We start from the raw sequence: 461373 nt of genomic DNA, 5'->3' as shown, positions 1-461373 counted from the left end.
GTACGACGGCGATGAACATCGACGTCTCCCAGAAGCTGAACGACGCGCTGATCCCGTATCTGATCCTGGTGGTGGGCCTGGCCTTCCTGCTCCTGATCGTGGTCTTCCGCTCGGTCCTGGTCCCCCTGAAGGCGGCCCTCGGCTTCCTGCTGTCGGTCATGGCGGCGCTGGGCGCGGTCGTGGCGGTCTTCCAGTGGGGCTGGCTGTCCGGCCTGATGGGCGTCGAGGAGACCGGTCCCGTCATGTCGATGATGCCGATCTTCATGGTCGGCGTGGTCTTCGGACTGGCCATGGACTACGAGGTGTTCCTCGTGACCCGCATCCGCGAGGCCCACGTCCACGGCGAGAAGCCGAGCCAGTCGATCGTCACCGGCTTCCGGCACAGCGCCCGCGTGGTGACCGCGGCGGCCGTCATCATGATCGCGGTGTTCTCCGGCTTCATCAGCTCCAGCGAATCCATGATCAAGATGATCGGCTTCGGCCTCGCGATCGCCGTCTTCTTCGACGCGTTCGTGGTCCGCATGGCGATCGTCCCGGCGGTGCTCGCGCTGCTCGGCAAGCGGGCGTGGTGGCTGCCGAAGTGGCTGAACCGGATCCTCCCCAACGTGGACGTCGAGGGCGAGGGCCTGCGCGAACTCGACTCCAAGGACTCCGACCCGGACGAGGACCGCGAACTGGTCCGCGCCTGACCTTCCGAGTCCTGACCGTCCAGGTACGGCACAGGTGGACCCCGGCCCGTCGTCACGGTGCCGGGGTCTTTCCCTGCCCGCGGCCGGTCCGGTCGATAACCTCCTGAGGCATGACCACTCTGTCCGAACGTCCGCACACCGCTCTGCTGTTGATCGACGTCCAGGTCGGCGTCGTCGCCGAGGCCCACGCCCGTGACGCGGTCGTCGCCACCATCGCCGGGCTCGTCGACCGGGCCCGCGCGGCCTCCGTGCCGGTCGTCTGGATCCAGCACTCCGACGACAACATGCCCCAGGGCAGCGAGGCCTGGCAGTACGTCCCCGAACTCACCCGCCGCGACCCCGAACCCCTCGTCCCCAAGAGCTACCCCGACTCCTTCGAGGACACGACGCTGGAGCAGGTCCTCGCCGAGGCCCGGGTCGGACACCTGGTCGTGGCCGGCGCCTCCACCGACGCGTGCATCCGCTCCACGATCCACGGCGCCTTCGTACGCGGCTACGACGTGACGCTCGTCGCGGACGCGCACACCACGTCGGACCTGAGCGGGTGGGGGGCGCCCGTGCCGGAGCAGGTCATCGCCCACACGAACCTGTACTGGAAGTACCACGAGGCGCCTGGGCGCACGGCAGCGGTGGTCCAGGCGAAGGAGGTGACGTGGGCGTAGGGCCACGCGCTTCCCGGCCGGTCCGGCGGTCGGAACTCGGTCGCAGGTCCGGTGGACCCACGGCTACCGTGCCCCCATGAGCATGAACGACACCGAAGACGGCAACACCGGCGCGAACCCCCGATTCGCCGACGCGCTGAGGGAGTTGGGGCTCGCGGAGCTGCTCGGTCGTATCCGGCGCTTTCCGGATGCCACCCGTACCGCGGCCGAGGCAGCCGCCGCGATCGGGTGTGAACTGAGCGAGATCTGCAAGTCCCTGATCTTCGCGGCGGACGGGGTCCCCGTGCTGGTGCTGATGGACGGGGCGTCCCGGGTGGACGTGGAGCTGGTGCGGCGGGAGCTCGGCGTGGAGAAGGTCACGCGGGCCAAGGTGGATGTCGTACGGGAGACGACCGGGTACGCCATCGGGGGTGTGCCGCCGTTCGGGCACCGTACGAAGACCCGGGTGCTCGCCGATCGGTCGCTGCTCGCGCATGACGTGGTGTGGGCCGCAGCCGGGAATCCGCATGCCGTGTTTCCCATGGAGCCCAAGGAACTTGTCGCCCACGCCGGTGCGACTCTGGTGGATGTGCGCGAGCAGGACGCGTGACGCCGCTGGTCGCTGCCGCTGTTCTGCTCGCCGCCGTGACCCACGCCTGCTGGAACGCGCTCGCGCACCGGATCACCGACAAGCTGGTCGGATTTACGCTCATCGCGGGCGGCGGGACGGTGATCGGCCTCGCGATGGTGCCGTTCACGGACGTCCCGGCGGCGGGAGCGTGGCCGTATCTCGGTGCTTCGGCGCTGATCCACGTGGCGTACTACCTGCTGTTGATGAAGTCGTTCCGGCTCGGTGACTTCGGGCAGGCCTATCCGATCGCCCGGGGTACCGCGCCGCTCGTGGTGACCGTGCTCGCCGCCGTCTTCGCGCACGAGGTGCCCGACGGGTGGGCCGCCGCCGGAATCGCCCTGTCCTGCACGGGACTTACCGGTGTCGCCCTGTGGGGGATGCGCGGGCGGCGCCCCAACTGGGCAGCGATCGGGGCCGCGTTGGCGACCGGTCTGTCCATCGCCGCGTACACCGTGGTCGATGGGCTCGGCGTGCGTGCCTCGGGGTCCTCGCTGGGGTACATCGCCTGGCTGATGGCGATCCAGGGGTGGATGATCCCCGCGTATGCCCTGCATCTGCGGGGCGGCCGTCAACTGGCGTCCGGGGTACGGCCGTTCGTCGGGGTCGGGTTCCTCGGCGCCGCCCTGTCGGTCACCGCGTACGGCCTCGTGCTGTGGGCCCAGACCCGCGCCGACCTCGCTCCTGTCGCCGCCCTGCGGGAATCGTCCATCATCGTCGGCGCGGCGATCGGCGCCGTCTTCTTCAAGGAGCGGTTCGGCGCGCCGCGTATCGCCGCCGCGGCTCTCCTCGTCCTCGGCATCGGGCTGATGCTGCGGGCGGGTTGACGGGGGCCGCGCAGACCGTTCGTTTACCCGGCTTGCCGTTGGTTTGACGATCCGTTCCCCGGGCGTTCAGTCAACTGCCTGTGTGCGGGATGTGTGGTGTCCCTAGGGTCCCTGAGGATTCAGGAAGAGAAGGGGCCTCATGGACACACTCCACGCGGTCCGGGCCGGCGGGATCACCCGGTGCTTCGGCGAGGTCGTGGCACTCGACGGCGTCGATCTGGATGTGACACAGGGTCAGATCCACGGTCTGGTGGGGCCGAACGGCGCGGGGAAGACGACCCTGCTCGGCCTGCTGCTGGGGCTGGCCGTCCCCGACCGCGGCCGGCTGGAGATCCTGGGCACGCCGGTGGAGCGCGCGCTCGCCGTGCCGGACGGTGTCGCGGGGTTCGTGGACGCCCCCGGTCTCTATCCGTCGCTCACCGCCCGGCAGAACCTCGTCGCGCTGGCCGGCCTGCGGGGCGAGGACGCGCGGACGGCGGGGGTCGACGACGTGCTCGACCAGGTCGGGCTCACCGATGTCGCCGACGACAAGACCCGCGGCTTCTCCCTCGGCATGCGGCAGCGGCTCGGACTCGCCGCCGCCCTCCTCACCCGACCCCGGCTGCTCGTGCTCGACGAACCCGCCAACGGCCTTGATCCGGCCGGGAAGAGACATGTGCACCGGGTTCTCAGCCGGCTCGCCGCCGAGGGCACGAGCGTGGTGCTCTCCAGCCACCACATGGACGACCTGGAGGCGTTGTGCGCCGAGGTCACCATCCTCGACACCGGACGCGTGGTGTTCTCCGGGCCGCTGAACAAGCTCGCCGCCGAGAACCGTGAACTCGACTACCGGCTGCGGACCTCCGACCCGGAAGCCGCACGCCGGCAGGCCGACGGCACGGCCGGGATACGCGTCCTGGACGGCGTCCAGCAGGACAACGAGGTGCTCGTCGTAAGGGCGTTGGTGTCCGCCCTCGACGAACTCGTCGCCGGGCTCGTGCGGTCGGGGGTCGCGGTGCGTGAACTCGCCCCCGTCGTATCGCCGCTTGAGGCCGCGTTCCTCGCCCTCACCGAGCGCCGGGAGCATGACGGATGACCGCCACCGCCATACGGCCCGCCGCCGCCACCCGGCGTGTTCCGGTCGCCCGCGCCTACCGCTTCGAACTGGTCAAGCTCGTCTCGCAGTGGCGGATCCGGCTGCTGGTGCTGGCCTGTTGGGTCGCGCCCGCGCTCTTCGTCGCGGGAGTGAGCCGGCAGAGCACGCTGCCCTCCGACACGCTCTTCGGGCGCTGGATGCTCGCCACGGGGTGGGCCGGGCCGCTGGTGGTGCTGGGGTTCGCCGGCACCTGGGCGCTGCCGGTGCTGACCTCGGTGGTCGCCGGTGACGTGTTCGCCGCCGAGGACCGGCTCGGTACCTGGCGTCATCTGCTGGTGGCGGTCCGCTCGCCCCGGCGGATCTTCGCGGCGAAGGCCCTCGCCAGTCTCACCGTCATCCTGATGCTGGTGGCGGGGCTGGTCGGTTCCAGCGTGATCGGCGGGCTACTGGCGGTCGGGAACCGGCAGTTGGTCGGTCTCGACGGTCAGCTGCTGACGCCGGGGGACGCCGCGGGCCGGGTGCTGCTCGCCTGGCTCTGCGCGCTCGCCCCCACCCTGGCCCTGGCCGCGATCGGACTCCTCGGGTCGGTCGCGCTGGGGCGGTCCCCGATGGGGCTGCTGCTGCCTCCGCTGGTCGCGCTCGCCCTGCAGGTCGCCCAGATGCTGCCGCTGCCGGTGGCCGTCCGCCTCGCCCTGCCCGGCTACGCCTTCATCTCCTGGAACGGCCTGTTCACCAGTCCCGCCCAGCTCGCCCCGCTCCTCATCGGCGTCGCGGTCGGCCTGGTGTGGGCCGCCCTCGCCACCGCACTGGCGTATCTCCTGTTCGTACGGCGGGACTTCACCAACCCGGCCTACGACGGGTCCGGGCGCCGCGCGCTCACCGTGGGCCTGCTGCCGCTCGCCGCGCTGACCGCCCTCACCGTCGGAGCGGTCGCCGTGGCCACCCCCTCGACGGGTTCCGGGATCGGGCAGGAGAAGGTCGAGCGGTCCCTCGCCACCGCGTTCGCGCACCTCTACCGCATGCAGACCGGCCAGCTGCACCGCCCCGCCGTCACCGAGGCGCAGCTGCGGACCTCGGCGGCCTGCACCAAGAGCGACGGGCAGGCCGCCCAGGAGGGACCCGGCAACGACTGGCGGTGCGTGGTGAGTTGGCACCTCCCCGGTGTCGCGGTCACCGGGACGGCGATCTACCAGCTCGACATCGGCCCGGACGGACGGTACGTGGCCGACGGCGACGGGCCGAAGGAAGTCAACGGCTACTTCCTGGTGCGGACGCCGGCCGGGGACACCCCGAACCCGCTCTGGCAGTTCGACGGCAACGTCGACCTGCTCGACACCACCTCGAAGGGATAGGCCCATGCAGGTAACGCGGCAACGCCGGGTCCATGAGAAGGAGCAGGTCAACCTCTTCGGCAGACGCGTCGGCCGCCGGGCCGTGCTGGTGACGGCCGGTATCGCCGTCGCCCTCGGTGTCACGGGCACCGCGGTCGCCTCGACGTACCGGTTCGGCACCCAGCAGGTCGGCCAGACCACCGCGAACGGCCAGGTCATCTCCAGCGACCAGTACATCAAGCCGTACGGCAGCCGTACCGTCGTCAACGACGGAAAGATCATGTCGTCGACGGTCAGCCCGGACGGCACCCGCCTCGCGGCCTCGGTCACCGACGGGGACGCCTCCCTGATCGTCATGGACCTCGCGACCGGGCAGGTCAAGCAGAGGATCGGCACCAACGCGGCGGACGACCTGCGCATCGGCAGCGCGGCCGTCGGCCAGGAGGGCCCCACCTACTCGCCCGACGGCAAGCAGCTGTGGCTCGGACAGGCGAACGGCTACACGAGGTTCACGGTCGCCGCCGACGGCACCCTCTCCGCTCCGACCGCCGTGCCGATAGCGGCCGACGGCACCAAGCAGGCCCTCGTGGGCGCGGCCGTGTTCTCGGCGGACGGCACCACCGTGTACTCCGCGGTCAACGGCCAGAACAAGGTGGTCGCCATCGACACGGCGACCGGAACCGTCAAGCAGAGCTGGGCTGTTGGCAACGCCCCGCGTGGAATCGCCCTGGTCGGCGGCACGTTGTACGTCAGCAACGAGGGCGGCCGCCCGGCGAGGCCCGGCGACACCACCATCAACTCCTACGGCACCGACGTCGTCGCCGACCCGAAGACCGGCGCCAGCACCACCGGCACGGTCAGCGTCATCGACACGGCGAAGCCGGCAGCCGCCGTGGGCACCATCGACGTAGGACTGCACCCGACCGCCGTGTACGCGAAGAACGGCGCGGTGTTCGTCACCAACACCGCCGACAACAGCGTCTCGGTCATCGACACCCGCAAGGGCAAGGTCGTCCAGACCATCGGCACCCAGCCGTGGCCCGAGGCGTCGGTCGGCTACGAGCCCAACGCGGTGACCCTCACCGGCGACGGCCGCCTGCTGGTGACGCTCGGCCGGGCCAACGCGGTCGCCGTCTACCGCTACACCTCCCCGCAGCAGCCCGCCCGCTATGTCGGCCTGCTCCCCACGGACTACTTCCCCTCGGAGATCACCACCGTCGGCAAGAGGGTCGTCGTCTCCAACACCCGCGGCGTCGACGCGCTCCGCCCCGACGCCGCCGGGCACAACACCCACGACACGACGTCGAGCCTCACGCAGTTCACGCTGCCGAGCGACCTCACCATCAGGTCGCAGACCGCCAAGGTCTTCCGGCAGAACGGCTGGACACCCGGCTCCGTCACCACCGCCAGGAACAAGAGCCACGCGAAGGCCGTCCCGGTCCCGACCCGCATCGGCGACCCCTCGACGATCAAACACGTCTTCCTGCTGGTCAAGGAGAACCGCACCTACGACCAGGTCTACGGCGACCTCCCGCAGGGCGACGGCGACGCCTCGCTCACCCAGTTCGGCGAGAACGTCACGCCCAACCAGCACGCCCTGGCCGAGCAGTTCGGGCTCTACGACAACTTCTACGACATCGGCACCAACTCCGCCGAGGGCCACAACTGGCTGATGCAGTCGGACAACCCGGAGTACACGGAGTCCTCGGCCGGCGAGTACACGCGCAGCTACGACACCGAGAACGACGTGCTGGGCCACCAGAAGTCCGGGTTCATCTGGACCGGCGCGCAGGCGGCCGGGAAGAGCGTCAAGGACTTCGGCGAGTTCCAGTCCCTGGAGACCAAGCCCGCCGGCGCGAACTGGCAGAACCTGTACTGCGACAGCAAGAACATGGCCGCGACGGGGGCGCAGACCGCCTACCCGATCAAGACGGGGTCGGCGATCCCCTCCCTCAACGACGTGTCGGTGCAGGGCTTCCCGCTGTTCGACCTCGACGTGCCGGACATCTACAAAGAGCAGATCTGGAAGCAGGACTTCGAGAAGAACGGCCCGGCGAACCTGAACATGTTCTGGTTCTCCAACGACCACACCGGCGGCCCGGCCAACGCCGCCGCCGAGGTCGCCGACAACGACCTCGCCGTCGGCCGGATGGTCGACGAGATCACCCACAGCACGTACTGGAAGGACTCGGCGATCTTCGTCGTCGAGGACGACTCGCAGGCGGGTCTCGACCACGTCGACGGGCACCGCGCCCCGGTCCAGGTCATCAGCCCGTACGCCGAGCACGGCACGGTCGACAACCACTACTACTCGCAGATCACCATGGTCCGCACGGTCGAGCAGATCCTCGGCATCCACCCGATGAACCAGCTCGACAGCGCGGCCACCCCGATGTACGGGGCGTTCACGAAGAAGGCGGACGACACCCCGTTCACCGCGGTGCCCAACCGCACCTCGCTGACCCTCGGCGTGAACCCCCAGCCGTCCTGCGGCTCGGACACCCCGGCGGCCCAGGACACCAGGGCCGCGGCAGCGCCGACCTCCGTCGCGGTGCCGCAGGCCGAGCAGCAGCTCGCCGCCCAGTGGAGGACCTGGGCCTCGCACCAGCGGCTGACCGGCCCGAACGCCGTGCCCGACTACGCCAACCCCACCCAGATGAACCGCTACACCTGGTACCAGACCCACAACTGGACCAAGCCGTATCCCGGCGACAAGAAGGTCTACGCGCCGAACGACGTGCCCGGCGCCTACCTTCCGTCGTCGGAGTCCGACGGCTGACGGGGCACGACCCCGGACAGGTCGTGGGCGCGGACGCTGTTGCGGTCCGTGGCCGAGCGGCCCAGCGCGTGGTGCGGCCACATCCCGCCCGCCACGCGCCGGGCGCGCTCGCCCCACTCGCGCGCCTCGGCGGCACCGGCCTTGTAGTGGTTGAGGGCGTAGCCGCCGGAGTGGATCCGCAGCAGGGAGAAACCGCCGGGGTAGTCCTTGGCGGCGGTGACCTCCTGCTGGACGACGTGCGGCGCCCGGTTCAGGACGGTCCGCTTGTTCCGGTGGGTGTGGCCCGCGTGGTGCAGGAAGACACCCGGCGCCGAGACGTACGCGTCGACGATCGCGCGGGCCTGCTTCCGGTCGAGGCTCTGGCCCCGCGTCACCGGGAACACGGAGTCCCGTACCGTCAGCGGATGGTGGCCGAAGACGAGCGTCGGCCGGTCCGGGTCTTCCCTCAACTGCGCCTGGAACCAGGACAGTTGCTCGGCGCCCAGCCCGCCCGCGTCGCCGCCGTTGCCCGCCTTGTGGTAGGTGTCGAGGCCGAGGACGCGCAGCCCGCCGAGGTCGTGGGCGAAGTAGCCGGGGGTGCCGCTGGTGGTGAACGTGTCGCCGAAGGGGTCGGCCCAGTGGACCGGCGGGCGGTCGTGGTTGCCGCGTACGACGAGGTAGTCCCGGCCGAGCGTCCCGAAGCCGTCCAGGATGCGCCGCGCCGTGGCCACGTCCCGCGGCCCGCCGCCCGCCGAGAGGTCCCCGGCCGCCAGCAGCACGTCCGCACCGCGCAGCCGGGCCTCCTCGACCAGGGCCCGGCTCATGATCTCCGGGTAGGCCCCGAGACCCGCCGCCTGCGATATCCCGCGCATGCCGGGGACCCCGGAGACCAGCCCCGCGGTGGTCTCGCCGAGGTGCAGGTCGTTGCAGAGCGCGATCGACAACAGGTGTCTGCCGGGCGGGGGTTGGGGCGTGGTGAAGGAGTACGTGCCGGTCCGCGAGCCCCCGAAACCGTGCCGGGAGGTGCCGACCGCGTTGCCCCGCACATGGTGCAGCGGAGTCGGTACGGCGGCCACGCCCCGCGAACGGGCCCGGTAGTAGTACGTCTGCCCCGGTTCCAGACCGGTCAGCTCCACCTGGTGGTGCGCGGTGGGCCGGTCCTCGGCGGCGGTGCGGTTGAGGTGGCCCGGGTGGGTGCCGTAGACGACCTCGCCCTCCGTGACCGCGGGGAGCATATGGCCGAGGCCGTCGTCGGTGCCCGGGATCCCGGTGTGCCAGGTGACGATGGCGCGGTCCTCGGTGAGCGTGACCAGTTCCAGGTGGACGGCGGCCAGGGAGCGGCCCCGGCCGCGCGGGGGAGCGGCACGCAGCAGCGCGGGGACGAGGAGGGCGCCGGAGCGCAGGACGTCGTAGGGCGTGGGGAGGGCGGCGAGGGTCGCGAGGGGAGCGGAGAGGCAGCAGCGCATGTCTCTCCTCCTGCCCGTCGGCCGTGAACGGCAGCCGTGGTGGCGGCTGCCGTGGTCGTACCAGTGTGCTACATGAGGGAGGCGCGCACGGCGCGCACCAGAGCCTGCGCCCTGGGGTCCGCCGTGACGCTCTTGCGGAAGCCGTTCGTGACGTAGCCGAACGCGATGCCCGACTCGGGGTCCGCGAAGCCCAGCGCGCCGCCCCGGCCCGGGTGGCCGAAGGACGTCTCCGAGAGGAGCGGGGACGCGCTGCCGTGCAGCATGTAGCCCAGGCCGAACCGGGTGCTGATGACGAGGACGCGGTCCGGGCCCGACGAGCGCTCCGTGCGCGCCCGTCGCATCGTCTCCGGGGTGAACAGCCTTGTCCCGCCGTCGACTTCGCCGATCAGCGACGCGTAGACACGGGCCAGTCCGTCCGCCGTCGCGATGCCGTTCGACGCGGGCAGTACGGCCGCCCGGTACGCGGGATCGTTCTCGTCCGGCATCGGCGTGATCGCCCCGAACGCCCGCCGGGTCAGGGAGCCGGGGTCCGCGTACGCCTCGGAGACCGAGCGCTTGGGGCGGGTGCGGAGGACGCCGGGGTCGGTCGCCGGGGTGTCCAGCTGCGCGACCCGGCCCACCCGGTCCGCCTGAGCCGCCGGCAGGCCCACCCACAGGTCCGCCCCGACCGGCCCCGCGATCTCGTCCGCGATCCACGCCCCGATCGACCGGCCCGTCACCCGGCGGACCAGCTCACCGGTCAGCCAGCTGTACGTCTGCGCGTGGTACCCGTGGTCCGCGCCCGGCTCCCACACCGGCGCCTGCGCCGCCACCGCCGCCGCGCCGAACGCCGGGTCGGCGGCCTCGTCCGGGGTCAGCGGGCGGTCCAGCACCGGCACGCCCGCGCGGTGCGCCAGCAGATGCCAGACGAGGGTGTGCTCCTTGCCCGCCGCCTTGTACTCCGGCCAGTACTCGCCGACCGGAGCGTCCAGGTCCACCTGCCCGCGCTGGGCGAGCAGCAGGAGGGCGGCCGCCGCCACGCCCTTCGTCGCCGAGCGCACGATCTGGGCCGTGCCCTGCTCCCAGGGCGCGGTGCCGTCGACGTCCTTCGTGCCCGCCCAGAGGTCCACGACCCGGTGCCCGTGCCGGTACACGGACACGGCCGCGCCACGGTCGCCGCGCATCTCGAAGTTGGCCGCGAACGCCTCCCTGACCGGCTCGAAGCCCTCGGCCACCAACCCGTTCACGTCCACGCCCGCGCTCCCCGTCCCGAATGTTCCGCCGTACCGCTCTCCTCTTTCACCCAAGCAGGATCGTCACGTCGATGTTCCCGCGGGTCGCGTTCGAGTACGGGCAGACCTCGTGCGCCGCGTCCACCAGCTTCGCGGCGATGCCCTGGTCGAGGACCGGCAGGGACACGCTCAGGGCGACCGCGAGGCCGTAGCCGCGCTGCTTGTTGGGGCCGATGCCGACCTTCGCGGCGACCGTGGAGCCGGTCAGGTCGAAGCCCGCCCTGCGGCCGACCAGGACCAGCGCGTTGTGGAAGCAGGAGCTGTAGCCGGCCGCGAAGAGCTGCTCGGGGTTGGTGCCGTTGCCGTCGCCGCCCAGCGCCGGGGGCATCGCGACCTGGAGGGCGAGCTGGCCGTCCTGGCTGCTGACGAAGCCCTCACGGCCGCCGTGGGCGGTGGCCTCAGCGACGTACATGATCTTCGTCGGGCGGGTGTCGACAGCGGTGTCAGCGGTGTCGTCGGTCAAGGCGGGACCTCCCCCAGGGACGGAAACACGAGAGCGCGCAACTACATCGTGCACAAGATACTGACCGGTAGGGCGCCTCTGCCCGCCAGGGGGTACGAACCAGCGGTAACCCGAGGTCGGCCGGTCAGCGAGCCCTTTCCGCCGCCGCCTCCGCGCGCTCCGCCAGCCGCCACAGCTCCGCCCGCAGCCGCGTGACCTCGGGCATCTCCAGTTCCGTCGCCGCGAGCAGCGCGCCGGGGACGCTCGCCGCGCGCCTCCTGAGCGCCGTACCGCGCTCCGTGCAGGCGACCAGCACCGAGCGCTCGTCGTGCGCCGCCCGCTCGCGCTGGACGAGACCCGCCGACTCCAGGCGCTTCAGCAGCGGGGACAGCGTGCCGTAGTCGAGGTGCAGGGCGGTCGCCAGGTCCTTGATCGGGGTCTCGCCGCGCTCCCAGAGGACGAGGAGGACGAGGTACTGCGGATAGGTCAGCCCCAGCTCGTCGAGGAGCGGGCGGTACGCGGCCGTCAGCGCCCGCTGGGCCGCGTACAGCGCGAAGCACAGCTGCTCGTCGAGGAGCGGCGACCCGGCCTCGGTGTGGTCCTCGTTCGTCACGCGCCCATTGTCACGGACCGCGGGTCGAACCCGAAGGGCAACTCCAGGCGATGCGCCCGCATCAGCTCGTCGTCGGCGAGGACGTCGCCGGTCCTCCCGTCCGCCGCGATGACGCCCTCGCTGAGGATCAGCGCACGCGGGCACAGCTCCAGGGCGTACGGCAGGTCGTGCGTGACCATGAGGACCGTCACGTCCAACGACCGCAGGATGTCGGCCAGTTCACGGCGCGAGGCCGGGTCGAGGTTGGAGGAGGGCTCGTCGAGGACGAGGATCTCCGGCTCCATCGCCAGCACGGTCGCCACGGCCACGCGCCGCCGCTGCCCGAACGAGAGGTGGTGCGGAGGACGGTCCGCGAAGTCCGCCATCCCCACCGACTCCAGTGCCGTGCGCACCCGTTGCTCCAGCTCGGCGCCCTTCATCCCGGCCGCCGCCGGGCCGAACGCCACGTCCTCGCGGACCGTCGGCATGAAGAGCTGGTCGTCCGGGTCCTGGAAGACGATCCCGACCCGGCGCCTGATCTCCGCCATGTGCCGCTTGCCGACCGGGAGTCCGGCCACCGTCACCGTCCCGGCACCGGCCGTGAGGATGCCGTTGAGGTGCAGGACGAGGGTGGTCTTGCCGGCACCGTTCGGACCGAGCAGCGCGACGCGTTCACCACGCCCGACGGTGAAGTCGACGCCGAACAGGGCCTGTTGGCCGTCGGGGTAGGCGAAGGCCAGTCCGGCCACTTCGAGCGAGGGGGTCACAGCGTCCATCCCAGTAGGCATACGACGAGGGCGGCACAGGGGAGAGCGAGGGCGTACGACCACTGCGCCCGGGACGCGGTCACCTCGTCGATCACCGGCATTGAACCGGCGTAGCCCCGACTCACCATGGCGAGATGGACCCGCTCCCCGCGTTCGTAGGAGCGGATGAACAGCGCGCCCGCCGACTTCGCGAGGACGCCCCAGTGGCGGACGCCCCGGGCCTCGAAACCCCGTGACTCGCGGGCGATCCGCATCTGGCGCATCTCGTCGGTGATGACATCGCCGTAGCGGATCATGAACGACGCGATCTGGACGAGGAGGGGCGGGAGCCTCAACCGCTGGAGACCCAGGAGGAGTTCGCGGAGTTCGGTGGTCGAGGCGAGGAGGACCGAGGCTGCCACGCCCAGCGTGCCCTTGGCCAGGACGTTCCACGCGCCCCACAGGCCGTTCACGCTCAACTGCACGCCCAGGACGGTGACTTGGTCGCCCTCCGCCACGAACGGCATCAGCACCGCGAACGCCACGAACGGGACCTCGATCAGCAGGCGACGCAGCAGGAAGCCCGCGGGGACGCGGGCCGTGTACGCGACGCACGCGAGCAGCACGGCGTACAGCCCGAACGCCCACATCGCCTCGCGCGGGGTCGACACCACGACCACCACGAAGGCGAACACGGCGGCCAGTTTGGTGTGCGGCGGCAGCGCGTGCACGGGGGAGTGGCCGTGCCGGTAGAGGCGGTGGGCGTGGCCCGCGCCCATGTCAGGCCACCTGCGAGGTACTGCGGCGCCTGCGGACCGCCCAGAAGACGCCGGTGCCCGCGACGACCGTCACGCCCACGCCGATCACACCCGCGAGGCCCCCGGACAGCCGGGCGTCTTCGACGTCGCGCACGCCGTAGTCCGCGAGCGGGGAGTCCGCCGAGGCGTGCTCCTTCGTCTGCCGGTCGATGCCCTGGTCGGCGGCGACCTTCTCCAGTCCGTCGGGGTTCGAGGACGCGTAGAAACTGACGAAACCGGCGAGGACGAGGGAGGCGACCAGCCCGCCGATCCACAGCTTCCGGCGCGAGGTGTCACGAGCGGCGACCGGCTCCGACGGCCTTGGCGCGTCCACGAGTTCGCCGTCCACGCGCAGCTTGAGGCGCTGCTCCAGGCCGCGCGCGCCGTGCACGAGATCCGGGCGTACGGCGATCACGGCGCCGACCGTCAGCGCGGTGATCGCGGCCTCGCCGACGCCGATGAGGACGTGGACGCCGATCATCGCGGTGGCGACCTTGCCGAGGGAGACGTCGGTGGTGCCGCCGAGGGCGTAGAGGAGGGTGAAGACGAGGGCGGCGGCCGGGACCGAGAGCAGGGCGGCCACGAAGGACGCGGCGGTGATCGAGCGGCGGCTGCGCGGGAGGATCGTGACCAGGCCGCGGAAGACGGCGTAGGCCACGACCGTCGTCGTGATCGCCATGTCGGTGATGTTCACGCCGAGCGCGGTCAGGCCGCCGTCCGCGAAGAGGATGCCCTGCATGAGCAGGACGACCGAGACGCAGAGGATGCCGGTGTAGGGGCCGACCAGGATCGCGGCCAGCGCCCCGCCGAGGAGGTGGCCGCTGGTGCCGGCCGCGACCGGGAAGTTCAGCATCTGCACGGCGAAGATGAACGCGGCGACCAGGCCCGCGAGTGGTGCCGTGCGTTCGTCGAGCTCGCGGCGGGCACCGCGCAGGCTCACGGCGATGGCGCCGGCGGCGACCACGCCGGTCGCGGCGGACATGGGGGCGTCGATGAATCCGTCAGGCACATGCACGGGATGATTTTAGATGGTTATTGCGAGTGCTTTGCAAGAGCCAGGCACTTGTGGAATGGGGCCGCTCCGAAGTGAAACGTGGTCGCTCCGGAATGTGAGATCTGTCGCCCCGACGGGCGCTCCCGGGAAAATGTGCGACATTTGGGTAGTGGAAGCGGATGCATAGCTCTCACACAGGTCACTCAGCGTAAGGGGCCGCCCGATGTCCGTAGTCGAACAGTACGCGCGAGCCCATATCGTCACCGACGAGGACGTGGACCGGCTGGATGCTGACGCGGTCCCTGTAGTCCTGCGGTACGACCCCGAATCCGACCCCCGAGCCGTCCGCATCGGTCTCCCGGGACCGCATGAATGGACCTTCGACCGGGCCCTGCTGGAGCAGGGGCTGCGATCCCCGGCGGGCAGCGGCGAGGTGCGGGTGTGGCCGTGCGGCCGCGTGCAGGCCGTGGTCGAGTTCCACTCCGAACAGGGCGTCTCCGTCGTCCAGTTCGAGACGAAGACGATCATGCGCTTCCTGCGCCGCACCTACATGGCCACCACTCCGGTCGCCAGCTGAGCCTCGCGGCCGCAGCGGACCGAGGGCTCAGCCGGCTGAACGGGCCGGGCAGGCTCAGCCGCCGAGGCCGGCGCCCAGCTTGAGCAGGGCCGCCACGATCGGGCCCGCCGTGTCGCCGCCGTGGCCGCCCGCCTGGACGACGCCCGCGGCGACGAGGTCGCCCTTGTACGCGGTGAACCAGCCGTTGGGCTTCTTCTGGCCGTCGACCTCCGCGGAGCCGGTTTTCGCGCCGTAGTCGGGACCGAGCCCGGACATCGCCTGGGCCGCCGTGCCGTAGTCCGCCGTGTACTTCATGACCTCCTTCAGCTTGGCCTGGGTCGCCGACGACATCGAGCGCGACGCCTTCGCGATCGTGCGGTTGTCGACCGTCGGCGAGACCAGGTACGGCTGGTGGAAGGTGCCCGTGTCGACCGTCGCCGCGACCGACGCCATGTTCAGCGGGTTCATGCGGACCCCGCCCTGGCCGATCAGCGAGGCGCCCATCTGCGCGCCGCTCTGCACCGGGACCGAGCCGTCGAAGGTGGGGACGCCGATGGCCCAGTTGTTCATGCCGAGGCCGTAGACCTGCTGGGCCTCCGTGGTCAGGTCGCTGTTGGACAGCTTGGGCGCGAAGTTGATGAAGGCGTTGTTGCAGGACGCCCCGAAGGCCATCTTGAACGTGCCCTTCTTGATCTCCGAGTCGTCGTCGTTGTGGAAGGTCCAGCCCGCCAGCTTGTACGTCTTGGGGCAGGGGTGGGACGCGTCCGGGGTGATCAGGTTCTTCTCGAAGAGCATCGTCGACGTCACGATCTTCATCGTGGACCCGGGGGCGAGGGAGCCCTGGAACGCCACGTTGAAGCCGTGCGAGGCGTTCGCCACGGCCAGGATCTCGCCGGTCGAGGGGCGCATCATGACGACCGAGGAGTTCTTCTGCTTGGCGACCTGCGTCTCGGCCGCCGCCTGGAGGGTCGGGCTGAGCGTCGTCTTCACCTTGCCCGGCGTGCCCTTGCTCAGCTCCAGCAGCGTCTTGTCGGACTCCTTGGACTTCTTGCCCCGGATCACCCGCAGCTCGATGCCCGCCTTGCCGCCCGCCTTCTTGCCGAACTTCTCCCGCAGCCCGTCCAACACCGTGCCCAGGGACGGGTACTTGGCCGCCGTCAGCTCGCCGCCGTCCCGGTCGTAGGCCTTGATCGGCGGGGTGCCGGACTCGCCGGTGACCAGGGTGTCGCCGTCCGCGAGGTCCGGGTGGACGACGGAGGCGTGCCAGGAGACATAGGGCTTGCCGTCCTTCGTGCTGCGCACGACGGTGAGTGAACTCGCGTACGACATGGGCTTGTTGATGCCCTTGTACGACACCGTGCACTTCACGGAGAAGGGGACCTTCGCGCCGGCGCGGGCGCCCTCGGTGACGGTGATGCCCTTCATATGGGCGTTCTTCGTGTACCCGGTGAGCAGGGCGCCGGCCGCCGTCGATCTGTCCGTCGTCGCGGCGGCCTGGGCGACCTTGCCCTGCTGCCAGTCGGCGAGGAACCGCTGCGCGGTCGTCTGCACCTCGGTCGCCGACAGCGGGCCCGTCTTGATCGCCTTGTGGTCGGCGGAGCTCGACGGGCGCGCCTCGGCGGACGCGCCGCCGTCGTACAGCGCGTAGGCGCCGACTCCCGCGCCGACGACCGCCACGGCGATCACGCCGCCGACCACGGCCGGTCTGGCCTTGCGCTTCTCGGGTGCGCGCCTTCTCTTGCCCCTCGTGCCCACAGTTTCCGATCCTCCGCGAATCCCATTGGGCCCCGCCGTCCCGGCCCTCAGCCCTCACACACCCCAACGACGGGGCACACCCTAGAGTCCCGTCCTGTGCGGGTGAGTTCCCGTCTCACGGGGGTGAGTTCAGCCACCCGCCGCCAGGACGGCCCGGACGATCGGGCCCGCGGCGTCGATGCCGTGGCCGCCGTCCTGTGTCATCGCGGCCGCGGCGACGTCGTCGCGGTAGCCGGTGAACCAGCTGTTGGACTTCGACTGCCCGTCCACCTCGGCCGACCCCGTCTTCGCGCCGATGCTGCCGCGCAGACCCGACATGATGCCGGCGGCGGTGCCGGTGGTCGCGGTGCGGTTCATCATCGCCCGCAGCTGGGCCGACGTACTCGCCGACAGGCCCCGGGCGGTGGCCAGTTGGCGGTCGTCGAGGCTCTGCGCGACGAGCACCGGCTGGCGGAACGTGCCCGTCTTCGCGGTCGCCGTCACCGACGCCATGTTCAGCGGGCTCATCTGCACCTGGCCCTGGCCGATCATGTTGGCCGCGGTGTCCGGGCCGCCGGACGCGGGGACCGAGCCGTCGAAGGACGGGATGCCGGTCTTCCAGTTGTCCCGGCCGAGGCCGAAGCGGTCCTCGGCCTCCTTGGTCAGCGAGTCCACCTTGACCGAGTCGGCGAACTTCACGAACGCCGTGTTGCAGGAACGGGCGAAACTGTCGGCGAGGGTCGCGCCCTCGTCCGGCGACAGGCCCTCCAGGTTGTGGAAGGTCTGGCTCTGCCAGGTCGCGGTGGGCGGGCAGGGTGCCGCGCCGGTCATGCTGGTGATGTCGTTGTCGATGAGCGTGGCGGCGCTGATGATCTTCATCGTGGAGCCGGGCGCCAACTGGCCGAGGAACGCGGCGTTGAAGCCGTCGTTGCGGTTGTTGGCGACCGCCAGGATCTGGCCGGTGCTCGGCTGCACGGCCACGACCGACGACTCCGTGTACTTCATCACGGCCTGCTCGGCGGCGGCCTGCGCGCTCGCGCTGAGCGTCGTGCGCACCTTGCCGGCCTTGCCCTTCTCCAGGGTCAGCAGCGCGGTGTCGGCGGAGTCCGCGACGGGGTGCTTGATCGCCAGCTCGATGCCGGGGGTACCGCCCGCCTTGTCGCCGTACTTGGACCGCAGCTCGTCGAGTATCGGCCCGAGGGACGGATACTTCTCCTTGGTCAGCACGGCTCCGTTCCGGTCCACGGCCTCGATCGCCGGGCTCTCGGACTCGCCGGTGACGAAGGTGTCGCCGGTCTTCAACTCCGGGTACACGACGGAGGGTTGCCAGTCGACGAGGGCCCGCCCGGTGGTCTCCCCGCGGACGACCGTCAACCGACTCCGGTAGCTCAGCGGCTTGCTGATGCCCTTGTACGACACCGTCGCCTTCACCGTGAACGGCACGGTGGCGCCCGTCGTCGTACCGGGCGTGATCTTCACCTTCGTGATGTGACCCGCTCCGCCGTACGACTCCAGGACGGGGTCGGCGGCGGCGTCGTTGTTCGTGAACGACGCGGCGGACACGGCCTCGCCGCTCTCCCAGGCCGCGAAGAACTTCTTGGTCGTCTCCTTGACCTCGTCGCCGCTGGGCGGCCCGGTCTTCTTGGCCGCGGCCCCGCCGACGCCACCCACGCCGTCCGAACCCCCCACCGCGGACACGAGGTTGAACGCCCCGTACCCCGCTCCACCCACCATCACGGCGAACACACTGCCGATGACGGCGGCCTTCACCCCCTTGCGCATGCCCCTGTCCCTCCCCGTTATCAGTCCTTCGACTGTAAGTGGCGTGGGAGAAAGGTGTGAGGGGTGTTGCCTTTTGTTGTCCTAACAGAGATCAGGTGACTGAATCACGCCGCAGCTAGACCCAGGTGTCCAACCACATCCGCGACCGCCACTGGTCGATCGGGATCGCCGTGCCCGTGTACAGGGGCCAGAAGTAGATGAAGTCTGCGTGGTGGGGCCCGATGGGGCCCCGACCAGCATGTTTGCCTTGAGGCGGGGTCGGTTCAGGCGGCTTGGGCCGTCTCTGGGCCGTGATCTTGAGGAATCGATGCCAGATAGAGGCTGTCGACTGCCTTCCTGGTGCGTCCCTCGCTGCTCGGCATGAGATGCGTGTAGGTCCGCAGCGTGAACCCAGGGTCGGCATGACCGAGGTAGGAACTCAGGGCCCGGATGCTCTCGCCGGCGTCCAGCAGGACAGACGCGTAGAAGTGCCTGAGCGCGTGCATGCCGTCCTCGGCGGCTGACGCGTACCGCTCACCTGCCTTCCGTTCCGGAATGATGCCTGCGGTGGCCAGAGCGGGCTTCCAGTGGTGATCGTTGAAGTTGCTCACCCGGACGTGCCTTCCCTCGACTCCGCTGAAGATGAGTCGCTTCGTCACCAGAGGGCCGTCAGGTGTGCGCCACGGAAGCGTCACGTCGATGGGCTCGAACTCCTTCGAGTGGTCCCGGAGCGCGGCAGCAACGGCCTTGGGCAACGGCACGTTTCGAGTTTTGCCACCCTTCGGCAGTGCGAAGACGTACTTGCCCCGGATGCGCTTGAGTTGTTGACCCACGGTCAGCCAACCGCCCGTGTAGTCGAGTTCATCGACTGAGATGCCGAAGATTTCACCCTGTCGAAGTCCGCAACCTGCCCCGGTATCCACGGTGGCCCGGTAGCGCTGGGGGAGCCCGGAGCGTACGGCGAAGACCTGTGCTGACGTCCACGGGTCGACGCGCGGCTTGCCGGGTTTCGGGAGCGTTACCGAGCGAGCGCGGCAGGGGTTCTTGCTCAGTAGACCGTCCTCGACTGCCGCGCTTAGCGCTGCGGACACCGTGCCGACGATGATGCGGCGATGTGACTCCGCCGGCACGGTGTCCTCCAGCTCGGCGATCCAGGCCCGGATGTGCTCGGGCTTGAACGAGCCGAGCGGGCGGGTGCCGATGTGGGGGTACGCGTGCAGTCGCAGTCGACGCTCCGCGGCCTCACGGCTGTTGATCTCGCCCGTATGCGTCTTCACCCATCGTTCCGCGTACTGCCGGAACGTCGTTCGCGCGGTGCGCGGGTCGATGTACTGGCCGCGCGACATGTCCGCCTCGATCTGCGCGAGCCACTGCTTGGCCAGCCTCAATTCCTTGTCGCGGAACGACTTGCTCTTCTCGGTACCGTCAGGGCCGACGTAGCGGGCGCGGTAGCGCAGGCCGGTTCCGTAGCGGTCGGTCTTGGTGCGGACGGCTTTGCCTGCTGTGGTCGTTTCGGTCTTGTACCAGCGGTCTTGAATGTGGCCTGCCACGCGGGGGTGTTCCCTTCTGAACATGGGAAGGGAGGGCCACGGTGTGGCCCTCCCTGGGGCGTTGAGCTGTGCGGCTGCGTTAGGCGGCGGCCTGGTCGGCGCTCTTGCGTTCGGCGACGTAGGCGCGGATGTCGGTGGGGTCGTAGCGCAGGTGCTTGCCGATGCGGAAACCGGGCGGTCCGGTGCGCTTCTTGCGCCACTGGTAGACGGTTTCGATGGGCACCTTGAAGATCACGGCGACGTCGTCGGGGGTGAGGTACCGGTCCGGAAGACCGCCCCGGAGGGTGGCGCGGGGGTCGGCCCGGACGGGGGTGGGTGCGCTCACTGCGTCCTCCGCAGGTTCGAATCACATTGCTCTGAGTCGTGACTCATCGCGACTCAGAGCGGGTTGGCGTGGTTCTGAGTCGCGATGAGTCACGACTCAGGCAGATGTGGTTCGCGCTGGTTGAGCGTGATCCCGCTGTAGGTGGCCACCTGTTGGCCGTAGGCGTCGCGGGGGCGGATGCGGTTGAGTTGGGGTACGACGGAGAGCAGGTTGCGGCCGAACACCTGCTTCGTGCCGGCGCGGACGCCGTTGTCCTCGGCCCACTCGCGCCAGACCGTCCACAGGGCGTCCACGGGGACGCTGCATGTGGGTCCGGTCGTGCAGCGCTCACGCACGAATGCGCTGGTAGGGGAGGCGGTGTCCTGCATGGTGGTGACCGCTTCGCGACTGGACTGCGGTTGCGTGATCCGTCCGGTGCGCTGGAGTCGGGCGAGTCCGTCCAAGGCCCAGTTGAGGATGCCGGGCATCTCTGCGGTGAGGCGGTCGACGAGGGTGGGATCTTCCTTGCCCAGCCACGACAGCCGCATGCTGAGCAGCACGAACCGCTTGGCGATGACGCCGGAGGAGTCGCCGAAGTGCGGCAGTTCGTTGGACAGGAGCATCAGCCGGGTGGGCAGTTTCCCGGTCCACACTTCGCGGTACTTGCGGTCGACGTCGATGGTGTCCTCGCCGGAGATGGTCAACAACCGTTCCACGACTTGGCTGTTGTCGTTGCCGGAGAGGCGGGCGTCGGAGATGACGGCGAGGGGCTTGCCGACGAGGGTGGACAGTCCGAAGTTCGTGCCGAGTCCGGCGAGGGTGGGGCCGGCGAGGTTCTCCTTTCCGACGAGTGTCTTCAGGACGCGGGCGATGGTGCCTTTGCCGGAGCGGGAGGGGCCGACGATGAGCAGGATCTTCTGTTGGTCGGTGCGGCCGGAGAGGACGTAGCCGAACCATTCCTGGAGTGCTGCGATGGCGTCGGCATCGTCGGGCCAGACCTGAGCCAGGAAGCGTTCCCAGGTCGGCGCGGTGGCGGTGGGGTCGTAGGCGAAGGGCACGGAGCCGAGGTTGAAGAATCCCGGTCCGTGCGGCATCAGGGCGCGGTCGCGGATGCGCAGCAGGCCGTTCTCGCAGGCCACGATCAGGCCCTGGTCCTGCTCCGGGGCGCCCTGTTCGTCGATCCACGAGGGGGCGTCCGTGTCGGTCGGGACCAGGGTGATGGAGCCGAGCGCATCGAGCAGGTTGCTGATCTTCTGCTTCGTGGGTGCCCAGTCGCGTTCCTCGGTCTCCCCGTCCTTCGTGGGGGCGAGGAAGACGACGTGTTCGAGGCGCTCGTACATGGCCTTGCGGATCTGTGCCTCGTCGATCTCGCGCCAGCAGGTACCGGTCCAGCGCATCCATGAGGCACGCCAGCGCCGGAACACGAGCTTGCCGTTCTCGCTCTGCCAGTCGGGCAGCAGGCGGCGCGCGACTGCCAACGGGTTGGAGGGCGGGGGCAGTTCCTCGGTCTGGGTGTCAGGGCGATTCATCATGCGGCCGTCCTCCCTTCCTGCGGGGCCCGAAGCGGGCATGCGTTGCGGTGGTCGGCGTGGTCGGTGATCAGGGCGAGCACCTTGCGGGCGCCGAACGCGCGGCGGTCCCAGCCGCACAGGCACGACGACCGGGCGGTCGGGGTCGCGCCGTACGGGGTGCAGATGGTCAGCCACGCGATGGGGTAACGCCCGTCGCCTGTCTGCGAGTTGGGGCGAAGGGCTGAAGGGACGCCCTTGCGGGCGGCGACCTCTGATTCGCCTACGGAGGCCCGCGGTGGGCCCTGTGTGGCGCCCTGAGGGTTGTTTGTGGGGTTAAGGGCTGCTTTGTTCATGCCGCGCCCCTCACGGTCGTCTGGAGGCCGTTGGTGACCGCGCGGCGGGCGTAGGGCTCGGGGACGCCCACGGAGACGGCGGCGGCGACGATTTCGTCCCCGGCGATGTCGAGGGCGCAGGGGCCGGGGCAGTGGGTGTGCTGGATGGCGAGGAAGCGTGCCGTGCCGAACGCCTGTGATCCGGCCCCGGATTCGGTGCGCGCGCGGACCAGGGCGAGGCCGCGATCCAGGCCGGTGCGGACGTACCGCTCCGTGTGCCGGCATCCGGTGGCGACGCTCCGGTTCCACGGGGCGCGCTCCGGGAGGGAAGACACCACCTCCCCGGGGGCGGGGGTGGTGTCTTCCTTCATCGCGAGGGCGCGCACGGTATCCGGCAGCGCGGTGACGGCTCCGGTGCCGGGTCCGAGCCAACGGGCGTAGGACATGAGCGACTTGATGTCCACGCCGGGCCGTACGGCGTTGTGGGAGGGCATGACGCCCCGGTAGATCCAGTGCTGCCCCCGGGTCGTTGGCACGATCCGTGTGGCGGGCAGGGTCTCGCGGGCCCATGCGACCGCTGCCGCGTTGTCGAGGTCGACCACGGTCAGGCGAGATCCGCCGGGGTGGTAGCCGACACAGACGGCCCGCTCCCATGCCGCCGTCCACAGGGGCGAGGTCACGATGGCTCGGTCGGTGGTGGCGGCGGCCCACGCGTGGCACGGCGCGGTGCAGTGACAGGCGCCGGCGCGCTTCATGTTCGGTCGGCCGCCGCACGCGTTTTTCGCGCACGCGCGGCAGTTGCCGAACGGTCCCTTGCCGTCCCGCAGCGGCAGCACGGGCACGCCGAACGTGGCCAGGTAGAGCGCGGTCCGCAGGTGGGCGATCGTGGTGGTCATGCGGCGGTCCTCCCTTCGAGGGCGAGGAACTGTGCGGCGATCCACTGGGTGTAGGCGGGGGGTACGGCTTTTCGGGCTTCGAGGTTGGTCATCCAGGTGCAGCCCATGGCGTCGGCATAGGCGCGCTCGCCCTTGTGCTCGAAGGCGAGCAGGTCTTTGCGGTGCCAGCAGGGTGCGACCAGGTCACCGCCGCCGCCCCATGAGGTCTCGAACACGCGGTGGCGGCGGACGTTCAGGCCGAACTGGGTGCCGCACAACAGGTAGTCGGGCCTGAGCGGGGCTTCGGGGACGTTCTCGATGACCCAGGGCCGCCCGGTCGCCTGCATCACGTCGCGGCCGGGGCCGATCAGGTCGGGGTGGCTGTCGGGGTTGCCGCGCCACCTGGTGACCCTGGCGTAGCGCTCGCAGGGCCAGGAGCCGTGGACTAGGTCGAAGGTGTGGCCGTGTTCGGCGGTGTAGTCCAGGCCGTCGGCCTGGATGAACGGGAAGGGGTAGTTGGGCTGGGGGTTGATGTCGACGCCGGTGACGTCGAATCCGGCGAGGTAGTAGCCCATGGACAGGCCCCCGGCGCCGCAGCAGACGTCCAGCAGGCGCAGGCCGTTGGGCCTGCGCAGGGGCAGCACGCGCGCGGTCATGCCGCCACCGCCAGGGCGCGCAGGCTGTAGCGGGCGTGGGTGCCTGTCCAGCGGGCGTAGGCGGGCGGGATGCACTCGCGGATGCCGTCGCGGTTCATCCACGGCACACCCATCACGCGGCGGGCGTGGTCGACGCCGGAGAAGTTGCCGACGAACTGGCCGTAGTGGCCGGGCGGGATCGGACGGCCCATCTTGGCCTGAGGCACGGTGTGTTCGGGGTGGTGGGGCTGGGGGAGGGTGAAGCCGCCGCCGGACTCGAAGAACCGGTGCCGGTAGGTGGCCAGGTGGAACATGGGCCCGCACAGCATCACCGGAGCGTTCAGCTTGGGTACGGCGCCGCCGACGTTCTCGATCACCCACGGGCGCCCGGTCGCTTCCAGGGCGGCGCGGGTGGGGGCGATCAGGTCGGGGTGGGTGTTGCCCTGGATGCGCTGGCAGTCGCTGTCGAACTGGCACGGGCACGAGGCGTGGATGAAGTCGAACTCGGTGCCGTGTTCGAGGACGAACGCGATCGCGTCGGCCTGGACGAACCGGAAGGGGTAGCGGGGCTGGGGGTCCTTGTCGACGCCGGTGACGTCGAAGCCGGCGTCGTCGTAGCCCTTGGCGGCGCCGCCCTGGCAGCAGTACAGGTCGAGCAGGCGCAGGCGCGGGCCGCGTACTCGCCGGATACGGGTGGGCTGGGTCATGCCGTCGTGCCTCCGTCTGTCCACAGGCTGAGGACGCGGTCGTTGAAGGCGTTCCCGGCGGCGGCGATCGCTGTCTTGTCGTCGGCGCGGACGGCGGCGAGCAGGGCGGCGGCTTCCGGAGTGGGTCCCGGGACGGGCACGTCGTGCAGGTCGCGGGTCAGGGTGCAGAGCAGGGAGCGGGTCAGGTTCTTGTCGAGGAACATGCGGTGTTCGATCAGAACGAGCGGCGGACCGACGACGAGCAGGGTGAGGACGGTGCTTCCGTCGGGACGGGTCTCGGTTCGCGCGGTGACGACCCGTTCGGTGCCGTCGGGCAGTCGCGGGTGAGTGCTGGGCTCGGGCATGCTGGATGTCTCCAGTTCCTTGATGGGTGACTGGCTGGCAAGGGCGGCCCCGGACTTTGGCGAGACGGGGGCCGCCCTTGGCGTAGCTAGCTGTGGAAGTGGTTGCGCTTGAAGATCGCTTTGCGGATGTTGACCGTGGTCCCGCCCTGGTGGCCGCGCGTGCTGAACACCTGCACGGCGACCCAGCCCCCGAAGATGACGGCCGCGAGGGTGATGAGCTGGGTGATGAGCGCGGTCAGCGCGGCGATGAACGATGTGAGCAGGATCAGGCCGCCGCACACCGCGAGGAAGCCGACGCCCCCGAGCGCGATGTTCACGGCCGCGCGGGAGACGGGCGGCTTGGCGACGAGGGGTTCGGGCTGGGCGGGGTTGATGGCGTAGCCGGTGACGACGCGTCCGTCCGGAAGGACGATGCTCGCCACGGACGGGATACTGCCCGGCTGGACGGGAACGAGCGGCGCCGGCACCACTGCGGCGGGTGCGAGCGGGGTGGGTTGGTGGACGGTCACGGCCCGTTCGGCGGGGGCGTGGCCGGGTGTCTCGGGGTGCATGCGGAATCCCTTCCGGGCATGGGTCAGGGAGGCAGACACACCCCCTTCGGGGGGCGCTGCGGAGGGGGTTTCAGAGGGCCGACCTGGGATGCCTCCCTGCCTCCCTGAACGATCATCAGTGCAGGTCAAGGCCAGGGAGGCGGGTCAGGGAGGCAGTCAGGGAGTTCTCCCTGCCTCCCTGACCCGGGCGGGGTTGGCTCCCTGTCATCCGGAGAAGGAAGCGGAACCCTCGTCGTCGCGGTTGGCGAGAGCGGTAGCGAGGCGGTCGCGGCTGACGACCATGCGGCCGTCGGACTTGTGCGGCTCGGCTCCGGTGCCGTCCAGGACGCGCTTGAGGTCGATGAACGACCACTTGCCGTAGGCGTCCGTGTTCAGCGCGGCGAGCCGCTTGAGGACGGTCTGGGTGAGGACCCGGGAGGCGTCGCCGACCACGGAGGCGATGTCGGCGAGCGGGTCGCGGTCCTCGCCCCGCTCGATCACGGTCAGCGTGGTGACTCCGTCACGCAGGGCCTTGGCCCGCTCGATGATGGCGACGGCCGCGTCGTCGTCGATGTAGTGCGTGCGGACCGTGATGGACGCCTGGCCGGCCGGGATGTCGATGCCGTCGGAGGCGACGACGAGCGTGCCCTTGTCCAGCCCCGGGCGCAGCATGTTCGGCGCGGCGCCGCCGTCGACTGCCTTGTCCCCCAGTGCCATCCGTGCCTGGGACTCCGTGCCCAGCGCGAGCGAGGCCCTGGTATGGGCGCCCTCCCGGACCAGCTTGGGGAGGTTCTCGTTGGTGGGGTCTTGCGTGCCCTGCCACATCAGGACGTTGACCGCACGCCCCTGATTGTGGATCTTGCGTACGGCCGTGTAGTAGCGGGAGTTGGCCTTCGAGCCGCCGTAGGGGACCTTGGCGTCGTCCTTGGCCGGGCACATGAACGCCACCTGCGCCTCATCGACCAGGACGATGAGCGCGGGGAAGACGGTGCCGGGAGGGGCCATCAGGCGGCGGTTCATCTCGTCGACGGCGCCTTCGACCATCTCGGTCACCTGGATGACGTGCTCGTCGGTCGGCCCCTGGATGAGCGTGGTGGCCACGCCGTGGAACATGGCCCAGTCACCGACGCCCTTGAGGTCGCCCATGAGGAACTGCACGGAGCGGTCCAGCGCGACCCACAACGCGAGGGAGCGCAGGGCCACGGTCTTGCCCTGGTTCGACAACCCGGTGATCAGCAGGTGGCGCTGATACAGCGACAGGGCCGCCGCGTCACCGCGCAGATCCTGCCCCCAGGGGGCGCGGCCCTTGGCGTAGTTGGCGGTCATCGTCTCGTCGGTGACCAGCGGAGAGGGGCCGATCGGCTCGTCGAGGGCGCCGGAGTCGGCGACCCACAGGCGGACCGTGCGGGCGGCGGTCGGGATCGTGATGAACACCTCGTGCTCATGACGGGCCAGGTTCTCAGCGAGCTTGCGGCGGCGCTGCTGGATCTCGTTCGTCGACACCCCCGAAGGGAGGGTGACGTCGACCTCGACTCCGCACCCGGCGATCGTGATCGGGCCCAGCATTGAGGCGCCCGCGTCGCCCATCTCCTTGATGGCGTTGCGCAGGGCGGGTACTCCGAGGTCGCGCAGGGCCTTGACCACGATGGACGGAGTGATCGGCTCACCCTCCCCGGACCGGACGTTCGCCGGGAGTGCCCACTGGGGTGCGGCCTGCTGCTTGCTGCCGACCGCCCACAGACCGAGCAGCGCGAACAGCGGACCGAGGACCATAGCGGTCGGCCACACCATTTGAACGATCCGGATCAGGGTCGCGATGAACTCGATCGTGGCCTTCAACGGCGTGATGACGTCGCGGATGTCGTGGTTGTTGATGGCCATCACGACCCCGAGCGCGACCAGCACTCCGACGCTCATGGCGGCGCCGACCCCGACCCCCTTGGCGGCCTCTACGGGGGAGTGGAGGAGGTCCATGCGGCGGTGGTGGCGGGCCTGGCGGAAGCGCGTGAGCCGCTCCTCCCACTCCTCCGCCAGCTCAAGGTTCCCCGCGGCTTCCGCCGCGCGGATCATGCGCTCGTAGCGGGCCCCGGTCTTGCCGTCCCAGGTGCGGCGGGCCACGATCCGGCCGCCGTTGAACGTGTAGAGGCTGTGCCGGGCGACCGCACGGGCAGCGGAGCGGGTGTTCTCGTGGGTGACGGCCGTCTTCACGGCCCTCCCCGAGCGCACCCACAACGGCACCAGGCGCGCGGGCGGGGCGTCGGGGACCACGGTCAGCACCGTGGGAGTGACCTCCGGCTCAGCACCGGTGGGCGAGCTTTTGACGAGGCGTACGACACTCTCGGACATGCGGGAACTGCTCCTGACTGCCCTTGTGGGGGCGGGAGTTCGAGGAAAGACGTGGGGGTCAGTGCTGGTGCCGGGTGCGGTTCTCGGCGTGGCTGAGCTGGGACGGCTTACTGCGGGGGCCGTCGAACCAGCAGAAGGGGCGGGTCGTGTCGGCGGTCTTGAACACGCGGATCGCGGCGCCGGCCGGGGCGTCGGGCAGGGGGTAGACGCGGCCCCCGTCCAGGGAGGCCAACAGCCGGGCGCCATGGTGCTCGCACCCGTCCGCGCCGGCGCCCACCGCGTCCAGCACGCTCACGGCGGGCGGGCCCACGCAGGGGGTGGGGTCCTGCGGGTGGGCAGCGGGGCAACGCTGCCGGTCCACGCTCACCACCACCCCGACGCCTTCCTCGCGGCCTTGGCACGGGCCGCTTCCGTGATGAGTTGCTGCTTCGCGGTGTGCAGCGCGATCAACTCCGCGTTCAGCCGGCCGGTGATCGAGGAGTCGATCGACTCCATCCGGCTCTCGGCTCCGCTCGTGGACCGGCCGCGGTGGATGCTGCCGGCACCACTGGCCAGCGCGCGCGTCATCGCGAGGCGTTCGCGGGCGGTCAACGGCCACCACTCGCCCCGCTGCACCGCTTCCAGCTTCTTCTGTGTCTTTCCGATCTCGCGGTCCAGGCGGCGGATCTCGGACTTCGACACGCTCAACTCCCTTCCGGAGCAGGGGTGTTGGTGGGGTAGGCGCACAGCACGCAACAGCCGAGCGAGCGCGGCAGGCAGTAGCTGGTCTGGCGGGCGAGCATGGCCAGCGCGAGGGCGCCCCACTTCCGCGAGGTCATCGGCCGTACCGGCAGCGCCAGGTCGATGCGGTAGAGGTAGGCGACCCGGACCGTGCCGGAGCGGCGGTTGATGCGCATGACCTGCGCCGCTACCGGCTGACCCCCCGGACGCAGGCCACGCGCCCTCAACTGGCGGCGCGTGGCGTACTGCTCGTCACTGGGGGCGTACTTCCAGGGGAAGGTAGGCACGCCGTAGCGGGCCCCGGACGGGTCGTAGCACTTGCCGAACGCGGCGGACATCACGGCGTCCCGACAGCCGTACCGGCGCGCTCGGCAAGGATCGTGTCCCGCAGCATCCGGGCGTTGGCCGGGGACGTGCGGATCTCGCGGCGGATGCCCTCAGCGGTCACCTTCGCGTCCGGCAGGCTGGCAGTCGCCTTGCGGGCCTCATCGAGCAACTGCGCCTGCGTGCGCCTGGGTTGGGGCGATCGGGCCGCACTGGGAACCCGACCGGTCGCCGCACGCGGACGGGTCGACGTCGCCGCAACCGTTGTCCGCTTCGGAGTCGACCCGATCGAGTTGACCAGGGCCGACCCGATCGCGGGTACGGGCTTGAGCGGGAGAGCCGACTTCAGGAACCCGAGCGGCACCGGATCGGGTGTCCGAACCGGGTTCGCCACGGCGGGCGCGGTGATCGGTGCGGGGGGCGATTCGGGCAGGTCAGCCGTAGACCGTTTCAATGCTGTCTCGGTAGATTCCTCCGCATTCACGATCGAGGCGGGCATGGGGATGGGGGCGGTGGCGAACATCGAGGCGAGCGCGGCGTCCGCGCCGTCCGTGATCCGGTCGCGCTGGACGTCCAGCAGCCTCGATCCGAGCGCCACATCCCCGACCCCGATCTTGCGGGCCAGACGCCATGACGTGCGCTCCGACGACTTCCGCACCCGGTCGCTGGGGTGGTGAGCGGCGCGGGCCCGGTGGTAGGCGAGCGCCTGGACCAGGTCGGCGGTGTGCCGCTCGTTCTCCGCGTCGCGGCCGTCGGTGTGGACCACGATCCGCCGGGCGAGGAAGGCCATGCCTTCCGCCGACACCGACATGCCCATCGGGGTCAGGGCGTAGATCACGGTGCGGCCCGGGTCGGGTGCGGCCATCGCGCCCATCGCGGACGCGGCGGCGGGCAGCGCCCACAGTCCCATCCGTACGACGCGCGGGGAGGACTGTCCCAGCATGGTCAGCCCGAGCAGGACCAGGGCGAGCACGGCCGTGGCGCCCTCTCCGGCCCCGAGCGCTCCGAGTGCGGTGCCCTTGCCGTAGGCGTGCCCGATGTTGCTGTAGGTGCCGATCCCGCCGACCACGCCCGTGGCCAGCATCGGCACGAACGCGGCCGTCAGCACACCGATCTGAATGTGCGTCAGCTTCGTGCGGTTCACCGGAACCACCCCCGCTTCCTCGGCTTCGCCTCGATCGCCGCGTCCGCAGCGGCCGCCTGCGTGCCCATCCGCTCCCACTCACGGGCCTCGCTCTCCCGCCCGTCGAGCCGGGCGAGGTGCGCGGCCTGCTGGTGCGGGGTCATCTGACGCCACTCGGAGCTGCCGGCCGGACGGACCGACGCCCCGGACTGCGAGGCGGGACGCTGTGCCTGACGGGCCGCGTACTGCTGCTCGGGGGTCTGCATGTCCTTGAAGCGGCGGCCCATCACGCACCCCCTACCGCGATCAGCAGGGCGGTGACGAGCAACGCCCCGCCGGCCTGGGTCAGGTCGACGGCGCGGCGCAGGCAGGTGAACTTGGCGACCGCCAGGCGGGACAGGCCCGCGATATCGGCAGCAAGGTCACCGGACACCGCGTCGGCGATCTCCTCGGGGGTGAGGGTGGCCCACAGCGGGAAGCCGTGCCGGCCCCGCAGGTTAGGGCGTACCGAACGCAGCAACAGCCCCGCCGCCGCGATCAGCAGCCCCATACCGAGCGCACCGACCACCACGGTGGGCGCGTTGAGGGGGAGGCTGCGGGCGATGGTCCAGGCGCCGGCGAGGACCGCGCCGACGAACGCCAGCAACAGGGCGGTTTTGTTGTCGGTCCGCGCGATCTCCGCCTTCACCTCGGCGTGCGCGGCGGTCAGGTTCTGCTCGGTGGCGGTCATGCCCCAACCTCCGGCAGCATCCCGTCGGCGGTGCGGTTGGCCTGCTCGCGCTGCGCGGTGAGCAGGCGGCGCCAGGCGCGGCGCATGCGCTGGGAGTCCAGCTCACTGGGGGTGCGGTCCAGGGTGATGATCTGCGCTTCGAGCAGGTCGACGTCCGCCAGGATGACGGGCATCTCCTGCTCGATCGCGTCCAGTTCCGCGTCGGTGGGCTCAAGCCATTCGGCGAACGCGGTAACAGCCTCTTGAACAGTGACGATGTTGCTCATTGGGTCGTGGTTCCTCTCGAAGGCGAACGGCCCGAACAGCGGCTCCCGGGGTGCATCCCGGGAGCCGCGCGCCGTTGGGGTAAGAGCCGCGCGAGACGCGCGGCATGACCGCTGAGCAGCGGTCGGAGTGCCCCGGGCGGGATTCGGTCCCGCGCCCTCACGGCATGGATGCCGGGGCTGTGCATCGTGCGCGGACCAGGCCGCGCGGCCGTCTTTTCGACTCGGGGAGACGGGGCCCACCTGTTGAGTTGTCAACCAATGCGCGCTTCCTTCGTACTCACCCCTGCGGGCTTTCCTCCGAGCACATCCATAGACTGGACCGGTGGACCGGTCCAGTCAAGCCTCAACTCCCCTCCGTGTGCAGCGAACTGACTATCTGTGCAGTTCAAGGGCGCGAAAAAGAAAGAAAAAAGCTGGACCGGCGGACCGGTCCAGCTCTCTTACGGCTCACTCTGGCCTACATCGCATAGGTCTCCACCTGTTCGAAGTGAGGGGAGGGCGTGACCCCCTCCTCGCACACGAGCGGACGGCCTTCTTGGTCGTACGCGGTGTGCAGAACCACGGCGACCGCCGTTGCTCCGGACAGTCCGAGGTGAAGGACTTCCGACTCGGTTGCCAGGCGGACCGTAGTCACGTCCACGCCCTCGGCGGGGAAGCGGCCGGTCTGCCGACGTACGTAGCGAGTGGTCCCCTCCGGGATGGGCGCGGTCTGCGCCAGCCGGGGGGAGGCTTCTGCGATCTCGGGCGGGAACCACGCTTCCGCGTAGCTGTGCGGACTCCCGTCCGGGAGCTGGAGAATGCGGATGCGCCGCAGCGTGGTGACGCCTGAGTCCATGCCCAAGACTGCAGCCACCCGAGCGGGAGGCTCTGCCCAATCCGGCTCACCGACGCGCAGGAAGGGCATGCCGCCGGTGACGCGGGCGGAACCTGCTCGCCGTGCGCCCGCCGGCCGTGCGACGGGGGTCTCCGTCACCACGAAGCCTGTCCCCTGCTTAGCCACGACAACTCCATCGTTGCGTAGCACGTCCATCGCTTTGATGGCGGTCGCGCGGGAGACCGACCATTGTTCTGCCAGGTCACGCCCGGATGGCACGGTCTCGCCTGGCGCGAACTCGCCGGCGGCGATGCGGGCGCGTAGCGACTCCGCGATCTCCTCGTACTTCAGTAGCGCCATGACTGCCTCTCTTGCTGTCTCCTTGCTGGACTGGTCCACCGGTACACAGCATACTGCCACTATGTCGAATCTCGGATTGGCTCCTTCCGTTCTGCGCTTCTACGGCGAGACCGTGGACGAGAGCAGGCGCCTGCATCGCTCAGCGGACGGCCGTCTTGAGCTGGCCCGAACCAAGGAGCTTCTACGTCGCTTCCTTCCGCCAACGCCCGCGAGCGTGCTAGACGTTGGAGGTGGGACCGGCGTGCATGCAGAGTGGTTGGTGAAGGATGGGTATGCGGTCTCTTTGGTCGATCCCATTCCCCGCCACGTTGAACAGGCATCTACGATCTGTGCCGCGTCGCTGGGGGATGCGCGAGTACTGGAAGCGGCTGACGACAGTTACGACGTGGTCCAGCTACTCGGCCCGCTTTACCACCTGCCCGACGCTGACGACCGCCGGCGAGCGCTCGCTGAAGCGCGGCGTGTGGTCAAGCCCGGTGGGCTGGTAGCCGCGGCAGCGATCAACCGCTACGCGTCCCTTTTCGAGCACGTCACGTACGCGCACCTCCATACCGAGCGCATGTATGAGCCGGTGTCCAAGATTCTCCGCACCGGGGTGCACGATGGCGCCCACTTCACCCTGGCGTACTTCCATCGGGCAGAGGAGCTTGCCGACGAGCTTCACGAGGCGGGGCTGACCGAGGTGGAAGTCTTCGGGATCGAGGGCCCGGCATGGTCACTCGTCAAGGCCGTCGAACAACAGCCTGGCGATGGCCCCACCGATGACCTGATTGCCTCCGCCATGGCAGCCGCCCGGATGGCTGAGCCGTATCCAGAACTGCTCGCCGCTAGCTCCCACTTGCTCGCGGTGGGGCGTGCCCCGACAGTCGGTTCCTGAGTGCTTGTGGGCCATGTGTGGGCCAGAGCTTCGAAATTGACGCCCCGGTGGCGCTGCGGTGCAGCTCAGAGCGGGTTTAGCAACTGACACCGTGACCCTCTTGAAAACCGTCGCTGCGCGAGCCCTGTAAAGCTTTCCCTACTCGATCAAGGCGGCTCGCCCCGCTCCCCGCGCGCGGCCTGACCCCCGGCCGGGTTTGTGCTCCTGTCTCCGCCCCGCTCCAGCCCAAAGCCGCTCCGCCGACCTGTGAAGCACTCTGATCCAGACCATGCCTTCTTGTGGTTTGAATACAGATGAGAGGAGCAAAACAGCCATCATCCGCCCCCGTCCGAAGGCAGGATCGGCTTCATGGCAACCTCCACCCCTCCGGCAGAGCAGCAGACAGACCTCTACAAGATCTTTTACCAGTGTCGACTAGGTAAGGGGGATCTTGAGCGGCTGTTCACCATGGCATGCGAGGGAATCCCCCTGCCGGAGGTCAAAATATCAACGAACACAGGAAATACCCTATTCTGGAAGAAAACATTGCCCGATCTAGTCGAGGCAGTCCATAGCGGAGCACCCGAGATCAACACCGATTGGAAGAATTTGACACTTGAAGCCAGTACACCCTCGCAGGAGAGAGGGATTAAAATAACCATAACCAGTCAGCGAACCGAGGCTTGCACGTACGGGTCTGACGCAACTTGGGCGTTTGGTCAGATTGCTCGGATTGAAAAATTCCTAGTCTCGCGCGGAGCTGTATTTAGCTCACCCAGGTACGAGAATACAATGATGTATTTTGCCGCTCTCATCTTTCTCTGCTTTGGGACATTCCTGCTCGTGCATGGCATAGATAATGAAAGCGCCGCAGAATGCATTAAGCGAGCCACGGACATCAGCAAAAACGCAGCCATCGATAACTCCCTAATTGCTATCACTTACACCTTCGGTACACTCTTTCCGTTTTACCACATCATGAAGCGTAGAACTTTGCGCGCCAGGCTGGACGTGAAAGAAAACCTACCGACGGGATCTTGGTGGTCGCGACTTTCTGTCGCTGAGAGAGTGGCAACTATCGGCCTTCCCGTGGCAGTTCTTGCCATGCTCGGTACGCTGGTGACGGCTAGTAACAACGTGTGGGGTAAATGATCGTCAGGATCACCCCGGCTTAGGCCTCGCGAAACGATTCAAGATCACTTGTCCCCGCCGCGACATCTTTGCAGCAGGGGGCCGGACCGAGTAATTCGCCGCACGCTGTGAGTCCCGGATATCAGCCAAGGGGACCCACTCGATATGCTAGGCCTCTTCGAGATCTGTTGGCAAGCCGACTTTTTCCGCGCCGTGCGCTCTCATGGGCTTTGGTCGCCTTCGGTCCCATCGCGGCACACTCTCGTCTGGCGTAGTGTGTACGGTGCAGCGGTGGCAGGTGGCGAAGGGAATCAGAACCTCAAACAGTGTACCTATTCGTCCTCCGCTATAACACTGAAGTATCCGAGATCCCGTGCTGCCCGAAACAGCTCTTCCATAAGGTCATCTCTTTTGGAGCGAACCGAATAATAGGACGCGTCAGTTACTTGAGCGAGATCTTGGCGCGATGATGACCCAATGGAATCGACAGCCGTTTCATACTCGTGGAGATATGAGCGATATGCTACCAAAGCGTCCGGATATGACTCGCCGATAAATCTTGCAATGTCGTTATATGTAGACCCGTATGTGTAGCGGAGTGAGGTGAACGCCTCCTGTGGAGGTCGTGGCGGTGGGCCCATGGCAGATCCTACGCCGTTCGCCCAATCGTCAAGATATTTCAACTCGGTAAGTTGGAATCTAGTTGATTCGCGAATCGCAATCATCCGGCCGAGGAGAAGCCTCCGCTTCGCCTCCGTTTCATCCGTTTCTCTTTGCTGTTCCGCTTTTAGCGCTGCCGCTTTCCTGTCGGTTTCATTTACCTTACGTTGTGCGTACGGAACGAAAAGTGTCGCACCCGCACCGATTGCGGCACTCGATAGGGCGATGATCAGCTCTATCATTCATCACCCCACTTGCTGTTGTATTTCAATTGGATTGCCGAATTGCACCAGGTTCCGGCCTGGCGCCCCAGTAGGGCCATGCTCCCGTAGGCGGTCAACGGAGCCTGCAGTGAGTCTGCCGAAAGGCGCCGGGGATAGCTCGAGATGGTGAATGGATATGAGGCTGCCGGGCGTATGCCGGTGCCGATGACGTCGAAGCTGGCCATGCCTTGCCTGCGTCTAGGCTCGGCAGAGATGCCTTCACAGCGGCGTTTTGACGTTATCCGTCGTGCGCTGGACCAACGAGGCGCCTGCTGAGTGCGCTCTCGCTAGATCTATCTTCAGGCGGTCCCCGAAAAGGTCGGCACCGATGATCGGAACCTCTCGCGGCGTCCTGACTCGCATTCTGAGGTCCTTCATGTCGGCCAATGGCGTCAGGTCGAGTGGATCGCCAATGGGGTTGCGCGTGCTCAGGTTGAGTCGCAGATTCTGGAGGGCGGGAAAAATTCCTACGATCTGCCCGAGACCGGAGGGATCATCCACTCTGGCTAGGGTCAGCGTGGAGACTCGGGGAAGGGATGGTACGAGAACCAGATCCGAAATCCGACGTAGTTCGATGTGCAACTCTGTGAGGTCCGGCAGCTCTTGTGCGAGATGCAAAGCGGCGAAGATGTTGACGGGCCCGGCGAGACGCAAACTCTGCAAACTGTGCCACTCGGGCAAAGATTCGAGTGGCACGGGATGAGCAACAATTAGTGAGAGTTGCTTGATGCCGGGATGTGCGCGGGGCAATGTATCCCGGTAAGAAGAGGGGAGTGGTTCCAGGTCGAGCCGCTCCAAAGTCTCAATGCTGCGGATAGCGTCCAGCGCATCTGGGGGGATGTGCTCGACGCTCAACTTAAGGGAGCGCAACGGCAGTGCAGCAAGAGCCGACAGATCCGTGACACCGGGGCAATTCGTGACCTGGAGGTCACGGAGGCCATGCTGTCCAGCCAGGAAATCGAAGTCCTCAACTGACGGATTACGCATCAGGGTCAGATCGTGGACTTTACCTTCGGGCAAGTCCTTGGCCATCGCTGCGGGCGGCAAAAGGCCACGCAATGTCACCTCTCCGAGTGTGCCGAGCTCGCGGAGCTGCGCCAGCTTCTCGAGACTGTCGATGGTCAACTGCACACCCGTGAGCGATACCTGAGAAAGTACCTCTTGAGCGTATTGCCGAATAGGGAAATGCGTCCAACTCATGGTCAGGCGGCGCCGCACGATGTATTCCATGCGCGTCGTGAAGCATTGCAGGATCTCCATGGCTTCACGGCCCGCTACACCAGCCGCGGTTTGCACCACCCAAACGGCCTCAAGCGGACTGAGGCCGTCCGGCCTCGGCAGTAGTGGCAGGACATCCGGTCCCAGCGACGCGAGCCGGTTGGCTTCTTCGGGACTCGTGGGCGGCATGATGCGCCCCAGGCGTTCCTCGACCTCGTCCATGTCTTCAAAGTAGGCCGATTCGAAGGCGCAATGCGCCGCCAGCACGTACAGATCGACCTGATTCTCGCGGTCATTCGCAGAGTCGCCCTGACCGATCAGGTCCTCCACGATCCTTTGTGACTGCCTACGGTCACAGTGCCCGGCCACGAGCCGGATCACGTCCTGCCATTCTTCCTCGCCCGCATGGCGCAGCATTTCGTTCAGAGAGCCGCTCTCAAGGAATTCCTTGGCCGCCAGATAGTCCTGGAACGTGCGGTGGATGAACTGGATCGCATCCTGGCTGCGTTCCTGGAGCAGACCGCTGCGATTAAGAAGGTGGATCAGCAGCTGCTTCGGCGTGGCGCTCTTGCGAACCCGGGCCATGCCTTTAAGTGCGAGGCTGATCTGTTCGAACGCTTCCTCGTGTGATAACTGGGTCTGGCCGCCGCGCACTAGCCAGACCGCTATGCGCTGCAGCAATTGCTGCTGATTCTCGACGCTGAGTGTGATGCCTTCGGCGGCACCTATCTGCCGCTGCTTGTCCCGGCTGCCCAAAAGCATGGCCAGCGCGGAGCGGTAGAGAGCCCAACGGTTGTCCGGCAGCAGTCCCCGATTGCGGTGATGCAGGGCACAGATCACGGCGCAGAGCAGAGGCGTCCGAGCAAGGTCTCGCAGCGCGGGATTCCTGGCGAGCTGCCGGTTCAGATCCAGCTCCAGCCCAGCCAGTTCGTCACGATCGCCCACGGCTGCGCGGTGCCACGCAGCCACGAATGTCTGGATGTCAGGGTCACGCATTGGCAGTAACCGCAGCTCGTCGAAGCCTTCTTCGGTGAGCCAGCTCTCCTCGACGGCGAGGGGGCGAACCGTTGCCATGCAGCGCGTCTCCGGAAACCGGTGCAGGAACTCGGAGAGCCAACTGGCCGCGGCCTTGCGGTCCTCACGCGGTACTTCGTCCAGCCCGTCGATCAACAGCAGCCCGCGGCCGGATTCCAGAACCCGACGTGCCCAGCCCTCCGGCGGGTTGTCGACCTGGAGTTCGGCGGCGAGGGGAAGTTCGGCCGGTTTTGGGAAGGCGCGGCCCTGGGCGCGGAGGTTACGCAGGGGAACGACGAACGGCACCAGGTGGTTGAGGTCGGCGAGTTCGGGGCCCAACGTGCCCACGCTCGAGTGCGCCGCAAGCCACCAGACCAGCGTGGTCTTGCCCGCGCCAGCCTCGCCGCGGAGCAGGATGCGGGGCCGGTCCGCGAGCAGGTCGTTGACGCGTTGAGGGCCAGGCCCTGGCTGACGCTGTTTCACCCGGACGGAGGTTTCGGCCTCCAACGTCAGATATGCGGTCTCCAGGTCCCAGGTGGATTCATTGCGCCCGAGCTCCTCCAGACCGAAGATCTCCGTCTTCCGGTAGCGAGCGCTCACAGCGTTCGCGTAGTCCGGCTCGTAGCGCAGGTCTTGGCGTTGGAAATCAGTGACGCGTTCGCAGCGGAATGAGGCACACATGCGGCGGAACTGGTCGGAGAACCGCTGATCCGCCATCAGGCGTGCCATAGCGACCGCCATGACGCGCTGGTGGTTGCGTTCTTTCGGTATCTCTGTGACCAGGCCCAGTAGCACGGGCCCGGCGAAAAGCGGGGACCCAGACAAGCCAGCCAGGGGCGAGGTGCCGTCACCACGCTCGGTGGCGGCAGGTAGATCCAGCGCGCAGGTCAGATCACCACGGACCCGCCCTGCCATCGGCAGCACAGTGCCAGTGTAATGATCCAAGTCGAGCCGACGCTCGGCACCGTATCGCTGCACGTCCGGAAAACCGACGATCTCACAGTGAGGCAGGGGCGAGTCGGTGGCTAGTTCACCGAGCCGGATGCTGCCGAGGACTGCCATCTGGTCGGCGCTCAAGACGTACTGCTCAGCGCGCAAGAGCGCCGCGTCGAGCTCGGTGCTGTACCAGACCACCTCGCAAAGAACGAGATCGGCGCTGCGCGGGTGGGCCACTGATGGAGCCTGGCTTTGGGGCTGGCCAGCAAGCAGCTGACCACTGCTCAATAGGTGTGCACTGGTCAGGACCAGGTCTGGGGCGAGTAGAACGCCGGTGCCCTGGCTTTGGCCGAGCACGGCTACCACACGCTCGGCGGGGTGGGTAGCCGTGGCTGTGTGGGCCCCAGCTCTCAGGGCGGATGCCGTCACCGAGACCCGAATCCGGCGACGCTGCCCTGGTTCTCATTGCCCACCTTCCAGCGTTCTCCGGTGCGGTTGTCCTTGGGTTTGAGCGTGAACGCCACCTTGTGGGTTCTGGCTGTTGTCCGCGTCGCGTCGGCTCCGGCCTCCAGGACCCAGGCCTTGACCTTGCCGCCACCTTTGAGTTCTTTGCGCAGCTCTACGGTGAATTCCATCTGAATGTCACCCAGTTCAAAGGTCAGATCCTGCCCCTCGGCCTGCTCGGCCGCGGCGATCAACCCGTCCCGTATAGCCTGCACGGCCTTGTCTAGTTCGACGGCATGTTCCGTGCCTTCATGAATCTCGTCGTTCATGCGGTCCCCCGGTTGCTTGTCATGCCTGCTGTCTGATGTGGGATCAGCAGCGTAGCGGCGTAGAGCCGGCTCTGCCGGGGCTTCGCGTCTCCTCTCCACCAGCATCGACAGCCGGCCCTCGGTACCTACCGCATCAACAAGCGTCTTGAATCTCTGAACTAGTGTTACGAGGCTGACCGCTTGAAGGACGACGTGGGTGCAAGGCGTCGCCGTGGGCTTGCGCACTCGGACTACGTATGGCTGCTTTGAGTTCGACGTGGAGGAGCACGCAAGTCCTGATTCCTCAGATGTCCCCCGAAGGGTTTGCGACTGACCGTGTTACCAGGCCAGGCGGCAAGGGGACGTTCCACTGTAAATCTGCCGGGGCCCAGGGCCGGGCCGTCCTCGGGCCGCCCGAGGGTGGCCCACGACAACCGCCAACGACCAACAACGACCACGGGGGCGCGGCTGATAGCCGCGCCCCCGTGGTGTGTCTGCCCAGCTAGACCCAGGTGTCCAGCCACATCCGCGACCGCCACTGGTCGATGGGAATCGCCGTCCCCGTGTACAGCGGCCAGAAGTAGATGAAGTTCCAGGTGACCAAGAGGACGAGGACGCCCGCGCCGACCGCGCCCGTCACTCGGCGGGTGTCGCTGGAGCCCGGTGGGCCGATGACCGCGCCGATCAGCATCGCTACCGCCAGGCAGAGGAACGGGAGGAAGACGATGGAGTAGAAGAAGAAGATCGTGCGGTCCTGGTACATGAACCAGGGGAGGTAGCCGGCCGCCACGCCGCAGGCGATCGCGCCGGCGCGCCAGTCGCGGCGGAAGGCCCAGCGCCAGAGGACGTAGAGGAGGGCGAAGCAGGCGGCCCACCAGAGGAGGGGGGTGCCGATGGCGAGGACCTCGCGGGCGCACTTCTCGCCCGCGCCGGCCGGGCAGCCGGCCGAGCCGGGGGACGGGGACTCGTAGAAGTAGGAGACCGGGCGGCCGTCGACCAGCCAGCTCCAGGGGTTGGACATGTACGTGTGCGGCGAGTGCAGGCCGACGTTGAACTCGTAGACCTCGTGCTCGTAGTGCCACAGGCTGCGGACCCAGTCCGGCATGAAGTGGCTCCAGAAGCCGCCCTTGCCGTCGGTGGCGGCCCAGTTGCGGAAGTAGCCGCCGGTGCCGTTCGCGGGGGAGAGGATCCAGCCGAGCCAGGAGAGGACGTAGACCGAGATCGCCACGGGGGCGGTCGAGAGGAAGGCCAGGCCCACGTCGTGCTTGAGGACCGCCGCGTACGGCTTGCTCGCGCCCGCCACCTTGCGGGAGCCGACGTCCCAGAGGACGGCCATCACCACGAAGGCGGCGGCGTAGAACATGCCGTTCCACTTGGTGGCCATCGCGAGGCCGAGCGTCAGGCCCGCCATCCACCGCCAGGGGCGCCAGCCGAGGGAGAGGGTGTCGGCGATGTGGGCGTCCGGGCGGACCCGGCCGTCGGAATCGACCGGCAGCGCCGCCGCGAGTCTCGCGCGGGCCCGGTCCCGGTCCAGCAGCAGGCAGCCGAACGCGGCCACCACGAAGAACATCAGGACGCCGTCGAGCAGCGAGGTGCGGGCCATCACGAAGGCCAGGCCGTCGAGCGACATCATGACGCCGGCCACGCAGCCCAGGAACGTCGAGCGGAACAGGCGGCGGCCGATGCGGCACAGCAACAGGATCGCGAGGGTGCCCAGCAGCGCCGTCATGAAGCGCCAGCCGAAGGGGTTGAAGCCGAAGATCAGCTCGCCGAGGCCGATGACGTACTTGCCGACCGGCGGGTGCACGACGTAGGCCGCGTCGGTCGGGATCGGGACATGGCCGTTGTGCTGGAGGATCAGGTCGTTGGCGTTCTTGTCCCAGTTGACCTCGAAGCCGCGGTGGACCAGCGCCCACGCGTCCTTCGCGTAGTACGTCTCGTCGAATATCACCGCCTTGGGGCTGCCCAGGTGGTAGAAGCGCATCGCGCCCGCCAGCAGCGTGACCAGCAGCGGGCCGCCCCAGCCGGACCAGCGGTTGATGCGGTCGACGAGGGCGGGCGAGAAGCCGAGCGCCGCCCACAGCCGCGGACTGGGCTCGGCGTACGGCGGCACCAGCCGGTCCCGTACGTCGCTTCTGGGCCCCGCCGAATATCCGAATCGGCGCAGCCGCTGCTGCCACGACGGCCGCTGCTCGTGCGGGGCCTGCCCTTGCCGGGTGTCCGTGGAGGACGCGGTACTGGTCACCGCGCCATCGTAGGGAACAGGTCTGTGTGAGTCCCGCCTCTCTCCCCTGAGAGGATGGAAACGTGACAGTTGCTCCCGGAACTCTGGTCCTTGCCGGCACCCCCATCGGCGACATCGCGGACGCCCCGCCGCGCCTCGCCGAGGAGCTGGCCGGGGCCGACGTGGTCGCCGCCGAGGACACCCGGCGGCTGCGGCGGCTGACCCAGGCGCTCGGCGTGCAGCCCAAGGGGCGGGTCGTGTCGTACTTCGAGGGCAACGAGGCCGCCCGGACACCGGAGTTGGTCGAGGCGCTCCTCGACGGCTCGCGCGTGCTCCTGGTGACCGACGCGGGGATGCCGTCGGTGTCCGACCCCGGGTACCGGCTCGTCGCCGCCGCCGTGGAGCGGGACATCAAGGTGACCGCGGTACCGGGGCCGTCCGCCGTGCTCACCGCGCTCGCGCTGTCGGGGCTGCCGGTGGACCGGTTCTGCTTCGAGGGGTTCCTGCCGCGCAAGGCGGGCGAGCGGCTGTCGCGGCTGCGGGAGGTCGCCGGTGAGCGGCGCACCCTCGTCTACTTCGAGGCACCGCACCGGCTCGACGACACCCTCGCCGCGATGGCCGAGGTCTTCGGCGCCGAGCGGCGGGCCGCCGTCTGCCGCGAGCTGACGAAGACGTACGAGGAGATCAAGCGCGGCCCGGTCGGCGAGCTGGCCGAGTGGGCGGCGGAAGGGGTCCGCGGGGAGATCACGGTCGTCGTCGAGGGCGCTCCCGAGAAGACCGAGGAACTCGACGCGGACGAGCTGGTCCGGCGGGTCCGGGTGCGTGAGGAGGCGGGGGAGCGGCGCAAAGAAGCGATCGCTGCCGTGGCCGTCGAGGCTGGCCTTCCCAAGCGGGCGGTGTTCGATGCCGTGGTGGCGGCGAAGAGTGCGCAAAAACCCGTCTGACCTGCGGGAAAGGTTCCTCTGAGCGGGGCGCTGTTCCTATGAGCGCGCGCCCCATGGCGGGGCAAAGCACCGTCCGCGAATGCAAAAGCCGGGCCGCCTTGCCGGGGTGATTCGACAAGGAAAGTCCAAATCGCCTCCAACAGTCGACAGGACTGATGCGTTCGCCCTGCCGGAGGCGTCCACTGGATGAAGGGACACACCCGTCCCTCGCCTCCAACGGGATTCCGGGGGGAATCCCCTCGCCGGAGGTATTTGTCCAGCGGAAAGCAAGCAGGAGCTGGCATGAGTGAGATCGCAGGGCAGACCGGCCTTCGTGGCGGTGCCACCGCCGTGGTCAACGAGTCGTACTCCTTCGCCTGCATGCGGTGCGGGCACGGCTGGGAGCAGTCGTACGAGATAGAGCACCACGTCGACACCGACGGCCACCAGTTCGTGATGTACGTGGCGGAGGGCCAGGTCGTGCCGTCGCCCCTGAGCCGCCCCGCGTGCGTCAACTGCGACGGGCACGTCGTGCGCATCATGCGCGCGGGCCAGGTCTCGTCGGTGCGCGAGGCCGCGCAGCGGCAGTACGCGCCGCCGCGGCCCCGCCCGGCGGTGGCAGCCGCGGACGCGGACGCGGACACCACGGCCCCGGAGGACGGCGACGCCGCCGTGACCCCGCTGCCGGAGCCCAAGGACCACCACTGGCACCTGTCCGACCTGCTGCACCCCTTCCACCGCAAGGCGAGCTGACCGGCTCCGGCGACCGGGCGGGCATGCCCCTTTCGTAGGATCGGGGCATGCCTTCCTCCAGCGACAGCGACAGCGCCGGCGACCGCGCACGCGGCAGCGAGAAGAACGCGGCGCCGCCGCTCCCGGAGCCCCTCCGGGTGCCCGTCGCCGACTCCCACACCCACCTCGACATGCAGTCCGGCACGGTGGACGCGGCGCTCGCCAAGGCCGCCTCGGTCGGCGTGACGACGGTCGTCCAGGTCGGCTGCGACCTCAAGGGCTCCCGCTGGGCCGCCGACACGGCCGCCCGCCACGACTCCGTCCACGCGACGGTCGCCCTGCACCCGAACGAAGCCCCGCGCATCGTCCATGGCGACCCCGACGGCTGGTCCCGGCAGGGCGCGCGCGTCCCCGGCGGCGACGGCGCCCTCGAAGAGGCCCTCGCCGAGATCGACCGCCTCGCGGGACTCCCGCAGGTCAAGGGCGTCGGCGAGACCGGCCTCGACTACTTCCGCACGGGCCCCGAGGGCAAGGCGGCCCAGGAGAAGTCCTTCCGCGCCCACATCGAGATCGCCAAGCGGCACGGCAAGGCCCTGGTCATCCACGACCGCGACGCCCACGCCGACGTCCTGCGCGTCCTCAAGGAGGAAGGCGCCCCCGAGCGCACGGTCTTCCACTGCTACTCCGGCGACGCCGAGATGGCCGAACTCTGCGCCCGCGCCGGGTACTTCATGTCCTTCGCCGGCACGGTCACCTTCAAGAACGCCCAGAACCTGCGGGACGCGCTCGCGGTCGCCCCGCTCGAACTGGTCCTGGTCGAGACGGACGCCCCCTTCCTCACCCCGGCCCCGTACCGCGGACGGCCCAACGCCCCCTACCTCGTTCCGGTCACGGTCCGCGCGATGGCCGCCGTACGGGGCATCGACGAGGACGCGCTGGCGACGGCACTCGCCGCCAACACGGCCCGGGCGTTCGCCTATTGAGCCCTCGCGGCCCCACCGAACGCATCCCGGGGATGTCATCGAACACAACTCTGGGTAGCCGTGCCGCTTTGGAGAGTGACGGTCGCTCCGCTAGGTTCTGTTGGCCCGATCCGGACCCCCGTGGCCTTCTGGAGCGTGTCGGCGTGAGCAACTACGAGACCTACGAGACGTACGACCGCGGTGTGCGCGCGGACACGTACACCGACGGCCCGACCGCGGTGTACGAGGACACGTACCGGCCCGCCTACGAGGCGTACGAGCCCGTGTTCCCCCGCCAGGCGGGCACCGCGGAGCCGGAGAGCGAACCGGCGGCGCGGCACGGGCGGCGCCGAAGAGCCGACCGCCCGGACACCGGTTCCGCGATGCGCAGGCTGGTCCCGCAGGCCCTGGTCGTCGCCTTCCTCGCCGGCGGCACCACCGCGTTCGTCGCCAAGGACAAGGCGATCGAGCTGAACGTCGACGGCAAGCCGCGCACCCTGCACACCTTCGCCGACGACGTCACCGAACTCCTCGCCCAGGAGGGCGTCGACGTGGGCGCCCACGACGTGGTCGCCCCCGGCCGCGGCGCGCCCCTCACCAGTGGCGACGAGGTCGCGGTCCGCTACGGCCGCCCCGTGCGGCTCACCGTCGACGGCCAACGCCGCGAGGTGTGGACCACGGCCCGCACGGTCGACGCGGCCCTCGAAGAACTCGGTGTCCGGGCCGAGGGCGCCTACGTCTCCACCTCGCGCTCCCAGCCCATCGGCCGCGCCGGACTCGCCCTCGACGTCCGCACCGAACGCACCGTCACGATCATGGCCGACGGCCGCGCCCGCACGATCCGCACCAACGCGGCGACGGTGGGCCGCGCGGTCCAGGAGGCCGGCATCGGCCTGCACGGCGAGGACACCACCTCCGTCCCGGCCGACAGCTTCCCCCGCGACGGCCAGACCGTCACCGTCCTCCGGGTCACCGGCACCAAGGAGATCCGCGAGGAGGCCATCCCCTTCAAGGTCGAGCGCAAGGACGACCCCACCCTGTTCAAGGGCACGGAGGTCGTGGAACGCGCCGGCCGCCCGGGCCTCCGCCGCGTCACCTACGCCCTCCGCACGGTCAACGGCGTCAAAGAGAAACCCCGCCGCATCGACGACCAACTGGTCCGCGAGCCCCATCCCCAACTGGTCAAGGTCGGCACCAAGCCGATGCCCACCTCCGTCCAGGGCGCCGACCAACTCAACTGGCACGGCCTCGCCACCTGTGAGTCCGGCGGCCGCCCCGGCGCGGTCGATCCCTCAGGCACCTACGGCGGCCTCTACCAGTTCGACACCCACACCTGGCACAGCCTGGGCGGCAGCGGCCGCCCGCAGGACGCGAGCGCGGAGGAACAGACCCTCAGGGCAAAGAGGCTCTACGTACGCCGAGGCTCAAGCCCCTGGCCACACTGCGGAACGAGACTCCACGGCTGATCAGGGGGTATGGGGGGCTCGCCCCCCCATAGGGGCGCGGGGCTGTTTCCCTGTGCGGCTCCGCCGCGTGGGTGCGCCAAGCCACGGCGGCGCGGCAGACAAAATCGGCCCCGTAACCTAGGAGACGTGAGCACCGACCCCCTCCCCGACGCACTCCTCGGCCCCGCCGAAATTCGCGAACTCGCCGCCGCCCTGAACGTCCGCCCCACAAAGCAGCGCGGCCAGAACTTCGTGATCGACGCGAACACGGTCCGCCGCATCGTCCGCACCGCGGACGTCCGCCCCGACGACGTGGTCGTAGAGGTAGGCCCCGGCCTGGGCTCACTCACCCTCGCCCTGCTGGAGGTGGCCGACCGCGTCACCGCCGTGGAGATCGACGACACCCTCGCGAGCGCCCTCCCGGCGACGGTGGCCGCGCGGATGCCGACCCGGGCGGACCGTTTCGCGCTGGTGCACTCGGACGCCATGCAGGTCACGGAGCTGCCGGGCCCCGCCCCGACCGCCCTGGTCGCGAACCTGCCGTACAACGTGGCCGTACCGGTCCTGCTGCACATGCTGGAGCACTTCCCGAGCATCGAGCGCACGCTGGTGATGGTCCAGGCGGAGGTGGCCGACCGGCTCGCCGCGGCGCCCGGTTCGAAGGTGTACGGCGTCCCGTCCGTGAAGGCGAACTGGTACGCGGAGGTCAAGCGGGCCGGTTCCATCGGCCGCACCGTCTTCTGGCCCGCGCCGAACGTCGACAGCGGCCTCGTCGCGCTCACCCGCAGGACGGAGCCGCTGAAGACCACCGCCGACCGCCGCGAGGTGTTCGCCGTGGTCGACGCGGCCTTCGCGCAGCGCCGCAAGACCCTGCGGGCGGCGCTCGCGGGCTGGGCGGGATCGGCGGCGGCGGCCGAGGCGGCGCTCGTGGCGGCCGGGGTCTCGCCGCAGGCGCGGGGCGAGTCGCTGACGGTGGAGGAGTTCGCGCGCATCGCGGAGAACAAGGTGGCTGCCGAGGGCGCAGGACAGGGCACGCAGGCACCGAAGGCACCAGCCGTACGGTCCTACGACACCCCGCACGAGGAGCCCGGCCGCTGAGCGCGACCGCCCCCGCCACCCCAACTGCCCCCGCCGCGTCGAGGATCAAGGTCCCGCACGAGGAACCCGGTAAGTGACCGTCCCCGTCCCGGTCCGCGCGCAGCCCACCGTCCACCACAAGGAGCCCGGTAAGTGAGCGTCACCGTCCGCGTCCCCGCCAAGGTCAACGTCCAGCTCGCGGTGGGTGCCGCGCGCCCCGACGGGTTCCACGACCTGGCCAACGTCTTCCTCGCCGTCGGTCTTCACGACGAGGTCACCGTGACCCCCGCCGAGGAACTCCGCATCACCTGCACGGGCCCGGACGCCGCCCAAGTCCCCCTGGACGGCACGAACTTGGCGGCGCGGGCGGCTGTGGCACTCGCCGAGCGGTACGGACACGACCCCGCCGTGCACATCCACATCGCCAAGGACATCCCCGTCGCCGGGGGCATGGCGGGCGGCAGCGCGGACGGGGCGGGCGCGCTGGTGGCGTGCGACGCGCTGTGGGGCACCGGTGCCTCGCGGGCCGAACTGCTCGACATCTGCGCGGAGTTGGGCAGCGACGTGCCGTTCAGTCTGGTGGGCGGGGCGGCGCTCGGCATCGGGCGGGGCGAGAAGCTGACCGTCCTGGAGACCGGCGGCACCTTCCACTGGGTGTTCGCGATGGCCGCGCGGGGGCTGTCGACCCCGGCGGTGTTCCGGGAGTTCGACCGGCTGGGCGAGGGCACCGACATCCCCGAGCCCGTCGCCTCGCAGCCCCTCCTCGACGCCCTCGCGAAGGGCGACCCGGACGCGCTCGCCGCCGCCGTCTCCAACGACCTTCAGCCCGCCGCCCTTTCGCTCTTCCCGGAACTGGCCGACACCCTCGCCGCGGGCCGCTCCGCGGGCGCCCTCGCCGCGCTGGTCTCCGGCTCGGGCCCGACGACGGCGTTCCTCGTCCGCGACCCCGGTTCGGCGACGAAGGTCGCGGAGGCGCTGACGGCCTCCGGAACCTGCCGGACGGTCCGCACGGCGACTGCTCCGGCGGCGGGGGCGACCGTACTCGACCGCCCTTCGGCCTGACGCCGGCGCTGCGGCGGGGTCCCGTCAGGGGCGCGGGGCTGTGTCGATGCGCGGCTCCGCCGCGGGGGCGCGACCAGCCGCGAAGCAGCCGCGGACGACCGACAGCACCCGCCTGACCTGCACGGACAGTCAGCCCCTCGCCGCGCATTACCCTGGGAGGCTGACCGTCCCCCCTGTCAGGAGAGAAATGGCCGTCAACCTGGTCAATGTCGAGAACGTCAGCAAGGTGTACGGCACCCGTGCCCTGCTCGACGGCGTCTCGCTCGGTGTCTCCGAAGGGGACCGGATCGGGGTCGTGGGCCGCAACGGAGACGGCAAGACCACCCTGATCCGGATGCTCGCCAAGCTGGAGGAGTCCGACACCGGCCGCGTCACCCACTCCGGAGGACTCCGCCTGGGCGTCCTCACCCAGCACGACTCCCTGGACCCCGAGGCGACCGTCCGCCACGAGGTCATCCGGGACATGGCCGACCACGAGTGGGCGGGCAACGCCAAGATCCGCGACGTACTGACCGGACTCTTCGGCGGGCTCGACATGCCGGGCTTCCCGCAGGGACTCGACACCGTCATCGGCCCGCTCTCCGGTGGCGAGCGCCGCCGTATCGCGCTCGCGAAGCTGCTCATCGAGGACCAGGACCTGGTCGTCCTGGACGAGCCCACGAACCACCTGGACGTCGAGGGCATCTCCTGGCTCGCCCGGCATCTGCGCGAGCGGCGTTCCGCGCTCGTCTGCGTGACCCACGACCGCTGGTTCCTCGACCAGGTCTGCACCCGCATGTGGGACGTGCAGAAGGGCGACGTCTACGAGTACGAGGGCGGCTACTCGGACTACGTCTTCGCCCGCGCCGAGCGCGAGCGGATCGCCGCCACCGAGGAGACCAAGCGGCAGAACCTGGTCCGCAAGGAGCTGGCCTGGCTGCGCCGGGGCGCCCCGGCCCGTACGTCCAAGCCGCGCTTCCGCGTCGAGGCCGCCAACGAGCTGATCGCGGACGTGCCGCCGCCGCGCGACACCAGCGAGCTGATGAAGTTCGCCTCGTCGCGCCTGGGCCGTACGGTCTTCGACCTGGAGGACGTGACCGTCCAGGCCGGGCCCAAAGTCCTGCTGAAGCACATCACCTGGCACCTCGGCCCCGGCGACCGCGTCGGCCTGGTCGGGGTCAACGGCGCCGGCAAGACCTCCCTGCTGCGTGCCCTCGCCGAGGCCGCCCGCAGCGACGGAGAGACGCAGCCCGCGGCCGGCAGGGTCGTCGTGGGAAAGACGGTGAAGCTCGCCTACCTCTCGCAGGAGGTGGCCGAACTCAAGCCCACGCTGCGGGTGTTGGAGGCTGTGCAGCAGGTGCGGGAGCGGGTCGATCTCGGCAAGGGGCGGGAGATGACCGCCGGGCAGCTGTGCGAGACGTTCGGCTTCAACAAGGAGAAGCAGTGGACGCCGGTCGGGGACCTGTCCGGCGGTGAGCGGCGCAGGCTCCAGCTGCTGCGGCTGCTGATGGACGAGCCCAACGTCCTCTTCCTCGACGAGCCCACGAACGACCTCGACATCGAGACCCTGACCCAGCTGGAGGACGTCCTCGACGGCTGGCCGGGCTCGATGATCGTGATCTCGCACGACCGGTTCTTCGTCGAGCGCACCACCGACAAGGTGTTCGCGCTGCTGGGTGACGCGACCCTGCGGATGCTGCCGCGCGGGATCGACGAGTACCTGGAGCGCCGCCACCGCATGGAGGAGGCCGCCGCCGCTGCCGCCCCCGTGGTGGAGAAGGCCGCGCCCGCGGTGAGCGCCGCCGACCAGCGGGCCGCGAAGAAGGAACTCCAGAAGATCGAGCGGCAGTTGGACAAGGTCTCCGAGAAGGAGGCCAAGCTGCACGCCCAGATCGCCGACAACGCCACGGACTTCGCGAAGGTGGCCGAACTGGACGCGCAGCTGCGGGACTTGAGCGGTGAGCGGGACGAGCTGGAGCTGCGGTGGCTGGAACTCGCCGAGGACGCGTGAAGGGTGCGTGAAGGCGCATAACGGGGGCGTCACGGGCCGGTCCTCCCTTGGGAACAGGGGGGAACCGGCCCGTTCCTCATGGACAGCTCAGTGATAGAAAGAGCCGACTGAGAACTGTCGAACACCGTCTGAATACGACTCCGGGCCCTCGCAAGCCTCGGGGCGTGGCTAAAAATCAGTGAACGAGGGGGAACCGCTGATGACTCAGCCGCCCGAACAGCCGCCGTCCGGCGGTTACGGAGCGCCGCCGAACCAGCCGCCACAGCCACCGTCCGGCGGCTTCGGCGCCCCGGTCCCGCCCCAGCCCGGCTACGGCTATCCGCAACAGCAACAACCCGGTCCCTACGGCTATCCGCAACAGCCGCAGCAGCAGCCGGGGCCGTACGGCCAGCCGCAGCCGCAGCCCGGTCCGTACGGTCAGCCGCAGCAGCCGGGGCCGTACGGTCAGCAGCCCGGTTACGGCTACCCGCCGCCGCAGTTCACCCCGCCGCCACCTCCGGGCGGCGGCTCCCGCAACCCCTTCAAGGGGCGCCCGGCGCTGGTGATCGCGGCCGCGGTGGCGGGGCTGCTGGTGGTCGGCGGCACGGTGTGGGCGGCCACCAGCGGTGGCGGCGACGACAAGAAGCCGGTCGCCCAGAAGAGCGACAGCCCGACGCCCTCCGGCGACAGCGCCAGCGACGACCCGGTCAACCCCGGTGACGGCAGCGGCGACGGCGGCAGCGACTCCGAGGACCTCAACGCGGGCCGCAAGTCCGGCGAGGCGAAGGTGCTCTGGTACAAGGAGGCGCCGGACGCGCCCGGTTCCGGCGCCGACGCCCCCGGCATGTGGATCACCGGCAGGACCGCGGTGAAGGCGGCGTACAAGGAACTCGTCGCCTACGACGTGAGCAACGGCAAGCCGACCTGGCCCACGGTCACCTTCCCGCAGAAGATCTGCGCGGTCACCCCGGCGAAGTCGGCCGACGGCAAGATCGTCGTGGCGTACGAGAGCGGTGTCAGCGACAACGCCAAGTGCAACCAGCTCCAGCAGATCGACCTCGGCACCGGCGCGAAGGGCTGGTCGGGGACCGTCCCGGACGGCGGTCTCTTCGACAGCGCGATCAGCGTCGGGCTGTCCATCTCCGGCAGGACGCTGATGGTGGGCCGCTCGGAGTCGGGGATCGCCTACGACGTGGACACCGGCAAGAAGCTCTTCGAGAAGAAGAAGTACGGCGCGGCCTGCTTCCCGTCCGCGTTCGCGGGCGGCACGAAGCTGATCTCGGTGGCGTCCTGCGGCGCGAGCACCTCGAACGAGCACGACGAGGTGCAGGAGCTGGACCCGGCGACCGGCAAGGCCAAGTGGACCAAGTCGATCCCCAAGGGGTGGTCGGTCTCCCGCACGTACTCGGTGGACCCGGTCGTCCTCTACATGACCGACTCGGACCACAAGCACTGGAACATCTCGACGCTGAAGGCCGACGGTTCGGTCCGCTCGCAGGTCGACTCCAAGGCCGCGTTCGCGCCGACGTGCAGTTCGTCGTTCCTCGACAGCGACCTCCAGGGCTGCCAGGGCGTCGCGGTCGCCGCGGACACCCTGTACCTGCCGACGGAAGCGACGACCGGCGCCAACCAGATCGTGGCGATCAACCTGGCCACCGGCAAGGAGAAGTGGCGCGTCAAGTCGCCCGCGGCCGTGTCGATGGTCCCGGTCAAGGTCCAGGGCGGCAAGCTCATCGCCTACGTCGAGGCGTCGTACGACGGGGGCGGCCAGATCGTGTCCCTCCCCACGGCGGGCTCCTCGCACCCGACGACGAAGCTGCTGCAGATGCCCGCGGGCACCGCGCGGATCGAGTCGAGCTTCTTCTCCCGGGACATCGACTACGTCGACGGACGCTTCTACATCTCGTCGACCCGGCTGAACGGCAATGACGACACGAAGGAGAAGTTGATGCTCGCGTACGGCAAGTGAGACCCCGACTTCTCCCCGTCCCGCCGTCCTCCCCGAGGTACTCGTCATGACCACGCCCCCGCCGCCCCCGCCGAACGAACCCCCCAAGGGCGGCTTCGGCCCACCCCAGGACCAGCCCCCGCAGCAGCCGCCCCAGACCCCGCCGGGCTACGGCTACCCGCAGGCTCCCCCGCCCCAGCAGCCGCCGGTCTACGGCTATCCCCAGCAGCCCCAGCAGCAGCCTCCGCAGCCGCCCCAGGGACCCCCGCAGGCCCCGCCGCCGGGCTACGGCTACCCGGGCCAGCAGCCGAACCCGTACGCGCAGCAGCCGCAGCCGCCGTACGGTCAGCAGCCCAACCCCTACGGCCAGCAGCCGGGTTACGGCTATCCCGGGCAGCCGGCGACCATGCCGCTGCACCCGCAGCCGGGCCAACCGGGCGGCGGCGGGCGGAAGTTCGGGGCGCCCGCGGTGATCATCACCGCCGCGGTCGTCGCGATCGCGCTCATCGTCGGCGGCGGGATCTGGTACGCGTCCTCGTCCGGCAAGAAGGACGACGACACGAAGAAGACCGCCAGCTCCAGCGGCACCACCGGCGGCACGAACGACAAGGGCGGCACCACGTCCGGCGGCAAGGAGAAGGTGCCCGCCGACGCCGCGTCCAAGGTCCTCTTCGAGGTCCCCATGCCCAAGGTCGCCGACACCATGGTGACCTCCGGCTCCTGGCTCACCGACAAGGTGTACGCCAAGACCGGCAGCGCCGAGGTCGTCGGCTACAACCGCGACACCGGCGCCAAGCAGTGGACGATCAAACTGCCCGGCCCGGTCTGCCAGGCCACGAAGCACACCACCACCGACGGCAAGACGGCGATCCTCTACGAGCCCGCCATGCCGACCAAGGACAAGCCCTCGCACGGCTGCAGCCAGATCGCCGCGATCGACCTCAACGCGGGCACCAAGCTGTGGACGAAGACCGCCAACTCCGGTGACCAGCCGATCAGTTTCGAGAACGTCACCGTCAGCGCGAACACCGTCGCCGTGGGCAGCACCGACGGCGGCGCCGCCTTCGACATCTCCACCGGCAAGGTCCTGTGGAGCCCGAAGGTCGCCGACTGCTACGACGCCGGATACGGCGGCGGCGCGAAGCTGGTCGCGGTGCGCCGGTGCGGGACGTACGACTCGCCGATCCTGCACATCCAGACCATCGACCCGGTCTCCGGGAAGGTGATCTCCGACTACAAGATGGCCCAGGGCATCGAGTACGCGAGCATCGTGTCGACCGACCCGCTGGTCGTCGCGGCCGACGTCGGCGACAGCGCGGGCGACGGCAGCGGCATTTCGGACTTCTTCTCCATCGACAACAAGACCGGCGCGCTGCGCTCGCACATCTCGGCGCCGGGCAAGCAGTACGCGGCCCGCTGCGACGGCATCACCCGGGTCGAGTACTGCACCGAACTGGCCGTGGGCAACGACCGGTTGTACATCCCCACCGAGGACCACGACGGGTCCGGCGACTCCTACAGCCAGACCAACGAGATCGTCGCCTTCGACCTCGCCAGCGGCAAGCAGACCGGCCAGCGCGCCGACGCGGGCGACGGCTACACCATCACCCCGCTGCGCATGGACGGCACCAACGTCATCGCGTACAAGTCCCCGCCCTACAACAAGGGCGGCCAGATCGTCAGCATCGACGGCACCTCCTTCAAGGAGACCAAGCTGCTGGAGAACCCCAGCGCGGAGAAGACACGGGAGGCGGAGACCACCTTCCTGCCGGACTACGCGGAGATCCTCTACGCGGAGGGCCACCTCTACATGTCGGCGGTCTACGCGGACAAGGCCTCGACGTCCTCGACGGGCGACAAGGACCTGGCGATCGCGTTCGGCACCACCGGCTGACCCGACCGCGTCCACGACCCCGGCCCCGCCCCTGCTCAGGGACGGGGCCGGGGTCGTACCGCTCAACAGCCCCGAATGCGAGGAATGCGAAAAAGTCAGTCGATCCGGGGCACTTCTCTCCAGTAGGGGCAGCGCAACGTCGAACAAGCGTGTAGCTTCCGGGGGCATGAAGGACGGGGGTGCTGGGGGCCCTCTGTTCGTGGGGACCGGTGGGCATCCATAGTGGGCATCCATTGGGGGGACTGGGGGGTTGCTCGATGGGAGTGCGGCTGATGGTGGTCGACGACCACCGATTGCTCGCCGAGGCACTGGCCTCGGCACTGAAGCTGCGGGGACACCGGGTGCTGGCGGCGGCCGCACCGGCGGCTGGGGCGGCGGAGTTGGTGATCACCCGCGCCCCCGAGGTGTGCCTGCTCGGCACGGCGACACCGGCCGAACCGGGCATCTTCGACCCGGTGCTGAAAATCAAACGGGAACGCCCGCAGGTGGCCGTCCTGGTCCTGGGCCCGGTCCCGAGCCCCCGGGGAATCGCGGCGGCCTTCGCGGCCGGCGCCTCGGGCTACGTCCGCCACGACGAACGCATCGAGGGCGTGGAACGGGCCATCATGAAAGCCAGGGCGGGCGAGGCGGCGGTAGCCCCCCAACTGCTCCAGGGCGCCTTCAGCGAACTCCTCAACCCAGCCGCCCAACCAGACGACGAGGGCCAACGCCTCCTCCAAATGCTCACCCCAAGGGAGGTGGAAGTCCTGGTCAGAGTCGCAGACGGCGAGGACACCCGCCTCATCGCAGCGGGCATGGGCATCGCCCCATCGACAGCCCGGACCCACGTCCAGAGGGTGCTGATGAAACTGGGGGTGGGTTCGAGGCTGGAGGCGGCAGCACTGGCAGCGAGGACAGGACTGCTGGACAGGGCGGGCCCACTGAGCAACTCGGCGGGGTCGGACGCCTAGGGGCAGGGGACGTGAGCCACTGGCGGACCGATCCGACGTTCGCGATGTGCCGGGAGCTGGCGGACGGGGCCGAGTTGTCCTCGTTCGCGGGCGGGCCGTTCGACGTGCGGGCGGTGGTGGCCGGCATCCGGCCGGAGGCCAAGGACGGATTCCTGCTCGGTGAGATTCCCTGGGAACGCTTCCCGCAGGGGGACCAGGTCAGGGAGGCAGTCCACCTGCTGCACACCGGCGACTCGTCCGGTCGCACCGGAACGGGTGTGGTGGTCGGTATGTGCGCCAACGACATGCGGGCCGCCGCCGTGCTCGCCGTACCGTTCCTGATCCGGATCGCCGCCGACACCCGTCACGCCCGCCGTGCCGACGCGCTGGCCGAGGTCCCCTGCCCGGCGCGCGCCCGCCATTTCGGCGTCGCCTCCCGTGACCAACTGCTGCTGCATCGCGGTGACATCCGGCACGATGCGCTCTCCGACGACTACGACGACTACGGCATTGAGGTGACCGGCTACCCGGCGGGCTGGTCGGTCGCCGCGGCTCGGTCCGCGATCAGCGCCGGCACCGCCCTTCTGCAACCCCTGCTCGACGACCCGGACCCCGTGATCCGAGTCCGCACCGCCTACGCCTTGGCGGTCGCCGACGACACAGACGGCAAGATCCGCGCCGCCTTCGGCATTCGGCTCGCCACTGAGCAGGACCCGCTGGTCCGGGCCGCCCTGATCCTCGCCACCGCCGAAGCCACCCGCGCCCACCCCAACGCGCAGACCACCACGTGGATGAGAGAGCGCTGGCGGGACCGGACGGAGATGCCCGAGGCCCGACTGGCCGCAGCGATCGGCTGGCTCTGCCTCACCGACGAACCCGCCCCCACCGACCTGCGCACCCTCACCGACACCCTCACCACCGACGCCCGCGCCCACACCATGGACACCCTGCCCTGGCTGTCGGCAGCCGCCGGCTCCAACGAAACAGGCCTACAACGCTGCGTCCGAGAATCCCTCCACCCCGAACAACCGGGCCCAGGGACCTGTGACGACCCCTGGACCCCAGGCAACTGACCAACACGGCCAGCCCAATTACCCCAAGGGGCGCGGGGCTGTGACATGTGCGGCTCCGTCGCGCGGGCGCGATCAGCCACAGTTCACCCGCGCCCGGCGCGCGGCCTAAACCCCCTCTTTCTCCTCCGTGGGCTCGATCTCCACCGGAGGTACGGGGCGGAGCTTCAGCCAGCCCAGGAAGAAGATGCCGAGGAGCAGCATCGCGATGCCGGTCCAGAGGTTGATGTTGACGCCCTCGGCCTTGTCCAGCGTGGACTGGGACGGGCTGATGCCGGCGATCGTGACGATGATGCCGTAGACGACGAACAGGCCGCCGATGATCAGCCGGAGGTCGAAGAGGCGGGACGCCGTCGTGGACTTGGTCTCCAGGTCGGTGACTTCGCGGTGGACGTCGTGTTCGGAGCGCCCGGAGTGGTCGGGGGTTCCGGGGTTTCCGGGGTGTCCGGAGTTTTCAGACATGGGGTTTCTCTATCCTTCCGCGGCTAGAACGAGAACGGGATGTAGCAGACGGCGGCCAGGATGACCGCGCCCCAGCCGAGGAGGGCGGGCCGGCGGTACCACGCGTCGTCGCCCGCGGCCGGTGCCTCGGTCATGCCGGGGCTGGTCGTGCCGTAGACCAGGCCCTGGAGCTGTTCGGCCGGCTTGGGCTGGGTGAAGAGGGAGACGGCGAACATGACCACCGCGCCGGCGACGAAGCCGGCGATCGCGGAGACGAAGTTGGCGCCCTGGTCGGAGGGGATGGAGATGATCCCCTGCTTGTAGATCCAGAAGTAGTTCACCATCGCGGTGACCGTGCCCGCGAGCAGGCCCCAGAAGCCGGACTTCGGGGTGGCCTTCTTCCAGAACATGCCGACGATGAAGACGACGAACATCGGCACGTTGAAGAAGGAGAACAGCGTCTGGAGGTAGCTCATGATGTTGGAGAAGGACGAGGCCAGGAAGGCCGTGCCCACCGACGCCGCCACGCCGATCACCGTGATCAGGCGGCCGAAGCGGACGTAGTACTCGTCCTCGCGGTCCTTCACCACGTACTTGGCCCAGATGTCGTTGGTGAACACGGTGTTGAAGGACGACACGTTGGCCGCCATGCCCGCCATGAAGGCCGCGAGGAGTCCGGTCACCGCGATACCGAGGACGCCGTTGGGCAGCAACTCCTGCATCAGGTACGGAATCGCGTCGTTGTACTGGAGGTCCGAGCCGCTGGTGCCGATCTTCGGGACGAGCGCCGCGGCGACCAGGCCCGGGATCATCACGAGGAACACGATGAAGACCTTCGGGTACGCGGCGATCAGCGGGGTGCGCTGGGCCGCGGACAGGTTCTTCGCGGACAGCGCGCGCTGGACCTCGGCGAAGTTGGTCGTCCAGTAGCCGAAGGACAGCACGAAGCCGAGGCCGAGCACGATGGTCAGCCAGTTCGCGCCCAGCGGGTTCACGCTGCCGATGCCCGTGCCGCCCCACGCGGTGGTGAAGTTGTGGCCGTGGGCCGCGTCGAGCTTGTGGGTCAGCCCGTCCCAGCCGCCGACCTTCTTCAGGCCGAGGAAGGAGATCGGGATCAGCGCCGCGAGGATGACGAAGAACTGGAGCACTTCGTTGTAGATCGCCGACGACAGTCCGCCGAGGGTGATGTACGCGAGGACGAAGGCGCCGGCGACCACGATCGCCACCCACTGAGGCCACCCCAGCAGCGCCTCGACGACGATCGCGAGGGCGTAGAGGTTCACGCCCGCGATCAGGATGGCGGCGAAGGCGAACAGGATCGAACTCAGCAGGTGTGCCGCCTTGTCGAAGCGCAGCAGCAGGAACTCGGGGACCGAGCGCACTTTCGAGCCGTAGTAGAAGGGCATCATCACCAGGCCGAGGAAGACCATGGCGGGGATGGCGCCGATCCAGTACCAGTGGACGGTGTAGGCGCCGTACTGGGCGCTGTTGGCGGCCATGCCGAGGATCTCGGTCGCGGCCAGGTTGGCCGAGATGAAGGCGAGACCGGTGATCCAGGCGGGCAGGGAGCGCCCGGAGAGGAAGAAGTCGAGGCTCGTCTTCACCGATCTGCGGGCGGCCAGGCCGATGCCGAGGACGACCACGAAGTAGATCGCCAGGATCGCGTAGTCCAGCCCGTTGGTGGGGAGTCGCAGCTCGGCGGCGAGAGAGGTGGGGTTCTGCATCAAGCGCTCACCTTGGTAGGGGTTGGCAGGTGGTCTTACGGGTTTCCTTGATCGGTGCGGTTGATGTACTCAGTCTGGTGTTCTTTGTTTGATTGTGATGGTGACGGCTGGGGGGATTTGTGGTTTGATGTGTTTGGTTCTGTGTTGGGTTATGTGTGAAGCGTGGATGTACGTACGGATGGAGAGCCCGGCGTGAAGAAGACCTCGACCCGGTTGGCCGACGGTCGTGAGCTCATCTACTACGACCTGCGGGACGACACCGTGCGCGACGCGGTGGACCGACGCCCGCTGGAGCGCACGGTCACCACTTCGGAGGTACGGCGGGACGTGCTGCTCGGCGACGCGGTGGCCATCGCCTCGCACCGCCAGGGCCGCACCTACCACCCGCCGGCCGACCAGTGCCCGCTCTGCCCGACGACCGGCGACCGGCTCAGCGAGATCCCGGACTCGTCGTACGACGTCGCGGTCTTCGAGAACCGTTTCCCCTCGCTGGCCGGCGACTCCGGGCGCTGCGAGGTGGTCTGCTTCACCTCCGACCACGACGCGTCCTTCGCCTCGCTGACGGAGGAGCAGGCGCGCCTCGTCCTCGACGCGTGGACCGACCGGACGTCGGAACTGTCGCATCTACCCTCCGTCGAGCAGGTCTTCTGTTTCGAGAACCGGGGCGAGGAGATCGGTGTGACGCTCGGTCATCCTCACGGCCAGATCTACGCCTACCCCTTCACCACCCCCCGCACGTCTCTGATGCTGCGTTCACTTGCGGCACACAAGGAGGCGACCGGCGGGGAGAACCTCTTCGACTCGGTCCTGGAGAGCGAACTCGCCGGTGAGCGGGTCGTCCTTGAGGGTGAACACTGGGCGGCCTTCGTGCCGTACGCCGCGCACTGGCCCTACGAGGTCCACCTGTACCCGAAGCGCCGGGTGCCGGACCTGCTCGGGCTCGACGAGGCGGCGCGCACAGAGTTCCCCAAGGTCTATCTGGAACTCTTGAGGCGCTTCGACCGGATCTTCGGTGAGGGCGAGCCTCCGACGCCGTACATCTCCGCCTGGCACCAGGCGCCGTTCGGCACGCTGGAGGAGTTCGACGGGGTGAGCCGCGACGACTTCGCGCTCCACCTCGAGCTTTTCACCATTCGCCGTACGTCCGGCAAGCTGAAGTTCCTCGCGGGTTCCGAGTCCGGCATGAGCGTGTTCATCAACGACGTGCCGCCGGAGCGCGCGGCCGAGCGACTGCGAGAGGTAGCGAGTTGATGAGCGGTAAGTACCTGGTCACGGGCGGAGCGGGTTACGTGGGCAGCGTGGTCGCCCAGCACCTGCTGGAGGCGGGCCACGAGGTCACCGTCCTGGACAACCTCTCGACGGGGTTCCGTGAGGGCGTGCCGGCGGGTGCTTCCTTCATCGAGGGCGACATCAGGGACGCGGCCAAGTGGCTCGACTCCTCCTACGACGCCGTCCTCCACTTCGCCGCGTTCTCCCAGGTCGGCGAGTCCGTCGTGAAGCCCGAGAAGTACTGGGACAACAACGTCGGCGGCTCGATGGCCCTCCTCGCCGCGATGCGCGAGGCCGGCGTCCGCAAGCTCGTCTTCTCCTCCACGGCCGCCACCTACGGCGAGCCCGACGAGGTCCCGATCGTCGAGACCGCCCGCACCTCCCCGACGAACCCCTACGGCGCGTCGAAGCTGTCGGTCGACTTCATGATCACCAGCGAGGCGCAGGCCCACGGCCTCGGCGCGGTCTCGCTGCGCTACTTCAACGTGGCCGGGGCGTACGGCAGTTGCGGCGAGCGCCACCAGCCCGAGTCGCACCTCATCCCGCTCGTCCTCCAGGTCGCCCAGGGCAAGCGCGACGCGATCTCCGTCTACGGCGACGACTACCCGACGCCGGACGGCACCTGCGTCCGCGACTACATCCACGTCGCGGACCTGGCCGACGCGCACCTGCTCGCGCTGAAGGCCGCCACCCCGGGCGAGCACCTGATCTGCAACCTGGGCAACGGCGAGGGCTTCTCCGTCCGCCAGGTCATCGAGACGGTGCGTCAGGTCACCGGGCACCCGATCCCCGAGGTCGTGGCCCCGCGCCGCGGCGGCGACCCGGCGACCCTGGTGGCGTCGGCGACCCGGGCCAAGGAGCGCCTCGGCTGGAACCCGTCCCGCGCGGATCTCGCGGGCATCGTCGCGGACGCGTGGGCGTTCGCGCAGAACGTATCGAACTGATCGAAGGGCTAGGGGATCGCACGTGGGTGTACGCGAGGGCTTCGGGGAGCTGTACGGGACGGCTCCCGAGGGCGTCTGGGCCGCGCCGGGCCGGGTCAACCTGATCGGCGAGTACACCGACTTCAACGAGGGCTTCGTGATGCCGCTCGCCCTGCCGCACACGGCGGTGGCGGCGGTGTCCCGCCGTACGGACGGTGTCCTGCGCCTGCACTCGGCGGACATCGAGGGTCCCGTCGTGGAGCTGCATGTCGAGACACTCGCCCCGCGCACGAACACCAGCTGGGCCGCGTACCCGGCGGGCGTGGTGTGGGTGCTGCGCGAGGCGGGGCACGAAGTGACCGGTGCGGACATCCACTTGTCGTCCACGGTCCCGACGGGCGCGGGCCTCTCGTCGTCGGCGGCGCTTGAGGTCGTCACGGCGCTCGCGCTCAACGACCTCTTCGAACTCGGCCTGTCCGGGCAGGAGTTGGCCCGTTTCTCGCAGCGCGCGGAGAACGACTTCGTCGGCGTGCCCTGCGGCATCATGGACCAGACGGCCTCGGCCTGCTGCGAGGACGGCCACGCGCTGCACCTCGACTGCCGGGACCTGTCGATCCGTCAGATCCCCTTCGACCTCGCGTCGGAGGGCCTCTCGCTGCTGGTCGTCGACTCCCGCGTGAAGCACGCGCTGGGCGACGGCGAGTACGCGGAGCGCCGCGAGGGCTGCGAGGAGGGCGCGCGGCAGCTGGGCGTGCCGTTCCTGCGGGACGTGGCGTACGAGGACCTGGAGTCGTCGCTGGCCCGTCTGTCGGACGAACGGATCCAGCGCTACGTCCGCCACGTCGTCTCCGACGACCACCGCGTCGACCAGGTCATCGGCCTGCTCGACGCGGGCGAGGTACGCGCGATCGGCCCGGTCCTCACCGAGGGCCACATCTCCCTCCGCGACGATCTGCGCATCTCCTGCCCGGAGTTGGACCTCGTCGTCGACACCGCGGTCGGCGCGGGTGCCCTGGGCGCCCGTATGACCGGCGGCGGCTTCGGCGGCTCGGCGATCGTCCTCGTCGAGGCCGACGACACGGACACGGTCACGAAGGCGATCGAGGAGGCCTTCGCGACCGCGGGCTACACCGCGCCGCGCGTGTTCCCGGCGGTGCCTTCGGCGGGCGCGCGACGCCTGAGCTGACGGATCGCTCGAGAAGACGCCCCGGGCAGCCGGGGCGTCTTCGTTCACCGGCCGGATCCGGGTGCAACCGCCGCTTCCCGTACCGCCGTTGCCGGTTGTGACGGTCGTCGGCTGCCCACCGCCCCGCCCCCTGGTCAGTGCGTCGCGCGCAGCTCCCGTACCCCCGGAGCCAGCAGCGCTCCGAGCGTGGCGAGGACGATCAGGGACGCGCAGCCCGCGAGGGTGTGGCCCAGGCCGACGGTCGCCGCGAGCGGGCCCGCGACGAGCAGGCCCAGCGGGGCGAGGGCGAGGGAGCCGAAGCCGTCGTAGGAGCTGACGCGGGAGAGGGACTCCTCGGGGATCTCGCGGTGGATGGTGGTGGCCCACAGGACGCCGAAGACGTCGTTGGAGATCCCGGCGGTGAACATCGCGGCGGCGATCAGCCAGACCGGGGCGCGGACCGCGAGGAGGGCGATCGGGACGGCCGCGGGGAAGGTGGCGAGGACGGCCACCAGGATCGGGCGACGGACCCGGACCCGGGCGGCCAGGCCCGCGCCCGCGATCGTGCCCAGGGCCTGCGCGGCGACGATGACCGACCAGGCGCGGGCACCGCCGAGGTAGTGCTCGGCGGTCAGCGGGCCGAGGACTCCCACGTTCGCGTTGAGCGCGGCGATCACGATCGACCACTGGGCCACCACGGCCCACAGCCACTGGCGGGACGCGAACTCCCGCCAGCCCTCCCGGAGATCGGCCCAGCCGGTGGATTTCCTGGGCGGGCGTGCGGCGACCGGGAGGCGGACGGTGAGGGCCGCGCTGACGACGAAGGACGCGGCGTTCAGCGCGAGCGCCCAGCCCGCTCCCACCAGGGCCACCGTCACACCCGACAGCGCGAGGCCCAGCAGCCGGGCGCTGTTGGTGCCCACCCGCAGCAGACCGTTGGCCTGCTGGAGGCGTTCGCCGGAGACGATCAGCGGGACGATGCCGTCCATCGCCGGGAGGAACAGGGCCGAGGCCGTGCCGGCCGCCACCGCCAGCACGCACATCGCGGGCAGCGGCGCGTGCCCGGACAGCACCAGCGCGGCCAGGCCCGTGTACGCCACCGCGCCCATCAGCTCCGCGAGCGCCATCAGCCGGGCGCGTGACATGCGGTCCGCGATGACCCCGCCCGCCAGGATGAACATCAGCTGCGGCAGCGCCTGGCAGGCCAGCACGAGCGAGAGCCGGCCGGGGCTCGCTCCGGGGAGGGCGAGGACCGCGAAGGCGAGGGCGACGGCGGCGAAGCCGTTGCCCAGCACGGACACGGTCCGGGCGCTCGCGAGCAGCACGAACGCGGGCTCACGCCACAGTGATGTCGGTCCCGGACGCTCGGCGGTGGTGGCTGAAGTGGATGTCACGGCCAGGGACTTTAGAGGACCCGCGTCGGCCCGCGGCGCCCGATTCCGACGCGCGGCGGGAACCGGCCAATTCGCCGACCGGGGTCACCGGTTCACAGAGATCCCACAGCCGTCCTCACCTCAGGTTCTTGGTGAGGGTGTACTCGGTGATCCCCGGCGGATAGTCCGGGATCACGCTCACCACCTCGTATCCCCGCTTCTGGTAGAACCCCGGCGCCTGGAAGTCCCAGGTCTCCAGGCGGGACGCCCCGCAGCCGCGCTCCTCGCGGGCGATCCGCTCCGCCTCGTCGAGCAGCCGTGAGCCGAGCCCGGTGCCGCGGTGCTGGCCGTCGATCCACAGGTACGTCACATGCAGCCAGTCCGCCCAGCTGTGCCCGACCAGGCCGCCCGCGAGATCACCGACGGCGTCCAACGCCCAGACGTGGAGCGGTACTTCACGTTCGCGAGGGGTGCCGCGCAGCGCGCGGAGCACCGGCGACGCGGCCGTGTTGGTTTCGAGCAGCCGGGCGCGGAGCAGATCGCGTCGCTCTCTGTCGACTTCCGTCTCAATACGAAACATGCGGCTCACCATAAACGCGCCGGACAGTCAGTTCTGCAAATTGGGTTCCGCTATCGCGCCCCGGCCGTACGCTGTGAGCAGCACCGGTGGGGGCCGGTGCCGATCAGGGGGCGAGACAAGTCGGGTACGACGCCCGATGTGGGGGTAACAGTGTCTGCACGGCGGCGGCCGTGCGACGCGGACCGCTCCCGGGCGTCGTACCCGCAATCATCGCTTCGTCTCCCGACGACGAGGTATCCCCTGCTCCACCAGGAGCCTGGGGAAGGGGGTTTCGTGGTTCGCATCCGAGTCCTGGTCGTCGACGACCATCGCATCTTCGCCGAATCGCTCGCCGCGGCACTGGCGGCCGAGCCCGATGTCGACGTCTCCGCGGCCGGCAGCGGTCCGGCCGCGCTGCGCTGCATGGAGCGCGCGAACGCGGAGGGCCGCAAGTTCGACGTCCTGCTCGTGGACGCCGATCTGGGCGGCAATGTCCCGGGCGTCCGGCCCGCCGTCCCTGTTCAGGCGGGCAACGAGGACGGGCTGGTGGACGGGATCTCCCTGGTCGCCGGGGTCCGTTCGGCCCAGCCGAGCGTGCGGATGGTCGTGCTGGCCGAGAAGGACGATCCGCGCCGGGCCGCGCTTGCGCTGCAGGCGGGGGCTTCCGGCTGGGTCGCCAAGGACTGCTCGCTGTCCAGGCTTTTAACCGTCATACGAGGTGTCCTGCGCGACGAGACACATCTGCCGCCGGCTCTGCTGACCGGCGTCCTGCGGGAGTTGACGGCCGCGCGCAAGCACCGCACCGAGAGCGAGCGCCTGGTGGAGTCGCTGACCCCGCGTGAGCGCGAGGTGCTGCGCTGCATGGTGGCCGGCTTGGGGCGCAAGGCGGTCGCCGAGCGACTGTTCCTCTCGCCGCACACGGTCCGGACGCATATGCAAAACGTGCTCGGCAAGCTGGGCGTCCACTCCACCCTCGCGGCGGTCGCGCTGGCGCGGCGTGCGGGGGTCGGTCCCGTCGACCTAACCGGGGATGTTGTCGAACGGGGCGGTCAACTGGCGTAGCAGGCCCGCCAGTTCGCCCCGCTGGGCGCGGGAGAGTTCCGCGAGGATCGCGCGCTCCTGCGCCAGCAGTCCGGCCAGGGCCTGGTCCGCGCGGTCCTGGCCCTCCTCGGTGAGCCGGACCAGTACGCCCCGGCGGTCGCTGGGGTCGGGGAGCCGCTCGACGAGACCCTTCTGCGCGAGCCGGTCGATACGGTTCGTCATCGTGCCGGACGTCACCAGGGTCTGCGTCAGCAGCTGGCCGGGGGAGAGCTGGTAGGGGCTGCCCGCGCGCCTGAGCGCCGTCAGCACGTCGAACTCCCAGGGCTCCAGGCTGTGCTCGGCGAACGCCAGCCGCCTGGCCCGGTCCAGATGCCGGGCCAGCCTGCTCACCCGGCTGAGCACTTCGAGTGGCTCCACGTCGAGGTCGGGGCGCTCCCGGCGCCACGCTGCGACAAGCCGATCGACCTCGTCCTCCATGACGATCAGTGTAGTGGTTGTGTCGACATGAAGTCTCTTGATATCAAGCCTCTCGGTGAGGAGTCTCTTGACATCAAGATATGTGGGCGGGGAAGGTGGAGGCATGACGACTTGGGACCCCGCTCAGTACCTGCGCCACGCCGGCCACCGCGCCCGTCCGTTCGCGGACCTGCTCGCCCGCGTCGGCGACCTCCCCGCCGCCGCGCCCCGCATCGCCGACCTCGGCTGCGGCCCGGGCAACGTGACCACCGTCCTCGCCGACCGCTGGCCCACCGCGCACATCACCGGCTACGACAACTCGCCCGAGATGCTCGCCAGGACCGAGGCCCACGCCGGTCCCACCCCCGGCGGCGGCCGCCTCGACTTCGCCCACGCGGACGCGACGGAGTGGACACCGGCCCAGACGTACGACCTGATCGTGTCGAACGCGGCGCTGCAGTGGGTGCCGGGTCACCTGGACCGGTTCGGCGACTGGGTCACCGCGCTGGCCCCCGGCGGCACCTTCGCCTTCCAGGTCCCGGACAACATCGACGCCCCCCTGCACGCCCTGATGCGCGAACTGGCCGGCACCGCCCGCTGGAAGCCCCGCCTGGGCGAGGTCCTGCGCCGCGAGGACTCGGTCCACGGCCCCGGCGTCTACCTCGACCACCTGGCCCGGCTGGGCTGCGCCCCCGACGTCTGGCAGACGACGTACCAGCACATCCTCCCCGGCGAGGACCCGGTCCTCGACTGGGTCAAGGGCACGGGCCTGCGCCCGGTCCTGACGGCCCTGGCCGACGACCCCGAGGCACGGGACGCCTTCGTCGCCGAGTACCGCGACCTGCTCCGCGAGGCGTACCCGACGAAGGCCTACGGCACGGTCCTCCCGTTCCGCCGGCTGTTCGCGGTGGCCCGCAAGGAGGCGTGAGGGATGCTCGAGGCCGTGGACCACGTGCAGCTGGCGGCCCCGCCGGGCTCCGAGGACGCGCTGCGGCGGTACTACGTCGACGTCCTCGGGATGACCGAGCTCCCGAAGCCGCCCGTGCTGGCCGCGCGGGGCGGGTGCTGGTTCGCGGCCGGGACGGTGCGGCTGCACCTGGGGATCGAGGACGCCCCCGCCGAAGGCGGAAAATGTCACTTTCGCCCGGCCAGGAAGGCGCATCCCGGGCTTCGGGTGACCGGCATCGAGGCGTACGCGGCGCGGCTGAAGTCCCTTGGGGCGTCCGTCACTTGGGACCACGATCTGCCGGGGCACCGGCGTTTCTACTCCGAGGATCCGGTGGGGAACCGGCTGGAGTTCCTGGAGCCGACGGGCTGAGCCGTGTTTGCCCTCCGGTATCGCGGCTACCCGGTCGGTGGCGCCGAGTTCCTAGTTCCGAACCGACCGGGAGTGATGAACCGTGGCAAAGGACGAGAAGGCCAAGGCCAAGAAGGAACAGGCCAAGGGCAAGGCCAAGGAGACCGTGGGCCGTGCGGTGGGAAACGAGACCATGAAGGCCAAGGGCCAGGCCGAGAAGTCCAAGGGAGACGCTCGCCAGGCCAAGGAGAAGGCGAAGGACGCGTTCAAGCGCTGACGCCGGAAGCGGTGAGGGGCCCCTGCCGGACGGCAGCGGCCCCTCTTGCGTGCGCTACGGCTTCAGCTCTTGCGGTGCCCTATCAGCCGGGGCTTCGCCTCCAGGCCGTCCAGCCCGTGCCAGGCCAGGTTCACCAGATGCGCGGCGACCTCGGCCTTCTTCGGGCGGCGGACGTCCAGCCACCACTGGCCGGTCAGGGCGACCATGCCGACGAGGGCCTGGGCGTAGAGCGGGGCCAGCTTCGCGTCGAAGCCCCGGCTCTTGAACTCGCGGCCCAGGATGTCCTCGACCTGCGTCGCGATGTCCGAGATCAGGGACGCGAAGGACCCGGTGGACTGGGGGATGGGGGAGTCGCGGACCAGGATGCGGAAGCCGTCCGTGTACTCCTCGATGTAGTCGAGGAGGGCGAAGGCCGCCTGTTCGCACAGCTCGCGGGGGTGGCCGGCGGTCAGCGAGCTGGTCACCATGTCCAGCAGGCGGCGCATCTCGCGGTCCACCACCACCGCGTACAGGCCCTCCTTGCCGCCGAAGTGCTCGTAGACCACCGGCTTGGAGACCCCGGCCTTCGCCGCGATCTCCTCCACCGACGTGGCCTCGAAGCCCTTCGTCGCGAAGAGCGTGCGACCGACCTCGAGCAACTGCGCCCGGCGTTCCGCTCCCGTCATCCGGGTGCGGCGCGCGCGTCGGGGCTTCTCGTTGCTCGGGGTACTGCTGGGATCGGTCGCCACGGCGTCAATCATGCCGCCTCCGCCGACTCCTTCCGGGGCTGAGAGCCGTCCGTACCGGAGATACGGCGCGAATCGATACGCGAGCGTGACGGCCAGCGCACGTCATAGGCCCAGCCGAGCTGCTCGCACCAGCGGATGATCCGGGCCGAGGAATCCAGCTGGCCGCGCATCACACCGTGCCGCGCGGAGGTCGGGTCGGCGTGGTGCAGGTTGTGCCAGGACTCGCCGCAGGACAGGATCGCCAGCCACCACACGTTGCCCGAGCGGTCCCGGGACTTGAAGGGGCGCTTGCCGACCGCGTGGCAGATCGAGTTGATCGACCAGGTCACGTGGTGCAGCAGCGCGACCCGCACCAGCGAGCCCCAGAAGAAGCCGGTGAACGCGCCCCACCAGGACATCGTCGCCAGTCCGCCGATCAGCGCCGGCAGCGCGAGCGACAGCATCGTCCAGTAGATGAAGTGGCGGGAGATCGTCCGGATCGCCTTGTCCTTGATCAGGTCGGGCGCGTACTTGTCCTGCGGGGTGCGCTCCTCGTCGAACATCCACGCGATGTGCGCCCACCACAGGCCCTTGATCAGGGCCGGCACCGTCTCGCCGTAGCGCCACGGCGAATGCGGGTCGCCCTCGGCGTCGGAGAACTTGTGGTGCTTGCGGTGGTCGGCGACCCAGCGCACCAGCGGACCCTCGACGGCCATCGACCCGGCGATGGCGATGGCGATCCGCAGCGGGCGCTTCGCCTTGAACGAGCCGTGCGTGAAGTACCGGTGGTAGCCGATCGTCACGCCGTGGCAGCCGAGGTAGTAGAAGAACACGAGCAGGCCGAGGTCCAGCCAGCTCACCCCGCCCCAGCTCCAGGCCAGCGGCACCGCCGCGACCAGGGCGAGGAACGGGACGGTGATGAAGAGGAGCAGTGTGAGCTGTTCCAGCGACCCCTTCTTCTCGCCGCCCAGCGTGGCGGCGGGCAGCGGAGTGCCGTCGTCGTTCGCCCGCGGGGCGTCGTCGATCACATCGGAGCTCGTGGTCATGGGCGTCCCCTGTGGGGTTCGGAGGTGGAGGCGGAGCGTCGGACGGCGGGAGCCGGGCAGTGGCAGTTCAGCATGGACATCCCTACGGTTCCGTAACCTACGGCGACGTAAGTATGGCAGTGCGTCGACCGGTGGACGAAGCCCGTGAGACCGCGCGTCAGAGTGGACACCTATCCTTGGTGTCGGTCGGACAGCGCGGTCCGCTCTGTTTTCTTCCCGGATGTCCGTCCCGTATGCGGCAGCCGCCGTGGGACCGCCGTCCGGGTTCCCTCCAGACGAGCTTCAAACACTGCAAGGAGCCGCACCTGTGAGCAGTGCCGACGACCAGGCCACCACGACCAACAACGAGTTGCGCGCCGACATCCGGCGCCTCGGCGACCTCCTCGGCGAGACCCTCGTCCGCCAGGAGGGCCCCGAGCTGCTCGAACTGGTCGAGAAGGTCCGCCGCCTCACCCGGGAGGACGGCGAGGCCGCCGCCGAGCTGCTGCGCGGCACCGAACTGGAGACCGCCGCCAAGCTGGTCCGCGCCTTCTCCACCTACTTCCACCTGGCCAACGTCACCGAGCAGGTGCACCGCGGCCGCGAGCTGCGCGCCCGCCGCGCCGCCGAGGGCGGTCTCCTCGCCCGGACGGCCGACCGCCTCAAGGACGCCGACCCCGACCACCTGCGCGAGACGGTCAAGAACCTGAACGTGCGGCCGGTCTTCACCGCGCACCCCACCGAGGCCGCGCGCCGGTCCGTCCTGAACAAGCTCCGGCGCATCGCCACGCTGCTGGAGACCCCGGTCATCGAGTCCGACCGCCGTCGCTACGACACCCGACTGGCCGAGAACATCGACCTGGTGTGGCAGACCGACGAGCTGCGCGTCGTACGCCCGGAGCCCGCCGACGAAGCGCGCAACGCCATCTACTACCTCGACGAGCTGCACGCGGGCGCCGTCGGAGACGTCCTGGAGGACCTCACGGCCGAGCTGGAGCGCGTCGGCGTCAAGCTGCCCGACGACACCCGCCCGCTCACCTTCGGCACCTGGATCGGCGGCGACCGGGACGGCAACCCGAACGTCACGCCCCAGGTCACCTGGGACGTCCTGATCCTCCAGCACGAGCACGGCATCAACGACGCGCTGGAGACGATCGACGAGCTGCGCGGCTTCCTCTCCAACTCCATCCGCTACACGGGCGCGACGGAGGAACTGCTGGAGTCCCTCCAGGCGGACCTGGAGCGGCTGCCCGAGATCAGCCCCCGCTACAAGCGCCTCAACGCCGAGGAGCCGTACCGCCTCAAGGCCACCTGCATCCGGCAGAAGCTGGAGAACACCAAGAGCCGGCTGGCCAAGGGCACCCCGCACGAGGACGGCCGCGACTACCTCGGCACCGCCGAGCTGCTGCACGACCTCACCCTGATCCAGGCCTCCCTGCGCGCCCACCGCGGCGGCCTCTTCGCCGACGGCCGCATGGACCGTACGATCCGCACGCTCGGCGCGTTCGGCCTCCAGCTCGCCACCATGGACGTGCGCGAGCACGCGGACGCCCACCACCACGCGCTCGGCCAGCTCTTCGACCGGCTCGGCGAGGAGTCCTGGCGGTACTCCGACATGCCCCGCGAGTACCGCGCGAAGCTGCTCGCCAAGGAGCTGCGCTCGCGCCGTCCGCTCGCTCCCACCCCGGCGCCCGTCGACGCGGCCGGCGAGAAGACCCTCGGTGTCTTCGAGACCGTCAAGAAGGCGCTCGCGGTGTTCGGGCCCGAGGTCATCGAGTCGTACATCATCTCGATGTGCCAGGGCGCCGACGACGTGTTCGCCGCCGCCGTGCTCGCCCGCGAGGCCGGGCTCATCGATCTGCACGCCGGGTGGGCGAAGGTCGGCATCGTCCCGCTGCTGGAGACCACGGACGAGCTGAAGGCCGCCGACACCATCCTCGAGGACATGCTCTCCGACCCGTCCTACCGGCGCCTCGTCGCGCTGCGCGGGGACGTCCAGGAGGTCATGCTCGGCTACTCCGACTCGTCGAAGTTCGGCGGCATCACCACCTCGCAGTGGGAGATCCACCGGGCGCAGCGCCGCCTGCGCGACGTGGCCCACCGCTACGGCGTCCGGCTCCGCCTGTTCCACGGCCGCGGCGGAACCGTCGGCCGCGGTGGCGGTCCCTCGCACGACGCGATCCTCGCCCAGCCCTGGGGCACCCTGGAGGGCGAGATCAAGGTGACCGAGCAGGGCGAGGTCATCTCCGACAAGTACCTCGTGCCGTCACTGGCCCGCGAGAACCTCGAACTGACCGTCGCGGCGACGCTCCAGGCGTCCGCCCTGCACACCTCGCCCCGCCAGTCCGACGAGGCGCTGGCCCGCTGGGACGCGGCCATGGACGTGGTGAGCGACGCGGCCCACTCCGCCTACCGCAGGCTGGTCGAGGACCCGGACCTCCCGACGTACTTCCTCGCCTCCACGCCGGTCGACCAGCTCGCCGAACTGCACCTGGGCTCGCGGCCCTCCCGCCGCCCCGGCTCGGGCGTCTCGCTCGACGGACTGCGCGCCATCCCGTGGGTGTTCGGCTGGACCCAGTCCCGGCAGATCGTGCCCGGCTGGTTCGGCGTGGGCTCCGGCCTGAAGGCGCTGCGCGAGGCGGGCCTGGACACCGTGCTCGAAGAGATGCACGAGCAGTGGCACTTCTTCCGCAACTTCCTCTCGAACGTCGAGATGACCCTCGCGAAGACGGACCTGCGGATCGCCCAGCACTACGTCGACACCCTCGTCCCCGACGAGTTGAAGCACGTGTTCGACACCATCCGGGCCGAGCACGACCTGACCGTGGCCGAGGTGCTCCGCATCACCGGTGAGACCGAACTCCTCGACGCCACCCCGGTGTTGAAGCAGACGTTCACCATCCGCGACGCCTACCTCGACCCGATCTCCTACCTCCAGGTCGCCCTGCTGAAGCGCCAGCGCGACGAGGCGGCGGCGGGCGCGGACCCCGACCCGCTGCTCAGCCGCGCCCTGCTCCTCACGGTGAACGGCGTGGCGGCGGGCCTGCGCAACACCGGCTGACCGGCGAAACCACGGGTGCCCCCGAGCTGTCGTAGAAGCTCGGGGGCACTTTTCTGTCCTACGGCCGTTCAGAGGGCCAGGAACGCCGCCGTCAGCAGGGCGATCCCCGACCCGGCCAGCACCCACGCGGCCCGGGTCAGCCGGAGGCCGCCCGCGACCACCACCGAGGCCAGCAGGAGGGCGCCGCCGAGGGGGATCCAGGCGTAGAGGATGCCGGCGGGACCGGAGCGCAGGACCTCGTCGGTGCCGGGCTTCACGACGACGGTGTACGTCTTGCCCTTCTTCACCGCGACCGTGTGCTCGATGACCACCTTGGCGCGGGCCTTCGACCCCGTGGAGACCGGTGTGTACGGCCCGGTGCAGGTGTCGTCGCCGCACGCGGTGACCTCGACCGTGCCGCTCTCGCGGCCCTTGGTCAGCATCACGTTGTGCGCGGTCGGCCACGAGCCCCACACCCCGGCGATCAGGAGCAGCACGGTGACCGTGCCCATCGCCGCGAGCCGTCCGAAGGTCAGGGCGGCGAAGGCGCCGGGCGAGGCGGAGGCTGCGGGTGACATGGCGGGGATCATTGGCCATACCTGCACGCGCGGTCAACTCCCGCATGGGATAAACCGGTTGATGCCGGGTGATCGAGGTAAACAGGGCAAGTCGGACAGGTCAGGAGTTGTACGCGCTCTGCGCCCGCTCCAGGCCCTCGCTCACCAGGCACTCCACGGAGTCCGTCGCCCGGTCCACCAGGAAGTCCAGCTCCTTGCGCTCCGTGGAGGAGAAGTCCTTCAACACGAAGTCGGCGACCTGCATCCGGCCCGGCGGACGCCCGATGCCGAACCGCACCCGGTGGTAGTCCGGGCCCATCGCCTTGGTCATCGACTTGAGACCGTTGTGGCCGTTGTCGCCGCCGCCGAGTTTGAGGCGGAGGGTGCCGTAGTCGATGTCGAGTTCGTCGTGCACGGCGACGACGTTCGCGAGCGGCACCTTGTAGAAGTCGCGCAGCGCGTTGACCGGGCCGCCCGACAGGTTCATGAACGACGTCGGCTTCACCAGCACGACCCGGCGGCTCGCCGGACCCGGGGCGCCGATCCGGCCCTCCAGGACCTGCGCCTGTGCCTTGCCGGCCCGCTTGAACTTGCCGCCGATCCGCTCGGCCAGCAGGTCGGCCACCATGAAGCCCACGTTGTGCCGGTTGTTCGCGTACTCGGGGCCAGGGTTCCCGAGCCCCACGATCAGCCAGGGGGCGTTGGCGTCGGTCGTCACGTCCATGTCTCCATTGCTGTGATGCGCGGGGACACCCCCCGGACTACCGGCAGCCGGCCGCTGCCCCCGGTGGGAACAGCGGCCGGCGAAACGGTGAGCGGTGAGGATCAGGCCTCGGCGGACTCGCCCTCGGCGTCCTCCGTGGAGGCCTCCTCGGCCTGCGCGGCCAGGACCTGGAGGACGACCGCGTCCTCGTCGATCGCCAGCGTGGTGCCCTTGGGCAGCGGGATGTCCTTGGCGGCGATGGAGGCACCGGCCTCCAGGCCCGCGATGGACACGGTGACCGACTCGGGGATGTGCGTGGCCTCGGCCTCGACGGTGATCGTGCTCAGCACGTGCTCCAGCAGGAAGGAGCCCGGGGCCAGCTCGCCCTCGGTGTGGACGTAGACCTCGACGGTGACCTTCTCGCCGCTCTTCACGGTGAGCAGGTCGACGTGCTCGAGGAAGCCCTTGATGGCGTCACGCTGGACGGCCTTCGGGATGGCGAGCTGGGTCTTGCCCTCGATGTCCAGGGTCAGCAGGACGTTCGGGGTACGCAGGGCGAGCTGGAGCTCGTGGCCCGGCAGGGTGACGTGCAGCGGGTCGACACCGTGGCCGTAGACCACGGCGGGAACCTTCTTGTCCCGGCGGATACGGCGGGCGGCACCCTTGCCGAACTCGGTACGGGTCTCGGCGGTGAGCTTGACGTCGGCCATGGCTACTCCTCGTAGAACAGGTGGGGTGGGGGTCCCCCCGCTCGAGCGAAGTCGAGAGTGGGGGCGGTCACCCGGCCGAACATCGGCCTGCTACGAAGAGCGCGTCGATAACGGACCGCCGTACCCCAACAGGTACGGCCTCCCTCGCCGAGCAACTGTGGCAGCTTACTCGGCGGGGAGGCCGTAACAGAAATCGATCTTTCAGAAGCGCCGGTCAGTCAGCGCCCCCGAAGGGGCCCCTCCAGCGGAGCGTTCAGTGCTCGTCGAAGAGGCTTGTGACCGAGCCGTCCTCGAAGACCTCGCGGACCGCGCTGGCGATGGTCGGGGCGATCGACAGGACGGTGATCTTGTCCAGGTCGGCGCCCAGTTCGCCCGGCGTCGGGAGGGTGTCCGTGAGGACGAACTCGCTGACGCGGGAGTTCTTCAGACGGTCGGCGGCGGGGCCGGACAGCACGCCGTGGGTGGCCGTCACGATGACGTCCTCCGCGCCGTGCGCGAACAGGGCGTCCGCCGCGGCGCAGATCGTGCCGCCGGTGTCGATCATGTCGTCGACCAGGACGCAGACGCGGCCCTTGACCTCACCGACGACCTCGTGGACGGTCACCTGGTTCGCCACGTCCTTGTCGCGCCGCTTGTGCACGATCGCGAGGGGCGCGCCGAGGCGGTCGCACCAGCGGTCGGCGACGCGCACGCGGCCGGCGTCCGGGGAGACGACGGTCAGCTTGCTGCGGTCGACCTTGCTGCCCACGTAGTCCGCCAGCAGCGGGAGGGCGAACAGATGATCCACGGGGCCGTCGAAGAAGCCCTGGATCTGGTCGGTGTGCAGGTCGACGGTGAGGATGCGGTGCGCACCCGCCGTCTTCATCAGGTCCGCGACCAGCCGGGCCGAGATCGGCTCACGGCCGCGGTGCTTCTTGTCCTGGCGGGCGTAGCCGTAGAACGGCACGATCACCGTGATGGAGCGGGCCGACGCGCGCTTGAGGGCGTCGATCATGATGAGCTGTTCCATGATCCACTGGTTGATCGGAGCCGTGTGGCTCTGGATCACGAAACAGTCCGCACCGCGCACCGACTCCTCGAAGCGGACGTAGATCTCGCCGTTCGCGAAGTCGAAGGCCTTCGTCGGGACGACCCCGACACCCAGCTGCTGGGCGACCTCCTTGGCAAGCTCGGGGTGGGCGCGGCCGGAGAAGAACATCATCTTCTTCTCGCCGGTCGTCTTGATCCCGGTCACAGCACTGTCTCCTCAGAGGGTTATCAACTGGGTGTGCGTTTATCACGGTACGCCGTGTTCGACGCACCCGTTTCCGGTCAGTCTTCGCTCTCGCCCTGGCGGGAAGCCGTTTCGGCGGCCTTCGCCGCCGCGCTGCCCGGACGCTTGCGGGCGACCCAGCCCTCGATATTCCGCTGCTGGCCCCGGGCCACGGCCAGCGAACCGGGCGGTACGTCCTTCGTGATCACGGAGCCGGCGGCGGTGTACGAGCCGTCCCCGATCGTGACGGGTGCCACAAACATATTGTCCGAACCCGTCCGGCAATGCGATCCCACGGTGGTGTGGTGTTTGTCCTGTCCGTCGTAGTTGACGAACACGCTTGCCGCTCCGATGTTCGTGTACTCGCCGATCGTCGCGTCCCCGACATAGGAGAGGTGCGGGATCTTCGTCCCCTCGCCGATCGTCGCGTTCTTCGTCTCGACGTACGTCCCGATCTTGCCCTTCGCGCCCAGCCGGGTGCCGGGACGGAGGTAGGCGAACGGGCCGACGGACGCCTGCGGGCCGATGTGCGAGCTGAAGGCGACGGTGTTGTCGACGCGGGCGCCGGCCTCGACGGTGGTGTCCGTCAGGCGGGTGTTGGGGCCGACCTCGGCGCCCTCGCCGATGTGGGTGGCGCCGTGCAGCTGGGTGCCGGGGTGGACGACCGCGTCCTGGGCGAAGGTGACGTCGACGTCGATCCAGGTGGTCGCCGGGTCGATGACGGTGACGCCGGCGAGCATGGCCTCGGTCAGCAGGCGGTCGTTCAGGATGCGGCGGGCTTCCGAGAGCTGCACGCGGTTGTTGATGCCGGCGATCTCGCGGTGGTCGCCCGCGACGGAGGCGCCGACCCGGTGCCCGGCCTCGCGCAGGATGCCGAGGACGTCGGTGAGGTACTCCTCGCCCTGGCTGTTGTCGGTGCGCACCTTGCCGAGGGCGTCGGCGAGCAGCTGGCCGTCGAAGGCGAAGACCCCGGAGTTGATCTCGCGGATCGCGCGCTGCGAGTCGGAGGCGTCCTTGTGCTCGACGATCGCGGTCACCGCGCCGGAGGCGCCGTCGCGGACGATACGGCCGTAACCGGTGGCGTCCGGGACCTCGGCGGTCAGGACCGTCACCGCGTTGCCGTCGGCGGAGTGGTTCGCGGCGAGGGCGCGGAGGGTCTCGCCTTGGAGGAGGGGGGTGTCTCCGCAGACGACGACCACCGTGCCGTCGACGGTGCCGAGTTCTTCGAGCGCCATGCGTACGGCGTGACCGGTGCCGTTCTGCTCCGCCTGGACCGCGGTCCGTACGCCGGGGTCGGTCTCACCGAGGTGGGCGGTCACCTGCTCGCGGGCGTGGCCCACGACGACGACCAGGTTCTCCGGCTCCAACTCGCGGGCGGCGGCCAGCACATGACCGACGAGGGTCCGGCCGCAGAGCTCGTGCAGGACCTTCGGTGTGGCCGACTTCATACGGGTGCCCTCACCCGCTGCGAGGACGACGACGGCTGCCGGGCGAATGGCGCTCACGGGTTTGCCCTTCGGCTTCGGAATGCTGGGGGGTGGACATTCGCAGGATACCGGGGCGTTTCATGGGGGACATGAGAGTGGGCCCTGACGGTGCTGTCAGGGCCCTAACAGGTGTGTGAGGGGAGGGAGTTGCTCAAGTGCCGATCAGTTGCGATCGGGTTGGGCTCCCCCGCCAGGACTCGAACCCGGACAAATGGCACCAAAAGCCACGGTGCTGCCAATTACACCACGGGGGATCAAACTCGTGAGAACCGGACATTTAGCCTGGTCGCCGAGTGGGCACCCAACACTATGCCGTACCGGATGGCCTCCGTGCGACGGTACTTCTCCACGGTGATCGAATTCGTCACCGTCCGACTACGCGTCGTGGTCTGGGCCACGCGGCGAAACTCACCGGAAAACCGGGCCCCGGCGCCCTTAGGCTGGAGGCATGACCACGACGGGGGAAGACCATGCCGCGGCCCGGGGAGGGCCGTGGTGGTGGACCAGGTGGCGCAGTGCGGTGCTCGACGCGGGGCTCGCGGCGGGGTCCGCCGCGGAGTGCGGGGCGGAGGGCGTCCGGTTCGCCCGGGACGCCGGGGTCCCGGTGGCCGTCGGTGTCGTCTTCGGGGTGCTGGCCGGCTCGACGCTGATCGTCCGCCGGAAGTGGCCCATCGCCGTCGTCCTCGTCTCCATCGCCATCACTCCGGCCCAGATGGGCTATGTGATGGGCATCGTCGGCCTGTACACGCTGGCCGCGTCCGAGCTGCCGCGCCGGATCATCGGGGCGCTCGCGGGGATGTCGTTCCTCGGGATGCTCATCGTCATGTTCGTGCGGGTACGGCAGGACATGCAGCACGGCACGTGGGAACTCGGCGACTGGTTCCTTCCGTTCGCCTCCATCACCACGGCGGTCGGGATGACCGCGCCGCCTGTGCTGCTCGGTATGTACGTGGGGGCCCGGCGGCGGCTGATGGAGAGTCTTCGGGAGCGGGCGGACAGTCTGGAGCGGGAGCTTCAGCTTCTTGCCGAGCGGGCGGAGGAGCGGGCCGAGTGGGCCCGGGGGGAGGAGCGGACTCGGATCGCCCGTGAGATGCACGATGTCGTCGCGCATCGGGTGAGTCTGATGGTCGTGCATGCGGCGGCGTTGCAGGCGGTGGCTCGGAAGGATCCTGAGAAGGCCGTGAAGAACGCTGCCCTTGTGGGGGACATGGGGCGGCAGGCGCTCACCGAACTCCGGGAGATGCTCGGGGTGTTGAGGAGTGGCGACGGGCGGGGTGAGCGGGAGCGGGCGGCCGTGCCGTTGGTCGCGGTGGCCGCGGCTGCTGCCGCTGCGGCTTCTCGGGCCGTCGATGACGAGGGTGTTGGTGAGGGGCCCTGTCTGTCCGACGTGGACGAGTTGCTCGGGCAGTCCGCCGCGGCCGGGATGGCTGTGGATCTGTCGGTGGAGGGTGAGACCCGCTCTTATGCGGCCGAGATCGAGCAGACCGCGTATCGGGTGGTGCAGGAGGCGTTGACCAACGTCCACAAGCATGCGGCGGGGGCGAAGACGCATGTGCGGCTTGCGCACCGGGTGTCCGAGATCGCCATGCAGGTCGAGAACGAACCTCCGCCGGAGTTGGCGTCGGCGTCTGCTGCGCGGTTGCCCTCTGGGGGGAACGGGCTGGTGGGGATGCGGGAGCGGGTGCTCGCGCTGGGCGGGGTTTTTGTTTCCGGGCCTACGGATGCCGGGGGGTTCCGGGTGTCTGCGGTGATTCCGGCGGTTTGAGTTTCGGGTGCGGTCTCGTGGGTGGGTGCCCGTGCGTTGTGGTTCGCCTGTGGTGCGTTGGGGGGCGGCGCCGCGCCGGGGGGTGTCCGTCCTCGGATCGGCGCGGCGGCGTTTCTTGAGAGTGCAGCGGTGTTGAGCGCCGACCGCTGCGGGCGGACACCCCCCGACACGTCGCCTTCTCGCCGTACGCGGCTTGCCGTCCTCTTTGCTTGGTGTCAGCCCGCAGTGAGGCGTACCGGCTCTATGCCCGCGACCAGGGTCGCCAGGGCCTGGTCGATGTCGTGGCCCAGGTACCAGTCGCCGGTGTGATCCAGGGCGTAGACGCGGCCCTCGGCGTCGATGGCCAGGAGGGACTGGGTGTCGGGTTCCTCGCCCAGGGGGCTGACGTCGGTGTCCAGGGCGCGGCCCAGGTCGCCGAGGGTGCGGGCCATGTGGAGGCCGTGCAGGGGGTCCAGGTGGAGTGATACGGGGGAGATCTGGCGGCCGGGGCCGGAGGGTGTGATGTGCAGGCCGCCGAACTCGGCCCAGACCTCCACCGCTGCCGGGAAGACGGCGTGCTGGTGGCCCGCGGGCGAGGTGTGGTCGCGCAGGGTGTCCGCCCAGATCTCGGCCTGCTTTATGTCCCAGCGGCCCGGCTGCCAGCCGGCGGCGCGCAGGGCGGCGTCCACGGGTACGGAGAAGCGCGTGGTGGAGTGGCGGTCGGCTTGCATCTGCCTTCGATCGTCGGCGTCAGGGACGGTGGAGCCTGTGGTGCCAGTGGTGCGGTGGAGTTTTGGTGCCGGTGGTGCCGGTGGTGTCGGTGGTGTCTGTGGCGCGGTGGAGCTGTGGTGCCTGTGGTGCCTGTGGCGCGGTGGCGCGGTGGTGCCTGGTGCGGTGGTGCCTGGTGCTGTGGAGCTGTGGAGCTGTCGTGCCGGTGGTGCCTGTGGCGGGGTGGTGCGGTTGTGTTGGTCGTGCGGTGGAGATGTGGTGCTACGGGGGTGGGGTCAGCCTGATTCCGTCGTGGGGTCGACGATTCGGACGCCGAAGTGGGCGCTGAGGGCTGTGCAGGCCTGGCAGGGGGGCGCGAAGCTGCCGTGCAGGGGGTCGCCGTCCTCGCGGATGCGGCGGGCGGTGAGCTTGGCCTGCTTGAGGGTTTTGCGGGCCTCGCCGTTGGTCATCGGCTTGCGGGCGGCGCGTTTGCTGCGGGTGGCGTCGGCGGCGGCGATATGGCGGGAGATGAGGATCGCCTCGGCGCAGCGGCCGGTGAACCGGTCCCGCTGTGCGCTGCTGAGGGTGTCGAGGAAGTCCTGCACGAGCGGGTGCAGCGCGGGCGGCTGGTCGCCGCGGGCCGCGGTGCCGGTGAGGGTGGTGGCGCCGCGCACGGACAGGGCGGCGGCGACGGTCGGGAGTATGCCGTCACGGCGGTGGTTGAGGGCCGGTGCGTGCGGCGCCTCGGTGGCGCTCCAGCCGACTCTGGGGTCGCCGGAGGGCCCGGTGTGCGCCCCGGTGTGCGGTCCCGTCTGCGTCGCGTTCATGATCGTCATCCCCTCCCGAGCATCCCCCGGCGGGTCACAGAGTGCCAAATGCCGTGGCTGGTGCGGTAGCTGGGGCGGTGCGACACGCCAGGGCTTCGGCGGGCTGTCACGGCGGGGTGACGTCAGGTCACGGAAGTGAGGGTTCGGTGACGGGTGCGGTGCGTTCGGTGAGGGGTGCGGGGAGCGGGTGCTGCCGACCGCTGCCGGTGACCGGTGTCGCCGTACCGCATAGGCTGTCCGCACCGCGATCCACGCGGTCGACGCGTGGAGACAGTCGAACGAAGACGTCAAAAAGACGAGACAGTCGATACGGGGCACAGCAGGGCGAGTTGGACATTCGGCCGCTGTGAATCGTACTGAATGCCGCAGGGGGCAACCGCCATGACGACAGGTCGGCTCGGGCAGCGAGCCGCGCCACCGAACGCGGCCTACGCCGGGCAGGTCGTGCACTTCCCGGACCCGGTCCGGGCGGCCCGTCACCCCCGAGGGGTGCGGATGGACGAGCACGGCTACCCCGACTTCTCGCCGTACGCCCGCGCGGCGGCCGAGATCGCCGAGCCCCCCGAGGGGTTCGGGGTCGATGAGCTGCGGCTGACGGACTACGTGTCGGCGAACGCGGCCCTCGCCGCGACCGGCCACGAGCTGTGGGACACCGTGCCCGCGGTGGCCACCCCGCACGGCTGGACCTGGCACCACGTGGTCGGCACCCGGCGCCTCGAACTCGTCCCCGTCGACGTGAAGGCGCTGCTGCGCCACCACGGCGGGATCGCCACGGCCGCCGTCGACCACGAGAAGCGCGGCACCCGCCCGCTCCAGGAGACCCGCCCCGCGCACTTCGGCCTGCCGAAGTCGGCGGTCGCGGTCACCGAGGCGCAGGTACAGGGCGTCGAGGAGGACCTCGGCTACCGGCTCCCGGGCGCCTACCGCGCGTTCCTCAAGGCGGCCGGCGGCTGCGCGCCCGTCGGCACCGCGCTGGACGCCGAGTTGGGCCTGCTGATCGACCAGCCGTTCTTCACGGTCCGCGACGAGGCGGCCGTCAACGATCTCGTGTACGTCAACAAATGCCTCCGCGACCATCTCACCAAGGACTACCTGGGCGTCGGCTTCGTCCAGGGCGGCCTGCTCGCGGTGAAGGTCAAGGGCCAGGCGCTCGGTTCGGTCTGGTTCTGCGCCTACGACGACGCCCGCGACGTCGACCCGTCGCAGGCGCCGGCCGACCGCGTGGAGCGGCTGCTGCTGCCCGCCGGGGACGACTTCGACCAGTTCCTCGCCCGACTCGCGGGAAATCCCCCGGAGTTGGAGACGGTGGCGAATCTGATGGTGGACGGCGGGTTCGCGACGGTGGTTCCGGCGACGGCGTCCTCGGTGGGGGAGTGAACTGAACGATGGTGACCTTCGCACAGGCGCAGGAGCGCGCCGAGGAGTGGATCAACGGCGATGTGCCGTCGTACCAGCATCGCGAGGTGCGGGTGCGGGAGTTCGACCTCGGCTTCGTGATCTGGGCCGAGGACCGCGCCGACGGCCCGCGCTCGGACGGCGGCGCGCAACGCATGGTGCTCGCCCGCGACACCGGCGAGGCCACGCTGTGGCCCGCCCTGCCGGTGGGTGAGGTCGTGCGCCGCTACGAGGAGGAGTACGGCCGCGCCGACGAGATCGCCGACGCGGTGCCGGCCGCTCCCGCGCGGGTCGACCTGAATCAGACGTCGTTCCTGCTGAGTCCGCCGGAGTGGTTGCAGGAAGCGGCGGACAAGCTGGGGATTCCGGATCGGCGGGAGCCCTCCTCTTCGACTCCGGCCGGTGGTACGGGGGTTGGGGCTCAGGGTTCGAGTTCGGGTTCGGGTCATGGTTCCGCGGGGCGGGCGCTTCCCGAGACTCAGGCCGGGGTGCCTGCCGCTTCGGCCTGGCCGGATGCCGGGGGGTCCGGGGTGCAGGACGCGCCCGCGGTGCCTGCCGGGGCCACGCCCTGGGCCGGGACCGACACCAACGCGGATGCCGGCGACGACCGTTCGGTACCGCTGCCCGCGACCGTCTTCGCGCCGCCGCTGAGCGAGCCGGAGGACACGACCCCGGCCGAGGCCAAGACCGCGCTGATCTCCGGCGGCAGCCAGCTTCCGCGCACGACGATCTCTCCGGCCGTGGATGAGGCCAACGGTGGGGCCGGGGACGGAAGTTCGCAGGGGAGCACGCCTCCGTCGTATGGGTATCCGCAGGGTGCTCCGCAGGCTCCGGGTGGGCCGGGTGCGGGTGCGTCCGGTTCGTCGTACGGGTATCCCCAGGGGCCGGGTGGCAACGCGCCTCAGCCTCCCGGCGGTCCCGGTGCGCCGGGGCGGGCGCTCGCGCCCAACGCCGGGGACATCGCCGACGCCGCCACCAGCAAGGCGGCGCCTCCGCCGCGCCGGGGCGGGGGTTCGACGACCCCGCCTCCGCCGGGTGCGCCGGGGACGCCGGGTGCGCGGGCGGGCGGTTCGGCCGGTTCGCCTCCGCCTCCGCCGGCTTCTCCGCCGCCGCCCGGTGGGTATGTGGCGACGCAGATGGTTCCGGGGCTCGGTCCGGAAGGGCCGGGCGGGCCCGGTGGGCCTGGTGGGCCTGGTGGGCCTGGTAATGCGGGTGGTCCGGGGGCTCCGGGTAGGCCCGGGGGTCCCGTGGGCTCGGGTGGGCCTGGTGGTCCGGGTGGGCCCGGTGCGCCGCAGCCGCCCGGCGCGCCCGGTGCTCCGAACACCCCCGGGGGTCCGCCCTCCGGTGGAGTGCACTACGCCGCGACGATGTTCGCCGACCCGGGTCAGGGTGGGCCCGCAGGGCCGGGGGCGCCGCAGCCGCCTGGTGCCCCTGGGGTGCCGCACGCGCCCGGTGCTCCCGGTGTTCCGGGTGCGCCCAAGTCACCCGGTGGGCCTGGTGGTTCAGGTTCTTCCGGCGCGTCCGGTGGCCCCGGCCGACCTGGCGCTCCGGGTGCGCCCGGTGCGCCCGGTGCCCCCGGTGGCGCTGGTGGTCCCGGCGCCCCCCAGCCGCCGAGTGCCCCCGGCATGCCCGGCGCCCCTGGTGCGCCCGGTGCACCCGGTGCGCCCGGCAACCCTGGTTCCCAGGGCGGAGCCCGCGGTGCTGTGCATCATGCGGAGACCATGCTTGCCGGGCCTCCGCCGGGTGGTCCCGGTGTGCCGCCTCCGCCGCCGCCTCAATTCCCGGGTGCGCCCGGTGCGTTGGGTGGCCCCGGTGTGCCGCCGGGCGCTCCGCCGCAGCCGATGCCGCCGGGTGCGGTACCTCCTGGTGCCGTGCCTCCCGGCGCGATGCCGCCGCCGGGGCAGCCCTTCCCGGGGCAGCAGCAGCCCGCGTACGGCTATCCCCAGCAGGGGCAGCCGACCGTAGGACCGGGGTATCAGGCCGTGTTGCGGTACCGCGCGCCGGACGGGTCCGAGCAGCAGTTGATCCGGCGGTCCGCGCCGGGGACGCCGCACCCGGAGTGGCAGATCTTCCACGAGCTGCGCGGCATGAACATCCCGCCGGACCAAGTCCTCGAACTGCACACGGAGTTGGAGTCCTGCGAACTGCCGGGCGCCTACTGCGCGCGGATGATCCGCGAACAGTGGCCGCAGGCCCGCATCGCGAGCATCGCGCCGTACGGCACGGATCACGCGAGCCGGCAGCAGGGCATGCGTGAACTCCTCGCCCACCAGGGCGAGTTGCACCAGGTCGCCGACGGCCCGGCCCGACTCGCCCCGGTGCGGGCGCCGTTGCCGCCGGTGCAGCCGACGCCGCCGATCCCGCCGGAGGCCATCGCGCAGGAACTCGCGGGTGCCTTCGGGCCGGGCGTGTTCCGGTTCGAGCAGGCGGCGGTGTCCCGGCAGGGCGTACCGCCGGTCGTCGCGCACACGCTGGTCGCGGCGGGGCTGCCGATGGACATGGGCCCGTTCTTCTGGGCGCAGGCCCAACCCGGGCGCCCCGTACCGACGTTGGCCGAACTCGCGCAGGAGCGCGGGGTGCGGCCGTCCGCCGACGCGGGCTCGTACCTCGTCATGGGCAGCGACTTCGGCCGCGCGATCTGCGTCCAGTACGGCACGGCCAACATCGTCGCCGTGCCCGTCGAGGCGGGGCCGGGCGGTGCGCCCGTACCGCCGCAGTTCGTGAACACGGGGCTGCCCGAGTTCGCGCGCTGTCTGGCGCTGCTCGGCCGGATGTGGCGGCTGCGGTACGGGCTCAACCAGGAGCAGGCGGGGCGCTGGACCGTCGACTTCCAGGCGCAGCTCGCCTCGCTGGACCCGGCGGCGCTCGGTTCGCCCGAGAGCTGGTGGTCCGTGTTGCTGGAGCAGATGTGGGACGGGCTGCTGTGACGCCTTTGTTCAGCTGAACAGGTTGTAGGGAGTTGTGAGGAAGGGCCGGACCCGGTCGTGCGATCGGGTCCGGCCCCTCTGCGTGCCCGTGTGCCCGTGTGCGCCGGTGATCGTTCACGTTCGCGTGATGCCCGTGACCTGTCTGCGGAGTGTCGCGTTATGAACACTTACGCCCGATCCATCAAGATATGCGGCAAATCATCATGTCGTGTCCGTCGGATGGAGAGGGGTTCCAGGATGAGCAGCGCAACGGTGTCACCACGTGGCTTCGTGGCCGTACGGGGGCGCGGCTACCGACCCGACCAGGTCGACGCGTACGCGGCGGCGATCTCGCAGTACCGGGACGTGGCCTGGGAACGGGCCGCGCGGCTGACCGTGCTGGCCAAGGACATGGAGGCGGAGGCCGAGCGGATGCGGGAGGCCGTCTCCCGGCTGGCGCCGCAGACGTACGAGGCGCTCGGCGAGCGCGCGCACCAGTTGTTCCGGCTGGGTGAGGAAGAGGCGGCCGCGCTACGGGAGTCCGCGCGGCGTGCGGCGCAGGAAGAGGTCGCGCAGGCCGAGGCGCACGCCGCGAGTGTGCTCCAGGCGGCGCGCGACGAGGCGGACGCGCTGCGTACGGAGGCGGAGGAGCGGGCCCGGCATCGGCTTCTCGCCGCCCGTGCCGAGGCCGACGACATCCGGATCGGGGCTCGGCGCGAGGTGAAGGAAGGGCGCACCGAGGCGTTGTCCGCGTTGCGCGAGGTGCGGCAGCGGACGGCGGCGATGCTGGGGGAGCAGGCCAAGGAGCAGGACGAGCGGTGGGCCCTCGCTGAGCGGGAGGCGGCTGAGCGGGTGGCTGCCTTTGACGCGGAGTATGCCGAGCGGGTGGCTTGCGCGGAGGCGGCCTTGAGCGAGGCCGAACAGGCCCTCGCCGAGGCCGAGTTGTCGGATCGGCGGTGGCAGGAGGACGCGGCCGAGCGGGCGGCGGAGGTGGTGGCGGAGGCTCGGGTGCGGGAGGAGCGGGTCGCGCGGGACACGGAGCGGGTACTGCGGGAGCACGGGGAGACCTGGGATGACGTGCGGGCGCATATGGATCACGTGCGGAACAGTCTGACCACGCTCACTGGGCGGGCGCCGGCTGAGTGACGTGCGGGGCGCGGTTGTGGGGACGCGGCGGCCGGTGGGGGCCGGTCGCGCCCACGCTGCGGAGCCGCATCTCGATACCGCCCCGCGCCCCTGGGTCAGTTGGGGTGATCGGCGCAGCAAGGTGTCGGGTTGGGGACCTCGAAGGGGGCCAGGGTGTTGCCCACCGCCGGCACCAGGGCCAGAACCAGTTGGCCCTCGTGCCATTCGGGGCGTACGTGGTCCTGGGTGAGGATCGGGGTGGTGGGGTCCGGGGTCGTCAACGGGGCTCCTACCACCCTCAGTTGGTCGATCGCCGTTGAGTTCAGCAGGTCGGCCACCGTGACCGTGCCGGTGAGGCGGTCCACGCCCGCGTAGAGCACCGCTCGGCCCGACCGGCGTGCCGCGTGCTCGGCCGCCGCGAAGGCCGCCGCCTCGGCCGGGCCGTGGCTGCGGTCGTCCCAAGTCGCGGCCAGGTCCATCTCCGTGAGGTGGCGCCAGATGTCCTCCAGCCGTTCCCCGTCCTCCGGCAGCGCGAGGGAAACCGCTGTTCCCCTGCGGGTCTCCGTGCGGATCAGGTGGGTGCAGGCGACCGTGTCCGGGGGAAGCGCGAGGGTGGCGGAGAGGTCGCGGATCAGGTGGTCCGCCTCGCGGAGGGTGGTCGTGCCGGCGTCCACCCCTATGACGGAGTGGACGCCGGACGGGTCGTAGGGACCGCTCATGCGGGGAGGACCCACATCGGGTTGGAGTAGAACCAGAGGTCCTTCCACGGGTCGGCGTCGCCGAGGACGTCCATCGCCGGGCCCGCGGGGTCCACGGACGCGCCGTTGATGCCTACGGCGGAGCGGTTGCCGTCGGTGCCGCGGAGGCGGACGTAGACCGGCTTGTCGAGGCGGCCGAGGGAGTACGTGAGGCGGACGGTGCCGTTGGCCTTGTCGACCTCGAAGGACTTGACGACCTTCGTCTTCGGGGTGGCGAACACGTCCCGGTCCTTCACCGGGCCGGTGACGTCGCCCTGGATGACGTCGACTCGGGCCAACTTGGGCTGGAACTGGGCCCAGTTGGGGCCGTTCGCCAGGCTGATCCTGATGGTCAGGTCTACCTGTGCGCCTCGGCGTACGTGCAGTGCGCCGCCGAGGGTGACCTCGCGGCCGCCGTAGGACAGGCGGGCGTCGAGGCCGCTGATCAGGCCGCCGTGGTCGACCCAGACGCGGCCCGCGCGGATGCCGTCCATGACCGCCTTGTACGAGAAGGAGGCCGCGCCGACGTGCGTGCGGGAGTACTGGCCGGGCCAGAAGTCGGTGTCGGTGAGGCTGATGCCGCCGCTGTACACCGGGTCGTTGTAGCGGCCGTTGGCCTCGAAGTCGCTGTTCGGGCCGCGCACCGCCGTGTCCGCGTACACGTTGTGGGAGTCGGAGTTGGCGGTGATCCACCACGGCTTGCCCTCGGCGAGGAGGCTGTCCCACAGGCCGCCGACCGTCGACGTCATCCAGTCGAAGCCGCCCCAGGTGCGGTAACTCTCCAGCGGATAACCGGGGAACGAGTCCGCGCTCGGGCTGCCGTCGTAGATGCCGCGACCGCCGCCGGGGCCGTTCGGCTTGGGGATGCCGCCCGCTTGGTGGCCGGGCGCGCCCTCCATGCCGACCGCGATCGACGGCTGCGCGTCGCGCCAGCCCCGGATCTCGTGCGGGGAGTCGATGCCCTTGCGCGCCGGGTGGTTGGCGAGGAACAGCGCGTCCTTGACCTTGCGGCGGCGGACCTGGTCGGCGAGGAAGTTGACGCCCGCGATGGCGAGGGCCTCGTTGGCGGGCGAGTTGCCGCTCGCGTTCTTCACGCTGCCGTCGAAGGAGTTCTCGAACTCCTTGAGTACGGCGACCTCGTTGGAGCCGGGGTGCACGAACACCGTGCCGTGCTCGGCGCCCGGGATGTTCCACTCCAGGCCCTGGAAGACGAGGGTGTCATCGGTCTGGTCACGGGCCTCGACGATGTCCGGATTGACCTTCTCCACACCGATCTTGGCGTGCGCGACGCTGCCGTGGTCGGTGATGACCATCCAGTCCAGGCCGTGCGCGTTCGCCTGGCGTACGTGGTCGATGACCCGGTACTTGGCGTCGCTGCTGTACTGGGTGTGGATGTGGTGGTCGCCCGCCAGCCACAGGTATCGGCCGTTGCCCTGCGACGACTTGGCCGCCTGCTGCGGCGCCGACTGCTGCACCGACGCGGCTGCCTCCCCCGCGCCGGCGAGCACGCTGCCCGCGGCGAGTCCCGCGCCCAGCAAGCCGGTTCGGCGCAGCATGCCTCTTCGTGACAGCTGACTGGGCGTCAACTCGGTGTCCGGTATCGACGTGTCGAGGGCCGGAGGCAGCGACGAGGTGTCGCCGTCCCCGTGGTGGTGATGGTGGTGGTGACCGTGGTCGCCGTGACTGTGGCCGTGGCTCATGCTCAACTCCCGCTGAATGCAGGGACCTTCACGCTCGGACGTGCAGAGTCTGAGAAGGAGCGGTGAACAGCGGGAGTCGCGGTGGTGGTGTGGCAAAGAACGAGTCATGCACGGCTATAACCCCGGTCATGCGGTGCTTTTGCGCCGGTCATCCAGCGTGTCTCCCTGTGTGCCTGCGGTGTCTCTCCGTACCGGGCCGGCCAGGATCGACCCCTCCAACGCGTCGTACCGCCGCCGCTGTTCCTCCTCCGCGCGGCGGCCCGAGGCGACCGTGCCGAGCCAGCCGAAGGCGAAGCCGAGCGGGATCGTGACGAGGCCCGTCGTGGTGAACGGGAACCAGTTGAAGTCGGCGTGCGGGAAGGCGGCGGCGGGTGAGCCGGAGACCAGGTTCGTGCCCGGCATCAGCACCAGGACCGCGAGGGTGCCGCCGATCAGCGTGCTGAGCAGGCCTGTTCGGGTGTAGCGGCGCCAGAAGAGGCTGTAGACGAGGGCGGGCGCTATGGCCGAGGCGCCCAGGCAGAAGGACAGGGTCACCAGGGGTTGCAGGCCCCGGTGCTGGATCAGTGTCGCGAGCGCGATCGCCGGGACGCCCACCGCCAGCGCCGAGTAGCGGGCCAGCGTCATCTCGCGGCGGACCGGCATCTCCCGGACCCGGGTCGCGAAGACGTCGTGGGCAAGGGAGTTGGCGCAGGCGAGGATCATCCCGGCGACCGAGGCGAGCAGGGTGAGGAAGACGGCCGTGGTGACGGCGGTCAGGAGCAGGGTCTCCGCCGTCGACACGTCGGCCCCGAACACCGCCCGCGAGCCCAGCAGATAGGCCGTGTTGCCCTGCGGGTCGGCCTGCGCGACCGCCGCCCGGCCGACCAGCGCGGTGGCGCCGAACCCGACGACCGTCACGATCACCACGAACAGCGCCACGCTCGACACCGCCCACGACATCGACCGCCGCACCTGCCGGGCGCTCGACGCGGTGTACATGCGCATCGTTATGTGCGGGAGGCAGGCGCCGCCGATCACGACCGTCAGCTGTGAACTGATCATGTCCAGGCGGGGAGTCGGTCCCTCCGAGAACTGAAGTCCCGAGTGCAGGAAGGCCGGTCCTACGCCGCTCCTCCGCGCCGCCGTGTCGAAGAAGGCGCCCAGGTCCCAGTGGAAACGGTTCAGTACGAGTACGGCGATCACGGCGCCCGAGCCGAGCAGCATCACGATCTTCAGGATCTGGATGAGGGCGGTGCCCTTCATGCCGCCGATCGCCGCGTAGCTGATCATCAGCGCGCCGAGGCCGATGATGCAGCCGGTCTGGAGCGCGTCACCGGAGAAGCCGAGGATGAACGCCAACAGCTGGCCCGCGCCCGCGAGTTGGACCAGCATCAGCGGCAGCAGCGCGAGGATCGTCACCGTGCACGCGACGATCCGTACCGAACGGCCCGGCATACGGCGGGCGAACGCGTCGCCCATCGTGAACCGGCCCGCGTTGCGCAGCGGTTCGGCCAGCAGGAACATCAGCAGGAGCAGCGACAGGGCCGTGCTCAGCGCGAGCACCACGCCGTCGTAGCCGTACAGCGCGATCACTCCGCCGGTGCCCAGCACGCTCGCCGCGGAGATGTAGTCACCGGCTATGGCAAGGCCGTTGCGGAGCGGGGAGAGGGAGCCGTAGCCGGTGTAGAACTCGTCGAGGTCGTCGCGGTCCGGGCCCGTCATCACGCACAGCAGCAGGGTGATCGTGGCGACGCTGGTGAAGGCCACCAGCGACATGGTCTGCGAGGAGTCCCTGAGACCGGCCGCCGCGGTCACGGTGATCGTCCCGGTCATCGCGCGGCCTCCCGTCTGGCGTCCAGCTCGGCCCGCTTGCGGAAGCGGTCCGCGAGCGGGTCGACGTGCTGCCGGGCGGTGTGCTCGTAGAGCCCTATCGCCAGCCAGGTGACCGGCAGTTGGACCAGGGCGAGCAGCAGCCCGGTCGGCACCCCGCCCGTGACGGTGCTCGTCATCAGGCCGGGCGCGAACGCGGAGAGCCCGAGGAACAGGCAGAAGTAGCCGAGCGCGGCGGTGGTCGCCACCCGCCGCTGACGGCGGTACGCGCCGCGCAGGATGCGCAGGTCGCTGTGGTTGCCGAGGGCGGGGCGACGGGGGAGTCGGCGGCGCTCGGGCGGGGGCGGGGGTGGCTGCCAGGGGTAGGTGACGGTGGGCGGGGGTGAGGGGACGTACGGGGTGTACGGGTCGGGTGATGAACGCACATCATCCGGACGGTACGAATCATGCGGAGGGTACGGGTCGTAGGACATCCCGTGCTCCTTGCGTGGCTCGGGTCCGTGGCGGCGGACCGCAGGGAGTGGGCGAGCGAGCCACGCACGTTACTCGCCGGTTGGGGTATGTGGGTGCTTTTCGCCGAACTGGGCGGTCGGTACGGGGCGGGTGGGCGCCGGGCCCGTCAACCCCGCGCTGACCTCGGGTGTTACGCGAGTTGACGGTGTTTCCCGGGAACGGTGGAGGTGGGCACGGCGGTGGCGTCCGTACGGTCGAGCGAAGTGATCACCCGATCGTGAGTTTCCCCTCGGGGGTGCCCGGGCTGTCGCGATCCTGACAGAAGGGCGGGTGATCGGTGCCGTCCGGAAGTACTACGGGCGGGAGTGGCATGACACGGGCGGCGGAGCGGCACGAGGGCCTGGACGAACGGGCGTTGTTGCTGGCGGCGGGGCTGGCCGAGCTGGCGGTGAGCACGGTGGGGTCGGCCGTGGGATCGGCACTGGGGGCGGTGCGGGGGCTGCTGCTGCGGTCGGACGCGGGGGAGCTGGCGGGGGAGGCCGAGCGGGATCTCGCGGCGCGCGGGCGGCTTGTGCTGGACCGGTACACGGGGCTGCCCCCGGCGCATCTGGAGACCCTGGCCCGGCTCGCGCTCGCCCGGCAGGCCGCCGCCGATGACGTCTGACCGGTGGGAGTCGGCCGCGTTCAAGACGCGCGTCGACCAGGTGCTCCGGCGGTTCGTGGCGGAGGAGGCCGAGCGGTTCGCGGAGATCGACCCGGCGCTGGAGCCGGTCGCCGGGCAGCTGGAGGCCGCGGTCGCGGACGGCAAACGGCTGCGGGCGGCGTTCTGTTACTGGGGCTGGCGCGCGGTGGGCCAGCCCGACAGCGACGCGCTGGTGCGGGCGGCGGCCTCGATGGAGCTGGTGCACGCCGCCGCGGTCGTGCACGACGACCTCATCGACGAGAGCCCGCTGCGGCACGGCCGCCCCACCGCGCACATCGCGCTGCGCGGTGCCGTACGCCGCAGGCCGCGGGCCGTCGCGGCGGCCAGGTCGCTCGCCATGCTGGTGGGGGATCTGCTGATGGGCATGGCCGGGGAACTCTTCACCACCAGCGGTCTGCCGGCCGCGTATCTTGCCCGTGCCCGGCCGCTGTGGGCGGTGCTGGCACGGGAGTTGATCGCGGGCGAGTGCCTGGAGATCCTGCGGACCGGCGCCGAGCCGGACACCGGCGCGTCCTTGAAGGTGATCCGCTACAAGACCGCCAAGTACACCGTCGAACAGCCCCTGTTGATCGGCGGCGCGCTCGCCGGTGCCGGTGGCCGGCTGCGTGCGGGCTACTCGGCGTACGGGCTGCCGCTGGGCGAGGCCTTCCAACTGCGGGACGACGTCCTCGGCCTGTTCGGCGACCCGGAGGCCACCGGCAAGGCCAACGCCGACGACGTGCGCGGCCACCGGCCCACCGCCCTCCTCGCGGAGACCTGGCGCAGCGCCGGGACCGAGGACCGGGAGCGGCTGCGTGCGCTCATGGGTCAACGCTCGCTGAACGGCGAGGAGTTGGACTCGGTGCGCGCGACGATGCGGCGGCTGAAGGCGCCCGACCGCGTCGAGGGCATGATCGCCGCCCGAGTCGAGGAGGCGCTCGACGCCCTCCAGGAACTGAACCTCCCCGCCCCCGCCGAGGCCGCGCTGACCGCGCTGGCCCACTCGGCGTCGGCCCGCCTGTCCTGATCCGTGACCCGCGAACTCCCAGGAGATCCCCGTGACGTACACCGAGACCTCGATGGACGGCCTGCGCCGGGCCGGTGACGAACTCGCCGACGCCACCGTCGCCGCCCTGTTCGACCGCGGGGAGGTGGGCAAGTTCAACACCCTCATGCGCTACGTCTCCGTGGCGGGCGCCCCGTTGCCGGACGGCCTGCCGTCCGTGGCCCTGGAGTACCTCAACGCGACCAGCACACCGCCGAGTTGGGTCGACTGGGCCGAGATGGAGCGGGCCCGGCTGTTCTTCATCGACAACAACGTGCACATCTCCACCGCCCTGTCCTTCGCCTCCATGCCCGCCTGCTACGTCGTCCCGCCGGTGGCGAAGCTCCTGTCGGCCAGCCACGGGCTGCGGTACCCGTCCAAACGCATGGCGGAGACAGGGCAGTTCACCGTCTACCTGATGCGGCCCGACGCCTTCGAGGCAGGCAGCCGCTTCATCCCGGCCGCGCAGAAGGTCCGGCTCCTGCACGCCTCGATCCGCCACCACCTCCTGCGCGAGAACCAGTGGGACACGGGCGAGTTGGGGACGCCGATCTGCCAGGAGGACATGATCGGCGGGCAGATGTTCTTCTCCATGCTCGTCCTGGACAGCCTGCACCGGCTCGGTATCCACATGTCGACGGAGGGCGCCGAGGCCTACTACTACGCGTGGCGCGTGGTCGGCGCGATGCTCGGCGTCGACCAGGACGCCGTACCCAAGTCCCTTGAGGAAGCACGGCAGTTCCTCGACCTCTACATGCTGCGGCACATGGGCCCGTCCGAGGAGGGCGCCGTCCTGACCCGCCAGCTCATCGACCTCTACGAGGAGGTCGTCCCCGGCACCTTCTTCGACCCGGTCGTCTCCGCCCTCATCCGCCACCTCGTCGGTGACACCTGCGCCGACTGGCTCCAGGTGCCCCGCACCCGGTGGGACACGCTCGTCAAGGCCGTGCCCCACCTCCTCGGCGTCCTGGAGACCATCGAGGACCGTTCCCCGCTCGGCGCCTGGGCGTTGGATCGCCTCGGCCACCTCACCACCGTCCTGGAACTGTCCTCCCTGACCCGGGGCCGCGTCATGCACTACGCCATCCCGGAACAGCTCAAGAAGGACTACGGCGTCCCCAACTCGGTGCCGCGCACGCGCCGTTGGACACCGCCCGCCGCCACCGTCTCCTGAACTCCCCTCCCTTTACTGCTCCGTGAGGACCGGGAAGCGCCGCGGTGCCAGGAACAGCAGCACCAGGAAGGCGACCGCCGCCGCGCACCCGGCGCCGATGTACACCGCGTGCACCGCGTCCGCGATCGCCCGCCGGGTCGCCTCGGGGACCGCGCCGCCGTCGAGGCCCCGTGTCACCGAGTCCAGGTCGCTCGCGCCGCCGAGCCGGGAGGCCAGCACGCCGTTGGCGACGGCGCCGAAGACGGAGGCGCCGATCGTCTGGCCGGTCTGGCGGCAGAACAGCACGGACGCGGTCGTCACACCCCGCTCCTCCCACCCGACCGTCGACTGCACCCCGACGATCAGCGGGAGTTGGAAGAGTCCGAGGGCCGCGCCGAGCAGCAGCATCAGCACCATCGGCTGCCAGGCCGCGCCCGGGTACGGCAGGAACGGGAACGCGAACAGGATCAGCGTCGCCGCCCCGATCCCGAGCATCGCCGTGTTGCGGAAACCGATCCGCCGGTACACGTGCTGGCTCAGCGCGGCCGACACCGGCCAGCTCAACGTCCATACGGACAGCACGAATCCGGCCGCCACGGGCGCGAGCCCGAGCACCGACTGCGCGTACGTCGGCAGGAACACGCTCGGCGCCACCATCAGAAACCCCAGTGCGCCCAGGGCCAGGTTGACGGCCGCGATCGTACGGCGGCGCCACACCCACCCCGGGATGATCGGCTCGGCCGCCCGGCGCTCGATCGCCACGACGAGCCCGGCCAGCCCAAGTCCCAGGGCGAACAGGGCGATCGAGGGCGCGGACAGCCAGTCCCACGCGACCCCGCCCTGCACCAACGCCGTGATGAGGACGCCTCCGCAGGCGAACACCGCCAGTGCGCCGGCCCAGTCGATGCGGGGGCGGGCGGTGCGGGCGCGTGCCGGTTCGTGGAGGTAGCGGACGATCAGCCACAACGCCACCGCCCCGACAGGGAGGTTGACGAGGAAGATCCAGCGCCAGCCCGCGTACGCGGCGAGCAGCCCGCCCACCCCGGGGCCCGCGACCGCCGACACCGCCCACACCGTGGACAGCTTCGACTGGATCTTCGGGCGTTCCTTCAGCGGGTACAGATCGGCGGCGAGCGTCTGCACGGTGCCCTGCAGCGCACCGCCGCCCAGGCCCTGCACGATGCGGAACGCGATCAGCGCGCCCATGTTCCAGGCCACCGCGCACAGCAGCGAACCGGCGAGGAAGACCGCCGCCCCGACGATCAGCACCGGCTTGCGGCCGAAGGTGTCGGAGAGCTTGCCGTAGACGGGCAGCGTGACCGTCACGGCCAGCAGGTAGCCGGAGAACAGCCAGGAGAAGACGGAGAAGCCGCCGAGGTCGCCGACGATCTGCGGTACGGCGGTGGAGACGATGGTGGAGTCGAGGGCGGCCAGGGCCATCGCGAGCATCAGGGCCGCGACCACGGGGCCCCGGCGCCGGTCGGGAGGGGCCGGCGTGGGCTGCTCGGCCGCCTCGGGTCGTATCTCGGTGTCACTGTCCCCCTGGTCCACAGGAATCCTTTCCCCTTGCATCTATCTGCCGCGCACCAGCTTCCCACCTGACCCTCACGTCGCGGCAGGGCGGAAGCTCACAGGGTCACCGGGTGGACCGAACCCCTAGAGCGGCTCCACCCGACGGTGGAGAGCCCCTAGGGGTCCCTCCGTACTACGACCTGGGGACGGTTCGTACCGGCGGAGGAGGAGAAGGGGGAGGGGCCGTCCTTAACCTGGCTTTATGCCGCTGGGGGGCGGCATACCGAACCCAGGAGGGTGGGGTTTTCCCCCGGGAAAGACTGCGCTGAGCACCAGCGCGCCGGACCCCCTCCCGCCGACAGAATCATCGTCGTAACCAGTTGGAACACCTCGACCGGACACCGGCACGCACCTCTGCCGACCGACTTAGGAGACATACCGTGACATCGGCTGTGACCATTCCCAGGCACGGGGGTACTGGAGGGCGTACGGCCGTTGCCGCGCGAGCGCGGCAGGTCGTCAAGGCGTACGGAGCCGGGGAGACCCGCGTCGTCGCCCTCGACCATGTCGACGTGGACATCGCCCGCGGTCAGTTCACCGCGATCATGGGCCCCTCGGGGTCCGGCAAGTCCACGCTCATGCACTGCCTCGCCGGGCTCGACACCGTGACGTCCGGGCAGATCTACCTGGACGAGACCGAGATCACCGGCCTCAAGGACAAGAAGCTCACCCAACTCCGCCGCGACCGGATCGGGTTCATCTTCCAGGCCTACAACCTGCTGCCGACGCTGAACGCGCTGGAGAACATCACCCTCCCGATGGACATAGCCGGCCGCAAGCCCGACAAGGGCTGGCTCGCGCAGGTCGTGGAGACCGTCGGCCTCTCCAGCCGGCTCAAGCACCGGCCCAACCAGCTCTCCGGCGGTCAGCAGCAACGCGTCGCCGTGGCACGGGCGTTGGCGGCCCGGCCCGAGATCATCTTCGGAGACGAGCCGACCGGGAACCTCGACTCCCGTGCGGGAGCAGAGGTGTTGGGCTTCCTGCGCCGCTCCGTCGACGACCTGGGCCAGACCATCGTGATGGTCACGCACGACCCCGTGGCCGCCTCGTACGCGGACCGTGTCCTGTACCTCGCGGACGGCCGGATCGTCGACGAGATGTTCAAGCCCACCGCGGAGACCGTCCTCGACCGCATGAAGGACTTCGACGCGCGGGGGCGTACGTCATGACCGTCCTCAAGACCTCGATGCGCAACTTCTTCGCGCACAAAGGGCGGATGGCACTCTCGGCGATAGCCGTCCTGCTGTCGGTCGCCTTCGTCTGCGGCACGCTGGTGTTCACCGACACCATGAACACGACGTTCGACAAGCTCTTCGCGGCCACCGCGTCCGACGTGACGGTCATGCCGAAGGCGGCCAAGTCCGACGGCAGCACCCCGCAGAACGGACTGCCCGAGTCCCTGCCGGCCTCGACGGTCGCACAGGTGGCCAAGGCCCAGGGCGTCAAGTCCGCCGAGGGCGGCGTCAGTTCGATGAACGTGACGGTCGTCGACAGCGCCAACAAGAACATGGGCTCCTCGACCGGAGCGCCCACCATCGCGGGCAACTGGACGAAGAACGACCTGCGTTCGATGGAGATCACCTCCGGCCACGCCCCGCGCGGCCCGACCGAGACCATGGTCGACGCCGACACCGCCGACAAGCACCACCTCAAGATGGGCGACTCGCTGCGCACCATCTCCCAGACCGGTGACTTCACCGCGAAGATCGTCGGCATCGCCACCTTCAAGGTGACCAACCCCGGTGCGGCCGTCGTCTACTTCGACACCGCCACCGCGCAGCGCCAACTCCTGGGCGCCACCGGCCGGTTCACCCAGATCGGCGTCACCGCCGCGAGCGGTGTGACGGACACCCAGCTCAAGCAGAACGTGGCACAGACCCTCGCCTCGTCCGGGACGTACAAGATCCAGACGGCCAAGGAGAACGCCGACGAGAACCGCAAGGGCGTCGGCCAGTTCATGAACGTCATCAAGTACGCCATGCTCGGCTTCGCCGGGATCGCGTTCCTGGTCGGCATCTTCCTGATCATCAACACCTTCTCGATGCTGGTCGCCCAACGGACCCGCGAAATAGGCCTGATGAGGGCGATCGGGTCCTCCCGCAAGCAGGTCAACCGCTCGGTCCTGGTCGAGGCGACCCTGCTCGGGATCGTCGGCTCCGTCCTCGGCGTCGGCGCCGGGGTCGGGATCGCCGTAGGCCTGATGAAACTGATGAGCGCGGCGGGCATGGACCTGTCGACCCGGGACCTGACGGTCAAGTGGACCACCCCGGTGCTCGGCCTGCTCCTCGGCGTGATCGTCACCATCCTCGCCGCCTACCTCCCGGCCCGCCGGGCCGGCAAGGTCTCCCCGATGGCCGCGCTGCGCGACGCCGGTACACCGGCCGACGGCAAGGCCGGCTGGGTGCGCGGGCTGATCGGCCTGGTCCTGACCGGCGCCGGAATCGCCTCGCTGGTCGCGGCGGCCACCGCCAAGAAGGCGACGGACGGTTCGCTGGTCCTGGGCGCGGGCGTCGTGCTCTCCCTGATCGGCTTCGTGATCATCGGCCCGGTGCTCGCCAACGGAGTCGTCCGGGTCATCAGCCTGGTCCTCCTGCGGGCCTTCGGCCCTGTGGGGCGTCTGGCCGAACGCAACGCGCTCCGCAACCCCAGGCGTACGGGTGCCACGGGTGCGGCCCTGATGATCGGCCTCGCGCTGGTCGCCTGCCTCTCGGTGGTCGGCTCCTCGATGGTCGCCTCGGCCACGAGCGAACTCGACAAGTCCGTCGGCGCCGACTTCATCGTCCAGGGCAACCAGCGGATCGTGCCGCAGGCCGAGAAGGCGATGGAACACGCGCCCGACCTCGTCCACGTCACCCGCTACAAATTCCTCGACGTCACCCTCACCTCGCCCGACGGCCAGAAGGACACCGACGGCCTCACCGCCGCCGACCCGTCCTACGCCCAGGACCTGCGCCGCGCCACCACGGCCGGCGACCTGTCCGCCGCCTACGGCACCAACGCGATGTCGGTCGGCTCCAAGTACGCCAAGAAGCACGGCGTGCACCTCGGGGACACGATCAGCGTCGCCTTCAAGGGAGGCGACACGGCGAAGCTCAAGGTCGCCGCGATCACGGACGACGACGTGGCCATCGACCAGGGCGCGCGGTACACCAGCATCGCCACGATGCAGAAGTACCTCCCGGCGAACAAGATCCCGCCGAACGAGATCATGTTCGCCAAGGCCAAGGACGGCCAGGAGAAGCAGGCCTACGCGGCCCTGAAGAAGGCCATGGCCCCGTACCCGCAGTACCAGGTGCGCGACCAGACCGACTACAAGCAGGAACTGAAGGACCAGATCGGCCAGCTCCTGAACATGGTCTACGGCCTTCTCGCCCTCGCGATCATCGTCGCGGTCCTGGGTGTCGTGAACACCCTGGCCCTCTCGGTCGTCGAGCGGACCCGCGAGATCGGCCTCATGCGAGCGATCGGCATGTCCCGCCGCCAGCTCCGCCGGATGATCCGCATGGAGTCGGTCGTGATCGCCCTCTTCGGAGCGCTGCTCGGCCTGGGCCTGGGGATGGGCTGGGGCGCCACCGCCCAGCGGCTCCTCGCCCTGGAAGGCCTGAAGGTCCTGGAGATCCCCTGGGGCACGATCATCGCGGTCTTCATCGGCTCCGCCTTCGTGGGCCTGTTCGCCGCGCTGATCCCGGCGTTCCGGGCGGGCCGGATGAACGTCCTGAACGCGATCGCCACGGAGTAGCCACCAGAGCCACCGCCCAACGGGGGCAGGCCCGGCGCCGAGAAGTCACGGGGGACTTCTTGGCGCCGGGTCTGTTTGTCGTCGTGGGATTTGTTTTTTCTTTGCGGGTGACTTTGTGGCGGACCGAGTCGGGCGGTGGGTGGGCACAGGCCGGGGGTCCAGGGGGCGGAGCCCCCTGGTGCGTCAACAGCAGCGCGGGGTGCCGGAAAAGCGCGGTTATCCACAGCCCCGGCACACGGCAGCGCACCGACGTACGCTGGATACCCCCCGGCCCACCACTCGCGTCGGGCCCTTCGTGTTGCCCACCCCCCAGACGGAAAGCCCTCCATGAGCCTGCACGGTCTGCTCGACGCCGTAGTCAAGGACCCCGCCCTCGCGGAAGCGACCAAGGCGGCGGCCGACGGCAACCGCATGCACATCGACCTGGTCGGCCCCCCGGCGACCCGCCCCTTCGCCGTGGCGGCACTGGCCCGCGAGACCGGCCGCACGGTCCTCGCGGTGACCGCGACCGGCAGGGAGGCCGAGGACCTCGCCGCGGCCCTGCGCTCACTGCTCCCGCCGGACGGAGTCGTGGAGTACCCGTCCTGGGAGACCCTCCCGCACGAGCGGCTGAGCCCGCGCAGCGACACCGTGGGCCGCCGCCTCGCCGTCCTGCGCCGCCTCGCCCACCCCAGGGAGGACGACCCGGAGACGGGCCCGGTCTCCGTCGTGGTGGCGCCCGTGCGGTCCGTGCTGCAACCGCAGGTCAAGGGTCTCGGAGACCTGGAGCCGGTCGCCCTGAGGACGGGCCAGACCGCCGACCTGAACGCGATCGTGGACGCTCTCGGAGCCGCCGCGTACGCGCGCGTGGAGCTCGTCGAGAAGCGCGGCGAGTTCGCCGTACGAGGCGGCATCCTGGACGTGTTCCCGCCCACCGAGGAACACCCCCTGCGCATCGAGTTCTGGGGCGACGACGTAGAGGAGATCCGCTACTTCAAGGTCGCCGACCAGCGCTCCCTGGAGGTCGCCGAACACGGCCTGTGGGCACCCCCCTGCCGTGAACTCCTGTTGACGGAAGACGTCCGCACGCGTGCCCGTGCCCTCGCCGAACAGCACCCCGAACTGGGCGAACTGCTCGGCAAGATCGCCGAGGGCATCGCAGTGGAAGGCATGGAGTCGCTGGCCCCGGTGCTCGTCGACGACATGGAACTGCTGCTGGACGTGCTCCCCAAGGGCGCGATGGCCGTCGTATGCGATCCGGAGCGGGTCCGCACGCGTGCGGCCGATCTCGTCGCCACCTCGCAGGAGTTCCTCCAGGCCTCCTGGGCGGCCACCGCGGGCGGCGGCGAGGCACCGATCGACGTGGACGCGGCCTCCCTGTGGGCCATCGCGGACGTACGGGACCGGGCGCGCGAGCTCGACATGATGTGGTGGTCGGTGTCGCCGTTCGCCGCCGACGAAGAGCTCGACGCGGACACCCTGAAGCTCGGGATGCACGCCCCCGAGACGTACCGCGGCGACACCGCGAAGGCCCTCGCCGACACCAAGGGCTGGCTCGCCGACGGCTGGCGCACGGTCTTCGTCACCGAGGCCCACGGCCCCGCCGCCCGCACGGTCGAGGTCCTCGGTACCGAAGGCGTCGCCGCCCGCCTGGAGACGGAGCTGGGGGAGATCGAACCCTCCGTCGTCCACGTGGCGACCGGTTCGATCGACTACGGCTTCGTCGACACGGCGCTCAAGCTCGCCGTCCTCACCGAGACCGACCTCTCCGGCCAGAAGGCCGCAGGCAAGGACGGCGCCCGGATGCCGGCCCGCCGCCGCAAGACCATCGACCCGCTCACCCTGGAGGCGGGCGACTACATCGTCCACGAGCAGCACGGTGTGGGCCGCTACATCGAGATGGTGCAGCGCACGGTGCAGGGCGCCACGCGCGAGTACCTGGTCGTCGAGTACGCCCCCGCCAAGCGCGGCCAGCCCGGCGACCGGCTGTACATCCCGACCGACCAGCTGGAGCAGATCACCAAGTACGTCGGCGGCGAGTCCCCCACCCTGCACCGCCTGGGCGGCGCCGACTGGACGAAGACCAAGGCGCGCGCCAAGAAGGCCGTCAAGGAGATCGCGGCCGACCTGATCAAGCTGTACAGCGCCCGCATGGCCGCCCCGGGCCACACCTTCGGGCCGGACACGCCCTGGCAGCGCGAGCTGGAGGACGCCTTCCCGTACGTGGAGACGCCCGACCAGCTGACGACCATCGCCGAGGTCAAGGACGACATGGAGAAGTCGGTCCCGATGGACCGCCTGATCTGCGGCGACGTCGGCTACGGCAAGACCGAGATCGCGGTCCGCGCCGCCTTCAAGGCCGTCCAGGACGGCAAGCAGGTCGCCGTCCTCGTCCCGACCACCCTCCTCGTGCAGCAGCACTTCGGGACGTTCAGCGAGCGGTACTCGCAATTCCCGGTCAACGTAAGGGCGTTGAGCCGCTTCCAGACCGACACCGAGGCGAAGGCCACCCTGGAGGGCCTGCGCGAAGGCTCCGTGGACGTCGTCATCGGCACCCACCGCCTGTTCTCCTCCGAGACCAAGTTCAAGGACCTCGGCCTGGTCATCGTCGACGAGGAGCAGCGCTTCGGCGTCGAGCACAAGGAGCAGCTGAAGAAGCTGCGCGCCAACGTCGACGTCCTGACGATGTCCGCCACCCCGATTCCCAGAACCCTGGAGATGGCGGTCACCGGCATCCGCGAGATGTCGACGATCACGACGCCCCCGGAGGAGCGTCACCCTGTGCTGACGTTCGTCGGCCCCTACGAGGAGCGGCAGATCGGCGCGGCCATCCGCCGTGAACTCCTGCGCGAGGGCCAGGTCTTCTACATCCACAACCGCGTCGAGTCGATCGACCGCGCGGCGGCCCGGCTGCGCGAGATCGTCCCGGAGGCGCGCATCGCGACCGCCCACGGACAGATGTCGGAGCAGGCACTGGAGCAGGTCGTCGTCGACTTCTGGGAGAAGAAGTTCGACGTCCTGGTGTCGACGACGATCGTCGAGTCGGGCATCGACATCTCCAACGCGAACACGCTGATCGTGGAACGCGGCGACAACTTCGGTCTCTCGCAGCTCCACCAGCTCAGGGGCCGTGTCGGCCGAGGCAGGGAGCGCGGTTACGCGTACTTCCTGTACCCCCCGGAGAAGCCGCTGACGGAGACCGCCCACGAGCGCCTCGCCACCATCGCCCAGCACACGGAGATGGGCGCGGGCATGTACGTGGCGATGAAGGACCTCGAAATCCGGGGCGCGGGCAACCTGTTGGGCGGCGAACAGTCCGGCCACATCGCGGGCGTCGGCTTCGACCTGTACGTCCGCATGGTCGGCGAGGCCGTCGCGGACTACCGCGCCTCCCTGGAGGGCGGGGTCGAGGAGGAGCCGCCGCTGGAGGTCAAGATCGAGCTCCCGGTCGACGCGCACGTTCCCCACGACTACGCCCCCGGCGAGCGCCTGCGCCTCCAGGCCTACCGGTCCATCGCCTCCGCCAACACGGAGGAGGACATCAAGGCCGTACGCGAGGAACTCGTCGACCGCTACGGCAAGTTGCCCGAGCCGGTGGAGAACCTGTTGCTGGTGGCGGGCCTGCGCATGCTCGCCCGCGCGTGCGGCGTCGGCGACATCGTCCTCCAGGGCACCAACATCCGCTTCGCGCCGGTGGAGTTGAGGGAGTCCCAGGAGCTGCGCCTCAAGCGGCTCTACCCCGGGACCGTCATCAAGCAGGCCGCCCACCAGGTGCTCGTGCCGCGCCCGAAGACGGCGAAGGTGGGCGGGAAGCCGTTGGTCGGGCGGGAGTTGCTCGGGTGGGTGGGGGAGTTCTTGGCTTCGATTCTGGGGTCGTGAGGGTGGGGAGGGGTTCCCGGGGTTCGGGGGGCTCGGGGGATTCCGGTGATCCGGGGTTTCCGGGGTGTGGTCCTGGAGTTGTAGGGCGTCGGGGGCGTCGGGGGCGTCGGGGGCGTCGGGGGCGTCGGGGGCGCGGGTGGCGCTGAGGGTGCTGAGCGCACCGAGGGCGTCGCGGGAGGCACTGAGGGTGCTGAGCGCACCGAGGGCGTCGTAGGAGGGGCCGGTCGGTCGGGGTCGTAGAGGCGCCCGGCGGCCGGTCGCTTCGGGTTCGGCCGTGATCCGCTGGCTCCGGTCGCTCCGGTCGCTCCGGTCGCTCCGGTCGTGCCAGTCGCCCCGGTCGGTTTGGTCGATTCAGTCGCCTCAGCGGTCACGGAGCCCGGCTGCCGGCGGGAAGACCCCCGTCACGTCACTCGGCAGGTGCCTGGGACAGCATCGACGCCAGCGCCCGGAACACCTCCTCCGGGTCCCGCTCGCTCACCGCCCCGTCGAGGTTGTGGCCGAGCAGCAGCGTCGCGAAGCCGTGGGCCAGAGACCAGGCGGCGACACCGGCGAGGCGGGCGTCGGGGCCGCGGCCCTCGGGGGGTACGGCGGACACGGCGTGGCTCAGCGTGTCGGCGGCGAGGGCGCGGGCCGTGGTGAGTTCGAGGTCGCCGTCGCGGAGCAGTTCGGGCGCGAACATCACCTGGAAGTGCGCGGGGTGTTCGCGCGCGAAGCGTACGTAGCGGACGCCCGCGTCCTTCAGGTCCGCCGCCTCCCCGATCGCGCCCGCGAGCAGGCCGAAGCCCTCCGCCGCGATCGCCGTCAACAGCCCTGTGCGGTCCTTGAAGTGATGCGCCGGCGCCGCGTGCGAGACACCGGCACGGCGGGCGAGATCGCGCAGGCTCAGCGCGGACGGGCCGTCGACGGCGATGACGTCGAGCGCGGCGGTGAGGATGGCGCGGCGCAGATCGCCGTGGTGGTACGAGCGGCGGCTGCTCGCGGAGGCCTTGGCGTTCTTGGCGCTCTCGCTGGCGGTCTCGCCGCTCTCGGCGGTGCTCTCGGCGGTCCCGGCCGGCTTCGCGGGCTTGGCTGTGCTCATGGTCAGCAGCGTACGCCGAATCTAGGCATTGACAAGTTTGGGCGGGTGGGGCAATCTTGTCAGTGTCAAGTTGTGGAAGGACCGGGACGCGACGAGGAGTTACGTCATGTCGGAGAGCGTGCGGGGAGTGGAGACCACGAAAAGCCCCGTCACCGTGGAGCTGAGCCGCGTGCGCCAGCTCTGGCATCTGCTCGAACCTCTGCACGCTGTGCTGTATTACGCGCCGGAGGTCTTCGAGGAGGCCGCCGCCCTCGGGTACGGCACGGAGGAGCGCTGGCCGAGCTACTTCCCTTTGCGCGCCGCCCCGTTGGGCCCGGTCGGCAGTGAGCGCGTGACCTCCGCCTTCTATAGCTTCAGCCCCCGCATGGTCGCCGAGCACATGGGCTCGGCGTGGAGCGTCGCGAGCCCGGACGCCGTACTGCGGGCGAGGCTGCGCGGAATGGACCGGGCCTACCGCGCGATATTCGGCGACCGCGTCGACAGCCCCGAGCTGGCGGAGGCCGCCGCCTTGGCTCGCCGCGCCGCCGAGGCCGTCAACCTGGAGGGCCGCCCTCTCGCCGCGGCCAACGCCGAGCTGCCCTGGCCGGAGGAGCCCCACCTCCAGCTCTGGCAGGCGGCGACGATCCTCCGCGAACACCGCGGCGACGGCCACCTCGCCGCGCTCCTCGTCGCCGGCCTCGACCCGGTCGAGTCCCTGGTCTCCTTCGCCGCGATCGGTGCGGCCTCCGTCCAGCGCTTCGAGAGCCGAGGCTGGAGCCGGGACGAATGGACGGCGGCACGCGGACGGCTGGTGGTCCGAGGCGTCATAGACGACATGGGTACGGCGACGCGGGCGGGGCGCGAGCTGCGCCAGGAGGTCGAGCACCGCACCGACCGACTGGCCGCCGCGCCCTGGGAGTTGCTCGGCCGGACCGACACCGGCCGACTCACCGATCTGCTGGGGGAGTTCTGGGTCGCCGTCCTGGGGTCCGGGCTGCTGCCCTCGGAGTCGACGCTGGGCATCGGCAAGGTCTGAGTCGGCAAGGTCTGAGGATGAGGGGGCGTCACATCCGCTGCGGAGCAAGGGGAATAAGGAGAGGGGGTGAGGGAAGCCGGTACTTCGGCCTGTTCCACCGCTGCGGCACAGGCGAGTTGCGAGCCATGCGGGCTTAGGTCCTGTATGCCCGTGACGCGTCCGCCGCTACCGTGGGGACCAGGCAATATCCGCCCCTGCAGGGGCGGGGCCGGGTGAGCAAGGGGAGGGGCGCACGTGATGCGTCTGAGGGGTGGGGCGGCAATCGCCGCTCTGGTCATGTTGTCGGTCGCCGGATGCAAGACGGACACCACGGGGACGGGCGACTCCGGACCCGAGGCGACGGCCGGCGGAGGCGGTGGCGGGGGAGCGGCCCTGACCGCCGCCCAGGCTCTGCCCGTGAAGGGGCGTGCGCCGAAGACCGGTTACTCCCGTGAGCGGTTCGGCGCCGCCTGGGCCGACACGGACTCCAACAGCTGCGACACCAGGGACGACATCCTCAAGCGGGACCTGAAGCAGGTGAAGTTCACCGACGGCGACTGCAAGGTGTCGTACGGCGTCCTCGAATCCGATCCGTACTCCGGCAAGGAAGTCGTCTACAAGCGCGGCGCCAGCCTCGTCGACATCGACCACCTGGTCGCCCTCTCCGACGCCTGGCAGAAGGGCGCCAAGTACTGGGACGCCAGCAAGCGCATAGCTCTCGCCAACGACCCGCTCAACCTGCTCACCGTCGGTGCCAGCCCCAACCGCAGCAAGGGCGACGGCGACACGGCCACCTGGGTGCCGCCCAAGGCGTACCGCTGCACGTATGTCGCCGCGCAGGTCGCCGTGAAGAAGAAGTACGGCCTGTGGGTCACGTCGGCGGAGAAGGCCGCGATGGTCAAGGTCCTCTCCACCTGCTCGAAGCAGGCCCTCCCGACCGGGGGCAACCCGACGAACGCACCGGCGAGGTTCCACGCGAACTGAGGTGGCGTGAGCGGCGGTCTCGCTGGAGGGGTGGCGCGGTTGGACCGGAGCATGGTCGCGCCGTCCAGGTCGAGCCCACCGTGCGGCTACGGCACGCCCCGTGAACGTGCCGTAGCCACAGGCCTGTTGGGGCGAATCAGCCGTTCAGCGCGTCCAGGTCCAGGATCTTGCCCGCGGGCTTTTTCGCGGGGACGGGCTTCTCGTACTCGCCGAACGTGAGCGTGCCCGGGTCCTTGGCGGAGTGGCTGTCGATGCGCAGCACGTACGGCTTGCCCTGGGTCGCCACGTACAGCGTGTAGGAGTCCTTGCCGTCCTTCTCGTGCAGGATGATCGCCGGGGTGCCGTCGACGGTGGTCGTCCTGCCGCGCGTGGCATCGGAGTTGGCGTCCTTGGCGCTGCCGAGTACCGAGTTCAGATCGCAGAAGCTCGCGATGTCCTTGGCGTCCTTGCCCTTCGCGGACATCTTGGTCCACTTCCCGGCCATCATGGCGACGACCGCGTCGGTGTCCGCCTTGGACTCACCGTCGCTCTGCGCCCGCAGGAACGCCTCGTCGTACTTCATGTAGACGGTGTCGCCGGTCTTGATCAGGTCGGCCTTGCCCTTGCCGCCCATGCCCATCGTGCCGGCGCACTCGCCCTTCTTGTTCAGAGCCATGTCGATCATGATCGTGCCGCCGCTCTCGTCGTCGGGCACATCGCCCTTCATCCGCAGCGACGAGGCGCCGGTGGTGGCGGTCAGGGACCGGTCGGCGATCTGCCCACCGGTCAGCCCGGCGAACGGGCCCTTCGGCTTGCTGTCCGCCTTGTCCTCCCCGGGCAGACACCCGGAGAGTCCCGCGGCGGCCACGGTGGTGAGACAGAGAGCGGCAAGTGCGGTACGACGCATGGCAGTTCCTTGGGTGACGAGGTGTGAGGTGAGAGACGTGAAGTGAGAGACGTGCGGTGCGAAGTCGTGGGCGCGAGGTGCCGTCGGGCAGGCGAACGGAGCGCCGGTCCTGCCGATGTGGCGGTCGCGCGGGGTGTGTCGGAGAGAGGGGGCGGCGATGGCCGCTGAGGGAGCGGCGAGTGTGGCGGGCCCGGTCGGGTCGGGGCGACTCGAAGGTCAGGCCGTCTTCGTCCAGTCGTTGCAGCCGGCCGTCGTGAAGTAGGCGTCCTGGGTGCTGATCGTGACAACGGCCGTGCCGGTCACAGTGTCTTTCGCGAGGATCGAGTTCGGCCCGTGTTCGGCGTCCTTCGTGCGCTCCCAGTGGCAGCCGCCGTCCGTGTTGCCCGTGGACGTGTAGGGGCCGGGGGCGATGTCGACGCCGACCCGGAACATGCCGCCGTCGCCGGTCATCCGTGTCGCGGGGGAACCCTGCGCCTTCGCGCCGACGGCCGCCCAGGCCTTGCAGCCGCTGGACTTGAAGACCTTGTCGGTGGCCTTGACGGTGACGTAACCGGTGCCGCGCACATGGGCGTCGGCCAGCACCGAGTCCGTGTCCCCTGAGGTGTCCTCGGCCCGCTTCCAGTGGCACAGACCGTCGGTGTTGCCGCGGGAGCGGTACGTACCGGGCTCGATGTCCCTGCCGACCCGGAAGTCGCCGTCCCCATCGATCGAGACCTTTTTCCGCGTGGCGGCCTGCGGTGTGCCGGGGTCTTTCGTGCCGGTGGTGTCGTGCTCGGCGGACGCCGAGGAGCCCTCGGTGCCATGTCCCGAACTGCCGCCGCCGGCACTGGTGTTGGCGTTCGCCGACACGACCCCGATGACGACGACCCCCACGACGGCGCTCAGCGTGAGCCTGCCTGCCATCCCCATGGTTGTCCCCCCTCCCCGATGCGGCGACCGCCTCCCTCCGACGGTCGTTTGTTCGCTGGGTCAATAAGAGCAGAGACTGTGAACCGAGTCAACACGGTTCACGGGAAGTAGTGTGTACACGGCTGTGAAGGGGTAGATCTTGTTCGCGTCGGTATGCTCGGCGCCACAGACGAACGGCAGACGTAATCGAGGCGAGCGGGCGCGACGGCCGACGCGATGAGGTCGGTGTGGCGAGGGGAGTGGGGCGAGTGCAGGACAACGCGACAGAGGTGACCGCCGCCGGTATCGCACGGCTCGCCGGCGTCGGCCGTGCCGCCGTCAGCAACTGGCGCCGCCGTCACGCCGACTTCCCCAAGCCGGTCGGCGGCACCGAGACCAGCCCCTCCTTCGCCCTCGCGGACGTCGAGTCGTGGCTGCGTGAGCAGGGGAAACTCGCCGAAGTCCCGCTGCGTGAACGGGTCTGGCAGCAGCTCGTCGGCCACCCCGAGGGCCCGGTCACCGCGCTGGTGTACGCCGGCTGCGCCCTGCTGCTCATCCAGGAACGGCCCACCGTCTGGCTGGCCGCGAGCGCCGGTTCCGACGAGCGGTTGGCCGCGATGCTGCCGGGTGCGCTGGAGGGGGTGATCGTGCCGCGCTTCGGTGCGGCGCGTGGGCGTGGGCGCGGTGTTCACAGGGGGCGGGAGGTCGGCGGGACTGCGGCTGTGAACTCACCGGGTTCGGCGTCCGGCTCTGTGAACACTCCGGCGGAGGGGTCGGCTGCGGCGGCCGCGTCAGGCATGTCGGCCGTGAACTCCGCGAGCGCTGTGAACTCCGTGAGCGCCGTGAATGCCGTGAACACCGCGAACACGCAGACCGCCCCGAACACCCCGAGTGCCGTGAACACCCCGGCCGACCCGACAACACCCCCGGCCCCTGTGAACACCGCCCCCGCTGTGAACACACCCCCGGCCGCGAACAACACCCCCGCCGTCCCCACCCCCGCTGTCCCCACCCCCACCGGCCCCCAACTCCTCCCCACCGCCCCCCTCCTCCGCGGCGTCGCCGACCTCGCCGCCGAGCTGGGCACGCGGGAGACGTTCGAGTTCCTGCTCGGGCGGCATCTCGACGCGAACCCGCGGCAGTACACGCTCACCCCGCCCGAACTCGCCCGCCTCATGGCCGAGTTGGCGGGCCCTGCCGGTACCGTGCTCGACCCGGCGTGCGGCACCGGCACCCTGTTGGGCGCCGTCACCCCCCGCCCCGAGCAGCAGCTGTACGCCCAGGACAACGCCCCCGACCTCGCCGCGCTCACCGCGCTCAGGCTCGCCCTGCACGCGCAGGCCACCGTGCGCGCCACGGCCGGGGACACGCTGCGCGCCGACGCCTACCCGGAGCTGCGAGCCGACGTAGTCCTGTGCCATCCGCCGTTCAACGAGCGGAACTGGGGGCACGACGAACTCGCCTACGACCCCCGCTGGGAGTACGGCTTCCCGGCCCGCAACGAGTCCGAACTCGCCTGGGTGCAGCACGCGTTGGCCCGGCTGGCGGACGCCGGCACCGCCGTGCTGCTGATGCCGCCGGCCGCGGCGTCCCGGCGTTCCGGTCGCCGGATCCGCGCCGACCTGTTGCGGCGCGGGGCGCTGAAGGCGGTCGTGGCACTGCCGATCGGGGCCGCGCCGCCGTACAACATTCCGCTCCACCTGTGGGTGCTGCGGCGGCCGGAGCGGGTGCTGGGGCAGCCGGAGGTGCTGTTGGTGGACACCGGGCGGTTCGCCACCGAGGGGCGCGGCGGGCCGGACTGGCAGGCGGTGCGGGGCGCGGTGCTGGACGCCTGGCGGGCGTTCGACCGGGCGGGGCGGCTGGACGACGAGCCGGGGCTGGCGCGTTCCGTGCCGGTCATCGAACTCCTCGACGACGACGTCGACCTGGCCCCCGCCCGGCACCTCCCGCCCGCCACCGCGGCCGAGGGCGCCGACGAGCTGACGGCCGTGCGCGAGAGGCTCGGTGAGACGCTCCGGCTGACCGCCGACCTCACCCCGCCGCCCGTCGACCACACCAGCGACCCCGACCGGCCCACGCGCTGGCCGCTCACCACGATCGGTGAACTCGCGCGCGGGGGCGCCCTGGTGATGCGTACCGGCGGAAACGGTGGCCACGCGCGTGTGCCCGTTCTCACCGACCACGACGTCCTCGCCGGAACGACCCCTTCCGGCCTCCTCCCCGAGAGCGACGAGGAGGCCGTCCTCACGGAGGCGGGCGATGTCGTCGTCCCGGTGCTCGGCGGCGGCTCCATGGCGCGCGTGATCGACGACAGCACCGTGGGTGCCGTTCTGGGGCGCAGCCTGGTGCTGCTGCGGCCCGATCCGGCGGCGCTGGACCCGTGGTTCCTCGCCGGGTTCCTGCGGGGCACGGCCAACAACCGCCAGGCCAGCAGCTACGCCTCCACGGCGACCCGCCTCGACGTCCGCAGGCTCCAGCTGCCGCGCCTCCCCCTGGACGAACAGCGGCGCTACGGCGCCCGGTTCCGCGCCCTGGAGGACTTCGAGCGGGCGCTGCGCCAGGCGGGCCGGCTCGGCGAGCAGCTCGTGCGCGGGATGTACGACGGCCTGACGGACGGCACGGTCATGCCTGAGTAGGAGTTCCTGTGCGCCTCAGTAGAAGTGTGTACAGGTCTGAGTAGGAGTGCGCACCCGCCGGCACCTGCGGCGTAGTACGGAAGCGATCACTGTGTGGTCGGCACGACAACGGTTCGGTACAACCCGGGACCGCTTGTCGGTGTCGGCCTATACGCTCGAAGCGACAATCGGACGACCGGTGTTGCCCGTATCGCGGAGCGCACCGGCCGCGAACCCGTACGCCCTCCGAAGGCACCAGGAGCAGCCATGCAAGGCCACGGCTACCCGCAGCCGGCGAAGCCGCCGCCGCCCACCGGGGCGCTGGTCGTCGTGCGTGTGCTGCTCGTGGGGGTCTCGGTGTTCTCCATCGGGTTCCTGGCCTGGACGATGCTCCTGCGGCTGGCGATCGTGACCCGCAAATCGCTGGACTGGGGCCTGCTCGTGGCCGCGCTCGCGGCGGACGTGCTCAGCATCGTGCTGCTCGGCTCCGAGCCCGGCGAGGACGTCCACACCGCGGGCGGCTATCTGGGCCTCGCCCTGCTCCTGGGCACCCTGGTGGCGTCGATCGTGTACTACCTGGCGGCGGACATACGCCACTTCCAGCAGCTCAGGCAGGGCGCCTACGGCGGGCGTCCGTCGGCGGCGTACGGCTATCCGCAGCCCCCGTCGCCGTACATGGGGACGACGGTTCCGCAGCACACCCCGCCGCCGATGCCCCACATGCCCGTGCCGCAGCCGCACACCCCGCCCCCGATGCCGCACACGCCCGTGCCGCAGCCGCCGATGTCCACCCCGCCGCCGGGACAGCGCCCCACGCCCGCCCGGATCGACCAGGTGCGGGCCGAGCTCGACGAGCTGAGTGACTATCTCCGCAAGCACGACGAGGGCGGCAGGTGACCGTGACGGCAGGGCGTGTCGTCGCCGACCGGTACGAACTGTCCACGCTCATAGGGCAGGGCGGCATGGGCCAGGTCTGGACGGCCTACGACCGGCGGCTCGACCGGCGCGTGGCGGTGAAGCTGCTGCGCCCCGACAAGGTGGCGGGCCACGAGGCCGACGAGCTGCGCCGCCGCTTCGTGCGCGAGTGCCGGGTGACGGCCCAGGTCGACCACCCCGGCCTGGTCACGGTGCACGACGCGGGCAGCGAGGGCGAGGAGCTGTTCCTCGTCATGCAGTACATCGACGGCGCGGACCTCTCCGACCACCTCGCCGAGCAGGACCCGTACCCCTGGCAGTGGGCGGTCGCGGTCGCGGCCCAGCTGTGCGCCGTGCTGAGCGCCGTGCACGCCGTGCCGATCGTCCACCGCGACCTCAAGCCGCGCAACGTGATGGTGAAGCAGGACGGCACGGTCACCGTCCTCGACCTGGGCGTCGCCTCCGTCATGGACGCCGACACCACCCGCCTCACGCACACCGGCACCCCCATCGGATCGCCCGCCTACATGGCGCCCGAGCAGGCGATGGGCGGCGCGGTCGGCCCGTACACCGACCTGTACGCGCTCGGTGTGGTGCTGCACGAACTCCTCAGCGGGGACGTGCCGTTCGCGGGTTCCACGGCGCTCGGCGTGCTGCACCGCCACCTGTACGAGCCGCCGGTCCCCGTCCGCCGCATCCGCCCCGAGGTCCCCGAGCCGCTCGAGGCGCTCGTCCTGCGTCTGCTCGCCAAGGACCCGCAGCACCGGCCCGCCTCCGCGCAGGAGGTCTACGAGGACCTCGCGCTGCTGCTGCCCGCGCGCGGGATGCCCAGCGGGGCGCCGCTCGACCCCACCCGCCCGTTCCTGCGCCCGCACGCCCCCTGGCCGGACCGCGCCCGCACCCCCGCGCCGCAGCCCGCCCCGCTGGCCCCGCCCGCCGCCGAGAAGCGCGATGTCGCCGCCGCCGTCGACGAGGTCAAGCGGCTGCTCGGGGAGGGCCGGATCACGCAGGCCGTCGACATCCTGGGCGCGATCCTGCCCACGGCCGCCGAGCAGCACGGAGCGCACTCCCCGGTCGTCCGCACCCTGCGCAAGCAGTACGCGGCGACGCTCATGGACGACGGCCAGTACCGGCGCGCGCTGCCCGAACTGCGCCGCCTCGCCGACGAACGCGCCGCCGAGGCGGGCCCCTCCGACCCGCAGTCCCTGCGCTACCGCTACGAGGCCGCCCAGTGCCTGGAGTCGCTCGGCGACCCGGCGGCGGCCCTCACGGAGTACCGCGCGCTGCTGCCGTACTACGAGAACCAGTACGTCGCGGGCGACCCCGAACTCGCCCACGAGGTCCGCCGCCGGGTGGGTCATCTGCTGCTCGCCCTCGGCGACCGCGGCGCGGCCCACGAGACGCTCGCCCGCCTCCTGGTCGACGTCGAACGCAGGCAGGGCCCCGGGCACCCGCTCGCGGCGGACATCCGGCGGACGCTGCAGTGGCTGGGGCAGGTGCGGGGCTAGCGCGGACGACGGCTAGATTTGGCCGGCACGCGCGCGTAGCGGGCGATTTCGAGCACATACACACCAGGGGTGGGGTTTTCCATGTCCAACCATCGGCAGTCCAGGAAGCGCAGATACATCACCTGGGGCGTCGCCGGTGCCGCCGTCGTCGCCGGAGGCGGTATCGCCGCCCAGACCTCGATGGCCGCCACCGTCTGGCCCGCCCAGAAGACCTACACCGGCCGCGCCTTCGACACCTGCGCCGCACCCTCCCTCGCCGCGATGAAGGCCTGGCACGGCGGCCTCTACGGCGCCGCCGCCGTCTACATCGGCGGCAAGAACCGCGGCTGCAGCCAGCCCAACCTCACCGCCTCCTGGGTCAAGTCCCTCACCACGGTCGGCTGGAAGTTCATCCCCCTCTACGTCGGCTCGCAGCCGTCCTGCGGCTCGGGCGGCTCGGTGAAGATCAGCGCCTCCACGGCCTCGGCCGTCGGCAAGTCCGAGGCGGACGACGCGGTGACCAAGGCGAAGGCCCTCGGGATCAAGGCCGGCAGCCCGATCTACCTGGACATGGAGTCGTACGACATCACGAACACGGCCTGCAACAACGCCGTGTTGACGTACGTGCGCGCCTTCGACAAGGAGCTGCACGCCAAGATCTACCGCTCCGGCTACTACGGCTTCAGCAGCTCCAGCGCCAAGGCGATCGCGACCGCGACCAACAAGACGGACCTGCCGGGCAACCTCTGGTACGCGCTGTGGGACAAGACGAACACCACCACCTCGGACTGGCCGTGGGGCTCCACCCAGTTCACCAACCACAGCCGCGCGCACCAGTACATGGTCAACAGCAAGGAGACGCGCGGCGGTTACACGATCACCGTGGACCGCGACGCCTGGGACGCCCCGGTCGCCATCACCGGCTGACCGCGGGGGAGCCCGTGGAGCCCGCGAGGGCGCGGCGGTGCCCGAAGTCCTGGTGAATCGTTGGTCGAATGGGTTGGCCACAGCCGACCCACTGCCTAACATCGATCACCGCAAGACTTTGTGCACCGTCGCACAATCTCCAACGGGAGGTTCCCTTGCACCGCCGCCGTCGCACCGCGCTCGTCCTCACCGCCGTGATCGCCGCCGCGGCCCCCGCACTGACCGCCTGCGGAAGCGATGCGCACCCAGGCGCCGCGGCCGTCGTGGGCGGCCAGCGCATCACCGTCGCGCAGCTGCAGAACCGGGTCAACGAGGTGCGCACGGCCCAGCGGGCGGCCGTCCAGAACCAGGCGCAGTACGAGCGGGCCGTCGCCACCACCGGCGGCCTCACCCGCGAGACGCTCTACGGCATGGTCTTCGACCAGGTCGTCCACCGTGCCGCGCAGGACGCCGGGGTCACCGTCACCCGCAAGGACATCCAGGACATGCGGGCCGGCCTCGCCCAGCAGGCGGGCGGCTCCAAGGCCCTGGAGGCGACGTGGCTCGCCCAGTACGGCGTCCCGCCGCAGCGCCTCGACGAGAACCTCCGCCTCCAGGTGGAGGGCCGCAAGCTCGCCGCGAAACTCGGCACCGACACCAACCAGCCCGCCTTCTGGAAGGCGCTCTCCACGGCCTCCAAGGAACTCCACGTCGACGTCAACCCGCGCTACGGCACGTGGGACGTGGAGAAGAGCAGCCGGGTGGACGCGAAGACGCCGTGGGTACGCGAGGTCACGGCGAAGCAGACGCAGCAGTCGGCGTAAGGGCCGTAAGGGGCGTAACGGTACGGCGGCCCGGCGGGCCGGGGCTCACGGGCCGGCCCGTGAGCAACACCGGGAGCCGATGCGTGGCGACCTGTGGACAACACCCGGGGCCGGTGCACGGCGGCCTGTGGATAACTCCGGGGCTGTCGGCGACGTGGGTTACGTTCGGTGGGTGAACGCAACCAGCCCCGCCTTCGACGGCACCCCGGTCCCCGCCCCCGGCCGCATCGTCCTGCTCACCACCAGCCACCGCGTCGCCCCCGGCCTGCTGTCCTGGCCCGCGTGGCAGGCGCTGCGCGACGCGGACCAGGTGCTGTGCGCGGACGGTGCGCACCCACAGCTGCCGTATCTGAGCGAGGCCGGGATAGCCGTCGTCGAGGCGTCCCCGACCGCCGAGGAACTGGTCGACGCCTGCGCGGGCGGCGCCACGGTGGTGGTCGTCGCCACGGGTGAGGGCGAGCCCGCCCTCACCGACGGCCTGGCCCGCCTCGCCGGCTCCGGCCGCATCCAGATGCCGGACCTGGAACTGCTCCCCGCCTCCTACGACCTTCCCGGCGCCCGCCTCCTCGACCTCGTCCAGGTCATGGACCGCATCCGCCTCGAGTGCCCCTGGTCGTCGCAGCAGACACACAAGGGCCTGGCGAAGTACGGCATCGAGGAGGCGTACGAACTCGTCGAGGCGATCGAGGAGGGCGACCGCGACGAACTGCGCGAGGAGCTCGGCGACGTCCTCCTCCAGGTCGTCTTCCACGCCCGCATCGCCGAGGAGGACCCCGAGACCCCCTTCTCCATCGACGACGTGGCCGCCGGCATCGTCACCAAGCTGATCCACCGCCACCCCCACGTCTTCGGCGACGAGACGGCCTCGACTCCCGAGGAGGTGAAGGCCCATTGGCTCCGGACCAAGGCGGAGGAGAAGCAGCGCACCTCCATCACCGAGGGCATCCCCATGGGCCAGCCCGGCCTCGCCCTCGCATCGAAGCTCGCATCACGCGTACGGACGGCGGGACTTGAGGTGCCGTTGCCTGTCGCGGACGGCGGCATCGGCTACGAACTGCTGGCACTGGCCGTACGAGCGGAGGCGGCCGGGGTCGACCCGGAGGCGGCGCTGCGGGCGGCGGGACGGGCTTATCGGGATGCGATCAGGGCAGTGGAGGGGAGCGCGGCCGGGCGGTGAAGCGGCGGCGTGTGAAGTAGGCCGGGGGAGGCTGGTTCGGTGCGGCGGCCAAGCGCTGGTAGCGCAGAGCCGCTGACATGAGGCACCCCATCGCCCTGGCCGTCGCGGAGCGTCCCGGCACCCCGGATACCGTCAAGGAGTGACAGACCAGCCGCACCCCCACCACCCCGCCCCCGAACTCTTCACCTGGGAGTTCGCCACCAACCCCTACCCCGCCTACGCCTGGCTCCGTGAGCACGAGCCTGTGCACAGGACGCGGTTGCCCAGTGGTGTGGAGGCGTGGCTGGTCACTCGTTACGCCGATGCCAAGCAGGCGCTCGCCGACCCGCGGCTCTCGAAGAACCCCGCGCACCATGACGAACCGGCGCACGCGAAGGGCAAGACCGGTATCCCCGGTGAGCGCAAGGCCGAGTTGATGACGCATCTGCTGAACATCGACCCGCCGGACCACACGCGGTTGCGACGGCTGGTCAGCAAGGCGTTCACACCCCGGCGGGTGGCCGAATTCGCGCCCCGGGTGCAGGAGTTGACGAACGATCTCATCGACCGGTTCGCCGCGGAGGGCTCCGCCGATCTCATCCACGACTTCGCGTTCCCGCTCCCCATCTACGCCATCTGCGATCTCCTCGGCGTACCCCGCGAGGACCAGGACGACTTCCGCGACTGGGCGGGCATGATGATCCGGCACGGCGGCGGCCCGCGCGGCGGAGTCGCCCGGTCGGTCAAGAAGATGCGCGCCTACCTCGCCGACCTCATCCACCGCAAGCGCGAGGCCCTCTCCGACGCCCCCGACCCGCTCCCCGGCGCGAACCTCTCCGACACCCCCGTCTCCACCCCCACCGAAGACCTCCTCTCCGGCCTCATCCGCGCCTCCGACCAGGGCGAGCACCTCACCGAGAACGAGGCCGCGGCGATGGCCTTCATCCTGCTGTTCGCCGGGTTCGAGACGACCGTCAATCTCATCGGCAACGGCACGTACGCCCTCCTCACCCACCCCGAGCAGCGCGCCCGCCTGGAGAAGTCCCTGGCCGCGGGGGAGCACGGCCTTCTCGAGACCGGCGTGGAGGAACTCCTGCGCTACGACGGCCCGGTGGAGCTGGCCACCTGGCGGTTCGCCACGCAGCCCCTCACCCTCGGCGGGAAGGACATCGCGGCCGGCGACCCCGTGCTGGTCGTGCTCGCCGCCGCGGACCGTGATCCGGAGCGGTTCGCCGACCCGGACGTCCTCGACCTCGGACGGCGTGACAATCAACACCTCGGTTACGGCCACGGGATCCATTACTGCCTCGGCGCCCCGCTCGCCCGCCTGGAGGGCCAGACCGCGCTGGCCACCCTCCTCACCCGCCTCCCCGACCTCCAACTCGCCGGAAACCCGGCCGACTTGCGCTGGCGCGGCGGGCTCATCATGCGCGGACTGCGCACCCTGCCAGTGGAGTTCACCCCGGAACGCCGCTGAACGGACGGACGGTCGTCAGACCCCGCGACCCGCCCCCGAACCCAGCCCACCCGTGAACCCGACCCACCAACCGGCCCACCCCCGAACCCGGCCCACCAACAAGTCGTCCCGCCCCCTCAACCCGCCCCCCCACCCAGCGACCCCGCCCCGCCAACTCGCCCTCCCCACCCAGTCATCCGGCCCCTCCAACTCGCCCTCCCAGCCAGCCACCCCGCCCCACCAACCCCACCTCCCCACCCACACACCCCACCCCGCGAATCCACCCCCCTGAACCCGTCACCCCGCCCCCTAAACCCGAAAGTGACACTTCTTCAACTCTGTGATCTTCACGTGATCTCCGTGGCATTAACTTGTGACAAGTGATCGACTGTGGATACGTTCACCTACCAGCGCGGCGACCCGTACGACCTCAACCCCCCTCCGCCGCGCGGTCCCCCGCTGTCACGCGAAAGGCCTCCGCATGCTCTCCGGGAACGGTCGTCACCGTCGCCCCCGTCAGGCTCCGGCTCTGCTCGTCGCGGCCGGGGTGACCGGCTCCGCCATCGCGATCCCGCTGCTCGGCGCCGCTTCAGCGAACGCCGCCGACGGCACCACCTGGGACAAGGTGGCCAACTGCGAGAGCGGCGGCTCCTGGAGCGAGAACAGCGGCAACGCCTACTACGGCGGGCTGCAGATGTCCCTGGACGACTGGGACAAGTACGGCGGCCTCGACTACGCCCCGAGCCCCGACCTGGCCAGCCGCTCGCAGCAGATAGCCGTCGCCGAGAAGATCCTCGACGCCGAGGGCACCACCCCGTGGCTCACCTGCGCGCTGCTCTCCGGCCTCACCACGAACTCGGGTTCGACGGACGTCGACACCGGCGTCGCGAGTGACTCCCCGTCGGCCGGTGCGACGGACTCCACCGGTTCCTCCGGCTCTTCGGACTCCTCCGGCTCCTCGGACACGTCCGCCTCGTCCGGCCTGTCCGATTCCGGCACCACGGATTCATCGTCGTCCGGTTCGTCCGACTCCTCGGTGAGCCCCTCGCCCACCGCGACGGACAACTCGACCAACTCCACCAAGTCCGACAAGTCCACCACTCCTTCGAAGCGTGGCACCCCGGTCGAGGCCTCTCCGAAACTCGACGAATCGGACAACTCGGCCCAGGCGGCGGGTAAATCGAGCCTCGTCGACACCGGAGCGCTCGATGACACGAGCGGCGCGGGTGAGAGCGGCGGTGTGAGCGGTGGGACCGAGCAGCAGAGTGTCGGGAAGCATCGCGGGGCGAGTGCCGAGGAGAGCGTGACACCGCAGACGTACACCGTCCGCGCCGGCGACTCCCTCGCGTCCATCGCCGACTCCCTTGGCTTCGACGGCGGATGGCGTGCGCTCTACGCCGAGAACAAAAAGGTGATAGGCGCCGATCCGACCCGGATCGCCGCCGGTCAGACGCTGGACGTCGGGACGGAAACGGGCGGAAAGTAGCAGGAAAACAGCGGGAGTTCACGTCACGCTTCGCGCTGAATGTCCGGTTTGGTGAAAGTGTGGGATGAGTCTCAGAAGCCCTGATCGTCTTTGAATTCCCACGGATTCTCTGTCTACGGTCAAGGCCGCTCGTCACCACGAGCATCCGGTTGCCGCAACGCCGAGTCCTGCCAGCGGCCTCCGGGAACAGTCGTCGCGTAAAGCGCCGTAGGCAGGAGCGGGGGACCCAAGGTAAGTGCCGGGCCCGGCAGTTGATGCCGGGTGCGGCTCGGGGTGAAGTCGTGCGCCGAGAGGTGCGCGGCCGGGCAACTCACACGGCCCGAACCCGACAGCTCACCTCGCAGGCGTCGGTGAGGGGATCTTCCATGCTGCTTTCCGGCAAGGGCAAGCACCGCCGCCCGTCCAAGGCCACCCGCGTCGCCACGCTCGCCGGCGTCACCGGTGTCGCCATCGCCGCCCCGCTCATGGCGACGGGCAATGCCTCCGCCGCGACCGCCTCCGAGTGGGACGCCGTCGCCAGCTGCGAGTCCGGCGGCAACTGGTCCATCAACACCGGCAACGGTTACTACGGCGGTCTCCAGTTCTCCGCCTCCACCTGGGCCGCGTACGGCGGCACCGCCTACGCCTCCACCGCGAACCAGGCCTCCAAGTCCCAGCAGATAGCCATCGGCGAGAAGGTCCTCGCCGCCCAGGGCAAGGGCGCCTGGCCCACCTGCGGCACCGGCCTGTCGGGCGCCGCCTACTCCGGCGGCAGCTCCTCCAGCTCCAGCGGCTCCAACAGCGGCAGCTCCTCGAGCAGCAGCTCCACCAGCGAGCGCTCCAGCAGCGACACCACCGCCTCCCGCTCCGCCGAGCGTCCGGCCGCGAAGAAGACCGTCACCACCCCGACCGGCAAGAAGGTCAAGAAGGGTGACGGCGAGTACAAGGTCGTCAAGGGCGACAGCCTCAGCTCCATCGCCGAGAAGCACAAGGTGAAGGGCGGCTGGCAGCAGCTGTTCAAGCTGAACAAGGACATCATCGACGACGCCGACTTCATCTTCCCGGGCCAGCAGCTCCACCTGAAGTGACCTACGCGGCTCGTAGCTGAACCACAGCCCCCTCATATCCGCGGTGTCCATCATGAAGACCCCGTGAGGGTCACCCCCGTCCCCCACGGGCTCCCCGCTCCGGTGCGTGTTCCCCCGTACGCACCGGGGCGGGGCTTTTTGCGTCCCGGGCCCGCCGCCCCCGTCGGCATGCCCGCCGCTTGCCGGGACTTTTTGTTCCGTTCGGAAACAATTTACTCTCGGTTCTGTCCATCAGGCGGCCGACCGGATGGCCAATCGCCCTGAGCCGGTTAGGCTCGTCTCGCAGAGCCGCTGCGGTGCTGCCGTAGCCGCGTCAGATCCCAAGAAGGAGATGCTCGTGCCGTCCATCGACGTCGTCGTAGCCCGGGAAATCCTGGACTCCCGAGGCAACCCCACGGTCGAGGTCGAGGTCGGCCTCGACGACGGCAGCACGGGTCGTGCCGCCGTTCCGTCCGGCGCCTCCACGGGTGCCTTCGAAGCCATCGAGCTGCGTGACGGTGACCCCAACCGCTACGGCGGCAAGGGTGTCGAGAAGGCCGTCCTCGCCGTCATCGAGCAGATCGGCCCGGAGCTCGTCGGCTACGACGCCACCGAGCAGCGCCTGATCGACCAGGCCATGTTCGACCTGGACGCCACCGACAACAAGGGCTCGCTCGGCGCCAACGCCATCCTCGGCGTCTCCCTCGCCGTCGCGCACGCCGCGTCCGAGGCCAGCGACCTCCCCCTCTTCCGCTACCTCGGCGGTCCGAACGCGCACCTGCTGCCCGTTCCGATGATGAACATCCTGAACGGCGGCTCGCACGCCGACTCCAACGTGGACATCCAGGAGTTCATGATCGCCCCGATCGGCGCGGAGTCCTTCTCCGAGGCGCTGCGCTGGGGCGCCGAGGTCTACCACACCCTCAAGAAGGTGCTGAAGACCAAGGGCCTGTCCACCGGCCTCGGCGACGAGGGCGGCTTCGCCCCGAACCTGGAGTCCAACCGCGCCGCCCTCGACCTCATCATCGAGGCCATCAAGCAGGCCGGTTACATCCCCGGCGAGCAGATCGGGCTCGCGCTCGACGTCGCCGCGTCCGAGTTCTACAAGGACGGCAAGTACGAGTTCGAGGGCAAGTCCCGCTCGGCCGCCGAGATGACCGAGTACTACGAGGAGCTCGTCTCCGCGTACCCGCTCGTCTCCATCGAGGACCCGCTGTACGAGGACGACTGGGCCGGCTGGAAGGTCATCACCGACCGCCTCGGCGAGAAGGTCCAGATCGTCGGCGACGACCTCTTCGTCACCAACCCCGAGCGCCTCGCGCGCGGCATCGAGGAGGGCACCGCCAACGCCCTGCTCGTCAAGGTGAACCAGATCGGCTCGCTGACCGAGACCCTGGACGCCGTCGAGATGGCCCAGCGCAACGGCTTCAAGTGCATGATGTCCCACCGCTCCGGCGAGACCGAGGACGTCACCATCGCCGACCTCGCCGTCGCGGTGAACTGCGGCCAGATCAAGACCGGCGCCCCGGCCCGCTCGGACCGCGTCGCCAAGTACAACCAGCTGCTCCGCATCGAGGAGATCCTCGACGACGCCGCCGAGTACGCGGGCCGCAGCGCGTTCCCCCGCTTCAAGGGCTGAGCCGTAAAGGGCCAAGCCTTAGCCAGTCGTACGTACGTCCCCGCACCCGGTCCCGTACCGTGTGCGGGGACGTACGCACGTGTGAAGGGGAGGCGGGACATGGCCGCGACGGACCGGGACCGGTTCTCCACCGCGACCAGGCTCAAGCTGCTCGGCGAGCAGACGGCGGCCCGTGTCTACCGTTCCCAGACCAAGCGGCAGGCCCGCCGCTCCCGGCTCACCGGCCGGGCGGCCCTCCTCGCCCTGGTCCTGTGCTCCCTGATCGTGGCGCTGGCGTACCCGATAAGGCAGTACGTCTCCCAGCGCGCCGAGATCTCCGATCTGCAGCGGCAGCAGGACCAGGCCCGGCAGCGCGTCGAGCAGCTGCGCGACCTCAAGGCGCGCTGGCAGGACGACTCGTACGCGGAACAGCAGATCCGGCAGCGGCTGCACTACGTGATGCCCGGGGAGACCGGTTACATCGTGATCGACCCGGACGCGGCGAAGCAGTCGCGCGCCGAACTGGGGGCGGCCGACCGTCCCTGGTACGCGAACGTGTGGGACGGCGTCGACAAGTCCGACGCGTCCGACCAGTGAGCACCACCAGCGAGAACTGACCCATAGAAAGACGTCCTGAAGACAGTCATGGAAACGCCCCCGCCGCCCACCCCGCGCACCGAGCCCACCGACGCCGACGTCGAGGCCTTCAAGCAGCAGCTCGGGCGTCCGCCGCGCGGGCTGCGCGCGATCGCGCACCGTTGCCCGTGCGGTCAGCCGGACGTGGTGGAGACGGCCCCCCGCCTCCCCGACGGCACCCCCTTCCCGACGACGTACTACCTCACGTGCCCGCGCGCCGCCTCGGCGATCGGCACCCTGGAGGCGAACGGCGTGATGAAGGAGATGACGGCCCGTCTGGAGACGGACCCCGAACTCGCCGCCGCGTACCGCGCCGCGCACGAGGACTACATCGCGCGCCGCGACGCCATCGAGGTCCTGGAGGGCTTCCCGAGCGCGGGCGGCATGCCGGACCGCGTGAAGTGCCTGCACGTCCTGGTGGGCCACTCCCTGGCCGCGGGGCCGGGCGTCAACCCGCTGGGCGACGAGGCGATCGCGATGCTGCCGGAGTGGTGGGCGAAGGGCCCGTGCGTGAGCGTGCCCGGGGTGCCTTCCGCCGGCGAGGGCCGGCAGACGGACACGACCGAGGACGGCACGGGCCACTTCGCGTTCGAGCCCGTCGAGAAGCCCGCCGAGGCGAAGGAGGACGACCAGTGACCCGTGTCGCCGCCGTCGACTGCGGTACGAACTCGATCCGCCTCCTCGTCGCCGACGTCGACCCGGCGACGGGTCAACTGGTCGACCTGGACCGGCGGATGACGATCGTCCGGCTCGGCCAGGGCGTGGACAAGACCGGCCGGCTGGCCCCCGAGGCGCTGGAGCGCACGTTCGCGGCCTGCCGTGACTACGCGGCGATCATCAAGGAACTCGGCGCCGAACGCCTCCGCTTCGTCGCCACGTCCGCCTCCCGCGACGCCTCGAACCGCGACGACTTCGTCCGCGGGGTGCTGGACATCCTCGGCGTCGAACCCGAGGTCGTCACCGGCGACGAGGAGGCGGAGCTCTCCTTCACCGGCGCGACCAGGGAACTGACGGGCCGTGACGACCTCGCCACGCCCTACCTGGTGGTGGACATCGGCGGCGGCTCGACGGAGTTCGTGGTCGGCGACGACGCCGTCCGCGCGGGCCGTTCCGTGAACATCGGCTGCGTCCGCATGACCGAGCGCCACCTGGTCCGCGACGGCAAGGTCACCGACCCGCCCACCCCGGACCAGATCACGGCGATGCGCGCGGACATCGAGGCCGCCCTCGAGCTCGCCGAGGAGACGGTCCCGCTCCGCGAGGCCCGCACTCTGGTCGGCCTGGCCGGTTCGGTCACCACGGTCTCGGCCATCGCGCAGGACCTCCCCGCGTACGACACGGAGGCCATTCACCACTCCCGCGTCTCCTACGACCGCGTCCGCGAGATCACGGAGTCCCTGCTCCGCTCCACCCACGCCGAACGCGCCGCCATCCCCTCCATGCACCCCGGCCGCGTCGATGTCATCGGCGCGGGCGCCCTCGTCCTCCTCTCGATCATGGAGCGGGTCGGGGCGAGCGAGGTCGTGGTGAGCGAGCACGACATCCTGGACGGGATCGCCTTCAAGGCGGCCGAAGAGGCAGAGGCGGGCAAGTAGCGCGGCAGGGCGAGGCAGGGGGTCAGCGCCGGACGCGGACCACCAACTTGCCGGTGGCGCGGTCGTGTTCCATGTCGTCGTGGGCCCGCGCCACCTCCTCCAGGCCGTCGTAGACCCGGTCCACGGGGAAGGCGAGCCGACCGGCGGCGACGGCGTCCAGGATCTCCTGGAAGACGGCCGGCGGCAGGTCGCTCGCATCGCCGAAGTAGCCCGCGAGCCGCACGCCCCTCGGCAGGTACTCGTTCGGGGCGAAGTCCCGCACCGTCCACTGGTTGGAGAGGCTGCCGCCGAAGCAGCCCGTGCCGTGGACGCGGACCGCGCGCAGGGTGTCGGGGAGCGTCGGGGTGCCGACGAGGTCGAGGGCCGCGTCGACACCGTCCGGGTACAACTCCCGTACGGCGGGCGCCACTTCGCCGGTGTCGAGCAGCGAGTGGTCGACACCGTGCTCCTTGAGCGCGGCGAGGCGGTCGGGGCGGCGGGTGGTGGCCAGCACCGTGGCACCGCGCCAGCGGGCGAGCGCGGCGGCGGCGAGGCCCACGGAGGAGGTGCCGCCGCGGATCAGTACGGACTGCCCCGGCTGCAGATCAAGGCCGACGGTGAGCGAGCCGTACGCGGTCTGCACCATCTCCGGCAGCGCGCCCAGCACCTCCCAGGGCAGCTCGGTCTCCACGGGGATCACCTGCGCCAGCGGCACCGACGTGTACTCCGCGTACCCGCCGTCGTAGGTCCGCCCCATGTCTCCCATCATCGCGACGACCTTCTGCCCCCGCGCCAGCCCGCTCCCGTCCGGCGCCGCGTCGACGGTCCCGGCGGCCTCGATCCCCGGCACCCGGGGAAAGCTGACGCCCTCACTCACCCCCAGCCGCAGCTTCAACTCCGACCGGTTGACCCCGAACGCCTCGACCCGGATCCGCACCCACCCCTCCCGCTCGGCGGGCAACGGAAGCGTGATCAGCCGCAGGTTCTCCACGGGCCCGGGTGCGGACAGCCGGACGGCGCGCATGGTGATCGGCGAGGAGGTCATGGGCGTGCCTTCTTCCCAGGGGGAGGGGACCCGGTCGGCCCTGCACAACGTGCGAGGCCCGCGGCTTCATTCCCGACTCGGCCTGGAATCACGGCTGTTGACGTAGGGGTGGGACAGGAGCCGCCCTCAGGAGCCGGTTGCCGACACCGAGGGCGTCGAGCGCGAGCAGGTCGGCATGACGTTCGGGTGGCGGCCGGTTGCGGGGGTGTGCTGGGGCTTCGCCGGGCCGGGGGCGAGGCAGGCGTGCGGGCGGCGCCAGTACGTCGGCCCGAAAACCGTCCGCGCAGTCACGCGGGACGGGGACGGTCTCCTCGCCGAGCAGCACGGGCCGGCCGTCCGACCGGGACGGCGAGGGTGTCGTCGTAGGCGACCGCCGGGAGGAGGCAGCCGGTCGTCGTGGGCGACCGCTTGGAGGAGGCAGCCGCGCATGAGCCGGGACCGCTCGCGCGGAAGACCGGCCGGTCCTAGGGCGGCACGAAGGCGTGGCGGCGCGCGATCCGGCGGAGTTCCGCGCAGCCGGGCCGCTCCAGCGGTGGACCGTCGGCAATGCAAGGCGGCGTCGGCGGTCGATGGCACACCGCCGCCCGCTCGCCGTCCGCGCACCCGGGGGCGCGCGGGCGCCGGGGCGGCCCGATTCGGCCGGGTCTCAGGGCGAGACCCGCGCGCGGTGGTTCGTAGAAGCCCGTGTCAGGCCGCCCCTACGCCGATCTCCCCGCCCGCGCCGACAACTCCGCACTGCCCCCGGGCCCTCCGTAACCCCGAATTATTACTGACCAGTAGTAAACTCCTGAGCGGCCCATATAACGTATGAGCGGAAGCAGGGGCGCTCACGGACCCCCTTCAGAACGTGTCCGTAAGAAAGTTCGTGAAGTTCTTCACAAGGAATTCTGTCCAGTTGAGGGACCGGACTGCCCCGGTTGGCCCTTCCGGGGTGTGGATGGGTCTGGGAACGTGCTCGACGGGGTGGTGCGGGAGTGATTCGCGGGTGTTTCGGGAGGGTGTCGCTGAGGTGTGGTCCAGGGGGTCCCGGGGGGTAGAGCGGCAGCTCACGCGGCCTTGACAACGGGGCGAACCGACCCGTGGTTCAGCACCCGCGAGGTGCCCTGGATCATGCGAGTCGCGGAGGATAACACAGCCCCTGTGCAAGCTTGTGAAGGGGCGCACGAGCGACCCCCCAGGGGCAGGTGGATACTCGATGGCATGAGCACCACGGAGCGTCCCAGGATCCTCGTAGTAGGCGGTGGGTACGTAGGCCTGTACGCAGCTCGGCGCATTCTCAAGAAGATGCGCTACGGCGAGGCGACCGTCACGGTCGTCGACCCCCGGTCGTACATGACCTACCAGCCCTTCCTCCCCGAAGCCGCCGCCGGCAGCATCTCCCCTCGGCACGTCGTCGTCCCGCTGCGACGCGTCCTGCCCAAGGCGGAGGTCCTCACCGGCCGGGTCACCACCATCGACCAGGACCGCAAGGTCGCCACGATCGCCCCCCTCGTGGGCGAGGCGTACGAGCTGCCTTTCGACTACCTCGTCATCGCGATGGGCGCGGTCTCCCGCACCTTCCCGATCCCCGGCCTCGCCGAACAGGGCATCGGCATGAAGGGCATCGAGGAGTCCATCGGCCTGCGCAACCACGTCCTCGAGCAGCTCGACAAGGCCGACTCCACCACCGACGAGGAGATCCGCCGCAAGGCGCTCACCTTCGTCTTCATCGGCGGCGGTTTCGCCGGTGCGGAGACCATCGGTGAGGTCGAGGACATGGCCCGGGACGCGGCCAAGTACTACACCAACGTCTCCCGCGAGGACATGCGCTTCGTCCTCGTCGACGCCGCCGACAAGATCCTCCCGGAGGTCGGCCCCAAGCTCGGCCTCTACGGCAAGGAGCACCTGGAGAGCCGCGGGATCGAGATCTACCTCTCGACCTCGATGGACTCCTGCGTCGACGGCCACGTCGTGCTGAAGAACGGCCTCGAGGTCGACTCCAACACGATCGTGTGGACGGCCGGCGTCAAGCCGAACCCCGTTCTCTCCCGCTTCGGCCTCCCGCTCGGCCCGCGCGGTCACGTCGACGCCCAGCCGACCCTCCAGGTCACCGGCACCGACTACGTCTGGGCCGCCGGCGACAACGCCCAGGTGCCCGACATCGCCAGCCGCAAGGCCGGCGTCGAGAACGCCTGGTGCCCGCCGAACGCCCAGCACGCGCTGCGCCAGGCGAAGGTCCTCGGCGACAACGTGATCTCCGGTATGCGGGGCTTCCCGCAGAAGGAGTACTCGCACGCCAACAAGGGTGCGGTGGCGGGCCTCGGCCTCCACAAGGGCGTCGCGATGATCGTCATGGGCAAGATGAAGATCAAGGTCAAGGGCCGCCTCGCGTGGTACATGCACCGCGGCTACCACGGTCTGGCCATGCCGACCTGGAACCGCAAGATCCGCGTCTTCGCCGACTGGACGCTCGCGATGTTCCTCAAGCGCGAGGTCGTCTCGCTCGGCGCCATGGAGAACCCCCGCGAGGAGTTCTACGAGGCCGCCAAGCCGGCGCCGGCTCCGGCCGCCGCCGCGGCGAAGACCGAGGAGAAGGCCAAGGCCTCCTGACCACCTCCGGTCACCGCTGACCCGTAGTACCCGCAGTACCCGCAGTACCCGCAGTACCTGCAAGCCCTAAGGGGCCGTCCGCCATCCGTGGTGCGGGCGGCCCCTTCGGCGTGCTGCACGTGTCACCTCCATGGCCGCTACATCTATTTTGCCTACTCGTAATGCTCAAGCAGGACTGCGATCGGGCCTGGCCGGTGTTTACGTAGTGATGGACAATTCCGGGATCCGCGTCACGGAGGTGTGCGCCATGGCTGATGCCGCGCTGCGGCTCAAATCCCTCTTCGAACAGCTGCTGGGAACCCCGATCCCGGTGCGCATCCGCGCCTGGGACGGTTCCGAGGCAGGGCCGCCCGATGCGCCGACGTTGGTCGTACGCAATCGCCGTGCCCTGCGCCGACTCCTGTGGAAACCCGGCGAACTGGGCATGGCCCGCGCCTGGGTCTCCGGCGACCTGGGCATCGAGGGCGACCTGTACGCGGCGCTCGACGCGATGTCCGAGCTGGTGTGGGAGCGCGGCGAGGACGCCCGTACCCTCGCCCAGGCCCTGCGCGACCCCGAGGTGCGCTCCGCCGTCCGCGGACTGGTCAAGCTCGCCGGACTCCCGCTGCCGCCCGCCCCGCCCCCGGAAGAGGTCCGCCGCAGCCGCGCCCATCTCCACACCAAGCGCACCGACAAGCGCGCCATCAGCCACCACTACGACGTCGGCAACGACTTCTACGAGATCGTCCTCGGCCCCTCGATGGTCTACTCGTGCGCCTACTGGGAGTCCCCGGACGGCACCCTGGAGGACGCCCAGCGCGACAAGCTCGAACTCATCTGCCGCAAGCTGGAGTTGACGCCGGGTCAGCGCCTCCTCGACGTCGGCTGCGGCTGGGGTTCGATGGCGATCCACGCGGCCCGCGAGTACGGCGTGAGCGTGGTCGGCGTGACCCTCTCCCAGGAGCAGGCGGCCTACGCCCGTAAGCGCGTCGCGGGCGAGGGGCTCACCGACAAGGTGGAGATCCGGGTGCAGGACTACCGGGACGTCGCCGACGGGCCCTACGACGCCATCTCCTCCATCGGCATGGCCGAACACGTGGGCTCCGAGCGGTACTTGGAGTACGCCAGGGACCTCTTCGCCTTGCTCAGACCGGGCGGGCGGCTGCTGAACCACCAGATCGCCCGCCGCCCCTGGCAGGACGAATCGGCGTACGACATCGACGAGTTCATCGACGCGTACGTCTTCCCCGACGGTGAACTCGCCCCGATCGGCACCACCGTGACGCAGTTGGAGCGCGCCGGCCTCGAAGTGCGGGACGTCGAGGTCATCCGCGAGCACTACGCGCTCACCCTGCGCCGCTGGGTCGCCAACCTGGAGGCCGACTGGGCACGTGCCGCCAAGCTCGCCGGGGTGGGCCGGGCGCGCGTGTGGCGGCTGTACATGGCGGCCTCCGCGCTCGCCTTCGAGCGCAACCGCATCGGCGTCAACCAGGTCCTGGCGGTCCGGACCCCGGACGGCGGGAACTCCGGGATGCCGTTGCGCGCCCGCAGTTGGAACTGACGCGGCTTTCCGAACAACAGAAGGGGCCCCGTTCCGGATCGGAACGGGGCCCCGACTCGTTTGCTGCTACTCGGACTTGATGGCCGACAGCATGTTGAGCCTGGCCGCGCGCCGGGCCGGCCACAGGGCCGCGAGGACGCCGACCGTGCCCGCGAGGAGCAGGAAGAGCGCCATCCGCGCCCACGGGATGACCAGCGCGTACGTCGACATCTTCGCGCCGATCAGCTCACCGGCCGCCCAGCCGAAGAACACGCCGAGGCCGATGCCGAGCACCCCGCCGAAGAGCGAGATGACCAGGGACTCCAGGCGGACCATCCGCTTGATGCCCTTGCGGTCGAGGCCGATCGCGCGCAGCATCCCGATCTCCTGCGAGCGCTCGAAGACCGACATGGCCAGGGTGTTGATGACCCCGAGGACCGCGACGATCACCGCCATCGCGAGGAGGCCGTAGACCATGTTGAGGATCAGGGTGAAGACCTGCGCGATGCTGTCGGAGAGGTCCTTCTTGTCCTGGACCTTCACGGCCGGGTTGGAGCCGAGGGCCTTCTCCAGCTTGTCCTTCGTCGCACTCGACGCGCCGTCCGCCGTCTTGACCAGGATCTGCATGTCGGCCGGGTCGGTCTGGTGCGGGGCGAGCGTCGCGTTGTCGAGCATGATGCCGCGGATGAGCGCGTTGCCCTCGTAGACCGCGGAGACGGTCAGCTGCTGCGCCTTGCCGTCCTCGTAGTGCGCGGTGAAGGTCGAACCGGCCTTCCAGTGACGGGACTTGGCCGTGTCGTCGTCTACGACCACCTGGGTACCGGCGACCTTGAAGGTGCCGCTGTCGACCTTGAGGTCGGTGAGCTTGGTGATCGCCGAGCCGTTGACGCCGGTGAGGAACTCGGAGGTGCCGTCGATGCGCGAGGGGGCGTTGCGCAGCGGGCTGGTGGCGGTGATGCCGGAGGTGGTGGTGAGGGTCTTGTCGACGTCCGGGGAGAGCGAGTTGCCGTTCGCCATCGAGACGACGTAGTCGGCGCTGATCGCGGACGAGGCCATCTTGTCGATCGCCTGCTGGAGGCTGCCCGCCATCACCGTCATACCGGTGATGAGGGTGAGGCCGATCATCAGCGCGGACGCGGTGGCGGCCGTACGGCGCGGGTTGCGCACCGAGTTCTGGCGGGCCAGCTTGCCGGAGATCCCGAAGATCCGCAGGACCGGAGCCGAGGCCGCGATCAGCGGGCGGGACAGCAGCGGGGTCAGGATGAACACACCGATGATGAGGAGGACGGCGCCGAGCCCCATGGGGGCCTGGCCGTCGGAGCCGCTCATCGACGTGGCCGCGATGACGACCGCGATGCCCGCGCCGGAGAACAGCGCGCCGAGCGTGTTGCGCAGGACGAGCGACTTGGTGGTGGCCGTCGCGTGCAGGCTGCTCATCGCGGCGACCGGCGGGATCTTCGCGGCGCGACGGCCGGGCAGCCAGGCGGCGAGCATCGTGATGAGGATGCCGACCGCGAGGGCGCTCAGGACCGTGTTCGAGGTGATGACCAGCGGGCCGTCCGGGACGGTCGCGCCGATCGTGCCCATCAGGGCCCGCAGCCCGGCGCCGATGCCGATACCGGCGACCAGACCGGCCACCGCGGCGACCGCGCCGACCACGAACGCCTCGAGCAGCACCGACCGTGTGACCTGCCTGCGGGAGGCGCCGACGGCGCGCAACAGGGCCAGTTCCTTGGTGCGTTGGGCGACCAGCATGGTGAAGGTGTTGGCGATGATGAACGTGCCGACGAAGAGCGCGATGCCCGCGAAGACCAGCAGACCCTGCTTGAGCCCGCTCATCGAGGAGGCGATCGTCTCGGCCTGGTCGTCGGCGAGCTTCTTGGCGGTGGTGGTCTCGGTGAGCCCCTTCGGCAGGGCACTGTCCAGCTGCGCCTTCAGCGCGGCCTGACTGGTCCCGGCCGCGGCCTTCACGTCGATCTCGTCGTACGTCCCGGCCTTGCCGAACAGCTTCTGCGCGGTCGCGGTGTCGAAGAGGGCGAGGCTGCCGCCGGCGGTGACATTGCCGTCGTCGGTGGTGAAGATGCCGGTGACCTTCGGGGTCAGGACGGGGCCGTCGACCGAGATGCGCACGGTGTCGCCGACCTTGTACCCGGCGCGCTTGGCGGTCTCGGAGTCGATGGCCACCTCGCCCGAACCGTGGGGCGCCGTACCGGACGTGAGGGGGTAGCGGGCGTCCTTGTCCCCCCAGTAGTTGCCGCCCTCCGACTGGAAGCCGCCGCCGATGAGCTTGCCCTTCTTGTCGGCGATGGCGGTGAAGCCGTTGACGACACCGGTCGCGGACGCGGCGCCCGGCACCTTGGCGCTGGTGTCCAGCATGGCCTGGGTCAGCTCGGGGGTCTTGCCGACGGTGTCGCCCTCGCCGTCCTGGTGCTTCGCCTGGACGGCGACGTCGACCTGGTCGAAGCCCTTGGCCGAGCTGTTCTGGAAGGCGTTCGAGATGGTGTTGGTGAAGACCAGGGTCCCCGACACGAACGCGACGCCGAGCATCACGGCGAGCACGGTCATGAGGAGCCGGGCCTTGTGCGCGAGTACGTTGCGCAAGGCGGTACGGAACATGGGTCTACTCAGTCCAGGTCTACGAGGGGTGAGCCGGGCGGCGGAGCCGGGCCGGGGCGGTGAAGTCGGGCCCTGGGCGGCGGAGTCGGGCGCCGCCGGGCAGCGAAGTCGGGGGCCCTGGCGGTGAAGCCGGCTGCCGGGGCTGCGATGTCGGGGGCGGAGACGGTGAACGCCGCGCCCCGTACGGCGGGTTGAGGTGCCGTCAGGTGACGCGGCCGGAGCCGGTCAGCTGGTGCGGCCCTTGGCGTCGAACTCGGGGGTCTGGGGGTTTCCCCCAGAAAGGCGCAGCATGCGGTCGAGCACCGAGTCCGCCGTCGGCTCGTGGACCTCGTCGACGATGCGGCCGTCCGCGAGGAACACCACCCGGTCCGCGTACGCCGCGGCCACCGGGTCGTGGGTGACCATGACCACCGTCTGCCCCAGCTCCCGTACGGAGTTGCGGAGGAAGCCCAGCACCTCGGCGCCGGAGCGCGAGTCCAGGTTTCCGGTCGGCTCGTCGCCGAAGATGATGTCGGGGCGGGAGGCCAACGCCCGTGCCACGGCGACGCGTTGCTGCTGGCCGCCGGAGAGCTGGGAGGGGCGGTGCTTTAGCCGGTCGGCGAGGCCGATCATCGTGATCACCGAGTCCAGCCACTGCTTGTCCGGCTTGCGGCCCGCGATGTCCATCGGGAGGGTGATGTTCTCCAGGGCCGTCAGCGTCGGCAGCAGGTTGAACGCCTGGAAGATGAAGCCGATCTTGTCCCGGCGCAACTTCGTGAGCTGCTTGTCCTTCAGGGAGCCCAGCTCGGTGTCACCGATCCGCACGGAACCGGACGAGAAGGTGTCGAGGCCGGCCACGCAGTGCATCAGCGTGGACTTGCCGGACCCGGAGGGGCCCATGATCGCGGTGAACTCGGCCTGCCGGAAGTCGATGGAGACCCGGTCGAGGGCGACCACCTGGGTCTCGCCCTGTCCGTAGATCTTGGAAAGATCCGTGGCACGCGCGGCCACGGCGGTGGTCCGGTCGGCGATGGGGGTGGTGGTCACGGAAGGCGCTCCTGTCGGGACGACGGTACTGCTGGGGACGTGTCCCATCCTCTCCGCCCGATCGCGCCGTGTAGTCAGCCGCTGTTCCGGTTCCTGGGACAGCCTCCAGTCGGACTGCGCTCAGCGCTGTCATACCTGGGGATGAGGACCGACCCGGAGACGGCCCCTGAGTCGGCTTCGCGTCAAGAACCGGTGGAGCACCCTCGTTCGGGCGGTGAAATTCCGTCATTCCGCATGCGAGCCCCCAGACCGCGCGCAAGGCTATTGGCAAGTGCTGATGGCTCTTTCCACGGTCTGATGCACCCTCAGACATCAATAAAATAAGACAACATCGGTCCGCCCGCCCGCTGTTGGGGAGGCGCGTCCCGATAGGCTCGTGACCTCGATGCGGAGCCCACGGCCTGCCCGGATGGTGGAATGCAGACACGGCGAGCTTAAACCTCGCTGCCCCTTCGCGGGCGTGCCGGTTCAAGTCCGGCTCCGGGCACCTCCGACGTTTTTTCGCACACTTCCCCAACCGTTGACAGGCGACCCACGCGGTCGGAGACTTGGGGCGTACCAGCAAGGTGAAGGAAATTTCACCATGCGAACACGCGTCGAGGGCGCGCCCTGCGGCTACGCACCGCGAGCGTGCACGGGGGCCGCGCGTGACCGTCGCCCGCTCGAAAGGGAACGTCCGATGCGTACCACCGTCGGCATCATCGGAGCCGGCCCCGCCGGGCTCCTGCTCGCTCGGCTGTTGCACAACGCCGGGATCGACTCGGTCGTGCTGGAGAGCCGGGACCGGGAGTACGTGGAGCACCGGCAGCGGGCCGGGATTCTGGAGCAGGGCACGGTCGACGTGCTGCGGGCGGCCGGTGCGGGGGAGCGGCTGGACCGGGAGGGGCTGCGGCACGACGGGATCGAGCTGCGGTTCGACCGGAAGCGGCACCGGGTGGACTTCCCGGCCCTCACCGGCGGTCGTAGCGTCACCGTCTACGCGCAGACCGAGGTGTGCAAGGACCTGATCGCCCTTCAACTCGCCGACGGGGCACCGCTGTTGTTCGGGGCGGAGGCGTTGGAGGTGGAGAGGGCGGCGAGTGACAGGCCGCGCGTCCGCTTCCGGTACCAGGGGCGTGAGGACGTCCTCGACTGCGACTACGTCGTCGGGTGCGACGGGTTCTGGGGCGTCGCGCGCAACGCGATCCCCGCGGAGCTGACCCGCGTCTTCGAGCGGTCGTACCCCTACGCCTGGCTCGGCATCCTCGCCGACGTCGCGCCCTCCCACGACGAGCTGGTCTACGCCCGCCACGACCGCGGCTTCGCCCTCCTCTCCATGCGCTCGCCGTCCGTCTCCCGGCTCTACCTCCAGGTGGCGGAGGGCACGGACGCGGAGAGCTGGAGCGACGACGACATCTGGGACGAGCTGGAGCGGCGGTTCGAGACGGAGGACGGATGGCGGCTGGAGCGCGGGCCCGTCACCCAGAAGTCCGTCACCCCGATGCGGTCGTACGTCCACGAGCCCATGCGACACGGACGGCTCTTCCTCGCGGGGGACGCGGCGCACATCGTCCCGCCGACCGGAGCCAAGGGCCTCAACCTCGCCGTCGGCGACGTCGTCACCTTCGCGCGGGCACTGACGTACAAGAAGGAGACGGGCGGCGACGAACGGCTCGACGCGTACTCCGCCACCTGTCTCCGACGGGTCTGGCAGGCCGAGCGGTTCTCCTACGACATGACGAGCCTCCTGCACCGCGCGCCCGGCGCGACGCCCTTCGAGGGGCGGCTCCAGCTGGCCCGCCTTGAGCGGATCGCGGCGTCCAGGGCGGCCGAGACGGATCTTGCCGAGGCGTACACCGGGTTCCCCTTCGACGAGCAGGGATAAGGGGTCTTCAAGGGCGGCGTCACGGCTTGGTACCAGTGTGCGCGGGGCGTGCGCTCCACCGCGTACCTTGGCAGGACGAGGGGAAGATCCTCCCCAAGAGGTAGGGTCAATCCTTTGCCTACCTATTACTCTTGAGCCCAAGGCCGCGCGAGGCGGCCATGGAGGAGTGAAATGAGGAGCAGAAACCCGGTCTTCTCGCGACGGGGGTTCAGCCGCGACAACGGCTACGCGGGCTTCAACACCGCGCCGCAGGCCGGGAGCCCCGCCGTGGGCACGCAGGGGAACCCCTACGCGGGCGGCAACCCGTACGCGCAGAACCCGTACGCCCAGCAGGACCTGCAGCAGGGCGCCCCGCCGCAGGCCCCGGCCACCACCGGCCGGATGACCATGGACGACGTCGTCCTGCGCACCGGCACCACCCTCGGCACGCTGATCGTGACGGCCGCCCTCGCCTGGGCGCTGCTTCCGGTCGACGACGCCAACATCAACCGCTCGTACGGCATCGGCATCGGTGCCGCGCTGGTCGCGATGGTCCTGGCGTTCGTCCAGTCCTTCAAGCGCAAGCCCGTCCCGGCGCTGATCCTGTCGTACGCCGCACTGGAAGGCGTCTTCCTCGGCGTCGTCTCCAGCGTCGTCGACAACCGCATCGCGAGCGGCGCGGCCATGCAGGCCGTGATCGGCACGATGGCGGTCTTCGCCGGCGTCCTCATCGCGTACCGCGCGGGCTGGATCCGCGTGAACCGCCGGTTCTACGGCTTCGTGATGGCGGCCGCGCTCGGCTTCGTGCTGCTGATGGTCGTGAACATGCTGTTCGCGGTGTTCGGCGGCGGTGACGGCCTCGGCTTCCGCAGCGGCCCGCTCGGCATCTTCTTCGGCGTCGTCGGGATCATCCTCGGCGCGTGCTTCCTCGCCCTGGACTTCAAGCAGGTCGAGGACGGGATCGCCTACGGCGCGCCCAAGGAAGAGGCCTGGCTCGCGGCCTTCGGGCTCACGCTGACGCTGGTGTGGATCTACATGGAGTTCCTGCGACTCATCTCGATCCTCAACAGCAACAACTAGCGGTACGCCGGCGCCGGCCGCGTCGGCTTGCGCGAAAGGGCCCCGGGTTCGTTCCCGGGGCCCTTCGTCATGTCCGTGATGGGTTCGTCCGTGGTGCGCGCCTAGAGCAGTTTGCGCGCGGCCCTCCTCAGGTCGTACTCGTGAATGATCGCCTTGGCGTGGCCGTACGCGAGGTCGTGCTCGGCTCGGAGCCAGCTGACCTTCTCCTCGAAGCGGAAGAGGGCGGGGCCTTCGTCGACGGTGCGCAACCAGTCGGACACTTCACGACCGGTGCAGTGGGGAATGCGGGCGAGCAGATTCTGGTGGGTCTCCTGGGAGAACACTTGGGACATCGGCGCCTCCGGACGCATGGGGTGTAAGCCGGTCCTTCAGGTCACCGTGCCTGAGCGTTCGCCCGTTGGCAACAGTCCCGGTACGGCGCGTAGTCTCGCGGCGTGGTGGATACGACGCGGTTGACTCAAGCGGTGGATCACTTTGCGGACCGGCTCAGGGCCGCGCCGCAGAGTCGGTTGCAACGGGGCGCTGCCGCTGAGGCTTTGGGGCTGGCCAGGGAGTTTGCCCTGTGGGCGCAGCGGGTTGAGGATCCCTCGGGGGAGGCTCGGGAGATGCCGGATGCGGGGATGTTCGCCGCGGCGGATCAGATCACCGTTGCTGTCCATGACTTGGCGGTTGTGCTGGTGAGTGACGCCGAGGTTGAGCGGGCGGTGGAGTTGGTCGCGGAGGCGCAGAAGAGGGCGGGGGTCTGAGCTTCGTCGGCGGGTGCGGGTGCGTCGTGGCTGGTCGCGCAGTTCCCCGCGCCCCTGAAAGACGTAGGTCTGCCGGGACTTTCAGGTGGCCGCCGGGCGACTCTGAACGCAGTTCCGCCCGGGCTCCCTCAGGGGCGCGGGGAACTGCGCGACCAGCCCCCACTCGCCCCCACTCGACGACGTACCCGGACGTCCCCGGAATCAAAGGGACGCTATGACCCGGTCCGCCAGGATGTAGACGTTCTCCTCGCCGCACGCGAACGTCAACGTGTACGCGCCGGAGACTCCCGAGCCGCCGAGGAGGAACGGGGTTTCGCCCGCGTGGAGGGCCGCGGCGAGGCGTTCGGCGGTTTCGCGGTGGCCGGGGGTCATGCAGAGGGTCGTGCCGTCGACGAAGACGTAGACGTCGAGGGTGCCCAGAGGGCCGGGGCGGACGTCGGCCAGTTCCACGGCGGACTCGGCCAGCTCCTCCAGCGTCGCCACCGTGCGTTCGTGGTCGTTGGCCACGGGTGACTGGGCCGGGACGAAGTCCGGGTGGGACGGGTGGCGGCGACGGGCCGCGGCCAGTTCCGGGGACTCGCCGGCGAACTCGTCGGCGTCCGCGGACAGCTCGGTGACCGGCTCCAGCGGTTCGAGGCCCGCGAAGTCGCTCTGACGGGGCAGGAACAGCTCACTGTCGGGCAGACCCAGCAGGGTCGGCACCTCGGTGTCGCGGGCTTCCTGGGCGGCCCAGAAGGCGCGCGCCTCGGCCAGCTCCCGCTCCCGCTCCTCGGCCAGCGCCTCGGCCACGGCGGCGCGTATCTCATCCGCGTCGGTGTGGCTGCGTGCGGCGGGGACGAGCGCGCGTACGGCGGCGGCTCTGCCCTCGGCGAGTTCGGTGTGCAGGGCTGCCACCTGGCGACGGAGCACCAAGAGGGTGCGCAGGACGGCGACGCCCACGGCGCCAACGGCGGCCGTGGTGAGCAGCAAAGCGATCGGCATGGCGCTCACTGACGTACTCCCGGTTCAAAGTCGACCCCCGACTTCCTACATCAGCTTGAAGGGCGGACTAACCAGCTGTCAGTGCGTAACGTCACGAAACGGGCAGGACTTTGGGCCCGATGTTTGGTGGTGAAACGGTCCTGACCTGGGGAAATCCCTCTTCGAAGGGAGATAGGTCACATCCTGGGGGAGATTGGATCACAAATCGGCCCAGAACCCAGGCGGTTGCTGGGTTCCGGGCCGGAAGGTGACGCAAAGTTCCCGTGCGGCTACGGGCAGTTGACTAGCTGAGGCGCTCGATGACCATCGCCATGCCCTGGCCGCCGCCGACGCACATCGTCTCCAGACCGAACTGCTTGTCGTGGAACTGGAGGGAGTTGATCAGCGTGCCGGTGATGCGGGCGCCGGTCATGCCGAAGGGGTGGCCGACGGCGATGGCGCCGCCGTTCACGTTCAGCTTCTCCAGCGGGATGTTCAGGTCGCGGTAGGACGGGATCACCTGGGCGGCGAACGCCTCGTTGATCTCGAACAGGTCGATGTCGTCGACGGTGAGACCGGCGCGGCCCAGCGCCTGCTTCGACGCCTCGACCGGGCCGAGGCCCATGATCTCGGGGGAGAGGCCGGAGACGCCGGTCGACACGATCCGGGCCAGCGGGGTCAGGCCCAGCTCGCGGGCCTTGGTGTCGCTCATGATGACGACCGCGGCCGCGCCGTCGTTCAGCGGGCAGCAGTTGCCGGCCGTGACCATGCCGTCGGGGCGGAACACCGGCTTCAGGCCGGAGACGCCCTCCAGGGTGACGCCGGCGCGCGGGCCGTCGTCCTTCGACACGACCGTGCCGTCGGGCAGCGTGACCGGGGTGATCTCGCGCTGCCAGAAGCCGTTCTTCAGGGCTTCCTCGGCGAGGTTCTGCGAGCGGACGCCGAACTCGTCCATGTCCTGGCGGGTGACGCCCTTGATCCGGGCGAGGTTCTCCGCGGTCTGGCCCATCGCGATGTACGGGTCGGGGAGCAGGCCGTCCTCGCGCGGGTCGTGCCAGGTCGAACCCTCGGACGCGGCGGTGGCGGCGGTGCGGGCCTGCGCCTCGGCGAAGACCGGGTTGGTGGTGTCCGGGAGGCCGTCCGAGCTGCCCTTGGCGTAACGGGAGACCATCTCGACACCGGCCGAGATGAAGACGTCGCCCTCGCCGGCCTTGATGGCGTGCAGGGCCATGCGGCTGGTCTGCAGCGACGAGGAACAGTAGCGGGTGATCGTGCAGCCCGGCAGGTGGTCCATGCCCAGCTGTACGGCGACGATCCGGCCGAGGTTGTAGCCCTGCTCACCGCCGGGGAGGCCGCAGCCGAGCATCAGGTCCTCGATGAGCTTCGGGTCCAGCTCGGGGATCTTCGCGAGGGCGGCCTGGATGATCGTGGCGGTGAGGTCGTCCGGGCGCAGGTCCTTGAGGGAGCCCTTGACGGCGCGGCCGATGGGGGAGCGGGCGGTCGAGACGATGACGGCTTCGGGCATCACGGCTCCATTGGCGTACGTACGGTGATGTGCAGGGCTTCTTGGGAAGTTACCCGCACGTATGGCCAAGGTCACGGCATGGGCGGTGTGACCCTGGCCGCAATTGTCTAAGCGCTTGCTTGGGCCTTCGGCGGACGGGTGGACGCGTCGGCAGGGATGGGCGTGCCCGGGGGCCGCGCCCCCAGACCCCCATCGGCCTGAACGGCCTCGCCCTCAGACCCCGGACGGGCTGGAGGGTGCCGTGTCCGGCTCGGGTACCCGCCGCCGCTTCCGGCGCTTCAGCAGGGCCCATGGACCCCGGGGACCCGTCGGCATCGCCGCCGTGACCTCCGTGCCCGGCTCCGAGGCGGCCTCCGCGGCCGCTCGTGCCACCGGCAGGAAGCCCTCGCGGCGGGACGCGTCCGGGCGGTCCTCGTCGGCCGGCCAGAGGCCCAGCGCGGCGCAGACGGTCGGGAGGACCGCCATGGCCGCCGTGGCGTAGCCCTCCGCGGAGGGGTGGAAGTTGTCCGGGCCGAACAGCTCACGCGGGTTCGCCGCGAACTCGGGGCCCAGCAGGTCGCCCAGCGACACCGTGCGGCCGCCCTGCTCGACCGTGCCGATCGTCTGGGCCGCCGCCAGCTGTCTGGACGCCCGGCGGGCCAGCCAGCGCAGGGGCTGCTGGACCTGCTCCACCGTCCCGAGGTCGGGACAGGTGCCGACGACGACCTCGGCGCCGGCCGTGCGCAGCCGTCGTACCGTCGCCGACAGATGGCGTACCGAGCGGGTCGGGTGCATGCGGTGGGTGACGTCGTTCGCGCCGATCATGATCACGCAGATGTCCGGCACCCGGGTGGTGTCCGCGAGGGCCAGCGCCACCTGGCGGTCCAGGTCGTCGGACTGGGCGCCGGGGAGCGCCACGTTGTGCAGCTCGACCGGGCGTTCCGCGACCGCCGCGAGGCCCGAGGCGAGCAGTGCGCCCGGGGTCTGCGCCGCCCGGTGCACGCCCTGCCCCGCGGCCGTGGAGTCGCCGAGCATGGTCAGGCGGAGCGGAGGTTCACCCGGGGTGTCGTAGGAATGGCCGTACCGGCCGTCGGCGCTGGGCACATGGTTGCTTCCCGGGCCGTGGCCGTTGCCCACATGCCGCTTCACGAACCGGACCTCGGCCAGCACCAGCCCGACGGCCGCCGCGCCCACCAGCCCGACCCCGCCACCGCCGTACGCCGCACCGGCCGCGATCCGCCGGGCCACCCGTGCCCTCGACATCCTCGTCATACGTCGCCGCCACCTCCTCTGAGCCGTCATCCACTCCTTGCCCCGAACAGCACGTCGCCCAATCTCAACAGTCGGTGAACGTGGATTTCGGGTGGCCCGGAGTGCGCCCGGCGGATGGTGCCGCGGGCGGGGATTCCCTGCGTACCGACCCCCCGAACGGGCCTTACGCTGACAGGACCATTCACGACACTTCTTTGCAGCAACCGGAGACAACGGTGCAATTCCACGACTCGATGATCAGCCTCGTCGGCAACACCCCGCTACTGAGGCTCAACAGCGTGACCGCGGGCATCCAGGCGACCGTTCTGGCCAAGGTGGAGTACTTCAACCCCGGCGGATCCGTGAAGGACCGCATCGCGCTGCGCATGATCGAGGCGGCCGAGAAGAGCGGGGAGCTTCAGCCCGGCGGCACCATCGTCGAGCCGACCAGCGGCAACACCGGCGTCGGCCTCGCCATCGTCGCCCAGCAGAAGGGGTACCACTGCATCTTCGTGTGCCCCGACAAGGTGTCCACGGACAAGATCAACGTGCTGCGCGCGTACGGCGCCGAGGTGGTCGTGTGCCCCACCGCCGTGGACCCCGAGCACCCGGATTCGTACTACAACGTCTCCGACCGCCTGGTCCGTGAGACGCCGGGTGCCTGGAAGCCGGACCAGTACTCGAACCCGAACAACCCCCTCTCCCACTACCACTCGACCGGCCCCGAGCTGTGGGAGCAGACGGAGGGGAAGATCACCCATTTCGTCGCGGGTGTGGGCACCGGCGGGACCATCTCCGGCACCGGGCGTTACCTCAAGGACGCCAGCGAGGGCCGGGTGCAGGTCATCGGCGCCGACCCCGAGGGGTCCGTCTACTCCGGCGGCTCCGGGCGGCCGTATCTCGTCGAGGGTGTCGGTGAGGACTTCTGGCCGACCGCCTACGACCGGACCGTCGCGGACGAGATCGTCCCCGTGTCCGACAAGGACTCCTTCCAGATGACCCGCCGGCTGGCCAAGGAGGAGGGGCTGCTGGTCGGCGGCTCCTGCGGCATGGCCGTCGTGGCCGCGCTGCGGGTCGCCGAGCGGCTCGGGCCTGACGATGTCGTCGTCGTGCTGCTGCCCGACAGCGGGCGCGGTTACTTGTCGAAGATCTTCAACGACGAGTGGATGGCCGACTACGGCTTCCTCGAGGACGAGGGTCCCAGCGCCCGCGTCGCCGACGTCCTGAACGACAAGGTGCACGGCGCCATCCCGTCGCTCGTGCACATGCACCCGGAGGAGTCGGTCGGCGAGGCCATCGAGGTGCTGCGCGAGTACGGCGTCTCGCAGATGCCGATCGTGAAGCCGGGCGCCGGTCACCCCGACGTCATGGCGGCGGAGGTCGTCGGCTCGGTCGTCGAACGGGAGCTGCTGGACGCCCTGTTCACCCAGCGCGCCTCCCTGACCGACCCGCTGGAGAAGCACATGTCGGCCCCGCTGCCGCAGGTCGGCTCCGGTGAACCGGTGGGCGACCTGATGTCCGTGCTGGGCGCCGCCGACGCGGCCATCGTCCTGGTCGAGGGCAAGCCCACCGGTGTCATCAGCCGGCAGGACCTGCTGTCCTTCCTCGCCAAGGGCGGGAAGCAGTAGCGAACGTCCGGTGAACGGGCCGTGTCGACGGCGACTTTGCGGTTGCCCACCGAAACGGTGGACTTCGCGGAAGTGGTACGAGGGCGTCACGTCCACGCAGCACACGCTTAACAAGCGTCGTGCAGATTAGTGGGTGTCGGCAGGGCGGGAGCGGCTCCCCGCCTCGCCGACACAAAAACGGCGTCACGGACCTCCGGAGCGGCTCCCGGACCTCCACCGACGCCTAGGACGCGCACGCCCGGTCCTGACCCGGCACGCGTCCCTCGCGGGGACCGCCGTCGTCCCGCCCTCCCGGCAACGGGGGGTGCGGCGGTCCCCGCGCATAGCTTTTCTACGGCCCGTACTTCTCCGCGGCCCAACTGCCCAGGCGCGTAAGGCCGTTCAGCCTTCGCGACCTTCCCGGCCCGCTCAGTCCTCCCAGTCGCTGTCCTGGGACGACGTGCGCCGCCGTCCGCCGAAGAGCCCCGGGTTGGACCGCGCGGCCTGGACGACGTTCACGCCGACGATGCCGGCCCAGGCCACCAGCAGGCCGGGGAGGTGGGCGATGCCGCCGCCGATCGCGGAGAGCGGGATCGCCAGGACCATGGAGACGATGCCGAAGCCGAAGCGTTCGCCCCAGGAGTCGGCGCCCTGGGGTGAACGGGAGCCGCGGGCGACCACCATCTGCTGCTCGGCCATCTGCCGTCGCACCCGGCGCTCCACCGCGCCGTCGATGCGCTGGTCGACCTTCTCCAGGAAGGAGTCGACCAGCGCCGACTCGTACTCGTCGCCCAGTTCCCTGCGCGCCTGCAGGGTGGCGTTGAGTTCCTTCTTGAGTTCGACGTCGTGCGCGTCCATTCCCGTCATGCGACTCAGGTTAGGGAGCCGTCGCCCCCGCTGCACTGGGGATAGCCCCCCTGTTGGGCGTGGGGTTCACCGCGAGTACCCCGAGCGGGTCGCGCTACGGCAGCAGGGTCACGAGGCCCGTGTCGAGGTCGAAGCGGGCCGCGACGACGTGCGCGGAGGTGAAGGCGGGGTCGGCGCGGATCGCGTCCCGGACCCAGGCCGTGTGCGCGGTCATCGTGTGCTCGGCCCAGTCGCCGGGCAGGGCGCGGGTGCGGCGCGCGGCCGGGGTGATCTCGTCGACCAGGAGCGCGAGATGGCCGGGGACGGGCGCGCCGGTCTCCAGGTGCGCGAGGGTCGCCGCGACCGCGCCGCAGCGCTCGTGGCCGAGCACCATCACCAGGGGGATGCGCAGTTCCTCGACGCCGTACTGGATGGAGGCGAGGACCGCCTCGTCCAGGACCTCGCCCGCTGTCCTTATGCACAACAGGTCGCCGAGGCCCTGGTCGAAGACCAGCTCGGGCGGCACCCGGGAGTCGATGCAGCCGACGATCACCGCGAACGGGTGCTGAGCGGCGGCCAGTCGGCGGCGCAGCCGGCGGCTCTCGTCAGGGTGGCGGGAGTGGTCGGTGGCGTAGCGGCGGTTGCCGTCCAGGAGTTCGGCGAGCGCGGCGGAGGCGGTGGTCGGGCGGGTGAGCGGATCGGCGGCGGCGGTCGCGGGGGCGGTGGCCAGCGCGCCGACGGCGGTGGCCGTCAGGAAGGCCCTGCGGTTGGAGGCCATACGGTTCCTCAGGTGGTGAGCGTTTCATCACCCTACGCATGTGATCCGTCACCCTGAGTGTTCGTTTAACGACACTTGGCTGATTCCGCGTCAGATCATCGACCGGTCATTACTTCGTGATGCCGTGCTGTTCGGCATACGTGTTCGCCACGTCCTCCGGATCCTTCTTGTCCTTGTCCACCTGCCGGTTCAGCTCGGTGAGTTGGGCGGTGGTGAGGATGTTGCCCAGGCGTGCGAGGGCCTTGCGGACGGTGGGGTCGGCCACGCGGTCGGCGACGAGCGGGACGATGTGCTGACTGGGGATCAGCGTCTTGGGGTCGGTGAGGACGACCCAGTCGTTGGCCTTGATGTCGGTGTCGGTGGTGAACAGGTTCGCCACGTCCACATCGCCCTTCTTCAGCGCGCCCTTCACCAACGGCCCGTCGGAATCAAGGGACTTGAACTCCCTGAGCTCCACGCCGTAGACCGACTTCAGTCCTACGACGCCCACCTGACGGGTCTTCACCTCCGCGGAGGCGCCCAGGGTCAACTTGCCGTTGTGCTTCGCGAGATCGGCCAGCGAGGTGAGGCCGTACTTCCGGGCGGTCGCGCGGGTGACGACGAAGCAGTCCGCGTCCTCGGCGACGCCGTAGGGGAGGACCTGGAGGCCGGAGGGGAGGGCGAGGGTGAGGGCGTTCTGCATCTCGCCCGCCTCCGCGACCTTGGACTTGGGCTGGAGGTAGGTGAGCAGGGAGCCCTGGTACTCGGGGAGGAGGTCGATGTCGCCGCTCTGGAGGGCGGGGAAGACGATCTCGCGGGTGCCGAGGTTGGGGCGGACCTTGACCTTCACGCCGGCCGCTTCGAGGGCGGCGGCGTAGAGGTAGCCGAGGACCTGGTTCTCGGTGAAGTTGGCGGTGCCGATGGTCACGCCGTTCTTGCTGGAGGCGCTGCCACCGCCGGACGAGCCACCGCCGTCGAGCGAGGTGACACCGCTGGAGCAGGCGGACAGGACGGGGATCGCGACGGCCGTTCCGGCGAGGGCGCCGAGGAGGGTGCGACGGTTCATTTTCGGGTTCCTTCAGGTTCGGCGGGCGCCAAAGGGGGCGGGACTGTAGCGATGTGCGGCTACCGCAGCGCGAGCGCGACCAGCCACGACGGAGCCGCAGACGATCGACGGCATATCGAGCGAAGGGCTCACGCCGTGCGATGACGGAAGAGGAAGCGCTGAAGCCCGGAGAGACCGAGGTCCAGCACGATGGCGACAACGGCAACAAGCACCGCCCCGCCCAGCACCTGCACAAGATCCCGCTGGGCGAGTCCGTCGAAGACGTAGCGGCCCAGGCCGCCGAACGAGACGTAGGCGGCGATCGTGGCGGTGGCCACCACCTGGATGAGGGCGAGGCGCAGGCCGGTCATGATCAGGGGGAGCGCGAGCGGCAACTCGACCTGGAACAGCACCTGGTGGCCGCGCATGCCCTGGCCGCGTGCCGCGTCCTTCACGTCCGGGTCCACGGCGGTCATGCCGGCGTAGGTGTTCGTGACGATGGACGGGACCGCGAGGGCGACCAGCGCGATGTACACCGGCCACATCGACAGGCCGCTGGCGAGAAAGACGAGGACGACCAGGCCGACGGTCGGCAGGGCGCGGCCGAAGGACGCGAGGTTGATCGCGAGGAACGCGCCCTTGCCGGTGTGGCCGATCAGCAGGCCGAGGGGGAGGCCGATCGCGGCCGCGATGAGGGTCGCGAGCAGCGAGTACTGGAGGTGCTCGGCGAGGCGGTGCGCGATGCCGTCCGAACCGGCCCACTGGGAGCCGCTGGTCAGCCACTTGGCGAGGTTCTTGAAGAGTTCGTACATCAGGCTCGCCGCCTCTTCCACGGGGTCAGCACGTACTGGAGGGCGACCAGCAGGGCGTCCGCCACCACGGCCAGGAGCAGGGTCAGGACGACGCCGACGATGACCGGCGTCGGGAAGTCGCGCTGGAAGCCGTCGGTGAAGAGCTGGCCGAGGCCGCCGTCGCCGATGTAGGTCGCGACCGAGACGAGCGAGATCGACATGACCGTGGCGATACGGACACCGGCCATGATCACCGGGAGTGCGAGGGGGAGTTCGACGGTGAGGAGAGTGCGCAGGGGGCGGGTGCCCATCGCCTTCGCGGCCTCCTTCGTCTTCGCGGGCACCGAGTCGAGGCCCTCGACCGTGTTCCGCAGCAGCACGACCAGCGTGTAGACCGTCAGGCCGATGACCGTGGTCGTACGGGTGAGACCGCTGATCGGGAGCAGCAGCACGAAGATCGCGATCGACGGGATCGTGAAGAGGACGTTCGACAGGCCGAGCAGGAAGCCCCTGAGCGGGCGGACCCGATGCGCCACGACGGCCAGCGGGAGCGAGATCAGCAGGCCGAGGAGGACGGCGGTCATCGCGGCCTGGAGGTGCGAGAAGGTGAGGCTGGTCAGGTCGTCGGTGTGGTCGCCTATCCACGACCAGTCGATCGTCATGCCGCGACCCTCGCGTCGGCGTGCGCCCGGCCCGCGTGGGTGTGGATGTCGTCGCGGGACGAGACGCCGGTGAGGACACCGGCCGCGTCGACACGCGCGATCAGGCCGTTCGGGGAGGCGACGGACTCGTTGAGCGCGGCGAGCAGGGAGTCGTCGTCCGTCAGCGGTCGTACGGGTATGACGGCGTCCTTCGCGGCCCAGTGCAGGGGCCTGCGCGCCGCGTCGAGGACGAGGGTCCAGGTGCCGCCCTCGGGGGCCGGGCCCTGCGGGACCTCGGCGAGGGTCGTCAACGAGAGCAGCTTCAGGCCGCGTTCGGCGCCGAGGAAGTCGGCCACGAAGTCGTCGGCCGGGCGGGCGAGGAGTTCGGCGGGGGCCGCGCACTGGACGAGGTGACCGCCGGTGCGGAAGATCGCGATGCGGTCGCCGAGCCGTACGGCCTCGTCGATGTCGTGCGTGACGAAGACGATGGTCTTGTTCAACTCCTTCTGCAGGCGCAGCAGTTCGTCCTGGAGTTGGGTGCGGACCACCGGGTCGACCGCGCCGAACGGCTCGTCCATCAGCAGCACGGGCGGGTCGGCGGCGAGTGCGCGGGCCACGCCGACGCGCTGCTGCTGGCCGCCGGAGAGCTGGTGCGGGTAGCGCTTCCCGGCGTCGGCGGCGAGGCCGACGGTCTCCAGGAGTTCGGCGGCGCGGGCGCGGGCCTTCTTCCTGCCGTGGCCCAGCAGGAGCGGCACGGTGGCGATGTTGTCGAGGACCGTGCGGTGCGGGAAGAGGCCCGACTGCTGGATGACATAGCCGATGGAGCGGCGCAGTTCGGCCGCGTCCTGCCGGGTGACGTCCTTGCCGCCGACCTTGATGACACCCGAGGTCGGGTCGATCATCCGGTTGATCATCCGAAGGGTGGTCGTCTTGCCGCAACCGGAGGATCCGACCAGTACGGTGACCCCGCCCTCCGGCATCTCCAGGGTGAGGTCGTGAACTGCTGTCGTGCCGTTGGGGAAGCGTTTGTGGACCGCGTCGAACTGGATCATGAGTTGTCCCTTGCCCGGCTGTATAACGTCATGCAGAGTTCTCGGTGTCTGAATAGTTTGTCAATGTCTCCGCGTTAATCCGAGGTAACGGATGACCGGTGGGCAAGATCGAGTGTCCGGATTGAGGGGAGTTTGGGGCCATATGTCGTCTCGGATCGTGGGCACCGCTGATGCGATGGTGTCCGGGGGCTCCGACCTCGTCGTCCTTGACGGGGTCGGCTTCGGCGTCACCGATGTCGTCCGGCTCGCCGACGGGGACGCCCGGCCGGTCCCCGGCACCGACGCGATGAAGCGCGCGACCGAGTCCTGGGACGCGGCCCGCCAGATCGCCGCGACCGGCCGCGTCTACGGCCGCTCGACCGGCGTCGGCGCCAACCGGAACGAGGACGTGCCCACCGAGGCCGCCGCCGAGCACGGCCTGCGCCTGCTGCGCAGCCACGCCGGTGCGATCGGCGACGAACTCCCGGCCCGGGAAGTACGGGCGATGCTCGCGGTCCGCGCGAACCAGCTGCTGGCGGGCGGTGCTGGGCTGCGGCCCACGGTCGTCACCGCACTGTGCGAGGCGCTGGAGAGCGGGGTGTACCCGGTCGTCAACGAGTTCGGATCGGTGGGCACCGGGGACATCGCGGCGCTGGCCCAGGTGGGGTTGGCGCTGGTGGGGGAGCATCCCTGGCGGGGGGCGGGGGATGTTGGTGGGGCGGCTTCCGGGGGGCGGGGCGCGTCGGCCTCAAGTGCACGTTCCCTCGCCGGAGTTCCCGAGCCCCAGCCCCTCGCGGGAGTTCCGGAACCCCAGCCCCTCGACAACAACGACGCGCTCGCGCTCATCAGCAGCAACGCGCTCACCCTCGGCCAATCCGCCCTCGCGCTGGACGAGTTGAGGGGGCTGATCGGGGCCACGCAGGTCGTCGGGGCGCTCTCGCTGCTCGCCGTGGACGGGTCGCACGAGCCGTACGCCGCGCCGGTGCACGCCGCCCGGCCGCACCGCGGGTCGACCGAAGTCGCGCGCCGGATGCGGGAGTTGATCGGGGCCGCCGACCGGCCCACCCCTCCGCTCGGGCGGATCCAGGACCCGTACGGCTTCCGGTGCCTGCCGCAGATCCACGGGCCCGCGCACGACGCGGCCGACGCGCTGGAGGCGGTGCTCGCGATCGAGATCAACGCCGCCGCCGAGAACCCCTTCATCTCCGCCGAGGACATGACCGCCTACCACCACGGCGGCTTCTACCAGGCCCAACTCGTCCTCGCCCTGGACCACTTCAGGCTCGCCCTCACCCAGGTGGCCCGGCTCTCGACATCCCGGCTCTCCTCGCTGAACGAGCCCGCGTTCACCCGCCTCAAGCCCTTCCTCGCCGACAACGAGGCCGCGTCCTCCGGCGTGATGATCCTGGAGTACTCCGCCGCCGCCGCCCTCGGTGACCTGCGGGCCTTCTCCGCTCCCGCCTCCCTCGGGCACGCTGTACTCTCCCGGGGCGTCGAGGAACAGGCCAGCTTCGCCTCGCTCGCCGCACGTCAGACACTGCGCGCCTGCCGCGCGTACCGTCTCGTCGTCGGCTGCGAACTCGTCGCCGCCGTCCGGGCGTTGCGCCAGCGGGGTCTGCGGCCCGACCCGGAACTCCCGGTCGGCCGCGCGCTGGAGCTGGCCGAGTCGGTGCTCGACGACGAGACGGCGGACCGGCCGCTCACGGACGATGTGACGGCGGCGGCGGGACTGCTGGACCGGTTCACCGAGATCTGGAGGGGGAGCACGTCATGAGCGTGGGCAGGAGTGGGGACGGGAGTGCGGACAAGAACGCGGAGCCGGGCGTGGACCCGGCCGCGGACAGGAGTGTGGGTGTGACCGACAGCCCGGCCGCACGGCTGCAGGCGCTCTTCGAGGGGCACCGGCTCACGCCGACCCAGCGGCGCATCGCGCACAGCATGGTGCGCCGCGCCGCCGACGTGCCGTTCCTCTCCAGCGTCGAACTCGCCGAACTCGCCGGTGTCAGCCAGCCCTCCGTGACCCGCTTCGCGGTCGCCCTCGGCTTCGACGGCTACCCGGCGCTGCGCAGACACCTCCGCGAGGTGGCGCCCTCCGAGTCTGCTCCGGACACGGCGTCGTACAACGAGTACCAGCAGGCCGTAGAGGCCGAGATCGAGAACCTCAAGCACCTCGCCGAGATACTGGCCGACCCCCGGCCGGTCGCCAAGGCGGGCCGGCTGCTCGCCGCCTCCCGCCCGCTGCCCGTCCTCGGCCTGCGCGCGGCGGCCTCCCAGGCGTACGGCTTCGCGTACTTCGCCGCGAAGGTCCACCCGGACGTACGGCTGCTCAACGAGGGCGGCACGATGATCCACGACCGGATCGACGCGGCCGTCCGGGCCGGTGCCACCGCCCTGCTGTGCTTCGCGCTGCCCCGGCATCCGCGCGAGGTCGTGGACACGCTGGCGTACGCACGGGAGGCGGGCCTGACCGTCGTCACCGTCGCCGACTCGGCGTTCGCCCCCGTCGCCAAGGTCTCCGACCTCCTGATCCCGGCCGCCGTCGGCACGGGCCTCGCCTTCGACACGGCGTGCGCGCCGATGCTGCTCGGGCGGGTGCTGCTGGAGGCGATGTGCGACGACCTGCCGGATGCGCAGGCCCGCCTGGAGGAGTTCGACGCGCGGGCGGCGGCGCGGGGGCTGTTCGTGGAGTGACGCCGGTCGACGCGACGAGGCGGTGCGTGGAGTGGGACGGCCGGTTCCAGTCGGTGCGTTCTCAGACTCGTCTCACGTTCGCTCACTAGTCTCCCCGCCGGACGGAACTGTGCCGGGACGACCAGGAGGCGGGACGTGGCACGCGGAGACCGGAGAGTTCAGGGGCTGGCCCGAGTGGCTGTCGTCGTACGGGCCGGGGCCGCCCCGATGTGGTGGTTCGGGGTGCTGGCGGCGGGTGTCGGGGTGTTGCCGCCCGGGATCACCGGACGGCGGATCGGGGTGATGGCCGGGGCCGCGCTGTTCATCGTCGCGGCGGCCGTGGTGTCGTACACACGGCGCCGGCGCTACACCGCGCTGGCCCGTGGCGCCGCCCGGGCCGGGAAGCACGACGTGCTCCAGGACCGCGCGGTGAGCACGCGGAACTGGCGACGGGCCCACCGCTGGTGGCTCGTCCTCGCTCTCGCGCTCGCGCTGGCCAGCTCGTTCGCCGTGCCCGCCGCGGGCGGCATGCTGCTCGCCGGTGCCGGTACCGGACTCCGCCTGAAGGCCGCGTGGCTCGGCCGCCGCGAGCGTGCCGACGACGTGCTGCTCTGGATCCGCGTCGACTGGCTGGACAAGCGCCACGGCGCCCCCGCCGGCAAGCCGGTCAAGGGCTACCGCTCCACCGGCATCGCCGCGGGCGACGCGACCCCGGGCGGGGCGCGCCGCCGTAGCGACGTCTTCGCCTAGGGCGGCTACACCTCCAGGTCCGCCTCGATCTTCTTCAGCTGGTGGCGGGCCATCGCCAGGTTGGCCCGGTTGGCGTCCAGGACCAGGTAGAGGAAGAGGCCGTTGCCGCCGCGCCCCTTGAGCAGGCGGATCAGGTGGTACTGGCTCGACAGGGTGATCAGGATGTCCTCGATCTCGCCCTTCAGGCCGAGGTGCTCCATGGTGCGCAGCTTGGAGCGCACCACGTCGGTGTTGCCGGCCGCGGCGACGCCGAGGTCGAAGGTCTTGCTGCCGCCCATCGTGCCGAGCGCCATACCGCTGGTGTAGTCGACGAGCGCGACGCCGGTCGCGCCCTCGATGGAGGTCAGCGCCTCTTTGAGAGAGGTTTCGGTGTTGGCCATGACAGTGCTCCCTTGGGTCCGTTCAACTTTCCGTGGTGGTACGCGCGTTGGTGGTGCGTGGTGCGCGCGCTGTTCTCGGTCGTGCGGTGGTGGTTCTCGGGGGCGCCTTGGCGGACGCCGTCGCCTCGGACCGCTCCTCGGCCTCGGTCTCGGCCGCCGCCTCGGCGTCGACCAGTTCGCCGATCCGGGCCCCCGCCCGGCGGCCCTCCAACAGCAGCCGGCCGAGGTTGACGCGGTCCTGGGCGAGCACGGTCAGCACGGCGCCGCGGCCCGCCGCGTAGGTCGCGACATAGCCGTAGACCCCGCGCACGAGCAGCTCGCGGAAGTCGCCCTGCCCGGTCGCGTCCGCCATCCGTTCGGCCACGCCGAGCGCCGTCACGGTCAGCGCGGCCACCCGCTCCGGCTCGACGCCCGGGGTGTCCTGGGCCAGGACGAGACCGTCGACGCCCGCCGCCAGCGCCCCGGTCAACTGGGGCACCCGGGCTCTCAGCCGGCGCAGCTCGTCGAGGATCTCGGCCTCGGAGGCCATCGGCTCTCTCCTCTCGGCGCGTGCTCGCTGCCACTCAAAGGGCCTCCAGCGCATCCCTGAGCCTCTTCAGCAATGTGATGTCGGGATCGACGACGTCCAGCACGGGTGGGGCTCCGGGCGCGGGTCCGGGTGCGGTCACCGCGGCGGGCGCGGCCTGCCGGGGCGAGACGAGCCCCGCCGACACCAGCCGCCGGACGTCCAGCAGCGTGGGATACGCCCGCCGCCCCAGCGTCCGCGCGATGTCCGTCGCCGTACGGACGCCGTCCACCAGGGCCAGCACCGCGGCCTGCCGGGGCGTGACCGGCGCGGGCGCGACGGGGTCGGCCCGCACCAGCGGCGCGCCGTCCGTCGCCGCGTCCGGCCAGACGCGGTGCAGCAGATCCCGGCGGCGCAGCGTCTCCCGCTCCAGTGCGGCCACCGGAACCGGCCGCACACCCCCGAGCGGATGCGTCACGCCGTACCGGAACCGGCCCGGGGTGCTGCTCGGCGCGAGCACGAAGTACGCCGCGTCGTACAGCGCCCCGAGATGGCACAGCTCCAGCGCGCCCGGGCTCAACAGGCCGCCGTCCAGCAGCAGTCGGGTCGTGGCGTGCCGGTCGTCGGTCGCTCTCGCCGCGGCCTCCCACGCCTCGGCGCCCAGCGTGCCGTGCGCGGTGAGGAGCAGGTCGAGACCGGGCGCGGACGGGCTCTCGGCGTGGACGACCCCGCCGTCCACGAGATGCAGGCTGCCGCGCTCGCGGACGAGGACACCGGTGGCCTCCTCGGCGGCGAGCCGGGTCAGCATCGGCGAGACGCCGCCCCAGCCCCGGTCCCCGGCGGCGGCCTTGTCCCGCACCGGCAGCCGGGGCGGCGGGGTGGTGGGCGTGGCCTTGACCGCGGTCATCCCAGCACCAGCCGTCCGGCCATCTCGCCGAGCCGGATGCGGGCCAGCGCGAGGTTGCCCTCCGCGCGGGCCAGCCACAGGTGCAGGAACACGCTGCTGTCGAACGACGTCCGCACGAACCGGAGCACGTGATAGCTGTCCCGGTTGCTGACGATCAGATCCTCCAGCGGCGGATCGTCGGCCTCCTCCCCGTCGGTTCCCATGGACGCGAACGCCCGGTGCTCGGCCGCGAGCCGCGCCAGCTCGGCGGCCTCGGCGGCGCTGGCCTCCTGGTCGCCGCCCGGGGACTCCCCGACGACGCCCAGGGCCAGCCCGCTCGTCCAGTCGACCAGCGCGGCGCCCCGGGCACCGGGCAGTCGCATGGCCTCAAGTAAGCACTCGTCGATTCCGGGCACCCTGGCTCCCCTCCCGCCTGCGGTTCGGCTGAGTGACGACGAAGCTACGCACCGTGTGGCCGAGGGGTGAGGGATCTGGCATTTTCCGGTGGAACATGCACCCGAGTGACTAAGGTGGGTCAACTGACCCCGTTTTCAGACGAGTTGCATGGGTCAGTTGAACCCTGCTCGCACCGGTGTGCGTCAACGGCTCCCGGGCGCGCGGAGGGTGGTGAGCGCGGCGGCGTGCGCCCCGCCGGATTCGGCCACGATCTCCGCCACCGTCTGGGGCTTGCGCACGGTCGCGAACGTCACGCCTCCGGCGCCGTCCTGCACGAAGCCGTAAATGCCGGGCCGGGCAAGGGAGTTGTAGGCGTAGTGCGCCGCGAAGTAGTACGCCCCGGTGTCCAGCGCCGCCGCGTGGTCGCCCTGCTCCAGCAACGGCAGCGCCTGCCCCTCGGCGAGCAGGTCACCCGCGAAGCAGGCGGGTCCGGCCACGTCCTGCACCACCTCGGGGCCCGACTTGGGGCGCCCCTTCCCGTCGTAGGCGGCGATCCGCAGCGGCCACGACTGCGGCGCGTACACCGTGCGGGTCGCCACCTGCACGCCCGCGTGCGTGATCGCGATGGGCCGGCCGCCCGCGCTCTTCGCGTACTCGACCCGGGCCACCACCGTGCCCTGCTTGGCCAGCATCGACCGTCCGAATTCGGTGACCAGCCCGTACCGCCCGTCGAACAGCCCCGGCACCGCCTCCCGCAGCAGCCGCGCGTACTGCGCGTAGGTCGGGGTCGTCGCGTCCGAACCGAAGTTGACCCCCAGGCCGCCGCCGATGTCGAGCGTGTCGATCTGCGGCCGCCCGATCCGCGCGTTGATCTCCTCGGCCAGCTCGTACGTCTCCGCGACGCCCCGCGCGAGCAGGGCCAGCGGGATGCCCTGCGACCCGGTGTGCGCGTGCAGCCGGGTCAGCCACGGCCGCTCGGCGTAGGCGCGCACCACCCACTCGCGCGCCCCCTCGTCCCGCAGCGCCACCCCGAACTTCGAGGTCGCCGTCGCCGTGGAGAGCGCCGCGATCGACCCGCCGCCGATCTGCGGATTGACCCGGATCCCGAGCGGCGAACGGCTGCTCGCCGACCGCATCAGCCCGTCGATGCGCTCCAGCTCCTGCGGGTTGTCGGCGTTCACGGCGATCCCGAGCGCCAGCGCCTCCCGCAGCTCCGCCGGTGTCTTCGCGGGCGCGTCCAGCACCGTCCGCTCCGGCCGTACGCCCGCCGCCCGGGCGAGGGCCAGCTCGCCGGGGCTCGCGACCTCGGCGCCGATGCCCTCCTCGTGCAGCAGCCGCAGCACCGGCACCAGCGGGCTCGCCTTCACGGCGAACGCGTGCAGCACCGGAGTTCCGGGTGCCGTCACCGCGTCGAACGCCGCCCGCAGCTCCGCCGCCGACTCCCGGATGCCGGTGACGTCCAGCAGTGCGGCGATGGGGGCGCCGGGTCCCAGCAGCCCCTGCTCCACGGCGGCCCGGACCGCCTCGTCCCGGCGGGCGCTGCGTTCGGCGCCGGGTTCGGCGGCGTCCGTGTGACCCTGGATTCCGTTGCGCATCGCATCCCCGTCGTGTCGTCGCCCGTGCCGGTACAACCGGCTCGTACATCCGGCCAAACATCCTGAGCCTGCCCAGAGAGACGCCCTGATGTATTGACTAGTTCTATTCACGAAGCCAGGATGTGAATAGCTGTAGTAGAAATCCGCTGAACGCAGTCCGCTAGGAGGCAGACCATGTCAGGACCCCGCCCCGTACGAGCACCGCGCGGTACGGAACTGAGCGCCCTGGGATGGCAGCAGGAGGCCGCCCTGCGGATGCTGCAGAACAACCTGGACCCCGAGGTCGCCGAACACCCCGACAAGCTCGTCGTCTACGGCGGCACCGGCAAGGCCGCCCGCGACTGGCGCTCCTTCGACGCCATGGTCCGCACCCTGCGCACCCTCAAGCAGGACGAGACGATGCTCGTCCAGTCCGGCCGCCCGGTCGGCGTGATGCAGACCCACGAGTGGGCCCCGCGCGTCCTCATCGCCAACTCCAACCTCGTCGGCGACTGGGCCAACTGGGAGGAGTTCCGCCGCCTGGAGGCCCTCGGCCTCACCATGTACGGCCAGATGACCGCCGGTTCGTGGATCTACATCGGCACCCAGGGCATCCTCCAGGGCACCTACGAGACCTTCGCCGCCGTCGCCGCGAAGAAGTTCGGCGGCACCCTCGCGGGGACCATCACCCTCACCGCCGGCCTCGGCGGCATGGGCGGCGCGCAGCCCCTCGCCGTGACGATGAACGACGGCGTCGCGATCTGCATCGACGTGGACCCGCGTGCCATCGAGCGCCGCATCGAGCACCGCTACCTCGACGTCAAGGCCGACAACCTCCGCCACGCGCTGGAGCTGGCCGTCGAGGCCCGCGACGCCCGCCGCCCGCTCTCCATCGGCCTCCTCGGCAACGCGGCGGAACTGCTCCCGCAGATGCTCGCCGAGGGCGCCCCCGTCGACATCGTGACCGACCAGACCTCGGCCCACGACCCGCTGGCCTACCTCCCCGTGGGCATCGCCTTCGAGGACATGGCCGACGCGGCCGCCAAGGACCCGGCGGGCTTCACCACCCGCGCCCGTGAGTCCATGGCCACGCACGTCGAGGCGATGGTCGGCTTCATGGACGCCGGTGCCGAGGTCTTCGACTACGGCAACTCGATCCGCGGCGAGGCCCAACTCGCCGGGTACGAGCGGGCGTTCGCCTTCCCCGGCTTCGTCCCCGCCTACATCCGCCCCCTCTTCTCCGAGGGCAAGGGCCCCTTCCGCTGGGCCGCCCTGTCCGGCGAGGCGTCCGACATCCACAAGACGGACAAGGCGATCCTCGACCTCTTCCCGGAGAACGAGTCCCTCCACCGCTGGATCAAGCTGGCCGGCGAGCGCGTCCACTTCCAGGGCCTCCCGGCCCGCATCTGCTGGCTCGGCTACGGCGAGCGCGACAAGGCCGGCGAGCGCTTCAACGACATGGTCGCGAGCGGCGAGCTGGCAGCGCCCCTGGCCATCGGCCGCGACCACCTCGACTGCGGCTCCGTCGCCTCCCCGTACCGCGAGACCGAGGCCATGCTCGACGGCTCCGACGCGATCGCCGACTGGCCCCTGCTGAACGCCATGGTCAACGTCGCCTCCGGCGCGTCCTGGGTCTCCATCCACCACGGCGGCGGCGTCGGCATGGGCCGCTCCATCCACGCGGGCCAGGTCACCGTCGCCGACGGCACCCCCCTCGCCGGCGAGAAGATCCGCCGTGTCCTCACCAACGACCCCGGCATGGGCGTCATCCGGCACGTCGACGCGGGCTACGACATCGCGGAGCGGGTCGCGGACGAGCGGGGCGTGCGGGTTCCGATGCGCGAGGGTGACGACGCGTGACCCTTCCGGGAGACGAGCGGGGCCGTGACTCCGCGGCCCCGGACGCGGGTGTGGCCGGCGCCTCCTTCCACGAGATGTGGCGCGAGCTGCTCCCCGTCGGCCGGCACCCCGACTCCGGCGGCTACCGCCGGTTCGCCTGGACCGCCGCCGACGCCGAGTGCCGTGCCTGGTTCGAGGAGCAGGCCCGGTCCCGCGGTCTGGCCTACGAGCTCGACCGCAACGGCAACCAGTGGGCCTGGCTCGGCGATCCCGCAGCCGGGGACGCCGTCGTCACCGGGTCGCACCTCGACTCGGTGCCCGACGGCGGGGCCTTCGACGGACCCCTCGGGGTCGTGTCGTCCTTCGCCGCCCTCGATGAACTGCGCCGCAGGGGAGCGCGGTTCACCAAGCCGCTGGCCCTCGTGAACTTCGGTGACGAAGAGGGCGCCCGCTTCGGGCTCGCCTGTGTCGGCTCGCGGCTCACCGCCGGGCAGCTCACCGTCGAGCAGGCACACCGGCTGACCGACGGCGACGGGGTCACCCTGCCGCAGGCCATGGCGGCGGCCGGCTACGACGCCGACGCCATCGGCCCCGACCCCGAACGCCTCGCCCGCATCGGCGCGTTCGTCGAGCTGCACGTCGAACAGGGCCGCGCGCTGGACCTGTCCGGCGACCGGGTCGGCATCGCCAGTGCCATCTGGCCGCACGGACGCTGGCGGTTCGACTTCCGGGGCGAGGCCAACCACGCCGGCACGACCAGGCTGGTGGACCGCCGCGACCCGATGCTGTCGTACGCGGAGACCGTGCTCGCCGCCCGACGCGAGGCCCGACTCGCCGGTGCCGTCGCCACGTTCGGGAAGATCGCCGTCGAGCCGAACGGCGTCAACGCCATCCCCTCCCTGGTGCGCGGCTGGCTCGACTCCCGCGCCGCCGACCAGGACACCCTGGACACGGTGGTCACCGGCGTCGAGAAGGCGGCCCGCGAGTACGCGAAGGCGCACGGCGTCGACCTCGACGTCGTCCGGGAGTCCTTCACCCCCGTCGTCGAGTTCGACCACACCCTGCGCGACGAACTCGCCCGCGTCCTGGGCAAGGACACCGACCTCACGGTCCCCGTCCTGGGCACCGGCGCGGGACACGACGCCGGGATCCTCTCCGGAAGCATCCCGACCGCCATGCTGTTCGTGCGCAACCCCACGGGTGTCTCGCACTCCCCGGCCGAGTTCGCGGCCGAGGACGACTGCGTGGCCGGGGTGACCGCACTCGCCGACGTACTGGAAGGGCTGGCCTGCAGGTGACATCCCCCGGCACACCCCGCACGCGGACGTACTGGCTGGAACACGCCTGGCTCGACACCAACGTCGAGCCGGGCGTCGCCCTGGAGGTGAGCGACGGGCGAATCACCGCCCTCCGCACGGGAGTCGACACCCCGCCCCCCGGCGCCGAGATCCTCCGCGGCCTGACCCTCCCCGGGCTCGCCAACGCCCACAGCCACGCCTTCCACCGGGCCCTGCGCGGCACCGTCCAGGTCGGCTCCGGGACCTTCTGGACCTGGCGGGAGTTCATGTACTCCTTCGCCGACCAGCTGACCCCGGAGACCTACCACGCCCTCGCCCGCGCGGTGTACGCCGAGATGGCGCTCGCCGGGATCACGGCCGTCGGCGAGTTCCACTACGTGCACCACGCGCACGGCGGCACCCCGTACGCCGACCCCAACGCCATGGGTGAGGCCCTCATCGCCGCCGCCTCCGAAGCCGGCATCCGCATCACCCTCCTCGACACCGCCTATCTCTCCTCCGGCTTCGGACAGCCCCCCAACCGGCACCAGCTCCGCTTCTCCGACGGCAGCGCGGACGCCTGGGCCGAACGCTCTTCACTTCTCAAGGAACGGGATCACGCACGGATCGGTGCCGCCATCCACTCCGTACGGGCCGTGCCCGCACGGGAGTTGGCGACCGTGGCCCGCTGGGCCGAGGAGCGGCGGGCCCCGCTGCACGTCCACCTGTCCGAGCAGACCGCCGAGAACGATGCCTGCCGCACCGCCCACGACTGCACCCCGACCCGGCTCCTCGCCGACCACGGAGTGCTCGGCCCGCGCACCACCGGCGTCCACAACACGCACCTCACGGACGAGGACATCGCCCTGCTCGGCTCGACCGGCACCGGCACCTGCATGTGCCCGACGACGGAACGCGACCTCGCGGACGGCATCGGCCCCGCCGTCGCCCTCCAGCGCGCGGGCTCACCGCTCTCCCTCGGCTCCGACAGCCACGCCGTCATCGACCTCCTCGAAGAGGCCCGCGCGATGGAGCTGAACGAACGCCTGCGCACCCGCACCCGGGGTCACTGGACGGCGGCGGCCCTGCTCCGCGCGGCCTCGGCCGACGGCCACGCGGCACTCGGCTGGACGGACGCGGGCTCGCTGGAGGCAGGCGCGCTCGCCGACTTCACGACGATTGCCCTCGACTCGGTCAGGACAGCGGGCCCGGTGCCCAGGCTCGGCGCCGAGACGGCCGTATTCGCGGCGACGGCAGCGGACGTACGGCACACGGTCGTGGGCGGCCGGCACGTCGTGCGCGACGGTGCTCACACGCTCGTACCGAATGTGCCGCAGGCGCTGGCGCAGGCCGTCGAGGCCCTGCGCTCCCACTGACCGCCGAACCCCGCACCCACGAGGACACGATGAGCAGCACTGTCATCACCAACATCGCCACGCTGGTCACCAACGACCCCTCCCTCGGTGACGGTTCCCCTCTCGGACTGGTCCAGGACGCGGCCGTCGTCATCGACGGCGACCACGTCGTGTGGACCGGTGAATCAAGCAAAGCACCCGCCACTGACAACCGGGTCGACGCCGGTGGGCGGGCGGTCCTGCCGGGCTTCGTGGACTCCCACTCGCACCTCGTCTTCGCGGGCGACCGCACGCGGGAGTTCAACGCCCGGATGTCCGGGCGGGCGTACAGCGCGGGCGGCATCCGCACGACCGTCGCCGCGACGCGCGCCGCGAGCGACGCGGAACTGGAGGCGAACCTCACCCGTTACCTGGACGAGGCGCTCCGCCAGGGCACCACCACCTTCGAGACCAAGTCGGGCTACGGCCTGACGGTCGCCGACGAGTCCCGCGCGCTGCGCATCGCCGCCGCGCACACGGACGAGGTGACCTACCTCGGCGCCCACATCGTCTCGCCGGACTTCGCGGACGACCCGGCCGGATACGTGTCGCTGGTCACCGGCGAGATGCTCGACGCCTGTGCCCCGCACGCCCGTTGGATCGACGTGTTCTGCGAGAAGGGCGCGTTCGACGGCGACCAGGCCCGCGCGATCCTCAGCGCGGGCAAGGCGAAGGGCCTCCACCCCCGCATCCACGCCAACCAGCTCTCGTACGGCCCCGGCGTCCAGCTCGCCGTGGAACTCGACGCGGCCAGTGCCGACCACTGCACCCACCTCACCGACGCCGACGTGGACGCCCTGGCGAACAGCGGCACGGTCGCGACGCTGCTGCCCGGCGCCGAGTTCTCCACGCGCGCCGAGTGGCCCGACGCCCGCCGCCTCCTGGACGCGGGCGCGACCGTCGCCCTCTCCACCGACTGCAACCCCGGCTCGTCCTTCACGTCCTCCGTCCCCTTCTGCATCGCCCTCGCGGTACGGGACATGGGCATGACCCCGGACGAGGCGGTGTGGTCCGCCACGGCCGGCGGCGCGGCAGCCCTCCGCCGCGACGACATCGGCCGCCTCACCCCGGGCGCCCGCGCCGACCTGACCCTCCTGGACGCCCCGAGCCACGTCCACCTCGCCTACCGCCCGGGCGTCCCCCTGGTCACGGGCGTCTGGCGGCAGGGGGTCCGGGTCGTCTGACCGGCCCTGAAACCGCCCTGAAAGCACCCTGAAGTCGCCCTGAAGGCCCCGTGAAACCGGGCGGGCGCAGGCTCTGGATCACAACGAAGGCGAGCGGCCCCGACCCGGGGCCGCGCCGGATCCAAGGAGAGCGTCACCATGGGCATCAACCTCACCGACCAGGACAAGAACACCCTCCGCACCGCCGCGTACGGCGCCGTCTCGCTGATGGCCGCCGCCGGGGCCGCCGGTTCACCGCACAAGGTCGCCACCCAGGGCAGCATCGCGCTGGCCTCCGCGACCGGCCCGATCGGGTACGTGCTCGCCGAGAAGTCGCGCATCAAGGGCCTCAACGGCAAGTCCGTCGCCGAACTCGCCGACCACGTGCTGCCGGCCCTGACCGAGGCCATGAGCGTGCTCAAGAAGCAGGACCCGGCCGAGGCCGACAACTTCCGCGGCACCGTCCTCGTCGCCCTCGACGCGGGCACCCGCGCCGACAAGAACGCCGACAGCCCCGTCATGGCCGACATGACCCGCAAGATCACCGCGGCTCTCGACGCCGCCTGAACTCCGCAGGTCCGCCCGCCCGCCCGCCGATCCGTTGCGCGGGCGGGCCCGGTCGTAGGGTGCTCGGCATGAGCATCATCGGGGTTGGTATCGACGTGGCCGAGATCGACCGGTTCGCGGCGTCCCTCGCACGTACACCGGGAATGGCCCAACGCCTCTTCCTGGACAGCGAGTTGCTGCTGCCGAGCGGGGAACGGCGGGGGAACGCCTCACTCGCCGCCCGCTTCGCCGCGAAGGAGGCCCTCGCCAAGGCGCTCGGCGCCCCCGCCGGACTGCACTGGACGGACGCCGAGGTGTACGTCGAGGACAGCGGGCAGCCCCGGCTGCGGGTCACCGGCACGGTCGCCGCCCGCGCGGCCGAACTGGGCGTGCGCTCCTGGCACGTCTCCCTGAGCCACGACGCCGGGGTCGCCTCGGCCGTGGTCATCGCGGAGGGCTGACAAGGACCTGCCCCGGGCGCCCGGATGCGCGGCCCGGCCCATCCGGGGCAGACTCGACCGCATGCGGACTGCGTACAGCGTGGAGACGGTAAGGACGGCCGAACAGGCCCTCATGGCACGGCTCCCGGAAGGCACGCTCATGCAGCGCGCCGCCGCCGGACTCGCCGTCGCCTGCGCCCAGTTGCTGGGCCGGGTCTATGGCAGCCGGGTCGTCCTGCTGGTGGGGAGCGGGGACAACGGCGGCGACGCCCTGTACGCCGGCGCCCGGCTGGCCCGGCGCGGGGCGGCCGTCGTCGCCGTACTCCTCGCGCCCGACCGCACCCACCCGGGCGGGCTCGCGGCGCTGCTGCGCGCGGGCGGCCGTACCGTCGCCGCCGCCGAGGACACCGTCCTGCGCGCCGATCTCGTCCTCGACGGCATCGTCGGCATCGGCGGCAAGGGCGGCCTACGACCCGACGCCGCCCGGCTCGCGACGCTCGCCGGGGACTCCGGGGCGCTCGTCGTCGCCGTCGACCTGCCCAGCGGCGTCGAGGCGGACACCGGCGAGGTGCGCGGTGCCGCCGTGCGCGCCGACGTCACCGTCACCTTCGGCGCCCACAAGCCCGGGCTGCTCATCGACCCCGCGCGCGAGTACGCCGGTTCCGTACGGCTCGTCGACATCGGACTCGACGCCGAACTCCCCGCCGAACCCGAACTCGAGGCCCTCCAACACGCCGACGTGGCACGGCTGTTGCCCGTGCCGAGCGCCGAGAGCGACAAGTACCGGCGCGGTGTCGTCGGCATCGCCGCCGGGTCCGGGCGGTATCCCGGGGCGGCCGTGCTCGCCGTCGCGGGGGCGTTGCGGGGCGGGGCGGGGGCCGTACGGTACGTCGGTCCCGCCGCGGACGCGGTCATCGCGCGGTTCCCCGAGGTACTGGTGTCGGACGGGGGGCCGCTCAAGGCGGGGCGGGTGCAGGCGTGGGTCGTGGGGCCCGGTGCCGGCGACGACGCGGCGACCGTCGCGGACGTCGTGACCGCCGAGGTGCCCGTGCTCATCGACGCGGACGGGCTGCGGCTGGCGGATGCGGATGCCGTACGGGCGCGTAGGGCGCCGACGTTGATGACTCCGCACGCGGGGGAGGCGGCGGCGCTCCTCGGGGTGGATCGGGGGGAGGTCGAGGGGGCTCGGCTGGAGTCCGTGCGGGAGTTGGCGGGGCGGTACGGGGCGACCGTGCTCTTGAAGGGGTCCACGACGTTGGTCGCGGATTCGGGGGGTGGGGCGGTGCGGGTCAACTCGACCGGGACGGGGTGGCTGGCCACGGCCGGGAGTGGGGACGTGTTGTCGGGGCTTGCCGGGTCGTTGCTGGCGTCGGGGCTGTCGGCGTTCGACGCGGGGAGTGTGGGGGCGTATCTGCATGGGCTGGCGGGTCGGTTGGCTGCGGAGGGGGCGCCTGTGGGGGCGCATGATGTGGCCGAGGGGGTGCGGGGGGCCTGGCGGGATGTGGTGCTGGGGTGAGTTTTCGCCCCCGATCGGCCCCGAAAGGGCCTCGTCCTCAAACGCCGGACGGGCTGATGGGTGCCGGTCTGCGCTTGAAGACCTGGGCTGACAGCACTCGCGCTCGTCAATAAGGGTGACCCCTCCGCGCGGCAGCCGGGTCGGGTCGTGGGGGCGCGTTTCTCTGATCGCATGATCAGTACACGAATCGCGCACAGAAGTATCGCGGTGCTGCTCACCGCGGTGATCGCCCTCCCCGTCGGGACCGGGAGTGCCTGGGCCAGCGACGGGCCCGTGCCCGTGCCGGCGCCTGCCGCCGGGCCCGCGGAGAGTGAGTTGGTGCCCGGGGTGCCGCCGGGGCCGTATCAGCCGTGGCAGATCGACACCCCGGACCAGGCGCTCGCGCCGAAGGTGTACACGCCGACCGCCGAGGAGGACCGGGTCGAGCCCCGGGACGCGGCCGTGGGGACGTACGCGCTCGTCGAGTACGTGCCGATCGGCGACGCCGTCGCCAAGGTGACGTGCAGCAAGCAGACCGGGCCCTACCAGCGGGGCGTGGAGCGGTGGCTGAAACTGAGGGTGGACGGGAAGCAGTCGGGCGCCGACTGCAAGGCCATCCGCGCCTTCCAGAAGAAGCAGGGCATCAAGCCCGCGATCGGCTTCGCGGGGCCCGTCACCTGGGCGCGGATGCAGTTGCTCGCGGCGAAGAAGAACCCCAACGCGGCCAAGAAGTGCCCCGTGCGCTCGTACCGCGTCGCCTGTGTCGATCTCAACCGGCAGCTGACCTGGGTGCAGAAGGGCAAGAAGGTCGTCTTCGGACCGGTGCCGATGCGCAGCGGACGCAACGGGCATGTGACCCGCGGCGGCTGGCACAAGATCTACTGGAAGCACAAGAACCACTGGTCCACGCTCTACAACAGCCCCATGCCGTACGCCCAGTTCTTCGACGGAGGCATCGCCTTCCACGCCGTCTACGGCAGCATCTACACCACCGTCGGCTCCTGGGGCTGCGTCAACCTCCAACTCGCCGACGCCCGCAAGCTCTGGGGCGTCCTCAAGAAGGGCGACCGCGTCTACGTCTGGGGCCACCGGCCCGGGAACTAGGCGGGCCTGCGGGATTGTCAGTCCCCTCTGAGAGACTGGGGGCGTCATGAATGAGACAGCTGCTGTGCCGACCTCGCCCCTGCGGGCCCGTGCCGAGATCGATCTGGGCGCCCTGCGGGCCAATGTCCGCGCCCTGCGCGCCCTCGCGCCGGGCGCGGCCCTCATGGCCGTCGTCAAGTCCGACGCGTACGGCCATGGGGCCCTGGCGTGTGCCCGCGCGGCCGTCGAGGCGGGGGCGGCCTGGCTCGGTACGGCGACGCCCGAGGAGGCCCTCGACCTGCGCGCCCGCGCCGGGCTGCCGGACGGCACGCGGATCATGTGCTGGCTGTGGACCCCGGGCGGACCCTGGCGCGAGGCCGTCGAGGCCGATCTCGATGTGTCCCTCAGCGGGATGTGGGCCCTCCGGGAAGTCACCGCGGCCGCCCGCGCCGTCGGGCGTCCCGCGCGCGTGCAGCTCAAGGCGGACACCGGGCTCGGGCGCAACGGATGTCAGCCGGGCGCCGACTGGACCGAACTCGTCGAGGCGGCCCTGCGCGCCGAGGCCGAGGGGCTCGTCCGTGTCACCGGACTCTGGTCGCACCTCGCCTGCGCCGACGAACCGGGACACCCCTCCATCGACGCCCAACTCGCCCTGTTCCGCGAGATGGTCACCTACGCGGAGACCCAGGGCGTACGCCCCGAGGTGCGGCACATCGCCAACTCGCCCGCCACCCTCACCCGCCCGGACGCCCACTTCGACCTCGTCCGCACCGGCATCGCCGTCTACGGCATCTCGCCCAGCCCCGAGGTGGGCTCCCCGGCCGACTTCGGGCTGCGCCCGGTGATGACCCTGAAGGCGTCCCTCGCCCTGGTGAAGCAGGTCCCGGGCGGCCACGGCGTGAGCTACGGCCATCACTACATCACCCCGGGCACCACCACCCTCGGCCTCGTCCCCGTGGGCTACGCGGACGGCATCCCGCGCCACGCCTCCGGCACCGGCCCGGTGCTCGTCGGCGGCAAGTGGCGCACGGTCGCGGGCCGGGTCGCCATGGACCAGTTCGTCGTGGACCTCGGAGGGGACGAGCCGGAGGCCGGTGACGAGGCGATCCTCTTCGGCCCCGGCGACCTCGGCGAGCCGACCGCCGAGGACTGGGCGCAGGCCGCGGGCACCATCGCCTACGAGATCGTGACCCGCATCGGAACACGCGTTCCCCGCGTCTATGTCAATGAGGCCGCCCCCGGGTATGAGGAAGGCGACACAGCGCAGGGCCCTGACGTGAAGAGGAGCGGCACGTGAGCGAGAGCAGTGCGGAGGCGGTCGCCGCGGTCGCCTCCGCCGCCACGGGGGTGGCCGGCAACTGGCGCAAGGCGACCGGTATCGCCGGTGCCGCGATAGGCGTGATCGCCGCCGGCGCCGCGGCCGGTGTCGCCATAGAGCGGATGACCGTGGGCCGCGGCATGCGCGAGCGGGCCCGGCTCGCCCTCGACTCGACGGGACCCTACGGCTCGCTGCGCGGCACCCCCGGCACGGCCCACGCCGACGACGGCACCGAGCTGTACTACGAGGTCGACGACATCGAGCCCGACCTCGCCGCCACGTCCAAGCGTCGCCGCCTCTTCGGGCGCAAGGCCCCGGCCCCCGTCACCGTCGTCTTCAGCCACGGCTACTGCCTCAACCAGGACTCCTGGCACTTCCAGCGCGCCGCCCTGCGCGGGATCGTGCGGACCGTCCACTGGGACCAGCGCAGCCACGGCCGCTCCGCGCGCGGGGTCGCCCAGCTGGAGGACGGCATGCCGCTCACCATCGACCAGTTGGGCCGCGACCTGAAGGCCGTGATCGACGCGGCCGTGCCCGAGGGCCCGATCGTGCTCGTCGGCCACTCCATGGGCGGCATGACGGTCATGGCCCTCGCCGACCAGTACCCCGACCTCATCCGCGACCGGGTCGTCGCCACCGCCTTCGTCGGTACGTCCTCCGGGCGCCTCGGCGAGGTGAACTTCGGCCTGCCCGTCGCCGGGGTCAACGCGGTACGGCGAATCCTGCCCGGCGTGCTGAAGGCGCTCGGACAGCAGGCCGCGCTGGTGGAGCGGGGGCGGCGGGCCACCGCCGATCTGTTCGCCGGGATCATCAAGCGGTACTCGTTCGCGTCCCGGGACGTCGACCCGGCGGTCGCGCGGTTCGCCGAGCGGATGATCGAGGGCACGCCCATCGACGTCGTCGCCGAGTTCTACCCGGCGTTCACCGACCACGACAAGACCGCCGCGCTCACCCACTTCAAGGACATGCCGGTGCTCGTCCTTGCCGGGATCGGCGATCTCGTGACGCCCAGTGAGCACAGCGAGGCCATCGCCGACCTGCTGCCGGACGCCGAGCTGGTGCTCGTGCCGGACGCCGGGCACCTGGTCATGCTGGAGCACCCGGAAGTGGTCACCGACCGCCTCGCCGACCTGCTCACCCGCGCGGGTGCCGTGCCCGCAGGGGCTACCGTAAGTGGCTATGGAAGCACCAGCAGCACCGCACAACGCGGCTGAGCCCCTGTCCGTGTCGATCACCGTCAACTCCCCCGAGCAGATGCGGGAGTTGGGCCGCCGCCTGGCCAAACTGCTGCGCGCGGGCGACCTCGTGATGCTCACGGGCGAGCTGGGCGCGGGCAAGACCACCCTGACCCGGGGACTGGGGGAGGGGCTCGGGGTCCGGGGCGCGGTCACCTCGCCGACGTTCGTCATCGCGCGCGTGCACCCCTCGCTGGGGGAGGGGCCGCCGCTCGTCCACGTCGACGCGTATCGCCTCGGCGGCGGGCTCGACGAGATGGAGGACCTCGATCTCGATGTCTCGCTGCCCGAGTCCGTGATCGTCGTCGAGTGGGGTGAGGGGAAGGTCGAGGAGTTGACGGACGACCGGCTGTCCCTCGTCATCCACCGGGCCGTCGGAGACACCACCGACGAGGTACGGCATGTCACGGTCACCGGGCTCGGTGAGCGGTGGGCCTCCGTCGAACTGGGTGTGCTCGACGCCTGACCAGGTGGTGCGGGTGATGTGGGTTCCGACAAGGTGTCGGCAAGATGTTGCGTTCCGGGTCCCGGGCGTGGTCACATGGTATCCAGTTCGTAGTTAGGTCTACCTAACCACGTCTGCCCCCGGCTCCCAGGAGGCGTCCATGTCGGCTTCAGAGGATCAGCGTGAGTGGGCGCGGCCGTGTGCGGTGTCCATGCGGGAGTTGTTGGCCGCGGGGGAGGCGGCGCGGGCTGTATCCACCCCGCCTCGGGCGCCGGAGCCCTTGGATGTGCCGGGCGAGCAGGCTCAGCGAAAAGCGGCGTAGTCGGTCGTCTGCGGGGCGGTGGGGGCTTGGCGCGCAGTTCCCCGCGCCCCTGGGGGGTGGTCCGCGAGGCGTCCAAGTCGTCTAGCGGATCACTACGATGTTCTGGCCGATGGTGGCGAATTCCCACATGGCCGCGCCGTCGGCGATCGACTCGCGGATGCCGCCCGACTTGGTCGTGGGGTCGGGTTCCGCCGTTTCGCCGCTGACCGGCGCGCTGAAGCCGATGGCGACTCCCTTGGCGTTGGTGAAGCGGACCACGTGCTGGATGGGGGTGCCGTCGGTGCCGAGGATGGCGTTCGAGCGGGAGGTGACCGGGTAGCTGCCCGTGGGCGGGTCGACCGTGCCGGGGGTGACCTTGAACGTGCGGGTGACCTTGTTGTTCTCCGCGACCAGCCACACCCGGTCGTCGTCCACCGAGTACACGACCCGCTCGCCCCTGCCGGACCCGGCGGGCAGCGCGGCGGGGTTCCTCTTGTCGCGCGGGGCCTTCTTGGCGGCCACCGCGGCGGGGGCGGCGCTCGCGTGGGCCGCGTCCCCCATTCCGGCCGGGACCGTCGCGGACGCCTGATAGGCGAGGAAACCGACCGTGGCGACGGCCGCCACGGTGAGCCCGGTCACGATTCCCGCGCTGCTGCCGGCCATCGGCGGCCACCTCCGCGTCTCGTCCGTCCTGTGACGGTGTCCGTACGGTCCCGTACATCCCGTAAGTCCGGTGACCCCAGGTGACCGTAGCAGCCGGGGCCGGGGTCGCCGGGGCGGCCGTGCTCGCGGCGCCGGAGCCGTAGGCTGTTTGCGTGCTCTTGCTCGCTCTGGATACCGCCACCCCCGCTGTCACCGTCGCCCTGCACGACGGCGAGGCCGTCATCGCCTCGTCGAGTCAGGTGGACGCGCGCCGCCACGGTGAGCTGCTGCTCCCGGCCGTCGACCACGTGCTCGCCGACGCGGGGCTCAGGCTCGACGCCGTCACCGGAATCGTCGTGGGCATCGGCCCCGGCCCCTACACCGGACTGCGCGTCGGGCTGATGACCGCCGACACCTTCGGCCTCGCGCTCGGCGTCCCCGTGCACGGTGTGTGCACGCTGGACGGCCTCGCCTACGCAGCCGACCTCGACGGCCCCTTCGTCGTGGCCACGGACGCGCGGCGCAAGGAGGTGTACTGGGCGCGCTACTCCGACTCCCGTACGAGGGTGACCGACCCGGCGGTCGACCGGCCCGCCGACATCGCCGACGAGGTCGCTGGGCTGCCCGCGGTCGGCGCCGGTGCGCTGCTCTACCCGGACACCTTCCCGGCCGCGCACGAGCCGGAGCACGTGTCCGCCGCCGCGCTCGCCTCGCTCGCCGTCGAGAGACTCGCGGCGGGTGTCGAACTCCCCGCGCCCCGGCCGCTGTATCTGCGCCGGCCGGACGCCCAGGTGCCCAAGAACTACAAGGTGGTCACCCCCAAGTGACCGAATCCCTGAGCCCTCGGCTGCGCGAGATGCGCTGGTGGGACATCGATCCCGTGCTGGAACTGGAGAAGGACCTCTTCCCCGAGGACGCCTGGTCCCGGGGCATGTTCTGGTCCGAGCTGGCGCACGCGCGCGGCGCCGAGGCGACCCGGCGGTATCTGGTGGCCGAGGTGACCGGCGAGCAGTACGAGGGCGGTGTCCGGGTCATCGGCTACGCCGGTCTCGCCACCACCGGCGACCAAGCCGACATCCAGACCATCGCCGTCGCCCGCGACCACTGGGGCACCGGCCTCGGCGCCACCCTGCTGACCGAACTGCTCACCGCGGCGAGCGAGTTCGAGTGCGCCGAGGTCATGCTGGAGTGCCGCGTCGACAACGTCCGCGCGCAGAAGCTGTACGAGCGCTTCGGCTTCGCCCCGATCGGATTCCGGCGCGGCTACTACCAGCCGGGCAATGTCGACGCCCTGGTGATGCGCCTGACCGACCCGTCAACTTCCGTACAAGGAACCGAGATCCATGGCTGACGAACCCCTTGTGCTCGGCATCGAGACCTCCTGCGACGAGACCGGCGTCGGGATCGTCCGCGGCACCACGCTGCTGGCGGACGCGGTCGCGTCCAGCGTCGACGAGCACGCCCGCTTCGGCGGGGTCGTACCGGAGGTGGCGTCCCGCGCCCACCTGGAGGCGATGGTCCCGACGATCGAGCGCGCGCTGAAGGACGCGGGCGTGAGCGCGCGCGACCTCGACGGCATCTCGGTCACGGCCGGGCCGGGGCTCGCCGGTGCCCTGCTGGTCGGCGTCTCGGCGGCCAAGGCGTACGCCTACGCCCTCGGCAAGCCGCTCTACGGCGTGAACCACCTCGCCTCCCACATCTGCGTGGACCAGCTGGAACACGGCCCGCTGCCCGAACCGACGATGGCGCTCCTCGTGTCCGGCGGCCACTCCTCGCTCCTCCTCTCCTCGGACATCACGTCGGACGTACGGCCGCTGGGCGCGACGATCGACGACGCGGCGGGCGAGGCCTTCGACAAGATCGCGCGTGTGCTGAACCTCGGCTTCCCGGGCGGGCCGGTCATCGACCGGTACGCGAAGGAGGGCGACCCCACGGCGATCACCTTCCCGCGCGGCCTGACCGGGCCGCGCGACCCGGCGTACGACTTCTCCTTCTCCGGGCTGAAGACGTCCGTGGCCCGGTGGATCGAGGCGAAGCGGGCGGCGGGGGAGGATGTGCCGGTGCGCGATGTGTCGGCGTCCTTCCAGGAGGCCGTCGTCGACGTCCTGACCCGCAAGGCCGTACGGGCCTGCAAGGACGAGGGCGTCGACCACCTGATGATCGGCGGCGGCGTCGCCGCCAACTCCCGGCTGCGCGCCCTGGCCCAGGAACGCTGCGAGGCCGCCGGCATCCGCCTCCGCGTCCCGCGCCCCAAGCTCTGCACGGACAACGGCGCGATGGTCGCCGCCCTGGGCGCGGAGATGGTCGCCCGCAACCGCACCCCGTCCGACTGGGACCTCTCCGCGGACTCGTCCCTCCCGGTGACGGACCCGCACGTCCCGGGACACCACCACGACCACGTCCACGAGGTCAGCAAGGAGAACCTGTACTTGTGACGGTCGCGCTGATGTGGGAGGCCCGAGCGGTCCCGGGCAGAGGCGAGGACCTCCTCACCTGGGCACGCGCCCAGCAACTCCCCACCGAACCCCTGCGCCGCGAGTTCCTCCGCGCCCCCCAGGACCGAGTCCTCGTCCTCACCTGGTGGGACGCGGACTACGACGCGGAACTGCCCGAACTCCCCGAGCCGGATGAGGAGTTGGTGACTCGGGCGGTGCATCGGTGGCGGTTCGAGTCGGTGGGCGAATAGGCCGCGGGGCGAATAACAAGAGTTTTGTTAAAGTGGGGTCATGGCTGAAGCTCCCATGCCCGGTGAAGGCCCCGTCCGCCCGGTGTCGGTGTCGCTCCATGAGGGCACCATCGCCGCCCTCAGAGCGCGTACCGGCAAGCGAGGCATGTCCGCCTACGTCGAGGCACTCATCCAGCGTCAGCTGGAGCGGGATCGGCTGCGGGAGCTGATCGAGGACGCGGAGGCCGCGCACGGGCCGGTCGACCCGGCCGCGGTCGAGGCCAAACGGGCCGTCCTGCGCGGTGGCTCGGCCGGCTCGGCCGATGCCGCGTGAGCGGCACGCTTGTCCTCGACTGCGAGGGCCTGTCCAAACTGGTCCGCCGCAGTCCGGACCTCACCGAGTGGCTCGTCGCGGCGGAAGCCGAGGACATCCGCGTGGTCGTCAGCTCGGTGACCCTCGTCGAGGCCCGCGACCCCAGGACCCACCAGGCCCGCTTCGATCATGCCGTCTCGCGCGTCAACGTCGTCCCGCCCAGCGAGGCGATCGCCCGCCACGCGAGCAAGCTCCTTGCCGCGGCCGGTCTGCACGGGCACAAGTGCGCACTTGACGCGATCGTCGCCGCGACGGCGCTCGCCTCGCCCGCACCCGTGACCGTGCTGACCTCGGACCCCGAGGACCTTCGGGACCTCTGCGGTGCCGGCATCCACGTGATCAAGATCTGACCTGCACCGGGGTCACGCGTCGCCCCGCACCTCCGTCTCGCACCGCAACCGCCGCTCCGTCCCCACCTCCCGTACGGGACCGGTGACGTTCAGGCGGGTCGTGTGGCGTACGTCCGCGCTCGATGACGCCAGCCGCAGTTCCAGTGCGCCCGGTTCGACCACTCGGCGGCCCGTGCGGTCGGTGAAGGCCGAGAGGTCGGTGTGGAAGTGGAAGGTCAGCCGGGTCGACTCGCCGGGGGCCAACCGCAGGCGCTGGTAGGCGATCAGGCGGACGTCCGGGCGGGTGACCGAGGCGACCGGGTCGTGCAGGTACAGCTGGACGACCTCCGTGCCGGGGCGGTCGCCGGTGTTGCGGACGGTGACCGGCAGGTCGTAGGAGCCGTCCGTGTCGATGTCCGGGGTCTGGGACTCGGTGACCTCCCACGCGAAGCTCGTGTACGAGCGGCCGTGGCCGAAGGGGTAGAGCGGGGTCGGGTCGAGGTTGCTGACCTCGTCGGCCAGGCCCAGCGGGGGTTGGAGGTACGTCCAGGGCTGGCCGCCGGGGGCCTGCGGGACGCTCACCGGGAGGCGGCCGGACGGGTTCACCCGGCCGGAGAGGACGCCGGTGACCGCCGGGCCGCCCTCCTCGCCGGGGAAGAACGCCTGGACCACCGCGCCGAGCCGGCCCTGCCAACGGCCCAGCGCGTAGGGGCGGCCGGTCAGCAGGACCAGCACCACCGGGACACCGGTCGAGACCAGCGCGTCCAGCAAGTCGGCCTGGACGCCGGGCAGTTGGAGGTCCGCCACATCGCAGCCCTCACCCGACGTGCCGCGTCCGAACAGGCCCGCCCGGTCGCCGAGCACCGCCACGCACACGTCCGCCTCCGTGGCCCGCGCGACCGCCTCCTCGAACCCGGAGGCGTCCGGGTCGGAGACGTCGCACCCCTCCGCGAACGTCACCTTGGCGTCCGGGAGTTCGGCCCGCAGCGACTCCAGCACCGTCGGGATCTCGATGCCCATCGGCACCTCGGGGTGGTGCGTCCCCACATGGGAGGGGAAGGAGTAGCAGCCGAGCATCGCGAGCGCGTCCGCCGCCCTCGGGCCCACCACCGCGATCCGCGCCTCCGGCGGGAGCGGGAGCATGCCGTCCGGGTTGTCCAGCAACACCACCGATTCTTCGGCGAGTTGGCGGGCCAGGGCGCGGTTCGCCGTCGAGTCCAGGTCGACCGGGCCCGTCGGCTCCGGTGACCAGTCCTCGTCCAGGAGCCCCAACTCGGCCTTCTGCAGCAGCACTCGACGCGCCGCCCGGTCCACCAGCGACTCCGGGATCTCCCCCGCCCGCACCGCCTCGACCAGAGGCTTGCCGTAGCACTTCAGCGTCGGCAGCTCCACGTCGATCCCCGCCGCCAGCGCCGCGTGCGCGGCCTGCGCCGGGCTGGCCGCGACCCGGTGGAGCGTCTCCAGGAAGCCGATGCCGAAGTAGTCGGCGACGACCGTGCCGGTGAACTGCCAATCCTCCCGCAGGAGTTCGGTGAGCAGGCGCGGGTCGGCCGACGCCGGGACGCCGTCCGTCTCGTTGTACGCCGCCATCACCGACCGCGCCCCGCCCTCCCGCAGCGCCATCTCGAACGGCGGCAGCGTGACGTCCGCGAACTCCCGCACCCCCGCCCGCACCGGCGCCAGATTCCGCGCCCCCACGGAGGACGCGTACCCGGCGAAGTGCTTCAACGTCGCGACCACCCCGGCCGATTCGAGCCCCCGCACATAAGCCGCCCCGATCGTCCCGACCAGATACGGGTCCTCACCGATGGTCTCCTCCACGCGCCCCCACCGCGGATCCCGTACGACGTCCAGGACCGGGGCGAGTCCTTGGTGGACGCCGGCCGAGCGCAGGTCCGCGCCGATGCGCCGGGCCATCTCCTCGACCAGCCCCGGGTCGAAGCTCGCGCCCCAGGCCAGCGGCACCGGGTACGCCGTCGCACCCCACGCGGTGAAGCCCGCCAGGCACTCCTCGTGGGCGACCGCCGGGATGCCGAAACGCCCCGCCGCCGCGATCCGCCGCTGCGCGCGGGCCAGCGCCTGCGCGCCCAGCTCCGGGTCCACCGGCGCCGTACCGAAGGAACGGGTGAGCTGGCCGAGCCCCAGGGTGATCAGCTCGTCCCAGTCGTAGTCCGAGGTCATCTCGCGCTGGAGCGGGGCGACCCCGTCGCCGTCCGTCGCGGCGCCCACCCAGACGCCGTAGAGCTGGGCGGTCTTCTCCTCCAGGGTCATCCGGGCGAGGAGGTCGTCGACGCGGGCGGCGGCGGGCAGGGCGGGGTCGCGCCAGGGGGCGGTGGTCATGAAACTCCGTTCGGAAAAGGTGAGTTGGGGCAGCTCACTTGCCGCCCACGCCCATCAGGCCGCCGACCAGGGCGCGCCGGGCCACCAGGTAGACGGCGAAGATCGGGATGCCGGAGAGGACGACCGAGGCGAGCAGGGCCGGGATGTTCACGCCGAACTGGCTGACGTAGTTGAAGAGTCCGAGCGTGAGGACCCGGGGCCCGTCGGACTGGGTGAAGATCAGCGGGAAGAGGAAGCCGTTCCAGGCCTGGAGCGCCGAGTAGACGACGACCGTGCTGATCCCGCCCTTGGTCATCGGGATGACCAGCTGGAACAGCATCCGCGTCGCCGAGGCCCCGTCGAGCGCCATCGCCTCGTACAGGTCCTCCGAGATGTCCCGCAGCGTGCCGGTCAGGATCAGCACGGACACCGGCATCGCGAAGGCCGCCGTAGGCAGGATCACCGCCAACAGGCTGTCGTACAGGTCGAGTTTGGCGATCATCAGGTACAGCGGGACGACGACCGCCTGCGCCGGGATGGCGACTCCCAGCAGGAACAGCCGGAAAGCCCCGCTCGCCCACACGGTCCTGGTGCGTACGGCCACGTAGGCCAGCGGCACGCACAGCACCAGGACGATTCCCACGACCGCCGCCGCGACCAGCGCGGTGTTGGCGAGGAAGTGGCCGAAGCCGTTGTGCAGGACGGTGTTGTAGTTGGCGAACGTCGGATCGGTGGGCGGCTTCAGGGCGTTGTTGCCCAGCGCCTTGTCCTGGCGGGTGAGCGAGGCCGAGATCATCGCGTAGATCGGCACGATGACGACGGCGAGCCAGAGCAGCGAACCGAGCCCCGCCACGGGGTTGGGCCGCTTGCTCCAGTGCCGGCGCCTCCGGGTGCGCGGCGGTTCCACCGGTTCCCCCGCCGTCTTCACCGGACGCGGCAACGTGTCGTGTGACACTCCGTCACATCCCTTCGCGGGTACTGCGCATGGCGCCGAAACCGGTGAGCCGGACCAGGACCAGGGACAGCGCGGTGGCGATGACGACCAGGAAGGTCGCGATCGCGCTCGCGTAGCCGAAGTCGTAACTCTTGAACCCGGCCTCGTACATCAGGTAGGGCAGGATCGCCGTGTCCGTGCCCGGGCCGCCCTGGGTGAGGATCAGGACGGTCTCGAAGTACGTCAGCGACCCGACGATCATCAGCACGCTCGACGTCGTGGCCGTGTTGCGGAGCTGGGGCAGCGTGATCGAGAAGAACTGCCGGTACCGCCCTGCCCCGTCGATGGCCGCCGCCTGATAGAGCACTTCGGGAATCTGCCGGGCCCCGCCCTGATAGATCAGCGTGTGGAAGGGGATGAACTGCCATCCCCCGACGAACACGATCGCGAGAAACGCCCCACTCGTCGTCCCCAGCGTGTCCTGGTGGATGACCCCGAAGTTCGGGTCGAGCAGCGCGTAGAAAAGCAGCGCTATCGCCGTGGAGGACAACAGGAACGGCACGAAGAAGATCGCGGAGAGGACGGCCCGGTTGCGCTGCCGCCCCGCCGCCCACACCCCGAGCAGCAGAGACACGACGGTCTGGAAAACCCAACTGGTCACCGTCAACAGCACGGTGATGGTGAGGGATTGAGTCAGCCGGTCGTCATGCAGCAACTTGTCCCAGTTGGCGAGGCCGACCGGTTTCGGATCCCCGAGCCCGTTCCATTTGGTGAAGGACAGATACACCGCGAGGACCATGGGAGCCACGGCGAAGAAGACGAAGAACAACACCCCGGGCACAGCCAGGAGGGCGTGCGGCGCACCGCCCCGATAGGGGCGCGGGGAACGGCGCGACAAGCCACGACGCGCCGGCACCCGATGAAGCACCCCACCCGCGGAGCGCTCGCTCACTTCAGCCCCTTCAGCGCCGACACGAACTGCGCCGGCGAACTCTTCCCCACGAACAGCTTGTTGATCTCGGTCAGCATCGGCGTCGACACATCCGGATCCACCGCCTGGTCCCAGCTCAACGTGAACGCGGGCGCCTGCTGCACCATCTGGTACTGGAACTTCGCGAACTCGGGGTTGGGCGAGGACTCCAGCAGCTTCTCGGCGTTGGACGTGGTCGGAATGTCACCGTTGGCGACCAGGTCCTTCGCATACGACTCCGACGCGCAGTCCCGCAGAAACGCGATGGCCGCGTCCTTGTTGCCCGTACGCGCGTTCACGGACCAGTAGTTGGTGGGGTTGCCGACGACGTTGCGGATGTCGCCCGCACCTCCTTCGTACTTCGGGAAGGCGACCCACCCCAGGTTGTTCTTCGCGAAGTCGGGGAACTTCCCGAGCTGCGTCGAGTACTCCCACGACCCCATCAGATGCATCGCCGCCTTGCCCTTGGCGAAGACCGCGGGCGCACCCCCGTTGACGTACGACACGGAGCTGAACCCCTTGCCGAACGCCCCGTCGTCGATGAGCTGCTTGACGGTCTCGGCGGCCTTGAGGACCGCGGGGTCGCCCCACCCGGACGCGTCGCCGTTCTTGATCCTGTCGAAGACCTCGGGCCCGCCGATCCGGTCGACGAGGTACTCCAGCCACATCAGTTCGGGCCAGATGTCCGCACCCCCGAGCGCGAACGGAGTGATGTCCGCGGACTTCAGCTTCTTGTTGATGTCGAGCAACTCGGCCCAGGTGGTGGGCGGTTGGAGCTTGTGCGCGGCGAAGACGGTCTTGTTGTAGAAGAGGATCACCGGCTGCATGCCGCGCATCGGTATGCCGTAGTTCTTGCCCTTGAGCGCGCCCGCCGCCAGCACGGAGGGCAGGAAGCCGTCCTTGAGGACCGGGTCGCTCTTGATGGTGTCGGTGAGGTCGATCAGCTGGTCGGCCTCCTGGTAGGCCTTGATCGAGCCGCCGCCCCAGTTGAAGAAGACGTCCGGCGCGTTCGGCGAGCCCATCGCCGTGCGCAGCTTGGCCGGGTAGTCCGTGCCGGGCACCTTCTCCAGCTTGATCTTGCCCTTGGCCTTCTTCGCCGCCGCCGACGCGTTGAACCGGGTGACGGCCTTGACCTGCACCTTCGCCGCGTCGTCGCCGTAGGTGAAGGCGGTGACCGTGCTGCTGCCGCCGGTGCTGTCACTGGAACCGCAGGCCGTGAGTCCGGTCGTGAGCAGGGTGGTGGCACCGGCGCCGAGCACCCAGCGCCTGCTGAACGTACGCCCGCCGTTGGACGTGTTGGGCTCCATGGACAGCACCTCTCGTGCGAATGTTTCGAGCCGTTCTACGAATGTTCCGGGAACCTAAGACGCGCGAGGGGGTTCGTCAAGAGGTCGCGCAGGGATACGATCGCCGCCATGACAGCCCCGGATTCCGCCGAAACCCAGACAGCGGGTCGGCCGACCCAGACCGCCACGCTCGCCGAGATCGCCCGCGAGGCCGGAGTGTCGGCTCCGACTGTTTCGAAGGTCCTCAACGGCCGTGCCGATGTCGCCCCCGCGACCCGCACCCGCGTCGAGGAACTCCTGCGCGTCTACGGCTACCGGCGCCGCCGCGCCGAGGCGACCCGCTCCCCGCTGATCGACCTGGTCTTCCACGAGCTGGAGAGCGCCTGGGCGATGGAGGTCATCCGGGGCGTGGAGAACGTGGCGCGGGACTCCGGGCTGAGCGTGGTGCTGAGCGAGAGCGCGGGGCGGCTGACCCCGGGCCGGACCTGGGCCGACCAGGTCGCCGCGCGCCGCCCGCACGGCGTGATCCTGGTGCTGTCCGGGCTCGACGAGTCGCAGCGGGCGCTGCTCACCAGCCGTTCCATCCCGTTCGTGGTGATGGACCCGGCCGGTGACCCGGGCGCCGACGTGCCCTCGATCGGCGCGACGAACTGGCAGGGCGGACTCGCCGCCACCCGGCACCTGGTCGAACTCGGCCACACCCGGATCGGCGCGATCAGCGGGCCGTCCCGGATGATGTGCAGCCGCGCCCGGGTCGACGGGTACCGGGCCGCGCTGGAGACGGCCGGGCTGCCGGTCGACCCCTCACTGATCACCACCGGTGACTTCCACCACGAGGCCGGCTACCGGCTCGGGCTCCAGCTGCTGCGCCGCCCGGACCGGCCCACCGCCGTCTTCGCCGGCAACGACCTCCAGGCGCTCGGCCTGTACGAGGCGGCGCGTGAACTCGGGCTGCGCATCCCGGAGGACCTGAGCGTGGTCGGCTTCGACGATCTGCCGGTCGCCCGCTGGGTCGGCCCGCCGCTGACGACCGTACGACAGCCCCTGACCGAGATGGCCGAGGCGGCGGCCAAGCTGGTGCTCGACCTCGGGCGCGAGCAGGAGACCTCGGCGGCGCGGCGGGTGGAGCTGGCGACCAGCCTGGTGGTGCGCAGCAGTACCGCGGCACCGGCCGCGGAGTGAGGCGGGTGGCCGGAAGCGGACCTGACCGGGACGGGCGTGGCCGGAAGGTGACGTATTGACGGGTGGGGTGTGTCGCCCCACACTCCTCCGAAGCCAATCGGTTGCACAACCGAAACTTTCGGAGGCACCCGCATGAGATCTCTGAGAACCGGCTTATCCCTGGCGGCCCTGTTCACCGGCGCCGTCATGCTCTTCGCGGCTCCCGCCGCACACGCCGCCGACACCCCGCTGCGCGACCTCGCCGCCGCGAAGGGCAAAGTCATCGGCACCGCCGTCACCGGCTCCAAGCTCAACGGCACCTACGGCGACATCGCAGGCGGCCAGTTCAGCTCGCTCACCCCCGGCAACGCCATGAAGTGGGGGACCGTGGAGCCGACGCAGGGCAGCTTCAACTGGTCGGAGGCGGACCAGATCGTCGCCTTCGCGCAGGCCCACAACCAGCAGGTGCGCGGCCACACCCTGGTCTGGCACAACCAGAACCCGAGCTGGCTGACCAACGGCACCTGGACGCAGGCCCAGTTGAGCAGCCTGCTGCAGAACCACATCAGCACCGAAGTCGGCCGCTACAAGGGCGAGATCACCGCCTGGGACGTGGTGAACGAACCCTTCAACGAGGACGGCACCTACCGCTCGACCCTCTGGTACGACGGCCTCGGCGCCGACTACATCGCGCAGGCGCTGACGTGGGCGCACACCGCCGACCCGGCGGCCAAGCTCTACATCAACGACTACAACGTCGAGGGCGTCAACGCGAAGTCCACCGCCCTCTACAACCTGGTCAAGTCCCTGAAGACGGCGGGCGTTCCGATCGACGGCGTCGGCCTCCAGGCCCACCTGATCGTCGGCCAGGTGCCCGCCACCCTCCAGCAGAACATCCAGCGCTTCGCCGACCTCGGCGTGGACGTGGCGATCACCGAACTGGACGTACGGATGGCGCTCCCGGCCGACAGCGCCAAACTCGCCCAGCAGAAGGCCGACTTCAAGAGCGTCCTGGCCGCCTGCGTCGCGGTCACGCGCTGCGTGAACGTCACCGTGTGGGGCTTCACCGACTCCGACTCCTGGGTCGACAGCACGTTCCCGGGCTACGGGGCGGCCACCCCGTACGACGCCGACTACGCGCCGAAACCGGCGTATTACGGCATCTCGGAGGCGCTCGGCGGCACGACCACCACCCCGCCGCCGACGAACGGCGCGTGCTCGGCGACGTACAGCGTGACGAGTCAGTGGAACGCCGGGTTCACCGGACAGGTGACGATCGCGTGTTCCGGGGCCTCGCTGTCGTCCTGGAAGGCGAGTTGGGCGTACGGCGCGGGCCAGCGGATCACCTAGGCCTGGAACGCGACCTGCACCCAGTCGGGCACGGCGGTGAGTTGCGCGAACGCGAGCTACAACGGGTCGGTCCCGGACGGCGGTTCGGTGTCGTTCGGGTTCAACGCGTCCTGGAGCGGGAGCAATCCGATGCCGGTGGTGACCCTGGGATGAGGGAGGCGGGGGAGCGCGCGGGGGTGAAGCGGGGCTGAGAACCGTGAGATTTTCCGCAGAAAACCGTATCCGTGCGGCTCCCCTAACTTTCTCCTAATAATTCGGACTTACGTTCCTGTCCGTGACGGACAACGAGAACGCCGAGGACGACAGACGAGTGGGCCGGCGGTCGCGCGTACTGAAGATCGTCGGCCTCACTCTGGCCGGTGCCCTCGTCCTGGGCGTCGGCGCGGCGGGCTGGGCCTACTGGCACCTCAACAACAACATCAAGAGCGTCGACATCGACAGCGCGCTCGGCACCGGCCGCCCCGCGAAGGCGGTGACCACCCCCTCCGCAGCCGCGTCCGCGTCCCCCGTGCCGACCGGCTCCCTGAACATCCTGGTCCTCGGCTCCGACTCGCGCAGCGGCAAGGAGAACAAGGCACTCGGCGGCGGCGACAGCTCCGGCGCCCGCTCCGACACGGCGATGGTCGTCCACCTCGACGCGGGCCGCACCAAGGCCACGATCGTCAGCATCCCGCGCGACACCCTCGTCACCCGCCCGTCCTGCCCGCTGTCGTCCGGTGGCTCGACGTCGGTGGCGTACAACGCGATGTTCAACAGCGCGTACTCGCTGGGCGGTCCGGTCTGCGCGGTCAAGACGGTCGAGTCGATCACCGGCGTCCGCATGGACCACTACCTGGAGATCGACTTCGCGGGCTTCGCGAAGCTGGTCGACGCGCTCGGCGGTGTCACGGTCACCACGACCCAGGACATCGACGACGACGACAGCCACCTGCACCTCAAGAAGGGCACCCACCACCTCGACGGCAAGCAGGCCCTGGCCCTCGCGCGCACCCGGCACGGCATAGGCGACGGCAGCGACCTCGGCCGCATAGGCCTCCAACAGATGCTGGTGAAGGCCCTGTTGACCCAGATATCCACCCACGACCTGCTCACCGATCCGGCCAAGCTCTACGAGATCACCGACGCGGTCACCGACAGCCTCACCACCGACACCGGCCTCGACTCCCTGAGTGAACTGATCAGCCTCGGCCAGAGCCTCAAGGGTCTGTCGGCGGACGCGGTGACCACGGTGACGATGCCGAACGTCACGGCTCCGTCCGACCCGAACCGGGTGGTGGCGAAGGAGCCGGCGGCGAGCGATCTGTGGGAGTCGCTGCGCTGAGGCGTCGGCCGAGCCCCGGCTGACCTGCGGAAACGTGCGGGCGGAAAAAATCTTCGAGGTTTTCCGGCGAGTGTGTCGATCCGGGCGACCCTCGTTCGACGCATGGTTGAAAGGCCGGGAACGACCCGGCCGGAACGACCCGAGGAGTCACCATGCCCCGCTACCTCTCCCTCGTGCAGATCGACGAGAAGTCCGCCCCCGCCGAGGGACCGAGCCCCGAGCTGATGCAGCGCATGGGCGAGCTGATCGAGGAGATCACCAAGGCCGGCGTCATGCTCGACACCGCCGGCCTCACCCCGACCACGCAGGGCGCCCGCGTCCACTGGGAGGGCGGCAAGATCTCCGTGACCGACGGCCCCTTCACCGAGTCCAAGGAGGTCGTCGGCGGCTACGCGCTCATGCAGTGCAAGGACATGGCCGAGGCGGTCGAGTGGACGAAGCGGTTCCTGAAGGTGCACGAGGAGTTCTGGACGATGACCTGCGAGGTGCGGGAGATCGCGGAGGGCTGAGCACTCCCCGCTCTCCGTGGCCCTTTCCGGCCTTCCTTGGTCTGAGGCCGCCGGAGGTGTTGCATGGTGGGTTGTGACCCCGGAATCACAGCCCACCGCAGCCCCGCACGGCACCGCCACCGACCCGCACAGCACCATCGAGACCGTCTTCCGCATCGAGTCCCCCCGCATCATCGCCGCCGTCGCCCGCCTGGTCCGCGACGTCGGCATCGCCGAGGAACTCGCGCAGGACGCGCTCGTCGCCGCGCTGGAGCAGTGGCCGAGGGACGGTGTGCCCGACAACCCGGGCGCCTGGCTCATGGCCACCGCGAGGCACCGCGCCGTCGACCTGATCCGGCGCCGGGAGAACTACGCCCGCAAGCTCCAGGAGATCGGCCGCACCCTGGAGACGACGGCCCCGCCCGAGGAACCCGCCGCCCCCGACGACATCGACGACGACCTCCTGCGCCTCGTCTTCACCACCTGCCACCCGGTCCTCTCCGCCGAGGCCCGCACCGCCCTCACCCTGCGCCTCCTCGGCGGCCTCACCACCCCCGAGATCGCCCGCGCCTTCCTGGCCCCCGAACCGACGATCGCCCAGCGCATCGTCCGCGCCAAACGCACCCTGGCCACCAAGAACATCGCCTTCGAGGTCCCCTACGGCCCCGACCGGGAGGCCCGCCTCGGCTCCGTCCTGGACGTCATCTACCTCATCTTCAACGAGGGGTACGCGGCGAGCGCGGGCGACGACTGGCTCCGCCCGAGCCTCTGCGAGGACGCGCTCCGGCTGGCCCGGCTCGTCGCCGCCCTGATGCCGAAGGAACCCGAAGTGCACGCCCTGGCCGCCCTGTTGGAGTTCCAGGCGTCCCGCTCGGCCGCCCGCACCGGCCCCGACGGCGCCCCCGTCCTCCTCAGGGACCAGAACCGCCGCCGCTGGAACCGCCTCCTCATCGCCCGCGGCATCACCGCCCTCGGCCGCGCCGACGCGGTCTCCACCGGCGCCCCCGGCCCCTACGCCCTCCAGGCCGCCATCGCCGCCTGCCACGCCCACGCGTACACCTACGACGAGACCGACTGGCGGACCATCGCCGTCCTCTACGGCCTCCTCGCCGCCCGATCCCCGTCCCCGGTCGTGGAGTTGAACCGCGCGGTGGCCATCTCGATGGCGGACGGCCCGGCCCCGGCCCTCGCCCTCGTCGACACCCTCGCCTCCGAACCAGCCCTGCGCGACTACCACTTGCTCCCCAGCGTCCGCGGCGACCTGCTGCTCCGCCTGGGCCGTACGGCGGAGGCGAGGGCCGAGTTCGAACGCGCGGCCTCGCTGGCCCGCAACGAACGCGAACGCCAACTCCTGCTGCGCCGGGCGGGGGAGGCGTCGTAGCGCGGGCGGGAATGGGTCACGGAGGGTCAGGCGGGCCGTCCGATCAACATGGTGGGCGCCCCCGCGACCCGAGTGAGGAACACCGTCGCCGAGTTGGGGCCCTGGGGCTTCACCTTCCGGCGCAGTTCCTCCGGTTCGACGGCCGACCCCCGCTTCTTCACGGTGAGGACGCCCACCTCGCGCTCCCGCAGCAGCGCCTTCAACTTCTTCACGCCGAAGGGGAGTTGGTCGGTGATCTCGTAGGCGGCGGCGTACGCGCTGGGCCGTAGCTCGTCGGCCGTCACGTATGCGATGGTCTCGTCGACGAGGCCGCCGCCGACCTCCTCCGCGACCTCGGCGACGAGGTGGGCGCGGATGACGGCGCCGTCGGGTTCGTACAAGTACCGGCCCACGGGGCGGACTTCGGGGTCGGGGAGTCCGCGGCCGTGCAGAACGCGCGGACCGGGCAGGAGAGTTGCGCGCACGGCACCCGGGCGCACTCCCGCCCCGAACCACAGCACCGCCTCCTTCACGTCACCCCCGTCCGAGATCCACTCCGCCTCGGCCGTCGCCGGGATCGCCTCGTGCGGCACCCCGGGGGCGATCTTCAGCGCGGCGAGCGGAGCGGTCGTAGCGGCGTCGACGGCCCAGGACAGCGGGGGCGAGTACGCCTCGGGGTCGAAGATGCGGCCGCGGCCGCCGCGTCGTGCGGGGTCGACGAACACGGCGTCGTACGCGGACGTGTCGACGTCCGTCACATCCGCCTCCCGCACCTCGATGAGGTCGGCCAGGCCCAGGGCCTCGGCGTTGGCGCGGGCGACGGCGACGGTCAGGGGGTCGCGGTCCACGGCGAGGACGCGCACCCCCGCCCGGGCGAGCGCGATGGCGTCGCCGCCGATGCCGCAGCAGAGGTCGGCGACGGAGGTGACGCCGAGGTCCTTGAGGCGGGCGGCGCGGTAGGCGGCGACGGTGGTGCGGGTGGACTGCTCGAAGCCGTTCGGGGTGAAGAACATCCGGTCGGCGTCCTCGGGCGTGAACTTCGCCGCCGCCGCGCGCTGCCGCAGTCGGGCCTGGCCGAGGGCCGCCGAGACGAGGTCGGCGGGGTGGCCGCGGCGCAGCCGGGTGGCGACGGCGAGTTCCTTGGCCGGGTCGGTGCCGCGGACCTCGTCGAGGAGGGCGCGGCCCTCGGGGGTGAGCAGGGCGGCGAAGGCGAGTACGGGGTCGTTCACCGGGACATTGTGGGCCAGTCGGAGGACGGTGTGCCTCCGGTGGCGGTGTCCCCGCGGTGTCGTCGCGGGATCGGGGCCGTGGCCTGAAAAGATCCGGCCCCATGCGAGTAGTCGTACAAAATGACATCAATCGGGCGCGCGGGAACCGGGCGCACGCGAATCCGCGCCGGAGGGCGGGCGCCCGTGGCGCGCTCGCCGCTCTCGCGCTCGCGGCCCTCGTCTCCGGCTGCGGCCAGTCCGGCCCCGGAGCGGCCGTCCACCCGGCCCAGGGCGCACAGCCCCTGCACGCGCCCCCCGCCCGCGCGCTGGACTCCTACGCGACGAAACTGCGCGCCGAGTACGCGGCCCGCGTCGCCGCCGCGAAGCGCTGGGGACTGGCGAAGGTGCCCCTCGCGGCCCCGCCGGCGCCCGCGCGGAAGCCGGAGATCACCGCGCGCAAGGGCTTCGAGGTCGACGACCAGGAGGAGCTGAACCTCCCGCCGGTCTTCACCACGATCCCGACCAAGAAGAAGATCGTGTTCCTCACCATCGACGACGGCGAGAACAAGGACCCCGCGTTCCTGCGGATGATGAGCGACCTGAAGATCCCGTACACGGCCTTCCTCAGCAACTACCTGGTGAAGGACGACTACGGCTACTTCCGGAAGATGCAGGCCCAGGGGCACACGGTCAACAACCACACCCTCACGCACCCGTACCTGCCGGGCCTGTCCTACGCCGAGCAGCGGCACGAGATCTGCGGCATGCAGGACATCATGAAGAAGCAGTTCGGCAAGGCCCCGACCGTCTTCCGGCCGCCGTACGGGAACTACAACCACGACACCCTCGTCGCCGCGAAGTCCTGCGGCATCAAGTACGCCCCGATCTGGGACGAGGAGGTCTTCGTCGACCACTGGGAGTACCGCGAGGACGACCGGTCCCTGCACCCCGGCGACATCGTCCTGACGCACTTCCGGGGCCGCGAGGACTGGAAGGGCACCATGGTCGACGACATGCGCCGCTTCCTCGGCAAGGTCACGGCCGAGGGGTACGCGGTGGCCCGCCTGGAGGACTACCTGTGAGACGCGCGACACTACGGACGCCGGTGACCGTCGTGTTGGCGGCCACCCTCCTCACCGGCTGCGCGCAGTCCGTCGACCCCATCGAACGGCTCGGCAAGAAGGCCGCCCAGCGCGTGCACCAGCACGGCCCGACCCATGAACAGCCGTACCGTCACTGGGGCCTGACCGCCCCGCTGGCCCCCGCCCCGACCCCGTCACCCCGGCCCGCCGCACGCTCGGCGGGCCCGGGGCTCCCCCCGGTCGTGGACCACGTCCGCACCCGCGACCGCGTCGTCTTCCTCACCTACGACCACGACGCCCGCGCCCGCCGCGACCCCAGGTTCACCGACCTGGTCCGCGAACTGCGCCTCCCGGTCACGGAGTTCCGCACACCCCCCAGGCCCACCCGCTTCACCGGCCTGCCCTACGCCGCCCAGCGCACCGAGATCTGCGGCCACCGCCCCGGCTCCCGCCTGCTCCGGCCCCCCGAGGGCACGTACGACACGACGACCCGCCGCGCCGCCGCCGACTGCGGCATCTCCGCCCTCGTCCTCTGGCGAGCCTCCACGACCACCGGCACCCTCACCTACGCCCATGGCGACCACCGCCTCACCCCCGGAGACATCGTCCGAATCACCCCGACGGGCACGACGTCCCGCCTCCTCAGGGGCATCCAGGAACGGGGTCTGACGGTGGGGCGGCTGGAGGACTATCTCTAGGGGGCGACCCCTGCCGGCACCGATCGGCACTCCCATGGACACCGGTCGGCACCATCAGCCCGTCCGGCGTTTGAGGACGAGGCCGTTCAGGCCGAAGCGGGGGTCTGGGGGCGCAGCCCCCAGGGGGACGCCGGCACCAGCACAGCCCCGCCAGGCAGCTCAGGGTGGTGAAAAAATCCGGTGCGGCGCCGCGGGCATTGGCACTCCGCTTGACCGAGTGCTAATCGCAGTCATAGTCTCAGGTCTGGCACTCCCCACTGGAGAGTGCCAACAGCGACGGGCAGGTCCGGCACCCGCGACGACGGATCGACCTGGTCGCCACCTCAGACAGTTAACCCCGTGAGATCTCCGAAGGGGGAGGTCGGATCGTGACGACCGCCAGCTCCAAGGTTGCCATCAAGCCGCTCGAGGACCGCATTGTGGTCCAGCCGCTCGACGCCGAGCAGACCACGGCCTCTGGCCTGGTCATCCCGGACACCGCGAAGGAGAAGCCCCAGGAGGGCGTCGTCCTCGCCGTGGGCCCGGGTCGCTTCGAGAACGGCGAGCGCCTGCCGCTCGACGTGAAGACCGGCGACATCGTGCTGTACAGCAAGTACGGCGGCACCGAGGTGAAGTACAGCGGCGAGGAGTACCTCGTCCTCTCGGCTCGCGACGTGCTCGCGATCATCGAGAAGTAATTCACCACCAGCACATTCTGCTTTTGAGCTGCGCCCCTGGCCCCCGCGACCTTATGAAGCCGGGCGTCAGGGGCGCAGTTCGTTTCACCCACGTTTTCCGAGAGGGCTGAACCGCTCCCATGGCGAAGATCCTGAAGTTCGACGAGGACGCCCGTCGCGCCCTCGAGCGCGGCGTCAACAAGCTTGCCGACACGGTCAAGGTGACGATCGGCCCCAAGGGCCGCAACGTCGTCATCGACAAGAAGTTCGGCGCCCCCACCATCACCAACGACGGTGTCACCATCGCCCGCGAGGTCGAGATCGAGGACCCGTACGAGAACCTCGGTGCCCAGCTGGTGAAGGAGGTGGCGACCAAGACCAACGACATCGCGGGTGACGGCACCACCACCGCCACCGTGCTCGCCCAGGCGCTCGTGCGCGAGGGCCTGCGCAACGTCGCCGCGGGTGCCTCCCCGGCCGCCCTGAAGAAGGGCATCGACGCCGCCGTCAAGGCCATCTCCGACGAGCTGCTCTCCACCGCGCGCCCGATCGACGACAAGGCCGACATCGCGGCCGTCGCCGGTCTGTCCGCCCAGGACAGCCAGGTCGGCGAGCTCATCGCCGAGGCGATGGACAAGGTCGGCAAGGACGGTGTCATCACCGTCGAGGAGTCCAACACCTTCGGTCTGGAGCTGGACTTCACCGAGGGCATGGCCTTCGACAAGGGTTACCTGTCGCCGTACTTCGTGACGGACCAGGAGCGCATGGAAGCGGTCCTCGAGGACCCGTACATCCTCATCCACCAGGGCAAGATCAGCTCCATCCAGGACCTGCTGCCGCTGCTGGAGAAGGTCATCCAGGCCAACGCCTCCAAGCCGCTGCTGATCATCGCCGAGGACGTCGAGGGCGAGGCCCTGTCGACCCTGGTCGTGAACAAGATCCGCGGCACGTTCAACGCCGTCGCGGTCAAGGCCCCCGGCTTCGGCGACCGCCGCAAGGCGATGCTCGGCGACCTCGCCACCCTCACCGGCGGTCAGGTCATCGCCGAGGAGGTCGGCCTCAAGCTCGACCAGGTCGGCCTGGACGTGCTGGGCTCCGCCCGTCGCGTGACCGTCACCAAGGACGACACGACCGTCGTCGACGGTGCCGGTGACGCCTCTGAGGTCGCGGGCCGCGTCAACCAGATCAAGGCCGAGATCGAGAACACCGACTCCGACTGGGACCGCGAGAAGCTCCAGGAGCGCCTCGCGAAGCTGGCCGGCGGCGTGTGCGTGATCAAGGTCGGCGCCGCCACCGAGGTGGAGCTGAAGGAGAAGAAGCACCGTCTCGAGGACGCCATCTCCGCGACCCGCGCCGCGGTCGAGGAGGGCATCGTCTCCGGTGGTGGCTCCGCCCTGGTGCACGCCGCCAAGGTGCTCGAGGGCAACCTCGACAAGACCGGCGACGAGGCCACGGGTGTCGCGGTCGTGCGCCGCGCGGTCGTCGAGCCGCTGCGCTGGATCGCCGAGAACGCCGGCCTCGAGGGCTACGTCATCACCTCCAAGGTCGCCGAGCTGGAGCCGGGTCAGGGCTTCAACGCCGCGACCGGCGAGTACGGCGACCTGGTCAAGGCCGGCGTCATCGACCCGGTCAAGGTCACCCGCTCCGCCCTGGAGAACGCCGCCTCCATCGCCTCCCTCCTCCTCACGACCGAGACCCTGGTCGTCGAGAAGAAGGAAGAGGAGGAGCCGGCCGCCGGTGGTCACAGCCACGGCCACTCCCACTGACGCCAGTCGGTGAACCCGTAGTACGTACGTCGAAGGCCCGGCGCCCCTCTGGGGGAGCCGGGCCTTCGCGCGTGGCTTCCGTGGTGTTCGTGTTCGCAGTCTTCGTCGTCGTCGAGGCCGCCGTCATCGAGGCGGCTGCCGTCACTGCGGCCCGTACTTCCGCCCGGTCTTCGACGTGATCCCGCCCAGCACCGCCTGCGGGGTGACCTTCACCAGGCCCATCAGCGCCTTGTAGCGCGGGTCCGGGATCGACAGCGACTTGCCGCGCGCCAGATCCGCGAGCGCCGCCGCGACCAGCTTGTCCGCGTCCAGCCACATCCAGTTCGGGATGTTGTCCGTGCCCATACCGGCCCGCTCATGGAACTCGGTCCGTACGAAACCGGGCGCCAGCGCCATCAGCCGTACGCCCGTACCCGCCAGGTCCTTGGCCGCGCCCTGGGTGAACTGCACGACCCACGCCTTCGACGCGCCGTACGTCCCGCGCGGCACGAAGGCAGCCACCGACGCCACGTTGACCACCCCGCCGCGCCCGCGTTCCCGCATCGCCCCGGTCGCCGCGCTGGTCAGCCGCAGCACCGCCTCACAGTGCACCTTGAGCATCTTCAGCTCGTCGGCCATCGGTACGTCGAGATAGCGGCCCTTGTTGCCGAAGCCCGCGTTGTTGACCAGGAGGTCGACGGGGTTCTTGCGGTCGGCGAGGCGGGCGGCCACCGCCTCGATGCCCTCGTCGGTGGCGAGGTCGGCGGTGAGCACCTCCGCCTCGATGCCGTGCCGGTCGTGCAGTTCGGTCGCCTGCTCCCCGAGCCGCTCGGTGTTCCGTGCCACCAGCACGAGGTTGTGTCCGTCCGCCGCGAGCCGCCGCGCGAAGGCGGCACCGATCCCCGCGGTCGATCCCGTAATCAATGCCGTTGTCATGGCGCAAGATTAGTGACACCGGGCGGGCCGGTCCGATCTCTGCACAGGCCCTCCCGATCCGTGACGAACACGTGTCGAACATTGCGTCGAACGCGCCGTGACGGCAGGTCAGGCCGGGTACTCCGCCACATACTTCCGGGCCTGGGCCAGTGCCTCCGGATGCAGCGCCTCGCCCGCAGGAAGCAGCCGCGGCAATAGCTCCCGCTCGGTCGTCACGGCCCGGAACTGCAGGGCCACCGTCACCTCGTGACCGGGCCGGTGCACGATCTCGATCGCGTCGCCCGCGCGGATCTCACCGGGTTCGATCACCCGCAGGTAGGCCCCCGGAGCACCCTTCACGGTGAACCGTTTCACCCACCCCCGTTCGCCCAGATGGTCCTGGAACGTACGGCACGGGATCCGCCCGCAGGTGACCTCCAGGACCACCTCGGGGCCGATCCGCCAGCGCTCGCCGATCCGCGCGCCGGACACGTCCAGACCCAGGGTCGTCAGGTTCTCCCCGAAGGAACCGCTGGCCAGCGGGCGCCCCAACTCCCGCTCCCAGTCGTCGAGATCCTCGCGCGCGACCGCGTACACCGCCTGGTCGTCGCCCCCGTGGTGACGCCGGTGACACACCGCGTCCCCGGCCAGCCCGCTCCCGGCGACGCCCTTGGGGCCGGGCGCGCTCACCCGCACCGGCGCGTCGGTCGGCCGCTTGTCGATGCCGGTCACGCCGTCGGGCTGTTCCGTGTACGGCACGGCCGTGGCCCGGCCCAGGTTCAGCGAGAGAAGCTTCATGACGGCACGGTAGACGAGAGGGCCCCAAAGGCGCGGTGCATTATTCGGCGCCGTAGCAAAGGAGCGCTTATGCTCGGCGCATGATCGAGGCCCGACACCTCCGTGTGCTGCGCGCCGTCGCCGCCACCGGCTCCTTCTCGGCGGCCGGGCGCGAACTGGGCTGCACCCAGCCCGCCGTCAGCCAGCAGATGAAGGCGCTGGAGACCTCGGTCGGCACCCCGCTGCTGGTCCGCACCGGCCGCGAGATGCGGCTGACCCAGGCCGGCGAGGCCCTCGTCCGGCACGCGGCCGGCATCCTCTCGGGGCTCACCGCCGCCGAGGAGGAGGTCGCCGCGATCGCGGGCCTGCGGGCCGGCCGGGTCCGCCTGGTCTCCTTCCCCAGCGGCAGCTCGACGCTCGTCCCCACCGCGCTGGCCGCCCTGCGCGCCGCCCACCCCGGCACCCGCGTCTCCCTGGAGGAGGCCGAGCCGCCGAACTCCGTCGAGCTCCTCCGGGCGGGCGACTGCGACATCGCGCTCGCCTTCCGCTACGAGGCGGCGGCGGGCGCGGAGGACTGGTCCGACCTGGTGGTACGCCCCCTGCTCAGCGACCGCCTGGTCGCTCTGGTCCCGGAACGACACCGCCTCGCGCGCGCGGAGTCGGTGTCGATCGGCGAGCTCGCCCGCGAACCCTGGATCGCCGGCTGCCCGCGCTGCCGGGGCCAGCTGGTCGAGGTCTGCGAGAGCGCGGGCTTCACCCCGCGCATCGACTTCGCGACCGACGACTATCCGGCGGTCGTCGGCCTGGTGAGCGCGGGCCTGGGCGTGGCCGTCCTGCCCCAGCTCGCCATCGAGTCCGTACGGCCCCGGGGTGCGCGGACGGTGACGCTGGAGCCGGCGGTGCGGCGGGAGATCGTCGCGCTGACCCTGCCCGACCTGGCGCGGGTGCCGGCCGTGGCGGCGACGCTGGACCGGCTGGAGCGCGTGGCCCGCGAAAAATAGAGGGGCACGCGTGCGCGTGCCCCTGGTGGGGAGTTCGGTGTGCCCTTGGTTGAGAGCTAGTTGGAGAAACGTTCCTTCAGTTGTTCGAAGCCATGTCCCCGGCGGCCGAAGCCGACACCAGCCGGTTGCGGGCACGCCCCATGAGCTCTTCGCGCTCGTCCTCGGTCAGGCCGCCCCAGACGCCGTACGGCTCGCGCACCGCCAGCGCGTGCGCCGCGCACTGTGCGCGGACCGGGCACCTCATGCAGACCTCTTTGGCCGAGTTCTCACGAGCGCTTCGTGCCGCACCGCGCTCGCCCTCGGGATGAAAGAAGAGCGAGCTGTCGACCCCTCGGCAGGCAGCCAGGAGCTGCCAGTCCCACAGGTCCGCGTTCGGTCCGGGAAGGCGGGAGAAATCTGCCATTGCGTGACCCCTTGTAGCCGTTATGGGCGGATACGGTGTCCACGACCGTACAACTACGATCTAAGGAGATGAAAATATGACTCATTGCGAATCTAGCCTCAGACACCAGCAAAAGGGAAGAAATAGGGCTGAATGGGGCACCGGTTGTGATGAAAGCTTGAGGGTCGGCCCCGCACGTCTCCACCGTGTCCGCACCCTCACGTAGAGTGCCGAAGATGGCACACGGCCCCGTAACTCTTTCGAGTGACCGTCGTTGAGAGTGCGAGGCGGTTGAAAACACAAGTGCTCGGGCAGGCGTCCGAGACGGTCGACCGCACAGGTGACGATTTCGTACCAGCCTGGAGGCTCAAGGTGACGCGCATCAGTTGCGGAGGGCGGCCATGACATCCGTCCTCGTCTGTGACGACTCCCCGCTTGCCCGAGAGGCGCTCCGCCGCGCGGTCGCGACCGTGCCCGGTGTCGAGCGCGTGACGACGGCGGCCAACGGCGAGGAAGTCCTCCGCCGCTGGGGTGCCGACCGCTCGGACCTCATCCTGATGGACGTACGCATGCCCGGACTCGGCGGTGTCGAGACCGTGCGGCGACTGCTGTCCGCCGACCCGGGCGCACGGATCATCATGCTCACCGTCGCCGAGGACCTGGACGGCGTGGCCCTCGCGGTCGCGGCCGGCGCCCGCGGCTATCTGCACAAGGACGCCTCGCGCGCCGAACTGCGGGCCACGGTCACCCAGGCCCTCGCCGACCCGACCTGGCGGCTGGCCCCGCGCCGGCTGCGCTCGGCCGAGATGGGCGCCGCGCCGACGCTCACCGCGCGTGAGATCCAGGTCCTGGAGGGCATGAGCCACGGCCGCTCGAACGCGGAGATCGGCCGAGAGCTCTTCCTCTCCGAGGACACGGTCAAGACCCACGCACGGCGGCTCTTCAAGAAACTCGGCGCCTCGGACCGGGCACACGCCGTGGCGCTCGGTTTCCGGTGGGGCCTGGTCCGGTAGGACCAGGTCAGTGGGTCGTAGCGGGGGTACGAGTATCCCCGCCCGCCGCAGGGTGGGCGGGGACGGTGAAGGGGCCCGCCGGGTACCCGCTGCTCGTTTCGCCGCGGATGCCGCATCCTTGAGGTGTGGAGTTCCTCGGGGACGAGTCGGTCGAGCGGGAGGGGAGGGCGCAGGAGATGACTTCCGGCGCACCTGCTCATAACGCTTCGGTGCACAACAACGGACGCGGTGCCACGGACCCTTCGGCCGCAAGGCACCATGGACCGATGCGTGACGACGAGGCGGCCAGTGCCCCAGGGGCGATTGGTGGGCTCGTCCTTCGCGCGGTCGACGGAGACGAGCAGGCCACGCACGATCTGCTCGCCCATGTCCACCCACTGGCGCTGCGGTACTGCCGCACCCGTCTGTCCCGACTCCCGGGCGACGCACGGCACTTCGTGGAGGACCTCGCCCAGGAGGTCTGCGTCGCCGTCCTGCTAGCGCTGCCGCGCTACAAGGACACAGGCCGTCCCTTCGAGGCCTTCGTCTTCGCCATCGCCGCCCACAAGGTCGCCGACCTCCAGCGCGCCGCGATGCGCCACCCAGGGTCCACGGCCGTGCCCTCGGACGAGATGCCGGAGCGCCCGGACGACTCCCTCGGCCCCGAGGAGCGCGCCCTGCTCAGCAGCGACGCCGAATGGGCCAAGAAACTCCTGGCCAACCTCCCGGAGAACCAGCGCGAACTGCTCCTGCTCCGCATCGCCGTCGGCCTCACCGCCGAGGAGACCGGCCAGATGTTGGGAATGTCACCCGGCGCGGTCCGGGTCGCCCAGCACCGCGCCCTGAGCCGGCTGCGCGCGCTGGCCGAGCAGTAACTCCCGTGCGGGCACTGCCCTCGGCGGCGGAGCCCTGCGCCGGGGTGCCTGCCATGAACAGCGAGCCGACGGCGTACGTACGAACATACGAAGCCCGGAGCGGGCCGTAGCCGTGGAATCGTGGAATTCGGTGACCGCGCTTCCCGTTAGCATGGACATCCGCACCGATCAAGGCCATTTGGGGAAGGTGTCATGACTGCCAACGTCGACGGAGTGCCCGCCAAATTCGCGACACTAGGGCTGACCTACGACGACGTGCTGCTGCTGCCGGGCGCGTCCGACGTGCTCCCGAACGCGGTCGACACCTCGTCCCGCATCTCGCGCAACGTCCGTGTCAACATCCCGCTGCTGTCCGCGGCGATGGACAAGGTGACCGAGTCCCGGATGGCGATCGCGATGGCCCGCCAAGGCGGTGTCGGCGTCCTGCACCGCAACCTGTCCGTCGAGGACCAGGTCAACCAGGTCGACCTCGTGAAGCGCTCCGAGTCCGGCATGGTCACCGACCCGATCACCGTGCACCCCGACGCCACGCTCGGCGAGGCCGACGCCCTGTGCGCCAAGTTCCGCATCAGCGGCGTCCCGGTGACCGACGGAAATGGCAAGCTGCTCGGCATCGTCACCAACCGTGACATGGCCTTCGAGACCGACCGCTCCCGGCAGGTGCGCGAGGTCATGACCCCGATGCCCCTGGTCACCGGCAAGGTCGGCATCTCCGGCGCCGACGCCATGCAGCTGCTGCGCCGCCACAAGATCGAGAAGCTGCCCCTCGTCGACGAGGCCGGCATCCTCAAGGGCCTCATCACGGTCAAGGACTTCGTCAAGGCCGAGCAGTACCCGAACGCCGCCAAGGACGCCGAGGGCCGCCTCATCGTCGGTGCCGCCGTCGGCGCCAGCCCCGAGGCCCTGGAGCGCGCCCAGGCCCTCGCCGAGGCCGGTGTGGACTTCCTGGTCGTCGACACCTCGCACGGCCACAACAGCAACGCCCTCAACTGGATGGCGAAGATCAAGTCCAGCGTCGGCGTCGACGTGATCGGCGGCAACGTCGCCACCCGCGACGGCGCCCAGGCCCTGGTCGACGCCGGTGTCGACGGCATCAAGGTCGGCGTCGGACCGGGCTCGATCTGTACGACCCGTGTCGTCGCCGGCATCGGCGTCCCGCAGGTCACGGCGATCTACGAAGCGTCCCTCGCCGCCCGCGCGGCCGGCGTCCCGCTCATCGGCGACGGCGGCCTGCAGTACTCCGGCGACATCGGCAAGGCGCTGGCCGCCGGCGCCGACACGGTGATGCTCGGCAGCCTCCTCGCGGGCTGCGAGGAGTCCCCGGGCGAGCTGCAGTTCATCAACGGCAAGCAGTTCAAGTCGTACCGCGGCATGGGCTCGCTCGGCGCGATGCAGTCCCGCGGCCAGGGCCGGTCGTACTCCAAGGACCGCTACTTCCAGGCCGAGGTCGCCTCCGACGACAAGCTCGTGCCCGAGGGCATCGAGGGCCAGGTGCCCTACCGAGGCCCGCTGGCCAACGTGCTGCACCAGCTCGTCGGCGGCCTGCGCCAGACCATGGGTTACGTCGGCGCGGCCACCATCGAGGAGATGGAGACCAAGGGCCGCTTCGTCCGCATCACGTCCGCGGGCCTCAAGGAGAGCCACCCGCACGACATCCAGATGACGGTCGAGGCACCGAACTACAGCCGCAGCAAGTAGTCGGCAGGCTTCCTCAAGGGCGGCCCCGGGGACACCGGGGCCGCCCTTGTCGTGTCCGTCGGCGATACTGGAAGACGCTGAAACGCAGAGGAAAGGCCACAGACGTGACTGAGATCGAGATCGGGCGCGGCAAGCGCGGCCGCCGGGCGTACGCCTTCGACGACATCGCCGTCGTCCCCAGCCGCCGTACGCGGGACCCGAAGGAGGTCTCGATCGCCTGGCAGATCGACGCCTACCGCTTCGAGCTGCCCTTCCTGGCCGCCCCCATGGACTCGGTCGTCTCCCCGGCCACCGCGATCCGCATCGGCGAGCTCGGCGGCCTCGGCGTGCTGAACCTCGAAGGCCTCTGGACGCGGTACGAGGACCCGCAGCCGCTGCTCGACGAGATCACCGGCCTCGACGTGGACGCCGCGACCCGCCGCCTCCAGGAGATCTACGCCGCTCCCATCAAGGAGGAGCTGATCGGGCAGCGCATCAAGGAGGTGCGCGACTCGGGCGTGGTCACCGCCGCCGCGCTCTCCCCGCAGCGCACGGCCCAGTTCTCCAAGGCCGTCGTCGACGCGGGCGTGGACATCTTCGTCATCCGCGGTACGACGGTCTCCGCGGAGCACGTGTCCGGTTCGCACGAGCCGCTGAACCTGAAGCAGTTCATCTACGAGCTGGACGTCCCGGTGATCGTCGGCGGCTGCGCCACGTACACCGCCGCCCTGCACCTCATGCGCACCGGCGCGGCCGGCGTCCTCGTCGGCTTCGGCGGCGGCGCGGCGCACACCACGCGCAACGTACTGGGCATCCAGGTCCCGATGGCCACCGCGGTCGCCGACGTGGCCGCCGCCCGCCGCGACTACATGGACGAGTCCGGCGGCCGTTATGTGCACGTCATCGCCGACGGCGGCGTCGGCTGGTCCGGCGACCTCCCCAAGGCGATCGCCTGCGGCGCGGACGCGGTCATGATGGGCTCCCCGCTCGCCCGCGCCACGGACGCCCCCGGCAAGGGCCACCACTGGGGCATGGAAGCGGTCAACGAGGAGTTGCCGCGCGGCAAGAAGGTCGACCTCGGCACGGTCGGCACGATCGAGGAGATCCTCGCCGGCCCGTCCCACATCCCCGACGGCTCCATGAACATCTTCGGCGCCCTGCGCCGCGCGATGGCGACGACCGGCTACAGCGAGCTGAAGGAATTCCAGCGCGTCGAGGTCACGGTGGCCGACTCCCAGCACAAGCGATAGATGTAGAGCGCGCCAGCCGTACGACGCGGTGGCTGTACGGCGCTTTTAGGGCCCGGGCCTGAATGGTCCGGGCCCTTTCGCATGCCCAAGTGGGGCTGGCGGGGCGTGTGTTGGGACCAGGGGGCGCGTCAGAGGCGGTGGGCCGCGCCCGTCGGGGTTGCGCCGCGTGTGTCCAGGAGCAGCTGGGCCTTTACGGACAGGCCCTGGAGGTCGTACGTCCGGTGCTGCTGGAGCAGGATCGTCAGGTCGGCGTCGGCCGCCGCCTCGTAGAGGGAGTCCGCGCGGGGGACCGGGCGGTCGAGGACGCTCCAGGACGGGATGTGCGGGTCGTGGTAGCTGACGGAGGCGCCGAGTTCCATCAGGCGGATCGCGATCTCCTGGGCGGGGGTGCCCTGCTGGTCGGCGAGGTCGGCCTTGTAGGTGACGCCGAGGAGCAGGACGCGGGCCCCGCGCGCGGACTTGCCGTGCTCGTTGAGGAGCGTGGCGGCGCGCTGGATGACGTAGCGGGGCATCTGGTTGTTGACCTGCTGGGCGAGTTCGACCATGCGCAGGGGGCGCGCGCCGTGGCCGGTGAGGTCCTGGGGGACGGCGTGGCCGCCGACGCCGGGGCCGGGGCGGAAGGCCTGGTAGCCGAACGGCTTGGTCTCCGCGCAGCGGATGACGTCCCAGAGGTCGACGCCCAAGTCGTGGCACAGGACGGCCATTTCGTTGACGAGGGCGATGTTGACGTGCCGGAAGTTGGTCTCCAGGAGCTGCACGGTCTCCGCTTCGCGCAGGCCACGCGCGCGTACCACCTTGTCGGTGAGCCGGCCGTAGAAGGCGGCGGCCGACTCGGTGCAGGCCGGGGTGAGCCCGCCGATCACCTTCGGGGTGGTGGCCGGGGTGAAGTCGCGGTTGCCGGGGTCGACGCGGCTGGGGGAGTAGGCGAGGTGGAAGTCGCGTCCCGCGCGCAGGCCCGAGCCCTCTTCGAGGAGGGGGCGCAGGAAGGTTTCCGTGGTGCCGGGGTGCACCGCCGACTCCAGGATCACCGTGGTGTGCGGCCGCAGGTGGGCCGCGAGGGCGCGGGCGGCCGTCTCCACCTGGCTGAGGTCGAGGCCGCCGTCCGCGTCCCGGGGCGTCGGGGCGCAGATCACGGCGGTGCGTACGCGGCCGAGCTCGGCGGGGTTGGTGGCCGGCCGGAAGCCCCCCGAGAGCATCCGGCGCAGTTCTGCGGGGCTGAGGGAGCCGGCCTCAGGACCGGTCTTGAGGCCGACCGTGGCGATACCGGCGGCGACAGCGGCCTGGGCCAGGGGCAGGCCGAGAGGACCGAGTCCGATGACGGCGAGATCTGCGGGCATGGCGTGGGCCGTCCTTCCCAGTAACCGAAGCGGGACAGGTGCGCAAGCCCTGTGGACAGAACGAGCGAGCGCAATGTCAGACTAGGAGTAAATATGACCGTTATGCGGGATTGGACGGCTGTGTTTCTCGGCAGTCCCGTGATTGTTGTCCACAGGCTGGGGGCGAGTGGTGGCTGAAGTCGGGCAACCCGGTCAGAATTTGGGCAGGAGGGAAACGAACCGGGCTTCGCCGAACGGGTGCGGCCGGCGCTACCGATAGCGGGAGGCAGCGGTGAGGACAGCGACACTGGGTCCGGCGCAGCGAGCCGAGGCACTGGCGGGAATGGCCGAGCGCGAACTGGATGTGCTCGTGGTGGGCGGAGGTGTGGTCGGCGCGGGCACCGCCCTGGACGCCGTGACGCGCGGCCTGTCCACCGGACTGGTCGAGGCGCGGGACTGGGCGTCCGGCACGTCGAGCAGGTCGAGCAAGCTCATCCACGGAGGGCTGCGCTATCTGGAGATGCTCGACTTCGCCCTCGTCCGGGAGGCCCTCAAGGAACGCGGACTGCTGCTGGAGCGCCTGGCCCCACACCTGGTGAAGCCGGTGCCGTTCCTGTACCCGCTCCAGCACAAGGGCTGGGAGCGGCTCTACGCCGGTTCGGGCGTCGCGCTCTACGACGCGATGTCCATGGCCCGCGCCCACGGCCGGGGCCTGCCCACGCACCGCCACCTGAGCCGCCGTCACGCCCTGCGCGTGGCACCCGCCTTGAAGAAGGACGCCCTGGTCGGCGCGCTGCAGTACTACGACGCGCAGATGGACGACGCCCGCTATGTGGCCACCTTGGTGCGCACGGCCTCGTCCTACGGCGCGAAGGTCGCCAACCGCGCGCGGGTGACCGGTTTCCTGCGCGAGGGCGAGCGCGTGGTCGGCGCCCGGGTGCAGGACGTCGAGGCGGGCGGCGAGTACGAGATCCGCGCCAAGCAGATCGTGAACGCGACGGGGGTGTGGACCGACGACACCCAGGCGATGGTCGGCGAGCGCGGCCAGTTCCATGTCCGCGCCTCCAAGGGCATCCACCTGGTCGTCCCCAAGGACCGCATCAACTCCACCAGCGGGCTGATCCTGCGCACCGAGAAGTCCGTCCTGTTCGTCATCCCGTGGGGCCGGCACTGGATCGTCGGCACCACCGACACCGACTGGGACCTCGACAAGGCCCACCCGGCCGCGTCCAGCGCCGACATCGACTACCTCCTCGAACACGTCAACTCGGTGCTCGCGGTCCCGCTGACCAGGGACGACGTCCAGGGTGTGTACGCGGGGCTGCGCCCGCTGCTGGCCGGCGAGTCCGACGCCACCAGCAAGCTGTCGCGCGAGCACACCGTCGCGCACCCGGTGCCGGGGCTCGTCGTCGTGGCGGGCGGCAAGTACACGACGTACCGCGTGATGGCCAAGGACGCCGTGGACGAGGCGGTGCACGGCCTCGACATGCGGGTCGCCGAGTGCGTCACCGAGGACGTGCCGCTCCTGGGCGCGGAGGGCTACCGGGCGTTGTGGAACGCGCGGGCGCGCATCGCCACCAAGACCGGCATCCATGTGGTGCGCGTGGAGCACCTGCTGAACCGCTTCGGCTCGATGGCCGAGGAGGTCCTCGAACTCATCGAGAAGGACCCCACCCTCGGCGAACCCCTCCAGTTCGCCGACGACTACCTGCGCGCCGAGGTCGTCTACGCCGCCTCGCACGAGGGCGCACGCCACCTCGACGACGTCCTCACCCGCCGCACCCGCATCTCCATCGAGACCTTCGACCGGGGCACGCGCAGCGCCCGTGAGGCCGCCGAGCTGATGGCACCGGTGCTCGGCTGGGACAAGGACCAGATCGAGCGCGAGGTCGAGCACTACGAGAAGCGGGTGGAGGCCGAGCGGGAGTCCCAGCTCCAGCCGGACGACCTCACGGCGGACGCGGCGCGGCTGGGGGCGCCGGACATCGCGCCGCTGTAGGAACGCCGGGTGAGGTCGGCCCGGCTTCACTCGAACGAGTGTCACGAGTTGGGATCTTTGTCCGGAACCCGGCCGTTCTACGAGGTGCGGGGGCAGAACTCGGCGGCGAGCAGGGCCGGTTCGAGGCCGGGGTCTGCGATCTCGCTCGTGTTCACCCGGAAGGTGAGGACACGACGGCCGTCGACGGTGGCTGCGGTGCGCACGTAGCTGCCCGAGATCCGGCCGTTGTGCCCCCACACCGTGGTGCCGCACGGCAGCTTCACCGGAAACAGCCCCATGCCGTACGAGCCGTGTGCGGTGCGGGTGTCGAGCATCTCGCGCAGCCAGCGCGGAGGCAGCAACTGCCCGCCGAGCAGGGCCGAGTAGAAGCGGTCCAGGTCGGCGAGCGTGGTCACCAGCTCGCCCGCGGCCCCGGCCACCCGCGGGTCGAGATCGGTGACGTCGGAGCCGTCGGTGGCATAGGCCCGGCCGTGCGGCGAGGGAAGAGTGGTGCGGGAGCCCGGGAAGGAGGTGCCCGTCAGACGCAGCGGAGCGATGATGCGGCGCTCGGCCTCGGTGGCGTACGAGTCGCCGGTGACCTGTCGGATCACCAGGCCGAGCAGCACGTAGTTGGTGTTCGAGTAGGAGAAGCGGCCTCGATCGGCCGGAGGGTGGGTGACTGCTATACGGACGGCCCGAGTTGGGGACACGGGGACCGTGCCCCCGGTGTCCGCGGTGAAGTCGTACAGACCGCTGGTGTGAGTGAGCAGGGAGCGGAGGGTCAGCGCGCGCCCGTCGTTGCCCGCCCCGTGTACCAGACCCGGGAGGTGCTGCTCGACCGTGTCGGACAGGGACAGCCGGTGTTCGGCGGCGAGTTGGAGGACCACGGTCGCGATAAAGGTCTTCGTGATGCTGCCCGCGCGGAAATGGTCGGCGCGACTGATGCCGATGCCTGAGTGGGCGTACGCCGTCGTGCCGAGGGCGTAGTCGGTCGCGGCCCGCTCATGGTCCGCTCCGGCCGGGGTGGTGCCAAGGCCCGTGCCGTCATGGGCCAGTAGCGCCGCCGCGGGGGCTCCTCCCCGGGTGACCAGCAGGCTGACCAGGGCGTTTGTGTCCGGTGCCGGGCCGGCCTGGGAGGTGGCCGTGGACAGACAGAGGAAGGCCAGGGACACCGGAAGGGCCAGCAGTGTCCGAGGTGTGGGCATCGCGATCCTCCGTTCTCAGCGGTCATCCTGCCGGACTTGGCTGTGTGACCTGCGGCGGATGTCTGACGGGATGTGGCCGGGGTACCCGAGGAGAGGCCCCCTGGGCGTTGGGCACTTGTTCGGTGGGGGACAATGGAGGCTCTGTCAGGGCGGGTTGCATGAGGGGACGCATGTCGGAGGCGGAGCGGGCGGGGACATCCCGTCAGGACACTCGTCGGGACAAGAACGAGCGTCTTCTCGCCGGGCGGTACCGGCTGGGAGAAGTGCTCGGCCGCGGAGGCATGGGCACGGTGTGGCGTGCCGAGGACGAAACCCTGGGCCGGACGGTCGCCGTCAAGGAGTTGCGGTTCCCGACCAGCATCGACGAGGACGAGAAGCGGCGGCTGATCACACGGACGCTGCGCGAGGCCAAGGCCATCGCGCGGATCCGCAACACCAGCGCGGTGACGGTCTATGACGTCGTGGACGAGGACGACCGGCCGTGGATCGTCATGGAGTTGGTCGAGGGCAAGTCCCTCGCCGAGGCCATCCGCGAGGACGGTCTGCTGAAGCCGAGGCGCGCGGCGGAGGTCGGGCTCGCGATACTCGACGTCCTGCGGTCCGCGCACCGCGAGGGCATCCTGCACCGCGACGTGAAGCCGTCGAACGTGCTGATTGCCGAGGACGGCCGGGTCGTGCTCACCGACTTCGGCATCGCGCAGGTCGAGGGCGACCCGTCGATCACCTCCACCGGCATGCTCGTCGGCGCGCCCTCCTACATCTCCCCGGAGCGGGCCCGCGGGCACAAGCCGGGTCCGGCGGCCGACCTGTGGTCGCTCGGCGGGTTGCTGTACGCGGCGGTCGAGGGCGCACCGCCGTACGACAAGGGTTCGGCGATCGCCACGCTCACCGCGGTGATGACCGAGCCGTTGGAGGAGCCGAAGAACGCCGGGCCGTTGAAGGACGTCATCTACGGCCTGCTGAACAAGGACCCGGCCCAGCGTCTCGACGACGCGGGTGCCCGGGCGATGCTCACCGCGGTGATCCACGCGCCCGAGCCGAAGCCGGCCGAGCCGGAGCCGCCGTTGGACGCGACCCGGGTCGTGCCGTTGCCGGCGCAGCCGGGGCCCGCGGAGTCCGGTGGCAAGAAGAGCGGTGGCGGCAGCGGGGGTTCGGGAGCCTCGGCGGGGGCCGAGCGGTTGCGCGGCGCGTTGCGGTCCATGCGGAAGGCGGCCGGGGGATCGGCCGCGGCCGGGGCGGCCTCGGCGGGCGCTTCGGCGGCTGCGGGGTCGGCGACGAGCTCTGGTGCGGGGCCGGCCACGGGGACGGGGGCCGGTGCGGCTCCTTCCCGCGGGGTTTCTCGCGGGGCTTCCGGTGCGACCACTGGCGGGGCGTCTCGTACGGGTTCCGATGCGGCTACCGGCGGGGCGTCTCGTACGGGTTCCGATGCGGCTACCGGCGGGGCTTCTCGTACGAGCTCCGGTGCGACTACCGGCGGCGCTTCCGGCGGGGCTTCAACTTCCGCTCCTGGTAAGCCGGGTGGCTCCGCGCCGGGTGCGGGTTCTGGTGCCGCTGCCGCCGGGGCCGGTGCTGCCGGGGCCGGTGCTTCCGGCAAGGGCGGTACCGGTGGTGCGAAGGGCGCTGCTGCCGACAGCAGTTCAGGTACTGCGGGCACCAAGTCCGGTACGTCCGGGGTTCCTTCGGCTCGGTCGGGAGGCGGTGCCGGTGCGGCGACGCGTTCCGGGACGTCGGTCGGTGCGGGGACTGCGGCCGGCTCGGCGGCGAAGGGCGGTGCGACGGACTCCGGTTCGCGCGACGCCGGTTCGCGTGACTCGGGTGTGCAGTCGTCGGGGCTGCGGGAGCCGGGTCTCGGAGATACCGGTACCAAGGGGCTGAGCGCGACCCGCGAGGTCGGTGCGCGTGAGGACAAGTCGGGTGCGGGCGGGCGGAGTTCCGGCTGGCCCGTGATGACGCCGCCGGATCTGCCGCCGCGGCCGGTGCCGAGGGCGCCGCTGACGGACGTGGTGCCGAAGCGCACGCTGGTGATCATCGCCGTCGTGGCCGCGCTCGCGGTGATCGGTGTCGTGCTGGCGCTGACGCTCGGCGGCGGTGACGACAGCGGCTCGAAGGGGTCGAAGGACAACAACGGCGCCAAGGCCGGTGGCGGTGTCAGCGCGAGCGCGAGTTCGAGTGCCGGCAAGAAGAAGGACGACGACGACACCAAGAGCTCGGGCGGTGCGCAGACCGACTCCTCGGCGACGGCAAGTGCCGGGCAGAACACGGCGAGTTCGGGCACGGGCGCGTCCAGCGGGTCCGACGACGAGACGACCGGTTCCTCGGGCGGTGCCCCGGTCGTGAAGACGTACAGGGCGAGCCAGGGTTTCTCGATAGGCCTGCCCGCCGGGTGGTCGTACCAGTCGACGGACTCCGCCGGGGTCCGGCTGGCCGGCCCCGACGGGCAGAAGCTGCTGATCGCCTACACCAGTACGCCGAAGAGCGACGCGGTGGCGGACTGGAAGAACCAGGAGCAGTACATGACGCGCTCCGAGTACTCGCGGATCCGAATAGAGAAGGTGGACTACCGGGGCTGGAACACGGCCGACTGGGAGTTCACCTATCAGGACGGTGGGACGAAGTACCGCACCATCGACCGCGGGTTCGTCGTCAACAGTCATCTCGGATATGCGCTCATGTACACCGCGAAGTCTGCCAATTGGGGTACTGAGCTTCGTAAGGACACCTGGGCGACCCTGACGAAGTCGTTCCAACCGAAGTCGTGAGGCGGGTGGGGCCGGGTTTGGCGCGCCAGATCCGTCAACCCCTCTTTGTGGGTTGCCTCCGGCACGTATCGTGAGTGGTTGCGGACCGTACGCATCTACGTATGCGGACGGAACGGGCCGCAAGGCGAACGGAATTGACCAACCGGGCGGCCGGGGGAGGCAACGTGGACGACTATGCGGGTCGGGTGCTCGCCGACCGCTACCGCCTGCCGCTGCCGCCCTCCGACGAGTACGAACTCACCGAGACCCGCGCCTTCGACACGTACAGCGGGCAGGAAGTCCTGGTGCGCCAGGTGCCGTTGCCCGAGGTCGTCGAGGCGGAGGTGCTCGGCGACGACGGGTTGCCCGACGGGTTCACGGCGCGCGACCGCGGGGCCCGGCGGCCGACCGCGGCACGGACCGCCACGCGACGGCCCTCCGATCCCGCCGTACGGCGTGCGGTCGAGGCCGCGCAGGCCGCGGCGCGGATACCCGACCATCCCCGGCTGGACCAGGTCTTCGACGTGTTCGCCGAGGGCGGTTCGCTGTGGATAGTGAGCGAACTGGTGTCCGCCCAGCCGCTCGCCGCCCTGCTCGCCGAGAAGCCGCTGTCTCCGTACCGGGCGGCGGAGGTCGCCGCCGACGTGCTGATGGCGCTGCGGGTGCTGCACGCGCACGGCTGGGTGCACCGCAACATCACCGCCCGTACGGTGCTGGTCTGCGACGACGGCCGCGTCATGCTGACCGGCCTCGCGGTCGGCGCGGCCGAGGAGGCACTGTGCGGCTACGACCCGGTGCCGGGCCAGGACGGCGCGGACGGCGACGCCGCGATCCCCGCGGGCTCCAGGGCCCCGGGCGGCGCGATCGCCCCCGCGGGCTCCACGACACGGGCCGGTTCCCCGGCTCCCGGCGGTTCTACGGTCCCTGCGGTCCCCGGTAGCACGCGGGGCACCGGTGGCGGAGCGATCGGCTTCGGCGGCGCGGGCGCCGGGGCGGCTGCCGCCGTGGGCCCCGGTGGCGCGGACCCCGAGGCCGCCCGGCGGGCCGCGATCGAGGCGCGGGCCGCCGGAGGGCTGCCCGGAGTCGGTGTGGAGAGCGCCGGCGCGAGCGGTGCGCCCGCCGTGCCCGCCCGCAGGGAGCCGGACGGCGGTGACGTACGGGCCGCGCGCGCCGGGGCGATCGCCGCGTACCGCGCGGGCGCCCGGGCCGCGGCGCGGGTCCAGGAGTCCCAGCAGGGCCGCCCGGCGCTCCCCGGCGCCCGCCCCGCCCCCGAGGGTGAACACGGCCCCGCCCAGGCCAACGGTGCGGCCCAGCTCCCGTACGCGGGAAGCAATGGCGTGCAACACCCGACCCCCACCACCCCACCGGGCCAGATAGCCGACCCCTACGGCGTCCGCAACACCGCGTGGCACGGCGCGACACCGCGCCCCGGCACCGGCGAGCAGGGCTCGGCGACACAGGGCGAGCGGGCGTACCCGCCCCTGGAGGGTGGCGGTTCGCAGTCCGCGTTCGGGTCGGGACCGGGGCGCCCTGGTCAGGGCGACCAGGCACGCCCGCCCCTGGAGGGTGGCGGCGGTTCGCAGTCCGCGTTCGGGTCGGGCCCGGGGCGTCCCGGCCAGGGCGACCAGGCGCGCCAGCCCCTTGAGGGCGGCGGCGCCGGTGCGCTGCCCCCGGGTGGAACGGGCACGTTCCCCGGCGCGGACGGCCGTTCCTACGGCACGGAAGCGCCGGCGGGCTACGCCGGTGCCCCGCGCCCCCACGGCACGGACACCCCGGCCCACGGCGGAGACACCCCCCGCCCCCGCACTCCCGACCCCACGGCCTACGGCGCCCTCACAGCCGCCACCGGCCAACACCCCGTACCCGCACAGCCCGCGGGCACATCCCGCACTCCGGGCCTCGAAGGCCCCGTCCCGCCCGATGCCGCCTCCGGTAACTCGCCGCATCCTCCCGCCCGTTGGGACGACCTCGCCGCCGTAGGCGCTCCCGTCCGCCGGGGCCCCGCCACCGCGCTCGCCGCCGAGCGGGCGCGGCAGGTGCGGATGACGGTCGTGGGGCCGGTCACCGAGCGGTGGGCGCCCGAGCAGGCCGTACCGGTGCATGAGAACTGGCAGTTGGCCGCGCCGATCGGCCCCGCCACCGATCTGTGGGCGCTCGGGGCGCTGCTCTTCCGGGCCGTGCAGGGGCATGCGCCGTATCCGGAGGAGGCGACGGCGGAGCTGGTACAGCTGGTGTGCGCGGAGCCGCCCGCCTTCGCCGAGGAGTGCGGGCCGCTCAGGCCGGTCGTGGAGTCGTTGCTGCGGCAGGACCCGACCGAGCGGCTGGACTTCGAGGAACTGCGGGGCTGGCTGCGGTCGTTGGTGCGTTCGGCGCCGGAGCCCGAGGCCGGTACGTATGTCGTCGCCACCCCGCCGACCGACCCGCGGCGGCTGCCGATCGTGCGCAGGCGCGGCGAGTTGGTGCGCAGGCGACGGGCCGGGCTGCCCGCGACCAGTCCGCACGGGCGGCACAAGCGGGGCAAGGAAGAAGTCGGCGGATCACCGCGGCGGTTGGGCAGGACGCTGCTGATCCTCGTCTTCCTGCTGCTGGCCGGCGCGGTCGCGTACGCGATGCTCTTCATGCCCAAGTCCGGGGAGAACACCGGTGCGGGGCAAGGGGACCGGACCGGTGCGGCGGGTGAGGTCAGTACCGCGCCCACCCAGTCGTCGGACGGTTCGAGCAGCCAGCCGCAACCCGACCAGACCTCGCCGTCGAGCGGCAACAGCCCCTCCAAGTCGGCCAGTTCGACCGAGACGCAGACCGACCCGAACGTGGCCGACGGCTTCACGCTGCGCAAGGACCCCGAAGGGTTCCGGCTCGCCGTGGCGAAGGGCTGGACCCGGACGCCGAAGAACGGCAGCGGCCAAGTCGTCTACTCCCACGGCGGTTTCGAGCTGATCGTCGTGCCGGGCCGGGACAGCGCGGCGTCCGACGGCAGCGACCCGATGGTCTACCAGCGGGACAAGGAGGCCGAGTTGCAGCCGTACCGCAGCTCCAGCTGGGCCACCGCGACCGGGCTGCGGACCATCACGGTCGGCGGAAAGACCATGGCCGAGGGCCAGTTCACCTGGACGGACAGCCAGGGCGGCGCCCTCTTCGTACGCAACATGGTGTACCTCATCAACGGCCGCTACCACATCGTGCAGGTCCGTGGCCCGGAGGCACAACGCGACCAAGTGACGAGCCTGTACGAGCAGGCGTCGTCGACCTATCAGTACACCGGGTGACCCGCGGAGGCGGCGCGCCGAGGTCCGTTGGTTCCCGACCGGTAGCAGAAGTCGGTTCCCGATCGGGCGCAGAAGCGACAACCGTCACAGTGCGGTCTCCGTGGTACCCCGCTGGTTCCCTGGACGAGGCCCTGTCCTTACGCTGAGCCTGTCAAGAGCATTGCGGGGAAACGTGAATCAGATGCAGGGCCTGCTCCTCGCGGGGCGCTATCGGCTGGCCGAGTCCATCGGCAGCGGCGGTATGGGCCGGGTGTGGCGGGCGCATGACGAGGTGTTGCACCGGACCGTCGCCATCAAGGAGTTGACGGCCGCGCTCTACGTGTCCGAGAGCGACCAGCCGCGCCTGCTGGCGCGCACCCGAGCCGAGGCGCGCGCCGCCGCGCGGATCAACCACTCCGCCGTCGTCACCGTCCACGACGTGCTCGAACACGACGGCCGCCCGTGGATCGTCATGGAACTGGTCGAGGGCAACTCCCTTGCCGACGAGGTCAAGGAGCAGGGCCGCATCGAGCCCGCCGAGGCCGCGCGCATCGGCCTGTGGGTGCTGCGTGCCCTGCGTGCCGCGCACGCCGCGGGCGTCCTGCACCGCGACATCAAGCCGGGCAACGTGCTGCTCGGCCAGGACGGGCGGGTACTGCTCACCGACTTCGGTATCGCCCAGATCGAGGGCGACTCGACCATCACCCGCACGGGAGAGGTCGTAGGGTCCGTCGACTACCTCGCCCCCGAGCGCGTCCGCGGCTCCGACCCCGGTCCGTCCTCGGACCTGTGGGCGCTGGGAGCTACGCTCTACACGGCAGTTGAGGGCCGCTCACCCTTCCGTCGCACCTCGCCGCTCTCCACGATGCAGGCCGTCGTGGAGGAGGACGCGGGCGAACTCCGTTACGCCGGGGCCCTCGCCCCCGTCATCACCGCCCTCCTGAACAAGGACCCCGCGCTGCGCCCCGACGCCGACCAGGCCGAGCAGATGCTCGCGGAGGCGGCGGAAGGGCGACGGCCGCGCTCGGCGGAGGAGTGGCTGCCCACGCAGCAAGTGGGCTCACGCCAGGGCGGGTTCGCCGAGAACTCCGGCTCGGGACCGACGCCGTACCCGTCGGCGGCCATGGGCTCCGCACCGTATCCGTCGGCGACCGGTGCCACCTACCAGCACACCCCGCCCGTCTCCCTCGCACCCCCCGGGTCGGCCGCGCCGCCGAAGCGTCGCCGGCTGCGCTCGGTCGTCCTCGTGATCGTCGTCGCCGCGCTCGTCGGCGGCGGTACGGCGCTGGGGCTGCAGAAGTGGAATCAGGACCGGGACCAGGACCAGGGCGGCACCCCGGGCTCCTCGACCTCACAGAGCGCCACGCCGAGCCCGCACAGTTCGGGCCCCGTCAACTGGCAGGCGTACCACGACCCTTGGGGCTTCGACATATCCCTCCCCAAGGGCTGGGCGCGGAAGGTCTACGGCGACTCGGGCGGCATCAAGCAGGTCGACTACTCGCCCGACAACGGCAAGCACTTCGTGCGCATAGCCATCGACACGTCGCCGGACTTCCCCACCGCGAACGCCCACCAACTCGACCTGGAAGTGCAGCTCCAGCGGCTGGTCGACTACAACCGCGTGACCCTGGAGGCGAACACCTACCGCGACCGTCCGGGCTCCCTGTGGGACTACACCTGGACCGCGCAGCCGAAGGACACGCCGTTCCCGGGACCGCGGCGCGCCATCGAGGAGACGTACATGTCCCGTGACGGCGTCGAGTACGCGATCTACATGTCCGCGCCGGCCGCCGACTGGGCGACGACCAGCGCGCAGTTCAAGTCGGTCCTGCAGGGCTGGAGTCCCGGCTCGGGCTGACCGCTTCCGCTTGCGTCATGATGGTGCGCATGGGGACCGAGGGGGACAACGCCCGGGTGATCGCGGGGCGTTACCGACTGGAGAAGCGGCTCGGGCGCGGCGGCATGGGCGTCGTGTGGCGGGCGGCCGACCAACTCCTGGGCCGGCAGGTCGCGGTGAAGGAGATCGCCCAGGACGACTCCCTCTCCGAGGAAGAGGCCCGCCAGCAGCGCGAACGCACCCTGCGCGAGGCGCGGGCGGTCGCGCAACTGCGCCACCCGCACATCATCGTCGTCCACGACGTCGTCGAGCAGGACGAACGCCCGTACATCGTCATGGAGTTGGCCGACGGCGGCTCGCTCGCCGAGCGGATCTCCGCGCGCGGCCCGGTCGATGCCGCCGAGGCCGCCCGCATCGGCATCGCCCTGCTCGGCGCGCTGCGTACGGCGCACGCGGCGGGCGTCCTGCACCGGGACATCAAACCGGCCAACGTCCTGCTCCAGACCGCCACCGACGAGGACGGCTCCGAGCGGGTCGTCCTCACCGACTTCGGCATCGCACAGGTCGCAGGCGCCACGACGCTCACCGAGAGCGGAGCGTTCGTCGGCTCGCCCGAGTACACCGCGCCGGAGCGGATGTCCGGTGTGCGGACCGGGCCGGAGTCCGACCTGTGGTCGCTGGGCGCGCTGTTGTGCACGGTGCTGAGCGGTGAATCCCCGTTCCGCCGCGATTCGTTGGGCGGCATCCTGCACGCGGTCGTCGTCGACGAGATCCGGCCGCCCGAACAGGCCAGGCCCCTGCTGCCCGTCATACGAGGACTCCTCGAACGCGATCCGGAACGGCGGCTGGCGGCGGCGGAGGCGGAGCGGATGCTGCGCGCGTTCCTGGACACCGGGCGCACGCCGAAGGCGGCGGGGGCGTCGACGGGGCGGCATCCCAGGGCGACATCCGGCCACGCGGGAAGGCCATCGCCCGGGTACACCCCGACCCAACGGGACGTTCCCCGCAGAAATTTGATACCGCCCCCGGCACCCCTTCCCTCCCCGCCCTCATCCTCTGCGGCCGACCGGACCTCCCGGCGTTCCACGCGCGGGGTGCTCGTGGCCGCGTTGCTGGTCGCGGCGATGGCGGGGGCCGGGGTGTCGGCGGTGGCCCTGCTGATGCAGGGAGACGACAGCAATGGGGGCGCGGCGCCTACGAGTTCGGCGCCGCTGACGTCGACGAACGCCGCCGGTACGCCGTCACCGTCACCGAAGCCCTCGACCCCGGCCGACACCCCCACCAAGCCCTCGGTGAGTGCCGGTACGCCCAACACCCCTACCGCGCCCTCCGGTTACCGGATCGCCCGCGACCCCGACGGTTTCTCCCTCGCCGTACCGGAGGACTTCGTGCGGGTGCCGCAGGGGGAGCGCATCTTCTACATGTCGCCGGGGGAGACCTTCCGGCTCGGCATCAGGATGTCCGACCCCCAACAGGGCGGCCCGCTCGCGGTGATGAAGAGCGCGGCGGCCAACGGGGAGTCCACCAACCCCGGTTACCACGACGGCAAGGTCACCGACACCACGCACTCCGGACACCCCGCCGCGCTCTGGGAGTTCACCTGGAACGGCTTCAGCACGGCGGAGGGACCCCGGCACACCTACGACATGTGCTGGGAGGAGAACGGCCGGCTGTACGACGTGTGGGTGTCCGCGCCGGTCGGGAAGGTGCGGGAGGCGAAGGAGTACTTCGACGTCGCGCTGGACACCTTCGCCCGGGCGTGAGGCCGTGGGCACGTAACGGGCGATAAGCCGCGCACTCGGTCACGGGTCTGTGACCGGAAAGCATCAGAGGTGGATAGGGCGGCGTCTGGCGCGATATGGATGGACGTATGAGCAGCAACGGGGGAGCCCGACACGGAGCCGACGAGCCGACGAGCTTTGCTCTGCAACCACCGAACCCACGCGGGGACCGGCCCGCGCCCAGACCTGCGGCCGCACCTGCGCCCGCGTCCGCGCCGGCAGCTGTGCCGCATCCCAACAACCCCTACGCGACGCCGAGTTCCACGCCCGGCCAGGCGCCCGACCCGCGTACCGGACGCCTCATAGCCGGCCGGTACCGGCTGCTCGGGAAGCTCGGGCACGGCGGTATGGGCACGGTGTGGCGTGCCAAGGACGAGACGGTGGACCGCGAGGTCGCCGTGAAGGAACCGCGCGTCCCGGACCATCTTCCCGAACGCGAACGGGAGAACGCCTTCGAGCGGATGCGCCGGGAGGCCCGTGCGGCGGCCCGGCTCGACCACCCGGCCGTCGTGAACGTGCACGATGTGGCCGTCGTCGACGGTCAGCCGTGGATCGTGATGGAGCTGGTGACCGGCCGTTCGCTGGGCGACGCGTTGCAGGAGGGCACCCTCGACGCACGGGATGCGGCCCGCATCGGCCTCCAGGTGCTCGGCGCCCTCGAAGCGGCCCACGCGGCGGGCGTCCTGCACCGCGACGTGAAGCCGGACAACGTCCTGCTGGGCCGCCACGACCGCGTCGTCCTCACCGACTTCGGTATCGCGCAGATCGAGGGCGAGACCAACCTGACGGACACCGGCGGGTTCGTCGGCTCGCCCGAATACATCGCCCCGGAACGGGTGTTGGGCCAGCGCCCCGGCCCCGCGTCCGACCTCTGGTCCCTCGGCGTGGTCCTGTACGCGGCGACGGAGGGCGTCTCCCCGTTCCGCCGCAGCAACACCCCCGCCACCCTCCAGTCGGTCCTCAACTCCGCTCCCGCACCGCCGACTTCGGCCCCGGGCCCGCTCGCCGACCTCATCACCGCCCTCCTCGCCAAGGACGCCTCGAGCCGCCCGAACGCGGCCCAGGTGCGCGCCGTACTCGAATCCGTGGCCAACCCGCCGGCACCGGTGCCGACGCAGGAGGTCCGGTACGTCGAGAGCCCCAGGCGGGGACAACTCCTGGGCCGCAAGACATGGTTCGGGCTCGGCGCACTGGTCGTCGTGGCGGCGGTGACGGCGTATCTGCTGATCGCGAACCCGTTCGCCGGATCGCAGAGACTCCCCGACGGCTGGAGCAAGCACCACGAGACGGACGTGGCCGCGACGATCGCCGTCCCCGCCAAGTACCAGCGCGGCGCCCCCGACCGCAAGACGGACAAGGGCCACTGGATCACGTACACCGACTGGAGCGGGAGCATCTCGGTCGGCCTGACCCTCGTCAAGAAGTCCGAGGACACGCTCGGCGAGATCAAGGACTCCGCCGCGGCCCAAATGTACGACGACAACGGCGACTTCAAGCAGAGCGGCAGCTCCAGCCTCGACATGCCGGAGAACCCGAAGACGAACACCAAACCCACCGGCACCTACCGCGGCAGGCCCGCCGCCACGAACACGATCAACTACAACACCAACGACAGCCAGTACCCCCGCCCCCGCGAGGTCCAGATCCTCTACTACAAGACCACCTCCGGCAACATGTACCGCCTCACGGTCAGTTACCCGGGCAACGGCGACTTCACGGCCCGGGGCCGCGAGGTGGCGAAGGCGGCGATCGCCAACTTGGACGTCGACAGGCTGTGAGCGACGGTACGGAGGCCGCCGACCTCGCGGTCATGAGCGTGCGCGCGCTCGGCGACCGGGGTCTGCCGGCCGATGTGATCGACGTGTACACCGCCCGCCGCCACTACTCCGCCGTGGAACTGGAGCAGTTGGGCCTCCGAGCCGACGGCACGGACTTCGACCTCTTCCACCTGCGGGACCGTCTGGAGAGTGTCGTGTGGGTCAGTGACGAGGAGTTCGCGGCGCACGGGCTCGATGTCGACGAGATCGCGGAGCTGCGGCGGTGGGCACTGGAGTGGGAGTCCGATCTCGGGCTGCGGCTCGCGGAGGAGTACGACGACGAACCCGACGTCGAAGCCCACGGGCTATGAACTCGACGCCCCCACGCGGTACTTGCCCGGCGTCACCCCGAACTCCCGGCTGAACGCGTGGGACAGGGCGTACGGGCTGCCGTAGCCCGCCTCGCGGGCCACCGTCGCCAGGGGGGCGTCCGTGTCGCGGAGTTGTGTCGCCGCCAACGTCAGCCGCCACCACGTCAGATACGCCATCGGGGCCCGCCCCACCAGAGCGGTGAACCGGCGGGCCAGCGTCGCCCGGGACACGCCCGCCGCGGCGGCCAGGCGGTCGTTCGTCCAGGGTGCGGCCGGGTCCGAGTGGAGGGCTCGTAGGGCGGCCGTGGTCACCGGGTCGCTCAGCACCGACGGCCAACTCCCCGTCTCCGCCTCGGACATCCACGCCCGCACCATGTAGATGAGCAGCAGGTCGAGCAGACTTGGCAGTGCCAGGCAGGAACCCGGTCGCCTTTCGTCCAGTTCGTTCGCCAACAGGTCGACGGCGGAACGGAGTTCGGGGTGGCGGCCGACCCGGTTCGGCAGGTGGACGACCTCCGGCAGCTCCGCCATCAGCGGATGCGTCCGGCTCCGGTCCAGCCGGTACTTCCCGCACAGCAATTCGACCTCCCGCCCGTCCCCGCCCCCGTCCGGCCGCCGCATCTCCTCGAACGGCACCGCCCGCGCCGTGTCCCCGGGCGAGTCCGCCAGCACATGCCCCGCCCCGTGCGGCAGCAGTACGACGTCCCCCGCGCCCAGCGTCACCGGCTCCCCGCCCGTCTCCGGCACCAGCCAGCACCCGCCCGCGAGTACGACATGGAACCCGGCCCCCTCGTACGGCGCCAGCCGCGTGCACCAACTGCCGCCCACCCGCAGCCGGTTGGAGGAGGGCCGCCCGGTCCGCACGGCGGAGATCGCGTCGCTCACCACGTCCATGGGGTCAGATTACGCCGGGGGAGCGGTGGTGAGCCACATGCGTATTCATGTGAGCCGATCACGTATTGAGAAGCTCACTTCGTCCTCCCTACGCTTGTTCTCATGACCGAGGACAACACACAGACCCTGACCATCGGTGACGTCGACGTCATCCGTGTCGTCGAGTGGGCGCGGCCCTTCGCCCCCGCCCGCACCCTCGTCCCGGACGTGCCGCCCGAGGTGTGGGAGGACAACCGCGACATGCTCGCCCCCGATCACTGGGAGCCCGAGACCGACCGCGCGGTCGTCGCGCTCCAGACCTGGGTGGTGCGCAGCGCCGGGCTGACCGTGCTCGTGGACACCGGCGTCGGCAACGGCCGGGAACGGCCCGGCAATCCGCTGTTCCACATGAGCCAGGGGGACCTTCCGGGGCGTCTCGCGCGGGCCGGGGTACGGCCGGAGGACGTGGACGTCGTCGTCAACACGCACATCCACGGCGACCACGTCGGCTGGAACACCCATGACGTGCAAGGGAGTTGGGTGCCGCTGTTCCCCAACGCCCGCTATCTCCTGCCCGCCGCCGACGACTTCCACTTCGGGCCCGCGAACAACTACGGCGGTGCGGTACGGCCCGACGACCGGCTCATCTACGAGGACAGCGTCGCGCCCGTGCACCGCGCCGGGCTGGCCACCCTGTGGGACGGCACGCACCGCGTCGACGAGCACCTGACGCTGGAGTCCGCGCCGGGGCACACGCCGGGGTCGTCCGTCCTCCGGGTCGCCTCCGGCGGTGAACGGGCCGTGTTCGTCGGGGACTTGCTGCACAGCCCCGTCCAGATCACGCATCCGGAGTGCAGCAGCTGCTTCTGCCTCGATCCCGGGCAGGCCGCGCGGAGTCGGCGACGCGTGCTCGAACGGGCCGCCGACGAGGGGGAGTTGGTGATTCCGGCGCACTTCGGCGGTACCGGGGTGGCGGAGGTGCGGCGGGTGGGCGACACGCTGATGCTCGGGAAGTAGGGCGCGCGTCGACAAGGCCGTATCCGGCACGGTACTGATGGGGCATGAGCGAAGTCGGCGAACAGGTGCGCGACGGACGTCTGGTCGGCGGTCGCTACCGGCTGCTCGAACGGATCGGCTCCGGCGGCATGGGCACCGTATGGCGGGCGTTCGACGAACTCGTGGACCGCGAAGTCGCCGTGAAACAGCCCCGGTTGCCCGGCGATCCGGAGGACGAGGAGTTCCAGCGCGCCTCCCACCGGCTCTACCGCGAGGCGCGTGCCGCCGCCCGGGTCGACCATCCCTCCGCCGTCGCCATCCACGATGTCGTCATCGAGGACGAACTCCCCTGGATCGTCATGGAGTTGGTGCGGGGCGAGTCGCTGCACGGACTGCTCGCACGCGGCCCCGTCGCCCCCGCCGAAGCCGCCCGCATCGGCCGCGCCGTCCTCGGCGCCCTGTGCGCCGCGCACTCCGTCGGGATCGTGCACCGGGACGTCAAACCCGCCAACGTCCTCCTCGGCCCGCACGACCGCGTCGTCCTCACCGACTTCGGCATCGCCCACATCCAGGGCGAGGAATCCCTCACCGCCAGCGGGGAGTTCGTAGGGTCGCTCGAATTCATCGCCCCCGAGCGCATGTCCGGCACGGGCGCCTGGGCGGGCCCGGCCTCCGACCTGTGGTCCCTGGGCGTCCTGCTGTACGCGGCCGTCGAAGGGGCATCTCCCTTTCGCCGTACGACCGTTGAGTCCACCCTCGGCGCGATCCTCGCCGGCGACCCGCCCGAACCGACCCGCGCGGGGCCCCTCGGGCCGGTGATCCTGAGGATGCTGGCGCGGGAGCCGGAGGCGCGGCCGGGTGCGGAGGAGGTCGGCGCGGTACTGGACGCGGTGGCCGAGGGGAAGGACGTACCGGAGCCGCCGGTCATCACGGGTCCGCGTGATGCGGTGCCGGAGGCGGTGCCCGACGCCGTGCCCGAGGAGATGCCGGAGGTGCCGGAGGGGGAGCCTGAGGGGGCGTCTGCCGAGGCGTCCGCAGAGGCGTCCGGTGCCGAAGCCGTCGTAGCGGAGCCCGAGACCGCACCCGCACTCGACCTCGCGCCCGACCTCGAACCCGCACCCACACCCGCACCCACACCCGACCTTGAACCCGCGCCCGAACCCATATCACCCTCCAAGTCCCGGCCCCGGCGCCCCCGTTGGGCTCGCCGTCTCCTCCTCGCCCTCGGTGCTCTTCTCCTGGCGGGCCTGGTCTTCGGTACGGTCGTCGACGGTCTCCTCGACACGGCCGACACCGAGGCGAGCCGCCCGTGGATCGCGCACCCGGAGCGGGAGTTGTCCGCGGTTCTCTACCTTCCGTCCCCGTACAAGCGCGTCGCCGAGCAGACGGATTCCGGTGCCCGCGTGGTCACGTACGCCCTCACCGCCACCGCCGTCCTCCGCGTCCGCCTCACCGAACGGGCCGCGACCACCGCGTCCCCGCTCACCGAGGCGCACGCCCTGACGCGGGGGACGTCGAATCCGCAGTACACGCGCACGAGCTTCCGGGGGAACAAGGACGCGGTGCTCGCCGACACCGTCCAGGACGGCTCCGGCGTCCCCACCCGCATCATGGCGTTGATCATCCGCACCGCGGACGGCCGTACGTACGAACTGCGCGTGGACATGCCCAAGGGCACCCCGGACGAGAAGAAGGGGACCGCGCTCTTCAAGGGGGCCCGTGACCGGCTCACCCTTGCGGGAAAGTGATGCGGTGGCGATTCCGGGGTGATCATCCCCGCACAACGCCCTGATCAGGGCATTCGTTGCCAGTGATCACTGGCGTGATGTGAGTACTGCGTGAATCCCGATTACCGACGGGTACCCAAACCTCTCCTAGCGGCATACCCTGCGGCACATGACGGACTCGCAGGCCCCGGAAAAGACCGGCACGGAAACGACGACCGGCACGAACCCCCTCGCGCCGGCCCCCACAGGCGCCCGTACCGCCGCCGATGTGGTCACCCCGGAGCTGGTCGCCCAGCTCACGAAGGGTGTGGTCGGCTCCGGCCGGACCGCCAACCACTCGCCGTTCACCGGCGAGAAGCTCGCGGACCTGCCCGAGTCGACTCCCGAGGACGTGGCGAAGGCCTTCGACGCGGCCCGCGCCGCGCAGGCCCTGTGGGCGCAGACGCCGGTACGGGAGCGCGCCGCCGTCCTGCTCCGCTTCCACGATCTGGTGCTGGCCCGGCAGGCCGAGGTCCTCGACCTGATCCAGCTGGAGACCGGCAAGGCGCGACTGCACGCGCACGAGGAGGTGCAGGCCGTCGCCGTCGCGGCCCGCCACTACGGCCGCAAGGCCCCCGCCTACCTCAAGCCGAAGCGGCACACCGGCGCCGTCCCGACCCTCACCAAGGTCACCGAACTCCGGCACCCGCGCGGGGTAGTTGGGCAGATCGCCCCCTGGAACTACCCGTTCGAGCTCTCCGTCGGCGACGCGCTCCCGGCCTTCGCGGCGGGCAACGCGGTCGTCATGAAGCCCGACACCGAGACCTGCCTGACCGCCCTCTGGGCCCGTGACCTCCTCATCGAGGCCGGTCTGCCCGCCGGGGTCTTCCAGGTCGTCCTCGGCGAGGGCCCGGTCGTCGGCCCCGAGGTCGTCAAGCACGCCGACTACGTCTCGTTCACCGGCTCCACCCGCACCGGCCGCGAGGTCGCGCAGGCCGCCGCCGCCCGGCTGGTCGGCGTCTCCCTCGAACTCGGCGGAAAGAACGCCATGGTGGTCCTGGAGGACGCCGACATCGAGAAGGCGGCGGCGGGCGCGATCCGTGCATGCTTCTCCTCCGCCGGTCAACTCTGCGTCTCCATCGAGCGGTTGTACGTCCACGAGTCGATCGCCGACACCTTCCTGGAGCGCTTCGCCGCCCGCACCAAGGCGATGCGCCTCGGCACGTCCCTCGCGTACGGCGCGGACATGGGATCGCTCGCGGGGGAGCGGCAGTTGGAGTCCGTGACCCGGCACGTGGACGAGGCGGTCGCCAAGGGCGCGAAGGTGCTGGCCGGTGGGGTCGCCCGTCCGGACATCGGCCCGTACTTCTTCGAGCCGACCATCCTCGACGGCGTCGAGGCCCCCATGGCCGTCTGCGCCGAGGAGACCTTCGGTCCGGTCGTCTCCGTGTACCGCTTCAAGTCGGAGGACGAGGTGGTCGAGGAGGCCAACTCCACGCCGTACGGCCTCAATTCCTCCGTCTGGACGAAGAACGGCAGCCGCGGCCGTGCCATCGCCGCCCGCCTCCGCACCGGCACGGTCAACGTCAACGAGGGCTACGCCTCCGCCTACGGCAGCGTCCAGTCCCCCATGGGCGGCATGAAGGACTCCGGCCTCGGCCGCCGCCACGGCTCGGAGGGCATCCTCAAATACACGGAGGCCCAGACCATCGCCCAGCAGCGGTTGTTGCCGATGGCCCCGTCCCTGGGAATGACCGACGAGGCCTACGCGCAGTTCATGAGCCGCAGCCTGCGCGCGATGAAGGCGTTCCGGCTCAGGTAGACCCTCCACAACGCACCCGCACGTGAAACTCGAAGAGGAGAACCCGTGCCCCAGGAAACCTACGACTACGACGTCATAGTCGTCGGCTCCGGCTTCGGCGGTTCAGTGACCGCCCTGCGCCTCACGGAAAAGGGCTACAACGTCGGCGTGCTGGAAGCAGGCCGCCGCTTCACCCCGTCGACGCTCCCCAAAAACTCCTGGGACCTCAAGAACTACCTCTGGGCCCCCAAGCTCCACATGTACGGCCTCCAACGCATCCACCTCCTGGGCAACGTCATGGTCCTCGCCGGCGCGGGCGTGGGCGGCGGCTCCCTGAACTACGCCAACACCCTCTACGTCCCCCCGAAGCCGTTCTTCGAGGACCCCCAGTGGCGCGACATCACCGACTGGGAAGAGGAGTTGACCCCGTACTACGACCAGGCTCGCCGCATGCTCGGCGTACGCCTGAACCCGACGATGACCCCGTCGGACGTCCACCTGAAGGCCGCCGCCCAGCGCATGGGCGTAGGAGACACCTTCCACATGGCCCCGGTCGGCGTGTTCTTCGGCGACGGCGAGGACGCCGGGGGAACGGCGAAGGCCCGCCCCGGCGAACAGGTCGCCGACCCGTACTTCGGCGGCGCGGGCCCGGCCCGCAAGGCCTGCACCGAGTGCGGCGAGTGCATGACCGGCTGCCGTCACGGTGCGAAGAACACCCTGAACGAGAACTACCTCCACCTGGCCGAGAAGGCGGGTGCGACGGTCCACCCGATGACGACGGTCGTGTCGGTCACGGACGACTCGCAGGGCGGCTACGCGGTGGCGACCCTCCCCACGGACGCGCGGAAGTCGTCGAAGGGCCGCACCTTCAAGGCCCGCCGTGTCGTCCTCGCCGCCGGCACCTATGGCACCCAGACCCTGCTGCACCGCATGAAGGCGGGCGGGCAACTGCCGTACCTCTCGGAGAAGTTGGGCGAGCTGACCCGCACCAACTCGGAGGCGCTGGTCGGCGCGCAGACGACCGGCCGGCGTTACCGCAAGGCGACCGGCACCGCGCAGGTCGACTTCACCCGCGGGGTCGCCATCACGTCCTCGATCCACCCGGACGAGAACACCCACATCGAACCGGTCCGCTACGGCAAGGGCTCCAACTCGATGGGCGGCCTCTCCATCCTCCAAGTCCCGTACGCGGAGGGCTCGTCGAGGGCGCTGGCCTGGCTGGCGAACGCGGCCAGGCACCCGCTGCTGGTCCTGCGTTCGCTCTCCAACCGGCGCTGGTCGGAGCGGACCATCATCGGCCTGGTCATGCAGTCGCTGGACAACTCCCTGACGACGTACCTGAAACCGGACGGCGTGGGGAAAGGGCTGCTGACGGCCCGTCAGGGTCATGGCGCCCCCAACCCCAAGCAGATCAGGGCGGCTTCGGAGGGCGCGGCCGCCATCGCCGCCGAGATCAACGGCTTCCCGGGCTCGAACGTCGGCGAACTCATGGGCACCCCGCTCACCGCCCACTTCCTCGGCGGCTGCCCCATCGGCGCCTCCCGCGAGACGGGCGTCATCGATCCGTACCACCGGCTCTACGGCCATGCCGGTATCTCTGTCGTCGACGGCTCGGCGGTCTCCGCGAACCTCGGCGTCAACCCGTCCCTCACCATCACGGCGCAGGCCGAGCGCGCGATGTCGTACTGGCCCAACAAGGGCGAGCAGGACCCGCGCCCGGAGCAAGGGCTGTCGTACGAACGCCTGAAGCCGGTGGAGCCGCGTCGACCGGCCGTACCCGAGGGCGCGTTCGGCGCGCTGAAACTGCCGTTCCTGGGGATGCCGACGGTGCCGCCGAAGTCGTAGGCGATGCTCAACTCGTATGCGGGCAGCGGCACTTGAAGTAGCTGCCGGTACAGACAGAAGGACCTGCGCCCCCCTCCGAGCGCAGGTCCTTCCTCGTACGACGAGCTACGTGTTACGCGCTCGCCCCGCTCTTGCGCCGGCGCACCATGACCACCGCGGCGGCACCCGCGACGACGGCGGCGCCGCCCACGAGGCCGATCACCGGGAGTGCGGAGCTGGAGCCGGTCTCGGCGAGATTGCCGGTCGGGAGGTCGGAGATCTCGCCCTGCGGCTTCTTCACCGAGGTGTCCTTGTCACCGGTGCTCGGGGTGGCGGTGCCCGGGTCGGTGTTCGAGGTGCCGGCCTTCAGGACCTCGAAGTCGTACTGGGCCCAGCCCTCGGCGATGCAGTCCTGGCCCTTGACGTTGTCGAGGTAGGCGCCGGAACCGAAGGAGTAGGCGTCGCCGGCCGGGGCCTTCGCGCTGATGCTGACGCGCAGGTCGACGCTCTCGCTCTTCCCGGACTTCAGGGCGTTGACGTAGAAGAAGTAGTCACCGGCCCACTCGTCGTTGCCGATCCGGTCCCACTTGCCGGACTCGGGGTTCTTGAACTCCAGGTCGACGTACGGGCTGAGGAACTTCGACTCGTCGAGCTCGTAGTTCTCGACCTCGGCGTAGAAGGCGACGCCGTCGACCGTGGTCTTCGAGTCGTTCGTCACGGTCAGCTTGAAGCTGTGGAAACCGTCACCCGCGACGATCTTGCCCGGCAGGCCCTTGATGTCCGCGGACACCCTGGCGTTGGAGAAGTCCTCGTCGATGTCCTCGCAGAACGGCACGTCCGGGTCGGTCGGCTCCCCGCTCGGCTCGGCCGACGTCGACGGCGTGGCCGACGTGGACGCGCTGGTGCTCGCGGAGGGGCTGGCCGAGTCGCTCGGCAGGGTGCTGGTGGACGGCGACGCGGAGTCGGACGCCGACGCGGAGGGCGAGTCCGACGGCGACGCGGACGCCGACTCGCTCACACTCTCGCTGGGGCTCGCCGACGGCGACTCCTCCGCGAACGCGGCGGGCGCGGAGAGCAGGGCGAGCGGAGCGATGGCGGCCGTCGCGGCCGCCGCGGCCATGGCACGGCGCAGCTTCATGAAGTCCTCAAGAAGTCCGGTGTGCTGCGGCAGACTGCAGCACGCTGGGCGGAGGGCTCCGCGTGTGGGGCGCGGGTGTGGCCCTTGCTTACGCAGGTGAGACCCGGGAAGTGTGGGAACGGTTGTACCCACTCTCACCGAATTCTTATGTGGGCTGTGTCACACCTGGGTTCGCCTTGTGAACAGGCTTTCGGTACGTCTAGAACTTGGGGACGTGCCTGAGAAGCCCGCCGAGGAACCGCCCTCGCACCCGGAGATCCCCGACGATGTCTGGGAGCAGTTCGCCCGAGACACGGAGCGCGACATCCGCGCCTCCGCTCCCAAGGAACCGTCCGCCCGCAACCGTGAGGTGACCGGCCGGCTGAAGCCGGGCAAAGGCGAGGAGCCGCCGGGCTGGCGCACCGGCCCCGCCTGGCAGGAGATGAACGGACAGGCCCAGCGCAAGCGCCGTGCGTGGGCCGTCGTGGGCATCCCGCTCGCCGTGGCCGTCGTCGTGGTCGCGATGAAACCGTCGATCATCCCCGGCGACCCCTTCGACAAGGGCGGCAAGGGCGGCGACGGCAGCCCCGAGGCCGTCGCGTCCCCGCTCGCGCCGGAGACCGCGGCGCCGACCGCCGCACCCTCAGCGGTGGACCCCGAAACCCCCACGCTGGACCGGCCGTTCGCCGGTTCACCCGCGCTGAACTGGGCGGACGGCGCGGCCGGTATCGTCCTGCCGCCGGCGAAGGCGGTGGGCGTGTTCTCCAAGAGCCAGGTCCAACGCGCCCTGAAACAGGCCGAGAAGCTCCTCGTCGACGCCAACCTGAACCCGAAGACGCTCGCCGGTGCCCGTCCGGCCGCCGCGATCTCGGTGCTCGACCCCCAACAGCCCGGGATGATCGAGGAATTGAACACCGCCCTGAAGACCCCGGCGGAGGCCCACGACCCGCTGAACCTGTTCAGCCGCTTCGACCCCAAGGACGTACGGCTCGTCGGTGACGTCGTGAAGACCCGCGGCCGGATCACCTTCAAGGAGGGCAAGCACTCCGGCATGGTGATCCACTCCGACTACACCTTCGTCTACCCGGTCGTCCAGACGAACGGTTCCACCGAGGTCACCCGCACCATCGTCCGCCGCGTGATCGACCTCGAACTCCTCGACCCGGTCCGCTACCAGGTCACGTCCGGCCGCCTCAGCGTCGACCGCTACGACTCGGACTTCGGCAACAGCGCCTGCGACGTCTACGACGGCTACTTCCACCCGGAGTTCTCGTCGCCCTCCACCGCGGAGCCCACCGGGCCGGAGCCGTCCGGTCCGACGACGGATCCGTACGACCGGAGCAAGGATCTGGGCGCCGGGGGCGAGAACGAGACGTGCGGGACGGTGAGCCGGACCTAGCCGGATCTGTTCAGGGCCGAGGCCGGACCCGTTCAGGGCGAGGTCGGACTTGTTCAGGGCGAGCGAAGGGCCCCGCGGGACGGAGCCGCGGGGCCCTTCTCCGTCAGCACCGACGTCAGGGCAGCGCCGGTGCCTGGGGAGCGGCGCCGGGGGGTTGCGCCGCTTGTCTCGCGTGCCCTGGGTCGGCGCCCCGGCGCACACGGGGCGCACGCTTGGTCTCGACCTTTGGCAGGGGGACAGTGCACTGCAATACGGTTGTCTGCTCCGGGACTTGGGGGCTGTGAAGCCTCCGGGGCCCTCTACGCATCGTGCTGGATGGACGCGGCCTCCGCAACCGTTCGATCCGGCTTTGTGCATTTTTGCAGTTTCCGCCGGGCGGCCCCGGGCGTCCCCGGGACCGACCGTTCTCTTGGGTGACCGGGCTGCTGTCCCCTGCCGTCCGGTCACGACCCTGGAGCGAGGTCCCACGACGCACGGCACGTTCCGTACGTCTCATCGCCCCAGCGAGCCACGCGTGGTTCTTTCGGGCCCGCCCCTGGCTGGCACGGACACCACCACCAACGAAGCGGTTCGCGGGCCGGTCACGCGCCGTACGGGTGAGAGCGGGCCCGAACTCAGATACGACCCCGGGACAGTTCGAGCAGCGTCATCGCGAGCGCGGTACCGGGCTTGCCGAGCGCGTCGCTGTAGTGGCGGAGGATCTCGTTCTCCCGGGTGAGGCTCACCCGCCGTCCGCCGGACGAGATCCGGGTCTCCTGCACCACGGCGGAGACGGCGACCCGTTCCTGGATCAACCCGATGATGCGGTCGTCGAGGGCGTCGATACGGGCGCGGGCGTCGGAGATCGTCTGCTCGGGAGTGGTCGTCGGCGTGGTCGTGGTGGCGGTCATCGGGGGCTCCTTGTCGGATACGGACGCGGTACCCCGGGGCGACGGTCCGGGAAAACAACAGGCGCCCCGGACCTGTCGGCCCGGGGCGCCTGGGAAGTCGCTTGTCAGTAGCTCAAGCAGCACGACCATGGCAGCCGGCGGGCCGGTTGCCATAGGTAAAGAGGTAGGTCGGGTGCGTGAGCATGGGGGCGAGTATGGCACAGAACGGATCCGGGGTCCGGGGTGGCTGTGCGGGCCGCGGGGCAGGGCGTTGTCAGGGTGTCCGTGAGGCCTGGCGAGCCGGGCGCGGTACGGCACCTCCGCAGCACACCGAGACCGGTGGTCGGACGGCATCGATCCGGGGGTCCGGGAGGGGAGCCCCCGGGGACGACCAGGTGCCCCACCCGAGCCCCGTTAGAATCGATGACCAGAACCCCCGCCCAACCGCCGGAAGGCCCCCGTGTCAGCAGCGACCCCCGCCCCCGACACCGTCCTGGTCGTCGACTTCGGCGCGCAGTACGCCCAGCTCATCGCCCGCCGCGTCCGCGAGGCCCGGGTCTACAGCGAGATCGTGCCGAGCACCATGCCGGTCGCGGAGATGCTCGCCAAGAACCCGGCGGCGATCATCCTCTCCGGCGGCCCCTCGTCGGTGTACGCGGAGGGCGCCCCCCGCCTGGACCGCGCCCTCTTCGAGGCCGGCGTCCCGGTCTTCGGCATGTGCTACGGCTTCCAGCTGATGGCCACGGCCCTCGGCGGCACCGTCGACAACACCGGCGCCCGCGAGTACGGCCGTACGGAACTGCACGTCTCCAAGGCGTCCTCCACCCTCTTCGAAGGCACCCCGGTCGAGCAGTCGGTGTGGATGTCGCACGGCGACGCCTGCTCCGCCGCCCCCGAGGGCTTCACGGTCACCGCGTCCACGGACGTCGTCCCGGTCGCCGCCTTCGAGAACGACGAGAAGAAGCTCTACGGCGTCCAGCACCACCCCGAGGTGATGCACTCCACGTACGGCCAGCAGGTGCTGGAGCACTTCCTGTACCGCGGCGCGGGCCTCACCCCGGACTGGACCACCGGCAACGTCATCGACGAGCAGGTCGCCCTCATCCGCGAGCAGGTCGGCGACAGGCGCGCCATCTGCGGTCTGTCCGGCGGTGTCGACTCCGCGGTGGCGGCGGCCCTGGTCCAGAAGGCCATCGGCTCCCAGCTGACCTGCGTGTACGTCGACCACGGCCTGATGCGCAAGGGCGAGACCGAGCAGGTCGAGAAGGACTTTGTGGCCGCGACCGGCGTACAGCTGAAGGTCGTGGACGCCGAGGAGCGGTTCCTGACCGCGCTCGCCGGGGTCTCCGACCCGGAGCAGAAGCGGAAGATCATCGGCCGCGAGTTCATCCGCGTCTTCGAGCAGGCGCAGGCCGAGATCATCGCGGACGAGGGTCCCGAGGTCGCGTTCCTGGTGCAGGGCACCCTCTACCCGGACGTCGTCGAGTCCGGCGGCGGCACCGGCACGGCCAACATCAAGTCCCACCACAACGTGGGCGGCCTGCCCGAGGACCTGGAGTTCCAGCTCGTCGAGCCGCTGCGCAAGCTGTTCAAGGACGAGGTCCGGATGGTCGGCCAGGAGCTGGGCCTGCCGGACGAGATCGTCCAGCGCCAGCCCTTCCCCGGCCCCGGCCTGGGCATCCGGATCGTCGGCGACGTCACCAAGGACCGCCTCGACCTGCTCCGCGAGGCCGACGCGATCGCCCGCGAGGAACTGACCGCGGCCGGTCTCGACCGTGACATCTGGCAGTGCCCGGTAGTCCTCCTCGCGGACGTCCGCAGCGTCGGCGTCCAGGGCGACGGCCGCACCTACGGCCACCCGATCGTCCTGCGCCCGGTCTCCTCCGAGGACGCGATGACCGCCGACTGGTCCCGCCTGCCCTACGAGGTCCTCGCGAAGATCTCCACCCGCATCACGAACGAGGTCGCCGACGTCAACCGGGTCGTCCTCGACGTCACGTCGAAGCCGCCGGGGACCATCGAGTGGGAGTAGTCCCCACCGTCACCGCCTCCGGAGTGTGCGCACCGGCGCTCCGGGATGCCAGACCTGAGTGACGAGATACGTCTCGTCCTCGACGTAGGTCCGCACGACCTCCGTCACCTCGGTGCGGAAGAGGTGGAACGGCTCCGGCGGTTCCACCTCTTTCATGTACGCCCCCTTCACCCCGGGGTCGGTGACCTCCACCGCCCGCCCGCCGATCCGTACGTCCCCGCCGCCCAGCTCCGTCCCCGGCCCCGGATTCGCCTGGAGCGCGAACCGCGGATCCCGCCGCAGATCCAGCGCCTTCAGCGAGTCGGGCATCATCCCGAACCACAACTCCCCGTCCAGGAAACGCACTTCGAGCCCGCTCGTCCGCGGCGACCCGTCCTTGCGCAGGGTCGCGAGGGTGTGGTGCGTGAAGGCCCCGAAGCGCTTCTCCACGGTCGCGGCGAGTTCGGGTTCGGCGGCGACGAATACGGCCCAGTTCGATGTCATACGGTCACTGTCCCGCCGATACCCGACATCCACTGTCCGGATTAGGGGCCGCCCGGCACGCTTGGTGCCGCATCTTTACAGAACACCACTGCCCTTTTCGCCTCACCGACGGTAACTTCCGCCGGTAACAAGGAACCCAGTGCTGGAGGACCGATGCACGGGCCGACGCCGCCCTCCCCCCTGCCCACCGACCGGCTGCAGTTCGCCATGCCGCCGATGCACGAGTCGGTCGAGGACGAACGCCGGCACCGCAAGGAACGCCTCGCGGGCGCCCTGCGCCTGTTCGGCCGGCTCGGCTTCGAGGACGGGGTCTCGGGGCACATCACCGCGCGCGACCCCGAGTTCACCGACTGCTTCTGGGTCAACCCCTTCGGGATGCCCTTCCGGCACGTCACCGTCAGCGATCTGGTGCTGTCCAACTCGGACGGCCAGGTGCTCCAGGGCCGCCACCACGTGAACCAGGCCGCGTTCACCGTGCACTCCCAGGTCCACGCCGCCCGCCCGGATGTCGTAGCGGTCGCCCACTGCCACTCCGTGCACGGCCGCGCGCTCTCCGCCCTCGGCGACTTCCTCGACCCGATCAGCCAGGAGAGCTGCGCCTTCTACGAGGACCACGCGCTCTACGACGCCTACAGCGGGGTCTCCGTCGACGCCGAGGAGGGCAAGCGGATCGCCGCCGGGCTCGGCTCCCGCAAGGCGCTCGTGCTGCGCAACCACGGACTGCTCACCGTGGGCGACTCGGTGGACGCGGCCGCCTGGTGGTTCCTGTCCATGGAACGCTCCTCCCAGGTCCAGCTCCTCGCCAAAGCCGCCGGCCGCCCCCTCCTCATCGACCACAAGCTCGCCGTCGCCACCCGCGAACAGACCGGCGGCGACCTCGTCGCATGGATCAACTACCAGCCCCTGTGGCAGGACATCAGCCGCAGCGAACCCGACCTCCTCAGCTGAGACCCTTACCGGAAACCCCGCAGCACCGCCGCCTTGGTCATCGTGAACTCCTCGTCCGTGAGCACCCCTTCGCGGTGCAGCTCCCCCAACTCCCGCAACCTGCGCAGGAGTACGTCGTGATGGTCGGTCGGCGGCGGGACGCGGGCCGCCCGCGGCGGACGGTCCCTGAACCCGCCGTCGCCGTCGCCCTCGCCCTCGCCGCGCGCCGACGGATGCGGCAGCCGCGAGGTCACCGCCGTCGCGACCAGCGCGGTGAGCAGATCCCGGCGGGTGCTGCCCCACAGATCCAGGGCGTACGGGTCCTTCTCCGGCGGCAGCTTCGAGAACACGGTCTCGTGGGTCACGAACCGCATGAACCCGTCCTCGTAACCGGTGTTGGGCAGCCACTCCACCTGCACCAGATCGCCCACGGCGACGATCCGCGGCCCGGTCGCCCGCTTGACGCGCTCCGAGGTGTCGGCCCAGTCGATCCGCACCTGCGCGCCGTCGAAGGACACCGTGCCGTCCGACGACCGCACCGACACCGGAACCGGCGGGCCGGGCAGCAGATACGCCTTCGTCGGGTCCTTGGGGATCTGGTCGAGGAGCAGCGCGTGCCGGATCTCCTCCGCCACGTACTCGGCGACCCCGGACCGGTCGATGTCCACCAGCAGCCGGTAGGGATCCGCCGCGTCCGGCAGCCGTCCCCCGGTCGCCTGGAGCAGCGGGTCGGCACCCTCGCGCAGCCTCAACCGCAGGCGGCCACGTCGGCGTTCGGGTTCGTAGACGACGCCCGCGACGGCTTCGAGGGGCACGGTGATCTCCCCGTACGTCTGCCGGAACAGCGGCACGGAGCGGTGAAGTCCCGGCGTGATCCGGACCGTTGTGCCGTCGAAGGCCCAGGTCCCGTCGCGCTGGATGATCTCGGCCATAGGGAAATTCTCGCAGCCGGGTCAACACGGCGGCCGTCACTTCACCCGCGCTGACCAGACCTGCCGGACGCGGGCCGTGTCCCGTAGGGCACAATCCGCTGTTGTCGTACGGGAGTTGCAAGGCGGTGGCCAAAGGCTTCGGAGCCGGCCGCCGAACATGAGGGCCCGGGGTCGCGGGCCGCGGGGCATGGGGAAGGCAGGCGTCGGGCGTGGCGGTGCAGGAGGCGAGACAGGGCGGCGAGCACGCCGGTGTCCACGGAGGCGGCTGCACCTGCGGGGACTGCCCGCACGGAGCACGCGAGGGGCACCGGCGCGCGGTCGCCGCGTTCCTCGTCAAGCGGGACGGGTTCGCCGCCGGGGAGGGGCTGCCGGCGGCGGTGGCGCACTCGGCGTCCGCCTCCCGGCAGTGGGTCTCGGACGAACTGACCCAGTCCGCCGACGTCGTCGCCGAACGCGGTCGCGCCGAGGGCGGCGCCTGGCTGGCCCGGCTCTGGCACCGCACGGCCTTCGCGGTGTGGGGCGCATTCGTCGTCCTGCTCCTGGTGCAGGCGCTCACCGCGATCGGCGCGGGCTGGACGGCGGCCCGCACGGCCGGGCTGCTCGCCGCGCTCGTGGTCGCCGGTGCGCTGACCGCGGCCTCCTGGTTCCACCGGGCGCGCGGCGGGGCACTGGCACCGGTCATCGGTGAGGACAACCGGCTGTCGACCTCCCGTGCCGTGGCCGTGTCCTGGGTGCTGTTCGTGGTGTACGCCGTACTGGTCCTGGCCGGGCGCCTCGCCGCCGCCTCCGACCACGCCGAACGCGACGCCCTCATCTCCGGCCTCGAACTCGCCCGCGCCGCCGGTGTGGTGACCGTCCTCGCCGTGGTCTGCGCGATCGCCGTCCTCGTCCGCCGCGTCGTCGGCCTGCGGGTGCTGGGCCAGCGCCTCCAGAAGCTCCCCGCGGACCGCCCCCGCGCGGCCGACCTCCTCACCGACGACGCGGGCCGCGGCACGTTCGCCGACATCCAGTACGTCGCGATCAGCGCCGTCGCCCTCGTCTTCGTCGCCGTCCGCCTGGCCCGCCGCCCCGACCAACTGCCGGACCTGCCCTGGGGGTTGGCGGTCGTGGTGCTGATCTCGGCGGCGACGTACCTGGCGGGTAAGTACGCCGAGGGCGGGCGCCCGGTCATCCTCTCCGTGGTGCGCTCCCGCGAGGCCGGCGACCTGGACGCCCCCATCCGCACCGGCGACGACATCGAGATCCGCGGCGCCGGCTTCGTGCCCCCGGGCGCCCAGACCGCCGACCGCCTCTCCCGCATGGTCGTCCGCATCGGCCCCGTCAACGTCCACGTCCCCCTGGTCCCGGTCACCGGCGGCTTCTCCAACCCGACGGACACCCTCCTCACCGTCCCGGTCCCGGCCGACGTCGAACCCGGCCGCGTGGAGGTGCAGGTCGTGACGGCCGCGGGTGTGGAGACCAACGCCTGCGTCGTCGACGTCACGGACTGACACCCCCGACGGGCCGCCCGCCGCAGGAGCCGTGCCAAGGGCGCGAAAACTAGTTGAAGAATCATTGAGCGGGTCCCCCTATTCGTACGTATGGTCTGTTGAGGGGTCACGGCACAGCGGGCGAGAGGCGGCTAAGGGCGATGACTCACGGCACTCGAATGGATACGCAAACCCCCTACCTCGACGGCGACCGGAGCTGGCGGGACACCGCCACCCGATACGCACTGCTCCCACTGCGCGTCTTCCTCGGCGTCACCTTCATCTACGCCGGCCTGGACAAACTCACCGACAGCGCCTTCATGAAGTCCTCCGGCGCCGGCTCGATCGGCGAGACGATGCGCGCGGTCCGCGACTCGTCGGCGATCCCGGCCCTGGTCGACCTGGCCCTGAAGAGCCCCGTCGGCTTCGGCTACGCCATCGCCTTCGGTGAACTCGCCGTCGGCATCGGCACGTTGATCGGCCTGCTGGCCCGGCTCGCCGCACTCGGCGGCGCACTGATCTCGCTCAGCCTGTGGCTGACCATCAGCTGGGCCAACGACCCCTACTACTACGGCAACGACCTCGCCTACCTGATGGCCTGGCTGCCCCTCGTCCTCGCGGGCGCCTCCATGTTCTCGCTGGACGCGGTGATCCGCGGCAGGCGGAGGCAACGCAGCGGGGGCTACCGGTAGTTCCGGTAGTTCCAGTAGGTCTCGTAGTTCCCGAGGGTCGAGCCGACGGAGGTAGCGCCGCCGTCAGCCGGATATGTTCGGACCCGGGTCGGCCGTGTTACCGCGGCCGGCCCCTCGGCGTCTGCGGACCGCGCCGTTGATGCCCGCCGCCACTCCGGCCAGGACCAGGCCGACCGTGACCAGCGGGATCACCGCGAACCACTCGGTCACCCACAGGCCGCCCGCATCCCCGGCGTAGACCACGCCCGCGGCGGCGAGGAAGAGGCCGGCGACCAGCTTTCCGGGCTGGAACTCATGACGCAGCACGGCTGACCTCCGCCTGTCCGACGCCGACATGGAGGTCCAGGGTCAGCGTGCCGGTGCTCTTGACGCCCGTCGCCGGGGTCAGGGTGACCTGCTGGTGCTTGCCCGGCTCCACGTCCACGTCCTTCTTGTCGTCACCGGGCAACTGGATGTCCCCGACGCCCACGTCCACATTCAGCTTCACCGTCGCGTCCGACGGGACGATCACCTTGAGCTGCCCGACGCCGACCTCCGCGTCCGTCGCGACCGTCTGTCCCTCGGCCAGGCGCAGGCCGGTCAGGTCGAGCGTCCCCACCCCGTTCCCCAAGTCGTACTTCTCCTGGACCTGCGACACCGCCGTCGGCTGCCATATCACGCGCTCCCAGTGCGTGGTGAGGTCCTTGGGCAGGGCCGCCGAGGCGGCGAGCAGGCCGGCCGTGACGATCGCGAGGAACACCGAGCCCGCCCCCGTCCGCCCGAGGAACGCGCTGACCGCGATCCCCAGACCGAACACCACGAGCGCACAGGCGAGGCCCGCCTGCAGGCTGGTGCCGAGTGCCTGGTCGTCCCACTTCGCGGCGGTGCCGACGGCGCCCGCGGCGAGCGCGAGGAGGAAGATCCAGCCGCCGATCCAGCGCGGCCCGCGCGGCTTCGGGGGCGCCGGGCGCGCGATGCGCTGGTCCTCGCGCCAGTGCGGGTACGCAGGGGAGAGTCTGGCGTCGATCACGTCCTCGATGTCACCGTCGCGGGAGTCGCCGGGACCCCACAGATAACCGGTGCCGCCGACGTGGGTGCCGTCCTTGACGATCGGATCCCGCCACCAGGAGGGATAGGAAGTGACCACCGGCGGTGCCTGGGCCTCCGGCGGGGCGTCGGCGACGGCCTGCGCGGCCAGCGGGTCGGGGTCGGGGGCACCGCGCTGCTGCGACCAGTACCCCGCGCCCGCCAGCAGGAGGGAGAGGACGACGGCGAACGTCAGCACACTTGCGTTGCTCAGCATCGACAGGAACACACCGCAGCCCACCAGCGCGAACAGCACGGCCGCCAGGGCCTGGCCGTCGACGCGGCCGGTGAAGAGCTTGCGGACCTCGTTCTCCTCCTCGTCGTCGTACGGGACGAAGAGCCAGGCGAAGCCGTAGAAGATGAGGCCGATGCCGCCCGTCGCGGAGAGCACCGCGAGGGTGATCCGGAAGATCACCGGGTCCATGTCGCACTGCCGCCCGAGCCCCGCGCACACCCCCGCGAGCACCTTGGACCGCCGGTCCCGCCGGAAGCGGTGCGGAGCCGCGGCGCCCTCGCCGGGCACGGCGTCCCGCGGCCCGCCGCCCGCTTCCGGGACCGGGCCGGAGCCGGGTCCCGGACCCGTCGCGGCGTGCTCGTGATCTGTCATGCGTCCATGCTGCCCGCCGCGAGCCGCCGATGGCAGTCGGGACAACCCTGGCCGAACCCTGAGATCCGCCCTGACCCGGACCGGGGGAGTGTTCGACAGCGCCCCCGACCCCGCGAAAGCCGCTCGCCGCACGCCGATTTCGAGAGCGCGGCCCGTCCGATTCGAAGATCAGGGGAGTCTCGGGGGTCGACCCTGATGCCCTGAACGGCGGGGCGTGTGAACATCGGTGGCATGCCGGAAGCCGCAGCATTGCCAGTCGAGGACCCGCGGCCGCCGCGCAAGCTCTACCGCAGCAGTGACGGTCGCTGGCTCGGCGGAGTGGCGCGGGGGCTCGCCGGGCATCTCGGCCTGCCGGTGATCTGGGTGCGGCTGGTGTTCGTCGGGCTGTTCCTCGCGGACGGACTCGGCGCGCTGTTGTACGCGTCGTTCTGGTTCTTCGTGCCGCTCGGCGTCGGCGGTGTCGCCGGCCAGCGGCCCCCGTCGCTCGTCTCCACCGAGACCTCGCCGGACGGCCGCCGCAGACTCGTCGCCCGAAAGCCCGACAAGGGCCAGATCGTCGCCCTTCTCCTCATGGTCGTCGTGGCCCTGGTCTTCGTCGGCAACGTGAATCTGGGCAACGGCGCGAAGGCCTACCTCTTCCCGACCGTCCTCGTCGGCGCGGGCGTCGCCCTCGTCTGGCGCCAGGCGGACAACGCCCGCCGTGCCCGCTGGGCCGAGGTCGGCAGCCGCCGCCGCACGCTCAGCCTGCTGCGCGCGGGCGGCGGCGTCCTGCTGGTCACCGCCGGTGCCACCGCGATCTTCGTGCTGCAGGGTTCCGCCGACCACCTCGGCTCGGTCCTCCAGGCCGCCCTCGCGGTCCTCGTCGGCATCACACTGCTGGCCGGCCCGTATCTCGTGCGGATGACCCAGGACCTCTCCGAGGAGCGCCTGATGCGCATCCGAGCCCAGGAGCGCGCCGAGGTCGCCGCCCATGTCCACGACTCCGTGCTGCACACCCTGACCCTGATCCAGCGCAACGCCGACAGCCCGAGCGAGGTGCGCCGCCTGGCCCGCGCCCAGGAGCGCGACCTGCGCGCCTGGCTGTACAAACCGGAGGGCACCGGCAAGGACGAGGCCGACGAACCCGACACCCTCGCCGAGGCGGTCCGCCGCAGCGCGGCCGAGGTCGAGGACAAGCACGGTGTTCCCATCGAGGTCGTCGTGGTCGGCGACTGCCCGCTCGACGAGAGAATCGGCGCCCAGATGCAGGCCGCGCGCGAAGCGATGGTCAACGCGGCCAAGTACGGTGGCGAGGGCGGCGCCGTGCAGGTCTACGCCGAGGTGGAGGGGAAGAAGGTCTTCGTGTCCGTCCGTGACCGCGGACCGGGCTTCGACCTCGACTCGATACCCGCGGACCGCATGGGCGTCAGAGAATCGATCATCGGCCGTATGGAGCGCCACGGCGGTACGGCACGTCTGCGCGCGGTGCCGGACGGCGGCACCGAGGTCGAGCTGGAGATGGAGAGGGCGGAGAAGACGTCATGAGCGACACGACCGAGACGAACGAACCGGCGGAGCCGACCGGCGGGAGCGCGGGCGGGCGTCACGTGCGGGTGGTCCTCGTCGACGACCACCGCATGTTCCGTACGGGGGTCCAAGCCGAGATCGGCCGGACCGACGAGACCGGTGTCGAGGTGGTCGGCGAGGCCGCGGACGTCGACCAGGCGGTCACGGTGATCACCGCGACCCGCCCCGAGGTGGTCCTCCTCGATGTCCACCTCCCGGGCGGCGGCGGGGTCGAAGTCCTGCGCCGCTGCGCCCCGTTGATGAGCGACGCCGAGCAGCCCGTCCGCTTCCTCGCCCTGTCCGTGTCGGACGCGGCGGAGGACGTGATCGGCGTGATCCGCGGCGGTGCGCGCGGCTACGTCACCAAGACGATCACCGGCACGGACCTCGTCAACTCCATCTTCCGGGTCCAGGAGGGCGACGCCGTCTTCTCCCCGAGGCTGGCCGGCTTCGTCCTCGACGCCTTCGCGTCGACCGACGCCCCGCCGGTCGACGAGGACCTCGACCGCCTCACCCAGCGCGAGCGCGAGGTGCTCCGCCTCATCGCGCGTGGGTACGCGTACAAGGAGATCGCCAAGCAGCTGTTCATCTCGGTGAAGACGGTCGAGTCCCATGTCTCGGCGGTGCTGCGCAAGCTCCAGCTGTCCAACCGGCATGAGCTGACCCGGTGGGCGACGGCACGGCGACTGGTGTGACCCGTAAGGGAGTTCACCCGGGGATTCACACCACCCGGGTCGCCCCCGCGAACGGCATCTCGTCGATGGGCGCCAGCCGCACCGGAGCCGTCGGGTTCGGGGCGTGGATCATCTGGCCGTCACCGACGTAGATGCCGACGTGACTGATGCCGGAGTAGAAGAACACCAGGTCGCCGGGGCGCAGTTCGGAGCGTGAGACGCGCTGCCCGGCGTTGATCTGGGCGTAGGTCGTGCGGGGCAGGGAGACGCCGGCGGAGTTGTAGGCGGCCTGGACGAGGCCCGAGCAGTCGAAGGCGTGGGGGCCCGTGGCGCCCCAGACATAGGGGCTGCCGAGCTTCTGGTAGGCGTAGGAAACGGCCGCCGCGGCGCGGGAGTTGGGGGCGTCGGCAGCGGCCGAGGAGGCACCGGGGGCGGCCAGTGCGCTCCGGGCCGTCGTGGACGAGCGGGACGCGCGGTGGGCGGGCGTGGGGTCGGTGACCCGGGCCTGTTGCTGCGGGGTCAGGCGGGAGAGCAGGCGGCGGGCCTGGTCGAGCTTGCCGTTGATCGTGGTCTTCTGCTTCTTCAGCTCGGCCTGCCGCGACTTCAGCGAGGTCAGCTCGATGTGCGCGGCACCGCGCAACTGCTCGATCTCGCGCAGCTGTTGGCGTACGAGTTCCACGGCCGCCGTCTGCCGGTGGCCGACCCGGTCGGCGAACTCGGCGCCGTCCAGATAGCGTTCGGGGTCGCTCGAGAGCATGAGCTGCACCGCGGGGTCGATCCCGCCGCTGCGGTACTGCGCGGCGGCGACATAACCCAGTGATTCCCGGGCCGAGTTGAGCTTCTCCGTCTTGCGTGCCGCCTCGTCCCGCAGGGTGTTCAGCTTCTTCTCCGCCGCGTCCGCCTTCTCCTTCGCGCCGTCGTACTTCTCGGTCGCGACCTCCGCCTCCTGGTACAGCTTGTCCACCTTGGCCTTGACCTGCGTCGGTGTCAGCTGTGGCTCGGCGTTCGAGGTCCCGTCGAAGGCTGTCGCCGTCGCCGCGCCCGCGAGGGCGATGGTGACGGCGGTGCGGGCCGTATTGCCGCTGAGCGAGCGCTGTCGGAGCTTGCGGTGCGCTGCCACGTGGACTGCACGTCCTTTCGTACGACCGCCGGGGGAGCGGGCGATTGCGCGTCCGGCGGCGGCCCGCACAGGGGGAGCGGGGCCGCCGCCGGACCTTTTCGGCGGTGGTGTCCGGCTGCCGCCCCTGGTCCGGGCGGCGGTGGGGAGCCGGTCACCTGGTGGAGGACGCTAAACCTGACGGTGACGGCCCGGTAACGCATGTCCGGAACTGACAGGAGGTGACCGCGCATTGACCATGGATGACTGTGATCGCGGTCCGGGGTCGCCGCCTTCACGCGGCGCGCTGACCGACCTGGCGGTTCCGGCGTGGGGCGGTGCGGCACGGTGCTATGGGCCGCATATATGCGACGGCCGCCAAGTAGCTCGGGAAGTGGCTCGGGAGGCAGCTTGGGAAGTGGCTCAGGAGGCAGCACGGGAAGCGGCTCGAGAGGCGCTACGCAGGGGCGGTGTCGGCCGGCCTCAGGGCCCCTGATTAGGCTCCGGACCCATGGACGTACTCATCCATCTCTTCGTCGGCCTGCACATCATCGGCATCGCCGCGCTGCTCGGCGGTTTCCTCACCCAGATGAAGGCGATGGGCCAGGGCACCGCCCGCTTCGTCCCCGGCATGCTGCACGGCGCGCTGACCATGCTGGTCACCGGCGCGATCCTCGTCGGCCTCAACCAGGCCGACGACCAGCACGTCAACAACATCAAGATCGGCATCAAGCTCGCGCTGCTGGTCGTGATCCTCGGGCTCGTCTATGTGAAGCGGGACGAGGAGACGGTCGACAAGGGCCAGTTCGCGCTGGTCGGCGGCCTGACGATGGTGAACGTCTTCATCGCGGTCCTGTGGACGTGACCTGCCCCTCGGGCCCCGCGTAGAACCGCACCGCCCCGACCGCGACCACCAGCCAGCCCGCCACCGCGATCCACACGAGCACCTCCCCGGGCGTCCTGAGCCACGAGAAACCCAGGGCCGTCCCCACGGAGAGCACGGCCACCGCCGTCATCCCCAGGGGGAACACGGTCGCCCAGCGCCGCACGTCGTAGCGCAGCCGGGGCCGGACCACCTCCGCGACCGCCAGGACGACGTACCAGGCCATGACGAGCACCAGCAGGGCCTCCGTCACGGCGCGCAGGACGCCCCGGTCGTCGGAGTTCCACAGGTACAGCCCCCCGTTGCCCGCCGCGACCAGCTTCGACCCGGCCAGCGTCGAGATCGCCAGCGCGCCGCCCACCACCCAGTGGTCCCCGGCGCCCGTCACCACCTGCCGTACGTCGAAGTGGCCCAGGGCGACCCCGTAGAGGACCAGTCCGAGCCAGAACAGCACCAGCGCGGTGTGCGCGAGCCAGGCCACCGACTCCGCCGCCGCGAGCGAGGCGCCAAGTACGGCGAGGCCCTGTGTGGCCACGCAGACGAGGAACACCGCGCCCGCCATCCGGCGCTTCCAGTGCCGTACGACATCGACGAGCAGCCCCGGCCACAGCACCGAGGCCAGGGCCAGCAGCGCCTCCGCGAGGGTCTGCCAGCCGGCCGCCGAGAAGCGGGTGCCGATGACGGTGGTCGCGGCCACGGCGGTCAGCCCGGCCGGTGTCTCCGCCTCCGCGAGCCACCGCTGGCGGTCCCGCAGCAGTCGTACGACGAAGTCCGCGGCCAGGGCCAGCCAGGCGGCGCAGGCCAGGGCGAGGACGATGCGGGACAGCGTCTCGTGGCCGATGAGGTGCAGGCCGATCGACACGATCGCGGCGGCCATCACGGCGGTTCCGGCCGCCGCGGGCCGCTGGGACCACCAGGCGCGGAAGCGGGACATACCGGTAGCGGACATGGGCCGATGCTAGGGAGCGGTCCCGGTGCCGACGACGGGCCACGCGCGCGTGGAGCTCAAAAACACCTGCACGCGCGTGTGCGTGCCGAGAACCCGCTCAGGCGGGCCGCACCACGCTGTGGATGACCGCCGTGGCGTCGTGGTGGACCGACTCCTCGCGGACGTAGGCGCCGGGCTTCGGGGCGTGAATCATCATGCCGTCGCCCGCGTAGACACCGACATGGCTGATGTCGTCGTGGAAGTCGTGGAAGAAGACCAGGTCACCGGGTTGTGCGTCGGCCAGGGGGACCGTGGTGCCGGCGTCGGCCTGGTCGGTGGTCGCGCGCGGGAGGGTGACTCCGGTGGCTCTCCAGGCGGCCTGGGTGAGGCCGGAGCAGTCGTAGGAGCCGGGGCCGGTGGCACCCCAGACGTAGGGCTTGCCGACCTGGGCGCGGGCGAAGGCGACGGCCTTGGCGGCCTTCGTGGCGTTGGAGGCGTCGGAAGGGATGCCCGTCGCCGGGTCCGTCTGGGGCGCGGCCTGCTGCTTCTGCGCGGTCAGGTGCGCCAGCAGCTCGCGTGCGGTGGCGAGCTTCTTCTGGACGGCGACCTTGGCCGTCCCCAGGTCGCTGTGCGTGTCGGCGGGGACCGCAGGGCTCCCGGTCGCCGACGGTCCGGTGGCGTACGCGTCACCGGCGTCACCGGCGTCACCGGCGTCACCCGCGTCACCCGCGTTCCTCCGGCGCATGGCCAGCCGGTTCATCAGCTGGGTCTGCTCGAAGTAGTCCGGCGGGATGTCCGCGAGCCGGGAGGCGGAGGCGTCCGGCGCGGAGGCCCCGGTGCGGTACTGCGCGGCGGTGAACGAACCCAGCCACTCCCGCGCGGAGTTGGGCCGCTGCGCGCGCCCTGTCACGTCGTCCAGGATGCTGTCGACGCGCTTGCGCGGCCTGGCCGCGCGCTCCCTGGTCGCGTTGTACTTCTCGGTCGCCGACTCCGCCCGCCGGTAGAGGTCGTCGACCTTCTTCTCGACCTCTCCGAGGCCCGGGTTGCCTGCGATGCGCTTGCCCGTGGAACGCGGCTTGCGGTGCGACGACGCCAAGGGAGGCGACCCCTTCCAGATGGTGCCCGAAGGGCCGTTGCTGTCCTGTCGGGCCGCGACTGACCCACGGTCCGTGCCCGGAAAGGGAGTTGGACCGACGCGCCCCAGGTCGGCGGGGTCGTGCGGCTTGATCGAACGCTAACCAATATGTGTGGCTCGTGTGAAGGTCGATGTTCGTTATGCCCGGTACGCGCCCGTGACCTTGGCCATGCGCGGGATCGGTCGTCGCTGATCGTGATCGAGCGGTTCTGGTCCGTGAATTTTCCCGAGTTCTCGGGGTGGCGGCCGGTTGTCAGTGGGGCGCCCTAAACTCGGAAGGCGATGAGCAGCCTCTTTGACGACAGCTTCCTGGCGGATCTCCAGGGCCCCCGTGCCCACGAGGGAGAGCCCCCGCCCCCGCCCGAGGACGAGCACGGCCCTGAGCCGATTCCGGACGACCTGTTCGGCGGGAAGTTCGACGTGCCCGCGAGCAGGGACGCCCACTACCGGGACGGCGCCCCCCGCCCGGTGGTGGACCCGGCGGCCCTCCTGGACGGGCTGAACGAGAACCAGCGCGCGGCCGTCGTCCACTCGGACACCCCGCTGCTCATCGTGGCCGGCGCAGGCTCCGGCAAGACCCGCGTGCTCACCCACCGCATCGCCTACCTCCTGGGCGAGCGCAATGTGCACCCCGGGCAGATCCTCGCGATCACCTTCACCAACAAGGCCGCGGGCGAGATGAAGGAGCGCGTCGAGCAGCTCGTCGGCCCGCGTGCCAACGCGATGTGGGTGATGACCTTCCACAGCGCGTGCGTGCGCATCCTGCGCCGCGAGTCGAAGAAGCTCGGCTTCACGTCCTCGTTCTCGATCTACGACGCCGCCGACTCCAAGCGCCTGATGGCCCTGGTCTGCCGCGACCTGGACATCGACCCGAAGAAGTTCCCCCCGAAGTCCTTCAGCGCCAAGATCTCGAACCTGAAGAACGAGCTGATCGACGAGGAGGACTTCGCCGCCCAGGCCACCGACGGCTTCGAGAAGACCCTCGCCCAGGCCTACGCCATGTACCAGTCGCGGCTGCGCGAGGCCAACGCCCTCGACTTCGACGACCTGATCATGACGACGGTCAACCTGCTGCGCGCCTTCCCGGACGTCGCCGAGCACTACCGCCGCCGCTTCCGGCACGTCATGGTCGACGAGTACCAGGACACCAACCACGCGCAGTACGCGCTCGTACGGGAACTCGTCGGCACCGCCGCGCACGACGAGGACACCCCGCCCAGCGAACACGACCTGCCCCCGGCCGAGTTGTGCGTCGTGGGTGACGCCGACCAGTCGATCTACGCCTTCCGGGGCGCGACGATCCGCAACATCCTCCAGTTCGAGGAGGACTACCCGAACGCGACGACGATCCTCCTGGAGCAGAACTACCGCTCCACGCAGACGATCCTGAGCGCGGCCAACGCGGTCATCGAGCGCAACGAGTCCCGCCGCCCCAAGAACCTGTGGACCAACGCGGGCGCGGGCGCGCAGATCACCGGCTATGTCGCCGACACCGAGCACGACGAGGCGCAGTTCGTCGCCGAGGAGATAGACCGTCTCACCGACGCGGGTGACGCGAAGGCCGGGGACGTCGCCGTCTTCTACCGGACGAACGCGCAGTCCCGTGTCTTCGAGGAGATCTTCATCCGCGTCGGCCTGCCCTACAAGGTCGTCGGCGGGGTCCGCTTCTACGAGCGCAAGGAGGTCAGGGACGTCCTGGCCTACCTCCGCGTGCTGGCCAACCCGGAGGACGCGGTCCCGCTGCGCCGCATCCTCAACGTCCCCAAGCGCGGCATCGGCGAGCGCGCCGAGGCGATGATCGACGCCCTCTCGCAGCGCGAGAAGATCAGCTTCCCGCAGGCGTTGAAGCGCGTCGACGAGGCGTACGGCATGGCCGCGCGGTCGACGAACGCGGTCAAGAAGTTCAACACGCTGATGGAGGACCTGCGGACGATCGTCGACTCCGGGGCGGGCCCGGCGACGGTCCTTGAGGCCATCCTCGAACGCACCGGCTACCTCGCCGAGTTGCAGGCCTCGACCGACCCCCAGGACGAGACCCGCATCGAGAACCTCCAGGAACTGGCCGCCGTAGCCCTGGAGTTTGAGCAGGAGAACAGTTCGGGCGATGGGGAGAGCGAGACGCCGGTCGGGCTCGCCGCGTTCCTGGAGCGGGTGGCGCTGGTCGCCGACTCGGACCAGATCCCCGACGAGGACGAGGACGGCTCCGGAGTCATCACGCTGATGACCCTGCACACCGCCAAGGGACTCGAGTTCCCGGTCGTCTTCCTCACCGGCATGGAGGACGGCGTGTTCCCGCACATGCGCGCCCTCGGCCAGGCCAAGGAGCTGGAGGAGGAGCGGCGCCTCGCGTACGTGGGCATCACGCGCGCGCGGGAACGCCTCTACCTCACCCGCTCCTCGCTGCGCAGCGCCTGGGGACAGCCGTCGTACAACCCGCCCTCGCGCTTCCTGGAGGAGATCCCGGCGGCGCACGTGGAGTGGAAGCGGACCGGCGCCATGGCGGCCCCGCCGTCGACGGGTCCGGCCTCGGGCATCGCGGCCTCGCTGTCCTCGTCCCGCTCGCGCTCGTCGGCGTCGGGCGCCTCGGGCTTCGCGACCCGCCGCACCTCGGAGAAGCCGGTCGTGGCGCTGTCCGTCGGCGACCGGGTCACGCACGACCAGTTCGGCCTCGGCACGGTGGTCGGCGTGAAGGGCACGGGGGCGAACGCGGAGGCGACGGTCGACTTCGGGGAGCCGAAGCCGAAGCGGCTGCTGCTGCGGTACGCGCCGGTGGAGAAGCTGTAGCCCGTAAGGGAGTTGCCCTTACGGGGTCTGCCCGTAAGGGAGCCGGGGCGGCGGCTTACGTCGGGTCGAGTCCGTGGCTGCGGAGCCACGGGAGCGGGTCGATGGCCGCCCCGCCCGCCGGGCGCACCTCGAAGTGCAGGTGCGGGCCGGTGGAGTTGCCCGAGTTCCCGGAGTACGCGATCGGGTCGCCGGCCTTCACCGTCGTACCGGAGGCGACCCGGTAGGTGGAGAGGTGGCAGTACCAGGTCTGCGTGCCGTCCTTCTCGGTGAGGATCAGCATGTTGCCGTAGGCGCTGTTCCACTTCGTGCTGACGACGCCGTCGGTCGCGGCCATCACCGTCGTGCCGTACGAGACGGGGAAGTCGATGCCCGTGTGCACGGACATCCAGTTGACGCCGGCCTGGCCGAAGTAGGCGCTGAGGCCCCTCTGCGTCACCGGCAGCACGTACTTGGGGCGCAGCCGCTCCTTGCGGGCCGCCTCCGCCGCCGCCTTCTTCTTGTCGGCCTCCTGCTGCGCCTTGAGGTCGATGCGTTCCTGCGTACGGCTGGCCCGGTCGGCGAAGTCGTCGGCACCGGCCGACAGGCTCTTGATCTGGGCGTCCAGCTTGTTGTTCGCGACGGACGGCTGGACCGTGGTCGCTTCGGAGGCGGACGCCGTGGTGTCACCGCCCCCGGTCAGCGTGCCGACGGACGCGGCGGCGATCCCGGCGACACCCATCACACACGCGGACGGTACGGCGATGGTCATCAGCGCGGACCGCTTCGGGGGCGTACGGCGCCGGGAACGGCTGCCGTTGCGGGACGCGGCGCGCGAGGCGGTCTCCGGGGCCGGGGTGAACTCCTCCTCGTCCTCGAGGAGTTCGTGGTGCGGCTGGGCGCCGTCGTGGTCCGGGTCGGCGTCGTCGAGGGCGGGCAGCTCGCCGGTGGCGGTCAACTCGCCGTCCTCCGGGGCCGGTTCGCCGTACGACTCGCCCGCTCCGCCGTACGTCCCGTCGTAGGAGGCCTGTTCGAAGGTGGTGGTGGCCTCGGCGGGGGTGCCGTCGGCGTTCCACTGCGTGGCGTCGTACGCGCCGGTGTCGAAGGCCTGCGTGCCCCATTCCCACTGCTGGGTCTGGTCGGCGGGGGCGGGGTGATGGGCCGAAGTGTCGGGCTGGAGCCAGGCGTTGGCGTCCCACTGGCCGCTCGCGTCGTGACCGGCGGTCTGCGGCGGGATGGCGGACAGCTGCTGGTAGTCGGCCGACCAGGCGGTGGTCTCGTAGGCGCCCGTGTCGTACGTGGCGTGGTGCTGGGCCGCGTACGGGTCGTAGTTCAGGGTGTGTTGGGCATCCGTGGACCAGGCGGAGGAGTCGTAGGCGCCGGTGTGGTGCGATCCGGTGTCGTGGGCGTGGCCCGACATGTCGCCGAAGAGGGGGTCGGTCGCGAAGCTCGCGGTGGCGTGGCCGCCGGTCGCGCTCTGCTGAAAACCCGTGGCGGTGTGGTCGCCGTACGTGGTGAAGTCACCGTACTGGGCGTCCTGCCCGCCGTACGACGCGTAGTGCGCCGCGGTGGCATCGGAAGCCGGAGCCGGGGTGGTCATGGTCCCCGACGGGTGACGATCGTTCACCAACTTCTCTATTCGCCTCGACAACAGGGGCTGCCAGAGCAGTGCGGTGGACTGTACCCGGCGGTATGCGGGCACGACAATCTTCGTCAGGTTTCGCGTCAGCAGGAAACGGGCATTCGGCCGTGTTTCGGGGGACGGCGGGCACGGGTTTGGCCTTGGGTTCGAATATCGTTCGATCTTCCCGGGGCTGTGAGCCCGCTGTCGGTCTCCGGTCAGGCCACTGTCAGGCCGCCCGCGCGGGTCGCGGGCCGGGCTTCCGGACGCGGGGTGTCGAGGGCCTGGCGTATGCCCGTCGCCACGGCCGGGTGGACCGGAAGGGCGAGATGGCCGATACCGCTCACCTGGACGTTCTGGGTGATCAGGTCGGGGTGGTCGACGCAGGCCGTCTCCAGCGGCTCCATCAGGTGGTCGAGGTCGCTCCAGAAACTGACGAAATGCGTGCGGCAGCCGGGCGCGGGCCGGGACAGCTCCTCGATCACCGGCGAGCCGGGCCGCATCTGGCGGACGATCGGGTGCGCGTTCGCCAGCGGGACCACGGCGGTGCCCGAGTGCGGGGTGCCGAGCGTCACCAGCGTGCGGACCCGCAGGTCGCCGCCGAGCCGCTGCACGTAGTAGCGCGCGATCAGCCCGCCGAGGCTGTGCCCGACGATGTCGACCTCCCGGCTGCCCGTGCGCTCGCAGATCTCCTCGATGTGCCGGCCGAGCAGCTCCGCGGCGGTGCGGATGTCGCAGGTCAGCGACTCAGCGCACCTTCGGTGCGCGCCGGGGGCGTGGTAAATGCCGTGGCGCGCGCCGGAGATGCTTCTGTCTGCCCTGACGTGGGCTGATGTCGGTCCGGGACGCTGGAGGGGTTCGTTCCGGCCGAAACCGATGCCTCTGTGATGCCGGTGAGCTCGCAGGTCAGCGTGGTACTGGGGACCGTCCACGGGAACCGTGGAGTGTTGCTGTGAAGCACGTGCGTCAGAATTCCTGATCCACCCTGGTCCTCCCGGAACGGCGTACGACGGGTCCGTCCGCCAGGGAGGGAGCAAGGCCGTGGACGTGCTGCACGAACGCTGCGCCGGCCTCGACATCAGCAAGAAGGACGCCAAGGTCTGCATCCGCACCCCGAGTTCGAAGCGGCGGGGGTCCTTCACGACCGAGACCACGACGTGGGGATCGACGACGAACGCGATCCTGGATCTGCGGGACCATCTGCTTGCCGCACGGGTGACGCTGGTGGTGATCGAGGCGACCTCGGACTACTGGAAGCCGTTCTACTACGTGCTGTCCGAGGGCCTGAACGTGATCCTGGTCAACGCCCGGCAGGTCAAGAACCTGCCCGGCCGCAAGACGGACGTCTCCGACGCGGCCTGGCTGGCCCAGCTCGGCGCCCACGGCCTGGTCAGGCCCTCCTTCGTGCCGCCCGAGCCGGTGCGCGAACTACGGGACCTCACCCGGGCCCGGACCACCGCCACCCGTGAACGAAGCCGTGTGGTCCAGCGGCTGGAGAAACTGCTGGAGGACACCGGCATCAAACTCTCCGCGGTCGCCTCCGACATCATGGGCGTCTCCGGCCGGGCCATGCTCGAAGCCCTCATCCGCGGCGAAGGCGACCCCCAGACCCTCGCGGACCTGGCCAAACGCAGGCTCCGCAACAAGATCCCTGAACTCACCGAGGCCCTGACCGGACGCTTCCGCGAACACCACGCGTTCCTGACCCGCCTCCACCTGGACCAGTACGACCAGCTCACCACGATGATCGACCAGCTCAGCGGACGCATCGAAGAGGCGATGGCCCCCTTTCGTGGCGCCCTCGACCTGCTCGACACCATCCCCGGCATCAACCAGGCCGTCGCCGAAGTGATCATCGCGGAGACCGGCGGCGACATGAACCGGTTCGCGACGGCCAAGCACCTCGCTTCCTGGGCCGGAGTCTGCCCCGGCCACCACGAATCCGCCGGACGCACCAAGAACACGAAGGTCCGCCCCGGCAACCCCTACCTCAAAGGCGCCCTCGGCCTCGCCGCGTTCGGCGCGGTCAGAACGAAGGACACCTACCTCGCCGCCCGCTATAAACGGCTGACCGCACGCCGCGGCCCGCTCAGGGCACTGGTCGCCGTCGAGCACTCGATCATCACCGCGATCTGGCACATGCTGAGCGATCACGTCGGCTACCAGGAACTCGGCGGCACCTACTTCACCCAACGTGATCCCGAACGGGCCACCCGCCGCGCGATCACCGCACTCAACCAGCTCGGATACACCGTCACCCTCAACCCGCGGGAGACCGCAGTCTGACCGGCAGTCCCGGACACCCGGCGACCTTTTACGGCCACCGGGCACTCAGCCCTACCCACACCCACCCTGACCTGCTGCTATTTACGCGTCAGGGGCGAGTAGTTCAGCGACTCGACCTGGCGGTGGCCGTGCTGGGCCAGGGAGCGGCGCAGCAGCACGAACACCGAGCGGTTGTCGATGAACCCGTGCAGCAGCACCACCGGCGGCTTCGCCTCGGTCGGCAGCTGGGTCGCGTCCTCCGGGGACGGCGGCTCGGGCAGCGGTTCCCGGCGTTCCTGGACGATGCCGGAGGGATAGAGGAGGAGGTGGCCCGCGAGGATCACGATCTCCAGGGCGGTCGCTTTCAGGAGGGTTATGGAGAGGCCCGCCAGCCTGTCGGGCAGGAGGCGCTGACAGAGGGGGAGAACGGGCGCTGCGGCCCCGGTGACCTTCATGGCCGACCTCCTGTCGGCACACGGAACGACAGCTCCGTCCCCCGTGTGCCCTCGTGGGAGGCCACGGCGAGGATCACCGACGGTGCGCGAGTGGTGCGCGTGGGGTGAGCGCGGCGTACGGCGGAACCGATGCCGTCGACCGGACGGGGAACCCTGCCGAGGTGGCGACGAGGCTTCCCGGTGTCGTGCCGAACCTGCCCTGCGTGCCCTTCGTGCCTGCGCCGATGCGCCGCACCACCACGGCGCGCGGCCTGCGGCGCGGTGGTGCGGCGACCTCGTTGCGGCTCCCGGTGCGCGTGTTCCCGCCGGAACGTCGCGCGGTGAACGTGTCCCATTGTGTGATTTCCCCCTCGGTATCCGCCGCGAAACTGCCGGTTGCGGGATGCTGGAGATAACGTTCGTTCACTTCCCGCGATGACGCGGGTGCCGCGGTACCCGTGGGTAGGGATGAACGCAGTCGCTTCATGGAGGCAGTGATGGGTGTGGCAGCCGGTCCGATCCGCGTGGTGGTCGCCAAGCCGGGACTCGACGGCCACGATCGCGGGGCCAAGGTGATCGCGCGGGCGCTGCGCGACGCCGGTATGGAGGTCATCTACACCGGCCTCCACCAGACGCCCGAGCAGATCGTCGACACCGCGATCCAGGAGGACGCCGACGCGATCGGCCTCTCCATCCTCTCCGGCGCCCACAACACGCTCTTCGCCGCGGTGATCGACCTGCTGCGGCAGCGCGAGGCGGAGGACATCCTCGTCTTCGGCGGCGGCATCATCCCCGAGGCGGACATCGCCCCCCTCAAGGAGAAGGGCGTCGCGGAGATCTTCACGCCCGGGGCGACCACACAGGCCATCGTGGACTGGGTGCGGGAGAACGTGCGACAGGACTCCACCACCGGAACGCGGTGACGTTTTCGGCCCGTCCGGCGTTCGAGGACGAGGCCGTTCAGGCCGAAGGGGGGTTTGGGGGCGCAGCCCCCAAGCTTCTACGGCGCCTCCAACTCCCGCGCCATCGCAGCCCGTAGCTGCAATGTCGTGACCAGCCGCTGAAACGCCTCCGCCCAGTAACTCCCCGCCCCCGGCGCCGCGTCCTCCGTCTCGTCCGGCACCGCGAGCAACCCGTCCAGCCGCCCCGCCTCGCCCGGATCGAGACACCGCTCGGCCAGCCCCATCACCCCGCTGAAGCTCCACGGATAACTCCCCGCGTCCCGCGCGATGTTGAGCGCGTCCACGACAGCCCGCCCCAGCGGCGCGGCCCACGGCACCGCACACACCCCGAGCAGCTGGAACGCCTCGGACAGCCCCTGCGCGGCGATGAACCCGGCCACCCAGTCCGCCCGTTCGCCCCCGCCCAGCGTGCTCAGCAGCTTCGCCCGCTCGGCCAGCGACACCGCCCCCGGCCCACCCGCCTCGGGCGCGGACGGCATCCCGAGCAGCGCCCGGGACCAGTCGGCGTTCCGCTGCCGTACGGCCGCCCGGCACCAGGCCGCGTGCAGTTCGCTCCGCCAGTCGTCCGCGACCGGAAGGGCCACGATCTCCTGGGGCGTACGACCGCCGAGCCGGCGCTCCCACGTCCCGAGCGGCGTCGCCTCCACCAACTGGCCGAACCACCACGAGCGTTCACCTCGTCCCGCCGGAGCCTTCGCCACGACACCGTCTCGCTCCATGCTCGAGTCGCACTCGTGCGGCGCCTCGACGACCAGGCCAGGCACCTCGCGCGTCCGGTCCACGGCCACGCAGGCCGACGCCCGCACCGCCATCCGCGCGGCGAGCGCCGAGTCCGGCAGCGCCGACAGCAACTCGGCCGCCGTGGCACGCACATTGCGGCTCCGGTCGGCCAACGCCTGCTCCAGGAACGGCTCGTCGTCGGCCGCGAGTCCCGTCCGCAGCGAGTCGAGGAACATCAGCCGGTCCTCGGCCCGCTCCGTCGTCCACGTCGTGGCCAGCAACTCGCGCGCGGCAGCGGGCTGTTGCGCCCGTATCGCCGCGAGCAGGGCGACCCGCTCGGCGAACAGGCCCTCCTGCCACAGCTGTTGGACCTGGTCCGGGGCGTCGAGGTCGGGCAGGGCGGTACCGCCGCCCGGGGTGGCGCGCAGGGCGAACCGCCAGTCCGGGTTCAGCCGGGCCAGCCACAACGCGCGCGGGCCCGCGAACTCCAGCGCCGCAGGCCGCAGATCCGTCCGCCCCCGCGCTGCGTCCAGCAACGCCGGCAACGCCTGGACCGGCGCGGCGAATCCCCGCGCGTTGGCCGCCGTCAGCCACTGGGGCAGCAACTCCATGAGATCCGGCGAGGTGCCCCTACGGCCGCCACCGCCCGCGCCGGGACGGTCGGCCAGCAGCATCGCCAGCCTGCGTGCCGCCGCGGCGGGCAGCGCCGGACGCGCGTCGGGCGCGGCGGGCTCCGGACGCTGTGCCGCCGGCGCCGGACACAGCCCGGCCCGCCGCCGTACGGTCTCCACGGCCGCCGCGTCCAGGAGGGTCACGGGTGCGTCCTGGCCCGGGGCGTGGCCCGGAGGTGTGCGGCGGTCAGTGCCGAGCAGGGCCGTGGTGACGAGGTCCTCCCAGTCGCCCGCGGGGGGCGCCGGAGCGGAGGTGCTGTTCATGCGGTGCCTTTCCGTCGGTGTGTCTGAGGGGTGGGGTTCAGCACAGGGACACGGCCTCTCCCGCCCCCTCCGGCCAGGCCGTCAGCGGGGTGAAGCCTCGGTGGCCCAGCTCGCCGAAGACCTTCACCGGGGCGCCCCCGGAGAGCGCGACGAGCCGCCACAGGCCGGGGCGGGCACGGGCGCTCGGGGTGAGCGGCACCGCCAAGTCCGCGTCGACGTCGGCCAGTTGCCAGGAGTCGCCGTCCGGGGTGGGCACGACCCGGTCCAGGGTCACCGGGACCGCGTCCAGCCACGGGTCGTGGCGGAGCGCCTCTCCGTAGCGTGCGGCGGCCTGAGCCGTCGACACCCCGCTCGGCCGTGCCGTCGTAGAGGAGGGCGCCGCGAACTGCTCGCCCAGGGCCGCCCGGAGCTGCCCCGCGCCCGGGAACGCCGATATCTCCGCGTCCAGGGCCAGCCCCATCGGCAGCGCCAGCTCGGGGGCGCGGCCACCGGCGCCGTAGGAGAGGAGGAGGGATGTGCGGTCCGACTCCGTGCCGTGCAGCCAGATTCTTCGGGTCGTCAGTTTCGGGTCCACCGTGTCGTACTGGGCGAGGACCAGCCAGTGGTCGCGCAGCGGCGGGCCGTCCGCCGTGCCGGAGAGGCCGATGCGGGAGCGGACCGTCGCCGCCAGGTCGTCGGGCAGGCGCTCGCGGCGCAGCCAGGCCTGGTCGAGGAGGTGGAGCAGCGCGCACTCCTCCAGCAGTCGCACGGGCCAGCCGGGGCCCGATGCCGGGATCGCCCCCAACTCCCTTGCCCGCGCGGCCAGTCCGGGGGCCTGCGCGTCGACCATGCGGGCCGCGGTCTCCTCCCACAGCGCGTACCCGCCCTGCTCCGCCGAGGCGAGGCCGGTGCGCAGCAGGTCCGTCAGCCGCTGCTCCAGCTCGCCCGCGCCCGCGCTGATCCGCTCGGCCCGGCGCTCCGCCCTGCGCCGCGCGGCCTCCGGGTCAGCGGCGGCCTGCGCACCGGACGCGCCCGCCGCCCGCTTCTCCTCCGTCCGCTTCCGCCGCCCCGCGAGCCACTCCTCGGCCCAGTCCGGCGCCTGGCCCGACGACGGCACCGCGCCGTCCCCGCCGGCCCAGAGCAGCAGCAGTCCCAGCGCGTGCTTGCACGGGAACTTCCGGCTGGGACAACTGCACTTGTACGCCGGACCCGCGGTGTCCGCGATGTCGACGACCGTCTGATACGGCTTGCTGCCACTGCCCTTGCACAGCCCCCACACCGTCCCCTCGTCAGAACTCCCCGCCTCGGACCACGGCCCCGCCGCCCCGAGCTTGCTTCCCGCTTTGCGTGACGCTGCGTCAGGCGCCAGTGCCAGCACCTGGTCAGCCGTCCAGCGCACCCCCTGCTGAGTCATGTCGTCGAAGGTAGATCCCACCACTGACAATCGGTCCGCGAGCGGTGGACGGGCTGAGCTGTGACAGGGGTCCGCGACGGTGTTTTCGCAGGTCGGATCGCGTTGTCAGTGGCGTGGTGCACGGTGGACACCAGATCCGAACCGGCCGAGCTGGAGGGGGCCTCAGCCATGACTGTGTCCGTAGAACCCACACCGTCCACGTCCGCGGTGGCGAGCGAGAAGCCGTCGAGCGAGGCGTTGCGGCCGCACGCCGAGGACGCCTTCGCCGATGAACTGGCCGCGCTGGCGGCGCAGGACGACCGGCCGCGTCCGGTCCGCTGGAAGATGTCGCCGTGGGCGGTCGCCACGTATCTGCTCGGCGGCACGCTGCCGGACGGCACGGTGATCACACCGAAGTACGTCGGCCCGCGCCGCATCGTCGAGGTCGCCGTCACCACCCTCGCCACCGACCGCGCCCTGCTCCTGCTCGGCGTGCCCGGCACCGCGAAGACCTGGGTGTCCGAGCACCTCGCGGCGGCGGTCAGCGGCGACTCGACCCTGCTCGTGCAGGGCACCGCCGGCACCCCGGAGGAGGCGATCCGCTACGGCTGGAACTACGCGCAGCTGCTCGCCAACGGCCCGAGCCGCGCCGCCCTCGTGCCCAGCCCCGTCATGCGGGCCATGGCCGAGGGGATGACCGCGCGCGTCGAGGAGCTGACCCGTATCCCGGCCGACGTACAGGACTCGCTCATCACGATCCTGTCCGAGAAGACGCTGCCGATACCGGAGCTGGGCGGAGAGGTGCAGGCCGTCCGCGGCTTCAACCTGATCGCCACGGCCAACGACCGCGACCGCGGGGTCAACGACCTCTCCAGCGCGCTGCGCCGCCGGTTCAACACGGTGGTGCTGCCACTGCCGGAGAGCGCCGACGCCGAGGTCGAGATCGTCGCCCGCCGCGTCGACCAGATCGGCCGCTCCCTCGACCTGCCCGCCGTGCCGGAGGGCGTCGACGAGATCCGCCGCGTGGTGACCGTCTTCCGCGAACTGCGCGACGGCATCACCGCCGACGGCCGCACCAAGCTCAAGTCGCCCAGCGGCACGCTGTCGACGGCCGAGGCGATCTCCGTCGTCACCAACGGCCTGGCCCTGGCAGCCCACTTCGGGGACGGACTGCTGCGCCCGAGCGATGTCGCCGCGGGCATCCTCGGCGCCGTCGTCCGCGATCCGGCCGCCGACCGCGTCATCTGGCAGGAGTACCTGGAGGCGGTCGTCCGCGAGCGTGACGGCTGGAAGGACTTCTACCGTGCCTGCCGCGAGGTGAGCGCGTGAGCGGCTACGGGGGGCAGGACGACGAGGACTCCAGCTGGAGCTACTTGAGCTACTGGAGCTGCGGGGACTGGCGGAGCGGGATCCGGAAGGGAGGGGGACGACGTGGCAGGGACTGAGGGGGGCCGGGGCGCCGGGCCGCTGCTGCTCGGGGTGCGGCATCACGGACCCGGTTCGGCGCGGGCCGTACGGGCGGCGCTGGCCGCGGCCCGGCCGCGGGTCGTCCTGATCGAAGGGCCGCCCGAGGCCGACGCGTTGATCCCGCTCGCCGCCGACGAGGGCATGCGGCCGCCGGTCGCGCTCCTCGCCCACGCCGTGGACGAGCCCGGCCGTTCCGCCTTCTGGCCGCTGGCCGAGTTCTCCCCGGAATGGGTCGCCATCCGCTGGGCCCTGGAACACGAGGTCCCGGCCCGCTTCATCGACCTCCCGGCCACGCACACGCTGGCGTGGGGAAAGGACGACGAGGCCGACGCCGAGGGCGAGTTGACGGGGGAGGAACAGCCGCCGGAACCGACTGCCGGGACCCCGGCCGCCGAGACTCCGAGTGCCGGGAGCCCGTCCAGCGAGTCCCCTTCGGCCTCGGACCCCGCTGACCCGGATCCCTCCACCCCGGATCCCTCCACACCGGACATCGACATCCGCGTCGACCCCCTCGCCGTCCTCGCCGAAGCCGCCGGTTACGACGACCCCGAGCGCTGGTGGGAGGACGTCGTCGAGCACCGGGGTGCGAGGGAGCGGGACGCGTTCGCGCCGTTCACCGCCCTGGAGGAGGCGATGGGGGCGCTGCGCGAGACGTACGGGGTCGGCGGGCGCGACCGGGATCTCGTGCGCGAGGCGTACATGCGGCTTCAAGTGCGGGCGGCGCAGCGGGAGTTCGAGGACGACGTGGCCGTGGTCTGCGGAGCCTGGCACGTGCCCGCGCTGCGGCAGAAGGCGTCGGTCGCCGCGGACCGCGCCCTGCTCAAGGGGCTGCCCAAGGTCAAGGCCGATCTGACCTGGGTGCCGTGGACGCACCGCCGGCTGTCGCGGGCCAGCGGGTACGGCGCGGGGATCGACTCGCCGGGCTGGTACGGCCATCTGTTCGGCGCGCCGGACCGGCCGGTCGAGCGGTGGATGACCAAGGTCGCGGGGCTGTTCCGGGAGGAGGACCGGATCGTCTCCCCGGCCCATGTCATCGAGGCCGTACGGCTGGCGGAGACCCTCGCGGTGATGCGGGGGCGGCCGTTGCCGGGGCTCGGAGAGACCACCGACGCGGTGCGCGCGGTGATGTGCGAGGGGTCGGACGTCCCGCTGTCGCTGGTGCGGGACCGGCTCGTGGTCGGGGATGTGCTGGGCGAGGTGCCGCCGGGGGCGCCCGCGGTGCCGTTGCAGCGGGACCTCGACCGCTCGCAGCGCAGGCTGCGGATGAAACCGGAGGCGCTGGAGCGGGAGTTGGAGCTCGACCTGCGCAAGGAGATCGACGCCGGACGCAGCACGCTGCTGCACCGGCTGCGGCTCCTGCGCATCGAGTGGGGCGAGCCGGCCGCGTCGCGGGGGAGCACGGGGACGTTCCGGGAGACCTGGCGGCTGCGCTGGGAGCCGGAGTTGGCGGTGCGGGTCGCCGAGGCGGGCGTGTGGGGCACCACGGTGCCGGCCGCGGCGACGGCCAAGGCGGAGGCCGACGCCGTCGGGGCGGAGAGCCTCGCCGACGTCACCGCACTCGCCGAGCGCTGCCTGCTGGCCGAACTGCCGGACGCGCTGCCGGTGGTGATGAAGGTCCTCGCCGACCGCGCGGCCCTCGACACGGACGTCGGCCATCTCGCCCAGGCGCTGCCCGCGCTGGTCCGTTCACTGCGCTACGGCGATGTTCGCGGCACCGACACCGGCGCGCTGACGGAGGTCGCGGCGGGCCTCGCCGAGCGGGTCTTCGTCGGATTGCCCCCGGCCTGCGCGGCGCTCGACGGGGACGCCGCCGAGGAGATGCGGCGGCATGTGGACGCGGTGCACGGGGCGGTGGGCCTGCTGGGCGACGCGGGCGGGTCCGGGGCGGAATCCGGTCACGGAGACCTGCGGGTCCGGTGGCGGGCGGTGCTGCGCACCCTCTCCGCGCGGGACACCGTTCCCGGTGTCATTCGCGGTCGGGCGGTCAGACTCCTGCTGGACGAAGGGGAGTTGGGGGCGGACGAGGCAGCCCGGCTGATGGGGCTCGTGCTCTCGCCCGGGACACCTCCGGCGGACGCGGCCGCGTGGATCGAGGGGTTCGTGGGCGGCGGGGGCGGGCTGCTCCTCGTGCACGACGAGCGGCTGCTCGGGCTGGTGGACGAGTGGCTGACCCGGGTGCCGGCGGAGGCGTTCACGGACGTACTGCCGTTGCTGCGGCGGACGTTCTCGTCGTACGAGCCGGGGGTGCGCCGGACGCTCGGGGAGTTGGTGCGGCGCGGGCCGGGGAAGCAGACGGGGACGACGGCGGCGGTCGCCGGGATACCCGGATTCGGCGCGGAGCCGGACGCCGGGCGCGCGGACGCGGTCGTGCCGGTGCTGCGGCTGCTGTTGGGACTGGACGACGACGAGCTTGTGGGGGTGGCGGGATGACGGACAACGGCAGGCAGGGCATCAGGAAGCCGGAGACGCCGGGTGCGGGCGAGGGCGTGCGCGGGCGGCGGGCCGAGGGCGTCCGGACGAAGGGCGTGCGGGTCGTACCGCTGTGGGAAGGGCTGCGTACGGGGGTGCGCGGATGAGTACCGGGATCACGGGGGAGGCCGAGGCGGTCGCGGGCGGCGGGGTCGCGGATCCCGGGCAGGAGCGGTTGCGGCGGTGGCGGCTGGTGCTCGGGGGCGGGGCGGCCGACGGCACCGGGTGCGAGCTGGCCGGGCAGGACGCCGCGATGGACGGGGCGCTGACCGCGCTGTACGGCAGAGGGGACAAGGGGCGGACGTCGAAGGACCGTTCGGCGGGGCTCGGGGCGTCGGCGCCGTCCGTCGCGCGCTGGCTCGGGGACATCCGGACGTACTTCCCGTCCTCCGTCGTCCAGGTCATGCAGCGTGACGCCATCGACCGGCTCGGGCTGTCCGCGCTGCTGCTCGAACCGGAGATGCTGGAGGCGGTCGAGGCCGACGTGCACCTCGTCGGCACGCTGCTCTCCCTCAACAAGGCGATGCCGGAGACCACGAAGGAGACGGCGCGGGCGGTCGTCCGCAAGGTCGTCCAGGACCTGGAGAAGCGGCTCGCCACCCGCACCCGGGCCACCCTCACCGGCGCGCTCGACCGCAGCGCCCGGATCAACCGGCCGCGCCACCAGGACATCGACTGGAACCGCACGATCGCGGCCAACCTCAAGCACTACCTCCCCGAGTACCGGACGATCGTGCCGGAGCGGCTGATCGGGTACGGGCGGGCGTCCCAGTCCGTGAAGAAGGAGGTCATCCTCTGCATCGACCAGTCCGGTTCGATGGCGGCGTCCGTCGTCTACGCCTCCGTGTTCGGGGCGGTGCTCGCGTCGATGCGGTCGATCAACACCCGGCTCGTCGTCTTCGACACGGCGGTCGTCGACCTCACCGACCAGCTCGACGACCCGGTGGACGTGCTCTTCGGGACCCAGCTCGGCGGCGGCACGGACATCAACAGGGCGCTCGCGTACTGCCAGTCGCAGATCACCCGGCCCGCCGAGACCGTCGTCGTGCTGATCAGCGACCTCTATGAAGGGGGCATCCGCAACGAGATGCTCAAGCGGGTCGCGGCGATGAAGGCGTCGGGGGTGCAGTTCGTGACGCTGCTCGCGCTGTCCGACGAGGGCGCGCCCGCCTACGACCGCGAACACGCCGCCGCGCTGGGCGCGTTGGGGGCGCCGGCCTTCGCCTGTACGCCGGATCTGTTCCCGGAGGTGATGGCGGCGGCGATCGAGAAGCGGCCACTGCCGATACCGGACACGACGTGACGAACCGTCCTGAGTCCTCGTGAAGAACTGCGTTGAGTCGTAGGGGGCTTGTGCGTCCACTGGACACGCGTGCGAGGATCGTCGCCTCATGAACTGGCCCGCCGAACTGTCCGGTGCCGCTGTGCGCGTGACGCGTACGGCGGTTGGGCGGCGTGTGCTCCAACTGACGCTGCTGGTGGGCGGGTTGTTCGCCCTCGGGTTGCTGTGCGGGGGACAGGCGCAGGCGGCGGACGGGGCCACGGGGCAGCGGCCGGTGCTTCCGGCGGTGGCTTCGCCGGCCAAGACGGTTTCGGCGGCCGAGCAGATTCCAACGGCCAAGCCGGTTCCATCAGCCAAGCAGGTTCCAACGGCCAAGCAGGTTCCGGCTTCCGTTCCTGTTCTCGCTCCCGTGCTGGCTCCGGTCGCGGACACCGTGGAGCAGGTCGTGCGGCCCGTGGCGGACGTGGTGACGAAGACGGTGACCGAGGTGGTGACCAGGACACCCTCGCTGCCCGCTCTGCCCACGCTGCCGTCGGTCCCCACGATCCCGGTCCCCACAGTGCCTACGGTGCCCTCGGTCCCCGTGATACCGGGTCAGCCCGCGTCTCCGGTGCCGACGCCTCCGGCGCACACCGCTCCCGTTCCGACGCCGGTGCCCGCACCCGTCCGGTCGACCCCGCAGTCCTCGGGCGCCGGGCAGCGTGCGGATGTGGGGCCCGCCGCGGTGACGGCAGGCGTAGGCGACCCGTACGGGCCGCGCTTCGGCACGGAAGCCGGCGATGCGGTCGGCGCCGTAGGGCATGCGGTCGTAGGTCACGCTCTGAGTTCCTCCGTCGGGCACGCGCCCGTCCGGCATCAGGCGCCCGCCGGTGATCCCGACGGGGCTCTGCGGAATCAGTCGGGTGTGGACAGCGGGGCGTCGCGGCACTGTGACGCGCAGGCGGTGACGGCGGAGTACCGGGTGGCCGTGCGGATCGTGCCCGGTGTCGTGGCGCGGGCGGACGCGGCGGAGACGCAGGACAGGTACCGGGACGTTCCCGTTTTCCCGGGTTAGGCAGGGCCCTTCCGGCAGTTGAGCTGTCCGGAACATCGCCATGTCTCCAACCCCGGAATCCCTGAGGAACCGACGCACGTATGAGCACGAACCGTCTGAGCGCGTACAGCTTCAGCGCGAACACCGACTTCACCCCCGCCGAACTCCGCCGACGTCTCGTCGACGCCCATGTCTCCGTCCCGAGGCACTCCAGGGTCAGGGCCGCCGCGGCCATCCAGGGTGCCCAGGCCGCACGCAATGTCTGCACCCAGAAGGCCGCCCCCGCCCCCGAGGCGTGCCGGGCCCGGCACTGGGAGTGACCGACTCCGTGAGGCAGTGACCCCGGACGGTCGAATGCCGTCGGTTTGTCCGGAGTACGTCTCACGGTCCGGGGCCTCGCCGGGCCAACCCCAACCCGGTGAGGCCCCCCGCAACCTCTCCCGCCCATCCCCGGGCCCCCGAACCGCACCCGAACCCCACCCGAACGACCTGCCCGTACGTCCCGCCCGCGGCACTCCGTGTCACGGAAACCGGCATCATGTGACAGGTATCACCGCTCAGGTGTGACCCTCGATTTAGGGGCCCCCTGCAAGCAGCGATAACCTGCGAGACGGACATGCCGCGCGCTCGGTCACCGTGTGCGCCTCCCTTGTGACAGCGGACGTCACGTTGCCCTTCGCGGCACGCCCACGCATCCAACGAACCGCGATATCACTGAGGACGGAAGCGCGTGGACCTGTTCGAGTATCAGGCGAGGGACCTCTTCGCCAAGCACGATGTACCGGTGCTGGCCGGTGAAGTCATCGACACGCCTGAGGCGGCCCGCGCAGCCACCGAGCGGCTCGGTGGCAAGTCCGTCGTCAAGGCCCAGGTGAAGGTCGGCGGCCGTGGCAAGGCCGGTGGCGTGAAGCTCGCCGCCACCCCGGACGAGGCAGTCGCCCGGGCGACGGACATCCTCGGCATGGACATCAAGGGCCACACGGTCCACAAGGTGATGATCGCCGAGACCGCGCCCGAGATCGTGGAGGAGTACTACGTCTCCTTCCTCCTCGACCGCACCAACCGCACCTTCCTCGCCATGGCGTCCGTCCAGGGCGGCGTGGAGATCGAGGTCGTCGCGGAGGAGAACCCCGAGGCCCTCGCGAAGGTCCCGGTCAACGCCAACGAGGGCGTGAGCATCGAGAAGGCCCGCGAGATCGTCGCGCAGGCCAAGTTCCCGGCCGACGTCGCGGAGCAGGTCGCCGCGATCCTCGTGACGCTGTGGGACACCTTCGTCAAGGAGGACGCCCTCCTGGTCGAGGTCAACCCGCTCGCGAAGGTCGCCGACGGCCGCGTCATCGCGCTCGACGGCAAGGTCTCCCTCGACGAGAACGCCGAGTTCCGCCAGCCGGAGCACGCCGCGCTCGAGGACAAGGACTCGGCGAACCCGCTCGAGGCGGCCGCCAAGGCCAAGAACCTCAACTACGTCAAGCTCGACGGCGAGGTCGGCATCATCGGCAACGGCGCGGGTCTCGTCATGAGCACCCTCGACGTCGTCGCGTACGCCGGTGAGAACCACGGTGGCGTGAAGCCGGCCAACTTCCTCGACATCGGCGGCGGCGCGTCCGCGGCCGTGATGGCGAACGGCCTGGAGATCATCCTCGGCGACCCGGACGTCAAGTCCGTGTTCGTCAACGTCTTCGGCGGCATCACCGCGTGCGACGAGGTCGCCAACGGCATCGTCCAGGCGCTGCAGCTGCTCGCGGACAAGGGCGAGGAAGTCACCAAGCCCCTCGTCGTCCGCCTCGACGGCAACAACGCCGAGCTGGGTCGCAAGATCCTCTCCGACGCCAACCACCCGCTGGTCCAGCGCGTGGACACCATGGACGGCGCGGCCGACAAGGCCGCCGAGCTCGCGGCTGCGAAGTAAGGGACGAGGGACAAAACAGCCATGGCTATCTTCCTCACCAAGGACAGCAAGGTCATCGTCCAGGGCATGACCGGCTCCACGGGCATGAAGCACACCAAGCTCATGCTGGCCGACGGCACGAACATCGTCGGTGGCGTGAACCCCCGCAAGGCGGGCACGTCCGTCGACGTCGACGGCACCGAGATCCCGGTCTTCGGCACGGTCGCCGAGGCGATCGAGAAGACGGGCGCGAACGTGTCCGTCCTCTTCGTACCGCCGGCCTTCTCCAAGGCCGCGGTCGTCGAGGCGATCGACGCCGAGATCCCGCTCGCGGTCGTCATCACCGAGGGCATCGCCGTCCACGACTCGGCCGCGTTCTACGCGTACGCCGTGGCCAAGGGCAACAAGACCCGGATCATCGGCCCGAACTGCCCCGGTCTCATCACCCCGGGTCAGTCGAACGCCGGCATCATCCCGGGCGACATCACCAAGCCGGGTCGTATCGGCCTGGTCTCGAAGTCCGGCACGCTGACGTACCAGATGATGTACGAGCTGCGTGACATCGGCTTCTCGTCCGCCGTCGGTATCGGTGGCGACCCGGTCATCGGCACCACCCACATCGACGCGCTCGCCGCGTTCGAGGCCGACCCCGACACCGACCTCATCGTCATGATCGGTGAGATCGGTGGCGACGCGGAGGAGCGGGCGGCGGACTTCATCGCGAAGAACGTGACGAAGCCGGTCGTCGGTTACGTCGCGGGCTTCACCGCGCCCGAGGGCAAGACGATGGGCCACGCCGGTGCCATCGTCTCCGGTTCCTCCGGTACGGCTGCCGCGAAGAAGGAGGCCCTTGAGGCCGCCGGCGTCAAGGTCGGCAAGACCCCGACCGAGACGGCGAAGCTGGCCCGCGAAATCCTGGCCGGCTGACCCACCCCGCCCCACGTTGATGGGCCCGCTCCGCGAGTTGGAGCGGGCCCATTCGCGTCATGGGGTGCCGGGTTCGGTTGTCGAGCGGCTGCGGGCCCGTCGTGGCCGGTCGCGCAGTTCCCCGCGCCCCTTAAAGACAGCCCCGTTTGAGCCGACCTGCTCTTAAGGCACACCTACCGACTCAACGGTGCCAGCCTCTCCGGACCGCTCGTCATCCCGTTCCGCAACCGGTCCCGGAGGGCGATCTCCTCCTCCGACAGAGATCCCTGTACTACCCGAGCCGGCACCCCCTCCACCCGTTCCCCGACGGGAACCGGCGCCTCGTAACGCGTGGGCGCGACCCGGAGCGTGAAGGTGGTCGCCCCGATGATCGCGACGGTGAAGGCAATCGCGGCCCGGGTCCAGAACACGGTCCGCCGTTCCCCCACGAACCGCACGGTCGGCGGCTTGGCGGCATGCAACCGCCCCGTGGAGGCAAGCTCGGTCATCCGCCGACGCAGCTCACCCGGGTCGGACAGATCAGGCAACTGCGCCGCGATCGCCTCCCGCGCATGAAGCAACCGGTTGGCCGCCGCGGGCGTACTCGCCTCGGTCTCCGCCGCCGTCTCCGCAAGCCCGAGCCCGACCCCGTCGTAGAGAAGCAGCGTGCGGCGGTACGACGGCGGAAGGTTCAGGAGGGCGGTCAGCAGCGCGCGGTCGGACGTGTCGGGCGGCGGCGGCTCGGGGTGGCGGTATCGAGGGCGGAACCGGTGCCACGGGGAGAGGGCGTACTCGTAGGCCACCGACCGCACCCAGCCGGCCGGGTCCCGGTCGACCGCGACCTCGGGCCACCGCTGCCAGGCGGTCTGGAAGGCCCGCTCGACGGACTCGCGCGCCAACTCCCGCCGCCCGGTGAGCAGATAGGCCTGCCGTACGAGGGCGGGCGCACAGAACGCGTAGAGCGCGTCGAAGGCCTGAGCGGGCGTCAGGGACGCGCGCGCCGGCACCTCGATCGGCACGGGGACGAGGACGGGTTCGGGGTCGGACGCGGGGTCGGGTGCGGGTGCGGGGACGGGTTCGAGTACGGCGGTGTCGTCCACCGTGACCACCTCGTCAACCGTCACCCCCTCATCCACCGTGACCACCTCGACCGGCACCACCACCTCGGCCGGCACCCCCGCTTCGGACACCTCCACCTCGGGTGCCCGCAGCGCCACCGGCGCCTCCGTCACCGCCTTCTCTTCACCCAGGCTGGTGAGCAATTTCGCGTACGCCTCCCGTTTCCGGCCGCGTGGTGTCGTGCGGCCGGTCTCCCACGACCGCACGGTCTCGCGGCTGACGCCCACCCGCTCGGCGACCTGAGCCTGTGTCAGCGAGCCCGCCTCGCGCAGGCGTCGGCGTTCCTTGGGCGGAGGGAGGGGGGTTGCAGGGCTCTGCGTCACCGGACGCCCCTTCGTACGAAAAAGTACATAAACGTATATTGAGCGACACTTCCGAGTTTCGCCTGTTACGACGAGAAAGCGCGTGTCGTTGGGAGCATGGCGGGCGTGATGCCGATGACCCACCGCCGAGCGCTGTTGTCGCCCCTGCTCACCCGGATGCGCGACCGATCCCCCGGACTGGCCGCCAGCCTGTTGGGTGGCGCGGTCGCGGCGGGGCTCGGGCTCGGCTCGTGCGCGGTGCTCGTGATGGTGCTGTGGATCAGCTCGCCCTACCCCGACAGCGGACCCGGCGGCGCCCTGCACGTGGCCGCCGCCCTGTGGCTCCTCGCGCACGGCGTCGAACTGGTCCGCACCGACACCCTCTCCGGCGTCCCCGCACCGGTCGGCGTGACCCCGCTCCTGCTCCTCGCCCTGCCGCTGTGGCTGCTGCACCGGGCCGCACGGCACGCGGTGCTGGGCGGGGAGACCGAGGAGGACGACCCCGAGGGTCCGCCCCTGATCGCCGCCCGCACGGCCTGGACCGGCGTCGCCGTCGGCTACCTCGCCGTGGGCACCGCAGCCGCCCTCTACGCGTCCGGCGGCGAACTCTCCCCGTCCTGGAGCTGGACCGCGGTCTGCCTGCCGCTGCTCGCGGCGGGCGCGGCCGGTTCGGGTGTGTGGTCGGCGTACGGGCGCCCGCGTGAGCCCGTGCTGAGCGTGCTGATCCTGCTGCCGGCGGGGCTACGGCGGCTCGTCCTCGGCCCGGAGGCCCGCGAGTCCCGGGCCCGCATCGGCACCGCGGTGCGCGCCGCGGGACTCGGCACGTCCGTCCTCGTCGGCGGTGGCGCGCTGCTGCTCGGGACGTCCCTGATCTGGCACGGCGGTGCCGCCCGGACCTCGTTCCTCCAGCTGACGGAGGGCCTGTCGGGCCGCTTCGCCGTCCTGCTGCTCTGCCTCGCCCTGATCCCGAACGCGGCGGTGTGGTCCGCGTCCTACGGCCTCGGCCCCGGCTTCGCGCTGGGAGTGCACCACACCGTCGCCCCCCTCGCCTCGGCCCCGGCCCCCCTCCTCCCGCCCTTCCCCCTCCTCGCGGCGGTCCCGGACGCGGGCACCGGAACCCCGCTGAACTGGCTCGCCGGGCTGGTGCCGGTGGCCGCCGGGGTGATGGCGGGCTGGTTCGTGGCACGGGTCGCGGTGGGCGGCACGGCGAGTCAACGGGCCCACGGTGCAAGCGAGTTGACGGAGGAACAGCAGCGCCGGGCGATCGGCGCCGGGCTCCGGCAGCAGCCCACGCAGGCCCCCTCGGCGAAGTCCTCCTCGGCGCAGGCCCCCTGGGCGCGCGGCCGTACCGCGGCCACCGCCCTGCTCGCCGCCGCGCTCTGTGCCGTGGTCCTGGCGCTGCTCGCGGAGTTGTCCGGCGGACCGCTCGGGGGTGCGGCGCTGGCACGGTTCGGGCCGGTGTGGTGGCAGACCGGGGGAGCGGCGCTGGTGTGGATCGCGGCGGTGGCCGTGCCGACGGCGGTGGGACTGCGGGCGCGGCGGCTGCGGGAACGCCGGGTGCCCGCGCCGACGATCGGGAAGCCGCGGGAGGGAGGAGCCAAGGTCACCCCGACGCCGGTGTCCGCGCCCGCCTCGCCCGTCTCCCCTGCCTCGCCCGCCTCGCTCGCCTCGCCCCTCTCCGTACCCGTGCCGGTGTCCGCCGGTGCCGACTCGGAGCGCTGGTTCCGGAAGCCGTTCACGGTCGCCCGGGGCTGGTTCGCGCGCAAGCCGAAGGCGGAGCAGCCGCTGCCGGTCCCGGTGCCCGCGCAGGCGCCCGTCGACCAGCCGTACATCGCCTACGACCACGACCCCACGTTCGACCCGTACGACTTCCTGCCCGTCGACGTGCCGTCGGAGCCGGCACCCACGCCCTGGTACGACGACGCCTCCCGCGAGGCCCGTTGGGCGGCCCTGCGGGAGGCGTCCACGTCACCGGAGTCCTCGGATCACACCGAACCCTCTGACCCCACGGACGAGCCGGAACCGCCGGCGGCGAACTGACCGGCGCCGCCCGTGAGTCGGGTCAGTTGCTGGTGCCCAGGATTCCCCGCAGGTCCTTCGGCAGCAGCTGGTTGCAGGACTGCTTGGCCTGGTTCGTGAGGGCGTCGTTCGTGCAGGTGTAGAAGTCCTTGTAGGCCAGCTGCGCGACGAACATCGCGGCGACCAGGGCGATCGCCAGGGACGCGGTGACCAGGCCGCTGACCGCGGCAGTCGTCTGCGGGCGGGCCTGCGACTCGGGCACCGCGGGGGTGTCGGGGTCGCCGGTGCGGGGCTTGGCGCGCAGGGCGCTGCCGCCCCAGTAGAGAGCGAGCGCACCGAGCAGCAAGGCCACGTACGGCCAGCTGAAGAGGGCGAAGAAGAAGGCCCACATGCCGCTCAGCAGCGCGTACCGCGCGCGGCGCTGTGCCGGGTCCGTCGGGTCCCAGCGCATGCCTCCCTGGCCGGGGCCGCCGGGTCCCTCGGGACCGCCCTGGTTGCCCGGTCCGCCCTGCCTGCCGGGCCGGTCGCCGAAGCCGCCCTGGGAACGCCCGGGCTGCTGGTCGCTCCACTGACTGCCCCACGGCGAATGCCCGCCGTCGCCCTGCGGGGCGTCACCACCCTCACCGCCCTCGGGCCGCCGCGGCTGCCACGGCCGGTCGGGGGTGCCCTCGGGCGGCGCCGCGAACGGATTGTCGTCCGAGGAGCCTGAGGAGCCCGAAGAACCGGACGAGCCGGACGAGCCGGTGGAACCAGAGTCACCCGAGGGCGCGTCGGGCGGTGAGGAGGGCCGCTCCCTGAGCAGTACCGACTGCGGCGGGAACGTGAGAAGTCGCAGACTGCGGTCCGGCATCAAATGAGCGTCTTCCCCTTGGTGGATACGTCTCCGGCATGAACTGTCACTTCATGAGCTGACACTTCGTGAACGCGTCGCACGAGGGCGGCGTTCCCGAACCCGCTCGCCCCAGACGCTACCTTCCGGCCACGCCCCCGTCCCGTGGGGGCTGTCCGGTGTGCCGGTATCGTTGCTGACGGTCGGCCGCTTCGTAGACTTCCCCGTATCCCGGGGCGCGAAGCATTCGTATGAACGCACGAGACATACGGATGCACCAGCCGGCCGCACAAGACGACGCTCCCCCGAGAAAGGGCCCCGCCGTGGCCGCCAAGCCCGTGGCCAAGCGCCTCGTCGTGCTGGTCTCCGGATCCGGTACGAATCTGCAGGCGCTCCTCGACGCCATCGAGACCGCAGGCACCGAGGCGTACGGCGCCGAGATCGTGGCCGTGGGGGCGGACCGTGAGGGCATCGAGGGCCTCGCCCGTGCCGAGCGGGCCGGGCTGCCCGTCTTCGTCCGCAAGGTGAAGGACTTCGGGACGCGCGAGGAGTGGGACGCGGCGCTCGCCGAGGCCACCGCCGCGTACGAGCCGGACCTGATCGTGTCGGCGGGGTTCATGAAGATCGTGGGCAAGGAGTTCCTGGCCCGCTTCGGCGGCCGGGTCGTGAACACGCATCCCGCCCTGCTGCCCAGTTTTCCGGGAGCCCATGGCGTACGGGACGCGCTCGCGTACGGCGCCCGGGTCACCGGCTGCACCGTCCACTTCGTCGACGACGGCGTCGACACCGGGCCGATCATCGCTCAGGGCGTGGTCGAGATCCGGGACGAGGACGACGAGAGCGCTCTGCACGAGCGCATCAAGGAAGTCGAGCGCACGCTGCTCGTCGATGTCGTGGGGCGGCTCGCCCGCAACGGCTATCGCATTGAGGGACGAAAGGTAGTTATCCAGTGACCGCCGAGAGCAACAAGCGAGCCATCCGTCGCGCGCTGGTCAGTGTCTACGACAAGACCGGCCTGGAGGAGCTGGCCCGCGGCCTGCACGAGGCGGGCGTGGAGCTCGTCTCCACGGGCTCCACCGCCGCCCGTATCGCCGCGTCCGGTGTCCCCGTCACCAAGGTCGAGGAGCTGACCGGCTTCCCCGAGTGTCTGGACGGCCGGGTCAAGACCCTGCACCCCAAGGTGCACGCCGGCATCCTCGCCGACCTGCGTCTGGAGAGCCACCGTCAGCAGCTCGACGAGCTGGGTGTGGCCCCCTTCGACCTGGTGGTCGTCAACCTGTACCCGTTCCGGGAGACGGTCGCGTCGGGCGCGTCCGCCGACGAGTGCGTCGAGCAGATCGACATCGGCGGCCCGTCGATGGTCCGCGCCGCCGCCAAGAACCACCCGTCGGTCGCGGTCGTCACCAGCCCCGCGCGCTACGCCGACGTCCTGAACGCCGTACAGAACGGCGGCTTCGACCTCACCACCCGCAAGCGGCTCGCGGCGGAGGCGTTCCAGCACACGGCGTCGTACGACGTGGCGGTGGCGAGCTGGTTCGCGAGCGAGTACGCCCCGGTCGACGACTCGCAGTTCCCGGACTTCCTGGGTGCCACCTGGGAGCGCGAGAACACCCTGCGCTACGGCGAGAACCCGCACCAGCCCGCAGCCCTCTACGTCGACGGCAGCGGCGGCGGCCTGGCGCAGGCCGAGCAGTTGCACGGCAAGGAGATGTCGTACAACAACTACACGGACACGGATGCCGCCCGCCGTGCCGCGTACGACCACGACGAGCCCTGTGTCGCGATCATCAAGCACGCCAACCCCTGCGGTATCGCGATCGGTTCGGATGTCGCCGAGGCCCACCGCAAGGCGCACGAGTGCGACCCGCTGTCGGCGTTCGGCGGTGTGATCGCGGTCAACCGTCCGGTGACGAAGGAGCTGGCCGAGCAGGTCGCGCCGATCTTCACCGAGGTCATCGTCGCGCCCGACTACGAGGACGGCGCGCTGGAGGCCCTGGCCAAGAAGAAGAACATCCGGGTGCTGAAGGCGCCGGGCGGCCCGGCGAACGCCGTGGAGCTCAAGGCGATCGACGGGGGCGCGCTGCTCCAGGTGACCGACCGCCTCCAGGCCGACGGCGACGACCCGGCCAACTGGACGCTGGCGACGGGCGAGGCGCTGTCCGCGTCCGAGCTGGCCGAGCTCGCCTTCGCCTGGAAGGCCTGCCGGGCCGTGAAGTCCAACGCGATCCTGCTGGCCAAGGACGGCGCCTCGGTCGGCGTCGGTATGGGCCAGGTCAACCGCGTCGACTCCGCGAAGCTGGCGGTCGAGCGGGCGGGGGCCGAGCGGGCGCAGGGTTCGTACGCGGCCTCGGACGCGTTCTTCCCCTTCCCGGACGGGCTTGAGGTCCTGCTCGACGCGGGCGTCAAGGCCGTTGTCCAGCCCGGCGGTTCGCTCCGCGACGAGCTGAGCGTCGAGGCGGCGAAGAAGGCGGGCGTCACGATGTACTTCACGGGGACGCGGCACTTCTTCCACTGAGGTCCGACGGGCGGTGTGGATGCGGGCTCTCCAGCTCGCACCACACCGTCTTGCCCTCCGACCCCTGCGTCACGCCCCACCGCAGGGCGACGGCGTCGAGCAGCAGCAGCCCGCGCCCGTTCTCGTCGTCCGGCCCGGCATCCCGTACGACGAGCCAGGCGTACGGCTCCGGGTCGGTGACGGAGACGCGGGTACGGCCGGGGGCGTGGGTCACCGTGAGGGTGACCGGGGTGCCCTCGCCCAGGTGTTTGATCACGTTGGTCAGTAACTCGCTGACACAGAGCTGGACTTCGGGACACGGGACGCCGAGGTGTTCCCGTACGGCACGACGGGCCTCCGGTACCGCCTTGGCGGCGGCGAGGAGTTCGAGGCGGAGCGAGGTCACCGGCCGGCCGCCTTGCGGAGTGCGGCGGTGAGGGCCCTGGCGGTGTCCAGGTTGCAGTTGCCGAGTTCGACGAGCGGGGCGCGGTAGGTCTGGACGACCGAGGGCAGGTCGACACCGAGGGACGGCAGGATGATCCCGTGCGCCGCCAACGCGGCCTGTAGCTCCGCGACTTGGGTGTTGGCCTCGTGGGACCGGGGACTGATCATGGCCGTACGCCTCTCTCTGTGACGAATCACTCACAGAGTGACGCGAAGTCTCGTACCGTGACAGTGGTTTGGGTTGCACCCGGGAACTGGCAAAAGGCGGTGGTGAGTTGTGCCCCCACGCAAGGACACCGACGCGTCGGCGAATGTCCCTTCCTTCTACGGCGCGGAGTTGCGCTTCAAGAGGGAGGCGGCGGGCCTCACGCTCGAACAGCTGGCGGAGGGAAGCTTTCGGGGCGTCCCGTTTCTGAGTCTCATCGAACGGGGTGAGCGACGAATGCCGTTGGATCTCGCCCAGCACGTCGACAAGCGGCTCGGTACGGACGGCTTTTTCGAGCGACGCTGTGAAGACGCCCGGAAGGCGAAGCAGTCGGGGCACGCGGAGTACTTCGCGGATGTGGCGGAGATGGAGACACACGCGGAGACGATCGAGGAGTGGGCGCCGATGCTGGTGCCTGGGCTGCTTCAAACGGCGTCTTATGCGAGGGCGATCGTACGCGCGGCCATGCCCCGAGCCTTCGATGCGGAGGTCGAGGAGCTGGTGTCCGCCCGGATCAAGCGGGCGGAGCTTTTCGATTCGGAGATTCCGCCAAAGTTCTGGGCGATCTTCGACGAGTCGCTGATCCGTCGTCGGGTGCTACCCAACGAACAGATGGCTGAGCTGCTGGAACACATCGCGCAGGTGGCCAGGGGCACGCGCTCCATTTTGCAGATCGTCCCGGAAACTGCCTCCGCTCACGCATTCATGATGGGCATGACCAAGTTCATGACCTTCGTGGACGCACCTCCGGTGGTGTACGTCGAGAGTCTGCACAGCGGCCAGTTGATCGACTATCCGGCGCTCGTGAAGGACTACCGGCAGTCGTACGATCTGCTCAGGGCCGTCGCACTGTCACCTGAGGCGTCCCTGTCGATGATCGAGACTGCGGCAGAGGACTATCGAAATGGCAAGCCACAAGACTGACTTGAGCTCCGCGCGTTGGCGCAAGAGCAGCTATAGCAATGGCACCGGCGGTGACTGCGTCGAGGTCCATGACGACCTCCCTGGTGTCGTCCCTGTGCGGGACTCCAAGGTCTCGGATGGCCCGGCGCTGCTCATTGCCGCTTCTGCCTGGGCGTCCTTCGTCGACTGGGCCGGTACTGCATAGCCTTCTACGTCGGAGGTACACAGAAATGGCAACCACAGGGCCTGACTTAAGTACCGCGATGTGGCGCAAGAGCAGCTACAGCAACGGCACCGGCGGTGAATGCGTCGAGGTCCGCGACGGCCTCCCCGGCCTCGTCCCCGTCCGGGACTCCAAAGTTCCCCACGGCCCCGCTCTCCTCATCCCCGCCCCCGCCTGGACCCCCTTCATCGACGCCCTGAAGTAGCGGAGCGGTAACGCGAAAAAACCCCGGGGCCGCATCACCACCTGGTGACACGGCCCCGGAGGGCACCGCGGCGAACCCGCGAGCTGCTACTGCGTGCGGATCACGATCGAGCCGCAGACCTTGTCCGCGAACGTCTGGCGCTTCGCGTCCCACGCCGGCCACAGCCAGCCCAGGTAGCACGCTATGGAGTCGAGGAAGTGGGCGAGGCGGCGGACGAATGCCATGCCGACGCCGAGGGGCTGGCCGTCGCTCTCGCGGACCAGGCGGATGCCCAGCGCCTTCTTGCCGACGGTCTGGCCGGTCTTGCCTTCCTGGATCAGCTGCCAGATGGCGATGCCGATGATGATGATCGCGCCGATCGCGAGCAGCACGCCCTTGCCCTGGCTGACGATGATCAGGATGTACGGCACCAGGAAGATGAGCCCGTCGACCAGCGTGCCCAGGAACCGCTGACCCCAGTTCGCGTACGACGGGGCCGCGCCGTAACCGGCCTGCGGGTAACCGGGGTAACCCGGCTGCTGCTGCGGGTAGCCGTAGCCCTGCTGCGGCGGGACGCCCTGGGGCGCGCCCTGCGGGTAGCCGTAGCCGGGCTGGCCCTGCGGCTGGCCGTAGCCCTGCTGGGGGTTCTGCTGTGGCTGCCCGTAGGGGTTGTTCGGGTCATAGCTCATGGCGGGTTTTCCTCCGTTGGCAATGCGGGGACGATGCGGATTGCGCGGAGGTACGTCACGAGATGAGCGGCTTGCCCCCCAACACCTACCGCAGTACTGCGGCGTTCATCGTTCTATTCGGGGCGAGTTTTTGTCCAGCGGCATTCCATAGGTGTTGTGTAAGTGCAACATCAGTGATCATGGCGATACACCCGGGGTGTACCCGGATTGGAACCCGGAGGGCGTCATCCGCGAGGATGGGTCCATGACCGCCCAGATTCTCGATGGCAAGGCCACCGCAGCCGCGATCAAGTCCGACCTGACCGCCCGCGTGGCGGCGCTGAAGGAGAAGGGCGTCACGCCCGGCCTCGGCACGATCCTGGTCGGGGACGACCCCGGCAGCCAGAAGTACGTCGCGGGCAAGCACCGGGACTGCGCCCAGGTGGGCATCGCGTCCATCCAGCGTGAACTGCCCGCCACCGCCACGCAGGACGAGATCGAGGCGGTGGTGAAGGAGCTGAACGAGGACCCGGCCTGCACCGGCTACATCGTCCAACTCCCGCTCCCCAAGGGCATCGACGAGAACCGCATCCTCGAACTGATGGACCCGGACAAGGACGCCGACGGCCTCCACCCGATGAACCTCGGCCGCCTCGTCCTCAACGAGCCGGCCCCGCTGCCCTGCACCCCGAACGGCGTCCTGACCCTGCTGCGCCGCTACGGCGTGGAGATCAAGGGCGCCGAGGTCGTGGTCGTGGGCCGCGGTGTCACCATCGGCCGCCCCATGCCCCTCCTCCTCACCCGGCGCAGCGAGAACGCCACCGTGACCCAGTGCCACACCGGCACCCGCGACCTCTCCTCGCACCTCAAGCGCGCCGACATCATCGTGGCCGCCGCCGGTTCCGCCCACCTGATCCGCCCTGAGGACGTGAAGCCGGGCGCCGCCGTCCTCGACGTCGGTGTCTCCCGCAACGCCGACGGCAAGATCGTGGGCGACGTCCACCCGGGCGTCGCCGAGGTCGCCGGGTTCATCTCCCCGAACCCCGGCGGAGTCGGCCCGATGACCCGCGCCCAGCTGCTCGTCAACGTGGTCGAGGCGGCGGAGCGCAGTGTCGCCTGACAGCAACCCCGGCAAGACCGAGGGCACCCAGGACACCCAGGACAAGGACACCGAGGCCACCGAGGTCGCCGAGGGCCCGGACGAGATCGAGGTCACGGATCCGGTCAGCGCGCCCGACGCCCAGGGCAGGGCGCGCCGCGTCACCCGCCGCTTCCCCCTCTTCACCCGGGACACCGCCCGCCCCGAGGGCGGCGGCCGGGCCGCTCCGCGTGACGCCCCGGCCCCGGCCCGCCAGTGGCCGATCCTCGCGGTCCTCGGCACGGTCGGCCTCGGCCTCCTGCTCACGGCCTTCGACGTCTTCCGCTACGGCATCCTGCTGATCGGCGCCGCCCTGCTGGCCGGTGCCGTCCTGCGCTGGGTCATGCCGGACGTCGGCATGCTCGCCGTGCGCTCCCGCTTCACCGACATCGTCACCTACGCCATCCTCGGCCTGGCGATCGTCCTGCTGGCGCTGATGGCACAGCCGAAACCGTGGCTGACGATCCCGTACCTCAAGGACACGCTGCACTACACGGTCAACAGCAACTAGCGCACGGCGCACGGCGGTTCACGACACACGACGGCGGCTCGTCCCCTCCCCCGAGCAAGGACGCGCCGCCGTCTGCATGCAGCCTGTCGCCCTGTCGCCGCCCTGTTCAACGGCTGTCGGCGCGCTGTGGCAGGGGGGTGACCGTTTCGCTACGTGGCACGCACCGCGCGGCGACGAGGGAACCGTTCCCCTTCCGGTGTCGTCATTTCGCTCGGAGCGGGCGCAACGGGACACGGGGGACACCGGGGAGGTGCGATGGGCGGCTGGCAGCCGCTGCCGGACGAACTGCCGGCGGAGGTACGGCACTTCGTGGAGCAGCTGCGCCTCCTCAAGGACCGCACCGGGCTCAGCCTGGTCGCGCTCGGCGCGCGCACCGCGTACAGCAAGTCGTCCTGGCACCGCTATCTCAACGCCACCCAGCCCCCGCCCCGGCAGGCCGTGCTCGCCCTGTGCCGGGTGGCCGGGGTCGACCCCGAACGCATCGGAGTGCGCTGGGAGTTGGCGGTCCAGGCCTGGCCCCGGCCGGTGCCGGTCCCCGAACGGGCGGACGGCGGGGACGAGTACCGGGACGACCCGACCCTTCCCTGGTGGGACACCCCTCCCGAGGAGCCGGAGCAACGGCCCGGCGGACGGCTGCTCCGGTACACGCTGGTGCTGTTGCTTCTCCTGCTCCTCACTGCTGTCGTGGGGGTCGCGGCCCTTGTGTCGATGTATTGACAAGTTTGAGGATATGCAGCGAAGCCGACACACAACCGCGTTGGCGTGGGCAATTCAGGGCAGAGGGGGAAGCAATGCCTCGTTGGAGGGCCTTGCCGGGTGAACTCGATCCGCAGGTCAGGGAGTTCGCGGGCCAGTTGCGCAGACTCGTGGACCGCAGCGGCCTGAGCATCGCGGCGCTGGCCGACCGCACGGGCTACGGCAAGACGTCCTGGGACCGCTATCTCAACGGTCGGCTGCTCGCGCCCAAGGGTGCGGTCATCGCCCTCGCCGAGGTCACCGGCACCAGCCCCGTCCATCTGACCACGATGTGGGAGCTGGCCGAGCGTGCCTGGAGCCGCTCCGAGCTGCGGCACGACTCGACCATGGAGGCACTCCGGATCTCCCAGGCGCGGGCGGCGCTGGGCGAGGCCGGTGCGGCCCCGGCGGCGCCCGCGAAGGGCGGCAGGGTGTTCCGCAAGGGGGGCGGCAGCGTCACCGCGACCCCGGGGATCGCGGGTCCGGCGGGGGTGTCACCCACGGTGCCGCCGCGGCCGGTGGCGCCCGACAGCGACGTACGGGAAGCTCCTTCGAAGGGTGTGCCGGAGGGGCCCGCGAAGGTCGCCAACTCGTGGGGGATCGCCGGGTATCCGGGGCCGACACGGCCCGGTGGCCCGGCGCCCGTGGCGAGGCCCGAGCCCGAGACGGCGGTGCCCGACAGCGAGCCCGTGCGGCCCGCGCCGCCCGAGGGCATGGGCGGGGCCAAGCGGCGGGCACTGATGTTCGGCGCCGGGGTCCTGGGGGCGCTCGTCGTGATCGGGGCCGTGTTCCTGTTCACCGGCGGCAACGGCGGCGACGACAAGAAGGCCGGGGCCGCGCACACCTCGGCCCCGGCGTCCACCGGCCCGAGTCCCGAGCTGCCGGCCGGGGTGAAGTGCGTGGGTGACGGCTGCACCGGCAAGGACGCCGAGGCGATGGGCTGCACCACGGAGGCGGGCGCGGTGACGACCGCGCGGACCGCGACCGTCGGCACCACCGTCGTCGAGGTCCGCTACAGCAAGACCTGCGGCGCCGCCTGGGGCCGTGTCACCACGGGGGTCGCGGGGGACTCCGTGCAGGTCAGCGCGGGCACCGTCAAGGAGACCGACACCATCACGGCGGCCGACGACGCCATCGCGTACACCCCGATGGTGGCCGTGAAGGACGCCGGTGAGGCGAAGGCGTGCGTGACGCTGGCGTCGGGGCAGAAGGGGTGCACCGCCTAGGCCGTAAGTGTGGGGATTCGGTGTACGTACGGAATGGCCGTCCCGGTTTCGGGCAGGCGGACAGTACCCCCACGGGATTCCGGACCCCGGGTTCCCCCCACGGCGGTCGTCCGGTGTTTCCTCTCCCGAGCCGGACGGCCGCCTTTTGTGTGCCCCGGTCCGCGTTTCCCATGCGCCGGACCCGGCTCTGTGGGGTGGGCCACACGGACCCGGGAGTCCGGGATCGCGGATGCGCGATAGCCTGACCGGTGGATCTCTTGACGCCAAGAGATCGATCATTTGTACGTCCCGCACCCCGGGGCAGTGCCGCCCCACCGCCAGCTGTCATAACGGAGAACGCCATGACCCGCACTCCCGTGAACGTCACCGTCACCGGCGCGGCCGGCCAGATCGGTTACGCCCTGCTCTTCCGCATCGCCTCCGGCCAGCTGCTCGGCGCGGACGTGCCGGTCAAGCTGCGTCTCCTCGAGATCACCCCGGCGCTCAAGGCCGCCGAGGGCACCGCGATGGAGCTCGACGACTGCGCCTTCCCGCTCCTCCAGGGCATCGACATCACGGACGACCCGAACGTCGCCTTCGCCGGCGCCAACGTCGCCCTCCTCGTCGGCGCCCGCCCCCGCACCAAGGGCATGGAGCGCGGCGACCTGCTCTCCGCGAACGGCGGCATCTTCAAGCCGCAGGGCAAGGCCATCAACGACAACGCCGCGGACGACATCAAGGTCCTCGTCGTCGGCAACCCGGCCAACACCAACGCGCTCATCGCGCAGGCCGCGGCCCCGGACGTACCGGCCGACCGCTTCACCGCGATGACCCGCCTCGACCACAACCGCGCGCTGACCCAGCTCGCGAAGAAGACGGGCACCACGGTCGCCGACATCAAGCGGCTGACCATCTGGGGCAACCACTCCGCCACCCAGTACCCCGACATCTTCCACGCCACGGTCGCCGGCAAGAACGCCGCCGAGACCGTGAACGACGAGCAGTGGCTCGCCGACGACTTCATCCCGACCGTCGCCAAGCGCGGCGCCGCGATCATCGAGGCCCGCGGCGCGTCCTCGGCGGCCTCCGCCGCGAACGCCGCCATCGACCACGTCCACACGTGGGTCAACGGCACGGCGGACGGCGACTGGACCTCGATGGGCATCCCGTCGGACGGCTCCTACGGCGTCCCCGAGGGCCTCATCTCGTCCTTCCCGGTCACCACGAAGGACGGCGTCTACGAGATCGTCCAGGGCCTGGACATCAACGAGTTCTCCCGCGCCCGCATCGACGCGTCGGTGAAGGAGCTGGAGGAGGAGCGCGAGGCGGTCCGCTCCCTCGGCCTCATCTGAGCCACTCCTGTTGGTGGTTGAGGGCCCAGCCACGGGTTCTCGTGGGCCTCGCCCCGGTTTCGACCGGCGCGGGGCCCCTTGCTATTCCATGCCCCGCTTTCCCGGCGCCCAGAACGGCTTCGTCAGCACGGACCGCCGGTCCCAGCCCAACTCCCGTACCAGCACCTGCCGGACCTGCTGGACGGTACGGGCCTCCCCGGCGACGTACGCGATCCCGCCCGGCTCCGGCGCGAGGTGCTGTACGGCGTCCGGGAGTGAAGTGCCGCCCCTCGTCAGCCAGTCGAGGCGCTCGGAGTGCGCCATCGGCAGCCGGTCCTCCGCCGTCTCCGTCTCCACGCAGCCGGAGACCCGCGCCCCCTCGGGCAGCGCGTCCAGCATCGCGGCGAACGCGACGGACGCCGTCTCCTCGCCGACGAAGACATGGTGGGTGGCGTCCGGGCGGAGCGTGAAGGTGCCCTCGGGCTTCCGCAGCCGCACCTGCTCGCCGACGCCGACGCTCTTCCCCCAGCGCGCCCCGGGTCCCCCCTCCGAGTGGTCCAGCACGCACAACTCGACGGCGCCGGACGGGTCGTGGCGCCACACCGAGTACGTCCGCAGGGTCAGACCGGTGACCAGGACGCGGACCTGCTGGCCGGGGCGGACGTCGAGGCCGGTCAGGGCGTCGCCCTCGATGCGCAGTCGGCGCATGCGGGCGGTGATCTGCTCGGCCGCGGTGACGGTGGCGCGGAGGGTGACCAGGTCGAGGACGGGGTTCAGGAGGGCGGTGGGCACGGGTGGCTCCTCAACTGGGCGGTGCGTAGGGGGAGTTGACGATCAGGACTGGCCGGCTGGACGCGATAGTACGCGTTCCTCCTCGGACGCGATAGTACGTGTGACCGGCGGGCGGGTGCGGTGGCCGACGACCACGACCGCCGTGGCGGCCAGGACGATCACGGCGACCGTGCGCAGCGCAGGGCCCATGCCGTGGCCGAGATCCGGATGGGCGGCCAGGATCGTGCCGGTCACCGCCACGCCCAGCGCCGCGCCGAGTTCACGCGCCGAGGTGCCGAGACCCGAGCCGAGGCCCGTCTGGTGCGGCGGCAGCGAGCTGACGACCCCGACCGTGAGCGCGGGCATGGAGAGCCCGGTCCCCGCCGAGATCACGAGCAGCCAGCAGGCGTACGTCCAGTACGGGGTGCCCGCGTCGGCGGTGGACGCGCCCAGCAGGCCCAGGCCGATCAGGGCGAGCCCGGTGCCGATGACCGCGCGGGGGCGGTGCGACCAGCGGACGGCGAGCTTCGGGACCAGCGCCATGCCGATCGTCAGCGGCACGATCGCGAGACCGGTGACGGCGGCGCCGTAGCCCTTGATGCCTTGCAGGTACTGGGAGTTGACGTAGAAGAGGGAGAACAGGCCGAAGAAGCCGGTGGCCGTGCCGAGGGTGGCCGCGCGCAGGGTGGGGGAGGCGAAGACGCGCGGGTCCAGGAGCGGTGCGGGGGAGCGGAGGGCGTGCCGGGTGAACGCCGCGACGAGGACGGCGGCCGCCGCGAAGGCCGTGACGATGCGCGGGGAGGTCCAGCCGTAGGCCGGGCCCTCGATGATGCCGAAGAGCAGCGCGACCAGGCCGGTGGTCAGCAGGACGGTACCGGCGGGGTCGAGGTTGCTGCGCGCCGAGCGGGCCGTACGGGGTGTGGTGAGGGTGACCGCGAGGGCCAGCAGGGCGGCCAGCGGGACCATTGCCCCGAACAGGGCACGCCAGGACAGGAATTGCCCCACCAGGCCGCCACCGAGGTTCCCGGCGAGTCCGCCGAGGCCGAGCGCGAGGGTCCAGGACGCCAGCGCGCGGGAACGGTGTTCCGGCGCGGAGAGGTGGACCAGGATCGACATCGTCGCGGGCGTGATCAGGGCCGCGCCCGCGCCGGACAGGCCGCGGCCCGCGATCAGCGTCGCCGGGTTCTGCGCGAGCGCGCTGGTGGCGGCGCCCGCCGCGAACAGGGCGAGCCCCGCGAGCAGCGCGCCCTTGCGGCCGTGCCGGTCGCCGAGCGCGCCGGCCGGGATGAGGAGCCCCGCGAAGACGATGACGTACGCGTCGACCATCCACAGCAGCTCGGTGTGCGAGGGATGCAGGGAGGACGAACTCAGCTGCGGGATCAGGAGGTTGATGGCGGCGACCATGCTCTGCGCGACGAGGACGCAGGCGCAGAGGGTGAGGAGGGTGGAGCGCTTGAGGATGCGGTCGGGAGCGGGCTCGGGGATCGGTGTCTGGGCAGGTGAGGGCACGGCTCCTCCAGGGAGTCCGGTGTGGTGGTGGGTGCCCTGTCACCGTAGGCTCGGGGGTGACCTGCTTTCCAGTGCAACCTTTGCAGGGGGCGAATGCGTGTGACGCAATCCGGAAGTGCCGGAGGGCTGGACCTCAATCTGCTGGTCGCCCTCGACGTGCTGCTGGAGGAACAGAGCGTGCAGGGCGCCGCGCACCGGCTGCATCTCTCCGAACCCGCGATGAGCCGCACGCTGGGCCGCATCCGCAAGGCGCTCGGCGACCCCGTGCTGGTGCGCGCCGGGCGGAAGATGGTGCCCACCCCCCGCGCGCTGGCCGTGCGCGCCGAGGTGAGCGCGGTGGTGGAGCGGGCGCGGGCCCTGTTCGCGCCGGGCCGGGACACCGACCTCAGGACCGTCAGCCGCACCCTCACGATCATCGGCCACGACTCCTTCCCCGCCCTCTACGGCGCCCGGCTGCTCGCCCGCGCCGCCGCCGAGGCGCCCGGCATCCGCGTCCGGTTCCTCGCCGAGAGCCATGTGGACACGCCGTATCTGCGGCAGGGCACCGCCGACCTGGAGGTCGGGGTGGTCGACTCGACGGCGCCCGAGGTGCATGTCGAGATGCTGCACGAGGACCGGATGGTCGGCGTGGTGCGGGCCGGACACCCTTTGCTGGAGGGGGAGTTGACGCCCGAGCGGTTCGCCGGGGACGCCGACCACCTGATCGTCTCGCGGCGCGGCAAACTGCACGGCCCCATCGACACCAGCCTGGCCGAACTGGGCCTGAAACGCCGGGTGGTGGGGACCGTCGGCACCTTCCCGGCCTCGCTCTTCGTGCTGCGCGACACGGACCTGGTCGGCCTGATCAGCCTCTGGAGCGTGTCCATCGCCCACTCCCTGGGCCTCGTCACCTTCGACGTGCCGCTCCGACTCCCCGTCCTGGAGGTCGGGTTGGCCTGGCACCCGCGCCACGACGCCGACCCGGCCCACGCCTGGCTGCGCACCTGCGTGCGGGAGCTGCTGGCGGCGGAGTGGTCAGCGCGCCCCGGTTAGCCGCTTCTCGAACCAGTGGTCCGCGTAGACGTGGTCGACGTAGGCCGGGATCTCCGCGTACCCGCACGCCCGGTACATCGCCTGCGCCTCCGTGAGCGCCGCGTGCGTGTCCAGCCGTACGACGGTGAACCCGTGCTCCACGGCGGCCTGTTCGAGTTCCGCGAGGATGCGGCGGGCGAGGCCGAGGCGGCGGGCGTCGGGGTGCACCCAGACGTGCCGGATCTCGCCGGTGCCCGGCTCCAGGGTGCGCAGCGCCCCGCAGGCCACCGGGCGCCCCTCCTCGTACGCGACGAAGAACGCGCCCGCGTCCCCCGTCACCTCCTCCGGCCGTACGAGGTCGGTCTTGTCGAAGCCCTCCGGGAAGCGGGCGTCGATGTCGGCGGCGTAGGCGTCGAGGCAGGCGCGGGCGTCCTCGGCGGCGCCGTCGACCAGGGCGACCGTGATGCCGGCCAGCCGGAGGAGGCGTTGCGTGGTCGCCAACGCGCTTGACAGTTCGGCGCGTTGGGGCGGCGAGAGGGTGGTGAGGAGACCGGCCGCGAGCGCGTCGGCGCGGCGCTGCTGCTCCTCGACCTCCACGCGGCCCGCTTCGGTCAGCTCGACCAGGCGCAGCCGGGTGTCGTGCGGGGGCACGGTCAGCCGGACCAGGCCCTGCGCCTCCAGGGACTTCGCCATCCGGCTCAAGTACCCGGCGTCCAGGGCGAGTCGGCCGCGCAGCTCACGCAGCGAGATCCCGGCGCCGATCTCGAACAGCAGCCGGGCCTCGCCGAGCGGGCGGTCCTGACCGAGGTAGTGGTCGTCGAGGGCGCCGATGCGGCGGGTGAAGTAGCGGTTGAAGCGGCGGAAGGACGCGACGTCCTCCGCCGACACCGGTTCTGTGACGGGCCTCATATTTCTTTGACTTTAGTCAAAGGATTAATTGGCGTCCACCGTCGCGCAGCGCGGGTCTATGCTGACTCTCTGTCAGTAACTGCTGGGGCGTGGGTGTTCAGCAGGTCGTTTCCGCGCATCGGGGGAGTCGCGTGAGTACCGCTTTCGTGCCGCAACAACCACAGCCGCAGCCGCCGCCCCCCGTCCCGCCGCACGCCAGCGAGGCCAGCCGGCTGCTGTGCGCGGGCACCTATCTGGACCCCGGCTACCGCGACCGCGTCATCGACGAGCTGCATCTCAACGAGCAGCGCATCGTGGCCCCTTCACTCGGATTCGACGCGGCCCGCGTCCTCGCGCACGCGGTGCGGGCCCGCCGCCAGGAGCTGCAGTGGGCCGGGGCGATCCTCGGCCTGTGGGTGGTGGGCTCGCTGCTCAGCGCCGGACTGCTGGCCCTGTTCCTGTTCCCCAGCCTCTACCTCGCGGTCGGCGGCTGGATCAGGGGCCGCGCCGCGCATCCGCCGCTGTACCGGCTGATCGCCGCGTTCCTGCTCCGCTGGTGGGGCCGGTTCATGTTCGCGTTCCTGCTGTTCTTCACGGTGGTGATCGCCTTCGGCGGCGGCTCGGACGACTCCTCGTCGTCCTACGGCTCCACCTCCGGGTCCTACGGGTCGTACGGGTCCTACGACTCGTACGGCTCCTCGGGCTCCACCAGCGCCACCGATCTCCTGGTCCCCAGCACCGACGACTTCGACAGCCTGATCAAGCCCTGGCAGGCCTGGCTCACGCTCGCCCTGTTCGCGCTGATCGCGTACTGCCTGGCGGCCCAACGCGGCCAGTTCGCCCGGGTGTTGGCCGCCGAACTGTCTCCGCAGCGCTTCCCGGACGCCGCGAACGACCCCGCCGAGCAGGGCGAGGGCCAGCGCTTCCAGCGGCTCAGGAACCGGGTCCGGATCGAGCAGCACGCGCCGCTGGTCATGTACCACGAGTCCCGCCCGTTCTGCGGGGCCGGCGAGTCGTACGAGACCTGGGTGCTCGCCGCCGAACTCCGGCCCGACCCGGAGAAGCAACAACGGCCGATCAGCAACCGCACGGTCCTGGAGACGATCCGCCCCCTGCTCGCCCAGCTCCGGCTGCCCGCCGACCACGCCGTCCACCTCGGCCGTGACCGGCTGCGCTGGCTGGAGATCGACGAGTGCGTGTTCCTGCCCGCGGAGGGGCTGCTGCGGCGCGACGAGGCGCCGTACTACCCGCAGGCCTTCGAGGAGCACCGGGCGCGCGCGGTCGAGGAGGGGGCCGAGAAGCGGCGGCACTTCCTGCGTATCCGCGTCGGCGGCTGGGAGGAGGAGCTGGTCGTCACGGTGTTCGTGCGCGTCCACACGCAGGGTCGCATGCTCACGCTGGAGATCGCCCCGCACGTCCTGCTGCCGATCCGCGAGGACTTCAAGAACGCGGACCGTACGGCCCACCGCTTCCGCCACAACAACGCCTTCGGCAAGGCGGCTTGGGCCGTCGCCCGGGTGCCCCGCTCCGCTGTCGGCTCCCTCGTCGTGCTCGGCCGGGGCGTGCTGTACGCCTGGCGGCTGCTGACCGGGGGCTACGCGGGCGCGCTGCCCGACGGACCGGCCCTGTCCGTACGGGAGTTGGGGTCGGCGCCGGCCGGGTCCACGTTCCAGGAGATGGACGTGCGGCGGTATCTGCGCAATGTTCAGGACCGGGTCGCCCACGGGGTGACGAACGCGCTCGCCGAATCGGGGTACCTGACAGGCGAGTTCGTCCAGAAGATCACCAACGTCAGCAACAACACGGTGCACGCGGACAGGGTGGAGGGGAGCACGTTCGTGGTCGGCGACCACGGGTCGGCGTCCTCCACGCGCACGACGAATGCGACCAACTCCACGAACTCGACGAACTCGACGAACTCCACGAACTCCACGAGGGGGCCTTCGACCAATGGCAACGGATGAGCCGAACGTCAGCTTCGGGGACGTCTCCCACAGCACCTTCGCCGTGGGCAGCCACGCGCAGGCCGTCAGCCACCACGGCGTGGCCCCGGGGCGCGACCAGGCGTCCGAGGAACTCCTCAAGGCCGTACGGGAGTTGCGTGCCGATCTCACCCGGGTGCGAGGCACGGACCAGACGGCGGTACTGGACGCCGCGCTCGCCGACACGGAGGACGAGATCACCCGCACGGGGCAGGCGGCCCCGACACGTCGAGAGCGTCTGCGCGAACTGCTGTCCGACTCCCAGGCCCTGCTGAGCGTCCTCGCGTCGGCGGGGGCCGTGGCAGGGCTGGTGGGACTGTGAGCCGGGCGGGGAGAGGGATGCGATGAGTGGGGGAGCGGGTTGGGGGTCTGGCTCGGGATCGGGCTCGGGGTCAGGGTCGGACTGGTGGTCGGGCTCGGGGTCCGGTTCGGGGTCGGGCTCGGGGCCGCGGTACTGGAACGAGGAGACCCAGCGCTGGGAGGACGGTGACGGGTCGGGGGCGGGGCGGGGGGCCGGGGCGGAGTCGGAATCGGGGTCGGGGTCGGGGTCGGAGTCGCCGGATTCCGGGGCGGAGACGGAGTCGGGGCCGGGTCCGGGGTCGGAGTCGGGCTGGGGTCCGGGTTCCAGGCCGGGGTCGGGCTGGGGTCCGGGTTCCGGGTCTGAGTCGGATCCGGGCTCCGATTCCGCATCGGGGACGGAGTCGGGTCCGGGGTCCGGTTGGGAGCCGGGTTCGCGTTCGGGTGCAGAGCCGGGTTGGGGTCCGAGTTCAGGGCAGGGCTGGGGCTCAGGTTCGGAGCCGGGTTGGGGTTCGGGTTCCGGCTCGGGGTCGGGGTCGGGTCCGGGGTCCGGTTCGGGTTCGGGGGCGGAGTCGGAGTCGGAGTCAGGTTCGCGTCCGGGGTCCGGTTCGGGGTCGGGGCCGGGTTGGGGTCCGAGTTCAGGGCAGGGCTGGGGTTCAGGGTCGGGGTCGGTTCCGGGTTGGGGTTCGGGTCCGGGTTCCGGTTCAGGGTCGGACCCGGGTTGGGGTCCGGGCTCGGGCTCGGGGTCGGGGTCGGGTGCAGATTCGGGCTCGGGGTCGGGTTCCGGGGCGGGTTCGGGGGATGTGGACCCGGAGGCGCCGACCGCTTCGGTCGCTCCGCCTCCCGACTGGCACTCCGTCCTGCCTCCGGTCGCTCCGCCTCCGGACTGGCACTCGGTTCAGCCTTCGGGTCCGCCTTCGCCCCTGCCTCCGTCCAACCTGCCTCCGTCCTCCCTGCCCCCGACCACCCTTTCGTCGGGGTTGCCACCAGCCCCGTCGCAGGCCCGTCCCGCGTACAGTCGGCGGCTCGTCTGGTCCGTGGTTGTGGGGGCCGCCGCGGTCGGGGTCGCCGTAAGCCTGGTGCTGACCTTCGTGGTCGACCGGGGTGATGACGACGCGAAGGGCGGGGGCGGTCACACGGTCGCCGCTTCCTCGTCGACACCGGGCGCCTCGCAGTCCACGGACGTGTCCCCGTCGCCGTCTCCCTCGCCGTCCGCCTCCACCCCCCAACTCCCGCCCGGCTACCGCTCGTTCGACGACCCCGAGGGCTTCCGGATCGCCTACCCGGACGGCTGGACCCGCTCCACGGTGGCGTCGACGTACGGCATCGACGTGGTCAACTACCGCAGCGGGGACGGCGAACACCGGCTGCAGGTGTACCAGGTCGCCGAGCCCACCCCCGCCGCGTCGTTCGAGCTGTACCTCTCCGACCAGACGCCCAAGCCGGCCGGGTTCCGCAAGCTGGGCCTGCAGACCCTCGACGACGGCAGCTTCACGGGGACCCGGCTGGAATACACGGCCGACTCCCTCAAGGGCGAGCCCGACATCGGTACCTGGCATGTCTACGACGAACGGTTCGTCGCGTCCGACGGCGCGATCTACGCCATCGCCGCCTACGGCCCCGACGCGGACGGTCACGCCGACGAGCTGGAACTGCTCGCCACCGCCGTGACCTGGTTCTGCCCGCAGGCCGGTACCTGCGACGACGCCTCCGCCGACTGATTCAGCTGCCTCAGCCTGATACAGATGCTCCGGCCTACGTTTCGCACCTTATGTCCGCATGTTCAGTGACGCGGCCCACTTTCCACCAGGGATTGCGCATGCATACGGACGTCCCGGGCAGGCGCTCGCAGTCCCCGAGAGTGACAGTTAGGTGACGTTGGGGCACTGAACAGGAACGGAAGGCAATACCGATCATGGCCGACAACACGGAACAGCAGGTGGGGAAGACCATTCACGCGGGCGGGGAGTGGCTCGAAGCGGTCTCCGGCGCCACGCGCGAGATCATCGACCCCGCGGACGCGCTGCCGTTCGCCGTGGTCGCGGAGGGCGACGAGAAGGACACGGACATAGCCGTCGCCGCCGCCCGTGCCGCCTTCGACGGCGGTCAGGGCGCCTGGCCGCTCACCCCCGTCACCGAGCGTGCCGCCCTGCTGCGCCGCGTCGCCGACCTCCTCGTGCGCGACCGCGAACAGCTCGGCCTGCTGGAGAGCCGGGACGCGGGCAAGACCGTGGAGGAGGGCCGGGTCGACATCGACTGTGTCGCCGACGCCTTCCGCTACTTCGCCGACCTCGTCACCGGCGAGGCCCCCGGCCGGGTCGTCGACGCGGGCACCCCCGAGGTGCACAGCGTCGTCGTGCACGAGCCCGTCGGTGTCTGCGCGCTGATCACCCCCTGGAACTACCCGCTGCTCCAGGCGAGTTGGAAGATCGCGCCCGCCCTCGCGGCCGGCAACACCTTCGTCGTCAAGCCCAGCGAGATCACCCCGCTGACGACGATCGCCCTCATCGACCTGCTCGTCGAGGCCGGTCTGCCCGCCGGTGTCGCCAACATCGTCACCGGCCCCGGCCACACGGTCGGCGCCCGCCTCGCCGAGCACCCCGACGTCGACCTCGTCTCCTTCACCGGCGGCCTCGTCAGCGGCACGAAGGTCGCCCAGGCCGCCGCCGTGACCGTGAAGAAGGTCGCCCTCGAACTCGGCGGCAAGAACCCCAACGTCGTCTTCGCCGACGCCTGCGCCACCGAAGAGGGCTTCGACACGGCCGTCGACCAGGCCCTCAACGCGGCCTTCATCCACAGCGGCCAGGTCTGCTCCGCGGGTGCCCGCCTCATCGTCGAGGAAACCGTCCGCGAGCGCTTCGTCGCGGAACTCGCCCGCCGCGCCGAGAAGATCCGCCTCGGCCGCGGCACCGAGGACGGCGTCGAGTGCGGTCCGCTGGTCTCCGAGCAGCAGCGCGCCAAGACCGAGTCGTACGTCGTCGCCGCCCTCGCCGAGGGCGCGGTGCTGCGCTCCGGCGGCAAGCGCCCCGAGCCGACCGCGTCCCGGCCCGCCACTGGCTACTTCTACGAGCCGACCGTGCTCGATCAGTGCCACCGCGAGATGACCGTCGTACGCGAAGAGGTCTTCGGGCCGGTCCTCACCGTCGAGACCTTCCGCACCGAGGACGAGGCCGTCGCGCTCGCCAACGACACCGAGTACGGCCTCGCGGGCGCCGTCTGGACCGCCGACGCGGGTCGGGCGCGCCGCGTCGCCGGACGGCTGCGGCACGGCACCGTCTGGATCAACGACTTCCACCCCTACCTTCCGCAGGCGGAGTGGGGCGGCTTCGGAAAGAGCGGCGTGGGCAGGGAGTTGGGCCCCACCGGACTCGCCGAGTACCGCGAGACCAAGCACGTGTACCAAAACCTGGCGCCGACACCGGTCCGCTGGTTCGCAGGCTGATCCCATCGACCTACCGACCTCGCTACCCCAGCCCACCTAGCTGGTTCGCGGGCGATCCTGTCGACTCCCTGACCCCGCCAACCCCCGCCCACCTGGCAGTTTCGCGGGCTGATCCCGTCGACTCCCTGACCCCGCCAACCCCTGCCCACCTGGCTGTTTCGCGGGCTGATCCCGTCAACTCACCGACCCCGCTACCCCCAGCCCACCTAGGGGCGCGGGGAACTGCGCGACCAGCCACAACGCACCCGCACCAGTACTCGCACCCGCACCCGCCCCCGCACCCGCCCCCGAAGAGACCACCTCTACCCGGAGTTGCTCCATGCCTGAGACCCCTCACCTATACGACTACGTCGTCATCGGCGGCGGAACGGCCGGCTCCGTCATCGCCTCCCGCCTCACCGAGAACCCCGACGTCACCGTCGCTGTCATCGAAGGCGGCCCCAGCGACGTCGGCCGCGAGGACGTACTGACCCTGCGCCGCTGGATGGGCCTCCTCGGCGGCGAGCTGGACTACGACTACCCGACCACCGAGCAGCCGCGCGGCAACTCGCACATCCGGCACAGCCGCGCCCGCGTCCTCGGCGGCTGCTCCTCGCACAACACCCTGATCGCCTTCAAGCCGCTGCCGTCCGACTGGGACGAGTGGGAGGCGGCCGGGGCGAAGGGCTGGGGCGCGATATCGATGGAGGCGTACTACGCGCGCCTCCTCAACAACATCGTCCCGGTCGACGAGAAGGACCGGAACGCCATCGCCCGCGACTTCGTCGACGCGGCCCAGGAGGCGCTCGACGTCCCGCGCGTCGAGGGCTTCAACAAGGCCCCGTTCACGGACGGCGTCGGCTTCTTCGACCTCGCCTACCACCCGGAGAACAACAAGCGGTCCAGCGCGTCCGTCGCGTATCTGCACCCGGTGATGGACGAGCGCCCCAACCTCACCCTCTTCCTCGAGACGTGGGCCCACCGCCTGGAGCTGGACGGCACCCGCGCGGAAGGCGTCCACGTCCGCACCAAGGACGGCGAGGAGATCCTCGTCCGCGCCCGCCGCGAAGTCGTCCTGTGCGCCGGCGCCGTCGACTCCCCGCGCCTGCTGCTGCACTCGGGCATCGGCCCCCGCGCGGACCTCGAAGCGCTCGGCATCCACGTCGCCGTGGACCTCCCGGGCGTCGGCGAGAACCTCCTCGACCACCCCGAGTCGGTCATCGTCTGGGAGACCAACGGGCCGATCCCGGAGAACTCCGCGATGGACTCCGACGCGGGCCTGTTCGTCCGGCGCGACCCCCAACACCCGGGCCCCGACCTGATGTTCCACTTCTACCAGGTGCCCTTCACCGACAACCCCGAGCGCCTCGGCTACGAACGCCCCGAGTTCGGCGTCTCCATGACCCCGAACATCCCCAAGCCGAAGAGCCGCGGCCGTCTGTACCTGGAGAGCGCCGACCCGGCCGTCAAACCCGCCCTGGACTTCCGGTACTTCACCGACGAGGACGACTACGACGGCCGCACCCTCGTCGACGGCATCCGCATCGCCCGCGAGATCGCGAAGACCGAACCCCTCGCCGGCTGGCTCAAGCGCGAGGTGTGCCCCGGCCCGGAGATCCTCGGCGACGCCGAGCTGAGCGAGTACGCCCGCAAGGTCGCCCACACCGTCTACCACCCGGCCGGCACCTGTCGCATGGGCGCCGACGCCGACGAACTCGCCGTAGTAGACCCGGAGTTGCGTGTGCGCGGCCTGGACGGTCTCCGGATCGCCGACGCCTCCGTCTTCCCGACCATGCCCGCCGTGAACCCGATGATCGGGGTGCTCATGGTCGGCGAGAGGGCCGTCGACCTGATCGGAGGTGGTGCGCGATGAGTACCGTCAGCACACCCAACGGCCTTGACGAGTCCGGCAGTTCCGCGAACACGGGAGCCGCCGGCAGCTCCGCGAGTACGGATGCCGTCGGTGGTTCCGCGGGTACAGGTACGGCCGGTGACCCCGTGTTCTCGGTGGACGGCCTCTGGAAGGTCTTCGGCCCGAAGGCCGACGAGGTCCCCGCCGACCCCGAACTCACCTCCCTCGACGCCGCCGCCCTGCGCGCCCGCACCGGCTGCACCGCCGCCGTCCGCGACGTCTCCTTCGACGTCCGCAAGGGCGAGGTCTTCGTGGTGATGGGCCTCTCCGGCTCCGGCAAGTCCACCCTGGTCCGCTGCCTCACCCGCCTCATCGAACCCACCGCCGGCACCATCGCCATCGACGGCGAGGACGTCCGCGCCATGGACCGGTCCCGGCTGCGCGAACTCCGCCGCCACCGTGCCGCGATGGTCTTCCAGCACTTCGGCCTCCTCCCGCACCGCACGGTCCTCGACAACGTCGCCTACGGCCTGGAGATCCAGGGCGTCTCCAAGGCCGAGCGCCGCCGCCGCGCCGCCGAGGTCGTCACCAAGGTCGGCCTGGAAGGCATGGAGCAGCGCCGCCCCGGCCAGCTCTCCGGCGGCCAGCGCCAACGCGTCGGCCTCGCCCGCGCGTTGGCGGTCGACCCCCAAGTCCTGCTGTTCGACGAGCCGTTCAGCGCGCTCGACCCGCTGATCCGGCGCGACATGCAGGAGGAGGTCGTCCGGCTGCACCAGGAAGAGGGCCGCACGATGGTCTTCATCACCCACGACCTGAACGAGGCGCTCAAGCTCGGCGACCGCATCGCCCTGATGCGCGACGGCCGCATCGTCCAGCTCGGCACCCCCGAGGAGATCGTCGGCTCACCCGCCGACGACTACGTCCGCGAGTTCGTCCGCGACGTCCCGCGCGCGGACGTCATGACCGTCCGCACGGCCATGCGCCCGGGAGACTGCGGAGGCCAGGAGCACCCCGGCGCGCTCGCGGCCGACGCGGTCGTCGCCGAGGCGATCAAGGTCGTGTCCCGGAGCGGGAAGCCCGCCTGTGTCGTCGAGAACGGCCGCTGCCTCGGCGTGGTCGACCAGGCACGGCTGCTGGACGTCGTGGCAGGGGCGGAGCTCCACAAGGAGGCGGTCTGATGGCAACGGTCACCGCACCCGCCCCGCGCCCGGCCCTCCCCGGCATCCTCCGGCACCGGGCCGCGCACAAACTCCTGCTGCTCGCGCTCGCCGCCGCGATCCTCGTGCCGCTCGCCAACGCGTACTGGTCCAGCGGCAGTTGGCCGAACGCTCTCACCGTCGACCTGTCCGGTCCGCTGGGCCGGGCCAACGACTGGATCATCGACAACCGCGACAGCTCCCCGCTGTTCCTCTACTTCTTCGGCTACATCAGCAATGCCGTCGTCCTCTCCGTACGCGCCGTCTACCTCGTCCTGCTCGCCGCGGGCTGGGCCGGCGTCACCGCGTTCGGCGCGCTCGTCGCCTGGCGGGTCGCGGGCGTACGGCTCGCGATCGGCACCGGCGTCGCCTTCCTCGTCTGCGGACTGCTCGGCATGTGGGTGCCGACCATGCAGACCCTCGCGCTGATGGTGGTCGCCGTCCTCACCTCGGTCGTCGTGGGCGCCCTGCTCGGCCTGGCCGGCGGCCTCTCCGAACGCACGGACCGCGCACTGCGCCCGGTCCTGGACACCATGCAGGTGCTCCCCGCCTTCGCCTACCTCCTCCCCGTCGTCCTCGTCTTCGGCATCGGCGTCCCCGCCGCCGTCCTCGCCACGGTCGTCTACGCCGCCCCGCCCATGGCCCGCCTCACCGCGCTCGGCCTGCGCAACGCCGACCCGGAGGTCCTCGAAGCCGTCGAGTCCCTGGGCGCCACCGGCCGCCAACGCCTGCTGACCGCGCGGCTCCCGCTGGCCCGCAAGCAGCTCCTCCTCGGCCTCAACCAGACGATCATGATGGCCCTCTCCATGGCCGTCATCGCCTCCGTCATCGGCGCCGGAGGCCTCGGCGACCGCGTCTACCAGGCCCTCGCCTCCGTCGACGTCGGTGCCGCCCTCGCCGCCGGCATCCCGATCGTGCTCCTCGCCGTCGTCCTCGACCGCGTCACCGCGGCCGCCGGTGAGCAGACCGACGCGTCCGCGGCCGAACCGGGCTCGAACCTCCGCCCCTGGCTCTACGCCCTCGGCGCCACCGTCGCCGTAGCCGTGGTCGCCCGGCTGGCCGGCGCCCTGGACTGGCCCTCCGGCTGGACCCTCGGCATCGCCGAACCGGTGAACCGCGTCGTCGACTGGATGACCGCCCACCTCTACTCCGGCGTCCCCTACCTCGGCGGCACCGCAGACTGGGCCGGCCACTTCACCACCTGGGTCCTGGACCCCGTACGCGACGGCCTGCAGTGGCTGCCGTGGTGGTCGGTGCTGCTGATCGTCGCCGCCCTCGCCTGGGTGATCGGCACCTGGCGCACCGCGCTCACCGCCGTCCTCGCCATGGCCGCGATCGGCGTGCTCGGCATGTGGAAGCCGTCCCTCGACACCCTGTCGCAGGTGCTCGCCGCCGTGGCCGTCACCCTCGTCCTCGGCTTCGCGACCGGCATCGCCGCCGCCCGCAGCGACCGCTTCGAACGCGCCCTGCGCCCCGTCCTCGACGTCTGCCAGACCATGCCGCAGTTCGTCTACCTGATCCCGGTCGTCGCCCTCTTCGGCGTCGGCCGCGCCCCCGCCGTCGCGGCGGCCGTCGTCTACGCGCTGCCCGCCGTCGTCCGCATCACCGCACAGGGCCTGCGCCAGGTCGACCCGGCCGCCCTGGAGTCGGCCCGCTCGCTCGGCGCGACCAGCGCCCAGCAGCTGCGGCAGATCCAACTCCCGCTCGCCCGCCCGGCGTTGCTCCTCGCCGTCAACCAGGGCGTGGTCCTGGTCCTCGCCGTCGTCATCATCGGCGGCCTGGTCGGCGGCGGCGCCCTCGGCTACGACGCCGTGTTCGGCCTGGCCCAAGGCGACCTGGCGACCGGCCTGGTCGCCGGTGCCGCGATCGTCTGCCTCGGCCTGATGCTCGACCGGGTGACCCAACCGACCGAACGCCGCACCAAGAAGGGAGCGTGACATGCGAACCCGTACGGCTTACTCAGTGGCCGCGGTGACGTCCCTCGCCCTGCTCTCGGGCTGCGGCGCCGCCGACATGACCAAGCAGGCCTCGCCCTTCGCCAACGCGCAGGGCGCCAAGACCGTGACCCTCTCCGTCCAGTCCTGGGTGGGCGCACAGGCCAACGTGGCGGTCGCGCAGTACCTGCTGGAGCACAAGCTCGGCTACCGCGTCGACACCGTCCAGGTCGACGAGGTCCCCGCCTGGGACGCGCTCAGCCAGGGCCGGGTCGACGCGATCATGGAGGACTGGGGCCACCCCGACCAGGAGAAGCGCTACGTCGACGACAAGAAGACGATCACGCGCGCGGGCGGCCTCGGCGTCACCGGGCACATCGGCTGGTACGTCCCGACCTACCTGGTCAAGCAGCACCCGGACATCACCGACTGGAAGAACCTCAACAAGTACTCCTCGCTGTTCCGCACCGCCGAGAGCGGCAGCAAGGGTCAGTTGATGGACGGCTCGCCCTCCTACGTCACCAACGACAAGGCCCTGGTGACGAATCTGAAGCTGAACTACCAGGTGGTCTTCGCCGGTTCGGAGGCCGCGCAGATCACCCAGATGAAGCAGTTCGCCAAGGAGAAGAAGCCCTTCCTCACCTACTGGTACGCCCCCCAGTGGCTGTTCAAGAAGGTCCCCATGACGGAGGTCAAGCTCCCCGCCTACAAGGAGGGTTGTGACGCCGACGCCGCCAAGGTCGCCTGCGCCTACCCCCACACCCCGCTGCAGAAGTACCTCAACACGGACTTCGCCAAGAAGGGCGGCAAGGCGTCGGCCTTCCTGAAGAAGTTCACGTGGACGACCGAGGACCAGAACGAGGTCTCCCTGATGATCGCCGACCAGAAACTCTCCCCGGCCTACGCCGCGAAGAAGTGGGTGGACGACCACCCCGCCACCTGGAAGGCCTGGCTGTCCTGACCCCGCTCACCGCTTCAGCTCTACGGCCCTCTCCTCGAGCGCGAGTGCCGTCCAGCGCTGGAGCCCCGGCCCGAACGTGATGCGCGTGGCCCCGAGTTCACCGAGTGCGGTGGGCGAGGGGCCCTCGCCGTCCAGCCGGCCCAGCACGTTGACCGGACCCTGGATACCCGACCGCAGCAACGGCAGCACCTCCGCCGGAGCCATGATCGGATAGACGCAGTCGGCACCCGCCGCGACATACAACGCGGCCCGCTCGATGGCCCGTTCGGGATCACCGTCACCGTGCAGGAAGACGTCGACCCGCGCGTTGACGAACAACCGGTCCGCCGCCACCGACCGCACCTCCGCCAGCCACTCCGCGTGCCGCCGCGGGTCCTTGAGCACCCCGTCCTCGGAGTCCTCGAGGTTGCAGCCGACCGCCCCCGCCTCCAACAGCCGCTCCACCAGCTCCTTCGGCGCGAGCCCGTATCCACCCTCGACATCGGCGGACACCGGCACGTCCACGGCCCGCACGATCCGCGCGACCGCCGCGAACATCTCGTCCGCCGGCGTCGCCCCGTCCTCGTACCCCAGCGAGGCCGCGACCCCGGCACTGGGCGTCGCGAGCGCCGGGAACCCGGCCGCCACCAACGCCCGTGCACTTGCCGCGTCCCAGGGGCCGGGCAGCACCAGCGGATCACCGGGCTGCCGCCGCCGATGCAGACTCCGGAACAGCTCGACCTTGCCACTCACGGCTGATAACCCCCAGGTTCGATACGGCGGCTGACCATCACCCGGTTCCAGTTGTTGATGGCGGTGATCAGCCCGATGAGATGAGCGAGTTGACGGTCGTCGAAGTGCGCGGCGGCGCTCGCGTACACCGCGTCCGGCACGAACCCCTCCGTCAGCACCGTGACCGCCTCGGTCAGCGCGAGCGCGGCCCGCTCTCGCTCGTCGAAGACGTCCTCGGCCTCCTCCCAGGCGGCCAGCAGATCCAACTGCCGCTCACTCACCCCGAGTTCACGCGCCACCCGCAGGTGCATGTCCAGGCAGAACGCGCAGTGGTTGAGCTGCGAGGCACGGATCACGACGAGTTCGGCGAGCGCGGGATCGCCCAGCCCCCTCTTCGCGGCGGCGCTGACCGAGGACAGCGCCCGCCCGACCTCACGGTCCAACAGCCGCGTCCGCTCCGTCACTTGTACTGTCCCGCCTTGTAGTGCCCCGGCACCATCCGCGTGCTCACACCGAACCGGTTCCACGCGTTGATCACCGTGATCGCGGCGATCAGCTGCGCCAGCTCGGCCTCCTCGAAGTGCTCGGCCGCCCGCTCGTACACCTCGTCCGGCACAAACCCGTCCGTGAGCACGGTGACCGCCTCGGTCAGCTCGATCGCCGCCAGCTCCTTCTCGGTGTAGAAGTGCCGCGACTCCTCCCACGCGCCGAGCTGGATGATCCGCTCCACGCTCTCGCCCGCCGCGAGCGCGTCCTTGGTGTGCATGTCGAGGCAGAACGCGCAGTGGTTCAGCTGCGAGGCGCGGATCTTCACCAGCTCCAGCAGCGTCGGGTCGAGCCCCTTCCGGGCGGCGGCGTCGAGCCGGACCATCGCCTTGTAGACCTCGGGGGCGAGCTGGGCCCAGTCCAGACGGGGGCTGTGTTCGGGGGCGTAAGGAGCTTCGTGTGCTGTGGTCATGTCTACGACCCTAGGAGCAAGGCAGCCCAGGAGTATGGTCCATTTCCATGGTGAAATCTTGGGCCAATCTGGGCGTCGACCTCCATGTCGAACCGACCGGCACCGGCGTCCGCCGCGGCCTCACCGACGCCCTGCGCGACGCCGTCCGCACCGGCCGCCTCGCCCCCGGCACCCGGCTGCCGTCCTCCCGCACCCTCGCCGCCGACCTGGGCATCGCCCGCAACACCGTCGCCGACGCCTACGCCGACCTCGTCGCCGAGGGCTGGCTCACCGCCCGCCAGGGCTCCGGCACCCGTGTCGCCGAACGAGCCGTCGTCCCGCCCGCCGACACCACCCCGCCCCGCCGCCTCCACGGCCGCCCCACCTACGACCTCGTCCCCGGCACCCCCGACCTCGCCGCCTTCCCCCGCACCGAGTGGCTCAAGGCCGCCCGCCGCGCCTTCACCGCCGCTCCCTACCAGGCCCTCGGCTACGGCGACCCCCGCGGCCGCGTCGAACTCCGCACCGCCCTCGCCGCCTACCTCTCCCGCGTCCGCGGCGTCCGCGCCGACCCCGAGCACATCCTGATCAGCGCGGGCATCTCCAGCGGCCTGAGACTGATCGCCGCGGTGCTGCGCGCCCGCGGCGCCCAGGACATCGCCGTCGAGTCCTACGGCCTGACCGCGCACTGGCAGATCCTGGACGAGGCCGGCCTGCGCACCCGCCCGCTCCCCTTCGACGAACTGGGCACCGACCCGGGCCGGCTGACGGACGAGTCGGCCGTCCTCCTCACCCCCGCCCACCAGTTCCCCATGGGCCTCCCCCTCCGCCACGAGCGCCGCTCCGCCGTCGTCGACTGGGCCCGCCGCACCGGCGGCCTGGTCCTGGAGGACGACTACGACGGCGAGTTCCGCTACGACCGCCAGCCGATCGGCGCCCTCCAGGGCCTCGACCCGGACCAGGTCGTCTACCTCGGCACCGCCAGCAAGTCCCTCGCTCCCGGCCTCCGACTGGCCTGGATGGTCCTGCCCCCGTCCCTGGTGGAGGAGGTAGCGAAAGCCAAGGGCGGCATCGACACCTGCGGCGTCCTGGACCAGCTGACCCTCGCCGAGTTCATCACCTCCGGCGCCTACGACCGCCACGTCCGCTCCGCCCGCCTGCGCTACCGCCGCCGCCGCGACACCCTGGTCGACGCCCTCGCCCAGCACGCCCCCGACGTTCACGTCACCGGCATCGCCGCCGGCTTCCACGCCGTCCTCAGCCTCCCACCCGGCACCGAACAGTCCGTGGTCCAAGCCGCCGCCTGGCAGGGCCTGGCCCTTCACACCCTGTCCTTCTACCGCCACGAACACGCCCTGGCCGACCCCCTGGACGCCCTGGTCGTGGGCTACGGCACCCCACCGGACCACGCGTGGACGGGAGCGCTGGAGGCGCTGTGCCGGGTGTTGCCGTGAGGGGGTGCCTTTCATTTGGGGGACGGCGCCCCTCACACGCAGGCCGCTATCCCTCAGCCCGTTCGCCGTTTCAACACAGGCCGGCACAACTCAGCCCGTTCGCCGTCTCAACACAGGCCGGTACAACTCAGCCCGTCCGGCGTTTGAGGACGAGGCCCTTTCGGGGCCGAAGGGGGGTCTGGGGGCGCAGCCCCCAGGGACGCTCACCCCAACTCACCCGCACCGTCAACCGCCTCACCGCCGGAGGCAGGCGCCTCGCCGAACCGCGCCAGCGCCAACGCCCCCGCCACCGCGACCAGGAACCCCAACACCGCCAGCCACTCCAACCCGTCCCGCGTCCGGTCCCCGAGCCACACCACCCCCACCGCCGCCGGGCCCAGCGTCTCCCCGATCACCAGCCCCGCCGTGGCCGTCGTGACAGACCCCCGCTGCAGAGCCGTCGTCAACAGCAGAAACGCCGCACCCCCACCGACCAGCAGCGCATACGTCGCCGGATTGGTCAGCAACGTCGCCGGCTCGAGCGAGTCGATCAACCGCACCGCCACCTCGACCACCCCGAACCCGAACCCGGCCCCCAACCCGAGCGTCAACGCCCGCCCCCGCTCCGGCAGTCGCCCACCGATCAACCCGAGCAACAGCACTGCCACCGCCGTCGCCAACATCGCCCACTTCAACGCCATGGACCCGTCCCGGTGCCCCTCCGCCCCGGACGCCAGCCCCAGCATCGCCAGCCCCGCGCACACCACACCCACGGCCGCCCACTCGACCCCGCTGAGCCGAACTCCCAGCAACCGGGCGGCCACCACCGCCGTCACCGCGAGGCTCGACGCCAGCGCCGCGCCGACCGCGTAGATGGGCAGCGACCGCAGCGCGACGATCTGGAACACGAACCCCAGCCCGTCCAGCCCCAGCCCCGCCAGATACCGCCACTGCCGCAGCGCCCGCAGCAGCAGCGCCGCGTCCCCGCCCCCACCCGTCGAGGCCGCCCGCGCGGCGACCGCCTGCAACACCGTCGCCGTACCGAAGCAGACCGCCGCGCCGAGCGCGCACACCATTCCAAAGAGCACAAAGTGACTCTAGGGGAGCGGAGATCGCAACGGTCTCTCAGGCGAGCCCTCTCACCGAACTCCCGGAACCGGGAGGCGACCTCCCGGAACTCGATGGCCTTCTCCAGGAACTCCGGGGGGTCTTCTCCAGGAACTCCGGGGGTGGCGGCTAGACCCCCAACACCGCGCGCAGCTGGGCCAGTCCCCAGTCCAGATCCTCCCGGCTGATCATCAGCGGCGGCGCGATCCGGATCGTCGACCCGTGGGTGTCCTTCACCAGAACGCCCCGGTCCATCAACCTCTCCGAGATCTCCCGCCCCGTCCCGACCGCCGGAGCGATGTCGACCCCCGCCCACAACCCCCGCCCGCGCACCGCCGTCACCCGGCCCGTACCGGTCAACTCCCGCAATTCCCTGAGCAGATGCTCCCCGAGCTCAGTGGCCCGCGCCTGGTACTCGCCCGACCGCAGCATCGCGATCACCTCCAGCGCCACCGCACACGCCAGCGGATTCCCGCCGAACGTCGACCCGTGCTCCCCGGGCCGGAACACGCCCAGCACCTCCGCACTCGACACCACCGCCGACACCGGCACCACCCCGCCGCCCAGCGCCTTGCCGAGCACGTACATGTCGGGCACCACCCCCTCGTGCTCGCACGCGAACGTCCGCCCCGTCCGCCCCAGCCCCGACTGGATCTCGTCGGCGACGAAGAGCACGTTCCGCTCGCGCGTCAACTCCCGCACCCCCGCCAGATATCCGGCGGGCGGCACCACCACCCCCGCCTCCCCCTGGATCGGCTCCAACAGCACGGCGACCGTGTTCTCACTGATCGCCGCCCGCATCGCGGTGAGATCGCCGTACGGCACGATCTCGAAGCCCGGCGTGTACGGCCCGAAGTCAGCTCGCGCCTCCAGGTCGGTCGAGAAGCTGACGATCGTCGTCGTACGGCCGTGGAAGTTGTTGCCCGCCACCACGATCTTCGCCCGCCCGGCAGGCACCCCCTTGACCTGAGACCCCCACTTCCGGGCCGTCTTCAGCGCGGTCTCCACCGCCTCCGCGCCCGTGTTCATCGGCAGCACGAGCTCCATGCCGCACAGCTCTGCCAACTCCTCACAGAACGCGCCGAACCGGTCGTGGTGGAACGCCCGCGACGTCAGCGTCACCCGCTCCAACTGCGCCTTCGCCGCCGCGATCAGCCGCGGGTTGCCGTGCCCGAAGTTCAGCGCCGAGTACCCGGCCAGCAGATCGAGGTACCGCCGCCCCTCCACGTCCGTCATCCACGCACCCTCAGCGGTGGCGACCATCAACGGCAGCGGGTGGTAGTTGTGCGCGGTGTGCGCCTCGGCGGCGGCGATGAGTGCTTCCGTACTGGTCACGGCGTCTCCAGGGGGTGAGAGTGACCCCTTTCTTATCCCCGCCCGCATGGTGGACGCAGGAGCCGCACCGTCGGGCACGCCCGGTAGGCTGACCGGCGGGCCGTGACTGGCGCGCTGGGATGGGACCGACCATCGGGGAGCGGCCCGAGCTGGAATGTGTGCCGTGCGCCTGGGCCGTACCGTGAACGCCGAACGCCACGTCCGGAGGTCCCCATGCCCGACAATTCCGTGCCTCTCTCCAACGAGTCCACCGCCTTCCGCGCCGCCCTCGACGTGATCCGCGCCGTCGAGCCGCGCGTCGCCGACGCCATCGGCCAGGAAGTCGCCGACCAGCGCGAGATGCTCAAGCTCATCGCCTCCGAGAACTACGCCTCCCCGGCCACCCTCCTGGCCATGGGCAACTGGTTCAGCGACAAGTACGCCGAGGGCACCATCGGCCGCCGCTTCTACGCCGGCTGCCGCAACGTGGACACCGTCGAGGCACTCGCCGCCGAGCACGCCCGCGAACTCTTCGGTGCCCGTCACGCCTACGTCCAGCCGCACTCCGGCATCGACGCCAACCTCGTCGCCTTCTGGTCCGTCCTCGCCGCCCGGGTCGAGGCCCCCGCCCTCGCCAAGGCCGGGGTCCGTCAGGTCAACGACCTCTCTGACGCCGACTGGGCCGAACTCCGTCAGGCCTTCGGCAACCAGCGCATGCTCGGCATGTCCCTGGACGCCGGCGGCCACCTCACCCACGGCTTCCGCCCGAACATCTCCGGCAAGATGTTCGACCAGCGCTCCTACGGCACCGACCCCGTCACCGGCCTCATCGACTACGACGCCCTGCGCGCCTCCGCCCGCGAGTTCAAGCCGCTGATCATCGTCGGCGGCTACTCCGCCTACCCGCGTCTCGTGAACTTCCGCATCATGCGCGAGATCGCCGACGAGGTCGGGGCGACCCTGATGGTGGACATGGCGCACTTCGCCGGCCTGGTCGCGGGCAAGGTGCTGACCGGCGACTTCGACCCGGTCCCGCACGCACAGATCGTCACCACCACCACCCACAAGTCGCTGCGCGGCCCGCGCGGCGGCATGGTCCTGTGCGACGACTCCCTCAAGGACCAGGTCGACCGCGGCTGCCCGATGGTCCTCGGCGGCCCGCTCGCGCACGTGATGGGCGCGAAGGCCGTCGCCCTCGCCGAGGCCCGGCAGCCCTCCTTCCAGGACTACGCCCAGCGCATCGTCGACAACTCCCGCGCGCTGGCCGACGGTCTGATGCGCCGCGGCGCCACCCTCGTCACCGGCGGCACCGACAACCACCTCAACCTGATCGACGTCGCCTCCTCCTACGGCCTCACCGGCCGCCAGGCCGAGGCCGCCCTGCTCGACTCGGGCATCGTCACCAACCGCAACGCCATCCCCGCCGACCCCAACGGCGCCTGGTACACCTCGGGCATCCGCATCGGCACGCCCGCCCTGACCACCCGCGGTCTGGGCACCGCCGAGATGGACGAGGTCGCCGGTCTCATCGACCGCGTCCTCACCACCACGGAGCCCGGCACCACCAGCAAGGGCGCGCCGTCCAAGGCGCAGCACATCCTCGACCCGAAGGTCGCGGACGAGATCTCCCACCGCGCCACCGACCTCGTCGCCGGCTTCCCGCTCTACCCGGAGATCGACCTCGGCTGACGGCTGACCAACGCCCTCTGTTGAGTTGTCAAAGATCGGCGACTCTCACAGATCGATGAGTTCCTGTCGTGGTTCCTCGCGCGGCGGTCCGGCCTCACGCCGGGCCGCCGCGCGGCGTATCAGCAGCGAGCCGCCCACCCCGAGGGCCACGCCCGCCGCCGCCCACCAGACGGCTCCGGCGGGCCCCGCCGATTCGGCGCCGTTCCCAACTTCCCTTCCCGCGCCGCCGACTTCACCGAGCGACCCCGCCCGCTCCCACTGAGCGAAGACCGGGCGCGGCGCCCGATGCCAGCGGATGTCGTCGTCCGCCACCTCCGGCGCCGGATCCGTCCGCACCCACGGAGTACCGTCCGAGGCCACGAACAACTGGTCCTCCCGCTCCACCGCCACATCACCACCCGGTGCCCGATTCGTGCTGGGCCAGCCCCCGACCCCGGTCAGCCCCCACACCACGGTGATCCGCACCGCCGGATACCGGCCCGCCTCCCACTCGTCCGACACCCGCTCCGTCCCCGCGTACGTCGGCTGCATCAACGCCCACAGACGAGCGAACGACGACTGCCCCGACCGCCACGTCTCCGTCCGCCCCGTGCCACCCGCCACGACCAGCGCCAGATCCGGGATGTCCCGGGCCGGGTCCTGCGCATGGTCCCGTGCCTGGACCTGCGCCCGGTTCATCTCGACGGCCTGGCCTTGAGCCACCCCCGCCAGGGTCATCAACACCGACCCCGCCACAACACCAACACCAAGACACAGGCCCCGAAACCTCGTTCGCCCCCACCCGCGTGCCATCCATCCCCCCTCCATCGCAGCTCGCCCCCTCTCCTCGCTCCTCGCGCCCTCCGTCCTCACACGTCCCGCAACTCCTGCCGAGGCCCCGGCTCCCGCCCCCTCCGCCACCGCCCCAACGGCAGCCGCGCGGCGAACGGCCGTAGCGCCAGGGCAAGTACCGCACCGGCCCCCGCACCCGGTATCGCCCACCACCAGTCGGTGCCGTCGCCCTTGTCCTGCGCCGCCACCCGCACAGTGGTGGTCGCCGTGTCGGTCTCAGGCGCGGCGGTGGCGGACCCGCCCGACTGCCACGGTGTCGGGAAGATGCCGGCATAGCCCTCGCCGGTGTACTTGCCCATCACGGCCAACTGCTTCAAGAGGGCGCGTAGTTGGGCGGGGTGTCCGGCCCGGTGCCAATAGCCGTTCAGGTTGGTGTTCGCCGACACGTCCGCCGCCGTGTGAATCCAGACCGCCTGCGGCTTGGACTCGACCGGGAAGACCCGGTCGATCCGCCAGGGAGATATGTCGTGCGCCAGCCACGTGACATTGATCTGACGGGCGTGGGCCAGATCGGCCTCGGGTGGCTTGTCGCGGGTGCCCTTGCCCTCCGGGCCGAGCAACTGCTGCAGTTCTCCGTACTGTTGGTCCGAGTAGTACAGCGCCTTGGCCTGGCCGCTCTCCGGTGAGGTCACGACCACGCTGGTCGGTCCGCCCGCCGCCGCGTCCGACGCGCCCCACACCATCAGGGCCAGCGTCACCGTCAACGCCCCGCCCAGCGCCGCGAGTTCACGAACCCCGCCCGCGCCCCTCCCCACTCGGCCCGCACTCCCACCCGTCCCGACCGCACTCCCGCCTCCGGACATCCGAACCTCCAACCAGCCGATCCCGTACGGCCCACCCGCGAGCCGCCTGTCACTTCTGGTACACCGCTCGAACCGCCGAGGTTCCCATCCCGCCCGCGTTGCTTGAACTCCCCGCATCACAGGCCCAGTTCGCGGCACCTACCCCCGCCGCTCCACCGACCGCGCGATCTCCACAGCCCGCCGCTCGGACGCCACGCCCTCCAGACGGAACGTCAGATTCTCGCCCGGTACCCCACCGACCACCTGGGTCCACAGCAGCGTCGGCCCCGCCGTCCGCTCCTCCCGCGTATAACGGTGCCCGTCCGCGCCCACCAGCCAGAAGCTCAGCAGATGCGGTCGCGCGAACCACAGCGCCGGGTTCTGTATGCCCTCCGGCGGGACCGTCCCGTCCAGCGACAGCCACTCCGGCGGCTCGCGCACCGTCTTGGCGAAACCGATGTCCAGCCGCGCCGGATACTCGTCGACCCGGACCGTGTGTCCGCTCTCCCGCCAGCACAGGCTCACCAGAAAGCGCCCCTGTGGTTCGGCGGTCACCGTCACCGCGTCCGGCACCCCCAGCACGTCCGGCACCAGCGGCTCGAACCCGGCCCGCTGACGGGCCTGCGCCAAAGTCACCGACCGCCCGCATCCCGGCACCTCGGCCCCGGCCGACGGCACCGCCGACGGGTCGTACCGCACCTCGACCCCGCCGAAGCCGAACCAGTCGAAGACCGCCGCGCGCACCGGGGGCGTGAGCACGAGCACCGTCAGCAGACCGCACAGGCCCGCCACCAGCGCCCGCCGCCGCAGCCGCGTCCAGCGCCGGACGGCGTGCAGTCGCGCCCGGACCCCGGTCGGGGCCGGCTCCTGGACGGGGACCGGGAGGTGCTCGGCCAATATCTGGGCCAGCACCCGCTCGACCATCGTCTCGGACCCGGCGCCCTCACCACCGCCCCGCGCGTCCAGCGAACGCCCCAACGCCCGCAGCTCGGCGGGCAACCGGGAGGCATCCACGTGCCCGTCGCGGCCCACCGGCCGGCGCCCGGCGTCCTCACCGGCGCCGTCGTCGTCGTAGGACTCCCGTCCGTCACTCATCCTCGTCACCCCCTTCCCGAGGTCGGAAATCCGGCAGCAGGCGACCCAGTTTCTTCAGGGCGCGGTTCAGTCGGGATTTCACCGTGCCGCGTGGCCAGCCGAGAGCCTGGGCCGTCTCCGGCTCGTCCATCTCCAGGAGATAGCGGTAGGTCACGACCAGGCGGTGGTCCTCGCTCAGCTGCTCCAGGGCGGACAGCAGGGCCGCGCGGCGCTCGGTCTCCAGCGTGGCGACCGCCGGGTCCGCCGATTCCGGTATCAGCGGCTCGGCCTCCGCGAACGAAGCCTCCCGGCCGGCGAGCGTGCGCTGACGCGCCGCCGTACGCACTGTGTTCCTCGTCTCATTGGCGACGATCGACAGCAGCCACGGCTTGAACGCCGCGCCGTCCCGGAACTTGCCCAGCGCGCAGTACGCCTTGACGAAGGCCTGCTGCACCACGTCCTCCGCGTCCGCTCCCGCCCCGAGTGCCGCGGCCGCCCTGAGCGCGATGCCCGTGTGGGCGAGCACCAGCTCCGCGTACGCCTCCGGCTCTCCGGCGCGTACACGTGCGATCACCGCGGCCTCATCGACGATGCGGCCCCCCTCCCGCGTTCTCACACTCTTGTTACACCGCCGGAGCCCCATCGGTTCCCACCTGTTTCCGACCAGTTCCGGACCGGCCCCCAACACCTGAGAGAATGGTGAACATGGCCTCTGATCGACCCCGCGTGCTCTCCGGAATCCAGCCCACAGCAGGCTCGTTCCACCTCGGCAACTACCTCGGCGCCGTCCGCCAGTGGGTGGCACTGCAGGAGTCCCACGACGCGTTCTACATGGTCGTCGACCTGCACGCGATCACGATCCCGCAGGACCCGGCGGACCTGCGCGCCAACACCCGGCTCGCCACCGCGCAGCTGCTGGCCGCCGGACTCGACCCGGAGCGCTGCACGCTCTTCGTCCAGAGCCATGTCCCCGAGCACGCCCAGCTCGCCTGGGTCATGAACTGCCTGACCGGCTTCGGTGAGGCGTCCCGCATGACCCAGTTCAAGGACAAGTCCGCCAAGCAGGGCGCCGACCGCGCCAGCGTCGGCCTGTTCACGTACCCGATCCTCCAGGTCGCCGACATCCTGCTGTACCAGGCGCACGAGGTGCCGGTCGGCGAGGACCAGCGCCAGCACATCGAGCTGACCCGCGACCTCGCCGAGCGCTTCAACGGCCGCTTCGGCGAGACCTTCACGATCCCGAAGCCGTACATCCTGAAGGAGACGGCGAAGATCTACGACCTTCAGGACCCGTCGATCAAGATGAGCAAGTCGGCGTCCACCCCGAAGGGCCTCATCAACCTTCTCGACGACCCGAAGGCGACCGCCAAGAAGGTCAAGAGCGCGGTCACCGACACGGACACCGTGATCCGCTACGACGTGGTGAACAAGCCGGGCGTCAGCAACCTCCTGACCATCCACTCCACCCTCACCGGCAAGTCGGTCGCCGAGCTGGAGCAGGAGTACGAGGGCAAGATGTACGGCGCGCTCAAGACGGACCTCGCCGAGATCATGGTCGAGTTCGTGACGCCCTTCAGGGAGCGCACCCAGCAGTACCTGGACGACCCGGAGACGCTCGACGCGATCCTCGCCAAGGGCGCGGAGAAGGCGCGCGCCGTCGCGGCCGAGACCCTCGCCCAGGCGTACGACCGGGTCGGCTTCCTGCCCGCCAAGCACTGAGGCGTACGACCGCACTGACGTACCACTGGACAGAGCGCTGCACATCACTACGGTTGCGCCTGCCCACAACTCGGTCGTGGCCGTACAGTCGATAGCCGGGTGGCCGCACGCGTGGCCGCCCCGCTCACCATCAGCACCATCTACAGGACGACAGGAGACGACGTGGGGACCGTAACGATCGGTGTGTCGATCGCGGTCCCGGAGCCTCACGGCAGCCTGCTCCAGGAGCGGCGCGCGGGCTTCGGCGACGCCGCTGCTCACGGCATCCCCACGCACGTCACGCTGTTGCCGCCGACCGAGGTGGACGCCTCGCAACTGCCCGCGGTCGAGGCCCATCTCGTCGAGGTCGCCGCCGCCGGGCGCCCCTTCCCGATGCGGCTGTCCGGCACCGGCACCTTCCGGCCGCTGTCCCCGGTGGTCTACGTCCAGGTCGTCGAGGGCGCCGCGGCCTGCAACTGGCTGCAGAAGCAGATCCGTGACGACTCCGGGCCGATGGCGCGCGAGCTGCACTTCCCGTACCACCCGCACGTCACCGTGGCGCACGGCATCGACGACGCGTTGATGGACCGTGCCTTCGAAGCGCTCGCCGACTACCGCGCGGAGTGGTCGTGCACCGGCTTCGCGCTCTACGAGCAGGGTGCCGACGGCGTCTGGCGCAAGCTCCGGGAGTTCGCCTTCGGGGGAGCCGTCGTACCGCCCCAGGCGGCCCACACCGAGCGCGGCACGATCCCCAGCCACCAGTAGACGGTCGACAACTCGCGGCCCGCCCCGCGAGGGGTCACACCGGCAGGCGTCGGAACAGCGCCCTCGGCAGGTGCCGCAGCGCCGCCATCACCACGCGCAGCGTCCCGGGCACCCAGACCGTCTCCGAGCGTCGGCGCAGGCCCAGTTCGATGGCCGTGGCGACAGCTCCGGGTGTCGTCGCGAGCAGGGTCTCCTCCCGGCCGGCCGTCATCCTCGACCGCACGAACCCCGGCCGTACGACCATGACGTGCACCCCGGTGCCGTGCAGCGCGTCGCCCAGCCCCTGGGTGAAGGTGTCCAGGCCGGCCTTGCTGGAGCCGTAGATGAAGTCCGCGCGGCGGGCCCTTTCGCCGGCGACGGAGGAGAGCACCACCAGAGAGCCGTGCCCCTGGGTCTGCAACGCCCGCGCGCTGACCAGACCGGACGCCACGGCACCGATGTAGTTGGTCCGTGCCACGTGCACCGCGGCGGCCGGTTCCCGCTCGTCCCGCGCCTGGTCGCCGAGGACCCCGAAGGCGAGCAGCACCATGTCGACGTCGCCCTCCGCGAAGACCTTGCCGAGCACGATCTCGTGGGAGTCGGGGTCGAGCGCGTCGAAGGCGACGGTGTGGACCTCGGCCCCCAGGACACGCAGTTCCGAAGCGGCCGTCTCCAGGGCGGGCGACGGACGGCCCGCCAGCCACACCGTGCGGGTACTGCGGGCGATCATCCGGCGAGCGGTGGCCAACGCGATCTCGGACGTACCACCGAGGACGAGCAGGGACTGGGGGAGACCGAAAGCGTCCTTCACGACAGCTCCTAGGGGTTCGATTCGATGAGGGGTCCGGGCCGGTCGGAGACGGGAGGGGGGCGCCGGGGAGCGCGGGTCGAAACGGGTGCGGTGCGACGCGAGGGGAGCGTCGATACGGGGGCGGTCCGACGAGGCGTGTGCGTCGATACGGCGACGGCTCGACGGGAGGCATGGGCCGACCGTCCGGTGGCGGAAGCGGGGTCGGCAGCCATGCCTGTGACCGTATCGTCACCTTATGGGCGATACGTCGTGCGCCGTCGACGCCCTCCCCGAGATGGGTGATTAGTCGGATGTCGCTCACTATTTGCGGAGTTCGGCCCAGTCGTGCGGCGGTTGCGCGTTCTTGGGGTACCCGCACACTGGTCCTCCGCGAGGGAGGTCGCATTCAGGTCATGGACTGAGGGCAGAATCGGATCATGGACTGGCTGAAGAAGCTCCCCTTCATCGGGCCCCTGGTGGCGCGCCTGATGCTCACGCACGCGTGGCGGTCGTACGAGCGGCTGGACCGGGTGAAGTGGGCACAACTGGCCGCCGCCATGACGTTCATCAGCTTCATCGCGCTGTTCCCGCTGCTGACCGTGGCCGCCGCCATCGCCGCCGCGACCCTCAGCACCGACCAGCAGCACGAACTGCAGAACAAGATCGCCGAGCAGGTCCCCGGCATCTCCGACCAGCTCAACATCGGTTCCCTGGTGGACAACGCGGGCACCATCGGCCTCATCGCCGGTGCCGTCCTGCTGTTCACCGGCATCGGCTGGGTCGGCTCGATGCGGGAGTGCCTGCGCGCGGTGTGGGAGCTGCCCGACCGCGACGAGAACCCCCTCCTGCGCAAACTCATCGACACCGGAGTGCTGCTCGGGCTGGGCGGCGCCGTCCTCGCGACGATCGCCATCTCGACCGTCGCCTCCGCCCTGGTCGACTGGATCAGCCGGGAGATGGGCCTGGTCGAGGGCGGCTGGGGCGGGATCCTGCTGCGCATCGCCGCGTTCGCCGTCGCCGTGTTCGTCGACTTCCTGCTGCTGCTGTACGTCCTGACACTGCTGCCCGGCGTCGAGCCACCGCGCCGCCGGCTCTCGGTGGCCGCGCTGATCGGCGCGATCGGCTTCGAACTGCTGAAGCTGCTGCTGAGCGGCTACATCCAGGGCGTCGCCGCGAAGAGCATGTACGGCGCGTTCGGCGTCCCCGTGGCGCTGCTGCTCTGGATGAACTTCACCTCGAAGCTGGTCCTGTTCTGCGCCGCCTGGACGGCGACGCCGAGCAAGGACGAACCCGAGGACGACGCCTACGACCCCGCCGACGAGACCGAGAACCCCAAGGTCAGGGACGACGGCGCCGAACCAGGTCCGGCAGCGGCCAGCGCCGGTTGACCAGGAAGACACCCGCCGCGAGCAGCACCAGCAGCCCGCCGGTCACGGCGAGCGCGATCCCGACGCCGCTCGAACCCTCGTCCTCCGAAGCCACCGCCGAGGCCGATCCGCCGGCGGTCGGCTTCGTGGACGTGTCCCCGCCCGCCTCCCCGGAGGCCGTCGCGCCCGGCTGTGCGCTCGCCTGAGGGACGTTCTTCGGCGGGACCAGCTCACCCACCGGCTGGACCTTCCCGTCCGCCTGGAAGCCCCAGTCGAGGATCTTCGCGGCTTCCTTGTAGACCTCGTTGTGCTCGTCCTTCTCCGGGTTCATGACGGTCACCAGGAGCACCTTGCCGTTGCGTTCGGCGACGCCGGTGAAGGTCGCGCCCGCGTTGGTGGTGTTGCCGTTCTTGACGCCCGCGATGCCCGGGTACACCGACACGTCCGAGTCGCCGCTCAGCAGCCGGTTGGTGTTGCGGATGTCGAAGGTCCCGCGGACCGACTTGCCCTTCTGCTTCGTCGTCTCGCCCGGGAACTTCGCGCTCACCGTGGAGCAGTACTCCCGGAAGTCCTTCTTCTGCAGCCCGGAGCGCGCGAAGAGCGTCAGGTCGTACGCCGAGGAGACCTGACCCGGCTCGTCGTAGCCGTCCGGCGTCACCACATGCGTGTCCAGCGCCTGGAGGTCCTGGGCGTGCGTGTTCATGTCGGCGACGGTCTTGTCGACGCCCCCGTACATGTGCGACAGGACATGCACCGCGTCGTTCCCGGAGCGCAGGAAGACTCCGAGCCACAAGTCGTGGACCGTGTAGCTCTCGCCCTCCTTTATCGGCACCACGCTGGAACCGGCGCCCATTCCGGCCAGGTCGGTCGGGACCACCTTGTGCTCGGTCGTCTTCGGGAACTTCGGCATCACGGTGTCCGCGAACAGCATCTTCAGGGTGCTCGCCGGAGGCAGCCGCCAATGGGCGTTGTGCGCGGCGAGCACCGCGCCGGACTCGGCGTCGCTCACGATCCACGACCGCGCGGTCACGTCCTTCGGCAGCACCGGGACCCCGGACGTCAGATTGACCTGCGTCCCCGCCATGGCGAGGCGGGCACCGCCCACCGACGACATGTTCGCCGGGGGAGTCGCCGTAGGAGTCACCGACGAACTCGGGGTCGGCGTCGGGGCCGCGAGGGCGACGGGCGCGGTCAGCGCGAGGGACGACAGGGCGGCGGAGAGCACCAGCAGGGGTCGCCTGATGGTCTGCAGTGGAGCGGGCACGGACGAGAACGTACATGCCAGGGGACCCGAAGTCCCGTCACCCGCCCCACCCCGGGCACGGGCCCCCGGGGACGACGGCGATACTGGTCGCATGAAGCTCAGCCGCCCCGTCTCCTGGTTCCTGCTCGCCTTCGGGGTGTGGAGTTGGGTCATCTGGGTCACTTTCATCAAAAACCTGGTCAAAGACAGCAGCGGACTGGCCTTCGACGACGGCCGTCCGACGGCGTACTTCTGGGTGCACCTGACGCTCGCCATCGTGTCCTTCGTATTGGGGACGGTCATCGGGGGCCTCGGGTTGCGTGGACTGCGCGCACTGCGCCGGACCTCATAAAGAAGTGGCCGTTCTCGTGATCGCGCTCGTGGCGCTGGTCGCCGTCGCCGTCCTCGGCGGGCTCCACTGGTACGTCTGGCGCCGCCTCGTCCGCGACACCACGCGCGCGTGGGGCCCCGCCCGCATCACCGGCACGGTGGTGCTCGTCGCCGGCCCGGTGCTGATGATCGCCGCCCTGGCCGCCGAACGCGGCGGCGCGCCCTTCTGGCTCCAACAGACCCTGGGCTGGCCCGGGTTCCTGTGGATGGCCCTGGCGATCTACCTGCTGCTGGCCGTCCTCACGGGAGAGGTCCTACGGCCGCTGCTGCGCCGGTTCCTCGAACGGCGCGGGCAGGCCGGGACCGCCGTGGCGGACGGCGAACCGCAGGCCCCCTCCGCACCGGCCTCCGAAGAAGCCGCCTCCGAAGAAGTCGCCTCCGCGCAAGCCTCCGAAGAGGGCGCCTCCGAGCCGGCCTCTGAAGCAGCCCCTGAAACCCCGCAGAACGCCCCCTCCCGCCGTCTCTTCGTCTCCCGCGTCGTCGGAGGCGCTGCCGCCGCCGCGGCCGTCGGGACGGTCGGCTACGGCACGTACGGCGTGCTGCGCGGGCCGAGGGTCAAGCGGGTCACCGTGCCCCTGGCCAAACTGCCGCGGTCCGCGCACGGGTTCAGGATCGCGGTGGTCAGCGACATCCACCTGGGGCCGCTCCTGGGCCGGGGCTTCGCGCAGAAGGTCGTCGACACGATCAGCGCGACCCAGCCCGACCTGATCGCGGTCGTCGGTGACCTGGTCGACGGCAGCGTCAAGAACCTGGGACCCGCGGCGGCACCCCTGGCCGGACTGAAGGCCCGCCACGGGAGCTACTTCGTCACCGGGAACCAGGCTTAAACATACTTCTGCACCCAAGTAGGGTCCAGGGCTGTGACGTTGGCTCTCTAGCCCGTAGCACGACAGAACCCCATGTTTCCTAGCTGCGAGGAAACATGGGGTTCTCTGTTGAAGCGGCTACACGTTGGCGCTGCGTGCGAACGCCACGAGGGCAGTGAACGCTTCGGGCGAGAGCATGAGCGCCGGAGCGCTGGGGGTCTTGCTGTCTCGTATCGGGACGACACCGTGAGTCATTGCGTACGACGGTGCCCACTCGATGCAGTTGCCGCCCTGCCCGTCGCTGTACGTGCTCTTGACCCACACATCGTCGCGTGGGGCGGGGGTGTTGCTCATCTGGCGTGCTCCTCCATGATCGAGTGGATCAGGGCCAAGGAACGTGTCTCTGACTCAGCTGCCGCACGTAGCCGCTCATAGGTAGCCGACCAGTCCCGCACGGCAGACGGCGAGTCGTTGACGGCCCCCTTGCCGGTGGTCTCTGAGTACAAGACCGTCGCCCCGTCGTCTGGCGTAAGCAGGATAAACGGCAGACCGGACGCGGGGGCACCCGCCTCGAAGGCCAGAACTTGAAGCGTGACGTGCGGGCTTTCCGCCATCTGCACAAGGTGTTGTAGCTGTCCGGCCATAGTCCCCGGAGTGCCCACGGTCGTGCGCAACACGGCCTCGTGGAAGATGACCCACAGGAACGGCGGCTCCGGCCGGTCCAGGACGTCACGGCGGCGGAGACGGAGTTCGACCCGCGCCTTGATCTGACCTTCAGTCTCGCGAGGATGCGCCGCGCGGAAGACCGCTTGCGCGTACTCCGGTGTCTGCAACATGCCCATGACGAAGCTGGTGCTGTAGTCCTCGATCTTGGCCGCTGACTTCTCCAACTCCACGTACGGCACGAACCACTCAGGGTGTCCGTGCTGCGAGATCCTGATCAGCAGCCGCGCGAAAGAGCCAGGGGTGTTGAAGAAGTGGTCGCACCCCTCCGCGAAGTGGAACGACGGAAGCGCCTTGCCGTTCTTGACCTTCGACACGTACGGGGCCTTGTAGCCGGTGAAGTCCGCTAGCTCCTGCTGCGTCGCCCCTTTGTGGTCTAACGCTGCGGCTAGCTCTTGCCCGAACCACTCAAGGCCGTTCGCCGGTTCCGGCTCCTCGCTCACCTGTTCAACTCACCAGCCTTTCCAGCTGTGTTGGAAACCCCTTCCCCCTGTTGAGCGTACGCGTCCGCACGCCATGGTGTGACGGAGAGGGCACACGCAGCAGCGAGACACGGAAGGTACGGCAACCCGTCATGACCAGCACCACCACGACGACCACACGCACGCCGGATGACGTGGCGCAGCTGGTCGCACTACAGCGGGAGTTGGGCCCCTGGGCCTTACTGGCTTGGCGTCCGCGCGGCGGCTTCACTGACCCGAACACCGTCGATCTCCGGGCCGTTCAAGCCGGGCTGCGGCGGCTGATCGCATGAGGGAAGAGCCACCCGTCGGGACCACCGTTACGGACTCTCTGCAAGGAGCCGTCGGCCGCGTCATGGGGCACGTTGGCGGACGCGTACAGCTTCGTCCGCTAGAGGGTGGCAGAGAGTGGGACGCCGAGACGATGAACCTCGAATACGTGCCGCTGTCCAAAGCCCTGAGTCCGGCCGTCTCCGAAGCGAATTCCCGTAGTACATGGGGGGATTTGAAGTGAGTCGCAGCCTCCTCCGGTACGTGCCCTACACCACTCGCCAGGACCCCACGGTTGAACCCGAGTATTCCGCGTACTGCGTAGCGGGTGACGAAGAAGCCTGCGGGGCTCAATCCGAAAAGCGCGACAACCCCACCGACGTAGACGACTGGATGAGAGGGCATATGAAGGTGACCGGGCACATGCACTTCAGGCGCCGGTTCGAGGATTTCGCGGAACTCACTGTTAGCGGGATGCCAACGGATCTTCAACCGGCTCACGTCAAACGGGTGACGACATGAGGCGAATTCCTTACGCTGCTCAGTGGGCGGGCTTAATGGTAGTCATCGGGCTTAGTGCCACGTGCGGCTTCATCGTCGGAGTATCCTGGGGTATGTCGTAGATGTCGGTATCTCTGTTCGCTAATTGCGGCACAATGCTTGAGGTGCCCGATGGGATACGTATCGCCGCCCTTGAAATGGCGGACAGTGCGGCTACCGGGGATGCAGTTCCGGAGTCTGTGAGTTGCGAACTCGATCCTCACCTTTACGGTGAGCATGTTGCCCTACTGCTGGACCTTGCGCCCGATAAGAATGACGTAGACGTATGGATCACCTGGGGCGCGAATGAGGGTGAAATCACAGTCCAATTCCGAAGCTACTGCCCTTCGAAGGGTCCTTCAAAAGATGACTCTTGTTGGCTGCATGCCGCACATAGGGGAGGTCATACATGGGAGCGTTACGAATAGCCTAATGAGTAGCGATGGAATAGATGCGCGCGAACTATATGACCAGACGCTTTCTGCGGCTGAGAGGCTAACTCAGCCTGCATATGCAAAAGACCTCAAGAATGTCGCCAGTTGGAGATCTGCTGCTGTAGGTCTGGCTCATCTCGTGCTCAGCCTCAATGAGGCGCTGGCTGAAGGAGGCGACATACCCATGGAATGGGTTATTGGCGGCCTTACGGATGATATAGAAAACGAAGGTGAATGTCCGTAGTCGACGGATGTTCGACGAAAAAATGGATGCACGCTCACAGACTCCGTCCCTGCCGGATGGAAGCAAATTTTCGTTTCCCCCACGGAGATTAGTGATCCCGGCAGGGGCGGGCCAAATCCCGTCCGGCTGTCTTTTCGACGGTGGCAGCCGGACGGGGCTGGGAGTCGACAGGGAGGATTGAATGCACCAGGTAATAGTAAGTCCACAGAGCGATAAGTTTGTAATTGTGCGTCCAGGCGCACAGAAGGGGATTCAGGTTCCCTACGCAATGTTCTGTGAGCTGTCGAAGGCTGTGGAGGATGGCGCCCCCGTCCCGAGGTGGCTTTCCGATGCTGCGCGGCAAGCCTGGGGCGTTGAACTGTCTGGCCGCTCCAGCAAGGAAGCCATGGTTGCCCGTGCCGTTACACCCCTCAACTACAGCCGCGCGTCATGGGAGATCAATAAGGGATGCAACTTCAACTGCGAGCACTGCTATCTGGCAGAGCGAAAGTTCGCGGGCCTTCCCATGGATGGCAAGCGGGAATTACTCTCCCTGCTTCGTGACGCTGGCGTTCTGTGGCTTCAAATCACGGGTGGAGAACCCACGATTGACAGGGATTTCCTTGCGGCCTACGAACATGCGTACCGCATGGGAATGATGATCGAGATCCTGACGAACGGCTCTCGGCTTCACCGACCTGAAATGTTAGATCTCCTCGGGGACATGCCGCCGCACAGGGTCAAGGTCTCGCTCTACGGAGCAACAGCAGAGAGCTTCGACTCTCTGACCCGAAAGCCGGGAGCTTTCAAGCTCTTACTCAAGGGGCTCAAGTCGGCGAAGGACGAGGGAATTCCCCTTGAGCTGACCCTGATCATCACAAAGCACAATGCGCATGAGGTGGAATCCATGCGCGCTATGGCTGCGGATTACGCCGAAAAGTACTCGGAGTACTCGAACATCTCTCCTACCTACGACGGCACATCCGAACCCCTTGCTGCGCAAGCGCCGGGACTCTTGGATAAGTCTTCTGTATTCGGAGGGTGTCCGGCCGGACACACTTTCTTCCATGTCGACCCTCACGGATTCGCGACCATGTGCAAGATCGGGCGCGAAAACCCAATCAGCTTGATAGCTGAGGGGCTTGACGGTCTTTTGCGTCTGCCTGCAATAGCAGACGCTCAAATGCTTCGCACCGGTGGCTGTAGTGGTTGTCAGCTTTCGGGAACGTGCCGAGTATGCCGACCACTCGCAAAGGCATACCAGGCTGCGAAGGCACCACTGGAAACCTACTGTCAGCACGAAAAAGGAGATGCCGCATGACCGCTGTTGCTGTCGAGATCACCACCCGCCCCGTATCGGCGTTGATGGTGCCGCCCCTTCCGCTGAGCCCCCCGCCCGTCCGTCCGGAAAGCACCGAGCCGACCGGACTCGTCATCGTCGAGGACGTCGAGTCGCTGACTCCGGCGACCCTCGCCGCGTGCAACGACGACAACCCGTATCAGGGATAGTAGATAGCGCGACCCGCGCGGGCTCCATGACGTTTACTCGTCAGGGGGCCCGCGCGGGCCGTTACATGAGAGCGTAGGAAGCTGTGGCCACATCGCGAATCACCTTTGAAGACCTTCCACTTGCCGTGCTTGCTGCTGTCGAGAGGCAGACCGGGCCGGTAGTCAAGACTGAGGCAGTAAGCCAGGGATTAAACAGCGAACTTGCAGTGCGTGTATTCACAGAATTGGGGTCGTGCTTTGTTAAGGGGCTGCGCGCCGACCACAGATGGGTAGGGACTCAGCGTCGCGAAGCTGAAGTGAACCCGTTCCTTCAAGGAATCGCGCCCACCTTGTTCTGGCAGATCGAAGAAGCCGGTTGGGTGCTCCTGGGGTTCGAGAACCTGCAAGGGCATCACGCCGACTACTCGCCCGATTCACCGGACCTTACAAAGGTCGCCGAATTGCTGCGCCGGCTCGGAGAAGTCGCCTGCCCAGAAATCCAGTTGCGGCAGGCGGAGCAACGTCTAGGGGTGTACGCGGCCAAACCGACAGACCTCGATTACTTCGCTGGCAATTCGCTGCTTCACACGGACCTGAACGACCACAACGTCATCGTTGACAGCTCCGCTTATCTCGTCGATTGGGCATGGGCAACGCGCGGCGCGGCATGGCTAGATGCCGGGTACTGGGTCGTTTGGCTCATGGCTGCCGGACAACACGAACCGCAGTCGGCCGAACGGTGGGCGTCTGAGATCCCCTCGTGGCGCGCCGCTCCCACGGAAGGAATCACCGCTTTCGCTCAGGCGACTGCGAATGTGTGGGAGGAAATCGCGGGCGACGATGCAGACGAATGGACCGCACGAATGCTCAATGCTGCTCGTCGCTGGGCTACGTTCCGGCAGCGCGTCTGACCCTGCGCTTGCTCTGTCCGTCCGTCGTTCCCTGCGACGGACGGACAGTGTTCCGGCCCGACCCTAGGCAGCAACTCATCCGGATAAGTGGTTGACCTGAACGGTGCGCCTGACGGATGCTGGCCACTCATCCGGATGAGTGGCTACCTCATGGCGGTTGGTAGTTGCTCGTCCTCTTTCGAACCGAAGGGGTTTTGATCATGGGACGTAATGCACTGCGGTCGCTGGCCGTGTCGACTGCCCTGGTGGCCGGTGTCGGGCTGGTGGGTACCTCGGCAGCGTCGGCGTTGACGCCGGACCTGGAGCGGTCGGGCGTCGGTACCAGTCAGACGGCGACGATCAACGGCGTGAACGACGGTCCGTACAAGACGGTCACGGTGAACGGGTTGCGGGTGCGCACGGGTCCGGGCACGAACCGGATGATCCTCGGGTTGGTCTACCGGGGGCAGCGAGTTCGTGCCATCGCGTCGGCGCGTGACCGTCATGGGCAGCGCTGGGACAAGGTCCGGCTCGTGAAGGCGTCGTCGGGCGGTCTACCCCGTGGCTTCACGGGCTGGGTGACCGAGATGTATCTGTACTGATCGAGTGCCGGGAGGTCTGTAGGTCGACGGCCCTTCTCCGCTACGGCGGGGGAGGGCCGTTCCTGTGTGCTCGCGATTCAAGATTGAGGAGATTTAGTGAAGGAAACATGCAGAAAGTGTGGTGATTGACTCAGTTCCGTGACCACGCTGCCGGTGCCTGGACCCCCGTGTGACGCGTGCGCATATTCTGTTGATCTATTTGCTCGTGCTAAGCAATGCTCTATCCCTGACGGCATGTCCGGCTTCATTTGGGGTGTGAGCGGCAGCGACGGGGACAGGGGAGTGTGTGCGATGGTGAATAGCTCGGAGGGGGAGTACGGCGAAGCTGAGGACGCCGTGTATGTGCCAGGCGTCGACTACGTGGCGGGCTGGCGCATGGCGGCGGAGGCGGCCGATGAGATGAACGGCGCTCTCCGGGCCATGGGCGTTGACGAGGGAGCTGTGCGGGCTGTGCCTCACTCGGGGGCGCACGGTGAACCGGTGGTGTGGCTGAGACCGGAGGATGCACGGCTGATAGCTCGGGTGCTACGGCGGGCGCGATGACACATGCTGAGGGATGAGAGGGAAGGGGAGCGGGGATGGCGCGGGATGACTGGAAGACGGCGAAGGGCTCTCGGGTGAGCGTCCAGAGAGATCGGCACGGAGAGTTCATTGTGTGCCGGGGATGTGGGAAGCGGATCAAGGTCACGGGCGCGGGTCCTGTGATCTTCGCCGTTCGGAAGCACACGGAGAGCTGCACCAAGTAGTAGTGGGACGAGCGCAGGTCAGTCCTGGAGATCGAGTGATCGTTGACTGATCCGTTGAGAACGGGTGGTGTGAGGTGCGGGGACGTCTGGGAGGGTGGGGGGCGGCCGTCGCCCGTTGTCGGTGATGGACGGCGGCCGTCATCATTCAGCAGCGTAAGTCTGGTCCTGGCGCGGGTTGTTGGCCACGAGCAGAGCCGTCAGGAAGACTTTGTGAAGGCGGTTAACGGTGGCGTGTCTACGGTGAGCGCTGCTCGTTAGCCCGCGCATGCAACCGGATGAGGATGACGGTCTGGCTCCGCATGGTTCGGCCGAACTGCTTGGCGCCTATTGGCTGATGGAAGATTCTGTTTCGTCCCGCCACTCTGGGTGCGCTTGGTGTCGGCCGGGGCGGTTTGCTGAGGCACAGTGGGCTGTGGCGGATGACGGCCAGGTGGGCAGGAATGGTCCAACTTTCCTGAGTCGCCGGGAGCTTTCATTACCGGATGTCTGTCTGACCTGGTTCACAAAGGCGCGCGCGCTCATAGTCGTTGTTGCGTTCTCTGCGGTCGTGGCTGGGATTTGGGCAGTGCTTGCCAAGGTCGCTGCCTGACAGGAGCGGGGAGCATGGTCGGGATAGTGCCGGCTGTTGGCCAGAGGGCTGTTGAGTACCCGGTCACGGCGGAAATCGGCTGGTCAACGTGCGTGATGACCTCAATCGCACACGGATCTGCACCACGACGTAACGGCATCTGCGATTGAGGTTGTCACGCCTAGGCGGGGTCCAGGGGTGTGCTGTAGCACCCCTGGTACCCCCGGCCGCTGGCTAGTTCTTCCCCCCCCTCGATGTCCGCGAGTGATCCAACCAACGCGGCGACCCCGCTCGAACCGTCTACTGCCATAGCACAGCACAACGCTTGACGTATCTACGCACGGCGAATCACTGCCTGCATCGGGGGGTGGTGACAGGATTAAGAAGCCAGCCACAAACTGACGGCAATGGGCGCCAGGCTCCCCCACCTAGACGCCTGCCCAGTTTGCGGCTGGCTGGCCCCAGCTAAGTCGGCGATGCTGGGGCGTGGTCGCGTGGCCCTGCGGGAGTGGGGACGCGACCGGGCATGCGTCCTTGCGTGCAGGGTTCATCACACGCAAGGACGCGGCGCTCAGGGCAATCCACACCGTTGCGTAGACGAGCCCTATGCGGCTGCTGCCCGTGAACCTGGTTGCCCATGCCTACAACTTTCAGTCGTCTCACCTCTGCGCAGCACTGGACTGAGCCAAGGTCCACATAGCGGGTGCCAGGGCGGGCCCACGTGGCTCCGAGGCTCTCGCGGGCCTTGAGTGAATCTGGGTCGTCACGGCGCTGTGTGTCTCGGTGAGCGGTGTTGGCGCTCTTGTGAACCAAGGTGTGAGCGGGCCGAGTCGGGGCCGCAAGGGACAGGTGTAGGCCTCGATCGATTTCGTGCGGCTCACCTCCCCAGGCGACTGACCGGACAGACGACAGAAGCCCCTCACGCTGACTGCGCGGGGGGCTTGTCTACTTGGTCGGGGCGTGTGGAGTGTCGGGCGGTTGCCGACCGGACGGGACCGGCCGAAGGCCGCATGCCCGGGTGGGGCGGCAGGACCGCCCGGCGCGCCGAAGGCGCGCCCTTGAGGAAGTAAAGAGAAGTTACTCCGATGCGGGGCGGCGACGGGCGGGGCGCTTGGCGGCGGGCGCCTTGGTCGGCGTCATGGGGTAGGTGAGCTGGCATGTGGCGGCGGGTGCCTTCAACTCCTCGCACAGAAGCGGGCGTTCCTCGGCGTCGCCGGTGATGCGGTAGGTGATCAGTAGGGGGCTGGCGTCTGCGATGCCTAGTGCGGTCCGCTCGTCGGGGTAGGGAGTGCGGGCGGTGACGTGCTCGGTGAACGTCAGGCTCAGTCCGGTGTCGGCAAGCTGCTGGTACAGCTCCGTGATCTCGGCGCCGGGATGCTCGGCGATCGAGGGAACGTCGGCTGCGGTGGCCATCGGGATCAGAACGCGGTGAGCCATGCGGGCGCCGGTGGCTGGGTCATGGATCATGCGGTCAACACTGATGGCGTCTTGGTCCTGCTGGCCCAACAGAAGTGCCGGGGGCCCCTCCAGTGCGGTACGGCTGACGGCGGGCGGCTCTGTCTCCGCGGTCTCGGGCAGGTGCCAACTTCCCTTGCTGGTGCGCTGGATGGAGCGTTCGACACGAGTGGCGGGCAGGACTCCACCGGTGGGAAGGACGATGCTGCCCTTGCCCTGCTGCGACTCGGCCAGTCCCATGCGGCGCAACTCCGCGATGGCAGAGCGCACGGTGTGCTTGCCGACGCCGTACATCTCGACCATCGCGCTCTCGGACGGCAGGACTTCGCCGGGCTGGTAGCGGCCCCGCCGGATGTCGGTGGCGATCTTCTGAGCGACCTGCAAGTACATGGAGGGGGCTCGTTCGATGGGCTCTCGGGCTGCTGCCATGTCGGGGTGTCCTTGTCGGTCGCCGGTGGGCCTGCGGGTGCGGCTGGGTCGGTGTGTCTGTGGCCACTCATGAGGATAAGTGGTTGTCCGCCCGTCTTACGCCTGCTTGAACTCATCCGGATAAGTGGTTGACCTTCATAGTGTTTGCGAGTGAAAATAATTGCTCCACCTCATCCGGACGGATGTTCGGGCGGGGGTGCGTACTGAGAAGAGAGGTGAACTCCCATGGACAACAAGCCGATCGATGTCGCGCGGCTGGGTGCGATCCGTTGTGTGATCGCTCCGGAACCGCGCACCACGCTGGAAGGTGATCAGCGCCGGGACCGTGAGGGCAACCCGCTGTGGATCACTGGTCTGTCGGTTCGGCAGGCGGAGGGGCGGCGTACAGATGTCGTGCACGTGGTCACCAGCGGTCAGCCGCAAGCGGTCACGGAGGGCGTTGAAGTACAGGTCAGGAACCTGTGGGCCAATGAATGGGCGGTCGACGGCCGGACCGGTACCACCTACCGCGCCGATGCCATCACGCCTTTGTCGGCCTCGGGCGCCAGCTCGGGTCCGGCTGCTGCGGCGCCCGGTCCGCGTGGCAAGTCGGCAGGCGGTGAGGCGTGATGGAGCGCTACTTCTGGCACCTGAGCGGTCCTCAGACTGACGGCCTGGCCTGCGTCGTGTGCAGCGCGAATTTCCTTCTGAAGAGGATCGCGTCTGTTGCGGTCGGCCGGTCACCGGCGGACGAGTCGCAAGTGTTTGCTTGCAAAGAGACGTGCGCGGAACGCATCGCTGAGGACGCTGAGCGCATGGCGCGCGAGATGCGGACGGCGACGGGAACGGGCGCTGTCGGCGTGCCCCAGGGTGACGACTCGCCGTTCGGAGTCGACGGCCCGTTTGGCTCGCTTCTGCGGGACCTGCGGACGCTGGCCGGAACGGAAGCACTGTTGACCACGTCGGAAGACATACCCACGATTCGTTTCCTGCTGTCCCTGACGGCCCGTCACGCCGAAGCGGCTATGAGGCTCGCCCGCGTCGTGCTGGCGCAGACACCGGAAGGCGGCGAGTGATGCCGTCCTTGCCGCTGTGGATTGTGGGCGGCCTGGTCCTGGTCGGCGTGCTGACTCGGAAGTGGTGGGAACCGCGTCTGGAGGCTCGGGGTGTGCCGGTGCGGCGGTGGCCGTGGCGGTGGTGGCTGGCCGGTTACCCGGGGACGGCGCTGCGGGTCCTGGTGACGTGGCGGCGGCTGGCCTACCTGAACGGCCTGTCGGTGAGTACGCGGCCCGATCGTCGAGTGATCGGCCGCGACCTGGTGGTGCAGGGGACGGCGCTGCGCCCCCGGCCTCCTCGGCTGCTCTGGCCCATGCCGACGAAATCCGGGCTGCGGCTGCGGGTGCTGCTGCACGCCGGGCAGACTCCGGCGCCCTACTACCAGGCTGCCCGTGCGATGGAACACGCCTGGCACGTCTACGCCGTGCGGGTCACGTCACCTCGACGGGGGCAGGTCCTCATTCACGTCACGGCTGTTGACCCGCTCACCGGGGAGGTCCCTTCCGCCCTTATGCCGGCTCATGGGTTCATGGCCGCTGACGTGGGACGCAACGAGGATGATGAGCCCTGGCTGATAGACCTGCGGCGCGTGCCCCACTGGCTGATCACGGGGGCCACGCAGTCCGGCAAGTCGTCCTTGCTCGCGGCCCTGGTGCTCGCGCTGGCACCCCAACCGGTCGCCCTGGTCGGCGTCGACTGCAAGGGCGGCATGGAACTCGGCCTGTTCGGCGGGCGCTTCTCCGTCCTGACCACCAACCGCACACAGGCTCTCGGAGTGCTGTCCGGTGTGGTCGACGAGATCCAGGAACGCATGCGGGTGTGCCGGGCTGCGGGCAAGCGGTCCATCTGGGACCTGCCCGACGAACACAGGCCGGTGCCCTTGGTCGTCATCGTCGACGAGTTGGCAGAGCTGTACTTCACGGACGGCTCGCGCGAATCACGCGATGAGGCGGAGCAGTGCGGAACGCTCCTTCTGCGCGTCGCGCAGCTCGGCGCGGCCCTCGGCGTCCACCTGGTCATCGCGGGACAGCGGGTCGGCTCAGACATCGGCCCCCGCGTGACGGCGCTGCGCGCACAGCTCGGCGGACGCGTCGCCCACCGGGCACATGACGAAGCGTCAGCAGAAATGACCCTTGGCGACATCAACCCGGATGCCGTGGTCACCGCGCAGAGCATCACGGAAGACGAACAGGGCGTGGCTGTCATCGCCACGGGCGGCCGGTGGATGCGGGCCCGCTCCCGGCTGGTCACCCCTGCCGATGCCGCCGTGATCGCGCGGACCAAGCCCCCGGAAGACCCGTTCCTGATCCACCCCGATCCCGTGCCGTTCCAGAAAGGAGGGGCAACCGCATGACACAAACAGACCTCTGGGTCATCGACGCATTCCTGTTCCTGTACGTCGTCCTGACCGCCCGATCGCGGGAAATCCGCTGGTACCAGGCAACCCTGATATCCCTGTTCGGGTTCATCCTCGCCGGAACTCCGTTCGCATATCCGGTGTGGCAGATGGTCAGCATCCTCGGAAGTCTCTTCTTCGGCTGACACCGAAAAGGAAGCCCGAAATAGGACTGGGTAATGTCAAGCCATCACATCATGGCGTAATTCGTAGAACTGCCCCGCGGGACCTTTTCTAAAACGTGAAATACATTCCTTTAGCCAAGTCATAGCCATAGCCGAGCAGAGAAAAGCCAGGAGTTGAATTCATGAATGCCCCGCTGATTCCTTGCGAAAGGGGACCTCCCCGTGTTTCCGATATCAGAAAAGGCGCGACGCTCGGTCCTGAATCAGGCTGAGCGTCTGCGCCATCTTTCGTCCACCGAGCGTGACCTGATCCGGCTCGTCCACGAACCGGGATTCCCGCGCTGGGTCGAACAGATCAAATCCATTGGCGGTTGCGCCCACCCCATCTATCTCGCCGGACGCACCACGACCCGTGACGCACTCACAGGCGAAGTGCTGCGGCACTACGACACGAGTGAGGAACCGGGCGGCCGGATGCCGGTGCGCTGCCGCAACCGCCGTGAAGCGCGCTGTGAGCCGTGCTCCTACCTCCACGCAGGCGACACGTTCCACCTCGTCCGCTCCGGCCTGCTGGGCGGTAAAGGCGTCACAGACGGCGTCCGCCATCACCCCCGGCTCTTCGTCACCCTCACTGCTCCCTCTTTCGGTCCGGTGCACCGTGCGGGAGGTCCTGACGAAAAGGTTTGCCGTCCTCGACGAGATGGCGGAGTCTGCGAACATGGGCGGCCGGTTGGCTGTGGCCAGAAGCATGCCGACGAGGATTCCAGCGTGGGACAGCCGTTGTGTCGGGACTGCTACGACTACCCCGGACACGTCCTGTGGCACGCTTCCGCCGGCTCACTGTGGAACCGCTATTGCCACATGCTCAGACGGCATCTGGCGACTGCCGTAGGAATCACACAAACCCGCCTCGGCGAACACCTGAGAGTGTCCTTCGCGAAAGTGGCTGAATATCAAAAGCGGGGCGCTGTTCATTTTCATGCGGTTATCCGGGTCGACGGGCCGGAGGGCCCTTCCTCGCTTCCGCCGCTGTGGGCCACAACCGAACTCCTCTCGGGAGTGGTGCGTTCTGCTGCGCAATCGGTAGAAGTGCACACAACGTATTCTCCGGCGACCAGTGAGCGGGTCATCGGGTGGGGTGAGCAGATTGACGTACACCCCATTCGTAGCGATGCATTCACGGAAACCTCGGCGGTCACCGACAGTGCCGTTGCGGCCTACGTTGCGAAATACGTCTCAAAGAGCGTGGGTGACGCGGGCGGTATCGACTACCGCATTACCGACTTCGAGAGCATTCGCCTAGCCCCGGTGAATTCACACGTACGCGCCCTTATGGCTACCTGCTGGCGCCTAGGCGGCCTGAGGGAATTGGAGGCGCTGAACCTCCGTTCTTGGGCTCACACGCTCGGTTACCGGGGTCACGTCCTTACTAAATCGCGGCAGTACTCCACTACGTACGGGGCGCTGCGAGTAGTGCGGGCTGACCATCAGAGCGGCGATCTGCTCGCCCTGGAAGACCGAGTTGCGGCCACAGAATCGGCCTGGCGTTATGTGGGATCGGGGCATTCACCAGCCGAAGCGGAAATTTCATATGGTATAGCCGAAGACTTGGCGAATCTGCGCGAAATAAGAAAGGAAATTAAGGAGGAATGGGGGTCGGTCAATGGCTGACGTTGCGGGTCACTTCTCCCCCGGATTTGAGCAAAGGGGAGTGATGGCGTCTTCGTCAAGTTGGGTTGTTGCTACCGGCGATTGGCATACGGCAAAAAGAGTTGCAACCCTCCTCGGTGGTGCTGCTCAGATGGATGATGGGTCAAGCAGAAGGACTTGGGCGGTTGTTACCCAATCAAGCGAACTTGTTATCGTTACCGCCCAAACGGATGATCCGGCCCCCCGTTTTCGGCTAATCAACGAAAGTGACCTAGGGGTCTTTAGGCTGACCGTGAGATCCCAGATGCTCGCTTCGGCGCTCATTCGCGATTTTAGTGAAATGTCCGGCAGGGTCGTTTGTAAGCTGTCGATAGAGCCATTTCAATTCAAGACGCGTAATGGTCTAGTGGTGCGCTATATGCGACCTATTTTTACTACTCTTGCCTAGCGTTCAACGTGAAAGTGCCCCAATGCCTGTATGGCTATTGGGGCACTTTCTGGTTTCATGTCCGGCGTGGCTAACTCGCTATGTCGTAAACGTTCTTTCCCGTGATTTTTACGCGTTCCTTCGCTTGCAGGGAAAATAGTTCGACTCGCACCTCGAAGTCATTCAGAATTTCGCGTCGCTCGGCGTCGTCTCGCGCTGCTGCCCATTCGTCCGCGACTGTGCGCCCGGTCGGAACCATGACGACTTGTGGAGCCTGCTCAGGAAGCTCTTTGAGCCTTGATATCTCATCACCCATTCGCTTGTACTCGGTGCGGTACCACTCCGCATCATCGTCTGAGTCATACAGGCCTGCGTTACGGTCGTCTCTAAGCCTTTTCCGGTCTCGTTCAAGGTCGGCAACCTGGGTGGCGTAATTCGTCCCTGGTGTGAACACTTTCTTCATTACCTGGCCATCGCCATACTCCTCCAGGAACCAATTCGTGACTCTAGCGTCGAGTCGCCTGATTTTCATAGTTGGAGCTGGCTTGCAATCCTTTGAGGATATGATCCCGCGAACTCGTGCAGTGCAGCCGTAACCCTTTGAGCCGTTGATGTTTAGCCGCTCCCGGCAACAGCCACAGGTGCCGATATCTACAAGAAGCGTTGTTCCTTGTGCGGCGCGAGCCTTCTTTCCGTCGTGCCTTGAGCCTGGCTTTCGCTTTGTCTTCTCGATTAGAGCCTCTCGTGTTGCGCTGTCCCATAGTGGCGGTGCAATTTGAATGGGTCGTCCGTTATCGCCAATGACGGGCTTGCCCTTGTGCATCAAGTAGCCGAGAGCTGCTTCACTCCAAAGAATCTGCTTCAGGCTCTGATAAGTCCACGGCTTCATCTTCGGCTTACGGCCGTACATCTCGGCCAATAATTCGTGAGGAGTCAGTACGCCTGCGCGAGTGAGTCGGGTTATCTCCGTGGAGATAGTGATCTTTCCTGTTGTGTCAATTAGGATGCGCTCAGCCACTTTGCGGATTTCCCGCGAGGAATCTGGGTGAAAAACAATCTTTTCGACTTTCCCCATGGGGACCTTGCGCACGTACATATAGCCGTATGAGGGCTTCTTCTTGACCTGTCCAGCTTTACGCGCCCTTACATGCTCGTCCTGAATCCGCCTCCGGGTGGAGCGGTGCTCAAGTTGAGCACCGAGGGCTTTGACGAGTAGTTCCGACTCCTGGTCCGGGTCAGATAGGTCCCAGACTCCCGGATGGTCGGCGGTAATAAGAAGCTGGCCGGACTCATAGGTCTCGTACGCGGTGTTGAGTACATCCCTCGCGTTGCGGCCGATCCGGTCGACGGCGGCACCGACGATGCCGTCGTACGGTCCTTGTTCGCCCCGGAGCCATGGGCCGAACTGCGCCCGGTCGCGTGGGTTCGTGGCGCCTGAGACTTCCCAGTCATCGGCCCAAGCGATGATGTGGGCGCCTACCTCGTTGGCGGCGCGCACGATCAAGTCGCCTTGCTTCTCAGGCGAGTTGGTGGACTCGGTCTTGCGAGACAGTCGCCTGACAGCTACCAGGCACTTGCCACACCCGTCATAGTCTGTGGTGCCTCGTACGTCCATGAGCGCCATGGTCCACCAACCTTCGTAAAGTACGTCTTAGGTTGATTCCCGACGGGAAACCACGAGTACTTCTCCGGCGCCCAGCAATGGCTGGAAGAAGTCCGCACGCTGGGCATCCACCCCCTGGAGAACGCCCGGACCGAACTCGCCGGATTCGACCTCGCCGGGGTCAACGACCTCCAGGGCGAGAGCGAGGGCCAGGGGCCCGACTTCGGGAAGGCGCTCGGCGACCGGGACACCACGCGCGCGTGCGTGCTGCTCGCGCATCAGCCGGTGCAGATCCACGAGGCGGTCAAGCACGGCGTCGACCTCCAGCTCTCCGGGCACACCCACGGCGGCCAGCTGTGGCCCGGCAACTTCATCGCGGCGGCGGCCAATCCGACCGTCGCGGGCCTGGAGCGGTACGGCGACACCGAGCTGTACGTCAGCCGGGGCGCGGGCGCCTGGGGGCCGCCCACGCGCGTGGGGGCGCCCTCGGACATCACGATCGTCCAACTGGCCTCGAAGCAGGCTTAGTTGCCGATGCCGGAGGATGTCTGCGCGCCGGCTGGGAACCGCCTGTGAAACGGGCATTTAACACTCGTCGGTAAGTTCTTTCCCATCTCGGCAGAACCCTCTTCCCTCGGATGAAACTCCTGTGGTTAGGTGATCCGCGCCACTAGGGGAGTGGCGTATGTGAGGGGCCCGGGAGGGCCCTTGGGAGGGCACACCGATGCGGTCGGTTCGCATACGGATTCTCGCGACGCTGCTGGTTCTCGCGGCCGTGGGAGTCGGGGGCTGGCAGTTGCTGCCGGCGGACGGGAGCGAGGACAGGACGATCACGGTCGGCACGACGGACGCGGTGACGTCCCTCGACCCGGCCGCCGCGTACGACGCCGGTTCCTGGGCGTTGTACAGCAACGTCTTCCAGTCGCTGATGACGTTCGACTCCGGGGGCACGACACCCGTGCCGGACGCGGCCAAGAGCTGCGCCTTCGTGGGCGGCGGGCTGACGACGTACCGCTGTGTGGTGCGCTCGGGGCTCACCTTCCCGAGCGGGCGCGCGATGACCGCCGAGGACGTGAAGTTCTCGTTCGACCGGGTCAAGAAGATCAACTCGGATGTGGGTCCGTCGTCGCTGCTCTCCACGCTCGGCTCGGTCGACGCCTCCGGGATGACGGTCACCTTCCATCTGTCGTCCCCGGACGCCACGTTCCCGTTCAGGGTGGCCACCGGTGCCGGCGCGATCGTCGACAGCACCAAGTACCCGAAGGACGCCCCGCGCAACGGCTACCAGGTCGACGGCACCGGGCCGTACACCCTGTCCGCGTATACGAAGGACAAGAAGGCGGTCCTTTCGCCGAACAGCCACTACAAGGGGGCCGTCAAGAGCACCGGCAGTCCGGTCGAGCTGCGGTACTACGCCGACTCGGACGCGCTGCAGAAGGCGTACCAGGCGAAGCAGGTCCAGGTCGCCACCCGGCAGCTGCCCCCGAAGATGCTCTCCGGGCTCTCGGCGAGCGACCCCGACCAGCGTGTGTCGGAGGCGGACAGCTCCGAGACCCGCAACCTGTACCTCAACACCCGCAAGGGCACGCCCCTGCACGACGTCCTCGTGCGGCGGGCCATGGCCTGGCTGGTCAACCGCGAACAGCTGGCCGCCACGGTGTACGACGGCACGGTCGACCCGCTGTACTCGCTGATCCCCACCGGGATCGTCGGCCACACGACGTCGTTCTTCGACGACTACCCCTCCCAGAGCACCGACAAGGCGAAGGCTCTCCTCGATGAGGCCGGCGTTTCCCTGCCGGTGCGCTTCACCTACGGCTACGGCATCGGGCACGGCGCGGGCAAGGAGGAGGCCGCCGAGCTGAAGAAGCAGCTGGAGGCGAGCGGGCTCTTCAAGGTGGACGTCAAGGGCTACGAGTGGACCGACTTCCAGAAGCGCTGGGCGACCGGCAAGCTGGACGCGTACGCCGTCGGCTGGGTCGCCGACTACCCGGACCCGGACACCTTCGGCTCGCCGCTCGTCGGCACCGGGTCGACGATGAACACCGGCTACAGCAACAAGATCGTCGACCAACTGATCCTCAACAGCCAGAAGTTCGCCGACCGCAGCCGTGTCGACGACGACTTCCGCGACCTCCAGGCGGACGTGGCCGACGATGTGCCGCTGATCCCGCTGTGGCAGCGCAAGGAGTACGTCGTGAGCAGCGAGGACGTCGGCGGCATCTCCTACCTCACGGACGGCACCGGCGTGTTCCGGCTGTGGGCGCTGGACTGGATCTGACGCGGTCGCGCGCCCTCGGACGTACTCCCGTTCCGCTGACCTTCGTTCGATCTTTCGTCCGAGTGACGTCGGACGGCCCGCGCACGCAGCACCATGTGACGGAGGCGTGCGTGGGGTGAGGAGCCGACGTGGTCAGACGCAACTCCTTCCGGCTGCCCCGGCACCCGGCTTCCGTGGGTCTCGCCCGGCGCCGGGTCCGGGACCATCTGGCGGACTGGGGGCACCGGAGCGATGATCCGGCGCTCCTGGACGCGGTGCTGCTCGTGTCGGAGCTCGCGACCAACGTCGTACGCCACGGGCCGCTCCTGGAGCGGGAGTTCGAGGTGGCGGTGACGGCCCTCGCGGACGGCTCCTGCCTCATAGAGGTCTCGGACGAGGGCCGGGCCGAACCCCGCCTGCGGGCCGTGACGGCCCTGGAGGAGGCCGGCCGGGGCCTCCACCTCGTGGAGGGCGTCGCGGCCGCCTGGGGCGTCTGGAGCCGCGGCATCCACGGCAAGACGGTGTGGGCCCTGATCCAGGCCGACCTCCCCTGACAGCCTGTTGTGACATCCGCGCTGTCCTACGACGGCACAGGCGTCCGTGTCGGCAGGGTCACGGTCACCGCGAGCCCCTCGCCCGGCGCCGTCCGCACCGCCACGTCCCCGCCGTGCGCCTGGACGACCCCCTGCACGATCGCCAGCCCCAGACCGCTGCCCGCGCCGCCGCCCGCCCGGAAGAAGCGGTCGAAGATGCGCGCCGCGTCGTCCTCGCACAGCCCCGGACCCTGGTCCGCGACACACAGCCGTACGACCCCGTCCTCGCGCTCCAGACCGAGCCGCACGGGCACGTCCGCGGGGGTGTGGGTGCGGACGTTGGTCACCAGGTTGCCGAGTATCTGGCGCAGGCCCGACTCGTCGGCGCGCACCAGGAGGGAGCCGTCGGCGCCGACCGTGACGGGCCGCTCCGGCTGCTGCACCCGCAGGTCCTCGGCGGCGTCGCGCACCAGGCGGCTCAGATCGACGCTGCGGAAGCGCAGTTCGGGCCGCTGGTCCAGGCGGGCCAGCATGAGGAGTTCGTCGACGAGACGGCCCATGCGGTCCGCCTCCGCGTTCATCCGGTCCCAGGCCCGCTTGCGCTCGTCGGGCTCGGTCAGCATGCCCTTGTCGTACAGCTGGAGGTAGCCGCGTATCGCCGACAGCGGGGTGCGCAGCTCGTGCGAGGCGTCCGCGACGAAGCGGCGCAGCTGGGCCGCCGTACGCTCGCGCGTGCGGTACGCCGACTCCACCTGGTGGAGCATGGAGTTGAGGGCGACCCGGAGCTGCTCGACCTCCTGGGTCGGGTGGTGGCTGGAGGGCACGCGGCGGGTCAGATCGCCCTCCGCGATGGCCGTCGAGGTCTCGACCATGTCCTCCAGGGGCAGCATCCGGCGGCGCACGTTCATCATGGTGAGCGCGGCGAGCAGCACGAGCAGGAGGCTGCCGAAGGCGAGGTCCAGTTTGAGGGCCTTGGCCATGGCGTGGTGGAGGCCGCCGGTGGAGGCGGCGATGAGGATGTACGTGCCGTCGGCGAGCCGGGTCCCGATCGCGCGGTACGGGTCGTCGCCCAGCGAGATGTCGCGCGGTGTGCCGTCGGCGGCGAGGGCGGCCGGGTCGCTGAAGAGGGCGGCGAGCGCCCGCTGGTCGGCGGTCGGGGCGAAGCCGGCGATGGTGAGCACCTTGCCGTGGGCGTCGACCGCCGCGAACACCTTGTCCGGGTTCGCCGAGGCGGCGCTCCGCTGGGGCATCAGCTGGTCGCCGAGGCCGGACAGGGTGCTCAGCATGTTGAGCTGGTCCATGGTGAGCTGCGAGCCGCTCAGCGAGTCACGGGACTTGGTCAGCTCGGTGTCGACCTGGGCGAGCAGGTAGTGCCGCATGCCCATGAGGCTGACGGCGGTGGCCATGACGATGCCGAGGGCCAGCAGCACGAGGTTGGCCAGGGTGAGCTTGGCGCGCAGGGAGTGGGCGCCGCGCTCGCAGTTCGGCAGGCAGAAGTTCATGCCAGGCCGTATCCGACGCCCCGCCGCGTGGTGATCACGGGCGGTCCCAGGGTCTCCAGCTTGCGCCGCAGATAGCTGATGTAGGTCTCCACGACGGTCGACTCCGGCGGGGTGTGCTCGTACTGCCAGACGTGGCGCAGGAGTTGCTCCTTGGGCACGACCCGGCCGCCGTTGCGCACGAGGAAGCGCAGCAGGGCGTACTCCGTGGGGGTCAGCTCGACCGAGTTGCCCGCGCGGTGCACCGAGTACGTCGTCTCGTCCAGCTCCAGGTCGCCGTAGCGCAGGGGCGGGCGCTGGGGGAGGACGTCGGCGGGGCGGGTGCGGCGCAGGACGGCGGTGATGCGGGCGACGACCACGTCGATGTCGAAGGGCTTGGTGATGTAGTCGTCGCCGAAGCCGAGGGCGCCGACGATCTCGGCCGGCGCGTCCCGCGCGGTGAGGAAGACCAGTGCCAGATCGGGCCTGCGGGCGCGCAGTTCGTGCCCCAGGGCGCGGCCGTCGCCGTCCGGGAGCATCACGTCGAGCAGCGCGCAGTCGGGGCGGGTGCGCTCGGCGAGGGCGAGCGCCTCGCGCACGGTGCCCGCGACCATCACCTCGAAGCGGTGGTAGCGCAGCGCGATGGCGAGGACGTCCGCGATGCTCGGTTCGTCCTCGACCACCAGCACGGTTCCTGGAGCCGTCATGCCCCCAGTATCGGCCGGGGCACCGACAGCCGGGCCGGTTCGGTCTTTGGAGTTCCTTGAGAGTCATGGCCGATACGTGTCCACGCGTGCGTGCCGCCGCCAATTCTGTAGCCCAGGACCTGGGGGACCAACCGACCGATCGAATGATCGACCGATTCAACTCGGTTTCGAATAAGGAGCGTTGAACGTGGCGGCATTGGCACGGTGGTGCTATCGGCACCGGCTGGTGGTCCTGTTGCTGTGGGTGGGGGCGTTGTTCGGCCTGGGTCTGTCGGCCTCGACGGCCGGGACGGACTACGCGAACGTCTTCTCCCTCCCGGACACGGACTCCAAGAGCGCGTACGACCAGATGGCGAAGGCCTTCCCGAACACCTCGGGCGACACCGACACGGTCGTCTGGAAGGTCGACTCGGGTTCGGTGAAGGACCCGTCCGTGCAGTCCCGGATCCAGCCCGCGCTGGACAAGATCGCCGGCATGAAGGGCGTCGGCGGAGTCACCGGCCCCTACTCGGGTGCCCGGGGCGCGGGTCAGATCAGCTCCGACGGGACGATCGCGTACGCGCAGATCACCTTCGCCGACCAGGCGAACGCCGTCCCCAAGGACCTCGTCCAGAAGGTCGTGGACACCGCCCAGGACGCCGGACGCAAGGGCCTCAAGGTCGAACTGGGCGGCCAGGCCGTCCAGCGCGTGGAGGAGCCGCCGGGCGGCATCGCCGAGGGCGTCGGCATCCTCGCGGCGGCCGTCGTCCTGTTCCTGGCCTTCGGCTCGTTCTACGCGGCCCTGCTCCCGATCGGCGTCGCGGTCTTCGGCGTCGGCACGGGCCTGTTCTCCACCCAGCTCCTGAGCCACACCACCGACATCCCCGACCTGGCCCCGCTGCTGGCCACCCTGATCGGCCTCGGCGTCGGCATCGACTACGCCCTGTTCATCGTCACCCGGCACCGACGCGGCCTCCAACGCGGCCTGGATCCCGAGGAGTCGGCGGTCATCGCCCTCAACACCTCGGGACGCGCGGTGCTGTTCGCGGGCGGCACGGTGTGCATCGCGCTCGCCGGGATGCTGGTGACGAACCTGCGCTTCCTGGACGGCGTGGTCATCGGCACCTCGCTCACGGTGGTCCTGAGCGTGCTCGCCGCCACGACGCTGCTGCCCGCCCTGCTCGGCTTCCTGGGCATACGGGTGCTCAGCCGCAAGCAGCGGCGCAAGCTGGCCGCGACCGGGGTCGAGCCGGAGCGCACCGACAACCTCGCGGTCCGCTGGTCGGCCGCCGTGCAGAAGCGGCCGCGCCGGATCGCCGTGTTCGCGCTCGTCGTCATGGCCGTCCTCGCCTTCCCGGTCCTGTCGCTGCGTCTCGGCGCCACCGACCAGGGCAACGACGACTCCTCGACGACCACCAGGCAGGCGTACGACCTCCTTGCCGACGGTTTCGGCCCCGGGTTCAACGGCCCGCTCCAGGTGGTCACTTCGAGCGGTGACACGGCCACCCTGGTCAAGGACATCCAGGGCACGGAGGACGTGGCCCAGGTCGCCGCGCTGCCGCCCGCGCACGGTGTGACGGTGATCCAGGTCGTCCCGAAGACCTCACCGCAGTCCCAGCAGACGGACGACCTGATCGACACCCTGCGCGACAAGGTCATACCCGGGGCCGGTGCGACCGGCCACGTGGGCGGGGTGACGGCGATCTCGAAGGACTTCGCGACCGTCACCGGGGACCGTCTCCCGCTCTTCGTCGCGACGATCATCGGCCTGAGTTTCCTGCTCCTCCTGCTGGCCTTCCGCTCGCTGGTGGTCCCGCTGACGGCCGCCCTGATGAACCTCGTCGCGGCGGCAGCCTCCTTCGGTGTCCTGGTGGCGATCTTCCAGTGGGGCTGGGGCCTGGACATGCTGGGCCTCGGCAAGGAGGGCCCGATCAACGCCTTCCTGCCGGTCATCATGCTGTCCCTGCTGTTCGGCCTCTCCATGGACTACCAGGTGTTCCTGGTGAGCCGGATGCACGAGGAGTGGGTCCACACCAAGGACAACGCCCGCGCGGTCCGCGTCGGCCTCGCGGAGACCAGCCGCGTCATCAACAGCGCGGCCCTGATCATGGTCTGCGTCTTCCTGGCCTTCGTCCTGAGCGGCAACTCCGGCGCGGCGACGGCGGGCGTCGGCCTGGCCGCCGCGGTCGCCCTCGACGCGTTCATCCTGCGTACGGCCCTGGTGCCGGCCGCGATGCACCTGCTGGGCAAGTCCAACTGGTGGCTGCCCGGCTGGCTGGACAAGGCGCTGCCGCACCTCGCCGTGGAGCCCGCCGAGGAGCCCGTACAGGCCGCCCCCGAGGGCCCGGCGTCAGCCGTCCACGGCTTCGTCCGCACGGCCGAGGGCGAGCCCCTGGAGGGCGCCGCGGTGACGCTGCTGTCGGCGGGCGGACGCCAGCTGGACCGCGTCGAGACCTTGGCCGACGGCTCGTACATCGTGTCGGTGCCGGGCCCGGGGACCTACCTCCTGGCGACGACGGCCGCTTCCTACGGCTCGATCGCCCGCCACGTGGCGGTGACGGACGGTCCCGTGATCCACGACGTCGAGCTCGCCGAGGGCGAGGTGGACGCCGTCAACTGAGCGGCGGAGGGCGCCTGTCGGAGGTCCGGGCAGGCTCCTCAGGAGGGCGTTTTACGGAACGCGTCTCAGGGGCGCTCGTCGTCGGCAGGTCCGGCGGCGGGCGCCCCGCGCTTCTCCTTCTTCGCCTTCGCCGGGTCGGGCAGCGCGTGGGTCATGCCCGGCAGGAAGTCCGTGAACAGGTCGTGCACCTCGAGGACGAGCGGCCGCAGCACCCGGAAGCGGGCGAGGGACACCCCGCGCGCGGTGAGCCTGGCCCCGCGCGCGGCCAGCCGGTAGCTCCGCTCACGGCCCTCGGTGCGGTCGAACACCCAATACAGCACGAGCCCCATCTGGGAGAGCCACATCAACTCCGGGAGCACGTCCCGCAGTTCCGGCGCCACCTTGGTCTTCGCCCCGTACAGCACCTCCTTGTGAACGTCGATGGCCTGCACACGCGCGTGCTCGCTCTCCGCGGAGAACGGGCTGAGCGGGCTGTCCGGGTCGGCGGCGTTCTTGAAGAACTGCACCGCGAACTCGTGGTACGGCGTCGCGATGTCCAGCCACACCCGGAGCACGCCCGAGAGCCGTGCCTCCAGGTCGGTCTCCCGGTCCAGCACCTCGCGGACCGCGACCCGGTGCTCCTCGGCGAGCCGGTCGTAGAAGCCCTGGATCAGGTGCTCCTTGCCGGCGAAGTAGTAGTACGCGTTGCCGACCGAGACGCCCGCCTCCTTGGCGATCGCCCGCATCGTCGTCTTGTCGTAGCCGTGCTCCTGGAACAGCCGCATGGCCGTCTCCAGGATGAGCGCACGGGTCTGCTCGGACTTCGGGGACCTGGCGGGCGTACCGCCGTCCGCTTCGGGGCTGTCGTTCTTCGCGGGCACGGGAAGAGAGCCTATCCAGTGGGGCAGGAACCGTCCGCGCAGCCCGGCGCGGTGTAGCTCCACCCTCGGTGCGGGTCGTACGACCAGCCGTCCCCCTGCCGGTACACCCCGCCGCCCCACCGTCCGGCGCCCCACTGCGCCCCGCGCCACTTGGCGGCGGCGAGGACGGCGCCCCGGGCGAGCCGGGCCCCGGCCGGGGTGTTCAACCGGTGTGCCAGGGGCCGCTGTTCGCGCAGGGCCCACAGGGTGACGATCCAGGCGGCGGCGCCCTGGTAGACCTGCCCGGAGTCGCCGATGACGGTGACCTCGTCGAGGGTGGCCCGGTGGTCGAGCCCGGGGAAGCGCTGCCGGGCCTCTTCGGAGGAGGCAGGCACGAGTTCCAGGGGCACCAGCTGCGGCTGCCGTACGAGCCAGTCGCGGACGAAGGCGCACAGGGAGCAGTCGGCGTCGTAGAGGACGGTCAGCCCGTGGACCGGGACGCGCGAGGCGTCCCGGTCCTGGGTCCCGCCGAGGGCCGGGGCCACCCCCGTCACGCCCCGGCCGTCGGCGGGACCCACCCCTGCGGCGCGATGGGCGGTATCTGCTCCCGCTCCATGACCCCCCGCCGCCGGATCTTGTTCAGCACGAACACGTTCCCCAGGTGCATCACCCCGAGCACCAGCAGCACCACGCCCACCTTCTTCGACAGGGCCTCGAAGATGCCCCGGGTGTCGTCGATGGTGCCGTCGCCGCTCAGGTACAGGGCGACGAACCCGAGGTTGACGAGGTAGAAGCCGACCACCAGGAGGTGGTTCACGGCCTCCGCGAGTTTCTCGTTCCCCCGGAGGACGTCGGAGAGGAAGATCCGTCCGTTGCGGCTGAGGGTGCGGGCCACCCAGACGGTGAGTCCGATGCTGACGAGCAGGTAGATGACGTAGGCGATGACCGTGCGGTCCATGCGCCTCCCCCTTCTTGAACGCGTTCAAAAACGCTGACAGGAAGAACTGTAGGAGCATTTCTGAACACGTTCAACTTGCTTGCGCTGGGACCTGCGTCACACCCGTCGCGCCAGCTCCGGGCGCTTCGAATAGTCCGTGAGACCAAGGACGTTGCCCCACGGATCGGCGATCTCGACGGTCCACCCGGTGGCCACGGAGAACGGCGGATCGAGCAGTGCGACACCGGCCGCGGTGAGGTGTCGCGCGGCCCGCCGCGCGTCCGGCACCTCCAGCCACACGCGCGGTGAGGGCCACGGCGGCGGCCGGTGCCCGAGCCCCTCCTCCTGGCGCAGCAGCACCCCGGGGGTCTCGCCGCCGACCTTCAGCAGCGCGATGCCGGCCTCGTCGAGCCGGAACCCGACGGTGAACCCCGCGCGCTCGTAGAAGCCGACGGCCTCGCCGAGATCCCCGACCGGCAGGAGGACGTTGTCGAAGCCGAGCAGTTCGTACGACTCTTCATCTGACATGCCATCAGATTAGGGCGATGATCGGCGCGGGCCCGGGATTGCCGACGGGACGGGATTGTCAGTGCCGCCTCGTACTGTCGCAGGCATGGGAATCGTGACGTTCGTCGACGAGACGACAAGCGGGGGCCGCAGCGACGGCTGGGCACTGGAGATCGCCGAAGAGCGCATCGACGCGGGCGAGTTGATCCGCCGCCGGGTCTTCCAGGAGGTCGCCGAGTACCACGCGCGGACACCTGCCGTCTTCCAGGGCCTCGTGCAGCCCCAGGACACCGAGCGGGTGCTGAACGGATACGCGCTGCGCACCCCCCGCCGGATAGACCCCGAGGCACAGACGGAGCTGGCGCTCAAGGCCTTCGCGGGCAACGGCTTCCTGCTGCTGGTCGGCGACCGCCAGCTCACCGAGCTCGACGACGAGATCGAGCTGGGACCCGGCGTCGAGGTCACGTTCCTGAAGCTCGTCGCGCTGGTGGGTGGCTGATGACCGACACCACCACCACACCCGACCAGCAGGCCCGTGACGTCCTCGGCCTGGTCGCCGCCGAGGAGAGCGACATCGTTCCCCACCTGCTCGTGCTCGCCGAACTGGTCGACGACCAGTGGCACTCCCGCTCACCCGGCGGCCCCGTCGTCGAGGCGGTGCTCGGCTCCGGCCAGGACTTCCGGAGCCGCCTGGCCCGACGGCTGGCGGAGCGCTACGAGACAGCGGCACAGGACGCGGTCGAGCGCCGCCGCATCAAGCGCCTGCTCCAGGCCGTCCGGGGCCTGGAGAGCCTCGAGGGCCGGCCGTCTTCCCGCGCCGCCCTCATGCGTCTGCTCGCCGACCAGGAAATGCACTACCACCCCAGCCAGTTGGTCCGGCTCGCCGAGCTGGAGTCCGCCGAGGGCCGCGAACTGCCCGGCGCCTTCGTGGCGTTGATCCGCCGCACCCAGCTGCTCGGGTGGAGCCCCACCATGAGCGTGCTCGGCCCGATCATCGCCCGGTGCACCGACCCCGTCGTGAACCCCGGCGAGGCCTGGTCCGACCTGGCCCTGGCGGACCTGGCCGGCCTCGGCGAGGACTGGCGGCGGCTGGTCGCCCACGCCACGACCGCCACCGCCGCCCGCCCCTCCGCGAAGTGGGACAGGACCGGGCGGACCCTCGTCGACACCGTCGGCCCGGACGCCGTGCGCACCCAACTGCTGTCCTGGCTGCGGCTGGTGGGCCGGCCGCGCACCCATCCGCTGGTCGACACGGGGCACGCGGGCGAGAGCTTCGACCCGTACAACGCCACTATCCTGCGCGGCCTCGTCTGGCTGCTGCCCCTGCTGCCGGCGCACCCCGACACCGCCCGGACCCTCGGCGCCCTCGTCGAGACCTCACTGCGCAAGGTGGCGGGCCTCGGCCCGGTCAACCCCAAGGTCGCCAACGCGGCGGTCCTCGCGCTGGCCCGCATCGACAGCGAGGCCGCCCTCGCCGAACTCGCCCGCCTCGGCACCCGCGTCACCTACAAGGGCACCCGCAAACTGCTCGACACCGCCCTGGACACCCGGGCCGAGGAGAAGGGCCTCAGCCGCGAGGAGGTCGAGGAACTCGCCGTCCCCGCCTACGGGTTGACCGAGGTCGGCCGCACCGAGCAGGCACTCGGCGAGACCACCGCGGTGCTGGAGGTGCACGGCCCCAAGGCGGTGCTCAGCTGGCGCAACGCGGCAGGGAAGCCCGTGAAGAGCGTGCCCGCCGCCGTCCGCCGCGACCACGCCGACGAGCTCAAGGAGCTGAAGGCCGCCGTCAAGGACATCGACAAGATGCTCACGGCGCAGAGCGAGCGCCTGGACCGCCAGTTCCTCGCCCGCCGCACCTGGGCCTACGCCGCCTGGCGCGAGCGCTGCGTCGACCATCCCCTCGTCGGCACACTCGCCCGCCGGCTGCTGTGGACGGTCGACGGGACGACGGTCGGACACGCCGACGGCGAGCTGCGCACCCTCGACGACACCCCGGTGACGGAGGGCACGGAGGTCACGCTCTGGCACCCCGTCGGACACAGCCCCGACGAGATCGTCGCCTGGCGTGACTGGCTCGAACGGCACGGCGTCACCCAGCCGTTCAAGCAGGCCCACCGCGAGGTGTACCTCCTCACGGACGCCGAGCGCACCACGGACACGTACTCGAACCGCTTCGCCGCGCACGTCCTGCGCCAGCACCAGTTCCACTCCCTGGCGGCCGTCCGCGGCTGGCACAACAAGCTCCGCCTGGCCGTCGACGACGAGGCACCGCCCGCCGTCCGCGAACTCCCGCGGTGGGGGCTGCGCGCCGAGTACTGGATCGAGGGCGAGGGCGGCGACGACCACCTCGACATCACCGAGTCCGGCAGCTTTCTGCGGCTGCGCACCGACCAGGTCCGCTTCTACCCGCTCGACGCGCCGCCCAACTCGGCACACTGCTACGGCGGCGAGTACCGGATGCACCTGCGCGACGGAGCGGCCCCCGTCGACCCGCTGCCCCTCACCGCGATCCCGCCGCTCGTCCTGTCCGAAGTCCTGCGCGACGTCGACCTGTTCGTCGGCGTGGCCAGCGTCGGCAACGACCCGACCTGGCAGGACGGCGGCCCCGGCGGCCGCTTCCGGGAGTACTGGACGTCGTACGGCTTCGCGGAGCTGAACCAGAGCGCCCAGACCCGCCGCGCCCTGCTCCAGCGCCTGATCCCGAGGCTCGCGATAGCCGACCGCTGCACCTTCGAGGGCCGGTTCCTGCACGTCAGGGGTGAGCGGCACACGTACAAGATCCACCTCGGGTCCAGCAACATCCTGATGACCCCGGACGACCGCTACCTCTGCATCGTCCCGGGCTCCAACCCGTCCGCCCCGCAGGCCGGTTACCTGCCCTATGAGGGGGACCGGATGCTGGCGCTGATCCTCAGCAAGGCGATGCTGCTGGCCAGGGACACGGAGATCACCGACCCGACGATCCTGAGCCAGTTGTGAGCGGGCGGCGGGGTCAGTCGCTCTTGGGCTGACCGGCCTTGAGGATCTCGGCGACGTCGAGGGTGACTTCGGCGCCGATGGACTTGGGCAGGGTGACCACTTCGCCGGGGGAGTGCGGGCGGTGGCTCTCGTAATCGTCCCCCGTGGGATTGGTCAGGACGTGGAGGCGCTGATGCCTGCGGTCGATGATCACGTAAACCGGAACCTTGGCGGCGGCGTACGCCTTCACCTTGTCTCGCAGGTCGGTCCGGTAGTTGCTGGAGGTGACCTCAAGGACCAGGCGGAAGCACACGGGGTCGTAGCAGTTGTTCTCGATGCGGTGATCCCGGTAGTCCGCGTCGACCACCACAAGGTCGGGGATCGCGTAGTCCTCTGTTCCGGTCGGCAGCCAGAGGCCAATTCCTTGGAGCACCTTCGACTCCGTCCCGTGCAGACCGGAAGCCGCGAAGAGCAGCATGAGCTCGGTCAATGCCTCGGCGTGCGGGCCGTCCGGGGGCGGGCTCACGAGGATCTGGCCTCCGATGATCTCGACTCGGTAGCCCGGGTTGCGATCCATGAGACGGTTCGCCTCCGCGATCAGCGGACGGTCGTCGTGGGGCCGCTCGACGGATGCTGCGGACATCGCGTGCCTCCTGCTGGGCTGGTGTCGAGAGCATCATCGTAGGCCGGACAGCGCCGGTATGTCCTTAACGATCACGTTCACCCGAACGGGCACCGCGCGCAGGAGGGCCCCGCTCCCAACCCGGAAACGGGGCCCTCGCAGCCGTAAAGAAAACAACCTCAGAAGCGGCGCGTGATCAGTGCGCGCTTCACTTCCTGGATGGCCTTCGTGACCTCGATGCCGCGCGGGCAGGCGTCCGTGCAGTTGAAGGTCGTGCGGCAACGCCACACGCCGTCACGGTCGTTGAGGATCTCCAGGCGCTGCTCGCCCGCGTCGTCACGGCTGTCGAAGATGAAGCGGTGCGCGTTGACGATGGCGGCCGGGCCGAAGTACTGGCCGTCGTTCCAGAACACCGGGCACGAGGACGTGCACGCGGCGCAGAGGATGCACTTCGTGGTGTCGTCGAAGCGCTCGCGGTCCTCGGCCGACTGGAGGCGTTCCCGCGTCGGCTCGTTCGTGTCGTGGGTGATCAGGAACGGCATGACGTCGCGGTACGCCTGGAAGAACGGGTCCATGTCGACGACCAGGTCCTTCAGGACCGTCAGACCCTTGATCGGCTCGACCGTGATCGGCTTCTCGGGGTTGAGGTCCTTGATCAGGGTCTTGCAGGCGAGACGGTTCTTGCCGTTGATCCGCATCGCGTCCGAACCGCAGATGCCGTGCGCGCACGAGCGGCGGAACGTCAGCGAGCCGTCGAGGTCCCACTTGATCTTGTGGAGACCGTCGAGGACGCGCTCCTTGGGGTCGATCTCCAGCTGGAAGTCCTCCCAGACCGCTTCCGCCGAGACCTCGGAGTTGAAGCGGCGGATCCGGAAGGTGACCGTGATGTAGGGGGAGTCGGCGAAGCCGGGCTCGGGCTGGCCGGCCGCTTCCGCCTTGTCCAGAACAGGGGTAGCCATCAGTACTTACGCTCCATCGGCTGGTAGCGGGTCTGGACGACCGGCTTGTAGTCGAGACGGATGGACTCGGTGCCGTCGTCGCCGACCTCGCGGTACGCCATGGTGTGGCGCATGAAGTTGACGTCGTCGCGGTTCGGGTAGTCCTCGCGGTAGTGACCGCCGCGGGACTCCTTGCGGGCGAGCGCCGAGACCGCCATGACCTCGGCGAGGTCGAGCAGGTTGCCCAGCTCGATGGCCTCGAGGAGGTCCGTGTTGAACCGGCGGCCCTTGTCCTGGATCGAGACGTTGCGGTAGCGCTCGCGCAGCTCCGCGATCTTCTCGACCGCCGTCTTGATGGTCTGCTCGGTGCGGAACACCATGACGTTCGCGTCCATGCACTCCTGCAGCTCGCGCCGCAGGACCGCCACGCGCTCGGTGCCCGTCGAGTTGCGCAGGTGCTCGACCTGGTCGATGACCTGCTGCGCGGGGTTCTCCGGCAGCTCGACGTAGGACGCCTTCTGCGAGTACTCCGCCGCGGCGATGCCCGCCCGGCGCCCGAACACGTTGATGTCCAGGAGCGAGTTGGTGCCGAGGCGGTTGGCGCCGTGCACCGACACGCAGGCGACCTCGCCGGCCGCGTACAGGCCCGGGACGACGGTGGTGTTGTCGGTGAGGACCTCACCCTCGACGTTCGTCGGGATGCCGCCCATCGCGTAGTGCGCGGTGGGCTGGATCGGGATCGGGTCCGTGTACGGCTCGATACCGAGGTAGGTGCGCGCGAACTCGGTGATGTCCGGGAGCTTCGCGTCGAGCTGCTCCGGCGGGAGGTGGGTGAGGTCGAGGTAGACGTGGTCGCCCTCGGGACCGCAGCCGCGGCCCTCACGGATCTCCGTGTAGATGGAGCGGGACACGACGTCACGGGACGCGAGGTCCTTCATGACCGGCGCGTACTTCTCCATGAAGCGCTCGCCGTCCTTGTTGCGGAGGATGCCGCCCTCACCGCGGGCGCCCTCCGTCAGCAGGATGCCCATGCGCCAGATGCCGGTCGGGTGGAACTGGAAGAACTCCATGTCCTCCAGCGGCAGCCCGCGCCGGTACACGGCCGCCTGGCCGTCGCCGGTCAGGGTGTGCGCGTTCGACGTCACCTTGAAGAACTTGCCGCAGCCGCCGGACGCGTAGATCACGGCCTTCGCCTGGAAGACGTGGATCTCGCCGGTCGCCAGCTCGTACGCGACCACGCCGACCGAGGTCTTCACGCCGTCGACGTCGGCGATCAGCTGGTCGAGGACGTAGAACTCGTTGAAGAACTCCACGCCCTCCTTCACGCAGTTCTGGTACAGCGTCTGGAGGATCATGTGGCCGGTGCGGTCGGCCGCGTAGCAGGACCGGCGGACCGGGGCCTCGCCGTGGTTGCGGCTGTGACCGCCGAAGCGGCGCTGGTCGATCGTCCCGTCGGGCGTCCGGTTGAACGGCAGGCCCATCTTCTCCAGGTCGAGGACCGAGTCGATGGCCTCCTTCGCCAGGATCTCGGCGGCGTCCTGGTCGACCAGGTAGTCACCGCCCTTGATCGTGTCGAAGGTGTGCCACTCCCAGTTGTCCTCCTCCACGTTGGCGAGCGCGGCGGCCATACCGCCCTGCGCGGCGCCCGTGTGGGAGCGGGTGGGGTAGAGCTTCGTCAGGACCGCGGTGCGGCTGCGCTTCGTCGACTCGATCGCGGCGCGCATACCGGCGCCGCCGGCGCCGACGATGACGGTGTCGTACTTGTGGATCTTCATCAGGAAATTCCTCAGCCCCGTTGCCTAACGGATGTTCGGGTCGAAGGTGAAGATCACCAGCGTGCCCAGCAGGATGGTGAACACCGTGGCGGTGTAGAGCAGGCCCTTGAGCCACAGCCGGGTGTTCGCGCGCTCCGCGTAGTCGTTGATGACCGTGCGCAGGCCGTTCGCGCCGTGCAGCATCGCGAGCCACAGCATCAGCAGGTCCCAGACCTGCCAGAACGGCGAGGCCCAGCGGCCGGCCACGAAGGCGAAGCCGATCTTGGAGACACCGCCGTCCAGCACGAGCTGGATCAGCAGGTGGCCGAGGACCAGGACGACCAGCACGACGCCGGACAGGCGCATGAAGAGCCAGCCGTACATCTCGAAGTTGCCCCGGGTCGACTTCGGGGTCTTCTGGGTGCGCTTGCGGGGGGCCTCGATCAGCGGCGCGGGGTTGTCTACGGTGTAGACGGACGCGCTCTCGACCGGGCCGATGCCCGACGCGGTTTCAGTCGTGGACATCTGCGTCAGCTCCCGAACAGAACACGAGCGGCGTGGCCGAGCACGGGGTAGATCGCCCCGAGCATGAGCACGAGCCACAGGCCTACGACGGACCAGAGCATCTGCTTCTGGTAGCGCGGGCCCTTCGACCAGAAGTCGACGGCGATGACGCGCAGGCCGTTGAGGGCGTGGAAGAGGATCGCGGCGACGAGGCCGTACTCCAGCAGTGCCACGATCGGCGTCTTGTAGGTGGCTACGACCTTGTCGTAGTCCTCGGGGGAGACACGCACAAGAGCGGTGTCCAGCACGTGTACGAACAGGAAGAAGAAGATGAGGACGCCGGTGACTCGATGAGCCACCCAGGACCACATTCCTTCCCGGCCGCGGTACAGCGTTCCAGCCGGCACGGAAGAACCCTCCGGGAGCGGGGATTTAGGGCCGCGCCGGCTTCTCTGTCGGTCGGGCCCGGCCGGGTACGGTCCTCCGGCCCTCAGCATCGTATCCAGCCGTTGACGTCGGTCTTACGGCGGGCCTGCCTGTGTGATCAAACTGGCACCCAAAGGTGCACGTACGGGCTAGTTTCGGGCGGCTGGTGGAGGTGGGTGGTTCATGTTGTTCGCCGGATACGCGCCGTTTGTGGCTGGTCGCGCGGTTCCCCGCGCCCCTAAAAGCCGAAAACCGCCCGCAGCCGCCCTTTTGCGAGGCGCCGCAGCTCCTCTGCCACCACCACCCGCTCCTCCTCCGGATCGTTCGTCAACCGTGACCGGATGCCTGCCAGTACGTGGTCCAGCACCTCGTCCGGGGCGATTCCGTCCACGCAGATGACGAACACGTGGCCGAATCTCGCCTCGTACGCGGCGTGGGCCGCGTCCAGGGCCATGTGGGCCGCCTCGTACGTGTCGTCGGGGAGCGCGGGAAGGGACTCGCCCGCCAGTGCCTCTGTCAGGTCGCCCGGGGTGAGGTCGTAGGACGCCTCGTCGGATGCGGCGAGTAGGGCGTCGAGGTCGGGGTAGGGGCGGTGGTCTGTGAGGCGGTGGGACCAGCGGTGGCTGCGGAGGCAGGTGAGCAGGGTGTGCCGTACGTCGTCGGCTGGCGCGGTGTTGAAGGCGTCCAGCGAGTGCGGGGACGGCGAGGTGCGGGACTGTTCGGGCAGCGCCGGGACGGCCACTCGGCCGGGAAGGTCGGGGAGCTGGGGAAGGCGGTGCGCAGGCAGGGTGGGTCCTCGCGTCGCGGATGGTGCGGCAGGGGAGGTGGTGAAAGGTGCGTCGGAAGATTATCGGGAGTGGTCATGACGTGTCCGACGGATGCCCGAATTTCACCCGGACGGGAGAGTTTCGGAACGCGTGGTGGACACCCGCGATCCGCTCGGGGCCGTAGGTTGGCGCCGTGAGCCAGCACAGGCGCCGCTCGTCGGCGAAGCAGGTGAAGCAGGGGAAGAAGCGAGGGCTGATCGCGGTCGCCGCCGCCACTGTGGTGGTCGCGGGCGGGGTGGGGCTCGGGCTGTGGGCGGCGTCCGGCGACGAGGGGGGCGCGTCGGTCGGGTCCGGCGACGAGACCTCCGCCGCCTCGCGCGCCGCGGCCTCCCGTTCCGCGTCGCCGAGTCCGACGCGGTCGTATCCGCTGTCGCAGGCGCCCCGCACCATCCCGGCCGTGCGCTCGCACACCCCCGCGCGGGGTCCCGGCTGGCGGCCCGCGAAGGGGGACCGGGTCGTGGTCGAGGACGCCGATCTCGCCGACGAGGGGCGGCTGATCGCCGGTGAGCTGGGGCTGACGTACGGCGGCGAGTCGAGTGACGTGCGCGCCGGGGACGTACGGCTGGCGCTGAACGACGACGAGGGCGCGAACCCGGAGTCGTACGCGATGACCGTGCGCGGCGGGCGGGTCAACATCAGCGGGCCCTCGGACGCGGGCGTGTTCTACGGGACGCGCACGCTCAAGCAGGAGGTGCACGGGGGCGGTACGGCGCCGGAGGGTGTCGTGCACGACCAGCCCGCCAAGCCGCGGCGGGGGTTCATGCTGGACATCGCGCGCAAGCCGTTCACCGCGGCCTGGATCGAGGACCGGGTACGGGAGCTGGGCGACCTCAAGTTCAACGAACTGGGGCTGCACTTCTCCGACGACCAGGGCTTCCGCATTCAGTCCACGACCCACCCCGAGATCGTGTCGAAGGACCATCTGACCAAGGCGCAGGTCAAGCAGATCGTCGAGCTCGCGGCCAGTCGGCACATCACCGTCGTGCCCGAGATCGACTCCCCGGGGCACCTCGGTGCGGTGATCGCCGCCCATCCCGATCTGCAGCTGCGGAACGTGTCGGGGGTCGCCACACGCGGCGCCATCGACATCTCCAAGGACGCGTCCGCCGCGATCGTCGACGAACTCCTCGACGAGTACGCCGGGTTGTTCACCGGCGACCAGTGGAACCTCGGCGGCGACGAGTACCAGGCGCTGACCGTCGCCAACCCCCAGGCGTCCTTCCCGCAGCTGGCGGCCGAGGCCGTGAAGGCCTACGGCTCCGGCGGCACCGTCGCCGACCTCACCACCGGCTGGCTCAACGACCGCGCCGACACGATCCGCACCCACGACCGCACCATGCGGGTGTGGAACGACGGCTTCTTCGCCGGCACGTCCGTGCAGGCCGCCAAGGACCTCCAGGTCGCGTACTGGACGGGCAAGGAGATCGGCGCCCGGCAGCCCGTCGCGTATCTGAGCGCGGGACGCAAGGTCCTCAACTACAACGACGAGTACATGTACTACGTCCTCGGCGAGCCGCAGACCTTCGTCTACCCGACGGGACAGCGGATCTACGAGCACTGGACCCCGCGCGTGCTGCGCGGCACGACGGCGGTCCCCGCGAAGTACGACGCCCAGATCCTCGGCGGCTCCTTCGCCGTCTGGTGCGACCTCGCCAACTCCCAGACCCAGAACCAGGTCGCGGCCGGCATCCGCATGCCGCTGCGCGCCACGATCCAGAAACTCTGGGACCCGGGGACGCCGTCACTGACCTGGACCCAGTTCAAGTCCCTTGCGGACAAGGTGGGTTGACGGGCCCGGAGAAAGGCGGGCCGGCGAGGGCGGTCGGCCCGCGGAGAACCCGGCCCCGTTGGCTGAAAACCTCTTCTTCCGTTTTCCCTGTCTGCGCGAGGGTGTCCCATGTGACACTCCCGGGGTGAGGCGCGCCGTCAGGGGAGATGCGGGCCTCATAGGGGAGGGGCCCCGCTGAGGGAGGTCTGGATGAGTCTGGTGGAACTGATCGCGCAGGCCGACGATCGCGCACTGGCCGCAGGCGGACTGGCTTGTTTGGATCGGTGCGTGCCGCTGCTGGGCGGGGACGACGAGGTGCTGCGCCCGCTGTGGACGAGCCTCGCGGACGGTGCCGTCGGGGAGACGTGGGGCGAGTCCCTGGAGCAGGCCCGTGCCAAGCTCCCCGCCCTCTTCGAGGAGCCCGGCGAGGACGAGGCCGTCCGGCTCGCCCGCACGATGCTCGCGGCCGCGCCGCTCGATCCGGCCGGCGCCGAGGTGCGGGCCTGGGCCGACGCCTGCTCGCTCGACTCGCTGCGGATCCACCGGCTGCTGGAGGTCATGACCCCGGTCGGCGACGCCGATGACGTCGAGGGCCGCCGCGAAGGACGTACCGACGACATGTCACCGCTCGTCGCCGCCGAGCTGCGCCGGCAGATCGCCGTCCTCGAACTCCTCGCCGCGACCGGCTCGAGCGGACTGCGGCAGGTGCTCGCGGTGTCGACCGAGGGACGGCGGGTGCTGCGCGCGGTGGTCTCGCGGCGGGCGCGCGGGCGGAGTTGAGCGGCCGGTCTGTGACCGTCGTGCGGCGGGGGTGGGGCGGTCCTGCGCGGGTCCGGGGAAATGTCCGGATCGGGGTGCCGGAACACCGGCCCGCCGTGCTTCTCCTGGTGTGATGACACAGCAGCTGACAGAGCAGACGACACGCCGGCCCGCCGCCGCCGCGCAGCCCGTGCGGTGGGCCGCGGACACCGTGGCGACCATGCGCGAAGGCGCCCGGGTACGGCTCGACTACTCGGCGCGGAGCCTGTGGCGGGTCGACCGGATGATCGAGGAGATCCGGCGGGAGGGCGCGCCGTACGCCGCGATGGAGAGCGAGTTGCGCGGGTTCGGGGCCTACGCCGGTGAGGTGATCGCACGTCAGACCGGCGGTGAGTGGTGGGCGACCGGGGGCGAGCACTGGCTGCGGACGCCTGAGGGGCGGCTGTGGGACCCCATCGACGAGGCGCGGCGGTGTTTCGGCGGCGACGGGTCGCTGCGGCTGCTGTGCCGGGACGCGGTGAACGGCGTTCGCCCGTAGGGGAGTTCGGCAGGGGAGTCGCGCGGAACGGGAGTTCGGCAAAATCGGCGTAATAAGAAACGCCTGCGTTCCCCATGGGCGGGGTCCGGGAGGACGATGAGGGCGGCCGTCGGACCGGGGAGGGCATATGGCCGAGAACCGTCGTTGGTGGGCACTGGTCGTCATCGCGCTCGCGCAGTTGATGGTCGTCCTCGACATGACCATCGTCAACATCGCACTGCCGTCAGCGCAGGTCGACCTCCACATGTCGGACGGCAACCGGCAGTGGGTCATCACCGCCTACACGCTCGCGTTCGGCGGGCTGTTGCTGCTCGGTGGCCGGATCGCGGACCTCGCCGGGCGCAAGAACACCTTCATGATCGGGCTGATCGGCTTCGCCGCCGCGTCCGCGCTCGGCGGCGCCGCGGCCAACCAGGGCATGCTGTTCGGCGCCCGCGCGCTGCAGGGCGTCTTCGCCGCCCTGCTCGCGCCCTCCGCGCTGTCCCTGCTCACGACGACGTTCACCGACCCGAAGGACCGGGGCAAGGCCTTCGGAGTCTTCGGCGCGATCGTCGGCGCGGGCGCGGCAGTCGGGCTGCTCGCGGGCGGCTTCCTCACCCAGTACCTGGACTGGCGCTGGTGCCTCTACGTCAACGTCCCCATCGCGCTGGTCGCGTTCGCCGGTGCCTGGGTCCTGCTCAGCGACAGCGCCCGGCACCCGGACGCGCACCTCGACATACCGGGCGCGCTCCTCGGTTCCCTCGGCATGCTGACCCTGGTCTACGGCTTCTCCGAGGCGGAGTCGCGGAGTTGGGGCGACGGACTGGTCCTGACGCTGCTCGGCGCCGGGGTCGTGCTGCTCGGCGCGTTCGGGTTCTGGCAGACGCGGGCGCGGGTGCCGCTGCTGCCGATGGCGGTGGTGAAGGACCGTCAGCGGGTCGGGGCGTTCCTGACCATCCTGTTCGTCACCATCGGCATGTTCGGTGTGTTCCTCTTCCTCACCTACTACATGCAGCGCGTCCTCGGCTATTCACCGGTCAAGACGGGCGTCGCCTATCTCCCCATCACCGTCGGCATGATCACCGGCTCGACCCAGATCGCGGCCCGGCTGCTCAACAAGGTGCCGCCGCGCACCCTGATGGTCCCGGGCCTGCTGCTCGCGGCGGGCGCGCTCGCGCTGATCGCCCAGGTCGGGGTGGAGCCCGCGTACGCCACGTACATCCTGCCCGGCATGCTGATGCTCGGCCTCGGCATGGGTACGGCGATGATGACCTCGGTGTCCCTGGCCACCGGCGGGGTCGCACCGCGCGACTCCGGCGCGGCCTCCGCGACCTTCAACACGGCCCAGCAGGTGGGCGGTTCGATCGGTACGGCCCTCCTCAACACGATCGCCGCCAGCGTCACCGCCCGCTACGCCACCGCGCACGCGGCCCCCGGCGCCAACCGGCGGCTCCTCGAAGCGAAGGCCGCCGTGCACGGCTTCAACGTCGCCACCTGGTGGGCGATGGCCTCGATCCTGCTGGCCGCCCTCATCGCGGGCGTCCTGGTGAACGCCGACCGCGTGCCCACACCGGGCACGGTGGCCAAGGAGACTCCTCAGCAGCCCGTGGACACCACCCTCTAGGGCCGCTGGCCCCGCTCGACATAGGAGACAAGGTCCGATCGAGCGGCGGCGCCCGGCCAGCCAATGGACGACGTCCAGGTCGTGCGCGGCCTTCTGGAGCAACAGGCCTGTTCTGTACCGGCGTTCGGCGTGCCAGTCCTTGAAGTGCCGGTCGCCGCCGTAGCCCACGAAGTGCCGTACGGGCACCGGCCTGTGCGCGTGCGGCGCCTCGCGGGCGAGGCCGGCGTGGGTGTGGTCCGGGGCCAGAGGGACCGTGCCCGGTCGGCGGGCCGGAGATGTGTCGGGCGGGCCGCCTGCTGTGACGTTTCTGTGAGGGGCGGCGCTGAGGGCGATGAGGGGTGCGGGGGACCGTCGCGCCCGGCACGGGTCCTGCCGTACTCGGCACGGGCCCTTCGCGCACCGGTATCGACGAGGACAGTCCTTGGGCCAGACAGGCGAGCCCCGGCGCGGGCACGCGCACGACGGGGAACTGGGCGCGGCGGTCGCGCGGGCCCAGCAGGGCGACGAGCGCGCGTTCGCCGTCGCGTACCGGCTCGTGCAGCCCGGGCTGCTCGGGTATCTGCGTGGGCTGGTCGGCGACGAGGCCGAGGACGTGGCCTCTGACGCGTGGCTGGAGATCGCCCGTGACCTGGGCCGGTTCCGGGGTGACGGGGCCGGGTTCCGGGGCTGGACGGCGACCATCGCCCGGCACCGGGCGCTCGACCATCTGCGGCGGCAGCGGGTACGGCCCCGCTCGGCGGCGCTCGAACAGGACGTACTCGAACTGCCCGGCCCGCACAGCACCCACGACCAGGCGCTGGAGTCGCTCTCCACGGAGTACGCGCTCGGGCTGGTCCGGGGGCTGCCGCGGGATCAGGCCGAGGCCGTGCTGCTGCGGGTGGTCGTGGGGCTGGACGGACCCGGCGCCGCGCGGGTACTGGGGAAGCGGCCGGGGGCGGTACGGACGGCCGCGTACCGCGGGTTGAGACGGCTGGCGCGCGAACTGGGCGTGGCGGAACGGGACTTGGCGAGGGGTTCGGCGAGGGATCCGGAAAGGGATGGGGACGGACATGGCTGATCACGACACGGGACGCGCGGGTCTTCCGGGCCACCGGAGTCCTCCGGATCCCCGGGCCCTTCGGGAGCACGCGGGTTCTCCGGCGGGCCCGGTGCTTCCCGCTCTCCCCGCGCTGCTGGGTGCGGCGCTGCGGGAGGGGGACGTGGACCGCGAGGCGGAGCGGCGCGCGGTGGCCGCCTTCCGGGCCGTACGGGACGCGGGGTGTCCGTCGGCGCCGACGCGCAGGCAGGACGACTGGCGGCCGGGCGGTGCCGGATAGGGGTACGGACCTGGTCCGCGCCGAGGCCATCGCGGAGACGGCCGGAGCCGCCACCCCCCACAGGAGAGGCCCCGGCCGTCGCGCGGTACGGGCCGCGCGGCGGCCCGTATTTTTTACAGCGCCGGGAGTGCGTTTTCTGTCACACCGTGACGGAGAACCAAGTAGTTGCACCTTGTACGGACATGGACGAGGAACAGTTTCAGGTCGTAACGTGCCTTTCGCGCCGGAGTGCGGACGCGACCAACAAAATTCGAGGGACCACGTGCTGGGGGACGACGCGGAGCTGACCGCCGCGGTGCTTGCGGCACAGGACGGGGACGAGACCGCGTTCCGGACTGTGTACCGCACGGTGCATCCACGGTTGCTCGGATACGTACGGACGCTGGTCGGCGATCCGGACGCCGAGGATGTCGCGTCCGAGGCCTGGCTGCAGATCGCCCGGGACCTCGACCGGTTCAGCGGGGACGCGGACCGGTTCCGCGGGTGGGCGGCGCGGATCGCCCGCAACCGCGCCCTCGACCACATACGGATGCGCGGCCGGCGCCCCGCGATAGGCGGCGACGAGACCGAACTGACCGGCCGCGCCGCCGAGTCCGACACCGCGGGCGAGGCCATCGAGGCGCTGGCCACCGACACCACCCTTTCCCTCATCGCCCAGCTGCCGCAGGACCAGGCGGAGGCCGTCGTCCTGCGGGTGGTGATGGGCCTCGACGCCAAGACCGCCGCGGAGACCCTCGGCAAGCGGCCCGGCGCCGTCCGCACGGCCGCGCACCGCGGTCTGAAACGGCTCGCGGAACTCCTCGGCGGCGACCCGGAATCGGCCGGAGCCCTCGACGCCCTGCCGCCCCAGCGAGACCCGCGCGACCGCGCGGTGACGTCCGCCACTGTGACGCATACGCGTGCGCGGACGCAGAAGGACATGTGATGGCCGACGAGCGCTCTGCTTTTCCGGGGGACCCCGAATCCGCCGGCGGCTTTGCCGCGGGCCGGACCCCCGGCCGATGGCTGGACCGTGAGACCGCCGAGCTGCTGCTGCGCGGCGAGTCCCTGGAGGCCGTCGACCCGGCCGCCCGCGACCAGGCCGAACGGCTCGCCAGAACCCTCGGCGCGCTGGCCGGGGAACCCTCCCAGACCAAGGTCGAACTCCCGGGCGAGGAAGCCGCGTTGACGGCGTTCCGGGCCGCGCGCAACGGCAACGATGTCGAGCGCGCCGGCTTCGGCGGACGCGGCCCCGCGCACTCCTCCGACGCCGGTCTCGTCCGGCTCGGGCGGCCCGCCTCGGCCGTCCCGGGTTCCCGCTGGGGAAGACCCGTGCGGTACGGGCTGACCGCCGTGCTCGCCGCCGGGATGCTCGGCGGGGTCGCGGTCGCGGCCGGCACCGGGGCACTGCCGTCGCCCTTCGACGACGATCCGACGCCCGCCGCCTCGATCTCCGCCGCCGTGCCGCCCGACCGGACCCCGGTCTCGCCCTCGCCGACGGGCACACGCGGCTCGGGTACGCCCTCGCCCGGCGCCGGTTCGGACGACTCCTCCGGCGAGGCGGTCGGGAGCGGCGCGCAGCCGACGCCGTCCGCCGAGGCCGGTGACGGCACGTCGGACGGGTCCGGCACCTGGTGGCGCGGTGTCGCCTCGTCCTGCCGCGCCGTGCGCGACGGCACGTCCCTGGCCCCCGGCCGCAGGCGGGCCCTGGAGGGCGCCGCGGGTGGCACGACCCATGTGTGGACGTACTGCAAGGGCCTCCTCAAGCACACCGGCGCCGGTTCGGACGGCAAGGACGGCAAGGGGAACGGCAAGGGCACCGGCAAGAACGGCGGTGCCCAGGGCAACGACCAGAACGGTCCCGGAGACCAGGGCGGTGGCGGCCAGGGCGGTGACGACGACGGGCACATATCCCCGGTCGCACCCGGTGGCAGCGGCGGCGGCAATGGTGGTGGCAGTGGCGGCGGGCACCAGGACAACGGCGCCGCAGCTCCGGGCTCGACGGGGTCCTCGGGCTCCTCGGGGTTCGCGCCCTTGACCCGGCACCCGTCGGCGCACACCACCGCGAGCCGGCGGACCCCCTCGCCGAGTCCGACGTACAGCGCCCTCTGACCTGCGCTTTTGTGGGCCGTGGAACTTTTTTCGCGCGAGGTGTGACGTTTTCGGCCCGGGTGGCGCAGTACTGAATGAGCCGACTGGTCATCGGCCAACGCACAGAGCCGGGGTTCCCCCCGTACCTACGGCTCGTGCACCCGGCGCGGGCGGGACACGTTCCCCCGGTCCCGCTCGCGCCTCATAACCCGCTCACTTGTAGACGACGACCTTGTCGCCCGTCCGTACCTGTGCGAAGAGGCTCGAGATCGCCGCCTCGTCGCGTACGTTGACGCAGCCGTGCGAGCCGCCCGCGTAGCCCCGCATCGAGAAGTCGTACGAGAAGTGCACCGCCTGGCCGCCGCTGAAGAACATCGCGTACGGCATGGGGGAGTGGTAGAGCGTGGACACCCAGTTGCGGGCCTTCCAGTAGACCTGGAACTCACCGTCGCGCGTCGGGGTGTACTGCGCGCCGAACCGGACCGCCATCGTCGACACCGTGCGGCCGTCGATCATCCAGCGCAGGGTGCGGCTCGTCTTGTCGATGCACAGCACCCGGCCGGTCAGACAGCGTGGGTCGGGTGCGCCGGTCGGCTGGCCGCCCATCAGATACAGGTCCCACTTGCCCGGCTCGTGCGTCATCCCCACCAGCCGCTGCCAGGTGACGCGGTCGGTCTGCCCCGTCTTCGGCAGCCCGCGCTTGCCCTGGAAACCGGCGACGGCCTGCTCGGTGAGGTCGTCGTAGGTGCCGGTCGGGCCGTCGAAGAGCCAGTCGACCTGCCGTAGCCGCGCCTGCAGTTCGCGTACGTCCATGCCGCTGTCGCCGCGCGCCCACAGGACGTTCGCGGCGCGGGCGGGGGCCGGGGTCGCGGAGGACTTGCCGTCGCCACCGCTCCTGGTGGTACTGCTGCCGGGGAGCTGGATGCGCACGGGCAGATGGTGTCCGCCGTCCGCGCCCTGCGCCGTGCAGCCGCACACCGTCACCAGGGCCGACAGGGCCGCCGAGACGGCGAGCGCTCTCCCCATGCCCGTAGTACGCATCACGCACCCCCGTCGTCTCACCGGCGTCGTACCCCCGGACACGTACCCCCGGATGCCGGGCCGCGAACGGCGGCCGGGTGGGGGACCCCGAACGGCTGTGGGGCCACGCGACCGCGTGCGACACTCGTGCTCATGTTCGGTGTCATCGATCTCCCCACCTACCTCGCGGGCCTGGTCCTGATCGTCCTGCTGCCCGGTCCCAACTCGCTGTACGTCCTCTCGGTCGCCGCCCGCCGCGGGACCCGTGCCGGGTACACGGCGGCCGCCGGTGTCTGGTGCGGCGACACCGTGCTGATGACGCTCTCCGCGGCCGGGGTCGCCTCGCTGCTGCAGGCCAACGCCGTGCTGTTCGGGATCGTGAAGTACGCGGGGGCCGGGTATCTGACCTGGCTCGCGTTCGGGATGCTGCGGGCCGCGTGGTCGCTGTGGCGCAGCCGCAAGGAGCGGGCGGCCATGGAGCCGGCGCCCGTCGCCGAGGCGGCCGAGGAACGGCCCTACCGCCGCGCCTTCGTCGTGAGCCTGTTCAACCCGAAGGCGATCCTGTTCTTCGTCGCCTTCTTCGTGCAGTTCGTCGACCCGGGGTACGCCTACCCCGCGCTGTCGTTCGTCGTGCTCGGCGCCTTCGCGCAGCTGGCGAGCTTCCTGTACCTCAGCGCCCTGATCTTCAGCGGCACCCGGCTGGCGACGGCCTTCCGCCGCCGCAGGCGCCTCGCGGCCGGTGCGACCTCGGCGGCCGGGGCGCTGTTCCTGGGCTTCGCGGTGAAGCTGTCGCTGGCCAGTTCCGTGTGACCGACTAGCCGTCCAGACCGAAGCGTTCGGTGTACTCCGCCAGACCGCCGTCCGTGTCGCCCGCCCAGCCGACGTAGCCGTCGGGACGGACCAGGAAGAGACCGGTGCCGTACGTCTCGGCGGCCGGTCCTTCCACGACACGTACGGCGTCGCCGACCGCCGGTGCCTTCGTGCCCAGTGCGAGCAGGGTCCAGTGCGGGCCCCGGAAGGCGTCCAGGAGGCGTACGCCCGCGACGGTGCGGTTCGGCGCGCGGTCACCGGCGCGCAGGCCCTCGCCCAGTGCTCGAGTGTCCGTCGTGAGGCTCGACTCCCGGTAGCCGATGCCCAGTTGGCGGGTCGCCTCGCCGCGCCGGGCCTCGCCGCGGTGGACCTTCGTCGACAGGCCGAGCATCTCGGCGGCGTTGGGCCGCCGCTCCTCCTCGTAGGTGTCGAGCAGGCTCGCGGGAGCCTCGCCGCGCAGGACCGCGCCCAGCTTCCAGCCGAGGTTGTAGGCGTCCTGGACGCTGGTGTTGAGGCCCTGTCCGCCGGCCGGCGAGTGCACGTGGGCCGCGTCCCCGGCGAGGAAGACCCGGCCCCGCTGGAAGCGGTCGGCGAGGGCGGCGCGGGGGCGGAAGTCCGAGGCCCAGCGGATCTCGGTGAGGTCTTCGGGGGCGAGGTGCGAGCGGGCGGCGACGATCTTCCGTACGCCGTCGAGGGACAGGTCGGGTGTGCTGTCGTCCAGGATCTGGGCGATCACCTGGAAGTCGTCCGTGCCGGCCAGCGGGCAGATCGCGAGGAAGCCGTCGTCGCCGCGCGGCGGGAAGATGTGCCAGTTGTCGCGGTCCAGGCCGGTGATGCGGGTGTCGGCCACCAGGATCGGGTTCGGGTCGACGGTCTCGCCGGTCATGCCGATGCCGAGCCCGCGCCGGATCACGGAACGACCGCCGTCGGCGGCCACGACGTACCGGGCGCGGACGGGGGCGCCGGACGCGAACCCGACCGTCACTCCGTCCTCGTCCTGGGTGAGGCCGGTGACCTCGCGGCCGAAGGACACCCGGCCGCCCAGCTCGTCGAGCCGGGCCCGCAGGATCTCCTGGGTACGCCACTGCGGCACCATCCACGGGGCCCCGTACGGCGAGTCCTCGGTGGTCTCGGCCGGGTCGAACATGCTCTGCTCGGCGACCCGCTCGCCGTCCTGCCAGACCATCCCGACGGGGTACTCGCCGCCCGCCGCGAGGATCGCGTCCAGGACGCCGAGGTCGTCGAAGACCTCCATCGTGCGCGGCTGGATCCCCTTGCCGCGCGAGCCGGGGGACAGCTCCGGGCCGCGCTCCACGACCAGCGCGTCCACCCCGCGCCGGGCGAGGTCCACGCCGAGGGCGAGTCCGGTGGGGCCGGCGCCCACGATCAGTACGTCCACGTGCTCGGTCATGATCCAGTCTCCTTAACGCTGTTAAGTGCCGCTGGTTCCGAGAGTGGCCTTAACGGTGTTAAGTTGTCAAGCGTGAGCACGGAACGACGCACCCCCCTCGACCGCAAGCGCGTCGCGGACACCGCCCTGAAGCTGCTGAACGAGGTCGGCCTCGACGGGCTGACCCTGCGCGCCATCGCCAAGGAACTGGACGTCAAGGCACCCGCGCTGTACTGGCACTTCAAGGACAAGCAGGCGCTGCTCGACGAGATGGCCACGGAGATGTACCGGCGGATGGTCGCCGACGCCCCGCTCACCGACGAGGACACCTGGCAGGAGCGGCTGCTGAAGTCCAACCGCGGACTGCGCGACGCGCTGCTCGGCTACCGCGACGGCGCCAAGGTCTTCAGCGGTTCACGCTTCACCGGCACCCTGCACGCGGTGGAGATGGAACGCACCCTGCGCCTGTTCACCGAGGCCGGCTTCACCCTCGCCCAGGCGGTCCGCGCGACCTCGACGTCGTACCTCTTCACGATCGGTTTCGTCAGCGAGGAGCAGGGCGTCAAGCCGCTGCCTGACGAGCGCCGCGAGGGTTACGACGTACACGAACGCGCCCGCCTGATGGCCGACTTCCCCCTGTCGGCCGCGGCGGGCGCGGAGATCTTCGAGGACTACGGCCGGCACTTCGAGGAAGGGCTCGACCTGCTCGTCGCGGGTATCGAGGCGCGGTTCAGGACCGGCTGAGGCCGTTGCGGATCGCGCGCGTCAGGATCGGCGGCAGCACGTCGGCCGCGAGACGGCGGGTGCGGCTCCGGCCGGTGCGGCGGGGCGGCGCGGTGGCCGCCGCGGGCCGGTGCGCGGCCTCTTCCGGGACGGGCTCGTGCGCGAACCGGGACGGCGGGAAGGGCGGGGCCTGCATGCCCTTCTTGGACTTGAAGCGGACCAGGCGGTGTCCGGCGGCCTGCTGGATGCTGAGGTGACAGTCCTCGCGCCCGCGCACCATCGCCAGCAGCTCCTCCTGGATCGGCTCGGGGTCGCCCCACGTGCCGTAGAGCTTCTGTGTGCTCAGACAGATGGGGCGCAGGCCCCTGTTGAGCACGGCTTCCCAGACGGCGACGGAGACGCCGGGCGTGTGTTCCGAGCGGAAGTCGTCCAGGACCACGATCCCGCCGGGCAGCAGGGCGTCATGGGCCGCGCCGATGTCGTTGTGGACGTGCTCGTACAGGTGCGAGGCGTCGATGTGGACGAACCGGCAGCTGGCGGGGGCGACCTCCGCCGGGACGATGCTGCTGGGCCCCTTCAGGACGCGGGGCAGCTCCTCGTGGAAGGCGAGGTAGTTCTCCTCGAAGGTGCGCTGCGTGAGGGAGGAGTACGACTTCGTCGACTCCGCCTGGTTGGCCTCGTCGAGCGCGTCGCCCTCGAAGAGGTCGCACACGGTGAACTGCTCGCCGTCCCGGCTGTGCCGGCCGACACAGATCGCGCTCTTGCCCATGTACACCCCGACTTCCAGCAGATCGCCCCGCGTTCCCGTCGACTCCTGCCGGTCCAGGAACCACTCGAACAGCACCTGATCGAGAACGGGGAACCAGCCGGGAACGTCGTCGAGGCGACGGGGCGGTCGTATCGTGCGAGGTACGAGGGTCATTGTCGAGAACACTCCCTGGTACGGACGGGCCGGCCGGTTTGAGCCAGTGCGGACTCCCCAGCATCTGCCCTACGGCGCCCGGTGAAACGGACAGAGAAGTGAACGGCAGACCAATTCCTGTGCGGGCGTTGTACGAAGGCCATGAAAGGGAACTCGGCATCGATAGCGGCATGCGGAACATCGAATTCCAGGGACTGTCGGATGGCCGAAAAAATGCGCCCGCCTGACGGCCGACATCCACCTGTCGGTCGTGGGGCGGGCGCGAAGTGCCGTGAAAAGGCCGTTGGTCAGCGGCGCGGACTCGGGGGATTCGACAATGCCGAGCGCAGCACCGGTGTCAGCCGGTTCTCGACGAAGCGGTTCAGCAGCCAGGCCAGGACGAGCATCGTGACCACCGTCAGGATGACCGTCGCGTACGACGGAATGCCCAGGGTCTGGTGATAGGCCTTGATGGCGACCCAGCCCAGGTGTTCGTGGACGAGATAGAAGGGGTACGTCAGCGCCCCCGCGACCGTCAGCCAGCGCCAGTTCGCCCAGTGCAGCCAGCCCAGGGCGATCGCCGCGACGGCGACGTAGCCGAAGGTGACGACCAGGATGATGCCCCAGGCGGAGCGGTTCGAGAAGGCCGTCGTGTTGGGCGAGTGCCACAGGCTCGCCACCGCGTAGTGCTGGCCGATCAGCCAGCTCACGGCGACGATGCCCCACGCGTAGACGTCCTTGCGGTCGCGGTGCACGAGGTAGAGGCCCACGCCGCCGATGAAGTACGGCGCGTACTCGGGCATCACGACGATGTCGAGCAGTGGCGACTTCGCGCCCTGGGTGATCACCGCTGCCAGCGTCCAGCAGGCGCAGAACATGATCACCCGGCGCCGGGTCGCGCCCGGCAGCACGATGCACAGGGCGAACAGCGCGTAGAAGCGGATCTCCGCCCACAGGGTCCAGCAGACGCCGAGCACCCGGTCGACGCCCAGCGGCATCTGCATCATCGTCAGGTTGACCAGCAGATCGCTCGGCGCGGCGGCCTTGTACGCCACCATCGGCAGCGCGAAGACCGCCGTCACCAGGAGCAGCGCCGCCCAGTACGCGGGCAGCAGCCGGGAGGCGCGGGAGGCGAAGAAGGAGCGCAGCGGGCGGCCCCAGCCGCTCATGCAGATGACGAAGCCGCTGATCACGAAGAACACCTGCACGCCGAGGCAGCCGTACGAGAACAGCAGGTGCATGGTGGGGAACTGGTGCTTCGGCGAGGAGCCCCACGCCTTGGTGACGTCGCCGTCACGGCCGCCGTAGTGGTAGGCGGCCACCATCAGCGCGGCGACCAGACGCAGGCCGTCCAGTGCCCGGAGGCGGCTCTCCCGGCGCTTGGGAGGCGCCGGCGGGTCGGACGGGGGAAGCGTGTCGGCGGTCGGCGGCAGGACGGCGCGGATCACGTTGCCCGTCGGGTTTTCCCGAGTGTCCGCGGGCGTGTCGATCACAGGTTTCCCCTTGGTGGGACGTTGCTGGGTCACAGCACACTAGTCCGACATCCGGGCGGGTTTGCGCTCTGGACGCGACCCTTCGTCACCCCGTCCGCGGGTGTTCACCCAGGTTTCGTTTTCGCGTACCCAACCTCTTGGCGCCACCGCAACGGACCCCGTGTACCGAGCCCGCACACCACAGAGCGGGCCGGCCTCCCGAGGGAGCCGACCCGCTCTGTCCGTGCCGTGTGTCAGCGGCTGACGGTCCGCTTCAGCAGCCGTGCGCGCCGCGCGACCCGGCGCACCGTCGCGTTGCGCGGGATGAACGCGAGCTGGGCCGGCACCGCGCCGGGCAGCGCCAGCGAGGTGAGCCGCTTGCGCTTGAAGTAGCGCCAGCTGTGCGCGTTCAGCCGCCGGGACAGATAGGCCTCGGCGGCCAGGCGCAGACTCGGGTAGATCTTCGGCTGCATCGCGTAACCGACCGCCCGGACCAGCTCGTTCAGCAGGTCGATGTCCATGCCCCGGCGCTGCTCCGCGACCGCCGCGCGGTCCGTCAGCTCGGGCAGCAGCGCGTCGACCACCGTCACCGGCACCCGGTTGCTGTTCTCGTACGGCGTCAGCCGGTCCAGCAGGGTGGCCGTGCCGACCCGGGCCACCGGCAGCTCGTACAGCGCGCCGGCGGTGAGCAGGGCGGTGGAGAAGCAGCCGACGACCAGGACGGGCCGCAGCCGCTGGTAGAGGACCTCGGCGAGGACCGGGGTGTCGAGCACCGTGAGGTCGGCGCCGAGCCGCTCGGCCTCCTGCTCCAGCGCGCGCGACCAGCGGGCCGGCGCGGAGGGGTGCGGCTTGAACACCACGCGGGTGTGGCCGAGTTCGACCACGCCCTTGAGCATCCGGACGTGCAGGTCCTCCTCCTCCTCGGCGGTGAGGATGTCGAGCGCGGAGAGGTACTGGCCGAGCAGCAGGGCGGGTTCGTCCGGCAGCGCGGGCAACTCCTCGGCGGTGTCGACGAGTTCGGACAGCACCTTCACGAAGGCGTCGGTCGGCACGATCTCCGGCTCGACGCCGAACTCGGTGAGGAGCAGCGGCACCAGGCCCGGCACCAGGTCCAGGTGGAGCAGGCGGTCGACCCGGGTGCCGACCAGCGGGTCGATCTTGTTGCGGGTCGGGCCGTAGCTCATCAGGCCGTCGGCGTAGACGGTGACGGGTGCGCCGGTGAAGATCTGGGTCACGCCGAGCGCCGGGTTGACCTGGATCGACTCGACGGCCAGTTCCACAGGGTCGTCACCGAGGTCCCACAGGAGCCGCAGATGCCGCTCCCACATCGGGACGTCGTCGAGGCGCGGGGCCCAACCGCCCGGGTGGAAGGGCGAGATGGTCTCGTTCCACGACTTCACGTCGTCGAAGCGTTCCCGCAGCCGCTCGAAGCCGGGCGCCTCGTCGAGGCCGGGGGTGGTCTCGGGGGTCGCCGCGTTGTTGCAGACCAGCAGGATGCGCCGGTCGGCGGGGCGGAAGCAGTCGGCGTCGAGGGCCGCGGCGAGTGTGGCGGTGCCGTAGAGCGTCGACGCCAGGAAGATCTGGGTGGTCACGCGGCGGCCCCCGCGGCGGCGGGACGGCGGCGCAGTCGGCGCAACCTCGTCGCGCGCTGTATGTCCATGGAGTCGAGCGCCTCGTCCACCACGTCCTGCGGCATGCGCCGCAGGGCGACGGCGCTCATCGACTTCAGTTTTCTCGCCACCGCCGGCTCGAACCTTTCGATGGATCCCAGATGATGGGAAATGATTGCGCAGTACGTGCGGACGGCTTTGGGGAGCAGGACCGCCGCGTCCCGGTCCTGTGCCGTCTCCTCGATGACCTGGTCGAACGCGCGGATGAAATCGAGCTGCCGGACATCACCGATCTGGGTGAGCGAGGAGGCGACCCCGCGCCGGTAGAAGACGCCGAGCAGACTCACCGCGGCGAACGACTCCGCCTCCCGGTGCAGCTTCCAGATCCACGGCCGGTCCTCGGCCGTGCGCAGCCCGTCGGTGAAGTGGAGCAGGCCGCGGTCGACCAGCCGGCGGTGGTAGATCCCCGCCCAAGCGTACGCGTAGTCGACGGAGGTGGACCGGTCGGCGGGCAGGATCGCCTCGCGCGGATTCATCACGACCCCGCGCCTGCCGTGCGGCACGCGGTTGATGGTGCGGGCCCGCGCGGTGCACTGGACATGGTCCGTGCGCACGAAGTCGCAGCCCAACTCCGCGATGGCGTCCACCAGTTGGGGGAAGTAGCCGGGAGCGAGCCAGTCGTCCCCGTCGAGGAACGTCAGGTACTCCCCCCGGGCCTTGTCGATCCCGGTGTTGCGCGCGGTCGCCAGTCCTCCGTTCTTCTCGTGTCTGACATACACCGCGCCTGGCAACTCGCGCTCCGCGCGCGCGAGAATGTCGGGTGTCCCGTCGCGCGAGCAGTCGTCGACGAGGATGAATTCGTAGTCCGCACGCGCGTTCGCCCGCAGGCTCTTGAGCGTGTCGGGCGCGTATTGCTGCACGTTGTAGAACGGCACGATGACGGAGAGCTTGACCACGCAGTCGACGTTAGGGGGCGGCCCGTCATCCGTCTTTACCTTCACCTTGATATTGGATGAACGCCGCGTGGCGAAGCAGTGAAGCGGGTTGTTTTTCACCCCCGCCACGCCCTGATTCGCCATTCGGCGGTGCGCTGTTAACCGTTTGTTGCCCTCTGGTTGGGCCGATCAACGGAATGGCTTCCTAGCGTCTTCGGTGTGCCAGCAAGTGCAACGCAGACCCTGCGAGTCGCCGTCCTCGCGGATTCCGACACCCGGTGGAAATGGGGTTCGCTCACCGCGAACCGCATCGCTCCACCGCATTCGGACATCTCTTTGGACGGGTACCTCCTGCGGGGTCGTGCCACCCCAACAGCCCGCCAGCTGAAGGAAGTCGGCGTCACCGCCGACTCCCTCCGCGAGGTGACCGCCGTCGAGTTCCTGCGCGCCATGGAGACGGAGCCGTACGACATCCTCGTGCTCTCCCTCGTCGGCGGCGGGGTCCAGGCGATGCTGCACGGGCTGGCCCGCGCCTGGGACGGGCGCAGCAAGCGGCCCGTGGTCGTCACCGGCTACGTCGGCGTCGTCTACGAGAAGCTCACCGACGGCCTGCTGCTGCGACACGGCGCGGACCTCGTCCTCGCCAACTCCCGCCAGGACGCGGACCGTTTCAAGGCGGTCTACGACGGCGTCGGCGCCGACTCCACCGCGGTCACCGAGGTCGCCCTGCCGTTCCTCGGCGGGGCCGCCTACACCGGTGAGCACGACCCGTACACGGTCGTCTTCGCGGTGCAGCCCTCGGTGCCCGACAACCGCAGGGACCGCGACTACCTGCTCAACCGGGCGATACAGCACGCCCGTTTCCACCCCAACCGCGAGGTGCTGCTCAAGCTGCGCTCCAAGCCCGGCGAACACACCACGCACATCGAGGAGTTGCCCTACCAGAAGCTGGTCCAGGGCAAGGAGCTCCCCGCCAACTTCAGCCTGGTGTACGGGCACATGGGCGAGGTGCTCGACCGCACCGACCTCCTGGTGACCATCAGCTCGACGGCCGCCCTGGAGTCCCTGCACCGCCGTATCCCCACCGTCGTGCTGACCGACCTCGGCATCCGCGAGGGGCTCGGCAACCACCACTTCGTGGGCTCCGGGTGCCTCGCCTCCTGGGAGCAGCTGGACGCCGGGTACCGGCCGGTGCCGGACGCCGAGTGGGTGGCCCGGCAGGGGGTGGGGGCTGGGGGTCCCCCCTCTGGGGGAGGGTCGTACGAGACGGCCTTCGACGCGGCCCGGGAGCGGATCGTCAAGCTGCTGGCCGGCGACGAGATGGTGCCGCTCACCCCGTACTACACGCCCGAGACCGCCCCCGGCTATCTGCCCGGCATCCTCGCCCGCCACCACCTCGGCCCGGACGGCACCCCGCTGCCCGGCGCCCCCGCCGCGGACAGGGCACCGGGTCCCGTCCGGCAGATCGTCCGCCGGGCCGCGCGGGGCGCCTACCGCCACGGAGTGCAGCGCGTGGCGCCCGTCATCCGCCGGATGGGGGAGCTGTGAACGCCGAGTCTTCCGCTCAAGGAGTAGAGCCCATGTCCAACCCGCAAGCGGGCCAAGGCGCTTCGGTGCGCCGGGTGCTCGCGGTGATCCCCGCGCGCGGCGGCTCCAAGGGCGTCCCCGCCAAGAACCTCGCCCCCGTCGGCGGCGTACCGCTGGTGGCCCGCGCGGTGCGCGAGTGCCGCGCCAGCCGGCTGGTGACCGACGTCGTGGTCTCCACCGACGACCAGGCCATCGCCGCCGCCGCCCGCCAGGCCGGCGCCGAGGTCGTGCTGCGGCCCGCCGCCATCGCCGGTGACACCGCGACCTCCGAGGCCGCCGTCCTGCACGCCATGGACGCCCACGAGGCGCTGCACGGCGCCTCCGTCGACGTGGTCCTGCTCGTGCAGTGCACCAGCCCCTTCATCGTCCGCGAGGACGTCGACGGCATCGTGAACGCGATCGTCGCGAACGGCGCCGACACCGCGCACACCGTCGCCCCCTTCCACGGCTTCGTCTGGCGCGACGCCGACGACGAGGCCACGGCGGTCGTCGAACCCGCCCGCAGCGAAGAGGTCGGAGGCGCCACCAAGGTCGCCAACTCGACGGTCGCCAGCGGCGGTTACGGCGTCAACCACGACAAGTCGTTCCGCCCGCGCCGCCAGGACCGCCCCCAGGACTTCCTGGAGACCGGCGCCGTCTACGGCATGGACGCGGCCGGCTTCCGCAAGGTCGGCCACCGCTTCTTCGGCCGCACCGAACTCGTCCGGACCGACCCCGCACGGGTGTTGGAGATCGACGACCCCCACGAGCTGGCCAGGGCACGGGCGTTGGCCCCGCTGTTCGACGCGGACCGCCCCGGCTCGCTCCCGACCGCCGACGACATCGACGCGGTCGTACTCGACTTCGACGGCACCCAGACCGACGACAGGGTGCTGATCGATTCCGACGGACGGGAGTTCGTCTCCGTGCACCGCGGAGACGGACTCGGCATCGCGGCGCTGCGCAAGAGCGGCCTGAAGATGCTCATCCTGTCCTCGGAGCAGAACCCGGTCGTCGCCGCCCGGGCCCGGAAGCTCCAACTCCCGGTCCTGCACGGCATCGACCGGAAGGACCTCGCACTCAAGCAGTGGTGCGAGGAGCAGGGCATCGCGCCGGAGCGCGTGCTCTACGTCGGCAACGACGTCAACGACCTCCCGTGCTTCGCCCTCGTGGGCTGGCCCGTGGCGGTCGCGAGCGCCCACGACGTCGTACGCGGCGCCGCACGAGCGGTCACCACCGTGGCCGGTGGCGACGGCGCTGTCCGAGAGATCGCCAGCTGGATCCTCGGCCCCTCTCTCGATTCCCTCACCAAGTAAGGAAACCCGCTGTCATGAGCATCAACTCCCGTCTGCGCCAGTTCGGTTCGAAGACCGCAGGCCCCGGCCGGCCCGTCTACGTGGTGGGCGAGATCGGCATCAACCACAACGGTGAGCTGGAGAACGCCTTCAAGCTGATCGACGCCGCCGCCGAGGCCGGCTGCGACGCCGTCAAGTTCCAGAAGCGCACCCCGGAGATCTGCACCCCGCGCGACCAGTGGGACATCGAGCGCGACACCCCCTGGGGCCGCATGACCTACATCGACTACCGCCACCGCGTGGAGTTCGGTGAGGACGAGTACCGCCAGATCGACGAGTACGCCAAGTCGAAGAACATCGACTGGTTCGCCTCCCCGTGGGACACCGAGGCCGTCGCCTTCCTGGAGAAGTTCGACGTCCCGGCCCACAAGGTCGCCTCCGCGTCCCTCACGGACGACGAGCTGCTCCGCTCGCTGCGCGCCACCGGCCGTACGGTCATCCTCTCCACCGGCATGTCGACCCCGAAGCAGATCCGCCACGCGGTCGAGGTCCTCGGCTCGGACAACATCCTGATGTGCCACGCCACGTCGACGTACCCGGCGCAGGCCGAGGAGCTCAACCTCCGCGTCATCAACACCCTCCAGGCCGAGTACCCGAACGTCCCGATCGGCTACTCCGGTCACGAGACGGGCCTGCAGACCACCCTCGCCGCGGTCGCCCTCGGCGCCACCTTCGTCGAGCGTCACATCACCCTCGACCGCGCCATGTGGGGCTCGGACCAGGCCGCCTCCGTCGAGCCGCAGGGCCTGACCCGCCTCGTCCGCGACATCCGCACCATCGAGGCCTCCCTCGGCGACGGCGTCAAGAAGGTCTACGAGTCGGAGCTCGGTCCGATGAAGAAGCTGCGCCGCGTCACCGGCGTGGTCGCCGAGGCGGAGATCGCCGCGGCAGCGGGCGAGCCGGTCTCGGTCTGAGTCCGAGCCATTAAGCGCCACTTACGGTCACGGGACGGTCGGACGACAATGAGCCCCCACGCCGGCACCGCCGGCCTCACCCCCCACACTCTCGCGTTCGTGGAGAGTCCGGTACAGCTGCTGAACGTGCTGGAGTGGGCGCACCTCCGTGCGCCCAGGGCCGAGGAGGCACCCGGCGGGGGGCTCACCCTCGTGGTCCTGTCGCCGACCGACCCGATGACCCGCGGCCAGCTGCGCCGCATGGCCGACCTCGCCCGCGACGAGGGCCACACCGTGCGCTGGGAGGAGGCGCGGGGCGGACCCGCGGCCCCCTTCCAGACCATCGGCGGCCTGACCCGGCTCCTGCGCAGGGCGGACCGGATCGTCATGGGAGACCCGTTCTCCCGCTACGTACAACTCCTGCTGACCATCACCAAGGCACGCGAGCTGGTGGTGGTCGACGACGGCACCGCGACGATGGAGTTCGTCGCCCAACTCGCCAGCGGTGAACGCCTGGTGCGCTGGCACCGCAAGGGCGGCCGCCCCGGCCCCCGCGACCTGGTCTTCGCCCCGGTCTCCTCCGCGGCCCGCCGCCGCCTCACCCCGAGCACCCGGCGCACGGTCGAGGTCTTCTCCTCCATGCCGATCGAGACCACCCCCGAGGGCGTCACGATCACCCCGAACGAATTCGCCTGGACCCGCGCCACCTTCGGGCCGCCCCGCATCACCAAGGGCGCGGACATGGTCGGAACATCCCTGGTGGAGACGGGAGTTGTCGACAACGACCGCTACCTGGAGGCGGTCTCCGCCCTCGCCAAGACGCACGGCGCGACCCGCTACTTCGCCCACCGCCGCGAAAGCACCGAGAAACTCCACCGGCTGGCGGTCGAGACGGGCCTGGAGATCGTCCGCCCGGACCTGCCCCTGGAGCTGATCGCCCGCAGGGGCCCCATCGGCCGTACGATCCTCAGCTTCCCGTCGACCGTGGTGCACACCCTGCCGCTGGCGCTGGTCGGCACCGAGGTCCGGGTCGCGGTCTGCGACATCGACCCGGCCTGGCTGACCGAGAACGCCTCACCCCGCGCGCAGGGCTTCCTGTCCGGGGTCACGGGGACGGCGCGGGACGTGCACCGGCTGTCGGCGGTGACGGCGGCGTAGGCGGTTCAGCCGGCGGTCGGGGGCTTGTGGGCCAGAGTGAAGGCCCGGCCCCACTTCTGCTGGCCCTGCCGCTCGATCCGGGCCTGGGCGTACACGCTCAGGCCCGCTTCCGTGAGGTACGTCGCCACCTCGGCCGGGGTGCGGAAGTAGTAGTCCAGCGAGATGTCCTGGCCGTAGCGCTCCGCCATGTGGATGTGTTCGCCCTCCGACGCCTGGAACGCGAGCAGGACGTAGCCGCCCGGGAGCAGCACCCGATGGAACTCCGCGAGGACGCCCGGCAGTTCGGCGTCCGGGACGTGGATCGTGGAGTAGAGCGCGAGCACGCCGGCGAGCGTCGCGTCCGGGACGTCCAGAGCGGTCATCGAGCCGACCTGGAACCGGAGTCCGGGATGCGCCTCGCGGGCCAGCGCCACCATGTGCGGGGAGAGGTCGATGCCGAAGGCCTGGAGGCCGAGCGCGTTCAGGCGGGCGGTCACATACCCGGGGCCGCTGCCGACGTCGGCCACCTGCGGCTCGTCCGCCGCCGTACGGACCAGCTCGGCGAAGGCGGTCAGCAGGCCGGTCTCGACGGGGCCGTCGCCCAGGCCGTCCGGATGCTCGGCGCTGTACGCGGGCGCGATCGCGTCGTAGGAGGAGCGGGTGGCCTCTGTGAAGTCCGCGGTCAGGTCCGCGTTCGGGTCGGTCACGTCGGCGGACCCTACCAAGCGACCCGAGAAGGACACCCGGGTCCGGGAATCTCACGCTGCGTAGCAGTGTTGCCACTGGTGTACGGCAGTACGGATTCCGGGATGCGGACGGGTCGAGCCGGCCTGTGGTGAGCCGTGGTATCCCAGAAGAAGCGGGGAGTTTACCCACCTCCACAGGCAGCTATGCGGCCGGCGGTCAGATTTTCTTCGACTAACGGGTTGAACTTTTGTTGATCGAGGGTCAGTTGACCACCCGGGCGCCCTACCCTTCAGAGGGTGAACCAATTGATGTCAGCAGAGTCCGAGGCAGAGTCCGAGGTCGAGCCCGTCGGGAATGTGCTCCCGGGCACCCTGCCGGAGCTCCTGCGTGCCGAACTCGTCGCGTTCCGGCGCGACTTGCACATGCACCCCGAGCTGGGCAACCAGGAGTTCCGGACCACCGCCTCGATCAAGGCACGGCTGGAGGCCGCCGGTCTCGAACCGCGCGTCCTCGCCGTCGGCACCGGCCTCGTCTGTGACATCGGCCCCCGCGACCCCGCCGTACCCATGCTCGCGCTGCGCGCCGACATCGACGCCCTGCCCATCCCGGACACGAAGAGTGACTGCGCGTACCGCTCCACCGCGCCCGACCGCGCCCACGCCTGCGGCCACGACGTGCACACCACCGTCGTCCTCGGCGCCGGCCTCGTGCTCGCCCGGCTGCACGAGCAGGGCCTGCTCCCGCGGGCCGTACGCCTCCTCTTCCAGCCCGCCGAGGAGGTCCTGCCCGGCGGCGCCGCCGACGCCATCGCGTGCGGGGTGCTCGACGGAGTGGGGCGGATCATCGCCGTGCACTGCGACCCCAAGGTGGACAGCGGGCGGATCGGGCTGCGCATCGGCCCCATCACCTCCGCCTGCGACCGGCTCGAGGTCTCCCTGGACGGCCCCGGCGGCCACACCGCCCGGCCGCACCTGACCACCGACCTCGTCACCGCCGCCGCCCGCGTCGCCACCGACGTGCCCGCGCTCGTCTCCCGCCGCATGGACGCGCGCAGCGGGGTCTCGGTGACCTGGGGCCGCATCGAGTCCGGTCACGCGCCCAACGTCATCCCGCAGCACGCCGAACTCTCCGGCACCGTCCGGTGTCTCGATCTCGACGCCTGGCGGCAGGCGCCCGACGTCGTGCACGCGGCGATCGACGAGGTCGCCGGGCTGTACCGCGCCAAGTCCGTGATCGAGTACGTCCGCGGGGTGCCGCCCGTCGTCAACGACGCGCTCGTCACCGAGCTCCTCCGGGACGCCATGACCGCCCGCCGCGGCCCCCTCTCCGTCGAGGACACCGAACAGAGCCTGGGCGGCGAGGACTTCTCCTGGTACCTGGAGCACGTGCCCGGCGCCATGGCCCGGCTCGGCGTCCGCACCCCGGGGGAGCGGACCGTGCGGGACCTCCACCAGGGCGACTTCGACGTCGACGAGTCGGCGATCACGGTCGGCGTGGAACTGTTCACCGCCGCCGCCCTGATCGACGGCGCGATCTGACCGGCACACCGTGACCCAGGGGACGTGAGGGCGCCCGTTCGGTACCCCTACGTCCCCTTGTGTCACCCGGGTGTAACCACCGGCGCGTGAACGTAACGCGTCGGCGGCACGATCCGGTAACGGCGAGGAGAAACACCGTTCCCCTCCTCTTCTACGCGCGTTACTGTGCGCGGAAATCGCCACAGAGGCGGCGGCTTGGGGAAGCGGTCCGGTGACGGTGCCGTGGGGACGAAGGAGTGCTTGCTGTGCGTCAGACATCTCGGAGGACGAAGTTCTCCCAAGCTGCGGTGGCCGTCACGGTCATCGCCCTCGCGGCCACCGCCTGCGGTAGCTCCAGCAAGGACGCCGACAAGGCGAGCGACACCTCGTCGTCCTCGTCCGGCAAGTACACCGGCAAGGGCATCGGCCTCGCCTACGACGTCGGCGGCAAGGGCGACCAGTCCTTCAACGACGCCGCCTACGCCGGTCTGCAGAAGGCCGAGAAGGACTTCAAGCTCACCGGCCGCGACATCGAGCCGCAGGACAACGAGTCCGACGCGGACAAGGTGCAGCGCCTGGAGAGCCTCGCCACGGCCGGCTACAACCCGGTGATCGGCGTCGGCTTCGCCTACGCGCCGGCCGTCAAGGAGGCGGCGGCGAAGTTCCCGAACACTACGTTCGGCATCGTCGACGACGAGCAGATCAAGGCCGCCAATGTCGCCGACCTCGTCTTCCACGAGGAGCAGTCCTCCTACCTCGCGGGTGTGGCCGCGGCCAAGGCGACGAAGAAGAACCACATCGGCTTCATCGGCGGCGTGAACGTACCCCTGATCCACAAGTTCGAGGCAGGGTTCGACCAGGGCGCCAAGTCGGTCAACCCCAGCATCAAGATCGAGTCGCAGTACCTCACCCAGACCGCGGAACAAGGTGGCTTCGCGAGCCCGGACAAGGGGAAGGACGCGGCCAGCGGCCAGATCGACGCGGGCGCGGACGTCATCTACGCCGCAGCCGGTCTGTCCGGCCAGGGCGTCATTTCCGAGGCCTCCGCCAAGAAGGTATGGGCCATCGGCGTGGACTCCGACCAGTACGAGCAGAAGGCGCTGGCCAAGTACAAGGACTCCATCCTCGGCTCGGCGCTCAAGAACGTCGGCGGAGCCGTCTACGACCTGGTGAAGTCGGTGTACGAGGGCAACCCCAAGACCGGCGTGATCCGCTACGGCCTGGACAACGACGGCGTCGGCTTCTCCGACACCAACCCGAAGTACAAGGCCATGACCGACGCCGTCGCCGCGGTGGACAAGGCCAAGCAGGACATCATCGACGGCAAGGTCACGGTCGCCACCACGACCAAGTGACGATGACGTCGGTCTCCGCACGCTGACAAGGGAGCCCCGGGCCGTGATGGCCCGGGGCTCCCTCATGTCCGCTGTCCGCGAGCGTTGGACACGCTCGTCAGGACCGGTCGGATCAGGGCGTCTCCGTCTCGGTGCTGAGGCTGAACACCTCGACACCGGACTGGGACGTGTTGGTGGTGCAGATGGCCTTCGAGGTCTCGCCGGCGCGGGTGTTGACCCACTTGCCGTAGACGTTGAACTTGCTGCCGGTGGGGCCGATGCAGACCGCCTTCACCCGGTGGGTGTCGAAGCGGGTGACTCCCCCGGTGCACTTGCCGTAGCCGGTCGCCCGGTCGGCGGACGTCCAGGTCTTGCAGCTAGTGGAGGCCAGCGCGGGTGTCGCGAGGCCTACCACGGTGGCCGACAGGGTCAGGCCGATGCCTACCGTCGTGGCGGCCAGCTTCTTGAGTTTCATGATCCTCCCCATGGATACGAGAGACACGCCGCGGGTTGGTCCGACCCGCGAGAGTGCGTATCTCGATCAAGGATTCTGGTGGGGAGCCACGGAGGAAAAGATCCTTCGGCGGGTGGATCTTGAGGGTGGGATTGTCTGATACATGTCACCCGGTCGATGGCGTTTGGCAAAGGTTCAAAACGGTCGGATAACGCTCTGGCAAGTTGGGGTTCTCCCGGCTGTCTACGCGCGTTACTCTGCGACGGAACCAGCGCCTGGTTGGGGCGCTTGCACGAAGGAGTCTCGTTCCATGCGCCGGGTGTCCCGTATCGCCGTTGCAGGCGTTGCAACCGCAGCTCTTGCAGTAACCGTCTCCGCCTGTGGCAGCTCGTCCAGCGAGTCCACGACCAGCAGCAGCTCCGGGGGCACGTCCAAGGGCATTGGCCTTGCCTACGATGTCGGCGGCAAGGGCGACCAGTCCTTCAATGACGCCGCGTACGCCGGTTTCACCAAGGCCGAGAAGGACTTCGGCGTCAGCGGCCGGGACGTCGAACCGCAGGACGGTGAGTCCGACGCGGACAAGACGCAGCGTCTGGAGACGCTGGCCCGGGCCGGCTACAACCCGGTGATCGGAGTCGGCTTCGCCTACGCGCCCGCCGTCAAGGAGGCCGCCGCGAAGTTCCCGAAGATCTCCTTCGGCATCATCGACGACGACAAGACCAAGGCCGACAACGTCGCCGACATGGTCTTCCACGAGGAGCAGTCCTCCTACCTGGCCGGCGTTACCGCCGCACTCACCACGAAGTCGAACACCGTCGGGTTTGTCGGCGGGGTCGACGTGCCGCTCATCCACAAGTTCGAAGCCGGCTTCGAGCAGGGTGTCAAGGACACCAAGAAGGGCGTCACGGTCAAGTCGCAGTACCTGACCCAGACCGCTCAGCAGGGCGGCTTCTCCAGCCCTGACAAGGGCGAGGCCGCCGCCGACGGGCAGATCGAGGCCGGCGCAGACGTGATCTACGCCGCCGCCGGTCTCTCCGGCCAGGGCGTCATCAAGTCCGCCGCCGCGCACAAGGTGTGGGCGATCGGTGTCGACTCGGACCAGTACAACCAGGCCGCGCTGGCCAAGTACAAGCCGTACATCCTCACCTCGGCCCTGAAGAACGTCGCGGGCGCGGTCTACGACCTGTCCAAGTCCGTCATCAAGGACAAGAAGCCGCTGAGCGGCGAGATCCGCGGCTCGCTGAGCAACGGCGCGGTCGGCCTGGCCGACTCGAACCCGACCTTCAAGAACAACGCCGCGCTGCAGGCCGCCCTCAAGAAGGCCGAGGCGGGCATCAAGGACGGCTCGATCAAGGTCAAGACCTCCTGAACCGTTGATTCCAGGCCAGTCACGACCATGGCCAAAAGAGCGCTGTAATGACAGCGTTACGGCCACGGAACGGGGTGTGGGGAGGATGTCTCTCCGCGCCCCGTTCGCGCGGCAGAATGCTCGGAACGGATCGGATGCCAGACAGAGAACGATCAGGTCCGGGCACTATTTAAAGCAGGGGCGCTACGCGCGTAGAGAGGCCCCTTTCCACGAGGAGAGTTCGCCATCGACGCGTCCAGCAACCCTCCACTCGGCGATCGGTCGACGATCGCGGTCGAGCTGGTGGGGATCACCAAGCGCTTCCCGGGTGTCGTCGCCAACAGCGACATCCACCTGAGTGTCCGCAAAGGCACCGTGCACGCCCTCGTCGGCGAGAACGGCGCCGGCAAGTCGACCCTGATGAAGATCCTCTACGGCATGCAGAAGCCGGACGAGGGCACCATCGCCGTCGACGGCGAGCAGGTCACCTTCTCGTCCCCCGCCGACGCCATCGCCCGCGGCATCGGCATGGTCCACCAGCACTTCATGCTCGCCGACAACCTCACCGTCCTGGAGAACGTGGTCCTGGGCAGCGAGAAACTGCACGGCATCGGCGGCGGCGCCCGCAAGAAGATCAAGGAGATCTCCGACCGCTACGGCCTGAACGTCCGCCCGGACGTCCTCGTCGAGAGCCTCGGCGTCGCCGAGCGCCAGCGCGTCGAGATCCTCAAGGTCCTCTACCGCGGCGCCCGCACCCTGATCCTGGACGAGCCCACCGCCGTCCTGGTGCCGCAGGAGGTCGACGCCCTCTTCAGCAACCTGCGCGAGCTGAAGTCCGAGGGCCTCGCGGTCATCTTCATCTCCCACAAGCTCGGCGAGGTCCTCTCCGTCGCCGACGAGATCACCGTCATCCGGCGCGGCACCACCGTCGGCACGGCCGTCCCCTCCGCGACGACCCCCCGTCAGCTCGCCGAGATGATGGTCGGCAGCGAACTCCCCACCCCCGAGACGGCGGAGTCCACGGTCACCGACACCCCCGTCATCGAGGTCAAGGCCCTCACCGTCTACGCGGCCGGCGGCGCCTCCCTGGGCGCCGACTCCGAGCCCACGGCCGGCGGCCTGCTGGGCGACGCGGCCGTCGGCGGCACCGCCAAGCGCGTCCTGGACGACGTCACCTTCACCATCCACGCCGGTGAGGTCATGGGCATCGCCGGCGTCGAGGGCAACGGCCAGACCGAGCTGATCGACGCGCTGATCGGCCTGAAGAACGCCGACTCCGGCACCATCGGCTTCCTCGGCGACGACATCACGCCGTGGGCCACCCGCAAGCGCCGCGAGAAGGGCATCGGCTACATCCCCGAGGACCGCCACCGCCACGGCCTCCTCCTGGAAGCCCCGCTCTGGGAGAACCGCATCCTCGGCCACGTCACCGAGAAGCCCAACTCGCGCGGCCGCCGGGGCCTCTGGCTCGACATCAAGGGCGCCCAGGCCGACACCCGCCGGATCGTCGAGGAGTACGACGTCCGCACCCCCGGCATCGACGTCACCGCGGCCTCCCTCTCCGGCGGCAACCAGCAGAAGCTGATCGTCGGCCGCGAGATGAGCCACAAGCCGAAGTTCCTGATCGCCGCCCACCCCACCCGCGGTGTGGACGTCGGCGCGCAGGCCGCGATCTGGGACCAGATCCGCGAGGCCCGCCGCGACGGCCTGGCCGTCCTGCTCATCTCCGCCGACCTGGACGAGCTGATCGGCCTGTCGGACACCCTCCGCGTGATCTACGACGGCAGGCTGGTCGCCGACGCCGACCCGGCCACCGTCACCCCCGAGGAACTCGGCTCGGCCATGACCGGCGCCGCCTCCGGTCACCTCGAGCACGTCGAGGAAGAAGCGGACGGCGCGGAGAGCACCGTAGACAACGGCGCGGACAGCACCGTAGAGAACGCGGACGACACCGCCGCCCCGGAGGACGAGGCCCGATGAAGAAGTTCGACAAGGAGCGCGTGCTCCTCGCCGTGGCCGGACCGGTCATGGCGCTTGTCGCGGCGATCCTGCTGACCTCGGTCGTGCTGCTCGCCTCGGGCAAGAACCCGATCGAGCCGTACAACCTGATGCTCCAGCAGATCGGGTACTCGGACGTCCAGGTCCTGATCGTCAACCAGGCGTCGATGTACTACATCGCCGCCCTGGCGGTCGCCCTCGGCTTCCGGATGAACCTGTTCAACATCGGCGTCGACGGCCAGTACCGCCTCGGCGCCGTGATGACCGCGGTCGTCGGCGCGCACGTGGGCCTGCCGGCCGTCCTCCAGGTGCCGCTGCTGCTCCTGGTCGCCGTCCTCACCGGCGCCTTCTGGGCCGGGATCGCGGGCGTCCTCAAGGTCACCCGTGGGGTCAGCGAGGTCGTCGCCACGATCATGCTCAACGCGATCGCCACCAGCCTGATCCTCTACCTCACGCAGACCAACACGTGGGGCGTGCAGGTCGGCAACAACATGACGACCGGCATCATGAAGAAGTCCGGCTGGATCCCGGGCATCGACCTGGGCTCGGACGTCGGCGAGATCTACGGCCTGGTCTTCCTCGCCGTGATCATGGGCGTCCTGTACTGGCTCGTCCTCAACCGCACCCGCTTCGGCTTCGACCTGCGCGCCACCGGCGAGTCCGAGTCGGCCGCCGCGGCCTCCGGCGTCGACGCCAAGCGCATGACGCTCACCGCGATGCTGATCTCCGGCGCTGTCGCGGGCCTCGCCGGGCTGCCGCTGCTCCTCGGCGACAGCCACACCTACAGCCTCACCTTCCCCGAGGGCCTCGGCTTCACCGCGATCGGCATCGCCCTGCTCGGCCGCAACAACCCGGGCGGCATCGCACTCGCCGCCCTCCTGTGGGCCTTCCTCGACAAGGCGTCCCCCGCCCTGGACTACGCGACCCCGGTCGCGTACCAGAAGGAGATCGCCACGATCATGCAGGGCCTGATCGTCTTCGCGGTCGTCATCTCGTACGAGGTCGTCCGCACCTGGGGCCTGCGCCGCCAGCAGAAGCGCGTCGGTGAGGAACTCGCCGCTGCCGCCCGGAACAACTCCGAGAAGAAGGAGGTGGCGGCCCGATGAGTACCGCGACCATCGCCAAGCCGCAGGCGCAGCAGCCCGGCAAGGGCGGCCGCCGTTTCTCGCTCCCCGTGCTCCTGCTGATCATCGCGGGCGCCCTGATCCTCACCTCGCTGGTCCGCGTCATCACCGGCGCCGACGGCATCACCTCCACCGGCCAGATGTCCACCGCCCTGAGGGCCGCCGTGCCGATCGGCCTCGCCGGTCTCGGCGGTCTGTGGGCCGAGCGCGCGGGCGTCGTCAACATCGGCCTCGAGGGCATGATGATCCTCGGCACCTGGTTCGGCGCCTGGGCCGGCTACCAGTGGGGCCCGTGGGTCGGCATCGTCTTCGGCATCATCGGCGGCTGCCTCGGCGCGCTGCTGCACGCCATCGCCACGGTGACGTTCAACGTCAACCACATCGTCTCCGGTGTCGCCATCAACATCCTGGCGCTCGGCACCACCCGCTATCTGTCGAAGTTCACCTTCGCCAACACCGAGCAGGGCTCCGCCAAGCAGTCCCCGCCGATCGACTCGCTGGGCACCTTCGACATCCCCGGCCTCTCCACCTGGCTGGACAAGCTCAACGAGAAGCACTGGTTCCTGATCTCGGACCTCGGGGGCCTGATCGGCGGTCTGTTCACCGACCTCTCCCCGCTCACCGTCATCGCGGTGGCCCTCGTCCCGGCCACCTGGTGGATCCTGTGGCGCACGGCCTTCGGCCTGCGCCTGCGCTCCTGCGGTGAGAACCCGGTGGCCGCCGAGTCCCTCGGCGTCAACGTCTACAAGTACAAGTACATCGCCGTGATCATCTCCGGCGGCTTCGCCGGCCTCGGCGGCGCCTTCCTGTCGATCGTCGCGTCCAACGTCTACCTCGACGGCCAGACCGGCGGCCGCGGCTACATCGGCCTCGCCTCGATGATCTTCGGCAACTGGATGCCGGGCGGACTCGCCCTCGGCGCGGGCCTGTTCGGCTACACCGACAGCCTCAACCTGCGCGGCGGCTCCACCAACGTGCACGCCCTGATCCTGCTGCTCGGCTTCCTGCTGGTGGTCGGCTGCGCGTACATGATCTGGAAGAAGCGCTACGTCCCGGCCGTCGCCACCGCCGTCGTCGCGGCCCTGATGTTCGTCTGGTACGCCACCACCGACGACGTCCCGACCCAGCTGGTCGGCGCCAGCCCCTACATCGTCACCCTGCTGGTGCTCTCGCTCTCCGCGCAGCACCTGCGGATGCCGAAGGCGGACGGCCTGCCGTACCGGAAGGGCCAGGGCAAGTGACCTCGCCCGCCGCCGAGTCGGCCGTGGACTGGGACGAACTGCGCGCCGAGGCGCGGGAGGCGATGTCCCACGCGTACGCGCCGTACTCGGGCTATCCCGTAGGGGTCGCCGCCCGGGTCGACGACGGCCGCACGGTCTCCGGCTGCAACGTGGAGAACGCGTCCTACGGCCTCGGCCTCTGCGCCGAATGCGGGCTTGTCTCCGACCTCCAGCGCACCGGCGGCGGCCGGCTGACGCACTTCACCTGCGTCGACGGCAAGGGCGACATCCTCGTCCCGTGCGGCCGCTGCCGCCAGCTGCTGTACGAGTTCGGCGGCCCCGCTCTGCTGGTGGAGACACCGGCGGGCATCCTGCCGCTCTCGGAGATGCTCCCGCAGGCCTTCGGGCCGGACCATCTCACCAAGTAACTCCCGTGCGGCCCCGCTGAGTTGGGTTCTGTCCCGCAGCGGGGCCGCGCATTTTCCGAACGTCCGGAAGGAAAGCCAAGCCATGGCGCAAGTGTCGATGGATGCCATCTCCGTCATCCGTACCAAGCGGGACCGCGGTGAACTGAGCGACGAGCAGATCGACTGGGTCATCGACGCGTACACCCGCGGGGACGTGGCCGACTACCAGATGGCCGCCCTCAACATGGCGATCCTCCTCAACGGCATGAACCGCCGCGAGATCGCCACCTGGACCGCCGCGATGATCGCCTCCGGCGAGCGCATGGACTTCTCGTCCCTGTCCCGCCCGACGGCCGACAAGCACTCCACGGGCGGCGTCGGCGACAAGATCACCCTCCCGCTCGCCCCGCTCGTCGCGGCCTGCGGCGCGGCCGTCCCGCAGCTGTCCGGCCGGGGCCTCGGCCACACCGGCGGCACCCTCGACAAGCTGGAGTCCATCCCCGGCTGGCGCGCCCTGCTCTCCAACGAGGAGATGCTGCACGTCCTGGACACGACCGGCGCGGTGATCTGCGCGGCGGGCGACGGACTGGCCCCCGCGGACAAGAAGCTGTACGCCCTGCGGGACGTCACGGGCACGGTCGAGGCCATCCCCCTCATCGCTTCCTCGATCATGTCGAAGAAGATCGCGGAGGGCACGGGCTCCCTGGTCCTGGACGTGAAGGTCGGCACCGGCGCGTTCATGAAGACGATCGAGGACGCGCGTGAACTGGCGTCCACGATGGTGGGGTTGGGCACGGACCACGGCGTCAGGACGGTGGCCCTGCTCACGGACATGTCGACCCCGCTGGGCCTGACGGCGGGCAACGCCCTCGAGGTCCGCGAGTCGGTGGAGGTCCTGGCGGGAGGCGGCCCCTCCGACGTCGTCGAGCTGACGATCGCCCTGGCCCGGGAGATGCTCGACGCGGCCGGAGTGAAGGACGCCGACCCGGCGAAGGCCCTGGCCGACGGCTCCGCGATGGACGTCTGGCGCCGGATGATCGCGGCACAGGGCGGCGACCCGGACGCGGAGCTGCCGGTGGCCCGCGAGCAGCACGTGGTGACGGCGTCGGCATCCGGCGTCCTCACCCGTCTCGACGCCTACGACATCGGCGTCGCCGCCTGGCGCCTCGGCGCGGGCCGCGCCCGCAAGGAGGACCCGGTCCAGGCAGGCGCGGGAGTGGAGATGCACGCCAAGCCGGGAGACACGGTGACCGCAGGCCAGCCGTTGCTGACCCTCCACACGGACACCCCGGACCGCTTCGAGTACGCCCTGGATGCGGTACAGGGTTCCTACGACATCGACGCCGAGGGCACGGACTTCAAGGCATCGCCGGTGGTGCTGGAGCGCATCGCCTAGTCGGTGACCGGTAGTTGGTGACGGGGGAGGGGCTGGGACTTTTGGGTTCCGGCCCCTTTCGCGTTGCCTGGGACTTGCAAGTGCCGTTTCCCGTAAGGCTGTTCAGGGCCGAGGGGTGACGGGCGGGAACTTTTGGGCGCCGGTGACTGACGGCATTCAGGGGCGCGGGGAACTGCGCGACCAGCCCCAACGCACCCGCAGACGAACAACAACCGGCCCCTACCCAAGCAACGCCGCAACCACAACCAACACCGGCACCGACAACACCGTGGACAGCAGAATCGAGTCCCGAGCCAACCCCTCACCCACCCGATACCGACTCGCATACGTGTACAGGTTCTGCGCCGCAGGCAACGCCGACGTCACCACCACATCAAGCAACCCCGCCCCCCGCATACCGAACACCACCACGGCCAACACCCACGCGATCACCGGCTGCCCCAAGGACTTCAGCGCCACGGACAACAACACCGGCCACCGCTCAACCCCCCGCCCCGGCAAGGAACTTCCCCGCAACGAGATCCCGAACCCGATCAACACCGCCGGCACAGCCATGTTCCCGATCAGCGTGAGCGGATTCATCACCGGTCCCGGCACATGAACCCCGGCCCCCGCCACCGCAACCCCCGCAAGCGACCCGAGCGCGATCGGATTACGCAACGGAGTCAGCAGCCGCAGCCACAACGGCCCCTTCTCACCCGCCCCGGACAGATCGAGGACCGTCAACGCGAGCGGACTCACCACCACCAACTGGAACAACATCACCGGCGCCACCAGCGACGCATTGCCCAGGACGTACACCGAGATCGGAATCCCGAGGTTGCCGGAATTGACGTAACTCGAACAGAGCGCCCCGATCGTCGTACGGCCGACGCCCCACCCCCGTACGACCCCCACCACGACGAACAGCCCCGCCACCGCGGCCGTACTCAGCATCGTCACGAGCAGCCCGCTGGAGAAGATCACCGAGAGGTCGGCCCGCGCGAGGGTCGTGAACAGCAGGGCGGGAGACGCGACGTTGAACGCCAGCTTGGTCAGGACGTCACGCCCGTGCTCGCCGAGGGACCCGCGCACCCCGATCAGATAGCCGACCGCGATGACCACCCCGATGACCGCGAACCCGGTCAGCACCCCCTGCACGGCACCCCCTCGGCGGAGCCGTCCGCACGCGAGAGGCCGTCGGGTATCCAGGGCGGGGCTGATCCGTGGGGCATACAGCAAACCTAGGCGGTCACCCCCGATGAGTTACGCCCGCCCACCCGGTCTACCGATCGTGGACGCCAAGACACCCGCTGTACTCGTGCCGGCCCGCCCCGTCACCCCCGACGAGGTGGCGGAGCTGTGCGCCGAGGTACGGGCACTGCTGGAGACGACGACCGGTGCCGGAGTGGTCCTGGTCGAGATCGTCGGCCCCGGACCACCGGGGCTCGGCGCCGTCGACCTCCTGGCCCGCCTGCAGCTGACCGCCCGCCGGTCCGGAGGCCGGATACGGCTGCGCTCACCCGCTCCCGCGCTACGCGCCCTCCTCGATCTCGTCGGACTCCGCTTCGAGGTGGAGGGGCAGGTCGAACAGCGGGAACCAGCGCTTGGTGTCCAGGAAGAAGTGGAACCCGGTGAGCCCGCCGTCTGAGATCTCCAGGACCTGGACCGCCCAGGGGGTGTAGCCGCCCGTGTCCGGGTCCGGCTTGTACTGGGCGAAGCCCGGGAGGCCGTTCACCTGGACCGGGATCAGGCGGGAGCCCTCGCAGGCGGAACCGAGTGTCGTCATGAAGCCGGTGATGTCGTCGTGGCCGGTCAGCCACAGGTCGAACGGCGGCATCGTCATGATGGCGTCCTCGTGCAGCAGCGCGGTGAGCGCGGCCATGTCGTAGCCCTCGAAGGCCGCGACGTAGCGCTCGAGGAGCTTGCGCTGCTCCTCGTCGAGCGGGTCGGACACGGCGGCGTCGGCCGCCTTCTCGTCCCGCTCGGCGAGGGTCGCGCGGGCCCGCTGCAACGCGCTGTTCACCGACGCGACGGAGGTGTCGAGCAGCTCGGCGACCTCGGTGGCCCGCCAGGCGAGGACCTCGCGGAGGATCAGCACCGCCCTTTGCTTCGGCGGCAGTTGCTGCAGGGCCGCCATGAACGCGAGCCGTACCGACTCCTTGGCCACGGCCGCCTCCGCGGGGTCTGCGACGGTCGGCAGCACGCGGGCGTCAGGCATCGGCTCCAGCCAGGTGTTGTCCGGGCGGGGGGACAGCGCGGCCTGCGCGAGGGGGGTGGAGTCGCTGAGGTCCACGGGGCGGGCCCGCTTGTTGCCCGCGGACAGCATGTCCAGGCAGACGTTCGTCGCGATCCGGTACAGCCAGGAACGCAGGCTGGACCTGCCCTCGAACTTCTCGTAGTTCCGCCAGGCGCGGACCATGGTGTCCTGCACGGCGTCCTCGGCCTCGAAGGAGGAGCCGAGCATTCGGTAGCAGTAACCGGTCAGCTCGACGCGGTGCTTCTCCAGCCTGACGTCGAGGTCGTCCGTCGTAGTCACAACGCTGTCACTCATGGTCTCGCCCACCCACCCCTGTGGCCGTTCTTCCCTTACCCCGCAACGTAGCGCAGCCCACTGACAATGGCGCGAGGAGTGAATGAACGTGCAGGTCAGGATGGTTGTGAGGCGCAGGGTGTTGATGTGGACGCAGCCGGGGGCTCCGCCCCCAGACCCCCGATCGGCCCCGAAAGGACCTCGTCCTCAAACGCCGGACGGGCTGAGTGGGAGCAGCTTGTACTGGAAGGCCGACCGGGACTGAGTATGTCGGCCTGTACTGGAAGGCCGACCGGCGCTGAGTGGGAGCGGCCTGTACTGGATGGCCGACCGGCGCTGAGTGGGAGCGGCCTGTACTGGATGGCCGACCGGCGCTGAAAATGGCGCGGCCCGCATCGAGCAGCCGCCCGGGCGCCGGACTCAGGCCGCCAGGCCACCCAGCCCCGAACTCACCGCCACCAGCCCATCCAAGCCAAGGACTCAGGCCGCCAGGCCACCCACCCGCGCAGCCCGCCACCAGCCCCGGACTCAGGCCGCCCGGCTGGCCAGCCCCGAACTCACCGCCACCAGCCCATCCAAGCCCCGGACCCAGGCCGCCAGGCCATCCACCCGCGCAGCCCGCAACCAGCCCATCCAAGCCCCGGACTCAGGCCGCCAGGCGCCGCCCACCCGCGCTGCCCGTAACCACACCCCGCCCCACGGCTCAGGCCGCAACCACGCCCCGCCGCTCCACCCGAGCCGCCCGTGACCCGAGGACGGTGATCGTCACGACGCCGAGGATCGCCAGGATTCCGATGCCCACCGTCCCGGCCCAGCCCCCCGCGTGGAACGCCATCGCGCCGACCGTGCTGCCGGTGCTGGAGCCGATGTAGTACGCGGACTGGTAGAGAGCGGAGGCCTGTGCACGCCCCGTCGTGGCCGTCTTGCTGACCGCCGAGGACGCGACCGCGTGCCCCGCGAAGAAGCCGGCGGTGATGAGGACCAGGCCCAGCAGGACGAGGGGGAGCGAGTCGGCGAGGGAGACGAGGAGGCCCGCTGCTGTCGTGCCGCCGGCCAGGTACAGCGCGCCCCGGCGGCCCAGCCGGCCCACCAGCCGTCCGGCCGTGGACGCGGACACGGTGCCCACCAGGTACACCAGGAAGATCGAGCCGATGAGGCCCTGGGGGAGGGAGAAGGGGGCCTCGGTGAGGCGGTAGCCGATGACCGTGTAGACGCCGCCGAAGACCGTCATGAAGAGGGCGCCGATCGCGTACAGCCGGCACAGCAGCGGGTTCGCGAGGTGGTCGCGGACCGTGCGGGCCAGGACGCGGGGGCGCAGCGAACCCGGTGTGAAGTGCCGAGGCGCGGGGAGCAGGAGCCGGAAGGCGACCGCGCAGCCGACCGCGATGACGCCGATCACCCCGACCGCGACCCGCCAGCCCCACTCCTGCGCGACCCAGCCGGTGATGACCCGGCCGCTCATCCCGCCGACACTGTTGCCGGCCACGAACAGCCCGATCGCCGTCACCAGCGCCTTCGGCCGGACCTCCTCCGCCAGATACGCCGTCGCCGAGGCGGGCAGCCCCGCCAGCGCGGCACCCTGAAGGAACCGCAACGCCACCAGCGCGCCCAGCGACGGCGCGAACGGCACCAGCACCCCGATGCCCACCGCGACGACCAACGACGCCGTCATGACCGTACGACGTCCAAAACGCTCGGACAGCGCGCTCATCGGCAGGACGAACAACGCGAGCCCGCCCGTCGCCGCCGCCACCGTCCAGCTCGCCGCACTCGCCGACACCGCGAAACCGGAGGAGATCAACGGCAGCAGGGCCTGCGTGGAGTAGAGGAGCGCGAAGGTCGCCACGCCCGCGAGGAACAGCGCGAAGCTCATACGGCGATAGCCGGGACCACCCGGCGTCAGCCGTGAGTCGGAGTCGGGGGCAGGGAGGGTGGCGGCCACGGTCGTGGACGCCCCGGTATCGGCGGAAGGCATGCGTCGAAGCTACGTACGCGCCCGCTCATCCGTCCAATGCACGGAAACGCCATAATCGTTCCCATGGTGCATCAGCAGAGGTCGCAGGCTCACCTGTCACCGTCCGGTGACACAGAAGACATCGTCGCGCTGCTCGCGCCCCGCCTCGCGTACTTCGCCGGCGTCGCCCGCACCGAACACGTCACCCGGGCCGCGCAGGAGATGCAGGTCCCGCAGTCCACCCTGTCGCGGGCGATGGTCCGCCTCGAACAGGACCTGGGCGTCGACCTGTTCGCCCGCAGAGGCCGTACGGTCTCCCTCACCTCCGCCGGCCGCACCTTCCTCACCTCGGTCGACCGTGCCCTCGCCGAGATCGAGAGGGCCGCCGACGAGGTCCGCGCCGACGCCGACCCCACCACGGGCAAGGTCGCCTTCGGTTTCCTCCACACCCTCGGCTCGGAGACCGTCCCCGGCCTCATCCGAGCCTTCCGGGCCGACCACCCCCGCGTCCGCTTCAGCCTCGTCCAGAACTACGGCGAGGCCATGCTGGAGCGATTGCGCGCGGGCGAGCTGGACCTGTGCCTGACGTCCCCGGTCCCGGACGCCCCTGACCTGGTGGCCCGCCGCCTCGACGAACAGAAACTCCGCCTGGTCGTCCCCGCCGACCACCGCCTGGCGACCCGCAAGCGCATCCGCCTCGCGGAAGCAGCCGACGAAACCTTCGTAACCCTGGAACCCGGCTACGGCCTCCGCCGCATCACCGACGACGTCTGCAAGGAAGCCGGCTTCAGGCCCCGAGTCGCCTTCGAGGGCGAGGAGGCGGAGACCCTGAGGGGCTTGGTGGCCGCAGGTCTAGGGGTAGCCCTCCTCCCTCCACCGGCCGTACCCCGCCCGGGAGTTGCCGAGCTGACAGTCACAGCCCCGAGAGCGGTGAGAGAGATCGGCGTCGCATGGCTGGACGGCCACCCGGACACCCCGCCGGTGGCAGCCTTCAAGCAGTTCCTGATGTCCAAGAGGGGCACCTTGCTACCGACGTAGGGACTCTCAGCCCTTACGAAGCGACCGCCCGAACCCGGCAGCCAACGGCATCCTCAGACCCAAGGGCGGCGGAGCCTGAAGCGCGTCCTCGACCGGTCGCGAGAACGCCCGCCCGAACAACGCCCCCATCACGAAATCCTCGGTCAACGCGTGCACTTCCTGCCGATGCTGATGCAACGCATGCCCGTCGGAATGCACCTCGAACCGACAGATGTCCCGGTTCGCCTTCTTCGCCCGCGCCGCCAACCGGAACGACAACTCGGGATCGGTCCGCTCGTCGTTCGTGCCGTGCACGATCAACACCCGCCGCCCGGCGAGTTGTTTCACCGGTTCGGGTGGCGCCGCGACGTCCTGTTCGGGCAGCCAAGGCGCAAGCGCGACAACGGAGTTCACCGCCTCGTGCCCCGCGGAGCGCAATGCCGCGCGGGCGCCCATGTCGATGCCGGTGAGACACACGGGCACGTCCCCGTACCGCCGTACGACCTCCTCGACCGCCCAGGTCGCGTCGTGCGCGAGAGACGCCTCGCTGCCGTTCCAGCCGCGGCAGCGGTAGTGGACGACGTGCGTCGCGAGCCCGTCGGTCTGGCCCGCGCGGGCGAGCCTGCGGCCCAACGTCCGTACGGAGGCTGTCGCCATCATGGGGGAGGGCCTGCGGCTGGAGACCTCCTCGCCGCCGGGGAGCAGCAGCACCACGCCGCTCACCGAGGTCGGTTCGGGGCCGAGCGCTCTCCCCAGCCGGGCCGTCCTGACCGGCGTCGCTTGCTGTGCCATGACAGAACAGTGTCAGAAGTGAGCGTGTACGCCACCCTTCCGCGCGGTCACCGTTACGTATCGACGGATTCGTACAGCGGGTGATCTACGCGCGTAGGAGTTAGAGTGCGGAAATGACGAGCCAGACCACGAACATCCCGAGCTCGGACCAGATCCGCCGGGCGCCGAAGGTTCTGCTGCACGACCACCTCGACGGCGGTCTCCGCCCGGGGACGATCGTCGAACTCGCCCGGGACGCCGGGTACTCCGAACTCCCCGAGACCGACCCGGACAAGCTCGGCGTGTGGTTCGCCGAGGCCGCCGACTCCGGTTCGCTGGAGCGGTACTTGGAGACGTTCTCGCACACGGTCGCCGTGATGCAGACCCGGGACGCGCTGATCCGGGTGGCCCGCGAGTGCGCCGAGGACCTCGCCGAGGACGGTGTCGTCTACGCGGAGGTGCGGTACGCGCCCGAGCAGCACCTCGACGGCGGGCTCAGCCTCGAAGAGGTCGTCGAGGCCGTCAACGAGGGCTTTCGGCAAGGGGAGTTCGCGGCCCGCGAGGGTGGGCGGCGGATTCGGGTGGGGGCGCTGCTCACCGCCATGCGGCATGCCGCCCGGGCACTGGAGATCGCCGAACTCGCCAACCGGTACCGCGACTTGGGTGTCGTCGGCTTCGACATCGCGGGCGCGGAGGCCGGGTTCCCGCCCACCCGACACCTGGACGCCTTCGAGTACCTGAAGCGCGAGAACAACCACTTCACGATCCACGCCGGTGAGGCCTTCGGGCTGCCGTCGATCTGGCAGGCGCTGCAGTGGTGCGGCGCCGACCGGCTCGGGCACGGGGTGCGCATCATCGACGACATCCAGGTGAAGGAGGACGGCTCGGTCGAGCTGGGCCGCCTCGCGTCGTACGTGCGCGACAAGCGCATCCCGCTGGAGCTGTGCCCCAGCTCCAACCTGCAGACCGGGGCCGCCGACTCCTACGCCGAGCACCCGATCGGGCTGCTGCGGCGGCTGCACTTCAGGGCGACGGTCAACACCGACAACCGCCTCATGTCGCACACCAGCATGAGCCAGGAATTCGAGCACCTTGTCGATGCGTTCGGTTATTCGCTCGACGACATGCAGTGGTTCTCCGTCAATGCTATGAAGTCAGCATTCATTCCTTTCGATGAACGACTCGCGATGATCAATGACGTGATCAAGCCCGGATATGCCGAGCTGAAATCCGAATGGCTGTTCCGGCAGACCGCTTCCACCAGCGGTTCTGTGGCCGAAGAGGGCTGAACGGGGGAGCGGGGCGGGATCGGAATGCGGGCGGGTGTTCACAATCCGTCCGCATTTCGATGTTTGCGGCGGGTGCCTTCGCGTGTTTACGGTCTTGGACCGCTCACATTCCCCGTCACACCATTCAAGGACGCATTCACCATGAAGCAGTCTGCTGCCAAGACCCTCGGTGTCGCCGCCCTCGGTGCCGCTTTCGCCGCTGCCGGCGCGGGTGCCGCGAGCGCCGCTCCGGCGCTTCCGGACGCCACCCAGGCGCTGGGTGCCGTGACCCACACGCTGCCCGCGGAGAACGTCGCCAAGGCGCTGCCGGGTGCCGGCCAGGCGCTGAGCCAGGCGCAGCCCGCGCTCGCCGGTGGTCTGTCCGCCGTGCAGCCGGCCGCCGAGAAGGTCCTGTCCGACGGTCCGACCGCGCCCGTCGCCGGGCTGCTGGGCGGACTGCCCCTGTCGCAGACGGGCCTCCCCACGCACGGCGTGCCGCTGAACGGCATCCCGCTGGGCTGACCCCACCTCCGCACGCGCCGATGGGGCGCACCCCTGGACGAGGGGTGCGCCCCATCGGCGTACGCGCGCCGGGTTCTCACCAGGCCTCGGTACGCACCTTGTTCTCGGCCGGGAACAGGATCCACAGCGCGATGTAGAGCAGGAACTGCGGGCCGGGCAGCAGGCAGGAGACCAGGAAGATCACCCGCATCGTGGTCGCGGAGGTCCCGAAGCGCCGCGCCAGCGCAGCGCACACTCCGCCGATCATGCGGCCTTGGGTGGGGCGGGCAATGGCGGTCATGGTGGCGCTCCTTTTGTTGGGTCGTTCGCCTACGGGGGCGCCTCAGCCGGTGTCGAGAGCGCGATCGTGCTCGACGCTTCGCGCCTCCGCGCGGTCGCACTCTCGACACCGGCGCGCCCCCTACGGCTCTCTCCCGGCCGACGCGTGGGGACACTGGCCCTTGGTGGGCCCTGGGCGTTCGTTGCGGTGGGCGGGTTGGTCGCCCATCTGCCATCAACGTTACGGACGAGCAGCGCACCCCGCGTCGCTCTACGGTGCGATGCCGACCCTGGGAATCGTCGGGGTCCGGCCCTGAGTCGGTTCCTCCTGGAGGACGGTCGGCGGGGGGATCGTCTCGGCCCTGCGGCGGAGCCAGGCGCGGGCCGTCGGGACGATCGCGGCGTGGGCCATGGCGACGCCCACCGTGTTCATCAGCAGGGAGTCGATGTCCACGACCTGGCCCGGGACCCCGGTCTGGAGCAGTTCGACGCCCAGGGAGATCAGGGCGCCCGCGGCGACCGTGCGGATGAAGGACGCGAGCGGGGAGACATGGAGCCGGCCGCTGACCGTCGGGAGGAGGATGCCCAGGGGGGCCAGCAGGGCGAGGCCCTCACCGATCCGCTTCGACGCCTCGGGCCAGCCCATCGCCAGGTCGGCTCTGATGCTGGCCAGCGGGTGCAGGTTCGGGGGCATCACCCAGGGGACGTCCCGGGGGCGCAGCGTGACCCAGGCGACGAACACGAGATGTGCGACGAGGAGGACACCTCCTGCCACACGGATGCGAATCGCGGCGCTGCCGCCGATGGAGCCTTGACGCTGCACGCCCCACAAGACGCCCTGTCCGGCACGATCGGTTCCGGGTAGGTGCCACGCACCAGGGTGAGGCCTGCGCCACACGCCCCTTTTCGCGCCCCGTTCACCGTCGTGGCGCCCGCGGCTTCAGCCGTCCGTCACCTCGCTGGACGGTGGCGCCTTGGTGCCGGGGTCGGTGCGGACGTCGTCCGTGCACTCGTAGCGGCGCAGCGGGGTGCCGTCCGGGCCGCCGAGGATCACGGAGCCGTCGCCCTCGGCCGCGGCCGAGTCGGAGAACGTACAGACGATCTGGGCGAGCGCGTACGACGTGAGGTCGGCCGGTGAATTGCTCAGCCGCAGCGCGTCCTTGGGATCTCTCGCCCGCGGCCCGCTCACCGTCATGCCGCCGCGCACGTCGGTCGTGTACCCGGCGTCCCGCTCGCCCGAGGACGGCGACTCGGCGAGCTGGTCGAGCAGTCCCTGGGCGACGATGACCCGGCGCTGCACGTCCGCCGTGCCGTCCGGCACCTGTACCGCCCGGTCGACGGTCACCAGCGACGACCCGCACAGCAGGAACACCTGCACGGGCACCCCGCGCGCGGCCTGCGTCGACACGTCCGGCTCGGTGAGCGTGCACGGCACCCGCGAGGGCGCGGCCCCGAAGTCGGTCGGCACCTCGGTGGCCCGGATCCCGCACCCGGCGAGCAGCAGCCCGAGCAGCGGAAGGGCGACTGCGCTGCCGTAGCGGCGTCGTACGGTCATGACGCGTTCTCCTCGGGGCCGGAGCCCTCGCCCTTCTCGCCGTTCTCGGTGCCGGGTTCCTCCGTGAGCGCGGAGGCGTCCCTGGGCAGGCGGAGGGTGAACACCGCGCCGCCGTCGGGGGAGTTGGCGGCGGTGATCTCGCCGCCGTGGATGTGGGCGTTCTCCAGGGCGATGGAGAGGCCGAGGCCGCTGCCCTCGGAGCGGGGCCGGGAGGCGCTCGCCTTGTAGAAGCGGTCGAAGACGTGCGGCAGGACGTCCTCGGGGATGCCGGGGCCGTGGTCGCGGACGGCGATGACGAGGTCGTCGTCCTCCAGGCGGACCGAGACCCGGACCGGGGAGCCGCCGTGCTTGAGGGCGTTGCCGATGAGGTTGGCGAGGATGACGTCGAGGCGGCGCGGGTCGAGCCGGGAGTGGATGCCGCGCTCGGCGTCCAGGTCGACGGCGTCCAGCCAGGCGCGGGCGTCGATGCACGCGGTGATCTGGTCGGCGATGTCGACGTCGTCGAGGACAAGCCGGGCGGTGCCCGCGTCGAAGCGGGTGACCTCCATCAGGTTCTCGACGAGGTCGCCGAGCCGCTTGGTCTCGCTGACGACGAGGCGCACGGCGGGTTCGATCATCGGGTCCACGCTGCCGGTCTCGGCGTCGAGTTCCTCTTCCAGGACCTCCACCACGGCCGTGATCGCGGTCAGCGGGGTGCGCAGTTCGTGCGACATGTCGGCGACGAAGCGGCGCGAGGCGTCGTCGCGGGCGGCCATGTCGGCGACCCGTTTCTCCAGCGCCTCGGCGGTCTGGTTGAACGTCCGTGACAGCTCGGCGAGTTCATCGGTCCCCGAGACCCGCAGCCGGGTGTCGAGCTTGCCCTCGCCGAGCCGGCGCGCGGCGATGCCGAGCCGGTGCACGGGCTTGAGGACGGTCGTCGCGGCGGCCTGCGCGAGCAGCGCGGAACCGATCAGCGCGAGCCCGGTGGCGATCCCGAGCGACCAGGCGAGGGAGTTGAGGTCCTTGGCCTCCGGCTCAAGGGACTTGAGCATGTAGCCGGTCGGGCCGCCGCCGATCATCCGGGTCCCGGCCACCAGATACGGCGTGCCGTGCTCGGTGACCCGCTGCCAGTACAGGTGGTACGGCTCCTTGTTGCCGTCGGACACCGACTGCTGCTTGTTCACCGCCGTGCGCAGCGACTTGGGCACGTCCTCCAGCGAAAAGCCGTTCAGGCCGCCGGAGTTGCCGTAGACCGTCTTGTCGTTCGTGTCCTCGGCGACGAGCAGGACGCTGAAGCGCTGGCTGCTGTTGGCCATCTGGCCCGCCGTGCGCATCAGTTCGTCCTGGGTGGGGTGGACGGGCAGCGCGCCGGCGCGGTTCTGCATCTCCTGGCGGAAGTCGCGCAGGACCGCGTCCTGGGCGCGGGTGAGGACCGCCTCGCGGTTGAGCCAGTACGCGATGCCGGACGCGGACACGGCGGCCGTCAGCGCGACCAGCCCGAAGACCACGACCAGCCTGAGGCGCAGGCTGGTGAACCGCAGCCGCCACAGAACTCCCTTACGACCCGGGCGCCAGCCGCGGATCCCCCCTGGTGCGTCCGTCACTGAGGCGAGTCCAGGCGGTAGCCGACGCCGCGCACGGTACGGATGAGGGTCGGGGACGACGGGATGTCCTCGACCTTGGCGCGCAGCCGCTGGACACACGCGTCCACCAGCCGCGAGTCACCGAGGTAGTCGTGCTCCCACACCAGCCGCAGCAACTGCTGCCGGGACAGGGCCTGTCCGGGCCGCCGGCTCAGCTCCAGGAGCAACCGCAGCTCGGTGGGCGTGAGTTGGAGGTCCTCGCCGTTCTTCGTGACGGTCATCGCGGCGCGGTCGATCACCAGCGAACCGAACGTGGCCGCGTCGTTGGCCTCGCGCTCCCCGCGCCGCAGCACGGCCCGGATCCGGGCGTCGAGAACACGCCCCTGCACGGGTTTGACCACATAGTCGTCGGCGCCGGACTCCAGTCCGACGACGATGTCGATGTCGTCACTGCGCGCGGTGAGCAGAATGATCGGCAGCTGGTCCGTGCGCCGGATACGACGGCACACCTCGAAACCGTCGATGCCGGGCAGCATCACATCCAGCACGATCAGGTCCGGCCGCTGCTCACGCAACAGCTTCAGACCGTCCTCGCCGCTGGCAGCGGTGGCTACCCGGTGTCCCTGGCGCGTCAGAGAGAGCTCCAGGGCCGTCCGGATGGCGTCGTCGTCCTCGATCAGCAACAGGGAAGGCACGGGGCTCATTCTGGCCCATGGCGGGCCGGGGTTTCGACACCTGTACGTGTACGGAGACCTTGCGGGCACGTGCGCGCACTCCTAGCGCCCTTTTCTGTGACCGGACTGTCCGTTTTCTGAGGTCGGCTCCGGAGACCGGGCCCTGTGACAGGTCTGTGACAGTCGGGGGACACGTCCATGAAGTGACCCCGGCAGGATTTTCGGCACAGGCAAGGAACCACGCCGGAACATCCGAACACCGGGCAAGTCCACTACGGGGGGCGCGAGATGAGCACGCTGCACAGCACCAGCAACAACGCAGTCATCACGCGTCTGCACGACGTCACCCGGGGTTCGGAGAAGTCCGGCGCTGTGAGCGGGCGGGGGTGCGCTCGCAGCGCCGGGCGTCAGCACACCGGTTACATGACGGTGGTTGACGCGCACACGGGGGAGGCGCACGGGGGAAGCGGGTACAGGGAGGACACGGGGGAGCGTCGTTCGCTGTCGGAGGCGGAGTTCACCGCCTACGTCCAGGAGCGCCGCGCCTCCCTGTACGCGACCGCCTACCACCTGACCGGCGACCGCTTCGAGGCCGAGGACCTGCTGCAGAGCGCGCTGTTCTCGACGTACAGGGCGTGGGACCGGATCAGCGACAAGGCCGCGGTCGGGGGCTACCTCCGCCGCACCATGACGAACCTGCACATCAGCGCGTGGCGCCGCCGCAAGCTGAACGAGTACCCGACCGAGGAGCTGCCGGAGACGCCCGGCGACACGGACGCGATGCGCGGCACGGAGCTGCGCGCGGTCCTGTGGCAGGCGCTGTCCCGGCTGCCGGAACTCCAGCGCACCATGCTGGTCCTCCGCTACTACGAGGGCCGCACGGACCCGGAGATCGCGGAGATCCTCGACATCAGTGTCGGCACGGTGAAGTCCAGCATCTGGCGGTCGCTCCGCCGTATGCGCGAGGACGAGGTCCTCAGCTTCGGCCGTGACGAGGAAGACGCCTTCGGGGAGCTTGTCGCCTGAGGGTTCGGGGGGGAGTAGGTAACGGGGGAGGTCCGGGGGACCACGGGGGATCGGTACCGGGGGGTGCCGACGGGGTCACCGGGACCACGGGGGGGGAAACACGGGGGAAGTACCACGGGGGAACGGAAGAGCGGGACTGGAGGGCCGGGGGGTCCGTCCAGTCCCGCTCTTTTCGTACCCGGTCAGGTGCTGGGCGTGGGAGCAGCCGCAGGGCGCCGCCCCACCGCCGCGGCGGCCAGCCGGCCCAGTGCCTCGTCCTTGCCGCAGGCGTACGCGCCGAGCCCGGTCTGCCGGGCCACGATCGACCGCTCCAGCCGCATCAGCCGCCAGCCCCGCCGCACCAGGAACGGCACGGACTTACGGCCCTCCTTGAGATCCCGCAGGAAACGGCGCCGGAAGGTGCGCACCGGACCCCGGCTCAGACACAGCGCGTCCGCGAGCACGCCCAGTTCCTGGCAGCGGGTGATGACCTCGGCGGCGAAGATGCCCTCGGCTATGAACAGCGGGGTACGGCCCACGTCGACCGCCTCCGTGCCCGTGCGCGCGCTGAGCGAGAGGTCGTAGACCGGCACGTTCGTACGGCCCGTGCGGCACAGCTCGACGATCGCGGTGACCGCGACGTCCGCGTCCCAGGAGTCGGGGTGGTCCCAGTCGATGTCCGAACTCCCCGCCACCAGCGGCAGAGTCGGGTCGTCGCCCTCTTTGTAGAAGTCGTCGAGCCGCAGCACGGGCAGGCCGGACCGGGCGGAGACGAGGGACTTGCCGGAACCCGAGGGGCCGCACAGCAGCACGACACGGGCCGGTGACGGGGAAAGGATGCTCACGGGACACCAGTTTGACGCATTCCGTACGTCCTGCCGACCCCGCGGGTCGCCAGTGGAACGCGCATCACACGTCAACTACCCTTCGTGCTGACCTGATTACCCTGCGCACCAGAAGGTGGCACCAGCAATGGCACGACACACGTCCTCCCAGCATCCGACCGCCCAGCGGGCCCTGGTCGCCCTCGCGACCGCCGGAGTCGCCCTCGGTGCGGGGGCGGCGTCGGCCGCCGCGGACACCTCGCCGGTGGCCGACATGGTGCGGACGCGGCCCACGTCCCTGGGCAAGATCGACCCCGCGGCGGGGCTCGGTGCCCTGACCGGCACGGTGGGTTACGTCACCGGGCCGGTTGCCGGTCTCAAGCCCAACCCCCTTGCGGGTACGGGAGTCGACCCGCTCGACAACGGGGTCGCCACCCAGCTCGCGGACTTTCAGCCGCTTGCCTCGCAGGCGTTGACCGGGCCGGTCGCCGAGGCTCAGTCGATCGGGAGCATGCCGGTGGTGGGGCAGGTGACCGGGTTGCTCGGGGGGTGAGGTGCGGGGGTGGGTCGGGGGACTGCGGACCTGGTGCCGGGTGTTCGTCCGTCGTGACTGGTCGCGCAGTTCCCCGCGCCCCTGCTGAGCGGCCTGCGGCCTGCTCAGTAGGACGAGCCGCCTGCCCCCAGTGAACCCGTGGGGTGCCAGACCGTCTTCGTCTCCAGGAAGGCTGTCAGGCGGTCGATGCCCGGGGTCTCCGAGTAGTCCACAGGCTGTGGACGGAGGACCCGCTTGAGGTTGTCGGCCGCTGCGATCTCCAGGTCCTTCGCCAGTACGTCGTCCGCGCCCGCCAAGTCGATGGCGTTGACGTCCTGGTGGGCGGCCAAGGGGGTCGCGATCTCCGCCGTCGCGCCGGAGAGGATGTTGACCACTCCGCCGGGCAGGTCGGAGGTGGCCAGGACCTCGCCCAACGACAGGGCGGGGAGCGGGGACTTCTCGCTGGCGATGACGACGACCGTGTTGCCGGTCGCGATCGCCGGGGCCACCACCGAGACCAGGCCGAGGAACGAGGAGTCCTGGGGGGCCAGGACGGTCACCACGCCCGTCGGCTCGGGGGAGGAGAGGTTGAAGTACGGGCCCGCCACCGGGTTCGCGCCGCCGACCACCTGCGCGATCTTGTCCGTCCAGCCCGCGTACCAGACCCAGCGGTCGATCGCCGCGTCGACCACGGCGGCCGCCTTCGCCTTCGACAGGCCCTCCGCGTCCGCGACCTCACGCGCGAACTGGTCCCTGCGGCCCTCCAGCATCTCGGCGATGCGGTAGAGGATCTGGCCGCGGTTGTACGCCGTCGCGCCGGACCAGCCGCCGAACGCCTTGCGCGCCGCCACGACCGCGTCACGCGCGTCCTTGCGGGAGGACCGCGGTGCGTTCGCGAGCCACTTGCCCTTTGAGTCCGTCACTTCGTACACCCGGCCGCTCTCACTACGGGGGAACTTGCCCCCGACGTACAGCTTGTAGGTCTTGAAGACACTCAGACGCTGCTGTTCGGACTTCTCAGACATCGAGGTACGCCTCCAGGCCGTGGCGACCGCCCTCGCGGCCGAAGCCCGACTCCTTGTAACCGCCGAACGGCGAGGTCGGGTCGAACTTGTTGAACGTGTTGGACCACACCACGCCCGCGCGCAGCTTGTTCGCGACGGCCAGGATGCGGGAGCCCTTCTCGGTCCAGATGCCCGCAGAGAGGCCGTACTGCGTGTTGTTGGCCTTCGCCACCGCCTCGTCGGGTGTACGGAAGGTCAGCACCGACAGCACCGGGCCGAAGATCTCGTCGCGGGCCACGGTGTGCGCCTGGGTGACGTTCGTGAAGAGCGTCGGGGCGAACCAGTAGCCGGAGGACGGGAGTTCACAGGGCGCGGACCAGCGCTCGGCGCCCTCCGCCTCGCCCTGCTCGACGAGCGAGGTGATCCGCGCGAGCTGCTCGGCGGAGTTGATCGCGCCGATGTCGGTGTTCTTGTCGAGCGGGTCGCCGAGGCGGAGCGTGGAGAGCCTGCGCTTCAGGGAGTCCAACAGCTCGTCCTGGATGGACTCCTGGACGAGGAGACGCGAGCCCGCGCAGCAGACCTGGCCCTGGTTGAAGAAGATGCCGGTGACGATCCCCTCCACCGCCTGGTCGATGGGGGCGTCGTCGAAGACGATGTTCGCGCCCTTGCCGCCGAGTTCGAGGGTGACCTTCTTGCGGGTGCCCGCGACCGTCCGCGCGATCTCCTTGCCGACCGCCGTGGAACCGGTGAAGGCGACCTTGTTCACGTCCGGGTGCGCGACCAGCGCGGCGCCCGAATCGCCGTAGCCCGGAAGGATGTTGACGACACCCTTGGGAAGGCCGGCCTGGCGGCAGATGTCCGCGAAGAACAGCGCCGACAGGGGAGTGGTCTCGGCGGGCTTCAGGGCGACCGTGTTGCCGGTCGCGAGGGCCGGGGCGATCTTCCACGCGAGCATCAGCAGGGGGAAGTTCCAGGGGATGACCTGGCCCGCGACACCGAGCGGCCGCGGGTTCGCCCCGAAGCCGGCGTGGTCCAGCTTGTCGGCCCAGCCCGCGTAGTAGAAGAAGTGCGCGGCGACCAGGGGGAGGTCGGCGTCGCGCGTCTCCTTGATGGGCTTGCCGTTGTCCAGGGTCTCCAGGACGGCCAGTTCGCGGCTGCGCTCCTGGATGATCCGGGCGATGCGGAACAGGTACTTCGAGCGCTCGGAGCCGGGCAGCGCCGACCATTTCTCGAAGGCCTTGCGGGCGGCCTTCACCGCGCGGTCCACGTCCGCCTCGCCCGCCTGGGCGATCTCGGAGAGGACCTCCTCGGTCGAGGGGGAGACGGTCTTGAAGACCTTGCCGTCGGCCGCCTCGGTGAACTCGCCGTCGATGAACAGGCCGTAGGAAGGCGCGATGTCGACGACGGAGCGGGACTCGGGCGCCGGTGCGTAGTCAAATGCGGATGCCATGTGGATCAGTCCACCGTCACGTAGTCGGGGCCGGAGTAGCGGCCGGTGGCCAGCTTCTGACGCTGCATCAGCAGATCGTTCAGGAGCGAGGACGCGCCGAAGCGGAACCAGTGGTTGTCCAGCCAGTCCTCGCCCGCCGTCTCGTTGACGATGACCAGGAACTTGACGGCGTCCTTGGAGGTGCGGATACCGCCCGCGGGCTTCACGCCGACCTGGACACCGGTCTGGGCGCGGAAGTCGCGCACCGCCTCCAGCATCAGCAGGGTGTTCGCGGGGGTCGCGTTCACGGCGACCTTGCCGGTGGACGTCTTGATGAAGTCCGCGCCGGCCAGCATGCCGAGCCAGGAGGCGCGGCGGATGTTGTCGTACGTCGACAACTCGCCGGTCTCGAAGATGACCTTCAGGCGCGCGGCGCCCGAGGCCTCCTTCACGGCGACGATCTCGTCGTAGACCTTCATGTACCTGCCCGCGAGGAACGCCCCGCGGTCGATGACCATGTCGATCTCGTCGGCGCCCGCGGCGACCGCGTCCCGCACGTCGGCCAGCTTCACGTCGAGCGCGGCGCGGCCGGCCGGGAAGGCGGTGGCGACGGAGGCGACCTTCACGGAGGAACCGGCGACGGCCTCCTTGGCGGTGGCCACCATGTCGGGGTAGACGCACACGGCCGCGGTCGAGGGGCTCGTGCGGTCGGTCGGGTCGGGGCGGACCGCCTTGGCGCCGAGCGCCCGGACCTTGCCCGGGGTGTCCGCGCCTTCCAGCGTCGTCAGGTCGACCATCGAGATGGCGAGGTCGATGGCGTACGCCTTCGCGGTGGTCTTGATGGAACGGGTCCCGAGCGAGGCGGCACGCGCCTCCAGGCCGACCGCGTCGACGCCGGGCAGCCCGTGGAGGAAACGGCGCAGCGTGCTGTCGGAAGCCGTTACCTCGCCGAGTGCGTGTGCAGCAGCAGGTGCAGTGGTGGGCATGGTCACCACCCGAGCATATCTACGCGCGTAGCAGCTGTACACCCCGGGCAAGTGGTCCCACCTAGGGGGCGCGGGGAACTGCGCGACCGGCCACAGAGCACCCGAGGTCGCGAACGCACACGGCCCCAACGGCGACCGTGCGCACCCCTGAGGCACAATCGGCACCATGACGACCCCGCTCCCCGTGCAAAAAGACCGGATCTACCGCTCCCCCGCGGGCCTCGTCGCCGGTGCCCTCCTCCTGGTCATCGTCGGCTGGCTGGGCATCGACGCCCTCGCGAGCGGCCACGGCCGCACCCCGTGGCTCGCGCTCGCCGGTCTGATCCTCGTCGTACCGGTCCTCGTGGCGTTCACCCTCCGCCCGGCCGTGTACGCCAACGAGAACCGCCTCCGCGTCCGCAACCCCTTCCGGGTCGTCGTGCTGCCGTGGGGCGAGATCGCCAGCCTGCGTTCCGGGTTCTCGAACGAGGTCGTCACGAAGGCGGGCGCCAAGTTCCAGCTGTGGGCGGTGCCCGTCTCGCTGCGGGCCCGCAAGAAGGCGGCACGGCGCGAGGCGAAGGCCGCGGCGGAGGCGGCGGGCACGCAGCGCGGCGGCCGGGCCGGAGGCCTCGGCTTCGGCGGCGCGCTCGGCGGCTTCGGCGGCGGCATGGGCGCGGGCAGCGCCATGCGGGGCGGGACCGCGCAGGCCGGGCCCACGCGTGCGGAGTCCGACCAGATCATGACCGACCTGCGCGAGCTGCTGGAGGGCCGGGCGGAGGCCGAGTCCGCACAGGGCGAGGTCACCGTGCGCTGGGCGTACGAGGTGATCGCACCGGCGGTCGCGGGCGCGGTGCTCCTGGCGATCCTGCTGGCGACGGGCTGACCGGACGGGCGCCGCCCGCCCCCCGCGCTCACCCTCCTCACCCTGGGATGTCATGACCACGAACGTCCGGGAGCCGTCGCTGCTGCCCGCCTCCGCGATACCCGACGGATGCGCGGCCTGGAACGGCGAGCACGCGCGCGCGTGGACCGCTGCGGCGCTGCCGTCGTGGGTCCCGGTCCGGCCGCGGCGCTGGTCCCTCGAACTGACCCTCTGGTGCGCCGTGTTGGCCGCCTTCGGCCTGCTGGCCACGACGGATCTCCCCCCTGACCTGGTCGCCCTGCTGCCGCTCCAGGTCGTCTGGTGGCTGTGGCGCCCCGAGGCCGTACGGTTCTCCGGCCCCGCGCTGGTCGTCCTGGTGGCGGCGCGGGGGACCGGGCTGCCGTGGCCGGCCCTGGTCGGTGCCGCCCTGCTGGTCCTCGCCTCCGTGACGGCCACCGAGCTACGGGCACGCGCGCGTGCACGCCAGCGGGACAGCGCCCTGGCGGCGGCGGACGGCGTCACGGCCGTACTGCCGGACACGGACGTACCGGTACGCCGGGGCGGCCTGTTCCTCAAGCTCGGCGCCGGTCTGGCCGTACCCGGTGTCGTCCTGCTCGCCACCTCCGGCCTCTGGCACGGGACCGATGACCGTCAACTGGCTTTCGCGGAGGGCCTGTTCGCGCTCGGCCTGGCTCTCACCCTGCTCCTCTCCGGCACCCTCGGCCGCCGCCGCGCGACCGCCCTGCGCACGACCCCTGCACCCGTACTGCGCGTCCTCGTCGGCAAGGACGAGCACGAGGACGCGGTGATCTACGCGGCGGACGACCCGCAGGCGCTACGGCCGCTGTTCACCGTCGCGACGCGGGCGGCACGCGACGACGAGGGGGAGGGGGACGACCAGGGCGACGAGGCGGCTCGGGAGGAGCTGGAGGAACTCCTCGAAGCGGCCGGCGCTCCCAGCCCCGGCCCCCTGCGCGAGGCCGTCCTCTATGGCGCGCCCTACGACGGCGCCGAGATCCTGCTGGTCGGCGCGGCGGAGGAGCCCGGTGAGCCGCCGGAGGCCGAGTGGTCGACCGGGCCCGTGCGGCCGTTGCCGGAGGGTACGGCGGGACGGCGGCGCGCCCGGGAGGAGCGGGCGGCGGTCCGGAAGGCACGGGACGAGGAACTGGCCGTGGCCGTGCGGGCGGAGACCGCCGTGGTGCCGGTGCGGCAGTGGCGGGCGGGGGCGGTGGACCGGCTGGCGGCCTTCCTGACGGCGCTGTGGTGTGCGGGGTACTTCCTGCTGGCGATCGACGACAGCCTCTGGTTCCGGGCCCTGCTGCTCCTCACCGGCCTGATGTGCGCCGTCCGCGTCCCCGTCAAACTCCGCTGGCGCGTCACCGCCGACCGCACCGGCATCTGGCTGAACCGGCTGCGCGCCCCGCGTCACATCCCCTGGGACGACCTCCGCGCGGCCCGCCGCGAGTCCTTCGAGCTCCAGCTGCGCGTGCGGGACGGCGACAACTGGGCGGTGGCCGCGCCCCGTTGGCCCTGGCTCCAGCGCAGACGCCGACTCGTCCATCCCTACGACGCGTTGGCCGCCGAACTCTCCGCGATGATCGCCGACCCCGCCCTCCGTCCCACCGGCGAGAGCGGTGCGAAGGAGCGCGGGCGCCCGCTGTGGCCGTTCGCCGTGATCCTCGGTATCGCCTGGACCGCGGTGCTCGTCACCCGGTGGCTGCCCTGACCCCGGTGCGGGCCAGGCACGACGGGCACCCCACCGCCTACGACGACGGTCGGATACCGGCCGCGGCCGACAGATCCCGCTTGATGGTCGCGAGCGTCTCGGAAGCCTCGTCCCGGGCGGCCGGGAGGTCGGCGTGCGTGGCGACCGGCACCACGACCTCCAGGTAGCACTTCAGCTTGGGCTCGGTGCCGCTGGGCCGGACGATGACCCGGGCGCCGTCGAGCGTGTACCGCAGCCCGTCCGTGGGCGGCAGTGCCTCGGTCCCCTCGGTCAGGTCCTCGGCCCTGGTGACGGCCAGCCCGGCGAGCGCGGTCGGCGGCTGCTCGCGCAACCGCCGCATGGCGTCCGCGATGACCGACAAGTCCTCGACCCGCACGGAGAGTTGATCGGTGGCGTGCAGCCCGTGCTCCACGGCGAGGTCGTCGAGGAGGTCGGTCAGATCACGCCCCTCGGCCTTCAACTCCGAGGCCAGTTCGGTGATCAGGAGGGCGGCGGTGATGCCGTCCTTGTCCCGCACACCGTCGGGGTCGACGCAGTAGCCGAGGGCTTCCTCGTAGCCGTAGCGCAGACCGTCCACGCGGGCGATCCACTTGAAGCCGGTGAGGGTCTCCTCGTAGGGCAGGCCCGCCTTCTCGGCGATACGGCCGAGGAGGGACGAGGAGACGATCGACTCGGCGAACGTGCCCTGGGCGCCGCGCCGTACGAGGTGCGCGGCGAGCAGCGAGCCGACCTCGTCGCCGCGCAGCATGCGCCAACTGCCGCCCTGGGTGCGGTCCTTGACGGCGGCGGCGCAGCGGTCGGCGTCCGGGTCGTTGGCGATGATCAGGTCCGGGTCGCTCGCGCGGGCCTGCGCGAAGGCGAGGTCCATCGCGCCGGGCTCCTCCGGGTTGGGGAACGCGACGGTCGGGAAGTCCGGGTCGGGCTCGGCCTGTTCGGCGACGAGCACGGGCTCGGGGAACCCGGCCCGCGCGAACGCGGCCAGCAGCACGTCCTTGCCGACGCCGTGCATCGCCGTGTAGACGGTGCGGGCGGTACGCGGGGAGTCCGGGGCGAGGACGGCGTCCGTGCGGGCGAGATAGGCGTCCAGGACGCCCTCGTCGAGGATCTCCCACCCTTCCGCCGGGCGGGGCACGTCGTGCAGGGACCCGATCGCGTCGATCTCGGCGGCGATCTCCGCGTCGGCCGGGGGCACGATCTGGGAGCCGTCGCCGAGGTAGACCTTGTAGCCGTTGTCCCGGGGCGGGTTGTGGCTGGCGGTGACCTCGACGCCCGCGACCGCGCCCAAGTGCCGTATGGCGAAGGCGAGTACGGGGGTGGGAAGGGGCCGGGGCAGCACGGCGGCCTTCAGTCCGGCGCCGACCATCACGGCCGCGGTGTCGCGGGCGAAGTCGGCGGACTTGTGCCGCGCGTCGTAGCCGATGACGACGGTGCCGTCGGTCCCGCCGTTCTTCTTCAGGTACGCGGCGAGTCCGGCGGCGGCGCGGATGACCACCGCGCGGTTCATCCGCATGGGCCCGGCGCCCAGTTCGCCCCGCAGGCCCGCGGTGCCGAACTGGAGCGTGCCGCTGAAACGCCCGGCCAGCTCGGCGACGTCCCCGGCCTCGATGAGCTTCCCCAGCTCCTCCCGGGTATCCGCGTCGGGATCCTCGGCGAGCCAGGTCCTGGCCCGCGCGATGAGTTCGTCGTCGTGCACGGCGGGTGAGCCTTTCGTGTGGTGTGGCGGTTCTGCGTCAACGTCCTGGCCGACGGTGAACAGGTGGGTGGGTGGGAGACATCCGGGGGTTCCAGGGGGCGGGAGCCCCCTGGGGGACGGTGACTACAGCCGCCCGAGCACCTGGGCCAACAGTGCCCCCATCTGCGTGGCGGAATCCCGCCCGGCCTGAAGAACTTCCTCGTGGTTGAGCGGCTCACCCGTCATCCCCGCGGCAAGGTTCGTCACCAGGGAGATCCCCAGCACCTCCGCACCGGCCTCACGCGCGGCGATCGCCTCCAGCACGGTCGACATCCCCACCAGGTCCGCCCCGATCACCCGGGCCATGCGGATCTCGGCCGGAGTCTCGTAGTGCGGGCCGGGGAACTGGGCGTAGACACCCTCCTCCAGCGCCGGATCGATCTCCTTGCACAGCGCGCGCAGCCGAGGCGAGTACAGATCGGTGAGGTCGACGAAGTTGGCGCCGACGATCGGGGACGTGGCGGTGAGGTTGATGTGGTCGCTGATCAGCACCGGCTGCCCCGGCCGCATCCCCTCGCGGAGCCCCCCGCAGCCGTTGGTCAGCACGATGGTCTTGCAGCCCGCGGCGACGGCCGTACGGACGCCGTGCGCGACGGCGGCGACACCGCGGCCCTCGTAGTAGTGGGTGCGCCCGAGGAAGACCAGCGCGCGCTTGTCGCCGATCTTGTACGAGCGGATCCGCCCGCCGTGGCCCTCGACGGCCGGCGGCGGGAAACCGGGCAGCTCGGTGACGGGGAAGTCGGCCTCGGGTACGCCGAGGGCGTCCACGGCCGGCCCCCAGCCGGAGCCCATCACAAGGGCGACGTCGTGGGTCTCGGCGCCTGTCAGTTCGCGCAGGCGCGTGGCGGCGGCGTCAGCGGCGGCATGGGGGTCGCCCTGGATGTCGTCCGGAAGAAGAGATGCGTTCACGCGGATGAGCGTAGCCGGTTCGGGCCTACGCGCGTAGATGACAGAGCGCACGGGATGGCGATCGTTGTCTTGTCGTTTCCAACGAGACCTGTGACGCGGTTGTGTGTGGGAAACCCTCAGCAGGGGCGCTTCCGCAGCTCCATCACATAGTCGTGCGGGGCGCCGGCCGACTCGGCGGCATCCGCGAGCTCCCCGAGGTACCGGGCCGACGGGAGTCCGCCCTCGTAGCCGTTGAGGACGTACAGCCAGGCGGGCTCCTCGCCCTCCAGGGTGTGCACGCGGACCCGCATCCGGCGGTAGACGTCGAGGCCGACGCCCTCCCACCGGTCCATGGACTCCTCGTCGGGCGGCGCGATCTCGTACAGCGCGACGAAGACCTGGGAGCGCGGGGCCTCCACGATCGTCGCGAGCGCGCCCTCCCAGCCCATGTGCTCGCCGCCGAAGGTCAGCCGCCACCCGTTCAGCCAGCCCGTGGCGCGCAACGGCGAGTGCGGGGCGCGGCGGGTCATCAGCCGCGCGTCGAGATTGCCGGCGTACGCGGCGTAGAGCGACATGGTTCGAGAGTACGGCAGCGGAACCACCAGCCACTCCCGTAACCGTGGGTACTCCGACCCGACGACAGCGGACCCCCGCGGCCCCGCGGACAGCGCCCCCGTCGCCCCCGGGCAGAAGCATCTTGAAGCGTGCGGGACAATGGGGTACGTGACTCGGATCGTGATCATCGGTGGCGGACCCGGCGGCTATGAAGCGGCGCTGGTGGCAGCGCAGCTCGGCGCGGAGGTGACCGTCGTCGACTGCGACGGTCTGGGCGGGGCGTCGGTGCTGACCGACTGCGTCCCGTCGAAGACCCTTATCGCGACGGCCGAGGTGATGACCACCTTCGACTCGTCGTACGAGGAACTCGGCATCATCGTCGCCGACGACACCCCACCCCTGGAGCAGGCGGCCCGGGTCGTCGGCGTGGACCTCGGCAAGGTCAACCGCCGTGTGAAGCGCCTCGCGCTGGCCCAGTCGCACGACATCACCGCCTCCGTGACCCGGGCCGGCGCCCGTGTCATGCGCGGCCGGGGCCGGCTCGACGGCATGCAGGCCATCGACGGTTCCCGCAAGGTGATCGTGAAGGCGGCCGACGGCACCGAGGAGACCCTCGTCGCCGACGCCGTCCTCATCGCGACCGGCGGCCACCCCCGCGAGCTGGACGACGCCCGCCCCGACGGCGAGCGCATCCTCAACTGGACCCAGGTCTACGACCTCACCGAGCTCCCCGAAGAGCTGATCGTGGTCGGCTCCGGCGTCACCGGCGCCGAGTTCGCCGGCGCCTACCAGGCCCTCGGCTCCAAGGTCACCCTCGTCTCCTCCCGGGACCGCGTCCTGCCCGGCGAGGACCCGGACGCCGCCGCCGTCCTGGAGGACGTCTTCCGGCGCCGCGGCATGAACGTCATGGCCCGCTCCCGCGCCCAGTCCGCCAAGCGCGTCGGCGACAAGGTCGAGGTCACCCTCGCCGACGGCCGGGTCATCACCGGCTCTCACTGCCTGATGGCGGTCGGCGCCATCCCGAACTCCGAGGGCATGGGCCTGGAGGAGGCGGGCGTGAAGCTGCGCGAGTCGGGCCACATCTGGACCGACAAGGTCTCCCGTACGACCGCTCCGGGCGTGTACGCGGCCGGTGACGTGACCGGGATCTTCGCGCTCGCCTCGGTGGCCGCGATGCAGGGCCGGATCGCGATGTACCACTTCCTGGGCGACGCGGTGGCCCCGCTGAACCTGAAGACGGTCTCCTCGAACGTCTTCACCGACCCCGAGATCGCGACCGTCGGCTACAGCCAGGCCGACGTCGACGGCGGCAAGATCGACGCCCGCGTCGTGAAGCTCCCGCTGCTGCGCAACCCGCGCGCGAAGATGCAGGGCATCCGGGACGGCTTCGTCAAGATCTTCTGCCGCCCCGGCACCGGCATCATCGTCGGCGGAGTGGTCGTGGCGCCCCGCGCCTCGGAACTGATCCACCCCATCTCGATCGCCGTCGACAACAATCTGACGGTCGAACAGATCGCGAACGCCTTCACCGTCTACCCGTCCCTTTCGGGCTCGATCGCCGAGGTGGCCCGGCAGCTGCACACCCGCAAGGCGACGGGCGAAGTCTGAGGCAGTGCGGACTCCCCGCTGGTCACGGGGAGTTGCCGCCCATTCGCACGGCATAGGCGCGTCGACTAAGCCCTATACCACTTCTCGCCTCCCTGTGCGAACAACTTCTGCTATTCACCGCAAACAGCTGAAAGCAGACGGTCGTTGGGGTTACTGTCAGTTTCGTGTTCGCTGCAGAACGTCGCCAATTGATCCTCGAAATGGTGCGAGCGAATGGGGCCGTATCGCTCCGTGAGCTCGCCCGCGTCGTCCAGACCTCCGAAGTGACCGTACGGCGGGACGTGCGCGCACTGGAGGCAGAAGGACTCCTCGACCGCCGGCACGGCGGTGCGGTATTGCCGGGCGGGTTCACGCGGGAGTCCGGCTTTCCGCAGAAATCGCATCTCGCGACCGCCGAGAAGACGGCCATCGCCGATCTCGCCGCCAGCTTCGTCGAAGAGGGCGAAGCGATTGTGGTGGGGGCGGGTACCACCACCCAGGAGCTGGCCCGCCGGCTCGCCCGGGTGCCGGGACTGACCGTCGTCACCAACTCCCTGTTGGTGGCCCAGGCGTTGGCCCATGCCAACCGTGTGGAGGTCGTCATGACCGGGGGCACCCTGCGCGGTTCCAACTACGCGCTGGTGGGCAGCGGGGCCGAGCAGTCCCTCCAGGGGCTGCGGGTGTCCCGGGCCTTCCTCTCCGGGAGCGGGCTGACCGCCGAACGCGGCCTGTCCACGTCCAACATGCTCTCGGCGTCCGTCGACCGGGCACTCGTCCAGGCGGCGGCCGAGGTCGTCGTCCTCGCCGACCACACCAAGCTCGGCACGGACACCATGTTCCAGACCGTGCCCACGGACGTCATCACCCGCCTCGTCACCGACGAGCCCCCGGGCCACGACGACCGCGCCGCGACGGAGTTGCAGGCGCTGGCCGACCAGGGGGTGCAGATCGCTGTCGCGGGCGGTTCGGGAGCCCAGGGGGGTGATCAGACCCCGACGCGCGACCAACGCCGCCGGGATGTCCCCCTCCCGGCACCGCGACGGGGTCAAGTACCGGGCGGAGCACCGGGGTTGAGGTCGGCGGGCGTCCTTGCGGGGGAGTCCCCCGAGCGAGAACGCGCGGCGAGGGTGGCGGATTTGCGCAGGCGTTGATCGCATCGTCGGCGGGCGCGGTTATTCGGGTGCGGCGCCGTCGTGGCTGGTCGCGCAGTTCCCCGCGCCCCTTAAAAAGCAGGTCGGCTGAACGAGGCCATCTTTTAGGGGCGCGGGGAACTGCGCGACCAGCCCCCACCGGCCGGCACCCGAAAACCGAACCGAACCAGCCCTACGGCTTCAGCCCGCGCAACGTCAACGTCAGCAACCGGTCCGCCAGTTCAGCATCCCCAGGATTGCCCTCGGCCGCGAGAGCAATCGCGTGGGTCAGCTGGAGAAGGTCGCCGATCTCCACATCCCCACGCACATCACCCGCTTTCTGAGCCCGGAACAACAACGTACCGCCCGCTTCCCGAATGGGATCACTGCACCGGGCCAACGCGGACGACCCGTCACGATCGACCGCCATCAACGCCCGGGACAACCCCCGGTACTCACTCGCGTGCGTCACCATCTCCCGCAACCACGTCACCAACGCCCCACACGGCTGCGGAGCGGACAGCAACTCCCGCGACCGTACGAGGAGTTCACGAGCCGCGTCCTCGAAGACCGCGCTCATCAGGGCCTGCCGATTCGGGAAGTGCCGGTACAGCGTGCCGATACCGACCCCGGCCCGCTTCGCCACGTCCTCCAGGGACGCGTCCGTACCGTGCGCGGCGAAGCACACGCGGGCCTCGGCGAGCAGCCGCTCGTAGTTGCGGCGGGCATCCGCGCGCAGCCCGGCCGGCGGCTTGGCCATGGCTTCCACCCGCCCTCCTCGACTCGACTCGTGCCCTCAGCATGCCAGGCGTTCACCACGGAAGTGCGCGCCGCGGTGAGTGCAGAAGTGCCCGGCGAGGACAGGCCGTTCCTGTCCGCCGGGCACCTCTGGACGTGCGGTGGGGTCAGTCCTTGATCTCGCAGATCGCCGCGCCGGAGGTGACCGACGCACCGATCTCCGCGCCGAGTCCCTTGATCGTGCCGGACTTGTGCGCGTTCAGGGGCTGTTCCATCTTCATGGCCTCGAGGACGACGATGAGGTCGCCCTCCTTGACCTCCTGGCCCTCCTCGACCGCGACCTTGACGATCGTGCCCTGCATCGGCGAGGCGAGGGTGTCACCGGAGGCGACGGGCCCGGACTTCTTGGCCGCGCGGCGCTTCGGCTTGGCGCCCGCCGCGAGCCCGGTGCGGGCCAGGGACATGCCGAGCGAGACCGGGAGGGAGACCTCCAGGCGCTTGCCGCCGACCTCGACGACGATCGTCTCCCGGTCCGCGTCCTCGTCCGCCTCGGCGTCCGTGGGGGCCGCGAAGGGCTTGATGTCGTTGACGAACTCGGTCTCGATCCACCGGGTGTGGACCGTGAACGGGTCGGCGGAGCCGGTGAGTTCGGGGGCGAACGCCGGGTCCTTGACGACCGCGCGGTGGAACGGGATGGCCGTGGCCATGCCCTCGACCTGGAACTCCTCCAGCGCCCGCGCGGCCCGCTGCAGCGCCTGCTCACGGGTCGCGCCGCTGACGATCAGCTTGGCGAGGAGCGAGTCCCACGCCGGGCCGATGACCGAGCCGGACTCGACACCGGCGTCCAGGCGGACCCCCGGGCCGGACGGCGGCGCGAACAGCGTCACCGTGCCGGGCGCGGGCAGGAAGCCGCGGCCCGGGTCCTCGCCGTTGATGCGGAACTCGAAGGAGTGGCCGCGCAGTTCGGGGTCGCCGTAGCCGAGTTCCTCGCCGTCGGCGATGCGGAACATCTCGCGGACGAGGTCGATGCCGGCGACCTCCTCGGTGACCGGGTGCTCCACCTGGAGGCGGGTGTTGACCTCCAGGAAGGAGATCGTGCCGTCCTGGCCGACGAGGAACTCGACGGTCCCGGCGCCGACGTAGCCGGCCTCCTTGAGGATCGCCTTGGACGACGCGTACAGCTCGGCGACCTGGGCCTCGGAGAGGAACGGCGCGGGCGCCTCCTCGACCAGCTTCTGGTGCCTGCGCTGCAGCGAGCAGTCACGCGTGGACACGACCACCACGTTGCCGTGGGAGTCGGCCAGGCACTGGGTCTCCACGTGCCGCGGCTTGTCCAGGTAGCGCTCGACGAAGCACTCGCCGCGACCGAAGGCGGCGACCGCCTCGCGCACCGCGGAGTCGTACAGCTCGGGGACCTCCTCGAGCGTCCGGGCCACCTTCAGCCCGCGACCGCCGCCACCGAAGGCGGCCTTGATCGCGATGGGCAGCCCGTGCTGCTCGGCGAACGCCACGACCTCGTCGGAGCCGGACACCGGGTCCGGCGTGCCGGCCACCAGCGGGGCACCGGCGCGCTGCGCGATGTGCCGGGCGGCGACCTTGTCACCGAGGTCACGGATCGCCTGCGGCGGCGGTCCGATCCAGATCAGGTCCGCGTCGAGCACGGCCTGAGCGAACTCCGCGTTCTCCGACAGGAATCCGTAGCCGGGGTGGATGGCGTCGGCACCGGACTCGCGGGCCGCGTTGAGGACCTTGGTGATGTCCAGGTAGCTGCTCGCCGGTGTGTCACCGCCCAGGGCGAACGCCTCATCCGCGGCGCGGACATGCAGAGCGTCCCGGTCCGGGTCGGCGTATACGGCCACGCTCGCGATCCCGGCGTCCCGGCAGGCCCGGGCTACGCGGACAGCGATTTCGCCACGATTGGCGATGAGCACCTTGCGCACGATTGAGGCTCCCTCCTTGAAACAAGCCGAGTTTAGGGACTGCCGACACGGCGCATCGACCCGTCCCCAATGGTGAGCTTGCCCACACGGAGCGTGATTCGAGGCTCGCTCGACCCGCGAAATCCCTTGTCGCACCTAGGTGCCCAGGACTCCTCGGGGAAACCCTAGCCCTCCGATGTGGTCAAGGTCTCTGTGAGAGCGTGCCGCGCCCCACTCCGTTTCTTTGTGGAGTCCCTACGAATGGCCCAATGATTCTTTGCCCCCATCACAACCCTTGTCCCGCGGTTTACCCGTTAGTAGCGTTCGGCTTGTCCTGAACGTACTTGGGGTAACGGCGGAAGTGGGTGGGCCCGGTGGTGCGCAGGCCGGTGGCATGGATCTTGGCGCTCGTCCTCTTCGTGGAGGCGCTCGGAGTGGCCGCGCTGAACTGGTTCCTCGGCATCGTCGTCGACCGCCAGGACATGTCCCTGGCCGGTCTCGACCCGGACGCGATGTCGGTGTCCTCCAAGGTCGGCGGGATCGTCTTCGGGCTCTACTTCGCGCTGTGCGGTGTGGTCGCCCTGCTCGTCGCCCTGCGCGACCGGGCCCCGGCCGGCTTCGGCCGCGTCCTGCTGATCAGCGTCGCCGTCGTGCACGGCCTGCTGGCCGCCTTCGCGTGGGGCCTGGTGGGCCCGGGAGCGTTCGTCTCCATGGTGGTGGTGCTCGGCCTCGTCGTCCTGCTCCTGATGACCTACGACCGCCTTGAGGCCCCGTCCGAGGGGAACCCCGAGCAGAGCGCGGGCAAGGACGAGGGCCCGGGACCGATCGCCCCGGCCGCCCCCAACCCCTCCTGACCCACGGCTACTTCTCCCGCGGGGCCCACAACTCCGTGATGCCGACGCCCAGATGGGCCAGCAGCCGGCGGACCAGCGGCAGGCTGATGCCGATCACGTTGCCGTGGTCGCCGTCGATGCCCTCGATGAACGGCGCCGAAAGACCGTCGAGGGTGAACGCCCCCGCGACGTACAGGGGTTCACCCGTGGCGACGTACGCGGCGACCTCGGCGTCGGTCGGTTCGCCGAAGCGGACGACGGTGGACGCGGTCGCCGAGACGTACCGGCCGCTCGTCGTGTCGTAGACACAGTGTCCGGTCTGGAGCGTCCCGGCCCGTCCGCGCATCGCCTTCCAGCGGGCGGTGGCCTCCTCGGCGTCGGCGGGCTTGCCGAGGGCCTCGCCGTCCAGGTCGAGGACGGAGTCGCAGCCGATGACGAGCGCGCCCTTGACCTCGGGCTTCGCGGCGACGACGGAGGCCTTGGCCTCGGCGAGCGCGAGGGCGAGTTCGGCGGGGGTGGGGGCGCTGACGGCGTCCTCGTCGACCCCGCTGACGATCACCTCGGGGTCGAGGCCGGCCTGGCGCAGCAGGCCCAGCCGGGCGGGGGACTGGGAGGCGAGCACGAGTCGGCGGCGCGGCTGATCTGTCATGCGTTCAGGGTATCGGCGTGGCCTCCGCCGCTCATGCCAGACCGATCACGATCATCGCCAGCACCATCGCGAGCGCCATGAGGATTCCGAGCCGCCGCAGCATGACCTCCGTCTCCCGGAGTTCCTCGGGAGGTTCGTTGTCGGGGTCGGACCACAGCATGTCACCAGCGTGCGGCCTGGGCGGGGCGGGCGCCTGAGTACGGGTACTCAACTTCCGGCCTTGCTAAAAGGGTCTCCAGTTCCGTTAGAGTAATGGGACCAGGGTTCCTTTTGGAGAGGTGTGCCATGTTCACTACTGCCTGGACCGCGTCGCCCCAGCTCCCCAGCGAGGGCTTCACGCCGAACTGGTCCCGTGAGGGGTTCTGGCGACAGTCGTTGCGGCAGGTCGTGCGGCTTTCGGCGGGCGGGGAGCGCGTGCGGGTGCGGTTCTCCAACGCCTACGGGAACTCGCCGGTGCGGGTCGCCGCGGGGGCCGTGGCCGCGGGTGGGGTCGCGGTGCGGCTTGCCTTCGGCGGTGCGGGGGAGGGAGTGATGCCCGCGCGGGGGGAGTTGGTGAGCGACCCGGTCCAACTCGCCGTGGCGGCGGGGGAGTCTGTCGCTGTCACGGTGTACTGCGACTCGGCCACTGGACCGGCCACGTTTCACGCGCAGGCGTTTGCGACCAGCCATCGGGGTGCCGGGTGCCTGCTGGACGGCGAAGGGTTCAGTGAGTCGAGCGAGTCGTGGTACTTCCTGTCCGCCGTCGAGACCGACTCCGGGCGCGGCGACGGGATCGTGCTTTTCGGGGACTCCATCACCGACGGGTTCGGGTCCACGCCGGGGGCCGATCGGCGGTGGTCCGACGCGTTGGCCTCACGGACCGGGCGGCCTGTTCTGAACGCGGGGATCGGGGGGAATCTGCTGCTCAACGACTCCGCGTGGTACGGGGAGCGGGGGGTGCGGAGGTTTGCGCGGGACGTGCTTCGACTGGCCGGGGTGGACACGGTTGTTGTGTTGCTCGGGCTCAATGACATCGGGTTCAGTGAGACGGATGTGCAGCCCACGTACAAGCCGGCGCCGGTGGTGTCCTCGGGTGAAGTCATCGGCGGGTAACGGGAGTTGATACGGCGGGGGCGGGCTTGTGGGGTTGCCGTGATCGGGGCGACCTTGTTGCCGTTCGGGGGGTCCGATCACTGGGGGGAGCGGGCGAGGAAGGTCAGTCATGAGGTCAACGAGTGGGTGCGGTGTGCTGGGGAGTTCGGCGGGGTCGTTGATCTGAATCGGGTGATGGCCGACCCGGGGGATCCGGATCGGCTGCACCCTGCATATGACTTCGGGGATCAGTTGCACCCCAATGACGAGGGGTACGGGGTGATGGCTGAGGCTGTGGTGCGTTGTTTGTAGGGTGCGCGCCGGTGGGGGCTGGGCGCGCAGTTCCCCGCGCCCCTTAGGGGGCTCTCCCTAGCTGGGCCAGTAGGTGCGGGTCCATGCGCTGGGGCCGGGGTGGGGGAGTCCTGTCCTGGCGATCCGCGCCGGGTCGGACCAGGCGTCGCGTTGCCTCGGGGTGGCCGGTGATGTCGCTGCCGCCGCTGTTGCTCGGGCCCTCACCACCGCCAGTGCGGCGGCCAGCTCCTCCGGGGTCGGGTTGCCCCGGACTACTTTGATGTTCATGGGGGCGCTCCTTTACAGGGGGATGTTGCCGTGCTTCTTGGGGGGCAGGGTCTCGCGCTTGGTGCGGAGTTGGCGCAGGCCTCGGACCACGTGGCGGCGGGTGTCCGAGGGGAGGATCACCGCGTCGATGTAGCCGCGTTCGGCCGCGATGTAGGGGTTGAGGAGGGCGTCCTCGTACTCCTGGATCAGGCGGGCCCGGGTCGCCTCCACGTCGCCTGCCGCCTCTGCCTCCGCGATCGTGCGGCGGTGCAGGATGTTGACCGCGCCCTGGGCGCCCATGACGGCGATCTGGGCGGTCGGCCAGGCGAGGTTGAGGTCGGCGCCGAGGTGCTTGGAGCCCATGACGTCGTAGGCGCCGCCGAAGGCCTTGCGGGTGATCACCGTGATCAGCGGGACTGTCGCCTCCGCGTACGCGTAGATCAGCTTGGCGCCTCGGCGGATGATGCCGTAGTGCTCCTGGTCGACGCCCGGGAGGAAGCCGGGGACGTCCACGAAGGTGATGACCGGGACGTTGAACGCGTCGCAGGTGCGGACGAAGCGGGCCGCCTTCTCGGAGGCGTCGATGTCCAGGCAGCCCGCGAACTGCATCGGCTGGTTCGCCACGATGCCCACCGGGCGGCCCTCGACCCGGCCGAAGCCGGTGAGGATGTTCGGGGCGAAGAGGGGCTGCGTCTCGAAGAACTCGGCGTCGTCCAGGACGTGTTCGATCACCGTGTGCATGTCGTACGGCTGGTTCGCGCTGTCCGGGACCAGGGTGTCCAGCTCGCGGTCCTCGTCCGTGACGGCGAGGTCCGCCTCCTCGGGGAACGCCGGCGGTTCGCTGAGGTTGTTGGACGGGAGGTACGACAGCAGCTGCTTGACGTACTCGATCGCGTCCTTCTCGTCGCCCGCCATGTGGTGGGCCACACCGGACACCGCGTTGTGGGTGCGCGCGCCGCCCAGCTCCTCGAAGCCGACGTCCTCGCCCGTGACCGTCTTGATGACGTCGGGGCCGGTGATGAACATGTGCGAGGTCTGGTCGACCATCACCGTGAAGTCGGTGATCGCGGGGGAGTACACCGCGCCGCCCGCGCACGGGCCCACGACCAGGCTGATCTGGGGGATCACTCCGCTCGCGTGCGTGTTGCGGCGGAAGATCTCGCCGTACGCGCCGAGGGAGGCCACGCCCTCCTGGATGCGGGCGCCGCCGGAGTCGTTGATGCCGATGACCGGGCAGCCCGTCTTCAGCGCGAAGTCCATCACCTTGACGATCTTCTGGCCGTAGACCTCGCCCAAGGCGCCGCCGAAGACCGTGAAGTCCTGGGAGAACACCGCGATCGGGCGGCCGTCGACCGTGCCGTAGCCGGAGACGACCCCGTCGCCGTAGGGGCGGTTCTTCTCCAGGCCGAAGTCCGTGGAGCGGTGCCGGGTGAACTCGTCGAACTCGACGAAGGAGCCCTCGTCGAGAAGCAGCTCGATCCGCTCACGGGCCGTCAACTTGCCCTTGGCGTGCTGTTTTTCGACCGCACGTGCCGAGCCGGCGTGCGTCGCCTCCTGGGTACGGCGGTGAAGATCCGCGATCTTCCCGGCGGTCGTGTGAATGTCGATCTCTTGAGGCGCTTCCGGCTCGGACATCGGGATTGCGGCTCCCTGCCTGCTCAAAAGGGGGGACGGTTACTCATCCGTAGAGTAGTGGCGGGCCTACCGATCGGCAGTGCGGCGTACAACACACCTAGGGTGGCTTGCATGACGCCGCGAGATGCCTCAGACGACAGCAGCCGTTGGTCCGATCTGGAACGGCCGCCCCTCAACGCCGGCGCGCTGCGCCGCGGACTGGTCCGCGCGGGCGGGCTGTGGACCGGCGTGGAGGTCGTGCAGCGCACCGGTTCCACCAACTCCGACCTCGTCGCCCTGGCCGCCGCCGGCAAGGCCGCCGAGGGCACCGTCCTGGTCGCCGAGGAGCAGACCTCCGGGCGCGGCCGCCTCGACCGGCAGTGGACGGCACCGGCCCGCTCGGGGCTTTTCTTCTCCGTGCTGCTGGAGCCGGGTGACGTGCCCGTGGCCCGCTGGGGCTGGCTCCCGCTGCTGACCGGGGTCGCCGTCGCGACGGGCCTCTCCCGGTCCGCCGGGGTGGACACGGCACTCAAGTGGCCCAACGACCTCCTGGTGACTGTCGGCGGCGAGGAACGCAAGGCAGGCGGCATCCTCGCCGAGCGCGCGGGGGACTCCGCCGTGATCGTCGGCGTCGGCATCAACGTCACCCTCCGCGAGGAGGAGCTGCCCGTGCCCCAGGCCGCCTCCCTCGCCCTCGCCGGAGCCGTCACCACGGACCGCGATCCCCTGTTGAGGGCGGTTCTGCGGTCCCTGGAGCACTGGTACGACAAGTGGCGCGCTGCGGGCGGCGACCCGGTGGAGAGCGGCCTCCAGGAGACCTACGCGGCCGGCTGCGCCACGCTCGGCAGGACCGTGCGGGCCGAACTGCCCGGGGACCGGTCGATCACCGGCGAGGCCGTCGCGATCGACGGCGACGGGCGGCTCGTCCTCGCCACCGAGGACGGCGTGCAGGAGCCCGTGGGGGCGGGCGACATCGTCCACCTGCGCCCCGCGTGACACCGACCGCTCTTGCGGCCACCATGTCCGTGTGACTCACGGAGTGAGCTGGCCCACACCTGCCGTAGCATTGGGCCCGGTCGATACCTGACCGTGGCAGATCGGAAGGGCAGCAGGCGTGACCGTCGACGACACGGGCTCCGGCGCGGACGCGGACGGCCGGGTGGCCCCCGATGCCGCCGATCCCGGCGAGAACCCGCTCGCGCTGCGTCTCGAAGGACTCATCCTCGGCGCGGAGCGCCGCTACACCCCCTTCCAGGCGGCCCGCACCGCCGGCGTCTCCATGGAGCTGGCCACGCGCTTCTGGCGGGCCATGGGCTTCGCCGACGTGGGCCAGGCCAAGGCGTTCACCGAGGCGGACGTCCTCGCGCTGCGGCGCCTGGCCGGTCTCGTCGAGGCGGGGCTGCTCAGCGAGGCGATGGCCGTGCAGGTGGCCCGCTCCACCGGGCAGACCACCGCGCGGCTGGCCGGCTGGCAGATGGACTCGTTCCTCGAGGGCCTGACCGAGCCGCCGGAGCCGGGCATGTCCCGCACCGAGGTGACGTACCCGATCATCGAGCTGCTCCTGCCCGAGCTGGAGGAGTTCCTCGTCTACGTCTGGCGGCGCCAGCTCGCCGCCTCGGCCGGCCGGGTCGTCCAGGCGGGCGACGACGAGGAGATGGTCGACCGGCGCCTGGCCGTCGGCTTCGCGGACCTCGTCGGCTTCACGCGGCTGACCCGGCGCATGGAGGAAGAAGAACTCGGCGAGCTGGTCGAGGCCTTCGAGACCACCGCCGCCGACCTGGTCGCCGCGCGCGGCGGCCGACTCATCAAGACCCTCGGCGACGAGGTCCTGTTCTCCGCCGACGACGCCGGGGTCGCCGCCGAGATCGCGCTGCGCCTCATCGAGACCATGGCGGGCGACGAGACGATGCCCGAACTCCGCGTCGGCATCGCCTTCGGCACGGTCACGACCCGCATGGGCGACGTCTTCGGCACGACGGTCAACCTCGCCTCCCGCCTCACGTCGATAGCTCCCCGCGACGCCGTCCTCGTCGACAGCGCCTTCGCCGAGGAACTCATCCGCAGCGGGGAGGCCCCCGCCTCCGAGGCGGAGGCGGCGGAGGCCGCGGCCACCGCCGAGAAGGAGGGCGAGGAGCCCCCGACCTACCGCTTCGCGCTCCAGCCGATGTGGCAACGCCCCGTGCGCGGCCTGGGAGTTGTCGAACCCTGGCTCCTCACCCGCCGGGACTCCTCACCGGCGTAACCCCAACTCGCCTACGGGATCGACTGGTTGGCGAGCCCGTCCACACAGAGCCCGATGATCGGCACGCACAGCCGCGGCCGACTCGGCGCGGGCGACGGGGAGTTGGCGGGCCGGCTCGGGGTGGGCGTGGGCTCCGGCGCGGTGCTGGAAGTGGGGTGGGAAGCCGGCGCCTCAGGCGCTGGCGTGGCGGCCGCGGGAGCCTCCGGGACGGCCGGCGGGTGCACCTCCGCGGGCGGGTGTGCCGTCGTCGCGTACGGAGTCGGTACGACCCCGGAAGTCGTCGTGGGAGTCGCGCTCTCGCCGCCCATCACCGAGGTGGCGGAGGGGATCGCGGACGGGATCGTGGAGGGGATCGCGGTCGGGTCGGCGCGGATCGTGGCGGCCGCGTTGGCCGGGCGGTCGGCGCCCCGGGTCGCGTCCGGGCTGGGCTCGGCCTCTGCGGTGCCCAGGCCGCCGACTCCGGACTCCGGCGCCAGTCGTACGAGGCTCAGCACCCCGGCGGCCACGGCGAGCCCACCGACGGCCAGCAGGATCTTCCGGGGCCGGGGACGGCGGTGCCGGCCCCTCGGGAGCGGCGGCGCTATCTCCTCGGTGTCCTCGGCCGGCTCCGCCTTCGTGGTCGTCGTCACGATCCCTCCCCTGTGGTGTGGCGGACGCACGTTATGCGCTTCTCCGGGCGGTGCGGCGGGAGTTGGGCGTGATGTCACCCGAACGGGGAACCCGCGTGCGATGATCGGGACCAGTCAGTTAACCCACGTTAACCAGGAGGCGGTCATGAGCGAGGAGCGGTTCGGGGAGTTCGTGCTGGTGCGGCGGCACGAGTACGTCGCGGAACTGGTCCTGGACCGGCCCAAGGCCATGAACGCCGTCTCCACGGCGATGGCGGGCTCGATCGCCGAGGCCTGCGCGGCGCTGGCGGCGGACCGGGACGTCCGGGTGACCGTGGTGACCTCGTCGAACGAGCGGGCGTTCTGCGTCGGCGCGGACCTGAAGGAGCGCAACTCCCTCACGGACGCGGAACTCGTACGGCAGCGCCCGCTCGCCCGTGCCGCGTACACGGGCGTCCTGGAACTCCCCATGCCGACCATCGCCGCCGTGCACGGCTTCGCCCTCGGCGGCGGCTTCGAACTCGCCCTGTCCTGCGACCTGATCGTGGCGGACAGTACGGCCGTGGTGGGCCTGCCGGAGGTGTCGGTGGGCGTTATCCCGGGCGGCGGCGGCACACAGCTGCTCCCCCGAAGGGTGGGCGCGGCCCGCGCGGCCGAGCTGATCTTCACCGCCCGGCGGCTGCCGGCCTCCGAGGCGGCGGAGCTGGGCCTGGTGGACGTCCTGGTCGAAACCGCCCAAGACCGCGAAGAGGCCCTCGCCCTGGCCACCCGCATCGCCGCGAACTCCCCGATCGGCCTACGCGCAGCCAAGCGAGCCCTACGCCTGGGCCACGGCCTCGACCTCCGAGCCGGCCTGGAGATCGAGGACGCGGCCTGGCGCTCGGTCGCCTTCTCAGGAGACCGAGCCGAGGGAGTAGCAGCCTTCAACGAGAAGCGAAAGCCGGAGTGGCCGGGGGAGTAGCGGAGGAGAAATAGGGGGCTTACGCGTTTGCCGGGTGCGGGGTATCCGCGGATGGGGACACAGGCCCACCCGCCAACACAGGCCGGCGCAACCCCCCAGGGGCGCGGGGCTGTGACATGTGCGGCTCCGCCGCGCGGGCGCGACCAGCCCCCACCGGACCCGCACTCAACAGACAACCCAAGCCCATCCCACCCCACCCCACCCAGAACCCACCCCACGACACCTATTCGCCGCATCAATGTCCCGCTATGCCCCAAACCTCCCTAGCCTGGAGCGATGGGTGAGGACAGGCGGCTGGCGGCCGTGGTGGAGCTCGCGCAGGGAATGGCGGCAGCGCACACCCCGCGAGAGTCCTGGCAGGCGGCGGCAGCCGGCGCATGCCGTGCACTGGACGCCAGTTTCGCCGCACTCTCGGTGTGGGAGCGCGAGCTGGGCAGACTCAAGGTCCTGGTGAACGTCGGCGAGCGCGCCGAGGGCGAGGAGGAGTTCCCGGACGCCGAGACCTACCCGGTCCACCAGTTCCCCGAGATCACCGAGTTCCTCCACGAACGCTGGGCCGGCGGCGGCGAGCCGAACGCCTGGGTCGAGACCGCCGAGGGCCCGGCCGCGGGCAGCCCCGGCTACTGCCACCAACGCGTCGCCGCCCTACGGCGCCGTAGACGCGGATGCTGTGTCGTCGCGCCGATCGTGCTGCACGGCCGCGCCTGGGGCGAGCTGTACGTGGCCCGCCCGGTCGGCGCACCCCTCTTCGGCCGGGGCGACGCCGACTTCGCGACCGTACTGGCGTCCGTCGTCGCGGCCGGGATCGCGCAGACCGAGCGGCTGGAGGAGGCCAGGCGGCTCGCGTTCACGGACGCGCTCACCGGCCTCGCCAACCGCCGCGCCGTGGACGTACGGCTCGACGAGGCGATCGAACGGCACCGACGCGACGGGGTCGTCGTCAGCCTCGTCGTGTGCGACCTGAACGGGCTCAAGCGCGTCAACGACACCCAGGGCCACGCGGTCGGCGACCGGCTCCTCGAACGCTTCGGCTCGGTGCTGTCGCTGTGCGGCGCGATGCTGCCGGGCGCGCTCGCCGCACGGCTCGGCGGGGACGAGTTCTGTCTGCTCGCGGTCGGCCCGCCCGCCGACGAGGTGGTCGACGCGGCGGTCGAACTCTGCCGCCGCGCGGCCGAGTTGGAGCTGGGCGAGGGCGTCGCGTGCGGGGTCGCCTCGACGGAGGACCCGATCGGGGCGGTACGGTCCGGGCGCCGGCTGTTCCGGCTGGCGGACGCCGCCCAGTACCGTGCGAAGGCACTCCGCGCGGACAAGCCGGTGGTGGCCGGGCGCGACGGCCCGGACGATCCGGTCGTACGGCTCGCGGACTCCCCGACGCCGGAGATGCCGGCGGAACGGCGGCGGTTCCGGGGCCGTAGGACGTGAACGGCCCGGGGCCGACGCGTGTGACCTACCTGTAAGGGTCTCAGCGGTCACCCGGTAGTGACACCGCCACATTCAATGCGTACGCTCCTGAATATGGATATGCACACTGTGGTGGTGGGGACGTCCGGGGTCACCGCGTCCGACGTCCTCGCCGTGGCGCGTGGGGGCGCCCGGATCGAGCTTTCGGCCGAGGCCGTCGCGGCGCTCGCCGCGGCGCGCGAGATCGTGGACGCGCTCGCGGCCAAGCCTGAGCCCGTGTACGGCGTGAGCACCGGCTTCGGGGCGCTGGCGTCCCGGCACATCAGCCCGGAACTGCGCGCCCAGCTGCAGCGCAACATCGTCCGCTCGCACGCCGCAGGCATGGGCCCGCGCGTGGAGCGCGAGGTCGTCCGCGCGCTGATGTTCCTGCGGCTCAAGACCGTCTGCTCGGGCCACACCGGCGTCCGCCCCGAGGTCGCCCAGACCATGGCCGACGTCCTGAACGCCGGGATCACGCCCGTCGTCCACGAGTACGGCTCCCTCGGCTGCTCCGGCGACCTCGCCCCCCTCTCCCACTGCGCGCTGACCCTCATGGGCGAGGGCGACGCCGAGGGCCCGGACGGGGTCGTACGGCCCGCGGGCGAGCTGCTCGCCGAACACGGCATCGCCCCGGTCGAGTTGCGGGAGAAGGAGGGCCTCGCCCTGCTCAACGGCACCGACGGCATGCTCGGCATGCTGGTCATGGCGCTCGCCGACCTCGACATGCTCTACAAGTCCGCCGACGTCACGGCGGCCCTCTCCCTGGAGGCGCTGCTCGGCACCGACAAGGTGCTCGCGCCGGAGCTGCACGCCATCCGCCCGCACCCCGGGCAGGGCGCCAGCGCCGCCAACATGCTTGCCGTGCTCGACGGTTCGGAGCTGACCGGGCACCACCAGGACGACGCGCCGCGCGTCCAGGACGCCTACTCGGTGCGGTGCGCCCCGCAGGTCGCCGGTGCCGGACGCGACACCATCGCGCACGCACGCCTCGTCGCGGAAAGGGAGTTGGCGTCCGCCGTCGACAACCCCGTGGTGCTGCCCGACGGTCGGGTCGAGTCCAACGGCAACTTCCATGGCGCGCCGGTGGCTTACGTCCTCGACTTCCTCGCCATCGCCGCCGCCGACCTCGGTTCGATCGCCGAGCGCCGCACCGACCGGCTCCTCGACAAGAACCGCTCGCACGGGCTGCCGCCGTTCCTCGCGGACGACGCCGGTGTCGACTCCGGGCTGATGATCGCGCAGTACACGCAGGCCGCGCTGGTCAGCGAGATGAAGCGGCTCGCGGTGCCCGCCTCCGCCGACTCCATCCCGTCCTCCGCGATGCAGGAGGACCACGTCTCCATGGGCTGGTCGGCCGCCCGCAAGCTGCGCACCGCCGTCGACAACCTCACCCGGATCATCGCCGTCGAGCTGTACGCGGCGACGCGTGCGGTGGAGCTGCGCGAGGGGCTGGCGCCCGCGCCCGCGTCCCGGGCGGTCATCGATGCCGTACGCGCGGCGGGAGTCGAGGGTCCGGGTCCCGACCGGTTCCTGTCTCCCGACCTCGCCGCGGCCGACGCGTTCGTGCGCGGCGGGCACGTGGTCGAGGCCGTGGAGAAGGTCACCGGGCCGCTGCGGTAGGGCAGTTGGGGCCCGGCCAAGCCAACGGCCGGGCTCCCTACGTCACTTCAGCTTGCCCGTACGTCACTTCAGCTTGGCGGACTGCGCGGTGATCACCGCGGCCGGGACCGTGTAGGCCTTGTCGGCGACCATCGCGCCGACGTTCATCGTGTAGTACGTCGCGACGACGTTCCCGTGGCGGACGACCACGGCGTGCGAGACGGGGGTCGTGCCGTCCTCGGCGTCCCGCTCGCCGTACGCCGCGTACGCCACCGACTCGTCGCCGGTCCCCGTGCCCTTCTCGGCGCTGACCTTGGTGAACTTCTGCGGTTCGCCGCCGGCCGTCCCGGTGAAGCCGCCGGCGCAGCCCGCGACCGCGTCGGACACGGCCTCGAAGGCCTTCTCGGCGCCGTCACCGTCGTACGACGAGAGCCCGACCATCGTCAGGTCGACGCTCATGGAGTCGGTGAGGGCCTTCTCGACCTCGTCGGCGCTCATGTCCTCCACGTCGGTGGAGGCGGCGGCCGAGGGCTTCTTGTCGGCGGTGGCCATGCGGTTGGTCTCCGCGGGCGCGTCGGCCGGGGCGACGCCGCTCAGGACGTAGAGAAGGGGCTTGCACTTCTCGTCGCCCTTGATGCCGCTCCTGCCGCCGGGGAGCGCGTCGGCGGTCGCGACCTTGTAGCCGTCGACATCGCCCTGGGCGAGGATCCGCTTCTTCAACTCGGCGGCGGTGAGCGCCTTGGCGGTGTTCTTCGAGGAGTCCTGGGCGGAATCCCCGGTGCTGCTCCTGGTGTTGCTCTCGGCCTTGTCCGAACCGCCGTCGGAGCAACCGGTGATGAGGGCCAGCGACAGTGCGCTCACCGCGACGGTGACGCACAGCCGTATGCCCGATGATCTCTTCATGAGCGGACTATGAAGCTTCGGTCAAAGAAGCGTCAAGCGAGTTAAAAGCCCAGCCGTTCCCGGCGCATCGAATACGCCACGAATCCGGCACCGAGGCCGAGGAACGCCGTGCCGCCGACGATGTACGGCGTGGTGTTCGGGCTGCCGGTGTCGGCGAGCTGGGTGTGGTCCGAGGTGGTGGTGACGTCCGTCGAGGTGACCCGGGCCTGCTGGGTGACCTGCGAGGTCGGCGTCGCCGAAGTCTCCACTCCGGCCTGGGCGGTCACCGTCGCGTTGGCGGAGGGGACGAACCACAGGGCGCCCAGCAGGGTGCCCGCGGCGGTGGCGGTCAGCATCGTTCGGCGAGCGGTTGACACGGAATATCGATCCCCTTGTGGCGCTGGCGAATTGGCCGTGTGGGGCGATGCTAATGAACTGTGCGGGTTGCGGGAAAGTCACGGGAGCCGTGGGCCGTACGCTCCCGGCATGAGCACCCCAGAGACATCACGTTTTGTACGCCTTCGGGTGGAGCTCGTTCTCGAAGTCGAGAACGAGGACGCCGTGACCAAGGCCGCGCTGGCCAAGATCGCCGAGGATCCCGAGCTGCCCGGCGACGAGCGCGGTCACGCCGAGACCGCTGTGACCGAAGACACCGCCGAGGCCCTCGCCTATCTCGTCGACCCGTTCGACCTGGTCAGCGAGATGCCCGGGGTCGAGCTTGCGCAGGCCTCGTGGAGCAGTGAGGAGATCGACTACGACCCGGATTCGCCGGATTGGGACATCGACGAGGATGATGTCGACGGCGACGAGGAATCAGACGGGACGGCAGTGGCCGGCTGAGCCGTGCGCGGGACGACGAGGCCCCGGGCGGCGACCGCTGTCCGGGGTCTCGTCGTGGACGTGGTGTGCCCCACACCTGGGCGACAGGCGGAACGGTGGGCACCAGTCGTAGCGTTGGTTTCTTAAGAATTTGTTTCAAGGGGAACTACGTACGGGGCCAACGGGGTCACTCGGGGTTTTCAGGTTTTTCGGCAACGATGGAGAAGCGTGTGATGACGGACAGTAAGCGGCGCAAGGGTCTGGTGGCCGCGTCCGCACTGCTCGGCGGTGTGCTCGTGCTCACGGCGTGTTCCGGCAGCGACGACAAGTCGTCCGGAAGCGATTCGAGCCAGAGCTCGCAGTCGAAGGTCGACGAGGCGGCGGCGAAGAAGTCCTCCGAGGCCCAGATCAAGATCACACCGGCGGACGGCTCGGACAACGCCTCCATCAACAACTCGGCCGCGGTCACCGTCAGCAAGGGCACGCTCACGGGCGTGACGATGACGACGGCGGACGGCAAGGCCGTCGCGGGCACCATCTCGGCGGACAAGCTGAGCTGGAAGCCGAGCGCACAGCTGGACCGTTCGACCACGTACAAGCTCGCGGCCACCGCCAAGGACTCCGCGGGCCTCGTGGCCCACGAGAACGCCTCCTTCACCACGGTCTCCCCGGCCAACAGCTTCATAGGGAACTTCACCCCCGAGGACGGTTCCACGGTCGGCGTCGGCATGCCGGTGTCGATCAACTTCAACAAGGCGATCACGAACAAGGCCGCCGTCCAGAAGGGCATCACCGTCACGTCCAGCGGCGGCCAGGAGGTCGTCTGCCACTGGTTCAACACCCAGCGCATGGACTGCCGCCCCGAGGACTACTGGAAGGAGAACTCCACCGTCACGCTGAAGCTCGCGCTCGACGGCGTCGAGGGCGCCTCCGGGGTCTACGGCGTGCAGCAGAAGACGGTCACCTTCCACATCGGCCGCAACCAGGTCTCGTACGTCGACGCGAAGTCGAAGCAGATGAAGGTCGAGCAGGACGGCAAGGTCGTCAAGACCATCCCGATCTCGGCCGGTTCCCCCGAACACACCACGTACAACGGCCAGATGGTGATGTCCGAGAAGTTCACCCAGACCCGGATGAACGGCGCGACGGTCGGCTTCACGGACGACGACGGCAAGGGCGAGTACGACATCAAGGACGTCCCCCACGCCATCCGCCTCACCAGCTCCGGCACGTTCATCCACGGCAACTACTGGGGCTCCCCGTCGGTCTTCGGCTCGGTCAACACCAGCCACGGCTGCGTCGGCCTCCAGGACGTGAAGGGCGCGGGCGACAAGAACATGCCGGCGGCCTGGTTCTACAACAACTCGATCGTGGGCGACGTCGTCGTCATCTCCAACACCGGCGACAAGACGGTGGCCCCGGACAACGGCCTCAACGGCTGGAACATGGACTGGGCCCAGTGGAAGGCGGGGTCGGCGGTCTGACCTGACCCGCCGACCCAGGCTCACCTGAAGGCGGTTGCCCCCGAGCGGGGGTGACCGCCTTTTTCGTTGCCTGCTTCAACTGGTCAACGGCATATGCGAGTTGCCGGTAATATCCGTCATATGACGCGCCCTCGGGTGCGCCTCCCTTGTTCCGGGTCCCGTCCCCTCGGGGCCCGGCCCGAAGCGAGGCGGTTCCGGGTACGAAAAAAGGCCGCCTCCCTGAGAAAAGGGAGGCGCACCCATGGGACGTCATGCCAGACCAAAGCTGACTCTTGTGTGTCGGTTCACCCGGTTGCTGCCGGAATCGTGGGCCAAGCATGTGAGGAGGTGGTGGCTCTGGTGGCTCACCAGGTAGCCGGAGGCCCCCAGGAAAATTAGGGGCCTCCGAAGGCTCCTGAGTGAGCCTGAGCCCCTGTCACGGATACCCGCCGTGGCGGGGGCTCGTTCCTCTTCACCGACGACGATACCGGCTACGGCGTGCGCAGCAACCCCCGACTCGTCAACAGGGCGCCCGGGCGCGGGCAGACCGGAAGACGGTGTGGTGGGAGTTCGGCAGGCTCAACGGCCTTACCCCCGATAGGTGTTGAGATCAGCCCAGTTGCCGGGTCACGGCCTCGCGGGCGGCGGGGGAGAGCAGGGTGCCCGCGCGGGTGAGGAGGGCGTGCAGGCCTGGGCCGTAGCGCTCGGCCAGTTCCGCGTTGTGGGCCAGGACGTCCAGTTCGTTGGCGGCCGTGATGTCGAAGAACGCCCGCAACTGGTCGGCGGGTGGGTTGAGTTCGCGCCCGGTGAAGCGGTCTCGGAAGGCGAGTTCCGTCGTCCCGTCGACGCGGGGGTATACGGCGCCGCGGTCGCAACTGGCGTAGAGATAGACCAGCGCCTCGGCCCGTTCACCGATCAGCGCGATGAGCGTGGCCCGGTCGGCGACGGGCAGCAGGTTGGGTGCGAAGCCGTCCGTGCCGTACGTCGCGTGACACAGCCCCGCGGTCTGTACGGCGGCATCCGCTCCCCATTCCGCCAACAGCCCCTGGACGCGCCCCAGATGGGCCAGCAGCGTGCCGCCGGGATGAGACATGTCATCGGCTCCCCGATCCCGCAGAAACGCGTCGATCGCGGCGCGCCCCTTGCCCGTCAGGTGCTGCTGCTCGGCTGATGCCATGACTGGGGGTCCTCTCGCCGGGGTGCCGTAAGCGCTTGGTGACTGCCTGGGATTCTGTCGGGGGAGAAGAACCCGGGAACGGATTCCTCGACGCCCACTTCCTGCACACTCCAAGCCAAGTACTTGTTCGAGCGGCTCAGACGGAATATGGGTAGACGTCGATGTGAGGCACCGAGAGTTCGATGCGGTCGTCGATCGAAGGCATGAAACGCCTGCCCTGTTCTTCTGAATGCTCGGCCGCGGCGAACTCCACGAGAAGTACATCTGTGCCCAGTCGGATCGACACCACCGCGTCCTCGTCTGCAGCGATGACGGTCCCCTGGATTCGCACCGGTGCCCCCGCAGCCTCCGCCAGCAGTGCGTCCGGCCCCTCCGTGTGGACCCAGCGCACGACATCGTCCGGGATGTCGATCTCGACGTCCACGGTGTCGCCCACATGCGGTGCTGCTGACCCGCGCCAGCGCGCCCAGGCCTGTCCGAGCGGGCCGCGGAAGGCGATGCGGGATCCTTGGGTCTCTGCCGGGTTGTCAAGGACGTCCAGAATCTCAATGCGCATTACTTCAGTCCTAGCGGTACTCGAACCATGGTGTTATCCACGATCCATTCGTTTGTGGGGGAGATGAACGTCCAGGTTTCCATGTGGAAGTGGAATTTGGTCGGTTTGCTGTTCATCTCGTGCGGCCCGAGGCGGATACTCCGTTGGCCGTCTGCAGAGACGAGACGATCTGGATCCGTCAGACCGGTGCGCGGGTGGATGTTGGTGTAAGGGCCTTCACCCAGGAACTTTTCCCACTCGTCCATTACCTGGTGGGGCTTCAGCGGCTTGGGCGCGACCACTTCTGGGGTCTGGGTGACTTTTTGTTCAGGGGGGCATGGGGTCAGGCCGAGGGGATCGCTCCAGGTCAGGGGGTTGTCGACATACGCTGCCGGGTTGGGAGCAGCGGCGAGTCCCAGCGGGTCGGGAGATAGGTAGCGGGCGGTTCCCGGCTCGTAATGCCGGAAGTAGTTGTAATGCAACCCCGTCTCGGGGTCGAAGTACTGCCCCGGGAAGCGGAGCGGTGTGTACGTGGTGCTGTCTGCTGACCAGGCTGTTGTGCCCCACAAGGTGCTGCGGGTGTGCCAGGCGATGTCGCCCTGTTCGTCGATGAGTTCGGTCGGGGTGCCGACGAGGTCGGTGATGATGGCGAAGAAGCGGGAGTCGATCTCGTCCTGAGGCGCTTCGGCCGCGGTGATGCGTTCTGTCTGGGCTATGGGGGTCAGGCCCTGGTGGTCCCAGGTGAGGGTCACCGGGTGGGGGAGGTCCAGGGACGTGGTGGTCTGTTCGCAGAGGGTGGTGCCGTCCCAGGTGAACGTCACCTTTTCTACGACCGTTTCGGCGTCCGCGGCCAGGCGGGACTTCGCCGTGCGGCGGCCGAGAGGGTCGTAGGTGTAGCGCCACCGGGTACCGTCCGGCGTGGTCACCTGCGTGAGGCGGTCCTCCGTGTCCCACTCGTAGCGCCACGTGTCCGGCCTGCGGGACAGGCGGGTCTTCTGGCGGAGGGTGATGCGGCCCAGCGCGTCGTGTTCGTAGCGGACGTTGCCCGCGTGGGTGATGCGGGTGCCGGTGTAGGCGCGGGCGCCTGTCGCTTCCTGGCCCGGATGTCCCGTCGGCCAGTGGGCCTGCGTCTGGTTGCCCGCCTCGTCGTACGCGTACGTCTCGGTCCAGTTCGCCGCGTGGACCGCCGTCACCCGGCCCGCCGCGTCCAGGTCGAAGCGGCGGGCGCCGGAGAGCTGGTCGTCGATCGCCGTGAGGTTGCCGTCGGCTCGGTAGGTGTAGGCGCGGTGCTGGAGGGAGCGGCCGGTCGAGCCCCTCACCGACTGGGTCGTCAGGCGGCCGGCCGTGTCGAAGGTGTGGTTCAGGGTGAGTGTCTCGCCGACCTGGCGGGCCAGTTCGCGGCCGACCTCGTCGTACGTGAAGTCGATGGCGCGGCCCGATGCCGTCATGCCGGTGCGTCGGCCGGTGGCGTCGTACGACCAGGTCGTGGTCCCGCCGGTCGGGGTCGTACGGCCGGTGCGGCGGCCGAACTCGTCGTACGTGGAGGTCAGTTCGCGGCCGTCGACCGTCTCCGAGCGGACCCGTCCGTGGCGGTCGCGCAGGATCGTCAGGGTGGTGTCGGGGCCGGTCGCCTGGGCGAGGCCGTCCGTCATGTCGTAGGCGTACGTGGTGATTTGGCCTGCCGCGTTCTTGCGGGTCACCTGGCCCAGTTCGTTGCGGTCGAACTCGATGACCTGGCCCAGGGTGTTCGTCCGGGTGGTCAAGTGGCCGGTCGCGTCGTGGGTGTAGGTGAGGGTGCGGTCGTCGAAGTCCGTCTCCGTGACGAGGCGGCCGGCCGCGTCGTAGGCGTAACTCCACGTCAGACCTTGGGGGTTGGTGACCCGGGTGAGATTCAGTTCGGTGTCGTGGGTGAAGTCGTGGCGGACTCCGTCCGGGCCGGTGCGGGACGTCAGCAGGTCGAAGTGGGTGTACGCGAAGTGGGAGACGCCGCCCAACGGGTCCGTGTGTGTGGTGCAGTTGCCCTCGCCGTCGTACGTCCAGGACTCCGTCGTGCCGTCCGGTGCCGTGCGGTGGGACAGGTGGCCCTCGGGTGTCCACGTCAGGCGGGTCGTCGCGCCCAGTGCGTCGGTGACGGTGACAGGTCGGCCGAAGCCGTCACGTTCGTAGCGGGTGACCCCGCCGAGTGGGTCGGTGATCTCCAGCGGGAGGCCGGTGCGGTCGCAGTGGACGGTCGTGGCCCGGCCCAGCGGGTCGGTCACCTTCGTGAGGCGGCCCGCGTCGTCGTAGGCGAAGTGGGTGGTGTGGCCGGTCGGGTCGGTCACCGATGTGCGGTTGCCGCGGGCGTCGTAGGTCTGGCGGAGGACCGTGCCGTCCGGGTTCACCAGCCTTACCGGCAGGCCGAGTTCGTTGTACTCGGCCCGCGCCTCGCGCCCGTCGGGGCGGGTGACCGTGAGCAGGTTGCCTGTCTCGTCGTAGCGGAAGGCGGTGGTGCGGCCGAGCGGGTCGGTGCGGGACAGGAGGCGGTTGCGGCGGTCGCGCCGGTAGCGGGTGACCGAGCCCGTCTCGTCGATCTCGGCCGTCACCTGGGCGCGGTCGTTGACCAGGTAACGGGCCGTGTGGCCCAGTGAGTTGGTGATCGCGGTGACCCGGTCGCCCGTCTCCGGGTCGGTCGTGTCGTAGGTGAAGGCGGAGTTGAGGTGGCCTGCCGCGCCCGACTGGTGGGTGCAGCGGTCCCGGTCGTCGTAGACGTAGTCGAAGCGGCTGCCGTTGGTGTCCGTCCACGACGTGATGCGGCCGTGTTCGTCGCAGCCGAAGTGGAGGGGGACTCCGGACGAGTTGGTCACCTCGGTGAGGTGGCCGTCGGTGTAGCCGTAGCGGAGGATCTCCTGGGCGTGGCCCTCGCCTGCCGCCCCGGTCAGGGTGAGGGCGGTGATGCGGCCGTGCGCCGTGCTGAACCTCAGCTGGTAGCCGCCGCTGTGGGTGATGCCGAGCGGGGCGCCTTCCGCGTCGTACTCGAAGGTGATCCAGTTGCCGTTGCGGTCGTCGAGCTGTTCCAGGACCGCCAAGTCGGCTCCGCTGTCGGCGAAGTGCCACACCCGGCCGGTGTCCGGGTCGGTGATCGTGTAGCCGCCGTCCTCGCGGTTCAGGGGCCATCGCGGGCCGTGGGCGGGGAGGGTGGGCAGGCCCGGTGCGGGGTGCGGGTAGGTCAGCAGCAGGCCGTCCTCGGCGATGAGGACGACACCCTCGGCGTCGATCTCCAGCCGCTGGTCCACCGTCGACGACCATGTCGGACCGAACCAACGCCCGGCCCGATAGGCCGAGTTGAACGAGCGCTTCAGGATCAGCGGCAGTGAACCCGGCAGGGACAGGTCGGTCTGCGGCAGGACCATGTGGCCCGTGGCGACGTCGATCGGGTCCCGCTCGCAGACCGTCTCCTCGGGGCGACGACTTGCGCCCTCAGGATGCTCCGTAGCCCCCTTCCGCCCCGCCCCCGCCGCATCGCCGGCCGCATCGCTCGCCGACCGCCGCACCCCCGTCTCGACCGCGCTCTCCACCCCGTCCTTGAGCGCTGCCCGCCCGAACGCGGCCTCCAACCCCGCCCCGTCCCCCACCAGATTCGGCAGCAACCGCCCCGCCCCCTCGGACGGGTCCTTCATGAAGTCGTCGAGCATCGTCTTCGCGGCCCGCTCGGGGTGTGCGCTCGTCGAGATCAGGCCCGCCAGGGTCATGTTGACGTTCTGGAGGTAGGCGGCGGGGTGGGTGAGGTTGTACGGGTCCGTCGGGTTGAGGCCGCGGGCGAAGGTGAGGATGCCTGCGGTGCCCTTCGCTATGCCCGCGTCGAAGTGGAGGATCTCCGTGTTGACGGCCTGGTAGCCGTCGACCGCGTCGGCCTTGAGGCGGGACAGCGGGGGCGGTTCGGCGGGGGCGTGAGCGAGGGCCTTGCGGACGGCGCTCGCGGCGGTGCGGGCGGCCTCGTCGCGTTGGCGGCGGGCCTCGTTCAGGATCTCGTGGGCGCGCTGAACGGCGGCGGCGCCCGGGTCGGTCGACGGCTCCGGCTTCTTGTCGTCGTCCTTGTGCTTCGCCACGTCCGCCTTGTACGCGTCCGACGCCTTCTTGCCCGGGCCGTACAGGCGGATCGCGTCCTGCGCCTGGCCCTGCGCCCACTCCACCGTCTCCGCGTACGACGACAGCGCCTTGCCCGCCGCGTCGCAGGCGTCCGCCGCCTGGAGCCACTTCGTGGGGTGCATCGCGAACTTCTCGCGGAAGGTGTCGGCCGCCTCGCCCTGCCAGGAAGATGAGTCGAGCTTGCGCATGCCGTCGCCGACCTTGTCGAAGGCGGTGAAGAAGTCGGCCAGGTGCTTGGCCGTCGCGCGGATCGCCTTCGAGTCGCCGTGGACCAGGTCGGACGGCAGGTCGGTGTCGCCGAGCTGCTTCTCGCCCGGTGTGGCGCCGAGCTTCGAGGCGATCTGGTCGCCGGCGTTCTCCACCGCGACGGCGTAGCGGTGGGCGCCGACGTGGTCCAGGCCCTCCCCGATGAGGTCGGTGCCCTTGTCGACCCCCTCGCCGACCAGCTTCTTGCCCGAGTCGACGACATCGCCGACCTTGCTCAGACCGGAGTTGACCAGATCGCCGATGCCCATCAGCCCGCGTCCCCGCCCTGGGCCTCGGCCGCCTTCGCCCGTTCCTCCGGCGACGGGCCCAACTCGCTGTCCAGGAAGGCGTTGTACTCGTCCCCGCTCACCCCCGCCGCGCTCGCCAGGTTCGCCGGGTTGAGGCCCGGGCCCAGCGGGCTGACGGTGTGCGAGGTCATCACGTCACGCGCCGCGTCCTTGTAGGCCTGCTTGCTGTTGTCCATCGCCTTGTCCATCGACTCGGCGCTGTAGTCGACGCCGCCGGTGTACTCGTTGTTGCGCACGAGGTCGCCCCAGCTCTCCTTGGTGACCTCGTCCTCGGTGGCGTACGGGTTGCCCATGCCCGCGTTCACCACGATCTTCATCGCGCCCTGGACGTACTGGTCCGTCTCGTACAGCGTGCCCGCCGAAAGTCCCACGCCCGCCGCGAAGTTGTTGCCCTCGGCCACCAGCGCGCGCACGCCCCACTCCCAGCGTTCGCAGAACGACGTGAAGTCGGAGAGCAGCTCCTCGTTCCCCAACTCCAGCCCGGAGAGGCCGAGTTCGGAGAAGCCCCGGCCCGCTCCTGCCAGGCTGTCGATGCCCAGGTCCTTCAACTCGCCCAGCACCAGGGTGATCCCCTGTGCTATCTCGTCGAGCCCGGCCGCCTTGATGTCCTGACCACTGTCGCCGCTCATCCCCGTACCTCCATAGCCGCGTCCACATCCACGCCCGCGTCGACCGCCGCATCCTCCGGCACGATCCCCGTCACCGGCGGAAACAGCACGCCCTCGCCCTCGGTCCCCACATCCAGCGCCACCCCGCACGGCACACCCACCGCCGGCACCGCCGCGTCCAACAAGCGGGCTCCCAGCAGCCGTTGATACGGCCACTCCCGCCCGCCTTCACCCCTCGCGATCGCGAACCGCGCCAACGCCGACTCGTTGGAGAACGCGTAGATCCACCGGATACCGCCGAAATCGCCGACCAAGGGCGCGTCGTCCTCGTCTGTCGGCACCAGCACCGCCGCGCGGCGGAACTCGCCCAGCAGTACGGCGAATTCATGCCGCCGGCGCGCGACGGCGTCGTCGCTGGTCAGGGGTTCGGACGCGGCGACGGGCGCGGCGGGTGGTTCCGCCCCGCCCATCTCCGCGTAGTCCAGCAGCCGGGACCGGCGTATGCCCCCGGTCTCCCCGGCGCTCTCGTCGCCGTCCGCCATGTCGTTGTCGTTTCCCCCGCGATCGGACATGGGTGAAATCATCACACCAGCACATCGCGTACGGCAACGCGGAGAGCGGCGACAGGCCGGGGACGGGGTCGTAAACGTCGTAAAGCGGTGCGCAGCGCTCGCCCATTGACAGCCCTGCGTGGGCTCATTCTTTGGCCACGGACAGCCTTCTCATCGTTCTCTTATGTCGGCCTTATGGCATCATCACGCGCTGTACCTAGCTTGCGGGCCATGTTCTTCACCTACCTGAGGCGCGAGTTGCGCCGCCGCAGAAAAGCGGCCCTCGTCGTCGCCTCCGGCCTCGCACTGGGCATTGCGCTGGTCATCGTGGTCAACTCCGTGTCCTCCGGCATGGGGAAGGCCCAGGACAAGGTCCTCCAGTCCCTCTACGGACTCGGTACGGACATGACCGTCACCAAGGCGGCCACGCCCACGGCCAGCGGCTCGCAGCAGCCGCGGTTCCAGTTCGACGCCAACAACAACGACGACAGCAAGACGCAGAGCAGCGACCGCGTCATGGTCCAGGGCTTCACCACGCTGGCCTCCTCCACCGTCACCAAGGTGGCCGGGCAGAAGGGCGTCTCCGACGCCGTCGGCGGGCTGAGCCTCAACGTCGTCAAGGTCGACGGGCAGTTCACCCGCGGCCAGTTCAAGCAGAACCAGGGGAGCGGCACCGGAGGCGGCGGCGGCAACCGCGGCGGCGGCACCGGCGCGCCGCAGGGTTCGGTCACCGGTGGTGGCGCCAACTTCAACATCAACGCGTACTCGGTCTACGGCACGGACGTCACCAAGCCCGCGCTCGGCCCGCTGACCTCCTCGAAGATCACCAGCGGCCGTACGTTCACCACCGCCGAGGCCGACTCCAAGGTCGTCGTCGCCGACTCGGCGTACGCCAAGGAGAAGAAGCTCAAGGTCGGTTCGACCGTCACGATCAAGAGCGTCAAGTACAAGGTCATCGGCATCGCCACCGCGACCAGCGGTGACGCGGCGGCCAACCTGTACGTCCCGCTGAAGCAGGCGCAGACCCTGAGCGGCGACACGAACAAGGTCACCACGATCTACGTCAAGGCGACCGACTCCCAGCAGATCTCGGCCGTCAAGAAGACCATCACGAGCAATGTCTCCGGTACGACGGTCACCACGTCCGCCGACCTGGCCGACACGGTCTCCGGGTCCCTGTCCACCGCCTCCTCCCTCGCCACCAGCGTCGGCAAGTGGCTGTCGATCGCGGTCCTCATCGCCGCGTTCCTGGTCGCCGGGCTGCTCACCTCCTCGGCGGTCTCGCGCCGGGTGCGGGAGTTCGGCACGCTGAAGGCGCTCGGCTGGAAGTCCGGCCGGGTGACCCGGCAGGTGGTCGGCGAGGCCATCGTCAACGGCCTGGTCGGCGGCGTCCTCGGCATCGCGCTCGGCCTGGCGGGCGCGTACGTCGTCACCGCGATCAGCCCGACCCTCTCGGCCTCCCTCGGCAGCACGGCCGGTGGCGGCGCCCGCGCGGGCGGCGGACCCGGCGGCGGTGGCGGTGGCTTCGGCGGCGGCCGGCAGGCCGCCGCCAAGACCCTCGACGTCGCCCTCACGGCCCCCGTCAACGCCACCACCATCGCCCTCGCGGTCGGCCTCGCGGTGGCGGGCGGCCTGATCGCCGGAGCCTTCGGCGGCTGGCGGGCGTCGCGACTCCGCCCGGCCGACGCCCTGCGCAGAGTCGAGTAGCGAGCACCGGTACGGGTCTGTCGTGGTCGGCGTGCAGCGCGCTCCGAAGGGGCGCGGGGAACGGCGCGACCAGCCACGACGGACCCGCCGACGAATGACGGCGCCCCAACCCCCCTTACCCTCCCAGGAGTTACCCCATGTACGAACTAAGAGGCGTCACCAAGCTCTACTCACGCGGCAAGGAAACCGTCCACGCCCTCGACGGCATCGACCTCACCATCGGCGACGGCGACCGCCTGGTCATCCAGGGCCCGACCGGCGGCGGCAAGTCCACCCTGCTCCAGATGATCGGCGCCCTGGACCGCCCCACCGCGGGCGAAATCGTGCTGGACGGCACCGACTTGGCGAAACTCTCCGAGGCCAAGCTCACCAAGGTCCGCAGCGAGAACATCGGTTTCGTGTTCCAGTCCTTCAACCTGATCCCGACGCTCACCGCCCAGGAGAACGTCGAGACCGCCCTCGTCCCCCTCGGCACCAAGGCGAAGGAACGCCGCGAACGGGCCGCCGAGGCACTGAAGTCGGTGGGTCTCGGCGAGCGCCTTGGCCACCTCCCCGGCGAGATGTCCGGAGGACAGCAGCAGCGCGTCGCCATCGCCCGCGCACTCGTCAAGCAGCCCAAGGTGCTCCTCGCGGACGAACCGACCGGCAACCTCGACGAGTCGATGCGCGACGAGATCATGGACGTACTGGAGCGCATGTGGAAGGAGCACGGGCTGACCTTCATCATGGTCACCCACGACTCCGCCATCGCGAAGAAGGCCCCGCGTCTCGCGACCATCCGCAAGGGCAAGATCACGGTGAAGGAGAACGCCGGGTCCAAGTGATCCCGATGCCGGGCTCGGCCAACTCCGGTTTGGGGTAAGGGAGTTCGGCGCTCGGCTGAGTGACTCGGCGAGCCCCTACCCGAGTTTTCTCAGCCTTCACCCGTCGACTGCGTAACGGAGTCCGGGCGACGGCGTAACAGTTCGCGGCTGCGCTTTCTCACCCTTCTCTCATCTCTTGAGCGGGTGATCACCCCTCGGCATACTGCGTATTCCGGGGGGTGTTGCGCACAGGTGTGCGGGCTTTCCCCTGGCCGGGTGAACGGGGAATTCGCCCGGTACCTCAGCTCCAGGGGGAGCCTTGCGCAGACACGTGAAGAGAGCGTGCGCGGCCACCGTCGCCGCGTCCGCCGCCGTAGCCCTCGCCGCCGGAATGACCAGCCCGGCGTCGGCGAAGCCCGAACCGAGTGCGGCCGGTGCCGCCCAACTCGGAGCCGCCCAGGCGCGGGTCAAGGGCAGCCATCACATCACCCTGATCACCGGCGACCGCGTCACCGTCGACGCGAAGGGCCGGGTCGCCGGTCTGGAGCCGGCAAAGGGCCGTGCACACATACCCGTTCAGGTCCGCAAGCTCGACGGACACACGCTCGTCATACCCGTGGACGCGGCCCGGCTGATCGCGTCCGGCAAGCTCGACCAGCGGCTCTTCGACATCACCGAGCTCAACAAGTCGGCGGAGCGCGCCTCCCAGAAGTCCGGTCTGAAGGTCATCGTCGGCTACCAGGGACCGGCCGCCGCGACCAGGGCCGACGTCCGGGACGCGGGCAGGCTGCGCCAGTCCCTGAAGACGCTGAACGCCGACGCCGTCCAGACCCCGCAGCAGGACGCGCCCGAGCTGTGGAAGGCCGTCACCAACGGCGACAGGTCGGCGTCCGGCATCGCGCACGTCTGGCTCGACGGCGTCCGCAAGGCGAGCCTCGACAAGTCCGTACCGCAGATCGGCGCCCCGAAGGCGTGGGCGGCCGGCTACACCGGCAAGGGCGTCAAGATCGCCGTACTGGACACGGGAGTCGACGCCGATCACCCGGACCTGAAGACGCAGGTCATCGAGTCCAAGAACTTCTCCACGGCCGCCGACGCGAACGACCACTTCGGGCACGGCACGCACGTCGCCTCGATCGCGGCGGGCACCGGCGCCAAGTCGCACGGCAAGTACAAGGGTGTCGCGCCCGACGCGAAGATCCTCAACGGCAAGGTCCTCGACGACAACGGCTCGGGCGACGACTCCGGCATCCTCGCCGGCATGGAGTGGGCGGCCGGGCAGGGCGCCGACATCGTGAACCTGAGCCTCGGCGGCCAGGACACCCCGGGAATCGACCCGTTGGAGGCGGAGGTCAACAAGCTCTCCGCCGAGAAGGGCATCCTGTTCGCGATCGCCGCGGGCAACGAGGGCCCCGAGTCGATCGGTTCGCCCGGCAGCGCCGACGCGGCCCTCACGGTCGGCGCGGTCGACGGCAACGACAAGCTCGCCGACTTCTCCTCCACCGGCCCGCGCGTCGGCGACGACGCCATCAAGCCGGACGTCACCGCGCCGGGCGTCGACATCACCGCCGCCGCGGCCCCGGGCAGCGTCATCGACAAGGAGGTCGGCGAGAACCCGCCCGGCTACCTGACCATCTCGGGTACGTCGATGGCGACCCCGCACGTCGCCGGTGCCGCCGCCATCCTCAAGCAGGAACACCCCACTTGGGGCTACGCCGAGCTGAAGGGCGCGCTCACCGGGTCCGCGAAGGGCGGCAACTACACGCCGTTCCAGCAGGGTTCGGGACGGATCGCCGTCGACAAGGCCATCAAGCAGAGCGTCGTCGCCGACCCGGTGTCGGAGAGCTTCGGCGTCCAGCAGTGGCCGCACACCGACGACACCCCGGTCACCAAGCAGGTCACCTACCGCAACCTCGGCACCACCGCCGTCACCCTCAAGCTCACGGTCGCCGCCACCAACCCCAAGGGCCAGGCGGCTCCTTCGGGCTTCTTCAAGCTCGCCAGGACGTCGGTGACCGTACCGGCGGGCGGCACGGCCCCCGTCGGCCTGACGGTCGACACCAAGCTGGGCGGCACGCTCGACGGCGCCTACTCCGCGTACGTGACGGCGACCGGCGGCGGGCAGAGCGTCCGTACGGCCGCGGCCGTGGTGCGCGAAGTCCAGTCGTACGACCTCACGTTGAAGTTCATCAACCGTGACGGCACTCCCGCCAAGTACTACACGGCCTCGGTCGCGGGCCTCTCCGGCCTCGGTGCGGGCAGCTTCGCCTCTCCCTACGACGCCTCGGGCACCGTCAAGGTCCGTGTCCCCAAGGGCGGTTACGTCCTCGACACCGGCGTCTTCGTGGACCCGGACGACTTCTCCAAGGGCGCCGACTGGATCGCCCAGCCCAAGCTGACCGTCGACCGGAACATCACGGTCACGCTCGACGCGCGCACCACCAAGCCCGTCGACGTGACCGTGCCGGACGCCGGCGCCAAGGCGGCCTTCGCGGCGCCGAGTTACTCGCTCACGACGGCGGACGGCGGCGCCTCTTTCGGCTGGCTCATGGACTCGTACGCCGGCTTCCGCTCCGCGCACCTCGGTCCGCAGGTCACCGACGGCTCGCTCACCGAGCAGTGGGACGCGCACTTCCTCAAGGGCGCCGACGAGCAGTACGACACCACGACCGGCGGCGAGGTCAAGCAGCTCGCCACCGGCTTCACCAAGCACTACAAGGCGAGTGAACTGGCCACGGTGAGGGCCCGCATGGGCGCCGCCGCCCACGGCAAGACCGGGGTGCTCAACGCCTTCGGCTACCTGCCCGACGCCTCCGGCGCCTCCGGCATCGGCAGCCCGCAGCCGCTGCCCGGCACCCGCGTCCTGCACGTCTCCACCATCAACGGCGCCCAGTGGGAACTCGACTTCGAGCAGGACGCCGGGCTCGACCCGGACGGCTTCCCGATCGCCGAGGCCTACTACGTCTCGAACAGCCCGGAGACCTTCGCGTCCGGCCGGACGTACACCCGGACCTTCAACACGGCGGTCTTCGGCCCGCACCTCGACGACGTCTACGGCGTCTACCGCAACGGCAACGAGATCTCCGGGATCGTGCCGCTGTTCGCCGACTCCGCGCAGCACGCGGGCTCGTCGCTGTTCACCTCGGTCAACACGACCCTGTACCGCAACGGCACGAAGGTGGGCTCCAACCAGGACCCGCTGCTCGGGGACGGGATATTCAAGGTCCCGGCCGCCAACGCCTCGTACAAGCTGACCACTTCGGTCATCCGGAGCGTCAAGGTCGCCGCCGCCTCCACCCGGATCGACGCGAGCTGGACCTTCTCCTCGAAGAGGCCGACCGGCGCCGACGTGGTCCAACTCCCGGTCTCCACCGCCCGGTTCAACGCCACGACCGGCCTCGACAGCCGGGTCGCGGCCGGCAAGAAGGCGACCTTCCCGGTCACCGTCGAGGGCGCGGCGGCCGGCCGGAACCTCAAGTCCCTGGGCGTGTGGGTGTCGTACGACTACGGCCAGACCTGGAAGAAGATCCCGGTCGTCAACGGCAAGATCACCGTCACCAACCCGGCCAAGGGCAAGGCCATTTCGTTCCACGCGAAGATCGCCGACAAGAAGGGCAACAAGTCGACGATCTCGATCTACAACGCGTTCTACGGCAAGTGAGCCGCTAGTGCCTGAGTAGGCCGACAGCGAACGGCCCGCCGGAAGTGCAGCTTCCGGCGGGCCGTCCGTGTTTCCGTGACCCCATGACAGCCGAGAGCGTCGAATACATCCGGTACCGCGTCCCCGAGGAGCGGTCGGCGGAGTTCCTGGCCGCCTACACCCGTGCCGCACGACAGCTGGCCGCCGCCCCGCAGTGCGTGGCCTACGAACTGGCCCGCTGCGAGGAGGACGCCGAGCACTTCGTCCTGCGCATCACCTGGACATCGACCCAGGCACACCTGGAGGGCTTCCGCAGGTCCGAGCTGTTCCCGCCGTTCCTCGCCGAGATCGGCCCGTACGTCGAGGACATCGAGGAGATGCGCCACTACCGGCCGACACCGGTGCGCGGCGACGGCTCGGCCGTGCCCACCCCGTACGACTGGGCGGGCGGCGCCGAGACCTTCTCCCGGCTGACCGAGGTCTTCTACGACAAGGTGCTCAAGGACGACCTCCTCGCCCCGCTCTTCGCCGGTCTGGCCCCCGAGCACGCCGAGCACGTCGCCCTCTGGCTCGGCGAGGTCTTCGGCGGCCCGGCGACGTACTCCGCGACCCAGGGCGGCCACGGACACATGGTCGCCAAGCACTTCGGCAAGAACATCAGCGAGCGGCAACGGCGCCGCTGGGTCGACCTCATCCAGGACGCGGCGGACGACGCGGGCCTGCCGACGGACGCGGAGTTCCGGTCGGCGTTCCTCGCGTACGTGGAGTGGGGCACGCGGCTGGCGGTGTACTTCTCCGGGCCGGACGCGCAGCCGCCCGCCGAGCAGCCGGTGCCGCGCTGGGGGTGGGGGTCGATGCCGCCCTACCAGGGGTGACATCGGCGTGCCGGGGTCCCATAGGGTCACCCCCATGACCGCCGCCGTCACCGCCATGATCACCGCCGTCGTCGGTGTGCTCGGCACCCTCTTCGCCCCCGTCCTCAGTCAGCGGCTCACCGCGCGGCAGCGTGCAGACGAGGCCCAACTCGCCGAGCGCAGGCGGCGGTTCGAGGAGCGGCGGGGGGCCTACACGGCGATGAACAGGGCCTCGCGGCAGTTCCACACGCTACTCAAGGACGCCCTGCACCGGCTCCGCGACGGCGTCTACACCGAGCTGGAGCGCGACCAGCTGGAGGAGGCCCGCCGCGACTACCGGGACCGGTACGCCGAGGCGCAGATGGTCGTACCCGAGCGGATCCTCGACGCGTCCCGCGCGGTGAACCAGGTCCTCGCCGAGGCCGACGCCGCCGTGAAGCGGCTCGACCGGGGCCTGGCCCGCGACGGCGAGAGCGCCGAGGCGTCGCTGCTCCGACTCAAGGACGCGGAACCGCGGTTGGCGGCGATGCGGCAGCTGATGCGGGCGGACCTCGGCGTCACGGAGTGAGGTCGGGGCGCTGCGTCGACGCGCCCGCGCGGGTCGCGTCCGTGCCCCAACTGGCCAGCAGGCGCAGGGCGTCGGCCGACGGGGAGTCCGGCTCCGCGTGGTAGGTGATCAGGCTCGTCTCACAGCCGTCGTCCAGCCGGAAACCGTGGAAGTGCAGGGTGAGATCGCCGACCAGGGGGTGGTGCAGGCGCTTCACGCCGTACGTCTTCTCCTTGACGTCATGGGTGGCCCACAGCCGCCTGAACTCGTCACTCTTGACGGAGAGTTCGCCCACGAGACCGGACAGCCGCGGGTCGTCCGGATGGCAGCCCGCGTCCATGCGGAGCATGCTCACGATGTCCGAGGCCTTCTGGTCCCAGTCCACGAACAGCTCCCGGTACTCGGGCCGCAGGAACACCAGACGCGCCCAGTTCCGGTCCTGCGGCGCCAGCTCCGACCAGTCGCCGAAGACGGCCGCGGCCATCCGGTTCCACGCCAGGATGTCCGAGCGGCGGCCCGTGACGTACGCCGGGACCGACTCGAACGCGTCGAGCAGCTGCCGTAGCGGAGCGCGGACGTGCTGGGTGGGGGCCGACGGCTTCTTCTTGAGCTGCTTCGGCTTCGCGAGGTGGGTGAGGTGCGAGGACTCGGCGTCGGACAGCCGCAGCGCGCGGGCGATCGCCTCCAGGACCTCCGCCGACACGTTCCGCCCGTTTCCCTGCTCCAGGCGGGTGTAGTACGCCACCGACACCCCGGCCAGCTGCGCCAGCTCCTCGCGGCGCAGCCCGGGCACCCTGCGGTGCCGCCCGAAGTCCGGCAGGCCCACGTCCTCGGGCTTCAGCCGGGCCCGCCGGGTGCGCAGGAACTCGCTCAGCTCGGCCCGCCGGTCCAGCGGCCGACCGGCGTCTGCGGGCCCGGGGGCGGATTCGGGGTGTTCGTCCATACGGTCCAGTATTCCCGGTCGTACGACCGGGAGCCTGACCTCGCTGGTGGTAGGCACAGCGGACGTACGCAGAAGTGTGGCCTGGGTAGCCCCGCGACTTTCGGGCAGGCTTGCCATCGTGCCCGGTCAGAAGGCAGCCGGGCGCACAAACCCCCCGCTAGGAGAGTGTTCCGGCATGACCACAGTCGCCGCATACGCAGCCCCCGCCGCCAAGGCTCCCCTGGAGCGCACCACCATCGAGCGCCGGGCCGTACGTGAGTTCGACGTCCTGATCGACATCAAGTTCGCCGGTATCTGCCACTCGGACATCCACCAGGCCCGCGAGGGCTGGGGCGAGGCCATCTTCCCGATGGTCCCGGGCCACGAGATCGCCGGCATCGTCTCCGAGGTGGGCCCCGGGGTTACGAAGTTCCAGGTCGGCGACCGTGTGGGCGTCGGCTGCATGGTCGACTCCTGCCGTGAGTGCGACAACTGCAAGGCCGGCCTCGAGCAGTACTGCACCGGCGGCAACGTCGGCACGTACAACTCCGTCGGCAAGGACGGGGAGCCCACCTACGGCGGCTACTCCGAGAAGGTCGTCGTCGACGAGAACTTCGTCGTCGGCATCCCCGAGGGCATCTCCCTCGACGTGGCGGCGCCGCTGCTCTGCGCCGGCATCACCACGTACTCGCCGCTGAAGCACTGGAACGCCGGTCCCGGCAAGAAGGTCGCGATCATCGGCATGGGCGGCCTCGGCCACATGGGCGTCAAGATCGCGCACGCCCTCGGTGCGGAGGTCACCGTCCTCTCGCAGTCCCTGCGCAAGCAGGAGGACGGCCTGAAGCTGGGCGCCGACCACTACTACGCGACCAGCGACCCGAAGACCTTCGAGGAGCTGCGCGGCACCCTCGACCTGATCATCTCCACCGTGTCGGCGCCGCTCGACCTCGGTGCGTACCTCTCGCTGCTGAAGACGGACGGTGCGCTGGTCAACGTGGGCGCCCCCGAGGAGCCGGTCTCCCTCAACCTGTTCTCCGTGATCGGCGGCCGCAAGACCCTGGCCGGTTCCGGTATCGGCGGCATCCGGGAGACCCAGGAGATGCTGGACTTCTGCGCCGAGCACGGTTTCGGTGCCGAGATCGAGGTCATCTCCGCGGACCAGATCAACGAGGCGTACGAGCGGGTGCTGGCGAGTGACGTGCGCTACCGCTTCGTGATCGACACGGCGACGATCTGACCGCGTCGGTTCATGCAGGGCCCCGGTGAGCGGTGGGGGTGCGTGGTCGGGTGCGGGTGCGTCGTGGTTGCTCGCGCCGTTCCCCGCGCCCCTGGGGAGGGGCACGCCAGGCGTCCTTAAGGGTGCGGGTGCGTTGTGGTTGCTCGCGCAGTTCCCCGCGCCCCTGAAAGGCGCCTGGCGACTCCCCACCTAGGGGCGCGGGGAACTGCGCGACCAGCCCCCACCGGGCCGCGGTCGCCGATGAACGTCAGGCCCCCGTCCGGTTTCGGCCCAGCAGCCACAGCAGGTACGGCCCACCGACCAGCGAGGTGAGCGCCCCCACCGGAACTTCCAGCGGAGGCAGTACCGTGCGGGCGGCGAGGTCGGCGGTCACCAGGATCACCGCGCCCGTCAACGCCGAGCACAGCAAGGGCAGTTGAGGCGTACGGGTGAGCCGCCTCGCCAGCTGCGGCGCGGTCAGCGCCACGAACCCGATCGGCCCGGCCGCCCCGGTCGCCGTAGCCGCCAGGACCACCCCGAGCACAGTCACCGCGAGCCGGGTCCGATCCACCCGCACCCCCAGCGAGGCCGCGGTATCGGCGTCCAGCCCGAGCGGCCGCACGGCCCGGCTCGCCCACACCAACGCGGGCAGACACGCCAGCAGTACGACGGCCAGGGGCGCCGCCTGCTCCCAGCCCCGCCCGTTCAGTGAACCGGTCAGCCACAGCTTCACCGTCTCGGCAGCCTGCAACTCGCTGTCCGAGAGATACAGCTGCACGACGGCCGACAGCGCGACCCCGATCCCAACTCCCGTCAGCACGAACCGACTCGGCTGCATCCCGTGCCGCCACGCCAGCGCGTACACGAGCGCGGCGGCCACGAGCCCGCCCACGACGGAGACGGCCGGCATGGCACTGGGCGAGTCGACGAGCCCCGCGGACAGCGCGAGCACGGTCGCGGCGGCGGCACCGTGCCCGACCCCGATCACGTCCGGACTGGCGAGCGGATTCCGGGTGACGGTCTGCACGAGCGCCCCGGCGAGGCCCAGCGCGACACCGACCAGCGCACCGAGCATGATCCGGGGGACCCGCAACTCGTTGACGACGAGGTCGTACTGACCGGATCCGGTGCGGAGGGTGTGCCAGACCGCGCCGGGCGGGATGTAGGTCTGGCCGAGACAGGCGGCGGCGAGCATCGCAACGGCCAGCAGGAGTACGAGAGTTGCGGCTACGGCGGCCGAACGCCGGTGCAGGAGAAGGGAGACGGAGGGGTGCGGGCGCAGGACACTGACACCGGTGGGGCTCATACGGCCGTCGCCTTCCGCCGTACCAGTACCACCAGCACCGGCACCCCCACCAACGCCGTCATCACCCCGGCCGGCACCTCCGCGGGGGAGCGCACGACCCGCCCCGCCACATCCGCGCCGACCAGCAGCGCGGCGCCGAGCAGCGCGGACAGCGGGAGCAGGCCGCGGTGGCCGCCGGAGGTGAGGCGGCGGGCGAGGTGCGGGACGGCGAGTCCGACGAACGCGATCGGCCCGGCGGCGGCCACCGCGGACGCCACCAGCAGGGTCGCCCCGAGCGCCGCACACACCCGTACGACCCCCACCCGATGCCCCAACGCCCGCGCCGTCTCGTCCCCGAGGGCCAGCGCGTCCAGCCCCCGCGCACAGACGAGCACCAGCAACGCCCCGACCAGCAGGAACGGCAGCATCTTCACGACGGTGTCCGCGTCCCGGCCGCTCAGCGAGCCGACCTGCCAGAACCGGAACTGGTCCAGCGTCGCCGAACTCGACGTCAGGACGACGGTCGTACCACCGGCGGTCATCGCCGACAACGCCGTACCGGCGAGGGCGAGTTTGACCGGCGAGGCCCCGCCCCGGCCGCGCGCGGCGATGCCGTAGACGAGACACGCGGCGAGGACGGCGCCGGCGAAGGCGTACCAGACGTAGCCGCTGAAACCGCTCGCGAGGCCGGTCGCGATGGCGAGGACGACACCGGCCGCCGCGCCCTGGCTGAGGCCGAGGATGCCGGGGTCGGCGAGCGGGTTGCGGGTGACGGCCTGGAGCGCGGCGCCCGCCACGCCGAGCGCCGCGCCCGCCGTCAGCCCGATCTCGGTGCGGGGCAGCCGCAGCGACCGTACGACCAGCGCGTCCGGTGAACTCCCGCCGTGGAACAACGCGTTGAGCACCTCGGACGGAGGGATCGGACGCGTGCCGACGGCGAGGCTGAGCAGCACGGCGGCGGCCAGCGCGAGGGTGGCCGCCGGCCAGGCGAGGCGTTTGACGCTCACGGCGTACTCTCTGCTGCTCCGCTACTTGCTGATGTCCTCGGCGAGTTGGAGGACGACGAGGCGCGCGGCGGTCGGGCCCGCGTTGAGGTACCAGGGGTCGTCGTCGACCTTCACCGCGTGGCCGGCCTCGACCGCGCTCATCGACTTCCAGAGCGGTCCGGCGAGCACGCTCGCGGCGTCGGTCCTGGAAGCGTCGCCCTGCACCGAGTAGAAGATCCAGTCACCGTCGGCCTTGTCGATGCTCTCGGCGCCGATGTCCTCCGAAATCGCCTTGAACTGCTGGGACTTGGGCCGGTCGAGGCCCATGTCGACGGCGATCGAACCGGTGAAGGAGGAGACGCCGAACATCCGGGTCCTGCCGGGCGTGAAGCGCAGCATCGACACGGAGGTCTTCGACAGCGCCTCGCCCTTCTCGTCCGCGTCCTCGACGATCCCGTCCAGCAGCTTCCGCGCCTGCTGGCCCTTGCCGATCGCGTCGCCGACGAGGAGGAGGTCGCGCTTCCAGTTGATGCCGTTGCCCGCCGTGATGACGGTCGGCGCGATCTTCGACAGCTTGGGGTAGAGGTCGCCGAGCGAGTCGTTGGCGAGGATCAGGTCGGGCTTCGCGGCGGCGAGGGTCTCCAGGTTGGGCGCCTGGCGCGTCCCCGCGTCCGTCATCGCGGCGAGCTTCGATTTGTCGGAGGGGAAGGCGTTCGCGAGGTAGTCGGGGACGAGTCCGGCGTTGTCGGCGCGGGTGGTGGCCGTGGGGACCGTACCGAGGGAGAGCAGGTCGTCGAGCTGACCGGTGCTCAGCACGGCGATCCGCGTGGGCTTCGCCTTGATCGTCGTGCTGCCCTCGAAGTGCGTGACGGTGCGGGGGAAGGTGCCGTCGGTGTCGGTGTCGGAGCCCATGCCGGTCTCCAGCGTGCTCGGCGCGGCGGACGGGCCCTCGGAGGCGCCGATCACCTTGTTCTGCCGGCCGTCACCCGTCTTCTCGGCATCGTTGTCGGCGGACGACGACGAGCAACCGGCCAGCAACCCGCCGACGGCGGACACGGCGACCATCGCCGTGACAGCCTTCCTCCTGAACGCACGCACTATCACTGTCTCTCCGATCAAAACTGGCCAGGTAAGGCTTACCTTATCTTGCCGTCGGAGTAGCTTGGGCATGAGGAGGCCCACACGATGACCGTGCAGCTGAACCACACCATCGTCGCCGCGCACGACAAACACACGTCGGCCCGATTCCTCGCCGACCTGCTGGGGCTCCAAGTGAGCCCGCAGTACGGCCCGTTCATCCCGGTCGCGATCCCGAACGGGGTCACCCTCGACTACATGGACCAGCCCGGTTCGGGCTTCGCCGAGATCGCCTCGCAGCACTACGCGTTCCTGGTCTCGGAGGACGACTTCGACGCGATTTTCGGTCGCATCCAGGCGGCGGGACTCAGGTACTGGGCGGACCCGGCGCATCGCGTCGAGGGCGAGATCAACACGAACGACGGTGGCCGAGGCGTCTATTTCGACGACCCGAACGGACACGTCCTGGAGATCCTGACCCGGCCGTACGGCAGCGGAATCACCCGGTGAGACCGTTGAGATCGGTGAGATCGTCGAGACCGGTGAGGAACGACTCGCCGGCCCCGTAGGACCGTACGACCACGCCACCGTCCCCGGCATCGGCCGGCCGTACGGAGTGCGCGCGCCCCAGTCCCGACACGTGGGCGCGGCCGTCCGTCGCCACCTCGACCAGCGTGTTCTCGTCGACGGCGACGCCGTGCGGGAGCCGGTACCGGGTCACGGCGGCGATCAGCCGGGGCAGCGTCCCCCACTGCGCCGCGTGCGCGTCCACGGCGAAGGGCACCAGCCCCAACCCGTCCCGTACGGCGATCTCGTCCAGGTCCTCACCGGTGTCCTCCGGACACACCGCGATCCCGTCGAGCAGCCACCCCCCGACGACGGCGGACCGCGCGGCGAGCGCGGCACCGGCGGAGAACCCGGCGTAGGGGATGCGCCGTTCGGCGAGCAGCCGCGGCAACCGGTCGAGGCAGTCCGCGAAGGCGTCCTGGTAGGCGGGCGTCAGCCCACCACAGACGAGCAGCCCGTCCGCGTCCGCTGCCGCCCCGACGTCGAAGCGGGCACCGATCGGCACGAGTACCGGTACGGGAATGCAGTCGCCCGCACTTCTCAACGCCTCGTCGTAGCGGGCGAATTGACGCTCCCCGTCGCCTTCGCCCTCGTCGAGGATCACGCAGGCGACGCGGGGCGTGGATCCGGGGGTACCGGCCGCCGCGCGGAGGAAGGGGTCGTAGACGGCGGGGTGGTCCCACCCGCCGCCGATGAGGAAGGTACTGGGGAGGGAGGCGCTGGCTTGGCTGGGTTCGCTCGGCTGGTCCACGGGGGCATCAAATCCCGTCGCCGCGGACCCTGTCACACGCTTTTGCCGGCCTGGAGCCGCCGCTGTCCGCTCGCGCGGCAGATCGGCAGGATCGTGCAAGAGGTCGGTGGGATCGGTCTAACGATTCCGCAGGTCACAGTGGTGTCCTTGAGGAGTCGGTTTCCCAGCGACTCCCCACAGGAGCATTCCATGGCACTCGACTCGTACGTCGGACTCGGCCGTTCCGGCCTCAAGGTGAGCCCCTTCTGCCTGGGCGCGATGAACTTCGGCGAGGACGGCGGCTTCGGCAGCGGCGTCGAGGAGTCGGAGAAGATCCTCCAGACCTACCTCGACCGCGGCGGCAACTTCGTCGACACCGCGAACTTCTACACGAACGGCCACTCCGAGGCGATCCTCGGCGACTTCCTCGCCGCCCGCCCCGCCCTGCGCGACCGCCTCGTCCTGGCCACCAAGTTCTACGGCAACCTCCACCTCGGCGACCCGAACGGCGGCGGTGCGAGCCGCAAGGCGATCATCGGCCAGCTGGAGGACTCGCTGCGCCGCCTCCGCACCGACTACATCGACCTGTACTGGCTGCACAACCACGACCGTTCGACCCCGGTCGAGGAGACCCTGCGGACGCTGGACGACCTGGTGACGGCGGGCAAGATCCGTTACGTCGGCTTCTCGGACACCCCCGCCTGGTTCACGGCCAAGGCGCACACCACCGCCCTGCTGCGGGACTGGACCCCGGTCACCGCACTGCAGATGGAGTACTCCCTCCTGGAACGCACCATCGAGGGCGAGTTGATCCCGCTCGCCCAGGACGCGGGGATGGGCGTGCTGCCGTGGAGCCCCCTCAAGAGCGGTTATCTGTCCGGGACATACACGCGCGAGCAGTCAACTCCCGCCGACACCAGGCGTTCCGCGGTCCTCGGCGCCCCAACTCCGGCCCAGTTCACGGTGATCGACGCGGTCGCCGAGGTCGCGCGGGAGACGGGCGCGACCTCCGCCGCCGTAGCGCTGTCCTGGATCCAGAACCGCCCCGGCATCACCTCCACCCTCATCGGCCCCCGCACCCTCGCCCACCTGGAGGCCAACCTCGCGGCCCTGGACCTCCACCTCACCCCGGCCCAGACCGCCAAGCTCGAGGAGGTGTCCACCCCGACCCTCAACTTCCCCTACGACCTCAACCGCCAGGTCGGCGACATGCTCAAGTACGCGGGGGCGACGGTGGACGGTGTGGAGAGCGCGGTGTATCCGCCGTTGGCGGCGAGTGGGGTTCGGTACTGAGAGGGAGCCGGGAGCCGGTAGTCGTACCGGGCCCGCCGATGGCCTCAAATCCCTTGTACGGAAAGGTATTTCGTGGCTTGCCCGAGGGGTCGTTACGGTCGATTCCATGGATGCTCAGAACCTCCCGACGGCCGAGGAACTCATGGCCGCACTGCGCGCCGATGACGTGTCCTCGGTGGAACTGACCGACGAGGCGATCACCCGTATCGAGCGGGACGACAAGGCCATCAACGCGATCTGCGTACCGGACTTCGACCGGGCCCGGACCGCCGCACGCGCCGCCGACGAGGCACGCGGCCGGGGCGAGGACCGCCCGCTGCTCGGACTGCCGGTGACGGTCAAGGAGTCGTACGACATCGCCGGGCTGCCCACGACCTGGGGCATCCCGGCACACCGGGACCACATCCCCGCCGAGGACGCGGTGCAGGTGTCGCGGCTCAGGGAGGCGGGCGCGGTGATCCTCGGCAAGACCAACGTGCCGCCTGCCCTCCAGGACGTGCAGAGCTTCAACGACATCTACGGCACCACCAACAACCCCTGGGACCACACCCGCACGTCGGGCGGTTCCTCCGGCGGATCGGCGGCGGCCCTGGCGGCCGGGTTCGGCGCGCTGTCCATCGGGTCGGACATCGCCGGTTCGCTGCGCACCCCCGCGCACTTCTGCGGCGTCTACGCCCACAAGCCGACCCTCGGCCTGGCACCCAGCCGGGGCATGGTCCCGCCGACCGCGCCGCCGTACCCGGCCGAGCCGGACCTCGCGGTCGTCGGCCCGATGGCACGCGGCGCCCGCGACCTCACCCTCCTGCTCGACGTCATGGCCGGCCCGGACCCGCTGACCCTCGGGGTGGCCTACGGCCTGACCCTGCCGCCCGCCCGCCACGAGCGGCTCGGCGACTTCCGCGTCCTCGTCCTCGACGACCACCCGCTCATCCCGACCGGGTCCGCGGTACGGGCGGGCGTGGAACGGGTCGCCGACGCGCTGGCCGACGCCGGCGCCCGCGTCGAACGGCACAGCCCACTGCTGCCTGACTTGACCGAGGCGGCACTGCTCTACACCCAGCTCCTGTTCGCGGGCTTCTCCGCGCGCTTCCCCGTCGAGTTCTACGAGGAGTGGCGGACCCGTGCGGCCGCGCTGGGGGCGGACGACCAGGGGCTCGACGCGGCGCGGGTGCGGGGCCTGGTGTTCAGCCACCGCGACTGGATCGAGGCGAACGGCCGCCGCGAGCGGCACCGGCAGGGCTGGCGGCGGCTCTTCGAGTCGTTCGACGCGGTGGTGTGTCCCGTCACGCCGACACCCGCTTTCCCGCACGACCACCACCCCGACGGGGAGCAGCGGCGCCTCGACATCGACGGCGTCCAGTACCCGTACTTCGACCAGCTCGTCTGGGCAGGCGTCGCGACCATGCCCGGCCTGCCCGCCACGGCAGTACCGGCCGGCCGCTCACCCGAGGGGCTGCCGGTGGGGGTACAGATCATCGGGCCGATGTGGGAGGACCGGACGCCGTTGCGGTTGGCGGAGCTGTTGGAGGAGAGGGTTGGGGGGTTTGGTGGGGTGGTGGGGTAGGGCGGGAGTCGGGGGGCTACGGGGGTGGTTTTGGGGAGGGGGCGGTTGCGGGGGTGGGGCGGGGGGTGTGGTGGGTGCGGTGGTGCGGTGGGTGTGGTGGTGCGGGTGGGGCGGTTTGGTGCAGTCGGGAGGCATGGTGCTGCGGTCGTGCGGCGGATCAGGGGGCGGGCTGGTGCGGTCGGGGAGGGGTGGTGCACTCGGAAGGCACGGTGCCGCGGGGGTGGGTCGGTGTGGGCGAAAGGCGGTGCGGTCGGGTGCGAGTCGGAAGGCCGGGCGGCCGTAGGGACGGGGCGGTACGGTCGTAAGGCGGGGCGCGGCGGCCGTGGGCGCGGGGGCGGGTCCGTTGCGGAATCGCCGGGGGCCCTCGTGTGTTGAGCACACTGGGTAAAGGGCGCCGGTGAGGTATGTGCCGAGCAGCCCCCGTGACCGAGTGACGGAAATTGGAGGGTCGCAATGGCTGCGCAGACGCAGAGGGCCGTGCTGGCGGGCGGATGCTTCTGGGGGATGGAGGAGCTGGTCCGCCGGCTCCCGGGCGTGACGGCGACCCGGGTCGGTTACACCGGCGGAGACGTGCCGAACGCTACGTACCGTAACCACGGGACGCACGCGGAGGCCATCGAGATCCTCTTCGACCCGGAGCAGACCGACTACCGCGCGCTCCTGGAGTTCTTCTTCCAGATCCACGACCCGAGCACCAAGAACCGCCAGGGCAACGACATCGGCCTCAGCTACCGCTCCGCGATCTACTACGTCGACGACGAGCAGAAGCGCATCGCCGAGGACACGATCGCGGACGTCGACGCGTCGGGCCTCTGGCCGGGCAAGGTCGTCACCGAGGTGGAGCCGGTGGGCCCGTTCTGGGAGGCGGAGCCGGAGCACCAGGACTACCTCCAGCGGTATCCGGACGGCTACACCTGCCACTTCCCCCGGCCGGGGTGGCGACTGCCGGCTCGTACGGAGGGCTGAGCGGGAGAGGTGGGTCGGGGTCGGCCGTGGGGGTCGGCCGTGGGGGTCGGCCGTGGGTTCGCTCCTCGGGTTCGGCGGAGCTGAGCCTTTGACTGGGTCCGGTGGCCTGGCTCTTATGGGCTGGGCCGCGGGGCCTTGGCAGGGTCAGTCGGCCAGGCAGTCGTCATGACCGGCTGACGGTGTCCCCGCCGACCCACCGCCGGTAGGCATCCGCATCGACATTGCTGCCGCACACAACGGTGACCACATGCCGGCCGGCGAAACGGTCCCGGTCCTCCAGGATCGCCGCGATGCCGAGCGCGGCCGACGGTTCGACGACGAGGCCCGCGTGGTCGTGGAGCATCCGCATACCGGCGACGATCGATGCCTCCCGGACGAGGACGGCGTCGTCGGCGACGAGCAGGAGATCGTCCAGGACGGCCGGGATCGGGTACCGCCCGGCGACACCGTCGGCGATGGTGTCGGTCGAGTCGGTGGTGACGACACGGCGCGCGTGCCACGACCGCGTCATCGCCGGCGCGCCCGACGGCTGGACGCAGATCACCTCGACACTCGGCGCCAGGACCTTCAGCACATGCCCCACACCGGTGGCCAGCGCCCCACCACCGAGCGCGATCAGCACGGTGTCGAACGGCCGCGCGGTGCCTGCCAGTTCAGTGGGTTCCGTGGCTTCTGTGAGTTCCGTGGGCTCCGTCAACTCCGCCCGCCCCAGCGCTTCCACCAGTTCCAGACCGATGGTCGCCGCCCCCTCGCAGGTCTCGAGGTCCAGACTGTCCTCGACCAGCCGGATGCCCTCGTACCGCGCGATGGCCGCCGCCCACTCACGCGCCAACTCGTGGTCCCCGTCCACCAGTTCCAGCCGGGCACCCAGCGCGCGAATACGGTCCAACTTGGCCACCGTCGCGAAACGGGACGCCACGACGGTCACCTCGAGCCCCCGTCCACGACCGGACCAGGCAAGGGCCTGCCCGAGATTGCCCGCACTGGCACACACCGCGGCCCGCGGCCCCCGCTCGGCAAGCAGACTCGCGACCACCTCGGTACCGCGCCCCTTGAAACTCCGCACCGGGTTGGCCGTCTCCAGCTTGATACTCACCGCACACCCCAGCCCGGGCTCCAGCGCCTCGCAGCGATACAGCGGAGTACCGAGAAACACCGGGTCGATCACCCGCAGGGCCGCCCGGATCCGAGCGATGTCGAGACGCGTCTTCGTCACGACGCAGCAGCGTAACGGCGGCACAGCCGCTGTTCCATAAGGGCGGATGCCTGCGACGACCGGTGGGCGAGGCGGTCCGTTGGGCGGAGCGGTCCGTCAACCCCGAAGGTGGGCAAGGAGTTCGTCGCCCACGGGATAGGCGCGCTCCTGAGGCAGCAACCGCGCCGCCGAATCAAGGTCGCCGCCGCGAACGAGCGCGTGTATCTCGCGGGCCAGTGGCGTCACATCGCGGATGCCGACCGTCCACTCGTCCGCGTAACGCCGTACCGCCTCCCCGGAGAGACCGAGCTGCAACGAGCGGTACGACAGCGGCTGCAGACGCAGATCCCGCTCCGGTTCCCACTGCACACGGGCGGGCGCACTCCTCAACTCCCGCTGCCAGCCGACGAGATCGGGGTGCACCCCGCGGACGTAGCTCGACAGGCACGCGTTCCGCAGCGCCCACTCGAAACCCTCGCGCGTGATGTCGACAGCGAGGACGGTCTCCTGCCCCGCCTTCGTGCCCCAGCCACAGCGGTACATCATCCACAGGAACGACGGCTTGATCCACGTCATCCGGTCCCGCTTCCACGCCCCGCCGAACCGCCCCTCACGCGCGGCCGGCAGGCCGATCTCCGGGGGATATGCCTGGTAGACGGTGATCGTGGTTTCCGAGTGGACCGCACGGATGCCGCGCTGCGGTTGTTCTTCCATGGCGTACAGGGTGGGGGCGGGCAGATCACGAAGCCACTGGTTTTCGGCTGCCGTTGCCGTTGCCTGTGGTGCCCTTCATTTCCGCACCGTTCCCGTTCCCGGCGGCTCTCTATTTCTCTCTACGCCTCGCTACGGCTCCCTGCGACGCACCCCGCCCTCACGCACGCCGCCGCTCCCTGATCGCAGGCAACGCGTACTCCGTCACCGCACTGATGACCCCTCGGGCAACCGGCTCGGGGTCGGTCGTGGCCGAGATCGTCCACCAGGTGTCGCGGTTCGCGGGGAGGAGCCTGCCTATACGGCTGTGCCAGGCCGCGGCGCCGTACACCGTGTTCGGGCTGGGGCGGGCCGGCAGGTGCGGTTCGCGTCGGCGCGCCTGGGCCCAGCCGCGCTTGTCGGCCACGGTCACGTTGACCGTGAACTCGATGTGCTCCGCCGTACTGTGCGCCGCCTTCTGGAAACCGATCAGCGCCCATGTCTCCAGATGAGGTAGCTCGTACGTCCGCCCCGACCCCTTGAAGCCGAGCGCCCGCAGCCCCGGTGCGATCCGCGCCCGCATCAACGCGGTGAACGCCTGCTGCGCGGTCGGCGCGGAGCCGTCAGCCATCGGTCGGCGCCACACCTGTCGGGCAGGACACACCCGTCCCGCCGATCCCGCAGTACCCCGCCGGATTCTTGTCGAGGTACTGCTGGTGATACCCCTCGGCCGGATAGAACTCCCGCCCCTCCGCCGGGAGTATCTCCGTGCTGATCGTGCCGTAGCGCGAGCGTGTGAGGACCTGCTGGTAGGCCGTGCGCGACGCCTCCGCCGCGGCTGCCTGGGCCGGGGTGTGGGTGTAGATCGCCGAACGGTACTGCGTGCCCACGTCGTTGCCCTGGCGGAAGCCCTGGGTCGGGTTGTGCGATTCCCAGAACGTCTGCAGGAGCCTGTCGTACGAGATCAGTTGCGGGTCGTACACCACACGGACCACCTCCGTGTGGCCGGTCAGGCCCGAACAGACCTCCTCGTACATGGGGTTCTCGGTGTAACCGCCCTGGTAGCCGACCAGTGTGGTCCACACCCCGACCGGAAGCTGCCAGAACTTCCGCTCCGCACCCCAGAAGCAGCCCATGGCGAAATCGGCGACCTCAAGGTGCCCGGGGTAGGGGCCGAGCAGCGGCGTCCCGAGGACCGTGTGCCGATCGGGGACCGTGAACACCCGCTCCGGCCGACCCTGCAAAGCCTGTTCGCGGGACGGCAGTTGGGGCGTACGGCTGTGCAGGAACATACGGTCTCCAATCGGGCCTCACCACGGGTCCGTATGTCCTGAACGGGCGAGAGCCGCCGAGAATTCCGCCACGTTTGCGAAGTTACGACCCCCTCGCCGCCCAACCCCCTCGCCCCCCGGAACACGTCAGTGCGGCAGACTCGCCGGACTCCCTCCGTTCGCCTCGAACCCCGCGACCGCCAGCGCCCGGTACACCGCGAACTCCGCCGCCGGGTCCGGTGACAGGGTCCAGGGGAGGGCTCCGACATGGCCGTCGATGTGTATGAGCTGGTTCATCGCCTCGGACCAGCGCTCCGCGCGGACCAGGAAGAAGACCAGGAGATGGCGGACGTGCGCCAGCATCGGGTCGTCGGGGCGGGCCGCGTGGACGGCGAAGAGGGCGCCGTGGATCGCCTTCTCGACGACCTCGCTCTGGTAGAAGCTGCTGACCAGGTTCACCTCGGGCAGGTGCTCGAAGACCGCGAAGAGCGGCATCGCGGCGAGGAGGGAGCCCTGCGGGGCCCGCGCGGCGGCCGCCTCCGCGAACGAGTTCGCCAGCTCGCGCGAGCCGTGCCACTTCTCGCACCAGTAGTGCAGCGCCGCCAGATGCGCGCCCATGTGCGCCGGAGCGCGGTCCAGGATCTTCAGCCACAGCTGCTCGAACTCCGGCTGCGGATAGGTCAGTCCGCGTGCCACCGACAGCTCGACGATGTACGGCACGGGGTCACCGGGGGAGAGCAGTGCCGCCTGTCCGCAGGCGTCCCGTGCCTCCTCCATGATGATCCGGAACTCGTCCGTCCCCCGCGTCGACGTGCGCCATGCCTGCTGCACCAGGAACTCCGCGTGCACGGCCGCGCCGCCCGCGTCCTTCGGGTGCTCGAGCCGCCACACCCGCAGCCACTGCCCGCCCGGGGTCTCGCTGACCCCGCCGGGCCGCTGCTGCAGCTCCAGCGACGCGGCGCCCGCGAAGGCCTGCACGCGCTGCCAGCGCAGCTCACCGGTGATCTCGGTGCCGGCCAGCAGCTGCATCGCCGCGCGGTAGTCCTGGGTGCGCTGCACCAGGTCCAGGACGTCCAGCAGGTCCTGGTCGGGGCCGGGCATGCGGATGTCCAGCTCCTCCTCGCGCACGAAGCCGTACGTCGCCGGGTCCGCGGCGTCGGGGTGGCCGGGCGCGACCCGCTCGATCATGCCGCGCCTGCGCCGCATGAACGGGACCAGCACGAAGCCCAGCAAGACCAGCGCCATCAGGACCCAGAGAATCTCCATGCCTCCAGCGAACCAGACGCGTCCGACAATTGGCCAACCCGATCCGCCGCCCTGTGGAAAACCGGTGCCGACCCGCCTTCCGGCCCTGTGGAAAACCTCCGGATCGTCGTGCACCCCGCGAGCGCACTACGCTCGGGGCTCATGAGCGACAGGCACATCAGTCAGCACTTCGAGACCCTCGCGATCCACGCGGGCAACACCGCCGATCCCCTGACCGGCGCGGTGGTCCCGCCGATCTACCAGGTCTCGACCTACAAGCAGGACGGCGTCGGCGGTCTGCGCGGCGGCTACGAGTACAGCCGCAGCGCCAACCCCACCAGGACCGCCCTGGAAGAGAACCTCGCCGCCCTCGAGGGCGGCCGCCGCGGCCTCGCGTTCGCGTCCGGACTGGCGGCCGAGGACTGCCTGTTGCGTACGCTGCTCAGCCCCGGCGACCACGTCGTCATCCCGAACGACGCGTACGGCGGCACCTTCCGTCTCTTCGCGAAGGTCGTCTCCCGGTGGGGCGTCGAGTGGTCGGTCGCCGACACCAGCGACCCGGCGTCGGTACGGGCGGCCCTCACCCCGAAGACGAAGGTCGTCTGGGTCGAGACCCCCTCGAATCCGCTGCTCGGCATCACCGACATCGCGGTCGTCGCGCAGATCGCCCGGGACGCGGGCGCGAAGCTCGTCGTCGACAACACCTTCGCGACCCCGTACCTCCAGCAGCCGCTGTCCCTCGGCGCGGACGTCGTCGTGCACTCCCTGACCAAGTACATGGGCGGCCACTCGGATGTGGTCGGCGGTGCGCTGATCGCGGCCGACGAGGCGCTCGGCGACGAACTGGCCTACCACCAGAACGCGATGGGCGCGGTCGCCGGCCCCTTCGACTCCTGGCTGGTGCTGCGCGGCGCCAAGACGCTGTCGGTGCGCATGGACCGGCACAGCGAGAACGCCACGAAGATCGCCGACATGCTCACCCGGCACGCACGCGTGACGCGCGTCCTCTACCCGGGTCTCCCGGACCACCCCGGTCACGAGGTCGCCGCCAAGCAGATGCGGGCCTTCGGCGGCATGGTCTCCTTCCAGGTCGAGGGCGGGGAGGAGGCGGCCGTCGAGGTCTGCAACCGCGCCAAGGTGTTCACGCTCGGCGAGTCCCTGGGCGGCGTCGAGTCGCTGATCGAGCACCCGGGACGCATGACGCACGCGTCCGTGGCCGGCTCGGCCCTGGAGGTCCCCGGCGACCTCGTGCGCCTCTCCGTGGGCATCGAGAACGTGCAGGACCTCCTGGAGGACCTGCAGCAGGCCCTGGGCTAGCCCGCGGCCGGTCTCACCAACCCGTCAGGGGTGGGGTCGTCTCCGATGGCGGCTCCACCCAGGGATGGACCATCACCGCCCACACGGTGAACGCCACGACCGCCGTCCACAGCAACAGCCACAGCAGCCGCCGCGCGGCCCGTCTGCGCCGCAGCATCCGGCCGCCGCGCCGCACGACCTCCGCGTACAGCTCCGGCGGCACCTGCGGCGGAGTCCGGTCCATGATCCGCCGTACGGCGGCCTCCCGCTCGGGCCTGTTCACGCGCGCGTACCCCCGTCCCACGGCTTCCCGGGCCTCATGACGGCACCACCTCGGCCCCGCCCACCTTCGGCGCCGGACCGCGCGGCGGATGCAGCAGCCGCGCCGTCGCCCGCTCGCAGATCGTCCGGACCCGCTCCGGGGGCAGCCCGAGCAGCGCGGCGGCCTGCTCCTCGGCGACTCCCTCGTACAGCCTGAGGACGACGATCAGCCGCTCCTGGGGCGCGAGGGCGCCCAGCGGGCTGCCGGGATGGGGGCGGCCCCTGCCGAGGCCGCCGTACTGGTGCCAGGCGGCGCGGGCGAACCGGGTCGCCAGATACTGCCGGGCACGGTCGTACGGGTCCTCGCCGCGCAGCCGGTCCCAGCTGGCGTACGTGTGTGCCAGGGACAGCGTCAACAGGCGCCGCGCGCGCGGGTTGTCGTCCGGGGCCTCCGCGGTCAGCAGCGTGGCGGCATGCAGCAGCCGCCCTGCCGCGCCCGCGACGAACGCCTCGAACTCCCGGGCCCGGCGGGCGCCTTGGAACGCCTGCCGTTCTCGCACCGCGCACCCTCCCCCCTGAAGGACCCGGTTTCATATGAGGCCAGGGCCGTCGCGAGGTCAAGAGTTCGGTACGAAAGGCAGGAGGGCACCACGCGCGTGTGCCTGGGCCCCGCACCCTTCGGGAAGTCGCGTCCTTCAGGAAGCGGACGGTGTGTCGGTGCCCGGGACGGCCATCCGCGCGGAGAGGGCGCTGTTGAAGCGTGTGAGGAGCGCGCAGAACGCCTCGCGCTCCTCCGGTGCCCAGTCGTGTGTCAGCTCTTCCATCAACTGACGCCGGGAGGACCGCACTTCCTCCAGCCGCGACTGCCCGCGCGGGGACAGTTGCAGCACCACCGCGCGGCCGTCCTCGGGGTGCGAGGTGCGCTTGACGAGCCCGGTGTCGACGAGCGGCGCCACCTGCCGGGTGACCGTCGAGGAGTCGATCCCCATGCTCGCGGCGAGCGCCTTGACGCCCATCGGACCTTCCTTGTCCAGGCGGTTGAGCAGCAGGTACGCGGCGCGGTCCATGGAGTTGCGCACCTGTCCGACGCCGCCGAGCCGGGTCTGTTCGGCACGGCGGGCGAACACCGCCACCTCGTGCTGCAGCGTGTCGAGGAGACCGGGTTCACCGACGGTCGTCATGTCCATCGACATTTCAGGTGTTGTGGGCATGGCCGGAGGCTCGCTTCATGAAGGGGGTGCTGGGTTGGGGGACAGGGTACGCGGCCGGAAGGCAGGCCGTACCGGCGCTGCGCAAACCAGTCTCGGAGGTTGGTCACAGCCGTGGCGCGCGCCTGTGAACTGCGATGCTTGAGTCATGAGCTACAGCACGGCTGACTCCTTGCGACCCGTCACCCTCGACGATGTGCGCGGCGCCCAGAAGATGCTCACGGGCGTGGCGCGGGTGACCGCGATGGAAGGCAGCAGGCACCTCAGCCAGCTCGTCGGCTCGCCGGTGCACTTCAAGTGCGAGAACCTCCAGCGCACCGGCTCCTTCAAACTACGCGGCGCCTACGTCCGTATCGCGGGACTGCTCCCCGAGGAGCGCGCCGCCGGTGTCGTCGCCGCGAGCGCGGGCAACCACGCCCAGGGCGTCGCCCTCGCCTCCTCACTCCTGGGCGTGCGTTCCACGGTGTTCATGCCCAAGGGCGCGCCCCTTCCGAAGATCAGCGCCACCAAGGAGTACGGCGCCGAGGTGCGCCTGCACGGCCATGTCGTCGACGAGACGCTGCACGCCGCGCAGGACTACGCCCACGAGACGGGCGCGGTGTTCATCCACCCGTTCGACCACCCCGACATCATCGCGGGCCAGGGCACGGTCGGCCTGGAGATCCTCGACCAGTGCCCGGAAGTGCGCACGATCGTCGTCGGCATCGGCGGTGGCGGGCTCGCTGCGGGAGTCGCGGTCGCCGTGAAGGCGCTGCGGCCCGACGTACGGATCGTGGGCGTCCAGGCGGCGGGCGCGGCCGCGTTCCCGCCCTCACTGGCCGCCGGACGCCCGCTGTCCGTTCAGAACCCGGCGACGATGGCCGACGGCATCAAGGTCGGACGCCCCGGCGACGTGCCGTTCGGGATCGTCGCCGACCTGGTCGACGAGGTCCGCACGGTCACCGAGGACGAGCTGTCCGCCGCCCTGCTGCTGTGCCTGGAGCGGGCCAAGCTGGTCGTCGAGCCGGCCGGCGCCAGCCCCGTCGCGGCGCTGCTGAGCGATCCGCGGGGTTTCGAGGGACCGGTCGTCGCGCTGCTGTCCGGCGGGAACGTCGACCCGCTGCTGCTCAACCGCATCCTGCGCCACGGCATGTCCGCGCAGGGCCGCTACCTGGCCGTGACGCTGCGGCTCACGGACCGGCCCGGTGCCCTCGCGACGCTTCTCGGGGTGTTGTCAGTGGTCGACGCTAACGTCCTCGATGTGAGCCACGTCCGGACCGATCCACGGCTCGGGCTCACGGAGGCGGAGGTCGAGCTGCATCTGGAGACGAAGGGTCCGGTGCACTGCGCCGAGGTCGGTCACGCCCTGCGCGACGCGGGCTACACCGTCATCGACTGAGGTCGGAGCCCCTTCGCCACCCGTCCCGTCACTCGTTCGAGAAAACCTGTTGAGAGACGCGATACATCGCGTTATGGTGTGTCTCATGTCGCCCGCAGACAGCAGCATGCCGCTCCCCTGGGCAGAACAAAAGACACAAACCTAGGCTTTTCAAAGCATCCCCGACGACGTGGAGACTGATATGCCAGGCGCCATCTATGCCGAAGGCCTGGTGAAAACCTTCGGCGATGTGAAAGCTCTGGACGGCGTCGACCTCGATGTACCCGAGGGCACCGTGCTGGGCCTCCTCGGGCCCAACGGCGCGGGCAAGACGACCGCCGTCCGCTGTCTGACCACCCTGCTGCGCCCCGACAGCGGCAAGCTGGTCGTGGCAGGACTCGACGTGCTGAAGCAGCCCAACGAAGTGCGGCGCTCCATCGGCCTCTCCGGCCAGTTCGCCGCGGTCGACGAATACCTGACCGGCAGGGAGAACCTGCAGATGGTCGGCCAGCTCTACCAGATGAAGGCCAAGGCCGCGAAGGCCCGCGCCGACCAGCTGCTCGACCAGTTCAACCTCGCGGACGCCGCCGACCGCACCGCCAAGACCTACTCCGGAGGCATGCGCCGCCGGCTCGACCTGGCCGCGGCGCTCGTCGTCTCCCCGCCCGTGATGTTCATGGACGAGCCGACGACCGGCCTCGACCCGCGCAACCGCCAGATGCTGTGGGAGGTCATCAAGCAGCTCGTCTCCGGCGGTACGACCCTCCTGCTCACCACCCAGTATCTGGAGGAGGCCGACCACCTCGCGCACGACATCGCGGTGGTCGACCACGGCCGGGTCATCGCCCGCGGCACCTCCGACCAGCTCAAGGCCCGCACCGGCGGCGAGCGCGTCGAGGTCGTCGTGCACGAGCGCGACCACATCCAGATCGCCTCCGACGTCCTGCTCGGCTTCGGCAAGGGCGACACCACCGTCGAGGAGCACACCCGCAAGCTCACCGTGCCCGTCACCGGCGGCGCGAAGCTCCTCGCCGAGGTGATCCGCGAGCTCGACTCCCGAGGCATCGAGATCGACGACATCGGCCTCCGCCGCCCCACCCTCGACGACGTCTTCCTCTCCCTGACGGGCCACCTGGCCGAGGAGAAGGACGAGGAGAACAGCACGGACGCCACCCAGGACCCCAAGGACCGCAAGCACAAGAAGGAGGCCGCGAAGTGAGCGCCGTCACCGATGCCACACCGATCGCGGCGCCGAGCAGCGCGCTGGGCCAGTCCGTGCACGACTCGCTGGTCGTCGCCAAACGCAACCTCATCCGGATGTCCCGCATCCCGGAGATGGTCATCTTCGGACTGATCCAGCCGATCATGTTCGTGGTGCTGTTCACCTACGTCTTCGGCGGTTCCATGCAGATCGGCGGCAGCACCAGCGCCACCGACTACAAGAACTTCCTGATGGCCGGCATCTTCGCGCAGACCGTCACGTTCGCCACCGCCAGCTCCGGCGCGGGCATCGCGGACGACATGCACAAGGGCCTGATCGACCGGTTCCGCTCGCTGCCCATGGCGCGCGGCGCCGTGCTCACCGGGCGGACCCTCGCGGACCTCGTGCAGACCGCGCTGACCCTGCTGGTCCTCGCGATAGTCGCCGTGCTCGTCGGCTGGCGGGTCGGCTCGGACGGCGGCACCAACGCGGGCAAGGTCCTCGGCGCCTTCGGGCTGCTGCTCCTGCTCGGGTACGCGTTCACCTGGATCGGCGCCCTGATCGGCCTCAGCGTCCGTACGCCCGAGGCCGCCACCTCCGGCGGACTGATCTGGCTCTTCCCGGTGACGTTCATCTCGAACGCGTTCGTGGACACCAGCAACATGACCCCCTGGCTGCGCCACATCGCCGAGTGGAACCCCTTCAGCGCCACCGTGCAGGCCTGCCGGGTGCTCTTCGCCAACCCGGGACAGTCGCCCTCGGACGCCTGGCCCATGGTGCACCCGGTCTGGGCCTCACTGATCTACTCGCTCCTGATCATCCTCATATTCCGGACCCTGGCGGTGCGGAAGTACCGCTCGGCGACGGCCTGAGGGCGCACGGCGAAGCCCCCGGCGCCGCAAGGTCGCCGGGGGCTTCGCCGAAGGGCGGGTCCTGAGGGTCAGCCGTTGTACGGCTCGGCGCTGAGGATCGTCACGGAGGCCTTCTTGCCGTTGGGCAGTTCGTACTGCGCGACCTCGCCCACCTTGTGGCCCAGCACGCCGGAGCCCAGCGGGGACTGCGGCGAGTAGGTCTCGATGTCGGCGCTCGCGTATTCGCGCGAGGCGAGCAGGAAGGTCGTCGTGTCGTCCTCGTCACCGTCGAAGGCGATCGTCACGACCATGCCGGGCGCGACCGCGCCGTCCGCCGACGCCGGAGCCTCGCCGACCTTGGCCTTCTCCAGGAGCTGGGTCAGCTGGCGGATGCGGAGCTCCTGCTTGCCCTGCTCCTCCTTGGCCGCGTGGTACCCGCCGTTCTCGCGCAGGTCGCCCTCCTCGCGAGCAGCCGCGATCTTCACGGTGATCTCGGCGCGCGCGGGACCAGACAGGTACTCCAGCTCGTCCTTGAGCTTGGTGTACGCCTCCTGCGTGAGCCAGGTGACGTCTTCGCTGGTCTGGGTCACAGGTGCTCCTCGTAGGTACTGGGAATACAAAGCATCGCCCTACCCAGAAGAATGTTCCTTCATGGAAGGGCGAAACCACGAGCCTAACAATTCAATGGCGTCAGGGGGAGGACATAAGCCGTCAGAAATACGTCAATGCAGGTCAACGCCTACGTAACGAGGGTGACGTCAGTCGGTGTGGCACCCGAGCAGCTCGGCCGTGGTGCCCCTGGCCGTGGTGCGCAGGGTGACGACCCGGTCGATGCGGGTTGCGGAGCCGCCGAAGTGGAAGTCGGCGCGGCCCACCTCGGACTGGTCGGCGGCCTGGGAGCGCAGGGTGCAGTAGCCGGTGGTCCCGGAGTCCTTGTGGACCTCGAGATGCACCTTGACCTCGTTGTCGGAGGCCTGGAAGGTGATCACCTCGGCGCTGATCTTGGCCTCGACGACGTAGTGGTAGGCGAAGTACCCGACGAGGGCGAGCAGCAGCGCGGCGAGGACGGCGCCGGCGATCTTGAGCTTGTGGTCGGCACGCTCGTCCGACGAGCGGCCGTAACGGCCCTCGGGCAGGCGCGCACTCGCCGTACTCATGATCGTCCTTTCGGCAAGGGGCCGTGGAAGCGGGCCCCCGGAATTATTCGCCCCCGGATTCGGTCACTATAGAAGCGCCGATCGCACCCCAGGACACCGGGGCGCCGACTTACTGAGGATTGAGTCTTGACTGACCAGCTGCGACTGATGGCCGTCCACGCACACCCCGACGACGAGTCGAGCAAGGGCGCGGCCACCATGGCGAAGTACGTGTCCGAGGGGGTGGACGTGCTGGTCGTGACCTGCACGGGTGGGGAGCGCGGCTCCATCCTCAACCCGAAGCTGCAGGGCGACACGTACATCGAGGAGCACATCCACGAGGTGCGCAAGAAGGAGATGGACGAGGCCCGCGAGATCCTCGGCATCAAGCAGGAGTGGCTCGGCTTCGTCGACTCGGGGCTGCCCGAGGGCGACCCGCTGCCGCCGCTGCCCGAGGGCTGCTTCGCGCTGGAGGACGTCGACAAGGCGGCCGGCGAGCTGGTGAAGCAGATCCGTTCGTTCCGCCCGCAGGTGATCACCACCTACGACGAGAACGGCGGCTATCCGCACCCCGACCACATCATGACTCACAAGATCTCGATGGTGGCCTTCGAGGGCGCGACGGACACCGCGAAGTACCCGGAGTCGGAGTACGGCCCGGCGTACCAGCCGCAGAAGCTGTACTACAACCAGGGCTTCAACCGGCAGCGCACCGAGGCCCTGCACAACGCGCTGCTGGCGCGCGGCCTGGAGTCGCCGTACGAGGACTGGCTGAAGCGGTGGAGCGAGGCCGAGCGGACGGAGCGGGTGCTGACCACGCACATCCCGTGCGCCGAGTTCTTCGAGATCCGCGACAAGGCGCTGCTCGCGCACGCCACGCAGATCGACCCCGACGGCGGCTGGTTCCGGGTGCCGATGGAGATCCAGAAGGAGGTCTGGCCGACCGAGGAGTACGAGCTGGCGAAGTCCCTCGTCGCTACGTCCCTCCCCGAGGACGACCTCTTTGCGGGCATCCGCGACAATGCCTGACATGAGCTCAAGCGCAGCCCTGGCAATGACGCACCTGGTCCCCCTCGCCGAGGTCGACGAGAACAAGGTCACCCCCGGCGTCCTCGGCTTCATCGTGTTCGCGGTGATGGCCCTGGCCGTCTGGGGCCTGATGAAGTCCATGAGCAAGCAGATGAACAAGGTCGACTTCAAGGAGACCTCGGATCCGCGGGCCGAGTCCGGGGAGCAGACCGAGGGCAAGGCCGAGTCGCGGGCCGACTCCGGGACCGCCGCCCCGGCGGAACCCAAGGCCAAGCAGGGCTGACCCGCCGGCCTGCGCGAGCGGTGCTCGGGGGTGCCGGCCGCCATCACCCCCTGCCCTCAGGGGGTGCCGGCCGCCGCCACCCCTTCTCAGGAGGTGGCGGACACCGCCACCCCCATCACCTCCCGCGCATGCCGGCTCGGCACCATGCCGAGTCGCCAGGCCTGCCAGCCCGCGTCCAGGTTCACGCCCCGCTCCAGCAGCAGCTGGTACGCCTCCACGTAGTCGTCGAGCTTCGTGTCGCGGTGCGGATGCCGGGTGCGGGCCAGCTGGGCCAGTTCCTCCTGGGCGACCGCCGTGCCGACCTCGACCCCGCCGGGGGCCGCGTACGGCAGCAGTGTGGAGCGCAGGAAGTGCGCCCAGTCCTCGCCGCGGTGGTCGCCGTACGAGGTGAAAAGTCCTACGGCCTCGTCGCACAGCGCCAGGGCCTGTTGGGTACGGGCGTTGCCCGCGTCGACGACCGCGAGCTCCAGGCAGGTCTACGCCTCGCCGTGGGCGACGCCGATGCGCTGGAAGTCGGCGCGGGCGTCGACCAGCAGCTGGCGGGCGAACCCGGAGTTGCGCAGCGAACCCGTCTGGGCGGCGCGCTGGTCGCGGGTCACGCGTGCCGAGTGGTGCCGGGCGCAGGCGAGGCCGTAGACATCGCGCATGCGGGAGAACATCGTGCGGGAGCGTTCCAGCTCGCGGACCGCGAGGTCCAGGTTGCCGGTCTCCTCCAGGGCCTGGCCGAGGTAGTAGACGGTCCAGGCCTCGCCGCGCGCGTCCTCGTTGTCGCGGTGCCGGGCGGCGGCCTGGCGCAGGCCGTCGATCGCGGGGGACGGGTCGCCGGCGACGAGGCGGGCGCGGGCCAGCTGGGTCAGCGCCCAGGCCTCGCCACGGGCGTCGCGGGTGCGGCCGTAGAGGCCGAGGGCGGTGGTGAGTTCGGACTCGGCGCGCGGGATGTCGCCCATGCGCAGGCCGAGTTGGCCCAGCTGGAAGTGCGCCCAGGCCTCGCCGTGGACGGATTCGCCGGCGCGGTGCAGGACCAGGGACTCGGTCAACAGCCGCATGGCTTCCGGGAGTCGGGCCCGGTCGCGTTCGACGGCGGCCAGCGCGTGCATGGTCCAGGCGCGGTCGGTGGCGAGTTGGGGCGGCGCCTGCAGGTCGAGGGCCTCGCGGAGTTTCGCCGCCGCCTCGGTGAGGTTGCCCTGGTGGTGGAGGGTGATGCCGAGCGAACAGAGGGCACGGGCGGCGCCCGCGTCGTGATGGGCCTCCATGTAGAGGTCGACGACCGAGGTCAGCGTGGTGCGTGCCTTGTCGAGTTCGCCGAGCTGCCGGGCCGCGATGCCGGTGCGCCACTGCACCGAACGGACAAGCAGGCCCTGGTCGACGGCCTGCGCCAACTCGCTGATCTCACCGAGGCGGTAGAGGTCGCCGCGCAGCAGGCAGTAGTCGCAGAGCGCGCCCAGCAGATTCAGTACGGCACCCTGGTCGACGCCCTCCGCGTGCCGCAGCGTGGAGGTGATGAAGCTCGACTCGTCGTCCAGCCAGCGCAGCGCCTCGTCGAGCGAGGTGAAGCCGTGCGGGCCGAAGCGGTCCGAGCGCGTCGACATGTTGCCGTCGACCAACCGCAGGACGGAGTCGGCGAGTTCGCCGTAGTTCACGATCAGCCGCTCCTGCGCGGCCGTACGTTCCGAGGGCTCCTCCTCGTCGAGGAGGCGGGCCAGGGCGAAGGCGCGGACCAGGTCGTGCAGGCGGTAGCGGGTGCCGCGGACGTGGTCGATGAGGCCTGCCCGGGACAGGGCCGTCAGCTGCCGGGTGGCCTCGGCCTCGTCGGCGCCCAGCAGGGCCGCCGCGGCTGCCGCGCCCAGCGAGGCCCGGCCGGCCAGCGCCAGCCGGCGCAGCAGCGTGCGCGCCGGGTCGGACTGGTCGGTGTAGCGCAGCCACAACGCCCGCTCGACCGGCTCCACCGGGCCGTACGCCCCGAGATCCGTGGCGAGTTGACCCGGTGAGCGCGCGCCGAGGGACGAACCGGCGATCCGCAGCGCGAGCGGCAGCCCGCCGCACAACTCCCTGATCCTGTCAGCCGATTCGGCGTCGTACGGCTCCGAGCCGTCCTGCGCCGCCGCGCCGAGCAGTTCCTCCGCGCCCGCCGCGTCCAGCGACTCCACCGGCAACTGGTGCACCCAGGCGGCGAGTTCGGCGGGCAGGTCGAGGGGCTTGCGGGCGGTGACCACGACCAGGCTGTCCGAGCGTTCGGGCACCAGCGTGGCCACCTGCGCGATGTCGGAGGCGTCGTCCAGGACGATCGTCACCGGCAGACCGGTCAGGTGCTGGTGGTACAACTCGCTCAGCCGCTTGACCTGTTGGTCGGGCGAGGAGCGCTCGCGGAACAGCAGCTGCTCGCGGGGCGCGCCGAGCCGGTTCAGCAGGTGCAGCAGGGCGTCACGGGTGGGCAGCGGCGGCTCGCCCGGGCTGTCGCCGCGCAGGTCCACCACGCAGGCCCCGCGGAACTGGTCCCGCAGATCGTGCGCGGCCCGCACCGCGAGCGTCGTACGCCCCGAACCGGGCGCGCCGTGCAGCACGACCACGGTCGGCCGGGTCTCCGTACTTGCCCGCCCCGCCTGCACCAGCTGCCGAATCCGGGCCAGCTCGGCCCGCCGCCCGGCGAACACGCCGACCGCGTCCGGGAGTTGGCCGAAGGACTGCTCCAGCACACTCCGCCGCCGCGCCGCCGCGCTCTTGTCCGCACCGCGCAACTGCGGCCCCGGCTTCCGCGTCGGCCCGGTAGAGGCGGCCAGCACCCGCTGCTGGTCGAGGAACGGCCGGATGCCGCGCACCTCCAGCGCCGTCAGCCACTGCAACCGCAGCTGCTCCGGCCCACCGGGCTGGCTCACGGCACCGGCACGGTGATGCGCGGCGGGCAGATGCGACGCGGTCACCTTCACGACGGTCGCCGCCGCGCCCACGACACCGACGGTCACCCCGGCACCGAACGCCGTACCGGTCCCGGTGCCGAGGGCGAGGTCGGCGACCACCGCCGCGACGGCGGCAACGGCCGCCACCAGCAGGGGAGTTCCGCCACCCTCCTGCGCATACCGCTGCCCGAAGGTGAGCTGCCCCGCCGACGCCTCGTCGAGAGCCCCCGTATAGGCCGCGTACTCCTCGGCCGCCGTCTCCGCCATGGCGTCCAGAGCGGCCCGGGACCGCGCCAGCAGCACCTGCCCGTCCGTGCGCCCGCCGGAGCGCCGCACCTCCTCCTCCACGGCCCGAGCCAACAGCCGCTCGGCATCGGTCCGATGCCCGTCCCGCATGTCACGTCCCCCTCCGGCGGCAACTCCCTTGCCTACGAGTGTCCTTCGGCGAGCGCGCGAGCGCGAGAGGGCGACGATCACCCGTTCGCCGACCGGAACCGGAAACGGAACCGGCGGCCGGTCCCGCGGGCCCCGGCTCCGGTCAGGCACGATGGGGGTATGCCGAACCGACTGGCCCACGAGACGTCCCCCTACCTCCTCCAGCACGCCGACAACCCCGTCGCCTGGTGGCCCTGGTCGGCCGAGGCCTTCGAGGAGGCGCGGAGGACGAACAGACCGGTGCTGCTGAGCGTCGGGTACAGCAGCTGCCACTGGTGCCACGTCATGGCCCACGAGTCCTTCGAGGACCAGCCCACCGCCGACTACCTCAACGAGCACTTCGTCAGCGTCAAGGTCGACCGCGAGGAGCGCCCGGACGTCGACGCCGTCTACATGGAGGCCGTGCAGGCGGCCACCGGCCAGGGCGGCTGGCCCATGACCGTGTTCCTCACCCCGGACGCCGAGCCCTTCTACTTCGGCACGTACTTCCCGCCCGCGCCCCGCCACGGCATGCCCTCCTTCCGGCAGGTCCTCGAAGGCGTGCGCAGCGCCTGGACCGACCGGCGGGACGAGGTCGCCGAGGTGGCCGGGAAGATCACCCGGGACCTGTCCCAGCGCGAGATCGACTACGGCAGCACCGAGGCCCCCGGCGAGGAGGAGCTGTCCGGCGCCCTCCTCGGCCTCACCCGGGAGTACGACCCGCAGCGCGGCGGATTCGGCGGCGCGCCCAAGTTCCCGCCGTCCATGGCCCTGGAGTTCCTGCTCCGCCACCACGCCCGCACCGGCGCCGAGGGTGCCCTGGAGATGGCCCGGGACACCTGCGAGCGCATGGCCCGCGGCGGCATCTACGACCAGCTCGCCGGCGGGTTCGCGCGCTACTCCGTCGACCGCGAGTGGACCGTCCCGCACTTCGAGAAGATGCTCTACGACAACGCCCTGCTCTGCCGGGTCTACGCCCACCTGTGGCGCAGCACGGGCTCCGATCTCGCCCGCCGTGTCGCCGTGGAGACCGCCGACTTCCTCGTGCGTGAACTCCGCACCACCGAGGGCGGGTTCGCGTCCGCCCTCGACGCCGACAGCGACGACGGGACCGGCAAGCACGTCGAAGGTGCCTACTACGTCTGGACTCCCGCGCAGCTCACCGAGGTTCTCGGCGAGGAGGACGGCGGACTCGCCGCCCAGTACTTCGGGGTTACCGAGGACGGGACCTTCGAGGAGGGGCAGTCCGTCCTTCAACTCCCGCAGGACGAAGGGGTCTTCGACGCCGACAGGATCGCCTCGATCAAGAGCCGTCTCCTGGAGGCCCGTTCACAGCGTCCCGCCCCCGGCCGTGACGACAAGGTGGTCGCCGCCTGGAACGGCCTCGCGATCGCCGCGCTCGCCGAGACCGGCGCCTACTTCGACCGCCCCGACCTGGTCGAGGCGGCCGTCTCCGCCGCCGATCTCCTCGTACGCCTGCACCTGGACGAGCACGCCAAGCTCGCCCGCACCAGCAAGGACGGCCAAGTCGGCGCGAACGCAGGGGTGTTGGAGGACTACGCCGATGTCGCGGAGGGCTTCCTCGCGCTGGCGTCGGTCACGGGGGAGGGGGTCTGGCTGGAGTTCGCCGGGTTCCTGCTCGACCACGTCCTCACCGGGTTCGTCGACGAGTCCGGGGCGCTCTACGACACCGCCTCCGACGCCGAACAGCTGATCCGGCGCCCGCAGGACCCGACCGACAACGCCACCCCGTCCGGCTGGACCGCTGCCGCCGGTGCCCTGCTGAGCTATGCCGCGCAGACCGGCGCCGAACCCCATCGCACCGCCGCGGAAAGGGCGTTGGGGGTCGTGAAGGCCCTCGGACCGCGCGTGCCGAGGTTCATCGGATGGGGGCTCGCGGTGGCCGAGGCGTACCTCGACGGGCCGCGCGAGGTCGCCGTCGTAGGACCGTCGCTCGACGACGAGGGCGCAAAAGCCCTGCACCGTACGGCACTTCTGGGGACCGCTCCCGGGGCCGTGGTCGCCTTCGGGGTCGCGGGGAGTGACGAGCTGCCGCTGCTCGCGGACCGGCCGCTGGTGGACGGTGAACCGGCCGCGTATGTCTGCCGTAACTTCACGTGTGACGCGCCGACGACCGACCAGGAGCGGCTGCGCACCGCGCTGAGCAGGTGAAACATCAGCGCCGCAACCGGCCCAAACGCGACCTGTGCGAGAAATGGTCATGTGGGGGCCTCATGGTGACGAAACACGCTCTTCACTGAAATCAGCTGTCCGCTTCACAGACCGTCCATAGTCTCTGCTCCGTGACGCGACGGATGCAACTCACCGTCGCGCCAGGGGGTATGGGGATCTGGGGGGATCTGTAGTGCTGACGTCTGTCTTCATCGCCGTCGTTTCGCTGGCCTTGTTCTGGATGGCCGCCTTCACCCTGTGGTGGCAGATGCACGCGTGGCGTACGCCCGAAGTGCTCGCCTCCACCCGATTCAGCAGCCCGGACGGGGACGAGCACGTGTCGTTCTCGTTGCTGCTGCCGGCCCGGCACGAACAGGCCGTGCTCGACCACACCATCCAGCGGCTGCTGGAGTCCACGCACACCGACTTCGAGATCATCGTGATCGTGGGGCACGACGACCCCGAGACCGCGGCGGTGGCCGACAGCGCCGCCGAGCGCGACCCGCGCGTCCGCGTCGTCGTCGACACGCACGAGAAGAAGAACAAGCCGAAGGCCATGAACACGGCGCTGCCGCACTGCCGCGGCGATGTCGTCGGGGTCTTCGACGCCGAGGACCAGGTCCATCCGGAGCTGCTCGCGCACGTCGACCACGCGTTCCGGACGACGGGAGCGGACGTGGTGCAGGGGGGCGTCCAGCTCATCAACTTCCACTCCAGCTGGTACAGCCTGCGCAACTGCCTGGAGTACTTCTTCTGGTTCAGGTCCCGGCTGCATCTGCACGCGCAGAAGGGGTTCATCCCGCTGGGCGGCAACACCGTCTTCGTGCGCACCGACACCCTGCGCGAGGCCGACGGCTGGGACCCCGACTGCCTCGCCGAGGACTGCGACCTGGGCGTCCGGCTGTCCAGCGTCGGCAAGAAGGTCGTCGTCGCCTACGACTCCGACATGGTGACCCGGGAGGAGACCCCCGGCTCGCTGATGTCGTTGCTGAAGCAGCGAACTCGCTGGAACCAGGGCTTCCTTCAGGTCTACCGCAAGAAGGACTGGCGCCAACTCCCGGGATTCGGGCAGCGGTTGCTCGCCCGCTACACGCTGATGACCCCGTTCCTGCAGGCCTTCTCCGGGGTGATCATCCCGCTCAACGCGGCGGTCGCGCTCTTCCTGGACGTGCCGGTGGGCATCGCGTTCCTCACCTTCCTGCCGCTGGTCACCGCCGCCGTCACCTTCGTGTTCGAGATCGTCGGCCTGCACGACTTCGGCAAGCAGTACGGACTGCGCGTCCGCGCCGTCCACTACCTGAAGCTCGTGGTGGGCGGCCCCTTCTACCAGGTGCTGCTCGCCGGAGCCGCGATCCGCGCAGTGTGGCGTGAGCAACGCGGCCGTAACGACTGGGAGTTGACCTCCCACGTCGGCGCGCACCTCACCGAACCCGCAGTGATCCGAGAGGACGTTCCTGCGTGACTTCCACCCTTCCCGCGGTGACCACCACGGTCCCCGCGCAGCGGCAGCCTGCGCCTGAAACCGGTTCGGCGGGCCGAACGACGCCACCTTCACGGCTCCGTTCCTCCCGCCCCGACCTCCTCCTCTGCGGTCTCCTCCTCGCGGCGCTCCTCGTCGTGCAGGGCTGGAACATCGCCGACTACCCGACGCTCAGCGACGACGAGGGCACCTACCTCGCCCAGGCCTGGGCCGTCCAGCAGGGCACCGGACTGGCCCACTACACGTACTGGTACGACCACCCGCCCCTCGGCTGGATCCAGATCGCCCTGCTCACCTGGATCCCCGCGCACTTCAGCCCCGGCTCGATGACCGTCGGCACCATGCGCCTCGCCATGCTGGTCATCAGCGGGATCAGCGCGGTCCTCGTGTACGTCCTCGGCCGCCGGCTCTCGCTCCCGCGCTGGGCGGCGGGCCTGGCCATGCTGCTCTTCGGGCTCTCCCCGCTGTCGGTGATCCTCCAGCGGGAGATCTTCCTCGACAACATCGCCGTGATGTGGATGCTGCTCGCGTTCTGCCTGGCCGCGTCCCCAAGTCGCCATCTCTGGCACCACTTCGGCGCAGGGCTCGCGGGCGCGGCCTCGGTCCTCACCAAGGAGACGATGCTCGTCGTCCTGCCCGCGCTGCTGATCACCATGTGGCGCCACGGACACCGCGACACCCGCAAGTTCGCGCTCACCGGGGCCATCACCGCCTGCGTGCTGATCGGCTGCTCGTACCCTCTCTTCGCCCTGCTCAAGGGCGAGTTGGTGCCGGGCAGCGGCCATGTCTCGCTGTGGGACGGCCTGACCTACCAGATGACGAGACCGGGTTCGGGCTTCATCCTCGACCAGGCCTCCGGCTCCTACGGCGTCCTCCACTCGTGGCTGTACTACGACCGTGTCCTGCCGCTGGGCGGCCTCGCCGGGGCGGTGCTCCTGCTGCTCACCTGGCGCTGGTCGGTCACCGCCCGCTCGCTGGCCGGACCGGCGATGACGGTGGCGATCCTCGCCCTGGTCTCGCTGCGGCCCAACGGCTATCTGCCCGCGATGTACATCATCGGCGCGCTGCCGTTCCTCGCGCTCGTGCTGGCCGGGGGCACCGCGTCGGTCGTCCACGCGGTGCTGCGCAGATGGCGCGGGGAGGAGGAGAAACGGTACGTCACCGGGGGGCGGTACACGCTCGCCGTGATCCTGGCGATCGCGGCCGGCATCTACGTCGTACCGAAGTGGTACGACGGCGACCGCACCGCGATGACCGCCGACGCGAACGCGCCCTACCGGGGTGCCTCGAAGTGGCTGTCCACCGAGGTGAAGGACCCGAAGGACACCCGGGTCCTCGTCGACGACGCGCTCTGGCTCGACCTGGTGCACGCCGGGTACCGGCCCGGGCTCGGGGTCATCTGGTTCTACAAGGCGGACCTCGACCCGGCCGTCACGAAGACGATGCCGCACGGCTGGAAGGACATCGACTACGTGGTGGCCTCCCCGACAGTACGGCGCGACGCGGTCGACCTGCCCAACGTCAAGGCGGCGATCGAGCACTCCACCCCGGTGGCCACCTTCGGCACCGGCGACGACCGCATCGAGATCCGGCAGATCCAGCCCGAGACCGCGGGAGCCCAGCGATGAGCCAAGAGTCCATGGTCCCCGGCGAGTTGGGTGATCCGGCCGTACGCGGAGCCGAGATCGCCGAGCCCGGTGCCGTCACCATCGTCGTCCCGACCTTCAACGAGTCCGCGAACGTACGGGAGTTGCTGCACCGGATCACCGAATCGGTGCCCACCCGGCTGCCCTGTGAGGTCGTCTTCGTGGACGACTCCACCGACGACACCCCCGAGGTGATCTCCGAGGCGGCGCAGGACTGCCCGTTCCCGGTGACCGTGCTGCACCGCGAGGAGCCGGTCGGCGGGCTCGGGGGCGCGGTCGTCGAGGGCATCAAGGCGGCGACGTCCGACTGGATCGTCGTCATGGACGGCGATCTCCAGCATCCGCCGTCCCTGGTACCGGAGTTGGTCGGCACCGGCGAGCGCGCGCACGCCGGACTCGTTGTCGCCTCCCGGTACATCAAGGGCGGCAGCCGCGAAGGGCTCGCGGGCGGCTACCGCATCGCCGTGTCCCGTGGCGCGACGTGGCTGACCAAGACGCTCTTCCCGCGCAAACTCCGCGGTATCAGCGACCCGATGAGCGGCTTCTTCGCGATCCGGCGCAGTGCGGTGACGGCGGAGGCGCTCAAGCCGCTCGGCTACAAGATCCTGCTCGAACTCGCCGTACGCAGCCGTCCGCGCGAGGTCACCGAGGTGCCGTTCGTCTTCCAGGACCGGTTCGCCGGCGAGTCCAAGTCGACGGCGCAGGAAGGCTTTCGCTTCCTCCGCCACCTCCTCGGGCTGCGCACAGCGTCGCCGGTCGCGCGCATGGTGGTCTTCGGCCTGATCGGCGCCACCGGCTTCGTACCGAACCTGGTCGGCCTGTGGGCGCTCACCAAGTCGGGCCTGCACTACGTCCCCGCCGAGATCCTCGCCAACCAGCTCGGCGTGGCCTGGAACTTCCTGCTGATCGAGCACCTGCTGTTCCGCGACCGGCGCAGGCACCGCAGCTGGTGGGACCGGACGGGCCGCTTCGCACTGCTCGCCAACGCCGATCTGGTGCTGCGGATCCCGCTGATCGCCCTGTTCGTCCATAAGTTCGGCATGGGCGCCGTACCGGCGACCGCGCTCGCGCTGGTCATGACGTTCGTCCTGCGCTTCGTCGGAACCGAGGCCCTGGTCTACCTCCCGCGCCGGGGACGTGAGAGCCGTACCGCACCGAGGAGAGCCGCGTGAACAAGCACCGCAGAAGAACGGCGTTCCTCGGGGTGGGAACGCTGACCGCCGGACTGCTGCTCACCTCGCCGCAGTCCGCCGAGGCCGCCAACCTCGTCCTCAACCCGGGCTTCGAGACGGCGGGCGGCGACGGGATGCCGTACTGCTGGGAGAAGTCCGGCTGGGGCGACAACGACGTCGACTTCACCACGACTTCGGACGCGCACTCCGGTGCGAAGGCCATGAAGGTCACCGTGACGCGGCGGGTGGACGGCGACCGCAAGGCGCTGATCACCGAGTCGACGGGATGCGCGCCGGTGGTGACGGCGGGCAGGCAGTACGACCTCGGGCTCTGGTACAAGACGACGACGCCGGACGCGAACATCACGCTGTTCCGGCACGACGCGACGGCCGGGTGGCAGTACTGGACCGACCTCAAGACCCTGGAGATGCAGGGCAGTTGGACCCAGGCCACGGTCCGCACCCCCGAAGTCCCGGCCGGTACCGACCGGATCACCTGGGGTGTCTCGGTCTACGGCACCGGGTCCGCGACCACCGACGACTACACGATGGACCAGGTCCCGGACACGCTGCCGCCCGCGACCTGCACGGCGACCGCCGAGGAGTGCGCGAACGGCCGCTGGGACGTGCTGCCCACGCAGAACCCGGTGCGCTCGATGCACTCCGTCGTCCTCAACAACGGCAAGGTGCTGCTGATCGCGGGCTCCGGGAACAGCGAGGAGCAGTTCGACGCGGGCACGTTCACGAGCGCGGTCTACGACCCGGTCGCCGGGACGTACAAGGTGATCCCGACCCCGAAGGACATGTTCTGCTCGGGCCACATCCAGCTGCAGGACGGCCGGGTGTTGGTGCTCAGCGGCAACAAGGCGTTCCCGGTCGCGGGCGGGCACGGGTACGAGGGGTACAAGGACTCGTACATCTTCGATCCGGAGACGGAGACGTACAGCAGGACGAACGACCTCAACGACGGTCACTGGTACCCGTCGGCGACCGAGCTCGGCAACGGTGACGTCATCTCCTTCGGCGGGCTGCGCGAGGACTCGACGGGGTCGGTGACCGCCGAGTACTGGTCGGACGCCCAGCAGAAGTGGCTACCGCTGTCGCAGGTCAACCAGACCTGGTCGTACTGGGGGCTGTACCCGTCGATGGTCCTGATGCAGGACGGACGGCTCTTCTACACGGGCAGCCATGTCTTCGGGAACAACATCCCGGGCACCGGCAGCGCGATCTACGACTACGCCGCGAACACCGTCACGTCGGTCGCGGGACTCCAGAACAAGGACCAACGCGACCAGTCCGCAAGCGTGTTGCTGCCTCCCGCGCAGGACCAGAAGGTCCTCACCATCGGCGGCGGCAACATCGACTCCAACCCGGACGCGAACCGGCTGACCGACATCATCGACCTCAAGGAAGCCAACCCGACCTACACCGTCGGCCCCCAAATCCCGCAGGGGACGGTGGACTTGGGGAACGGTCCGGTGGCCGAGACGGGCAGCCAGGGCAAGATGTACGTGTCCGTCGTGGTCCTGCCGGACGGCACGGTGCTGGAGACGGGCGGCGGGCTGCACAACCGCGCGAACCCCGTCTACGAGGCGTCGATCTTCGATCCGGCGACCACGACGTTCGACCCGGTGGCCGCCGATCCGCAGGCGCGCGGGTACCACTCGTCGTCGTTCCTGCTGCCGGACGGCCGGGTGATGTCGACCGGCGACAACCCGGGCAACGGCACCTGGAACCACAACGTGTCGATCTACACCCCGCCGTATCTCCTCAAGGGCACGCGGCCGACGATCACTTCGGTCATCGACACCGAGTGGGAGTACGGCGACACCCAGACGATCACCGTCGACCGGCCCGTCGCCAAGGCCGAGTTGATCCGCCCGGCCGCGGTCACGCACTCCTCGGACCCGAACCAGCGGTTCGTGGACCTGCCCCTGTCGGTGGACGGCAGCACCGTCGACCTGAACGTGACGAGCAACCCCGACCTGGCGCCGCCCGGCTGGTACATGCTCTTCGCGGTCGACGCCAACGGTGTCCCGTCGGTGGCCAAGTGGGTCCATCTGCAAGGCCCTTCGGCCCTCACCACGGACACCGCCTCGGCCCACGTCCACTCCTTCGCGGACTCCCTGGAGGGCAAGGTCACCCAGCCCGGCAAGAAGCGCGCCTCCCAGCCGGTCAGCCCGACCATCTCCGGCTGCGACCGCCACTACGGCACGATCAACGTCTGCGTCCCCACGGTCTTCCCGGCCGAGGTGAGGACGTCGACCGCCGCCCGCTGCACCTGGCTTCAGCAGAATTCCTACGGCCGCCTGAAGGTCAACGGCAAGGACGACCCGCTCGGCCTCGACCCGAACAAGGACGGGGTCGCGTGCGGGAAGGGTGACGTGAAGACGGTGAAGCCGGTCAGGACCGTGAAGCCGGCCGAGAAGTAGGGCTGGTTCAGCGGCTGTCGGAGCACGGGCTCAGTCCGTGAGCCCGTGCTCCAGC

General features: G+C 70.4%; 412 protein-coding genes, 2 tRNA genes, 7 pseudogenes and 2 riboswitches (2 of these 423 cut by a window edge). Of the genes and pseudogenes, 232 read left to right on the top strand and 189 right to left on the bottom strand.

Going from position 1 to position 461373, the window contains the following annotated elements:
* The 7 genes from OHT77_RS19635 to OHT77_RS19605 form a co-directional block, all read left to right on the top strand.
* Window positions 1–689, top strand: partial view of an MMPL family transporter gene (locus tag OHT77_RS19635; protein WP_328829824.1) — the end only. The gene continues 1534 nt to the left of window position 1, outside the view; the window shows 689 of its 2223 coding nt (coding positions 1535–2223); the start codon falls outside the window, past its left edge; its stop codon occupies window positions 687–689.
* Window positions 690–799: 110 nt separating this feature from the next.
* Entirely contained in the window at window positions 800–1351 is a 552-nt protein-coding gene (locus OHT77_RS19630; RefSeq protein WP_328829823.1) for a cysteine hydrolase family protein, read from the top strand.
* Window positions 1352–1427: 76 nt separating this feature from the next.
* Window positions 1428–1940, top strand: coding sequence for a YbaK/EbsC family protein (locus OHT77_RS19625; protein WP_328829822.1), 513 nt, complete (start codon window positions 1428–1430; stop codon window positions 1938–1940).
* Window positions 1937–2785: a DMT family transporter gene (locus OHT77_RS19620; RefSeq protein ID WP_328829821.1), complete on the top strand. Its 849-nt coding sequence runs from the start codon at window positions 1937–1939 to the stop codon at window positions 2783–2785. The genes OHT77_RS19625 and OHT77_RS19620 overlap by 4 nt, the downstream gene beginning before the upstream one ends.
* A 139-nt stretch (window positions 2786–2924) precedes the next feature.
* Window positions 2925–3860, top strand: coding sequence for an ABC transporter ATP-binding protein (locus tag OHT77_RS19615; protein ID WP_328829820.1), 936 nt, complete (start codon window positions 2925–2927; stop codon window positions 3858–3860).
* Window positions 3857–5212, top strand: coding sequence for an ABC transporter permease (locus OHT77_RS19610; protein WP_328829819.1), 1356 nt, complete (start codon window positions 3857–3859; stop codon window positions 5210–5212). The genes OHT77_RS19615 and OHT77_RS19610 overlap by 4 nt, the downstream gene beginning before the upstream one ends.
* Window positions 5213–5216: 4 nt before the next feature.
* Window positions 5217–7970: an alkaline phosphatase family protein gene (locus tag OHT77_RS19605; protein ID WP_328829818.1), complete on the top strand. Its 2754-nt coding sequence runs from the start codon at window positions 5217–5219 to the stop codon at window positions 7968–7970.
* Here OHT77_RS19605 and OHT77_RS19600 read toward each other — a convergent pair.
* From OHT77_RS19600 to OHT77_RS19570, 7 genes are all read right to left on the bottom strand, one after another.
* On the bottom strand, window positions 7940–9415 hold the full coding sequence (locus tag OHT77_RS19600) for a metallophosphoesterase family protein (RefSeq protein ID WP_328829817.1): 1476 nt from the start codon (window positions 9413–9415) through the stop codon (window positions 7940–7942). The genes OHT77_RS19605 and OHT77_RS19600 overlap by 31 nt on opposite strands.
* Before the next feature lie 68 nt (window positions 9416–9483).
* A complete protein-coding gene (locus OHT77_RS19595; protein ID WP_328829816.1) occupies window positions 9484–10647 on the bottom strand; it encodes a serine hydrolase domain-containing protein in 1164 nt (387 codons plus the stop codon).
* 46 nt (window positions 10648–10693) lie between these two features.
* A complete protein-coding gene (locus tag OHT77_RS19590) occupies window positions 10694–11098 on the bottom strand; it encodes an organic hydroperoxide resistance protein (protein ID WP_328834281.1) in 405 nt (134 codons plus the stop codon).
* A gap of 175 nt (window positions 11099–11273) precedes the next feature.
* Window positions 11274–11741: a MarR family winged helix-turn-helix transcriptional regulator gene (locus OHT77_RS19585; protein WP_328829815.1), complete on the bottom strand. Its 468-nt coding sequence runs from the start codon at window positions 11739–11741 to the stop codon at window positions 11274–11276.
* A complete protein-coding gene (locus OHT77_RS19580) occupies window positions 11738–12496 on the bottom strand; it encodes an energy-coupling factor ABC transporter ATP-binding protein (protein ID WP_328829814.1) in 759 nt (252 codons plus the stop codon). The genes OHT77_RS19585 and OHT77_RS19580 overlap by 4 nt, the downstream gene beginning before the upstream one ends.
* Entirely contained in the window at window positions 12484–13245 is a 762-nt protein-coding gene (gene cbiQ / locus OHT77_RS19575; protein WP_328829813.1) for a cobalt ECF transporter T component CbiQ, read from the bottom strand. The genes OHT77_RS19580 and cbiQ overlap by 13 nt, the downstream gene beginning before the upstream one ends.
* A gap of 1 nt (window position 13246) precedes the next feature.
* Complete coding sequence (locus OHT77_RS19570) at window positions 13247–14278, bottom strand: energy-coupling factor ABC transporter permease (RefSeq protein WP_328829812.1); 1032 nt, start codon at window positions 14276–14278, stop codon at window positions 13247–13249.
* A gap of 202 nt (window positions 14279–14480) precedes the next feature.
* Between OHT77_RS19570 and OHT77_RS19565 the strand changes: the two genes are divergently transcribed.
* Entirely contained in the window at window positions 14481–14834 is a 354-nt protein-coding gene (locus OHT77_RS19565; protein WP_266771467.1) for an SsgA family sporulation/cell division regulator, read from the top strand.
* 54 nt (window positions 14835–14888) lie between these two features.
* Here OHT77_RS19565 and OHT77_RS19560 read toward each other — a convergent pair whose 3' ends face one another.
* From OHT77_RS19560 to OHT77_RS19465, 20 genes are all read right to left on the bottom strand, one after another.
* Window positions 14889–16568 (bottom strand): penicillin-binding transpeptidase domain-containing protein, encoded by a 1680-nt coding sequence (locus OHT77_RS19560; protein ID WP_328829810.1) that lies wholly within the window; start codon window positions 16566–16568, stop codon window positions 14889–14891.
* Between the two features lie 129 nt (window positions 16569–16697).
* Window positions 16698–18329: a penicillin-binding transpeptidase domain-containing protein gene (locus OHT77_RS19555; RefSeq protein WP_328829809.1), complete on the bottom strand. Its 1632-nt coding sequence runs from the start codon at window positions 18327–18329 to the stop codon at window positions 16698–16700.
* A 263-nt stretch (window positions 18330–18592) separates the two neighbouring features.
* Complete coding sequence (locus OHT77_RS19550) at window positions 18593–19858, bottom strand: tyrosine-type recombinase/integrase (RefSeq protein WP_328829808.1); 1266 nt, start codon at window positions 19856–19858, stop codon at window positions 18593–18595.
* A gap of 79 nt (window positions 19859–19937) precedes the next feature.
* Window positions 19938–20183, bottom strand: a complete 246-nt coding sequence (locus OHT77_RS19545; RefSeq protein WP_328829806.1) for a helix-turn-helix domain-containing protein — start codon at window positions 20181–20183, stop codon at window positions 19938–19940.
* Window positions 20184–20272: 89 nt separating this feature from the next.
* Entirely contained in the window at window positions 20273–21694 is a 1422-nt protein-coding gene (locus tag OHT77_RS19540) for a DNA primase family protein (RefSeq protein WP_328829805.1), read from the bottom strand.
* Window positions 21691–22026: a hypothetical protein gene (locus OHT77_RS19535; protein WP_328829803.1), complete on the bottom strand. Its 336-nt coding sequence runs from the start codon at window positions 22024–22026 to the stop codon at window positions 21691–21693. The genes OHT77_RS19540 and OHT77_RS19535 overlap by 4 nt, the downstream gene beginning before the upstream one ends.
* Window positions 22023–22901: a bifunctional DNA primase/polymerase gene (locus OHT77_RS19530; protein ID WP_328829802.1), complete on the bottom strand. Its 879-nt coding sequence runs from the start codon at window positions 22899–22901 to the stop codon at window positions 22023–22025. Before OHT77_RS19530 ends, OHT77_RS19535 begins: the two co-directional genes overlap by 4 nt.
* Entirely contained in the window at window positions 22898–23536 is a 639-nt protein-coding gene (locus OHT77_RS19525) for a class I SAM-dependent methyltransferase (protein WP_328829801.1), read from the bottom strand. The genes OHT77_RS19530 and OHT77_RS19525 overlap by 4 nt, the downstream gene beginning before the upstream one ends.
* Entirely contained in the window at window positions 23533–24222 is a 690-nt protein-coding gene (locus OHT77_RS19520; RefSeq protein WP_328829800.1) for an SAM-dependent methyltransferase, read from the bottom strand. Before OHT77_RS19520 ends, OHT77_RS19525 begins: the two co-directional genes overlap by 4 nt.
* Entirely contained in the window at window positions 24219–24566 is a 348-nt protein-coding gene (locus OHT77_RS19515; RefSeq protein WP_328829799.1) for a hypothetical protein, read from the bottom strand. Before OHT77_RS19515 ends, OHT77_RS19520 begins: the two co-directional genes overlap by 4 nt.
* Window positions 24567–24652: 86 nt before the next feature.
* The gene (locus tag OHT77_RS19510; RefSeq protein ID WP_328829798.1) at window positions 24653–25117 is read right to left on the bottom strand and encodes a hypothetical protein; all 465 of its coding nucleotides are present in this window, start codon (window positions 25115–25117) and stop codon (window positions 24653–24655) included.
* A gap of 204 nt (window positions 25118–25321) precedes the next feature.
* On the bottom strand, window positions 25322–27442 hold the full coding sequence (locus OHT77_RS19505; protein ID WP_328829796.1) for an FtsK/SpoIIIE domain-containing protein: 2121 nt from the start codon (window positions 27440–27442) through the stop codon (window positions 25322–25324).
* Between the two features lie 58 nt (window positions 27443–27500).
* A complete protein-coding gene (locus tag OHT77_RS19500) occupies window positions 27501–27803 on the bottom strand; it encodes a hypothetical protein (RefSeq protein ID WP_328829795.1) in 303 nt (100 codons plus the stop codon).
* 2 nt (window positions 27804–27805) lie between these two features.
* Window positions 27806–28123 (bottom strand): hypothetical protein, encoded by a 318-nt coding sequence (locus OHT77_RS19495; RefSeq protein WP_328829794.1) that lies wholly within the window; start codon window positions 28121–28123, stop codon window positions 27806–27808.
* Window positions 28124–28125: 2 nt separating this feature from the next.
* Window positions 28126–28500 (bottom strand): RRQRL motif-containing zinc-binding protein, encoded by a 375-nt coding sequence (locus OHT77_RS19490; RefSeq protein WP_328829793.1) that lies wholly within the window; start codon window positions 28498–28500, stop codon window positions 28126–28128.
* Entirely contained in the window at window positions 28500–29630 is a 1131-nt protein-coding gene (locus OHT77_RS19485) for a conjugal transfer protein (RefSeq protein WP_328829792.1), read from the bottom strand. Before OHT77_RS19485 ends, OHT77_RS19490 begins: the two co-directional genes overlap by 1 nt.
* Entirely contained in the window at window positions 29627–29896 is a 270-nt protein-coding gene (locus tag OHT77_RS19480; RefSeq protein WP_328829791.1) for a hypothetical protein, read from the bottom strand. The genes OHT77_RS19485 and OHT77_RS19480 overlap by 4 nt, the downstream gene beginning before the upstream one ends.
* Window positions 29896–30339: a Pycsar system effector family protein gene (locus OHT77_RS19475; RefSeq protein ID WP_328829789.1), complete on the bottom strand. Its 444-nt coding sequence runs from the start codon at window positions 30337–30339 to the stop codon at window positions 29896–29898. The genes OHT77_RS19480 and OHT77_RS19475 overlap by 1 nt, the downstream gene beginning before the upstream one ends.
* Entirely contained in the window at window positions 30336–30605 is a 270-nt protein-coding gene (locus tag OHT77_RS19470; RefSeq protein WP_328829788.1) for a DUF6284 family protein, read from the bottom strand. The genes OHT77_RS19475 and OHT77_RS19470 overlap by 4 nt, the downstream gene beginning before the upstream one ends.
* 457 nt (window positions 30606–31062) lie before the next feature.
* Window positions 31063–31779: a GntR family transcriptional regulator gene (locus OHT77_RS19465; protein WP_328829787.1), complete on the bottom strand. Its 717-nt coding sequence runs from the start codon at window positions 31777–31779 to the stop codon at window positions 31063–31065.
* A 61-nt stretch (window positions 31780–31840) separates the two neighbouring features.
* Here OHT77_RS19465 and OHT77_RS19460 point away from each other — a divergent pair, with 61 nt between their 5' ends.
* Window positions 31841–32656, top strand: coding sequence for a class I SAM-dependent methyltransferase (locus tag OHT77_RS19460; protein WP_328829786.1), 816 nt, complete (start codon window positions 31841–31843; stop codon window positions 32654–32656).
* Between the two features lie 348 nt (window positions 32657–33004).
* Window positions 33005–33787 (top strand): hypothetical protein, encoded by a 783-nt coding sequence (locus OHT77_RS19455; protein ID WP_328829785.1) that lies wholly within the window; start codon window positions 33005–33007, stop codon window positions 33785–33787.
* Between the two features lie 311 nt (window positions 33788–34098).
* Here OHT77_RS19455 and OHT77_RS19450 read toward each other — a convergent pair whose 3' ends face one another.
* The 4 genes from OHT77_RS19450 to OHT77_RS19435 form a co-directional block, all read right to left on the bottom strand.
* Window positions 34099–34668, bottom strand: a complete 570-nt coding sequence (locus tag OHT77_RS19450; protein WP_328829783.1) for a hypothetical protein — start codon at window positions 34666–34668, stop codon at window positions 34099–34101.
* 240 nt (window positions 34669–34908) lie between these two features.
* Complete coding sequence (locus OHT77_RS19445; RefSeq protein ID WP_328829782.1) at window positions 34909–38094, bottom strand: NACHT domain-containing protein; 3186 nt, start codon at window positions 38092–38094, stop codon at window positions 34909–34911.
* A 188-nt stretch (window positions 38095–38282) separates the two neighbouring features.
* A complete protein-coding gene (locus OHT77_RS19440) occupies window positions 38283–38630 on the bottom strand; it encodes a trypco2 family protein (RefSeq protein ID WP_328829781.1) in 348 nt (115 codons plus the stop codon).
* A 481-nt stretch (window positions 38631–39111) separates the two neighbouring features.
* Window positions 39112–40854 (bottom strand): dolichyl-phosphate-mannose--protein mannosyltransferase, encoded by a 1743-nt coding sequence (locus OHT77_RS19435; RefSeq protein WP_328829780.1) that lies wholly within the window; start codon window positions 40852–40854, stop codon window positions 39112–39114.
* Between the two features lie 62 nt (window positions 40855–40916).
* Between OHT77_RS19435 and rsmI the strand changes: the two genes are divergently transcribed.
* The 11 genes from rsmI (at window position 40917) to OHT77_RS19380 (ending at window position 54847) form a co-directional block, all read left to right on the top strand.
* Window positions 40917–41777: a 16S rRNA (cytidine(1402)-2'-O)-methyltransferase gene (gene rsmI, locus OHT77_RS19430; RefSeq protein ID WP_328829779.1), complete on the top strand. Its 861-nt coding sequence runs from the start codon at window positions 40917–40919 to the stop codon at window positions 41775–41777.
* A gap of 282 nt (window positions 41778–42059) precedes the next feature.
* Complete coding sequence (locus OHT77_RS19425) at window positions 42060–42509, top strand: hypothetical protein (RefSeq protein WP_328829778.1); 450 nt, start codon at window positions 42060–42062, stop codon at window positions 42507–42509.
* Between the two features lie 47 nt (window positions 42510–42556).
* Entirely contained in the window at window positions 42557–43471 is a 915-nt protein-coding gene (locus tag OHT77_RS19420) for a TatD family hydrolase (protein ID WP_328829776.1), read from the top strand.
* Window positions 43472–43614: 143 nt separating this feature from the next.
* On the top strand, window positions 43615–44916 hold the full coding sequence (locus OHT77_RS19415) for a ubiquitin-like domain-containing protein (RefSeq protein WP_328829775.1): 1302 nt from the start codon (window positions 43615–43617) through the stop codon (window positions 44914–44916).
* 126 nt (window positions 44917–45042) lie between these two features.
* On the top strand, window positions 45043–45993 hold the full coding sequence (gene rsmA / locus OHT77_RS19410; protein WP_328829774.1) for a 16S rRNA (adenine(1518)-N(6)/adenine(1519)-N(6))-dimethyltransferase RsmA: 951 nt from the start codon (window positions 45043–45045) through the stop codon (window positions 45991–45993).
* A gap of 132 nt (window positions 45994–46125) precedes the next feature.
* A complete protein-coding gene (locus tag OHT77_RS19405) occupies window positions 46126–47034 on the top strand; it encodes a 4-(cytidine 5'-diphospho)-2-C-methyl-D-erythritol kinase (protein ID WP_328829772.1) in 909 nt (302 codons plus the stop codon).
* A gap of 187 nt (window positions 47035–47221) precedes the next feature.
* On the top strand, window positions 47222–49024 hold the full coding sequence (locus OHT77_RS19400) for an ABC-F family ATP-binding cassette domain-containing protein (RefSeq protein ID WP_328829771.1): 1803 nt from the start codon (window positions 47222–47224) through the stop codon (window positions 49022–49024).
* A gap of 199 nt (window positions 49025–49223) precedes the next feature.
* Window positions 49224–50972: an outer membrane protein assembly factor BamB family protein gene (locus OHT77_RS19395; protein ID WP_328829770.1), complete on the top strand. Its 1749-nt coding sequence runs from the start codon at window positions 49224–49226 to the stop codon at window positions 50970–50972.
* A 46-nt stretch (window positions 50973–51018) separates the two neighbouring features.
* A complete protein-coding gene (locus tag OHT77_RS19390) occupies window positions 51019–52845 on the top strand; it encodes an outer membrane protein assembly factor BamB family protein (RefSeq protein ID WP_328829768.1) in 1827 nt (608 codons plus the stop codon).
* A gap of 257 nt (window positions 52846–53102) precedes the next feature.
* Window positions 53103–53795: a helix-turn-helix transcriptional regulator gene (locus OHT77_RS19385; RefSeq protein WP_328829767.1), complete on the top strand. Its 693-nt coding sequence runs from the start codon at window positions 53103–53105 to the stop codon at window positions 53793–53795.
* Window positions 53796–53806: 11 nt separating this feature from the next.
* On the top strand, window positions 53807–54847 hold the full coding sequence (locus OHT77_RS19380; protein ID WP_328829766.1) for a hypothetical protein: 1041 nt from the start codon (window positions 53807–53809) through the stop codon (window positions 54845–54847).
* A gap of 105 nt (window positions 54848–54952) precedes the next feature.
* Here the strand turns inward: OHT77_RS19380 and OHT77_RS19375 are convergent, their stop codons facing one another.
* Both OHT77_RS19375 and OHT77_RS19370 read right to left on the bottom strand, forming a co-directional pair.
* The gene (locus OHT77_RS19375) at window positions 54953–55306 is read right to left on the bottom strand and encodes a hypothetical protein (protein ID WP_328829765.1); all 354 of its coding nucleotides are present in this window, start codon (window positions 55304–55306) and stop codon (window positions 54953–54955) included.
* 23 nt (window positions 55307–55329) lie between these two features.
* A complete protein-coding gene (locus OHT77_RS19370) occupies window positions 55330–57009 on the bottom strand; it encodes a sodium:solute symporter family protein (RefSeq protein ID WP_328829764.1) in 1680 nt (559 codons plus the stop codon).
* A gap of 192 nt (window positions 57010–57201) precedes the next feature.
* Between OHT77_RS19370 and galT the strand changes: the two genes are divergently transcribed.
* From galT to galK, 3 genes are read left to right on the top strand one after another with little or no spacing between them, the layout of a single operon-like run.
* Window positions 57202–58260, top strand: a complete 1059-nt coding sequence (gene galT, locus OHT77_RS19365; protein ID WP_266771492.1) for a galactose-1-phosphate uridylyltransferase — start codon at window positions 57202–57204, stop codon at window positions 58258–58260.
* Window positions 58260–59222 carry a UDP-glucose 4-epimerase GalE gene (galE, locus tag OHT77_RS19360; protein WP_266771494.1) on the top strand — a complete coding sequence of 321 codons (963 nt, stop codon included), beginning with the start codon at window positions 58260–58262 and terminating at the stop codon, window positions 59220–59222. Before galT ends, galE begins: the two co-directional genes overlap by 1 nt.
* Before the next feature lie 22 nt (window positions 59223–59244).
* Window positions 59245–60387 (top strand): galactokinase, encoded by a 1143-nt coding sequence (galK, locus tag OHT77_RS19355; protein WP_328829763.1) that lies wholly within the window; start codon window positions 59245–59247, stop codon window positions 60385–60387.
* Window positions 60388–60521: 134 nt separating this feature from the next.
* On the opposite strand, the gene OHT77_RS19350 is transcribed toward galK, so the two are convergent.
* Together OHT77_RS19350 and OHT77_RS19345 are read right to left on the bottom strand one after the other, a co-directional pair.
* Entirely contained in the window at window positions 60522–61760 is a 1239-nt protein-coding gene (locus OHT77_RS19350; protein WP_328829762.1) for an MFS transporter, read from the bottom strand.
* A gap of 115 nt (window positions 61761–61875) precedes the next feature.
* Window positions 61876–62331: a GNAT family N-acetyltransferase gene (locus OHT77_RS19345; protein ID WP_328829761.1), complete on the bottom strand. Its 456-nt coding sequence runs from the start codon at window positions 62329–62331 to the stop codon at window positions 61876–61878.
* A gap of 261 nt (window positions 62332–62592) precedes the next feature.
* Between OHT77_RS19345 and OHT77_RS19340 the strand changes: the two genes are divergently transcribed.
* On the top strand, window positions 62593–63360 hold the full coding sequence (locus OHT77_RS19340; RefSeq protein WP_328829760.1) for a response regulator transcription factor: 768 nt from the start codon (window positions 62593–62595) through the stop codon (window positions 63358–63360).
* Here OHT77_RS19340 and OHT77_RS19335 read toward each other — a convergent pair.
* Window positions 63319–63816, bottom strand: a complete 498-nt coding sequence (locus OHT77_RS19335; protein ID WP_019064646.1) for a MarR family winged helix-turn-helix transcriptional regulator — start codon at window positions 63814–63816, stop codon at window positions 63319–63321. The genes OHT77_RS19340 and OHT77_RS19335 overlap by 42 nt on opposite strands.
* 103 nt (window positions 63817–63919) lie before the next feature.
* On the opposite strand from OHT77_RS19335, the gene OHT77_RS19330 reads away from it, so the two are divergent.
* The 3 genes from OHT77_RS19330 to OHT77_RS19320 all read left to right on the top strand — a co-directional run bounded on the left by OHT77_RS19330 (window position 63920) and on the right by OHT77_RS19320 (window position 65369).
* Entirely contained in the window at window positions 63920–64723 is an 804-nt protein-coding gene (locus tag OHT77_RS19330) for a trans-aconitate 2-methyltransferase (protein WP_328829759.1), read from the top strand.
* A 3-nt stretch (window positions 64724–64726) separates the two neighbouring features.
* Window positions 64727–65113 (top strand): VOC family protein, encoded by a 387-nt coding sequence (locus tag OHT77_RS19325; protein WP_328829758.1) that lies wholly within the window; start codon window positions 64727–64729, stop codon window positions 65111–65113.
* 82 nt (window positions 65114–65195) lie between these two features.
* Entirely contained in the window at window positions 65196–65369 is a 174-nt protein-coding gene (locus OHT77_RS19320; RefSeq protein ID WP_078652648.1) for a CsbD family protein, read from the top strand.
* Window positions 65370–65431: 62 nt separating this feature from the next.
* Here OHT77_RS19320 and OHT77_RS19315 read toward each other — a convergent pair whose 3' ends face one another.
* Complete coding sequence (locus OHT77_RS19315) at window positions 65432–66109, bottom strand: TetR/AcrR family transcriptional regulator (RefSeq protein ID WP_266771507.1); 678 nt, start codon at window positions 66107–66109, stop codon at window positions 65432–65434.
* Entirely contained in the window at window positions 66106–67122 is a 1017-nt protein-coding gene (locus tag OHT77_RS19310) for an acyl-CoA desaturase (RefSeq protein WP_328829757.1), read from the bottom strand. Before OHT77_RS19310 ends, OHT77_RS19315 begins: the two co-directional genes overlap by 4 nt.
* 307 nt (window positions 67123–67429) lie before the next feature.
* Here OHT77_RS19310 and ppc point away from each other — a divergent pair, with 307 nt between their 5' ends.
* Window positions 67430–70162 carry a phosphoenolpyruvate carboxylase gene (ppc, locus tag OHT77_RS19305; protein WP_328829755.1) on the top strand — a complete coding sequence of 911 codons (2733 nt, stop codon included), beginning with the start codon at window positions 67430–67432 and terminating at the stop codon, window positions 70160–70162.
* Between the two features lie 68 nt (window positions 70163–70230).
* On the opposite strand, the gene OHT77_RS19300 is transcribed toward ppc, so the two are convergent.
* The 6 genes from OHT77_RS19300 to OHT77_RS19275 form a co-directional block, all read right to left on the bottom strand.
* Window positions 70231–70731, bottom strand: coding sequence for a hypothetical protein (locus OHT77_RS19300; RefSeq protein ID WP_328829754.1), 501 nt, complete (start codon window positions 70729–70731; stop codon window positions 70231–70233).
* 88 nt (window positions 70732–70819) lie between these two features.
* The gene (gene pth / locus OHT77_RS19295) at window positions 70820–71422 is read right to left on the bottom strand and encodes an aminoacyl-tRNA hydrolase (protein WP_318016797.1); all 603 of its coding nucleotides are present in this window, start codon (window positions 71420–71422) and stop codon (window positions 70820–70822) included.
* Between the two features lie 101 nt (window positions 71423–71523).
* Window positions 71524–72111: a 50S ribosomal protein L25/general stress protein Ctc gene (locus OHT77_RS19290; protein WP_328829753.1), complete on the bottom strand. Its 588-nt coding sequence runs from the start codon at window positions 72109–72111 to the stop codon at window positions 71524–71526.
* Between the two features lie 253 nt (window positions 72112–72364).
* A complete protein-coding gene (locus tag OHT77_RS19285) occupies window positions 72365–73345 on the bottom strand; it encodes a ribose-phosphate diphosphokinase (protein WP_328829751.1) in 981 nt (326 codons plus the stop codon).
* Window positions 73346–73422: 77 nt separating this feature from the next.
* On the bottom strand, window positions 73423–74868 hold the full coding sequence (gene glmU, locus OHT77_RS19280) for a bifunctional UDP-N-acetylglucosamine diphosphorylase/glucosamine-1-phosphate N-acetyltransferase GlmU (protein WP_328829750.1): 1446 nt from the start codon (window positions 74866–74868) through the stop codon (window positions 73423–73425).
* A gap of 164 nt (window positions 74869–75032) precedes the next feature.
* Window positions 75033–75104: transfer RNA gene (locus OHT77_RS19275), tRNA-Gln, on the bottom strand.
* A gap of 194 nt (window positions 75105–75298) precedes the next feature.
* Between OHT77_RS19275 and OHT77_RS19270 the strand changes: the two genes are divergently transcribed.
* The gene (locus OHT77_RS19270) at window positions 75299–76615 is read left to right on the top strand and encodes a sensor histidine kinase (protein ID WP_328829749.1); all 1317 of its coding nucleotides are present in this window, start codon (window positions 75299–75301) and stop codon (window positions 76613–76615) included.
* A gap of 215 nt (window positions 76616–76830) precedes the next feature.
* Here OHT77_RS19270 and OHT77_RS19265 read toward each other — a convergent pair whose 3' ends face one another.
* Window positions 76831–77325 (bottom strand): SUKH-3 domain-containing protein, encoded by a 495-nt coding sequence (locus tag OHT77_RS19265; RefSeq protein WP_328829748.1) that lies wholly within the window; start codon window positions 77323–77325, stop codon window positions 76831–76833.
* A gap of 273 nt (window positions 77326–77598) precedes the next feature.
* Window positions 77599–78138 (bottom strand): YwqJ-related putative deaminase, encoded by a 540-nt coding sequence (locus OHT77_RS19260; RefSeq protein ID WP_328829746.1) that lies wholly within the window; start codon window positions 78136–78138, stop codon window positions 77599–77601.
* Window positions 78139–78510: 372 nt separating this feature from the next.
* On the opposite strand from OHT77_RS19260, the gene OHT77_RS19255 reads away from it, so the two are divergent.
* The 3 genes from OHT77_RS19255 (at window position 78511) to OHT77_RS19245 (ending at window position 83576) form a co-directional block, all read left to right on the top strand.
* Window positions 78511–79506: an SMI1/KNR4 family protein gene (locus tag OHT77_RS19255; protein WP_328829745.1), complete on the top strand. Its 996-nt coding sequence runs from the start codon at window positions 78511–78513 to the stop codon at window positions 79504–79506.
* An 8-nt stretch (window positions 79507–79514) separates the two neighbouring features.
* Complete coding sequence (locus tag OHT77_RS19250) at window positions 79515–82451, top strand: SUKH-4 family immunity protein (protein ID WP_328829744.1); 2937 nt, start codon at window positions 79515–79517, stop codon at window positions 82449–82451.
* 237 nt (window positions 82452–82688) lie between these two features.
* The gene (locus OHT77_RS19245; RefSeq protein WP_328829742.1) at window positions 82689–83576 is read left to right on the top strand and encodes a cellulose-binding protein; all 888 of its coding nucleotides are present in this window, start codon (window positions 82689–82691) and stop codon (window positions 83574–83576) included.
* A gap of 95 nt (window positions 83577–83671) precedes the next feature.
* Here OHT77_RS19245 and OHT77_RS19240 read toward each other — a convergent pair whose 3' ends face one another.
* The 4 genes from OHT77_RS19240 to OHT77_RS19225 form a co-directional block, all read right to left on the bottom strand.
* Complete coding sequence (locus OHT77_RS19240) at window positions 83672–84274, bottom strand: hypothetical protein (protein WP_328829741.1); 603 nt, start codon at window positions 84272–84274, stop codon at window positions 83672–83674.
* Window positions 84271–85992, bottom strand: a complete 1722-nt coding sequence (locus OHT77_RS19235) for a PHP domain-containing protein (RefSeq protein WP_328829739.1) — start codon at window positions 85990–85992, stop codon at window positions 84271–84273. The genes OHT77_RS19240 and OHT77_RS19235 overlap by 4 nt, the downstream gene beginning before the upstream one ends.
* Window positions 85993–86118: 126 nt before the next feature.
* Complete coding sequence (locus OHT77_RS19230; RefSeq protein WP_328829738.1) at window positions 86119–87804, bottom strand: sodium/solute symporter; 1686 nt, start codon at window positions 87802–87804, stop codon at window positions 86119–86121.
* Window positions 87801–88274 carry a DUF485 domain-containing protein gene (locus tag OHT77_RS19225; RefSeq protein WP_328829737.1) on the bottom strand — a complete coding sequence of 158 codons (474 nt, stop codon included), beginning with the start codon at window positions 88272–88274 and terminating at the stop codon, window positions 87801–87803. The genes OHT77_RS19230 and OHT77_RS19225 overlap by 4 nt, the downstream gene beginning before the upstream one ends.
* Window positions 88275–88624: 350 nt before the next feature.
* Between OHT77_RS19225 and OHT77_RS19220 the strand changes: the two genes are divergently transcribed.
* The 3 genes from OHT77_RS19220 to OHT77_RS19210 are packed head-to-tail and all read left to right on the top strand — an operon-like array spanning window position 88625 to window position 91155.
* Window positions 88625–88918, top strand: coding sequence for a polyprenyl synthetase (locus tag OHT77_RS19220; RefSeq protein WP_328829736.1), 294 nt, complete (start codon window positions 88625–88627; stop codon window positions 88916–88918).
* Window positions 88908–89963 carry a polyprenyl synthetase family protein gene (locus OHT77_RS19215; RefSeq protein WP_328829735.1) on the top strand — a complete coding sequence of 352 codons (1056 nt, stop codon included), beginning with the start codon at window positions 88908–88910 and terminating at the stop codon, window positions 89961–89963. The genes OHT77_RS19220 and OHT77_RS19215 overlap by 11 nt, the downstream gene beginning before the upstream one ends.
* A gap of 31 nt (window positions 89964–89994) precedes the next feature.
* Window positions 89995–91155, top strand: a complete 1161-nt coding sequence (locus OHT77_RS19210) for an oxygenase MpaB family protein (protein WP_328829733.1) — start codon at window positions 89995–89997, stop codon at window positions 91153–91155.
* Between the two features lie 12 nt (window positions 91156–91167).
* Here OHT77_RS19210 and OHT77_RS19205 read toward each other — a convergent pair whose 3' ends face one another.
* Entirely contained in the window at window positions 91168–92706 is a 1539-nt protein-coding gene (locus tag OHT77_RS19205) for an MFS transporter (RefSeq protein WP_328829732.1), read from the bottom strand.
* 380 nt (window positions 92707–93086) lie between these two features.
* On the opposite strand from OHT77_RS19205, the gene OHT77_RS19200 reads away from it, so the two are divergent.
* From OHT77_RS19200 to mfd, 3 genes are all read left to right on the top strand, one after another.
* The gene (locus tag OHT77_RS19200) at window positions 93087–93875 is read left to right on the top strand and encodes an ABC transporter ATP-binding protein (RefSeq protein ID WP_328829731.1); all 789 of its coding nucleotides are present in this window, start codon (window positions 93087–93089) and stop codon (window positions 93873–93875) included.
* The gene (locus OHT77_RS19195; RefSeq protein WP_328829729.1) at window positions 93872–96445 is read left to right on the top strand and encodes an ABC transporter permease; all 2574 of its coding nucleotides are present in this window, start codon (window positions 93872–93874) and stop codon (window positions 96443–96445) included. The genes OHT77_RS19200 and OHT77_RS19195 overlap by 4 nt, the downstream gene beginning before the upstream one ends.
* A 327-nt stretch (window positions 96446–96772) precedes the next feature.
* Window positions 96773–100303, top strand: a complete 3531-nt coding sequence (gene mfd, locus OHT77_RS19190; protein ID WP_328829728.1) for a transcription-repair coupling factor — start codon at window positions 96773–96775, stop codon at window positions 100301–100303.
* 406 nt (window positions 100304–100709) lie between these two features.
* On the opposite strand, the gene OHT77_RS19185 is transcribed toward mfd, so the two are convergent.
* Complete coding sequence (locus tag OHT77_RS19185; protein WP_328829727.1) at window positions 100710–101381, bottom strand: TetR/AcrR family transcriptional regulator; 672 nt, start codon at window positions 101379–101381, stop codon at window positions 100710–100712.
* 106 nt (window positions 101382–101487) lie between these two features.
* Between OHT77_RS19185 and OHT77_RS19180 the strand changes: the two genes are divergently transcribed.
* On the top strand, window positions 101488–102396 hold the full coding sequence (locus tag OHT77_RS19180; RefSeq protein WP_328829726.1) for an SCO6745 family protein: 909 nt from the start codon (window positions 101488–101490) through the stop codon (window positions 102394–102396).
* A gap of 237 nt (window positions 102397–102633) precedes the next feature.
* Window positions 102634–103359 (top strand): HNH endonuclease family protein, encoded by a 726-nt coding sequence (locus tag OHT77_RS19175; RefSeq protein WP_328829725.1) that lies wholly within the window; start codon window positions 102634–102636, stop codon window positions 103357–103359.
* A 136-nt stretch (window positions 103360–103495) separates the two neighbouring features.
* Here the strand turns inward: OHT77_RS19175 and OHT77_RS19170 are convergent, their stop codons facing one another.
* Window positions 103496–104245, bottom strand: coding sequence for a hypothetical protein (locus OHT77_RS19170; RefSeq protein ID WP_328829724.1), 750 nt, complete (start codon window positions 104243–104245; stop codon window positions 103496–103498).
* Between the two features lie 216 nt (window positions 104246–104461).
* Window positions 104462–105148: a hypothetical protein gene (locus OHT77_RS19165; protein WP_328829723.1), complete on the bottom strand. Its 687-nt coding sequence runs from the start codon at window positions 105146–105148 to the stop codon at window positions 104462–104464.
* A 254-nt stretch (window positions 105149–105402) separates the two neighbouring features.
* Here OHT77_RS19165 and OHT77_RS19160 point away from each other — a divergent pair, with 254 nt between their 5' ends.
* From OHT77_RS19160 to OHT77_RS19100, 13 genes are all read left to right on the top strand, one after another.
* The gene (locus OHT77_RS19160; protein ID WP_328829721.1) at window positions 105403–107769 is read left to right on the top strand and encodes an N-6 DNA methylase; all 2367 of its coding nucleotides are present in this window, start codon (window positions 105403–105405) and stop codon (window positions 107767–107769) included.
* Window positions 107770–108015: 246 nt separating this feature from the next.
* Complete coding sequence (locus OHT77_RS19155) at window positions 108016–108645, top strand: hypothetical protein (RefSeq protein ID WP_328829720.1); 630 nt, start codon at window positions 108016–108018, stop codon at window positions 108643–108645.
* Window positions 108646–108683: 38 nt separating this feature from the next.
* Complete coding sequence (locus tag OHT77_RS19150; protein WP_328834280.1) at window positions 108684–110171, top strand: serine/threonine-protein kinase; 1488 nt, start codon at window positions 108684–108686, stop codon at window positions 110169–110171.
* Between the two features lie 81 nt (window positions 110172–110252).
* Window positions 110253–111077, top strand: coding sequence for a glycoside hydrolase domain-containing protein (locus OHT77_RS19145; protein ID WP_328829719.1), 825 nt, complete (start codon window positions 110253–110255; stop codon window positions 111075–111077).
* Between the two features lie 155 nt (window positions 111078–111232).
* Window positions 111233–111880, top strand: coding sequence for a SurA N-terminal domain-containing protein (locus OHT77_RS19140; protein WP_328829718.1), 648 nt, complete (start codon window positions 111233–111235; stop codon window positions 111878–111880).
* A gap of 172 nt (window positions 111881–112052) precedes the next feature.
* The gene (locus tag OHT77_RS19135; protein WP_443048059.1) at window positions 112053–113057 is read left to right on the top strand and encodes a nucleoside triphosphate pyrophosphohydrolase; all 1005 of its coding nucleotides are present in this window, start codon (window positions 112053–112055) and stop codon (window positions 113055–113057) included.
* 139 nt (window positions 113058–113196) lie between these two features.
* A complete protein-coding gene (locus OHT77_RS19130) occupies window positions 113197–114513 on the top strand; it encodes a cytochrome P450 family protein (protein WP_328829716.1) in 1317 nt (438 codons plus the stop codon).
* A 460-nt stretch (window positions 114514–114973) separates the two neighbouring features.
* Complete coding sequence (locus tag OHT77_RS19125; protein ID WP_328829714.1) at window positions 114974–115978, top strand: transglycosylase family protein; 1005 nt, start codon at window positions 114974–114976, stop codon at window positions 115976–115978.
* Between the two features lie 193 nt (window positions 115979–116171).
* A riboswitch (cyclic di-AMP (ydaO/yuaA leader) is annotated at window positions 116172–116340 on the top strand.
* A 3-nt stretch (window positions 116341–116343) separates the two neighbouring features.
* Window positions 116344–117045 carry a transglycosylase family protein gene (locus OHT77_RS19120; RefSeq protein ID WP_328829713.1) on the top strand — a complete coding sequence of 234 codons (702 nt, stop codon included), beginning with the start codon at window positions 116344–116346 and terminating at the stop codon, window positions 117043–117045.
* Window positions 117046–117376: 331 nt separating this feature from the next.
* Entirely contained in the window at window positions 117377–118663 is a 1287-nt protein-coding gene (gene eno / locus OHT77_RS19115) for a phosphopyruvate hydratase (RefSeq protein ID WP_328829712.1), read from the top strand.
* Between the two features lie 99 nt (window positions 118664–118762).
* Entirely contained in the window at window positions 118763–119239 is a 477-nt protein-coding gene (locus OHT77_RS19110; protein WP_328829711.1) for an FtsB family cell division protein, read from the top strand.
* A gap of 48 nt (window positions 119240–119287) precedes the next feature.
* Entirely contained in the window at window positions 119288–119914 is a 627-nt protein-coding gene (locus OHT77_RS19105; RefSeq protein WP_328829710.1) for a DUF501 domain-containing protein, read from the top strand.
* On the top strand, window positions 119911–120873 hold the full coding sequence (locus OHT77_RS19100; RefSeq protein WP_328829709.1) for a Ppx/GppA phosphatase family protein: 963 nt from the start codon (window positions 119911–119913) through the stop codon (window positions 120871–120873). Before OHT77_RS19105 ends, OHT77_RS19100 begins: the two co-directional genes overlap by 4 nt.
* A gap of 22 nt (window positions 120874–120895) precedes the next feature.
* Here OHT77_RS19100 and OHT77_RS19095 read toward each other — a convergent pair whose 3' ends face one another.
* Complete coding sequence (locus tag OHT77_RS19095) at window positions 120896–121897, bottom strand: zinc-binding dehydrogenase (RefSeq protein WP_328829708.1); 1002 nt, start codon at window positions 121895–121897, stop codon at window positions 120896–120898.
* A gap of 1200 nt (window positions 121898–123097) precedes the next feature.
* On the opposite strand from OHT77_RS19095, the gene OHT77_RS19090 reads away from it, so the two are divergent.
* Together OHT77_RS19090 and OHT77_RS19085 are read left to right on the top strand one after the other, a co-directional pair.
* Window positions 123098–124486, top strand: coding sequence for an NAD(P)/FAD-dependent oxidoreductase (locus OHT77_RS19090; RefSeq protein WP_328829707.1), 1389 nt, complete (start codon window positions 123098–123100; stop codon window positions 124484–124486).
* A 247-nt stretch (window positions 124487–124733) separates the two neighbouring features.
* Complete coding sequence (locus OHT77_RS19085) at window positions 124734–126026, top strand: cyclopropane-fatty-acyl-phospholipid synthase family protein (protein WP_328829706.1); 1293 nt, start codon at window positions 124734–124736, stop codon at window positions 126024–126026.
* 66 nt (window positions 126027–126092) lie between these two features.
* On the opposite strand, the gene OHT77_RS19080 is transcribed toward OHT77_RS19085, so the two are convergent.
* Complete coding sequence (locus tag OHT77_RS19080) at window positions 126093–128621, bottom strand: ABC transporter permease (protein ID WP_328829705.1); 2529 nt, start codon at window positions 128619–128621, stop codon at window positions 126093–126095.
* 225 nt (window positions 128622–128846) lie between these two features.
* Entirely contained in the window at window positions 128847–129647 is an 801-nt protein-coding gene (locus OHT77_RS19075; RefSeq protein WP_328829704.1) for an ABC transporter ATP-binding protein, read from the bottom strand.
* 403 nt (window positions 129648–130050) lie between these two features.
* Here OHT77_RS19075 and OHT77_RS19070 point away from each other — a divergent pair.
* From OHT77_RS19070 to OHT77_RS19060, 3 genes are all read left to right on the top strand, one after another.
* Window positions 130051–130134 (top strand) — tRNA-Leu (locus tag OHT77_RS19070).
* A 192-nt stretch (window positions 130135–130326) separates the two neighbouring features.
* Window positions 130327–131511: a 4-hydroxybenzoate 3-monooxygenase gene (locus tag OHT77_RS19065; protein ID WP_328829703.1), complete on the top strand. Its 1185-nt coding sequence runs from the start codon at window positions 130327–130329 to the stop codon at window positions 131509–131511.
* A 171-nt stretch (window positions 131512–131682) separates the two neighbouring features.
* Window positions 131683–132570 (top strand): Bax inhibitor-1/YccA family protein, encoded by an 888-nt coding sequence (locus tag OHT77_RS19060; RefSeq protein ID WP_328829702.1) that lies wholly within the window; start codon window positions 131683–131685, stop codon window positions 132568–132570.
* Window positions 132571–132671: 101 nt separating this feature from the next.
* On the opposite strand, the gene OHT77_RS19055 is transcribed toward OHT77_RS19060, so the two are convergent.
* Entirely contained in the window at window positions 132672–132902 is a 231-nt protein-coding gene (locus OHT77_RS19055; protein WP_266771566.1) for a DUF4287 domain-containing protein, read from the bottom strand.
* A gap of 102 nt (window positions 132903–133004) precedes the next feature.
* On the opposite strand from OHT77_RS19055, the gene OHT77_RS19050 reads away from it, so the two are divergent.
* Complete coding sequence (locus OHT77_RS19050; RefSeq protein WP_328829701.1) at window positions 133005–133316, top strand: hypothetical protein; 312 nt, start codon at window positions 133005–133007, stop codon at window positions 133314–133316.
* 201 nt (window positions 133317–133517) lie between these two features.
* Here OHT77_RS19050 and OHT77_RS19045 read toward each other — a convergent pair whose 3' ends face one another.
* From OHT77_RS19045 to OHT77_RS19035, 3 genes are all read right to left on the bottom strand, one after another.
* The gene (locus OHT77_RS19045) at window positions 133518–134306 is read right to left on the bottom strand and encodes a hypothetical protein (RefSeq protein WP_328829700.1); all 789 of its coding nucleotides are present in this window, start codon (window positions 134304–134306) and stop codon (window positions 133518–133520) included.
* Window positions 134307–134580: 274 nt separating this feature from the next.
* The gene (locus OHT77_RS19040) at window positions 134581–135801 is read right to left on the bottom strand and encodes an acetyl-CoA C-acetyltransferase (protein ID WP_328829698.1); all 1221 of its coding nucleotides are present in this window, start codon (window positions 135799–135801) and stop codon (window positions 134581–134583) included.
* A 213-nt stretch (window positions 135802–136014) separates the two neighbouring features.
* Complete coding sequence (locus OHT77_RS19035) at window positions 136015–137052, bottom strand: SGNH/GDSL hydrolase family protein (RefSeq protein WP_328829697.1); 1038 nt, start codon at window positions 137050–137052, stop codon at window positions 136015–136017.
* 215 nt (window positions 137053–137267) lie between these two features.
* Here OHT77_RS19035 and OHT77_RS19030 point away from each other — a divergent pair, with 215 nt between their 5' ends.
* Window positions 137268–138659: a cystathionine beta-synthase gene (locus OHT77_RS19030; protein WP_328829696.1), complete on the top strand. Its 1392-nt coding sequence runs from the start codon at window positions 137268–137270 to the stop codon at window positions 138657–138659.
* Between the two features lie 408 nt (window positions 138660–139067).
* Here the strand turns inward: OHT77_RS19030 and OHT77_RS19025 are convergent, their stop codons facing one another.
* From OHT77_RS19025 to OHT77_RS19000, 6 genes are all read right to left on the bottom strand, one after another.
* Entirely contained in the window at window positions 139068–139496 is a 429-nt protein-coding gene (locus OHT77_RS19025) for a hypothetical protein (RefSeq protein ID WP_328834279.1), read from the bottom strand.
* Between the two features lie 103 nt (window positions 139497–139599).
* Window positions 139600–140262: a carbonic anhydrase gene (locus tag OHT77_RS19020; protein WP_328829695.1), complete on the bottom strand. Its 663-nt coding sequence runs from the start codon at window positions 140260–140262 to the stop codon at window positions 139600–139602.
* Between the two features lie 109 nt (window positions 140263–140371).
* Window positions 140372–141307 carry an ABC transporter substrate-binding protein gene (locus OHT77_RS19015; RefSeq protein WP_328829694.1) on the bottom strand — a complete coding sequence of 312 codons (936 nt, stop codon included), beginning with the start codon at window positions 141305–141307 and terminating at the stop codon, window positions 140372–140374.
* 128 nt (window positions 141308–141435) lie between these two features.
* The gene (locus OHT77_RS19010) at window positions 141436–142098 is read right to left on the bottom strand and encodes an ABC transporter permease (protein WP_328829692.1); all 663 of its coding nucleotides are present in this window, start codon (window positions 142096–142098) and stop codon (window positions 141436–141438) included.
* Window positions 142098–142739: an ABC transporter permease gene (locus OHT77_RS19005; RefSeq protein ID WP_037748117.1), complete on the bottom strand. Its 642-nt coding sequence runs from the start codon at window positions 142737–142739 to the stop codon at window positions 142098–142100. The genes OHT77_RS19010 and OHT77_RS19005 overlap by 1 nt, the downstream gene beginning before the upstream one ends.
* A complete protein-coding gene (locus tag OHT77_RS19000; protein WP_328829691.1) occupies window positions 142736–143770 on the bottom strand; it encodes an ABC transporter ATP-binding protein in 1035 nt (344 codons plus the stop codon). The genes OHT77_RS19005 and OHT77_RS19000 overlap by 4 nt, the downstream gene beginning before the upstream one ends.
* 142 nt (window positions 143771–143912) lie before the next feature.
* On the opposite strand from OHT77_RS19000, the gene OHT77_RS18995 reads away from it, so the two are divergent.
* The 3 genes from OHT77_RS18995 to OHT77_RS18985 all read left to right on the top strand — a co-directional run bounded on the left by OHT77_RS18995 (window position 143913) and on the right by OHT77_RS18985 (window position 147169).
* Entirely contained in the window at window positions 143913–145523 is a 1611-nt protein-coding gene (locus tag OHT77_RS18995; protein WP_328829690.1) for an aromatic amino acid ammonia-lyase, read from the top strand.
* Window positions 145520–146440, top strand: a complete 921-nt coding sequence (locus OHT77_RS18990; RefSeq protein ID WP_328829688.1) for a MurR/RpiR family transcriptional regulator — start codon at window positions 145520–145522, stop codon at window positions 146438–146440. The genes OHT77_RS18995 and OHT77_RS18990 overlap by 4 nt, the downstream gene beginning before the upstream one ends.
* Window positions 146441–146575: 135 nt before the next feature.
* Window positions 146576–147169, top strand: a complete 594-nt coding sequence (locus OHT77_RS18985) for a hypothetical protein (RefSeq protein WP_328829687.1) — start codon at window positions 146576–146578, stop codon at window positions 147167–147169.
* A 5-nt stretch (window positions 147170–147174) separates the two neighbouring features.
* Here OHT77_RS18985 and OHT77_RS18980 read toward each other — a convergent pair whose 3' ends face one another.
* From OHT77_RS18980 to OHT77_RS18960, 5 genes are all read right to left on the bottom strand, one after another.
* A complete protein-coding gene (locus OHT77_RS18980) occupies window positions 147175–147549 on the bottom strand; it encodes a hypothetical protein (RefSeq protein WP_266771580.1) in 375 nt (124 codons plus the stop codon).
* Window positions 147550–147571: 22 nt separating this feature from the next.
* Window positions 147572–148078 (bottom strand): roadblock/LC7 domain-containing protein, encoded by a 507-nt coding sequence (locus OHT77_RS18975; RefSeq protein WP_328829685.1) that lies wholly within the window; start codon window positions 148076–148078, stop codon window positions 147572–147574.
* 34 nt (window positions 148079–148112) lie between these two features.
* The gene (locus OHT77_RS18970; protein ID WP_328829683.1) at window positions 148113–148961 is read right to left on the bottom strand and encodes a transcriptional regulator; all 849 of its coding nucleotides are present in this window, start codon (window positions 148959–148961) and stop codon (window positions 148113–148115) included.
* On the bottom strand, window positions 148958–149356 hold the full coding sequence (locus tag OHT77_RS18965) for a hypothetical protein (RefSeq protein WP_266771584.1): 399 nt from the start codon (window positions 149354–149356) through the stop codon (window positions 148958–148960). Before OHT77_RS18965 ends, OHT77_RS18970 begins: the two co-directional genes overlap by 4 nt.
* Before the next feature lie 183 nt (window positions 149357–149539).
* Window positions 149540–150931 carry a diaminopimelate decarboxylase gene (locus OHT77_RS18960; RefSeq protein WP_328829682.1) on the bottom strand — a complete coding sequence of 464 codons (1392 nt, stop codon included), beginning with the start codon at window positions 150929–150931 and terminating at the stop codon, window positions 149540–149542.
* 174 nt (window positions 150932–151105) lie between these two features.
* On the opposite strand from OHT77_RS18960, the gene hutU reads away from it, so the two are divergent.
* The 11 genes from hutU to tsaE all read left to right on the top strand — a co-directional run bounded on the left by hutU (window position 151106) and on the right by tsaE (window position 163166).
* Window positions 151106–152770 (top strand): urocanate hydratase, encoded by a 1665-nt coding sequence (gene hutU, locus OHT77_RS18955; RefSeq protein ID WP_328829680.1) that lies wholly within the window; start codon window positions 151106–151108, stop codon window positions 152768–152770.
* Between the two features lie 50 nt (window positions 152771–152820).
* Window positions 152821–154047, top strand: coding sequence for an allantoate amidohydrolase (locus OHT77_RS18950; protein WP_443048215.1), 1227 nt, complete (start codon window positions 152821–152823; stop codon window positions 154045–154047).
* Window positions 154044–155402: a formimidoylglutamate deiminase gene (locus OHT77_RS18945; protein WP_328829679.1), complete on the top strand. Its 1359-nt coding sequence runs from the start codon at window positions 154044–154046 to the stop codon at window positions 155400–155402. The genes OHT77_RS18950 and OHT77_RS18945 overlap by 4 nt, the downstream gene beginning before the upstream one ends.
* 29 nt (window positions 155403–155431) lie before the next feature.
* Window positions 155432–156604, top strand: coding sequence for an imidazolonepropionase (gene hutI / locus OHT77_RS18940; RefSeq protein WP_328829678.1), 1173 nt, complete (start codon window positions 155432–155434; stop codon window positions 156602–156604).
* A gap of 138 nt (window positions 156605–156742) precedes the next feature.
* Window positions 156743–157150: a hypothetical protein gene (locus OHT77_RS18935; RefSeq protein ID WP_328829676.1), complete on the top strand. Its 408-nt coding sequence runs from the start codon at window positions 156743–156745 to the stop codon at window positions 157148–157150.
* Between the two features lie 68 nt (window positions 157151–157218).
* Window positions 157219–157590, top strand: coding sequence for a holo-ACP synthase (locus tag OHT77_RS18930; RefSeq protein WP_328829674.1), 372 nt, complete (start codon window positions 157219–157221; stop codon window positions 157588–157590).
* Window positions 157591–157651: 61 nt separating this feature from the next.
* Window positions 157652–159085: an NAD(P)H-hydrate dehydratase gene (locus tag OHT77_RS18925; protein ID WP_328829673.1), complete on the top strand. Its 1434-nt coding sequence runs from the start codon at window positions 157652–157654 to the stop codon at window positions 159083–159085.
* A gap of 171 nt (window positions 159086–159256) precedes the next feature.
* On the top strand, window positions 159257–160168 hold the full coding sequence (locus OHT77_RS18920; protein WP_328829670.1) for a L,D-transpeptidase family protein: 912 nt from the start codon (window positions 159257–159259) through the stop codon (window positions 160166–160168).
* A 46-nt stretch (window positions 160169–160214) separates the two neighbouring features.
* Window positions 160215–161444, top strand: a complete 1230-nt coding sequence (alr, locus tag OHT77_RS18915) for an alanine racemase (RefSeq protein ID WP_328829669.1) — start codon at window positions 160215–160217, stop codon at window positions 161442–161444.
* Window positions 161441–162679 (top strand): alpha/beta fold hydrolase, encoded by a 1239-nt coding sequence (locus OHT77_RS18910; RefSeq protein WP_328829668.1) that lies wholly within the window; start codon window positions 161441–161443, stop codon window positions 162677–162679. The genes alr and OHT77_RS18910 overlap by 4 nt, the downstream gene beginning before the upstream one ends.
* A complete protein-coding gene (tsaE, locus tag OHT77_RS18905) occupies window positions 162645–163166 on the top strand; it encodes a tRNA (adenosine(37)-N6)-threonylcarbamoyltransferase complex ATPase subunit type 1 TsaE (protein WP_328829667.1) in 522 nt (173 codons plus the stop codon). The genes OHT77_RS18910 and tsaE overlap by 35 nt, the downstream gene beginning before the upstream one ends.
* A 382-nt stretch (window positions 163167–163548) precedes the next feature.
* Here the strand turns inward: tsaE and OHT77_RS18900 are convergent, their stop codons facing one another.
* Entirely contained in the window at window positions 163549–164109 is a 561-nt protein-coding gene (locus tag OHT77_RS18900) for a hypothetical protein (RefSeq protein ID WP_328829666.1), read from the bottom strand.
* A gap of 152 nt (window positions 164110–164261) precedes the next feature.
* Between OHT77_RS18900 and tsaB the strand changes: the two genes are divergently transcribed.
* The 6 genes from tsaB to OHT77_RS18870 are packed head-to-tail and all read left to right on the top strand — an operon-like array spanning window position 164262 to window position 167476.
* Complete coding sequence (gene tsaB, locus OHT77_RS18895) at window positions 164262–164915, top strand: tRNA (adenosine(37)-N6)-threonylcarbamoyltransferase complex dimerization subunit type 1 TsaB (protein WP_328829664.1); 654 nt, start codon at window positions 164262–164264, stop codon at window positions 164913–164915.
* A gap of 29 nt (window positions 164916–164944) precedes the next feature.
* Entirely contained in the window at window positions 164945–165439 is a 495-nt protein-coding gene (gene rimI / locus OHT77_RS18890; RefSeq protein WP_384870258.1) for a ribosomal protein S18-alanine N-acetyltransferase, read from the top strand.
* Window positions 165432–166523, top strand: a complete 1092-nt coding sequence (gene tsaD / locus OHT77_RS18885) for a tRNA (adenosine(37)-N6)-threonylcarbamoyltransferase complex transferase subunit TsaD (protein WP_328829662.1) — start codon at window positions 165432–165434, stop codon at window positions 166521–166523. The genes rimI and tsaD overlap by 8 nt, the downstream gene beginning before the upstream one ends.
* Window positions 166520–166774 (top strand): hypothetical protein, encoded by a 255-nt coding sequence (locus OHT77_RS18880; RefSeq protein WP_328829661.1) that lies wholly within the window; start codon window positions 166520–166522, stop codon window positions 166772–166774. The genes tsaD and OHT77_RS18880 overlap by 4 nt, the downstream gene beginning before the upstream one ends.
* 40 nt (window positions 166775–166814) lie before the next feature.
* Complete coding sequence (locus tag OHT77_RS18875; RefSeq protein WP_328829660.1) at window positions 166815–167087, top strand: hypothetical protein; 273 nt, start codon at window positions 166815–166817, stop codon at window positions 167085–167087.
* Window positions 167084–167476 carry a type II toxin-antitoxin system VapC family toxin gene (locus OHT77_RS18870; RefSeq protein WP_328829658.1) on the top strand — a complete coding sequence of 131 codons (393 nt, stop codon included), beginning with the start codon at window positions 167084–167086 and terminating at the stop codon, window positions 167474–167476. The genes OHT77_RS18875 and OHT77_RS18870 overlap by 4 nt, the downstream gene beginning before the upstream one ends.
* 12 nt (window positions 167477–167488) lie before the next feature.
* Here the strand turns inward: OHT77_RS18870 and OHT77_RS18865 are convergent, their stop codons facing one another.
* Genes OHT77_RS18865 through OHT77_RS18850 form a run of 4 tightly spaced genes read right to left on the bottom strand, consistent with a single transcriptional unit; the run spans window position 167489 to window position 172985 of the window.
* Window positions 167489–169795 (bottom strand): glycoside hydrolase family 3 N-terminal domain-containing protein, encoded by a 2307-nt coding sequence (locus OHT77_RS18865; protein WP_328829657.1) that lies wholly within the window; start codon window positions 169793–169795, stop codon window positions 167489–167491.
* 34 nt (window positions 169796–169829) lie between these two features.
* Window positions 169830–170729, bottom strand: coding sequence for a carbohydrate ABC transporter permease (locus tag OHT77_RS18860; protein WP_384869808.1), 900 nt, complete (start codon window positions 170727–170729; stop codon window positions 169830–169832).
* A gap of 4 nt (window positions 170730–170733) precedes the next feature.
* Entirely contained in the window at window positions 170734–171624 is an 891-nt protein-coding gene (locus OHT77_RS18855; protein ID WP_384870256.1) for a carbohydrate ABC transporter permease, read from the bottom strand.
* A 32-nt stretch (window positions 171625–171656) separates the two neighbouring features.
* A complete protein-coding gene (locus tag OHT77_RS18850) occupies window positions 171657–172985 on the bottom strand; it encodes an ABC transporter substrate-binding protein (RefSeq protein ID WP_328829656.1) in 1329 nt (442 codons plus the stop codon).
* A 108-nt stretch (window positions 172986–173093) separates the two neighbouring features.
* Here OHT77_RS18850 and OHT77_RS18845 point away from each other — a divergent pair, with 108 nt between their 5' ends.
* The 5 genes and pseudogenes from OHT77_RS18845 to OHT77_RS18825 all read left to right on the top strand — a co-directional run bounded on the left by OHT77_RS18845 (window position 173094) and on the right by OHT77_RS18825 (window position 178665).
* On the top strand, window positions 173094–174146 hold the full coding sequence (locus OHT77_RS18845; RefSeq protein WP_266771603.1) for a LacI family DNA-binding transcriptional regulator: 1053 nt from the start codon (window positions 173094–173096) through the stop codon (window positions 174144–174146).
* 132 nt (window positions 174147–174278) lie between these two features.
* Window positions 174279–175628: pseudogene (locus OHT77_RS18840) on the top strand (endo-1,4-beta-xylanase).
* A 121-nt stretch (window positions 175629–175749) separates the two neighbouring features.
* On the top strand, window positions 175750–176796 hold the full coding sequence (locus tag OHT77_RS18835) for an LCP family protein (RefSeq protein ID WP_328829655.1): 1047 nt from the start codon (window positions 175750–175752) through the stop codon (window positions 176794–176796).
* 152 nt (window positions 176797–176948) lie between these two features.
* Entirely contained in the window at window positions 176949–177305 is a 357-nt protein-coding gene (locus tag OHT77_RS18830) for a YciI family protein (RefSeq protein ID WP_328829654.1), read from the top strand.
* 73 nt (window positions 177306–177378) lie between these two features.
* Window positions 177379–178665: an RNA polymerase sigma factor gene (locus OHT77_RS18825; RefSeq protein ID WP_328829653.1), complete on the top strand. Its 1287-nt coding sequence runs from the start codon at window positions 177379–177381 to the stop codon at window positions 178663–178665.
* Between the two features lie 26 nt (window positions 178666–178691).
* Here OHT77_RS18825 and OHT77_RS18820 read toward each other — a convergent pair whose 3' ends face one another.
* Entirely contained in the window at window positions 178692–179873 is a 1182-nt protein-coding gene (locus tag OHT77_RS18820; protein WP_328829652.1) for a class I SAM-dependent methyltransferase, read from the bottom strand.
* Window positions 179874–179974: 101 nt separating this feature from the next.
* Between OHT77_RS18820 and OHT77_RS18815 the strand changes: the two genes are divergently transcribed.
* The 4 genes from OHT77_RS18815 (at window position 179975) to groL (ending at window position 184054) form a co-directional block, all read left to right on the top strand.
* The gene (locus OHT77_RS18815; protein WP_328829651.1) at window positions 179975–180934 is read left to right on the top strand and encodes a polysaccharide deacetylase family protein; all 960 of its coding nucleotides are present in this window, start codon (window positions 179975–179977) and stop codon (window positions 180932–180934) included.
* Window positions 180931–181632: a hypothetical protein gene (locus OHT77_RS18810; protein WP_328829650.1), complete on the top strand. Its 702-nt coding sequence runs from the start codon at window positions 180931–180933 to the stop codon at window positions 181630–181632. Before OHT77_RS18815 ends, OHT77_RS18810 begins: the two co-directional genes overlap by 4 nt.
* 368 nt (window positions 181633–182000) lie before the next feature.
* Window positions 182001–182309 (top strand): co-chaperone GroES, encoded by a 309-nt coding sequence (groES, locus tag OHT77_RS18805; protein WP_008747517.1) that lies wholly within the window; start codon window positions 182001–182003, stop codon window positions 182307–182309.
* 119 nt (window positions 182310–182428) lie between these two features.
* A complete protein-coding gene (groL, locus tag OHT77_RS18800) occupies window positions 182429–184054 on the top strand; it encodes a chaperonin GroEL (RefSeq protein ID WP_328829649.1) in 1626 nt (541 codons plus the stop codon).
* A 141-nt stretch (window positions 184055–184195) separates the two neighbouring features.
* On the opposite strand, the gene OHT77_RS18795 is transcribed toward groL, so the two are convergent.
* Both OHT77_RS18795 and OHT77_RS18790 read right to left on the bottom strand, forming a co-directional pair.
* Window positions 184196–184969 carry an SDR family NAD(P)-dependent oxidoreductase gene (locus OHT77_RS18795; protein ID WP_266771616.1) on the bottom strand — a complete coding sequence of 258 codons (774 nt, stop codon included), beginning with the start codon at window positions 184967–184969 and terminating at the stop codon, window positions 184196–184198.
* A 108-nt stretch (window positions 184970–185077) separates the two neighbouring features.
* On the bottom strand, window positions 185078–185746 hold the full coding sequence (locus tag OHT77_RS18790) for an MOSC domain-containing protein (protein ID WP_328829647.1): 669 nt from the start codon (window positions 185744–185746) through the stop codon (window positions 185078–185080).
* A gap of 80 nt (window positions 185747–185826) precedes the next feature.
* Here OHT77_RS18790 and OHT77_RS18785 point away from each other — a divergent pair, with 80 nt between their 5' ends.
* Window positions 185827–186726: a LysR family transcriptional regulator gene (locus OHT77_RS18785; protein WP_328829645.1), complete on the top strand. Its 900-nt coding sequence runs from the start codon at window positions 185827–185829 to the stop codon at window positions 186724–186726.
* A gap of 76 nt (window positions 186727–186802) precedes the next feature.
* On the opposite strand, the gene OHT77_RS18780 is transcribed toward OHT77_RS18785, so the two are convergent.
* Window positions 186803–187129, bottom strand: coding sequence for a WhiB family transcriptional regulator (locus OHT77_RS18780; protein WP_019055584.1), 327 nt, complete (start codon window positions 187127–187129; stop codon window positions 186803–186805).
* A gap of 380 nt (window positions 187130–187509) precedes the next feature.
* Between OHT77_RS18780 and OHT77_RS18775 the strand changes: the two genes are divergently transcribed.
* The 4 genes from OHT77_RS18775 (at window position 187510) to OHT77_RS18760 (ending at window position 191902) form a co-directional block, all read left to right on the top strand.
* Window positions 187510–188121: a response regulator transcription factor gene (locus OHT77_RS18775; RefSeq protein WP_003948568.1), complete on the top strand. Its 612-nt coding sequence runs from the start codon at window positions 187510–187512 to the stop codon at window positions 188119–188121.
* Window positions 188122–188387: 266 nt separating this feature from the next.
* A complete protein-coding gene (locus OHT77_RS18770) occupies window positions 188388–188975 on the top strand; it encodes a sigma-70 family RNA polymerase sigma factor (RefSeq protein ID WP_019055585.1) in 588 nt (195 codons plus the stop codon).
* Between the two features lie 192 nt (window positions 188976–189167).
* Complete coding sequence (gene guaB / locus OHT77_RS18765) at window positions 189168–190673, top strand: IMP dehydrogenase (protein ID WP_033280065.1); 1506 nt, start codon at window positions 189168–189170, stop codon at window positions 190671–190673.
* Between the two features lie 104 nt (window positions 190674–190777).
* On the top strand, window positions 190778–191902 hold the full coding sequence (locus OHT77_RS18760) for a GuaB3 family IMP dehydrogenase-related protein (protein WP_266771622.1): 1125 nt from the start codon (window positions 190778–190780) through the stop codon (window positions 191900–191902).
* A gap of 128 nt (window positions 191903–192030) precedes the next feature.
* Here OHT77_RS18760 and OHT77_RS18755 read toward each other — a convergent pair whose 3' ends face one another.
* Window positions 192031–193239, bottom strand: coding sequence for a nucleotide sugar dehydrogenase (locus tag OHT77_RS18755; RefSeq protein ID WP_328829643.1), 1209 nt, complete (start codon window positions 193237–193239; stop codon window positions 192031–192033).
* Between the two features lie 271 nt (window positions 193240–193510).
* Here OHT77_RS18755 and OHT77_RS18750 point away from each other — a divergent pair, with 271 nt between their 5' ends.
* Window positions 193511–195217, top strand: coding sequence for a glycerol-3-phosphate dehydrogenase/oxidase (locus OHT77_RS18750; RefSeq protein ID WP_328829642.1), 1707 nt, complete (start codon window positions 193511–193513; stop codon window positions 195215–195217).
* A gap of 77 nt (window positions 195218–195294) precedes the next feature.
* Here OHT77_RS18750 and OHT77_RS18745 read toward each other — a convergent pair whose 3' ends face one another.
* Entirely contained in the window at window positions 195295–196401 is a 1107-nt protein-coding gene (locus OHT77_RS18745) for a serine hydrolase domain-containing protein (protein ID WP_328829641.1), read from the bottom strand.
* Window positions 196402–196571: 170 nt separating this feature from the next.
* Here OHT77_RS18745 and OHT77_RS18740 point away from each other — a divergent pair, with 170 nt between their 5' ends.
* The 6 genes from OHT77_RS18740 to OHT77_RS18715 all read left to right on the top strand — a co-directional run bounded on the left by OHT77_RS18740 (window position 196572) and on the right by OHT77_RS18715 (window position 208130).
* Complete coding sequence (locus OHT77_RS18740) at window positions 196572–199160, top strand: serine/threonine-protein kinase (protein WP_328829640.1); 2589 nt, start codon at window positions 196572–196574, stop codon at window positions 199158–199160.
* Window positions 199161–199324: 164 nt separating this feature from the next.
* Window positions 199325–202405: a protein kinase gene (locus tag OHT77_RS18735; RefSeq protein ID WP_328829639.1), complete on the top strand. Its 3081-nt coding sequence runs from the start codon at window positions 199325–199327 to the stop codon at window positions 202403–202405.
* 181 nt (window positions 202406–202586) lie between these two features.
* A complete protein-coding gene (locus tag OHT77_RS18730; protein ID WP_328834276.1) occupies window positions 202587–204242 on the top strand; it encodes a protein kinase domain-containing protein in 1656 nt (551 codons plus the stop codon).
* Window positions 204243–204271: 29 nt separating this feature from the next.
* Complete coding sequence (locus tag OHT77_RS18725; protein ID WP_328829637.1) at window positions 204272–205984, top strand: serine/threonine-protein kinase; 1713 nt, start codon at window positions 204272–204274, stop codon at window positions 205982–205984.
* Window positions 205985–206091: 107 nt separating this feature from the next.
* The gene (locus OHT77_RS18720; RefSeq protein ID WP_328829636.1) at window positions 206092–207780 is read left to right on the top strand and encodes a serine/threonine-protein kinase; all 1689 of its coding nucleotides are present in this window, start codon (window positions 206092–206094) and stop codon (window positions 207778–207780) included.
* Window positions 207777–208130, top strand: coding sequence for a hypothetical protein (locus OHT77_RS18715; protein WP_328829635.1), 354 nt, complete (start codon window positions 207777–207779; stop codon window positions 208128–208130). The genes OHT77_RS18720 and OHT77_RS18715 overlap by 4 nt, the downstream gene beginning before the upstream one ends.
* On the opposite strand, the gene OHT77_RS18710 is transcribed toward OHT77_RS18715, so the two are convergent.
* Window positions 208125–209024, bottom strand: coding sequence for an AraC family transcriptional regulator (locus tag OHT77_RS18710; protein WP_328829634.1), 900 nt, complete (start codon window positions 209022–209024; stop codon window positions 208125–208127). The genes OHT77_RS18715 and OHT77_RS18710 overlap by 6 nt on opposite strands.
* A 102-nt stretch (window positions 209025–209126) precedes the next feature.
* On the opposite strand from OHT77_RS18710, the gene OHT77_RS18705 reads away from it, so the two are divergent.
* From OHT77_RS18705 to OHT77_RS18690, 4 genes are all read left to right on the top strand, one after another.
* Window positions 209127–210020, top strand: a complete 894-nt coding sequence (locus OHT77_RS18705) for an MBL fold metallo-hydrolase (RefSeq protein ID WP_328829633.1) — start codon at window positions 209127–209129, stop codon at window positions 210018–210020.
* A 44-nt stretch (window positions 210021–210064) separates the two neighbouring features.
* Window positions 210065–211747 carry a serine/threonine-protein kinase gene (locus OHT77_RS18700; protein WP_328829632.1) on the top strand — a complete coding sequence of 561 codons (1683 nt, stop codon included), beginning with the start codon at window positions 210065–210067 and terminating at the stop codon, window positions 211745–211747.
* Between the two features lie 148 nt (window positions 211748–211895).
* Window positions 211896–213527, top strand: coding sequence for a succinic semialdehyde dehydrogenase (locus OHT77_RS18695; protein ID WP_328829630.1), 1632 nt, complete (start codon window positions 211896–211898; stop codon window positions 213525–213527).
* A 45-nt stretch (window positions 213528–213572) separates the two neighbouring features.
* Window positions 213573–215351, top strand: coding sequence for a GMC family oxidoreductase (locus tag OHT77_RS18690; protein WP_328829629.1), 1779 nt, complete (start codon window positions 213573–213575; stop codon window positions 215349–215351).
* Window positions 215352–215463: 112 nt separating this feature from the next.
* Here the strand turns inward: OHT77_RS18690 and OHT77_RS18685 are convergent, their stop codons facing one another.
* On the bottom strand, window positions 215464–216468 hold the full coding sequence (locus OHT77_RS18685; protein ID WP_328829628.1) for an LAETG motif-containing sortase-dependent surface protein: 1005 nt from the start codon (window positions 216466–216468) through the stop codon (window positions 215464–215466).
* A 214-nt stretch (window positions 216469–216682) separates the two neighbouring features.
* On the opposite strand from OHT77_RS18685, the gene OHT77_RS18680 reads away from it, so the two are divergent.
* Window positions 216683–217846: a hypothetical protein gene (locus OHT77_RS18680; protein ID WP_328829627.1), complete on the top strand. Its 1164-nt coding sequence runs from the start codon at window positions 216683–216685 to the stop codon at window positions 217844–217846.
* A gap of 614 nt (window positions 217847–218460) precedes the next feature.
* Here OHT77_RS18680 and OHT77_RS18675 read toward each other — a convergent pair.
* Window positions 218461–218865 carry a chorismate mutase gene (locus OHT77_RS18675; RefSeq protein ID WP_328834275.1) on the bottom strand — a complete coding sequence of 135 codons (405 nt, stop codon included), beginning with the start codon at window positions 218863–218865 and terminating at the stop codon, window positions 218461–218463.
* 310 nt (window positions 218866–219175) lie between these two features.
* On the opposite strand from OHT77_RS18675, the gene guaA reads away from it, so the two are divergent.
* Window positions 219176–220747, top strand: a complete 1572-nt coding sequence (gene guaA, locus OHT77_RS18670; RefSeq protein WP_328829626.1) for a glutamine-hydrolyzing GMP synthase — start codon at window positions 219176–219178, stop codon at window positions 220745–220747.
* A gap of 9 nt (window positions 220748–220756) precedes the next feature.
* Here the strand turns inward: guaA and OHT77_RS18665 are convergent, their stop codons facing one another.
* Window positions 220757–221230 carry a pyridoxamine 5'-phosphate oxidase family protein gene (locus OHT77_RS18665; RefSeq protein WP_328829625.1) on the bottom strand — a complete coding sequence of 158 codons (474 nt, stop codon included), beginning with the start codon at window positions 221228–221230 and terminating at the stop codon, window positions 220757–220759.
* Between the two features lie 153 nt (window positions 221231–221383).
* On the opposite strand from OHT77_RS18665, the gene OHT77_RS18660 reads away from it, so the two are divergent.
* Window positions 221384–222178: a class II aldolase/adducin family protein gene (locus OHT77_RS18660; RefSeq protein WP_266771648.1), complete on the top strand. Its 795-nt coding sequence runs from the start codon at window positions 221384–221386 to the stop codon at window positions 222176–222178.
* 5 nt (window positions 222179–222183) lie between these two features.
* Here the strand turns inward: OHT77_RS18660 and OHT77_RS18655 are convergent, their stop codons facing one another.
* A complete protein-coding gene (locus OHT77_RS18655) occupies window positions 222184–223089 on the bottom strand; it encodes a DUF4429 domain-containing protein (RefSeq protein ID WP_328829624.1) in 906 nt (301 codons plus the stop codon).
* Window positions 223090–223298: 209 nt separating this feature from the next.
* On the opposite strand from OHT77_RS18655, the gene OHT77_RS18650 reads away from it, so the two are divergent.
* Together OHT77_RS18650 and OHT77_RS18645 are read left to right on the top strand one after the other, a co-directional pair.
* Window positions 223299–224579 carry a hypothetical protein gene (locus OHT77_RS18650; protein ID WP_328829623.1) on the top strand — a complete coding sequence of 427 codons (1281 nt, stop codon included), beginning with the start codon at window positions 223299–223301 and terminating at the stop codon, window positions 224577–224579.
* A 140-nt stretch (window positions 224580–224719) separates the two neighbouring features.
* The gene (locus OHT77_RS18645; protein WP_328829622.1) at window positions 224720–225250 is read left to right on the top strand and encodes a DoxX family protein; all 531 of its coding nucleotides are present in this window, start codon (window positions 224720–224722) and stop codon (window positions 225248–225250) included.
* A gap of 63 nt (window positions 225251–225313) precedes the next feature.
* On the opposite strand, the gene OHT77_RS18640 is transcribed toward OHT77_RS18645, so the two are convergent.
* Both OHT77_RS18640 and OHT77_RS18635 read right to left on the bottom strand, forming a co-directional pair.
* Window positions 225314–225556, bottom strand: a complete 243-nt coding sequence (locus tag OHT77_RS18640) for a hypothetical protein (RefSeq protein ID WP_328829620.1) — start codon at window positions 225554–225556, stop codon at window positions 225314–225316.
* Window positions 225543–226922, bottom strand: coding sequence for a PspC domain-containing protein (locus OHT77_RS18635; RefSeq protein WP_328829619.1), 1380 nt, complete (start codon window positions 226920–226922; stop codon window positions 225543–225545). Before OHT77_RS18635 ends, OHT77_RS18640 begins: the two co-directional genes overlap by 14 nt.
* A gap of 231 nt (window positions 226923–227153) precedes the next feature.
* Here OHT77_RS18635 and OHT77_RS18630 point away from each other — a divergent pair, with 231 nt between their 5' ends.
* The gene (locus OHT77_RS18630) at window positions 227154–228446 is read left to right on the top strand and encodes an ATP-binding protein (RefSeq protein ID WP_266771656.1); all 1293 of its coding nucleotides are present in this window, start codon (window positions 227154–227156) and stop codon (window positions 228444–228446) included.
* A complete protein-coding gene (locus tag OHT77_RS18625) occupies window positions 228443–229162 on the top strand; it encodes a LuxR C-terminal-related transcriptional regulator (protein WP_266771658.1) in 720 nt (239 codons plus the stop codon). Before OHT77_RS18630 ends, OHT77_RS18625 begins: the two co-directional genes overlap by 4 nt.
* Window positions 229163–229187: 25 nt before the next feature.
* Here OHT77_RS18625 and OHT77_RS18620 read toward each other — a convergent pair whose 3' ends face one another.
* The gene (locus tag OHT77_RS18620; protein ID WP_328829618.1) at window positions 229188–230261 is read right to left on the bottom strand and encodes a C40 family peptidase; all 1074 of its coding nucleotides are present in this window, start codon (window positions 230259–230261) and stop codon (window positions 229188–229190) included.
* Window positions 230262–230748: 487 nt separating this feature from the next.
* Between OHT77_RS18620 and OHT77_RS18615 the strand changes: the two genes are divergently transcribed.
* The gene (locus OHT77_RS18615) at window positions 230749–231102 is read left to right on the top strand and encodes a hypothetical protein (protein ID WP_328829617.1); all 354 of its coding nucleotides are present in this window, start codon (window positions 230749–230751) and stop codon (window positions 231100–231102) included.
* Here the strand turns inward: OHT77_RS18615 and OHT77_RS18610 are convergent.
* The gene (locus tag OHT77_RS18610; protein ID WP_328829616.1) at window positions 231080–232069 is read right to left on the bottom strand and encodes a tellurite resistance/C4-dicarboxylate transporter family protein; all 990 of its coding nucleotides are present in this window, start codon (window positions 232067–232069) and stop codon (window positions 231080–231082) included. The two genes, OHT77_RS18615 and OHT77_RS18610, sit on opposite strands and share 23 nt — an antisense overlap.
* Before the next feature lie 97 nt (window positions 232070–232166).
* A complete protein-coding gene (locus OHT77_RS18605) occupies window positions 232167–233144 on the bottom strand; it encodes a C40 family peptidase (protein WP_328829614.1) in 978 nt (325 codons plus the stop codon).
* 321 nt (window positions 233145–233465) lie between these two features.
* On the opposite strand from OHT77_RS18605, the gene pcrA reads away from it, so the two are divergent.
* Window positions 233466–235967: a DNA helicase PcrA gene (gene pcrA / locus OHT77_RS18600; RefSeq protein ID WP_328829613.1), complete on the top strand. Its 2502-nt coding sequence runs from the start codon at window positions 233466–233468 to the stop codon at window positions 235965–235967.
* 55 nt (window positions 235968–236022) lie between these two features.
* Here pcrA and OHT77_RS18595 read toward each other — a convergent pair whose 3' ends face one another.
* Together OHT77_RS18595 and OHT77_RS18590 are read right to left on the bottom strand one after the other, a co-directional pair.
* The gene (locus OHT77_RS18595) at window positions 236023–237543 is read right to left on the bottom strand and encodes a M23 family metallopeptidase (RefSeq protein ID WP_328834274.1); all 1521 of its coding nucleotides are present in this window, start codon (window positions 237541–237543) and stop codon (window positions 236023–236025) included.
* 239 nt (window positions 237544–237782) lie between these two features.
* Entirely contained in the window at window positions 237783–238496 is a 714-nt protein-coding gene (locus OHT77_RS18590; RefSeq protein ID WP_328829612.1) for a lipase family alpha/beta hydrolase, read from the bottom strand.
* A 109-nt stretch (window positions 238497–238605) separates the two neighbouring features.
* On the opposite strand from OHT77_RS18590, the gene OHT77_RS18585 reads away from it, so the two are divergent.
* Window positions 238606–239850 carry an IS110 family transposase gene (locus tag OHT77_RS18585; RefSeq protein ID WP_328828914.1) on the top strand — a complete coding sequence of 415 codons (1245 nt, stop codon included), beginning with the start codon at window positions 238606–238608 and terminating at the stop codon, window positions 239848–239850.
* 86 nt (window positions 239851–239936) lie between these two features.
* Here OHT77_RS18585 and OHT77_RS18580 read toward each other — a convergent pair.
* Window positions 239937–240284, bottom strand: a pseudogene (locus OHT77_RS18580) (lipase); the annotation flags it as partial.
* A gap of 476 nt (window positions 240285–240760) precedes the next feature.
* On the opposite strand from OHT77_RS18580, the gene OHT77_RS18575 reads away from it, so the two are divergent.
* On the top strand, window positions 240761–241186 hold the full coding sequence (locus tag OHT77_RS18575; protein ID WP_266771671.1) for a cobalamin B12-binding domain-containing protein: 426 nt from the start codon (window positions 240761–240763) through the stop codon (window positions 241184–241186).
* Window positions 241187–241263: 77 nt separating this feature from the next.
* Here the strand turns inward: OHT77_RS18575 and OHT77_RS18570 are convergent, their stop codons facing one another.
* Together OHT77_RS18570 and OHT77_RS18565 are read right to left on the bottom strand one after the other, a co-directional pair.
* Complete coding sequence (locus OHT77_RS18570) at window positions 241264–242880, bottom strand: DUF5691 domain-containing protein (RefSeq protein WP_328829611.1); 1617 nt, start codon at window positions 242878–242880, stop codon at window positions 241264–241266.
* A 37-nt stretch (window positions 242881–242917) separates the two neighbouring features.
* Window positions 242918–244273, bottom strand: coding sequence for an SWIM zinc finger family protein (locus OHT77_RS18565; RefSeq protein WP_328829610.1), 1356 nt, complete (start codon window positions 244271–244273; stop codon window positions 242918–242920).
* Between the two features lie 168 nt (window positions 244274–244441).
* On the opposite strand from OHT77_RS18565, the gene OHT77_RS18560 reads away from it, so the two are divergent.
* The 8 genes from OHT77_RS18560 (at window position 244442) to sucD (ending at window position 253318) form a co-directional block, all read left to right on the top strand.
* Window positions 244442–245581: an ATP-binding protein gene (locus tag OHT77_RS18560; protein ID WP_266771677.1), complete on the top strand. Its 1140-nt coding sequence runs from the start codon at window positions 244442–244444 to the stop codon at window positions 245579–245581.
* A gap of 102 nt (window positions 245582–245683) precedes the next feature.
* Window positions 245684–248149, top strand: a complete 2466-nt coding sequence (locus tag OHT77_RS18555; RefSeq protein ID WP_328829609.1) for a DUF5682 family protein — start codon at window positions 245684–245686, stop codon at window positions 248147–248149.
* A complete protein-coding gene (locus OHT77_RS18550; RefSeq protein WP_328829608.1) occupies window positions 248146–248295 on the top strand; it encodes a hypothetical protein in 150 nt (49 codons plus the stop codon). The genes OHT77_RS18555 and OHT77_RS18550 overlap by 4 nt, the downstream gene beginning before the upstream one ends.
* A complete protein-coding gene (locus OHT77_RS18545; protein WP_328829607.1) occupies window positions 248292–249491 on the top strand; it encodes a VWA domain-containing protein in 1200 nt (399 codons plus the stop codon). Before OHT77_RS18550 ends, OHT77_RS18545 begins: the two co-directional genes overlap by 4 nt.
* Before the next feature lie 88 nt (window positions 249492–249579).
* Window positions 249580–250524, top strand: coding sequence for a hypothetical protein (locus tag OHT77_RS18540; RefSeq protein WP_328829606.1), 945 nt, complete (start codon window positions 249580–249582; stop codon window positions 250522–250524).
* An 80-nt stretch (window positions 250525–250604) separates the two neighbouring features.
* On the top strand, window positions 250605–250823 hold the full coding sequence (locus OHT77_RS18535; protein WP_328829604.1) for a hypothetical protein: 219 nt from the start codon (window positions 250605–250607) through the stop codon (window positions 250821–250823).
* Window positions 250824–251233: 410 nt separating this feature from the next.
* The gene (gene sucC, locus OHT77_RS18530; RefSeq protein WP_328829603.1) at window positions 251234–252412 is read left to right on the top strand and encodes an ADP-forming succinate--CoA ligase subunit beta; all 1179 of its coding nucleotides are present in this window, start codon (window positions 251234–251236) and stop codon (window positions 252410–252412) included.
* A 21-nt stretch (window positions 252413–252433) separates the two neighbouring features.
* On the top strand, window positions 252434–253318 hold the full coding sequence (gene sucD, locus OHT77_RS18525) for a succinate--CoA ligase subunit alpha (protein WP_019066811.1): 885 nt from the start codon (window positions 252434–252436) through the stop codon (window positions 253316–253318).
* Between the two features lie 173 nt (window positions 253319–253491).
* Here the strand turns inward: sucD and OHT77_RS18520 are convergent, their stop codons facing one another.
* The gene (locus OHT77_RS18520; protein ID WP_328829601.1) at window positions 253492–254739 is read right to left on the bottom strand and encodes a sigma factor-like helix-turn-helix DNA-binding protein; all 1248 of its coding nucleotides are present in this window, start codon (window positions 254737–254739) and stop codon (window positions 253492–253494) included.
* 96 nt (window positions 254740–254835) lie between these two features.
* Between OHT77_RS18520 and OHT77_RS18515 the strand changes: the two genes are divergently transcribed.
* Window positions 254836–256758, top strand: coding sequence for a cell division protein PerM (locus OHT77_RS18515; RefSeq protein ID WP_328829599.1), 1923 nt, complete (start codon window positions 254836–254838; stop codon window positions 256756–256758).
* A 22-nt stretch (window positions 256759–256780) separates the two neighbouring features.
* On the opposite strand, the gene OHT77_RS18510 is transcribed toward OHT77_RS18515, so the two are convergent.
* Window positions 256781–257587 (bottom strand): hypothetical protein, encoded by an 807-nt coding sequence (locus OHT77_RS18510; RefSeq protein WP_328829598.1) that lies wholly within the window; start codon window positions 257585–257587, stop codon window positions 256781–256783.
* Window positions 257588–257889: 302 nt separating this feature from the next.
* Here OHT77_RS18510 and purN point away from each other — a divergent pair, with 302 nt between their 5' ends.
* Both purN and purH read left to right on the top strand, forming a co-directional pair.
* Window positions 257890–258519, top strand: coding sequence for a phosphoribosylglycinamide formyltransferase (gene purN / locus OHT77_RS18505; protein ID WP_328829597.1), 630 nt, complete (start codon window positions 257890–257892; stop codon window positions 258517–258519).
* On the top strand, window positions 258516–260081 hold the full coding sequence (gene purH / locus OHT77_RS18500) for a bifunctional phosphoribosylaminoimidazolecarboxamide formyltransferase/IMP cyclohydrolase (RefSeq protein ID WP_328829596.1): 1566 nt from the start codon (window positions 258516–258518) through the stop codon (window positions 260079–260081). Before purN ends, purH begins: the two co-directional genes overlap by 4 nt.
* On the opposite strand, the gene OHT77_RS18495 is transcribed toward purH, so the two are convergent.
* A complete protein-coding gene (locus OHT77_RS18495) occupies window positions 260053–260466 on the bottom strand; it encodes an ATP-binding protein (RefSeq protein ID WP_328829595.1) in 414 nt (137 codons plus the stop codon). The two genes, purH and OHT77_RS18495, sit on opposite strands and share 29 nt — an antisense overlap.
* Complete coding sequence (locus OHT77_RS18490) at window positions 260463–260672, bottom strand: hypothetical protein (RefSeq protein ID WP_328829594.1); 210 nt, start codon at window positions 260670–260672, stop codon at window positions 260463–260465. Before OHT77_RS18490 ends, OHT77_RS18495 begins: the two co-directional genes overlap by 4 nt.
* 109 nt (window positions 260673–260781) lie before the next feature.
* Between OHT77_RS18490 and OHT77_RS18485 the strand changes: the two genes are divergently transcribed.
* From OHT77_RS18485 to OHT77_RS18475, 3 genes are read left to right on the top strand one after another with little or no spacing between them, the layout of a single operon-like run.
* The gene (locus tag OHT77_RS18485) at window positions 260782–261633 is read left to right on the top strand and encodes a helix-turn-helix domain-containing protein (RefSeq protein ID WP_328829593.1); all 852 of its coding nucleotides are present in this window, start codon (window positions 260782–260784) and stop codon (window positions 261631–261633) included.
* Window positions 261614–261817 (top strand): DUF397 domain-containing protein, encoded by a 204-nt coding sequence (locus OHT77_RS18480; protein WP_328829592.1) that lies wholly within the window; start codon window positions 261614–261616, stop codon window positions 261815–261817. Before OHT77_RS18485 ends, OHT77_RS18480 begins: the two co-directional genes overlap by 20 nt.
* 25 nt (window positions 261818–261842) lie before the next feature.
* Entirely contained in the window at window positions 261843–262040 is a 198-nt protein-coding gene (locus OHT77_RS18475) for a DUF397 domain-containing protein (protein ID WP_328829591.1), read from the top strand.
* 86 nt (window positions 262041–262126) lie between these two features.
* On the opposite strand, the gene OHT77_RS18470 is transcribed toward OHT77_RS18475, so the two are convergent.
* Window positions 262127–262708, bottom strand: a complete 582-nt coding sequence (locus OHT77_RS18470; protein WP_328829589.1) for an RDD family protein — start codon at window positions 262706–262708, stop codon at window positions 262127–262129.
* A gap of 244 nt (window positions 262709–262952) precedes the next feature.
* Between OHT77_RS18470 and OHT77_RS18465 the strand changes: the two genes are divergently transcribed.
* The 5 genes from OHT77_RS18465 to OHT77_RS18445 all read left to right on the top strand — a co-directional run bounded on the left by OHT77_RS18465 (window position 262953) and on the right by OHT77_RS18445 (window position 267628).
* Window positions 262953–263807 (top strand): bifunctional methylenetetrahydrofolate dehydrogenase/methenyltetrahydrofolate cyclohydrolase, encoded by an 855-nt coding sequence (locus OHT77_RS18465; protein ID WP_328829588.1) that lies wholly within the window; start codon window positions 262953–262955, stop codon window positions 263805–263807.
* An 85-nt stretch (window positions 263808–263892) separates the two neighbouring features.
* Window positions 263893–264336 carry a DUF3017 domain-containing protein gene (locus OHT77_RS18460; RefSeq protein WP_266776678.1) on the top strand — a complete coding sequence of 148 codons (444 nt, stop codon included), beginning with the start codon at window positions 263893–263895 and terminating at the stop codon, window positions 264334–264336.
* A 255-nt stretch (window positions 264337–264591) separates the two neighbouring features.
* Window positions 264592–265053 (top strand): helix-turn-helix domain-containing protein, encoded by a 462-nt coding sequence (locus OHT77_RS18455; protein ID WP_328829587.1) that lies wholly within the window; start codon window positions 264592–264594, stop codon window positions 265051–265053.
* A gap of 74 nt (window positions 265054–265127) precedes the next feature.
* Window positions 265128–266297: a helix-turn-helix domain-containing protein gene (locus OHT77_RS18450; protein WP_328829586.1), complete on the top strand. Its 1170-nt coding sequence runs from the start codon at window positions 265128–265130 to the stop codon at window positions 266295–266297.
* Window positions 266298–266638: 341 nt separating this feature from the next.
* Window positions 266639–267628: a malate dehydrogenase gene (locus tag OHT77_RS18445; RefSeq protein WP_033280123.1), complete on the top strand. Its 990-nt coding sequence runs from the start codon at window positions 266639–266641 to the stop codon at window positions 267626–267628.
* A gap of 81 nt (window positions 267629–267709) precedes the next feature.
* On the opposite strand, the gene OHT77_RS18440 is transcribed toward OHT77_RS18445, so the two are convergent.
* On the bottom strand, window positions 267710–268399 hold the full coding sequence (locus OHT77_RS18440; RefSeq protein WP_328829585.1) for a siderophore-interacting protein: 690 nt from the start codon (window positions 268397–268399) through the stop codon (window positions 267710–267712).
* Window positions 268400–268441: 42 nt separating this feature from the next.
* Entirely contained in the window at window positions 268442–269887 is a 1446-nt protein-coding gene (locus OHT77_RS18435; protein WP_328829584.1) for an MFS transporter, read from the bottom strand.
* 93 nt (window positions 269888–269980) lie between these two features.
* Here OHT77_RS18435 and OHT77_RS18430 point away from each other — a divergent pair, with 93 nt between their 5' ends.
* Complete coding sequence (locus OHT77_RS18430) at window positions 269981–270919, top strand: LysR family transcriptional regulator (protein WP_328829583.1); 939 nt, start codon at window positions 269981–269983, stop codon at window positions 270917–270919.
* Here the strand turns inward: OHT77_RS18430 and OHT77_RS18425 are convergent.
* Window positions 270902–271807 (bottom strand): bifunctional helix-turn-helix transcriptional regulator/GNAT family N-acetyltransferase, encoded by a 906-nt coding sequence (locus OHT77_RS18425; protein WP_328829582.1) that lies wholly within the window; start codon window positions 271805–271807, stop codon window positions 270902–270904. The genes OHT77_RS18430 and OHT77_RS18425 overlap by 18 nt on opposite strands.
* A gap of 131 nt (window positions 271808–271938) precedes the next feature.
* On the opposite strand from OHT77_RS18425, the gene OHT77_RS18420 reads away from it, so the two are divergent.
* From OHT77_RS18420 to OHT77_RS18385, 8 genes are all read left to right on the top strand, one after another.
* Window positions 271939–273750, top strand: a complete 1812-nt coding sequence (locus OHT77_RS18420; protein WP_328829581.1) for a hypothetical protein — start codon at window positions 271939–271941, stop codon at window positions 273748–273750.
* A complete protein-coding gene (locus tag OHT77_RS18415) occupies window positions 273737–274090 on the top strand; it encodes a hypothetical protein (protein ID WP_328829580.1) in 354 nt (117 codons plus the stop codon). Before OHT77_RS18420 ends, OHT77_RS18415 begins: the two co-directional genes overlap by 14 nt.
* Before the next feature lie 1012 nt (window positions 274091–275102).
* Window positions 275103–275786, top strand: coding sequence for a hypothetical protein (locus OHT77_RS18410; RefSeq protein WP_328829579.1), 684 nt, complete (start codon window positions 275103–275105; stop codon window positions 275784–275786).
* Window positions 275787–275980: 194 nt separating this feature from the next.
* A complete protein-coding gene (locus OHT77_RS18405) occupies window positions 275981–277507 on the top strand; it encodes an aldehyde dehydrogenase family protein (protein ID WP_328829578.1) in 1527 nt (508 codons plus the stop codon).
* 319 nt (window positions 277508–277826) lie between these two features.
* The gene (locus OHT77_RS18400) at window positions 277827–279359 is read left to right on the top strand and encodes a GMC family oxidoreductase (RefSeq protein ID WP_328829577.1); all 1533 of its coding nucleotides are present in this window, start codon (window positions 277827–277829) and stop codon (window positions 279357–279359) included.
* Between the two features lie 134 nt (window positions 279360–279493).
* A complete protein-coding gene (locus OHT77_RS18395) occupies window positions 279494–280516 on the top strand; it encodes a quaternary amine ABC transporter ATP-binding protein (protein ID WP_402415371.1) in 1023 nt (340 codons plus the stop codon).
* Window positions 280516–282471, top strand: a complete 1956-nt coding sequence (locus OHT77_RS18390; protein WP_328829574.1) for an ABC transporter permease — start codon at window positions 280516–280518, stop codon at window positions 282469–282471. The genes OHT77_RS18395 and OHT77_RS18390 overlap by 1 nt, the downstream gene beginning before the upstream one ends.
* A 1-nt stretch (window position 282472) precedes the next feature.
* Window positions 282473–283429 (top strand): ABC transporter substrate-binding protein, encoded by a 957-nt coding sequence (locus tag OHT77_RS18385; protein ID WP_328829572.1) that lies wholly within the window; start codon window positions 282473–282475, stop codon window positions 283427–283429.
* A gap of 6 nt (window positions 283430–283435) precedes the next feature.
* Here OHT77_RS18385 and OHT77_RS18380 read toward each other — a convergent pair whose 3' ends face one another.
* From OHT77_RS18380 to OHT77_RS18370, 3 genes are read right to left on the bottom strand one after another with little or no spacing between them, the layout of a single operon-like run.
* Window positions 283436–284161 (bottom strand): isocitrate lyase/PEP mutase family protein, encoded by a 726-nt coding sequence (locus OHT77_RS18380; protein ID WP_328829571.1) that lies wholly within the window; start codon window positions 284159–284161, stop codon window positions 283436–283438.
* Entirely contained in the window at window positions 284158–284604 is a 447-nt protein-coding gene (locus tag OHT77_RS18375) for a carboxymuconolactone decarboxylase family protein (RefSeq protein ID WP_328829570.1), read from the bottom strand. Before OHT77_RS18375 ends, OHT77_RS18380 begins: the two co-directional genes overlap by 4 nt.
* Entirely contained in the window at window positions 284601–285098 is a 498-nt protein-coding gene (locus tag OHT77_RS18370) for a carboxymuconolactone decarboxylase family protein (protein WP_328829569.1), read from the bottom strand. The genes OHT77_RS18375 and OHT77_RS18370 overlap by 4 nt, the downstream gene beginning before the upstream one ends.
* 47 nt (window positions 285099–285145) lie before the next feature.
* On the opposite strand from OHT77_RS18370, the gene pdxR reads away from it, so the two are divergent.
* Complete coding sequence (gene pdxR, locus OHT77_RS18365) at window positions 285146–286531, top strand: MocR-like pyridoxine biosynthesis transcription factor PdxR (protein WP_328829568.1); 1386 nt, start codon at window positions 285146–285148, stop codon at window positions 286529–286531.
* A gap of 203 nt (window positions 286532–286734) precedes the next feature.
* Here the strand turns inward: pdxR and OHT77_RS18360 are convergent, their stop codons facing one another.
* Both OHT77_RS18360 and rocD read right to left on the bottom strand, forming a co-directional pair.
* The gene (locus tag OHT77_RS18360) at window positions 286735–287586 is read right to left on the bottom strand and encodes a hypothetical protein (protein WP_328834273.1); all 852 of its coding nucleotides are present in this window, start codon (window positions 287584–287586) and stop codon (window positions 286735–286737) included.
* Window positions 287587–287746: 160 nt separating this feature from the next.
* Complete coding sequence (gene rocD / locus OHT77_RS18355; protein WP_443048214.1) at window positions 287747–289000, bottom strand: ornithine--oxo-acid transaminase; 1254 nt, start codon at window positions 288998–289000, stop codon at window positions 287747–287749.
* 44 nt (window positions 289001–289044) lie between these two features.
* Window positions 289045–289134, top strand: a riboswitch (ZMP/ZTP riboswitch).
* A 31-nt stretch (window positions 289135–289165) separates the two neighbouring features.
* On the opposite strand from rocD, the gene OHT77_RS18350 reads away from it, so the two are divergent.
* Window positions 289166–290620, top strand: a complete 1455-nt coding sequence (locus OHT77_RS18350) for a glycine hydroxymethyltransferase (RefSeq protein WP_328829566.1) — start codon at window positions 289166–289168, stop codon at window positions 290618–290620.
* 45 nt (window positions 290621–290665) lie between these two features.
* Here the strand turns inward: OHT77_RS18350 and OHT77_RS18345 are convergent, their stop codons facing one another.
* The 4 genes from OHT77_RS18345 to OHT77_RS18330 all read right to left on the bottom strand — a co-directional run bounded on the left by OHT77_RS18345 (window position 290666) and on the right by OHT77_RS18330 (window position 293881).
* Window positions 290666–291298, bottom strand: coding sequence for a hypothetical protein (locus OHT77_RS18345; RefSeq protein WP_328834272.1), 633 nt, complete (start codon window positions 291296–291298; stop codon window positions 290666–290668).
* Between the two features lie 170 nt (window positions 291299–291468).
* Window positions 291469–292206 (bottom strand): hypothetical protein, encoded by a 738-nt coding sequence (locus tag OHT77_RS18340; protein WP_328829564.1) that lies wholly within the window; start codon window positions 292204–292206, stop codon window positions 291469–291471.
* Window positions 292207–292392: 186 nt separating this feature from the next.
* Complete coding sequence (locus tag OHT77_RS18335) at window positions 292393–293328, bottom strand: hypothetical protein (RefSeq protein ID WP_328829563.1); 936 nt, start codon at window positions 293326–293328, stop codon at window positions 292393–292395.
* Window positions 293321–293881: an RNA polymerase sigma factor gene (locus OHT77_RS18330; protein WP_328829562.1), complete on the bottom strand. Its 561-nt coding sequence runs from the start codon at window positions 293879–293881 to the stop codon at window positions 293321–293323. The genes OHT77_RS18335 and OHT77_RS18330 overlap by 8 nt, the downstream gene beginning before the upstream one ends.
* 131 nt (window positions 293882–294012) lie before the next feature.
* On the opposite strand from OHT77_RS18330, the gene trpS reads away from it, so the two are divergent.
* Both trpS and OHT77_RS18320 read left to right on the top strand, forming a co-directional pair.
* Window positions 294013–295026: a tryptophan--tRNA ligase gene (gene trpS / locus OHT77_RS18325; RefSeq protein WP_328829561.1), complete on the top strand. Its 1014-nt coding sequence runs from the start codon at window positions 294013–294015 to the stop codon at window positions 295024–295026.
* 162 nt (window positions 295027–295188) lie between these two features.
* Window positions 295189–295770, top strand: coding sequence for a 2'-5' RNA ligase family protein (locus OHT77_RS18320; RefSeq protein WP_328829560.1), 582 nt, complete (start codon window positions 295189–295191; stop codon window positions 295768–295770).
* 34 nt (window positions 295771–295804) lie between these two features.
* Here the strand turns inward: OHT77_RS18320 and OHT77_RS18315 are convergent, their stop codons facing one another.
* A complete protein-coding gene (locus OHT77_RS18315) occupies window positions 295805–296560 on the bottom strand; it encodes a decaprenylphospho-beta-D-erythro-pentofuranosid-2-ulose 2-reductase (protein WP_328829559.1) in 756 nt (251 codons plus the stop codon).
* A 416-nt stretch (window positions 296561–296976) separates the two neighbouring features.
* On the opposite strand from OHT77_RS18315, the gene OHT77_RS18310 reads away from it, so the two are divergent.
* Entirely contained in the window at window positions 296977–297927 is a 951-nt protein-coding gene (locus OHT77_RS18310; RefSeq protein WP_328829558.1) for a YihY/virulence factor BrkB family protein, read from the top strand.
* Here OHT77_RS18310 and OHT77_RS18305 read toward each other — a convergent pair.
* A complete protein-coding gene (locus tag OHT77_RS18305; protein ID WP_328829557.1) occupies window positions 297878–299170 on the bottom strand; it encodes a D-alanyl-D-alanine carboxypeptidase family protein in 1293 nt (430 codons plus the stop codon). The two genes, OHT77_RS18310 and OHT77_RS18305, sit on opposite strands and share 50 nt — an antisense overlap.
* A gap of 91 nt (window positions 299171–299261) precedes the next feature.
* Here OHT77_RS18305 and OHT77_RS18300 point away from each other — a divergent pair, with 91 nt between their 5' ends.
* Both OHT77_RS18300 and OHT77_RS18295 read left to right on the top strand, forming a co-directional pair.
* On the top strand, window positions 299262–299501 hold the full coding sequence (locus OHT77_RS18300) for an SCO4848 family membrane protein (protein ID WP_328829555.1): 240 nt from the start codon (window positions 299262–299264) through the stop codon (window positions 299499–299501).
* Window positions 299502–299505: 4 nt separating this feature from the next.
* Window positions 299506–300357, top strand: a pseudogene (locus OHT77_RS18295) (metallophosphoesterase); the annotation flags it as partial.
* A gap of 126 nt (window positions 300358–300483) precedes the next feature.
* On the opposite strand, the gene OHT77_RS18290 reads toward OHT77_RS18295, so the two are convergent.
* Together OHT77_RS18290 and OHT77_RS18285 are read right to left on the bottom strand one after the other, a co-directional pair.
* Window positions 300484–300699: a DUF397 domain-containing protein gene (locus tag OHT77_RS18290; protein ID WP_328829554.1), complete on the bottom strand. Its 216-nt coding sequence runs from the start codon at window positions 300697–300699 to the stop codon at window positions 300484–300486.
* Complete coding sequence (locus OHT77_RS18285) at window positions 300696–301511, bottom strand: helix-turn-helix domain-containing protein (protein WP_328829553.1); 816 nt, start codon at window positions 301509–301511, stop codon at window positions 300696–300698. The genes OHT77_RS18290 and OHT77_RS18285 overlap by 4 nt, the downstream gene beginning before the upstream one ends.
* Before the next feature lie 131 nt (window positions 301512–301642).
* On the opposite strand from OHT77_RS18285, the gene OHT77_RS18280 reads away from it, so the two are divergent.
* The 7 genes from OHT77_RS18280 (at window position 301643) to OHT77_RS18255 (ending at window position 306519) form a co-directional block, all read left to right on the top strand.
* Window positions 301643–301822 (top strand): hypothetical protein, encoded by a 180-nt coding sequence (locus OHT77_RS18280; RefSeq protein WP_328829552.1) that lies wholly within the window; start codon window positions 301643–301645, stop codon window positions 301820–301822.
* Window positions 301823–302024: 202 nt separating this feature from the next.
* Entirely contained in the window at window positions 302025–302321 is a 297-nt protein-coding gene (locus OHT77_RS45040; protein ID WP_443048055.1) for a DUF7848 domain-containing protein, read from the top strand.
* Window positions 302322–303285: 964 nt separating this feature from the next.
* Window positions 303286–304317 carry a radical SAM protein gene (locus OHT77_RS18275; RefSeq protein WP_328829551.1) on the top strand — a complete coding sequence of 344 codons (1032 nt, stop codon included), beginning with the start codon at window positions 303286–303288 and terminating at the stop codon, window positions 304315–304317.
* Window positions 304314–304505, top strand: coding sequence for a hypothetical protein (locus OHT77_RS18270; protein ID WP_328829549.1), 192 nt, complete (start codon window positions 304314–304316; stop codon window positions 304503–304505). Before OHT77_RS18275 ends, OHT77_RS18270 begins: the two co-directional genes overlap by 4 nt.
* 83 nt (window positions 304506–304588) lie before the next feature.
* On the top strand, window positions 304589–305395 hold the full coding sequence (locus tag OHT77_RS18265) for an aminoglycoside phosphotransferase (RefSeq protein WP_328829548.1): 807 nt from the start codon (window positions 304589–304591) through the stop codon (window positions 305393–305395).
* Between the two features lie 200 nt (window positions 305396–305595).
* Window positions 305596–305976 (top strand): SH3 domain-containing protein, encoded by a 381-nt coding sequence (locus OHT77_RS18260; protein ID WP_328829547.1) that lies wholly within the window; start codon window positions 305596–305598, stop codon window positions 305974–305976.
* Window positions 305977–306210: 234 nt separating this feature from the next.
* Window positions 306211–306519, top strand: a complete 309-nt coding sequence (locus OHT77_RS18255; protein ID WP_328829546.1) for a hypothetical protein — start codon at window positions 306211–306213, stop codon at window positions 306517–306519.
* A gap of 1848 nt (window positions 306520–308367) precedes the next feature.
* On the opposite strand, the gene OHT77_RS18250 is transcribed toward OHT77_RS18255, so the two are convergent.
* A complete protein-coding gene (locus tag OHT77_RS18250; RefSeq protein WP_328829545.1) occupies window positions 308368–309174 on the bottom strand; it encodes a GntR family transcriptional regulator in 807 nt (268 codons plus the stop codon).
* A 225-nt stretch (window positions 309175–309399) separates the two neighbouring features.
* Between OHT77_RS18250 and OHT77_RS18245 the strand changes: the two genes are divergently transcribed.
* The 5 genes from OHT77_RS18245 to OHT77_RS18225 all read left to right on the top strand — a co-directional run bounded on the left by OHT77_RS18245 (window position 309400) and on the right by OHT77_RS18225 (window position 313401).
* On the top strand, window positions 309400–309783 hold the full coding sequence (locus OHT77_RS18245; RefSeq protein ID WP_328829544.1) for a hypothetical protein: 384 nt from the start codon (window positions 309400–309402) through the stop codon (window positions 309781–309783).
* Window positions 309783–310229: a hypothetical protein gene (locus OHT77_RS18240; RefSeq protein ID WP_328829542.1), complete on the top strand. Its 447-nt coding sequence runs from the start codon at window positions 309783–309785 to the stop codon at window positions 310227–310229. The genes OHT77_RS18245 and OHT77_RS18240 overlap by 1 nt, the downstream gene beginning before the upstream one ends.
* Entirely contained in the window at window positions 310229–311563 is a 1335-nt protein-coding gene (locus tag OHT77_RS18235) for an FtsK/SpoIIIE domain-containing protein (protein ID WP_328829541.1), read from the top strand. The genes OHT77_RS18240 and OHT77_RS18235 overlap by 1 nt, the downstream gene beginning before the upstream one ends.
* A complete protein-coding gene (locus OHT77_RS18230) occupies window positions 311560–311751 on the top strand; it encodes a hypothetical protein (RefSeq protein ID WP_328829540.1) in 192 nt (63 codons plus the stop codon). Before OHT77_RS18235 ends, OHT77_RS18230 begins: the two co-directional genes overlap by 4 nt.
* Window positions 311752–311952: 201 nt before the next feature.
* A complete protein-coding gene (locus OHT77_RS18225) occupies window positions 311953–313401 on the top strand; it encodes a replication initiator (protein ID WP_328829539.1) in 1449 nt (482 codons plus the stop codon).
* Between the two features lie 497 nt (window positions 313402–313898).
* Here the strand turns inward: OHT77_RS18225 and OHT77_RS18220 are convergent, their stop codons facing one another.
* Entirely contained in the window at window positions 313899–315431 is a 1533-nt protein-coding gene (locus OHT77_RS18220; protein WP_328829538.1) for a recombinase family protein, read from the bottom strand.
* A gap of 36 nt (window positions 315432–315467) precedes the next feature.
* Here OHT77_RS18220 and OHT77_RS18215 point away from each other — a divergent pair.
* The 3 genes and pseudogenes from OHT77_RS18215 to OHT77_RS18205 form a co-directional block, all read left to right on the top strand.
* Window positions 315468–315938, top strand: a pseudogene (locus OHT77_RS18215) (metallophosphoesterase); the annotation flags it as partial.
* Between the two features lie 196 nt (window positions 315939–316134).
* Window positions 316135–317691, top strand: a complete 1557-nt coding sequence (locus tag OHT77_RS18210) for an ABC transporter substrate-binding protein (protein ID WP_328829537.1) — start codon at window positions 316135–316137, stop codon at window positions 317689–317691.
* Window positions 317692–317819: 128 nt separating this feature from the next.
* Window positions 317820–318224, top strand: coding sequence for an ATP-binding protein (locus OHT77_RS18205; protein WP_328829535.1), 405 nt, complete (start codon window positions 317820–317822; stop codon window positions 318222–318224).
* Between the two features lie 26 nt (window positions 318225–318250).
* Here the strand turns inward: OHT77_RS18205 and OHT77_RS18200 are convergent, their stop codons facing one another.
* Window positions 318251–319705 (bottom strand): sensor histidine kinase, encoded by a 1455-nt coding sequence (locus OHT77_RS18200; RefSeq protein WP_328829534.1) that lies wholly within the window; start codon window positions 319703–319705, stop codon window positions 318251–318253.
* Window positions 319702–320388 carry a response regulator transcription factor gene (locus OHT77_RS18195; protein ID WP_328829533.1) on the bottom strand — a complete coding sequence of 229 codons (687 nt, stop codon included), beginning with the start codon at window positions 320386–320388 and terminating at the stop codon, window positions 319702–319704. The genes OHT77_RS18200 and OHT77_RS18195 overlap by 4 nt, the downstream gene beginning before the upstream one ends.
* Window positions 320389–320584: 196 nt before the next feature.
* On the opposite strand from OHT77_RS18195, the gene OHT77_RS18190 reads away from it, so the two are divergent.
* Entirely contained in the window at window positions 320585–322987 is a 2403-nt protein-coding gene (locus OHT77_RS18190) for an MMPL family transporter (protein ID WP_328834271.1), read from the top strand.
* A 65-nt stretch (window positions 322988–323052) separates the two neighbouring features.
* Here OHT77_RS18190 and OHT77_RS18185 read toward each other — a convergent pair whose 3' ends face one another.
* The 4 genes from OHT77_RS18185 to OHT77_RS18170 all read right to left on the bottom strand — a co-directional run bounded on the left by OHT77_RS18185 (window position 323053) and on the right by OHT77_RS18170 (window position 325291).
* The gene (locus tag OHT77_RS18185) at window positions 323053–323847 is read right to left on the bottom strand and encodes a TetR/AcrR family transcriptional regulator (protein WP_328829532.1); all 795 of its coding nucleotides are present in this window, start codon (window positions 323845–323847) and stop codon (window positions 323053–323055) included.
* Window positions 323848–323858: 11 nt separating this feature from the next.
* Window positions 323859–324380 (bottom strand): thiol-disulfide oxidoreductase DCC family protein, encoded by a 522-nt coding sequence (locus tag OHT77_RS18180; protein WP_402414256.1) that lies wholly within the window; start codon window positions 324378–324380, stop codon window positions 323859–323861.
* Window positions 324377–324784 carry a hypothetical protein gene (locus tag OHT77_RS18175; protein ID WP_328829531.1) on the bottom strand — a complete coding sequence of 136 codons (408 nt, stop codon included), beginning with the start codon at window positions 324782–324784 and terminating at the stop codon, window positions 324377–324379. The genes OHT77_RS18180 and OHT77_RS18175 overlap by 4 nt, the downstream gene beginning before the upstream one ends.
* Before the next feature lie 96 nt (window positions 324785–324880).
* Window positions 324881–325291: a VOC family protein gene (locus tag OHT77_RS18170; protein ID WP_328829530.1), complete on the bottom strand. Its 411-nt coding sequence runs from the start codon at window positions 325289–325291 to the stop codon at window positions 324881–324883.
* Between the two features lie 85 nt (window positions 325292–325376).
* Between OHT77_RS18170 and OHT77_RS18165 the strand changes: the two genes are divergently transcribed.
* A complete protein-coding gene (locus OHT77_RS18165; RefSeq protein WP_328829529.1) occupies window positions 325377–325769 on the top strand; it encodes a hypothetical protein in 393 nt (130 codons plus the stop codon).
* Window positions 325769–328249 carry a DUF4132 domain-containing protein gene (locus tag OHT77_RS18160; RefSeq protein WP_328829527.1) on the top strand — a complete coding sequence of 827 codons (2481 nt, stop codon included), beginning with the start codon at window positions 325769–325771 and terminating at the stop codon, window positions 328247–328249. Before OHT77_RS18165 ends, OHT77_RS18160 begins: the two co-directional genes overlap by 1 nt.
* Window positions 328250–328262: 13 nt before the next feature.
* Here OHT77_RS18160 and OHT77_RS18155 read toward each other — a convergent pair whose 3' ends face one another.
* From OHT77_RS18155 to OHT77_RS18130, 6 genes are all read right to left on the bottom strand, one after another.
* Complete coding sequence (locus OHT77_RS18155; RefSeq protein ID WP_328829526.1) at window positions 328263–328871, bottom strand: Uma2 family endonuclease; 609 nt, start codon at window positions 328869–328871, stop codon at window positions 328263–328265.
* Between the two features lie 158 nt (window positions 328872–329029).
* Entirely contained in the window at window positions 329030–329809 is a 780-nt protein-coding gene (locus OHT77_RS18150; RefSeq protein ID WP_328829524.1) for a succinate dehydrogenase iron-sulfur subunit, read from the bottom strand.
* Window positions 329809–331563: a succinate dehydrogenase flavoprotein subunit gene (gene sdhA / locus OHT77_RS18145; protein ID WP_328829523.1), complete on the bottom strand. Its 1755-nt coding sequence runs from the start codon at window positions 331561–331563 to the stop codon at window positions 329809–329811. Before sdhA ends, OHT77_RS18150 begins: the two co-directional genes overlap by 1 nt.
* A gap of 24 nt (window positions 331564–331587) precedes the next feature.
* Window positions 331588–332067, bottom strand: a complete 480-nt coding sequence (locus OHT77_RS18140) for a succinate dehydrogenase hydrophobic membrane anchor subunit (protein ID WP_266771770.1) — start codon at window positions 332065–332067, stop codon at window positions 331588–331590.
* Window positions 332068–332072: 5 nt separating this feature from the next.
* Window positions 332073–332453: a succinate dehydrogenase, cytochrome b556 subunit gene (sdhC, locus tag OHT77_RS18135; protein WP_078652359.1), complete on the bottom strand. Its 381-nt coding sequence runs from the start codon at window positions 332451–332453 to the stop codon at window positions 332073–332075.
* Between the two features lie 257 nt (window positions 332454–332710).
* Complete coding sequence (locus OHT77_RS18130) at window positions 332711–333214, bottom strand: 2-oxo-4-hydroxy-4-carboxy-5-ureidoimidazoline decarboxylase (RefSeq protein ID WP_328829522.1); 504 nt, start codon at window positions 333212–333214, stop codon at window positions 332711–332713.
* 218 nt (window positions 333215–333432) lie between these two features.
* Between OHT77_RS18130 and OHT77_RS18125 the strand changes: the two genes are divergently transcribed.
* The 4 genes from OHT77_RS18125 to OHT77_RS18110 all read left to right on the top strand — a co-directional run bounded on the left by OHT77_RS18125 (window position 333433) and on the right by OHT77_RS18110 (window position 337967).
* Window positions 333433–335088, top strand: a complete 1656-nt coding sequence (locus tag OHT77_RS18125) for a beta-N-acetylhexosaminidase (protein ID WP_328829521.1) — start codon at window positions 333433–333435, stop codon at window positions 335086–335088.
* A 189-nt stretch (window positions 335089–335277) separates the two neighbouring features.
* A complete protein-coding gene (locus OHT77_RS18120) occupies window positions 335278–335847 on the top strand; it encodes a hypothetical protein (protein WP_328829519.1) in 570 nt (189 codons plus the stop codon).
* Between the two features lie 112 nt (window positions 335848–335959).
* Window positions 335960–336364: a hypothetical protein gene (locus tag OHT77_RS18115; RefSeq protein ID WP_328829518.1), complete on the top strand. Its 405-nt coding sequence runs from the start codon at window positions 335960–335962 to the stop codon at window positions 336362–336364.
* A 127-nt stretch (window positions 336365–336491) separates the two neighbouring features.
* Window positions 336492–337967, top strand: a complete 1476-nt coding sequence (locus tag OHT77_RS18110; protein WP_328829517.1) for an MFS transporter — start codon at window positions 336492–336494, stop codon at window positions 337965–337967.
* A 51-nt stretch (window positions 337968–338018) separates the two neighbouring features.
* Here OHT77_RS18110 and OHT77_RS18105 read toward each other — a convergent pair.
* Window positions 338019–338159, bottom strand: a pseudogene (locus OHT77_RS18105) (Gfo/Idh/MocA family oxidoreductase); the annotation flags it as partial.
* A 229-nt stretch (window positions 338160–338388) separates the two neighbouring features.
* Between OHT77_RS18105 and OHT77_RS18100 the strand changes: the two are divergent.
* The 4 genes from OHT77_RS18100 to OHT77_RS18085 all read left to right on the top strand — a co-directional run bounded on the left by OHT77_RS18100 (window position 338389) and on the right by OHT77_RS18085 (window position 341374).
* On the top strand, window positions 338389–339024 hold the full coding sequence (locus OHT77_RS18100; protein ID WP_328829516.1) for an RNA polymerase sigma factor: 636 nt from the start codon (window positions 338389–338391) through the stop codon (window positions 339022–339024).
* A 91-nt stretch (window positions 339025–339115) separates the two neighbouring features.
* Window positions 339116–339283 carry a hypothetical protein gene (locus OHT77_RS18095; protein ID WP_328829515.1) on the top strand — a complete coding sequence of 56 codons (168 nt, stop codon included), beginning with the start codon at window positions 339116–339118 and terminating at the stop codon, window positions 339281–339283.
* A 262-nt stretch (window positions 339284–339545) separates the two neighbouring features.
* Window positions 339546–340208: an RNA polymerase sigma factor gene (locus OHT77_RS18090; protein WP_328829514.1), complete on the top strand. Its 663-nt coding sequence runs from the start codon at window positions 339546–339548 to the stop codon at window positions 340206–340208.
* Window positions 340208–341374, top strand: coding sequence for a hypothetical protein (locus tag OHT77_RS18085; protein ID WP_328829512.1), 1167 nt, complete (start codon window positions 340208–340210; stop codon window positions 341372–341374). The genes OHT77_RS18090 and OHT77_RS18085 overlap by 1 nt, the downstream gene beginning before the upstream one ends.
* Before the next feature lie 192 nt (window positions 341375–341566).
* Here OHT77_RS18085 and OHT77_RS18080 read toward each other — a convergent pair whose 3' ends face one another.
* A complete protein-coding gene (locus OHT77_RS18080) occupies window positions 341567–342379 on the bottom strand; it encodes a L,D-transpeptidase family protein (RefSeq protein WP_328829510.1) in 813 nt (270 codons plus the stop codon).
* Between the two features lie 147 nt (window positions 342380–342526).
* Between OHT77_RS18080 and leuE the strand changes: the two genes are divergently transcribed.
* Entirely contained in the window at window positions 342527–343183 is a 657-nt protein-coding gene (gene leuE, locus OHT77_RS18075) for a leucine efflux protein LeuE (RefSeq protein ID WP_328829509.1), read from the top strand.
* A gap of 4 nt (window positions 343184–343187) precedes the next feature.
* Here leuE and OHT77_RS18070 read toward each other — a convergent pair whose 3' ends face one another.
* The gene (locus tag OHT77_RS18070; protein WP_443048053.1) at window positions 343188–344594 is read right to left on the bottom strand and encodes an FAD-dependent oxidoreductase; all 1407 of its coding nucleotides are present in this window, start codon (window positions 344592–344594) and stop codon (window positions 343188–343190) included.
* A 72-nt stretch (window positions 344595–344666) separates the two neighbouring features.
* Between OHT77_RS18070 and OHT77_RS18065 the strand changes: the two genes are divergently transcribed.
* Window positions 344667–345317: a TetR/AcrR family transcriptional regulator C-terminal domain-containing protein gene (locus tag OHT77_RS18065; protein WP_328829507.1), complete on the top strand. Its 651-nt coding sequence runs from the start codon at window positions 344667–344669 to the stop codon at window positions 345315–345317.
* Here OHT77_RS18065 and OHT77_RS18060 read toward each other — a convergent pair.
* The 4 genes from OHT77_RS18060 to OHT77_RS18045 all read right to left on the bottom strand — a co-directional run bounded on the left by OHT77_RS18060 (window position 345304) and on the right by OHT77_RS18045 (window position 350235).
* Window positions 345304–346218 carry a class I SAM-dependent methyltransferase gene (locus OHT77_RS18060; protein ID WP_328829506.1) on the bottom strand — a complete coding sequence of 305 codons (915 nt, stop codon included), beginning with the start codon at window positions 346216–346218 and terminating at the stop codon, window positions 345304–345306. The genes OHT77_RS18065 and OHT77_RS18060 overlap by 14 nt on opposite strands.
* A 287-nt stretch (window positions 346219–346505) precedes the next feature.
* A complete protein-coding gene (locus OHT77_RS18055; RefSeq protein WP_401316979.1) occupies window positions 346506–347690 on the bottom strand; it encodes an acyltransferase family protein in 1185 nt (394 codons plus the stop codon).
* A gap of 233 nt (window positions 347691–347923) precedes the next feature.
* A complete protein-coding gene (locus OHT77_RS18050; protein WP_328829504.1) occupies window positions 347924–349261 on the bottom strand; it encodes a polysialyltransferase family glycosyltransferase in 1338 nt (445 codons plus the stop codon).
* Window positions 349258–350235, bottom strand: a complete 978-nt coding sequence (locus OHT77_RS18045) for a glycosyltransferase family 2 protein (protein WP_328829503.1) — start codon at window positions 350233–350235, stop codon at window positions 349258–349260. The genes OHT77_RS18050 and OHT77_RS18045 overlap by 4 nt, the downstream gene beginning before the upstream one ends.
* A gap of 198 nt (window positions 350236–350433) precedes the next feature.
* Here OHT77_RS18045 and OHT77_RS18040 point away from each other — a divergent pair, with 198 nt between their 5' ends.
* From OHT77_RS18040 to OHT77_RS18025, 4 genes are read left to right on the top strand one after another with little or no spacing between them, the layout of a single operon-like run.
* Window positions 350434–351762: a DUF6716 putative glycosyltransferase gene (locus OHT77_RS18040; protein ID WP_328829502.1), complete on the top strand. Its 1329-nt coding sequence runs from the start codon at window positions 350434–350436 to the stop codon at window positions 351760–351762.
* A 32-nt stretch (window positions 351763–351794) separates the two neighbouring features.
* Window positions 351795–353096 carry an N-acylneuraminate cytidylyltransferase gene (locus tag OHT77_RS18035; RefSeq protein WP_266771791.1) on the top strand — a complete coding sequence of 434 codons (1302 nt, stop codon included), beginning with the start codon at window positions 351795–351797 and terminating at the stop codon, window positions 353094–353096.
* Window positions 353097–353110: 14 nt separating this feature from the next.
* Window positions 353111–354049 (top strand): N-acetylneuraminate synthase family protein, encoded by a 939-nt coding sequence (locus OHT77_RS18030; protein ID WP_266771793.1) that lies wholly within the window; start codon window positions 353111–353113, stop codon window positions 354047–354049.
* 48 nt (window positions 354050–354097) lie between these two features.
* Window positions 354098–355186: a hypothetical protein gene (locus tag OHT77_RS18025; protein ID WP_266771795.1), complete on the top strand. Its 1089-nt coding sequence runs from the start codon at window positions 354098–354100 to the stop codon at window positions 355184–355186.
* A 5-nt stretch (window positions 355187–355191) separates the two neighbouring features.
* On the opposite strand, the gene OHT77_RS18020 is transcribed toward OHT77_RS18025, so the two are convergent.
* Window positions 355192–355872 carry a class I SAM-dependent methyltransferase gene (locus OHT77_RS18020; protein WP_328829501.1) on the bottom strand — a complete coding sequence of 227 codons (681 nt, stop codon included), beginning with the start codon at window positions 355870–355872 and terminating at the stop codon, window positions 355192–355194.
* A 288-nt stretch (window positions 355873–356160) separates the two neighbouring features.
* Here OHT77_RS18020 and OHT77_RS18015 point away from each other — a divergent pair, with 288 nt between their 5' ends.
* Both OHT77_RS18015 and OHT77_RS18010 read left to right on the top strand, forming a co-directional pair.
* Window positions 356161–357390: a M20 family metallopeptidase gene (locus OHT77_RS18015; protein WP_328829500.1), complete on the top strand. Its 1230-nt coding sequence runs from the start codon at window positions 356161–356163 to the stop codon at window positions 357388–357390.
* 287 nt (window positions 357391–357677) lie between these two features.
* The gene (locus tag OHT77_RS18010) at window positions 357678–358724 is read left to right on the top strand and encodes a BMP family lipoprotein (RefSeq protein ID WP_443048213.1); all 1047 of its coding nucleotides are present in this window, start codon (window positions 357678–357680) and stop codon (window positions 358722–358724) included.
* A 112-nt stretch (window positions 358725–358836) separates the two neighbouring features.
* On the opposite strand, the gene OHT77_RS18005 is transcribed toward OHT77_RS18010, so the two are convergent.
* The gene (locus OHT77_RS18005) at window positions 358837–359178 is read right to left on the bottom strand and encodes a hypothetical protein (protein WP_328829498.1); all 342 of its coding nucleotides are present in this window, start codon (window positions 359176–359178) and stop codon (window positions 358837–358839) included.
* 289 nt (window positions 359179–359467) lie between these two features.
* Between OHT77_RS18005 and OHT77_RS18000 the strand changes: the two genes are divergently transcribed.
* From OHT77_RS18000 to OHT77_RS17975, 6 genes are all read left to right on the top strand, one after another.
* Entirely contained in the window at window positions 359468–360526 is a 1059-nt protein-coding gene (locus OHT77_RS18000; RefSeq protein WP_328829497.1) for a BMP family lipoprotein, read from the top strand.
* A gap of 267 nt (window positions 360527–360793) precedes the next feature.
* Window positions 360794–362485, top strand: a complete 1692-nt coding sequence (locus OHT77_RS17995) for an ABC transporter ATP-binding protein (RefSeq protein ID WP_328834268.1) — start codon at window positions 360794–360796, stop codon at window positions 362483–362485.
* On the top strand, window positions 362482–363609 hold the full coding sequence (locus OHT77_RS17990; protein ID WP_328829495.1) for an ABC transporter permease: 1128 nt from the start codon (window positions 362482–362484) through the stop codon (window positions 363607–363609). Before OHT77_RS17995 ends, OHT77_RS17990 begins: the two co-directional genes overlap by 4 nt.
* A complete protein-coding gene (locus OHT77_RS17985) occupies window positions 363606–364868 on the top strand; it encodes an ABC transporter permease (RefSeq protein ID WP_328829494.1) in 1263 nt (420 codons plus the stop codon). Before OHT77_RS17990 ends, OHT77_RS17985 begins: the two co-directional genes overlap by 4 nt.
* Window positions 364865–365275 (top strand): cytidine deaminase, encoded by a 411-nt coding sequence (locus OHT77_RS17980; RefSeq protein WP_328829493.1) that lies wholly within the window; start codon window positions 364865–364867, stop codon window positions 365273–365275. The genes OHT77_RS17985 and OHT77_RS17980 overlap by 4 nt, the downstream gene beginning before the upstream one ends.
* A 91-nt stretch (window positions 365276–365366) precedes the next feature.
* The gene (locus tag OHT77_RS17975) at window positions 365367–366650 is read left to right on the top strand and encodes a thymidine phosphorylase (protein WP_328834267.1); all 1284 of its coding nucleotides are present in this window, start codon (window positions 365367–365369) and stop codon (window positions 366648–366650) included.
* Window positions 366651–366869: 219 nt separating this feature from the next.
* On the opposite strand, the gene OHT77_RS17970 is transcribed toward OHT77_RS17975, so the two are convergent.
* Entirely contained in the window at window positions 366870–367790 is a 921-nt protein-coding gene (locus tag OHT77_RS17970) for an AEC family transporter (protein WP_328829492.1), read from the bottom strand.
* A 100-nt stretch (window positions 367791–367890) separates the two neighbouring features.
* Between OHT77_RS17970 and OHT77_RS17965 the strand changes: the two genes are divergently transcribed.
* Window positions 367891–368280 carry an STAS domain-containing protein gene (locus OHT77_RS17965; RefSeq protein WP_328829491.1) on the top strand — a complete coding sequence of 130 codons (390 nt, stop codon included), beginning with the start codon at window positions 367891–367893 and terminating at the stop codon, window positions 368278–368280.
* Here the strand turns inward: OHT77_RS17965 and OHT77_RS17960 are convergent.
* Together OHT77_RS17960 and OHT77_RS17955 are read right to left on the bottom strand one after the other, a co-directional pair.
* Window positions 368164–369183 (bottom strand): sigma-70 family RNA polymerase sigma factor, encoded by a 1020-nt coding sequence (locus tag OHT77_RS17960; RefSeq protein ID WP_328829490.1) that lies wholly within the window; start codon window positions 369181–369183, stop codon window positions 368164–368166. The two genes, OHT77_RS17965 and OHT77_RS17960, sit on opposite strands and share 117 nt — an antisense overlap.
* 682 nt (window positions 369184–369865) lie before the next feature.
* Window positions 369866–371137, bottom strand: a complete 1272-nt coding sequence (locus tag OHT77_RS17955) for an MFS transporter (protein ID WP_328829489.1) — start codon at window positions 371135–371137, stop codon at window positions 369866–369868.
* Between the two features lie 63 nt (window positions 371138–371200).
* Between OHT77_RS17955 and OHT77_RS17950 the strand changes: the two genes are divergently transcribed.
* Window positions 371201–372154, top strand: coding sequence for a LysR family transcriptional regulator (locus tag OHT77_RS17950; protein WP_328829488.1), 954 nt, complete (start codon window positions 371201–371203; stop codon window positions 372152–372154).
* Window positions 372155–372160: 6 nt separating this feature from the next.
* Here OHT77_RS17950 and OHT77_RS17945 read toward each other — a convergent pair whose 3' ends face one another.
* On the bottom strand, window positions 372161–372925 hold the full coding sequence (locus OHT77_RS17945) for an alpha/beta hydrolase (RefSeq protein ID WP_328829487.1): 765 nt from the start codon (window positions 372923–372925) through the stop codon (window positions 372161–372163).
* A gap of 113 nt (window positions 372926–373038) precedes the next feature.
* On the opposite strand from OHT77_RS17945, the gene OHT77_RS17940 reads away from it, so the two are divergent.
* Together OHT77_RS17940 and OHT77_RS17935 are read left to right on the top strand one after the other, a co-directional pair.
* Window positions 373039–374193, top strand: a complete 1155-nt coding sequence (locus OHT77_RS17940; RefSeq protein WP_328829486.1) for an adenosine deaminase — start codon at window positions 373039–373041, stop codon at window positions 374191–374193.
* Window positions 374194–374334: 141 nt separating this feature from the next.
* On the top strand, window positions 374335–374694 hold the full coding sequence (locus tag OHT77_RS17935; protein WP_328829484.1) for an ATP-binding protein: 360 nt from the start codon (window positions 374335–374337) through the stop codon (window positions 374692–374694).
* A gap of 76 nt (window positions 374695–374770) precedes the next feature.
* On the opposite strand, the gene OHT77_RS17930 is transcribed toward OHT77_RS17935, so the two are convergent.
* The 5 genes from OHT77_RS17930 to afsQ1 form a co-directional block, all read right to left on the bottom strand.
* A complete protein-coding gene (locus tag OHT77_RS17930; RefSeq protein ID WP_328829483.1) occupies window positions 374771–374974 on the bottom strand; it encodes a PspC domain-containing protein in 204 nt (67 codons plus the stop codon).
* Between the two features lie 249 nt (window positions 374975–375223).
* Window positions 375224–375775, bottom strand: a complete 552-nt coding sequence (locus tag OHT77_RS17925; RefSeq protein ID WP_328829482.1) for a VanZ family protein — start codon at window positions 375773–375775, stop codon at window positions 375224–375226.
* A gap of 117 nt (window positions 375776–375892) precedes the next feature.
* Window positions 375893–376507 carry a hypothetical protein gene (locus tag OHT77_RS17920; protein WP_328829480.1) on the bottom strand — a complete coding sequence of 205 codons (615 nt, stop codon included), beginning with the start codon at window positions 376505–376507 and terminating at the stop codon, window positions 375893–375895.
* Window positions 376504–378090: an ATP-binding protein gene (locus OHT77_RS17915; protein WP_384869590.1), complete on the bottom strand. Its 1587-nt coding sequence runs from the start codon at window positions 378088–378090 to the stop codon at window positions 376504–376506. The genes OHT77_RS17920 and OHT77_RS17915 overlap by 4 nt, the downstream gene beginning before the upstream one ends.
* A complete protein-coding gene (gene afsQ1, locus OHT77_RS17910) occupies window positions 378087–378764 on the bottom strand; it encodes a two-component system response regulator AfsQ1 (RefSeq protein ID WP_033280216.1) in 678 nt (225 codons plus the stop codon). The genes OHT77_RS17915 and afsQ1 overlap by 4 nt, the downstream gene beginning before the upstream one ends.
* Window positions 378765–379031: 267 nt before the next feature.
* On the opposite strand from afsQ1, the gene OHT77_RS17905 reads away from it, so the two are divergent.
* Window positions 379032–379769 (top strand): SigE family RNA polymerase sigma factor, encoded by a 738-nt coding sequence (locus tag OHT77_RS17905; protein WP_328829478.1) that lies wholly within the window; start codon window positions 379032–379034, stop codon window positions 379767–379769.
* A gap of 182 nt (window positions 379770–379951) precedes the next feature.
* Here OHT77_RS17905 and OHT77_RS17900 read toward each other — a convergent pair whose 3' ends face one another.
* Window positions 379952–380593 carry a uridine kinase family protein gene (locus OHT77_RS17900; protein WP_328829477.1) on the bottom strand — a complete coding sequence of 214 codons (642 nt, stop codon included), beginning with the start codon at window positions 380591–380593 and terminating at the stop codon, window positions 379952–379954.
* Between the two features lie 127 nt (window positions 380594–380720).
* On the opposite strand from OHT77_RS17900, the gene OHT77_RS17895 reads away from it, so the two are divergent.
* Entirely contained in the window at window positions 380721–381125 is a 405-nt protein-coding gene (locus OHT77_RS17895; protein ID WP_328829475.1) for a hypothetical protein, read from the top strand.
* A 104-nt stretch (window positions 381126–381229) separates the two neighbouring features.
* Here the strand turns inward: OHT77_RS17895 and OHT77_RS17890 are convergent, their stop codons facing one another.
* Genes OHT77_RS17890 through deoC form a run of 3 tightly spaced genes read right to left on the bottom strand, consistent with a single transcriptional unit; the run spans window position 381230 to window position 384523 of the window.
* Complete coding sequence (locus OHT77_RS17890; RefSeq protein WP_328829473.1) at window positions 381230–382129, bottom strand: aldehyde dehydrogenase family protein; 900 nt, start codon at window positions 382127–382129, stop codon at window positions 381230–381232.
* Complete coding sequence (locus OHT77_RS17885; protein ID WP_328829471.1) at window positions 382122–383558, bottom strand: aldehyde dehydrogenase family protein; 1437 nt, start codon at window positions 383556–383558, stop codon at window positions 382122–382124. Before OHT77_RS17885 ends, OHT77_RS17890 begins: the two co-directional genes overlap by 8 nt.
* 5 nt (window positions 383559–383563) lie before the next feature.
* Entirely contained in the window at window positions 383564–384523 is a 960-nt protein-coding gene (deoC, locus tag OHT77_RS17880; RefSeq protein ID WP_328829470.1) for a deoxyribose-phosphate aldolase, read from the bottom strand.
* Between the two features lie 166 nt (window positions 384524–384689).
* Here deoC and OHT77_RS17875 point away from each other — a divergent pair, with 166 nt between their 5' ends.
* Both OHT77_RS17875 and OHT77_RS17870 read left to right on the top strand, forming a co-directional pair.
* The gene (locus tag OHT77_RS17875) at window positions 384690–385385 is read left to right on the top strand and encodes a PH domain-containing protein (RefSeq protein ID WP_328829469.1); all 696 of its coding nucleotides are present in this window, start codon (window positions 384690–384692) and stop codon (window positions 385383–385385) included.
* Between the two features lie 52 nt (window positions 385386–385437).
* Window positions 385438–387090 (top strand): hypothetical protein, encoded by a 1653-nt coding sequence (locus tag OHT77_RS17870; RefSeq protein WP_328829468.1) that lies wholly within the window; start codon window positions 385438–385440, stop codon window positions 387088–387090.
* A 37-nt stretch (window positions 387091–387127) separates the two neighbouring features.
* Here the strand turns inward: OHT77_RS17870 and OHT77_RS17865 are convergent, their stop codons facing one another.
* The 3 genes from OHT77_RS17865 to OHT77_RS17855 form a co-directional block, all read right to left on the bottom strand.
* Complete coding sequence (locus OHT77_RS17865) at window positions 387128–388783, bottom strand: phospho-sugar mutase (protein ID WP_328829467.1); 1656 nt, start codon at window positions 388781–388783, stop codon at window positions 387128–387130.
* A gap of 123 nt (window positions 388784–388906) precedes the next feature.
* Window positions 388907–389731: a purine-nucleoside phosphorylase gene (locus OHT77_RS17860; protein WP_266771830.1), complete on the bottom strand. Its 825-nt coding sequence runs from the start codon at window positions 389729–389731 to the stop codon at window positions 388907–388909.
* Between the two features lie 116 nt (window positions 389732–389847).
* Window positions 389848–390285, bottom strand: a complete 438-nt coding sequence (locus OHT77_RS17855; protein ID WP_266771832.1) for a gamma-glutamylcyclotransferase — start codon at window positions 390283–390285, stop codon at window positions 389848–389850.
* Window positions 390286–390424: 139 nt separating this feature from the next.
* Here OHT77_RS17855 and OHT77_RS17850 point away from each other — a divergent pair, with 139 nt between their 5' ends.
* Together OHT77_RS17850 and OHT77_RS17845 are read left to right on the top strand one after the other, a co-directional pair.
* The gene (locus OHT77_RS17850) at window positions 390425–391873 is read left to right on the top strand and encodes an NAD(P)H-quinone dehydrogenase (RefSeq protein WP_266771834.1); all 1449 of its coding nucleotides are present in this window, start codon (window positions 390425–390427) and stop codon (window positions 391871–391873) included.
* Window positions 391874–392037: 164 nt separating this feature from the next.
* On the top strand, window positions 392038–393003 hold the full coding sequence (locus tag OHT77_RS17845; protein WP_328829466.1) for a DeoR/GlpR family DNA-binding transcription regulator: 966 nt from the start codon (window positions 392038–392040) through the stop codon (window positions 393001–393003).
* Window positions 393004–393175: 172 nt separating this feature from the next.
* Here OHT77_RS17845 and OHT77_RS17840 read toward each other — a convergent pair whose 3' ends face one another.
* Both OHT77_RS17840 and OHT77_RS17835 read right to left on the bottom strand, forming a co-directional pair.
* Window positions 393176–393742: a TetR/AcrR family transcriptional regulator gene (locus OHT77_RS17840; protein ID WP_328829464.1), complete on the bottom strand. Its 567-nt coding sequence runs from the start codon at window positions 393740–393742 to the stop codon at window positions 393176–393178.
* Window positions 393743–393887: 145 nt separating this feature from the next.
* Window positions 393888–395660, bottom strand: a complete 1773-nt coding sequence (locus tag OHT77_RS17835) for an acetyl/propionyl/methylcrotonyl-CoA carboxylase subunit alpha (protein ID WP_328829462.1) — start codon at window positions 395658–395660, stop codon at window positions 393888–393890.
* Window positions 395661–396028: 368 nt separating this feature from the next.
* Here OHT77_RS17835 and OHT77_RS17830 point away from each other — a divergent pair, with 368 nt between their 5' ends.
* A complete protein-coding gene (locus OHT77_RS17830; RefSeq protein WP_328829461.1) occupies window positions 396029–396493 on the top strand; it encodes a hypothetical protein in 465 nt (154 codons plus the stop codon).
* A gap of 7 nt (window positions 396494–396500) precedes the next feature.
* Here OHT77_RS17830 and OHT77_RS17825 read toward each other — a convergent pair whose 3' ends face one another.
* Both OHT77_RS17825 and mmpB read right to left on the bottom strand, forming a co-directional pair.
* Window positions 396501–397121: a Maf family protein gene (locus tag OHT77_RS17825; RefSeq protein ID WP_328829459.1), complete on the bottom strand. Its 621-nt coding sequence runs from the start codon at window positions 397119–397121 to the stop codon at window positions 396501–396503.
* Window positions 397122–397152: 31 nt separating this feature from the next.
* Window positions 397153–397281 carry a morphogenic membrane protein MmpB gene (mmpB, locus tag OHT77_RS17820; RefSeq protein ID WP_266771843.1) on the bottom strand — a complete coding sequence of 43 codons (129 nt, stop codon included), beginning with the start codon at window positions 397279–397281 and terminating at the stop codon, window positions 397153–397155.
* A 92-nt stretch (window positions 397282–397373) separates the two neighbouring features.
* Between mmpB and OHT77_RS17815 the strand changes: the two are divergent.
* Window positions 397374–398504, top strand: a pseudogene (locus tag OHT77_RS17815) (SGNH/GDSL hydrolase family protein).
* Window positions 398505–398561: 57 nt separating this feature from the next.
* Here OHT77_RS17815 and OHT77_RS17810 read toward each other — a convergent pair.
* Together OHT77_RS17810 and OHT77_RS17805 are read right to left on the bottom strand one after the other, a co-directional pair.
* Complete coding sequence (locus tag OHT77_RS17810) at window positions 398562–398771, bottom strand: acyl-CoA carboxylase subunit epsilon (RefSeq protein ID WP_328829458.1); 210 nt, start codon at window positions 398769–398771, stop codon at window positions 398562–398564.
* Window positions 398772–398783: 12 nt separating this feature from the next.
* Window positions 398784–400385 carry an acyl-CoA carboxylase subunit beta gene (locus OHT77_RS17805; protein WP_328829457.1) on the bottom strand — a complete coding sequence of 534 codons (1602 nt, stop codon included), beginning with the start codon at window positions 400383–400385 and terminating at the stop codon, window positions 398784–398786.
* A 111-nt stretch (window positions 400386–400496) separates the two neighbouring features.
* Between OHT77_RS17805 and OHT77_RS17800 the strand changes: the two genes are divergently transcribed.
* The gene (locus OHT77_RS17800) at window positions 400497–401360 is read left to right on the top strand and encodes a biotin--[acetyl-CoA-carboxylase] ligase (RefSeq protein ID WP_266771849.1); all 864 of its coding nucleotides are present in this window, start codon (window positions 400497–400499) and stop codon (window positions 401358–401360) included.
* A 118-nt stretch (window positions 401361–401478) separates the two neighbouring features.
* Window positions 401479–402606: an adenylate/guanylate cyclase domain-containing protein gene (locus OHT77_RS17795; RefSeq protein WP_328829456.1), complete on the top strand. Its 1128-nt coding sequence runs from the start codon at window positions 401479–401481 to the stop codon at window positions 402604–402606.
* Between the two features lie 11 nt (window positions 402607–402617).
* Here OHT77_RS17795 and OHT77_RS17790 read toward each other — a convergent pair whose 3' ends face one another.
* Window positions 402618–403235 (bottom strand): hypothetical protein, encoded by a 618-nt coding sequence (locus OHT77_RS17790; RefSeq protein WP_328829455.1) that lies wholly within the window; start codon window positions 403233–403235, stop codon window positions 402618–402620.
* A 145-nt stretch (window positions 403236–403380) separates the two neighbouring features.
* Here OHT77_RS17790 and OHT77_RS17785 point away from each other — a divergent pair, with 145 nt between their 5' ends.
* From OHT77_RS17785 to hutH, 3 genes are all read left to right on the top strand, one after another.
* On the top strand, window positions 403381–404175 hold the full coding sequence (locus OHT77_RS17785; protein WP_328829454.1) for an enoyl-CoA hydratase/isomerase family protein: 795 nt from the start codon (window positions 403381–403383) through the stop codon (window positions 404173–404175).
* 276 nt (window positions 404176–404451) lie between these two features.
* Window positions 404452–405597 (top strand): GGDEF domain-containing protein, encoded by a 1146-nt coding sequence (locus tag OHT77_RS17780; RefSeq protein WP_266771855.1) that lies wholly within the window; start codon window positions 404452–404454, stop codon window positions 405595–405597.
* 99 nt (window positions 405598–405696) lie between these two features.
* Window positions 405697–407235: a histidine ammonia-lyase gene (hutH, locus tag OHT77_RS17775; protein WP_266776698.1), complete on the top strand. Its 1539-nt coding sequence runs from the start codon at window positions 405697–405699 to the stop codon at window positions 407233–407235.
* Between the two features lie 63 nt (window positions 407236–407298).
* Here hutH and OHT77_RS17770 read toward each other — a convergent pair whose 3' ends face one another.
* Together OHT77_RS17770 and OHT77_RS17765 are read right to left on the bottom strand one after the other, a co-directional pair.
* A complete protein-coding gene (locus tag OHT77_RS17770) occupies window positions 407299–408117 on the bottom strand; it encodes a hypothetical protein (RefSeq protein ID WP_328829453.1) in 819 nt (272 codons plus the stop codon).
* 41 nt (window positions 408118–408158) lie between these two features.
* Window positions 408159–408452 carry an LAETG motif-containing sortase-dependent surface protein gene (locus OHT77_RS17765; RefSeq protein ID WP_266776700.1) on the bottom strand — a complete coding sequence of 98 codons (294 nt, stop codon included), beginning with the start codon at window positions 408450–408452 and terminating at the stop codon, window positions 408159–408161.
* A 130-nt stretch (window positions 408453–408582) separates the two neighbouring features.
* Between OHT77_RS17765 and OHT77_RS17760 the strand changes: the two genes are divergently transcribed.
* Together OHT77_RS17760 and OHT77_RS17755 are read left to right on the top strand one after the other, a co-directional pair.
* On the top strand, window positions 408583–408936 hold the full coding sequence (locus OHT77_RS17760; protein ID WP_266771858.1) for a hypothetical protein: 354 nt from the start codon (window positions 408583–408585) through the stop codon (window positions 408934–408936).
* A gap of 212 nt (window positions 408937–409148) precedes the next feature.
* On the top strand, window positions 409149–410399 hold the full coding sequence (locus OHT77_RS17755; protein WP_328829452.1) for a L,D-transpeptidase: 1251 nt from the start codon (window positions 409149–409151) through the stop codon (window positions 410397–410399).
* Window positions 410400–410988: 589 nt separating this feature from the next.
* On the opposite strand, the gene OHT77_RS17750 is transcribed toward OHT77_RS17755, so the two are convergent.
* The 5 genes from OHT77_RS17750 to OHT77_RS17730 all read right to left on the bottom strand — a co-directional run bounded on the left by OHT77_RS17750 (window position 410989) and on the right by OHT77_RS17730 (window position 417919).
* Entirely contained in the window at window positions 410989–411555 is a 567-nt protein-coding gene (locus OHT77_RS17750) for a DUF6817 domain-containing protein (RefSeq protein WP_328829451.1), read from the bottom strand.
* A gap of 136 nt (window positions 411556–411691) precedes the next feature.
* Window positions 411692–412111: a hypothetical protein gene (locus OHT77_RS17745; RefSeq protein ID WP_328829450.1), complete on the bottom strand. Its 420-nt coding sequence runs from the start codon at window positions 412109–412111 to the stop codon at window positions 411692–411694.
* Complete coding sequence (locus tag OHT77_RS17740; RefSeq protein ID WP_328829449.1) at window positions 412111–416730, bottom strand: putative T7SS-secreted protein; 4620 nt, start codon at window positions 416728–416730, stop codon at window positions 412111–412113. The genes OHT77_RS17745 and OHT77_RS17740 overlap by 1 nt, the downstream gene beginning before the upstream one ends.
* Window positions 416730–417398, bottom strand: coding sequence for a hypothetical protein (locus tag OHT77_RS17735; protein WP_328829448.1), 669 nt, complete (start codon window positions 417396–417398; stop codon window positions 416730–416732). Before OHT77_RS17735 ends, OHT77_RS17740 begins: the two co-directional genes overlap by 1 nt.
* On the bottom strand, window positions 417395–417919 hold the full coding sequence (locus tag OHT77_RS17730; protein ID WP_443048212.1) for a hypothetical protein: 525 nt from the start codon (window positions 417917–417919) through the stop codon (window positions 417395–417397). The genes OHT77_RS17735 and OHT77_RS17730 overlap by 4 nt, the downstream gene beginning before the upstream one ends.
* Window positions 417920–418159: 240 nt before the next feature.
* Here OHT77_RS17730 and OHT77_RS17725 point away from each other — a divergent pair, with 240 nt between their 5' ends.
* The 5 genes from OHT77_RS17725 to OHT77_RS17705 all read left to right on the top strand — a co-directional run bounded on the left by OHT77_RS17725 (window position 418160) and on the right by OHT77_RS17705 (window position 425500).
* A complete protein-coding gene (locus OHT77_RS17725) occupies window positions 418160–419635 on the top strand; it encodes an ABC transporter permease (RefSeq protein WP_328829446.1) in 1476 nt (491 codons plus the stop codon).
* A gap of 137 nt (window positions 419636–419772) precedes the next feature.
* Complete coding sequence (locus OHT77_RS17720) at window positions 419773–420459, top strand: ABC transporter ATP-binding protein (protein WP_328829445.1); 687 nt, start codon at window positions 419773–419775, stop codon at window positions 420457–420459.
* Between the two features lie 310 nt (window positions 420460–420769).
* Window positions 420770–424099, top strand: a complete 3330-nt coding sequence (locus OHT77_RS17715) for a S8 family peptidase (RefSeq protein WP_328829444.1) — start codon at window positions 420770–420772, stop codon at window positions 424097–424099.
* 83 nt (window positions 424100–424182) lie between these two features.
* Window positions 424183–424953, top strand: coding sequence for a group II truncated hemoglobin (locus tag OHT77_RS17710; protein ID WP_328829443.1), 771 nt, complete (start codon window positions 424183–424185; stop codon window positions 424951–424953).
* Window positions 424954–424987: 34 nt separating this feature from the next.
* Window positions 424988–425500 (top strand): hypothetical protein, encoded by a 513-nt coding sequence (locus OHT77_RS17705; RefSeq protein ID WP_328829442.1) that lies wholly within the window; start codon window positions 424988–424990, stop codon window positions 425498–425500.
* Here the strand turns inward: OHT77_RS17705 and OHT77_RS17700 are convergent.
* Window positions 425490–426422: a helix-turn-helix domain-containing protein gene (locus OHT77_RS17700; RefSeq protein ID WP_328829441.1), complete on the bottom strand. Its 933-nt coding sequence runs from the start codon at window positions 426420–426422 to the stop codon at window positions 425490–425492. The genes OHT77_RS17705 and OHT77_RS17700 overlap by 11 nt on opposite strands.
* Before the next feature lie 175 nt (window positions 426423–426597).
* Here OHT77_RS17700 and OHT77_RS17695 point away from each other — a divergent pair, with 175 nt between their 5' ends.
* Entirely contained in the window at window positions 426598–427638 is a 1041-nt protein-coding gene (locus tag OHT77_RS17695) for an NAD(P)-dependent alcohol dehydrogenase (RefSeq protein WP_328829439.1), read from the top strand.
* A 247-nt stretch (window positions 427639–427885) separates the two neighbouring features.
* On the opposite strand, the gene OHT77_RS17690 is transcribed toward OHT77_RS17695, so the two are convergent.
* From OHT77_RS17690 to OHT77_RS17680, 3 genes are read right to left on the bottom strand one after another with little or no spacing between them, the layout of a single operon-like run.
* Window positions 427886–428923 (bottom strand): FecCD family ABC transporter permease, encoded by a 1038-nt coding sequence (locus tag OHT77_RS17690; RefSeq protein WP_328829438.1) that lies wholly within the window; start codon window positions 428921–428923, stop codon window positions 427886–427888.
* The gene (locus OHT77_RS17685) at window positions 428920–429909 is read right to left on the bottom strand and encodes a FecCD family ABC transporter permease (RefSeq protein WP_328829437.1); all 990 of its coding nucleotides are present in this window, start codon (window positions 429907–429909) and stop codon (window positions 428920–428922) included. The genes OHT77_RS17690 and OHT77_RS17685 overlap by 4 nt, the downstream gene beginning before the upstream one ends.
* Before the next feature lie 21 nt (window positions 429910–429930).
* The gene (locus OHT77_RS17680; RefSeq protein ID WP_328829435.1) at window positions 429931–430953 is read right to left on the bottom strand and encodes an iron-siderophore ABC transporter substrate-binding protein; all 1023 of its coding nucleotides are present in this window, start codon (window positions 430951–430953) and stop codon (window positions 429931–429933) included.
* Window positions 430954–431073: 120 nt separating this feature from the next.
* On the opposite strand from OHT77_RS17680, the gene OHT77_RS17675 reads away from it, so the two are divergent.
* Window positions 431074–431475: a VOC family protein gene (locus OHT77_RS17675; RefSeq protein WP_328829434.1), complete on the top strand. Its 402-nt coding sequence runs from the start codon at window positions 431074–431076 to the stop codon at window positions 431473–431475.
* Here OHT77_RS17675 and OHT77_RS17670 read toward each other — a convergent pair.
* Entirely contained in the window at window positions 431465–432283 is an 819-nt protein-coding gene (locus tag OHT77_RS17670; RefSeq protein ID WP_328829433.1) for a hypothetical protein, read from the bottom strand. The two genes, OHT77_RS17675 and OHT77_RS17670, sit on opposite strands and share 11 nt — an antisense overlap.
* Window positions 432284–432472: 189 nt before the next feature.
* On the opposite strand from OHT77_RS17670, the gene OHT77_RS17665 reads away from it, so the two are divergent.
* The 3 genes from OHT77_RS17665 (at window position 432473) to msrA (OHT77_RS17655) (ending at window position 436085) form a co-directional block, all read left to right on the top strand.
* On the top strand, window positions 432473–433555 hold the full coding sequence (locus tag OHT77_RS17665; RefSeq protein WP_328829431.1) for an aldo/keto reductase: 1083 nt from the start codon (window positions 432473–432475) through the stop codon (window positions 433553–433555).
* A gap of 106 nt (window positions 433556–433661) precedes the next feature.
* A complete protein-coding gene (locus tag OHT77_RS17660; protein ID WP_328829430.1) occupies window positions 433662–435119 on the top strand; it encodes an amidase in 1458 nt (485 codons plus the stop codon).
* A gap of 453 nt (window positions 435120–435572) precedes the next feature.
* Window positions 435573–436085, top strand: coding sequence for a peptide-methionine (S)-S-oxide reductase MsrA (gene msrA, locus OHT77_RS17655; protein WP_266771903.1), 513 nt, complete (start codon window positions 435573–435575; stop codon window positions 436083–436085).
* 163 nt (window positions 436086–436248) lie between these two features.
* Here the strand turns inward: msrA (OHT77_RS17655) and OHT77_RS17650 are convergent, their stop codons facing one another.
* The 5 genes from OHT77_RS17650 to OHT77_RS17630 form a co-directional block, all read right to left on the bottom strand.
* Window positions 436249–437301, bottom strand: coding sequence for a threonine ammonia-lyase (locus OHT77_RS17650; RefSeq protein WP_328829428.1), 1053 nt, complete (start codon window positions 437299–437301; stop codon window positions 436249–436251).
* A gap of 96 nt (window positions 437302–437397) precedes the next feature.
* Window positions 437398–437994 carry a DUF4291 domain-containing protein gene (locus tag OHT77_RS17645; protein WP_328829427.1) on the bottom strand — a complete coding sequence of 199 codons (597 nt, stop codon included), beginning with the start codon at window positions 437992–437994 and terminating at the stop codon, window positions 437398–437400.
* Window positions 437995–438151: 157 nt separating this feature from the next.
* Window positions 438152–438601, bottom strand: coding sequence for a DUF4304 domain-containing protein (locus tag OHT77_RS17640; RefSeq protein WP_328829426.1), 450 nt, complete (start codon window positions 438599–438601; stop codon window positions 438152–438154).
* Window positions 438594–439262 carry a peptide-methionine (S)-S-oxide reductase MsrA gene (msrA, locus tag OHT77_RS17635; protein WP_328829425.1) on the bottom strand — a complete coding sequence of 223 codons (669 nt, stop codon included), beginning with the start codon at window positions 439260–439262 and terminating at the stop codon, window positions 438594–438596. The genes OHT77_RS17640 and msrA (OHT77_RS17635) overlap by 8 nt, the downstream gene beginning before the upstream one ends.
* A gap of 126 nt (window positions 439263–439388) precedes the next feature.
* On the bottom strand, window positions 439389–440507 hold the full coding sequence (locus tag OHT77_RS17630; RefSeq protein ID WP_328829424.1) for a hypothetical protein: 1119 nt from the start codon (window positions 440505–440507) through the stop codon (window positions 439389–439391).
* Window positions 440508–440648: 141 nt separating this feature from the next.
* Here OHT77_RS17630 and OHT77_RS17625 point away from each other — a divergent pair, with 141 nt between their 5' ends.
* On the top strand, window positions 440649–441803 hold the full coding sequence (locus OHT77_RS17625) for a cystathionine gamma-synthase (RefSeq protein ID WP_328829423.1): 1155 nt from the start codon (window positions 440649–440651) through the stop codon (window positions 441801–441803).
* Window positions 441804–441816: 13 nt separating this feature from the next.
* Here the strand turns inward: OHT77_RS17625 and OHT77_RS17620 are convergent, their stop codons facing one another.
* The 3 genes from OHT77_RS17620 to OHT77_RS17610 form a co-directional block, all read right to left on the bottom strand.
* Window positions 441817–442065: a hypothetical protein gene (locus tag OHT77_RS17620; protein WP_266771930.1), complete on the bottom strand. Its 249-nt coding sequence runs from the start codon at window positions 442063–442065 to the stop codon at window positions 441817–441819.
* A gap of 34 nt (window positions 442066–442099) precedes the next feature.
* Complete coding sequence (locus OHT77_RS17615; RefSeq protein WP_328829421.1) at window positions 442100–442603, bottom strand: sigma factor-like helix-turn-helix DNA-binding protein; 504 nt, start codon at window positions 442601–442603, stop codon at window positions 442100–442102.
* 135 nt (window positions 442604–442738) lie between these two features.
* On the bottom strand, window positions 442739–443236 hold the full coding sequence (locus OHT77_RS17610) for a MarR family winged helix-turn-helix transcriptional regulator (protein ID WP_266776710.1): 498 nt from the start codon (window positions 443234–443236) through the stop codon (window positions 442739–442741).
* Window positions 443237–443399: 163 nt separating this feature from the next.
* Here OHT77_RS17610 and ilvA point away from each other — a divergent pair, with 163 nt between their 5' ends.
* From ilvA to OHT77_RS17595, 3 genes are all read left to right on the top strand, one after another.
* On the top strand, window positions 443400–444629 hold the full coding sequence (gene ilvA, locus OHT77_RS17605; RefSeq protein ID WP_328829420.1) for a threonine ammonia-lyase: 1230 nt from the start codon (window positions 443400–443402) through the stop codon (window positions 444627–444629).
* Between the two features lie 181 nt (window positions 444630–444810).
* Window positions 444811–445827, top strand: coding sequence for an ATP-binding cassette domain-containing protein (locus OHT77_RS17600; RefSeq protein ID WP_328829418.1), 1017 nt, complete (start codon window positions 444811–444813; stop codon window positions 445825–445827).
* The gene (locus OHT77_RS17595; RefSeq protein ID WP_328829417.1) at window positions 445824–446681 is read left to right on the top strand and encodes an ABC transporter permease; all 858 of its coding nucleotides are present in this window, start codon (window positions 445824–445826) and stop codon (window positions 446679–446681) included. The genes OHT77_RS17600 and OHT77_RS17595 overlap by 4 nt, the downstream gene beginning before the upstream one ends.
* Window positions 446682–446749: 68 nt before the next feature.
* Here OHT77_RS17595 and greA read toward each other — a convergent pair whose 3' ends face one another.
* Entirely contained in the window at window positions 446750–447250 is a 501-nt protein-coding gene (gene greA / locus OHT77_RS17590) for a transcription elongation factor GreA (protein WP_266771939.1), read from the bottom strand.
* A 168-nt stretch (window positions 447251–447418) separates the two neighbouring features.
* Entirely contained in the window at window positions 447419–447817 is a 399-nt protein-coding gene (locus tag OHT77_RS17585; protein ID WP_328829416.1) for a DUF4307 domain-containing protein, read from the bottom strand.
* Window positions 447818–447964: 147 nt separating this feature from the next.
* Between OHT77_RS17585 and mca the strand changes: the two genes are divergently transcribed.
* Together mca and OHT77_RS17575 are read left to right on the top strand one after the other, a co-directional pair.
* Window positions 447965–448825, top strand: a complete 861-nt coding sequence (gene mca / locus OHT77_RS17580; RefSeq protein ID WP_328834265.1) for a mycothiol conjugate amidase Mca — start codon at window positions 447965–447967, stop codon at window positions 448823–448825.
* Window positions 448818–449108: a hypothetical protein gene (locus tag OHT77_RS17575; protein WP_328829415.1), complete on the top strand. Its 291-nt coding sequence runs from the start codon at window positions 448818–448820 to the stop codon at window positions 449106–449108. The genes mca and OHT77_RS17575 overlap by 8 nt, the downstream gene beginning before the upstream one ends.
* An 86-nt stretch (window positions 449109–449194) precedes the next feature.
* Here OHT77_RS17575 and OHT77_RS17570 read toward each other — a convergent pair.
* Window positions 449195–452398 (bottom strand): annotated as a pseudogene (locus tag OHT77_RS17570) (tetratricopeptide repeat protein).
* A 159-nt stretch (window positions 452399–452557) separates the two neighbouring features.
* Between OHT77_RS17570 and OHT77_RS17565 the strand changes: the two are divergent.
* The 5 genes from OHT77_RS17565 (at window position 452558) to OHT77_RS17545 (ending at window position 461318) form a co-directional block, all read left to right on the top strand.
* Window positions 452558–454588 (top strand): thioredoxin domain-containing protein, encoded by a 2031-nt coding sequence (locus OHT77_RS17565; RefSeq protein ID WP_328829414.1) that lies wholly within the window; start codon window positions 452558–452560, stop codon window positions 454586–454588.
* Window positions 454589–454781: 193 nt separating this feature from the next.
* Window positions 454782–456050, top strand: coding sequence for a glycosyltransferase (locus tag OHT77_RS17560; RefSeq protein ID WP_328829413.1), 1269 nt, complete (start codon window positions 454782–454784; stop codon window positions 456048–456050).
* Window positions 456047–457696: an ArnT family glycosyltransferase gene (locus OHT77_RS17555; protein WP_328829412.1), complete on the top strand. Its 1650-nt coding sequence runs from the start codon at window positions 456047–456049 to the stop codon at window positions 457694–457696. The genes OHT77_RS17560 and OHT77_RS17555 overlap by 4 nt, the downstream gene beginning before the upstream one ends.
* Window positions 457693–458886 (top strand): glycosyltransferase family 2 protein, encoded by a 1194-nt coding sequence (locus OHT77_RS17550; RefSeq protein ID WP_328829411.1) that lies wholly within the window; start codon window positions 457693–457695, stop codon window positions 458884–458886. Before OHT77_RS17555 ends, OHT77_RS17550 begins: the two co-directional genes overlap by 4 nt.
* Window positions 458883–461318: a galactose oxidase-like domain-containing protein gene (locus OHT77_RS17545; RefSeq protein ID WP_328829410.1), complete on the top strand. Its 2436-nt coding sequence runs from the start codon at window positions 458883–458885 to the stop codon at window positions 461316–461318. The genes OHT77_RS17550 and OHT77_RS17545 overlap by 4 nt, the downstream gene beginning before the upstream one ends.
* A gap of 30 nt (window positions 461319–461348) precedes the next feature.
* On the opposite strand, the gene OHT77_RS17540 is transcribed toward OHT77_RS17545, so the two are convergent.
* A protein-coding gene (locus OHT77_RS17540) for a TetR/AcrR family transcriptional regulator (RefSeq protein WP_443048046.1) crosses the window boundary here: on the bottom strand, window positions 461349–461373 show its final stretch. The gene runs 599 nt beyond the window's last position; the window shows 25 of its 624 coding nt (coding positions 600–624); its start codon lies off the right edge, out of view; it ends in the stop codon at window positions 461349–461351.

It is taken from the genome of Streptomyces sp. NBC_00252, assembly GCF_036187565.1.
Lineage (GTDB): Bacteria > Actinomycetota > Actinomycetes > Streptomycetales > Streptomycetaceae > Streptomyces.
This window is presented reverse-complemented; position numbering and strand designations above follow the sequence as displayed.

Bases quoted from the DNA above. Each gene is read 5' to 3' on its own strand.
- OHT77_RS19630 (WP_328829823.1), top strand. From the start codon at position 800: ATGACCACTCTGTCCGAACGTCCGCACACCGCTCTGCTGTTGATCGAC.
- OHT77_RS19625 (WP_328829822.1), top strand. From the start codon at position 1,428: ATGAGCATGAACGACACCGAAGACGGCAACACCGGCGCGAACCCCCGA.
- OHT77_RS19615 (WP_328829820.1), top strand. From the start codon at position 2,925: ATGGACACACTCCACGCGGTCCGGGCCGGCGGGATCACCCGGTGCTTC.
- OHT77_RS19610 (WP_328829819.1), top strand. From the start codon at position 3,857: ATGACCGCCACCGCCATACGGCCCGCCGCCGCCACCCGGCGTGTTCCG.
- OHT77_RS19605 (WP_328829818.1), top strand. From the start codon at position 5,217: ATGCAGGTAACGCGGCAACGCCGGGTCCATGAGAAGGAGCAGGTCAAC.
- OHT77_RS19600 (WP_328829817.1), bottom strand. From the start codon at position 9,415: ATGCGCTGCTGCCTCTCCGCTCCCCTCGCGACCCTCGCCGCCCTCCCC.
- OHT77_RS19590 (WP_328834281.1), bottom strand. From the start codon at position 11,098: ATGTACGTCGCTGAGGCCACCGCCCACGGCGGCCGTGAGGGCTTCGTC.
- OHT77_RS19580 (WP_328829814.1), bottom strand. From the start codon at position 12,496: ATGGACGCTGTGACCCCCTCGCTCGAAGTGGCCGGACTGGCCTTCGCC.
- cbiQ (WP_328829813.1), bottom strand. From the start codon at position 13,245: ATGGGCGCGGGCCACGCCCACCGCCTCTACCGGCACGGCCACTCCCCC.
- OHT77_RS19565 (WP_266771467.1), top strand. From the start codon at position 14,481: ATGTCCGTAGTCGAACAGTACGCGCGAGCCCATATCGTCACCGACGAG.
- OHT77_RS19555 (WP_328829809.1), bottom strand. From the start codon at position 18,329: ATGCGCAAGGGGGTGAAGGCCGCCGTCATCGGCAGTGTGTTCGCCGTG.
- OHT77_RS19540 (WP_328829805.1), bottom strand. From the start codon at position 21,694: ATGATGAATCGCCCTGACACCCAGACCGAGGAACTGCCCCCGCCCTCC.
- OHT77_RS19535 (WP_328829803.1), bottom strand. From the start codon at position 22,026: ATGAACAAAGCAGCCCTTAACCCCACAAACAACCCTCAGGGCGCCACA.
- OHT77_RS19530 (WP_328829802.1), bottom strand. From the start codon at position 22,901: ATGACCACCACGATCGCCCACCTGCGGACCGCGCTCTACCTGGCCACG.
- OHT77_RS19525 (WP_328829801.1), bottom strand. From the start codon at position 23,536: ATGACCGCGCGCGTGCTGCCCCTGCGCAGGCCCAACGGCCTGCGCCTG.
- OHT77_RS19520 (WP_328829800.1), bottom strand. From the start codon at position 24,222: ATGACCCAGCCCACCCGTATCCGGCGAGTACGCGGCCCGCGCCTGCGC.
- OHT77_RS19515 (WP_328829799.1), bottom strand. From the start codon at position 24,566: ATGCCCGAGCCCAGCACTCACCCGCGACTGCCCGACGGCACCGAACGG.
- OHT77_RS19510 (WP_328829798.1), bottom strand. From the start codon at position 25,117: ATGCACCCCGAGACACCCGGCCACGCCCCCGCCGAACGGGCCGTGACC.
- OHT77_RS19505 (WP_328829796.1), bottom strand. From the start codon at position 27,442: ATGTCCGAGAGTGTCGTACGCCTCGTCAAAAGCTCGCCCACCGGTGCT.
- OHT77_RS19490 (WP_328829793.1), bottom strand. From the start codon at position 28,500: ATGTCCGCCGCGTTCGGCAAGTGCTACGACCCGTCCGGGGCCCGCTAC.
- OHT77_RS19480 (WP_328829791.1), bottom strand. From the start codon at position 29,896: ATGGGCCGCCGCTTCAAGGACATGCAGACCCCCGAGCAGCAGTACGCG.
- OHT77_RS19475 (WP_328829789.1), bottom strand. From the start codon at position 30,339: ATGACCGCCACCGAGCAGAACCTGACCGCCGCGCACGCCGAGGTGAAG.
- OHT77_RS19470 (WP_328829788.1), bottom strand. From the start codon at position 30,605: ATGAGCAACATCGTCACTGTTCAAGAGGCTGTTACCGCGTTCGCCGAA.
- OHT77_RS19465 (WP_328829787.1), bottom strand. From the start codon at position 31,779: ATGGCGCTACTGAAGTACGAGGAGATCGCGGAGTCGCTACGCGCCCGC.
- OHT77_RS19460 (WP_328829786.1), top strand. From the start codon at position 31,841: ATGTCGAATCTCGGATTGGCTCCTTCCGTTCTGCGCTTCTACGGCGAG.
- OHT77_RS19455 (WP_328829785.1), top strand. From the start codon at position 33,005: ATGGCAACCTCCACCCCTCCGGCAGAGCAGCAGACAGACCTCTACAAG.
- OHT77_RS19450 (WP_328829783.1), bottom strand. From the start codon at position 34,668: ATGATAGAGCTGATCATCGCCCTATCGAGTGCCGCAATCGGTGCGGGT.
- OHT77_RS19440 (WP_328829781.1), bottom strand. From the start codon at position 38,630: ATGAACGACGAGATTCATGAAGGCACGGAACATGCCGTCGAACTAGAC.
- OHT77_RS19425 (WP_328829778.1), top strand. From the start codon at position 42,060: ATGAGTGAGATCGCAGGGCAGACCGGCCTTCGTGGCGGTGCCACCGCC.
- OHT77_RS19420 (WP_328829776.1), top strand. From the start codon at position 42,557: ATGCCTTCCTCCAGCGACAGCGACAGCGCCGGCGACCGCGCACGCGGC.
- OHT77_RS19400 (WP_328829771.1), top strand. From the start codon at position 47,222: ATGGCCGTCAACCTGGTCAATGTCGAGAACGTCAGCAAGGTGTACGGC.
- OHT77_RS19395 (WP_328829770.1), top strand. From the start codon at position 49,224: ATGACTCAGCCGCCCGAACAGCCGCCGTCCGGCGGTTACGGAGCGCCG.
- OHT77_RS19390 (WP_328829768.1), top strand. From the start codon at position 51,019: ATGACCACGCCCCCGCCGCCCCCGCCGAACGAACCCCCCAAGGGCGGC.
- OHT77_RS19385 (WP_328829767.1), top strand. From the start codon at position 53,103: ATGGGAGTGCGGCTGATGGTGGTCGACGACCACCGATTGCTCGCCGAG.
- OHT77_RS19375 (WP_328829765.1), bottom strand. From the start codon at position 55,306: ATGTCTGAAAACTCCGGACACCCCGGAAACCCCGGAACCCCCGACCAC.
- OHT77_RS19370 (WP_328829764.1), bottom strand. From the start codon at position 57,009: ATGCAGAACCCCACCTCTCTCGCCGCCGAGCTGCGACTCCCCACCAAC.
- galE (WP_266771494.1), top strand. From the start codon at position 58,260: ATGAGCGGTAAGTACCTGGTCACGGGCGGAGCGGGTTACGTGGGCAGC.
- OHT77_RS19345 (WP_328829761.1), bottom strand. From the start codon at position 62,331: ATGGTGAGCCGCATGTTTCGTATTGAGACGGAAGTCGACAGAGAGCGA.
- OHT77_RS19335 (WP_019064646.1), bottom strand. From the start codon at position 63,816: ATGGAGGACGAGGTCGATCGGCTTGTCGCAGCGTGGCGCCGGGAGCGC.
- OHT77_RS19330 (WP_328829759.1), top strand. From the start codon at position 63,920: ATGACGACTTGGGACCCCGCTCAGTACCTGCGCCACGCCGGCCACCGC.
- OHT77_RS19325 (WP_328829758.1), top strand. From the start codon at position 64,727: ATGCTCGAGGCCGTGGACCACGTGCAGCTGGCGGCCCCGCCGGGCTCC.
- OHT77_RS19315 (WP_266771507.1), bottom strand. From the start codon at position 66,109: ATGATTGACGCCGTGGCGACCGATCCCAGCAGTACCCCGAGCAACGAG.
- OHT77_RS19310 (WP_328829757.1), bottom strand. From the start codon at position 67,122: ATGACCACGAGCTCCGATGTGATCGACGACGCCCCGCGGGCGAACGAC.
- OHT77_RS19300 (WP_328829754.1), bottom strand. From the start codon at position 70,731: ATGATCCCCGCCATGTCACCCGCAGCCTCCGCCTCGCCCGGCGCCTTC.
- pth (WP_318016797.1), bottom strand. From the start codon at position 71,422: ATGGACGTGACGACCGACGCCAACGCCCCCTGGCTGATCGTGGGGCTC.
- OHT77_RS19290 (WP_328829753.1), bottom strand. From the start codon at position 72,111: ATGGCCGACGTCAAGCTCACCGCCGAGACCCGTACCGAGTTCGGCAAG.
- OHT77_RS19270 (WP_328829749.1), top strand. From the start codon at position 75,299: ATGACCACGACGGGGGAAGACCATGCCGCGGCCCGGGGAGGGCCGTGG.
- OHT77_RS19265 (WP_328829748.1), bottom strand. From the start codon at position 77,325: ATGCAAGCCGACCGCCACTCCACCACGCGCTTCTCCGTACCCGTGGAC.
- OHT77_RS19260 (WP_328829746.1), bottom strand. From the start codon at position 78,138: ATGACGATCATGAACGCGACGCAGACGGGACCGCACACCGGGGCGCAC.
- OHT77_RS19255 (WP_328829745.1), top strand. From the start codon at position 78,511: ATGACGACAGGTCGGCTCGGGCAGCGAGCCGCGCCACCGAACGCGGCC.
- OHT77_RS19250 (WP_328829744.1), top strand. From the start codon at position 79,515: ATGGTGACCTTCGCACAGGCGCAGGAGCGCGCCGAGGAGTGGATCAAC.
- OHT77_RS19245 (WP_328829742.1), top strand. From the start codon at position 82,689: ATGAGCAGCGCAACGGTGTCACCACGTGGCTTCGTGGCCGTACGGGGG.
- OHT77_RS19240 (WP_328829741.1), bottom strand. From the start codon at position 84,274: ATGAGCGGTCCCTACGACCCGTCCGGCGTCCACTCCGTCATAGGGGTG.
- OHT77_RS19235 (WP_328829739.1), bottom strand. From the start codon at position 85,992: ATGAGCCACGGCCACAGTCACGGCGACCACGGTCACCACCACCATCAC.
- OHT77_RS19230 (WP_328829738.1), bottom strand. From the start codon at position 87,804: ATGACCGGGACGATCACCGTGACCGCGGCGGCCGGTCTCAGGGACTCC.
- OHT77_RS19225 (WP_328829737.1), bottom strand. From the start codon at position 88,274: ATGTCCTACGACCCGTACCCTCCGCATGATTCGTACCGTCCGGATGAT.
- OHT77_RS19220 (WP_328829736.1), top strand. From the start codon at position 88,625: ATGACACGGGCGGCGGAGCGGCACGAGGGCCTGGACGAACGGGCGTTG.
- OHT77_RS19215 (WP_328829735.1), top strand. From the start codon at position 88,908: ATGACGTCTGACCGGTGGGAGTCGGCCGCGTTCAAGACGCGCGTCGAC.
- OHT77_RS19205 (WP_328829732.1), bottom strand. From the start codon at position 92,706: ATGCAAGGGGAAAGGATTCCTGTGGACCAGGGGGACAGTGACACCGAG.
- OHT77_RS19195 (WP_328829729.1), top strand. From the start codon at position 93,872: ATGACCGTCCTCAAGACCTCGATGCGCAACTTCTTCGCGCACAAAGGG.
- mfd (WP_328829728.1), top strand. From the start codon at position 96,773: ATGAGCCTGCACGGTCTGCTCGACGCCGTAGTCAAGGACCCCGCCCTC.
- OHT77_RS19185 (WP_328829727.1), bottom strand. From the start codon at position 101,381: ATGAGCACAGCCAAGCCCGCGAAGCCGGCCGGGACCGCCGAGAGCACC.
- OHT77_RS19180 (WP_328829726.1), top strand. From the start codon at position 101,488: ATGTCGGAGAGCGTGCGGGGAGTGGAGACCACGAAAAGCCCCGTCACC.
- OHT77_RS19175 (WP_328829725.1), top strand. From the start codon at position 102,634: ATGCGTCTGAGGGGTGGGGCGGCAATCGCCGCTCTGGTCATGTTGTCG.
- OHT77_RS19170 (WP_328829724.1), bottom strand. From the start codon at position 104,245: ATGCGTCGTACCGCACTTGCCGCTCTCTGTCTCACCACCGTGGCCGCC.
- OHT77_RS19165 (WP_328829723.1), bottom strand. From the start codon at position 105,148: ATGGCAGGCAGGCTCACGCTGAGCGCCGTCGTGGGGGTCGTCGTCATC.
- OHT77_RS19155 (WP_328829720.1), top strand. From the start codon at position 108,016: ATGCAAGGCCACGGCTACCCGCAGCCGGCGAAGCCGCCGCCGCCCACC.
- OHT77_RS19145 (WP_328829719.1), top strand. From the start codon at position 110,253: ATGTCCAACCATCGGCAGTCCAGGAAGCGCAGATACATCACCTGGGGC.
- OHT77_RS19125 (WP_328829714.1), top strand. From the start codon at position 114,974: ATGCTCTCCGGGAACGGTCGTCACCGTCGCCCCCGTCAGGCTCCGGCT.
- OHT77_RS19120 (WP_328829713.1), top strand. From the start codon at position 116,344: ATGCTGCTTTCCGGCAAGGGCAAGCACCGCCGCCCGTCCAAGGCCACC.
- eno (WP_328829712.1), top strand. From the start codon at position 117,377: ATGCTCGTGCCGTCCATCGACGTCGTCGTAGCCCGGGAAATCCTGGAC.
- OHT77_RS19110 (WP_328829711.1), top strand. From the start codon at position 118,763: ATGGCCGCGACGGACCGGGACCGGTTCTCCACCGCGACCAGGCTCAAG.
- OHT77_RS19105 (WP_328829710.1), top strand. From the start codon at position 119,288: ATGGAAACGCCCCCGCCGCCCACCCCGCGCACCGAGCCCACCGACGCC.
- OHT77_RS19095 (WP_328829708.1), bottom strand. From the start codon at position 121,897: ATGACCTCCTCGCCGATCACCATGCGCGCCGTCCGGCTGTCCGCACCC.
- OHT77_RS19090 (WP_328829707.1), top strand. From the start codon at position 123,098: ATGAGCACCACGGAGCGTCCCAGGATCCTCGTAGTAGGCGGTGGGTAC.
- OHT77_RS19085 (WP_328829706.1), top strand. From the start codon at position 124,734: ATGGCTGATGCCGCGCTGCGGCTCAAATCCCTCTTCGAACAGCTGCTG.
- OHT77_RS19080 (WP_328829705.1), bottom strand. From the start codon at position 128,621: ATGTTCCGTACCGCCTTGCGCAACGTACTCGCGCACAAGGCCCGGCTC.
- OHT77_RS19065 (WP_328829703.1), top strand. From the start codon at position 130,327: ATGCGTACCACCGTCGGCATCATCGGAGCCGGCCCCGCCGGGCTCCTG.
- OHT77_RS19060 (WP_328829702.1), top strand. From the start codon at position 131,683: ATGAGGAGCAGAAACCCGGTCTTCTCGCGACGGGGGTTCAGCCGCGAC.
- OHT77_RS19055 (WP_266771566.1), bottom strand. From the start codon at position 132,902: ATGTCCCAAGTGTTCTCCCAGGAGACCCACCAGAATCTGCTCGCCCGC.
- OHT77_RS19040 (WP_328829698.1), bottom strand. From the start codon at position 135,801: ATGCCCGAAGCCGTCATCGTCTCGACCGCCCGCTCCCCCATCGGCCGC.
- OHT77_RS19035 (WP_328829697.1), bottom strand. From the start codon at position 137,052: ATGACGAGGATGTCGAGGGCACGGGTGGCCCGGCGGATCGCGGCCGGT.
- OHT77_RS19025 (WP_328834279.1), bottom strand. From the start codon at position 139,496: ATGGACGCGCACGACGTCGAACTCAAGAAGGAACTCAACGCCACCCTG.
- OHT77_RS19020 (WP_328829695.1), bottom strand. From the start codon at position 140,262: ATGGCCTCCAACCGCAGGGCCTTCCTGACGGCCACCGCCGTCGGCGCG.
- OHT77_RS19015 (WP_328829694.1), bottom strand. From the start codon at position 141,307: ATGAACCGTCGCACCCTCCTCGGCGCCCTCGCCGGAACGGCCGTCGCG.
- OHT77_RS19010 (WP_328829692.1), bottom strand. From the start codon at position 142,098: ATGTACGAACTCTTCAAGAACCTCGCCAAGTGGCTGACCAGCGGCTCC.
- OHT77_RS19005 (WP_037748117.1), bottom strand. From the start codon at position 142,739: ATGACGATCGACTGGTCGTGGATAGGCGACCACACCGACGACCTGACC.
- OHT77_RS19000 (WP_328829691.1), bottom strand. From the start codon at position 143,770: ATGATCCAGTTCGACGCGGTCCACAAACGCTTCCCCAACGGCACGACA.
- OHT77_RS18995 (WP_328829690.1), top strand. From the start codon at position 143,913: ATGTCGTCTCGGATCGTGGGCACCGCTGATGCGATGGTGTCCGGGGGC.
- OHT77_RS18990 (WP_328829688.1), top strand. From the start codon at position 145,520: ATGAGCGTGGGCAGGAGTGGGGACGGGAGTGCGGACAAGAACGCGGAG.
- OHT77_RS18980 (WP_266771580.1), bottom strand. From the start codon at position 147,549: ATGGCCAACACCGAAACCTCTCTCAAAGAGGCGCTGACCTCCATCGAG.
- OHT77_RS18975 (WP_328829685.1), bottom strand. From the start codon at position 148,078: ATGGCCTCCGAGGCCGAGATCCTCGACGAGCTGCGCCGGCTGAGAGCC.
- OHT77_RS18970 (WP_328829683.1), bottom strand. From the start codon at position 148,961: ATGACCGCGGTCAAGGCCACGCCCACCACCCCGCCGCCCCGGCTGCCG.
- OHT77_RS18960 (WP_328829682.1), bottom strand. From the start codon at position 150,931: ATGCGCAACGGAATCCAGGGTCACACGGACGCCGCCGAACCCGGCGCC.
- hutU (WP_328829680.1), top strand. From the start codon at position 151,106: ATGTCAGGACCCCGCCCCGTACGAGCACCGCGCGGTACGGAACTGAGC.
- hutI (WP_328829678.1), top strand. From the start codon at position 155,432: ATGAGCAGCACTGTCATCACCAACATCGCCACGCTGGTCACCAACGAC.
- OHT77_RS18935 (WP_328829676.1), top strand. From the start codon at position 156,743: ATGGGCATCAACCTCACCGACCAGGACAAGAACACCCTCCGCACCGCC.
- OHT77_RS18930 (WP_328829674.1), top strand. From the start codon at position 157,219: ATGAGCATCATCGGGGTTGGTATCGACGTGGCCGAGATCGACCGGTTC.
- OHT77_RS18925 (WP_328829673.1), top strand. From the start codon at position 157,652: ATGCGGACTGCGTACAGCGTGGAGACGGTAAGGACGGCCGAACAGGCC.
- OHT77_RS18920 (WP_328829670.1), top strand. From the start codon at position 159,257: ATGATCAGTACACGAATCGCGCACAGAAGTATCGCGGTGCTGCTCACC.
- alr (WP_328829669.1), top strand. From the start codon at position 160,215: ATGAATGAGACAGCTGCTGTGCCGACCTCGCCCCTGCGGGCCCGTGCC.
- tsaE (WP_328829667.1), top strand. From the start codon at position 162,645: ATGGAAGCACCAGCAGCACCGCACAACGCGGCTGAGCCCCTGTCCGTG.
- OHT77_RS18900 (WP_328829666.1), bottom strand. From the start codon at position 164,109: ATGGCCGGCAGCAGCGCGGGAATCGTGACCGGGCTCACCGTGGCGGCC.
- rimI (WP_384870258.1), top strand. From the start codon at position 164,945: ATGCGCTGGTGGGACATCGATCCCGTGCTGGAACTGGAGAAGGACCTC.
- tsaD (WP_328829662.1), top strand. From the start codon at position 165,432: ATGGCTGACGAACCCCTTGTGCTCGGCATCGAGACCTCCTGCGACGAG.
- OHT77_RS18875 (WP_328829660.1), top strand. From the start codon at position 166,815: ATGGCTGAAGCTCCCATGCCCGGTGAAGGCCCCGTCCGCCCGGTGTCG.
- OHT77_RS18865 (WP_328829657.1), bottom strand. From the start codon at position 169,795: ATGACCACCGCCCCCTGGCGCGACCCCGCCCTGCCCGCCGCCGCCCGC.
- OHT77_RS18850 (WP_328829656.1), bottom strand. From the start codon at position 172,985: ATGGAGCCCAACACGTCCAACGGCGGGCGTACGTTCAGCAGGCGCTGG.
- OHT77_RS18845 (WP_266771603.1), top strand. From the start codon at position 173,094: ATGACAGCCCCGGATTCCGCCGAAACCCAGACAGCGGGTCGGCCGACC.
- OHT77_RS18830 (WP_328829654.1), top strand. From the start codon at position 176,949: ATGCCCCGCTACCTCTCCCTCGTGCAGATCGACGAGAAGTCCGCCCCC.
- OHT77_RS18815 (WP_328829651.1), top strand. From the start codon at position 179,975: ATGCGAGTAGTCGTACAAAATGACATCAATCGGGCGCGCGGGAACCGG.
- groL (WP_328829649.1), top strand. From the start codon at position 182,429: ATGGCGAAGATCCTGAAGTTCGACGAGGACGCCCGTCGCGCCCTCGAG.
- OHT77_RS18795 (WP_266771616.1), bottom strand. From the start codon at position 184,969: ATGACAACGGCATTGATTACGGGATCGACCGCGGGGATCGGTGCCGCC.
- OHT77_RS18790 (WP_328829647.1), bottom strand. From the start codon at position 185,746: ATGAAGCTTCTCTCGCTGAACCTGGGCCGGGCCACGGCCGTGCCGTAC.
- OHT77_RS18785 (WP_328829645.1), top strand. From the start codon at position 185,827: ATGATCGAGGCCCGACACCTCCGTGTGCTGCGCGCCGTCGCCGCCACC.
- OHT77_RS18780 (WP_019055584.1), bottom strand. From the start codon at position 187,129: ATGGCAGATTTCTCCCGCCTTCCCGGACCGAACGCGGACCTGTGGGAC.
- OHT77_RS18775 (WP_003948568.1), top strand. From the start codon at position 187,510: ATGACATCCGTCCTCGTCTGTGACGACTCCCCGCTTGCCCGAGAGGCG.
- OHT77_RS18770 (WP_019055585.1), top strand. From the start codon at position 188,388: ATGCGTGACGACGAGGCGGCCAGTGCCCCAGGGGCGATTGGTGGGCTC.
- guaB (WP_033280065.1), top strand. From the start codon at position 189,168: ATGACTGCCAACGTCGACGGAGTGCCCGCCAAATTCGCGACACTAGGG.
- OHT77_RS18755 (WP_328829643.1), bottom strand. From the start codon at position 193,239: ATGCCCGCAGATCTCGCCGTCATCGGACTCGGTCCTCTCGGCCTGCCC.
- OHT77_RS18745 (WP_328829641.1), bottom strand. From the start codon at position 196,401: ATGCCCACACCTCGGACACTGCTGGCCCTTCCGGTGTCCCTGGCCTTC.
- OHT77_RS18740 (WP_328829640.1), top strand. From the start codon at position 196,572: ATGTCGGAGGCGGAGCGGGCGGGGACATCCCGTCAGGACACTCGTCGG.
- OHT77_RS18730 (WP_328834276.1), top strand. From the start codon at position 202,587: ATGCAGGGCCTGCTCCTCGCGGGGCGCTATCGGCTGGCCGAGTCCATC.
- OHT77_RS18725 (WP_328829637.1), top strand. From the start codon at position 204,272: ATGGGGACCGAGGGGGACAACGCCCGGGTGATCGCGGGGCGTTACCGA.
- OHT77_RS18720 (WP_328829636.1), top strand. From the start codon at position 206,092: ATGAGCAGCAACGGGGGAGCCCGACACGGAGCCGACGAGCCGACGAGC.
- OHT77_RS18710 (WP_328829634.1), bottom strand. From the start codon at position 209,024: ATGGACGTGGTGAGCGACGCGATCTCCGCCGTGCGGACCGGGCGGCCC.
- OHT77_RS18705 (WP_328829633.1), top strand. From the start codon at position 209,127: ATGACCGAGGACAACACACAGACCCTGACCATCGGTGACGTCGACGTC.
- OHT77_RS18700 (WP_328829632.1), top strand. From the start codon at position 210,065: ATGAGCGAAGTCGGCGAACAGGTGCGCGACGGACGTCTGGTCGGCGGT.
- OHT77_RS18695 (WP_328829630.1), top strand. From the start codon at position 211,896: ATGACGGACTCGCAGGCCCCGGAAAAGACCGGCACGGAAACGACGACC.
- OHT77_RS18685 (WP_328829628.1), bottom strand. From the start codon at position 216,468: ATGAAGCTGCGCCGTGCCATGGCCGCGGCGGCCGCGACGGCCGCCATC.
- OHT77_RS18675 (WP_328834275.1), bottom strand. From the start codon at position 218,865: ATGGTCGTGCTGCTTGAGCTACTGACAAGCGACTTCCCAGGCGCCCCG.
- OHT77_RS18665 (WP_328829625.1), bottom strand. From the start codon at position 221,230: ATGACATCGAACTGGGCCGTATTCGTCGCCGCCGAACCCGAACTCGCC.
- OHT77_RS18660 (WP_266771648.1), top strand. From the start codon at position 221,384: ATGCACGGGCCGACGCCGCCCTCCCCCCTGCCCACCGACCGGCTGCAG.
- OHT77_RS18655 (WP_328829624.1), bottom strand. From the start codon at position 223,089: ATGGCCGAGATCATCCAGCGCGACGGGACCTGGGCCTTCGACGGCACA.
- OHT77_RS18645 (WP_328829622.1), top strand. From the start codon at position 224,720: ATGACTCACGGCACTCGAATGGATACGCAAACCCCCTACCTCGACGGC.
- OHT77_RS18635 (WP_328829619.1), bottom strand. From the start codon at position 226,922: ATGACAGATCACGAGCACGCCGCGACGGGTCCGGGACCCGGCTCCGGC.
- OHT77_RS18630 (WP_266771656.1), top strand. From the start codon at position 227,154: ATGCCGGAAGCCGCAGCATTGCCAGTCGAGGACCCGCGGCCGCCGCGC.
- OHT77_RS18625 (WP_266771658.1), top strand. From the start codon at position 228,443: ATGAGCGACACGACCGAGACGAACGAACCGGCGGAGCCGACCGGCGGG.
- OHT77_RS18615 (WP_328829617.1), top strand. From the start codon at position 230,749: ATGGACGTACTCATCCATCTCTTCGTCGGCCTGCACATCATCGGCATC.
- OHT77_RS18610 (WP_328829616.1), bottom strand. From the start codon at position 232,069: ATGTCCGCTACCGGTATGTCCCGCTTCCGCGCCTGGTGGTCCCAGCGG.
- pcrA (WP_328829613.1), top strand. From the start codon at position 233,466: ATGAGCAGCCTCTTTGACGACAGCTTCCTGGCGGATCTCCAGGGCCCC.
- OHT77_RS18595 (WP_328834274.1), bottom strand. From the start codon at position 237,543: ATGACCACCCCGGCTCCGGCTTCCGATGCCACCGCGGCGCACTACGCG.
- OHT77_RS18575 (WP_266771671.1), top strand. From the start codon at position 240,761: ATGGGTGTGGCAGCCGGTCCGATCCGCGTGGTGGTCGCCAAGCCGGGA.
- OHT77_RS18570 (WP_328829611.1), bottom strand. From the start codon at position 242,880: ATGAACAGCACCTCCGCTCCGGCGCCCCCCGCGGGCGACTGGGAGGAC.
- OHT77_RS18565 (WP_328829610.1), bottom strand. From the start codon at position 244,273: ATGACTCAGCAGGGGGTGCGCTGGACGGCTGACCAGGTGCTGGCACTG.
- OHT77_RS18560 (WP_266771677.1), top strand. From the start codon at position 244,442: ATGACTGTGTCCGTAGAACCCACACCGTCCACGTCCGCGGTGGCGAGC.
- OHT77_RS18550 (WP_328829608.1), top strand. From the start codon at position 248,146: ATGACGGACAACGGCAGGCAGGGCATCAGGAAGCCGGAGACGCCGGGT.
- OHT77_RS18545 (WP_328829607.1), top strand. From the start codon at position 248,292: ATGAGTACCGGGATCACGGGGGAGGCCGAGGCGGTCGCGGGCGGCGGG.
- OHT77_RS18540 (WP_328829606.1), top strand. From the start codon at position 249,580: ATGAACTGGCCCGCCGAACTGTCCGGTGCCGCTGTGCGCGTGACGCGT.
- OHT77_RS18535 (WP_328829604.1), top strand. From the start codon at position 250,605: ATGAGCACGAACCGTCTGAGCGCGTACAGCTTCAGCGCGAACACCGAC.
- sucD (WP_019066811.1), top strand. From the start codon at position 252,434: ATGGCTATCTTCCTCACCAAGGACAGCAAGGTCATCGTCCAGGGCATG.
- OHT77_RS18515 (WP_328829599.1), top strand. From the start codon at position 254,836: ATGGCGGGCGTGATGCCGATGACCCACCGCCGAGCGCTGTTGTCGCCC.
- OHT77_RS18510 (WP_328829598.1), bottom strand. From the start codon at position 257,587: ATGCCGGACCGCAGTCTGCGACTTCTCACGTTCCCGCCGCAGTCGGTA.
- OHT77_RS18490 (WP_328829594.1), bottom strand. From the start codon at position 260,672: ATGATCAGTCCCCGGTCCCACGAGGCCAACACCCAAGTCGCGGAGCTA.
- OHT77_RS18480 (WP_328829592.1), top strand. From the start codon at position 261,614: ATGGCAAGCCACAAGACTGACTTGAGCTCCGCGCGTTGGCGCAAGAGC.
- OHT77_RS18475 (WP_328829591.1), top strand. From the start codon at position 261,843: ATGGCAACCACAGGGCCTGACTTAAGTACCGCGATGTGGCGCAAGAGC.
- OHT77_RS18470 (WP_328829589.1), bottom strand. From the start codon at position 262,708: ATGAGCTATGACCCGAACAACCCCTACGGGCAGCCACAGCAGAACCCC.
- OHT77_RS18465 (WP_328829588.1), top strand. From the start codon at position 262,953: ATGACCGCCCAGATTCTCGATGGCAAGGCCACCGCAGCCGCGATCAAG.
- OHT77_RS18455 (WP_328829587.1), top strand. From the start codon at position 264,592: ATGGGCGGCTGGCAGCCGCTGCCGGACGAACTGCCGGCGGAGGTACGG.
- OHT77_RS18450 (WP_328829586.1), top strand. From the start codon at position 265,128: ATGCCTCGTTGGAGGGCCTTGCCGGGTGAACTCGATCCGCAGGTCAGG.
- OHT77_RS18445 (WP_033280123.1), top strand. From the start codon at position 266,639: ATGACCCGCACTCCCGTGAACGTCACCGTCACCGGCGCGGCCGGCCAG.
- OHT77_RS18430 (WP_328829583.1), top strand. From the start codon at position 269,981: ATGCGTGTGACGCAATCCGGAAGTGCCGGAGGGCTGGACCTCAATCTG.
- OHT77_RS18425 (WP_328829582.1), bottom strand. From the start codon at position 271,807: ATGAGGCCCGTCACAGAACCGGTGTCGGCGGAGGACGTCGCGTCCTTC.
- OHT77_RS18415 (WP_328829580.1), top strand. From the start codon at position 273,737: ATGGCAACGGATGAGCCGAACGTCAGCTTCGGGGACGTCTCCCACAGC.
- OHT77_RS18405 (WP_328829578.1), top strand. From the start codon at position 275,981: ATGGCCGACAACACGGAACAGCAGGTGGGGAAGACCATTCACGCGGGC.
- OHT77_RS18400 (WP_328829577.1), top strand. From the start codon at position 277,827: ATGCCTGAGACCCCTCACCTATACGACTACGTCGTCATCGGCGGCGGA.
- OHT77_RS18390 (WP_328829574.1), top strand. From the start codon at position 280,516: ATGGCAACGGTCACCGCACCCGCCCCGCGCCCGGCCCTCCCCGGCATC.
- OHT77_RS18385 (WP_328829572.1), top strand. From the start codon at position 282,473: ATGCGAACCCGTACGGCTTACTCAGTGGCCGCGGTGACGTCCCTCGCC.
- OHT77_RS18370 (WP_328829569.1), bottom strand. From the start codon at position 285,098: ATGACCACAGCACACGAAGCTCCTTACGCCCCCGAACACAGCCCCCGT.
- pdxR (WP_328829568.1), top strand. From the start codon at position 285,146: ATGGTGAAATCTTGGGCCAATCTGGGCGTCGACCTCCATGTCGAACCG.
- OHT77_RS18360 (WP_328834273.1), bottom strand. From the start codon at position 287,586: ATGGTGTGCGCGCTCGGCGCGGCGGTCTGCTTCGGTACGGCGACGGTG.
- rocD (WP_443048214.1), bottom strand. From the start codon at position 289,000: ATGCGGGCGGGGATAAGAAAGGGGTCACTCTCACCCCCTGGAGACGCC.
- OHT77_RS18350 (WP_328829566.1), top strand. From the start codon at position 289,166: ATGCCCGACAATTCCGTGCCTCTCTCCAACGAGTCCACCGCCTTCCGC.
- OHT77_RS18345 (WP_328834272.1), bottom strand. From the start codon at position 291,298: ATGAACCGGGCGCAGGTCCAGGCACGGGACCATGCGCAGGACCCGGCC.
- OHT77_RS18335 (WP_328829563.1), bottom strand. From the start codon at position 293,328: ATGAGTGACGGACGGGAGTCCTACGACGACGACGGCGCCGGTGAGGAC.
- trpS (WP_328829561.1), top strand. From the start codon at position 294,013: ATGGCCTCTGATCGACCCCGCGTGCTCTCCGGAATCCAGCCCACAGCA.
- OHT77_RS18310 (WP_328829558.1), top strand. From the start codon at position 296,977: ATGGACTGGCTGAAGAAGCTCCCCTTCATCGGGCCCCTGGTGGCGCGC.
- OHT77_RS18300 (WP_328829555.1), top strand. From the start codon at position 299,262: ATGAAGCTCAGCCGCCCCGTCTCCTGGTTCCTGCTCGCCTTCGGGGTG.
- OHT77_RS18290 (WP_328829554.1), bottom strand. From the start codon at position 300,699: ATGAGCAACACCCCCGCCCCACGCGACGATGTGTGGGTCAAGAGCACG.
- OHT77_RS18280 (WP_328829552.1), top strand. From the start codon at position 301,643: ATGACCAGCACCACCACGACGACCACACGCACGCCGGATGACGTGGCG.
- OHT77_RS45040 (WP_443048055.1), top strand. From the start codon at position 302,025: ATGGGGGGATTTGAAGTGAGTCGCAGCCTCCTCCGGTACGTGCCCTAC.
- OHT77_RS18275 (WP_328829551.1), top strand. From the start codon at position 303,286: ATGTTCTGTGAGCTGTCGAAGGCTGTGGAGGATGGCGCCCCCGTCCCG.
- OHT77_RS18270 (WP_328829549.1), top strand. From the start codon at position 304,314: ATGACCGCTGTTGCTGTCGAGATCACCACCCGCCCCGTATCGGCGTTG.
- OHT77_RS18260 (WP_328829547.1), top strand. From the start codon at position 305,596: ATGGGACGTAATGCACTGCGGTCGCTGGCCGTGTCGACTGCCCTGGTG.
- OHT77_RS18255 (WP_328829546.1), top strand. From the start codon at position 306,211: ATGTCCGGCTTCATTTGGGGTGTGAGCGGCAGCGACGGGGACAGGGGA.
- OHT77_RS18250 (WP_328829545.1), bottom strand. From the start codon at position 309,174: ATGGCAGCAGCCCGAGAGCCCATCGAACGAGCCCCCTCCATGTACTTG.
- OHT77_RS18245 (WP_328829544.1), top strand. From the start codon at position 309,400: ATGGACAACAAGCCGATCGATGTCGCGCGGCTGGGTGCGATCCGTTGT.
- OHT77_RS18240 (WP_328829542.1), top strand. From the start codon at position 309,783: ATGGAGCGCTACTTCTGGCACCTGAGCGGTCCTCAGACTGACGGCCTG.
- OHT77_RS18235 (WP_328829541.1), top strand. From the start codon at position 310,229: ATGCCGTCCTTGCCGCTGTGGATTGTGGGCGGCCTGGTCCTGGTCGGC.
- OHT77_RS18230 (WP_328829540.1), top strand. From the start codon at position 311,560: ATGACACAAACAGACCTCTGGGTCATCGACGCATTCCTGTTCCTGTAC.
- OHT77_RS18220 (WP_328829538.1), bottom strand. From the start codon at position 315,431: ATGGCGCTCATGGACGTACGAGGCACCACAGACTATGACGGGTGTGGC.
- OHT77_RS18210 (WP_328829537.1), top strand. From the start codon at position 316,135: ATGCGGTCGGTTCGCATACGGATTCTCGCGACGCTGCTGGTTCTCGCG.
- OHT77_RS18200 (WP_328829534.1), bottom strand. From the start codon at position 319,705: ATGAACTTCTGCCTGCCGAACTGCGAGCGCGGCGCCCACTCCCTGCGC.
- OHT77_RS18195 (WP_328829533.1), bottom strand. From the start codon at position 320,388: ATGACGGCTCCAGGAACCGTGCTGGTGGTCGAGGACGAACCGAGCATC.
- OHT77_RS18175 (WP_328829531.1), bottom strand. From the start codon at position 324,784: ATGGACCGCACGGTCATCGCCTACGTCATCTACCTGCTCGTCAGCATC.
- OHT77_RS18170 (WP_328829530.1), bottom strand. From the start codon at position 325,291: ATGTCAGATGAAGAGTCGTACGAACTGCTCGGCTTCGACAACGTCCTC.
- OHT77_RS18165 (WP_328829529.1), top strand. From the start codon at position 325,377: ATGGGAATCGTGACGTTCGTCGACGAGACGACAAGCGGGGGCCGCAGC.
- OHT77_RS18160 (WP_328829527.1), top strand. From the start codon at position 325,769: ATGACCGACACCACCACCACACCCGACCAGCAGGCCCGTGACGTCCTC.
- OHT77_RS18155 (WP_328829526.1), bottom strand. From the start codon at position 328,871: ATGTCCGCAGCATCCGTCGAGCGGCCCCACGACGACCGTCCGCTGATC.
- OHT77_RS18150 (WP_328829524.1), bottom strand. From the start codon at position 329,809: ATGGCTACCCCTGTTCTGGACAAGGCGGAAGCGGCCGGCCAGCCCGAG.
- sdhA (WP_328829523.1), bottom strand. From the start codon at position 331,563: ATGAAGATCCACAAGTACGACACCGTCATCGTCGGCGCCGGCGGCGCC.
- OHT77_RS18140 (WP_266771770.1), bottom strand. From the start codon at position 332,067: ATGTCCACGACTGAAACCGCGTCGGGCATCGGCCCGGTCGAGAGCGCG.
- OHT77_RS18120 (WP_328829519.1), top strand. From the start codon at position 335,278: ATGAGTCTGGTGGAACTGATCGCGCAGGCCGACGATCGCGCACTGGCC.
- OHT77_RS18115 (WP_328829518.1), top strand. From the start codon at position 335,960: ATGACACAGCAGCTGACAGAGCAGACGACACGCCGGCCCGCCGCCGCC.
- OHT77_RS18110 (WP_328829517.1), top strand. From the start codon at position 336,492: ATGGCCGAGAACCGTCGTTGGTGGGCACTGGTCGTCATCGCGCTCGCG.
- OHT77_RS18085 (WP_328829512.1), top strand. From the start codon at position 340,208: ATGGCCGACGAGCGCTCTGCTTTTCCGGGGGACCCCGAATCCGCCGGC.
- OHT77_RS18080 (WP_328829510.1), bottom strand. From the start codon at position 342,379: ATGGGGAGAGCGCTCGCCGTCTCGGCGGCCCTGTCGGCCCTGGTGACG.
- leuE (WP_328829509.1), top strand. From the start codon at position 342,527: ATGTTCGGTGTCATCGATCTCCCCACCTACCTCGCGGGCCTGGTCCTG.
- OHT77_RS18070 (WP_443048053.1), bottom strand. From the start codon at position 344,594: ATGACCGAGCACGTGGACGTACTGATCGTGGGCGCCGGCCCCACCGGA.
- OHT77_RS18060 (WP_328829506.1), bottom strand. From the start codon at position 346,218: ATGACCCTCGTACCTCGCACGATACGACCGCCCCGTCGCCTCGACGAC.
- OHT77_RS18035 (WP_266771791.1), top strand. From the start codon at position 351,795: ATGTCCAACCCGCAAGCGGGCCAAGGCGCTTCGGTGCGCCGGGTGCTC.
- OHT77_RS18030 (WP_266771793.1), top strand. From the start codon at position 353,111: ATGAGCATCAACTCCCGTCTGCGCCAGTTCGGTTCGAAGACCGCAGGC.
- OHT77_RS18025 (WP_266771795.1), top strand. From the start codon at position 354,098: ATGAGCCCCCACGCCGGCACCGCCGGCCTCACCCCCCACACTCTCGCG.
- OHT77_RS18015 (WP_328829500.1), top strand. From the start codon at position 356,161: ATGTCAGCAGAGTCCGAGGCAGAGTCCGAGGTCGAGCCCGTCGGGAAT.
- OHT77_RS18005 (WP_328829498.1), bottom strand. From the start codon at position 359,178: ATGAAACTCAAGAAGCTGGCCGCCACGACGGTAGGCATCGGCCTGACC.
- OHT77_RS18000 (WP_328829497.1), top strand. From the start codon at position 359,468: ATGCGCCGGGTGTCCCGTATCGCCGTTGCAGGCGTTGCAACCGCAGCT.
- OHT77_RS17990 (WP_328829495.1), top strand. From the start codon at position 362,482: ATGAAGAAGTTCGACAAGGAGCGCGTGCTCCTCGCCGTGGCCGGACCG.
- OHT77_RS17985 (WP_328829494.1), top strand. From the start codon at position 363,606: ATGAGTACCGCGACCATCGCCAAGCCGCAGGCGCAGCAGCCCGGCAAG.
- OHT77_RS17965 (WP_328829491.1), top strand. From the start codon at position 367,891: ATGAGTTACGCCCGCCCACCCGGTCTACCGATCGTGGACGCCAAGACA.
- OHT77_RS17960 (WP_328829490.1), bottom strand. From the start codon at position 369,183: ATGAGTGACAGCGTTGTGACTACGACGGACGACCTCGACGTCAGGCTG.
- OHT77_RS17955 (WP_328829489.1), bottom strand. From the start codon at position 371,137: ATGCCTTCCGCCGATACCGGGGCGTCCACGACCGTGGCCGCCACCCTC.
- OHT77_RS17950 (WP_328829488.1), top strand. From the start codon at position 371,201: ATGGTGCATCAGCAGAGGTCGCAGGCTCACCTGTCACCGTCCGGTGAC.
- OHT77_RS17945 (WP_328829487.1), bottom strand. From the start codon at position 372,925: ATGGCACAGCAAGCGACGCCGGTCAGGACGGCCCGGCTGGGGAGAGCG.
- OHT77_RS17940 (WP_328829486.1), top strand. From the start codon at position 373,039: ATGACGAGCCAGACCACGAACATCCCGAGCTCGGACCAGATCCGCCGG.
- OHT77_RS17935 (WP_328829484.1), top strand. From the start codon at position 374,335: ATGAAGCAGTCTGCTGCCAAGACCCTCGGTGTCGCCGCCCTCGGTGCC.
- OHT77_RS17930 (WP_328829483.1), bottom strand. From the start codon at position 374,974: ATGACCGCCATTGCCCGCCCCACCCAAGGCCGCATGATCGGCGGAGTG.
- OHT77_RS17920 (WP_328829480.1), bottom strand. From the start codon at position 376,507: ATGACCGTACGACGCCGCTACGGCAGCGCAGTCGCCCTTCCGCTGCTC.
- OHT77_RS17905 (WP_328829478.1), top strand. From the start codon at position 379,032: ATGAGCACGCTGCACAGCACCAGCAACAACGCAGTCATCACGCGTCTG.
- OHT77_RS17895 (WP_328829475.1), top strand. From the start codon at position 380,721: ATGGCACGACACACGTCCTCCCAGCATCCGACCGCCCAGCGGGCCCTG.
- OHT77_RS17890 (WP_328829473.1), bottom strand. From the start codon at position 382,129: ATGTCTGAGAAGTCCGAACAGCAGCGTCTGAGTGTCTTCAAGACCTAC.
- OHT77_RS17885 (WP_328829471.1), bottom strand. From the start codon at position 383,558: ATGGCATCCGCATTTGACTACGCACCGGCGCCCGAGTCCCGCTCCGTC.
- deoC (WP_328829470.1), bottom strand. From the start codon at position 384,523: ATGCCCACCACTGCACCTGCTGCTGCACACGCACTCGGCGAGGTAACG.
- OHT77_RS17875 (WP_328829469.1), top strand. From the start codon at position 384,690: ATGACGACCCCGCTCCCCGTGCAAAAAGACCGGATCTACCGCTCCCCC.
- OHT77_RS17870 (WP_328829468.1), top strand. From the start codon at position 385,438: ATGACCACGAACGTCCGGGAGCCGTCGCTGCTGCCCGCCTCCGCGATA.
- OHT77_RS17855 (WP_266771832.1), bottom strand. From the start codon at position 390,285: ATGTCGCTCTACGCCGCGTACGCCGGCAATCTCGACGCGCGGCTGATG.
- OHT77_RS17850 (WP_266771834.1), top strand. From the start codon at position 390,425: ATGGGGTACGTGACTCGGATCGTGATCATCGGTGGCGGACCCGGCGGC.
- OHT77_RS17840 (WP_328829464.1), bottom strand. From the start codon at position 393,742: ATGGCCAAGCCGCCGGCCGGGCTGCGCGCGGATGCCCGCCGCAACTAC.
- OHT77_RS17825 (WP_328829459.1), bottom strand. From the start codon at position 397,121: ATGACAGATCAGCCGCGCCGCCGACTCGTGCTCGCCTCCCAGTCCCCC.
- mmpB (WP_266771843.1), bottom strand. From the start codon at position 397,281: ATGCTGTGGTCCGACCCCGACAACGAACCTCCCGAGGAACTCCGGGAG.
- OHT77_RS17810 (WP_328829458.1), bottom strand. From the start codon at position 398,771: ATGAACATCAAAGTAGTCCGGGGCAACCCGACCCCGGAGGAGCTGGCC.
- OHT77_RS17805 (WP_328829457.1), bottom strand. From the start codon at position 400,385: ATGTCCGAGCCGGAAGCGCCTCAAGAGATCGACATTCACACGACCGCC.
- OHT77_RS17800 (WP_266771849.1), top strand. From the start codon at position 400,497: ATGACGCCGCGAGATGCCTCAGACGACAGCAGCCGTTGGTCCGATCTG.
- OHT77_RS17785 (WP_328829454.1), top strand. From the start codon at position 403,381: ATGAGCGAGGAGCGGTTCGGGGAGTTCGTGCTGGTGCGGCGGCACGAG.
- OHT77_RS17780 (WP_266771855.1), top strand. From the start codon at position 404,452: ATGGGTGAGGACAGGCGGCTGGCGGCCGTGGTGGAGCTCGCGCAGGGA.
- hutH (WP_266776698.1), top strand. From the start codon at position 405,697: ATGCACACTGTGGTGGTGGGGACGTCCGGGGTCACCGCGTCCGACGTC.
- OHT77_RS17770 (WP_328829453.1), bottom strand. From the start codon at position 408,117: ATGAAGAGATCATCGGGCATACGGCTGTGCGTCACCGTCGCGGTGAGC.
- OHT77_RS17765 (WP_266776700.1), bottom strand. From the start codon at position 408,452: ATGCTGACCGCCACCGCCGCGGGCACCCTGCTGGGCGCCCTGTGGTTC.
- OHT77_RS17760 (WP_266771858.1), top strand. From the start codon at position 408,583: ATGAGCACCCCAGAGACATCACGTTTTGTACGCCTTCGGGTGGAGCTC.
- OHT77_RS17755 (WP_328829452.1), top strand. From the start codon at position 409,149: ATGACGGACAGTAAGCGGCGCAAGGGTCTGGTGGCCGCGTCCGCACTG.
- OHT77_RS17750 (WP_328829451.1), bottom strand. From the start codon at position 411,555: ATGGCATCAGCCGAGCAGCAGCACCTGACGGGCAAGGGGCGCGCCGCG.
- OHT77_RS17745 (WP_328829450.1), bottom strand. From the start codon at position 412,111: ATGCGCATTGAGATTCTGGACGTCCTTGACAACCCGGCAGAGACCCAA.
- OHT77_RS17740 (WP_328829449.1), bottom strand. From the start codon at position 416,730: ATGGGCATCGGCGATCTGGTCAACTCCGGTCTGAGCAAGGTCGGCGAT.
- OHT77_RS17735 (WP_328829448.1), bottom strand. From the start codon at position 417,398: ATGAGCGGCGACAGTGGTCAGGACATCAAGGCGGCCGGGCTCGACGAG.
- OHT77_RS17730 (WP_443048212.1), bottom strand. From the start codon at position 417,919: ATGGCGGACGGCGACGAGAGCGCCGGGGAGACCGGGGGCATACGCCGG.
- OHT77_RS17725 (WP_328829446.1), top strand. From the start codon at position 418,160: ATGTTCTTCACCTACCTGAGGCGCGAGTTGCGCCGCCGCAGAAAAGCG.
- OHT77_RS17720 (WP_328829445.1), top strand. From the start codon at position 419,773: ATGTACGAACTAAGAGGCGTCACCAAGCTCTACTCACGCGGCAAGGAA.
- OHT77_RS17710 (WP_328829443.1), top strand. From the start codon at position 424,183: ATGACAGCCGAGAGCGTCGAATACATCCGGTACCGCGTCCCCGAGGAG.
- OHT77_RS17705 (WP_328829442.1), top strand. From the start codon at position 424,988: ATGACCGCCGCCGTCACCGCCATGATCACCGCCGTCGTCGGTGTGCTC.
- OHT77_RS17700 (WP_328829441.1), bottom strand. From the start codon at position 426,422: ATGGACGAACACCCCGAATCCGCCCCCGGGCCCGCAGACGCCGGTCGG.
- OHT77_RS17695 (WP_328829439.1), top strand. From the start codon at position 426,598: ATGACCACAGTCGCCGCATACGCAGCCCCCGCCGCCAAGGCTCCCCTG.
- OHT77_RS17690 (WP_328829438.1), bottom strand. From the start codon at position 428,923: ATGAGCCCCACCGGTGTCAGTGTCCTGCGCCCGCACCCCTCCGTCTCC.
- OHT77_RS17680 (WP_328829435.1), bottom strand. From the start codon at position 430,953: ATGGTCGCCGTGTCCGCCGTCGGCGGGTTGCTGGCCGGTTGCTCGTCG.
- OHT77_RS17675 (WP_328829434.1), top strand. From the start codon at position 431,074: ATGACCGTGCAGCTGAACCACACCATCGTCGCCGCGCACGACAAACAC.
- OHT77_RS17665 (WP_328829431.1), top strand. From the start codon at position 432,473: ATGGCACTCGACTCGTACGTCGGACTCGGCCGTTCCGGCCTCAAGGTG.
- OHT77_RS17660 (WP_328829430.1), top strand. From the start codon at position 433,662: ATGGATGCTCAGAACCTCCCGACGGCCGAGGAACTCATGGCCGCACTG.
- msrA (WP_266771903.1), top strand. From the start codon at position 435,573: ATGGCTGCGCAGACGCAGAGGGCCGTGCTGGCGGGCGGATGCTTCTGG.
- OHT77_RS17645 (WP_328829427.1), bottom strand. From the start codon at position 437,994: ATGGAAGAACAACCGCAGCGCGGCATCCGTGCGGTCCACTCGGAAACC.
- OHT77_RS17640 (WP_328829426.1), bottom strand. From the start codon at position 438,601: ATGGCTGACGGCTCCGCGCCGACCGCGCAGCAGGCGTTCACCGCGTTG.
- msrA (WP_328829425.1), bottom strand. From the start codon at position 439,262: ATGTTCCTGCACAGCCGTACGCCCCAACTGCCGTCCCGCGAACAGGCT.
- OHT77_RS17630 (WP_328829424.1), bottom strand. From the start codon at position 440,507: ATGGAGATTCTCTGGGTCCTGATGGCGCTGGTCTTGCTGGGCTTCGTG.
- OHT77_RS17625 (WP_328829423.1), top strand. From the start codon at position 440,649: ATGAGCGACAGGCACATCAGTCAGCACTTCGAGACCCTCGCGATCCAC.
- OHT77_RS17610 (WP_266776710.1), bottom strand. From the start codon at position 443,236: ATGTCGATGGACATGACGACCGTCGGTGAACCCGGTCTCCTCGACACG.
- ilvA (WP_328829420.1), top strand. From the start codon at position 443,400: ATGAGCTACAGCACGGCTGACTCCTTGCGACCCGTCACCCTCGACGAT.
- OHT77_RS17600 (WP_328829418.1), top strand. From the start codon at position 444,811: ATGCCAGGCGCCATCTATGCCGAAGGCCTGGTGAAAACCTTCGGCGAT.
- OHT77_RS17585 (WP_328829416.1), bottom strand. From the start codon at position 447,817: ATGAGTACGGCGAGTGCGCGCCTGCCCGAGGGCCGTTACGGCCGCTCG.
- mca (WP_328834265.1), top strand. From the start codon at position 447,965: ATGGCCGTCCACGCACACCCCGACGACGAGTCGAGCAAGGGCGCGGCC.
- OHT77_RS17575 (WP_328829415.1), top strand. From the start codon at position 448,818: ATGCCTGACATGAGCTCAAGCGCAGCCCTGGCAATGACGCACCTGGTC.
- OHT77_RS17565 (WP_328829414.1), top strand. From the start codon at position 452,558: ATGCCGAACCGACTGGCCCACGAGACGTCCCCCTACCTCCTCCAGCAC.
- OHT77_RS17550 (WP_328829411.1), top strand. From the start codon at position 457,693: ATGAGCCAAGAGTCCATGGTCCCCGGCGAGTTGGGTGATCCGGCCGTA.